General features: G+C 61.8%; 419 protein-coding genes, 7 tRNA genes, 4 pseudogenes, 3 riboswitches and 1 other annotated feature (2 of these 434 only partly in view). Of the genes and pseudogenes, 235 read left to right on the forward strand and 195 right to left on the reverse strand.

Features of this window, described 5'->3' with window-relative positions:
• A protein-coding gene (locus R2E40_RS04895) for a TonB-dependent hemoglobin/transferrin/lactoferrin family receptor (protein ID WP_318164892.1) crosses the window boundary here: on the forward strand, nt 1-1,703 show its 3' portion. It extends 391 nt beyond the left edge of the window; the window shows 1,703 of its 2,094 coding nt (coding positions 392-2,094); its start codon lies off the left edge, out of view; the stop codon is at nt 1,701-1,703.
• 289 nt (nt 1,704-1,992) lie between these two features.
• Nucleotides 1,993-3,132 (forward strand): 3-phenylpropionate MFS transporter, encoded by a 1,140-nt coding sequence (locus R2E40_RS04900; protein WP_011704908.1) that lies wholly within the window; start codon nt 1,993-1,995, stop codon nt 3,130-3,132.
• 105 nt (nt 3,133-3,237) lie between these two features.
• Here R2E40_RS04900 and R2E40_RS04905 read toward each other — a convergent pair whose 3' ends face one another.
• Complete coding sequence (locus R2E40_RS04905; protein ID WP_011704909.1) at nt 3,238-3,447, reverse strand: helix-turn-helix domain-containing protein; 210 nt, start codon at nt 3,445-3,447, stop codon at nt 3,238-3,240.
• Between the two features lie 7 nt (nt 3,448-3,454).
• Nucleotides 3,455-4,066, reverse strand: a complete 612-nt coding sequence (locus R2E40_RS04910; protein WP_318164893.1) for a DUF2975 domain-containing protein — start codon at nt 4,064-4,066, stop codon at nt 3,455-3,457.
• Nucleotides 4,067-4,286: 220 nt separating this feature from the next.
• On the opposite strand from R2E40_RS04910, the gene R2E40_RS04915 reads away from it, so the two are divergent.
• From R2E40_RS04915 to R2E40_RS04930, 4 genes are all read left to right on the forward strand, one after another.
• Nucleotides 4,287-7,787, forward strand: coding sequence for a PAS domain-containing hybrid sensor histidine kinase/response regulator (locus R2E40_RS04915; protein WP_318164894.1), 3,501 nt, complete (start codon nt 4,287-4,289; stop codon nt 7,785-7,787).
• Between the two features lie 174 nt (nt 7,788-7,961).
• Nucleotides 7,962-8,049, forward strand: a riboswitch (cyclic di-GMP riboswitch).
• A gap of 110 nt (nt 8,050-8,159) precedes the next feature.
• A complete protein-coding gene (locus R2E40_RS04920; protein WP_045528121.1) occupies nt 8,160-10,769 on the forward strand; it encodes a glycosyl hydrolase family 18 protein in 2,610 nt (869 codons plus the stop codon).
• Between the two features lie 72 nt (nt 10,770-10,841).
• The gene (locus R2E40_RS04925) at nt 10,842-13,220 is read left to right on the forward strand and encodes a M66 family metalloprotease (RefSeq protein WP_318164895.1); all 2,379 of its coding nucleotides are present in this window, start codon (nt 10,842-10,844) and stop codon (nt 13,218-13,220) included.
• Nucleotides 13,221-13,303: 83 nt separating this feature from the next.
• Complete coding sequence (locus R2E40_RS04930; protein ID WP_318164896.1) at nt 13,304-15,226, forward strand: glycoside hydrolase family 19 protein; 1,923 nt, start codon at nt 13,304-13,306, stop codon at nt 15,224-15,226.
• Between the two features lie 59 nt (nt 15,227-15,285).
• Here R2E40_RS04930 and R2E40_RS04935 read toward each other — a convergent pair whose 3' ends face one another.
• Together R2E40_RS04935 and crp are read right to left on the reverse strand one after the other, a co-directional pair.
• Nucleotides 15,286-16,086: a putative RNA methyltransferase gene (locus R2E40_RS04935; RefSeq protein WP_016349707.1), complete on the reverse strand. Its 801-nt coding sequence runs from the start codon at nt 16,084-16,086 to the stop codon at nt 15,286-15,288.
• A gap of 126 nt (nt 16,087-16,212) precedes the next feature.
• The gene (gene crp / locus R2E40_RS04940; protein WP_011704916.1) at nt 16,213-16,851 is read right to left on the reverse strand and encodes a cAMP-activated global transcriptional regulator CRP; all 639 of its coding nucleotides are present in this window, start codon (nt 16,849-16,851) and stop codon (nt 16,213-16,215) included.
• 312 nt (nt 16,852-17,163) lie between these two features.
• Between crp and R2E40_RS04945 the strand changes: the two genes are divergently transcribed.
• Both R2E40_RS04945 and R2E40_RS04950 read left to right on the forward strand, forming a co-directional pair.
• A complete protein-coding gene (locus tag R2E40_RS04945; RefSeq protein ID WP_043159607.1) occupies nt 17,164-17,568 on the forward strand; it encodes an OsmC family protein in 405 nt (134 codons plus the stop codon).
• A gap of 49 nt (nt 17,569-17,617) precedes the next feature.
• Nucleotides 17,618-17,914: an MliC family protein gene (locus R2E40_RS04950; protein ID WP_011704918.1), complete on the forward strand. Its 297-nt coding sequence runs from the start codon at nt 17,618-17,620 to the stop codon at nt 17,912-17,914.
• Between the two features lie 57 nt (nt 17,915-17,971).
• Here the strand turns inward: R2E40_RS04950 and R2E40_RS04955 are convergent, their stop codons facing one another.
• The 9 genes from R2E40_RS04955 to arnB form a co-directional block, all read right to left on the reverse strand.
• A complete protein-coding gene (locus R2E40_RS04955; RefSeq protein WP_318164897.1) occupies nt 17,972-18,502 on the reverse strand; it encodes a DUF4136 domain-containing protein in 531 nt (176 codons plus the stop codon).
• A gap of 15 nt (nt 18,503-18,517) precedes the next feature.
• Complete coding sequence (locus tag R2E40_RS04960; protein WP_011704920.1) at nt 18,518-19,387, reverse strand: phosphoribulokinase; 870 nt, start codon at nt 19,385-19,387, stop codon at nt 18,518-18,520.
• A 174-nt stretch (nt 19,388-19,561) separates the two neighbouring features.
• Nucleotides 19,562-20,008 (reverse strand): 4-amino-4-deoxy-L-arabinose-phosphoundecaprenol flippase subunit ArnF, encoded by a 447-nt coding sequence (gene arnF, locus R2E40_RS04965; protein ID WP_103828237.1) that lies wholly within the window; start codon nt 20,006-20,008, stop codon nt 19,562-19,564.
• Entirely contained in the window at nt 20,005-20,349 is a 345-nt protein-coding gene (locus R2E40_RS04970; protein WP_024944371.1) for an EamA family transporter, read from the reverse strand. Before R2E40_RS04970 ends, arnF begins: the two co-directional genes overlap by 4 nt.
• A complete protein-coding gene (arnT, locus tag R2E40_RS04975) occupies nt 20,349-21,992 on the reverse strand; it encodes a lipid IV(A) 4-amino-4-deoxy-L-arabinosyltransferase (protein ID WP_318164898.1) in 1,644 nt (547 codons plus the stop codon). Before arnT ends, R2E40_RS04970 begins: the two co-directional genes overlap by 1 nt.
• Before the next feature lie 69 nt (nt 21,993-22,061).
• Nucleotides 22,062-22,961, reverse strand: a complete 900-nt coding sequence (arnD, locus tag R2E40_RS04980) for a 4-deoxy-4-formamido-L-arabinose-phosphoundecaprenol deformylase (protein ID WP_318164899.1) — start codon at nt 22,959-22,961, stop codon at nt 22,062-22,064.
• Nucleotides 22,954-24,945: a bifunctional UDP-4-amino-4-deoxy-L-arabinose formyltransferase/UDP-glucuronic acid oxidase ArnA gene (gene arnA / locus R2E40_RS04985; protein ID WP_318164900.1), complete on the reverse strand. Its 1,992-nt coding sequence runs from the start codon at nt 24,943-24,945 to the stop codon at nt 22,954-22,956. Before arnA ends, arnD begins: the two co-directional genes overlap by 8 nt.
• On the reverse strand, nt 24,942-25,922 hold the full coding sequence (gene arnC / locus R2E40_RS04990) for an undecaprenyl-phosphate 4-deoxy-4-formamido-L-arabinose transferase (RefSeq protein WP_318164901.1): 981 nt from the start codon (nt 25,920-25,922) through the stop codon (nt 24,942-24,944). The genes arnA and arnC overlap by 4 nt, the downstream gene beginning before the upstream one ends.
• 6 nt (nt 25,923-25,928) lie before the next feature.
• Nucleotides 25,929-27,065: a UDP-4-amino-4-deoxy-L-arabinose aminotransferase gene (gene arnB / locus R2E40_RS04995; RefSeq protein ID WP_318164902.1), complete on the reverse strand. Its 1,137-nt coding sequence runs from the start codon at nt 27,063-27,065 to the stop codon at nt 25,929-25,931.
• 220 nt (nt 27,066-27,285) lie between these two features.
• Between arnB and R2E40_RS05000 the strand changes: the two genes are divergently transcribed.
• Nucleotides 27,286-28,632: a UDP-glucose/GDP-mannose dehydrogenase family protein gene (locus tag R2E40_RS05000; RefSeq protein ID WP_318164903.1), complete on the forward strand. Its 1,347-nt coding sequence runs from the start codon at nt 27,286-27,288 to the stop codon at nt 28,630-28,632.
• Between the two features lie 424 nt (nt 28,633-29,056).
• Here R2E40_RS05000 and R2E40_RS05005 read toward each other — a convergent pair whose 3' ends face one another.
• On the reverse strand, nt 29,057-29,299 hold the full coding sequence (locus R2E40_RS05005; protein WP_065476021.1) for a YheU family protein: 243 nt from the start codon (nt 29,297-29,299) through the stop codon (nt 29,057-29,059).
• 89 nt (nt 29,300-29,388) lie between these two features.
• Here R2E40_RS05005 and R2E40_RS05010 point away from each other — a divergent pair.
• Nucleotides 29,389-29,971 (forward strand): annotated as a pseudogene (locus tag R2E40_RS05010) (membrane-associated sensor domain-containing protein); the annotation flags it as partial.
• 57 nt (nt 29,972-30,028) lie between these two features.
• Nucleotides 30,029-30,532 carry a GGDEF domain-containing protein gene (locus tag R2E40_RS05015; protein WP_318165537.1) on the forward strand — a complete coding sequence of 168 codons (504 nt, stop codon included), beginning with the start codon at nt 30,029-30,031 and terminating at the stop codon, nt 30,530-30,532.
• Here R2E40_RS05015 and R2E40_RS05020 read toward each other — a convergent pair.
• The 3 genes from R2E40_RS05020 to R2E40_RS05030 all read right to left on the reverse strand — a co-directional run bounded on the left by R2E40_RS05020 (nt 30,514) and on the right by R2E40_RS05030 (nt 33,332).
• A complete protein-coding gene (locus tag R2E40_RS05020) occupies nt 30,514-31,497 on the reverse strand; it encodes a hydrolase (protein ID WP_318164904.1) in 984 nt (327 codons plus the stop codon). The genes R2E40_RS05015 and R2E40_RS05020 overlap by 19 nt on opposite strands.
• 67 nt (nt 31,498-31,564) lie before the next feature.
• Nucleotides 31,565-32,464 carry a chemotaxis protein gene (locus R2E40_RS05025; RefSeq protein WP_076362260.1) on the reverse strand — a complete coding sequence of 300 codons (900 nt, stop codon included), beginning with the start codon at nt 32,462-32,464 and terminating at the stop codon, nt 31,565-31,567.
• Between the two features lie 181 nt (nt 32,465-32,645).
• A complete protein-coding gene (locus R2E40_RS05030; RefSeq protein WP_318164905.1) occupies nt 32,646-33,332 on the reverse strand; it encodes a hypothetical protein in 687 nt (228 codons plus the stop codon).
• A gap of 39 nt (nt 33,333-33,371) precedes the next feature.
• Here R2E40_RS05030 and R2E40_RS05035 point away from each other — a divergent pair, with 39 nt between their 5' ends.
• Together R2E40_RS05035 and R2E40_RS05040 are read left to right on the forward strand one after the other, a co-directional pair.
• Nucleotides 33,372-33,578, forward strand: coding sequence for a YheV family putative zinc ribbon protein (locus tag R2E40_RS05035; protein ID WP_011704934.1), 207 nt, complete (start codon nt 33,372-33,374; stop codon nt 33,576-33,578).
• Between the two features lie 145 nt (nt 33,579-33,723).
• Nucleotides 33,724-34,362: an FKBP-type peptidyl-prolyl cis-trans isomerase gene (locus R2E40_RS05040; protein WP_011704935.1), complete on the forward strand. Its 639-nt coding sequence runs from the start codon at nt 33,724-33,726 to the stop codon at nt 34,360-34,362.
• Between the two features lie 64 nt (nt 34,363-34,426).
• On the opposite strand, the gene R2E40_RS05045 is transcribed toward R2E40_RS05040, so the two are convergent.
• Both R2E40_RS05045 and R2E40_RS05050 read right to left on the reverse strand, forming a co-directional pair.
• Nucleotides 34,427-34,642 (reverse strand): SlyX family protein, encoded by a 216-nt coding sequence (locus tag R2E40_RS05045; protein ID WP_011704936.1) that lies wholly within the window; start codon nt 34,640-34,642, stop codon nt 34,427-34,429.
• Between the two features lie 14 nt (nt 34,643-34,656).
• On the reverse strand, nt 34,657-35,625 hold the full coding sequence (locus R2E40_RS05050; RefSeq protein WP_318164906.1) for a hypothetical protein: 969 nt from the start codon (nt 35,623-35,625) through the stop codon (nt 34,657-34,659).
• A gap of 119 nt (nt 35,626-35,744) precedes the next feature.
• Here R2E40_RS05050 and fkpA point away from each other — a divergent pair, with 119 nt between their 5' ends.
• Nucleotides 35,745-36,551, forward strand: coding sequence for an FKBP-type peptidyl-prolyl cis-trans isomerase (gene fkpA / locus R2E40_RS05055; RefSeq protein WP_011704938.1), 807 nt, complete (start codon nt 35,745-35,747; stop codon nt 36,549-36,551).
• Between the two features lie 151 nt (nt 36,552-36,702).
• Entirely contained in the window at nt 36,703-38,109 is a 1,407-nt protein-coding gene (locus tag R2E40_RS05060; protein ID WP_043159586.1) for a sigma-54-dependent transcriptional regulator, read from the forward strand.
• An 89-nt stretch (nt 38,110-38,198) separates the two neighbouring features.
• Here R2E40_RS05060 and R2E40_RS05065 read toward each other — a convergent pair whose 3' ends face one another.
• The 6 genes from R2E40_RS05065 to R2E40_RS05090 form a co-directional block, all read right to left on the reverse strand.
• Nucleotides 38,199-39,068: a tetratricopeptide repeat protein gene (locus R2E40_RS05065; RefSeq protein ID WP_318164907.1), complete on the reverse strand. Its 870-nt coding sequence runs from the start codon at nt 39,066-39,068 to the stop codon at nt 38,199-38,201.
• A 113-nt stretch (nt 39,069-39,181) separates the two neighbouring features.
• Nucleotides 39,182-39,517 (reverse strand): hypothetical protein, encoded by a 336-nt coding sequence (locus R2E40_RS05070; RefSeq protein ID WP_318164908.1) that lies wholly within the window; start codon nt 39,515-39,517, stop codon nt 39,182-39,184.
• A gap of 126 nt (nt 39,518-39,643) precedes the next feature.
• Entirely contained in the window at nt 39,644-39,985 is a 342-nt protein-coding gene (locus R2E40_RS05075) for a DUF2956 domain-containing protein (RefSeq protein ID WP_318164909.1), read from the reverse strand.
• An 86-nt stretch (nt 39,986-40,071) separates the two neighbouring features.
• On the reverse strand, nt 40,072-41,910 hold the full coding sequence (locus R2E40_RS05080) for a bifunctional metallophosphatase/5'-nucleotidase (RefSeq protein WP_042065251.1): 1,839 nt from the start codon (nt 41,908-41,910) through the stop codon (nt 40,072-40,074).
• A gap of 232 nt (nt 41,911-42,142) precedes the next feature.
• On the reverse strand, nt 42,143-43,684 hold the full coding sequence (locus R2E40_RS05085) for a cyclic diguanylate phosphodiesterase (protein WP_318164910.1): 1,542 nt from the start codon (nt 43,682-43,684) through the stop codon (nt 42,143-42,145).
• 178 nt (nt 43,685-43,862) lie between these two features.
• Nucleotides 43,863-44,717 (reverse strand): Tim44 domain-containing protein, encoded by an 855-nt coding sequence (locus tag R2E40_RS05090; protein ID WP_011704944.1) that lies wholly within the window; start codon nt 44,715-44,717, stop codon nt 43,863-43,865.
• Nucleotides 44,718-45,149: 432 nt separating this feature from the next.
• On the opposite strand from R2E40_RS05090, the gene dnaB reads away from it, so the two are divergent.
• Both dnaB and alr read left to right on the forward strand, forming a co-directional pair.
• Nucleotides 45,150-46,544: a replicative DNA helicase gene (gene dnaB / locus R2E40_RS05095; RefSeq protein WP_011704946.1), complete on the forward strand. Its 1,395-nt coding sequence runs from the start codon at nt 45,150-45,152 to the stop codon at nt 46,542-46,544.
• 309 nt (nt 46,545-46,853) lie between these two features.
• Nucleotides 46,854-47,927: an alanine racemase gene (gene alr / locus R2E40_RS05100; RefSeq protein ID WP_017408770.1), complete on the forward strand. Its 1,074-nt coding sequence runs from the start codon at nt 46,854-46,856 to the stop codon at nt 47,925-47,927.
• A gap of 113 nt (nt 47,928-48,040) precedes the next feature.
• On the opposite strand, the gene R2E40_RS05105 is transcribed toward alr, so the two are convergent.
• The 3 genes from R2E40_RS05105 to R2E40_RS05115 form a co-directional block, all read right to left on the reverse strand.
• Nucleotides 48,041-48,289 carry a YfhL family 4Fe-4S dicluster ferredoxin gene (locus R2E40_RS05105; protein ID WP_005334896.1) on the reverse strand — a complete coding sequence of 83 codons (249 nt, stop codon included), beginning with the start codon at nt 48,287-48,289 and terminating at the stop codon, nt 48,041-48,043.
• A gap of 1 nt (nt 48,290) precedes the next feature.
• The gene (gene yegQ / locus R2E40_RS05110; protein WP_017408769.1) at nt 48,291-49,652 is read right to left on the reverse strand and encodes a tRNA 5-hydroxyuridine modification protein YegQ; all 1,362 of its coding nucleotides are present in this window, start codon (nt 49,650-49,652) and stop codon (nt 48,291-48,293) included.
• Nucleotides 49,653-49,885: 233 nt separating this feature from the next.
• Entirely contained in the window at nt 49,886-50,623 is a 738-nt protein-coding gene (locus R2E40_RS05115; RefSeq protein ID WP_318164911.1) for an EAL domain-containing protein, read from the reverse strand.
• 200 nt (nt 50,624-50,823) lie between these two features.
• Between R2E40_RS05115 and R2E40_RS05120 the strand changes: the two genes are divergently transcribed.
• Nucleotides 50,824-51,231, forward strand: a complete 408-nt coding sequence (locus R2E40_RS05120) for a hypothetical protein (protein WP_318164912.1) — start codon at nt 50,824-50,826, stop codon at nt 51,229-51,231.
• 263 nt (nt 51,232-51,494) lie between these two features.
• Here the strand turns inward: R2E40_RS05120 and R2E40_RS05125 are convergent, their stop codons facing one another.
• The 4 genes from R2E40_RS05125 to R2E40_RS05140 all read right to left on the reverse strand — a co-directional run bounded on the left by R2E40_RS05125 (nt 51,495) and on the right by R2E40_RS05140 (nt 52,221).
• Nucleotides 51,495-51,770, reverse strand: a complete 276-nt coding sequence (locus R2E40_RS05125) for a hypothetical protein (RefSeq protein WP_318164913.1) — start codon at nt 51,768-51,770, stop codon at nt 51,495-51,497.
• A gap of 134 nt (nt 51,771-51,904) precedes the next feature.
• Nucleotides 51,905-51,989 (reverse strand) — tRNA-Tyr (locus tag R2E40_RS05130).
• A 31-nt stretch (nt 51,990-52,020) separates the two neighbouring features.
• Nucleotides 52,021-52,105 (reverse strand) — tRNA-Tyr (locus R2E40_RS05135).
• A gap of 31 nt (nt 52,106-52,136) precedes the next feature.
• Nucleotides 52,137-52,221, reverse strand: a tRNA-Tyr gene (locus tag R2E40_RS05140).
• Nucleotides 52,222-52,556: 335 nt separating this feature from the next.
• Here R2E40_RS05140 and R2E40_RS05145 point away from each other — a divergent pair.
• Nucleotides 52,557-53,789 carry a cysteine desulfurase-like protein gene (locus R2E40_RS05145; RefSeq protein WP_318164914.1) on the forward strand — a complete coding sequence of 411 codons (1,233 nt, stop codon included), beginning with the start codon at nt 52,557-52,559 and terminating at the stop codon, nt 53,787-53,789.
• A 53-nt stretch (nt 53,790-53,842) separates the two neighbouring features.
• Here the strand turns inward: R2E40_RS05145 and R2E40_RS05150 are convergent, their stop codons facing one another.
• The 11 genes from R2E40_RS05150 to R2E40_RS05200 form a co-directional block, all read right to left on the reverse strand.
• Nucleotides 53,843-54,904: a chemotaxis response regulator protein-glutamate methylesterase gene (locus R2E40_RS05150; protein WP_318164915.1), complete on the reverse strand. Its 1,062-nt coding sequence runs from the start codon at nt 54,902-54,904 to the stop codon at nt 53,843-53,845.
• Nucleotides 54,905-54,914: 10 nt separating this feature from the next.
• Nucleotides 54,915-55,385 carry a chemoreceptor glutamine deamidase CheD gene (gene cheD, locus R2E40_RS05155; protein WP_318164916.1) on the reverse strand — a complete coding sequence of 157 codons (471 nt, stop codon included), beginning with the start codon at nt 55,383-55,385 and terminating at the stop codon, nt 54,915-54,917.
• A 10-nt stretch (nt 55,386-55,395) separates the two neighbouring features.
• Nucleotides 55,396-56,199 carry a CheR family methyltransferase gene (locus tag R2E40_RS05160; RefSeq protein WP_118881781.1) on the reverse strand — a complete coding sequence of 268 codons (804 nt, stop codon included), beginning with the start codon at nt 56,197-56,199 and terminating at the stop codon, nt 55,396-55,398.
• Between the two features lie 56 nt (nt 56,200-56,255).
• Nucleotides 56,256-58,424: a methyl-accepting chemotaxis protein gene (locus R2E40_RS05165; RefSeq protein ID WP_318164917.1), complete on the reverse strand. Its 2,169-nt coding sequence runs from the start codon at nt 58,422-58,424 to the stop codon at nt 56,256-56,258.
• Between the two features lie 75 nt (nt 58,425-58,499).
• Nucleotides 58,500-59,072, reverse strand: coding sequence for a chemotaxis protein CheW (locus tag R2E40_RS05170; protein ID WP_016349735.1), 573 nt, complete (start codon nt 59,070-59,072; stop codon nt 58,500-58,502).
• Nucleotides 59,073-59,084: 12 nt separating this feature from the next.
• A complete protein-coding gene (locus R2E40_RS05175; RefSeq protein ID WP_318164918.1) occupies nt 59,085-61,007 on the reverse strand; it encodes a methyl-accepting chemotaxis protein in 1,923 nt (640 codons plus the stop codon).
• Between the two features lie 15 nt (nt 61,008-61,022).
• Nucleotides 61,023-63,236: a chemotaxis protein CheA gene (locus R2E40_RS05180; RefSeq protein ID WP_318164919.1), complete on the reverse strand. Its 2,214-nt coding sequence runs from the start codon at nt 63,234-63,236 to the stop codon at nt 61,023-61,025.
• Nucleotides 63,237-63,262: 26 nt separating this feature from the next.
• Nucleotides 63,263-63,589, reverse strand: coding sequence for an STAS domain-containing protein (locus tag R2E40_RS05185; RefSeq protein ID WP_318164920.1), 327 nt, complete (start codon nt 63,587-63,589; stop codon nt 63,263-63,265).
• Between the two features lie 14 nt (nt 63,590-63,603).
• Nucleotides 63,604-63,972, reverse strand: a complete 369-nt coding sequence (locus tag R2E40_RS05190) for a response regulator (protein ID WP_011704967.1) — start codon at nt 63,970-63,972, stop codon at nt 63,604-63,606.
• Nucleotides 63,973-63,981: 9 nt separating this feature from the next.
• The gene (locus tag R2E40_RS05195) at nt 63,982-65,196 is read right to left on the reverse strand and encodes a methyl-accepting chemotaxis protein (protein ID WP_318164921.1); all 1,215 of its coding nucleotides are present in this window, start codon (nt 65,194-65,196) and stop codon (nt 63,982-63,984) included.
• A 303-nt stretch (nt 65,197-65,499) separates the two neighbouring features.
• Complete coding sequence (locus R2E40_RS05200; RefSeq protein ID WP_318164922.1) at nt 65,500-66,588, reverse strand: ketoacyl-ACP synthase III; 1,089 nt, start codon at nt 66,586-66,588, stop codon at nt 65,500-65,502.
• A gap of 202 nt (nt 66,589-66,790) precedes the next feature.
• Between R2E40_RS05200 and R2E40_RS05205 the strand changes: the two genes are divergently transcribed.
• The 5 genes from R2E40_RS05205 to R2E40_RS05225 all read left to right on the forward strand — a co-directional run bounded on the left by R2E40_RS05205 (nt 66,791) and on the right by R2E40_RS05225 (nt 71,482).
• The gene (locus tag R2E40_RS05205; protein WP_318164923.1) at nt 66,791-67,732 is read left to right on the forward strand and encodes a LysR family transcriptional regulator; all 942 of its coding nucleotides are present in this window, start codon (nt 66,791-66,793) and stop codon (nt 67,730-67,732) included.
• A 128-nt stretch (nt 67,733-67,860) separates the two neighbouring features.
• A complete protein-coding gene (locus R2E40_RS05210; RefSeq protein WP_318164924.1) occupies nt 67,861-68,469 on the forward strand; it encodes a LysE family translocator in 609 nt (202 codons plus the stop codon).
• A gap of 201 nt (nt 68,470-68,670) precedes the next feature.
• A complete protein-coding gene (locus R2E40_RS05215; protein ID WP_318164925.1) occupies nt 68,671-70,530 on the forward strand; it encodes a U32 family peptidase in 1,860 nt (619 codons plus the stop codon).
• A gap of 227 nt (nt 70,531-70,757) precedes the next feature.
• Nucleotides 70,758-71,198, forward strand: a complete 441-nt coding sequence (locus R2E40_RS05220; RefSeq protein WP_318164926.1) for an ASCH domain-containing protein — start codon at nt 70,758-70,760, stop codon at nt 71,196-71,198.
• 38 nt (nt 71,199-71,236) lie between these two features.
• Nucleotides 71,237-71,482, forward strand: a complete 246-nt coding sequence (locus R2E40_RS05225; RefSeq protein ID WP_201886722.1) for a DUF1272 domain-containing protein — start codon at nt 71,237-71,239, stop codon at nt 71,480-71,482.
• Nucleotides 71,483-71,712: 230 nt separating this feature from the next.
• Here the strand turns inward: R2E40_RS05225 and R2E40_RS05230 are convergent, their stop codons facing one another.
• Nucleotides 71,713-72,087: a cupin domain-containing protein gene (locus R2E40_RS05230; protein ID WP_318164927.1), complete on the reverse strand. Its 375-nt coding sequence runs from the start codon at nt 72,085-72,087 to the stop codon at nt 71,713-71,715.
• On the opposite strand from R2E40_RS05230, the gene R2E40_RS05235 reads away from it, so the two are divergent.
• Nucleotides 72,086-72,361 (forward strand): hypothetical protein, encoded by a 276-nt coding sequence (locus R2E40_RS05235; protein WP_318164928.1) that lies wholly within the window; start codon nt 72,086-72,088, stop codon nt 72,359-72,361. The two genes, R2E40_RS05230 and R2E40_RS05235, sit on opposite strands and share 2 nt — an antisense overlap.
• A 114-nt stretch (nt 72,362-72,475) precedes the next feature.
• On the opposite strand, the gene R2E40_RS05240 is transcribed toward R2E40_RS05235, so the two are convergent.
• Both R2E40_RS05240 and R2E40_RS05245 read right to left on the reverse strand, forming a co-directional pair.
• Nucleotides 72,476-72,952 (reverse strand): methylated-DNA--[protein]-cysteine S-methyltransferase, encoded by a 477-nt coding sequence (locus tag R2E40_RS05240; RefSeq protein ID WP_318164929.1) that lies wholly within the window; start codon nt 72,950-72,952, stop codon nt 72,476-72,478.
• Nucleotides 72,949-74,511, reverse strand: a complete 1,563-nt coding sequence (locus R2E40_RS05245; protein ID WP_318164930.1) for an AlkA N-terminal domain-containing protein — start codon at nt 74,509-74,511, stop codon at nt 72,949-72,951. Before R2E40_RS05245 ends, R2E40_RS05240 begins: the two co-directional genes overlap by 4 nt.
• A 209-nt stretch (nt 74,512-74,720) precedes the next feature.
• Here R2E40_RS05245 and R2E40_RS05250 point away from each other — a divergent pair, with 209 nt between their 5' ends.
• Nucleotides 74,721-75,122, forward strand: a complete 402-nt coding sequence (locus R2E40_RS05250; protein WP_017787743.1) for a VOC family protein — start codon at nt 74,721-74,723, stop codon at nt 75,120-75,122.
• A gap of 69 nt (nt 75,123-75,191) precedes the next feature.
• Here the strand turns inward: R2E40_RS05250 and R2E40_RS05255 are convergent, their stop codons facing one another.
• The 4 genes from R2E40_RS05255 to R2E40_RS05270 form a co-directional block, all read right to left on the reverse strand.
• Complete coding sequence (locus tag R2E40_RS05255; protein WP_318164931.1) at nt 75,192-76,670, reverse strand: carboxypeptidase M32; 1,479 nt, start codon at nt 76,668-76,670, stop codon at nt 75,192-75,194.
• Between the two features lie 133 nt (nt 76,671-76,803).
• Nucleotides 76,804-77,385: a DNA endonuclease SmrA gene (gene smrA, locus R2E40_RS05260; RefSeq protein ID WP_029301641.1), complete on the reverse strand. Its 582-nt coding sequence runs from the start codon at nt 77,383-77,385 to the stop codon at nt 76,804-76,806.
• Between the two features lie 153 nt (nt 77,386-77,538).
• Nucleotides 77,539-77,724, reverse strand: a complete 186-nt coding sequence (locus tag R2E40_RS05265; protein ID WP_011704978.1) for a DUF3149 domain-containing protein — start codon at nt 77,722-77,724, stop codon at nt 77,539-77,541.
• 132 nt (nt 77,725-77,856) lie between these two features.
• Nucleotides 77,857-78,750 (reverse strand): TraB/GumN family protein, encoded by an 894-nt coding sequence (locus R2E40_RS05270; protein WP_318164932.1) that lies wholly within the window; start codon nt 78,748-78,750, stop codon nt 77,857-77,859.
• 87 nt (nt 78,751-78,837) lie between these two features.
• Here R2E40_RS05270 and R2E40_RS05275 point away from each other — a divergent pair, with 87 nt between their 5' ends.
• Nucleotides 78,838-79,170, forward strand: coding sequence for a DUF1904 family protein (locus tag R2E40_RS05275; RefSeq protein ID WP_039215483.1), 333 nt, complete (start codon nt 78,838-78,840; stop codon nt 79,168-79,170).
• A 157-nt stretch (nt 79,171-79,327) separates the two neighbouring features.
• Here the strand turns inward: R2E40_RS05275 and R2E40_RS05280 are convergent, their stop codons facing one another.
• The 10 genes from R2E40_RS05280 to ltnD all read right to left on the reverse strand — a co-directional run bounded on the left by R2E40_RS05280 (nt 79,328) and on the right by ltnD (nt 91,303).
• Complete coding sequence (locus R2E40_RS05280; protein ID WP_318164933.1) at nt 79,328-80,155, reverse strand: SDR family oxidoreductase; 828 nt, start codon at nt 80,153-80,155, stop codon at nt 79,328-79,330.
• A 118-nt stretch (nt 80,156-80,273) separates the two neighbouring features.
• Nucleotides 80,274-81,719, reverse strand: a complete 1,446-nt coding sequence (locus R2E40_RS05285; RefSeq protein ID WP_257684727.1) for an OprD family porin — start codon at nt 81,717-81,719, stop codon at nt 80,274-80,276.
• Nucleotides 81,720-82,225: 506 nt separating this feature from the next.
• On the reverse strand, nt 82,226-84,163 hold the full coding sequence (locus tag R2E40_RS05290) for a methyl-accepting chemotaxis protein (RefSeq protein WP_318164934.1): 1,938 nt from the start codon (nt 84,161-84,163) through the stop codon (nt 82,226-82,228).
• Between the two features lie 119 nt (nt 84,164-84,282).
• Nucleotides 84,283-85,179, reverse strand: coding sequence for a DMT family transporter (locus R2E40_RS05295; RefSeq protein ID WP_318164935.1), 897 nt, complete (start codon nt 85,177-85,179; stop codon nt 84,283-84,285).
• Nucleotides 85,180-85,273: 94 nt separating this feature from the next.
• Complete coding sequence (locus R2E40_RS05300) at nt 85,274-86,776, reverse strand: gluconate:H+ symporter (protein WP_318164936.1); 1,503 nt, start codon at nt 86,774-86,776, stop codon at nt 85,274-85,276.
• On the reverse strand, nt 86,773-87,717 hold the full coding sequence (denD, locus tag R2E40_RS05305) for a D-erythronate dehydrogenase (protein WP_318164937.1): 945 nt from the start codon (nt 87,715-87,717) through the stop codon (nt 86,773-86,775). Before denD ends, R2E40_RS05300 begins: the two co-directional genes overlap by 4 nt.
• A gap of 35 nt (nt 87,718-87,752) precedes the next feature.
• Nucleotides 87,753-88,526, reverse strand: coding sequence for a 2-oxo-tetronate isomerase (gene otnI / locus R2E40_RS05310; RefSeq protein ID WP_318164938.1), 774 nt, complete (start codon nt 88,524-88,526; stop codon nt 87,753-87,755).
• On the reverse strand, nt 88,523-89,155 hold the full coding sequence (locus tag R2E40_RS05315) for an aldolase (protein WP_139392425.1): 633 nt from the start codon (nt 89,153-89,155) through the stop codon (nt 88,523-88,525). The genes otnI and R2E40_RS05315 overlap by 4 nt, the downstream gene beginning before the upstream one ends.
• Complete coding sequence (gene otnK, locus R2E40_RS05320; protein WP_318164939.1) at nt 89,148-90,398, reverse strand: 3-oxo-tetronate kinase; 1,251 nt, start codon at nt 90,396-90,398, stop codon at nt 89,148-89,150. The genes R2E40_RS05315 and otnK overlap by 8 nt, the downstream gene beginning before the upstream one ends.
• Nucleotides 90,395-91,303, reverse strand: a complete 909-nt coding sequence (ltnD, locus tag R2E40_RS05325) for an L-threonate dehydrogenase (protein ID WP_318164940.1) — start codon at nt 91,301-91,303, stop codon at nt 90,395-90,397. The genes otnK and ltnD overlap by 4 nt, the downstream gene beginning before the upstream one ends.
• A 255-nt stretch (nt 91,304-91,558) precedes the next feature.
• On the opposite strand from ltnD, the gene R2E40_RS05330 reads away from it, so the two are divergent.
• Complete coding sequence (locus R2E40_RS05330; protein WP_139388509.1) at nt 91,559-92,350, forward strand: DeoR/GlpR family DNA-binding transcription regulator; 792 nt, start codon at nt 91,559-91,561, stop codon at nt 92,348-92,350.
• A 125-nt stretch (nt 92,351-92,475) separates the two neighbouring features.
• On the opposite strand, the gene R2E40_RS05335 is transcribed toward R2E40_RS05330, so the two are convergent.
• Nucleotides 92,476-92,552, reverse strand: a tRNA-Arg gene (locus tag R2E40_RS05335).
• A gap of 50 nt (nt 92,553-92,602) precedes the next feature.
• A complete protein-coding gene (locus R2E40_RS05340) occupies nt 92,603-93,757 on the reverse strand; it encodes a flagellar assembly protein FlgT (protein ID WP_029303764.1) in 1,155 nt (384 codons plus the stop codon).
• Between the two features lie 194 nt (nt 93,758-93,951).
• Between R2E40_RS05340 and R2E40_RS05345 the strand changes: the two genes are divergently transcribed.
• Together R2E40_RS05345 and R2E40_RS05350 are read left to right on the forward strand one after the other, a co-directional pair.
• Complete coding sequence (locus tag R2E40_RS05345) at nt 93,952-94,572, forward strand: FlgO family outer membrane protein (RefSeq protein ID WP_039215697.1); 621 nt, start codon at nt 93,952-93,954, stop codon at nt 94,570-94,572.
• Between the two features lie 15 nt (nt 94,573-94,587).
• Complete coding sequence (locus R2E40_RS05350; protein WP_043139908.1) at nt 94,588-95,019, forward strand: LPP20 family lipoprotein; 432 nt, start codon at nt 94,588-94,590, stop codon at nt 95,017-95,019.
• 100 nt (nt 95,020-95,119) lie between these two features.
• On the opposite strand, the gene pheA is transcribed toward R2E40_RS05350, so the two are convergent.
• The gene (gene pheA, locus R2E40_RS05355) at nt 95,120-96,292 is read right to left on the reverse strand and encodes a prephenate dehydratase (protein ID WP_011705019.1); all 1,173 of its coding nucleotides are present in this window, start codon (nt 96,290-96,292) and stop codon (nt 95,120-95,122) included.
• Between the two features lie 38 nt (nt 96,293-96,330).
• Nucleotides 96,331-96,465, reverse strand: a sequence feature (Phe leader region).
• A 169-nt stretch (nt 96,466-96,634) separates the two neighbouring features.
• Here pheA and R2E40_RS05360 point away from each other — a divergent pair.
• From R2E40_RS05360 to galE, 21 genes are all read left to right on the forward strand, one after another.
• The gene (locus tag R2E40_RS05360) at nt 96,635-97,234 is read left to right on the forward strand and encodes an HAD family hydrolase (RefSeq protein WP_060388721.1); all 600 of its coding nucleotides are present in this window, start codon (nt 96,635-96,637) and stop codon (nt 97,232-97,234) included.
• 25 nt (nt 97,235-97,259) lie between these two features.
• A complete protein-coding gene (locus R2E40_RS05365) occupies nt 97,260-97,538 on the forward strand; it encodes a DUF6482 family protein (protein ID WP_011705022.1) in 279 nt (92 codons plus the stop codon).
• A 45-nt stretch (nt 97,539-97,583) separates the two neighbouring features.
• Nucleotides 97,584-98,456, forward strand: a complete 873-nt coding sequence (locus R2E40_RS05370; RefSeq protein ID WP_011705023.1) for a hypothetical protein — start codon at nt 97,584-97,586, stop codon at nt 98,454-98,456.
• Between the two features lie 95 nt (nt 98,457-98,551).
• The gene (locus R2E40_RS05375) at nt 98,552-99,100 is read left to right on the forward strand and encodes a DUF3157 family protein (protein WP_016349812.1); all 549 of its coding nucleotides are present in this window, start codon (nt 98,552-98,554) and stop codon (nt 99,098-99,100) included.
• Nucleotides 99,101-99,283: 183 nt separating this feature from the next.
• Nucleotides 99,284-99,913, forward strand: coding sequence for an outer membrane beta-barrel protein (locus R2E40_RS05380; protein WP_016349813.1), 630 nt, complete (start codon nt 99,284-99,286; stop codon nt 99,911-99,913).
• 172 nt (nt 99,914-100,085) lie between these two features.
• Nucleotides 100,086-101,030 (forward strand): DUF523 and DUF1722 domain-containing protein, encoded by a 945-nt coding sequence (locus tag R2E40_RS05385; RefSeq protein ID WP_318164941.1) that lies wholly within the window; start codon nt 100,086-100,088, stop codon nt 101,028-101,030.
• 63 nt (nt 101,031-101,093) lie between these two features.
• A complete protein-coding gene (locus R2E40_RS05390) occupies nt 101,094-101,981 on the forward strand; it encodes a MerR family transcriptional regulator (RefSeq protein WP_318164942.1) in 888 nt (295 codons plus the stop codon).
• Complete coding sequence (gene phrB / locus R2E40_RS05395) at nt 101,978-103,399, forward strand: deoxyribodipyrimidine photo-lyase (RefSeq protein ID WP_318164943.1); 1,422 nt, start codon at nt 101,978-101,980, stop codon at nt 103,397-103,399. Before R2E40_RS05390 ends, phrB begins: the two co-directional genes overlap by 4 nt.
• Before the next feature lies 1 nt (nt 103,400).
• Complete coding sequence (locus tag R2E40_RS05400; protein ID WP_318164944.1) at nt 103,401-103,829, forward strand: nuclear transport factor 2 family protein; 429 nt, start codon at nt 103,401-103,403, stop codon at nt 103,827-103,829.
• On the forward strand, nt 103,826-104,563 hold the full coding sequence (locus R2E40_RS05405) for an SDR family NAD(P)-dependent oxidoreductase (protein ID WP_318164945.1): 738 nt from the start codon (nt 103,826-103,828) through the stop codon (nt 104,561-104,563). The genes R2E40_RS05400 and R2E40_RS05405 overlap by 4 nt, the downstream gene beginning before the upstream one ends.
• A complete protein-coding gene (locus R2E40_RS05410; RefSeq protein ID WP_318164946.1) occupies nt 104,560-105,819 on the forward strand; it encodes an NAD(P)/FAD-dependent oxidoreductase in 1,260 nt (419 codons plus the stop codon). The genes R2E40_RS05405 and R2E40_RS05410 overlap by 4 nt, the downstream gene beginning before the upstream one ends.
• Nucleotides 105,816-106,598 carry a DUF1365 domain-containing protein gene (locus R2E40_RS05415; RefSeq protein WP_318164947.1) on the forward strand — a complete coding sequence of 261 codons (783 nt, stop codon included), beginning with the start codon at nt 105,816-105,818 and terminating at the stop codon, nt 106,596-106,598. The genes R2E40_RS05410 and R2E40_RS05415 overlap by 4 nt, the downstream gene beginning before the upstream one ends.
• Nucleotides 106,598-107,854, forward strand: a complete 1,257-nt coding sequence (locus tag R2E40_RS05420; protein WP_318164948.1) for a cyclopropane-fatty-acyl-phospholipid synthase family protein — start codon at nt 106,598-106,600, stop codon at nt 107,852-107,854. Before R2E40_RS05415 ends, R2E40_RS05420 begins: the two co-directional genes overlap by 1 nt.
• Before the next feature lie 2 nt (nt 107,855-107,856).
• On the forward strand, nt 107,857-108,336 hold the full coding sequence (locus R2E40_RS05425; protein ID WP_318164949.1) for a DUF2878 domain-containing protein: 480 nt from the start codon (nt 107,857-107,859) through the stop codon (nt 108,334-108,336).
• Entirely contained in the window at nt 108,333-108,551 is a 219-nt protein-coding gene (locus R2E40_RS05430) for a TIGR02450 family Trp-rich protein (RefSeq protein WP_011705034.1), read from the forward strand. The genes R2E40_RS05425 and R2E40_RS05430 overlap by 4 nt, the downstream gene beginning before the upstream one ends.
• Nucleotides 108,508-109,059 carry a chalcone isomerase family protein gene (locus tag R2E40_RS05435; RefSeq protein ID WP_318164950.1) on the forward strand — a complete coding sequence of 184 codons (552 nt, stop codon included), beginning with the start codon at nt 108,508-108,510 and terminating at the stop codon, nt 109,057-109,059. Before R2E40_RS05430 ends, R2E40_RS05435 begins: the two co-directional genes overlap by 44 nt.
• A complete protein-coding gene (locus R2E40_RS05440; RefSeq protein ID WP_318164951.1) occupies nt 109,059-109,616 on the forward strand; it encodes a DUF3833 domain-containing protein in 558 nt (185 codons plus the stop codon). Before R2E40_RS05435 ends, R2E40_RS05440 begins: the two co-directional genes overlap by 1 nt.
• A gap of 124 nt (nt 109,617-109,740) precedes the next feature.
• Nucleotides 109,741-110,208, forward strand: a complete 468-nt coding sequence (locus R2E40_RS05445; RefSeq protein ID WP_011705037.1) for a Dps family protein — start codon at nt 109,741-109,743, stop codon at nt 110,206-110,208.
• Nucleotides 110,209-110,413: 205 nt separating this feature from the next.
• Nucleotides 110,414-112,063 carry a hydroxylamine reductase gene (gene hcp / locus R2E40_RS05450; protein ID WP_318164952.1) on the forward strand — a complete coding sequence of 550 codons (1,650 nt, stop codon included), beginning with the start codon at nt 110,414-110,416 and terminating at the stop codon, nt 112,061-112,063.
• 114 nt (nt 112,064-112,177) lie between these two features.
• A complete protein-coding gene (locus R2E40_RS05455) occupies nt 112,178-113,185 on the forward strand; it encodes a hybrid-cluster NAD(P)-dependent oxidoreductase (RefSeq protein ID WP_318164953.1) in 1,008 nt (335 codons plus the stop codon).
• Between the two features lie 84 nt (nt 113,186-113,269).
• Complete coding sequence (galE, locus tag R2E40_RS05460) at nt 113,270-114,295, forward strand: UDP-glucose 4-epimerase GalE (RefSeq protein WP_318164954.1); 1,026 nt, start codon at nt 113,270-113,272, stop codon at nt 114,293-114,295.
• A gap of 174 nt (nt 114,296-114,469) precedes the next feature.
• Here the strand turns inward: galE and R2E40_RS05465 are convergent, their stop codons facing one another.
• A complete protein-coding gene (locus tag R2E40_RS05465) occupies nt 114,470-115,219 on the reverse strand; it encodes a DsbA family protein (protein ID WP_318164955.1) in 750 nt (249 codons plus the stop codon).
• Nucleotides 115,220-115,417: 198 nt separating this feature from the next.
• On the opposite strand from R2E40_RS05465, the gene R2E40_RS05470 reads away from it, so the two are divergent.
• From R2E40_RS05470 to R2E40_RS05520, 11 genes and pseudogenes are all read left to right on the forward strand, one after another.
• Nucleotides 115,418-115,505, forward strand: a tRNA-Ser gene (locus tag R2E40_RS05470).
• A 562-nt stretch (nt 115,506-116,067) separates the two neighbouring features.
• A complete protein-coding gene (locus R2E40_RS05475; RefSeq protein ID WP_318164956.1) occupies nt 116,068-116,838 on the forward strand; it encodes a LuxR family transcriptional regulator in 771 nt (256 codons plus the stop codon).
• Between the two features lie 229 nt (nt 116,839-117,067).
• Entirely contained in the window at nt 117,068-117,586 is a 519-nt protein-coding gene (hcp1, locus tag R2E40_RS05480) for a type VI secretion system effector Hcp1 (protein WP_005332563.1), read from the forward strand.
• Between the two features lie 187 nt (nt 117,587-117,773).
• Nucleotides 117,774-118,061, forward strand: coding sequence for a hypothetical protein (locus R2E40_RS05485; RefSeq protein ID WP_318164957.1), 288 nt, complete (start codon nt 117,774-117,776; stop codon nt 118,059-118,061).
• Between the two features lie 10 nt (nt 118,062-118,071).
• Nucleotides 118,072-119,982 (forward strand): annotated as a pseudogene (locus R2E40_RS05490) (type VI secretion system tip protein VgrG); the annotation flags it as partial.
• A gap of 195 nt (nt 119,983-120,177) precedes the next feature.
• On the forward strand, nt 120,178-120,855 hold the full coding sequence (locus tag R2E40_RS05495; protein ID WP_318165538.1) for an ADP-ribosyltransferase: 678 nt from the start codon (nt 120,178-120,180) through the stop codon (nt 120,853-120,855).
• Nucleotides 120,852-121,652 carry a DUF4123 domain-containing protein gene (locus R2E40_RS05500; RefSeq protein WP_318164958.1) on the forward strand — a complete coding sequence of 267 codons (801 nt, stop codon included), beginning with the start codon at nt 120,852-120,854 and terminating at the stop codon, nt 121,650-121,652. Before R2E40_RS05495 ends, R2E40_RS05500 begins: the two co-directional genes overlap by 4 nt.
• On the forward strand, nt 121,652-123,652 hold the full coding sequence (locus R2E40_RS05505) for a DUF2235 domain-containing protein (RefSeq protein WP_318164959.1): 2,001 nt from the start codon (nt 121,652-121,654) through the stop codon (nt 123,650-123,652). Before R2E40_RS05500 ends, R2E40_RS05505 begins: the two co-directional genes overlap by 1 nt.
• Nucleotides 123,652-124,350, forward strand: a complete 699-nt coding sequence (locus tag R2E40_RS05510) for a DUF2931 family protein (RefSeq protein WP_318164960.1) — start codon at nt 123,652-123,654, stop codon at nt 124,348-124,350. Before R2E40_RS05505 ends, R2E40_RS05510 begins: the two co-directional genes overlap by 1 nt.
• 187 nt (nt 124,351-124,537) lie before the next feature.
• Entirely contained in the window at nt 124,538-125,236 is a 699-nt protein-coding gene (locus R2E40_RS05515) for a DUF2931 family protein (RefSeq protein ID WP_318164961.1), read from the forward strand.
• Between the two features lie 232 nt (nt 125,237-125,468).
• On the forward strand, nt 125,469-126,242 hold the full coding sequence (locus tag R2E40_RS05520) for a tetratricopeptide repeat protein (protein ID WP_318164962.1): 774 nt from the start codon (nt 125,469-125,471) through the stop codon (nt 126,240-126,242).
• Nucleotides 126,243-126,446: 204 nt separating this feature from the next.
• On the opposite strand, the gene R2E40_RS05525 is transcribed toward R2E40_RS05520, so the two are convergent.
• A complete protein-coding gene (locus R2E40_RS05525; protein ID WP_318164963.1) occupies nt 126,447-127,331 on the reverse strand; it encodes a LysR family transcriptional regulator in 885 nt (294 codons plus the stop codon).
• Nucleotides 127,332-127,440: 109 nt separating this feature from the next.
• Between R2E40_RS05525 and budA the strand changes: the two genes are divergently transcribed.
• Both budA and alsS read left to right on the forward strand, forming a co-directional pair.
• A complete protein-coding gene (gene budA / locus R2E40_RS05530; RefSeq protein ID WP_318164964.1) occupies nt 127,441-128,220 on the forward strand; it encodes an acetolactate decarboxylase in 780 nt (259 codons plus the stop codon).
• Nucleotides 128,221-128,247: 27 nt separating this feature from the next.
• Nucleotides 128,248-129,918 (forward strand): acetolactate synthase AlsS, encoded by a 1,671-nt coding sequence (gene alsS, locus R2E40_RS05535; RefSeq protein WP_318164965.1) that lies wholly within the window; start codon nt 128,248-128,250, stop codon nt 129,916-129,918.
• 100 nt (nt 129,919-130,018) lie between these two features.
• On the opposite strand, the gene R2E40_RS05540 is transcribed toward alsS, so the two are convergent.
• Nucleotides 130,019-130,594, reverse strand: coding sequence for a DJ-1 family glyoxalase III (locus R2E40_RS05540; RefSeq protein WP_318164966.1), 576 nt, complete (start codon nt 130,592-130,594; stop codon nt 130,019-130,021).
• Nucleotides 130,595-130,627: 33 nt separating this feature from the next.
• Complete coding sequence (locus R2E40_RS05545; RefSeq protein ID WP_043164260.1) at nt 130,628-131,575, reverse strand: ketopantoate reductase family protein; 948 nt, start codon at nt 131,573-131,575, stop codon at nt 130,628-130,630.
• A gap of 357 nt (nt 131,576-131,932) precedes the next feature.
• Between R2E40_RS05545 and R2E40_RS05550 the strand changes: the two genes are divergently transcribed.
• Complete coding sequence (locus R2E40_RS05550) at nt 131,933-132,415, forward strand: YajQ family cyclic di-GMP-binding protein (protein WP_016349839.1); 483 nt, start codon at nt 131,933-131,935, stop codon at nt 132,413-132,415.
• Nucleotides 132,416-132,517: 102 nt separating this feature from the next.
• Here the strand turns inward: R2E40_RS05550 and R2E40_RS05555 are convergent, their stop codons facing one another.
• The 6 genes from R2E40_RS05555 to R2E40_RS05580 all read right to left on the reverse strand — a co-directional run bounded on the left by R2E40_RS05555 (nt 132,518) and on the right by R2E40_RS05580 (nt 137,733).
• Complete coding sequence (locus R2E40_RS05555) at nt 132,518-133,360, reverse strand: outer membrane protein OmpK (protein WP_044799395.1); 843 nt, start codon at nt 133,358-133,360, stop codon at nt 132,518-132,520.
• A 156-nt stretch (nt 133,361-133,516) separates the two neighbouring features.
• A complete protein-coding gene (locus R2E40_RS05560; protein ID WP_017408629.1) occupies nt 133,517-134,896 on the reverse strand; it encodes an AmpG family muropeptide MFS transporter in 1,380 nt (459 codons plus the stop codon).
• An 85-nt stretch (nt 134,897-134,981) separates the two neighbouring features.
• On the reverse strand, nt 134,982-135,311 hold the full coding sequence (locus tag R2E40_RS05565; RefSeq protein WP_017408628.1) for a hypothetical protein: 330 nt from the start codon (nt 135,309-135,311) through the stop codon (nt 134,982-134,984).
• Between the two features lie 115 nt (nt 135,312-135,426).
• On the reverse strand, nt 135,427-135,978 hold the full coding sequence (locus R2E40_RS05570) for a peptidylprolyl isomerase (RefSeq protein WP_005303575.1): 552 nt from the start codon (nt 135,976-135,978) through the stop codon (nt 135,427-135,429).
• A 15-nt stretch (nt 135,979-135,993) separates the two neighbouring features.
• The gene (locus R2E40_RS05575) at nt 135,994-136,566 is read right to left on the reverse strand and encodes a YajG family lipoprotein (RefSeq protein ID WP_011705058.1); all 573 of its coding nucleotides are present in this window, start codon (nt 136,564-136,566) and stop codon (nt 135,994-135,996) included.
• Nucleotides 136,567-136,590: 24 nt separating this feature from the next.
• Nucleotides 136,591-137,733 (reverse strand): methyltransferase, encoded by a 1,143-nt coding sequence (locus R2E40_RS05580; RefSeq protein WP_318164967.1) that lies wholly within the window; start codon nt 137,731-137,733, stop codon nt 136,591-136,593.
• A gap of 206 nt (nt 137,734-137,939) precedes the next feature.
• On the opposite strand from R2E40_RS05580, the gene R2E40_RS05585 reads away from it, so the two are divergent.
• From R2E40_RS05585 to nqrM, 9 genes are all read left to right on the forward strand, one after another.
• Nucleotides 137,940-138,248: a BolA family protein gene (locus tag R2E40_RS05585; protein WP_011705060.1), complete on the forward strand. Its 309-nt coding sequence runs from the start codon at nt 137,940-137,942 to the stop codon at nt 138,246-138,248.
• 441 nt (nt 138,249-138,689) lie between these two features.
• Nucleotides 138,690-140,033, forward strand: a complete 1,344-nt coding sequence (locus R2E40_RS05590; RefSeq protein WP_318164968.1) for a Na(+)-translocating NADH-quinone reductase subunit A — start codon at nt 138,690-138,692, stop codon at nt 140,031-140,033.
• A 3-nt stretch (nt 140,034-140,036) separates the two neighbouring features.
• Nucleotides 140,037-141,266 carry an NADH:ubiquinone reductase (Na(+)-transporting) subunit B gene (locus tag R2E40_RS05595; RefSeq protein ID WP_011705062.1) on the forward strand — a complete coding sequence of 410 codons (1,230 nt, stop codon included), beginning with the start codon at nt 140,037-140,039 and terminating at the stop codon, nt 141,264-141,266.
• The gene (locus R2E40_RS05600; protein ID WP_011705063.1) at nt 141,256-142,044 is read left to right on the forward strand and encodes a Na(+)-translocating NADH-quinone reductase subunit C; all 789 of its coding nucleotides are present in this window, start codon (nt 141,256-141,258) and stop codon (nt 142,042-142,044) included. The genes R2E40_RS05595 and R2E40_RS05600 overlap by 11 nt, the downstream gene beginning before the upstream one ends.
• A complete protein-coding gene (locus tag R2E40_RS05605) occupies nt 142,037-142,669 on the forward strand; it encodes an NADH:ubiquinone reductase (Na(+)-transporting) subunit D (protein ID WP_005303545.1) in 633 nt (210 codons plus the stop codon). The genes R2E40_RS05600 and R2E40_RS05605 overlap by 8 nt, the downstream gene beginning before the upstream one ends.
• A 3-nt stretch (nt 142,670-142,672) precedes the next feature.
• On the forward strand, nt 142,673-143,269 hold the full coding sequence (nqrE, locus tag R2E40_RS05610; RefSeq protein ID WP_005303538.1) for an NADH:ubiquinone reductase (Na(+)-transporting) subunit E: 597 nt from the start codon (nt 142,673-142,675) through the stop codon (nt 143,267-143,269).
• 17 nt (nt 143,270-143,286) lie between these two features.
• A complete protein-coding gene (gene nqrF / locus R2E40_RS05615) occupies nt 143,287-144,510 on the forward strand; it encodes an NADH:ubiquinone reductase (Na(+)-transporting) subunit F (protein WP_011705064.1) in 1,224 nt (407 codons plus the stop codon).
• A 3-nt stretch (nt 144,511-144,513) separates the two neighbouring features.
• Nucleotides 144,514-145,554, forward strand: a complete 1,041-nt coding sequence (locus R2E40_RS05620) for an FAD:protein FMN transferase ApbE (RefSeq protein ID WP_011705065.1) — start codon at nt 144,514-144,516, stop codon at nt 145,552-145,554.
• 11 nt (nt 145,555-145,565) lie between these two features.
• Complete coding sequence (gene nqrM, locus R2E40_RS05625; protein ID WP_011705066.1) at nt 145,566-145,790, forward strand: (Na+)-NQR maturation NqrM; 225 nt, start codon at nt 145,566-145,568, stop codon at nt 145,788-145,790.
• Nucleotides 145,791-145,876: 86 nt separating this feature from the next.
• Here nqrM and R2E40_RS05630 read toward each other — a convergent pair whose 3' ends face one another.
• Nucleotides 145,877-146,089, reverse strand: coding sequence for a hypothetical protein (locus R2E40_RS05630; protein ID WP_269384003.1), 213 nt, complete (start codon nt 146,087-146,089; stop codon nt 145,877-145,879).
• 132 nt (nt 146,090-146,221) lie between these two features.
• Between R2E40_RS05630 and dinB the strand changes: the two genes are divergently transcribed.
• The 6 genes from dinB (at nt 146,222) to rlmM (ending at nt 152,825) form a co-directional block, all read left to right on the forward strand.
• Nucleotides 146,222-147,274 carry a DNA polymerase IV gene (dinB, locus tag R2E40_RS05635; RefSeq protein ID WP_318164969.1) on the forward strand — a complete coding sequence of 351 codons (1,053 nt, stop codon included), beginning with the start codon at nt 146,222-146,224 and terminating at the stop codon, nt 147,272-147,274.
• 68 nt (nt 147,275-147,342) lie between these two features.
• Nucleotides 147,343-149,484 (forward strand): methyl-accepting chemotaxis protein, encoded by a 2,142-nt coding sequence (locus tag R2E40_RS05640; RefSeq protein WP_318164970.1) that lies wholly within the window; start codon nt 147,343-147,345, stop codon nt 149,482-149,484.
• A gap of 283 nt (nt 149,485-149,767) precedes the next feature.
• Nucleotides 149,768-150,688 (forward strand): transcriptional regulator GcvA, encoded by a 921-nt coding sequence (locus R2E40_RS05645; protein WP_005303519.1) that lies wholly within the window; start codon nt 149,768-149,770, stop codon nt 150,686-150,688.
• Nucleotides 150,681-151,319: an alpha/beta fold hydrolase gene (locus R2E40_RS05650; RefSeq protein WP_139388991.1), complete on the forward strand. Its 639-nt coding sequence runs from the start codon at nt 150,681-150,683 to the stop codon at nt 151,317-151,319. Before R2E40_RS05645 ends, R2E40_RS05650 begins: the two co-directional genes overlap by 8 nt.
• A gap of 32 nt (nt 151,320-151,351) precedes the next feature.
• Nucleotides 151,352-151,738: a DUF423 domain-containing protein gene (locus R2E40_RS05655; protein ID WP_113994939.1), complete on the forward strand. Its 387-nt coding sequence runs from the start codon at nt 151,352-151,354 to the stop codon at nt 151,736-151,738.
• A complete protein-coding gene (gene rlmM / locus R2E40_RS05660; protein ID WP_016349849.1) occupies nt 151,731-152,825 on the forward strand; it encodes a 23S rRNA (cytidine(2498)-2'-O)-methyltransferase RlmM in 1,095 nt (364 codons plus the stop codon). The genes R2E40_RS05655 and rlmM overlap by 8 nt, the downstream gene beginning before the upstream one ends.
• A gap of 70 nt (nt 152,826-152,895) precedes the next feature.
• On the opposite strand, the gene R2E40_RS05665 is transcribed toward rlmM, so the two are convergent.
• The 7 genes from R2E40_RS05665 to queF form a co-directional block, all read right to left on the reverse strand.
• Nucleotides 152,896-153,336, reverse strand: coding sequence for a hypothetical protein (locus tag R2E40_RS05665; RefSeq protein WP_011705073.1), 441 nt, complete (start codon nt 153,334-153,336; stop codon nt 152,896-152,898).
• A 124-nt stretch (nt 153,337-153,460) separates the two neighbouring features.
• Complete coding sequence (locus tag R2E40_RS05670) at nt 153,461-154,468, reverse strand: isocitrate dehydrogenase (RefSeq protein ID WP_029303727.1); 1,008 nt, start codon at nt 154,466-154,468, stop codon at nt 153,461-153,463.
• Nucleotides 154,469-154,614: 146 nt separating this feature from the next.
• Entirely contained in the window at nt 154,615-155,418 is an 804-nt protein-coding gene (xni, locus tag R2E40_RS05675; RefSeq protein WP_318164971.1) for a flap endonuclease Xni, read from the reverse strand.
• 131 nt (nt 155,419-155,549) lie between these two features.
• Nucleotides 155,550-156,905 carry a nucleotide 5'-monophosphate nucleosidase PpnN gene (gene ppnN / locus R2E40_RS05680; RefSeq protein WP_011705076.1) on the reverse strand — a complete coding sequence of 452 codons (1,356 nt, stop codon included), beginning with the start codon at nt 156,903-156,905 and terminating at the stop codon, nt 155,550-155,552.
• 150 nt (nt 156,906-157,055) lie between these two features.
• On the reverse strand, nt 157,056-158,675 hold the full coding sequence (locus R2E40_RS05685; RefSeq protein WP_242795828.1) for a sensor domain-containing diguanylate cyclase: 1,620 nt from the start codon (nt 158,673-158,675) through the stop codon (nt 157,056-157,058).
• Between the two features lie 90 nt (nt 158,676-158,765).
• Nucleotides 158,766-161,036: a hypothetical protein gene (locus tag R2E40_RS05690; protein WP_318164972.1), complete on the reverse strand. Its 2,271-nt coding sequence runs from the start codon at nt 161,034-161,036 to the stop codon at nt 158,766-158,768.
• 134 nt (nt 161,037-161,170) lie between these two features.
• The gene (queF, locus tag R2E40_RS05695; protein ID WP_318164973.1) at nt 161,171-162,019 is read right to left on the reverse strand and encodes an NADPH-dependent 7-cyano-7-deazaguanine reductase QueF; all 849 of its coding nucleotides are present in this window, start codon (nt 162,017-162,019) and stop codon (nt 161,171-161,173) included.
• 157 nt (nt 162,020-162,176) lie between these two features.
• Between queF and syd the strand changes: the two genes are divergently transcribed.
• Entirely contained in the window at nt 162,177-162,725 is a 549-nt protein-coding gene (gene syd, locus R2E40_RS05700) for a SecY-interacting protein (RefSeq protein WP_318164974.1), read from the forward strand.
• Between the two features lie 63 nt (nt 162,726-162,788).
• Here syd and R2E40_RS05705 read toward each other — a convergent pair whose 3' ends face one another.
• From R2E40_RS05705 to R2E40_RS05725, 5 genes are all read right to left on the reverse strand, one after another.
• Entirely contained in the window at nt 162,789-163,574 is a 786-nt protein-coding gene (locus R2E40_RS05705; protein WP_318164975.1) for a Zn-ribbon-containing protein, read from the reverse strand.
• A gap of 3 nt (nt 163,575-163,577) precedes the next feature.
• Nucleotides 163,578-163,874, reverse strand: a complete 297-nt coding sequence (locus tag R2E40_RS05710; RefSeq protein WP_139388984.1) for a hypothetical protein — start codon at nt 163,872-163,874, stop codon at nt 163,578-163,580.
• Between the two features lie 88 nt (nt 163,875-163,962).
• A complete protein-coding gene (locus R2E40_RS05715; RefSeq protein WP_011705082.1) occupies nt 163,963-164,199 on the reverse strand; it encodes a DUF2789 domain-containing protein in 237 nt (78 codons plus the stop codon).
• A gap of 57 nt (nt 164,200-164,256) precedes the next feature.
• Nucleotides 164,257-164,556, reverse strand: a complete 300-nt coding sequence (locus R2E40_RS05720; RefSeq protein ID WP_011705083.1) for a DUF3301 domain-containing protein — start codon at nt 164,554-164,556, stop codon at nt 164,257-164,259.
• 69 nt (nt 164,557-164,625) lie between these two features.
• Entirely contained in the window at nt 164,626-165,654 is a 1,029-nt protein-coding gene (locus tag R2E40_RS05725) for a DUF3549 family protein (RefSeq protein WP_318164976.1), read from the reverse strand.
• 262 nt (nt 165,655-165,916) lie between these two features.
• On the opposite strand from R2E40_RS05725, the gene R2E40_RS05730 reads away from it, so the two are divergent.
• From R2E40_RS05730 to ptsG, 6 genes are all read left to right on the forward strand, one after another.
• Complete coding sequence (locus R2E40_RS05730) at nt 165,917-166,252, forward strand: YqcC family protein (RefSeq protein ID WP_011705085.1); 336 nt, start codon at nt 165,917-165,919, stop codon at nt 166,250-166,252.
• The gene (gene truC, locus R2E40_RS05735) at nt 166,249-167,022 is read left to right on the forward strand and encodes a tRNA pseudouridine(65) synthase TruC (protein WP_318164977.1); all 774 of its coding nucleotides are present in this window, start codon (nt 166,249-166,251) and stop codon (nt 167,020-167,022) included. Before R2E40_RS05730 ends, truC begins: the two co-directional genes overlap by 4 nt.
• 76 nt (nt 167,023-167,098) lie before the next feature.
• On the forward strand, nt 167,099-167,539 hold the full coding sequence (locus tag R2E40_RS05740; RefSeq protein ID WP_085734646.1) for a flavodoxin: 441 nt from the start codon (nt 167,099-167,101) through the stop codon (nt 167,537-167,539).
• Between the two features lie 528 nt (nt 167,540-168,067).
• Entirely contained in the window at nt 168,068-169,318 is a 1,251-nt protein-coding gene (locus tag R2E40_RS05745) for a maltoporin (RefSeq protein ID WP_139388981.1), read from the forward strand.
• A gap of 77 nt (nt 169,319-169,395) precedes the next feature.
• Nucleotides 169,396-170,388 (forward strand): MalM family protein, encoded by a 993-nt coding sequence (locus R2E40_RS05750; RefSeq protein WP_318164978.1) that lies wholly within the window; start codon nt 169,396-169,398, stop codon nt 170,386-170,388.
• A 432-nt stretch (nt 170,389-170,820) separates the two neighbouring features.
• On the forward strand, nt 170,821-172,251 hold the full coding sequence (ptsG, locus tag R2E40_RS05755) for a PTS glucose transporter subunit IIBC (RefSeq protein WP_016349865.1): 1,431 nt from the start codon (nt 170,821-170,823) through the stop codon (nt 172,249-172,251).
• Between the two features lie 180 nt (nt 172,252-172,431).
• Here ptsG and R2E40_RS05760 read toward each other — a convergent pair whose 3' ends face one another.
• The 4 genes from R2E40_RS05760 to map form a co-directional block, all read right to left on the reverse strand.
• The gene (locus R2E40_RS05760; RefSeq protein ID WP_011705091.1) at nt 172,432-172,815 is read right to left on the reverse strand and encodes a DUF3461 family protein; all 384 of its coding nucleotides are present in this window, start codon (nt 172,813-172,815) and stop codon (nt 172,432-172,434) included.
• A 127-nt stretch (nt 172,816-172,942) separates the two neighbouring features.
• On the reverse strand, nt 172,943-173,770 hold the full coding sequence (gene dapD / locus R2E40_RS05765) for a 2,3,4,5-tetrahydropyridine-2,6-dicarboxylate N-succinyltransferase (RefSeq protein ID WP_005303473.1): 828 nt from the start codon (nt 173,768-173,770) through the stop codon (nt 172,943-172,945).
• Nucleotides 173,771-173,936: 166 nt separating this feature from the next.
• A complete protein-coding gene (gene glnD, locus R2E40_RS05770) occupies nt 173,937-176,591 on the reverse strand; it encodes a bifunctional uridylyltransferase/uridylyl-removing protein GlnD (protein WP_106551984.1) in 2,655 nt (884 codons plus the stop codon).
• Between the two features lie 97 nt (nt 176,592-176,688).
• Entirely contained in the window at nt 176,689-177,477 is a 789-nt protein-coding gene (gene map / locus R2E40_RS05775) for a type I methionyl aminopeptidase (RefSeq protein WP_011705093.1), read from the reverse strand.
• A gap of 359 nt (nt 177,478-177,836) precedes the next feature.
• Between map and rpsB the strand changes: the two genes are divergently transcribed.
• The 23 genes from rpsB (at nt 177,837) to pdxY (ending at nt 205,333) form a co-directional block, all read left to right on the forward strand.
• A complete protein-coding gene (rpsB, locus tag R2E40_RS05780; protein WP_005303470.1) occupies nt 177,837-178,565 on the forward strand; it encodes a 30S ribosomal protein S2 in 729 nt (242 codons plus the stop codon).
• A 104-nt stretch (nt 178,566-178,669) separates the two neighbouring features.
• Nucleotides 178,670-179,551 carry a translation elongation factor Ts gene (gene tsf, locus R2E40_RS05785; protein WP_016349867.1) on the forward strand — a complete coding sequence of 294 codons (882 nt, stop codon included), beginning with the start codon at nt 178,670-178,672 and terminating at the stop codon, nt 179,549-179,551.
• 71 nt (nt 179,552-179,622) lie between these two features.
• A complete protein-coding gene (pyrH, locus tag R2E40_RS05790) occupies nt 179,623-180,357 on the forward strand; it encodes a UMP kinase (protein ID WP_011705095.1) in 735 nt (244 codons plus the stop codon).
• Between the two features lie 94 nt (nt 180,358-180,451).
• Complete coding sequence (gene frr, locus R2E40_RS05795; protein ID WP_085734650.1) at nt 180,452-181,009, forward strand: ribosome recycling factor; 558 nt, start codon at nt 180,452-180,454, stop codon at nt 181,007-181,009.
• A gap of 72 nt (nt 181,010-181,081) precedes the next feature.
• Nucleotides 181,082-181,858, forward strand: a complete 777-nt coding sequence (gene uppS / locus R2E40_RS05800) for a polyprenyl diphosphate synthase (RefSeq protein WP_318164979.1) — start codon at nt 181,082-181,084, stop codon at nt 181,856-181,858.
• A 26-nt stretch (nt 181,859-181,884) separates the two neighbouring features.
• Nucleotides 181,885-182,742, forward strand: a complete 858-nt coding sequence (locus R2E40_RS05805) for a phosphatidate cytidylyltransferase (RefSeq protein ID WP_005303453.1) — start codon at nt 181,885-181,887, stop codon at nt 182,740-182,742.
• A 63-nt stretch (nt 182,743-182,805) separates the two neighbouring features.
• Entirely contained in the window at nt 182,806-183,999 is a 1,194-nt protein-coding gene (ispC, locus tag R2E40_RS05810; RefSeq protein WP_113994930.1) for a 1-deoxy-D-xylulose-5-phosphate reductoisomerase, read from the forward strand.
• An 82-nt stretch (nt 184,000-184,081) separates the two neighbouring features.
• Nucleotides 184,082-185,434 (forward strand): sigma E protease regulator RseP, encoded by a 1,353-nt coding sequence (rseP, locus tag R2E40_RS05815; protein WP_042067568.1) that lies wholly within the window; start codon nt 184,082-184,084, stop codon nt 185,432-185,434.
• A gap of 34 nt (nt 185,435-185,468) precedes the next feature.
• The gene (bamA, locus tag R2E40_RS05820; RefSeq protein ID WP_039212963.1) at nt 185,469-187,892 is read left to right on the forward strand and encodes an outer membrane protein assembly factor BamA; all 2,424 of its coding nucleotides are present in this window, start codon (nt 185,469-185,471) and stop codon (nt 187,890-187,892) included.
• A 148-nt stretch (nt 187,893-188,040) separates the two neighbouring features.
• On the forward strand, nt 188,041-188,553 hold the full coding sequence (locus tag R2E40_RS05825) for an OmpH family outer membrane protein (RefSeq protein WP_011705101.1): 513 nt from the start codon (nt 188,041-188,043) through the stop codon (nt 188,551-188,553).
• A 3-nt stretch (nt 188,554-188,556) separates the two neighbouring features.
• Entirely contained in the window at nt 188,557-189,576 is a 1,020-nt protein-coding gene (gene lpxD / locus R2E40_RS05830) for a UDP-3-O-(3-hydroxymyristoyl)glucosamine N-acyltransferase (RefSeq protein ID WP_011705102.1), read from the forward strand.
• Nucleotides 189,577-189,600: 24 nt separating this feature from the next.
• Nucleotides 189,601-190,062, forward strand: a complete 462-nt coding sequence (gene fabZ, locus R2E40_RS05835; protein WP_010634777.1) for a 3-hydroxyacyl-ACP dehydratase FabZ — start codon at nt 189,601-189,603, stop codon at nt 190,060-190,062.
• 5 nt (nt 190,063-190,067) lie between these two features.
• Nucleotides 190,068-190,859 carry an acyl-ACP--UDP-N-acetylglucosamine O-acyltransferase gene (lpxA, locus tag R2E40_RS05840; protein WP_113994928.1) on the forward strand — a complete coding sequence of 264 codons (792 nt, stop codon included), beginning with the start codon at nt 190,068-190,070 and terminating at the stop codon, nt 190,857-190,859.
• Nucleotides 190,852-191,991, forward strand: a complete 1,140-nt coding sequence (gene lpxB, locus R2E40_RS05845) for a lipid-A-disaccharide synthase (RefSeq protein ID WP_318164980.1) — start codon at nt 190,852-190,854, stop codon at nt 191,989-191,991. Before lpxA ends, lpxB begins: the two co-directional genes overlap by 8 nt.
• Nucleotides 191,992-192,066: 75 nt before the next feature.
• Nucleotides 192,067-192,657 carry a ribonuclease HII gene (rnhB, locus tag R2E40_RS05850; RefSeq protein WP_039212964.1) on the forward strand — a complete coding sequence of 197 codons (591 nt, stop codon included), beginning with the start codon at nt 192,067-192,069 and terminating at the stop codon, nt 192,655-192,657.
• A gap of 38 nt (nt 192,658-192,695) precedes the next feature.
• Nucleotides 192,696-196,175, forward strand: coding sequence for a DNA polymerase III subunit alpha (gene dnaE, locus R2E40_RS05855; RefSeq protein WP_011705106.1), 3,480 nt, complete (start codon nt 192,696-192,698; stop codon nt 196,173-196,175).
• A 16-nt stretch (nt 196,176-196,191) separates the two neighbouring features.
• Entirely contained in the window at nt 196,192-197,142 is a 951-nt protein-coding gene (accA, locus tag R2E40_RS05860) for an acetyl-CoA carboxylase carboxyl transferase subunit alpha (protein ID WP_016349878.1), read from the forward strand.
• A gap of 127 nt (nt 197,143-197,269) precedes the next feature.
• Nucleotides 197,270-198,232 carry an IS1595 family transposase gene (locus R2E40_RS05865; protein ID WP_253628266.1) on the forward strand — a complete coding sequence of 321 codons (963 nt, stop codon included), beginning with the start codon at nt 197,270-197,272 and terminating at the stop codon, nt 198,230-198,232.
• 355 nt (nt 198,233-198,587) lie between these two features.
• Nucleotides 198,588-200,108, forward strand: coding sequence for a lysine decarboxylation/transport transcriptional activator CadC (gene cadC, locus R2E40_RS05870; RefSeq protein ID WP_318164981.1), 1,521 nt, complete (start codon nt 198,588-198,590; stop codon nt 200,106-200,108).
• 194 nt (nt 200,109-200,302) lie between these two features.
• Entirely contained in the window at nt 200,303-200,743 is a 441-nt protein-coding gene (locus R2E40_RS05875; protein ID WP_318164982.1) for a hypothetical protein, read from the forward strand.
• Between the two features lie 107 nt (nt 200,744-200,850).
• Nucleotides 200,851-202,185 carry a cadaverine/lysine antiporter gene (gene cadB / locus R2E40_RS05880; protein WP_024946039.1) on the forward strand — a complete coding sequence of 445 codons (1,335 nt, stop codon included), beginning with the start codon at nt 200,851-200,853 and terminating at the stop codon, nt 202,183-202,185.
• A gap of 76 nt (nt 202,186-202,261) precedes the next feature.
• Nucleotides 202,262-204,394 (forward strand): lysine decarboxylase CadA, encoded by a 2,133-nt coding sequence (locus tag R2E40_RS05885; RefSeq protein ID WP_065476253.1) that lies wholly within the window; start codon nt 202,262-202,264, stop codon nt 204,392-204,394.
• Between the two features lie 72 nt (nt 204,395-204,466).
• Entirely contained in the window at nt 204,467-205,333 is an 867-nt protein-coding gene (pdxY, locus tag R2E40_RS05890) for a pyridoxal kinase PdxY (protein ID WP_318164983.1), read from the forward strand.
• A 9-nt stretch (nt 205,334-205,342) separates the two neighbouring features.
• On the opposite strand, the gene R2E40_RS05895 is transcribed toward pdxY, so the two are convergent.
• Together R2E40_RS05895 and R2E40_RS05900 are read right to left on the reverse strand one after the other, a co-directional pair.
• Entirely contained in the window at nt 205,343-206,764 is a 1,422-nt protein-coding gene (locus tag R2E40_RS05895) for an MATE family efflux transporter (protein ID WP_139388971.1), read from the reverse strand.
• A 106-nt stretch (nt 206,765-206,870) separates the two neighbouring features.
• Nucleotides 206,871-207,779 (reverse strand): LysR substrate-binding domain-containing protein, encoded by a 909-nt coding sequence (locus R2E40_RS05900; RefSeq protein WP_318164984.1) that lies wholly within the window; start codon nt 207,777-207,779, stop codon nt 206,871-206,873.
• Nucleotides 207,780-208,283: 504 nt separating this feature from the next.
• Between R2E40_RS05900 and R2E40_RS05905 the strand changes: the two genes are divergently transcribed.
• Entirely contained in the window at nt 208,284-209,579 is a 1,296-nt protein-coding gene (locus R2E40_RS05905) for an HAAAP family serine/threonine permease (RefSeq protein WP_024946034.1), read from the forward strand.
• A 67-nt stretch (nt 209,580-209,646) separates the two neighbouring features.
• On the opposite strand, the gene R2E40_RS05910 is transcribed toward R2E40_RS05905, so the two are convergent.
• A complete protein-coding gene (locus R2E40_RS05910) occupies nt 209,647-210,687 on the reverse strand; it encodes an MBL fold metallo-hydrolase (RefSeq protein ID WP_318164985.1) in 1,041 nt (346 codons plus the stop codon).
• A 157-nt stretch (nt 210,688-210,844) separates the two neighbouring features.
• Here R2E40_RS05910 and R2E40_RS05915 point away from each other — a divergent pair, with 157 nt between their 5' ends.
• Both R2E40_RS05915 and yjeH read left to right on the forward strand, forming a co-directional pair.
• Complete coding sequence (locus R2E40_RS05915) at nt 210,845-211,735, forward strand: LysR family transcriptional regulator (protein WP_318164986.1); 891 nt, start codon at nt 210,845-210,847, stop codon at nt 211,733-211,735.
• A gap of 136 nt (nt 211,736-211,871) precedes the next feature.
• On the forward strand, nt 211,872-213,152 hold the full coding sequence (gene yjeH, locus R2E40_RS05920) for an L-methionine/branched-chain amino acid transporter (protein ID WP_029301572.1): 1,281 nt from the start codon (nt 211,872-211,874) through the stop codon (nt 213,150-213,152).
• Between the two features lie 41 nt (nt 213,153-213,193).
• On the opposite strand, the gene R2E40_RS05925 is transcribed toward yjeH, so the two are convergent.
• The 4 genes from R2E40_RS05925 to R2E40_RS05940 form a co-directional block, all read right to left on the reverse strand.
• Nucleotides 213,194-213,733: a GNAT family protein gene (locus R2E40_RS05925; RefSeq protein WP_318165539.1), complete on the reverse strand. Its 540-nt coding sequence runs from the start codon at nt 213,731-213,733 to the stop codon at nt 213,194-213,196.
• Between the two features lie 83 nt (nt 213,734-213,816).
• Complete coding sequence (locus tag R2E40_RS05930) at nt 213,817-215,544, reverse strand: ABC-F family ATP-binding cassette domain-containing protein (protein ID WP_318164987.1); 1,728 nt, start codon at nt 215,542-215,544, stop codon at nt 213,817-213,819.
• A gap of 361 nt (nt 215,545-215,905) precedes the next feature.
• Nucleotides 215,906-216,343 (reverse strand): PliI family lysozyme inhibitor of I-type lysozyme, encoded by a 438-nt coding sequence (locus tag R2E40_RS05935; RefSeq protein ID WP_016349890.1) that lies wholly within the window; start codon nt 216,341-216,343, stop codon nt 215,906-215,908.
• Nucleotides 216,344-216,454: 111 nt separating this feature from the next.
• Complete coding sequence (locus R2E40_RS05940) at nt 216,455-218,485, reverse strand: M13 family metallopeptidase (protein ID WP_318164988.1); 2,031 nt, start codon at nt 218,483-218,485, stop codon at nt 216,455-216,457.
• A 128-nt stretch (nt 218,486-218,613) separates the two neighbouring features.
• Here R2E40_RS05940 and tilS point away from each other — a divergent pair, with 128 nt between their 5' ends.
• Nucleotides 218,614-219,954, forward strand: a complete 1,341-nt coding sequence (gene tilS / locus R2E40_RS05945) for a tRNA lysidine(34) synthetase TilS (protein WP_318164989.1) — start codon at nt 218,614-218,616, stop codon at nt 219,952-219,954.
• A 75-nt stretch (nt 219,955-220,029) separates the two neighbouring features.
• Here tilS and R2E40_RS05950 read toward each other — a convergent pair whose 3' ends face one another.
• The gene (locus R2E40_RS05950) at nt 220,030-220,950 is read right to left on the reverse strand and encodes a GGDEF domain-containing protein (protein ID WP_318164990.1); all 921 of its coding nucleotides are present in this window, start codon (nt 220,948-220,950) and stop codon (nt 220,030-220,032) included.
• A 100-nt stretch (nt 220,951-221,050) separates the two neighbouring features.
• Here R2E40_RS05950 and R2E40_RS05955 point away from each other — a divergent pair, with 100 nt between their 5' ends.
• Nucleotides 221,051-223,003 (forward strand): cation:proton antiporter, encoded by a 1,953-nt coding sequence (locus R2E40_RS05955; protein ID WP_318164991.1) that lies wholly within the window; start codon nt 221,051-221,053, stop codon nt 223,001-223,003.
• An 85-nt stretch (nt 223,004-223,088) separates the two neighbouring features.
• Here the strand turns inward: R2E40_RS05955 and R2E40_RS05960 are convergent, their stop codons facing one another.
• From R2E40_RS05960 to R2E40_RS05975, 4 genes are all read right to left on the reverse strand, one after another.
• The gene (locus tag R2E40_RS05960; RefSeq protein ID WP_106551999.1) at nt 223,089-224,234 is read right to left on the reverse strand and encodes a patatin-like phospholipase family protein; all 1,146 of its coding nucleotides are present in this window, start codon (nt 224,232-224,234) and stop codon (nt 223,089-223,091) included.
• A gap of 121 nt (nt 224,235-224,355) precedes the next feature.
• Nucleotides 224,356-225,225 carry an alpha/beta hydrolase gene (locus R2E40_RS05965; RefSeq protein WP_318164992.1) on the reverse strand — a complete coding sequence of 290 codons (870 nt, stop codon included), beginning with the start codon at nt 225,223-225,225 and terminating at the stop codon, nt 224,356-224,358.
• A gap of 71 nt (nt 225,226-225,296) precedes the next feature.
• Nucleotides 225,297-225,878 carry a TetR/AcrR family transcriptional regulator gene (locus R2E40_RS05970; RefSeq protein ID WP_017408581.1) on the reverse strand — a complete coding sequence of 194 codons (582 nt, stop codon included), beginning with the start codon at nt 225,876-225,878 and terminating at the stop codon, nt 225,297-225,299.
• 91 nt (nt 225,879-225,969) lie between these two features.
• The gene (locus R2E40_RS05975) at nt 225,970-226,614 is read right to left on the reverse strand and encodes a response regulator transcription factor (RefSeq protein WP_005303387.1); all 645 of its coding nucleotides are present in this window, start codon (nt 226,612-226,614) and stop codon (nt 225,970-225,972) included.
• Nucleotides 226,615-226,772: 158 nt separating this feature from the next.
• Here R2E40_RS05975 and R2E40_RS05980 point away from each other — a divergent pair, with 158 nt between their 5' ends.
• On the forward strand, nt 226,773-227,399 hold the full coding sequence (locus R2E40_RS05980) for a glutathione S-transferase (RefSeq protein ID WP_318164993.1): 627 nt from the start codon (nt 226,773-226,775) through the stop codon (nt 227,397-227,399).
• A 96-nt stretch (nt 227,400-227,495) separates the two neighbouring features.
• Here R2E40_RS05980 and R2E40_RS05985 read toward each other — a convergent pair whose 3' ends face one another.
• From R2E40_RS05985 to R2E40_RS06005, 5 genes are all read right to left on the reverse strand, one after another.
• Nucleotides 227,496-229,604, reverse strand: a complete 2,109-nt coding sequence (locus R2E40_RS05985; protein ID WP_318164994.1) for an alpha-amylase — start codon at nt 229,602-229,604, stop codon at nt 227,496-227,498.
• A gap of 208 nt (nt 229,605-229,812) precedes the next feature.
• On the reverse strand, nt 229,813-230,976 hold the full coding sequence (locus R2E40_RS05990) for a hypothetical protein (RefSeq protein ID WP_318164995.1): 1,164 nt from the start codon (nt 230,974-230,976) through the stop codon (nt 229,813-229,815).
• The gene (locus R2E40_RS05995; RefSeq protein WP_005303379.1) at nt 230,976-231,347 is read right to left on the reverse strand and encodes a GtrA family protein; all 372 of its coding nucleotides are present in this window, start codon (nt 231,345-231,347) and stop codon (nt 230,976-230,978) included. The genes R2E40_RS05990 and R2E40_RS05995 overlap by 1 nt, the downstream gene beginning before the upstream one ends.
• Nucleotides 231,344-232,405 carry a glycosyltransferase family 2 protein gene (locus tag R2E40_RS06000; protein WP_318164996.1) on the reverse strand — a complete coding sequence of 354 codons (1,062 nt, stop codon included), beginning with the start codon at nt 232,403-232,405 and terminating at the stop codon, nt 231,344-231,346. Before R2E40_RS06000 ends, R2E40_RS05995 begins: the two co-directional genes overlap by 4 nt.
• A gap of 56 nt (nt 232,406-232,461) precedes the next feature.
• Nucleotides 232,462-233,007, reverse strand: coding sequence for a hypothetical protein (locus R2E40_RS06005; RefSeq protein ID WP_016349902.1), 546 nt, complete (start codon nt 233,005-233,007; stop codon nt 232,462-232,464).
• 326 nt (nt 233,008-233,333) lie between these two features.
• Between R2E40_RS06005 and R2E40_RS06010 the strand changes: the two genes are divergently transcribed.
• From R2E40_RS06010 to R2E40_RS06025, 4 genes are all read left to right on the forward strand, one after another.
• A complete protein-coding gene (locus R2E40_RS06010) occupies nt 233,334-234,104 on the forward strand; it encodes a substrate-binding periplasmic protein (RefSeq protein ID WP_318164997.1) in 771 nt (256 codons plus the stop codon).
• Nucleotides 234,105-234,185: 81 nt separating this feature from the next.
• Nucleotides 234,186-235,670: a L,D-transpeptidase family protein gene (locus R2E40_RS06015; protein ID WP_318164998.1), complete on the forward strand. Its 1,485-nt coding sequence runs from the start codon at nt 234,186-234,188 to the stop codon at nt 235,668-235,670.
• A 150-nt stretch (nt 235,671-235,820) separates the two neighbouring features.
• The gene (locus R2E40_RS06020; protein ID WP_011705140.1) at nt 235,821-236,366 is read left to right on the forward strand and encodes a DUF882 domain-containing protein; all 546 of its coding nucleotides are present in this window, start codon (nt 235,821-235,823) and stop codon (nt 236,364-236,366) included.
• Between the two features lie 92 nt (nt 236,367-236,458).
• Entirely contained in the window at nt 236,459-236,710 is a 252-nt protein-coding gene (locus tag R2E40_RS06025) for a hypothetical protein (RefSeq protein ID WP_005303367.1), read from the forward strand.
• 94 nt (nt 236,711-236,804) lie between these two features.
• Here the strand turns inward: R2E40_RS06025 and R2E40_RS06030 are convergent, their stop codons facing one another.
• Together R2E40_RS06030 and cysZ are read right to left on the reverse strand one after the other, a co-directional pair.
• A complete protein-coding gene (locus tag R2E40_RS06030) occupies nt 236,805-237,419 on the reverse strand; it encodes a trimeric intracellular cation channel family protein (protein WP_011705141.1) in 615 nt (204 codons plus the stop codon).
• 142 nt (nt 237,420-237,561) lie between these two features.
• On the reverse strand, nt 237,562-238,326 hold the full coding sequence (cysZ, locus tag R2E40_RS06035; RefSeq protein ID WP_011705142.1) for a sulfate transporter CysZ: 765 nt from the start codon (nt 238,324-238,326) through the stop codon (nt 237,562-237,564).
• 109 nt (nt 238,327-238,435) lie between these two features.
• Here cysZ and R2E40_RS06040 point away from each other — a divergent pair, with 109 nt between their 5' ends.
• From R2E40_RS06040 to ligA, 3 genes are all read left to right on the forward strand, one after another.
• Nucleotides 238,436-241,810, forward strand: a complete 3,375-nt coding sequence (locus R2E40_RS06040; RefSeq protein ID WP_318164999.1) for an AAA family ATPase — start codon at nt 238,436-238,438, stop codon at nt 241,808-241,810.
• 15 nt (nt 241,811-241,825) lie between these two features.
• A complete protein-coding gene (gene zipA / locus R2E40_RS06045; RefSeq protein WP_318165000.1) occupies nt 241,826-242,938 on the forward strand; it encodes a cell division protein ZipA in 1,113 nt (370 codons plus the stop codon).
• A gap of 99 nt (nt 242,939-243,037) precedes the next feature.
• The gene (gene ligA / locus R2E40_RS06050) at nt 243,038-245,044 is read left to right on the forward strand and encodes an NAD-dependent DNA ligase LigA (RefSeq protein ID WP_101614598.1); all 2,007 of its coding nucleotides are present in this window, start codon (nt 243,038-243,040) and stop codon (nt 245,042-245,044) included.
• Nucleotides 245,045-245,117: 73 nt separating this feature from the next.
• Here the strand turns inward: ligA and R2E40_RS06055 are convergent, their stop codons facing one another.
• Nucleotides 245,118-246,095: an ABC transporter substrate-binding protein gene (locus tag R2E40_RS06055; RefSeq protein WP_081304515.1), complete on the reverse strand. Its 978-nt coding sequence runs from the start codon at nt 246,093-246,095 to the stop codon at nt 245,118-245,120.
• A 431-nt stretch (nt 246,096-246,526) separates the two neighbouring features.
• On the opposite strand from R2E40_RS06055, the gene nrdD reads away from it, so the two are divergent.
• The 4 genes from nrdD (at nt 246,527) to R2E40_RS06075 (ending at nt 250,062) form a co-directional block, all read left to right on the forward strand.
• The gene (gene nrdD / locus R2E40_RS06060; RefSeq protein WP_168756104.1) at nt 246,527-248,644 is read left to right on the forward strand and encodes an anaerobic ribonucleoside-triphosphate reductase; all 2,118 of its coding nucleotides are present in this window, start codon (nt 246,527-246,529) and stop codon (nt 248,642-248,644) included.
• A 142-nt stretch (nt 248,645-248,786) separates the two neighbouring features.
• Nucleotides 248,787-249,296, forward strand: a complete 510-nt coding sequence (gene nrdG, locus R2E40_RS06065) for an anaerobic ribonucleoside-triphosphate reductase-activating protein (RefSeq protein WP_318165001.1) — start codon at nt 248,787-248,789, stop codon at nt 249,294-249,296.
• A gap of 64 nt (nt 249,297-249,360) precedes the next feature.
• A complete protein-coding gene (locus R2E40_RS06070; RefSeq protein WP_005303354.1) occupies nt 249,361-249,531 on the forward strand; it encodes a YqaE/Pmp3 family membrane protein in 171 nt (56 codons plus the stop codon).
• Nucleotides 249,532-249,675: 144 nt separating this feature from the next.
• Nucleotides 249,676-250,062 (forward strand): energy transducer TonB, encoded by a 387-nt coding sequence (locus tag R2E40_RS06075; protein WP_318165002.1) that lies wholly within the window; start codon nt 249,676-249,678, stop codon nt 250,060-250,062.
• Between the two features lie 58 nt (nt 250,063-250,120).
• On the opposite strand, the gene R2E40_RS06080 is transcribed toward R2E40_RS06075, so the two are convergent.
• The 5 genes from R2E40_RS06080 to slyA form a co-directional block, all read right to left on the reverse strand.
• A complete protein-coding gene (locus R2E40_RS06080; RefSeq protein WP_318165003.1) occupies nt 250,121-250,480 on the reverse strand; it encodes an MliC family protein in 360 nt (119 codons plus the stop codon).
• A 127-nt stretch (nt 250,481-250,607) separates the two neighbouring features.
• Nucleotides 250,608-251,369, reverse strand: a complete 762-nt coding sequence (locus R2E40_RS06085; RefSeq protein WP_318165004.1) for a substrate-binding periplasmic protein — start codon at nt 251,367-251,369, stop codon at nt 250,608-250,610.
• A gap of 141 nt (nt 251,370-251,510) precedes the next feature.
• Nucleotides 251,511-252,539, reverse strand: a complete 1,029-nt coding sequence (locus tag R2E40_RS06090; RefSeq protein WP_011705154.1) for a DUF2955 domain-containing protein — start codon at nt 252,537-252,539, stop codon at nt 251,511-251,513.
• 10 nt (nt 252,540-252,549) lie between these two features.
• On the reverse strand, nt 252,550-253,605 hold the full coding sequence (locus R2E40_RS06095) for an HlyD family secretion protein (RefSeq protein ID WP_016349913.1): 1,056 nt from the start codon (nt 253,603-253,605) through the stop codon (nt 252,550-252,552).
• Between the two features lies 1 nt (nt 253,606).
• The gene (slyA, locus tag R2E40_RS06100; RefSeq protein ID WP_010634735.1) at nt 253,607-254,080 is read right to left on the reverse strand and encodes a transcriptional regulator SlyA; all 474 of its coding nucleotides are present in this window, start codon (nt 254,078-254,080) and stop codon (nt 253,607-253,609) included.
• 319 nt (nt 254,081-254,399) lie between these two features.
• On the opposite strand from slyA, the gene R2E40_RS06105 reads away from it, so the two are divergent.
• From R2E40_RS06105 to R2E40_RS06125, 5 genes are all read left to right on the forward strand, one after another.
• Complete coding sequence (locus R2E40_RS06105; protein WP_269383956.1) at nt 254,400-254,591, forward strand: hypothetical protein; 192 nt, start codon at nt 254,400-254,402, stop codon at nt 254,589-254,591.
• Between the two features lie 545 nt (nt 254,592-255,136).
• Nucleotides 255,137-256,444, forward strand: a complete 1,308-nt coding sequence (locus tag R2E40_RS06110; protein ID WP_318165005.1) for a 2-hydroxycarboxylate transporter family protein — start codon at nt 255,137-255,139, stop codon at nt 256,442-256,444.
• A gap of 11 nt (nt 256,445-256,455) precedes the next feature.
• On the forward strand, nt 256,456-258,006 hold the full coding sequence (locus R2E40_RS06115; protein WP_318165006.1) for an NAD-dependent malic enzyme: 1,551 nt from the start codon (nt 256,456-256,458) through the stop codon (nt 258,004-258,006).
• 17 nt (nt 258,007-258,023) lie between these two features.
• Nucleotides 258,024-259,592 (forward strand): sensor histidine kinase, encoded by a 1,569-nt coding sequence (locus tag R2E40_RS06120; RefSeq protein ID WP_106552016.1) that lies wholly within the window; start codon nt 258,024-258,026, stop codon nt 259,590-259,592.
• A 3-nt stretch (nt 259,593-259,595) separates the two neighbouring features.
• Nucleotides 259,596-260,288 (forward strand): response regulator, encoded by a 693-nt coding sequence (locus R2E40_RS06125; RefSeq protein ID WP_011705161.1) that lies wholly within the window; start codon nt 259,596-259,598, stop codon nt 260,286-260,288.
• Nucleotides 260,289-260,385: 97 nt separating this feature from the next.
• Here R2E40_RS06125 and R2E40_RS06130 read toward each other — a convergent pair whose 3' ends face one another.
• Complete coding sequence (locus tag R2E40_RS06130) at nt 260,386-261,285, reverse strand: DMT family transporter (RefSeq protein ID WP_276845077.1); 900 nt, start codon at nt 261,283-261,285, stop codon at nt 260,386-260,388.
• Between the two features lie 103 nt (nt 261,286-261,388).
• Between R2E40_RS06130 and R2E40_RS06135 the strand changes: the two genes are divergently transcribed.
• Nucleotides 261,389-262,195: a helix-turn-helix transcriptional regulator gene (locus R2E40_RS06135; protein ID WP_318165007.1), complete on the forward strand. Its 807-nt coding sequence runs from the start codon at nt 261,389-261,391 to the stop codon at nt 262,193-262,195.
• A gap of 62 nt (nt 262,196-262,257) precedes the next feature.
• On the opposite strand, the gene R2E40_RS06140 is transcribed toward R2E40_RS06135, so the two are convergent.
• A complete protein-coding gene (locus R2E40_RS06140) occupies nt 262,258-263,775 on the reverse strand; it encodes an aldehyde dehydrogenase family protein (protein ID WP_318165008.1) in 1,518 nt (505 codons plus the stop codon).
• Between the two features lie 292 nt (nt 263,776-264,067).
• Between R2E40_RS06140 and R2E40_RS06145 the strand changes: the two genes are divergently transcribed.
• The 19 genes from R2E40_RS06145 (at nt 264,068) to R2E40_RS06240 (ending at nt 283,449) form a co-directional block, all read left to right on the forward strand.
• On the forward strand, nt 264,068-265,744 hold the full coding sequence (locus R2E40_RS06145; protein ID WP_318165009.1) for a sigma-54-dependent Fis family transcriptional regulator: 1,677 nt from the start codon (nt 264,068-264,070) through the stop codon (nt 265,742-265,744).
• 86 nt (nt 265,745-265,830) lie between these two features.
• Entirely contained in the window at nt 265,831-267,006 is a 1,176-nt protein-coding gene (locus tag R2E40_RS06150) for an acyl-CoA dehydrogenase (RefSeq protein WP_318165010.1), read from the forward strand.
• Nucleotides 267,006-268,160 carry a CoA transferase gene (locus R2E40_RS06155; protein WP_318165011.1) on the forward strand — a complete coding sequence of 385 codons (1,155 nt, stop codon included), beginning with the start codon at nt 267,006-267,008 and terminating at the stop codon, nt 268,158-268,160. Before R2E40_RS06150 ends, R2E40_RS06155 begins: the two co-directional genes overlap by 1 nt.
• 148 nt (nt 268,161-268,308) lie before the next feature.
• On the forward strand, nt 268,309-268,719 hold the full coding sequence (locus R2E40_RS06160) for a VOC family protein (protein ID WP_042065394.1): 411 nt from the start codon (nt 268,309-268,311) through the stop codon (nt 268,717-268,719).
• A 102-nt stretch (nt 268,720-268,821) separates the two neighbouring features.
• Nucleotides 268,822-269,511 (forward strand): phosphate regulon transcriptional regulator PhoB, encoded by a 690-nt coding sequence (gene phoB, locus R2E40_RS06165; protein ID WP_005298527.1) that lies wholly within the window; start codon nt 268,822-268,824, stop codon nt 269,509-269,511.
• A gap of 8 nt (nt 269,512-269,519) precedes the next feature.
• Nucleotides 269,520-270,815, forward strand: coding sequence for a phosphate regulon sensor histidine kinase PhoR (gene phoR, locus R2E40_RS06170; RefSeq protein WP_011705169.1), 1,296 nt, complete (start codon nt 269,520-269,522; stop codon nt 270,813-270,815).
• Nucleotides 270,816-271,191: 376 nt separating this feature from the next.
• The gene (locus tag R2E40_RS06175; RefSeq protein ID WP_011705170.1) at nt 271,192-272,166 is read left to right on the forward strand and encodes a PstS family phosphate ABC transporter substrate-binding protein; all 975 of its coding nucleotides are present in this window, start codon (nt 271,192-271,194) and stop codon (nt 272,164-272,166) included.
• Nucleotides 272,167-272,329: 163 nt separating this feature from the next.
• On the forward strand, nt 272,330-273,136 hold the full coding sequence (locus tag R2E40_RS06180; protein WP_011705171.1) for a M48 family metallopeptidase: 807 nt from the start codon (nt 272,330-272,332) through the stop codon (nt 273,134-273,136).
• Complete coding sequence (locus R2E40_RS06185) at nt 273,124-273,630, forward strand: GNAT family N-acetyltransferase (RefSeq protein WP_318165012.1); 507 nt, start codon at nt 273,124-273,126, stop codon at nt 273,628-273,630. The genes R2E40_RS06180 and R2E40_RS06185 overlap by 13 nt, the downstream gene beginning before the upstream one ends.
• Before the next feature lie 109 nt (nt 273,631-273,739).
• A complete protein-coding gene (locus R2E40_RS06190; RefSeq protein WP_011705173.1) occupies nt 273,740-274,642 on the forward strand; it encodes an ROK family protein in 903 nt (300 codons plus the stop codon).
• 42 nt (nt 274,643-274,684) lie between these two features.
• A complete protein-coding gene (locus R2E40_RS06195; protein WP_318165013.1) occupies nt 274,685-275,410 on the forward strand; it encodes a copper homeostasis protein CutC in 726 nt (241 codons plus the stop codon).
• 312 nt (nt 275,411-275,722) lie between these two features.
• On the forward strand, nt 275,723-276,334 hold the full coding sequence (locus tag R2E40_RS06205; protein ID WP_005298548.1) for an FKBP-type peptidyl-prolyl cis-trans isomerase: 612 nt from the start codon (nt 275,723-275,725) through the stop codon (nt 276,332-276,334).
• Between the two features lie 129 nt (nt 276,335-276,463).
• A complete protein-coding gene (locus tag R2E40_RS06210; RefSeq protein WP_039216056.1) occupies nt 276,464-277,345 on the forward strand; it encodes an ABC transporter ATP-binding protein in 882 nt (293 codons plus the stop codon).
• A 73-nt stretch (nt 277,346-277,418) separates the two neighbouring features.
• Entirely contained in the window at nt 277,419-278,432 is a 1,014-nt protein-coding gene (locus tag R2E40_RS06215) for an ABC transporter permease (RefSeq protein WP_318165014.1), read from the forward strand.
• Complete coding sequence (locus R2E40_RS06220) at nt 278,417-278,743, forward strand: DUF2845 domain-containing protein (RefSeq protein WP_201886633.1); 327 nt, start codon at nt 278,417-278,419, stop codon at nt 278,741-278,743. The genes R2E40_RS06215 and R2E40_RS06220 overlap by 16 nt, the downstream gene beginning before the upstream one ends.
• Nucleotides 278,744-279,205: 462 nt before the next feature.
• The gene (locus R2E40_RS06225) at nt 279,206-280,225 is read left to right on the forward strand and encodes an amino acid ABC transporter substrate-binding protein (RefSeq protein ID WP_201886632.1); all 1,020 of its coding nucleotides are present in this window, start codon (nt 279,206-279,208) and stop codon (nt 280,223-280,225) included.
• A gap of 68 nt (nt 280,226-280,293) precedes the next feature.
• Nucleotides 280,294-281,481: an amino acid ABC transporter permease gene (locus tag R2E40_RS06230; protein ID WP_318165015.1), complete on the forward strand. Its 1,188-nt coding sequence runs from the start codon at nt 280,294-280,296 to the stop codon at nt 281,479-281,481.
• A 9-nt stretch (nt 281,482-281,490) separates the two neighbouring features.
• Complete coding sequence (locus tag R2E40_RS06235; protein ID WP_318165016.1) at nt 281,491-282,585, forward strand: amino acid ABC transporter permease; 1,095 nt, start codon at nt 281,491-281,493, stop codon at nt 282,583-282,585.
• 120 nt (nt 282,586-282,705) lie between these two features.
• On the forward strand, nt 282,706-283,449 hold the full coding sequence (locus tag R2E40_RS06240) for an amino acid ABC transporter ATP-binding protein (RefSeq protein WP_065476354.1): 744 nt from the start codon (nt 282,706-282,708) through the stop codon (nt 283,447-283,449).
• 110 nt (nt 283,450-283,559) lie between these two features.
• On the opposite strand, the gene R2E40_RS06245 is transcribed toward R2E40_RS06240, so the two are convergent.
• Entirely contained in the window at nt 283,560-283,775 is a 216-nt protein-coding gene (locus tag R2E40_RS06245; RefSeq protein WP_016349931.1) for a DUF1107 domain-containing protein, read from the reverse strand.
• Nucleotides 283,776-283,963: 188 nt separating this feature from the next.
• On the opposite strand from R2E40_RS06245, the gene yfcD reads away from it, so the two are divergent.
• Nucleotides 283,964-284,467, forward strand: a complete 504-nt coding sequence (gene yfcD / locus R2E40_RS06250) for an NUDIX hydrolase YfcD (protein ID WP_016349932.1) — start codon at nt 283,964-283,966, stop codon at nt 284,465-284,467.
• A 61-nt stretch (nt 284,468-284,528) separates the two neighbouring features.
• On the opposite strand, the gene R2E40_RS06255 is transcribed toward yfcD, so the two are convergent.
• Entirely contained in the window at nt 284,529-285,455 is a 927-nt protein-coding gene (locus tag R2E40_RS06255; RefSeq protein WP_103829167.1) for a phenylacetate--CoA ligase family protein, read from the reverse strand.
• Between the two features lie 126 nt (nt 285,456-285,581).
• Between R2E40_RS06255 and R2E40_RS06260 the strand changes: the two genes are divergently transcribed.
• Together R2E40_RS06260 and R2E40_RS06265 are read left to right on the forward strand one after the other, a co-directional pair.
• A complete protein-coding gene (locus R2E40_RS06260; protein WP_318165017.1) occupies nt 285,582-286,055 on the forward strand; it encodes a peroxiredoxin in 474 nt (157 codons plus the stop codon).
• 124 nt (nt 286,056-286,179) lie between these two features.
• The gene (locus tag R2E40_RS06265; protein ID WP_039216106.1) at nt 286,180-287,148 is read left to right on the forward strand and encodes a calcium/sodium antiporter; all 969 of its coding nucleotides are present in this window, start codon (nt 286,180-286,182) and stop codon (nt 287,146-287,148) included.
• 66 nt (nt 287,149-287,214) lie between these two features.
• On the opposite strand, the gene R2E40_RS06270 is transcribed toward R2E40_RS06265, so the two are convergent.
• Complete coding sequence (locus R2E40_RS06270; protein WP_011705184.1) at nt 287,215-288,366, reverse strand: type III PLP-dependent enzyme; 1,152 nt, start codon at nt 288,364-288,366, stop codon at nt 287,215-287,217.
• A gap of 497 nt (nt 288,367-288,863) precedes the next feature.
• A riboswitch (glycine riboswitch) is annotated at nt 288,864-288,974 on the forward strand.
• A 250-nt stretch (nt 288,975-289,224) separates the two neighbouring features.
• Here R2E40_RS06270 and R2E40_RS06275 point away from each other — a divergent pair.
• Nucleotides 289,225-290,607: a sodium:alanine symporter family protein gene (locus tag R2E40_RS06275; RefSeq protein WP_318165018.1), complete on the forward strand. Its 1,383-nt coding sequence runs from the start codon at nt 289,225-289,227 to the stop codon at nt 290,605-290,607.
• Between the two features lie 108 nt (nt 290,608-290,715).
• On the opposite strand, the gene R2E40_RS06280 is transcribed toward R2E40_RS06275, so the two are convergent.
• Nucleotides 290,716-291,417 (reverse strand): lipoyl protein ligase domain-containing protein, encoded by a 702-nt coding sequence (locus tag R2E40_RS06280; RefSeq protein ID WP_318165019.1) that lies wholly within the window; start codon nt 291,415-291,417, stop codon nt 290,716-290,718.
• Between the two features lie 99 nt (nt 291,418-291,516).
• Nucleotides 291,517-292,914 carry a nucleobase:cation symporter-2 family protein gene (locus R2E40_RS06285; protein WP_017765758.1) on the reverse strand — a complete coding sequence of 466 codons (1,398 nt, stop codon included), beginning with the start codon at nt 292,912-292,914 and terminating at the stop codon, nt 291,517-291,519.
• 246 nt (nt 292,915-293,160) lie between these two features.
• Between R2E40_RS06285 and R2E40_RS06290 the strand changes: the two genes are divergently transcribed.
• Nucleotides 293,161-294,300 carry a GGDEF domain-containing protein gene (locus tag R2E40_RS06290; RefSeq protein ID WP_318165020.1) on the forward strand — a complete coding sequence of 380 codons (1,140 nt, stop codon included), beginning with the start codon at nt 293,161-293,163 and terminating at the stop codon, nt 294,298-294,300.
• 34 nt (nt 294,301-294,334) lie between these two features.
• Here the strand turns inward: R2E40_RS06290 and R2E40_RS06295 are convergent, their stop codons facing one another.
• Together R2E40_RS06295 and R2E40_RS06300 are read right to left on the reverse strand one after the other, a co-directional pair.
• Nucleotides 294,335-294,583 (reverse strand): YciN family protein, encoded by a 249-nt coding sequence (locus R2E40_RS06295; protein ID WP_005298586.1) that lies wholly within the window; start codon nt 294,581-294,583, stop codon nt 294,335-294,337.
• A gap of 150 nt (nt 294,584-294,733) precedes the next feature.
• Nucleotides 294,734-296,113, reverse strand: a complete 1,380-nt coding sequence (locus R2E40_RS06300) for an MATE family efflux transporter (RefSeq protein WP_039215328.1) — start codon at nt 296,111-296,113, stop codon at nt 294,734-294,736.
• A gap of 120 nt (nt 296,114-296,233) precedes the next feature.
• On the opposite strand from R2E40_RS06300, the gene R2E40_RS06305 reads away from it, so the two are divergent.
• Nucleotides 296,234-297,091, forward strand: coding sequence for an AraC family transcriptional regulator (locus R2E40_RS06305; RefSeq protein ID WP_318165021.1), 858 nt, complete (start codon nt 296,234-296,236; stop codon nt 297,089-297,091).
• A 68-nt stretch (nt 297,092-297,159) separates the two neighbouring features.
• Nucleotides 297,160-298,854 (forward strand): NAD-dependent malic enzyme, encoded by a 1,695-nt coding sequence (locus R2E40_RS06310; protein ID WP_318165022.1) that lies wholly within the window; start codon nt 297,160-297,162, stop codon nt 298,852-298,854.
• A 140-nt stretch (nt 298,855-298,994) separates the two neighbouring features.
• Here the strand turns inward: R2E40_RS06310 and R2E40_RS06315 are convergent, their stop codons facing one another.
• The 4 genes from R2E40_RS06315 to R2E40_RS06330 all read right to left on the reverse strand — a co-directional run bounded on the left by R2E40_RS06315 (nt 298,995) and on the right by R2E40_RS06330 (nt 303,633).
• Nucleotides 298,995-300,050, reverse strand: coding sequence for an OmpA family protein (locus R2E40_RS06315; RefSeq protein ID WP_318165023.1), 1,056 nt, complete (start codon nt 300,048-300,050; stop codon nt 298,995-298,997).
• Nucleotides 300,051-300,260: 210 nt separating this feature from the next.
• Nucleotides 300,261-301,262, reverse strand: a complete 1,002-nt coding sequence (gene ompA / locus R2E40_RS06320) for a porin OmpA (RefSeq protein ID WP_016349943.1) — start codon at nt 301,260-301,262, stop codon at nt 300,261-300,263.
• A 431-nt stretch (nt 301,263-301,693) separates the two neighbouring features.
• Nucleotides 301,694-302,728, reverse strand: a complete 1,035-nt coding sequence (locus R2E40_RS06325; RefSeq protein WP_011705194.1) for an OmpA family protein — start codon at nt 302,726-302,728, stop codon at nt 301,694-301,696.
• Nucleotides 302,729-303,036: 308 nt separating this feature from the next.
• Nucleotides 303,037-303,633 (reverse strand): hypothetical protein, encoded by a 597-nt coding sequence (locus R2E40_RS06330; protein WP_085734680.1) that lies wholly within the window; start codon nt 303,631-303,633, stop codon nt 303,037-303,039.
• Between the two features lie 258 nt (nt 303,634-303,891).
• Here R2E40_RS06330 and R2E40_RS06335 point away from each other — a divergent pair, with 258 nt between their 5' ends.
• Both R2E40_RS06335 and R2E40_RS06340 read left to right on the forward strand, forming a co-directional pair.
• Nucleotides 303,892-304,158: a helix-turn-helix domain-containing protein gene (locus R2E40_RS06335; RefSeq protein ID WP_005298604.1), complete on the forward strand. Its 267-nt coding sequence runs from the start codon at nt 303,892-303,894 to the stop codon at nt 304,156-304,158.
• Nucleotides 304,159-304,363: 205 nt separating this feature from the next.
• Nucleotides 304,364-305,725, forward strand: a complete 1,362-nt coding sequence (locus R2E40_RS06340; protein ID WP_318165024.1) for a sodium-dependent transporter — start codon at nt 304,364-304,366, stop codon at nt 305,723-305,725.
• Between the two features lie 87 nt (nt 305,726-305,812).
• Here R2E40_RS06340 and R2E40_RS06345 read toward each other — a convergent pair whose 3' ends face one another.
• Both R2E40_RS06345 and R2E40_RS06350 read right to left on the reverse strand, forming a co-directional pair.
• The gene (locus tag R2E40_RS06345; protein WP_011705198.1) at nt 305,813-306,679 is read right to left on the reverse strand and encodes a patatin-like phospholipase family protein; all 867 of its coding nucleotides are present in this window, start codon (nt 306,677-306,679) and stop codon (nt 305,813-305,815) included.
• Nucleotides 306,680-306,712: 33 nt separating this feature from the next.
• Nucleotides 306,713-308,266, reverse strand: coding sequence for a diguanylate cyclase (locus R2E40_RS06350; RefSeq protein WP_318165025.1), 1,554 nt, complete (start codon nt 308,264-308,266; stop codon nt 306,713-306,715).
• Between the two features lie 208 nt (nt 308,267-308,474).
• On the opposite strand from R2E40_RS06350, the gene R2E40_RS06355 reads away from it, so the two are divergent.
• The 4 genes from R2E40_RS06355 (at nt 308,475) to R2E40_RS06370 (ending at nt 315,660) form a co-directional block, all read left to right on the forward strand.
• Nucleotides 308,475-309,524: an efflux RND transporter periplasmic adaptor subunit gene (locus R2E40_RS06355; protein WP_318165026.1), complete on the forward strand. Its 1,050-nt coding sequence runs from the start codon at nt 308,475-308,477 to the stop codon at nt 309,522-309,524.
• A complete protein-coding gene (locus tag R2E40_RS06360; protein WP_318165027.1) occupies nt 309,524-312,643 on the forward strand; it encodes an efflux RND transporter permease subunit in 3,120 nt (1,039 codons plus the stop codon). The genes R2E40_RS06355 and R2E40_RS06360 overlap by 1 nt, the downstream gene beginning before the upstream one ends.
• Nucleotides 312,644-312,736: 93 nt before the next feature.
• Complete coding sequence (locus tag R2E40_RS06365) at nt 312,737-313,105, forward strand: hypothetical protein (protein ID WP_011705202.1); 369 nt, start codon at nt 312,737-312,739, stop codon at nt 313,103-313,105.
• Between the two features lie 137 nt (nt 313,106-313,242).
• The gene (locus tag R2E40_RS06370) at nt 313,243-315,660 is read left to right on the forward strand and encodes a YgiQ family radical SAM protein (protein ID WP_318165028.1); all 2,418 of its coding nucleotides are present in this window, start codon (nt 313,243-313,245) and stop codon (nt 315,658-315,660) included.
• Between the two features lie 172 nt (nt 315,661-315,832).
• Here R2E40_RS06370 and R2E40_RS06375 read toward each other — a convergent pair whose 3' ends face one another.
• Complete coding sequence (locus R2E40_RS06375; protein ID WP_168966059.1) at nt 315,833-316,648, reverse strand: hypothetical protein; 816 nt, start codon at nt 316,646-316,648, stop codon at nt 315,833-315,835.
• Nucleotides 316,649-316,691: 43 nt separating this feature from the next.
• Entirely contained in the window at nt 316,692-317,549 is an 858-nt protein-coding gene (locus tag R2E40_RS06380; protein ID WP_168966057.1) for a hypothetical protein, read from the reverse strand.
• A gap of 453 nt (nt 317,550-318,002) precedes the next feature.
• On the opposite strand from R2E40_RS06380, the gene R2E40_RS06385 reads away from it, so the two are divergent.
• A complete protein-coding gene (locus R2E40_RS06385; protein ID WP_318165029.1) occupies nt 318,003-318,218 on the forward strand; it encodes a hypothetical protein in 216 nt (71 codons plus the stop codon).
• Between the two features lie 75 nt (nt 318,219-318,293).
• On the opposite strand, the gene R2E40_RS06390 is transcribed toward R2E40_RS06385, so the two are convergent.
• Both R2E40_RS06390 and R2E40_RS06395 read right to left on the reverse strand, forming a co-directional pair.
• Nucleotides 318,294-318,728 carry a hypothetical protein gene (locus tag R2E40_RS06390; RefSeq protein WP_318165030.1) on the reverse strand — a complete coding sequence of 145 codons (435 nt, stop codon included), beginning with the start codon at nt 318,726-318,728 and terminating at the stop codon, nt 318,294-318,296.
• Nucleotides 318,725-319,258, reverse strand: coding sequence for a DinB family protein (locus R2E40_RS06395; protein ID WP_318165031.1), 534 nt, complete (start codon nt 319,256-319,258; stop codon nt 318,725-318,727). The genes R2E40_RS06390 and R2E40_RS06395 overlap by 4 nt, the downstream gene beginning before the upstream one ends.
• Before the next feature lie 187 nt (nt 319,259-319,445).
• Between R2E40_RS06395 and R2E40_RS06400 the strand changes: the two genes are divergently transcribed.
• From R2E40_RS06400 to aqpZ, 3 genes are all read left to right on the forward strand, one after another.
• Entirely contained in the window at nt 319,446-320,354 is a 909-nt protein-coding gene (locus R2E40_RS06400) for a Gfo/Idh/MocA family oxidoreductase (RefSeq protein WP_318165032.1), read from the forward strand.
• A gap of 273 nt (nt 320,355-320,627) precedes the next feature.
• Nucleotides 320,628-321,149: a crossover junction endodeoxyribonuclease RuvC gene (ruvC, locus tag R2E40_RS06405; RefSeq protein WP_005298649.1), complete on the forward strand. Its 522-nt coding sequence runs from the start codon at nt 320,628-320,630 to the stop codon at nt 321,147-321,149.
• Between the two features lie 326 nt (nt 321,150-321,475).
• Entirely contained in the window at nt 321,476-322,162 is a 687-nt protein-coding gene (gene aqpZ / locus R2E40_RS06410) for an aquaporin Z (protein ID WP_011705214.1), read from the forward strand.
• Between the two features lie 123 nt (nt 322,163-322,285).
• On the opposite strand, the gene R2E40_RS06415 is transcribed toward aqpZ, so the two are convergent.
• From R2E40_RS06415 to R2E40_RS06425, 3 genes are all read right to left on the reverse strand, one after another.
• Nucleotides 322,286-323,035, reverse strand: coding sequence for a lytic transglycosylase domain-containing protein (locus R2E40_RS06415; protein WP_045790367.1), 750 nt, complete (start codon nt 323,033-323,035; stop codon nt 322,286-322,288).
• 172 nt (nt 323,036-323,207) lie between these two features.
• A complete protein-coding gene (locus R2E40_RS06420) occupies nt 323,208-324,569 on the reverse strand; it encodes an alpha-amylase family protein (protein ID WP_024944430.1) in 1,362 nt (453 codons plus the stop codon).
• Between the two features lie 230 nt (nt 324,570-324,799).
• Nucleotides 324,800-325,963, reverse strand: coding sequence for a M23 family metallopeptidase (locus R2E40_RS06425; RefSeq protein ID WP_318165033.1), 1,164 nt, complete (start codon nt 325,961-325,963; stop codon nt 324,800-324,802).
• A gap of 428 nt (nt 325,964-326,391) precedes the next feature.
• On the opposite strand from R2E40_RS06425, the gene R2E40_RS06430 reads away from it, so the two are divergent.
• Nucleotides 326,392-326,871, forward strand: a complete 480-nt coding sequence (locus tag R2E40_RS06430) for a GNAT family N-acetyltransferase (protein WP_011705218.1) — start codon at nt 326,392-326,394, stop codon at nt 326,869-326,871.
• 4 nt (nt 326,872-326,875) lie between these two features.
• On the opposite strand, the gene R2E40_RS06435 is transcribed toward R2E40_RS06430, so the two are convergent.
• On the reverse strand, nt 326,876-327,418 hold the full coding sequence (locus tag R2E40_RS06435; RefSeq protein WP_026080151.1) for a DUF1439 domain-containing protein: 543 nt from the start codon (nt 327,416-327,418) through the stop codon (nt 326,876-326,878).
• A 97-nt stretch (nt 327,419-327,515) separates the two neighbouring features.
• Here R2E40_RS06435 and cls point away from each other — a divergent pair, with 97 nt between their 5' ends.
• Together cls and R2E40_RS06445 are read left to right on the forward strand one after the other, a co-directional pair.
• A complete protein-coding gene (cls, locus tag R2E40_RS06440) occupies nt 327,516-328,997 on the forward strand; it encodes a cardiolipin synthase (RefSeq protein WP_011705220.1) in 1,482 nt (493 codons plus the stop codon).
• 95 nt (nt 328,998-329,092) lie between these two features.
• Complete coding sequence (locus R2E40_RS06445; protein WP_318165034.1) at nt 329,093-330,355, forward strand: DUF945 family protein; 1,263 nt, start codon at nt 329,093-329,095, stop codon at nt 330,353-330,355.
• A 69-nt stretch (nt 330,356-330,424) separates the two neighbouring features.
• Here the strand turns inward: R2E40_RS06445 and purU are convergent, their stop codons facing one another.
• Nucleotides 330,425-331,261: a formyltetrahydrofolate deformylase gene (gene purU, locus R2E40_RS06450; protein WP_011705222.1), complete on the reverse strand. Its 837-nt coding sequence runs from the start codon at nt 331,259-331,261 to the stop codon at nt 330,425-330,427.
• Nucleotides 331,262-331,459: 198 nt separating this feature from the next.
• Nucleotides 331,460-331,617: riboswitch (FMN riboswitch) on the forward strand.
• Between the two features lie 102 nt (nt 331,618-331,719).
• On the opposite strand from purU, the gene ribB reads away from it, so the two are divergent.
• Nucleotides 331,720-332,373, forward strand: coding sequence for a 3,4-dihydroxy-2-butanone-4-phosphate synthase (gene ribB, locus R2E40_RS06455; protein ID WP_011705223.1), 654 nt, complete (start codon nt 331,720-331,722; stop codon nt 332,371-332,373).
• Between the two features lie 224 nt (nt 332,374-332,597).
• Nucleotides 332,598-332,840 carry an Lpp/OprI family alanine-zipper lipoprotein gene (locus R2E40_RS06460; protein ID WP_010634682.1) on the forward strand — a complete coding sequence of 81 codons (243 nt, stop codon included), beginning with the start codon at nt 332,598-332,600 and terminating at the stop codon, nt 332,838-332,840.
• A 142-nt stretch (nt 332,841-332,982) separates the two neighbouring features.
• Here R2E40_RS06460 and R2E40_RS06465 read toward each other — a convergent pair whose 3' ends face one another.
• Entirely contained in the window at nt 332,983-333,831 is an 849-nt protein-coding gene (locus R2E40_RS06465; protein WP_252475233.1) for a tetratricopeptide repeat protein, read from the reverse strand.
• Nucleotides 333,828-334,550 carry a 4'-phosphopantetheinyl transferase family protein gene (locus tag R2E40_RS06470; RefSeq protein WP_318165035.1) on the reverse strand — a complete coding sequence of 241 codons (723 nt, stop codon included), beginning with the start codon at nt 334,548-334,550 and terminating at the stop codon, nt 333,828-333,830. The genes R2E40_RS06465 and R2E40_RS06470 overlap by 4 nt, the downstream gene beginning before the upstream one ends.
• Before the next feature lie 275 nt (nt 334,551-334,825).
• On the opposite strand from R2E40_RS06470, the gene R2E40_RS06475 reads away from it, so the two are divergent.
• The 3 genes from R2E40_RS06475 (at nt 334,826) to R2E40_RS06485 (ending at nt 337,409) form a co-directional block, all read left to right on the forward strand.
• Nucleotides 334,826-335,314 carry a C40 family peptidase gene (locus R2E40_RS06475; RefSeq protein WP_005298673.1) on the forward strand — a complete coding sequence of 163 codons (489 nt, stop codon included), beginning with the start codon at nt 334,826-334,828 and terminating at the stop codon, nt 335,312-335,314.
• A 148-nt stretch (nt 335,315-335,462) separates the two neighbouring features.
• Entirely contained in the window at nt 335,463-336,419 is a 957-nt protein-coding gene (gene rlmF, locus R2E40_RS06480) for a 23S rRNA (adenine(1618)-N(6))-methyltransferase RlmF (RefSeq protein ID WP_318165036.1), read from the forward strand.
• A 270-nt stretch (nt 336,420-336,689) separates the two neighbouring features.
• Complete coding sequence (locus tag R2E40_RS06485; protein WP_011705228.1) at nt 336,690-337,409, forward strand: MaoC family dehydratase; 720 nt, start codon at nt 336,690-336,692, stop codon at nt 337,407-337,409.
• A 149-nt stretch (nt 337,410-337,558) separates the two neighbouring features.
• Here R2E40_RS06485 and R2E40_RS06490 read toward each other — a convergent pair whose 3' ends face one another.
• Both R2E40_RS06490 and R2E40_RS06495 read right to left on the reverse strand, forming a co-directional pair.
• On the reverse strand, nt 337,559-338,557 hold the full coding sequence (locus tag R2E40_RS06490) for a DUF481 domain-containing protein (protein ID WP_318165037.1): 999 nt from the start codon (nt 338,555-338,557) through the stop codon (nt 337,559-337,561).
• 27 nt (nt 338,558-338,584) lie between these two features.
• Nucleotides 338,585-339,502 (reverse strand): L,D-transpeptidase family protein, encoded by a 918-nt coding sequence (locus R2E40_RS06495; RefSeq protein WP_043168243.1) that lies wholly within the window; start codon nt 339,500-339,502, stop codon nt 338,585-338,587.
• A 419-nt stretch (nt 339,503-339,921) separates the two neighbouring features.
• Here R2E40_RS06495 and R2E40_RS06500 point away from each other — a divergent pair.
• A tRNA-Ser gene (locus R2E40_RS06500) sits at nt 339,922-340,011 on the forward strand.
• Nucleotides 340,012-340,134: 123 nt separating this feature from the next.
• Here R2E40_RS06500 and R2E40_RS06505 read toward each other — a convergent pair.
• From R2E40_RS06505 to R2E40_RS06520, 4 genes are read right to left on the reverse strand one after another with little or no spacing between them, the layout of a single operon-like run.
• On the reverse strand, nt 340,135-340,776 hold the full coding sequence (locus R2E40_RS06505) for a flavodoxin family protein (protein WP_318165038.1): 642 nt from the start codon (nt 340,774-340,776) through the stop codon (nt 340,135-340,137).
• A 16-nt stretch (nt 340,777-340,792) separates the two neighbouring features.
• A complete protein-coding gene (locus tag R2E40_RS06510; protein ID WP_318165039.1) occupies nt 340,793-341,431 on the reverse strand; it encodes an SDR family oxidoreductase in 639 nt (212 codons plus the stop codon).
• A 57-nt stretch (nt 341,432-341,488) separates the two neighbouring features.
• On the reverse strand, nt 341,489-342,418 hold the full coding sequence (locus R2E40_RS06515) for an alpha/beta hydrolase (protein WP_318165040.1): 930 nt from the start codon (nt 342,416-342,418) through the stop codon (nt 341,489-341,491).
• Between the two features lie 49 nt (nt 342,419-342,467).
• Nucleotides 342,468-343,385 carry an alpha/beta hydrolase gene (locus tag R2E40_RS06520; protein WP_318165041.1) on the reverse strand — a complete coding sequence of 306 codons (918 nt, stop codon included), beginning with the start codon at nt 343,383-343,385 and terminating at the stop codon, nt 342,468-342,470.
• Between the two features lie 123 nt (nt 343,386-343,508).
• On the opposite strand from R2E40_RS06520, the gene R2E40_RS06525 reads away from it, so the two are divergent.
• Nucleotides 343,509-344,432 (forward strand): LysR family transcriptional regulator, encoded by a 924-nt coding sequence (locus tag R2E40_RS06525; protein ID WP_318165042.1) that lies wholly within the window; start codon nt 343,509-343,511, stop codon nt 344,430-344,432.
• Between the two features lie 263 nt (nt 344,433-344,695).
• On the opposite strand, the gene R2E40_RS06530 is transcribed toward R2E40_RS06525, so the two are convergent.
• The 17 genes from R2E40_RS06530 to R2E40_RS06610 form a co-directional block, all read right to left on the reverse strand.
• Nucleotides 344,696-345,025 (reverse strand): DMT family transporter, encoded by a 330-nt coding sequence (locus R2E40_RS06530; RefSeq protein ID WP_010634671.1) that lies wholly within the window; start codon nt 345,023-345,025, stop codon nt 344,696-344,698.
• A 17-nt stretch (nt 345,026-345,042) separates the two neighbouring features.
• Nucleotides 345,043-345,456: a DMT family transporter gene (locus R2E40_RS06535; protein ID WP_016350021.1), complete on the reverse strand. Its 414-nt coding sequence runs from the start codon at nt 345,454-345,456 to the stop codon at nt 345,043-345,045.
• A 19-nt stretch (nt 345,457-345,475) separates the two neighbouring features.
• Nucleotides 345,476-346,168, reverse strand: coding sequence for a hypothetical protein (locus tag R2E40_RS06540; protein WP_318165043.1), 693 nt, complete (start codon nt 346,166-346,168; stop codon nt 345,476-345,478).
• Nucleotides 346,169-346,179: 11 nt separating this feature from the next.
• Nucleotides 346,180-346,800, reverse strand: a complete 621-nt coding sequence (locus tag R2E40_RS06545; RefSeq protein ID WP_318165044.1) for a phosphate propanoyltransferase — start codon at nt 346,798-346,800, stop codon at nt 346,180-346,182.
• Nucleotides 346,797-347,246: a BMC domain-containing protein gene (locus tag R2E40_RS22930; protein WP_412055137.1), complete on the reverse strand. Its 450-nt coding sequence runs from the start codon at nt 347,244-347,246 to the stop codon at nt 346,797-346,799. Before R2E40_RS22930 ends, R2E40_RS06545 begins: the two co-directional genes overlap by 4 nt.
• A 12-nt stretch (nt 347,247-347,258) precedes the next feature.
• Complete coding sequence (gene cutD, locus R2E40_RS06555; protein ID WP_025202015.1) at nt 347,259-348,206, reverse strand: choline TMA-lyase-activating enzyme; 948 nt, start codon at nt 348,204-348,206, stop codon at nt 347,259-347,261.
• 113 nt (nt 348,207-348,319) lie between these two features.
• Nucleotides 348,320-351,706, reverse strand: a complete 3,387-nt coding sequence (gene cutC / locus R2E40_RS06560; protein ID WP_318165045.1) for a choline trimethylamine-lyase — start codon at nt 351,704-351,706, stop codon at nt 348,320-348,322.
• 25 nt (nt 351,707-351,731) lie between these two features.
• Nucleotides 351,732-352,886 (reverse strand): 1-propanol dehydrogenase PduQ, encoded by a 1,155-nt coding sequence (locus R2E40_RS06565; protein ID WP_029303627.1) that lies wholly within the window; start codon nt 352,884-352,886, stop codon nt 351,732-351,734.
• Between the two features lie 15 nt (nt 352,887-352,901).
• Nucleotides 352,902-353,159, reverse strand: a complete 258-nt coding sequence (locus R2E40_RS06570) for a EutN/CcmL family microcompartment protein (protein WP_010634663.1) — start codon at nt 353,157-353,159, stop codon at nt 352,902-352,904.
• A gap of 26 nt (nt 353,160-353,185) precedes the next feature.
• Nucleotides 353,186-354,772, reverse strand: coding sequence for an acetaldehyde dehydrogenase (acetylating) (locus R2E40_RS06575; protein ID WP_318165046.1), 1,587 nt, complete (start codon nt 354,770-354,772; stop codon nt 353,186-353,188).
• A gap of 53 nt (nt 354,773-354,825) precedes the next feature.
• A complete protein-coding gene (locus tag R2E40_RS06580; RefSeq protein WP_002442217.1) occupies nt 354,826-355,104 on the reverse strand; it encodes a BMC domain-containing protein in 279 nt (92 codons plus the stop codon).
• A 14-nt stretch (nt 355,105-355,118) separates the two neighbouring features.
• Nucleotides 355,119-355,403: a BMC domain-containing protein gene (locus R2E40_RS06585; protein WP_011705244.1), complete on the reverse strand. Its 285-nt coding sequence runs from the start codon at nt 355,401-355,403 to the stop codon at nt 355,119-355,121.
• A 16-nt stretch (nt 355,404-355,419) separates the two neighbouring features.
• The gene (locus R2E40_RS06590; RefSeq protein WP_010634659.1) at nt 355,420-355,698 is read right to left on the reverse strand and encodes a BMC domain-containing protein; all 279 of its coding nucleotides are present in this window, start codon (nt 355,696-355,698) and stop codon (nt 355,420-355,422) included.
• A gap of 727 nt (nt 355,699-356,425) precedes the next feature.
• Nucleotides 356,426-356,941 carry a FidL-like protein gene (locus R2E40_RS06595; protein ID WP_017408465.1) on the reverse strand — a complete coding sequence of 172 codons (516 nt, stop codon included), beginning with the start codon at nt 356,939-356,941 and terminating at the stop codon, nt 356,426-356,428.
• Nucleotides 356,941-357,750 (reverse strand): winged helix-turn-helix domain-containing protein, encoded by an 810-nt coding sequence (locus tag R2E40_RS06600; RefSeq protein ID WP_318165047.1) that lies wholly within the window; start codon nt 357,748-357,750, stop codon nt 356,941-356,943. The genes R2E40_RS06595 and R2E40_RS06600 overlap by 1 nt, the downstream gene beginning before the upstream one ends.
• 21 nt (nt 357,751-357,771) lie before the next feature.
• Entirely contained in the window at nt 357,772-358,344 is a 573-nt protein-coding gene (locus R2E40_RS06605) for a TetR/AcrR family transcriptional regulator (RefSeq protein ID WP_318165048.1), read from the reverse strand.
• A gap of 412 nt (nt 358,345-358,756) precedes the next feature.
• Entirely contained in the window at nt 358,757-359,671 is a 915-nt protein-coding gene (locus tag R2E40_RS06610; protein ID WP_318165049.1) for a LysR family transcriptional regulator, read from the reverse strand.
• Between the two features lie 148 nt (nt 359,672-359,819).
• On the opposite strand from R2E40_RS06610, the gene fdhD reads away from it, so the two are divergent.
• Complete coding sequence (fdhD, locus tag R2E40_RS06615; RefSeq protein WP_318165050.1) at nt 359,820-360,626, forward strand: formate dehydrogenase accessory sulfurtransferase FdhD; 807 nt, start codon at nt 359,820-359,822, stop codon at nt 360,624-360,626.
• Entirely contained in the window at nt 360,613-362,901 is a 2,289-nt protein-coding gene (locus tag R2E40_RS06620) for an FdhF/YdeP family oxidoreductase (RefSeq protein WP_318165051.1), read from the forward strand. Before fdhD ends, R2E40_RS06620 begins: the two co-directional genes overlap by 14 nt.
• 128 nt (nt 362,902-363,029) lie before the next feature.
• On the opposite strand, the gene R2E40_RS06625 is transcribed toward R2E40_RS06620, so the two are convergent.
• The 5 genes and pseudogenes from R2E40_RS06625 to R2E40_RS06645 form a co-directional block, all read right to left on the reverse strand.
• A protein-coding gene (locus tag R2E40_RS06625) for an IS3 family transposase (RefSeq protein WP_318164089.1) occupies nt 363,030-364,192 on the reverse strand; the annotation gives its coding sequence in 2 pieces (ribosomal slippage) (nt 363,030-363,937 and nt 363,937-364,192; 1,164 coding nt in all).
• Nucleotides 364,193-364,261: 69 nt separating this feature from the next.
• Nucleotides 364,262-364,348 (reverse strand): annotated as a pseudogene (repC, locus tag R2E40_RS06630) (replication protein C, IncQ-type); the annotation flags it as partial.
• On the reverse strand, nt 364,338-365,204 hold the full coding sequence (locus R2E40_RS06635) for a helicase RepA family protein (RefSeq protein WP_318165052.1): 867 nt from the start codon (nt 365,202-365,204) through the stop codon (nt 364,338-364,340). The gene R2E40_RS06635 and the pseudogene repC, both read right to left, overlap by 11 nt.
• Before the next feature lie 640 nt (nt 365,205-365,844).
• Nucleotides 365,845-365,920, reverse strand: a tRNA-Thr gene (locus R2E40_RS06640).
• Between the two features lie 85 nt (nt 365,921-366,005).
• Nucleotides 366,006-366,746 carry a phosphatase gene (locus R2E40_RS06645; protein ID WP_005298720.1) on the reverse strand — a complete coding sequence of 247 codons (741 nt, stop codon included), beginning with the start codon at nt 366,744-366,746 and terminating at the stop codon, nt 366,006-366,008.
• A 468-nt stretch (nt 366,747-367,214) separates the two neighbouring features.
• On the opposite strand from R2E40_RS06645, the gene R2E40_RS06650 reads away from it, so the two are divergent.
• The 4 genes from R2E40_RS06650 to R2E40_RS06665 all read left to right on the forward strand — a co-directional run bounded on the left by R2E40_RS06650 (nt 367,215) and on the right by R2E40_RS06665 (nt 374,536).
• Nucleotides 367,215-367,868: a TetR/AcrR family transcriptional regulator gene (locus R2E40_RS06650; RefSeq protein WP_011705252.1), complete on the forward strand. Its 654-nt coding sequence runs from the start codon at nt 367,215-367,217 to the stop codon at nt 367,866-367,868.
• Between the two features lie 48 nt (nt 367,869-367,916).
• Entirely contained in the window at nt 367,917-370,241 is a 2,325-nt protein-coding gene (locus tag R2E40_RS06655; RefSeq protein WP_168755062.1) for an acyl-CoA dehydrogenase, read from the forward strand.
• A 170-nt stretch (nt 370,242-370,411) separates the two neighbouring features.
• Nucleotides 370,412-373,474, forward strand: coding sequence for an efflux RND transporter permease subunit (locus tag R2E40_RS06660; protein ID WP_318165053.1), 3,063 nt, complete (start codon nt 370,412-370,414; stop codon nt 373,472-373,474).
• A gap of 15 nt (nt 373,475-373,489) precedes the next feature.
• Nucleotides 373,490-374,536, forward strand: coding sequence for an efflux RND transporter periplasmic adaptor subunit (locus R2E40_RS06665; RefSeq protein ID WP_045529502.1), 1,047 nt, complete (start codon nt 373,490-373,492; stop codon nt 374,534-374,536).
• Between the two features lie 65 nt (nt 374,537-374,601).
• Here the strand turns inward: R2E40_RS06665 and pyk are convergent, their stop codons facing one another.
• Both pyk and R2E40_RS06675 read right to left on the reverse strand, forming a co-directional pair.
• Nucleotides 374,602-376,041, reverse strand: a complete 1,440-nt coding sequence (gene pyk / locus R2E40_RS06670; protein WP_011705256.1) for a pyruvate kinase — start codon at nt 376,039-376,041, stop codon at nt 374,602-374,604.
• A gap of 163 nt (nt 376,042-376,204) precedes the next feature.
• The gene (locus tag R2E40_RS06675) at nt 376,205-377,062 is read right to left on the reverse strand and encodes a MurR/RpiR family transcriptional regulator (protein WP_039215309.1); all 858 of its coding nucleotides are present in this window, start codon (nt 377,060-377,062) and stop codon (nt 376,205-376,207) included.
• Between the two features lie 346 nt (nt 377,063-377,408).
• Between R2E40_RS06675 and glk the strand changes: the two genes are divergently transcribed.
• Nucleotides 377,409-378,377, forward strand: a complete 969-nt coding sequence (glk, locus tag R2E40_RS06680; RefSeq protein ID WP_011705258.1) for a glucokinase — start codon at nt 377,409-377,411, stop codon at nt 378,375-378,377.
• A 302-nt stretch (nt 378,378-378,679) separates the two neighbouring features.
• On the opposite strand, the gene R2E40_RS06685 is transcribed toward glk, so the two are convergent.
• From R2E40_RS06685 to rimO, 3 genes are all read right to left on the reverse strand, one after another.
• A complete protein-coding gene (locus R2E40_RS06685; RefSeq protein ID WP_318165054.1) occupies nt 378,680-380,062 on the reverse strand; it encodes an ATP-binding protein in 1,383 nt (460 codons plus the stop codon).
• Nucleotides 380,062-380,736, reverse strand: a complete 675-nt coding sequence (locus R2E40_RS06690; protein ID WP_016350040.1) for a response regulator — start codon at nt 380,734-380,736, stop codon at nt 380,062-380,064. The genes R2E40_RS06685 and R2E40_RS06690 overlap by 1 nt, the downstream gene beginning before the upstream one ends.
• Before the next feature lie 222 nt (nt 380,737-380,958).
• Nucleotides 380,959-382,287, reverse strand: coding sequence for a 30S ribosomal protein S12 methylthiotransferase RimO (gene rimO, locus R2E40_RS06695; protein WP_318165055.1), 1,329 nt, complete (start codon nt 382,285-382,287; stop codon nt 380,959-380,961).
• 270 nt (nt 382,288-382,557) lie between these two features.
• Here rimO and R2E40_RS06700 point away from each other — a divergent pair, with 270 nt between their 5' ends.
• The 41 genes from R2E40_RS06700 (at nt 382,558) to R2E40_RS06900 (ending at nt 420,906) form a co-directional block, all read left to right on the forward strand.
• Nucleotides 382,558-383,649, forward strand: coding sequence for an HD domain-containing phosphohydrolase (locus R2E40_RS06700; protein ID WP_318165056.1), 1,092 nt, complete (start codon nt 382,558-382,560; stop codon nt 383,647-383,649).
• 227 nt (nt 383,650-383,876) lie between these two features.
• Nucleotides 383,877-384,653, forward strand: a complete 777-nt coding sequence (gene befA, locus R2E40_RS06705) for a beta cell expansion factor BefA (RefSeq protein WP_318165057.1) — start codon at nt 383,877-383,879, stop codon at nt 384,651-384,653.
• Nucleotides 384,654-384,856: 203 nt separating this feature from the next.
• Nucleotides 384,857-385,174, forward strand: a complete 318-nt coding sequence (gene fliE, locus R2E40_RS06710) for a flagellar hook-basal body complex protein FliE (RefSeq protein WP_318165058.1) — start codon at nt 384,857-384,859, stop codon at nt 385,172-385,174.
• A gap of 57 nt (nt 385,175-385,231) precedes the next feature.
• Nucleotides 385,232-386,944 carry a flagellar basal-body MS-ring/collar protein FliF gene (fliF, locus tag R2E40_RS06715; protein ID WP_016350050.1) on the forward strand — a complete coding sequence of 571 codons (1,713 nt, stop codon included), beginning with the start codon at nt 385,232-385,234 and terminating at the stop codon, nt 386,942-386,944.
• Nucleotides 386,937-387,998, forward strand: coding sequence for a flagellar motor switch protein FliG (fliG, locus tag R2E40_RS06720; RefSeq protein ID WP_011705273.1), 1,062 nt, complete (start codon nt 386,937-386,939; stop codon nt 387,996-387,998). The genes fliF and fliG overlap by 8 nt, the downstream gene beginning before the upstream one ends.
• 64 nt (nt 387,999-388,062) lie before the next feature.
• Nucleotides 388,063-388,869 carry a flagellar assembly protein FliH gene (gene fliH, locus R2E40_RS06725; protein WP_318165059.1) on the forward strand — a complete coding sequence of 269 codons (807 nt, stop codon included), beginning with the start codon at nt 388,063-388,065 and terminating at the stop codon, nt 388,867-388,869.
• Between the two features lie 72 nt (nt 388,870-388,941).
• Nucleotides 388,942-390,273, forward strand: coding sequence for a flagellar protein export ATPase FliI (gene fliI, locus R2E40_RS06730; RefSeq protein ID WP_011705275.1), 1,332 nt, complete (start codon nt 388,942-388,944; stop codon nt 390,271-390,273).
• A gap of 26 nt (nt 390,274-390,299) precedes the next feature.
• Nucleotides 390,300-390,740 (forward strand): flagellar export protein FliJ, encoded by a 441-nt coding sequence (gene fliJ, locus R2E40_RS06735; RefSeq protein WP_011705276.1) that lies wholly within the window; start codon nt 390,300-390,302, stop codon nt 390,738-390,740.
• A 91-nt stretch (nt 390,741-390,831) separates the two neighbouring features.
• Nucleotides 390,832-392,820, forward strand: coding sequence for a flagellar hook-length control protein FliK (locus R2E40_RS06740; protein ID WP_318165060.1), 1,989 nt, complete (start codon nt 390,832-390,834; stop codon nt 392,818-392,820).
• Between the two features lie 57 nt (nt 392,821-392,877).
• Nucleotides 392,878-393,396 carry a flagellar basal body-associated protein FliL gene (gene fliL, locus R2E40_RS06745; RefSeq protein ID WP_011705278.1) on the forward strand — a complete coding sequence of 173 codons (519 nt, stop codon included), beginning with the start codon at nt 392,878-392,880 and terminating at the stop codon, nt 393,394-393,396.
• Nucleotides 393,397-393,405: 9 nt separating this feature from the next.
• On the forward strand, nt 393,406-394,476 hold the full coding sequence (fliM, locus tag R2E40_RS06750; protein ID WP_011705279.1) for a flagellar motor switch protein FliM: 1,071 nt from the start codon (nt 393,406-393,408) through the stop codon (nt 394,474-394,476).
• Nucleotides 394,477-394,527: 51 nt separating this feature from the next.
• Nucleotides 394,528-394,920 carry a flagellar motor switch protein FliN gene (gene fliN / locus R2E40_RS06755; RefSeq protein ID WP_011705280.1) on the forward strand — a complete coding sequence of 131 codons (393 nt, stop codon included), beginning with the start codon at nt 394,528-394,530 and terminating at the stop codon, nt 394,918-394,920.
• Complete coding sequence (gene fliO / locus R2E40_RS06760; protein ID WP_017778741.1) at nt 394,917-395,300, forward strand: flagellar biosynthetic protein FliO; 384 nt, start codon at nt 394,917-394,919, stop codon at nt 395,298-395,300. Before fliN ends, fliO begins: the two co-directional genes overlap by 4 nt.
• Complete coding sequence (gene fliP / locus R2E40_RS06765) at nt 395,287-396,066, forward strand: flagellar type III secretion system pore protein FliP (RefSeq protein WP_016350054.1); 780 nt, start codon at nt 395,287-395,289, stop codon at nt 396,064-396,066. The genes fliO and fliP overlap by 14 nt, the downstream gene beginning before the upstream one ends.
• Nucleotides 396,067-396,093: 27 nt before the next feature.
• Nucleotides 396,094-396,363, forward strand: coding sequence for a flagellar biosynthesis protein FliQ (gene fliQ, locus R2E40_RS06770; RefSeq protein WP_011705282.1), 270 nt, complete (start codon nt 396,094-396,096; stop codon nt 396,361-396,363).
• A gap of 67 nt (nt 396,364-396,430) precedes the next feature.
• Nucleotides 396,431-397,222, forward strand: a complete 792-nt coding sequence (fliR, locus tag R2E40_RS06775; RefSeq protein WP_011705283.1) for a flagellar biosynthetic protein FliR — start codon at nt 396,431-396,433, stop codon at nt 397,220-397,222.
• Nucleotides 397,223-397,356: 134 nt separating this feature from the next.
• Nucleotides 397,357-398,487: a flagellar biosynthesis protein FlhB gene (flhB, locus tag R2E40_RS06780; RefSeq protein WP_318165061.1), complete on the forward strand. Its 1,131-nt coding sequence runs from the start codon at nt 397,357-397,359 to the stop codon at nt 398,485-398,487.
• A 107-nt stretch (nt 398,488-398,594) separates the two neighbouring features.
• A complete protein-coding gene (gene flhA / locus R2E40_RS06785) occupies nt 398,595-400,697 on the forward strand; it encodes a flagellar biosynthesis protein FlhA (protein WP_029301481.1) in 2,103 nt (700 codons plus the stop codon).
• 16 nt (nt 400,698-400,713) lie between these two features.
• The gene (gene flhF / locus R2E40_RS06790; RefSeq protein ID WP_318165062.1) at nt 400,714-402,135 is read left to right on the forward strand and encodes a flagellar biosynthesis protein FlhF; all 1,422 of its coding nucleotides are present in this window, start codon (nt 400,714-400,716) and stop codon (nt 402,133-402,135) included.
• A gap of 1 nt (nt 402,136) precedes the next feature.
• The gene (locus R2E40_RS06795) at nt 402,137-403,012 is read left to right on the forward strand and encodes a MinD/ParA family protein (protein ID WP_010634619.1); all 876 of its coding nucleotides are present in this window, start codon (nt 402,137-402,139) and stop codon (nt 403,010-403,012) included.
• A complete protein-coding gene (locus R2E40_RS06800; protein ID WP_011705288.1) occupies nt 403,005-403,724 on the forward strand; it encodes an RNA polymerase sigma factor FliA in 720 nt (239 codons plus the stop codon). Before R2E40_RS06795 ends, R2E40_RS06800 begins: the two co-directional genes overlap by 8 nt.
• Nucleotides 403,725-403,835: 111 nt before the next feature.
• Nucleotides 403,836-404,219, forward strand: a complete 384-nt coding sequence (gene cheY / locus R2E40_RS06805; RefSeq protein WP_010634617.1) for a chemotaxis response regulator CheY — start codon at nt 403,836-403,838, stop codon at nt 404,217-404,219.
• Between the two features lie 12 nt (nt 404,220-404,231).
• Nucleotides 404,232-404,972 carry a protein phosphatase CheZ gene (locus R2E40_RS06810; RefSeq protein ID WP_318165063.1) on the forward strand — a complete coding sequence of 247 codons (741 nt, stop codon included), beginning with the start codon at nt 404,232-404,234 and terminating at the stop codon, nt 404,970-404,972.
• Between the two features lie 11 nt (nt 404,973-404,983).
• The gene (locus R2E40_RS06815) at nt 404,984-407,173 is read left to right on the forward strand and encodes a chemotaxis protein CheA (RefSeq protein ID WP_318165064.1); all 2,190 of its coding nucleotides are present in this window, start codon (nt 404,984-404,986) and stop codon (nt 407,171-407,173) included.
• Between the two features lie 32 nt (nt 407,174-407,205).
• Complete coding sequence (locus tag R2E40_RS06820; protein WP_017409957.1) at nt 407,206-408,321, forward strand: protein-glutamate methylesterase/protein-glutamine glutaminase; 1,116 nt, start codon at nt 407,206-407,208, stop codon at nt 408,319-408,321.
• A 2-nt stretch (nt 408,322-408,323) separates the two neighbouring features.
• Nucleotides 408,324-409,061 carry a flagellar motor protein gene (locus R2E40_RS06825; RefSeq protein ID WP_318165065.1) on the forward strand — a complete coding sequence of 246 codons (738 nt, stop codon included), beginning with the start codon at nt 408,324-408,326 and terminating at the stop codon, nt 409,059-409,061.
• Between the two features lie 2 nt (nt 409,062-409,063).
• Nucleotides 409,064-409,990 carry an OmpA family protein gene (locus R2E40_RS06830; RefSeq protein WP_318165066.1) on the forward strand — a complete coding sequence of 309 codons (927 nt, stop codon included), beginning with the start codon at nt 409,064-409,066 and terminating at the stop codon, nt 409,988-409,990.
• A 4-nt stretch (nt 409,991-409,994) separates the two neighbouring features.
• Entirely contained in the window at nt 409,995-410,789 is a 795-nt protein-coding gene (locus tag R2E40_RS06835; RefSeq protein ID WP_318165067.1) for a ParA family protein, read from the forward strand.
• A complete protein-coding gene (locus R2E40_RS06840; RefSeq protein ID WP_318165068.1) occupies nt 410,786-411,658 on the forward strand; it encodes a chemotaxis protein CheW in 873 nt (290 codons plus the stop codon). Before R2E40_RS06835 ends, R2E40_RS06840 begins: the two co-directional genes overlap by 4 nt.
• A gap of 69 nt (nt 411,659-411,727) precedes the next feature.
• A complete protein-coding gene (locus tag R2E40_RS06845) occupies nt 411,728-412,216 on the forward strand; it encodes a chemotaxis protein CheW (RefSeq protein ID WP_005298836.1) in 489 nt (162 codons plus the stop codon).
• An 18-nt stretch (nt 412,217-412,234) separates the two neighbouring features.
• Nucleotides 412,235-412,621, forward strand: coding sequence for a DUF2802 domain-containing protein (locus R2E40_RS06850; RefSeq protein WP_011705296.1), 387 nt, complete (start codon nt 412,235-412,237; stop codon nt 412,619-412,621).
• 154 nt (nt 412,622-412,775) lie between these two features.
• On the forward strand, nt 412,776-413,411 hold the full coding sequence (ccmA, locus tag R2E40_RS06855; RefSeq protein ID WP_011705297.1) for a cytochrome c biogenesis heme-transporting ATPase CcmA: 636 nt from the start codon (nt 412,776-412,778) through the stop codon (nt 413,409-413,411).
• Between the two features lie 5 nt (nt 413,412-413,416).
• On the forward strand, nt 413,417-414,085 hold the full coding sequence (ccmB, locus tag R2E40_RS06860; protein WP_011705298.1) for a heme exporter protein CcmB: 669 nt from the start codon (nt 413,417-413,419) through the stop codon (nt 414,083-414,085).
• A gap of 163 nt (nt 414,086-414,248) precedes the next feature.
• Nucleotides 414,249-414,989 carry a heme ABC transporter permease gene (locus tag R2E40_RS06865; RefSeq protein WP_011705299.1) on the forward strand — a complete coding sequence of 247 codons (741 nt, stop codon included), beginning with the start codon at nt 414,249-414,251 and terminating at the stop codon, nt 414,987-414,989.
• Between the two features lie 2 nt (nt 414,990-414,991).
• Entirely contained in the window at nt 414,992-415,198 is a 207-nt protein-coding gene (ccmD, locus tag R2E40_RS06870) for a heme exporter protein CcmD (protein ID WP_011705300.1), read from the forward strand.
• Complete coding sequence (gene ccmE, locus R2E40_RS06875) at nt 415,195-415,686, forward strand: cytochrome c maturation protein CcmE (protein WP_011705301.1); 492 nt, start codon at nt 415,195-415,197, stop codon at nt 415,684-415,686. The genes ccmD and ccmE overlap by 4 nt, the downstream gene beginning before the upstream one ends.
• Nucleotides 415,687-415,768: 82 nt before the next feature.
• Nucleotides 415,769-417,724 carry a heme lyase CcmF/NrfE family subunit gene (locus R2E40_RS06880; RefSeq protein WP_318165069.1) on the forward strand — a complete coding sequence of 652 codons (1,956 nt, stop codon included), beginning with the start codon at nt 415,769-415,771 and terminating at the stop codon, nt 417,722-417,724.
• Nucleotides 417,721-418,251 carry a DsbE family thiol:disulfide interchange protein gene (locus tag R2E40_RS06885; RefSeq protein ID WP_005298853.1) on the forward strand — a complete coding sequence of 177 codons (531 nt, stop codon included), beginning with the start codon at nt 417,721-417,723 and terminating at the stop codon, nt 418,249-418,251. Before R2E40_RS06880 ends, R2E40_RS06885 begins: the two co-directional genes overlap by 4 nt.
• A gap of 11 nt (nt 418,252-418,262) precedes the next feature.
• Nucleotides 418,263-418,742 (forward strand): cytochrome c-type biogenesis protein, encoded by a 480-nt coding sequence (locus R2E40_RS06890; protein WP_011705303.1) that lies wholly within the window; start codon nt 418,263-418,265, stop codon nt 418,740-418,742.
• Entirely contained in the window at nt 418,739-420,013 is a 1,275-nt protein-coding gene (gene ccmI / locus R2E40_RS06895; protein ID WP_318165070.1) for a c-type cytochrome biogenesis protein CcmI, read from the forward strand. The genes R2E40_RS06890 and ccmI overlap by 4 nt, the downstream gene beginning before the upstream one ends.
• Nucleotides 420,014-420,093: 80 nt before the next feature.
• Complete coding sequence (locus R2E40_RS06900; RefSeq protein ID WP_029301472.1) at nt 420,094-420,906, forward strand: VacJ family lipoprotein; 813 nt, start codon at nt 420,094-420,096, stop codon at nt 420,904-420,906.
• Between the two features lie 125 nt (nt 420,907-421,031).
• Here the strand turns inward: R2E40_RS06900 and sodB are convergent, their stop codons facing one another.
• A complete protein-coding gene (gene sodB, locus R2E40_RS06905) occupies nt 421,032-421,616 on the reverse strand; it encodes a superoxide dismutase [Fe] (RefSeq protein ID WP_011705306.1) in 585 nt (194 codons plus the stop codon).
• 286 nt (nt 421,617-421,902) lie between these two features.
• Here sodB and R2E40_RS06910 point away from each other — a divergent pair, with 286 nt between their 5' ends.
• Nucleotides 421,903-422,247, forward strand: a complete 345-nt coding sequence (locus tag R2E40_RS06910; RefSeq protein ID WP_010673955.1) for a Grx4 family monothiol glutaredoxin — start codon at nt 421,903-421,905, stop codon at nt 422,245-422,247.
• A gap of 77 nt (nt 422,248-422,324) precedes the next feature.
• Here R2E40_RS06910 and R2E40_RS06915 read toward each other — a convergent pair whose 3' ends face one another.
• On the reverse strand, nt 422,325-423,536 hold the full coding sequence (locus R2E40_RS06915; protein WP_029303566.1) for an RsmB/NOP family class I SAM-dependent RNA methyltransferase: 1,212 nt from the start codon (nt 423,534-423,536) through the stop codon (nt 422,325-422,327).
• Nucleotides 423,537-423,745: 209 nt separating this feature from the next.
• On the opposite strand from R2E40_RS06915, the gene R2E40_RS06920 reads away from it, so the two are divergent.
• The 7 genes from R2E40_RS06920 (at nt 423,746) to R2E40_RS06950 (ending at nt 433,145) form a co-directional block, all read left to right on the forward strand.
• Nucleotides 423,746-425,731, forward strand: coding sequence for a reprolysin-like metallopeptidase (locus R2E40_RS06920; RefSeq protein WP_318165071.1), 1,986 nt, complete (start codon nt 423,746-423,748; stop codon nt 425,729-425,731).
• Entirely contained in the window at nt 425,728-426,051 is a 324-nt protein-coding gene (locus R2E40_RS06925; protein ID WP_024943890.1) for a hypothetical protein, read from the forward strand. The genes R2E40_RS06920 and R2E40_RS06925 overlap by 4 nt, the downstream gene beginning before the upstream one ends.
• Before the next feature lie 168 nt (nt 426,052-426,219).
• Complete coding sequence (pdxH, locus tag R2E40_RS06930) at nt 426,220-426,858, forward strand: pyridoxamine 5'-phosphate oxidase (RefSeq protein WP_011705310.1); 639 nt, start codon at nt 426,220-426,222, stop codon at nt 426,856-426,858.
• Between the two features lie 29 nt (nt 426,859-426,887).
• Nucleotides 426,888-427,502 (forward strand): glutathione S-transferase family protein, encoded by a 615-nt coding sequence (locus R2E40_RS06935; protein ID WP_318165072.1) that lies wholly within the window; start codon nt 426,888-426,890, stop codon nt 427,500-427,502.
• A complete protein-coding gene (locus R2E40_RS06940; RefSeq protein WP_318165073.1) occupies nt 427,502-429,118 on the forward strand; it encodes a GNAT family N-acetyltransferase in 1,617 nt (538 codons plus the stop codon). The genes R2E40_RS06935 and R2E40_RS06940 overlap by 1 nt, the downstream gene beginning before the upstream one ends.
• A gap of 32 nt (nt 429,119-429,150) precedes the next feature.
• Complete coding sequence (locus R2E40_RS06945; protein ID WP_017409969.1) at nt 429,151-429,660, forward strand: GNAT family N-acetyltransferase; 510 nt, start codon at nt 429,151-429,153, stop codon at nt 429,658-429,660.
• Between the two features lie 617 nt (nt 429,661-430,277).
• On the forward strand, nt 430,278-433,145 hold the full coding sequence (locus tag R2E40_RS06950) for a hypothetical protein (protein ID WP_318165074.1): 2,868 nt from the start codon (nt 430,278-430,280) through the stop codon (nt 433,143-433,145).
• A 141-nt stretch (nt 433,146-433,286) separates the two neighbouring features.
• On the opposite strand, the gene R2E40_RS06955 is transcribed toward R2E40_RS06950, so the two are convergent.
• The 19 genes and pseudogenes from R2E40_RS06955 to R2E40_RS07045 form a co-directional block, all read right to left on the reverse strand.
• Nucleotides 433,287-434,417: a cupin domain-containing protein gene (locus R2E40_RS06955; protein ID WP_318165075.1), complete on the reverse strand. Its 1,131-nt coding sequence runs from the start codon at nt 434,415-434,417 to the stop codon at nt 433,287-433,289.
• 165 nt (nt 434,418-434,582) lie between these two features.
• On the reverse strand, nt 434,583-435,953 hold the full coding sequence (gene purB / locus R2E40_RS06960; protein ID WP_318165076.1) for an adenylosuccinate lyase: 1,371 nt from the start codon (nt 435,951-435,953) through the stop codon (nt 434,583-434,585).
• Between the two features lie 127 nt (nt 435,954-436,080).
• Nucleotides 436,081-436,695: a high frequency lysogenization protein HflD gene (gene hflD, locus R2E40_RS06965; RefSeq protein WP_005334622.1), complete on the reverse strand. Its 615-nt coding sequence runs from the start codon at nt 436,693-436,695 to the stop codon at nt 436,081-436,083.
• A 292-nt stretch (nt 436,696-436,987) separates the two neighbouring features.
• On the reverse strand, nt 436,988-438,094 hold the full coding sequence (gene mnmA, locus R2E40_RS06970; protein WP_011705316.1) for a tRNA 2-thiouridine(34) synthase MnmA: 1,107 nt from the start codon (nt 438,092-438,094) through the stop codon (nt 436,988-436,990).
• Nucleotides 438,095-438,252: 158 nt separating this feature from the next.
• On the reverse strand, nt 438,253-438,720 hold the full coding sequence (locus R2E40_RS06975) for an NUDIX hydrolase (protein ID WP_318165077.1): 468 nt from the start codon (nt 438,718-438,720) through the stop codon (nt 438,253-438,255).
• 95 nt (nt 438,721-438,815) lie between these two features.
• Nucleotides 438,816-439,760, reverse strand: coding sequence for a 23S rRNA pseudouridine(2457) synthase RluE (rluE, locus tag R2E40_RS06980; RefSeq protein WP_318165078.1), 945 nt, complete (start codon nt 439,758-439,760; stop codon nt 438,816-438,818).
• Nucleotides 439,761-439,837: 77 nt separating this feature from the next.
• Nucleotides 439,838-440,605, reverse strand: a complete 768-nt coding sequence (locus R2E40_RS06985) for a PTS sugar transporter subunit IIA (RefSeq protein WP_318165079.1) — start codon at nt 440,603-440,605, stop codon at nt 439,838-439,840.
• Nucleotides 440,606-440,911 (reverse strand): PTS fructose transporter subunit IIB, encoded by a 306-nt coding sequence (locus R2E40_RS06990; RefSeq protein WP_318165080.1) that lies wholly within the window; start codon nt 440,909-440,911, stop codon nt 440,606-440,608.
• Nucleotides 440,912-441,176: 265 nt separating this feature from the next.
• A complete protein-coding gene (uhpT, locus tag R2E40_RS06995) occupies nt 441,177-442,583 on the reverse strand; it encodes a hexose-6-phosphate:phosphate antiporter (RefSeq protein WP_011705321.1) in 1,407 nt (468 codons plus the stop codon).
• A 489-nt stretch (nt 442,584-443,072) separates the two neighbouring features.
• Nucleotides 443,073-443,486 carry a CesT family type III secretion system chaperone gene (locus R2E40_RS07000; protein WP_052213267.1) on the reverse strand — a complete coding sequence of 138 codons (414 nt, stop codon included), beginning with the start codon at nt 443,484-443,486 and terminating at the stop codon, nt 443,073-443,075.
• An 8-nt stretch (nt 443,487-443,494) separates the two neighbouring features.
• A complete protein-coding gene (locus tag R2E40_RS07005) occupies nt 443,495-444,916 on the reverse strand; it encodes a hypothetical protein (protein WP_070169607.1) in 1,422 nt (473 codons plus the stop codon).
• A gap of 193 nt (nt 444,917-445,109) precedes the next feature.
• Complete coding sequence (locus R2E40_RS07010; RefSeq protein ID WP_318165081.1) at nt 445,110-447,017, reverse strand: fructose-specific PTS transporter subunit EIIC; 1,908 nt, start codon at nt 447,015-447,017, stop codon at nt 445,110-445,112.
• Nucleotides 447,018-447,653: 636 nt separating this feature from the next.
• Complete coding sequence (locus tag R2E40_RS07015; protein WP_024943878.1) at nt 447,654-448,430, reverse strand: phosphotransferase family protein; 777 nt, start codon at nt 448,428-448,430, stop codon at nt 447,654-447,656.
• 11 nt (nt 448,431-448,441) lie between these two features.
• A pseudogene (locus R2E40_RS07020) lies at nt 448,442-448,957 on the reverse strand (AAA family ATPase).
• 21 nt (nt 448,958-448,978) lie between these two features.
• Nucleotides 448,979-449,530, reverse strand: a complete 552-nt coding sequence (locus R2E40_RS07025) for a GNAT family protein (RefSeq protein WP_318165082.1) — start codon at nt 449,528-449,530, stop codon at nt 448,979-448,981.
• A 130-nt stretch (nt 449,531-449,660) separates the two neighbouring features.
• Nucleotides 449,661-450,119, reverse strand: a complete 459-nt coding sequence (locus tag R2E40_RS07030) for a GNAT family N-acetyltransferase (protein ID WP_017781169.1) — start codon at nt 450,117-450,119, stop codon at nt 449,661-449,663.
• Nucleotides 450,120-450,254: 135 nt separating this feature from the next.
• On the reverse strand, nt 450,255-450,704 hold the full coding sequence (locus tag R2E40_RS07035; RefSeq protein WP_318165083.1) for a GNAT family N-acetyltransferase: 450 nt from the start codon (nt 450,702-450,704) through the stop codon (nt 450,255-450,257).
• A 55-nt stretch (nt 450,705-450,759) separates the two neighbouring features.
• Nucleotides 450,760-451,023 (reverse strand): hypothetical protein, encoded by a 264-nt coding sequence (locus R2E40_RS07040; RefSeq protein ID WP_318165084.1) that lies wholly within the window; start codon nt 451,021-451,023, stop codon nt 450,760-450,762.
• A gap of 165 nt (nt 451,024-451,188) precedes the next feature.
• Nucleotides 451,189-451,524: the end of a BRCT domain-containing protein gene (locus tag R2E40_RS07045; protein WP_318165085.1), read on the reverse strand. The gene runs 576 nt beyond the window's last position; 336 of the gene's 912 nt are visible here — the last part of the coding sequence; its start codon lies beyond the right edge, outside the window; the stop codon is at nt 451,189-451,191.

Here is a 451,524-nt window from a genome sequence, read left to right on the forward strand (position 1 = left end):
AGGTGGTCAAGGGACCGGCCTCGGCAGCCTACGGCTCCGATGCACTGGGCGGCGTCATCGCCATCACCACCAAGGATGCGGCCGATTTCCTCAAGGGTCGCGACAGCTACCTGGATGCCACCACCGGTTATGCCTCCAGCAGCCACCAGAAGATGGCCGGCGTCACCGGGGCCCTGCGCGCCGGCGCGTTCGAGAACCTGCTGCGCTACACCTGGCGTGACGGCGGGGTGACCCAGAATTACGATGGCGACAAGAACGAGTTCGACATCGTCAGCCAGGCCGTGTTGTTCAAGAGCCAGTGGAACCTGAGCGATGCCCAGTTCCTCAAGCTGACCGTCGACTACTTCAACGAGGGGCAGGACCCCGATGCCGTCGACCTCACCAAGGCGGGCTCGGTCTTCAACCAGCCGATCACCGACAAGGAGACCGACAATCTGTCGCTGGTGCTGGATCACGGCATCGCCCTGAACGCGCCCTGGGTCGATCGCATCGACAGCAAGCTCTACTACGCCCGCACCAAGCAGACCATGGATCAATACGCCTCTTCCAAATACCCGGTGCGGCCGAGCAACCCCTATGTGACCAAGAACTCGCTGGACAACAACGGTTTCGAGCAGAAGAGCCTGGGCGCCCAGCTGAAGTTCAGCAAGGCGCTGGCGAGCCAGCGGCTGGCCTGGGGTCTGGAGTATGAGCACACCGACAACGAGCGGACCCGCTTCAAGGCGCCGACCGTGCCGGGGGATTTCGTTGGCTACAACGAGTTGAGCTTCCCCTCCACCACCACCGAGCACGGCGCCCTGTGGGCGTTCGACGAGCTGAAATTCGGCGAGCGCTGGGTGCTGACGCCGGGTGCCCGCTACGACTACTATCGGATGAACCCGGATCAGGATCCCGCCTATACCGGCGAGAACCTCAAGCGCTTCTCCGAAGGGGAGTTCTCGCCCAAGCTGGGGCTGGTGTTCAAGGCGCACGAGGCGGCCAACCTGTTCGCCCAGTACAGCCATGGCTACAAGACCCCCATGTATGACAACGCCTTCTCCACCCTGAACCACCAGGCATATGGCTATCGCATCGAGCCCAACCCGAATCTCAAGCCCGAGAGCAGCGACGGCATCGATCTGGGTGTGCGCGGCAGTGCCGGCGGCTTCAGCTATGAAGTGGCCACCTTCTACAACAAGTTCGACGACTTCATCGAGCTGGCCGGGGTCGGCACCGAGGGCCGCACCGCGCTGTATCAGTATCAGAACCTGGACAAGGCGACCACCAAGGGGGCCGAGGCCAAGGCGGACTACTGGCTGAACGATCTGGTCAACGTCTGGGGCAACCTCTCCTACATCGAGGGCAAGGATGGCGACGGCAACTACATCAACAGCCTGAGCCCGCTCAAGGGGACCCTGGGTGTTCGACTGGAGCAGCCCAACTGGAACATCAACACCGCCCTGCGCTTTGCCGACGACATGAGCAAGGTGGGCAAGGATGCCAAGGGCAACGACAACATCAAGAGTGCGGGCTGGGGCGTGGTGGACATCTATGCCCAGTTCAAGCCGGTGCAGGATCTGCAGTTCAACGTGGGCGTCTTCAACTTGTTCGACAAGGAGTACGTCAACTACGAGAGCATCACCGGCCAGAGCGCCAGTGCCAGCACCAACCGCCAGACCGAGCCGGGTCGCAACCTGAGTGCACGGGTCAAGTACGTGTTCTGATGAATGCACACCACGACAAGGGGCCTGCGGGCCCCTTTTTCATGGCGGGAGCCGGGCCTCCGATGGCGGACAAAAAGGCGGCCAAAAAGAAACCCGCCGAAGGCGGGTGGAAGGATTGCAACACTAACCAGGAGGAGGTGTTACCCAATAGACACCGGCCTTGCGCCAATAGTTCAATTTTATTGATGTTTTTCATTATTATCTGTGCGGCGTCCCACCCGGGATCGCAGGATCCCCACCGGCAAATCGGTTATCATTTGTGCCCCATCTTCCCCCTTGCCGAGGATCTATGCCCGCCTTCTCCTGGTTAGCCCTGTTTTTTGGTGCTTTCTACTTCGTCTATGGTGCCTATCTGCCGTTCTGGTCGCTCTGGCTGGAGGGGATCGGGGTCAGCGCCGAGATGATCGGCCTGCTGCTCGGTGCGGGCATGGCGATCCGCTTTGCCGGCAATCTGATGGTGATGGGACAGATCAAGGGGGCGGGGCACCTGCTGCCGGTCACCCGCTTGCTCTGCCTGCTCAGCCTGCTGGCCTTCCTCGGCTTTTACCTCAGTCACAACCTCTGGTGGCTGGTGGGGCTGACCCTGGTGGCGAACTTCATCTACCCGACCCTGATGCCGGTGGGGGAGGCGCTGGCCACCCGCATGGTGGTGCAGGCGCACCTCGACTATGGCAAGGTGCGGCTGTGCGGCTCGTTCGCCTTCATCGTCGCCTCGACCCTGGTGGGGGCGCTGGTGGGGAATTTTGGCAGCGACTGGATACTGCACACCATGGTGGCCGGGCTGCTGCTGATGCTGCTGCTGAGCTGGCTGCCGCTGCACCCGGCGCCGCAGGACATTCAGGGCGAGCGGGCCAAGGCCTCCCTGCTCGATACCCTCAAGTCCCCCCAGGTGCGCCGCTTCCTGCTGATTTCGGCCCTGCTGCAGGGCAGCCACGCCGCCTACTACGGCTTTAGCGCCATGCACTGGAAGGCGGCGGGTTACAGCGGCACCACCATCGGTTATCTGTGGGCGCTGGGGGTGGTGGCGGAGATCGGCATGTTTGCCGCCGACAAGCGCTTTCTCAACCGCTTCGGCGCCCAGACCCTGTTTCTGGTGGGGGCGCTGGGCTGCGTGGTGCGCTGGATCCTGCTCGGTGCCTCCACCGAGCTGCTGGTGCTGGTGGCGGGTCAGCTGCTGCATGCGGTCACCTTCTGCGTCAGCCACCTCGGCGCCGTGCGCTTCATGACCCGCCAGCTGCCGGCCGAGCAGCTGATCCCGACCCAGGCGCTCTATGCGGCGCTGGGGCTCGGCATGACGGTGGCCGCCCTGATGACCCTGTGCGGCCTGCTGTTCGAACCGCTGGGGGGCGGCATCTTCTTCCTGATGGTGCTGGTGGTGCTGCCGGTGTTCGTGCTGCGCCTGCGGGAGGGCGAGCTGAAGGCCGCCTGAGTGGCCCTATCCGGTTCGCAACAACATTGATCAGCAACGAAAAAGGGGAGCCTCGGCTCCCCTTGTTGCATGGTGACGGCTGGCACGCAGGCCGTGCCGGCAGGGTCAGGACTCCTGCTCAAAGGCCAGCAGATCCCCGGGCTGGCAGCCCAGTTCGCGGCAGATCGCCTCCAGGGTAGAGAAGCGCACCGCCTTGGCATGGCCGTTTTTCAGGATGGAGAGGTTGGCCTCGGTGATGTTGACCCGCAGGGCCAGCTCGCGGGCAGTCATTTTGCGTTCGGCCAGCAGGGCATCGAGTCGGATGATGATGGGCATGGGTTCCTCACACCGTCAGTTGTTGTTCATCGGCCAGCCGCTTGGCCTCGCGCATCACCAGCGCCAGCGCCGACACGATAAGCCCGGCCAGCAGCAACTGGAAGTCCGATGAACCTATGTTGATCTGGCCGTGCAGCTCGGGGCCTGGCAGGGTGAGCACCATGTCCAGCAGCGGGGGGGTGATGATTTTGGTGACGAAACTGACACAGAGCAGCAGGCCGATCAACTGGTAGCGGCGGATCTGGCTGAAGGTGAACAGCATGGCCTGCCGATAGCCGCGAAACAGCTGGAGCAACTGCCACAGCATCAGCATGAACACCAGATCCGGCAGCAGCATCACCAGGGTGCCCAGCAGACGGGTGCCCAGGTTGAGGGGGTAGTCGGCAATCGAGGGAGTCGTGCTGGCCAGCGCCGGCTGTGCCATGGTCAGGGGGACATGGTTGAGCACCGAACTGTCTTGCACCGCTAGTGCGTCGATCAGCTCCTGCTGCAGGTAGTCGCTGCCGCCGAGCAGTTGGGACCAGACTCCCATGACTGTCATGAGCGGGGTGGCCAGCAGGGCGAACAGCAGGATCCATTCGATCAGATTGCTCATGCGTTCGAGCTTGTTGTGTTTCATCGCTTACCTCTTGGAGTGAAAGGGTGGGCCACGCGCAGCACCGGATTATCGTTTATCAATAAACATAGCTAGATGTTTATCGTTTTTCGATATTTATTCAACCGTTTTTTATTGAAAAACGATAAATTCTTGCTGCAATTAAGAAGATGACATTTTTCGGGCGGCTCTCTAGACTGGCTGCTGCTGCGCTTGAATCTTCAACACGGACAAGAGGTTACAGATGCACCAGGGATGGTTGCTGATCGGATTGTCGCTCTCCTATCTGGGGCTGCTGTTTCTGATCGCCTACGTGGCGGACAAGAACAAACGTCGCCGTTTAAAGGGGCAGCCCCTGCTCTACAGCCTGTCGCTGGCGGTCTACTGCACCTCCTGGACCTTCTTCGGCACAGTGGGCCAGGCCAGCGAGTCGCCCTGGTCACCGGTGCCCATCTATCTGGGCCCCATGCTGGTGTTCCTGTTCGGCTGGCGCTTGCTGGCCCGCCTCATCCTGGTGGCCAAGCGCGAGCACATCACCTCCATCGCCGACTTCATAGCCGCCCGTTACGGCAAGTCCCAGCGTCTGGCCATGGTGATCGCGCTGATCGCCATCATGGGCATACTGCCGTACCTGGTGTTGCAGCTGAAAGCCATCGTTACCGGGCTGGATCTGCTGATGGCCAACTCTGCGCCTGCCGGCCCCACCGGCAATACCGCCGGGCTGGCCCTCGGAGTGGCCCTGCTGCTGGCGCTGTTCAGCATCCTGTTTGGCACCCGCCATCTGGACGCCACCGAGCACCACCGCGGCATGGTGGTGGCGATCGCCTTCGAATCCGTGGTCAAGCTGCTCGCCTTCATGGCTGTGGGGGGCTTTGCGCTCTGGCTTATCCTCAGTAAGCCGAGCCAGGCCCGCACCCTGGTGGCCAGCGACTTTCTCGATGCGGTGGTGGCGGTGACGCCGGGCAGCCTGCTGGAGCTCGCCATCTACACCCTGGTCGCCATGTGCGCCGTCATCTGCCTGCCGCGCCAGTTTCACGTGACCGTGGTGGAGAACAACCAGGGCCAGGATCTGCACTGGGCGCGCTGGCTGTTTCCGCTCTACTTGTTCGTGATGGGGCTGTTCATCTGGCCGCTGGCGCTGGCGGGCAAGCAGTGGGTGGGGGCCGGCATGGCCTCGGATACCTATGTGATCAGCCTGCCCATGTCGCTCGGTTTCGACGGCATGGCGCTGCTGGCGTTTCTTGGCGGCACCTCGGCGGCCACCGGCATGGTGATCGTCTGCACCATAGCGCTGGCCATCATGGTCAGCAACGATCTGGTGCTGCCGGTGCTGCTGCGCCGCTTCTGGCAGCAGGGGCGGGACGAGCGGCTGGTGCGCCTGCTGCTGCAGGTGCGCCGCGGCGCCATCCTGCTGATCCTGCTGGCGGCCTGGGGGCTCTACCTCTGGCTCGGGGATCTCACCAGCCTGTCGCGCATCGGATACCTGTCGTTCGGCGCGGTGGCCCAGTTCGCGCCGGCGCTGCTGCTCGGCCTCTACTGGCGGCATGGCAACCGCAAGGGGGTCTACCTCGGCCTCGCCCTCGGGGTGAGCCTCTGGTTCGCCACCTTGCTGGCGGAGAGCGGCCTGCTGGCCGGCTCGCCGCTGGCGGCCCTGCTGGCGCCGCCGGACTGGCCGGCGTTTCGGGATCTCAGCCTGGGGGCCTGGTGCATCTTCCTGAGCCTGTTGCTCAACCTCGTCGGCTACGTGGCGGGCTCCCTGTTGTCGCAGGCGGCGGTGAGCGAGCGGCTGCAGGCGGCCAACTTCGTCGGCAAGCCGAGCCGCGACACCACGGCGCTCTATCAGGCGCGGGTCTCGGTCAAGGAGCTGGAGATGCTGGCGGCCCGCTTCGTCGGCTCGAGTCGGGTCAAGCGCGCCTTCGGCCGCTTCGCCGGCGAGCGGGGTGGCACCCTGGCGCCCCAGATGCAGGCCTCCGCCGAGCTGATTGCCCACACCGAGCGGCTGCTGGCCGGGGTGTTCGGCACCTCGTCCGCCCGCCTGGTGCTGGCCTCGGCCCTGCAGGGGCGCAACATGCAGCTCGAAGAGATCGCCACCATAGTGGACGAGGCCTCCGACGTGTTTCGCTTCAACCGTGGCCTGCTGCAGGGGGCCATCGAACACATGGGGCAGGGGATCTCGGTGGTGGATCGGGAACTCAAGCTGGTGGCCTGGAACCGGCGTTACATCGAGCTGTTCCACTATCCGCCCGGTCTCATCCAGGTGGGTCGTCCCATCGAGGAGATCATCCGCTACAACGCCGAACAGGGGCTGTGCGGCCCGGGCGATGTCGAGGCCCACGTGGCGCGGCGGGTCGCCTTCATGCAGCGCGGCAGCCAGCACATCTCGGCGCGTGAGCGTCCCGATGGCCGGGTGATCGAGATGCAGGGCAACCCCATGCCGGCGGGCGGCTTCGTGATGACCTTTACCGACATCACCCCGTTTCGCGACGCCGAGCGGGTGCTGCGGGAGGCCAACGAACACCTGGAGGCGCGGGTGGCCGAGCGCACCCACGAGCTCTCCGAGCTCAACCGCCAGTTGCTGCTGGTGAACCAGCAGGTGGAGCGGGCCAACCACTCCAAGAGCCGCTTCCTGGCGGCGGTGAGCCACGATCTGACCCAGCCGCTCAACGCCGCCAAGCTGTTTACCTCCTCCCTGCTGGAGATGCTGCCACCGGCGGACGAGCCGGCCCGCATTGCCCGCCACATCGACGACGCGCTGGGGGCGACCGAGGATCTCATCACCGATCTGCTCGACATCTCGCGCCTCGAAGCGGGCAAGTTCAAGGCCAAGAAACTGGATTTCGCCCTGCGTGACGTGTTCGACAACCTCAAGGCGGAGTTCGGCGTGCTGGCGCAGGCGGGGGGGATCCAGTTCTCGGTGGTGGAGAGCGGTGTGGCGGTCTACAGCGACGTGCGCCTGCTGCGGCGGGTGCTGCAAAACTTCCTCACCAACGCCTTTCGCTACAACCCGGGCGGCCGGGTGCTGCTCGGCTGCCGCCGGCTCGGCGACAAGGTGCGCATCGAGGTGTGGGACAACGGCCCCGGCATTCCGGCCGACAAGCAGGAGGCGATCTTCGACGAGTTCTCCCGCCTCGATCACTCCCGCACCGCGCGAGAGCAGGGGCTGGGGCTCGGCCTTGCCATCGCTCGCGGCATCGCCCTGGTGCTCGGCCACAACCTGACCCTGCGCAGCTGGCCGGGGGCGGGCTCGGTGTTTGCCATCACCCTCAACCTGGCGACCCGTCCTGTCGCAACGACGCAGGTGGCGGCCCCCACCCAGCGCGACAGCCAGCTGGAGGGGATCCGGGTGCTCTGCATCGACAACGAGAGCGACATCCTGATCGCCATGCACTCCCTGCTGGGACGCTGGGGCTGCGAGGTGGTGTGTGCCCAGAGCCTGGCCCAGGCGGAGGATCTCATCGCCGGCGGCTTCCTGCCGCAGCTGGTGCTCTCCGATTACCATCTGGACGACGGCAAGACCGGGCTGCAGGCGCTGCACATGCTGCGCCTGGCCCACGGCAACCACATCGGCGGCATCATCATCAGTGCGGATCGCAAGAGCGAGCTGCAGGCGCAGATCCGCGAACACGGCTACGGCTACATCAGCAAACCGGTCAAGCCGCTCAAGCTGCGGGCGCTGATGAACAGCATCTTGCGGCCGGCCAAACTTGATGATGATCACGAAACCGGGAATTCGTCCGAATTTTAATCGACGGCCCCCAGCCAGCAAGATCGGCACTTTCTGACACAAAAAAGTGCCTTTTCTTCTCGTTTGAGGCTCATTTTCGATAAAAAGTGGTTTATTAATAACCGCTCGGGGGTTTGCCCTCCCTCCTTTGACTCCCTTATAGTCAGGTCGCGATTATTTTTGTCGCAAATCAAGTTGTGCAAAAGGCAAACCGGATGAAAGTCCGGGACGCAAAGCTTCCGGTCTAAGGGTCAGCAGTACCTAAGATAGCGGGGCCACCACAGGTTGTTTCGTCCATGGGCCAAGCCATGGTGCGATGTTGTCTGCGTTACCTGTCAGGTTGCGTTGCCTTTTTCGTTATCTATTCCAAGAACGAAATAAGGATATTCAACTATGTTAAGTCCAAAACCCTCCGTACTGGCGTTGTTGGTCGGGGGTCTGTGTGCCTCCTCCGCCTTCGCTGCCGCCCCCGGCAAACCCACCATCGGCTGGGGCGAAACCAAGTTCGCCATCGTCGAAGTGGATCAAGCCGCCACCTCCTACAACAAGCTGGTCAAGGTGCACGCCGATGGCGCGCCGGTCAGCGTGAGCTGGAACCTCTGGTCCGGTGATGTCGGCCAGACCGCCAAGGTACTGCTCGACGGCAAGGAGGTGTGGTCCGGCGCCGCGTCCGCCTCCGGCACCGCCAACTTCAAGGTCACCAAGGGGGGCCGCTACCAGATGCAGGTGGCCCTGTGCAACGCCGACGGCTGCACCCTCTCCGACAAGAAAGAGATCCTGGTGGCCGACACCGACGGCAGCCATCTGCTGCCGCTCAAGGCGCCGCTCAAGGAGAACAACAAGCCCTACGTCAACAAGACCGGCAAGGTGATGGGTGCCTACTACGTGGAGTGGGGGGTCTATGGTCGCAAGTTCACCGTGGACAAGATCCCGGCCCAGAACCTGACCCACATCCTCTACGGCTTCACCCCGATCTGCGGTGGCAACGGCATCAACGACAGCCTGAAAGAGATCTCCGGCAGCTTCGAGGCGCTGCAGCGCTCCTGTGCCGGCCGTGAGGACTTCAAGGTCTCCATCCACGATCCCTGGGCCGCCATCCAGATGGGGCAGGGCAATCTCACCGCCTATGACGAACCCTACAAGGGCAACTTCGGCAACCTGATGGCGCTCAAGAAGGCCTATCCTGACCTGAAGATCCTCCCCTCCATCGGTGGCTGGACCCTCTCCGATCCCTTCTTCTTCTTCGGTGACAAGACCAAGCGCGACACCTTCGTCGCCTCGGTGAAGGAGTATCTGCAGACCTGGAAATTCTTCGACGGGGTGGACATCGACTGGGAATTCCCGGGTGGTCTCGGGGCCAATCCCAACCTCGGCAGCCCCTCCGATGGCGAGACCTACGTGCTGCTGATGAAGGAGCTGCGCGCCATGCTCGACGAGCTGAGCGCAGAGACGGGCCGCACCTATGAGCTCACCTCCGCCATCAGCGCCGGCGGTGACAAGATTGCCAAGGTGGACTATCGCGCCGCCCAGCAATACATGAATCACATCTTCCTGATGAGCTACGACTTCAACGGCGCCTGGACCAACACCGGGCTGGGTCACCAGACCGCGCTCTACGAGTCGAGCTGGGATCCCAACACCAAGTACACCACCGACAAGGGGGTCAAGGCGCTGCTGGGTCAGGGCGTCGAGCCGGGCAAGGTGGTGGTGGGTGCCGCCATGTATGGTCGTGGCTGGACCGGCGTCAGCGGGTATCAGGGCAACAACCCCTTCACCGGCACCGCCACCGGCCCGATTGCGGGAACCGAAGCGGAAGGGATCTGGGAGAAGGGGGTCATCGACTACCGCGGCATCGCCAAGGGCAAGATGGCTGGCGACTGGCAGTACAGCTATGACGAAGTGGCCGAGGCTCCGTCCGTGTTCAAGGCTTCCACCGGCGAGCTCATCACCTTCGATGACGAGCGCTCGGTCAAGGCCAAGGGGCAGTACGTGCTGGCCAACCAGCTCGGCGGCATGTTCGCCTGGGAAATCGACGCCGACAACGGCGACATTCTCAACGCCATGCACGAGGGGCTGGGCCACGGCGATAGCACACCGCCGGTCAACAAGCCGCCGGTGGCCAACGCCGGCACCGATCTCGCGGTGACCGGACCGGCCCAGCTGGTGCTGGACGGTTCCTCTTCCCGCGATCCGGAAGGGGCGGTGCTGAGCTACAGCTGGGCCCAGATCTCCGGTCCCAAGGCGACCCTGAGCGATGCCACCCAGGCCAAGGCCAAGGTGAGCGTCGATGCGGTGAGCCAGGACGTCAATCTGGTGTTCGAGCTGACCGTGACCGATGACCACAACCTCAGCGCCAAGGATCAGGTGGTGGTGACCAACAAGGCGCCACAACCCAACCTGCCGCCGGTCGTCACGGTGCAGGACAAGGTCTCGGTGCAGGCTGGCAAGCAGGTGAGCATCACCGCCAGCGCCACCGACCCCAACGGCGACACCCTGAGCTATCAGTGGAGCGTGCCGGCCGGACTCACCGCCAGCGGTCAGAACAGCAAGACCCTGGTGGTGACGGGCCCCAGCGTCACCGTGGAGACCGGTTATGACCTCACCGTCACCGTGACCGACGGCGCCCTGGATGCCCAAGGCAAGACCCGCCTCACCGTGACCCCGGTCAGCGGTGGCGGCGACTGCAACGCCACCGATCCGGATGCCGCCAACTGGCCGGCCTGGAAGGCCTCGACCACCTACAACGGTGGCGAGAAGGTGAGCCACAACCAGCTGGTGTGGCAGGCCAAGTACTGGACCCAGGGCAATGAACCTAGCCGCACCGCCGATCAGTGGAAGCTGATAAGCCAGGTGCAGCTGGGCTGGGATGCCGGCGTCGCCTACAACGCCGGTGACGTGACCACCCACAACGGTCGCCAGTGGAAGGCCCAGTACTGGACCCGCGGCAACGAGCCGGGCAAGCACGACGTCTGGCAGGACATCGGCGCCGCCAGCTGCAAATAACCTCACCGTACAACCCATCGGGGCATGCTAGGCATGCCCCCTTTTTTCCCCATAACAACAAAGAGCACCACCATGACCACATGCACCACACGTCTTGCCTGCCTGATCGGCGCAGCCCTGGCAAGTGGCCCGCTGCTGGCCGCCGTTCAGCCACCCACCCCGCTGGTCTTTGACGCCACCCGGCCGCAGAACGATCTGCAGGGGGCGCTGCTGGCCGGCGTCCAGTTTGCCCAGAGCCAGATCCTGCCCGCCCACCCGCGGGAGGGGGACAACCAGCCCCGCCTCACCGCCCTGCGCAAGAGCCTGCTGCTGGTGCGCCCGCTGCAGGCCGGCAACCAGGTGCCGCTGGCTCTCGAGGCCCGCGACGGCGCCGGCAAGCTGCTTGGCAGCCTCATGCTGGATCCCCCCTCCCGCCTGCCCAAGACCGCCTACTACCTGGAAGGAACGCCGGAGGAGGGGGTCGACTTCACCCCGGGCCCCGGCACCAGTGCCGTCATCAACAGCAGCAGCGAGCTGGCCAGGCTGAGCGATCCGAGCGGCACCTTCCTGCTCGGCAAGTTGCAGCCCCATGCTCTAGTCGCCATCCAGACCGCCGATGGCCGCTGGGTGCGCGACATCCACCTGCCGCGCGACGCGAGCCTGGAGGGCAAGATGGTGCGCCTCGCCTCCAATGCCGGCTACAACTCCACCGTCTATTTCAGCGGCCGTCAGGTGACCCTCTCCCGTGGCCAGAGCCAGCAGTTCAAGTTCGTGCGCGGCCAGTGGATCCGCGATGGTGAGCTGGAAAACAACGGCATCACCTATGCCAGCGACGCCTGGAGCGCCGTGCTGCCGGCCGAGTGGATCATGCCCGGCCTCACCCTGCGCCTGAGCCAGGGGGATCTGAGCGGCGAGCTGACCGACCTCAAGGTGGGGGCGCCGGGGGAGCTGCTCATTCACACCATCGACATCGGCATGCTGACCAGCCCGCGCGACCAGTTCGCCTTTGCCAGGGATAAAGAGGCCCAGCGGGAGTACTTCCAGACCATTCCCGCCAGCCGGCTCATCGTCAGCCAGTATGCGCCGCTGCCGCTGCCGGAAGTGATGCTGCCGGATGGCACCCTGCTCACCGACTTTGATCCGAGCGAGGGGGGCTGGCACACCGGCACCATGCGCCAGCGCATCGGCAAGGAGCTCATCTCCCTTGGTATCGACAATGCCAACTACGGCATCAACAGCACCGCCGGGGAGGGGGAGAACAGCCATCCCTACGTGGTGGCCCAGCTGGTGGCCCACAACAGCCGTGGCAAGTACGCCAACGGGGTGCAGGTGCACGGCGGCTCCGGCGGGGGCGGCATCGTCACGCTCGACGATTCTCTGGGCAACGAGTTCAGCCACGAGGTGGGCCACAACTACGGTCTCGGCCACTACGTGGGCGGCTTTGCCGGCTCGGTGCACCGCAGCGCCGATCAGATCAATGCCACCTGGGGCTGGGATGGCGACAAGAACCGCTTCATCCCCAACTTCTTTGCGAGCCGCAGCGGCCAGAGCACCTGCCTCGACGGCCAGTGCCAGGCGCCGTTTGACGGCCGCAAGTTCGGCTTCGATGCCATGGCCGGCGGCGAGCCGCTCTCCGGCTTCAACCGCTTCACCCTCTACACCCCCAACTCGGCCGCCATCATCCAGCGCTTCCTCGAGAGCAAGGCGGTGTTCGACTCAGCATCCCCCACCGGCTTCAGCAAGTGGAACGAAAGCCAGGCCAGGATGGAGCCCTACCGCCACCGGGTCGATCTCGCCGAGCAGATCACCGCGCCGGTGAGCGATCTGGGAGAGGTCAAGCTGGCCGCCCTGCTGGCCGAGTACGATCTGGTCAAGGTGGCCATGTGGGATGGCAACTGGACCCGCAACATCCAGCTGCCGACCGCCTCGGCGGTCAATCGCGGCCGCATCGTCAGCATCGACCACAACGCCGGCTACAACAGCACCCTCTTCATCAACGGCCAGCAGATCACCGTCTCGCGCGGCTTCAAGAAGAGCTACCGCTCCGACGGTAGCCGCTGGAACGAGGGGGCGCCGACGGATCTGGCGGCTGATCGCAAGCCCGCCGCCTTCGGCGTGCCGGTGACCACCCTGGTCGGTTACTACGACCCGCAGGGTCAGTTGCCGAGCTACCTCTATCCGGCCCTGCACGGCGCCTACGGCTTTGCCTATGGCGATGACGGCGAGCGGCTCGGCAACAGTGACTGCCAGCTGCAGGTGGAGACCCGCGACGGCCTGCTGCGCTTCAAGCTGGCCAATCACCGGCTGAGCGCCAGCGTGATGAACAAGTTCCACATCAACGTGCCGAGTGCGAGTGAACCGCGCAGCGCCAGCGTGCTGTGCCGCAGCCAGTCACAGGCCGAGGCCCAGCTTGCTCCGGCCCCGGCCGGGCTTGGCTACGCGGTCAACGGCATGCCGCTGGCGGCGCGCTGAGTGCTTTTCTCCTTTCTCCTCGCGCAATGCGAGGTGCCACTGGCGGGGGCCAAGCCCCGCCTTTCATCAAGCAAGAGGTAAATATGATGACAAGAAAGTCCTCTGTGGCCACCCTGCTGGCCGGGCTCTGTCTGAGCGGTCAGCTGTGGGCCGCCAGCGCCTATGACATCAATCAGGGCTATGGCGGCGGCAGCCAGGTCAGTTTCAACGGCCAGATCTACGAGGCCAAATGGTATGCCAATCCGGGCCAGAGCCCGGGCGTGCAGGTCGCCAACGAGTGGGATTCTCCGTGGGCCCTGCTGGGGGCGGGTGAAGCGACGCCACCCGGTGACGGGGAGGGCATAGCCCCGCCCGCGCAGGGAGGCAGCGGCGCCGCTGACGGCAGCACCGTCTACCTGAGCCAGAGCGAGCTGGATGCCAGGGAGCATGCGCTCACCGACTTCCCGGCCATGACGGCGGTCAAGGCCTCCATCGCCACCCGCGACAATGCCGTGGTCGAGGCGGTGGCCCCCGGTTTGCCGCTCAACCCCGCCAACGTCAAACGGGTGGAAGGGCTGCTCAGCGAGTCGCAGTTCAACTTCCTGTTCCCGCTGCGGGCACCGGAGTACACCTATCGCGGTTTCCTGCAGGCGGTGGCCAAGTTCCCGGCCTTCTGCGGTGACTACAGCGACGGGCGCAACGCCGAGGCCATCTGCCGCAAGTCGCTGGCCACCATGTTCGCCCACTTCGCCCAGGAGACCGGTGGCCACGAGAGCTGGCGCCCCGAGCCCGAGTGGCGTCAGGGCCTGGTGTGGGTGCGGGAGATGGGCTGGACCGAGCAGATGCGCGGCGGCTACAACGCCGAGTGCCGGCCGGATGTGTGGCAGGGTCAGCAGTGGCCGTGCGGCAAGTTCGACAACGGCGAGTTCAAGAGCTACTTCGGTCGCGGTGCCAAGCAGCTGTCGTACAACTACAACTACGGCCCCTTCTCCGAGGCCATGTTCGGCACAGTGCGCACCCTGCTGGACAACCCGGAGAAAGTGGCGGACACCTGGCTCAACCTCGCCAGCGCCGTGTTCTTCTTCGTCTATCCGCAGCCGCCCAAGCCCTCCATGCTGCACGTGATCGACGGCACCTGGCAGCCCAACGCTCACGACCGGCAGAACGGCCTGGTGCCGGGCTTCGGGGTGACCACCCAGATCATCAACGGCGGGGTGGAGTGCGGCGGTGCAGCCGAGCATGCCCAGTCCCAGAACCGGATCACCTACTACCAGGCCCAGGCCCAGTATCTGGGCGTGCCGGTGCCTGCCGACGAGGTGCTCGGTTGCAAGAACATGAAGGTCTTTGACGAGGCCGGCGCCGGTGCCCTGCCCATCTACTGGGAGAACGACTGGAGCTATGTGCCGGGCAACCCCAACGGTGGCAAGAGCTACGCCTGCAAGCTGGTGGGCTACCAGACCCGCTTCAGCGCGTTCAAGGAGCGTGACTACAGCCGCTGCGTGCAGCACTTCTTCCCCGAGGTGGTGATCGAGGACAACGGAGGCGGCACCAACCTGCCGCCGGTGGCCAGCATCAGCGGCCCGAGCGAGGCGCTGGGCGGCGCCACCGTGCTGCTCTCCGGCCAGGGCTCGAGCGATCCGGAAGGCAAGCCCCTCAGCTACGCCTGGACCCTGCCTGCCGGGGCCAGCGCCTCGGATCTGACGCAGTCCACCCTGAGCGCCATCCTGCCGCCGACCCCGACCAGCGACACCCGCTACGGTTTCGTGCTCAAGGTGACTGACGACAAGGGGCTGAGCCGCAGCGCCACCCACGAGATCCTGATCAAGGGCAGTGGCGGCACCACGCCGCCGGATGGCAACCCGCCCTACAAGGAGGGCACCGCCTACCAGGCCGGTGACAAGGTGAGCAACCTGGGTGGCAATTACCAGTGCAAGCCCCATCCCTACAGCGGCTGGTGTGCCGGCGCGGCCTGGGCCTATGAGCCCGGCAAGGGCACGGCCTGGAGCGATGCCTGGATCAAGCTGTAACGACATATCCGCGCAATAAAAAAGGCCCGTCAGGGCCTTTTTTCATGGGGTGAGTGCGCTCACAGCGGCTTTTGCCACAGGCTCAGCAGCAGATCCTGCTCCAGCTCGTCCGGTCCCTGGTGGCTGAAGGCGTGGCGCTGCTCGCCGCTGGCGCGCCAGCCGAGGCGGCTGGTCTCCAGAATGAAGCTGCGCAGACCCTGGTCCATCTGCATGCTGAACTGGCAGCGCAGCTGACCCATGGGGTTGAGGCCGGCCAGGCTCGGCCAGCTCAGCGGGTGCTCCATGCTGACCGGGTTGAGGCTGACCCTCAGCTGCCACTGGTGGCGGGGGCCGGGTTGCAGGTAGAGCAGGTAGCCGCCCGGTGCCAGCCAGCTGACCAGCTGCTCGGTCTTGACCTTGAGATCGTTGACCAGCAGCAACTGGGCCGTGCCCGGCAGGATGGGGGCGCGGGCCGGATCGGCGATGACGAACTGAGCGTCCGGCTGCGCCTTGTTGGCGGCGAAGATGGTGTTCTTGGCGATGTCGACGCCGGCAAATTGCCAGCCCGGCAGGCGCTCGGCCAGGGTCCGGCAGTAGTAACCCTCGCCGCAGCCCAGGTGGATCAGCTCGCGCGGTTCGAGGGGGGCAAGCAGGCTGGCCATCGCCTCGACCAGCGGCAGCTGGTGGCCCTGCTCGAGGAAGTGGCGTTTGGCGCGCATCAGGGCGCGGCTGTCGCTGTCCTTGGGGTTCTTCTTGCCGGGGATGAGATCCAGATAGCCTTCCGGCGCGGGATCGAAGTGGTGCTTGTTGGCGCAGTAGACCCCGCGGGAGGCTTCATGAAGTTGCAGCGGGCTGCGACAGATAGGGCATTGCAGGTGCATAGGATTTCTCTTGGCGAAGGCCATGACGGCAGGGGCGTTCGGGATTATAGGGGAGACGATCAGAAAAGGCTGCCGTGGCAGCCTTTTTTATCCGGCGACCCAGTGCGGGGCCGCCAGTCGCGGGGATCAGCGAGTGCCGAACACCACTATGGTCTTGCCGTGGGCGGAGATCAGCTCCTGCTCTTCGAGCATCTTGAGGATCCGGCCGACGGTTTCACGGGAGCAGCCAACGATCTGGCCTATCTCCTGACGGGTGATCTTGATCTGCATGCCATCCGGGTGGGTCATGGCGTCCGGCTGCTTGGCCAGGTTCAGCAGGGTCTGGGCGATCCGGCCGGTCACGTCCAGGAAGGCGAGGTTGCCGACTTTCTGGCTGGTGTGCTGCAGGCGGGCCGCCATCTGGCCGGAGAGGCGCATCAGGATTTCCGGGTTGACCTGGATCAGCTGGCGGAACTTCTTGTAGGAGATCTCGGCCACTTCACAGGAACCTTTGGCACGCACCCAGGCGGAACGCTCCGGGTTTTCGCTCTCCTCGAACATCCCCATCTCGCCCAGGAAGTCGCCCTGGTTCAGATAGGAGAGGATCATCTCCTTGCCTTCATCGTCCTTGATCAAGACGGCCACAGTGCCCTTGACGATGTAGTAGAGGGTTTCCGCTTTCTCACCCGCGTGGATCAGGGTGCTCTTGGCGGGATACTTATGAATGTGGCAGTGCGACAAGAACCATTCCAGGGTGGGATCGCTTTGCGGTTTGCCAATGACCATGAGAATTCCTCTGTAGTGTCTTTTTATGGACTCGTGCGTCCGGGCAAGCTGCCAACCTTGCCATTCCTTGTATTAGTCGCAGTAGGATAAGAGCCTTTGTCTGTGCTGACAAGGCTTTGAGGGCTTTTGCCAGCTCCCCTTGGCAACCCCTGCTGCGTTCCGTTCGCCATTGTAGGGAAGATGGGGGCATCAGATGTTGATTTTGATCTAGTTAGTCAGGAAGTTCGTGAAAATGGCGGATATGTGCCGCTGTCGCGTCGTCTGCGGTATGCTATGTCAGTCAGATCTGTCGTCATCAAGAGGAAATGTGAAATGAAAGCCAAGGTCAGCTGGGTGGAAGGCATGCAGTTTGTGGGCGAGAGTGAGTCCGGTCACAAGGTGATCCTGGACGGTGCCAACCCCGGCGAAGGTGCCAGCCCGATGGAGATGATCCTGCTGGCGGTGGGCGGTTGCAGCTCGATCGACGTGGTCTCCATCCTGGAGAAAGCGCGTCAATCCGTGACCGCCTGCCATGTGGAGCTGGCCGGAGAGCGGGCTGACTCTGTGCCGCGGGTATTCGAGAAGATCCACCTCCACTTCGTGGTGACCGGCAAGGAGCTGGCCGAAAAGCAGGTGGCCCGCGCGGTGGATCTGTCGATGGAAAAATATTGTTCAGTTTCCCTGATGTTGGAAAAAGCGGTAGAAATTACCCATAGTTATCAAATTCTTGAAGCCTGATAGCAGTGGCTCTTCCGATCGAATAACACCATGACATAAGGAAAGTGCAATGAAAAAGATGATAGCGTTACTCCCCCTGCTGGGGCTGGCAGCCTGCAGCATGCCGCAACCGACCCAGTACCAGTACAGCCAGTATCAGTGCGGTGAGGAGTTGCTGGCCGTGACCTATGATGCCCAGGCCGACATGGTGCAGTTCCCCTATGCCGGGGTCTATCACAAGCTGGGCCGGGTCGAGGCGGAGTCCGGTGCCAAGTATTCCGACGGTGTGACCACCTTCTGGAATCAGGAGAAGCAGGCCATCCTCAGCCAGAAAGGGGTAACCCTGCTGACTTGCCAGCGCAAGTGATCGTCATGGTGTGATGGTAACGGCCTGCTCAATGCAGGCCGTTTTGCATATTGGGGGTCAGTGCGGCAGGGCGTTGAGCATCTTGGCGGCCAGTTGCTGGCTCAGTTGCTGACGCTCCCCTTCGGCGATGGCCACGTCGCTGGCCAGGGAGATGGCGCTGCTCCACACCGCCTGCTGGGTGCGCCGGTCGAGCAGCACGATGGCCAGGGTGCCCTTGCGGGCATCGGCCTTGGCCTGCCACCCAGGGGTCATGCCGAGGCGGGTGAAGATCTCGCCATCGCTCAGATCCTTGCTGCCGGCCACCCCGATGGCGACCCACACATCGGCCTCGTCGAGGGGCACGCTTTGCCACCCCTTGCGCCCCAGCTCCTGATTGACCGCCTGTTGCACCGGCTCCAGCCACCCCTCGGCGCTGTCGCCGGCATACTGGAACTGCTCGGCCAGCGCATAGCGCGGCGTCGCCCCGAATGGCCAGCTGGCCGCCGGGCGCACCACCATGGTGCCCGCTTCCAGGGTCGGCGCGGCCGGGCCGCTGCTGCAGCCACCCAGCAGGGCGGCCAATCCCACAGAGATAAACGCTAACCGCATCATCAGCTCCTTGGCTCAGGTGATCTTGCCGGTTTCAATCAGTTGCTGGATCAACGGGCGCAGGATCAGCTCCATCGCGAAGCCCATCTTGCCGCCCGGCACTACGATGGTGTTCATCCGTGACATGAAGGATCCGTCGATCATCGACAGCAGGTAGGGGAAATCCACCTGCTTGATGCCGCGAAACCGTATCACCAGCATACTCTCGTCCAGACTCGGGATCACCTTGGCGCTGAAGGGGTTGGAGGTATCCACCGTCGGCACCCGCTGGAAGTTGATGTGGGTGCGGGAGAACTGGGGGGTGATGAAGTTGATGTAGTCGTCCATGGAGCGGACGATGGAGTCGGTGACCGCCTCGCGGGAATGGCCGCGCTCCGAGGTATCGCGAATGAGCTTCTGGATCCACTCCAGGTTGACGATGGGCACCACCCCGATGAGGAAGTCCACGTGGCGGGCCACGTTGTGCTCATCGGTGACCACGCCGCCGTGCAGCCCTTCGTAGAACAGCAGGTCGGTGTCGCTCGGCAGGTTCTGCCAGGGGGTGAAGGTGCCCGGCATCTGGTTGAAGGGCACCGCCTCGTCGAAGCTGTGCAGGTAGCGGCGATACTGACCGCTGCCGTTCTGGCCGTACTCCTGAAAGAAGCTCTCCAGCAGGCCGAAGTCGTTGGCCTCGGGGCCGAAATAGCTGATGTGGCGCCCCTGTTCGCGCGCCTTGCGGATCGCCACGTCCATTTCCGGGCGGGTGTAGCGATGAAAACTGTCCCCTTCCACCACGGCCGCCTGATAACCGAGCTGATGAAACATGGAGCGAAAGGCGTTGGTGGAGGTGGAGGTGCCGGCTCCGGACGAACCGGTAACCGCAATGATGGGATGCTTTGCCGACATAGAATTCTCTCTTCCTTGGGAGTTCCGTTATAAAGGCATGTTCCGAGTGCGGTCAAGTGTGCGACCTGACAGTACCACCGCGCAACTGCTTCGCGGGCGTGCCAGCGTGCCTGCATCGGCGGCAGACGCAAAAAAGGGCCGCCGTGGCAGCTCTTGCGATCAATAAGAGAAAAACTAGCCGGCTTGCTTGGTGCCGGCCGCAGGCTTGATCCCCACCAGCACGGCCCCCAGCAGGATGAACAGCACCCCGAGCGCCTTGCCGGGCTCCAGCGGCTCGGCGAAGAGCGGGATGTTGACCGCCAGCAGGTAGACCAGCGCATAGCTGGTGCTGAGCAGGGGGTAGGCGATGTTGAGCGGGGTGGAGTGCAGCGCCGCCAGCCAGCAGAGCAGCGACAGGGCGTAGCAGCCCACCCCGGCCAGGATCACCAGCAGCGGCAGTGGATGGGCCAGCATCACGGCGAGATCCATCTGCCAGGTCGGCAGCTGGATCACCCCCCACTTCATGCCGAGCTGGGCCGCCGTCACCAGCAAGATGCTGCCGAGCACGTAGAGATACCCCTTCAGCGCCGCTCTTGCTGGGCTGGCCGGTCGTTGGCCCGCCTGCGGATGGTCATCGCTCATAGCAAGCCTCCCAGCAGCAGGGCGCCCACTATGATGGCCCCCACCCCCAGCCAGTTGTGGTAGCTGATCTGCTCGTGAAAGAACAGCCTGGAACCGACCAGCACCAGCACCAGATTGATGCTGAGCATGGGGTAGGCCATGCTGAGCGGCAGTCGCTGCAGCAGGTAGATCCAGAGCAGCATGCCACAGCCGAGCGCCGCCACGCTGGCGATGAGCCAGGGTGAGCGCAGCTTCTGCCAGTGGTTGCAGGGCCGGCGCTGCCAGCTGACGACCGCCTGCTTTTGCAGCATCTGGCCGCTGCAGGTCAGCAGGCACACCAGCAACAGCAGCAGGATGTCCATCACTGGGCTCCGTGGTAGATGAGCAGGGTCAGCCGGTGGCTGACGATGGTCTCGTCGGCGGGGGGCACGGGCCCGGTGTTGCCGTCGCGATCGGTCTTCATCAGCAGGGCCACCTGACCATTTTTACGTGCCTGTGCCAGCCAGGCCGGGAAGTCGGCGCGGGCCACGTAGCGCCCTGCTGCATCCGGGTAGCCGAGGCCGTAATGCACCTCGCCCTTGCTGTCGAACAGGTTGATCTCGCTGCGCCGGGTTTCCCAGGCGAGGGAGGAGGCCAGTCCGACGTCGTTGGCCAGCAGAGTCCCTGACTTCATCAGCACGGCCTGATTGGCCTCGATGAAGCGCTCCGGCAGCTTGGAGTCGATCAGCGATTGCGGCAGCGCCCAGGGCAGGCCGATGGCCAGCACCATGGGGCAGAGCGCGCTCAGGGTCCAGCGGCGGCTGACCTCCTTCAACTGGATGAAGCCGAGCAGACTCCAGCCGGCGAAGATGACCATGGCCACCGCTAGCGCACCGTGATCCTCCTCGCCATAGACGGCGTGGCTGGGGGCGAACGCCAGCACGGCCAGCACCACCAGGCAGATGAGGCCGAACAGGCCGTTCAGCCAGGCATTGACCCGCAAGGCCCGCTCTTTCCCCTCCTTGAGCAGGTCGACGGCGCTGGCGGCCATCAGCATGGCCAGCGGGGCGAAGCAGGGCAGGATGTAGGTGAGCAGCTTGCCCTTGGCAATGCTGAAGAACAGCAGGGGCAGGATCACCCAGGCCAGCAGGTAGAGGGTTTCCGGGCTCATCTTGCGCTCCTGCCAGCCTTTGCGCAGGGCGCCTGGCAACAGTCCGAGCCAGGGCAGGGTGCCGAGCAGCCCCATGGGCAGGTAGTACCAGAACGGCGCCTTGTGCTGGGCGTTGTCGGCGGCGAAGCGCTGGATGTGTTCAACCCAGAAGAAGTAGTGCCAGTAGTCCGGTTCGCGCAGGTGCACGGCGATGGCCCAGGGGGCGGCCAGCAGGACCGCGCTCAGGATGGCCAGCGGCCCGAAGCGCACCAGCTCGAGCAGGCGGCGCTGATAGATGACGTAGGGCACGATGACCACCACGGGCACCGCCAGGGCGATGAAGCCTTTGGTGAGAAAGCCCATGCCGCAGGCTAGGCCGAACAGCAGATAACCGCCGATCCGGCTGCCAAGGGAGCCCTCTTTGCGGATGATGTAGAAGCTCACCATGGCGGCGTTGAGCCAGAGTGTCACCATGGCGTCCAGCACGCTGTAGGTGCCGATGCCGTAGACGATCAGCAGCGACAGATAGATGAGCCCGGTCAGGAAAGCCTTGCGCCGGCACTGCCAGAGCTGCAGGGCAAACCAGCAGATCAGCAGGGCGCTGAGGCCGGTGGCGGCGGCCGAGGCGAAGCGCACGGCGAAGTTGGTGTCACCGAACAGCTGCTGGCTGATGCTGTTGAACCAGTAGCCGGCGATGGGTTTCTCGAAGTAGCGCAAGCCCAGGAAGTGGGGCACGACCCAGTCTCCGGTGCTCACCATCTCCCGGCTGATCTCGGCGTAGCGGTTTTCGTCCGGGCTCCAGAGCGGCCGCTGGTCGAGCGGCAGCAGGTAAAAGAAGAGAAAGAACAGGGGCAGGGCCCACTTGGTCAACGTCATGACATCCTCTGTTGCATGGTGTGATTAGCGCGATGGTTAGTCCTGCCACCCGAGGTGGCGTCATTCATCTCAGGCCTCGGCCTTGCAGCCGAGCCAGCCCTCCCGTCCGGGTAGGGTGCCGCGGACCAGCCGGCCGCTCGGCAGCGTGGTCGGGTCGGATGGTAACAGATCCCCGAGCGGCACGAAGCGGATGCCGCGCGCCCTGGCTTCGCCGAGCAGGGCATCGAACTGATCCGCCATCACGATCCCTTCCACTTCGGCGTGGATGGTGTAGACGTGGGGGCCCTGCGCCGGCGGGGTCGCCAGCTGCTCCAGCAGGAAACGGTTGAAACCGTCGACCGTGACCTGATGGCCCACCACCTCGTCGAAGGTGGGCAGGTTGACCGGGATCTGCGGGGTGCCGGGGCGGCCATCCTGCAGCAGGGGCCGAAACAGGCCGCTGCCGCGACAGTCGCTGTTGTAGCGAAAGCCGAACTGCTCCTTGGCCTGGGTAGTGAGCGGGTCGGCCCGCCAGCCGGCGGCGGCGGAGCAATCCACTTCGCGCCCCAGGATCTGGTTGAGCGCATCCACCCCGAGCCGGGTCTGACGAGTGAGCTCGGCTTCGTCCCAGCGGCCGGTGTTGGCCTGCCAGCTGTGGTGATCCCAGGCGTGCAGCCCTACCTCGTGACGGGCGCTGTCGGTGTCGCGCATCAGGGAGCCGAGCTGCTTGCCGATGGACTTGCCGGGCCAGGCGGTGCCGGCCAGCAATATGTCCAGCCCATAGAGGGATGCTGCGTTGGAGCGCAGCATCTTGAGCAGAAAGCGGGGTTTTAGCAGGCGCCACAAGTGGCGCCCCATGTTGTCCGGTCCGACCGAGAAGAAGAAGCTCCCTTTGACCTGATGCTTGTCGAGCAGTTGCAGCAGGCGGGGCACCCCGTCACGGGTCCCCCTGAAGGTATCGACGTCGATCCGCAGACCTACCTCAGTCATGCTCGACTCCCGTCGTGACCGCCCCTTGCAGGAAGAAGTCCAGGGTGTTGCCGATGGTCTCTTCCATCTCGATGGTCGGTTCCCAGCCCAGCAGGCGGCGGGCATTGGCGATGCTCGGCCGGCGGTGGGAGACGTCCTGATAGCCGTCGCCGTAGAAGGATTTGCTCTCCACCAGCTTGAAGCCGGCAAACGGCGGGAACTGGTCGCGCAGCGGGTGAGCCTCGAACTTGGCGAGCAGGATCTCGGCCATCTGCTGGATGCTGGCCTCGTTGTCCGGGTTGCCGATGTTGATGATCTGGCCGTCGCAGCGGTTTTCCTTGTTCTCGATGATGCGGAACAGGGCCTCGATGCCGTCCTCGATGTCGGTGAAGCAGCGCTTCTGGGCGCCGCCGTCCACCAGCTGGATCGGGGTGCCGTCCACCAGGTTGAGGATCAGCTGGGTGATGGCGCGGGAGCTGCCGATGCGGGCGGAGTCCAGGCTGTCCAGACGCGGCCCCATCCAGTTGAAGGGGCGGAACAGTGTGAAGTTGAGCCCCTCTTTCTTGCCGTAGGCCCAGATGACCCGATCCAGCAGCTGCTTGGAGACAGAGTAGATCCAGCGCTGCTTGTTGATGGGGCCGACGATGAGGCGGGAGCTGTCTTCATCGAAGCTGTGATCGTCGCACATCCCGTACACCTCGGAGGTGGAGGGGAAGATGATGCGTTTGTGGTATTTCACGCAGTAGCGGACGATCTTGAGGTTTTCCTCGAAGTCGAGCTCGAACACGCGCAGCGGGTTGCGGGTGTACTCGATGGGGGTGGCGATGGCCACCAGCGGCAGGATCACGTCGCACTTCTTGATGTGATACTCGATCCACTCGGTGTGGATGCTGATGTCTCCTTCCACGAAGTGGAAGTTGGGGTGACCGATGAAGCGGTCCACCGCGCTGGAGCCGATGTCGAGGCCATACACCTCGTAGCCGCCATCCTGGAGCAGGCGTTCGGTCAGGTGGTTGCCGATGAAGCCGTTGACGCCGAGGATCAGCACCCGGGTCAGCCGCGCCTTGCGCAGGGCATTGCTCGCCTTGGCACCGATCTTCATCCCTTCGACCAGCCCCAGTTCGCGGGCCAGCTGGGCGCCGCGCACATAGAGTCCGCCTTCGGCCTGACCGGCCACGATCTCCAGCACCCCTTCACCGCAGGCGATGCGCAGCGGCTCCTGGCTCAGGATGGTGCCCGGCTGCTTGTCGCTCTGCTGGGCCAGCCAGTGGCTCTTCCACACCGTCAGCTTGCGATCACCGGCGAAGCTGAAGGCGCCCGGGTAGGGCTGGGTGACGGCGCGCACTAGGTTGTGCAGTTCGCGGGCCGGGCGGTGCCAGTGCAGTTCGCCATCGGCCGGGGTGCGGCGGCCATAGTAGCTGGCCTTGCTCTCATCCTGCGGGGTGAGTCGGATGTCGCCGGCGCGCAGCTTGGGCAGCTCCTGCTCCAGCAGTGCCCGGGCGGCGAGGCGCACCTTGCCGTGCAGGGTCAGCGCTGTGTCGTCGTCGGCAATGGTCACCGCCTGCTGGGCGACGATGGCGCCGGCATCAGGCTTGGCGGTCATCTGATGCAGGGTGATGCCGGTCTCGGCCTCGCCGTTGACCAGGCACCAGTTGATGGGCGCGCGACCGCGGTAGGCGGGTAGCAGGGAGCCGTGCAGGTTGAAGGCGCCGACGGTCGGGATGTCGAGGATCGCCTGCTTGAGCATGTTGCGGTAGTAGAAGGAGAAGAAGGCCTGGGGCGCCAGCTCGCGAATGCGTTCAATCCAGAGCGGGTGGTTCACGTCCTCGGGGGAGTAGACCGGCAGGTTGTGCTCGGCGCAGAGCTGGGCGACCGAGCCGAAGAAGCGGTTCTCGCCCGGATCATCGGCGTGGGTGAAGACGGCCTGGATCTCGTAGCCTGCCTCGAGCAGGGCCTCGATGCCGGTGCAACCGATATCGTGATAAGCAAAGACGACGACTTTCATTGTTCAGCTTCCTGTTGCGAAGGGGTGGTGGCGCTGCGCACGATCTGGTGGATGAAGTAGCGGGGACGGGCGCGCACGTCGGTGTACATGCGGCCTATGTATTCTCCCAGCAGCCCCATACCCAGCAGCTGCACGCCGACAAAGGTGAAGAGAATGGCAAAGAGGGTGAAGACGCCATCGGCGGCCCAGTCGGCGCCCAGGATGAGGCGCATCAGGATCAGCAGGATGGAGAAGGTAAAGCCGATGCCCGCCACCACGCTGCCGACGATGCTGAGCAGACGCAGCGGGGTGGTGGTCATGCAGGTGATCAGGTCATACATCAGGTTGATGAGGTGCATCAGCCCGTATTTGGACTCGCCGTGGGCCCGCTCGGCGTGGCCCACTTCCAGCTCTATGGTGCGGCGGGCGAAGCTGTTGGCCAGGATGGGGATGAAGGTGCTGCGCTCCTGGCAGCAGAGCATGGCGTCGATGATGTGACGGCGGTAGGCACGCAGCATGCAGCCGTAGTCGCTCATGTGCACACCGGTGGCCTTTTGCACCGACTTGTTGATGAGTTTGGAGGCGGTCTTGCGAAACCAGGAGTCCTGGCGGTTGCGGCGCATGGTGCCCACCACGTCGTAGCCCTGCATGGCGGCTTCCACCAGGCGGGGGATCTCCTCCGGCGGGTTCTGCAGGTCCGCATCCAGGGTGATCACCAGATCCCCCTTGGCGGTCTCGAAGCCGGCCATGATGGCGGCGTGCTGACCGTAGTTGCGGTTGAGCAGCACCCCGACCAGCTTGCTGCCCTCACCGGCGGCGGCGTCTCTGATGAGCTCAGTGGAGCCGTCGTGGCTGCCGTCATCGATCAGGATCACCTCGTAATCCTGTGACAGCTGATCGCAGGCGGCGGTGACCCGGCTCAGCAGCGCGGGCAGGCTGGCCTCCTCGTTGTAGACGGGGATGACCACCGAAACCAGCTTGATGTCAGTGTTGTTCACGTTGCATTACTCCAATATGTCGATAAGGGCCGCAACCACGCGGTCGACGTCGGCCAGCGTCATGTCCGGGAAGAGTGGCAGGGTGCACAGGCGTGACGAGTTCCACTCGGTATGAGGCAGGCTGAGGGTCGGGTAGCGTTCGCGGTAGTATTTCTGGGTATGGGCTGCCCGAAAGTGCAGACCGGTCCCGATGCCGCGCTCGTGTAGTGCCTGCATCAGCTGATCCCGGTCGAGCCCGCAGCGATCCGGGTCGACCCGTACCATGAACAGGTGCCAGGCGTGCAGGTGGGGGTAGCCCGGCACGGCGAGCTGCGCCAGCGGCAGGCCGGCCAGCCGCTCCTGGTAGCGGGCCACCAGTTCGGCCCGCTTGGCGTTGAGCTCGGGCAGGCGCGCCAGCTGCACCAGGGCGATGGCGGCGTTGATGTCGGCCAGGTTGTATTTGAAGCCCGGGGTGATCACCTCCGCCTGCGGCTTGCGGCCCAGGCTCATGCGATCAAATGCATCCACTCCCAGGCCGTGGAATTTGAGCATCCGAACCTTGTCCGCCAATGCCTTGTCGTCGGTCACCAGCATGCCCCCTTCGGCGCAGGTCAGGTTCTTGATGGCATGGAAGGAGAAGATGGCGGTACCGCTGGCGCCAATCCAGCGCTCCCGGTAGCGGGTGCCGACCGCGTGGGCGGCATCCTCGATGACCGCAATGCCGTGCTGGCCGGCCAGCGCCAGGATCGGATCCAGATCGACCGGGGCACCGGCGTAGTGGACCGGGATGATGGCTTTGGTGTTGGCGGTGATGAGCGGCGCGATCAGCTCGGCGCTGGTCATCAGGGTATCCGGGTCCACGTCGACGAAGACTGGCTCGGCCCCCAGCAGGGTGATGATGTTGATAGTGGAGACCCAGGTCTGGGAGGGGGTGATCACCTCATCCCCCGGGCCTATGCCCAGCGCCAGCAGGGTGACGTGCATGCCAGCGGTAGCGGAGCAGAGTGCGACCGCGTGCTGGCAGCCGAATGTGTCGCAGAATTGTTGTTCCAGTTCATGATTCTTCGGGCCCGTGGTGATCCAGCCCGATTTCAATACGTCACAGACAGCACTTATCTCGGCATCACCGATGGCGGGCCTCGAAAATGGCAGAAAATCTTGCATAAGAGATCCAATGAAGAATATTAATCAGCGCCCATTAAGTTGGGCTCCCCCAGACTGTTTTACTCAACATACGGATATAAAAGCGGGCCTGCAATGGTCCAGAAACAGCTGGTAACAATTAACTGGTGTGGTCATCTTAGGTAATGTGATAAATATTTATAATCCCCCCAACCCTTGTTTTTCCAAATTACATTTTCTCTGACATTTTGGTTGTATCAATATGAACATTACTGTATTTGGAAGTGGCTACGTGGGCCTGGTTCAGGCCACCGTACTGGCCGACGTCGGTCATCAGGTTATCTGTGTCGATGTCGATGAACAGAAGGTGGCAGCCCTGATGGATGGCCAGGTGCCCATCTATGAACCCGGTCTCGACACCCTGCTGCAGCGCAACATCAAGAGCGGCTCCCTGGTGTTCACCACGGACGCCGTGCTGGCCGTCAAACACGGCGATGTGCAGTTTCTAGCGGTAGGCACGCCACCGGGGGAGGATGGTTCCGCCGATCTGAGCCACGTGCTGACGGTGGCCGAGACCATCGCCCAGTATCGCGATCGGCCCGTCATCATCGTCAACAAGTCGACCGTGCCGGTGGGCACCGCCGACAAGGTGACCGCCAGGGTCAACGCCATCCTGCAGCAGCGGGATCAGTCGTTCACCTTCGACGTGGTCTCCAACCCCGAATTTCTGAAAGAGGGCTCCGCCATCCAGGATTGCCTGCGGCCGGATCGCATCGTGGTGGGCACAGCCAACGAGGCTTCCCGCCAGCTGATGCGCGAGCTCTACGAGCCGTTCAACCGCAACCATGACCGTATCCTGTTCATGGATGTGCGCAGCGCCGAACTGACCAAGTACGCCGCCAACTGCATGCTGGCCACCAAGATAAGCTTCATCAACGAGATGGCCGGGCTGGCCGAGCGGGTCGGCGCCGACATCGAGATGGTGCGCCAGGGGATAGGCTCGGATCAGCGCATCGGCTATCAGTTCATCTACCCGGGTTGCGGCTATGGCGGCTCCTGTTTTCCCAAGGATGTCAAAGCCTTGCTGGCCACGGCCCAGGAGCTGGAGTACGACACGCCGCTGATCCGGGCGGTGGAGCGAGTCAACGAATTGCAAAAATCGCGGCTGTTTCAGCTGCTGTCAGCGTTCTTCCACGCCGAAGGGGAGACCCTGGCCGGCAAGACCATCGCCCTGTGGGGGCTGGCGTTCAAGCCCAACACCGACGACATGCGCGAGGCGCCGAGCCGGGCCTTGATGGAGGCGTTGTGGCAGGCCGGGGCAACCGTGCAGGCCTACGATCCCGAGGCGATGCAGGAGGCCCAGCAGATCTACGGCAACTGTGACAAGCTGCGGCTGATGGGCACCAAGGAGGCGGCGCTGTTTGGTGCGGATGCCCTGGTGATCTGCACCGAGTGGAACCACTTCAAGGCCCCCAATTTTGCTGCCATCAAGCAGGCGTTGCGTTATCCGCTGATCGTCGATGGCCGCAACCTGTTTGATCCGGGCCGGATGAAAGATCATGGTTTTCATTACTACGCCATCGGGCGGGGCGAGTCGGTAATGAAATAAAAAGACCATGCCACGCTGCCGCCATGTTTCAGTGCAATGACAGCGCGGCATCTTTTCACGCTGAACAAGATTATTTCCGTCACTATTGTCGGTGAGCGTCGTTGTCATATTTAATATTGTGAGCTGATTCACTTTATTAATTTTATATTGCCGCTATAGCCAGGCTCTCTGCATGGCTCGTCACTATTAATTAAACCGGTATTGATATGGCCTATTTCCCCGCAGTATATTGAACCTGGACTCCAATGGACGCATCAAATCCGGCACAATAAATCTGAACACAATAAAAATGGCCCTCCGCTAGTTCGGAGGGCCATTTTTATTTTCCGAAAAGGACGCGCCAGCCCGGCGGGAACTGTCGGGTTCGTGCCGCCAACGTGTCGGCCCGGCCGGCAAGATCCAGATCGGGATGGCAATGGGCCGGCTATTCCGGTATATCGTCCACCTGAGCCCGGTCTAGGATCGCCTTGGGCACTATGTTCACGCTTTCGTGCAGCTCGCTGTAAACGATCACGGCCAGCCCCTGTTGCAGCTGTGTCCTGACATCGGCGACTTTGTCGGCCAGACTGACATCATGTTCGCCGTACTCGGTGCCCTCTTGCAGCACGAAGTGCTCGAGCAGGTTGTTGAGGGTGTCTGCATCCAGCTCTTGCCAGGGGATAATCATGGTTTCATCTTCCGTTACCAGAGAGCGGGTATTGTCTATCTGTCGGCAGCAAGCGCAAGGGATTTATATGGCAGCAAGCAGGTATGAACATGCTCTCTGATGAACAACGTCGTCTCTCCAGCCACTTTGATCACCATCTGTATGAGTCTCGCCGTCACGCCCTGAGCAAGGGGTTGCGCTGGTTCTGGGCCGTCAACCAGCTGGCGATCCTGTTCCTGCTGGCCCGCTTCTATGTCTATCAGGATGCCCATCTGGTGGTGGCCCGGGTACTGCCCTGGAGCTACGAGGTGCAGCTGGTGCTGATGACCCTGGCTTGCCTGTCGTTTCCGCTGTTCTGGCACTGGCTCTCCCGCCAGCCCCCCGCCATCTGGCAGCCCTGCCTGCGTGCCGGTGCCCTGCTGTGGGGGATTGGCTGGGCGCTGCTCGGCTACGCCATCGCCCTGGTGGAGTTGAGAGGCGGTTTCAGCCTGGCGTTCGATCTCATCAGCATGCTGCTGATGACGGCGCTGGTGGCGCTCTATTGCGAGGTGCGGCTGTTCTACTGCTTCAGCACCCCGCCGCTGCTGTTTCTGCTGCTGGAGGCGCTGCTGGTCAAGGGCGGTGCACTGGATGGCGGTGGGTTGCCTCATCATCATGCTGGAGACGGGCAGGCGCATGCTCAACGGCTGGTTCGAACTGGCGGTGTCCCGTGAGCACGAGAACCTGACCCTGGCCCGCCAGCTCGATGCCATGGCCAAGCGGGATCCGCTGACCGGGCTGGCCAACCGGCGCCATTTCGACAACGTCGGCGAGCAGATCCTGCAGGAGGCGAGAGAGCAGCACGGCGAGTTTGCCATCCTGCTGCTGGACGTGGACTTCTTCAAACGCTTCAACGATCACTACGGCCATCTGCAGGGGGACAACTGCCTGATCGCGGTGGCCGACTGCCTGCGCGAGGCCATTCGCCAGCCGGCTGACGTGGTGGCCCGCTATGGCGGGGAGGAGTTCGTGCTGTTATTGCCCGGTGCCGATGCGCTGGCCGCCAGCGCCATCGCCAAACGCATTGCCGCCGCGCTGGCCGGGCGAGGCATCCTTCATGCGCAGTCGGAGGTGTCGGATCGGGTCACCGTAAGTCAGGGCATCGCCCTGTGGCACGGGGGGCAGGATGGCATCGCCGACATGCTGGTGCGCGCCGACGAGGCGCTCTATCAGGTCAAGGAGGCTGGCCGCAACGGCTACCGGCTCGCCCCCTGAGTCTGCTCTCGCAACCACTGGCTGATCCGCTCCTCCAGCCAGAACCGCGGCCGCCAGGGCGTACCGTGCAGAAAGCCCACGTGGCCGCCCTGGCGGCTCAGCTCGTAGCGCACCATGGGGGAGAGCTGCTCGGCCTGCGGGATCACCGCCTCGGTCATGAAGGGATCGTCGGCAGCGTGGATCACCAGGGTGGGGATGGGGATCCGTGCCAGCATCCCCAGGCCCGAGCAGCGCTGATAGTAGTGGTCGGCACTGTCAAAACCGTGCAGCGGCGCCGTGACCTGCTCATCGAAGTCGCGCAGGGTAGCGATGGCGTGCACCTGCTGCGGTTGCCAGCGGGCGCCGGCCGCCGCCTGCCGTTGGATCTTCTGCTGCAGGTTGTGGCGCATGGTGCGCAGCAGATAGCTTTGATAGACCCGCGAGAAGCCCTGATTGACCCGATCGGCGCAGCTGTCCAGCCGCAGCGGTGCCGAGATCACCACCGCCGCCTTAAGCTCGCTCGGGCAGGCGCGCGCCAGCAGATTCACCAGCATGTTGCCCCCCAGCGAATAGCCGATGGCGATGAGCGGTTTGCCGGGAAAGCGGCGGCCCAGCTCGGCGATCAGCGCCTGGGCATCCTCGATGGCGCCGGAGTGATAGGCCTGCAGCAGCCGGTTCGGCTCGCCGCTGCAGCCGCGAAAGTGCATCAGCACCGCCTCGTTGCCCTGATGTTGCAGGTGGGCGAACAGTCCCTTGGCATAGTGGGAGTGAATGCTCCCCTCCAGCCCGTGAAACAGCACGATGAGCGGCCGCTCATCCCGGCTGATCTCGCCGCTCCAGGCGAGATCGACGAAGTCGCCGTCCGCCAGCTCGAAGCGCTCCGCCACGAAGCGGGCCGGTTGCCGGCGCAGCCACTTGGGCAAAATGGTTTGCAGATGGGGATTGCGCGCCCACCAGGGGGCGTGGAAGTGGCTTTCGATCAGCATGTTGGGTCCGCGGGGTGACAGGGACAGAAAAGGCAACGGCGAGAAGCCGGGCTTCTCGCCGTCGGGATCAGGCCGGCAGGCTGTCGTGGTGCTCGGCACCGCGCAGCATAGCCTGGATCAGTTCGTTGGCTTCAAACTTGGTCAGCGCCTCGTGAGCGCCCACCTGATGGGCCCGCTCCACGCTGATCTCGCTGGAGAGCGAGGTGTGCAGGATGATGTAGGCCCCCGCCAGTTTGGCATCGCTCTGCACCTCGAAGGCCAGCTCATAGCCGTCGAGCCCCGGCATCTCGATGTCGCTCACCAGGATGTCTATGGGGGTCTGCTGGCTGGCGCGGGTCTGCATCAGGGTCAGCGCATCCTTGCCGTTGGTGCACACCTCGTAGGGGATGTTGATGTAGTCCAGCGCCGCCATCAGCTGGCGACGGGCGACCGAGGAGTCATCCACCAGCAGGATCCGCATCGGCTTGATCCGCTCCCGCTGCACGTCGGTCAGCACAGGGTAGAGGTGGCTGGGGTCGTCCGGATAGACCCGGGAGAGGATCAGCTCCACGTCCAGCAGCTGGATCAGCTGATCATTGACTCGGGTCACACCGGTGACGAACACGTTGTGGCCGAGGGTGGCGGGCGGCGGCTCGATGTCGCGCCAGTTGCACTCGGTGATCTTGTCGATGCCGCGCACCAGAAAGCCCACCAGGGTACGGCGGCAGTCGGTGATGATGATGAAGCAGTGCGGCATCTCTTCCTTGCTGATCGGGCGATAACCCACCGCCATGGCCATGTCGATCACCGGGATGGTGGTGCCACGCATGCTGGCGGCGCCGAGCACGGTCGGGTGCGAGTGCGGCATGGCCGTCAGCTGGGTGTAGGGCACTATCTCTTTCACCTTGAGGGTGCCGATGGCGAAGGATTGCTTGGCCGAGAGATGAAACAGCAACATGCCCTGGGATTGGTTGGCCTTGCTTTTCATGGCAGATGTCCTGTGAGTCAAAACGGTATCAGTCAATTCAGGCCCCTAGCATAAAGGATTATAGAAGAAATGGCCTTGTGGTTATTAACGACCATTGGCCGCAAAACTGGACTCATTTCATCCATTTATTGCCGCAATCCGCACTTGTGCGCACTGCCTGGGGCCCTCATGGGCGGGGCGTTCAGTGCGCCTGCAACGCCTCCAGCGGGGTGCCGAGCCACTGCTGGCAGGCGTGGGCGAGCGCGGCTTCATCCCCATAACCCAGCTTGTTCACCACCTGGGCGCGTTGGCTGCCGCTTTTGAGCAGCCGCACCGCCTGCAGCAGCTGCCACTGGGCGCGCAGCGCGTCGCCCGCCAGCGCCGGGTCGCTGAGGCCACGCTGCGCCAGACATTGCTGCCATGCCGCATCGCTGCCCTCCCGGCCGTTTGCCAGCGCCTGCCAGGCGGCCTGCAGGGCATTGTCTGGCTGGGAGGCAATGGGGCAGGCCGGCAGCTCGTCGAGTATCACCTGCAAGCGGTGGCCGTAGGCACCTTGCCAGTCGCGGGGGCGCTGCCACTGGGCCAGGCCGTCGAGCAGCGCTGCCAGCAGCGGGGTGGGCTGCAGCCAGCCCGCTCGCTCTGGCTGCTCCACGCGTACCGAGCAGGTCAGCAGATCATGCTGGCAGCCCGCCAGCGGGGTGAAGGCGGCCAGAGCATCGGCACAGAGCCAGAAGTGGCTTCCCGTCGGCATCAGCCACTCATGGGCGCCGAGCCGCAGCAGCGCCGCGCCCCGGGTGATCCGCAGCAGCTGACCTACCGGCACGCGCTTGCGGGCACCGACTTGCAGATGCGAAGTGGAAAAATGCTGATATTCGATGGCGTGATGCATGTAAAAACCCTGATATGATGCTGCCTGGAGGTAACGAAAATGGAAACCAGACGTAAAAAACGCTTCATTGCCGGTGCGGTCTGCCCGGCGTGCGGCAAAATGGACACCATGATGCTGTATATGGAGCATGGAGTCGAGAAGGTGACCTGTGTCGAGTGCGGGGATACCCAGGTACAGACCCAGGCCGAGGTGGACAAGGTGACCCGGGAGACGGAACAGGTGATAGGCGTGTTTCGTCCCGAGTGAGTGGCGGCCTCAAGGTGATGGCATGCCGGTCAGGCTGGTGGCTGTTGATGACTTTTTCATCACGCTGAAGCCGGACCGACCATATGCTTGTCTGCCTTTTTGAGGTATTCTGGGCCCGTTTTTTTCTATCCGCAGGATCCCTGACATGAAAGTAGCTCCCCTGAGCGTGGTTACGCTGGAATACACGGTCACCGACGAACACGGTGAAGTCATCGACACCACTGTCGGTAAAGAGCCTCTGGTGTATCTGCACGGTACCCGTTATCTGGTCTCCGGCCTCGAAGCCGAGCTGGAAGGTCGCAGCGTGGGCGAGGCGTTCGACGTCACCCTGACGCCGGAGCAGGCCTATGGCCAGTACGACGAGAACCTGGTGCAGGAAGTGCCCGGCGAGCTGTTCGACGGCATGGAAGTGTCTGAAGGGGATACTTTTGTGGCCGAGACTGACGACGGCCACCGTCCGGTGACCGTGATCGAAGTGTCCGAAGAGTTCGTCAAGGTGGATGGCAACCATCCGCTGGCTGGTGTGACCCTGGGCTTCAAGGTCGAGATCAAGGACGTGCGCGCCGCCACTGCCGAAGAGCTGGCCCACGGCCACGTTCACGGTGCCGGTGGTTGCGGTCACGATCATGGCCACGACCATGATCACGACCACGGTCACGAGCACGGCGGTTGCTGCGGTGGTGGCCATCATGGCCACGATCACGGTCATGACCACGGCGACGACCACGGTCACGGCGGCTGCTGCGGTGGCGGCGGTTGCGGTGGCAAGGGCCATCAGCACTGATCACGGCATTGCCGATGATAAAAAAACCCGCGCCTGGCGCGGGTTTTTTTATGGCTGGCACTCATCAATAGTGCGGTGGCGGGGTCTCTTCGGCCATGCTGGCGATCTGGCTCGGCTGCACGCTCTGCAGCTTGTCCACCAGCAGCTGGATCTGATGCTTGAGCCGATCCAGCTCGCGGCCCTGGGTGGTGACCTCGTCGTTGAGCTGCTCCACCGTGTATTCGGCGAAGGCGAGGCGGCTTTCCAGGGTTTCGAGGCGATCGTTTAATTGCTGACTCATGGGCCTTTTGGTCCTTACTTGATAGTCCAGATTTCGGCCAGGCCGCTGGAGCTGGCGCTGACAAGGTGGCTATTGTCGCGCAAAGCCACGCCGTAGACCACTGCGCTCGGCGGTTTCACTCTGGGATGGGGCGAGACGCGCCAGCTCTGCAGCAGGCTGCCGTCGCTCACCTGCCACAGGGAGAGCTGGCGGGAGGGGGCGCCGGTGATGAGCCACTTGCCGTCGTTGGCAAAGCGCGCCACGGTGTAGACCTCGAAGCGGTGATCGAACTGCAACCGGCTCAGCTCCTTGCCGGTTTTCAGATCCCAGATGCTGGCCTGGCGGCTGTCGGCGGTGAAGGCGAGCCGTCCGCTCGGGTCGAGCCGGGCCAGCACCACCCGACCGGCGTGGTTGAAGCGCCACACCACCTGGCCCGTGCGGGTATCCCACAGGTAGGCGCTATAGTCGTTGCCGCCGGTGAGGGCGTAACGGCCATTGGGGGAGAGATCCACCGTGTTGACCTGCTCGGTGTGGCCGAGAAACTGCAGCCGGCGGCCGGTGCGGGTATCCACCACTTCCGCCTTGCCGTCTTCCCGGCCGATCAGCACCTGGCGACCGTCGGCCGAGAGGGCGATGTCCCTCAGCCTGGATTCAGGAAGCGAATAGTAGCCTTGCGACTGGCCATCCTGCAGGCGCCAGATCCCGAAACTGTCGGGGGTGGCCGTCACGGCGTGGCTGTCGTCCGCCGAGAAACGGGTGATGATGATGAAGTTGTCCGGATTGTCGGACTGGCGCCAGCGCCAGCGCTCCTTGCCCTGTTCCAGGTCCCACACCACAGTGCCCTGGCTCAGGCTGGAGACGATGGCCTGCTTGCCGTCGCTGGCCAGATCGGCGCTCAGCAGCCCCTGCTTGGCGAGGGTCAGTTGTCGGTCCGGCGATGAGCTCTGTTCGCAGCCTGTCAGTATCAGGCAAATCGCGACGAGATAAATGGCACTTTTTATCATTTTTCCTGTCTCATGCTTTCGTTACCTGCGATCACGGCGTTAGTATAAGGCGCTTATCACGATAAACCTCTCATTTCACGAAGGAACCGAGAGCGGTATTTAGAGTTTTGGAGAAACTGATGAACAATTTTCTGAAGGTGTCCCTGTTGGCCGCGGCAGTTGCCGTGAGTCTGACTGCTTGCCAAAAAGACGAGAAGACTGCTGCGAATACCGCAGAGGTCAAGGCAGAAGCCAGCAAGCCGGCAGAGGCCCCCAAGGCTGAAGCCAAGAGCTTTGAAGAGCAATCCGGCTATGCAATTGGCCTCTCCATGGGTCGTTATATCGCCAATACCCTGGAACGTCAGCAGGAACTCGGCATCAAGCTGGACAACAGCGTCATCCTCAAGGGTGTGACCGACGGTCTGGGCAAAGAAGCCAAGATGACCGACGAGGAGATCCAGAAGGTTCTGCAGCAGTACGACGCCAAGATCAACGAGTTGACCAAGGCCAAGGCTGACAAGGATGCCGTGGAAAACCAGAAGAAGGGTGAAGAGTACCTGGCTGCCAACGCCAAGAAAGAGGGCGTGAAGAGCACCGAATCCGGCCTGCAATACCAGGTCGAGAAGATGGGTACCGGCGCCAAGCCGAAGGCCACCGACATCGTCAAGGTCCACTACACCGGTACCCTGACCGATGGCACCAAGTTCGACAGCTCCGTCGATCGCGGCGAGCCGGCCACCTTCCCGCTCAACCAGGTGATCCCGGGCTGGACCGAAGGCGTGCAGCTGATGCCGGTCGGTTCCAAGTTCAAGTTCTTCCTGCCGTCCAAGCTGGCCTACGGCGAGCACGGTGCGGGTTCCATCCCGGCCAATGCCGTGCTGGTATTCGACGTTGAGCTGCTGGCTATCGAGAAGCCGGCTGCCGATGGCGACAACGCCAAGAAGTAAGCGGAAAACGTTGAAAAAACGGCTCCTTAGGGAGCCGTTTTTACTTGTAACTCCGCCCGAATGGCGGGATAAAAGAGAGTATCGCCAACTGTGCTAACATGGCGAACGACACCCGAAATAGACAACAAAATCAATTGCAAGGATGGCTCCCGTGGCGGAAAGCAAACCTCGAGTCCTGTTGGTGGAAGATACCCGCAGTCTGGCGGTGGTCTATGAACAGTATCTGGCCCAGGATGGCTACGAGGTGCTGCGGGCCGATTGCGGCCAGCAGGCATTGGCGCAGCTGCTGAGCAGCCCGCCGCCGGTGGTGCTGCTGGATCTCGAGCTGCCCGACATGTCCGGCATGGACATCCTGCAGCAGATCACCGAACAGCAGCTGCCCTGCTCGGTGGTGGTGATCACCGCCCACGGCTCGGTGGACGTGGCGGTGGAGGCGATGCGGCTCGGTGCCTTCGACTTCCTGACCAAGCCGTTCGACGGCAAGCGGCTGTGCGCCACCGCACGCAATGCCCTCAAGCACCAGCAGCTCAGCTCGCTGGTGGCCCAGTATCGGGAGAACTTCGAGCGCAGCTCGTTTGCCGGCTTCATCGGTGCCTCCATGCCGATGCAGGCGGTCTATCGCATTATCGAGAGCGCGGCGCCGAGCAAGGCGACCGTGTTCATCACCGGTGAGAGCGGCACCGGCAAGGAGGTGTGCGCCGAGGCCATCCATCAGTGCAGCCCCCGTCGCGAGCAGCCCTTCATCGCCCTCAACTGTGCCGCCATTCCCCACGACCTGATGGAGAGCGAGATCTTCGGCCACGTGAAGGGCTCCTTCACCGGCGCGCAGGGGGATCGCAAGGGGGCGGCCAGCCTGGCGGATGGCGGTACCCTGTTTCTGGACGAGATCTGCGAGATGGATCTGGACCTGCAGAGCAAGCTGCTGCGCTTCATCCAGACCGGCACCCTGCAGCGGGTCGGCAGCGGCAAGCTGGAGACGGTCGACGTGCGCTTCGTCTGCGCCACCAACCGCGATCCCCTGCTGGAGGTGAAGGCAGGGCGTTTTCGCGAGGATCTCTACTACCGGTTGCACGTCATCCCCCTCAGCCTGCCGCCGCTGCGCGAGCGGGGCGAGGACATACTGCTGCTGGCGCGAACCCTGCTGCAGAGCTATGCCAAGGAAGAGAACAAGCGCTTCAAGGATTTCGATGCCGAGGCGGCGCGGGTGCTGCTCGATTACCCCTGGCCCGGCAACGTGCGCGAGCTGCAGAACGTGGTGCGCAACATAGTGGTGCTCAACGATCGCGAGCTGGTGAGCCCCGACATCTTGCCGCCGCCGCTCAACGGCAGCCGTGCCAGCCTGCTGGCGGCGATCCCCGCTGCGGCCGCGACCGGCAGCGGTGCCGTGGTGGTGGCCAATGCCCCGATCCGCCCGCTCTGGCTGGTGGAGAAAGAGACCATAGAGCAGGCCATCGCCAGCTGTGACGGCAACATCCCCAAGGCGGCGGCGCTGCTGGAGATAAGCCCTTCCACCATCTATCGCAAGAAACAGGGCTGGGAAGAGGCGAGTCTGGCGTGAGGCCGGTGTCGGGAGGGGGTCACCCTCCCGGGGGATAAATGTGCGGGGCGGCCAATGGGCCGCCCCGCTGCGTTTGTGGCGGTTGCTGGCTAGAGCTTGGCCAAGAGCTTGAGGCGGGCCAGCCGCTCTGCCTCGTTGGCCTTGAGCCAGCGATCCTGCGAGAGCAGGAACCAGGAGCGGGAGAAGTATTCGGCCGCCGCCGGATCATCCAGTACCAGCGCATTCTCCCCCAGCTCCTCGAACAGATAGCCATCTTCCGCCACCCCGGCGGCCGCCATATCACCCTTCAGCAGCATCAGGTCGGCCAGTGCCTGTTCGTGCTGGCCCTGGGCTCGCAGCAGGCGGGCCAGACTCCAGCGGGCGATAAACGCCTTGGCCTGGTTGTTGTGCTGCTCGTGCCATGCCAGACATTTTTGCTGGAAGCCCCTGGCCTCATCGAAACGACCCAGCTCGAACAGGGTCCAGCCCTGGTTGTTGTAGAGGGTGGCGAGCCAGCCGCGCACCTCTTGATCGGTACTGCGCTCGGCCAGCTCCATCGCCAGCTGATGCCAGCGGCTCTGCTCTTCCAGCGGGGCGGCGATGGCGATCATGTGGGCGACGTCGATGGCGAGATAGAGCTCCTTGTGCTTGAGCCCCAGCTGCCAGGCTTGCTCAAACAGCGTCTTGGCGCTGGCCTTGTCGCCGGCGGAGTTGAAGGTGCGGCCGCGCTCCAGCAGGGCGCGCAGGCGGGCTCGCGGGGTTGCATCGGTGAGGCGGGGGTCTATCTCGTCGAGCAGCTGGTGCGCCTGTGCAAACTGGCGTTGCAGTGAATGGGTGCGGGCTATCTGGGTGAGCAGTTCCAGCTCGTACTGCAGATCGGCGGCGGCGCGCGCCTCGGGCAACAGGGCATGAAAACGCAGGGCGCTGGCGGCGGGATCCCGATAATCCCACTGCGCCATGAAATCGGGCGGATTGTCCATTTGGCCTCCTTGCTGGCTATCCTCCTCCCAAGATGCCTGCAGGCCATTGCTTGTACAAGGGGCCCCCGTCACAGAGTGCCCCTTGAGTCATGTTTGCATTTGCGGCGAGCCGGTCAGTAGACCATGGCCAGGCTCATCAACATCAGGCCGAGGGCGGCGAAGGCTCCCTCCTTGATGGCGAGGCGCGGCACCAGCGCCTTGGGCAGGGCCGGAAACAGGGTGAGGGCGAAGCCGAGCCCCGGCATCAGCCAGTGAAAGGCGGGGTTGCGCAGGCTGGGGTCTGCCGCACCATTGATGATGATAAGCAGGATGAAGAGGGTGAAGGCCGGCAGAATAAACCAGCGGGCGCTGCCGGCCGCAACGGCGCGCAGCGGCGAGATGCGATAAAGCAGCAGGGTCACGATAAACAGCACCAGGGGTGCCAGCAGGTAGAGTGGAGCCGGGTTCATAACGGGTATCCTGAAAAAAGGCGTGAGCAGCAGTGGCGGGATTTAATCAGCCCGAGGCGGGGATGACCAGCCACAAGGGCCCGGGCTGTGAAGCAGATCCCGGGCAAAGGTTTGTCGGCCGAGGTTTCAGCGCAGCCAGAACCAGGCGGCAAAGCCCAGCCAGCTGATGGCCAGCAACAGCCAGGGCAGCGGATGCTGGCGAGAAACCTCGACCAGCTCGACGATGTCGTCCGGTTCCTCATCCTGCGGCGCTGCGTGGGACTGTTTGGCCTTGGCCTGCAGTTTTTTCTGACGGCTGGCCTCGCGGGCCCGCGCCTTCATCTGTTTCTTGTATTCGTCTATGCCTTTCTGGATCCCCTGCGCGATCAGCTGGGTCTGCTCCTTGGTCTGCCCCGGCTTCTGGTTGGCACGGGCAATCTTCATCGCCTCCTGCTGGGTCTCGGGGGAAATCTTGTCGTACTTCGCCATCAAAGGGTCTCCTCGGCATCGATTGGCGGGGAGTATGCCATAAAAACGGCGCCCTCAGGCGCCGTTGCAACAGCTTGTGAGCCGGATCAGGGCTTGTAATAGGTCACGGTCGCGTAGGGCAGCGGGTTGAGGGTGCCCTGGGACTCGGCGTACTCCATGAACATCTCGTTCTCACCGACGCCGGAGTCGACGTAGTCACCCTTGTTGGGCAGCTCTTCACGCTTGAGCAGGCCGTTGTAGCCATCCTTGCCGGAAGCGATGTAGGTGTTGGCACCGACGCGGTACACCTTCTCGTCATCCAGCGGCTGCCACTGGCCGTTGGCGTCCAGCAGTTCCAGCTTGGTGATGCGGGAGCCCTTGGCCAGCTTGCCGTCGTAGGTGTAGCTCAAGTGGCCGACGTAGGGGAAGGCACCGCTGGAGGCGGCGATCCCGGTCTCCAGGCCGATGGAGTAGTCAACGGCGTACTCCAGGGTGGCCCGAACGTCCTTGCCCTTGAGGTTGAAGGCGGCGATCTTGTTGCCAAACGGCAGCAGGGTACCCATCACGTAACCGACCGAGAGCGGGCCTGCGTTCACGTCGGCGCGCACGCCACCGGCGTTCTGGATGGTGAAGTCGACCTTGGTGTTGAGCTTGTTGAGCTTCCAGTAGAGCGACTCGGCCACCAGGGGATCGATGAGGCCGGCGCCGTCCGGAGTGGTCGGCACGCGCACGTGGGTCAGCTTGGTCGGCACGTCGGCGATGATCTTGGCTTCGAGCTCGGCCACGGCCGGCTTGTACTCGGTGTCGATCACATCGCGCATGGCGGTGTCTTCCGGCACGATCTCGATGACCGGGGACTTGTTGATGAAGTCGACCACGTTGGTCTGCTCGGTGCCGCTGAGCGGCACTTTCTTCTTGGCCACTTCCTTGGTGAAGTCGTCGCCGGTCATCAGGGTGTTGCGGCCCTCACACTTGGTGAGCTGGCCTTCTTTGCTGAGGGAGACGTTGACCAGGCCGTAGCCCTTGGCCCATTCGCCGGCCTGCACGATACAGGTCTTGCCACCGTCCGGGTTGCTGACGATCTGGGCATAGGTATTGTCATCGGCCGGGTTCTGGTTGTGGGCTGTGTAGCCGATGCTGTTGAGCTCGGTGATGTCGCCGAGGAAGGTCTGGGAGTGACCGCCGACGATCAGGTCGATGCCGTTGACGGCCTTGGCCACCGCCTGGTCATTTTGCAGGCCGATATGGGTGACCATGATGATCTTGTTGGCGCCCTTGGATTTGAGGGTGTCGACCATTTTCTGGGCGGTCTCAATCATCGGCAGGAATTTGGTGTCGGTATCCGGTGAGGAGATGTCATGCATATTTTCCAGCACCAGCCCGAAAATACCCACGCTCTCGCCATTGACTTCCTTAATGACATATTCGTGAATATTTTCACTGTCCTTCAGGGTGGCGCTACTGGATTTCACCATATTGGAAGCCAATACCGGGAAATTCACCCGTGAGACAAAGTCTTTAATAGCCTGGTTGCCCAGATCGAATTCGTGGTTGCCGAGCACCATGGCATCGATACCCATGTCGGAGAGCAGCCGGGACTCCTCTTCACCCTTGAACTGGGTGAAATAGAGGGTGCCCTGGAAGGCGTCGCCACCGTTGAGCACCATGAAGTTGCGGCCCTCGTTGGCGGCCTGGCTGCGCAGCTCGTCCAGCTTGAACTTCAGGCGCGGATAGCCGCCCAGCTTGGCGTTGAACTTGAACAGCTCCTGGCCGGTGGGCTGGATCGCCAGCGCATTTTCGGTCGGGTCGAGGTGGGCGTGGGTATCATTGATGTGGGCAATGGTCAGATCCAGCGGAATATGTTCCTTGCTGCTGTTTTCTGAATTGCAGGCGGTCAGCCCGAACAGGGTAATAGAGACGGTGACGGCCAGTAGCGTCTTCTTCATCGGTAATATTCCTCTTGTTGTTATAGTCCTGTATATCGTTCCTGCATGACAGGAGTGTGGCGATTCTAGGCAAAAAGTAATAATTGGAAATAAACAGAGCTGATTCCTTTGAGCTACTGCACATTAATAAAGCAAATAAACGTTTGCTCTATTTGGCAGAGCAGGGGAAGGCGCGGCGGGGATTTTCCGCCAGCATGGGTGTCAATGCAACCCCATTGAGGTCAGGGGCGCTTCAAGGCGCAGGCGTGGGGCTCAGCTGCTGCAGAAATTGCTGCGGAGTGAGCGGGCGGCCATACAGGTAGCCCTGCAGGTAATCGACCTGCCGTTCGACCAGAAAGTCGGCCTGCTCCTGGGTCTCGACCCCCTCGGCGATGGTTTGCAGCCCCAGCCGGGTCGCCAGGCTGATGGTGCTGTCAAGAATATGACGGGAGAGGGCGTTGGTGCCGATCATGGCGACGAAGCTCTGATCGATCTTCAGATAGTCCACGTGAAACTGCTGCAGATAGGTGAGGCTGGAGTGGCCGGTGCCAAAGTCGTCCAGCCCGATCCTGACCCCCATCTGCCGCAACTCCTCAAACAGCCGCTCGGTGAGGTGGTTGGGGGTGATGAGCTCGCGCTCGGTCAGCTCCAGCACCAGGGTGATCGGGTTGGCGGTGAAGGCGGCGAGAAAGCTGCGGCAGTCATCCAGCAGGCTCAGCTGCTGGCAGTGGCGGGCACAGATGTTGAAGCTGAAGTGAAAGCGGGGTGGCAGCGCTGCCGCGTGGGGGGCAAACTGCAGCCGCACCTGCTGCATCAGGGTCTGGGTCATCAGGATGATGAGGCCGCTCTCCTCCGCCAGCGGAATGAAGAGATCCGGCCGGATCAGCCCCTGGCGGTGGTGCTGCCAGCGCATCAACACCTCGCAGCCATGCAGTTGGCCGTTCTGGCTGACGACGATGGGCTGCAGATAGGGCACGAACTCCTGCTTGATGATGGCGCGCCTGAGCTCCTGGGTCGGAGTCGAGATATGGCTCCACCAGCGGTAGGTGGCGAGGCCGGCCAGCCCCCCGAGGGCCAGGATCAGCAGCACCATGCTGCCCTGCTTTTGCAGGGTCATGGCCAGCACGGCACTCAGCGGGAACCCCTGGTTGAGGCTGTAGCCGAACGTGGTCGAGTCGAGCCGGTAATTGAAGCCCCGCAGCCTGGGCGGTTGCCCATCGTGCACCTTGCCCTGCAGGTCGAGCCACTGCTGGCCTATCTGCACCCAGCTGTGGGGCCCGGCGAGATGCCACTGCAACGGCTTGCTCAGATGATAGGGGTTGATGGCGACCACCACTGCATGATCCCCTTCGCTCAGGTGGTAGAACAGCAGCGACGGTTTGCGTCCGAGCTGGGTGACCGCCTCCAGTCTGAGCAGCTCGTGCTGGCTGTTCTGCAGCCGGTCTTTGAGATCGATCTCGTCGAAGATGGAGGAGCAGTAGAGGCGACCGTTGCGGGAGAGGTTGACCGAGCGCACATAGGGGGAGGTGGCGACCAGCACCCGCAGCTCACGGGCCACCTCGCGGCAGGGACGGCTGGCCAGCGGCAGCGCCGCCTTGGCCGCCAGGGTCGAGTGGTGCAGCGCGCTGTCGATCTGTGTCATGGCGCGTTCGGCGGCGGTCTGGGCCTGCTGGCGCGTCATCGACCAGGTCTGCCAGTAGAGGGTGACGAGGGAGATGAGGATCAGGGTGGCGCAGCACAGCAGGCTGGCCAGGAGACGAGGCATGTTGCTGCGACGCAGAAAGGGAAGAGCCATGGGCCACGCCTCGATGAAGAGTCAATTGAACAAAAAAAGGTCGGTCATACTACACAATCACACCTCAATCTCATAGCCGGTACAAGGGGCGGTATGGGCGGGTGCAGGGGGCGGGAAATGCCAAAAAGCAAAGACGGCCCGCAGGCCGCCTTTGTTTGTCATCGCAGGAAAAGCGCGTTTACAGCTGCTCGATGCCGACGATATGCCAGGGGGCATTGTCCTTGGCGAGGTTGCGCTCGAGGTGCCACACCTCCTTGATGTCCTCCTCGACCTGCTCCTGGCGATCCATGTAGCGGCCGCTGAAGCGCACGCTGACCTGGGCCCAGTCGCTGCCGTAGTCGGCACGCACCAGCTGGGTGTCCACATACATCACTTCGGTATGCTGCTCACCGGTGAGTTCGGCCCGCTCGGCCTTGAGCTGTTCGAACAGCTCAGGACTCACGTACTCGCGTACCTTTTCCAGATCGTTTTTGTTCCAGGCTTCCTGCAGGGTGCGGTAGTGATCGCGAGCCCCGGCCAGGAAACCGTTCATGTCAAAACCTGGCGGCAGGCGGAACGGCACGTCGCTGTCGGCAAAACCGGTGGCCTGCGGGGCGCTGTGGTTCTGCTCGAACTGCTGGGGCGCCGCGCTCTGGGGCGGCTGATAGCCGGCATAGGCCGTCTGCTGCTGTGGCGCCGCCATCTTGCCCTTGCGCAGGGTGCGGATCAGGAACACGGCCCCCAGTGCCAGCAGGGCGATCAGCAGGAAGTCCATCCCTTGCAGACCTTCGAAGGCGCCGCTGCCCAGCAGGTAGGCGAACAGACCACCGGCCAGCAGGCCGCCGAGCAGGCCGCCCATCATGCCGCCCTTCTTGGGTGCCTGGGCGCCCACGGTGGGGTTCTTGGTGTCGACGGGTTTGGCGGCCGGTTGGGCCGGAGCCGTTTTATAGCTCTTGCCAAAGGATTTGCCGCCGCCAAATTTCTTGGCCTCGGCAATGGGTGCCCCCAGGCCAATGGCCAGGATCACGGCAAACAGGGTCAGCATCTTTTTCATTTTGACTCTTTTCACTCTCATCAGTGGGTGGGGCATGCTCTGCTTTGGCAAGCTCAGCGAGGCGCATGGCAGGCTGCCTGTCCCTCGTTGTATTGCAGCTTGCGACTATGATTAACATGGTTGGCATGAATTATTCATGAACAGATTGCCCCGATCGGGGGCGTTGTGAGGAGACAGGCCATGAAAAGTCGACGACCGAGCCGCAAGGAGCGCAAGCTGCGCAACAAGGCGAGAGCCAAACCGCAGGATCAGACCCTGGTCTGGCCCTTCATCATGGTATGAATGCGAAACGGATTTTATCGACAGGCGGCGCCGGCAACCATCAGGAGGGCGGTTGTGGCTGACAGAAGTGAATAGCGTGCATTTGCACTCGCGATGACGGGGTTTCTTTTGTAAAATTCCCGTCCCCTTCCCGCTGCGGTTTTTATGTGTATGGCAGAGCAAGTGACGGCGAAAAAAGACGCCAAGACACAACAGCTGAAAGTACCTCCCCACTCTTTTGAGGCCGAACAGTCCGTACTGGGCGGCCTGATGCTGGACAACGAGGCCTGGGATCGGGTCGCCGAACGGGTGATCGACAAGGATTTCTACAGCCGCCCGCACCGCCTGATCTTCCAGGCCATGACCCGCCTCTCCAATGCGGGTAACCCCATCGATCTCATCACCTTGCAGGAGGAGCTGGAGCGCTCCGAACAGCTGGAAGAGGCCGGTGGCTTCGCCTATCTGGTGGAGATCGCCAAGAACACCCCGAGTGCCGCCAACATCAGTGCCTACGCCGAGATCGTGCGTGAGCGGGCGGTAGTGCGGGAGATGATCTCGGTCGCCAACGAGATAGTCGAAGCAGGCTATGAGCCGCAGGGGCGCACCTCCGGCGATCTGCTGGACCTGGCCGAGAGCAAGGTATTCAAGATTGCCGAGCAGCGCAGCAGCGCCAACGAGGGGCCCCAGCCGCTCAAGCTTATTCTCGAGCAGACCGTCGACAAGATTGAAGAGCTGTTCAAGACGCCCCACAACGGGGTGACCGGGGTATCGAGCGGTTACGGTGATCTCGACAAGATGACCGCCGGCCTGCAGCGCTCGGATCTGGTGATCGTCGCGGCCCGTCCCTCCATGGGCAAGACGACGTTTGCCATGAACCTGTGCGAGCATGCGGCGCTCACCGCCGACAAGCCGGTACTGATCTTCTCCCTCGAGATGCCCTCCGAGCAGATCATCATGCGTATGCTTGCCTCGGTGGGGCGCATCGACCAGACCAAGGTGCGGACCGGTCAGCTCGACGACGAGGATTGGGCGCGGCTCTCCTCCACCATGGGATTGCTGCTCGAGAAGGGCAAGATGTATATCGATGACGCCTCTGGCCTCACCCCGACCGACGTGCGTTCTCGCGCCCGTCGTATCGCCCGTGAGCACGGCGGCCTCTCGATGATCATGATCGACTACCTGCAGCTGATGCGGGTGCCGGCGCTCTCTGACAACCGGACCCTGGAGATCGGCGAGATCTCCCGCTCCCTCAAGGCGCTGGCGAAAGAGTTGCAGTGCCCGGTGGTGGCGCTCTCCCAGCTCAACCGAAGCCTGGAACAGCGGGCCGACAAGCGCCCGGTCAACTCGGATCTGCGGGAATCGGGCTCCATCGAGCAGGATGCGGACTTGATCATGTTCATCTACCGCGACGAGGTCTATCACGACGACAGCCCCGACAAGGGGATCGCCGAGATCATCATCGGCAAGCAGCGTAACGGCCCCATCGGCCGGGTACGCCTCACCTTTCAGGGTCAGTTCTCGCGCTTTGACAACTACGCGGGCCCGGCGTTTGATGATGACTACTGATCATCGTCATCGCGATCCTGAAGAGAAAGAAAGTGGTGAGGGTCATCGCTGCAAAGCCGCGTAACGGTGCCAATATGCGGCCGGGTGCGCCTCACTTTCCAGGGGCAGTTCTCGCGTTTTGACAACTACGCGGGCCCGGCGTTTGATGATGACTACTAAGTAAGCCGGGAGCCTGCTCCCGGTATCCAGAAACAGTTTTCCCGGTTCGACAATTCTGCCGGTCCGGCCTTAGACGATGACAATTAAGGGCTGACACCCCCCGGTGCCTGGCGCGTTCGCGCGTTATCATGCCCTCGTAAGGGAAAACAGATGAAAGCGGCTATCGCCCAAATCAATACCGCGGCCCTGCGCCACAACCTCGCCGTGGTGAAACGCCACGCCCCCCAATGCAAGATCATTGCCGTGGTCAAGGCCAACGCCTATGGCCATGGGCTGCTGCCGGTCGCCCGCACCCTGGTGGATGCGGATGCCTACGCGGTGGCCCGCATCGAAGAGGCGCTGATGCTGCGCTCCTGCGCCGTGGTCAAGCCCATCGTGCTGCTGGAGGGTTTCTTCAGCGCGGCCGACCTGCCGGTGCTGGCGGCCAACAACCTGCAGACCGCGGTGCACACCTGGGAGCAGCTCGAAGCGCTGGAGCAGGCGGATCTGCCTGCCCCCGTGGTGGCCTGGCTCAAGCTCGACACCGGCATGCACCGACTCGGCGTGCGGGCCGACGAGATGCCGGCCTTTATCGAGCGGCTCGCCAAGTGCAAGAACGTGGTGCAACCGTTCAATATCATGACCCACTTCAGCCGATCCGATGAGCTGGAGCAGCCCACTACCCGCGAGCAGATCGACTTGTTCAGCCAGTTGACCGCGCCGCTGTTGGGCGAGCGGGCCATGGCCAATTCGGCGGGCATCCTGGCCTGGCCGGATTCCCACTGCGACTGGATCCGCCCTGGCGTGATCCTCTACGGCGTCTCCCCCTTCCCCAATACGGTGGCGGCCGATTACGACCTGCAGCCGGTGATGACCCTCAAGACACAACTGATCGCAGTGCGGGATCACAAGGCGGGCGAGCCGGTGGGCTATGGCGCCAACTGGGTGTCGGATCGTGATACCCGGCTCGGGGTGATTGCCATCGGCTATGGCGACGGCTATCCACGCATGGCTCCCAACGGCACGCCGGTGCTGGTCAACGGCCGCATCGTGCCGCTGGTGGGTAGGGTCTCCATGGACATGACCACGGTGGACTTGGGCCCCGGCGCCACCGACAAGGCCGGCGACGAGGCGGTGCTGTGGGGTGAAGGGCTGCCGGTAGAGCGGGTGGCCGACCAGATCGGCACCATCCCCTACGAGCTCATCACCAAGCTCACCTCCCGGGTCTTTATGGAATACGTCTAGATGCCGTGAGCGCCAAACGTCAAAAAGCCCCGCATGCGGGGCTTTTTTTATGATGTTGTTGCAACCTGCTGCTTCTTCTTACTGCCTGTGAGTCGTAGACACTGATGCCGAGGTTACTGCCGGTGCATCCGCACGAACTTTTCCATCAGTTGATCTTCGGTTTCCACGTGAGCGGGATCCCAGATGATGCAGTCGATGGGGCAGACGCTGATGCAGGTCGGCTTCTCGTAGTGACCGACGCACTCGGTGCAGCGACTGGGGTCGATCTCGTAGATCTCCTCGCCCAGGCTAATGGCCTGGTTCGGACACTCGGGATCGCACATGTCACAGTTGATGCACTTGTCGGTGATGAGCAGTGCCATCTCAGGCGGCCGAGTGCGGCTGACGGGTATCCTGGCGCTCACCGAGGTTGCGCAGCAGGATGCCGTAGTCAACGTCCACTTCCTTCGGTACCGGCACATAGACCACGTGGCCGTTGCCCGGCGCGGTGTCGATGAGCTCGCCCTTGCGGTTCTGCATCTGTTCCAGATTGAAGCTGAGGTTGCCCTGTGGGGTCATCAGTTCCAGGCTGTTGCCCACCAGGAACTTGTTCTTCACCTCGACTTCCACCATGTCACCGTTGCGACCGGTGATCTCGCCAACGAACTGCTGGGTGTCGGAGACCGAGTAGCCGTAGTCGTAGTTCTGGTATTCGCTGTGGTTGTGACGGCGCAGGAAGCCCTCGGTATAGCCGCGGTGGGCCAGATTTTCGAGGGTGCCCATCAGGCTGCGATCAAACGGCCGGCCGGCTACCGCATCGTCGATGGCCTTGCGATAGACCTGGGCGGTGCGGGCACAGTAGTAGAAGGACTTGGTGCGGCCTTCGATTTTCAGCGAGTGCACGCCCATCTTGGTCAGTCGTTCGACGTGCTCGACCGCGCGCAGATCCTTGGAGTTCATGATGTAGGTGCCGTGCTCGTCTTCGAACGCGCTCATGTACTCGCCCGGGCGGTTGGACTCTTCCAGCAGCACCAGCGCATCGGTCGGTTTGCCCAGGCCCAGGGTGTTGTCCGGGCGGATGGCGATGGGCTCCTGACGGTGGACGATCTGGCCCACGTCATCTTCCTTGCCTTCGTGCACCTTGTACTCCCAGCGGCAGGAGTTGGTGCAGGTGCCCTGGTTGGGGTCACGCTTGTTGATGTAGCCAGAGAGCAGGCAGCGGCCGGAGTAGGCCATGCAAAGGGCGCCGTGGACGAACACCTCCAGCTCCATCTCCGGCACTTGCATGCGGATCTCCTCGATCTCGTCCAGCGACAGTTCGCGGGAGAGGATGACCCGGGTCAGGCCCATCTGATGCCAGAACTTCACCGTGGCCCAGTTGACCGCGTTGGCCTGCACCGAGAGGTGAATAGGCATGTCAGGGAAGGCTTCGCGCATCATCATGATGAGACCGGGGTCAGACATGATCAGCGCATCCGGCTTCATCTCCACCACCGGACGCATGTCGCGGATGAAGGTCTTGAGCTTGGAGTTGTGGGGCTGGATGTTGGCCACAACGTAGAACTGTTTGCCGAGGGCATGGGCTTCGTTGATGCCGAGCTGCAGATTCTCGTGATCGAATTCGTTGTTGCGCACCCGCAGGCTGTAACGGGGCTGGCCGGCATAGACGGCATCGGCGCCATAGGCGTAGGCGTAACGCATGTTCTTGAGGGAACCTGCGGGGGAGAGCAATTCTGGTTTAAACATGGCGGACTCTTCGTATCTGATTGCAAATCAGGACGGCGCCACCTGATGGCGCCGTATGGGTTGAGCTGCGCTGGGAGTGGATACTCGCTCGGCGCGACCCGATAACGGCATATCTGGGCTGCAGCAGCATGCACCGGATAAACGGGGTGCGAGATTGTACTCGCCCTCACCGCATCATGCAATTTGGCAGGGGAACGTCCCCGGCGCGAGTCGGCGGCCAAAAAATAGGCGGTTCAGGCCCAGCGAGAGAGGGGGGAGGGCATGGCGTAGGCGTAGCCTTGCTGATAGTCGCAACCGAGCCGATTGGCTGTCTCGATGTGCTGCAGGGTCTCGACCCCTTCGCACACCACCTTCATGCCAAGCCGCTGCAGGTACTCCACCAGACCGGTCAGCATGCGCAGGGCGTGGGGCGTCTTGCTGGCTTGCAGCAGCAGGGAGCGATCCAGCTTGATGACCTCGTAGGGCAGCGCCAGCATGCGCTGGAAATTGCACTCCAGGGTGCCGAAGTCATCGCAGGCAATATGGGCACCATGGCTGCGCAGTACCTCGATCAGCGCCCTGTGCTGCCGCTGCAGCGGGGCCTGTTCTACCACCTCGAACCAGATCTCGATCCCCAGCTTGCGCGCCTGCATCAGCACCAGCAGCAGCAGGTTCTGATAGGTGGGGCTGTTCAGGGCCGGGTTGAGATTGATGGAAAGAAAATAGGGCCCAGCCTGCGCCAGGGTCGGCAGATCCCGCATGATGGCCCTGAGCATGACGATGTCCAGATGCAGGGATTGATCCTCACTGAGGGAGGCGAAGTCGATGCCCTGATAGCTCTGCTGGGCCGGCTCCCAGCGTCTGGCCAGCACTTCATAACCTTTGACCTGATGATCCCGACCGATGATCGGCTGATAGAAGGGCACGGCAAGATCGGCCACCGCGATGCTTGCCATGTCACTTATTGGGTACTCTTCTTGAAATGCAAACATGGCACTCACCTGTTGACGGATATGGCTGTGGATAATACAGCAGAAGGGAGCGGTAAAGCCTGTAGGAATCATCTGATAATGGTGCCGAGCTGATAATGTCAATATCTGCTCATTCCGATTTACACTGTCTCATAATTCTTCATAAACTGGTTTTATAAATATACCTCTGGATGATTGCCAAATAGTCTGAATATTTCACTATGCTGATGATTTATTCATATCTGACAATATTAATGAAAGTCTTGAATGGTAATGGGAAAGATACATATCATCTTGTTTTTGCTGCTGCATCGGCAGAGTTCAGTATCGGTGCTCTATATGGCTGGATAGCCAAGCACTTATTTGAAACGGGTTCACTATCAGGGGATTCAACGGTGTTGGTGATGGTTGCCATTCACGAGATTTTCTATGATGACGCCGGCAAGCTGCAGGTGTTGCTGGCGTTGAGCAAAGGGGTGCGAGCTCTCCTGGTCAGCCTGTCCCGCATGATTATGCCGGCCAATAAGGTACAGGAGACGTTTCTGCTTTTTATAGGAGGCTTATTTTCAGATGTCTTCTGGATGGTGGCTTACGGCAATGAAGCCAACAGAAAGTCTGTGTTGATATAAATATGTTGGTTGGTTTTGAATATACTGTTTTTCTGATAAAAAAGAAATGTGTGTGAAGTTGACTGATTTAAATAGATGTCGTGTTCAAAGTCGTAAATCAGAACGCTGATTGACATCCCCACTTTCCTTTGACGGATAATTTTTCACGTTAACTCGATATCAAATTTTTTCATGACACTAAAACATAAATGATATTCAATGAAATAATATAAAATGCGATTGGTCATGTGACAGCACGGCTTGATGCTGGTGCGGGCGGATGATTAGCGGAAGATGGTATCAAGTGGCGACAACCTGGGTTGCCGGTAAGGCTCGGGTTGCACGGCCTGTGCCAACCAGGCCCAGTCGAGCAGAGGGGTATCGGCCTTGAAGCGCTGATAGGCAAGACCCCGGTCGACGGTCAGAAACAGGGTGGTCGGCAGGCCGATGCGGTTGATATATCGCACCATCACCTCGCCGCGATAGGAGCTCAGTCGTTGCTGCAGCTGCGGCAGATTCAGCCCGGTTGCCTGTCCCTTTTCATCCCAGATCTCGAACATGGTCATGTCTCTTGATGCGATGGCAATACTGTTTCCAAAAGCGGGCCGACAGGCAATTGTCAGATCTGACAGTGTCAAATGGATAGAGGCATGAAAAGCGAAAACCCGGCACTGGGCCGGGTTTTCTTGAATGATGGTGGAGGGAGAAGGATTCGAACCTTCGAAGGCAGAGCCGTCAGATTTACAGTCTGATCCCTTTGGCCGCTCGGGAACCCCTCCACAGGGGCCTTGCATATTGTGTTCAGGAAGATGGTGGAGGGAGAAGGATTCGAACCTTCGAAGGCAGAGCCGTCAGATTTACAGTCTGATCCCTTTGGCCGCTCGGGAACCCCTCCACGGGGTATTTTCCTGATTGTTGCACTTGAATGGTGGAGGGAGAAGGATTCGAACCTTCGAAGGCAGAGCCGTCAGATTTACAGTCTGATCCCTTTGGCCGCTCGGGAACCCCTCCCCAAGTGCGAGGCGCATACTATCAGATCTTCGCTCTTTGTGAACCCCTGGTGGCCCTATCTGGCGATAAAAAAGTGCTATTCGGTCATTTTTTGATATTTGTCGCTCATTTTTCACGCTTATTAACGACTTCCCTGTCGCTGTCAGACCGGATCCAGGATTCATCGCGGGTGTGACGCGCCACCAGACAAGATGTGCCGAGTAGCGTTTTGTACTGAAAAAATCACCTTCTCTTCTAAGTGTGATGGCTGACCGCTTCCTTGATGGACATTACTGCTGCCGCATTTTACTCTCGCCATGTTATTCAACTGTTAACATGGATTGTGGACTCTCCCTATGCAGGCTCTCGATATCGCCGTGTTGCGCGGCCAGTTTCCCGCTCTCAATCAGCTGGTTGAGGGCAAAGCCCCCATCTTCTTCGACGGCCCCGGCGGCGCTCAGGTGCCACATGCCGTACTCACCGCCATGACCGATTACCTCGGTCACTTCAACGCCAATCTGGGCGGCCCCTTTTTCTCGGCCAGGGTGACCGAGCAGCAGGCGCTGCGGGCCAGGCAGGCAGTGGCCACGTTGCTGGGGGCCGAGCGGGCAGAAGAGATAGTGTTCGGCGCCAACTTCACCACTCTGACCTTTGCGCTCAGCCGAGCGCTGGCGCGGGAGTGGCAGGCCGGTGACGAGATCATTGTCAGCGCGCTCGATCACTATTCCAACGTTTCCAGCTGGCAGCAAGCGGCGGCGGATCGCGGCGTGGTGGTACATCAGGCAAGAGTGGATGTGACCACCGGCGGGTTGGACTATGAGCATCTGTTCAGCCTGCTAGGGCCCAAGACCCGGCTGGTGGCGGTGACGGCGGCCTCCAATACTACCGGCACCCTGGTCGACATCCCTCGCATCGCCGACGCGGTACACGGGGTAGGGGCTTTGCTCTATGTGGATGCGGTTCACTTTGCGCCCCACGAACGTATCGATGTGCAGGCTTGGGATTGCGATTTTCTGGGGTGTTCCGCCTACAAATTCTTCGGCCCGCACCTCGGCATTCTCTACGGCAAGCATCGCCACCTGGCGCATTTCACTCCCTACAAGGTTGAACCGGCCAAGAACGTGGCGCCTTACAAGTGGGAGACCGGTACCCAGAGCTGGGAAGCGCTGGCCGGGGTGGAGGCCACCGTCGAATACCTGGCCTCTTTGTCCGGGTTGGATGGCACCGAGCATGAGCTGGAGGAGCGCCTCGATCTGGCGTTTGCCCGCAGCCAGGCCCACGAACGGCAGCTCAGCGAGCATCTGCTGACCAAGCTGGCCGAGCGGCCCTGGTTCACCCTGTACGGCATTTACGGCAGCCAGGGGCGCACCCCGACCTTCGCCCTGACGTCAAACCGTCATACCCCGGCCGAGATGGCCGAGTTTTTGGGGCAGCATCAGGTATGCAGCTGGGCTGGCCACTTCTATGCCTTGGCACTGGTTGCGCAACTGGGTGTGAGCGATGGGGTACTGCGCATAGGCTGCATGCACTACAACACCTCGGCCGAGATTGACCGCCTGTTTGCCCTGCTCGACGATATGCCGCATTGAGATAAAACAGCCCGGTCATGCCGGGCTGTGTCGTCTCATCTCTCTGCTGCCTGCTAGCGGCCCACGATGGCGTGATGGATATCCTGCAGCGGCAAGACATGGCGGGCGGCGCCAAGCTTGATGGCCTCCTTGGGCATGCCGAAGACCACGCAGGAGGCCTCATCCTGGGCGAAAGTGTTGGCGCCCGCCTCCAGCATTTCCCGCAATCCGCGGGCGCCGTCATCCCCCATCCCGGTCATGATGATGCCGGTGGCATTGCCGCCGGCAAACTTGGCCACCGAGCGAAACAGCACGTCCACCGAGGGGCGGTGGCGGTTGATGAGGGGGCCGTCCATCACGTCGACGTGATAGTAGGCGCCGCTGCGTTTGAGCAGCATGTGCTTGCCGCCGGGGGCGATCAGCGCCAGCCCGGGGATCACCCTGTCATTGCTCTTGGCCTCCCGCACTTCTATCTGGCACAGGTTGTTGAGCCGCTCGGCAAACGAAGCGGTGAATTTTTCCGGCATGTGCTGCACGATGACGATGCCCGGGCAGACCCGGGGCAGGGTGGTCAGCACGGCTTCCAGCGCCTGGGTGCCGCCGGTGGAGGTGCCGATCGCCACGATCCGCTCGGTGGTCTGGGCCATGGCATGCTGGCTGGCCGCAGGCATGATGGCGTCGGCATTTAGCTTGGGGGTGACACTGGAGGCGGGCACTTTGGCCTGTCGCCTGACATTGGCCTGGGCGGCGGCGCGTACCGCCATGGCCAGCTCCTGCGCCGATTCCTGCAGAAAGCTTTTCAGACCGACCGTGGGCTTGGTGATGATGTCCACGGCGCCGGCGGCCATGGCCTGCAGCGTGGTCTCCGCCCCCTTTTCGGTCAGGGAAGAGCAGATGACCACGGGAGTGGGGTGCTCGGCCATGATCTTGGTGAGGAAGGTGATGCCATCCATGCGCGGCATCTCCACGTCCAGCACGATCACGTCCGGCCACTCCTTCTTCAGCTTCTCCAGCGCAAACAGCGGATCAGACGCGGTGGCGATGACCTTGATATCTGGCTCCTGCTCGAGAATGGCCTGCAATACCTGTCTGACCACGGCGGAATCATCCACCAGCATGACCTTGATCTGTTTCATTCCCGTCCCCTTAGCGATGTGGCAAGCGGTGATGACGCACCCAGACATTGCCGTTGGCCAGCTCAAAAATCAGGCTTCTGTGTCCCGCATGGCCAAGATGGTGGGCCTTGATGGTGAGGCCAAGGTGCTGGGTCAGTTGCCAGGCGGCCTTGATGTTCCTGATGGCCACATTCATGGTATTGAGCGTCTGTTGTTCGATAAACATGTTGCCGCCGCCAAACAGCTTGACCTCGTATTCGTGGATGGGAGCGGGGTATTTGCTTATCTCGTTGATAAATAGCTGAATTGCCTCATCGGCATAGCGACCGTCCAGACTAATGGTGCTGTGACCGCGGCTGGGCAGCATGTAGTGGCACATGCCGCCTCGCTTCTGTTCCGGGTGCCACATGGTAATGGCCACACAGGAACCAAGATGGGTGCGGATGATGGTGTCATCCTGCCCAAAATAGAATTCACCGGGTTGCAGCGAGACTTCTCTCATATTGAAACCCTTATGGTTTCAGATAGATGGAAGGCGATACCAGTTGCAGGCCATGAGGCAGACCGTTCAGGCTCTCGGCATGGCTGACGATGAGATAGCCCCCTTTGCGCAGGCGCGGTACCAACCGTTGCAGTACCTGCGCCTTGGTCTCCCGGTTGAAATAGATCATCACGTTGCGGATCAGGATGACGTCGAACAGCCCGATGTCGGGCAGTTCCTGATTCAGATTGATGTGATGAAACTGCACCTTCTCGCGCAGCTTGCGATCGATGATGAAGGTGCCCTCCTGAAAACCGACCCCTTTCAGGCAGTACTTCATCAAAAATGGCAGCGGGATGTTGTGGGCCCGCTCGATGGGATATTGCCCCGCTCTGGCCTGCTCCAGCACCCGGGTCGAGATATCCGAGGCAATCACCTCCCAACTGCCATGGTTCAGATTGTCGGCCAGGGTCATGGCCAGGCTGTAGGGCTCTTCACCGGAAGAGCTGGCCGCGCTCCAGATCCGCACCGCCCGTTCTTTGGGCAGTTGTGCCAATACCTTGTTGCCGAGAAATTCAAAGTGCTTGGGTTCGCGGAAAAAATAGGTCTCGTTGGTGGTGAGCAGATCGAGTGCAACCTGCAGTTCTGTCCCCCGGTTATTCATGATCAGGCTGAAATAGTCGCCGTAGCTCTCCAGCTCGTAGTGGCAGAGTCGCTTTGACAGGCGGCTGGCGACCAGGGCCTTCTTGGCCGGTGACAAGTCGATACCCGCCGTCTGGTGGATCCAGCGTTGAAACTGCGCAAATTCATCATCATGCAACTGGGTCTGATACACGCACAAACTCCCTGCGGTGAGCGGGATGCGGGTGAGCTTGGCCCACCCGCATCAGGCTAGAAGCGGATAAAGTCGGCGTCATTGTGAGGGCGTGGCGTGGTGCCTACACCTTCCTGGCCGTTGCCCTCGTGCATGAAACGCCCCCGTGGGCCACCGCGGGCCGGTGCCTTCTGGTTGGCGCCGTGCTTGTGCTGTTCCAGCGTGAAGAACTCCATCGCCAGTTGTAGCTGCTCTGCCTGGCTGCTCATCTCCTCGGCGGTGGCGGCCAGCTCCTCACTGCAGGAGGCATTTTGTTGAGTGACCTGGCTCAGCTGATTCATGGCGATGTTGATCTGGCTGACGCCGGTGGACTGTTCGGCGGAGGCGGCGCTGATCTCCTGCACCAGATCCGAGGTCTTGTTGATGGAGGGCACCATCTGATCGAGCAGACGGCCCGCCTTCTCCGCCATGTCGACACTGCTAGAGGCCAGCTCGCCGATCTCCTGGGCCGCGACCTGGCTGCGCTCCGCCAGTTTGCGCACTTCGGCGGCCACCACGGCGAAGCCCTTGCCGTGATCCCCGGCCCGGGCGGCCTCGATGGCGGCATTGAGGGCCAGCAGATTGGTCTGGTAGGCGATGTCGTCGATGATGCCGATCCGCTTGGCGATCTGCTTCATGGCATCGACCGTGAGCTTGACGGCCTCACCGCCTTCCACGGCCTCCTTGGCGGCCTTGCTGGCCATGCCATCGGTGACCTGGGCATTGTCGGTGTTCTGGTTGATGCTGGCGCTCATCTGCTCGATGGAGGCGCTGGTCTCTTCCATGCTGGAAGCCTGCTCGCTGCTGGACTGGCTGATGGACTGGGCGGTGGCGCTGACCTGCTCGGCCGCGCTGGAGAGATTGTCAGATGCGCCTCGTACTTCGGTGACGATATTGGTCAGCGAGACGATGGTCTGGTTGAGGGAGTCCTTGGTGGTGCCAAATACACCGGGGTAGTCGGCCTCGACCTGTTGGGTCAAGTCGCCTCTGGCCAGGGATTGCACCACCCGGATCACGTCGTTGAGGCTGGTATCGATCACCTCAGCGATGCGATTGATGCCCTCTCCCAGGGTCTGGAAGAAGCCATTCTTGCCGGTCAGGTCCATGCGGCGGTGCAGTTCGCCGTTGATCACCGCCTGCACGATTTCCGACATCTCCCGCTCGATGGCGACTTCCTTGGTGCGATCCGACCACTCGACCACGGAGCCGAGCCGTTCGCCATCGTCGCTAAACACCGGGTTGGCGATGAGCGAGAAGGTGCGCCCGCCGAGCAGGATCTGGGTGTGATAGGTATTGTTCAGCTTGGCCAGCATGCTGCGCTGATGGCCCGGATTTTTGTGGAAGCTGTCGATGTTGGCCCCCATCAGGGTGGCTGAATTGAAGTTGTAGAGTTCTTTGCGAATATCCGCTTCAGCCAGGCTCAGCATCTCTTTGACGGATTCATTCATGTAGATGATGTTGAGATCGGTGTCGGCGATCATTACGTTGGTGCGGGCGCCATCGAGCGCCTTCTTGACGCGCAGGCTCTCTGCTGCAGCGATCTTGGCCGCAGCGCTGGCAGCCTTCATCTCGTTCTCGATGGCGATCTCCTTGGTCCGATCGGCCCACTCGACAACGGAGCCAAGCCGTTCGCCGCCATCGTTGAAGACCGGATTGGCGATCAGCGAGAAGATACGCCCCCCGACGGTTATTTGGGCGCGATAGGTGCTGTTCAGTTTGGCCAGCATGCTGCGTTGATGGGAAGGGTCTTTGTGGAAGGTATCAATGTTCTTGCCCATCAGCTGTCTGACATCAAAATTGGGCAGATCCTTGCGAATGTCCGATTCGGCCTGGCCCAGCATGGCGAGCACGGCTTCATTCATATAGACGATGTCGAGATTGGTATCGGCGATCATCACATTGGTCGAGGCCCCATCCAGCGCCTTGCGCACTCGCAGGTTCTCGTCATACAGGGTCTGATTGGCACTGATGGTGGCGAGGGTGTTGCTAAGGCGCTCCCCCAGCAGTGCCAGCACGGTATTGAACTCCTGACAGAGTTCCCGCAGCGGGCCGCTGAGCGAACCCAGCTCCAACTGGGCTGACTGGTCGCCTTGTTTGATCCCCTGCTGGAGCGATCGGGTTGCACCAATGAGCTGGAGCAGTTGTTCCTGAAGCAAGGCATGAGCGCTGCCGTTGCCGAACAGATTGCCAAAAAATGATTGAGTCATGAGCCTTATCCTTGTGCGACATGTCATTGCTGTGTGGTGTGGTGAGCGACACTCTTGTTGCTTGCTACGCCTGAATCACGGTGTCTGTGGCTTCTGTTCCAGCAACCGTTCCTGCTGCTGGGTCAGTTCGCTGAGCTGTGCCATTTCGTCGATGGAGAGCACCTTCTCGGTATTGATGAGGATGACGAATTTACCGTTTACCTTGCCCATGCCGCTGATAAAGTCGGCCCGGATGCGAGCCCCAAAGCTCGGTGGTGGCTCTATCTCATTGCAGGGAATGGTCAGCACTTCGGAGACGGAATCCACCACCACGCCGATGTCCTGATTGCCGTGTTCCGGGTCGTCCGGATGCACTCCCTCGATAATGACGATGCAACTGCGGCGGGTGATGCTGGAAGGGGCATTGCCAAAGCGGGCATTGAGATCCACCACCGAGACCACGGCTCCCCTGAGGTTGATCACGCCGCGGATGAAGCTTGGCATCATGGGGATGGGGGTGATGTTGCCGTATTCGATGATCTCCTTGACCCCGAGAATGTTGATGGCAAACATCTCGCCGTTGATGAGAAAGGTCAGGTACTGGGCATCGCCCTGGTTATCAGGGGCCAGCGTGCCGGGCTGGACGGCCACTTCGGTAGACATGCTCATGGGGCTCTCCGGTTAAAAACGGACAAAATCGGCCTCGTCAACCTGAGGTTGCGTTGCCGTATTGCCGTGCAGTGGGTGCTGGGTCGGCATGACAAATTTGCCTCTGGGGGGCAATCCTTTATGTCCGCTCTCGTGAGTCCTTGCTGGTTTGTTCAGGTTCTCCAGCGAGAAAAAATCCATGGTTTGTTGCAGTTCGTTGGCCTGAGAGCTCATCTCTTCGGCCGTGGCCGCCAGCTCCTCGCTGCTGGCGGCGTTTTGCTGGGTCACCTGATTGAGCTGGCTCATGGCGAGGCTTATCTGGTTGGCGGCGCTGGCCTGCTCACCGGAGGCGGCATTGATCTCCTGCACCAGATCGGAGGTCTTGCGAATGGAGGGCACTATCTTGTCGAGCAGGCTGCCGGCCTTCTCGGCAGTATCGACGCTGCTGGATGAGAGCTCGCCTATCTCCTGCGCCGCTATCTGGCTGCGTTCGGCCAGTTTGCGGACCTCGGCGGCCACCACCGCGAATCCCTTGCCGTGTTCACCGGCCCGAGCCGCCTCGATGGCGGCGTTGAGGGCCAGCAGATTGGTCTGGTAGGCGATGTCATCGATGATGCTGACCTTGCGGGCGATCTGCTGCATCGCGGCCACCGTCTGTTGGACCGAGCGGCCACCTTCCGTAGCTTCGAGCACGGCGCTGCTCGCCATGTTGTCGGTGACCTTGGCATTGTCGGTGTTCTGGTTGATGCTGGCGCTCATCTGCTCGATGGAGGCGCTGGTCTCTTCCACGCTGGCAGCCTGCTCGCTGGTGGCCTGGCTCAGGGACTGGGCCGTGGTACTGACCTGGTTGGAGGCATTGGTCAGGTTGTCGGCTGCGTTGCGCACCTCCTCGATGATGGCGGTCAGCGCCTCTATGGTGCTGTTGAGACCATCCTTGGTCTGGCCAAAAATCCCCGGATAGGGCTGCTCTATCTTCTGGGTCAGATCGCCCCGTGACAGGGCGGTGGCGATGCGCATCACATCGTTGAGACTGGTGTCGGTGACGTTGGATAGGCGGTTGAGCAGTTCGGACAGCCGCTTGATGTAGCCCTGGCGTCCATCCAGTTCGATCTTGTAACTGAAGTTTCCCTGCTCGACGGCGGCAGTCACCAGGGTCTCGATGTCGTTGATGAGTGCCGTCAGCTTGTTGACCATGTTCTGCATGGCCAGTAGCAGTTGCCCGGCTTCGTCGTGGGCTCCGATGTCGATGGTGACGTCGAGGTTGCCTTCGGCCAGGTGGTTGGCTACCTGCAGTGCCTGGTTGATGGGAGAGATGATGCTGCGGATGAGGACGATGCCAAACCAGGCGGCAGCCACCATGCCTGCGGCAACGACCGCCAGCATGGTGAGCAGCATGACGTCGTACCAGGCCTGCGCCTGTTCGTACTCGGATTTGGCGACGTCGAGCTGCAGGCTGACCAGCTCGGTTATCTTGCCGCCTATGGGATCGATGGAGCTGTAAAGCTTGCCGTCAAATTCGTTGAGCATGCCGGTGACGACACCGCGCTGGGTCGAGAGAAACGCTTCCAGTCGGGTTATATCCCGGTCCGCTGCGCTGAACAGGCTGTTGGCCTCGGCTGACAGCTTCTGTTCGGCTTCGGTCAGCTTGGTGGCCTGGTAATGCTGCCACTCCAGTTTGATCTGCTGCTGGGCATGCTTGATCTGCTGCTGCGCCTCTTCGGCGCTGATGAGGCCCGCATTGGCCTTGTTGACGTTGTCGATGATGGCGACGGCATAATTGTCTGAGATGGTCTTGAGCTGTTTGAGCGGCACCACCCGATCGTTGTAGACCCGCTGCAGACCAGAGTTGCTGCTCTGCATGTTGTAGAGCCCCAAGGCACCCACTCCCAGCAGCAGTGCGCAGAGCAGGCAGAGTAGAATGGTGAGTCGCAGCTTGATGGTGGAGTTTTTGAACATGACAGGCTCCTGGCGTTAATTGACTCTAGGTTGGATTTGCAGACGTGGAATGGCGTACTGGCTCAGTTGGCCCAGCTCCTGTTCGATGGCGTGTTGAATGAGAGAGGGGATATCCAGAATGAGGGCAACTTCACCGCCTCCCAGAATGGTGGAGCCGCTGATCCCCTGCAGGCGCTGGAACAGCTTGCCAAGCGGCTTGATGACGGTCTGGAATTCACCCAGCAGCTCGTCGACCACCAGGCCGGATTTCTTGCCGCCGTGGCTGACGACCACGATGTTTTCCCGGCGTCCTCTGGTGCCCTCGACGTCGAAATAGTGCTGCAGCCGGACAAAAGGCAGCACTTCCCCGCGCAGATTGATGTAGTTGCGTCCCTGGGTATCGGCCAGCGCGCTCTGGGTCAGCTCCACGCATTCGATCACCATGTCGAGGGGGATGACGTAGTGGGTCGTACTGACGCGCACCAGAAAACCATCGATGATGGCCAGCGTGAGCGGCAGCCGGATCTGGACCCGGGTGCCGAGGCCGGGTTTGCTGTCGAGTTCGACACTGCCGCGCAGGGCCTGGATGTTGCGTTTGACCACATCCATGCCCACCCCGCGGCCGGAGAGATTGGTGATGGCCTCCGCCGTGGAGAAGCCGGGTTCGAAGATGAGCTGGTAGATCTCCTGATCCGTCAGAGTGGCATTGGTGGTTAGCAGGCCGCGTTCTTGCGCCTTTTGCAGGATCCTGGCCTTGTTGAGGCCGGCGCCATCGTCTTGAATTTCGATGACGATGCTGCCGGAGTCGTGATAGGCGTTGAGAGTCAGGGTGCCCCTTGCCGGCTTGCCGGCGGCCACTCTTCTGTCAGCTGATTCGATGCCGTGGTCCATGGCGTTGCGTACCAGGTGCATCAAGGGGTCGCCGATCTTCTCCACCACCGATTTGTCCAGTTCGGTCTCGCCGCCGGTGATGACCAGGGCGATGTCTTTGTCCAGTTCATGGCTGACATCCCGCACTACCCGCTGGAAGCGGTTGAAGGTATCGCCGATGGGCACCATGCGCAGGCGCAGTGCCCCATCCCGGATCTCTTCGACCAGCATGGCAATGGTGGAGTTGGCCTCCTGCAGCTGGCTGTCCCGGGAACGCTGAGCCAGCAGGTTGGCCCCCGAGCTGGCGACCACCAGTTCGCCCACCAGATTGATCAGGTCATCCAGCTTGTCGGCATGGACCCGGACATAGCGTCCTTCCTTGTTTTTGCTCTCCTTGTTCTGGCTCTGCTTCTTGAGCGCGGCATCCACCACCACCTCGCTGACGGCACCCTGGGCAATCAGGATCTCTCCCAGCTTGCCGGCGTCGGTCTGCGGTTGTTCATGCTGGGCTTGCAGCCCGAGTACCAGCTCGCTGGCCGTCAGGGCGCCGGTCTTGACCAACAGCTGCCCCAGCATCTCGTTGTCTTCCGGCAGGGCATTGATGAGGTCGATGTACTCGGCCAGCTTGCTGTGGGGTGGAATGATGGTGATACGGCAGTCATCGCGGACAAATTCGAACACATCGCTCAGGGCATTTTTGTCGGCCTGGGTATCCAGATCGAGTTCGTAGCCCAAGTAGCAGCTCTCCGGATCGAAATGTTCCCAGTCGGGCAGAGCATGGTGAATGGTCTCGATGGCGCAGAGGGTCCCCATGGTGCCGAGGTAACGCAGAAAAGAGGTAGGATCCATGCCGTTGCGCAGCACATCCGGGCCAAAGCGCAGGGAGATGTGCCACAGAGACGTGGCACTGACATGACCCTCCTCCTTGCTGACCGGGCTGGTCTCGACCGGTGGGTTGTGTTCCGGCAGGCCGGCTTGGCTGGTGGTTTGATAGTGTGCCAGGTTGCTTCTCAACTGCTCATCCTGAGCCTGTTCATCCGCACCGAGCGCTTCCCCTTGTTCGGCCACCAGGCTGACCAGGCGTTCGATGTGATCCCGGCTCTCCAGCAGATCCTTGATGAGTGCTTCACTGATCGCCAACTGCTGGTTGCGCACCTGATCGAGCAGATCCTCGACGATGTGGGTAAAGCTGACGATGGGTTGCAGGCCAAACAGGCCGGCGGAGCCCTTGATGGTGTGGGCCGCCCGGAAGATGGCGCCGATGAGCTCGCTATTGTCCGGCTCGTTTTCCAGTGTCAGCAGTGCGGACTCCATCTCCTCGAGCAGCTCACGCGCCTCGGCGATGTAGGTTTGCAGGGCCTGATCAAGATTGATGCTCACGAATGACTCCTTGTCCGCGGAACCGGCTAGGCGTGATCGGGGTGGGGGATGAGGGTGGGATCGCCGAAGAAGGTTGCCAGCTGGCACAGCTCAAGGGCATCGAGTACCGCATGGCTGTGCATCACCAGATGCAGTGGATAGCCGCCCTGCTGCGCCGTCTTCTTGGCGGCCAGCAGCAGTTGCAGACCGGCACTGTCCATTTCGCTGACCTGGGAGAGATCCAGCTCCAGCTCTTGCTGGCGATAGAGCAGGGGAGTGAGCGCCTGTTTGAGCTCGGCTGCGGTATAGATGGTCATCTCGCCCGCAATGGCCACAACTGTCTTCTCTTCGCCTGTTTCGATATGCAGCGGCATGAACGCCTCCCGACTCAGGGCATGATGAGCTTGGCGACGGCAGCCAGCATCTGGTCCGGCTGAAACGGCTTGACCACCCAGGCCTTGGCTCCCGCAGCCTGTCCTTCCTGCTTCTTGCTGTCCTGGGACTCGGTGGTCAGCATGATCACCGGGGTGAACTTGTAGCTGGCCAGTTTCTTGGCCTCCTTGACGAAGCTGATGCCGTCCATGTTCGGCATGTTGACGTCACTGATGATGAGGTTGATCTTCTTGCCGTCGAGTTTCTTGAGGGCATCCTTGCCGTCGCAGGCCTCCATCACCTCATAACCGGCGCCCTTGAGTGTCATGCCGACGACCTGGCGTATGGTTGCCGAGTCATCCACGATCAGGACTGTTTTGGCCATATCTCTCTCCTAGAAAAAAGTGACATCAGCGTTGCTGGATGGGGTTGCCGTCGGGGTTTTGCGACCGTGATGGATATTGCGCTGCTCATCGGTGGCATATGAGAGTTCCATGTCTGCCAGCCAGCTTTCCGCATCGATCTGGATGGGGCCGGACTGGTGCGTTCTGGTGCGCGACGAGATCAGGTGATCGTTGAGGCTGTCCATATTCTGACGAACATGGCCAAGGATTTGACTGACTCTATCCTGGAACTGTAACGACACGATGACATCGGAAATCTCACGGTGGATCCCGGTACTCTCGCTCTGCAGCAGGGCTGCCGACTCGGCCAGGCTGGTGGTGGCCATCCGAAAGCGCTCCAGTACCTGTTCGATGGCGTGTTCGGCGTCGCTGACGGCGGCCTGATCCCGCCCTGCCGCACTCTCGGCAATCTGGAAGGCCCGGCTGATGCCGGTGTTGATGGTATCGACCTTGTCGGTCATCTTCTGGGCGGTTTCGCTGGAGAGGCGCGACAGGGTGCGCACCTCGTCCGCCACCACGGCGAAGCCACGACCCGCTTCACCCGCCCTGGCCGCCTCGATGGCGGCATTGAGGGCCAGCAGGTTGGTCTGGGAGGCTATCTTGGCCACGTCGAGCGCCATGGTATTGAGTTCGATGGTGTAGGCGGTGAGGGTTTTTATCTCTGCCAGCATGGCGTCACGGTTGGCCTGGGTAGAGTGCATGATGGCGACGACCTGGTTGAGCTGGGCCTGACTCTCGGCCAGCACGGCGGTCATGCCGGCGGATTTCTCGCCGCCCAGATCGCCGGCAGCGTTGTGGGATGCGGCGACCGCCTCTTCCAGCTTGGTGGTCAGCCCGGCAAAGCGCTGGGTGAGGTCAATCATGGCCCCTTCGGTTTGCTGGCGAGAGTTTTCAATCTGTTGCGACCAGATAGGCACGGCCTTTTCGCACACCTGCTCGAGCCCGATGATGGAGTGGTTGAGCCCGGCAGCGGACCATGACGGAGTCTGTTCTTGTTGATCGGACTGGCCGGCAGGTTTGGCGTGGTAGTGACGGGCACTCCACAGGGCGGCAGCCACGGCCAGCACCAGGTTGGCCAGCACATACGGCAAGGGGCTGCCCGCAAGTATCAGCAACAAGGTGCTGAACAGCCCCAGGCCAAGGCCGCAGGCCCAGCTGACAGGCTCCCAGAAAGGGGAGGAGTGTGCCCTTGTGTTGTCTGTCATACGCGAACTTGCCCCTGCATATGGATGGAAGAAGGTGAACCGCCGTCCCCTCAGGTAGGGACCCAAGCGCCAACTTGCTAGTTATCAATAGCTCAGTAAGGTTAGCGCAAAAAAATGGGCTGGTTACAAATTGGTCCTATTCGGGGGGCGCTACTGAGAAAACTGGAATATGGCGACTGTCACAGGGCCATCGTCGGGAGTCACTGCGGTGAGAGGGCCGGAACCTGGGAGGAGGAGAGAAGTGCTGGGCGAGGCAATGAAAAGAGCCTGCATTGGCAGGCTCTTGGTGCTGTATGTGTCGATTTACGCGTCGTTGGCGTGGGCCTTCTGGCACCCTTCCACGGCATGGGCGATAAGCTCCAGCGCGCTCTTGTCGCACGGCGGCAGCTCGGCCTCGCACGCCTTGATGGGTGTCACGCGATCGCCCCACTTGATGATGGCGGCGCCCCAGGTCAGGCCGGCACCGAAGGCGGCGGTCAGCAGATAGCTGTTCGGCTGGACGCGGCCCTGCTCCAGTGCCTCGCACAGGGCGATGGGCACGGTGGCGGCGGAGGTATTGCCGTAGTGCTCGATGTTGACCATCACCTTCTCCATCGGCGCGTTCATGCGCTTGGCGAGGGTCTCGATGATGCGGATGTTGGCCTGGTGCGGCACGATCAGATCGATCTGTTCCGGAGCGATGCCGGCCTGTGTCAGTACCGTGTTGGTGGCTTCGCCCATGCCGCGTACGGCCCGCTTGAAGATCTCCTGGCCTTCAAAGTTGAAGGTAAAGAGGCCGTCGATGTCGGCAAAGCGCACCCGGTCGGTACCGAAGTTCGGCACGTGCAGGATCTCGCGCGCCTCGCTGTCACAGCCCAGCTTGTTGGCGATCAGGCCGCTCTCCTGCTCGCTCGCCTCGATCACCACGGCGCCGGCGCCGTCGCCAAACAGCACTGCGGTGTCGCGACGGGCCCAGTCCAGCAGGTAGGTGAGTCGCTCGGCGCCGATCACCAGCACCTTCTTCATCATGCCGGTTTGTACCAGCGAGGTGGCGATCGAGAGGGAGTAGACGAAACCGGTGCAGGCGGCATTGAGGTCGAACACGGCGGCATTGGTGGCGCCCAGCTTCTTCTGCACCGCGGAGGCGGCGCTCGGTAGCAGGTTGTCCGGCGTGGCGGTGGCCAGGATGATGCCGTCGAGGTCGCTGGCTTCCAGCCCGGCGCAGGCCAGTGCACGACGCCCTGCCAGGGTGGCCAGATCGGAGGTGCTGACGTGGGAGATGCGGCGAGCCTTGATGCCGGTGCGCGGGTAGATCCACTCATCCGACGTATCCATGATGGTGCTGAGGTCGTCGTTGGTCAGCACGGAGGGAGGCAGGCATTTGCCCCAGCCTGTGATATTGGCGTATTTCATCTTGTTACCGCTTCTCAAGTGGATCGCCCGCGGGCGGAAAATCGCGCAATTATGCCGCACGGGGCAACCACTGTCATCTTGTGGTCATGGTTATCTGGCAGCAGGGTCACGCCAGGTTGCGGGGGCTGACGGGAAATTTCGCTTAAACCACAGGGCTTGGCTGCCCTAAGATAGGGCTTTCGCCACTGGATGGAACCTCCCCTTGCACAAAGCCAATCTCAACCTGCTGCCCACCCTCAAGGTGCTGCTGGAGACCCGCAACATCAGCCGGGCGGCGGAGCTGCTGCACCTGAGCCAGCCCTCCATCAGCAAGCAGCTCGGCCTGCTGCGCAGCGAGTTTGGCGACGAGTTGCTGGTGCGGGAGGGGCAGCGCTGGCTGCTGACGCCACGGGCCGAGGCGCTGGCTGCCCAGTTGGCGGACTCCCTCGGTGCGCTGGAGCGGCTCTACGAGGCCCCCGGTTTTGACCCGAGCCGCTGCGAGCGGGTGTTCCGGCTTGCCTCCTCCGATTACGTGGCCCAGCACATCCTGCCGGATATCTGCGCGGCGCTGGCCAGGGAGGCGCCGCTGGCGGCGCTGGAGTACAGCCTGTGGGACAAGCGCCTGCTGCCGCAGCTGTGGCAATCCGAGCTGGACATGGTTTCCACCATCACCGAACTGGTGCCGGATCAGATCCGCGGCCTGCATCAGGGGGAAGATTGGCTGGTGGTGTTGATGGGTAGCCATCATCCGTTGGCAGGGCGCTCGCTCAGCCTGGATGACTACCTCGCCTGGCCTCACCTGCAGGTGAGCGGTGGGGGCGACAAGGACAGCCCGGTGGAACAGGTACTGGCACCGCAGGGGCTGTCCCGGCGCTGGTTTGCCCGGGTGCCCTTCTTTCAGGCGGCGGTGGAGGTGTTGCTGCGCACCGACTGTCTGCTGACCACCCCGGCCCACATCGCCTGGCAGCTCTCCTGCGAGCACGCCCTGCACTTTTGCGATCTGCCGTTTACCAGCCGTACCCAGCAGTATCATCTGTTGTGGCACCAGCGCCACCATCAGGATCCGGCCCACAAGTGGTTTCGCGAACTGGCCTATCCCTTCCTGCGCGAGCACCTGCAGCGCACGGTGGCGGCGAGTCGCAAGGTGTTGAACCCGCCCCGCTAGCAACAGACGCTTGTGTTGGCCTATAGCTGTTGGCTATGGGTTCTATTCCCAACTTTCACTTCTGGCATAACCAAGAGCCCTTTACCCTGAGCGCAGACATTCATCTTCCGCTTGAGACAAGGAACACCATGGAACTGACGAGTTGGCTGGCACTGGCCGCAATCTGCGTGATGGGGGCCATCAGCCCGGGGCCGAGCCTGGCGCTGATCATCCGCAACACGGTGCAGGGCGGGCAGGGGCACGGTGTGGCCACCGCGCTTGGTCACGGCTTCGGGGTTGGCATCTATGCGCTGATCACGGCTTTGGGTCTGGCCATCCTGATCACCCAGACCCCGCTGCTGTTTGACGTTATCCGCTACGGCGGCGCCGCGTTTCTCGCCTGGCTCGGGGTCAAGGCGCTGCTGGCCAAGCCCGCCAAGGGGGAGGCGAGCGAAGAGGTGCACCAGCTGCGCGGTCGGCAAGGCGCCTTTGAAGGCTTTATGGTGGCCTTTCTCAACCCCCAGCTCGCGGTCTTCTTCATCGCCCTGTTCAGCCAGTTTGTGCATGCCGACACCGGCTGGCGCGAGGGGGGCATCATGATGCTCACCGCTGGCGGGATCGACGCCGTCTGGTACGTGCTGGTGGCGCAGGTGCTCTCTCGTGGCCCCGTATTGGCCTGGCTCAAGGCCAAGTCCTTCGTCATCGACAAGGTAAGCGGTCTGGTGCTGCTGGGGCTGGCCCTGAAGGTGGTGCTCTAGTCATCCCGCGGCACGATCTGCTGCTGGCCTGGCTCAAGGCCAAGTCCTTCGTTATCGACAAGGTAAGCGGCCTGGTGCTGCTGGGGCTGGCCCTGAAGGTAGTACTCTGATCCAATCCTGTATTTTGCGGGGGATCAAGGCGGGGAGGGTGGCAATGCCCTAGAGTGGCGCCCATTTGCTGTCCGCCCTGATCCCGAGACCATGCACCAGAACAAGCACCCGTTAAGCCACAACAACCGGTTGGAGCTGCTGGCTCCGGCCAAGAACCTCGCCTACGGCATCGAAGCCATCAATCATGGCGCCGATGCCGTCTACATGGGCGGCCCCGCTTTTGGCGCTCGCAGCGCGGCGGGCAACTCCCTCGAGGATATCGAAGCGCTGGCGCGCCATGCCCATCGCTTCGGTGCCCAGGTCTTCGTCGCCTTCAACACCCTGCTGCACGATCACGAACTGGAGCAGGCCCGGCGGCTGACTCACCAGATCTACGAAGCGGGGGCCGATGCGCTGATCGTGCAGGACATGGGGTTGCTGGCGCTCGACTTGCCCCCCATTGCTCTGCACGCCAGTACCCAGACCGACAACCGCACCCCGGAGAAGGTGAAGTTTCTGCAGGATGTGGGCTTCTCCCAGGTGGTGTTGGCGCGCGAGCTGTCGCTGGCGCAGATCCACGAGATAAGCGCCGCGACCAATGTGCAGCTGGAGTTTTTTATCCACGGCGCGCTCTGCGTCTCCTACAGCGGTCAGTGCAACATCAGCCATGCCCGGACCGGCCGCAGCGCCAATCGTGGCGAATGTGCCCAGCTCTGCCGTTTGCCCTGCTCGCTGCAAAAGCCGGATGGCGAGGTGCTGGTGGCTGACAGCCACCTGCTCTCCCTCAAGGACATGGATCAGACCGACAACCTGGAGGCGCTGATCGAGGCGGGGATCCGCTCCTTCAAGATAGAGGGGCGTCTCAAGGGGCTTGATTACGTCAAGAACGTCACCGCCTGGTATCGGCAGAAGCTCGACGCCATTCTGGATAGCCGCAGCGATCTGGTGGCTTCCTCGGCCGGCCGTTGCAGCTACAGCTTCACGCCTGATCCCAAAAAGAGCTTCAACCGCGGCAGCACCGATTACTTCCTCCATGGCCGCCAGCCCGGGATCGACTCCACCAAGAGCCCGAAATACGTGGGCGAGCCGCTGGGCCGGGTCACCAGAGTCACCAAGGATGGCATCGAGATAGATGACAAGCCCGTGAGTCTCAACAACGGCGATGGCCTTGGCTTCTTCAAGCCGAACAACGAGCTGGTGGGGATGCGTCTGAACAAGGTGGATGGTAAGCAGTTACTCCTTTCAGAGCGCATGCCGGGCTTGAAGGTAGGCACCGAAATCTACCGCAACCACGATCAGGCATTCAGCAAGGTGCTGGAGAAGACCAGCGCCGATCGCCTCATCCGGGTCGATATGCAACTCTCTGAGTGCGATGAGGGCTTGCGCCTCACGCTTACCGATGAGCAGGGCATCAGCGCCGCCGTCGCGCTCCCCTGCGACAAACAGCCGGCCGACAATCCGGAACGGGCGCTGCAACAGGCGCGCGACCAGCTCGGCAAACTCGGCAATACCCTGTTTGTGGCGCGCAAGGTTGAGTTGGCGTTTACTCACCCGCTATTCATCGCCGCATCACAGCTTAACGGCTTGCGCCGGGAGGGTATCGCCGTGTTGGAGGCGGCGCGTGTGGCCAGCTACCAGCGCCCCGAGCGACGCATCGCGCTGCGGGATATCCACTATCCCCAGCACCGTCTCTCCTACCTTGGCAACGTGCTGAACAGCGCGGCCGAACAGTTCTTCCGTGAGCACGGGGTGGAGCGTATCGCGCCCGCTTATGAGGCGAACAAGGAGGAGCGGGAAGTGGTGCTGATGATCACCAAACACTGTATCCGCTACAGCCAGAACCTCTGCCCGAACGAGGTGCCGGGCCTCAAGGCCGAGCCGCTGGAGCTCAAGATGGGCAAGGACACCTTCCGCCTGCGGTTTGATTGCCACCGCTGCGAAATGCATGTGATGGGGAGTTTGAAGCGTTGAAAGCAATGGACTCCTCCCACTCTTGATCGTGCTGAAGAGAGGGGGGCATACGAAATAACAGAGATGCGGTGTTTTACGCATGCTTTCGTGAGCGGTTGCTGATGTTCTTTCTTGATTTCAATGTGTTAATCGGGAGAAATACAGCTTAATGGCATCAAGAGGCTGGTAGAGAGATTGCCATCCTCGAATCGATGATCATCAAGGCGTAAAAATACAAGGATGTATTGATGCTTGCACTTTCGATCGTGACTCCGCACGGAACCAATATCGCATCAGGTAAAAAAACATTGGAGGTTCGCTCCTGGTGTCCCCCCACTCTCCCTGTTCGCGATCTTCTGATTGTTGAAAATACAGTGTTTTTATCTCGTGATATGCCATGCGACCCCGACGGTAGAGTCGTTGCGATCGTCGATATTGAGGAGGTCCATGAATGGCGATCTGATGAGGTCGCTGCGGCTTGCTCAAGTGGCTGGGAACCGGGTTACTGGGCATGGCACCTTGCCAATGTTCGCCCCATTGGGGATGGCCCCATAGTGCCCGCCAGACGCAAGCTTTATGAGATTGACCCGCAGAGTCTGACTGCGGGCATGAGCTATCAGGTGACTGACCATGCCGAGCCCCATAGCTCCTTCATCGAGCAGGGCACCAGGATCTTTATTGCCGACTGAGCCCTTCATCTTCTTTGCTGCAACTTAGGTCAACCACCATGCTTGAACTCAGACCCAACTGTGAATGCTGTGACAAGGATCTGCCTGCCGATACAGGACTTGCCTATATCTGCTCCTTCGAGTGCACCTTCTGTGCCGATTGCAGCGAGCACTACCTGCAACTGTGCTGCCCCAACTGCGGTGGCGAACTGGTCAGGCGTCCTCGCCGCTCCACGGCCAAGCTGGCGACCCATCCTGCCGCCATCAAGCGCGTCTTCAATCCGGCTTTGAAGAGTCGCTCTTAAAAAAATAGGTGCGGCAGTTTGAGTCTCCGCTGCTGCATGCGTGAGCTCTTCCGTCCTCAAGGGACAAGGGGTTGGGGGAGGGCAATAGGAAGAGGAATCAGCTGGACTGCCCATTATGTCTCTGTACAAACCTCTGGGGATGCTGGGTTAATGAAGCTGACCTTGCTGTGCCGGTGGGCGGGCGCCCACCGGTGGATTCTGTTGCAATCTGGAGAAGTGGCCAACGATACCTATGGCTTGGCGAATTGATCGGCGCTGAGCACCTCGATGCCAACGAAAGGTTGCTCGCCCTCGACCCAGGCATCGTGCCCCGGCGGAATGGTGTAGGACTCGCCGGCGTTGATTGTCTTGAGGGTGCCGTCCGCCAGGCGGACAGTGAGCGACCCCGAGACGGCGTAACCCACGTGCGAGAGCTGGCATTGCTCCGTCTTGACGACAGGTTTGATGCAGTCAGACCAGCGCCAGCCAGGGGCAAAGTTGAACCGCCCTATGGTGTAGCCATCGAGTTTAACGACCTCGACCCGGGTCTTGTCGGGAGTACGCACCTCGTCAGGGGCGCCGTGGGATCTCACTTGGAATTGAGTGACTGTGACTGGAGTGGACATGTTTCCTCCTGATTTCAAACGGATCGCAGCCGATGGCTGCGATCGGATCGCCAGGAAATACGCCGTGATCCAGATAGTCAGCAAGTCGCCAACGCGCAGCGTCATCCCGGTCTTCGAAGTATTCGCCCAAACTTCCGTCGGCGCCCTGGTTTGCTGTCACTACGGGCAAGTTTTCACCCCATGTCAGGGGCTCTCTGTATTTGAACAAGTGCCCCTGCTGGCTCTATGGAAAAACATGCTTGTTCTTCAATGTGTTGGCGGACGGGAAAGATGAGCTGACATTGGGCTACGTCTGGTACTGAATAAGATCCTGACCTTCTTGATCAAGGCAAATGGCAAGGGGCCGGCCGGCCCCTTGCCGTGGAGGCAGAAACCCTGGGCTAAGGGCTCAGGCCGCGATCCCTTCGAGGCGCAGCAGCGCCTGCTTGATGGGCAAGCCCCCCGCATAGCCAGTCAGGCTGCCGTTCTGGCCTATCACCCGATGGCAGGGGATGATGATCGAGAGCGGGTTGCGGCCGTTGGCGGCGCCCACCGCCCGCACTGCATTGGGCTTGCCGATGGCGCGGGCGATGTCGCTGTAGCTGCGGGTCTCGCCGTAGGGGATGTCGCACAGCGCCTGCCAGACCGCTTGCTGAAACGCCGTGCCTCTTGGTGCGAGCGGCAGGGTGAAGCGTTGCAGGTGGCCGGCAAAATAGGCCTCAAATTGCGCGAGAAAAGGGGCCAGCACCACCTTGTCCTGTTGCCAGTCGCGCATGTCGGGCAGTGCGCGCAGCCCCGCCATGAAGTCCACGTGCAGCAGGCCGCGTTCGTCGATGGCCACCAGCAGATCGCCGCAGTGGCTGGGCAATATATCGTAGCGGGTCATGGGGTTGTCTCCTCTGCTTGGTTGTCGCTTGCTGCGCCTGGTGCCGACTTGGTCAGCAGTGCCGGTTCCTCGCTCATGGCATGCCACAGCCAGCTCGCCGCGTAGCCGCGCCAGGGCCGCCACCTTTCGCTGTGGGCCAATACCGCTTTCACCGGCAACTTGGTGCCGCCCCCCAGCGCCTTCAGTAGCACCAGATCCGAGGCGGGAAAGGCATCCGGATCCAGCCCGCAGCGCAGCCGCCAGTAGGCGACCGTCCAGGGGCCGATGCCGGGCAGTGCCAGCAGCTGTTCATCGCTGGCGCTGATCAGGCTCAACTCGCCGCTGGCCAGCGCCTGCGCCAGCCCCTGCAGCGTTCTGATCCGGCTACCGGGCATGCCGATACCGTCCAGGTTGAGCTCACACAGCTGGGCAGGGGTGGGCAACTGCGCCACCCCGAATTGCGCCTCGGTGCGCGCCACCAGCCGCCCGAGTATGGTGATGGCCCCCTTGACCGACACCTGCTGGCCGACGATGGCGCGCAGCATCACCTCGTACTCATCCCAGCCGGCGGGCAGCCGAACCCCCGGCCAGCGCGCCTGCAGGCGCGCCAGCAGCGGATACTGCCCGAGCCGCGCACCGATGCGCTGCATGTCGGCATCGAGATCCCACATCCGGCGCACCCGATACAGCAGATCCGGCAGCGCGGCGGGCGGCAGATCATGGACGCTGAGCAGCAGGCTGTGCCCCTTGCCCTGGCTGATGCGCACCCGCGCGAGCTGATCGCCGACCCGGTGCCAGCGTTCATAGACCTCGCCATCTACCCGCTCCAGCCCCGGAATGGCGCGCAGCCGGTAGAACGCCAGCATGGCCGCCACGTCGTACGGGGGGCGGTAGGGCAGTTGCAGCGTGAGCATTGCCCCCGCCTCGGTCTGTGGTTCAGCTTGCGTCAGGGCGGCGTCGTCGCCGGTTGACTCGCTCTGACGGCGCAGGGCCCGCGGTGCCAGCCCGTATGCCTGCTGCCAGGCATCGTTGAAGCGGCGAATGCTGGCAAAGCCCGCCGCAAACGCGATGTCGGTGATGGGCAGCCGGGTTTCGGTCAGCAGCCGCTTGGCGAGCAGCAGCCGGCGCGTCTGCTCCACCTGTTTCGGTGAGGCGCCGAGGTGCTGCTCGAACTGGCGGCGCAGCGTGCGCTCACTGATGCCGGCCTGTTCCGCCAGGGTGGTGAGCGAGCCTTCTGCCAGCTCGCCGCGATCGATCCGGGCCAGCAGGCGCGCCAGCGTCGGCGGCAGATCGCCGGGAGCGGCGGGCGCGAGCTCCGGCCGGCAGCGCAGGCAGGGGCGCAGGCCGTGCTGCTCGGCTGCGGCGGCGCTTTGGAAGTAGCGCACGTTGTGCTCGTGTGGCGGCCGCGCCGGACAGACAGGCCGGCAGTAGATGCCGGTGGAGAGCACGCCGGTAAAGAAGCGGCCGTCGAAGCGCGCATCGCGGGCAAGGCGGGCGGCATGGCACTGCTCGGCGCTGAGCTGCAGGTCTGGTTCATCCTCTGTGGCCGGCGGCATCGTCATGGCGTGATCTGTTGGCATCGGTGGCTCCTTGCGCCGAAAACGGGGTGGGCGCGGCGGCCCGGATGAGTGAGAGACTAAGCAGGAACGAAGGCGATGACTAGCCAGAAACGGACAGCAATTGAAATAAAACCGAGGCCGAGCCCGCGATCGCAGGGCGTGAAAAACAGATCGGTTTGGCGTGGCAAGTGTGCGAATCTGGGGTGACAACATCCAAGGAGGAGAGAGCCATGCCAGGACCCGCACGTGCCGGCGCCCTGATCTATGCCAGGGATCCCGGCCTGCTGAGCCACTTTTATCGCACCCTGCTGCAGATGGAGATCCGCAGCCAGAGTGACGAGCTGATCGTGCAGGAAAACGCCGACATCCAGCTGTTGTTGCACGCGATCCCCGCCCCCTATGCCGAGCAGGTGGTCATCACCACGCCGCCGCAGCTCCGTGAGCAGGGTGCCATCAAGCTGTTCTTTACCGTGCCGAGTCTCGCCTGGGCGGAAGCGAAGGCGGCCGATCTCGGTGGCGGCTTGCTGCCGCAGCAGTGGTCTGGCCCCGGTTTCGTGGTGCGCAATGCGTTCGACCCCGAGGGTAACATCCTGCAGCTGCGCGAGTTCACCGGCGTGCCGGACGGGCGCTGACACGCCGCGTTGCCATGAAAAACGGGGCCGCGAGGCCCCGTTTGTTATCTGCTGGCAGGCGCGCTGGCCCTACTTCAGATAGCGCTGCTCCAGATGGCGGCGCAGCCAGTGCGGATTCAGCGCCTCGCCGGTGGCGCGGCTGACCAGCTCATCGGTGCCATAGTGGCTGCCCTGGGACCAGATGTAGCGGCCCAGCCAGGCGAAGATCTCCGGCAGGCGGCCCGCCGCGATCAGCTCGCCCATGTTGCCGAGCTCTCGCTCGAGCGCGAAGCGCAGCTGCGCCGCGTACATGGCGCCGAGCGTGTAGCTCGGGAAGTAGCCGAACGAGCCGTCGGTCCAGTGAATGTCCTGCATGCAGCCATTCTGGTAGTTGCCCTGGGTGGAGAGCCCCAGCCACTGCTGCATCTTGGCGTCCCACAGCGCGGGGATGTCTGCCACCTCGATGCGCCCCTCGATAAGGTCGCGCTCCAGCTCGTAGCGCAGGATGACGTGGGCTGGATAGGTCACCTCGTCCGCATCGACCCGGATAAAGCCGGGCTCGACCCGGTTGTAGAGCTTGACCAGGTTCGCCGGCGCCAACGCCGCCTGTTCGCCGAAGTGGGCGCGAATGTGCGGCGCCAGCAGTGTGAGGAAGGCAGGATCATGGCCGAGCTGCATCTCGCAGAACAGGCTCTGGCTCTCGTGAATGCCCATGGAGCGCGCCTCGGCCACCGGCTGGCCCAGCAACTGGCGCGGCAAGCCCTGCTCGTAACGGGCGTGACCGGTTTCGTGGACGATGCCCATCAGGCTGGAGACAAACTCCTGCTCGTTGTAGCGGGTGGTGATGCGCACGTCGGTCGGCACCCCGCCGCAGAACGGGTGGCTGCTCACATCGAGCCGGCCGTGGGCAAAATCGAAGCCGAGCAGCCCCATCACCTGCTGGCCGAGCGCCTGCTGGGCGGCGATGGGGAAGGGGCCTTGCGGGATCTGCACCGATTCGCGCTTTTGCTGCTCGCTCACGGTCTGGATCAGGTTTGGCAGCCAGCCGGTCAGATCGCCGAAGATCTCGTCGAGCCGGGCGCTGGTCATGCCCGGCTCATAGAGCGCCAGCATGGCGTCGTAGGGGCGCACCCCCAGCGCGTCGGCACGCAAGGAGGCGACCTCCCGCGACAGTTTTACTACTTCTGCGAGGTTGGGGGCAAAGCCCGCCCAGTCGTTCTCCTTGCGCTGGCGGCGCCAGGCGTGCTCGCACTTGCTGCCGGCGAGCGACAGCGCCTCCACGAGATCCCCGGGCAGCAGGCTGGCATCCTGCCAGTGGCGCTTGATTTCGCGCAGGTTGGCACGCTGGAGCTCGTCCAGAGGCTCGCTCTCGGCCTTGGCGATCCAGTCGCCCAGCTCGGGGGCGGTGCGCTTGTGGTGGATCAGCAGCCCCAGTTCGGCCATGGCCTCGGCACGGGCTTCGTTGCCCCCCTCCGGCATCATGGCGGCCTGATCCCAGCCACAGATGGCAGAGAGGTGGGAGAGCCGGTGCAGCTGTTGCTGATGTTGTTCAAGTTTCTGATATGACATGGGATTGTCCTTGTTATCGTCCCTGATGGCGTGCACCCCGTACCTGGCATGCTCGGGGCCGATCGATGCTAACACTGCCCTCATGCGTTTTACCACCCTGGCCTAGGATGACTGACCAGATGACGGGCGCTGGCTAGCCGAGCCGTTTCTGATGGCGTTCGCGGTTCTCTGCCTTCTTGCGCTCGCTCTTGCGCAGCAGCACGTAGAGAGCCCCGCCGCCACCGTGGCGACGCTCGGCGCTGTGCATGGCCATCACCGCCGGCAGTTGCGGCAGCCAGGCGCTGACATAGCTTTTGAGCAGGGCGCGCGGCGTGCTGCGCTCTCCCTTCCCGTGCAGGATCAGCAGGCAGCGGATGTCGCGCAGCTCGCAATCCGCAATGAACTGCACCAGGCTCTGGCGCGCTTCGTTCAGGGTCTTCTGGTGCAGGTCCAGGCTCGCCTGCAGCTCGTATTTGCCGAGTCGCAGCTTCTTGTAGACCCCCTCCTGCACCCCGTCGCGCTTGAAGCCGACGATGGCGTGGGGGTCGAGCATCTCGACCGCCTCCATGCTGAGGTGATCCAGGGCGAGCTGCTCGGCGGTGGCGGCCTGGCGCCGCGCCAGCTGGGCGTCAGTCGGGCTGCTGCCCGCCGTCTGGAGGCGGATATGGTCGTTGCGAATGGGGCGCACATCGGCCACTTCATTGCGAAACAGTGAGAGTTCGTCGTTATGAGACACGGCAGGCTCCCCGCAGGTGGAATGAGCGGCCATTATAGCGGGCGGGGGCGGATCTGAAAGTGGCGGGCGCGCTGGTGGCGCGGGGTTGCTCAGCCCGTGAGCAAAGGGGAGGCGAGAGCGGGATCAGGCGATCGGGGATCGCCTGACGCAGGCTTATTGGCCCTCTTTCGGCGGCTTGGCGTTCATCACCTTGTAGATGAAATAGGCCGCGTAGGAACTGATCAGCAGGAAGGTACCGATAATCACCAACATGGACATCAGTCCCACGCTGTTGCCGAACATCAGGTTCATCCAAAATTCCATCTCATGCACTCCAGTCATCCCATTGATGACAGGCATGATAGATACCTCTTTGGGAGCAAAGAGATGATCTCGATCAAGTCCTTCCGTGGTTATTAAATCGGCAGCCGGATCTGTGAGCGCCCTCCCATATCAAGACCCTGACGGGGCCGATGTGGCCCCGCCTGCGCCTTATTGGCGGGCCTGCTTGCGCGGACCCGGCTCGGTGAGCGGGGTGATGCGCCAGCCCTGTTGTTCCAGCAACGCGAGCAAGCCCTGGTCGCCGTAAAGATGCAGCGCCCCTACCACGATGAAGCTCTCGTTTGGCAGGGTGGACCATTTCTTCAGCCAGTTGTGGTTGCGCTCCGCCAGCAGGGTCTGCTCCAGCCAGGCCTGCAGCTTGGGTGGCGCCATCTCCGATTTGAGCAGGTTGATGAGGGTCGCCTCGTCCCCCTCTTCCCACGCCTTCATCACCTCGCGAAAGCCGCGCTCGAGTTCGGGCAGCTCGTCCAGGGTGCTCTCCAGCATCAGGGTCTGGTTGTCACCGACGCTGGCGAGGTAGCCGAGCTGCTCGAGCAGGGTCTCGAAGCCGATGATGGGCTTGCCGCTGTCGCCGGCCTGCCTGGCGAAATGCTGATCCACCCCGAGCGCGCTACTGAAGTCGGTGCGCTCCAGTGCCGCCTGGGTGAGGGTGATGGCGGCGAACCAGGGGCGCAGCGGGGCCAGCATGTTCTCGGTCAGGCCGTTCTGGCCGGCGGCGATGATGGTGCGCCGGTAGAGATCGAGCGGCACGTGCTCCTTGAGGGTCTTGCCGTCCACCAGCCGGGTGATGGCCCCCATCTCTTGCCACTGCTGCTGGCTGATGTGGGTCAGGTCGACCTCCAGTACCAGGGCGCGGCTCTGCAGCCAGGCCCGCTCGATGGGGTCGGGCAGCGGATAGAGCGAGGGTTTGCCCGCGTGGATGGAGCCCAGCAGCCAGTGCTGCTGATCGCCCTTGCTGACCTTATAGAAGGCTGGGTCGGCAAAGGCGCTCAGCGGCAGCAGCAGGCAGAGCAGGAAGGGGAGCAGCAGGCGATGGAGTCTCATGGGGCACCTTATGTCAGCGGATGGCTTCTCTTCGTCACAATAACCCCTATGATAAGTCCTCATTTGTCACAGCCAAGAGGTTTTCCCATGCCCCACCTTCGTTTTCGGGCCGTCTCCGTCGACACCCTCAAGCAGATAAGCGCCCCCCTGCTGGCGGATCTCTGTGCCCTTACCGGGGGCAAACCGGAGTTCGTCACCCTGGAGAGCATCGACAGCCACTGGGTGCGCGAGGGGGAGGTCGAGGCCGGCTTTCCGTTCGTCGAGCTGGTCTGGTTCGAACGCCCGCAGGAGCTGCAGGACGCAGCGGCGGCGCTGATCACCCGCCACCTGAAAGCGGTGCTGGGGGAGCAGACCTATGTGGTGGTGCAGGTGCTGCCCATCGTCAAGAGCTGCTATTACAGCAACGGCCAGCACTACTGAGCGGGTACTGCCAGGGATGGCGGCTTGGCTGATTCAAGCCACTCTGGTGCCGCACTCTGGTGCCGGTTGGTGGGGATGAGACGAGAGGCGACGACGCTCGTCGTCGCCTCTGGTTGCAGGCTGCTTGCAGGTGTGCCGGGTGGCGAAGCGGTCGCCGTCAGGCCGACTTGGCGAGGATCCGGTCGAGCAGGCGACTGGGCAACAGGCGGCGCAGCACCCCGAACAGCCGGGTCGGGAAGGTGACCGGGTAGCGGTGTTTGGGGCGCGGGCTGCCGAGTGCGTGCAGCAGCGGCGCGATGCAGGCCTCGCTTGGCAGGGTAAAACCGCGGGCACCCCCTTCACGCTCCAGCCGGCTCAGGGTCTGCTGGTAGGCGGCCTGATGGCGGCTGGCGGCGGGCTCTATGTGGCGCAGGAAGGCGGCGCGCGCATTGGCCCGAAAGCGGGTGTCGATGGGACCCGGCTCGATCAGGCTGATCTGCACGCCGCTGCCGGCCAGCTCCAGGCGCAGGGTATCGGTATACCCTTCCAGTGCGAACTTGCTGGCGTTGTAGGCGCCGCGATACTTCATGGCTACCAGCCCCAGCACCGAGCTGTTCTGCACGATGCGCCCCTCGCCGGCCGCCAGCATGGCCGGCAGCAGCTGGCGAATGAGGTGGTGCCAGCCGAACAGGTTGGTGTCGAACTGCTCGCGCAGCGCCTGGGTGGGCAAATCCTCCAGCGCGCCGGGCTGGCCGTAGGCGCCGTTGTTGAACAGGCCATAGAGGCGGCCGCCGGCCAGTGTCTGCGCCTCGGCCGCGCCCCGCGCTATGCTGGCCTCGTTGGCCAGATCCAGCTCGATCGCCAGCAAACCCAGCTGGCGCAGCTGCGCCACGTCCTCGGCCTTGCGGGCGGAGGCGATGACGGTGTAGCCGTGCTGGCCGAGCGCCTTGGCGGCGGCCAGGCCGATGCCGCTGGAGCAGCCGGTGATCAGAACGAAGCGGGACATGGGGGCATCCTTGTGTGACGAGGCAGGCAGCAGCGCCTGCGGTTTTGCATGTTAACCCGCTGATCAGAAAAAAGAAAACCGGGCCAATCGGCCCGGTTTGCTAACTTCAACCACCTGCTTACAGGATGGTGAACGGCATGATGATGTGGAACTTGACGTCATGCTCGGAGGCGAAGATGTTGGGGTATTCGGTCCAACCGCCGCCCTGGCTGATGTCGTTGTTGTAATCGGTGTAGTGCAGCTTGAACAGGGTGCCCTTCAGCTTGCCATCCTGCACTGTGTACATGACGTCGAAGTTGGCTGCCCATTCGGTATCTTCACCGTTGGTGGCCTTGGTGCCGTCGCCTTTCTGGATATCCCAGCCGTAGGCACCGGAGACACCGACGGACCAGCCAGGTGCACCCACCAGGTCATCCAGGGAACGGGTCACGCCGAAGAACAGCGCTTTTTCGTTGTTGGCGTTCCAGTCGGAGCGGGAGTCCCACCAGATTTCGTTCGCGCCCTGGGAGTTGCCGTAGCCACGGGTCAGACGGGGCAGGTAGTTGCCTTCGTTACCCTCGGCCTTGGTCCACAGACCTTCCAGACGGAAACCGTACGGGCCCATGCCCCAGGCGGCGGTCAGCGCTTGCTGCCATGCCAGGCCATCGTAAGTCTCGATGTCGGCACCACCCTTCTGATAGGTCTTGGTGTCGGAACCGTAGAACTGGTAGCTGGTGGAGAGGCCGTTCAGCACGTCGAATTTATGGGCCAGCTTGAAGTGGTAGCTGTCCATGTAGTTTTCGGAGTTACCGTAGGAACCTGTGATGGCGGTGCCGTTCTCGAAGGTGTAACGGGCGGCGACACCCTGGATGTAGTCGATGACGTTTTCATCGGCGAACGGATCCATCCATGCCTTGGCGCGGGAGAACTTCTGGGTCTCTTTGTACCAGGGAGATTTGTACTCGTCGGCGATGGCGTAGGTCAGGTAGAGGCCACCGAAGTTACCCTCGATCTGGCCACCACGGTAGGTACCCGGCTGATAGGACCAGTTCACACCGATCACGCCCGGTACGTAGAGCTGGGTCAGACCGCCCTTGGCGGTGAGGGCACCGTCCAGCGCCTTGAATTTCAGCGAGGCGTTGGCCAGGCTGAAGCCGCCTTCCGGGGAGCCGTCCTTGTAGTTTTCGCCCCATTTGTTGCCGGCGAAGGAGAATTCGTTCTCCTGGTTGACCGCATGGTTCTCGGTCACGGCCAGGTCATAGGCACCGAAACCGCCCACATCGATACCCACCACGTCCCAGGCGTAGCCGGAGTTGAAGTTCAGGGAGGCCTGGGTGGTGGCGTGGCTCAGGTTGGACTGGTACTTGCCTTCTTTGTTCTTGGCAGTGGGGTCGCCATCGATACGCTGACGGTCACGCTGGAAGTAGAAGAGGCCACCGTTGAGTTTGCCTTCTTCGTAGAATTTGCTGGCGGCGGCTGCATAGGCGGGGCCGGCTTCGTCGGCAGCCAACACCATACCGGGGGCGAGCATGGCAGCAACGATGGCTGCGCTCAATGCGGCACGTTTGAAGATCACTTTTTCCATTTTGTATTGCTCCTGATTTTATGGACTTAGCTTTTTTTGTCCGGCAGTCAGGCAAGCGCCCGCCGCTCGGTATTGGCATTGCAATCAAGACCCCGAAGGGCAAAAGTTCGAGTATGTCGGCTGCGGCCGCGACGTCTTGGCACATCTGCGGTGGTGCAGTTCTGTTCATCACATAGTTTGTTTTTTTGTGTTCCGATCCTTGGCTATCGGACAATCCAAGAGTACGTTCGCGGTGCGAAATATCAATGGAAAGTTCCCACCAAGTTTCAAAAATATGACCGAGTGCAAATAATCATGACGCTTGCTGTGGACACTCCCAGCCCGCTGATATCGGTGATGACAACGTTTTCAGATGAAATTGCCGGCCGATCCGGACGGATCGCACGCTGCAGAGGGATCTTTCTTCGTTAACCAGCGGATAACAGATAATTTTGTGCCACAAAAAAAGATAAACCCCTGCGCGATGGCAGGGGCCGGGTAGGGGGTGCCGGCGGAGCCGGTACGGCTCAGGCCTGGTGACCGAGGATGCGCGGGATCTGGCTGGCCTGGTGGTGGATGTGCTCCGACACCTGCACCGAGAGGCGGCTGCCCTGGCGGGCGTGCTGGCTGATGCGGCCGATGAGATCGGCAAAACTGGCCAGCTTGTGCTCCTGGCTCTTGGCGTTGTCGGCCCCCTGCAGGGCGATGACCGCCGTGCTGCGCGCCATCTCCCGCACCGCCTGGGTGGTCTGGCGCAGTTGCTCCGCCTGCTGGCGCTGGGCGGCGGCTTCTGCGGTGATCCGCGCCAGCACGGTGCCGAGCTGCTCCCCCGCCTGGGTGAGCCTGGTCAGGATCTCGGTGATCTGGCCAAGGGAGCGCTGGGTATCGGCAGAGAGGTGGCGCACCTCGTCGGCCACCACCGCAAAGCCGCGTCCCTGCTCGCCGGCCCGGGCCGCCTCGATGGCCGCGTTGAGCGCCAGCAGGTTGGTCTGCTGGGAGATGTGACCGATCACGTCGACGATGGCGGTTACATCTTCCACCGAGCGTTTGAGCTGGGCCAGGGCGCCGCCACTCTCGTCGATGGCGAGCCCGGTCTGGGAGGTGGCCTGCAACATGCCGCCCACCAGCTGTTCGCTCTGGCTCATGGAGTGCTCATTGTGCTGGGCGTGCTGCGCTATCTCGGCGGCCACCTGATGTACCTCGCCAGCCAGCTGGTTCAGCTCGTTCATCATCAGATCGCTCTCGTCCACCGCCTGCTCCGTGGTGCGGGTGCTGTGATGGATCTCCTGCACCTGGTTGACCATCCCCTGCAGGCTTTGCGACACCGCCGAGAGCTGGCCCTCTTTCTGCTGCTGATCCTGCTGCAGCCGCAGGATGAGGCGGTTGTAGCTGGCGACGATGTCGGCCAGCTCGTTGCGCTCGCGCCCCTCTGGCAGGGTTTCGGCCTGCCCGGTCTCGTCGAGCTGCAGGAAGGCCGCACGCAGGCGCAGCAGCGGCCTGACCAGCCAGCGGCGCTGTACCAGCGCAAACAGCAGGGCGACCAGCACCAGACAGAGCGCCAGGCTGCCGAGGATGGCGGCCAGCCGCTGGTTGACCGCTTGGCGGGCAGCGGCCAGTTCGCTGCCCATCTGGCCGGTGGCCTGCAGCATCTGGCCTATGTCTTGTTGCACTGCGAGACGGCCCGCCTGCTGCTGTTGCAGCGCCTTGCGGCTGTTCTCCAGCTCCTGCGGGTAGCGCTTGAGCAGCGAGAGCAGTTCGGCTTTGGGCAGATCCCCGAGCTCCTTGCGCTCCGGTTCCCCCAGAGTGAATTCGTCGGCGGGGGGCGCCTCGAACAGGCCGAGCGGCGGCAGGGCCGCCAGCTGCTCGGCCTGTTTTTGTAGGGCCGTCAGCTCGAACTGCAACCCTTCCAGCAGCTTGGGGCTGGCCTGCTCCATGTAGTTCTGGCGCAGGTGAGCTAGCCCCGGCAGGGCTGCCAGCAGGTCGCCGGCCAGCTGGCGATAGCGCTCGGCGCTGGCCGGGTCGCTCCCCGTTGCTCCTTGCTGGCCATAACGCAGCAGCGCTCTGGCCTGATCGGTCAGCTCGTTCTCGGCATTTTGCAGCAGCCACTGGCTGTTGCCGGAGAGCTTGCCGGCCGCCAGATAGTCGCTGTCGATGCGCGCCCCCATCTGTTCGAGCAGGGTGCGCAACTGGGCCGTGAGCGCCACATCCTGCTGGGCGAGCTGGGCAAGTGCCTGCTTGCGCACCCCTTCGGCCTCGGTCAGCCGTAGCGGATCGCCGCTGGCGAGGTAGTCGCGCAGAGTGCCCTGCAGGGTACCGGTGAGCCGCTGCTGCAGCCGTTCGTGCTGGTACTGGGCCTGCTCGGCCTGGTTGAGCTGTTGCCAGCCGTGCCAGAGGGCACCGACCTGCACGGCGGCGACCAGCAGCAGAGCGAGGGAAGAGAGGGAGGCATAATGGGCAATTTTCACGGCAGCATTCCTGCTTGTTGAACCACGGCGATGGGCGTCGGCGTGAGCTTAAGCAGCAGAGATGGCGCTTTTATGACAGTCAGCCCGGCGGCCCGGACTGACTGTCGAGGGGGACTGGCTTACGGCTGCGGTGCGGGGGCTTCCTGCTGCTGGCGGGCAGGGGGCTTGCCCTGCATGCCGAGCAGGGCGCCACCCATGATGAGAGCACCAGCCAGCAGGTGACGGGGGGTCAGCTGCTCGCCATTGAGCAGCACCAGCAGCAGCGTGCTTAGCAGCGGCGTCAGATAGGCCAGCGCGCCGATCCGGCGCGGATCTCCGTCTCGCAGCGCCAGATACCAGGTGACGAAAGCCGCCCCCATGGGGCCGAGCGCCAGCCCGATGATGAGGCCCCAGTCACCGGCCGGGATGCGGGCCACCGGCAGCGGTCCCTCCAGCAGCCAGGCCAGCAGCAGCGCCAGCAGCCCGGCGGGCAGGCAGGCCGCCGCCGTCATCACCGCCGGGGCCGGCGGCAGTCGGCGCGAGAGCACCGAGTAGGCGCCCCAGACGATGGCGGCCCCCAACGCCAGCAGATAGCCCGGCAGATAGGCCTGTTGCAGCTGCAGCTCGCCGTTCACCATCACCAGTACCGAGCCGGCCAGACCCAGGGCGCCGGCCAGCAGGTGACGGCCGTGCAGCGGGTGACCGGGCAGCAGCAATGGGGTGAACAAGATGATGCACAGTGGCCACAGGTAGTTGATGAGGTTCGCCTCTAGCACGGGGGCGTGGCGAAAGCTCATGAACAGCAGCAGGTGATAGAGCAGCAGGGCGCTGATGGTCACCAGCCAGTTGACCGGACGAGCCCGCCACTGACGCCAGAACGGCAGGGCTCCCATCCCGCAGAAAAACAGCACCAGCCCCACCAGCACCAGCGGTGACACGCTGGTAACACGGGAGGTGAGCGCCGCCAGCGAGGCCCACAGCACTATGGTGAGCAGCGCCAGCCCGGTGGACTTGTCCCACCACGAAGCAGCAGACATCCAACACTCCTTTGCAGATGAATGAACAAAAGGAGGGCCAGTCTAGCAGACCGGCCCTCCCCGGTGGCCATACCTCGGTGGTGTGGCGACGGGATTATTTGCTGTCAGCCACCGCGCTGCTGATGGCAGGCAACTGCTGGCGACGCACGCCCCAGATGATGAGCGCCAGCACCAGCAGCGGCAGCACGGGGTCGAACCAGGTGCCGCCGGAGCCGAACAGCAGGTTCAGCAGCGCCACCCCTGTACCGCCGATGGCCCAGGCGATAGTGGTCGGAATGGACCAGACGATCATCTGCTGCTTCACGTCTGAGATCCCCATCATCCGGTTGACCACCCAGAACAGGCTGTCGTTGAAGTAGCCGAAGAAGAGCGACCCCATGGTGGCGGCCTGGGCGGCCAGCAGCATGTTGACCCCGGGGATCTGCGCCAGGATGGGGGCCGAGATGGAGGCCGCCGTCACCATGGCCACGGTGCCTGATCCCTGGATGAGGCGTACCAGGGTCGCCACGATGAAAGGGATCAGAATGGGGGAGATGGGCAGCAGGGCGATCTGCTCGGCCAGCTGCTGGCCTGCGCCACTGTCGCGCAGCACGGCCCCCAGTGCGCCGCCGGCACCGGTCACCAGCAATATGATGCCGGCCGACTGCAGCCCCTCTTCCAGGCGAGCGGCGGTGGCGTGCCTGTCCATGTGCGGCACCAGGGTGTAAACCGCCAGCAGCACGCTGATGGCGAGTGCGATGATGGGAGCGCCGATGAAGTTGATACCCTGCACCAGCGGGTTTTCCATCAGGCCGTCCATCCCCTCCAGGGTGGCGAGGGTGGTGAAAATGGCCTTGAGGAAGATGAGCACGATGGGTACCAGGATCGGCAGCAGCGACAGGGTCAGGCTTGGTAGAGTCTTGCCCTCCTTCTCCTTGAGGTACTGCTCATAGGTGACCTGCAGCTCATCCGGGGTTTGGGCAGCCTGGGCGCCGAACTCGGGGTACTTCTTGTCGAGCCACTGGGCATAGAAGACGATGCCGAGCACGCAGGGGATGGCCAGAGCCATGCCGGTCAGCAACATGGCGCCGATGTCCACCCCAAACAGACCGGCCACGCCGAGCGGGCCCGGGGTCGGCGGCACGGTATGGTGGGTCACCACTAGGCCGCCCGCCAGCGCCACCCCCAGGGTTAGCAGGGAGCGCTTGCCGCTTTTCGCCAACGCCTTGGCCACCGGGTAGAGGATGACGAAGGCAGAATCCACGAAGATGGGGATGCTGACGATGTAGCCCGTGATGGCCAGCGCCCACTCCTCGCGGCGCTTGCCGAGCCACTTGATGAAGCTGTAGGCGATCTGCTCGGCGGCACCAGACACCTCCAGCAGGCGACCCATCATGACCCCGAGGCCGATGACGATGCCGATGCTGCCGAGGGTGGAACCAAAGCCCTGGGTGATGACGGTGAGGGTCTTGTCGATGCTCATGCCGCCGGTGATCCCGGCGATACAGGCCGCCGCCAGCATGGCGATCAGCGCGTGCACCCGGGTGCGGATAACCAGAAACACCAGCACGAAGACGGCGATGATAAGGCCGATGATGGGGGTTGGGATGTCGCTCATGATGCCTCCTGCATGTCATGGGTGATAAAGCTGTCGATGATGTCGGCAAACGTCCTGTCTGCTATGAAACCGAGGGCGGTGGCGCGCTGGTTGTCGATGCGGCCCGGCCAGCTGGCCACGATGCGTTCGATGGCCGGATCGGCGGCAAACTGCACCCGCTCCCGCGCCGCTTGGCCGCCTGCCTGAGTCAGTGCCGTCAGCATCTCGCCGACGGTGACGCTGATGCCGGGCAGGTTGATACTGCGGCCATCCCCCCTTGGCAGGGTGGCGGCCAGCAGGAAGTTGGCAACCACGGTGGCGGGGCTCGACAGCCACAGGCGCAGCTCCGGGCTCACCGGGCAGAGGGCCACTTCTCCCTGTAGCGGCTCGCGGATGATGCTGCTGACAAACGACGAGGCGGCGCGGTTCGGCTTGCCCGGCCGCACGCAGATGGTGGGCAGACGCAGCGCCAGGCCGTCGACGTAGCCCTTGCGGCTGTAGTCGTTGACCAATAGCTCCCCCATCGCCTTCTGGGCGCCGTAGGAGGAGGTCGGAGTGAGGGCGGTGCCGTCGTCCACCAGTTCCGGCAGCGGGCCGCCATAGACCGCCAGCGAACTGGTGAACACGAAGCGGATGCCCGGGCGGGCGTGCCGGCACGCCTCCAGCAGGCTGCGGGTGGTGTCCAGGTTGACCTGCCAGCCCAGATCGAAATCTTGCTCCGCGTGGCTGCTGACGATGGCGGCAAGGTGATAGACGACGGTGGTGCGTTCGCTGATGAGAGACTCGGCTACCCCGGGGGCGGTCAGATCCGCCTGCAGGCAGCGCACCCGTGGGTCGGCCAGGGCTGGTGGCTCCTGAATGTCCACCAGCAGCAGCTCGCTGAAAGGTAAGGAACTGTGCAACAGGGCACGGGCCAGCTTCTGTCCCAGAAAGCCGCCTCCGCCGGTGATGATGATCTGCATCTTGCTATCCTCAGACTCGTTCGTGTGTAGGGTCGTTATTGTTGTGCCAGCCAGGTCAGGCCTTGCCGGGTGTTGCCTCTGGGGTTGTATTCACAGCCGATCCAGTCGTGGTAGCCCGTCTGCTCCAGCACCTTGAACAGGTGCGGATAGGCGATCTCCCCCTCGTCCGGCTCGTGGCGATCCGGTACCGAGGCGATCTGGACGTGGCCGATGGCCTTGCCCAGCTTGCCGATGAGACGGGTGAGATCCCCGTCCATGATCTGGGCGTGATAGAGATCGAGCTGCACCCCCACGTTGGGTCTGTCTATCTCCTGCACCAGCGCCAGGGCGTCGAGTTGGTGGGCCAGGAAGTAGCCGGGCACATCCCGATCGTTGAGGGGCTCCAGCAGCACCTTGATGCCGTCTTCGGCCAGAAAGTCGGCGGCGAAGCGGATGTTGTCGATCAGGGTCTGGCGGTGGGCCGGGAGGCTATGAGCGGGGTCGACTATGCCGCTCATGGCGTGCACCTTGGTGCAACCGAGCGCCAGAGCGTAGTCGCGCACGCTTGGCAGGTGGGCACGAAACTCGGCCTCCCGCCCCGGGATGGCGGCCATGCCTCGCTCCCCCGCCGCCCAGTTGCCCGGCGGCATGTTGAACAGCGCCTGGGAGAGACCGTGCTGCTGCAGTTGGCGACCCAGCTCGGCGGCCGGCCACTCGTAAGGGAAGAGGAACTCCACCGCGCTGAAGCCTGCCTCGCGGGCGGCGGCGAAGCGCTCCAGGAACGGCAGCTCGGTAAACAGCATGGTGAGGTTGGCGGCAAACTTGCTCATGGTTTTATCCTCCTCAATTCATCAACTTCGGGTTCGCTCAGGTAGCGGATCCGCTGGCCGTGCAGCAGCAGTGCCAGGCGCGCCGTCTCCTCCAGCTCTTCCATGTTGTTGACCGCGTCCACTAGATCCTTGCCGGTCACCACGGGGCCGTGGTTGGCCAGCAGGAAGGCGTTGCCTTCGGGAGCGCGGCGCCCCAGCTCCTCGGCGATGCGGGCATCCCCGGGCTTGTAGTAGGGGATGAGCGGCAACTGGCCGACCCGCATCACGTAGTAGGGGGTGAAGGGACGGATGACGTTGGCCGGATCCAGTCCCTCCAGGCAGGAGAGGGCGGTCAGGTGGGTGCAGTGCAGGTGCACCACGGCCTGGCAGTCCGGCTTGTTGTGGTAGATGGCGAGGTGGAAGGCCACCTCTTTGGAGGGGCGATCCCCCCCCAGATGCTCGCCACTCATGCTCACTCGGGCGAGACGCATCGGATCGAGCCGGCCGAGGCAGGAGCCGGTCGGGGTCGCGAGTAGGGTGCCGTCCGGCAGTTTGGCGGAGAGATTGCCGGCGCCGCCGGTGGCATAGCCTCGCTGGAAAAGGGATGCGCCCAGCATCACCATGGTGTCGCGCAGTGCCTGTTCAGTCATGGAAAAACTCCTGTGCCCGGCTGAAGAAGGTCTCGTCACCAAAGTTGCCGGATTTGAGGGCCAGCGAGAGTGGGGCATCGGTAGCCCGAACCCAGGGCACGCCGGGGGCGATCTGCGGGCCAATGTGGAAGGCGGCAATACCCAGCGCCTGGGTGATGCGGCTCGAGGTCTCGCCGCCGGCGATGATGAAACTGTCTATGCCGGCGGCGCGCAGCAGCACGGCGAGGCGAGCAAAGCACTGCTCCACCGCCTCACTTGCAAGGTCGCGGCCGTAGCGGGCCTGGATCTCGGCCAGCCGGTCCGGGCTGGTGGTGGCGTGGATCATGGGGGCGGGGGTTGCCGGCTGATCCAGAACCCAGCGGGCCAGTTCGGCCGGGTAGTCGGCTTGCGTCAGGCAAGCTGCCACGTCGAGGGCTAGTGCTGGCGCCACCTCCCGATAGTGGGCCACCTGGCGATTGGTCATCTCGGAGCAGGAGCCCGACAGCACCACGGTGCGAGTGCCCAGCGGTCTTCCCGCTGCGCGGGCGGCGGCCGGATTGCCGTTGCCGAGCAACCGGGCCAGGCCGATGGCGAGGCCGGAGCCGCCGGTCACCAGCGGCATTTCTATGGCGGCCTCAGCGATATCCAGCAGGTGCTGCTCGGTGAGGGTGTCGACCACGGCGTAGCGCACGTCATCACGCGCCAGTTGCTCGAAGGCGTCGGCAATGGCTGCGGGGCCCTGCGCTATGGTGGTGAAGGGCACCAATCCGGCGCGCCCCGAGCCCTGCCACTCCATCAGGCGCAGCAGGTTGCTGTCGGTCATGGGAGTGATGGGATGGTGGCGCATGCCGGACTCGGCCAGCGGCTGGGCGCCGACGAAGAGGTTGCCCTGATAGACGGTGCGACCGTTCACGGGCAGGGCCGGGCAGATCAGAGTGAACCGGCTCTCCAGCGCCGCCAGCAGGGCATCGGTGACCGGGCCGATATTGCCGGCCGCCGTGCTGTCGAAGGTGGAGCAGTACTTCTGGTAGATACGCGGGCAGCCGCGCGCCTTGAGCCAGTCGAGGGCGGCCAGCGAGTCGCGTACTGCTTCGCCCGCGGTGCAGGATCGGCTCTTGAGGCTGATCACCACGGCATCGATCCTGCTGAGATCCACCGCCGGCGGGATGCCGGCAAGCTGGAGGGTGGCGAGGCCGTTTTCCACCAGAAATCCGGCGATGTCGGTGGCCCCGGTAAAGTCGTCTGCAATCACGCCCAGTTTCATTGTGCCTCCTCCATGCCTGGCAGGGTGATGCCGTCGAAGATCTTGATGACGGCGCTGTCATCTTCCTGGCCGTGCCCTGCGTTGCTGGCTGCGAGGAACATGTTGAGGGCGGTGCTCGCCAGTGGCAGCGGGAAGTGCAGCTCTCGCGCCGTGTCGGCCACCAGGGTGAGATCCTTGACGAAGATGTCCACCGCCGAGCGGGCCTGGTAGTCACCGGTCAGCACCCGGGCCATGCGGTTTTCGAACATCCAGGAGTTGCCGGCGGCATGGGTCACCACGTCATACATGAGATCCAGGGACACGCCTGCCCGGCTGGCCAACGCCATGGCCTCGGCGGCCACCGCGATGTGCACGCCGGCCAGCAACTGGTGAACGATCTTGACCGTGCTGCCCTGGCCCGGTTCGCTGCCGACCCGGTAAACCTTGCTGGCCACCGCATCGAGCACAGGGGCCAGCTTGTCGAAGGCGGCATCGGCGCCGGCAGCCATCACCGTCATCTCGCCGGCCTCGGCCTTGATGGCGCCGCCGGAGACGGGGGCGTCCAGCATCGGCAGGTCTAGCGTGGCCAGCTCGCGGGCGAGAGCGGCAGCTTCTTCTGCGGGGATGGTGGAGGAGATCATGATGCCGGTGCCCGGTTTGAGGTGCGCGGCGAGGCCGTGCTCGCCAAACAGGATCTTGCGCACCTGGGCGGCGTTGACCACCAGCAGCAGGACTGCGTCCAGGGTATCGGCAAGCGGGCGGGCATCGGCCATGACGGCGGCTGCTCCGGCGGCCTGCAGCTGTTCCCGGGCGGTCGCACAGAGGTCGATGCCATAGGTGACGAGTCCGGCCCGTAGGCAGGATTGGGCGGCGCCCATGCCCATGGCGCCCAGGCCGATGACGGCAACGTGATAGGGTCTGCTCATCTCTCAGTTCCTCGATTACAACGAATGAACCGATAGTAGGGGCTTGTGGTGATGAAATATCAGGCAGGTGTCACAAAAGTTAACCACACTTGTGTTAATTTTTGTTATTTAAGGAGGGCTGGAGCCGATTGAGTGGCTTTAATGGAGGGTGATGTGTGATTTGTTGTTAATTGTGAGCCTTGGTTTGCTTTTTTATCAAAACTTCCCATCCTGCTGGGGTAACATGGACGCTCGTTTTAGTGTTACGGATTGCCCATGATCCCCGTAGAGAGACAGCAACAGATCCTGCACCTGCTGGCCGAGCGCGGTGCCGTCAGCATCACCGAATTGACCGAGCGCCTGCAGGTCTCCCACATGACCATCAGGCGCGATATCCAGAAGCTCGAAGAGCAGGGGCGAGTCCTCTCCGTGTCGGGGGGTGTGAGCCTTTCAGAACGGATCAAGAGCGAACCTTCCCACGCCACCAAGCGCAGCCTGATGCAGGAGGCCAAGCTCGCCATTGCGCACAGTGCTGCAGCCCAGGTGGCGCCTGGCAGTTCCGTCTATCTGGATGCGGGGACCACTTCCCTCGAGCTGGCCCGGGAGCTGGCGCAGCGGGAAGATCTGATGATAGTGACCAACGACTTCATGGTCTGTGCCTATCTGATCGAGCACGGCCGCTGCCGCCTCTATCACACCGGCGGGCAGGTCATTCGGGAGAACCAGTCCTGCGCCGGCGAGGCCACCGCCCACTTCCTGCGCAATCTGCACCTTGATGTGGCCTTCTTGTCGGCCTCCTCCTGGGATGCCCTGGGGATCTCCACCCCCAGCGAGCAGAAGGTGCCGGTCAAGCGTGCCGTGGTGGAGGCCGCCGCGACCCGAATACTTATCTGCGACTCCTCCAAATACGGCAAGGTGGGTACCTTCAACGTGGTTGGCTGGGAAGCGATCGATCAGGTCATCAGCGATGGGCAACTGCCCGAAAGTGCCCGCGAGGTGCTGGCCCAGCACGGTGTCAGGCTCACTCTGGTCGCAGTGGGAGATGGCCCCACGGGGCTGGCAGGTTAGTTCGGGCAGGTACGCTTGTGGCGGGATGCGGGGCGGCCGACGTGCCCGCAATCGGCCGAATGGCGGCCTTGGCCTGAAACGACCAAGGGGTTGGCATCATGATGATGCCAACCCCTTGTTTTGTATGGCGCTCCCGACTGGAGTCGAACCAGTGGCCTGTCCCTTAGGAGGGGACCGCTCTATCCTACTGAGCTACGGGAGCATTGTGGCGGGCATTATACAAGAAGCCGCTCCCTTTTAAACCCTTGATTCTTATTCCAATACTGCCAGATCCCCGATCTGGATGTTAAACGGCGAATATTTGTTCTGGCTGCTGATGATGGCGCCATCCTCGAACACCTGCACCACTTCGAACAGGCCGTCGGCCGGGTTGCGCATCATGCGCGACTTGCCGTAGGGGTCGATGAAATCGGCATCGTGCTGGATGCGGAACTGATCCCCGAGCCGGACGCCGTTGCGGCGGCCCAGATTGATGTGGGGGCCGCGCTCGTTCTGGCCGACCACCCGGGCGGTGACCGGGGCGCAGCTGAGCTGGGCCACCAGATCCTGCACCGCTTCCTGCAACTGGTAGTTGACCTCCTGGCCGTAGCTCGACTGCCAGAACTGGCCGCTGCTGCTGCCCACCTGATCCCGCTTGGCGAAGGTCCAGTTGGCCCGGCCCTGGTACTCCTTGCGGCCGAGCAGGCTGCCGTTGATGCCGTCGAACAGATAGAGCTGCATGCGAAAGTTGCGGATGGGGTCTTCATACCAGCTGGTCAGCTGGTTGCCTTGTGGCTCGAGGGAGAGATCGTCGATGCTGCCGAGCACCAGATACTGGCTGTCGGTGCGCAGGCTGAGCGCCTTGATCTCTTCGAGGGCGCTGCGATCCCCCTGTTGCAGGTGGAGCGGGTCGATGCGCAGGTTTTCGTCCAGCCACTGGCGCACGGCCACCCCTTGCGGCGCGTTGGCCAGGGCCTCGAACATGCGGCGTGACAGGTTGGCGGGCATGTCGTCGAGGGCGCCGTAGCTCGCCTGCTCGGGGTAGCGCAGCCGCAGCCGCACCAGCGTCAAATCCTTGGCGTAGTGCTGGGTCTGGCAGATCTGGCGTTCGGCCTGGATGTCGGCCTGCAGCGTGATGTACATGCGGCCGTTGCGCACCTCTTCCCGCTTGAGCCGATACTGGCGAATGTCGCCGCCGGAACGGATCTGGATCTGCTCGGAGCGCAGGCTGCCGTTTTCCAGGCGCTGGATGCTGGAGACGGCGGCGCCGCTGGCCAGCAGAGCCTGCCGCAGGGCATCGCGGGTCGCCTGCTCGCGGGCGTAGACCTCGTCTCCGCCCAGGATGGCGGCACTGCCCTGCGCCTCGATGATCTCGGCCCGGGCCGACAGACTGGCCAGCAGCAGGGTTAACAGCAGCGGTAATTTCATGACAAGCACCTTGAATATGCGGGTCGGCGCGATTCACTCCTGTCGAAGCGAGGTCGCCGGCCGATACAGATCACAGAACCGTGCCGGTTGCACAGCACACGCGAATATTTAGCAAGATTCATGCCTCATTCCCGGCTCAAGCTTTGGCCGGTCGAACCGATAACAAATCAGGTGCAGATACAGGAAAGGTATCCATGAACAAACTCATCACGGCGTTGGCGCTCGCCCTGGCATTGGCCGGCTGCGGCTCCGACCCCATCAACCGGGAGCAGGGTGATCCTCGTCAGGCGGCGCAGGGGATGGAACTCAACTGGTTGGTGGCGCGCATGACCGATCAGCTGATGGAGCGCAAGTCGCTCTCCACCCTGACCGAACCCATCGCGGTCTCCTCTTTCGTCGATCTCGATACCCTGCAGGACACCAACTGGATGGGGCAGCAGATCGAGGAGAGCTTTATTTACGAGCTGAATCGGCGCGGGGAAGTGGTAGTGGATTTCAAGCTGACCGGCAGCATCAAGGTCACCCCGCAAGGGGACTTCGTGATGAGCCGCAACTATCGGGATCTCTCCCCCCGGTTGCCCATCTCCCGCATCCTGACCGGCACCTTCAGCCGCAACAAGCAGGGGATCCTGGTCAATGCCCGCATCATCGACCTGCGTACCAAGATGGTGGAGACCACGGCCCAGAGCCTGATCCCGCAACAATACCTGTTCGGTGCCAACAATTCGTTTGGCCGGGCCTCGATCAACCGCGGTTACCTGATGCGTGACAGCCAGGCGCGTCCCGGCGGCCATCTGGTCAATCTGACGCCCTGACAAGGAGTAGATGCAATGAAAATCCTGTTCGGATGCCTGCTGGTCCTGCTGCTGACGGCGTGCAGCGGCGGCAATCGGGTGGTCAACTATGGCGGCGGCAACAACAAGCCGGATGACTTCCCGGTGCTCAAGGCAGTGGGTTACGCGGTGATCGACATCCAGCCCGGTCCGTCCCAGTCCGAGAAGATGCTGCAGGCCATCCGCGCTTCCAAGATGGATGCCTATCGGGAGCTGGCGGAACAGCTCAATGGCCAGCAGGTGCGTGGCCAGAGCAGTTACAAGGACTTGACCCAGACCTCCAACTCGCTGGACGTGTCGGTAGCCGGCATGGTGCGCGGCGCCAGGGTGGTGGCCTCCTATCCCCGCGGCAACACCTATGCCACCGAGATGGAGCTAGATACCCGTGCCCTCTACAACATCAATCAGCTGATGGCGGGCCAGTTCTGACGACGTGCACGCGAAGAATGGACGACAAAAAGGCGACCCCGGAGGGTCGCCTTTTTCATTGGAGGTGTCGGCCGCCCAGCCTGGCTGATTGCAGCGCTGGCTAGTTGCCCAGCAGCACCGGCGGCACGGCGGTCGGTTTGACATCTTCGCTCGGATAGCAGCCCAGCACCTTGATGTAGCGGGTGATCTTGGTCAGCTCCATCAGTGCGGCCTGCATGGCCGGGGTCTGCAGGTTGGCGGAGACATCCAGGTAGAACATCTCCTCCCACGGGTTGCCCTGCACCGGACGGGACTCGAGCTTGGTCATGTTGATCTCGTTGCTGCGCAGCACCAGCAGCGCCTCCACCAGCGAGCCCGGTTTCTGGGAGGTGGACATGATGAGGGTGGTCTTGGCCGGGATCTGCGGTGCCACATCGATGGGCTTGCGCGCCACCACGATGAAGCGGCTGTAGTTCTCCTTCTGGTTGGCCAGCTGCTCGGCCAGCACGTCCAGCCCGTACAGCTCACCGCCGGCCGCGCTGCCGATGGCCGCCGCCTCCGGGCTTGCCAGCTCTTTCACCTTCATCATGGCGCTGGAGGAGGAGTCGCAGATCTCGTGGCGCGCCCCTTCCAGCTTGCTGAGGTAATGGGAGCACTGCTGGAATACCTGCGGGTGGGCATAGAAGGTCTTGATGCGGCCCAGTTCGGTTGGCACGGCGGTGAGGATGCAGTGCTCGATGGGGTAGGTCAGCTCACCGACGATGGAGAGGCTGGTGTGCTGCATCACGTCGTACACCTCGTTGATGGAGCCCGAGCTGGTGTTCTCGATGGGCAGCACCCCGAAGGCGGCACGGCCCGACTCCACCGCATCCAGCACCTCGCGGAAATTCTGGCAGTTCACCTCGATCACCTGATCCTTGTAGCGGGCCAGGTACTTGCGGGCCGCCAGGCTGGAGTAGGAACCGCGCGGTCCCAGGTAGGCGACGCTGGTCATCGGCTCCTGCTGCTCCGGGTTGAGCAGGCTCTGCAGATAGGCCTGCTGGGAGAGCACCGAGTCTTCGATGATGGTGTGGTAGATGCGGGTGATGTACTGGGCGTCCAGCCCCAACACACGCCCTTTCTGGATCAGGGCGACCAGCAGATCCTGCTCGCGCTGGGGATCGCGGATCGGGCGCGGGTTGGCCTGCTTGGCGCGGGCGACCTCGATGCTGAGGGTCTTGCGTTTGGCCAGCAGGGCGAGCAGCTCCTGATCCAACTGGGTGATGTCTTGTCTGATCTCGTCGAGCGTTGCCATGATGGTTCCCTATCCAAGTAATCGATTGTGGTGGCTGCAAAAAAAAACCTCCGCTAGGGGAGGCTCGATTCGTCTTTGCTTTCTGTTTACGCGAGTGCTTCACGTGACGACGGGCCTTCCCTCATGAGGGCCGGATAAACGAGAAAGCAAAAAAGAATGGTGCGTGCATGAGTGTGTCCTTGAGGTAACGCCATAACCATTAAGGGATTTGACCGTGCGATGCAAGTAAAACTTGCCCGGGGGAGGCGAACGGGGCAGGGTAGGGGCGTGAGCCTGCGGGGGAAAAACCGGGTAAAACGGACCCGCTTGCTGTCGTAATGATGCAGATAGCTGGAGGTGAAGATGGCGATTATTTTCGATCTGGGACGGGTGGTGGTGAGCTGGGATCCGGTCGGTATCGTGCGCTCGGTACGCGGGGCGCACGAAGCGGAGCAGCTGGCGGAGCGGCTGTTCAACCACCCGGACTGGCTGGAGGTGGACCGCGGCACCCTCTCACTGCACACCATGGCCCGCCAGGCCGAGCATCGCACCGGGCTGAGCGCCGCCGAAAACCTGGCGATTTTGCAGGCGGTGCCCGCCTCGCTGGTGCCGGATCCCGCTATGCTGAGCCTGATAGAGAGCCTGCATGGGGCGGGTCATACCCTCTACGCACTCTCCAACATGGGGCATGCCAGCATCGACTGGCTGGAGCAGCATCAGCCCTTCTGGCGTTTCTTCAGTGGCAAGGTAGTGTCGGCAAGGGTACGGATGATGAAGCCGGAGCCGGATATCTACCGCTATCTGCTGGTGTCGTTCGACTTGCAGGCCGAGCAGTGCCTGTTCATCGATGACAGCCCGGCCAACGTGACTGCCGCACAGGCACTGGGGATCGGCGGCCTGGTGTTTACCGATGCATACAGTTGTCGCCAGCAACTGGTGGCGCAGGGTTACCTGCCCGCCTGAATGGCAGGATGTAGAGGGAGAGGGTATGGAGCATGGCCGGTTTCGCAATTGGCTCAGTCACTATCCGGACGCGGGGCTGCTGATCGCCTGTCTGGATGGCAGCGGGTATCAGCTCTGTGTCGAGGCCGACGGCGAGATGCAGTGTCTCACCGACAGCGGAGGGGGCCGGCTGACCTTTGCCTCCCTCGAGCAGGCCGAGGGATTTCTGCGCATGCATCAGGTTCATCAGGCGAAACTTCGGATTTATGATGCTCAGCTGGATGAAAATGAAACTAATTGGCATGAAATTATCATTAAATTCTGATTTATCCCTGCCCTTTAAGGGTTTATTCAGGATTGTTGCAGCACAATGGCGCCCAATTCATCATCCGGTGCCGTCGTTATGGATGCCAATATCGTTGTGCTGAATCGGGGATACGATCAGACCTTTCAGACCAGGGAACAGTCACTTATCGAGACCCTGGCTGGCTACGGCGAACTGGCGGTCTCCTTCTCCGGTCGACTGGAATCCTGCTACAGCATGGATCTGTGCCGCGCCAGCGGTATCCGGATCCGGGCCATCACCCTGGACAGCCCGACCCGCAGCCGCAAGGAGGTGGCGCGCGCCAAGCGCTACTGCCAGCGTTACGGCATCGAGCAGCGGGTGATCAAGACCGATGAGATGATCTTCTGCGATCACCTGCGCCACCTCAACGAGGTGATCGACCCGGTACGCTACATCTGCCACCTCACCGCGCTGGAAACCGACTGGAGCCACCTGCCCATGCTGCTGCCGGCGCCGGTGGAGGAGCTGCAGGAGTATCTGCGTCGTTTTGGCAGCCTGCCGACCAATACCCTCTGGCTGTTTGCCAAGCAGGGCATGACCCACAGGGACTTTCGCTACGGCTTCAACAAGCGCCAGCTCGGGCGCTGGGGCAAGAGTGCCCACGGCTGTCTGAGCTACCGTTTCTCCGACCCCGAGCTGGTGGAGCGCCGTCATCTGCGAATGGTGGACATGGCGGAGCAGATGCTGGCCGACATGGGGCTGGAGGAGGCCCAGGTGTTCTTTCATACCCTCGCCGATCGGGCCACCACCCTGGCCCGGGTGAGGGTGCCAGCCCGGCTGCGGGCCCAGGCCTTCGATCTGCAGCCGGATATTCTCACCGCCCTCAAGAGCACGGCCTTCGATCTGGTGACGCTGGACATGGCGGCGGAAGAGGAGCGGCAGGAGCTGGTGGTCTAGGCAACCGAGGGCAGGAACGTGAGTGCGGTCATAGGCAAGCCGGAGCGGACTCTTTATACTGACGCCCTTTTCCATCGACGCCGAGTCATCACCCTATGAAACCCTTGTCCCGTCTGCTGGTTGCCCTCTGCCTCTCGCCCCTGCTGGTGCAGGCCGCTCCGCTCACCCAGGTGACCCTGCCGGATGGCCGCCAGGTGCAGCTCAACGATGACTTTACCTGGGAATACCTGCTGCTCAAGCCCGCCGCCGACGGCAGCGCGGTGCAGGGCACGGTGGCCGTGCCGGTGCTGACCGAGCAGGCGATGAGCAACCCCGAGCTGCTGGCTCAGGCCGTCAAGGACGGGATCGGCGTCAAGCTGGCCAAGGTGGAGGGCTCGGATCCTCTGCAACTGCAATTCATGGTGAGCAACACCGGCACCCGCAACGTGGTACGGGTGCGCGGCAGCGTGACCCTGTTCAGCGAGCAGGGGGCCCAGCTGGTCAAGCAGGAGGCCCGCTTCTGGGTCGGCGAGAACCGTCTGCCGGAGTCCTATCTGCGCAAGGGGCAGCAGCGCCCCTCCATGGTGCTGGAGGTACCGCGTCCGGCCGGCCTCACCGGCAAGCCCCTGGTGCGGGTCGAGATTGAGGAAGTGGAGTTCCGCTGATCCCTCATGCAACAGGCTCCTTCGTGGAGCCTGTCTTGATTGTTAACCCGGTAACCACCTGCAACAGTTGCTTACATCTGACATGGTTTGGCAACAGCTTGCCGCTCGGCATTTCTCCCTGCCCTCTGCACAATGACCCCATTCCAGCTAGGTCCCAACTAGCTCAACGATGGAGTCATCAAAATGAAAAAAGCTGCACTTTCAGTTCTGGTTCTGGCCGGTTTCGCTTCAACTTCCGCTCTGGCTGAGGATGCCTTCAGCTACGCCAAAGGCGGCCTGACCTGGGCGCACACCAAGTCCGATTACATCGGCGGCAAGGATAGCAACAACCGCGACTTCGGCGGTCTGAACCTGGACCTCTCCAAGAGCTTCGGTTCCAACTTCTACGGTCGTCTGGGCAGCGAGTACACCTCCCGCAACGATGGCAACGACAGCATGGGCATCTCCAGCCTGGGTCTGGGTGTCTACACCCCGCTCAGCACAGGTCTGAACCTGTATGGGGAAGCGGGCCTGATGGGTTACACCATGGAGCGTCAGGTGGCTGCCAACGTCAAAGACAGCGGCTGGGATGTGATCACCCGCAAGAACAGCGGCAGCATGTACGGTGAGGCCGGCCTGCGCTACGACATCGGCGCGGTCGAGCTCTCCACCGGCTACCGCTACGCCAACATGACCGACGACATGCACGATTTCAAAGTGGGCGCCGCCTACAAGGTGAGCCAGAACCTGGCCCTCACCGCCGACTACACCTATCGCAAGTGGGACCTGCAACAGGGCTCCATCACCAGCCTGGGTGTGAAGTACAGCTTCTAATCATTCTTCCTGTAGTGTCTTCATTTTTACCCATGACTTCGGTCATGGGTTTTTTCATTTCCGGTTGATCCACCCTTCACCCTTGCGCCGTATCAGTCCGCAATAGTTATACAACTTCCAATTTTTTGTATAACTGCTATAACTGATTCAGACTTATACAAGGAGTGATGATATGTACAAGATCAAGGTTGGTATCAGCGCCTGCCTGCTGGGGCAGGAGGTACGGTTCGACGGGGGCCACAAGCGTTCCAGCTTCTGCGAGCGGGATCTCGGTGCCCACTTTGACTATCACCCCGTCTGTCCCGAGATGGCCATTGGCCTGGGGGCGCCCCGCGCCGCCATCCGGCTGGTGAAGCGCCACGGCGAAGTCCGCGCCGAGGCGAGCAACGGCAGCTTCGACGTTACCGAGAAGCTGATTGCCTTCAGCGAGCAGAAGGCGCGCCAGCTCGACTTCATCTCCGGCTACATCCTCTGCGCCAAATCCCCCAGCTGTGGCATGGAGCGGGTACGGATCTATGGCGCCAACAACGAGGGGAGTGCCAAGGAGGGGGTCGGCCTGTTTGCCAAGGCGCTGATGGAGGCCAATCCCCTGCTGCCGGTCGAAGAAGATGGCCGCCTGTGCGATCCCATCCTGCGGGAAAACTTCGTGCTGCGGGTCTTCGCCTACCACGACTGGCAGCAGCTCTGTGCGTGCGGCATCACCGCTTCTGCGCTGATCCGCTTCCATTCCCGCTACAAGTATCTGGTGCTCTCCCACGCCACCACCCACTACCGGGCGCTTGGCAAGCTGCTCGGCAACCTGGCCAAGGCCGACCTGCAGCAGGTGGCCGACAGCTACATCAAGGGGTTGATGGCGGCGCTGACCCTGCGGGCCAACCGGCGCAGCCACACCAATGTGCTGATGCACCTGCAGGGCTACTTCAAGCGGGTGCTGACCCCGGCCCAGAAACAGGAGCTGTGCGACACCATCGACAAGTACCGTACCGGCGTCTTTCCGCTGCTGGTGCCGCTCACCCTGATCCGCCACTACCTGCGGGAATACCCCAACCCCTATCTCGCCGAGCAGGTGTACCTCAATCCCCATCCCGACACGCTGAAATTGCGCTACGGGCTCTGAATATTCTGTGCAGGCCCCGGCGGATGGCCGGGGCCTCTCCCTCAACCTTTGCTGGATGTCGTTATGTCTGATTTACCGCACGCCTCTTCTCCTTCGTCGGAGGAGGGGATCTACCCCATTCGCGAGGTCTCGCGCCTCACCGGCGTCAATGCCGTGACCCTGCGCGCCTGGCAGCGTCGCTACGGGCTGGTGCAGCCGGCCCGCACCGAAAAGGGCCACCGCCTCTACAGCGAGCAGGACATTCGCCAGATCGGCGAGATCCTGAGCTGGCTGGAGCGGGGAGTGAGCATCGGGCAGGTGAAGGGGCTCCTGAGCGAACCCCAGGCTCAGCCGGTGAGCGATCACTGGCAGCAGACCCTGGAGCAGTTCAGTCAGGCGCTGCTCGCCTTCAACCAGCGCAAGGCCGAGGCCGAGCTGAACGACCTGCTGGCGAGCTACCCGTTCGAACTGGTGCGCAGCCGGGTGCTGCAGCCGCTGGTGGAGCGGCTGCTCGGGCTGTGGCGCGAGCGGCCGGATGGCGAGCTGCTGCAACAGGTGTGGCTCGGTTGGCTGCACACCCGCTTTGCCCGCCACCTCATCGAGCAGGAGAAGGGCATGCCGGTCACCTTGGCGAGCTGGGGACAGGTGGGCCCGCTCGATCTGGTCTGGGCCGCCTACGAGCTGATCGGTCAGGGTCATCAGGTGCAACTGCTGGGGGCGGTGGAGCCGCGCCATGCCAGCCTGCTGGAGGGGCGCGCCGTCACCCCTTGGCTGGTGCTGCTGGGGGCCGGCCTTGGCAAGCAGGAGCTGGCTGCCGACTGGCCGGCCGGTACCTGCCTGTTTGGTGAGCTGGGGCGCCTCTACGATGGCGAGTGGCTGCAAGCCCACGGCTGGCAGGCGAGCCTTGCCGAGGTGATGGCGGGCGGGCCTGCGGCTGCTGGTGCTGGCGGGCGCGGGAGGAAAAAATCATGAAGCTGGTCTGGTTTCGCAATGATCTGCGCCTTGCCGACAACCCGGCGCTGCGACATGCCTGCGCCGGTGATGAGCCGGTGGCCGCGCTCTTTATCCTCTCCCCGACCCAGTGGCGACAGCACAAGCTGGCCCCCATCCGTCAACGCTTTATGTTGGCCCAGGTCGATGTGCTGGGCCGCGAGCTGGCGGCGCTCGGCATCCCGCTCCATCTGCTGCGAGTAGAGACCTTTGCCGAGGTACCGGCAGCGCTGACAGACTTCTGTCGCGAGCTGGGTGTAACCCAGCTCTACGCCAATCAGGCCATCGAGATCGACGAGCTGCGCCGCGATCAGGCCGTCAGCGCCACGCTGGCAGAGCAGGCGGTGGGTTGCCACTGGTTCAACGGCTGCTGCGTGCTGCCACCGGGGCGGGTGCTGACCGGGTCGGGGGAGATGTTCAAGGTCTTCACGCCCTTCAGCCGCGCTTGGCTCAAGGCCCTCGACGAGGATGGCTTCGTCATTCATCGCGCGCCCACTGCGCGTGGCGAGCCGCTGCCGTGGCAGCCGCTGGCCGAACGGGACTTCATCGATGCCGCCCTTGGCGAGCTGACGGCAGACCCCCGCTGGCCGGTGGGGGAGGCCGAGGCCAGCCGCCGTCTGAATGACTTTCTGGAGCAGGCGGTGCTCGACTATGGCGAGACCCGGGATTTCCCTGCCATCGCGGGCACCTCCGTGCTCTCTCCCTATCTGGCGGCCGGCATCATCAGCCCGCGCCAGTGCGTGGCGGCGCTCCAGCAGCGGCTTGGTTACCGGCCCCAGTCCAAGGCCCAGCCCGGCTTTGTCTGGCTCAATGAGCTCATCTGGCGCGAGTTCTACCGCCACCTGCTGGTGCTGATCCCGACCCTCTCCATGAATCGCCCCTTCAAGCCGGAGACGGCGGCCCTGCCGTGGAGCTGGGATCCGGATGCCTTTGCCGCCTGGTGCGAGGGACGTACCGGCTACCCCATCGTCGATGCGGCGATGCGCTGCCTCAACGCCACCGGCTGGATGCACAACCGGCTGCGGATGATAGTGGCGAGCTTCCTCACCAAGGATCTGCACATCCACTGGCGGCTCGGGGAGGATTACTTCATGAGCCGACTCATCGACGGCGATCTGGCGGCCAACAACGGCGGCTGGCAGTGGGCGGCGGGCACCGGCGCCGATGCGGCGCCCTATTTCCGGGTGTTCAACCCCACCACCCAGGGGCAACGATTTGATCCGCAAGGGGAGTTCATTCGTATCTGGGTCTCTGAGCTGGCCGATCTGCCTGCCGCCTATCTGCACCAGCCTCACGACTGGTTGCGGCTCAAGGGGCGGCACGATTATCCGGCTCCCATGGTGGACCACGCCGTTGCCCGGGTGAGAGCCATCGAGATGTTTCGCGCCCTGGAGAAATAGCATGGATGAGTCGCTGGCCCGCTTTGTGGCCCTCTATCAGCAGCTAAGCAGAGACGAGCTGCACTGTTTGCCCGAGGTCTACGCAAACGAGGTGGTCTTTACCGATCCTGCTCACCGCATCGAGGGGCTGGCGGCGCTCACCGACTATTTTGCCGTCCTCTATCAGCGCCTGGCCTACTGCCGTTTCGTCATCACCAGCCAGCTGCTGCAGGGGCGTCAGGCCTGGCTCGGCTGGACCATGACCTTTTCTCATCCAAGGCTGCGTGGCGGTGCTCCAGTGACGGTGGAGGGGGCCACCCGCCTCGAGTTCGATGAGGAGGGCAAGGTGTGCCTGCATCGCGACTACTTCGATCTGGGCGCCATGCTCTACGAGCAGTTGCCGCTGATAGGCCCCCTGGTGCGCACCATCAAGGGGAGGCTGGGCGCATGAGCGGCGGCAGGGTGCTGATCACCGGCGCCACCTCGGGCATCGGCTTTCAGCTGGCGCTCGATTATCGGCGCGCCGGCTGGCAGGTGTGGGGTTGTGGTCGCGATGGCGAGCGGCTGCTGGCACTGGGTCGTCACGACATCACACCGCTGCAGTTTGACGGGCGCGATGCAAGCGCCGTGAGCGAGGCGGCCGTCAGCTTGCCGCAGGTTGATCTGGTGATCCTCAATGCTGGCCACTGCGAGTATATGGATGTAGCCGAGGGGTTTGACGGCGCCCTGTTTGCTAGGGTCATAGAGACCAACCTCGTTGCCACCGGTCATGCCCTGGCCGCTTTTTTGCCGCTGCTCGGGGCGGGCGGGCGCCTTGCCATCGTCAGCTCGTCGGTAAGCTGGCTGCCGCTGCCCAGGGCCGAAGCCTATGGCGCCTCCAAGGCGGCCCTCGACTATCTGGCGGATACCCTGCGCCTCGATTTGGCCGGCAAAGGGATCGGCGTGACCCTGATCCGTCCCGGTTTCGTGGCGACCCCGCTCACCGCCAAAAATGATTTTCCCATGCCCTGTCTGGTGACGGTGGAAGAGGCTTCCCGCGCCATCATGGCGGGGCTCATTGCCGGTCGTCACCAGATCCACTTTCCCCGCCGTTTCATCTGGCTGCTGCGCCTGCTTGGCGCGCTGCCGACGGGGCTCTGGCTGCGCCTTGGCCGCACACTCGTTTCGAAAGGACGCCCTTCATGAAGAAAAGGATCGCCATCGTCGGCTCCGGTATTTCAGGTCTGACCGCCGGTTTTCTGCTCCACAAGCTGCACGACATCACATTGTTCGAGGCGGCGCCGACCCTGGGCGGCCACACCGCTACCGTCGACGTCCACCAGGCGGGGCGCAGCTATGCCATCGACACCGGCTTCATCGTCTTCAACGACCGCACCTACCCCAACTTCCTGAGGCTGCTCGAGCGGATCGGGGTGGCGCGGCAGCCGGCCGAGATGAGCTTCTCGGTGAAAAGCCCGCAGGGGCTGGAGTACAACGGCCACAACCTGGATACCCTGTTTGCCCAGCGCAGCAACCTGCTGAGCCCCCGTTTCTACGGCTTCGTCGCCGAGATCCTGCGCTTCAACCGCGAGGCGCGGGCCTGGCTGGCCGATGGTCAACATCAGGGCGAGGGCCCCGAGCTGACTCTGGGGGATTTTCTGCAGGTGGGGGAATTTAGCGACTACTTCGCCCGCCACTACATCCTGCCGATGGGGGCCGCCATCTGGTCGTCGACGCTGGCCGATATGCGCGCCTTTCCGCTCGGTTTCTTCCTGCGTTTTTTTGCCAACCACGGTTTGCTCGAGGTGGCCAATCGGCCCCAGTGGTACGTGATCCCCGGCGGCTCGCGGGAATATATCGGCCCCCTTACCGCGGGTTGGCAGTCGCAGATCCGCCTCGCCTGTCCGGTGCAGAGCGTACGGCGGGACGCGGACGGCGTGGTGATCCTGAGCAGTTACGGCGAGGAGCGGTTTGACGAGGTGATCCTCGCCTGTCACAGCGATCAGGCGCTGGCATTACTGGCGGATCCGGGCGAGCGGGAACTGGCCATTCTGGGCGCCATGCCTTATCAGGCCAACGATGTCTGGCTGCACACCGATGTGCGCTGCCTGCCGGTGCGCCGCAAGGCGTGGGCGAGCTGGAACTATCAGCTGGGGGAGGATGACGGGGCACGGCCGCTGGTGAGCTACAACATGAATATATTGCAGGGGGTGAGCTCGCCGCAGCCCTTCTGCGTGAGCCTCAATCCCGAGGGCAAGGTGGACGAGAGCAAGGTGCTGCGCCGTTTCGTCTATCACCATCCGGTGTTCAATCAGGCCTCCATCGCCGCCCAGCAGCGGCGGGCCGAGATCTGCGGCCAGCAGCACACCCACTTCTGCGGCGCCTACTGGTACAACGGTTTTCACGAAGACGGGGTGCGCAGCGCGCTGGACGTGGCCAGACGGTTCGGGGCCGAGCTATGAAGGGGGCAGTCCTGAGCGGCCAGGAGGCGAGTGCCGAGGCCATGACCGGCACCCTCAGCGCCATCTGGCAGGGCTCGGTGCGCCACCGCCGCTTCGCACCGCGCGCCCATGCCTTTTCCTACAACCTCTTCATGCTGGGGCTGGATCTCGACGAGTTGGCCACGCTCGGTAAGGGGCGCTGGTTCGGGGTGGAGCGGGCAGGGCTGCTCTCGTTTCGTCGCGACGACTACCTGCGCGGCAGCGAGGGGCCGCTCAAGCAGGCGGTGTGGCAGAAGGTGAGCGAACTGGGTGGCGATGCCGAGCCCGAGGGGCGGGTGCTGCTGCTCGGCAATGTGCGCTGTCTGGGCTTCTACTTCAGCCCGGTCAACTTCTACTTCTGTTACCGGCAGGGAGAGGCGCGCTATCTGCTGGCGGAGGTGTCGAACACCCCCTGGAACGAGCGCCACTACTACCTGCTGGATCTGGCGGCGCTGGTCCCCCACGACAAGGATTTTCACGTCTCTCCCTTCATGGGGCTGGCGATGCGCTACCACTGGCGCATTCGTCCGCCCGCGCAGGAGACACTGATCCACATCGAGAGTCATCCCGTATCCGGGGAGGCCAAGCTGTTTGATGCCACCCTGGCACTGCGGCGGGCGCCGCTGTCGCGCAAGGGGCTGGTGGCCCTGCTGGCCTGCTGGCCCTGGATGACCATGAAGGTGCTGCTCAGGATCTACTGGCAGGCCCTGCGTCTTTTTATCAAACGAACACCCATTTTTAGCCATCCGGAGAGCCGCTAATGGAACTTGTGCAATCAACCCTCTCTGCCTCTTTCATCGACAAGGGGGCCAGGCAACTGCTGCTCAATCTGCTGGGGCGCCTCGAACACGGCCAGCTGCTGCTGCGGGATGGCGCTGAGCGTCACAGCTTTGGCGTGGCGGGTACCGATCTGCATGCCGAGCTGGTGGTGCAGGATCCGGCCTTCTACCGCCGCCTGCTGCTGGGGGGCAGCATCGCCGCCGGGGAGACCTGGGTGGAGGGGCTCTGGACCAGCCCGGATCCGGTGGCACTGGTGAGGCTGCTGGCCCGCAACCTGGCGCTGCTCGACAGTCTGGAGCGGCGCCTCGGCTGGCTCAGCTTCCCGTTCAACAAGGTGCGTCACTGGCTTAACCGCAATACCCTGACCGGCTCGCGCTCCAACATCGCCGCCCACTACGATCTCGGCAATACCCTCTATCAGGGGTTTCTCGACAGCCATATGCAGTACTCGAGCGCCATCTATCCCCATGCCGAGGCCAGCCTGGAAGAGGGGCAGCAGGCCAAGCTGCGCACCATCTGCGAGCGGCTGGCACTTGGGCCTGAGGATCATCTGCTGGAGATCGGCACCGGCTGGGGCGGCCTCGCCATCTATGCAGCCCGTCACTACGGCTGCCGGGTGACTACCACCACCATCTCCCGGGCCCAGCACGATTACGCCACGGAGTGGATTGCGCGGGAGGGGCTGGGGGATCGCATCACCTTGCTGCTGGAGGATTACCGCAAGCTGGAGGGCACTTACGACAAGCTGGTCTCCATCGAGATGATCGAAGCGGTGGGGCACGCCTTCCTGCCCGATTATTTCCGCCAGCTGTCGCGGCTGCTCAAACCCGGTGGTCGCCTGCTCATTCAGGCCATCACCATTGCCGATCAACGCCATGCCCAGTATCTGCGCGGGGTTGATTTCATCCAGCGTTACATCTTCCCCGGCGGCTGCCTGCCGAGCGTCTCCCAGATGGCGGGGTTGCTGGCGCGCGAGACCGACATGCAGCTGGTGCGGTTGCACGATCACGGCCACCACTACGCCCGCACGCTGGCTGATTGGTGCGAGCGCTTCCTGGCGCTGGTGCCCGAGCTGCCAGCCCTCGGCTACAGCCAGGACTTCATTCGCTTGTGGCACTTCTATTTCGCCTACTGCGAGGGGGGCTTCTGGGAGCGCACTATCAGCCTGGTGCAGCTGGAAGCGGCCAAACCGGGCCCACTCGGCTGGAGTGGGGATCTGCCTGTCGGCGGTCGCTGAGCATGTGGCAGTGGGCCCATCTGCTGGGGTTCAACCTCTACTGGTTGCTGGCGGTGAAGTGGCAGCAGCCGGGCCTGCTGCTGGTACTGCTGTTGCTTCATTTTCTCTTCTCCCCCCGCCGCTGGCACGACTGGCGGCTCATCCCGGTCGCCCTTGCCGGCAGCCTGCTCGATGCCTTGCTCTGGCAACTCGGGTTGTTTTATTTCAACACCGGTTTTCCACTCTGGCTGGTGCTGCTCTGGTGCGGTTTTGCCCTGACCCTCTCCCACGGCCTGCGCTGGCTGCGGCCCTTGCCACGCTGGCAGCAGGGGCTGTTCGGCATGGTTGGGGGGGCCTCCTCCTATGTGGCGGGAGCTGCCATGGGGGCAGTACACTTACCTTGGGGCATCGGGATCAGTGCGGCACTGCTGGCGGTGATCTGGATGTGGTGGTTACCCGTACTCCTGTGGGTAACGGTCAAGCTGGAGGGTGAAGCGAGATGAACACCTTTTCGACCGACACCTTGTTGTTTTCCAAATGGACCAAAGAGAGCCGGCACGAGCTGACCGAGCGTTTCTATCTGGTGGTGGCCTGTCAGCGCGACGCGCAGGGGCAGCTGCAGCAGGTGGTGATGCAGGACATCAACACGCTGCTGGAACAGGAGATGGACTGGCATGAACTCGAAGATCCCGCCCATTGGCACATGGGGTGGAATTAGCCTGCTGCTGGCAGGCTTGAGCCTACCGCTGACCCCTTTCGCCCAGACCGGGCAAGCCCTGGTTACTCCCTGGCAGCAGCTGCAGCCGGTCGGGTGCGGCGAGATGAGCTGGCTCTGGTTCAAGCTCTATGACGCCACCCTCTACAGCGAGAACGGCCGTTATCGGCCGGGTCACTATCCTCAGGCGCTCAGCCTCACCTACGCCAGAGCCATCGAACGGGACGATCTGTTGAGTGCCACCGCCGCCGAGTGGCAGCGACTGGGGCTTGGCAGCGAGCAGCAGCGCCAGGGCTGGCTTGGTCAGCTCGCCGCGCTCTGGCCCGATGTCCAGGCGGGTGACCGGCTTACCTTCTATGTCGACAGGGGCGGCGCGGGCCATTTCTGGTGGCGGGACAAGCCGCTCGGCACCCTTGCCGATCCGCAATTTTCGGCGGCCTTTCTTGCCATCTGGCTGGCACAAGGGAGCCGCGATCCGGCGCTTACTCGCCGCCTGCGGGGAGAGCGCTGATGCAAAAGGAATTCATGAAATACATCCACGCCTGGCGCTACCTGCTGTTGTTGCCGCTGCTGCTGTTGGCTGGTTGCGGCAGCAGTCTGGAGGATTATCGCGGTCAGGGCCCCGAGTGGGATCTCGCTCGCTTCTTCAATGGCAAGCTGACGGCGCACGGTCTGGTGACCGATCGCAGCGGCGAGGTGACCAGCCGTTTTCGGGTGGAGATGCGCGGGCACTGGCAGGGGGACAAGGGGGAGCTGTTCGAGCAGTTCTATTTTGATGACGGGCGCCAGCAGACCCGCACCTGGTTTTTGAGCAAGGGAGCGGATGGTCACTGGCGCGGCACGGCGGCCGACGTGGTGGGGGAGGCGGTAGGCAAGACGGCAGGCTTTGCCCTCAACTGGCGCTATCAGCTCGATCTGGCGCTGCCTGACGGCAGCGTGGTGCGGGTGAGTGTCGATGACTGGATGTATCTGCTGGATGAAAATCGCCTGCTCAACCGGGCTGCCATCAGCAAGTTCGGCATCCAGCTGGGGGAGGTGCTCCTCTACATCGAGCGGCAGCCTGAATGAGCCGCCTCGTCCGGCCGACAGCAGGGATGATAGCCGCACTCTATCAATCAGTTAGATCTTAACTATTACCTTTTGAGTCTGATGAGTTCTAAGATGACCAAGTCGTCAAATCTGGAGGTGAAACATGAAGAGTCCGATTGGTCTTGATACCGTTCAATCACAAGCGTTGGCCGCCGAGCTGAACAAGTTGCTGGCCAGCTACCAGATCCTTTATATGAACGTTCGCGGCTTCCACTGGAACATCCGCGGCAACCAGTTCTTCGAGCTGCACCTGAAGTTCGAAGAGATTTACAACGACCTGCTGCTGAAGGTCGATGCTCTGGCCGAGCGCATCCTGACCCTGGATGGCGTGCCGCTGCACAGCTTCAGTGACTACCTGAAAGTTTCCGCCATTCCCGAGCAGAAGGGGCTGCACGACGGTCGTGCCTGTGTCGAATCCCTGCTGGAGAGTTTCCGCGAACTGCTGGTGGCCCAGCGCCGCATCCTGGGGCAGGCCGCCGATGCCGGTGATGAAGGGACTGCGTCCATTCTCTCCGACTACGTGCAGCAGCAGGAGAAACTGGTCTGGATGCTGCGCGCCTACCTGGCCTAACCCATTGTTGAAGTGAGCTTTGTTGCAAACCTGAGTTGTCTCTCCTTTTATCCACCCGCTTGCCGCCCTGTTTGGGCGGCTTTTTTGTTTTTGATCTGCATCAATGAAAATTGAATTGGCAAATTGCATGCCTATTAAGTTCTGAGCTGTAGGAATAGAATCGCCACAAAACAAACAACTGAAATGTCCAATTAGGAGAGGCATGATGTTTTGTGTGCAATGTGAACAGACAATTCGTACCCCGGCAGGCAACGGCTGCGCCTATGCACAAGGTATGTGCGGCAAGACGGCTGAAACCTCGGATCTGCAGGATGTGCTGATCTATACCCTGCAAGGGCTCAGCGCCTGGGCGCTGGCCGCCCGTGAGCATGGCATCGTCGACGGCGAGATCGACGCTTTCGTGCCCAAGGCCTTCTTCGCCACCCTCACCAACGTCAACTTTGACTCCGCCCGCATCGTGGCTTATGTCAACCAGGCGCTGACCTATCGTCAGCAACTGGCCGCCAAGCTGGCACCGCTGGCGGTGCAGGCCGACACACTGCCCGCAGTCGCCCGTTTCGAGCCGGGTGCCGATCTGCTGGCCCAGCTGGCCCAGGCGCCGCAGACCGCAGTCAACCGCGGCAAGAACGAGGTCAACGAAGACATCATGGGGCTGCGCCTGCTCTGCCTCTACGGCCTCAAGGGCGCCGCCGCCTACATGGAGCACGCCCGGGTGCTGGATCAGCAGGATGCCGGGGTAGCCGCCGAATTCCACCGCATCATGAGCTGGCTCGGTACGGATCCGAGCGATCTGGATCCGCTGTTCAAGTGCGCCATGGACATTGGTCTGCTGAACTTCAAGATCATGGAGATGCTGGATCTTGGTGAAACCACCGCCTTCGGCCACCCCGAGCCGACCCAGGTTCGCGTCACTCCGGTTCCGGGCAAGTGCATCCTGGTCTCCGGTCACGACATGGTGGATCTCAAGCTCATCCTGGAGCAGACCAAGGGCACCGGCATCAAGGTCTACACCCATGGTGAGATGCTGCCGGCGCTGGCTTACCCCTTCTTCAAGCAGTACCCACACCTGGTGGGCAACTATGGCTCCGCCTGGCAGAACCAGCAGAAGGAGTTTGCCAACTTCCCGGGTGCCGTGGTGATGACTTCCAACTGCATCATCGACCCGAATGTGGGCAACTACTCGGATCGCATCTTCACCCGCTCCATCGTCGGCTGGCCGGGCGTGACCCATCTGGAAGGGGAAGATTTCTCCGCCGTGATCGCCAAGGCGCAAGCGCTGGAAGGCTTCAAGCACGTTGAGCTGGAGCACTTCATCACCATCGGTTTTGCCCGCAACGCCCTGATGCAGGCCGCCCCGGCGGTGATCGACAAGGTCAAGGCCGGCGAAATCAGCCACTTCTTCCTGGTCGGTGGCTGTGACGGTGACCGTGCCGAGCGCGCCTACTACACCGAGTTTGCCAAGGCGATCCCGCAGGACAGCCTGCTGCTGACCCTGGGTTGTGGCAAGTACAAGTTCAACAAGCTCGATTTCGGCGACATCGGCGGTATTCCGCGCCTGCTGGACGTGGGTCAGTGCAACGATGCCTACTCCGCCATCCAGCTTGCGCTGGCGCTCTCCGAAGCGTTCGAGTGCGGCGTCAACGATCTGCCGCTGACCCTGGTGCTCTCCTGGTTCGAGCAAAAGGCCATCGTCATTCTGCTCACCCTGCTGGCGCTGGGTGTGAAGGACATCCGTACCGGCCCGACCGCCCCGGCCTTCCTCACCCCGGCCCTGCTCAAGGTGCTGGAAGAGCAATTTGGCCTGAAAGGAACCACCACCGCAGAAGCCGATCTCGCCGAGATCCTGGCGGCCTGAGCGGCGCCACATCTGCCTTACACGCTCAGCATGTTGTAAGCCTTTGGCGAGCCTGATGGCTCGCCTTTTTTTAACGACACCTTTCCAACATTTTTCAGCAAGAGGAGCCTTGCGATGACCTCCACCTCTCTCACCCTCAGGTGCATCGGCCGCCGGGCGGATACCCACGACGTGGCGAGCTGGCAGTTCGTGCCGCAGACGGGCAGCCTGCCTGCCGTGCTGGCGGGCCAGTGCGTGACGCTGCACACCGAGATTGACGGCCAGCCCCACTGCCGTGCCTATACCCTCTCCTCCAGCCCGCAGGATGCCTGCTGGCAGGTCACCATCAAGGATGTCGGACTGGTCTCCCACCATCTGCATCAAACCCTGCAAGTGGGGGACGAGATCCGGGTGGATGGCCCCTTTGGCGACTTCAACCTGACTGCCTTGCCCTGCGAGCGGCCGCTGCTCTTGAGCGCCGGCTCCGGCATCACCCCCATGTGGGCCATGCTGCGGGACGAGCTGGCCAAACGGCCGGATGCCGACATCCGTTTCATTCACAGTGCTCGCTCGCCGGAGGATGTGATCTTCGCAGACGGCCTGGCTGCGCTGGCCGCTGCTCATGCTGGTGTGCGTCATGCTCTGATCTTGGAAGAGGCGCCAGCAGATCATCCCTGGGTGGGCCGGCTTACACCGGACATGCTGAGGGAACTGGCGCCAGATTTGCTCGCACGCCACGTCTATCTGTGCGGGCCTGCCCCCTACATGACCGCAGTCTGCACTATGCTGGCGGAGCTGGGCCTGCCGGCAGCGCAGTTGCACCAGGAGTCGTTCGGCCTGCCTGCTGGAACATCGAGTGCGGCGCCAGTTGCGGCCGGCAGCGACCACTTCTGGCTGACCCTTAAAAAGAGCGGCAAGAAGGTGAAGATCCTGCCGGGTCAGACCCTGCTGGCGGCGCTGGAGGGGGCGGGGGAGACCATGATGGCAGCCTGCCGCGCCGGGGTATGCGGGGCCTGTCGCTGTACCACGGAAGGTGAAATCGAGCGCCAGAGCGTGATGACCCTGAGTGCACAGGATCTCGAGCGCGGGGTGGCACTGGCCTGTTCCTGCACCGCCAGCGGGGATGTCAGCGTTGACTATTGAGGGGGCCATGAGTATCCCGCTCTTTTCGCAGCGGGGCCGGGCGGGTAGACTCAGCTCCAGTTTCAGTCGAACGCGGGATACAAAATGACAATTCTGGTCACAGGGGGCGCCGGCTATATCGGCTCCCATACCCTGGTTGAACTCTTGAACGTCGGGCAGCAGGTCGTGGTGCTGGACAACCTCTCCAACTCCTCCCCCGAATCGCTCAAACGGGTCGAACGGATCACCGGCAAGCCGGTCATCTTCGTCGAAGGGGATGTGCTGGATCGGGCCTGTTTGCAACAGCTGTTTGCCGCCCACCAGATCGAGTCGGTGATCCATTTCGCCGGGCTCAAGGCCGTCGGCGAGTCGAGCCAGATCCCGCTCACCTACTACCAGAACAACATCACCGGCACCCTGGTGCTGTGCGAAGAGATGGCCAGGGCCGGCGTGTTCCGGCTGGTATTCAGCTCCTCGGCCACCGTTTACGGCGATCCGGCCTCGGTACCGCTGCGGGAAGATTTCCCCACCAGCGCGACCAACCCTTATGGCCGCTCCAAGCTGATGGTCGAAGAGATCCTGTGCGATCTCGCCAAATCCGATCCCCGCTGGGCCATCGTGCTGCTGCGCTACTTCAACCCGGTCGGTGCCCACGAGAGCGGCCTCATCGGGGAAGATCCCAACGGCATTCCCAACAACCTGCTGCCCTATATCAGTCAGGTCGGCGTGGGCAAGCTCAAGGAGCTGGGGGTGTTTGGCAACGACTACCCGACGCCGGACGGTACCGGGGTGCGCGATTACATTCACGTGGTGGATCTCGCCATCGGTCACCTCAAAGCGCTGGCACGCATCGCGTCGGATACCGGGGTCTTTACCTACAACCTGGGTACGGGTCAGGGCTATTCAGTGCTGGAGATGATCAAGGCATTTGAAGCGGCCAGCGGTCGCACCATTCCCTACCAGATCAAGCCCCGTCGCCCCGGCGACATCGCCGAGTGCTGGGCCGAACCGCGCAAGGCCCGTGCCGAGCTGGGCTGGCAGGCCGAGTGTGGTCTGGAGCGGATGATGATCGATACCTGGCGCTGGCAAAGCCAGAACCCGAACGGTTATGGTCCTGCTGCGAAGCCGTGATCAAGGGTCATGCGCTGCTCGGGAACCTCATTTATTCATATAAACTCGGGTCCCTGCGCTGCTCTTCGCCTTGCTGACAGCTTCTCGCGACGGCCCATCAGGCCTGATGGTTTGCAGCATGAATAGCAAAACGCCCCGGCATGCCGGGGCGTTTTTTTATGTGCCGAAGCGGGATTACTGAATGCTCTTGCCGGCGCGCACATCCTTGATGAAACCTTTCAGGCTGGCCAGATCACGGGGGGCGCCGCGCAGGATCTGATCGCCGATGATGAAGGCCGGTGTGCCCGAGATGCTCATGGCTTCGGCCAGCGCCCGGTTGGTGCCGAGGTTCTGATCGATGCTGCCATCCTTGATCTTGGCTTCAACCTTGCTCCAGTTGACACCGGCTGCTTCTGCCAGCTGCTTCACCTGTGCCTCGTCGGCCAGCGGGCCCTGATGGGCGTACAGCTTCTCGTGGAAGGCCTGGTACTTGTCGGGCTGACCCAGCTGTACCGCCAGGGCGGCGCGAGCGGCGAAGTAGGAGGTCTCGCTCAGGATCGGGAACTGTTTGTAGATGTAGCGAATGTCCTTGTCTTCCGCCAGAAGTTGCTTGATCAGCGGGTGGGCGCGTTTGCAGTAGCCGCAGTTGTAGTCGAAGAATTCGACCACGGTCAGGCTGCCCTTGGGATTGCCGCTCTGCGGATCCTGGTTGCTATAGAGCTGCTTGGCGTGTGCCTTGATCAAGGTCTTGTCGCTCTCGGCCTGCTGGCTCTCCTGTTTGGCGCGCAGGGCGTTGGACATCTCGACCAGGATTTCCGGGTTCTTGACCAGATAGTCGCGCACTATCTGTTCCACGTCGCTTTTGGTCAGTTCGCTCGCCTGAACCGGCGCCGCAAGCAGGGTGGCACCCGTCAGGGCGCAAAGCAGGGCATGTTTGATTTTCATAAGTCCATCTTGCTGGGGATTTCGTGATGCTGACTATAGTGGGTGAGTCTGTTTTCAAGTCAAGTTATCTGGTTGAAAAAGCGCTGGTTATGCTCAAATTGGCGGCTTTGTGCGTCATTTAGCCCAATAAATCGGCAAACGAGCGGCGAGGGGATTTACAAGGGCGATCGCCATGGGTAATATTCGCCGCACTGTCGCGGAGGGGTGGCAGAGCGGCTGAATGCACCGGTCTTGAAAACCGGCGATGGGCGACCATCCGTGGGTTCAAATCCCACCTCCTCCGCCATTTATTCAGCCAGAAAGGCCATCCGAAAGGATGGCCTTTTTGCTATTAAAATCCTCGCTTTCATTCTGACTGTGGTCGGGCAAGCCATCTTTATCACGTATATTCCGACGCTTGGCTAAGGCTCGCTGTTTTCCCGCCTGTTTTGCTCAGTGTTCATAGTCAGCCCATCACCGGACAACCAAGCGTATCGATCATCTCCTTCGGCCCTGATATTTGTGCAGGTCGGTGGGGAGCTCGTCTCGCTGGCTCCTCAGCCACAACTTGAGCACCTTCTGTTGCGTGATGCAGGAAGGAGCTGAGGGTTGTTGACCACCGGTGAGGGAGAGAGCCATGGCAAATGTTGCAATGCTTAACATCCGTAGGGGGCACGACTGGTTGCTGATGGAACGCTTGAGGTTTTCTGTAGCATTTCATTACAAAAATTACGGTTCGATAGCATAAAGTGTGGGAGAGTTCTGATTTTCCTATATGCCGGAGTGTGTCATCTGTTGACGCTTGTTAACATTCAGCATGTTTCCATGTTTGGCTAGCCAACCTTGTGCACAATCCTCATACCCCAGAGATGAATACCCTGCACGCGCTGGACCTCATCGGCCAGTTCGAGACGGCCGCTGACGAGCGTATCATAGTGACCCTGCTGCGCGAGCTGAGCGGTCGCATGGGATTCGACTATTTTCGCTTGGCCTTGATCTTTCCCAGTACCATCCAGCGCCCGGATGTCATCATTTTCAACGGCTGTCCGCAGGCCTGGGTGGATACCTACACCAGCAGCGGCTTCTTTGCCATCGACCCCATCGTCAAGTGCGCCATGACCAGGAGCACCCCCATTCTGTGGGCCGATGTGGTGAAGAATGAGGAGCATTGTGATGAGCAGGGCCGGGAGGTGATGCAGCTGGCCAGCGAGTACGGCATTTGTGATGGCATCACCCTGCCCTGGCACGGTGCCAACGGTCATGTCGGCCTGCTCTCTTTTATCACCAGTACGCCTCGTACCAGCCAGCAATGGCTCTCTGCGGTGCCCTTTATCAGCTGGCTCTCCATGCATATTTTCGAGGCGGTGGCCCGGGTCTGTCTGGCCGGTCTGTCGCCGCACGATGCGTTGAGTTTACGGGAGCTGGAAGTGTGTCGCTGGGCGGCGGAGGGCAAGCAGGTGAGCGATATTGCCCAGATCCTGGGGATCACTCCACGTACCGTGACGTTTCATCTGAACAATGTGGTCAGCAAGCTGGGGGCCAGCAGCAAGAGCCAGGCCATTTCATGGGCATTGAAGCAGGGGATGGTCAGGTTGAATGTGGAGATGGCGTTGGTTGCCAATGTGGATGAAAAGCAGTGATTATGTTTGTTGAAAGCAAGTTGTTGCGTGAGTGGCGAGATGTTCCACTGCGAGTGCAAGAACTAATGGTGCAATATTCCGCTGGTTGCAACTTTTTGCGCCATGTATCCGGCAGGACTGCTTATTTTTTCTTAAGTCTTTGAAAAATAAATATAAAAAAGAGTGGCATGGTCGCTGCTAACTGGTTTGGTCGAGTGTCATTACCGTTCAACCAATCAGGAGCATACACATGCCAACTCCATGTTATATCAGCATCGAAGGTAAAACCCAGGGCAATATCACCGCCGGTGCCTTCACTTCCGATTCCGTCGGCAACATCTTCGTGCAGGGCCATGAAGACGAGATGCTGGTACAAGAGTTCCAGCACGTCGTGACCGTACCGACTGACCCGCAATCTGGTCAGCCTGCTGGTCAGCGTGTCCACAAGCCGTTCAAGTTCACCGTTGCACTGAACAAGGCTGTGCCGCTGATGTACAACTCCCTGGCCTCCGGCGAAATGCTGCCGAAAGTGACCCTGAAGTGGTACCGCACCTCTGTCGAGGGCAAGCAGGAGCACTTCTTCTCTACCGTGCTGACCGATGCCACCATCGTTGACATCGACTGCCAGATGCCGCACTGCCAGGATCCGGCGAAGTCTGACTTCACCCAACTGATCCAGGTCTCCATGGCCTACCGCAAGATTGACTGGGAGCACACTGTTGCCGGTACTTCCGGTGCAGATGACTGGCGCGCACCGATCGAGGCCTGATCCTCGATTTCTTATTGCCGTTATTCCTTGTAGTGCACCCCCATGGCCTGACGATGGCAGTGTCAGCTGTCGTCAGGCCCGTGCAAGTTTTCTCCGACCTGTTCAACTGGATGCGGTCGGAGCTTTTGTGTTTTGCCATATGGCTGCGAGGCGACCTTATTGCAAAGCACAACAGAGGCCAGTCGTCATGTGTTCCACCATTACATCGTCCGGTGACGTGCTCATCGATCACGATGGGCTTTTCCCATCTCCCGTGATTTCAGTCAGCCCTGATCGTTCCCTCGGTGGCAAATGGGTGTCCCGGCAGGACGAGCCGCTGGCCCCTTACGATAAATCCGACAATCCCCTCCGTCCGCACAGCACCTCTGGTCGCCAGCGTACTTTGTGGTGTGGCGGCTACCCCATCACCGTGACCGACACCGCCGTCGGCTGTGGCGGCGTGGTGATTGGCTCAGGCAGTGGACAGGCAGGTTAAGGAGCGCTTCATGGCAGACAGCACAGGATTACAATTTACCGTCAAGGTGGGGGCCCTGCCCGAGAGCACCTTTGTGGTGGCCGAGTTTGCGCTGGATGAAGGGCTCAACCGGCCGTTCCACCTACGCCTGGAGCTGGCAAGTGCCCAGCCCGACATCGACTTTGGCGCCGTGCTGGACCAGCCGTGCGAGCTGCTGGTGTGGTACAACGGCGAGCTGCAGCGCCGGGTGTGCGGGGGGGTCAGTGACTTTGCGCAGGGTGACAGTGGCTTTCGCCGCACCCGTTATCAGCTCATGGTGCAGCCGGCGCTGTGGCGGCTCTCTTTGCGCCAGAACTCCCGCATCTTTCAGGCGCAAAAGCCCGATGAAATCCTCTCCATCCTGTTGCAAGAGCACGGCATCACCGACTATGCGTTTGCCCTGAAAAACGAGCATGCCAAGCGGGAGTACTGCGTTCAGTACCGGGAAACCGACCTCGATTTCGTGAACCGGCTCGCCGCCGAAGAGGGGATGTTCTACTTCCACGAGTTTGAAGCGGGCAAACACCGCATTGTGTTTGCCGATGACGCGGCCGCTCTGACCGCCGGCCCCGAGCTCTTCTTCAACCTGGGTAACCGTTCGCTGGAGCAAGGCCCCTATGTGCGGCAGTTCCACTACCGGGAGGCGGTACGCCCGTCGGATGTGGAGCTCAAAGACTACAGCTTCAAGACCCCGGCCTATGGCCTCTCCCACAAAAAGCAGGGCGCAGAGCTCGAGCATCAACGGGATACCTACCAGCACTTCGACTATCCGGGTCGCTACAAGCAGGATGGCAGCGGCAAGGCCTTTGCCCAGCATCGGCTGGAGGCGCTGCGCAACGACGCGGTGGCGGGCCAGGCTAAGTCTAACTGCGCGGCCTTGCTGCCGGGCCAGACGTTTTCACTCACCGAACACCCCAACGGCAGCCTCAACACCGACTGGCAAGTCGTCCATATCCGCCACACCGGTGAGCAACCGCAGGCGCTGGAAGAGGAGGGTGGCAGCGGCCCCACCGTCTACCACAACGAATTCGGGGTGGTGAAGGCGAGCACCACCTGGCGGGCCCGCATCGGCAGCCCGGAAGCCCCTCACAAGCCGATGGTGGATGGCCCGCAAATCGCCATGGTGGTGGGCCCCGAAGGGGAGGAGATTTACTGCGACGAACATGGCCGGGTCAAGCTGCAGTTCCCGTGGGACCGCTACGGCTCGAGCAACGACCAGAGCTCCTGTTGGGTGCGGGTCTCGCAGGGCTGGGCCGGGGGGCAATACGGCATGATGGCCATCCCGCGCATCGGCCATGAGGTCATTGTCTCCTTTTTGGAAGGCGACCCGGACCAGCCCATAGTCACCGGTCGCACTTACCACGCCACCAACCGGCCGCCGTATGAGCTGCCCGCCAACAAGACCAGGACCGTGCTGCGCACCGAGACCCACCAGGGTGAGGGCTTCAACGAGCTGCGTTTTGAAGACCAGGCGGGGCAGGAAGAGATTTATATCCACGGTCAGAAAGACCTGAACGTGCTTATCGAAAATGATGCGGCTTGGCACATCAAGCACGACCAGCACACCGACATCGACAACGAACGGGTGACCCGTATCAAGGCCAACGACCACCTGACGGTGGAGGGCGAAAAGCGCGACCACATCAAGGCGGACTACTCGCTGACGGTGGATACCTCCATGCACCAGAAGCTGGGTCAATCCCTGCTGGTTGATGCAGGTCAGGAGGTGCATCACAAGGCGGGCATGAAGATCGTGATGGAGGCCGGCGCCGAGTTGACCCTCAAGGTGGGCGGCAGCTTTATGAAGCTGGATGCCGGCGGCGTTACCCTCAGTGGCGGCTCCATCAAGATGAACTCCGGCGGTAGCCCGGGCTCTGGCTCTGGTTGGGGTGGTAAGGCCCCCATCCAGCCAGGCAATGTCGAGGTGCCAACACCACCACCAGCAACATTGCCAGCCCCGGCAATTCACAAGAGCATGGAGTCCATGGCACCGCTGGCCAAGCCTTGTCCAGCAGCTCCACCACCTGTACCACCTCCGTCTGCCGGGGGCCCACCAGCTCCACCGCCCGCCCCACCCCAGCTTGCCGGAGGCCCAATGATGCCACCGCCGCCGCCACCCGTTGCGGCCACAGGGGAAGGCAAAAAGCCGGCAAAGAAGTGGGCGACGGTAGAGATATCCAAAGCGGATGAAGCACTTAGATACTATTCGGCGCAAGGGTACACATTGCTCAATAACTATTTGCGGGATCGCCCCTACAAGCAGCAAGAGGCCATCGATACCCTGCTTAGTCGCAGCTATTTGAATGATGAGCCGATATCCGAGAGTGAGTTTGACCTGGCAATGAAGGCCTATGTTGCCGATGTGGAGGCTGGTCTGGCGAAATTGCCGGCTTCACCTGAGTTGTCTTTCGTCTACCGGGGGCTGGCGCTGGACAAGCCGGAGCTTGCAGCCCTGAAAGATCAGTTCATAGGGGTGGGCAATATCGTTGTTGAGTCAGGATTCATGAGTACCTCACCGGACAAGGCCTGGGTCAACGATACCTTGTTGAGGATCCGCCTGCCTGCCGGCCATGGTGGCCGTCTGCTGGGAGACGCTGCGCACTTCAAGGGGGAAGCTGAGATGCTGTTTCCGACCCAGACCAGACTCAGGGTCGATCGAGTGGTTTCCTCCATGAGCGGAGATTTTGATTCCTTGCTCAATAAGATTCCAACTTCTGACAATGCATCGGATAACCGCAGCAGGATCAAGCGACTGATCGAGGTTTCCGTATTATGACGTTATCTGATTGGCTCGCTGGCAAGCAAGCGGGTGAAATATATGCTGTCATCGATGGAGCACAAGCGGTGTCAGCCGTGGCGGATTTCTATACCTATGATGGAGAGAATGCCAATCCACTTTTTGCCGGTACCGCTTTCGATGAGCACTCTGCGTTGGGGCCTTGGTTGCTGCCAGCGCCTTCCACTGAGTTCATGATGGCCAATCCCGCCCTGAGCGGCTTCTATCTGATCAGCGACCAATCAGTGGAGCTGATCCGCCGCCATTGGCAGAGCCTGATAGAAGCGATACGCGAGGGAGAAGCTGTCTGGTTTCGTTTCTCTGACCCACGCATTTTCCTGCCCATGCTCAGCGCCATGACTCCTGATGAACGCGATACTGTGCTGGGGCCCTGTTCCGGGCTCTGGATCCATGGCAAGGCCTTCGCTCGCACGCCTCATGCCCGGTTCCAACCTGCATTGCAAACTCCCTGGTTTCATATCCGGCCTCATCATCTGGCTGGACTCTACGACGAGAACCGTCATGCCTACATCTTGCGGCGGCGGTTATGGCAGACCATGACGGCTATGATGGAGTGTCATCCTGACCCGGCCGGGACCATTTTACCCACACTCAAACTGGCCAATTTGGATGGGCTGCAAGAGGATGTGCGCGATGGTGTGGTGGCTGGTGCCTTGGCCTTGCAGGCCAATCTGGCTCTTGAAGAGATACGGGGGCCATTGATGCTGACCGACGATGAGCTGGTTCAGGTAGCCAACTGGCTGAACAAACATCACGAATTGACAGGAGTATCCTGATGGCGGCAGATCCCCACTGTATCCCTTGCGAACGTTATGATAACTGGGTAGAGGTAGACATTCGCGATGAGCACAACCGTTCGTTCAAGGGGCTCAAGGCCACTTTGACTGACGAAACCGGCAAGTCAGAGACAGTCACCCTGCAGGATGGACCCACTCTGGTGCGAGGGTTTGCAGTTGGTCCGGTGACAGTAAAAATCGAGACGCCAGCCTGGCTCAAGGCGGCGCAGTCCCGTGAGGCCCTCAAAGAGGGTGAGACCACACAGGTACCCGCCTATACAGACAAGTTATTCGGGCACTGCGACGTCAAACGAGAGCATATCAAGGTGACCACCGGCGATCTCTGTCTCACCGAGCCAGAACAGCCGCTACCGAAAGGACATCAGTCAGGGCAGGCCCAGCCTCCCCGCTTTTTCACCAAGCATTCCTATGTAATTGAAGTTAAAGGCTATCAGATCAATATCTTGCGGATTGGGGTGTTTTTTGACGGCACGGGTAACAACACCCACAACGCCCAGGCGGGGTTGCAAAAAGTAGAGCAGTGGCTTCTGGAAACCTGCTCAGATCCGGCGCAGCGGGAGAAAGAGTTACAGGGCTGCCAGATGGGGCAAAGCCCGGTTGAAGGGAGTTCGGCTAACGACGTAACCAATGTTTGGAAACTTAATGACCAATATTTATTTGGCGCAGAAACGTTGAGTGCGAGAGCCTATATCAGTGGTATTGGAACTCGCGATCCTATTGCGGGAAAAAATGGCCCTGAATATCGTTCGGATGACACCTTGACCCAAGGCTTTGATCTCGATTTTGGTGGAGAAAACACCTCCATCATTGGAAAGGTGACGCAAGCTTGCACAGATACAATTCTGATGGGGATTCAAGATGATCTCCGTGATGTTTTACCAAGTATCGGCTGCATCCATCGCATCGTATTCGATGTGTTTGGCTTTAGTCGGGGCTCCGCTGCTGCTCGCCATTTTGTCAATACTATCGACCAAAAATCCGATCATCCATTGGTGCAGGCTATGGCGAATAGCCCGGATATTCGCCTTAAGGCAGGATTTGATTGGGCTAGCCGCGACGATGTGCGCTTTACCTTTGTGGGGCTGTTCGATACCGTTGTTTCCTCTTACAACCGCAGTGTCAATATTCAACTCAAAGCGGATTGTGCAGAGCGGGTGGTACATCTCACCGCGTTGGATGAAGTGCGCAAATACTTCCCGCTATCACGCATTACAGAAGATGCTGCCGGCACCAGCACTCCTGCTAACTTTACTGAACTGGCGCTACCGGGGGCTCACTCTGACATAGGTGGTGGTTATTATAGCCGCTGGAGCTTGAGCAATCCCAACAGCGATCCAGCCCTGGTCGAGTGCATTGAGTTGGAGCGTTTTATGAGTGTTGAAACTGTTACAACACCAGATGCCGAGAGCAGTGCCTATCAAAAAGCCAAGGCATATGCCGAGGAGAAACGAACGTTGGGCTGGGTCACTCGTATCAACCCCAACCTGCCTCGTGGCGCCGTGCCACCGCTGGGAGCGATCAGTCTGAAACCTTACTCCTTCCGGCGTCCCGAGGGGAAAAATGGCACAGGCCCCGGGAAAAAGTCGGTCTATGTAGAAGTGCTGATGAGCAGGGTAGTTGAGGGGGAATACTCCCGTATTCCGTTACATATGATGGTTGAGGCGGGCCGGGCTGTGGGGGTGCCGTTTAAAGCGTGGATGCCGGATGATAGAGCATTGCAGCTTGAGCCGCTCTCTATCAAGCGGCCAGAGGCTGACTTGAAGGCGCTGGATAAACTTTGGGCCTTATCTGCTATCGAACAGAAGGTCGCCAAGAACTTGACCCATAAATTATCGCCCGATGTTTACCGCGCCTTGCGTCGTGACTATCTCCACCACAGTGCCAGCAATAAGGGCATTGCAAATCCGGCCCATACCAATAAAGACGAAACGAGTATTAGTAAAGAGAGGCGCGAGCTGATAGGAAACAAGGTGTCATGATGTTAAAACGATGGATATTAGTGCTTGGCCTGCTTTATCCTCTGTTGGCTTGTGCTGCGAATACACAGATCAAACCTTTTTCTTGGCGTTATGGTACAGGCTCTAATATTGACAGTTTTTGTACAACCAAAGCAGAGTTTTACTGGCAAGGTAAGAAGGTGGTGGGTTATCCAGGAGGGGGCTGCAACGCTGGCGTTCGTCAGAGTAAACTTATCAATAAAAAGTATTACTGGGCTGGTGGTGGAGGACTGCCTACAGACGGTGTACCCGTACCCGATAAAGCAGTGATTGAGATGGTTTCGTTCCATGATCGCAAGCGCTATCGCATCAAGGTGGAGCTACCTACCGATCTAGAGCAGAAAATGCGTCAGGTATATTTGGTTGAAGGGCGTTATGATAGACGAAATCGCCTCTATTTTGGTTTGGCTCCTGGTGGTTATTTCGAGGTCATATTAACCGGGGGCGGATTACAACTCAGCCCTGATCTACTGCTCGCCCGTGGTATCGCCGAAGAGGTGACCGATGATTGGTATGACCGGAGAGTACCGATAGCGCGCCAATATGGTATGGATGATTTCGACAAGAAATATGGTGAGCTATTCAAGCAATACCCAGTTCCCAGTGGTATGGCCTGGGCTCCGATTATGGATGCCTACCGTGCAGCGCAACCCAAGACAGATACTGACCCAGTAAGGTAATACCATGGAGCTTGAAAGTGCCGGCTAAGGGGACCAAACCAACATCACCAAATATCCTTCCACGGCAGCTCACGCCAGAGGAAATTGAAGCTCTGCGCCAAGATATGCGCTGCCTGCACATTGATAATATGAAGGCTCTTGAGACCATGGGTCTCTCCCATCTAGAGCAGGATGTACCAACACAGAGATGAAATATATCGTTGCATTGTTGTGGTTCAGCCTGTCATTAGTTACCTGCGCGGCGCCACAACCTTTGCCTAAATTTGCTTGGGATTATGGTACAGGCAGCAATATAGATCTTACTAAGAACACCAAGACCGAGTTCTATCTTGGAGGGAAACAAGTTTATTCCGATCGTCTGGCAGGTGGCGGAGCTGGAGGTCTACTTGCGGATCGAATCAAGGCGCAACGTTACTATTGGGCGGGCGGTGGTGGCCTGCCTACCGACGGTGTTCCCATCCCCGATAAAGCTGTGATTGAGATGGTTTCCTTCCATGATCGCAAGCGCTACCGCATAGAGGTGGACTTGCCTGCCAATCTGGAGCAGCAGATGCGCCAAGTCTACTCTGTCGAGGGTCGTTATGACCGCCGTAGCTGGCTCTATTTTGGCCTAGCGCCAGGCGGCTATTTTGAGGTCATATTAACCGGAGGAGGATTGCAGCTCAGCCCTGACCTACTGCTTGTCCGCGGCATAGCCGAAGAGGTGACCGATGATTGGTATGATCAGAAAGTACCGATAGCGCGCCAATATGGTATGGATGATTTTGATAAGAAATATGGCGCGTTATTTAAGCAATTCCCAGTTCCTCGCGGGATGGATTGGGCTCCCATCATGGATGCCTATCGTGCAGCGCAGCCTAAAACTGATATACACCCAGTGCAATGATGAGGCGCTTCCCGCCGGGAAGGCAGGTGTCCCTATCAGGTAGGGGCGGCGCGTATCGACAGCGATCCCGTTTCGCCGTAGTGACGCCTGGCGTTCGCGTTGTGGTGAGGACAGATAGTGCGGTAACGCATTGCCAAGAAAAGACAAATCCCGTATCTCAGTTATCAGCTTGCTGGAAGAGTACAGATAATTCGGGATTCTATGGATAAAGATAACAGGAAAATTATACCGCATGACTCATATCAAACACCTATTGCTCACATTAGTCATTAGTTGTATGTCGATTGCTGCCAATGCCAAAGATTGGAGCAAAGAGACACTGGCAGCAGTGCAACAAGCAGCCGAGCAGGGCGATGCCCAGGCTCAGGGAGAGCTTGGGTTCATGTACTTAATGGGGCGTGGCGTAGAACAGGACGCTAAACAAGCGATGATTTGGTTTCACAAAGGCACCGAGCAGGGAGATGCGTATGCCCAGTACAACCTCGGGGCAATGTACGCCAATGGTCTCGGTGTCGTAAAAGACTATAAACAAGCAGTGATTTGGTATCGAAAATCAGCTGAGCAGGGAAATGATACCGCTCAATGGTTGCTCGGAAGAATGTACGACATGGGCCGAGGTGTGGCGCAGGACGATAAACAAGCCGCAATTTGGTATCGAAAAGCCGCTGAGCAGGGCAATTCTGCTGCCCAGAACGACCTCGGGGAAATGTACCGCGAGGGAAAAGGTGTGGCGCAGGATGATAAGCAAGCAATGATTTGGTTGCAAAAAGCAGGGGAGCAAGGCAATACCATTGCCCAGTTTAGCCTCGGGAAAATGTACTTCATGGGGGAAGGTGTAGCGCAGGACTCACGCCAAGCCTATGCCTGGTTTTCAACGGCTGTGGCTAATGGCGATACCTATGCTGCTGAATGGAGAGATGGGGTCGCCGATCGACTCACACCTGCAGCCTTAACCGAAGCCAAGCAGTTAGCGGCCAGCTACGTTCAGCGGTACCAGCTCAAGTAATAATACTTGGGCTATCTGGTATTGCGCCGGCTCTTCCCAAGGATCTGGACAAACAGATGGTGCAGTGTCTGATTAACGATCCCGTTTCATCTAAACCGGCGATAAAGGTGAGTTGAATTACTCAGCAGGCCAATATTTGTTCGCGGAATAATACGGTGCCAAAACCCCCATCAGCTTATGCCGATGGGGGTTTTTGTTTGTCTTTCAATGATGGCCGGGGATCAGCCCAATCAGATGCTGCAGGCTTTTCTGACGGGGATGGCGGCGGGTGGCGAGGCTGATGCGGGTGGTGAGAGTCTCATCTGCGATGGGGTGATAGCTGACGCCGTGGGGGTGCAGCTCGCTCACCGAGTGCGGGATGATGGCGACCCCGAAACCGGCCTGCACCATGCCGACGGTGGAGATCACCTGCGGGCTCTGGCTGCCTAGGCGGGGGCTGAAGCCGGCCCGCTGGCAGCGCTGGGTGATGGCGTCGTGCAGCCCGGGCCCGAGCTCGCGAGGGAACAGGATGAAGGGATCCTGCGCCAGCGCCTCGATGGAGATGGCGCCACTGTTGGCCAGCGGATGGTGCGGGGGGAGGGCGATCAGCATCTCCTCCTCGTCGATCAGGTGGTGGGCCAGCGCCGAGCTGCTGCTGCAGGGCAGGCGCAAGATGGCGGCATCCAGCTCCTCGCTCACCAGATCGCGCACCAGGTTGGGCATGCTGTTCTCGATGGGGTGCAGGCTGACCTCCGGCCAGGCCTGACGAAAGTCGTGGATGAGTTGCAACACGCTCGGGTGCAGCACGGTGGAGCCGGCAAAGCCGAGGCGCAGCGAGCCCAGCTGGCCGCGAGCGATGCGCCTGGCCTTCTGCATGGCCTGCTCGGTCTGCGCCAGTATCCCCTTGGCATCCTGGTAGAGGCTCAGCCCCGCCTCGGTCAGCTCCACGCTGCGGGTCAGCCGGTGAAACAGCGGCGTGCCCACCTCCTGTTCGAATTTGCGGATCTGCTGGCTGAGCGGCGGCTGGGCCATGCCCAGCGCCTCGGCGGCGCGGGTAAAGCTCTGTTTGTCTGCCACGGCCACCAGGTAGCGCAGGTAACGGAATTCCATATCTGGTTCGTCTCGAAGCTGATGGGTTTGGATATTGGTATCAAACTGTGATCTTGGTCACTATTGAATCCTGATTTGCCAACCTAACAGGATTGGAGGTGAAATCCAAATGGAAACCAATTCATCATGTGACTGCGCCATCGAGATCAGCCAGCAGTTTGCCCGCTGGCAGGCCCGCCAGGGGGGCGGCGAGGTCTACCAGAGCTCCCTGATGAGTGCCCTGCTGGCGGGGGTTTACGAGGGAGAGACCACCATGGCCGACCTGCTGCGCCACGGTGACTTCGGCCTCGGGACCTTCAACCGGCTCGATGGCGAGCTGATTGCCTTCGAGCGCCAGATCCACCAGCTCAAGGCTGACGGCTCGGCCCGCCCGGCCCGCGCCGAACAGAAGACCCCGTTTGCGGTGATGACCCACTTTCGCCCCTGCCTGCAGCGGCGCTTCGATCATCCCCTGAGCCGCGAGGAGATCCACCAGTGGGTGGATCGGTTGGTGGGCACCGACAACGTCTTCGTCGCCTTTCGGCTCGACGGTCTGTTCGATCAGGCGCAGGTGCGCACCGTCCCCTGTCAGAGTCCCCCCTACAAGCCCATGCTGGAGGCCATCGAGGCTCAGCCGCTGTTTTCGTTCAGCCAACGGCGCGGCACTCTGGTCGGTTTTCGTTGCCCGCCCTTCGTGCAGGGGATCAACGTGGCCGGCTATCACGAGCACTTCATCACCGAGGATCGCCGGGGTGGCGGCCACATCCTCGACTACGCCATGGGCCACGGCCAGCTGCAGTTGTCGGTGGTGCAACACCTCAATATCGAACTGCCCCGCAATTTGGCCTTTCAGCAGGCTGACCTCAATCCCGCCGATCTGGACCGCGCCATCCGCGCCGCCGAAGGCTGAGCCCTTCGTTTAACAAGGAGTGACATCATGGAAAATCAACACTGGGCCTGTGGGGCCGAACTGGTGGTGCGTCATCTGGAGGCGCAGGGGGTCAAGCAGGTATTCGGCATTCCCGGGGCCAAGATCGACAGGGTATTCGATGCGCTGGAGGACTCCCCCATCGACACCATAGTGGTGCGTCACGAAGCGAATGCCGCCTTCATGGCCGCCGCCGTCGGCCGGCTGACCGGCAAGGCCGGGGTGGCGCTGGTGACCTCGGGGCCGGGCTGCGCCAACCTCATTACGGGTCTTGCCACCGCCACCTCGGAAGGGGATGCCATGGTGGCGCTGGGCGGTGCCGTGCGGCGGGCCGACGGCCTCAAGCTGACCCACCAGAGCCTGGATACCGTCAGCCTGTGCCGGCCGGTCACCAAGTTCAGCGCCCAGGTGGGCACCGGTTCGGCCCTCTCCGAGGTGATGGCCAACGCCTTTCGCAGCGCCGAGCTGGGGCGGCCCGGGGCGGCCTTCGTCAGCCTGCCGATGGACATCATCAACGAGCCGACCGACGGCGCCATTCTGGTGCCGAGTGCCATCCCGGAGCCGGGGGCGGCCGACGAGCGCGGCATCGATCGGGCGCTGAGCTTGCTGACGCAGGCTCGCAAGCCGGTGGTGCTGCTCGGCCTGCTGGCCAGCCGGCCGGAGAACTCCCTCGCGGTGCGCGCCTTCCTCGACAAGAGCCGGTTGCCGGTGACGGGGACCTATCAGGCGGCCGGGGTGGTGGATACCCACCATTTCGATGACTTCGCCGGGCGGGTGGGGCTGTTTAACAACCAGCCGGGGGACAAACTGTTGCAGGATGCGGATCTGGTGGTCTGCATCGGTTACAGCCCCATCGAATACGACCCCGTGCTGTGGAATGGCACCGGCGAGCGCCAGCTGCTGCACATCGATGCGCTGCCGGCGGAGATCGACAGCAGCTACTGCCCGGCGGTGGAGCTGGTGGGCTCCATCAGCGCCAACCTGGCGCGGCTGACCCGGATGCTGCACCAGCCGCTGGCGCGGGATCCGGCCATTACCGCGCTGCTCGGCGAGATCCGTGCCCAGCGCCATCAGCTCGCCGAACATGCCGGCCGGCTGGGAGGCACCCCCATCCATCCGCTGCGCATCGTCAAGGAGCTGCAGGACATCATCGGGCAGGACATGACCCTGTGCGTGGACATGGGTAGCTTCCACATCTGGATTGCCCGTTACCTCTACAGCTTCCGGGCCCGCCAGGTGCTCATCTCCAACGGCCAGCAGACCATGGGGGTGGCGCTGCCCTGGGCCATAGGTGCGGCCATGGTGCGGCCGGGGGAGAAGATCATCTCGGTGTCCGGTGACGGCAGCTTCATGCAGTCGAGCATGGAGCTGGAGACCGCGGTGCGGCTCAAGTCCAACATAGTGCACATCATCTGGGTCGATAACGGCTACAACATGGTGGCGATGCAGGAGGAGAAAAAGTACTGCCGCAGCTCCGGAGTGAGTTTTGGCCCCATCAACTTCAAGGCCTATGCCGAGTCGTTCGGGGCAGCCGGGTTTGCCGTCACCTGCGCCGAGGATCTGCGACTGACCCTGCGTGCCGCCATGGCGGTGAGCGGGCCGGCGGTGGTGGCCATCCCGGTGGATTACAGTGACAACCACCTGCTGATGGAGCAGCTCAGGCCCGAAATGCTCAGTTGAGCCGGGTCTGAGGGGGCGGGCTGCTTGCAGTCTGCCTCAAAGCAGAGCGCCCCTTGCCAATCGGCAAGGGGCGCTCTGTCATTGCGAGAGGGCAATTTACTCAGGGCATGAGCGAGGGGGGCAACACCATGGGGCCGGCCACCGCATGGGCGGCTTCGTCACCGCGCAGCACCCGCACCAGCTCGAGGGCGAACTCGATGGCGCTGCCCGGCCCCTGGCTGGTGATCAGGCGATGGGCCTGATCGGTCACCACCCGAGCCATGCTGAGCTGTGCCGCAGGCAGGCGGGCCTGAAAACCGGGATGGCAGGTGGCACTGGCATCCCCCAGCAGAGCATGGTGCTGCAGCACCACGGCGGGAGCGGCGCAGATGGCTGCTCGCCAGCGCTGCGCTGCCGCCTGCTCCTTGAGCAGGGCGATGGCGCGCGGCGTATCGCGGATAACCTCGCTGCCGGGCAGGCCGCCCGGCACGACGATGGCCTCGAACACCTGGTCAGCCAGCTCGTCGAGGTGGCAATCCGCCACCAGCTGCACCCCGCGGGAGGCGCGGATCTGGCGCTGCCCGGCGGGGCAGCAGGAGGCGAGCACCACCTCGATGGCCCCGCGCACCAGGGTATCGACGATGGTGACCGTCTCGATCTCTTCCGACCCGGGGGCCACCAGTACCAGTACGCTCATCCGTTGCTCCTTGCGTTGGCGAGCCCGCCGGGCTCACTGCTTCTCTTTGATGGCCTGATAGAGACCCTGATTGACCGGCACCGCGATGCCGTGGCTGGCAGCCCGGGCCAGCAGGAAGCCGGTGATGGCCTCGATCTCGGTCTCGCGCCCCTGCTCCATGTCCTGATACATGGAAGAGTAATTGTCGGCGGTGAGCTCCACCACCGTCATGACCCGGCGCAGCAGTTCGTCGCTGCCGGTGGGCTGGCCCTCGGCCTGCATCACGTCCGCCACTTCCACGCAGATCTGCTGCAGGGCATCGGCAAAGCGCGGGCCGGCCAGCTCGCCATTCTTGAGCTTGTAGAGCGCGGTGAGCGGGTTGATGGCGCAGTTGACCGCCAATTTCTGCCACTGGCGCGCCTGGATCTGTTCATCCCAGCCGGCCTGGCCGAGGGCCGCCGCCAGATCGTCAGCCAGGGCGGCGTGGGCTCTGGCCGCCTCGTTGACCGGGCCGAGCCAGGTTTCGCCCTTGCCGGTGTGGCGGAACACGAAGTGGCCGCTCTGCATGGCGCCATGGCTGGTGACGCCAGCGATGATCGGATTGTGCGGGAACAGGGTGACTACCTGCTCGGCGATCCCCATGCCGTTGTGCAGCAGCACGATGGGCACGTCGGTCGCCAGCTGGCCCACCAGCGGTGTTAGCGCCTCGATGACCTGACCGGCTTTGGTCATCACCAGCAGCCGTTTGACTTGGCCGGGCTGGCTGATGAAACCGCGCTCGATGTTGATGAGCTGGGTGTGGCCCTCCAGCGAGGTGAAGTCGATGCCTGGGTGCAGGGTGGAGCGGTGGCGCTCGCGCAGCAAGACGCGAGTGGCCTGGCCGCTTTGAGTCAACAGGGAGGCGAAGACGCCGCCCAGGGCGCCGCAGCCCAGCAGTGTCCATTGGGGGGAGGAGGTGTGTCGACTTTGTGTCAGGTTGTAATCGCGTGATCCGCTTGGCATGGAGAGACTCAATCAAGGTAGGGGCTGCATTCCAGTCAACCGCCTGCCGGGGATAAGTGAAGATGTCGCCTGGCGGACACCAGAAACGAGTTCATCATCTTGCTGCGAGGTCGTGATCAAGGCTTGTATGAGACTTGCTTATAGGAAACTGGCAGCTGGTGTATTCATATACAAGCCGGTTCCTGAGTAGCACTTTGCCTTGCGGGCGACCTCTCGCGGCAGGTCATGAACAGGTTCTAACGGGTCTCGCCATTCCTGTGCGCAGGGGATTCTAGCAGAGCAGCCCCATCGAAATCAGCAAATTTGCCGTAATTCTGGTAGATTTGCCCCCTTATAGCGCAACATGAGGAGCCCACTATGCCGTCATTCGATATTGTCTCTGAAGTCAAAATGAACGAGGTGTTGAACGCCGTCGACAACGCTAATCGTGAACTGGCGACCCGTTTCGATTTTCGTGGTGTCGAAGCCAGCTTCGAATTGAACAAGGAAGAGGTCAAGCTGGAGGCCGATGCCGATTTCCAGCTCAAGCAGATGGTCGAGATCCTGCGCGCTGCCCTGCTCAAGCGCAACATCGAGAACAGCTCCATGGACGTGGGTGACAGCGTTCACTCCGGCAAGCGCTTCCACCTGACCGTGAAGTTCAAGCAGGGGATCGACAAAGAGATCGCCAAGAAGCTGGTGAAGCTGATCAAGGATTCCAAGATCAAGGTACAGGCCGCCATTCAGGGCGATGAAGTGCGCGTCACCGGCAAGAAGCGTGACGATCTGCAGGAGACCATGGCCTTGGTGCGCGGCGCCGAGCTGGGTCAGCCGATGCAGTTCCAGAATTTCCGCGACTGATGACGGCCGGGGGAGGGCTCGGCTCTCCCCTGTTGCCGGCAGCAAGCCATAAAAAAACCGGAGCAGCTGCTCCGGTTTTTTGTATCCCTGATACCCGTTCGATTAGAACTTGTAGGTAACGGAGAAGTAGTGGCTGAAGCCAGAGCTCTTCCACGGGGTACCGTCGTAGGCAGTGGAGCCATCTTTGGTGCCGTAGGCATCCATGAAATACTTCAGGCCGTAACCGACGGCGTAGCGGTCGGAGTGCCAGTAGATACCGTGGAAGGTAGCCAGGTTGTCGCTGGTACGGTCAGCACGGTTGTGGGTGTCCAGATCGAAGGCGTAGTCCAGGTAGCCCTGGTAGGAGACGAAGCTGCCGTTGCTGAAGGTGTAGAAAGGTTTGAACCAGTTCATGGCGAACCAGTAACCGTTCCACTCACCTTCTTCTTCAGCAAAGAACTGGTTTTCGGTAGAGTGGCGAGCATACAGGTTCATGCCTACTTTGCCGAACCAAGGCACTTGCACATCGGCACCCAGACCAATCATGTTCTCCATCTGGTGGTCACCGATGTTGTTCAGGGAGGCGATGTAAACCTCTTGCACCGGGCCGAAGGAGAGATCTTTACCAGTCAGCGCATCCAGAGACATGCGTGGCGCAAACTTCATGAACAGGTTCTGATCGCGGTGCTTGTTGCTGTGACGGGAGTCGAAGATATCGAAGACGTCGACGTAACCGTACAGGTCGAACAGACCGGAGCGCCCACCGAATTCCATTTCGAAGTAGGTGTCGTTGTAATCTTCAGCACCGGTGGTGAAAGGACGTTGGTCGATGGTGTGCATGACGTTGAACTGCATCCACTTGTAGTCATTCTTGTGGATGTCACCGCTGTAGTCAGCAGCGAAGGCCGGGGTAGCGGCGGCAGCCAGCAGACCGGCAGCGATCAGAGTCTTGGTAAATTTGGCCATTTTATTGGTCTCTTGTGCGTTAGTTGAGGTTTTCCGTAGCCTGCCCACAAGGAGCGGAAGGGATTCTAGCCAAATAAATTCATCGGAGAAACCAGCACCGGGGAACTTTATTCGGAAGTGTGAATCTAATCACCCCCAACTTTACGCAAACGCTTGCTATTTATCCGATTGCGATAGCAAGGATCTTCCTCGTTTGGCAACCAGCACGATCAGGATCAGCACCGGAATACCGAGCAGGCTGGTGCTGATGAAGAAGCTGCTGTAGCCGAACTGTTCGACGAAACGGCCGGAAAAACCCGCCAGCAGCTTGGGCAGCAGCAGCATGACCGAGCTGAACAGGGCGTACTGGGTGGCGGAGAAGGCCACATTGGTCAGGCTCGACAGATAGGTCACGAAGGCGGCTGTGGCGATGCCGGCACTGAGGTTGTCCAGCGAGATGATCAGGGTCAGCAGCTCGAGGTTGTGGCCCACCTCGTTGAGCAGGGCGAACAGCAGGTTGGTGCTGGCGGTGAGCAGGGCGCCGAGGAACAAAATGCGCAGGGTGCCAAAGCGCATCACCAGCACACCACCCAATGCGGCTCCCACCAGGGTCATGATGACCCCGTACACCTTGGTGATGGTGGCCACCTCGGTCTTGCTGAACTGCATGTCCACGTAGAAGCTGTTGGACATCACCCCCATCACCACGTCCGAAATGCGATAACAGGCGATGAGCCCCAGGATCAGCAGGGCCGAACCGCCGTAACGGCGGAAGAAGTCGGCAAACGGGCACCAGATGGCTTCGTGGCTCCAGGCGCCGAGCCCGGCCAGCGAAGCGGGCCAGCCACGAGCAAGCAGCAAGGCCTTGTGGGCCGCCTGCTGCTCATTCTGGCTGGCAAGGTCGATCACCGGTTCGTGACAACAGAGGGTGGTGATGACACCGAGGGACATCAATCCCGCCATCAGCAGATAGGTGAGTCGCCAGCCGTTATAGTCATAACCGCTGTTGCTGCCGAGCCAGGCCGCCAGCGCCAGTGCGCCGGCGCCGGCCATGATCATCGCCAGCCGGTAACCTGTCATGTAGGAAGCCGCCATGGCCGCCTGCAGCCGCTCGGGGGCCGACTCGATGCGATAGGCGTCGATGACGATGTCCTGGGTGGCAGAGGCAAATGCCACCAGCAGGGCGAACAGGGCCAGCTGGGCGAGCTGGGTCTTGGGATCGCAGAAGGCCATGCCCACCAGCGAGGCGGCGATCAGCAACTGGGAGAACAGCATCCAGCTGCGGCGCCGGCCCAGCCAGCGAGAGAGCAGCGGGAGCGGCAGCCGGTCCACCAGTGGTGACCACAGCCACTTGAAGCCGTAGGCCAGCGCCACCCAGCTCATGTAGCCGATGTCGGTCAGGCTGACATCCGCTTCGCGCAGCCAGAACGACAGGGTGCCGAACACCAGCAGCAGCGGCAGGCCGGAAGAGAATCCCATGGCAAACAGGATGAGAACCCGAGTCTCAAGGTAGACGGCGAGCGAGTCTCGCCAGCTCGGTGTACGGACAGTGTTCAAATACCTGACTCCTCTGGGAAAATTGCGCCATTTTGTCAGGTTCGAGAGGGATAGCCAAGGCAAGCCGGGGGTGGCGTTGCGCGATTCAGGGGCGCAGGCCGATGCAGTGGCGCGGCAGCGGCCCGTCCGTGGTCAGGTAATTGGCGCACTCCATCAGCTGCAGGCGCAACCAGACGTCGGCGATGATCTGCTGTTCATCCCATTGATGCAGGCTGTGCAGCAGGTGCCAGAATACCCCCTCCTGCTCGGAGGCCGGGGTCTTGTCGGCGGGAACCTGGGGCAGATCCTGCCAGTGGGACAACAGCTGCCAGCTCAGATCTTCCAGCTGTTGATAGGGGATCTCTCGTGCCAGAAAGTGACGAACCGTCTGGGCCAGCGGGATGGCATGCTGGGCGATGTAGTCATTGCAGGTCACCGGAACCTCCTTCTCCTCTTGTGGGCCTAGTCCCGAACAGCGGGGCAAGGCCAGAGTATAGAAAGGGGCGCCGGCGACCCAGCGCGCGGGGTGGCGGAATGTGATCTGCTCCGCGTTATTTGTCTGCCAGCAGCACCACTTTCTTGAGGATGATGGGGCTGGTGGGCACGTCATTGGCACGCAGGATCGGGCTGTAACCGGTCTGCACCTGGGCCAGCTTGTCCAGCACCTCCATGCCCTGCACCACCTGGCCGAACACGGTATAACCGGCGCCGGCATTGGCGTTGAGGTTGTTGTTGTCAACCAGGTTGAAGTAGAACTGGCGAGTGGCACTGTCGACCGCCTGGGTGCGGGCCATGGCGATGCTGCCGCGCTTGTTGGGTAGGCCGCCCTTGGACTCGTTGACCACGGGATCGAAGGTCGGCAGTTGCTGGAACTGCTGGTTGTAGCCGCCCCCCTGCACCACGAAGTCCTGGATCACCCGGTGGAAGATGCTGCCGTCATAGCTGCCATCCGCCACGTAGCGCAAGAAGTTCTTCACCGTCTGCGGCGCCTGTTTGGACGCCAGTTCCACCACGATATTGCCGTGGTTGGTCTCCATCCTGACCTTGGGGCCGGCGAATGCCAGCGGGGCGATCAGCATGGCCAGTAACCAGAGTTTTTTCATCTATCCGCTCCTCGCTCAGCTTGGCTGACCCTTGAGATAACCGCGCAGGGCGTTGTCCGCCATGATCTGCTGCAGCAGGCTGCCCAGCTGCTGGTTCAGGATGGATTCCAGCTCGGCCATGCTCGGCTCACCCGGGCCTTCCTTGCTGGAGGACATGTTGAACTGCTTGGTCAGCTTGCTGCCCTGGAAATCGGCGATCACCTGCAGGCTGACGCGGGACTTGGTGACATAGGTGAAGGTCTTCTCTTCCACCGTGACCGCAGCGCTGGAGATGGCCAGGGTCAGGTTGGTGGTACCGCTGTTGCCCACTTCCAGCCCCTGGCTGCGCAGCCCTTCCGCCAGCTTTTCGGCCAGCAGGTTGTTGAGCGGCTGTTCGCTGTTGACCAGCACGGCAGCCTTCTCTTTCTTCTTGATGGAGAAGACGTAGGCGGCTTCACGCTTGTCCACCCCTTCCAGGGTGATGCGGTTGCCGGAGTAGTACTGCTGATTGGAGGGGATCACCTGCGGGTTGAGCAGGGCGGTCTCCGGCCAGTGAGTCGCACAACCACCCAGCATCAGGGCGGCCAGCAGCAAGAGTGACTTTTTCATCATGGGTTTCCTTTAGCTTTCTGTTTAGCGTTTGATGGCTTTCAAAATAACGAATTTGCTGTTCGACGCAACGACTTGTGCGTTGGCAAACAGGCGCTTGAGCTTGTTGTGATAATCCAGGTGACGGTTGCCTACTATCCAGAGTTCGCCGCCCTTGGGCAACACCCGATGGGCATCGCTGAACATCTGCCAGGCGATATGGTCGGTGATCGCCTGCAACTGGTGGAACGGCGGGTTGCAGAGGATCCGATCCACCGAGCCGACCGCCACGCCGTCGAGACAGTTGTTGACCAGGAAGTGGGTGCGGGGCAGGGCAGCCGGCAGATTGTGTTCGACGTTGAGCCGGGCCGAGGCGACCGCCATGTGGGACTCGTCGATGAAGGTCACCTCCACCTCGGCGTCCCGAGCCAGCAGGGAGAGCCCCAGCACGCCGTTGCCGCAGCCCAGATCGATCACCTTGCGGGCGCTGTGGATCGGCAGGTTGTCCAGCATGAAGCGGGCGCCGATGTCCAGGCTGGTGCGTGAAAACACGTTGGCGTGGTTGTGGATGAGCATGTCGGTGCCCTCCAGCGGCCAGACCGTGGGAAAGGGATTGGCCAGCGCGGGCCGTTCGGCGGGCGTAGCGGCCGGGGTGCAGTGGATGAGGCGGGCCTTCTTCCAGGCCAGCGAGGTGCGGGTCGGCCCCAGGTATTTTTCAAACAGCGCCAGAGTGGAGCTGTGGATGTCCTTGGCCTTGCCGGCGGCGATGACGCGGGTGGCGGGGGTGGCCACCTGGCGCAGGGCCAGCAGTTGCTGCTCCAGCAGCGCCTGATACTTGGAGACCTTGATCACTACCAGCGCGGGGGCATCGGGCAGGGAGGCCAGTGCATCCAGCAGGCGGATGGCATGGGGATCCAGGCCGTTCTCCGCGAGGTTGGCCAGGGTGGCCTGCTCGCTGATATGGGAGTCGGTCACGCTGACGGGAGCGTGGCCGTGCAGGTAGGCGGCCAGCGCGCCGAAGCCGTCGTTCATGATGATGACCGGGCCGTCGCGCTCGAGGGGCTCCTCGGCCAGGGTGTTGATCAGATATTCGTCTGCGGCGTCCCAGGCCTGCAACGGATCCTGGAGCTGGCGTGGATAGCGATACAGGGTCAGGCGACAATGGGCCGTGTCGAGAAGGGTTTGCATAGGCGAAGTGTCCAGCTGATTCATGTAACGGGCGCCGACGGGGCGCAAAGTGGCGCTATTCTAGCGGGGGCGGAGAATTTCACCAGTCCCGGCCGCCACGGCAGCGGGGGAAAAGCGTGTCATTTTCCCGTTCTGGACGATTTCGTCATCCGGCCAACCCTGGCTACAATGGCCGGACATCCACTTTGGGAGTTTTGCTCGTGACCATGCAACAACAGATCGAGGCCAAGCTGGCCGCCGCCTTGTCCCCCAGCCATCTGGAAGTGATCAACGAAAGCTACATGCACCGGGTGGCACCGGGCTCCGAGAGCCACTTCAAGGTGGTGGTGGTGAGCCAGGCGTTCGAGGGGCAGCGGCTGCTGGGGCGTCATCGCCAGGTCAACGGAGTGCTGGCCGAAGAGTTGGCGGGGGCCATTCATGCATTGGCGCTGCATACCTATACCGAGCAGGAGTGGCAACAGCGGGAGCAGGCACCGACCACCCCCAGCTGCGTCAGCAAAAACGGCCTCTCCTAAGGCTATTGACGAATTGATTACTCAATCTGCGACTAGTTAACAATTCATAAACGTTTTCCGGTGGCGTCCCTGGCTGTGGAACGGGACGCCAACCTCCCGTCCTGACATCAAGATTTCTAATCCTTTTTTGAACATAAAAACCATTACCCATTTTTGGGTAATAATGGCTAACTCGAAGCCGCGCCTGAGGTTTCGTGAAAAAAAGCCGCGTGATTAAATTTCGATGATTTTGTGATAGAGCGGGGATTTTCCCCATTTTGCATGGCAGGCAACTCGCCATAAGTGGTAAACTCAGGCGCTTTTGAATGACCCTGTATGTTGCTGATTTGTTTGTTTCTTCGACATCATCCCGCAACATCAACGGGCTCATTCAACAACTCGTCGTGATGTATTTCTCGGCGCTAACCAACCTGTCTTCCCTTAACGGTAGTGCAAGTGAGTATGATTACAATTAAAAGAGGACTGGACATCCCCGTGCTGGGTGCTCCGGAGCAAGTAATCTACGATGGCCCGGCCATCACCCGTGTTGCTACACTCGGCGAAGAGTTCGTGGGGATGCGTCCTACTATGTTTGTCAAAGTAGGTGATCGCGTCATTAAAGGTCAGGAGCTCTTCGAAGATAAGAAGAATCCCGGCGTTAAATTCACGGCCCCCGCCACCGGTGTGGTTTCAGAGATCAACCGGGGTGCCAAGCGCATTCTGCAATCCGTTGTCATCGATATCGATGGGTCAGACGAGCAGGTGACCTTCGAGCACTTTGCGTCTGCCGAGCTGGCCAAGCTCGAGCGCAGCAAGGTGCAAGAGATCCTGGTCGCGTCCGGCCAATGGACCGCGTTGCGTACCCGCCCGTTCAGCAAGGTGCCGGCCGTGGGTTCCACCCCTCGCGCCATCTTCGTCACCGCCATGGACACCAACCCGCTGGCTGCCAGTGCGGAGCTGATCATCAAGGAACAGGCCCAGGCTTTCCTCGACGGTCTGGCCGTGCTGACTCGTCTGACCGATGGCACCGTCTACGTCTGCAAGGGCGAGGCGAGCCTGCCGCACGCTTCCCTGGCGCAAGTCAAGGAAGAGGTGTTCGTCGGCCCGCACCCTGCCGGTCTGCCCGGTACCCACATCCACTTCCTGGACCCGGTCGGTACCAAGAAAGTGCAGTGGCACATCAACTATCAGGATGTGATCGCCTACGGCAAACTGTTCACCACCGGTCAGATCTTTACCGACAAGGTGATCGCGCTGGCCGGCCCGAACGTGGTCAAACCGCGTCTGCTGCGCACCCGCATGGGCGCCTGCATCAGCCAGCTGACCAACAACGAGCTGCGTGCGGACGAGAATCGCATCATCTCCGGTTCCCTGCTGAGCGGTGCCAAGGCCGAAGGGGTACATGACTACCTGGGTCGCTACCACAATCAGGTCAGCGTACTGGGTGAAGGTCGCGAGAAAGAGTTCCTGGGTTGGGTCAATCCCAGCGCCAGCAAGTTCTCCATCACCCGTACCACCCTCTCTCACCTGATGAAGGGCAAACTCATCAACTTCACTACCACCACCAACGGTAGTGATCGCTCCATGGTGCCCATCGGCAACTATGAGCGCGTGATGCCGCTCGACATCCTGCCGACCCTGCTGCTGCGGGATCTGGTCTCCGGCGACACCGACAATGCGCAAGCACTCGGCTGTCTGGAGCTGGATGAGGAAGATCTGGCGCTCTGTACCTTCGTCTGCCCCGGCAAGACCGAGTACGGCCCAGTCTTGCGTGAGTGCCTGACCAAGATAGAACTGGAAGGTTAAGCGATGAGTTTCAAGCAACTTCTTGAAAATATGGAACATCACTTCGAGCCGGGTGGCAAGTACGCCAAGTACTATGCCCTGTTCGAAGCGGCGTACACCCTGTTTTATACCCCGGGTTCCGTGACCCGCAATGCCGCTCACGTCCGTGATGCGATCGATTTGAAGCGCATGATGATCATGGTGTGGCTGGCCGTGTTCCCGGCCATGTTCTGGGGCATGTACAACGTCGGCAATCAATCCATCGCTGCCATCGCCCATCTGGGCACGGCTGCCGGTGCCGACACCTGGCAATACACCATCGCCACCCTGCTGGGAGCTTCGCTGGATCCGGCCGTCGCCGGCATCGGCAGCAAGATGCTGATCGGTGCTGCCCACTTCCTGCCCATCTACCTGACCGTGTTCCTGGTCGGTGGCTTCTGGGAAGTGCTGTTCGCCATGGTGCGCAAGCACGAGATCAACGAAGGCTTCTTCGTGACCTCCATCCTGTTCGCGCTGATCGTGCCGCCCGAGTTGCCCCTGTGGCAAGCTGCTCTGGGTATCACCTTCGGTGTGGTGCTGGCCAAGGAAGTGTTCGGTGGTACCGGCAAGAACTTCCTGAACCCGGCGCTGGCGGGTCGTGCCTTCCTGTTTTTCGCCTATCCGGGCCAGATCTCCGGTGATGCAGTCTGGGTTGCCGTCGACGGCTACTCGGGTGCCACCGCGTTGAGCCAGTGGGCCCAGGGCGGCCAGATGGCGCTGATCAACGGTGCTACCGGCCAGACCATCAGCTGGATGGACGCCTTCCTTGGCAACCTGCCCGGTTCCATCGGTGAAGTTTCCACCCTGATGATCCTCATCGGTGCGGCCATGATCGTCTACATGCGGATCGCCTCCTGGCGCATCATCGCCGGCGTGATGATCGGCATGGTAGCGACCTCCCTGCTGTTCAACGTCATCGGTTCCGATACCAACCCCATGTTCAACATGCCGTGGCACTGGCATCTGGTGCTGGGTGGCTTCGCCTTTGGTATGGCCTTCATGGCGACCGATCCGGTCTCCGCTGCCTTCACCAACAAGGGCAAGTGGTGGTATGGCGCCCTGATCGGGGTGATGGTGGTGCTGATCCGGGTGGTGAACCCCGCCTTCCCGGAAGGCATGATGCTGGCCATTCTGTTTGCCAACCTGTTTGCCCCCTTGTTTGACCATTTCGTGGCGCAGGCGAACATCAAGCGGAGGATCGCTCGTGGCGTTTAATAAAGACTCTACTGTCGGCACCCTCACCATAGTGACCGGTCTGTGCCTGGTCTGCTCCATCGTGGTCTCCGTGGCCGCCGTGGGACTGCGTCCGGCCCAGCTGGAAAACCGGGCGCTGGACAAGCAAAGCAACATTCTGTCCGTCGCCGGTGTCGACATCAGCAGCGTGGCCAAGCGCGATCTGGCCCAGCTGTATGGTGACAAGATTGAAGCGCGTCTGGTCGATTTGACTACCGGTGAGTTCGTTGACGGCGATGCCGACAACTTCGATACCAAGCTGGCGGCAAAAGACCCGGCCAAGAGCATTCGTCTGGCTCCGGCCGACGACAAGGCCGGCCTGCGTCAAATCTCCAAACTGATCCCGGTGTTCTTCGCGAAAGATGCCGAGGGCAAGGTCGACAACATCATCCTGCCGATCTACGGCCAGGGTCTGTGGTCCACCATGTACGCCTTCGTGGCGGTCGCGGCCGATGGCCAGACCATCAAGGGCATCACCTACTATGACCACGGTGAAACCCCGGGTCTGGGCGGCGAAATCGAAAATCCGGCCTGGCGCGAGCTGTTCGTCGGCAAGAAGCTGTTCGATCAGGATGGCATGCCGGCACTGCGGGTGATCAAGGGTCATGCTCCGGCTGGTTCCGAGCATGAGATCGACGGCCTGTCCGGCGCGACCCTGACCGGTAACGGCGTACAGCATACCTTCGACTTCTGGATGGGTCCCAAGGGCTTCGGTCCTTTCCTGGCCAAGGTTCGTGCAGGAGAAATCAACAATGGCTGACAAGAGCGAAATGAAAAAGTTGCTGTTGACGCCTGTGCTCGGCAACAACCCCATTGCACTGCAGGTGCTGGGGGTCTGTTCCGCGCTGGCCGTTACCAGCCAGATGAAGACGGCGTTCGTGATGACGCTGGCCGTTACCGCGGTCACCGCCTTCTCCAACCTGTTCATCTCCCTGATCCGCAACCAGATCCCGAACAGCGTGCGGATCATCGCCCAGATGGCGGTGATTGCCTCGCTGGTTATCGTGGTTGACCAGGTGCTCAAGGCGTATGCCTACGACATCTCCAAGCAGCTGTCGGTGTTCGTCGGCCTCATCATCACCAACTGTATCGTGATGGGTCGCGCCGAAGCCTATGCCATGAAGAGTGCCCCGCTGCCCTCCTTCCTGGACGGTATCGGCAACGGCCTGGGTTATGGCGCCGTGCTGCTGACCGTGGCCACCGTGCGCGAGATCCTGGGCTCCGGTACCTGGTTTGGCATCGAACTGCTGCCGCTGGTGAACAATGGCGGCTGGTATGTGCCCAACGGCCTGCTGCTGCTGCCGCCGAGTGCGTTCTTCATCATTGGTCTGATCATCTGGGGCGTGCGCACCAAGGATCCCAAGCAGGTGGAGGCGAAGGATTAAGGTATGGAACACTATATCAGTCTGTTGATTCGCTCGATCTTCATCGAGAACCTGGCGCTCTCCTTCTTCCTGGGGATGTGTACCTTCCTGGCGGTGTCCAAGAAGGTCAAGACCGCCATGGGCCTGGGGATCGCCGTTATCGTGGTTCAGACCGTGGCCGTCCCGGCCAACAACCTGATCTACAACTACGTCCTCAAGGACGGTGCCCTGGTTTCCGGCCTGGACTTAAGCTTCCTGAGCTTCATCACCTTCATCGGGGTGATCGCGGCACTGGTGCAGATCCTGGAGATGGCGCTGGACAAGTACTTCCCGGCTCTCTACAACGCGCTCGGTATCTTCCTGCCGCTCATCACAGTGAACTGCGCCATCTTCGGTGGCGTCTCCTTCATGGTGCAGCGTGACTACAACTTCGTTGAGTCCGTGGTCTATGGCGTGGGTTCGGGTGCCGGCTGGATGCTTGCCATCGTCGCGATGGCGGGGATCCGCGAGAAGATGAAGTATTCCGATGTTCCGGAAGGCCTGCGTGGCCTTGGCATCACCTTCATCACCGCGGGTCTGATGGCGCTGGGCTTCATGTCCTTCTCTGGTATTTCCCTGTAATCGGAAAGGAAATATAGATGGAAATTATTCTGGGTGTGGTCATGTTCACCGTGATCCTGCTGGCCTTGGTGGCAGTCATTCTGTTCGCCAAGTCCAAGCTGGTGACCGCCGGTGACGTGACAATCAGCATCAACGGCGACCCGGCCAAGGCTGTGACCAGCCCGGCGGGTGGCAAGCTGCTCGGCGTGCTGGCCGGCAGCGGTATCTTCGTCTCCTCCGCCTGCGGCGGCGGCGGCTCCTGTGGTCAGTGCAAGGTACGGGTGAAATCTGGCGGCGGCGATATCCTGCCGACCGAGCTGGATCACATCAGCAAGGGCGAAGCCCGTCACGGCGAGCGTCTGGCCTGTCAGGTCACCGTTCGTTCCGACATGGACATCGAACTGCCGGAAGAGATCTTCGGGGTGAAGAAGTGGGACTGTACCGTCATCTCCAATGACAACAAGGCCACCTTCATCAAGGAGCTCAAGCTGCAGATCCCGGATGGCGAGAGCGTACCGTTCCGCGCCGGTGGTTATATCCAGATCGAAGCGCCGGCTCACCACGTGCAGTACAAGAACTTCGATATTCCCGAGGAGTATCGCGGTGACTGGGATCGCTTCAAGATCTTCGAGCTGGAGTCCAAGGTCAACGAGCCGATCATTCGTGCCTACTCCATGGCCAACTATCCGGAAGAGTTCGGCATCATCATGCTGAACGTGCGGATCGCGACCCCGCCGCCGAGCAACTGGACTGCCCCTCCCGGCCAGATGTCCTCCTACATCTTCAGCCTGAAGGCTGGCGACAAGGTGACCATCTCCGGTCCGTTCGGCGAGTTCTTCGCCAAGGACACCGATGCCGAGATGGTGTTCATCGGTGGTGGTGCCGGTATGGCGCCGATGCGTTCCCACATCTTCGATCAGCTGCGCCGTCTGAAGACCAAGCGCAAGATGAGCTTCTGGTACGGTGCCCGTTCCAAGCGCGAGATGTTCTATGTCGAAGACTTCGACATGCTGCAGGCCGAGAACGACAACTTCCAGTGGCACGTCGCCCTGTCTGATCCGCAACCGGAAGACAACTGGGACGGCTACACCGGCTTCATCCACAACGTGCTGTTCGAGAACTATCTCAAGAACCACGAGGCGCCGGAAGATTGCGAGTTCTACATGTGCGGGCCTCCCGTGATGAACGCTGCCGTCATCAACATGCTGAAAAACCTCGGTGTTGAAGACGAAAACATACTGCTGGATGACTTTGGTGGTTAATCAATGCACAGTGTTGTAAAGACCTGGCTAGCCTTCGGGCTAGCCTTTTTCTTGACTGGGTGCGGTCAGGAACAAACGGTCCAATCGAAGCCGGAGATCCATATCACCGGCAGCACCATGGGTACCTATTACTCCATCAAGGTGGCGGACAGCGTCATCACGGATCCCGCCAAGTTCCAGGCCGAAGTCGATGTGCTGCTGGAGCGGGTCAACGATCAGATGTCGACCTACCGCCCGGATTCCGAGCTGTCGCGCTTCAACCAGCATCGCGGCTCGACGCCGGTGGTGGTCTCCCGCGATACCGCGCGGGTGGTGACCGAGGCCATTCACATTGGCCGTGAGAGCCGTGGGGCGCTGGACGTCACCGTCGGCCCCTTGGTCAATCTGTGGGGCTTCGGGCCCGATGCCAGGCCGACCAAGATGCCTTCCGACGAGCTGATCACCCAGACCCGCCAGAAGACCGGGCTCGGCAATCTGCACGTGATCACCTCAGCCGATGCCGATACCCTGCAAAAGGACATCCCGGATCTCTACGTGGATCTCTCCGCCATCGCCAAGGGTTTTGGGGTCGACAAGGTGGCCGAGTATCTGGAGTCCATGGGCTCGCGCAACTATCTGGTGGAGATCGGCGGCGAGCTGCGGATCAACGGCGTCAACGGCAAGGGGCACCCCTGGCGCGTCGCCATCGAGAAGCCGACCGCCAACGCCGGTTCGGTGCAGGAAGTGATCGTGGCCGGTGACAACGGGGTGGCTACCTCGGGCGAGTACCGCAACTATTACGAGCTGGATGGCAAGCGCTTCTCCCACACCATTGATCCCATGACCGGCAAGCCGATCCAGCATCGGATGGTGTCGGTGACCGTCATTCACCCCTCCTGCATGACCGCAGACGGGCTGGCGACCGTGTTCATGGTGCTCGGGCCCGAGAAGAGCCTGGCCTATGCCAAGGAGCGGGGTTTGGCTATCTTCGTGATCACCAAGACGGATGATGGCTTCGAGGAGTCCTACTCCGATGCCTTCAAACAGTATCTGGTTAGAAAATAAGGGGCGGTAACATGCAGATTTTTTTGATCACCTTCGGGGTATTTCTGGCGGTAGTGGTGGCCATGGCCATCGGTTACATCTTCCAGAAGAAGACCATCTCCGGCTCCTGCGGCGGACTCGGCAGCATAGGTATCGAAAAAGAGTGTGATTGCCCGGAACCCTGTGACAACCGCAAGAAGAAGATGGCCAAGGAAGAGGCCCGTCGCAAGATGCTGGCGGAGAACCGGATCATCTGAGCGGACAGGGCGCCGAGTCGCACTCGCTCCCGTGCCATAACCGACGGGCTGACCTGATGGTCAGCCCGTTTTTTTTTGCAAAAGACTCAGTAGTCGTATTGCTGGCAGGCTTTCTTCTTGAACTCGGCCCGCCAGCGTGCCAGCTCCTCCCGGGTGCCCAGCTCGTCGCCCTGTTTGATGGCCTGTTCCAGCACCGCGATGCGGTCATACAGCCAACTGCACTCGGCGGTCGGGTTGTCCTTGCTGCTGCCCGGCTGTGCCAGCAGGCAGAGCCCCAATCCCAGCCAAGCTATCTTCATCTCACCCTCCTTGCGTGATGTGGTTATCAATGGTGCCTTAAGAGTCTATAGCTGACCCTCATTTCATGCCGATGGCAGAAATGGCAGCACTGGGTTAGCATAGGCGGGTTACCTGTTTATTCGTACAGTAGTATGCGCAAGATCATTCACATCGACATGGACTGCTTCTATGCCGCGGTAGAGATGCGGGACAACCCGGCCCTGCGCGAGGTGCCGCTGGCCATCGGCGGCTCGGCGGACAGGCGCGGCGTCATCTCGACCTGCAACTATGTGGCGCGCCGCTTCGGGGTACGCTCCGCCATGCCGAGCGCTCTGGCTCGCAAGCTCTGCCCGCCACTGGTGCTCATCCCCGGCCGGATGGCGGTCTACAAGGAGGTCTCCCGCCAGCTGCGGGCCATCTTCCTGCGCTACACCGAGCAGGTGGAGCCGCTCTCCCTCGATGAGGCCTATCTCGACGTGACGATGAGTCCCTGTTGTGGCGGCAGTGCCACTCTGATGGCCCGCGAGATCCGCGCCGCGATCAACACCGAGCTGGGGCTAACCGCCTCGGCCGGGGTGGCGCCGAACAAGTTTCTGGCCAAGCTCGCCTCCGAGCAGCGCAAGCCGGACGGCCTGTTCGTGATCCGCCCGCAGGAGGTGGATGAGTTCGTGCGCCAGCTGCCGCTTGGCAAGTTGCCTGGCATCGGCCGCAAGACCGCGGATCGGCTGGAGTCGCTCGGCCTTTACTCCTGCGAAGATGCCCGCCAGCTCGGCAACGAGGAGCTGATCGCCCGTTTCGGCAAGCTCGGGGAGATGCTGGCCGGGCGGATCTGGGGCCACGACGAGCATCCGGTGCAGGCCCAGCGGGTGCGCAAGACCATAGGGGTGGAGACGACGCTCGCCAGCGACGTGCTGGATGAGGCTGCCTGCTGGCAGGTGCTCCGCCAGCTTATCCCCGAGCTGGAGCAGCGGTTCTCGGTCAGCCATGGCAAGGAGCAGCTGATGGGGCAGGGGATCAAGCTCAAGTTCGCCGATTTTCAGCAGACCACCGTCTACCGGCGCGGCGGTTATCAGCCGGAGCGGTTTCACGATCTGCTGCACGAAGGCTTGCTGCGGGCGCAGGGCAAACCCATTCGGCTACTGGGATTGGTGGTCGGCCTGCCCGCGGCCGGAGAAGTGAACCAACTTGCCCTGGATTTAGCGTGATAAGGTTAAGTTTTTGTTTCTAAAACCGATACACTGATCACATCTGTAAAAAGCTAGGAAATGGTGGCATGAGTTCTCTTTCTGTTCAGGGGCGGATCACCCTGATCGCCGGTTGTTGTTTGTTGGCCAGTGCCGGAGCCTTGGTGGCCTCTTCCCTCTTCAGTGCTGCCAACATGCAGGATCAGGTGCTGACCTCCACCACGGCGGAAGCCCAGAGTGCGGCCGAAAACTGGATGAAGGCGATGGGCTCCGAGCAGGCAGCCAAGGTGACCAGCTATCTGGATGAGGCCTACTTCCGGGCCACCCTGCTGGGGCAGGGGATCCTGTTCCAGCGCAAGAATGCGGCCGACAACTTCGGCTCCTCCGAAACGCTGCGTACCGCCGTCAATCAGCAACTGCACGACGCGGCCGCCTCCTCTGACAACCTGCTCGGCGTCTATGCGGTGTTCGAGCCGGATCAGCTCGACGGTGAAGACAGCAATTATCATGGCTCCAGCGCGCTGGGCTCCAACGATCAGGGCCGCTTCTCCACCTACTGGGCGCGGGTCGACGGCAAGATAGAACCCGAGGTGCAAAACGAATCCGTGCTGGCGGACGAGAGCCCGACGGCGGCCGGCGGGGTGGAGAACGAGTGGTATCGCTGCAGCATCCGCAGCAAGGCGCTCTGTCTGCTGGAACCCTACCTCGATGATGTGGGCTCGCAGAAGGTGTTGATGACCTCGGTGAGCGTGCCCCTGCTGGAGCAAGAGAAGCTGCTCGGCATGGTCGGCGTCGATATCTCGCTGACCGCCCTGCAAAGCCTGGTCAAGGAGATGGATCAGGAGCTCTATGAGGGGCAGGGCAAGGTGCTGCTGGTCAGCAGCCAGGGCCGTGTCGCCGGTGTGGACGGCTTCGATGTCACCCTGGGCAGCCCGCTCGGTCAGCAGTATCAGACCCTGGCCGGCGAGCTGAAGAGCTGGCTGGGTCAGGGGCAGATCAGCAGCCACTGGAGTCCCGACGGCACCCTGCTGCAGACCTTCGTGCCGGTCAAGATGCGGGGCACTGAGCAGAAATGGGGCATCTACATCGAACTGCCGCGCAGCGTGGTGCTGGCGTCGGCCCTTCAGCTGCAGGATGACCTCTCCGGTCAGGCCAGCCGCAGCGTGATGACCCAGCTGCTCATCGGCGGCCTGATCTCGGCGGTCGCACTGATCTGCATCTGGTTGATGGCCCACCAGATAGTGGCCCCCATCCGCGCCGTGGTGGCCCGCCTCAAGGACATTGCCAGCGGCGAGGGGGACCTCACCCAGCGCATCGAGCTGCGTCGTGACGATGAGATTGGCGAGCTGGCCAAGTGGTTCAACAGCTTCTTGAACAAGTTGCAGAGTACCATCAGCCAGGTCATCGATACTGTCGCTGGCACCCGGGCCAGCGCTGAACAGGCCGCCAGTGTTGCTGAACGTACCAGTGCCGGCATGCAGGCCCAGTACCAGGAGGTGGACCTGGTGGCGACCGCGTTCGAGGAGCTGAGCGCTACCGCCTTGCAGGTAGCGGGCAATGCCAACTCGGCGGTGGCCGCGGCCAATCAGGCAGATACGGCGGCGCAGGAGGGCAAGTACGTGGTGGCCGATACCCAGGAGGCGATGCGCAAGCTGATGGCGGTGATCAGCGACGCCAAGCCGGTGGTGGAGCACCTGTCAGCCAACAGCGAGAACATCAATGACATTCTGGTGGTGATCCAGGGGATCGCCGAGCAGACCAACCTGCTGGCGCTCAACGCTGCCATCGAGGCGGCGCGGGCCGGTGAGCAGGGCCGTGGCTTTGCGGTGGTAGCGGACGAGGTGCGCAATCTGGCGGGTCGCACCCAGAACGCCATCGTCGAGATCCAGACCCTCATTGGCCAGCTGCAGTCCGGTACCGAGGCCGTGGTGAAGGCGATCATGACTGGCCACAGCCAGGCGGATCTGACGCTCACCAAGGTGGATTTGTCGGTCAGCGTGCTGGAGCAGATCATCCACGCGGTGGCGACCATCCATCAGATGAACGAGCAGATTGCCAGGGCGGCGCAGGAGCAGAGCGGGGTGGCGGACGAGATCAATCGCAACGTCAGCAACATTCGCGATGTGAGCCACACCATCCGCGCCGAGGCGGCCAGCTCCGCCGAAAACGGGCGCGAGTTGTCGGCACTGGCCGACAAGCAGCAGCAACTGGTGGGGCAGTTCAAGGTATAGGGATAAGAAAAAAGGCGCCATCCAACCGGAGGCGCCAAACACATTCAGATGACAGACTGGGTTAAATCGGTCCGATTTAAACCCCTCTTCCCGCAGAGGAAGAAACACAACACCACAATCGCAGTCCAGTGACTCACAAAAATCACATGTAAACCAACATGGAAGAGAAAAAGTGAGCCATATGACAACGGATTGCGAAGCGAATTATGTTTATTCACTGGTCGACCCGCAACCGACAAATTATAATGCGGCCCATTAGAAAAACTCATCGTCGGCTGGTCTCATGTCTCGTCGTTTACCCCCGCTCAATGCACTGAAAGCATTCGAAGCCGCGGCTCGTCATTTAAGCTTCACCCGGGCTGCGGAAGAGCTTTTCGTGACCCAGGCTGCCATCAGTCACCAGATCAAGGCACTGGAAGAGTACCTCGGCATCAAGCTGTTTCGCCGCAAGAACCGCTCCCTGCTGTTGACCGAGGAGGGGCAGGGCTACTTCCTCGACATCAAGGACATCTTCACCTCCATCTCGGAGGCGACCGACAAGCTGCTGGCGCGCAGCGCCAAGGGGGCGCTCACCGTCTCTTTGCAGCCGAGTTTCGCCATCCAGTGGCTGGTGCCGCGGCTGGTCAAGTTCAGCGAGCGCCACCCCGACATCGATGTGCGGATCAAGGCGGTGGACATGGACGAGGGTTCGCTCACCGACGATGTGGACGTGGCCATCTATTACGGCCGTGGCAACTGGCCTGGGCTGCGCGCCGACAAGCTGCACACCGAGTATCTGATCCCGGTCTGTTCACCGCTGCTGCTGACCGGCCCCAAGCCGCTGCGTACCCCGGACGATCTGACCCGCCACACCCTGCTGCACGACACCTCGCGCCGCGACTGGAAGGCCTGGTTTCGCCAGCTCGACATCGATGCGCCCAACGTCAATCAGGGGCCCATCTTCAGCCACTCCACCATGGTGATCCAGGCGGCCATTCACGGCCAGGGGGTGGCCCTTGGTCACAGCGTGCTGGCCCAGCCCGAAATAGAGGCCGGCCGCCTCATCTGCCCGTTCGAGCAGGTGCTGGTGAGCAAGAACGCCTTCTATCTGGTGTGCCAGGAGCAGCAGTCCGATCAGGGCAAGATAGTCGCTTTCCGCGACTGGATGCTGGAGCTGGTGGAGCAGGAGGAGGCCCGTCGCCGGGCACGGTTGGCCGATGCCTGAGGTGATCCGGGAGGGGGCTGTCGATGCCCCCGTCCGCATTTTGCTGGCCCACGGCGCCGGCGCGGGCATGGAGCACGCCTTTCTGGCCGAGCTGTCACGCCTGCTGGCCGGGCCGGACATCGAGGTGGTGCGCTTCAACTTCCCCTACATGAGCAAGCGCGCGCTGGATGGCAAACGCAGACCACCGGACCGGCAACCCGTGCTGCTGGCGCACTGGCGCCAGATGGCGAAGGAGTTTGCTCATCCCCGGCTGTTTCTGGCCGGCAAGTCGATGGGCGGGCGGATGGCGGCCGAACTCTACCAGGATGGCGAGGACGAGATGAATGCTGCAGGATTGCTCATTCTCGGGTATCCTTTCCACCCCCCGGCCAACCCCGACCGCTGGAGGGGTGACGTGCTCAAGCAGATCAAGACGCCGACCCTGCTGTTGCAGGGGGAGCGCGATACTTTCGGCACCCGTGCCGAACTGGCTGATTTCCCCTTCTCACCCGCCGTATCGGTCCATTGGCTGACCGATGGTGATCATGGCTTCAAACCGCGTAAGAGCAGCGGGGTGAGCGAGCAGGAGAACCTGCGGCAGGCGGCCGGGCAGATCAAGAACTTCATCGCGACCATCCCGACGCGAGCGTGAGGATGGAAAGCGAAACGACGAGGAGGCAAGGGATGCAATTCCATCGACATTGGCTGGTGCTGGCGGGTTTTTTCGGCCTGACGGCAACCCTGCTGGGGGCCTACGGTGCCCATGGTCTGGCGGCTACCGGAATTGAGCCTTCGCGACTGGCGGCGTTCAATACCGCCGTGCAGTATCAGTTTTTCCACGCCCTGGCCCTGCTGGTGCTGGGGTGGTGCGGTGTGCGCAGCAAGGTCATCACCTTTGCCGGCACCGCCTTCGTGCTGGGGATCCTGGGATTCTCCGGCAGTATTTATGCCATGGTGCTGCTCGGCAGCAAGGGGCTGGGCCTCATTACCCCGGCCGGTGGCCTCTGTTTTATGTTGGGATGGGCGGCTCTGATATGGGCTGGCTGTCGTCTTGGAGGAAAAAATGAATAATCTGCTGCTTTATTGCCGCCCCGGTTTTGAGAAAGAGGCGGCGGCAGAGATCACCGAGCGTGCCAGTAACATGCAGTGCTACGGTTTCGCCCGGGTCAAGGACGACAGCGGTTACGTGATATTCGAGCTGTATGACGAGGAGCAGGCCGATCTGCTGGCGCGCAAGCTGCCGTTCCGCGAGCTCATCTTCATTCGCCAGATGCTGGTGGTGACCCATGAGCTGAAGGATCTGGATCTGTCGGATCGCATCACCCCCATCCTGGAGGCGACCCAGGGTTACGCCATCTGTGGCGATCTGCGGGTGGAAACCGCCGATACCAACGAGGCAAAAGAGCTGTCGGCCTTCTGCCGCAAGTTCACCGTGCCGCTGCGCCAGGCGCTGCGCGGCAACGAGTTGCTGACCAAGAAGGAGACCCCGCACCGGCCGGTGTTCCACGCCTTCTTCCTGGCCAATGATCACGTGTTGCTGGGCTACTCCTACTCCTTCAACAACTCCGAATTCCACATGGGCATCCCGCGTCTGCGCTGCCCGGCCGATGCCCCGAGCCGCTCCAGCCTCAAGCTGGAAGAGGCCTTCTACGTGTTCGTGCCGCGGGAAGAGTGGGATCTGCGCCTCACCTCTGGCATGAAGGCCGTCGATCTGGGCGCCTGCCCGGGTGGCTGGACCTATCAGCTGGTACGCCGCGGCATGATGGTGACGGCGGTGGACAACGGCATGATGGCCCAGTCCCTGATGGATACCGGCCAGGTCAAGCACATCCGTGACGATGGCTTCGTGTGGCGTCCGAGCAAGAAGAACACCTATTGGCTGGTATGCGACATGGTGGACAAGCCGGCGCGGGTCACCCACATGATCGCCGACTGGTTCCGGGAGAGCGATTGCCAGGAGGCGATGTTCAACCTCAAGCTGCCGATGAAGAAGCGCTACGCCGAGGCAGTGCACAACATCGAGGTGCTGCGCGAGCTGCTCAAGGAGATAGACAACGCCTTCGTGATCCAGGCCAAGCAGCTCTATCACGATCGCGAAGAGATCACGGTGCACGTCTACAACAAGTACTGGGTTTCCAAGCTCTCCGCCAAGGAGTAATTGCTGGCGGCAAGCCACTGACCACAAGGCCGACAACCCACGGGTTGTCGGCCTTGTCATTTCTGCGTCCTCAGAAACGGTAATCGAAGCGCAGCGAGGATTCGCCGTCGGTGAGCTTGAGCTCGATATCGAGCGGGATGGTGCGATCGGTCGGACTGAACTCCAGCTTTACCCCGTTGCCGCGCAGCTTGATGGAGGTGTTCATGCCGGCGGTCTTGAACTTGATCCTGGGTTTGTGCTGCTCGAAGGAGAGACTCACGCTCTTCTCGGCGGTCAGGTTCAGTTTCTGATAGGGAGTGACCTGACTGTTGCCATCGCTGTCGGTCACGACATCCATCCCGAAGGAGAGCGGTTTGGGTGCCTTGAGCAGGTCGTTGGTATCCACGTTGGAGCGCCAGACCTGGCTGGCCTGCTGGGAAGAGGGGGGCAATTGCGGCCAGGCATTCTCGACCGGTCTGTCTACTGCCATGGCGTTGCTGCTGATGAGCAGCAGGGTAACGATAGCGCGCATAATGGATCTCCATATCCCTTATCTATTGAACATAGTAGCCAATCGATGAGGGGGGGGGGAGCACGCCGCGAGATAAAACGAAGGGAGCCTAAGCTCCCTTTTTAAATCAATATCTTGTGACTGATTACAAACGGTCGATGATGGATTGGGTGAACTCGCTGGTGGAGGCGGTGCCCCCCAGATCCCGGGTCACCCGGTCGCCGGATTCGATGGTGGCGCGTACCGCTTCGCGGATCCGTTCGGCCTTGTCCTGCATGCCCAGATACTCCAGCATCTGGATGGAGGCGAGGATCACCGAGGTCGGGTTGGCGATGTTCTTGCCGGCGATATCCGGCGCCGAGCCGTGCACCGCTTCGAAGATGGCGGCGCCATCGCCGATGTTGGCGCCAGGCGCCATCCCTAAGCCCCCCACCAGACCGGCGCACAGATCCGACAGGATGTCGCCGAACAGGTTGGTGGTGACCATGACGTCGAAACGCTCCGGGTACATCACCAGGTTCATGCAGGCGGCATCGACGATCATCTCTTCGCTCTGGATGTCCGGGTAGCGGCTGGCCACTTCACGGGCCACTTCCAGGAACAGGCCGGAGGTGGACTTGAGGATGTTGGCCTTGTGGATGATGGTGACTTTCTTGCGTCCTTCCTGGCGAGCCAGCTCGAAGGCGAACTTGACGATGCGTTCCGCCCCTTCGCGGGTGATGATGCTCATCGCCTCGGCGCTCTTGTTGTCATCGCTGCGCTTCTGACCGGCGCCCGAATACATGCCTTCGGTGTTCTCGCGCACCGTGATGATGTCGATGTTGTCGTAACGGCTGCGGGTCCCCTTGAAGGAGAGCACCGGGCGGACGTTGGCGTAGAGGTTGAATTTCTTGCGCAGGGAGACGTTGATGGAGGTGAAGCCACCGCCGACCGGGGTGGTGAGCGGGCCCTTCAGGCTGACCTTGTTCTTCTCGATGAGATCCAGCGTCGCCTGGGGCAGCAGCTCGCCGTGCTTCTCCAGTGCCACCAGGCCGGCGTCCGCGTATTCGTATTCGAAGTCACAACCGGCGTGGGTCAGGATCTGGATGGCGGATTCGATGATGCTGGGGCCGATGCCGTCGCCCGGGATGACGGTAATTTTTCTTTTTGACATGAGACGTATCCACTTCTAGGGAACAGAGGGGGAGGATTCGGCGGTTTTATACCATTTCTACACCTAACCCTCCATGTTTCTTTACATTCTATCTGTTTTTGTCAACAGCGAGAGTGAGTCCGGTCATGGTTGGCGGTTTCGCTTTATCAGGATTCGGGAGCCGGTGGATAGCGGATCTCCCGCAGGTTGAAGCCGAGCGGAATGTCCCGCTGCAGGCGCACCAGCCGCTGGGCCAACAGGGCCTCGTCCTGGTGCTGGCGCAGCTTGAGCAGCGCCTTGGCGGCGTCTTCCTGCTGGCAGGCCGCCAGCAGGCTGGCCAGATCGCCGTATTGCTGCAGCAACTGGGTAGCTGTCTTGGGGCCGATGCCGGGCACCCCCTTGATGTTGGAGCCGCCGATGCCGGTCAGAGCCCAGAAATCCACCAGTTGTGCCGGCGCCACCCCGTACTGCTGCTCGACGAAGACGGCATCCAGCCAGCGCTTGTTGAAGTAGTCGCGGATCTGGATCTGCGGGCAGATGAGCTGGCAGAACCCCTTGTCGGTGGAGATGATGGTGGCTCTGGCACCGTGCTGGGCAATGCCGCTGGCCAGGGTGGCGATGAGATCATCCGCCTCGTCGGTCTGGGAAAGCAGGGCGTCCACGCCGCACTCCCAGAAGGCATCCTGCAGCTCGTTCAAGCCCTCACGCAGCTCGGTCGGCATGGGGGTTCGCCCCTCCTTGTAGGCCGGGTAGACCTCCTTGCGCCAGCTGTGCACCTCGCCGTCGAACACCGCGATGACGTGGGTCGGCTCGCTGGCGACCAGCAGCTTGCGGCAGGTGTTGATGAGGTTGGCACGGGTGGCGATCAACGCCTGGGCCGGGGTCAGCGCCTGCTGGGCCTGAACCGCGTGCAGTCGGCGAATGAGATTGAGGGCATCGATGATGAGCAGGTGTGGCCTTGGGTTTGACATGGGGCACTCTTGGCAGTCGGGACGCCCCATTGTAACAAACCAGCGGGCTAGATGGGGGATTGATGGCCGCGAGCATCCCCAAGCGACAAAAAAGGGGCGCCATGCGCCCCTCGTTTCAGCTGTGCTGCCCGTCAACGCACGATTTCGTAGCAGGGCACATACTGGCTGCCCGGCAGCTTCATGCGCTGCTGTTTGACGAAGCTCTCCAGCAGCTTGTCCATCAGGTGCATCAGCTCCTTGTCGCCGTGCAGCTTGAAGGGACCTTTCTTCTCGATGGCGCGGATGCCCCCTTCCTTGACGTTGCCGGCGACGATGCCGGAGAAGGCACGGCGCAGGTTGGCCGCCAACAGCTGGGGCGGCTGGTTGCGGTGAAGGTCGAGGCTGGCCATGTTGGCGTGATCCGGCTCGAACGGCAGCTGGAACTCCGGCTCGATCTTGAGCGACCAGTTGAAGGAGTAGGCATCGCCGACCGATTTGCGGTATTCGCGGATCTTCGGCATCGCCTCTTTCATGACCCGGGCCACTTCCGGGGCATCGCCGACGATGATCCGGTAGAGGCTGGTGGCCGGCTCGCCCAGGGTCGCCTTGACGAAGTCATCGATGGCGCGGAAGTAATCGGCGCTCTCCTTCGGGCCGGTCAGGATGATTGGCATGGGCTGCCGTTCGTTGGCCGGGTGCATCATGATGCCGAGCAGGTAGAGCAGCTCTTCGGCGGTACCAACCCCGCCCGGGAAGATGATGATGCCGTGGCCGAGGCGCACGAAGGCTTCCAACCGCTTCTCGATGTCTGGCAGGATCACCAGCTCGTTGACGATGGGGTTGGGCGGCTCGGCGGCGATGATGGAAGGCTCGGTGAGGCCGATGTAGCGGCCGTTGCGCACCCGCTGCTTGGCGTGGCCGACGGCGGCGCCCTTCATCGGGCCCTCCATGGCACCCGGACCGCAACCGGTGCAGATGTTGAGCTCACGCAGGCCCAGCTCGCTGCCCACCGCGCGGGTGTACTGGTACTCGATCTCGTTGATGGAGTGACCGCCCCAGCAGACCACCAGATTGGGGTCGGCGCCAGGCAGGATCGCCTTGGCATTGCGCAGGATGGCGAACACCACGTTGGAGATGTGGGTGGAGCTGGTCAGGTTGACCAGCCGGTTGGACTCCAGCTGGGTCGACACGTAGAGGATGTCGCGCAGGACGGAGAACAGGTGCTCCTGAATGCCGCGGATGATCTCGCCATCGACGAAGGCGTGCTCGGGGGCGTTGAACAGCTCGAGCTTGACCCCGCGTTCGCGCCGGATCACATGAATATCGAAGGATTTGAAGCGCTCCAGTATCTCTTTGGAGCTGTCGGTATGGCTGCCGGAGTTGAGTACCGCCAGCGAGCAGTTGCGAAACAGTTGATAGATATCGCTGGAGGCGGTTTGCTTGAGGCGGTCCACCTCGAGCTGGGACAGCAAGTCCATGCTGCCGACTGGATTGATGTGCGTAATCATAGGTTCCCCTTTCACTCGCTTGTTATCGTTGTGCTTTTCCCTGGGGAGAAAACGGGATGCCCTGTGGCATCCCTTGAATTTGATAGTAGATGTAAGCGGTGGGGCAGGGGAATAGGGGGAAAGTGCGTTTGCTGCTTTTTTAGTCGCCGTTCAGGCCAGATTGACCTGATCCCGACCCGAGTTCTTGGAGCTGTAGAGTGCCTTGTCGGCCCGCTCGAACGCGTCCGTGGTGTGATCCCCCTCCCTAAACAGGGTGGCACCGATGGAGATGGTGATCTCGACCCTGGCATCCCGAAAACGGAACGGAATGCTCTTGATGGTCTGGCGCAAGGTCTCCAGCGGCTTCTGGAACTTGTCCGGGTTGATGTTCGGCAGCAGCACCACGAACTCCTCGCCGCCGAAGCGGGCGATGAAGTCGGTGTCACGCAGGGCACCCTGCAGCGCCTTGGCCACCACCTTCAACGCCTTGTCGCCGGCCATGTGGCCGTAGTTGTCGTTGATGTGCTTGAAGTGGTCGATGTCGATGATGGCCAGGCACAGCGGCGTGTTGTAACGCAGCCAGCGCTTGTATTCGAGCTCGAGCCGCTCGTCAAGGGCTGCCCGGTTGTGCACCTGGGTCAGGCTGTCGAGGAACAGCTTGTGTTTCTGGATGGTGAGCCGCTTTTTGTATTCGGCGGTCTCCTCCTTCATCAGCCGCAGCTTGGCCTCCATGGTAGAGAGACGGGTCAGCAGATGGCGCTCGCGGGCGGCCATGGCCTCCCTGTCCTGCAGCAGCAGGTTGATGGCCCCCATGTGGCCGGAGATGGCCCCCTTGAGGTCATCAATGGTGTCATGGCTGGCCAGGGTGTGGTCGATGGCCTTCAGCTCCCTGTCGATGGCCTTGCGGGTATCCAGGGTGGCGCTTTGCAGGGCGCGCCCCTCGTCGAGGGATTCGGTGAAGCTGAAGTGGACCGCCGAGAGACTCTCGTTGAGGGTGCTCAGAAACGCCTGGGAGGCTTTGCGCTCCTCGCGGGTGCCCTCGATGATGAGCTCGATCACCTGCAGGCAGATCTCCGCCAGCAGGGGAGGGGTGATGCCATTGAGCAACTGGCGGCGAATGTCCGCCAGGCTCTCGCCGACGGCGCCGGCAAAGTCGAGTTCGGTGATGAGGCGCTGCAGCTCGTCGGCGATGTGGGCATGCACCTTGACGTCAAAGGGGGCGCCCGGCTCCGGCGTGGCAAGGTCGGTGACCGTTTCGGCCTGGTTGCCGGCGGGCGTGCTCTGGGCCAGCAGGGGCTGGGTGGGCAGCAGCTGGATCTTGATGGCCTGCTGGTAGAACTCCAGCAGCCGGATCACCTTCTTCTGGTGATCGCCGATGCCATAGCCATCCGGGCTTGCCAAAAACTCCTTGAGGGATTTGCGGGTATCTTCCGGAAAGCCCTTGAGAGCCTTGAGCTGTTTGCTGCCGAGCTCGATGGCGGACTTGGTCAGGGAGATGGACTCTTCCAGCGCGTTGCCGTGCTGCTGCAGCAGCTTCTCGATGACGGCGAGGTCGGCATCGAGGGAGGAGAGCGGCGGGTTGCCATCGAGTTTCTGCTTGAGCTTGGCGAGCTTGTTGTCCAGCTCGCGATCGTGGCCGCGACAGGCCTGCATCAGCTTGGCGATGAACTGGATGCTGCGGGCGCGTTCGGTGTCGGAGAAAGAGACGACGCCGTCCAGCTCCAGCTGCTTTTGCTGAAGGGATTCCCTGAGTCTGGCCAATTGTCCGGCTACGGCAGCGATATCATTCATTATTCAGGTCGCCCTGTTGTCATTATCGTTGTTGTGTTGGATAGCAACAGCGGTCGAACCCAGTTCCAGACCCAGTTGATTATCTATTTGTCATTGATCAACCGGCGCTTTCGTCCGTGAAAGTCGAAGCCAATTAACCCATTGCTTTTCATGAGAAGAATTTACTTTTACCAGTCCCTTGTCAATTGCCATCAAGCAGCATTGCCACACATCCCCATTAAAAAATGCGGCCTGCTGGCAATCGATGGCGGCCAGCTCCAGCCAGACGCTTTGCTGGTGTTTTTCGCTGAGCTGAATGGCTCCTGCCAGTGCCAGATAACAGAGGTCGAACAGGCCGTGATGATCGAGGGCGGTGGCCGCCTTGGGCAGGAAGGGGTGACTGACGATGCCGAGGCTGATGTGGCGATCGAGCGGGTACTGGCAGGGGAATTCGGCCAGTGCCGCAAGCAGCTCGCGGGCCAGTCGATGCAGGTCTTCCACATGGCGCTGGGGCACCACATAGAGCAGATGCCCTTCGCGCAGGTCATAGATGCGGCCATCCTGCGGGGTGAGGCCGTTGACGTAGGCGCCGAAGGCCTGCTCTATCTCGCGGCTCACCTGATAACCGTGCTGTTCCAGGCTGTTGACCAGGAAGGGGACCCGAAACAGCAGGTAGTGCAGCTTGTCGTCAAACTCGCTGGTGGGCAGTTCGCTTAAATACCAGCGCTCGGATTTTTGCTGGCGCTTGGCCATTTCCCGCGGCCAGCGGCTCATCAGTCGCTGCCAGTTGGCCAGCCCAGTGCGTGGCTCGAGCAGCAGCGCTTCGCCCAGCTGTTTGCCCTGCAGACGGGCGACCCGCAGCTTGAGCCAGAGGGTGAAGAACAGATAGATGAACAGGGTCAGCAACAGACCGGTCACCACGCTCGACCAGAGGTAGCGATCCTGCTGATGCTTGCTGGTGCTCAGCTGCTGCTGCAGCTCCTTGATCTGCTGCTCCCGCTCCACCTGGGCGTAGTTGTCGCGGATCGCCTCCTGCTCCAGATCGACCTGCTGCTGGCGGACCTGCTCGCTGCGCTGGTGGAAATTCTTGTAGCTGTCCAGCGCCTGCTGCAGATAGCCCTTCTGCTCGTAGGCCGCCGACAGCAGGCGGAAGATCTCGAACTGGCGCTGGGCGTCGCCGATCTGGTTGGCCAGTGCCAGCGCGTTTTCCAGCTGCAGGATGGCGATGCCCGCCTCCTTCTGCTTGAGGTGCAGCTCACCCAGCAGCAGCAGGGTGTCGATCAGCGGCTCCTTGTCGTCCCCCAGCTCGTGGGACTGGCGGGCCGCGGTGAGGTAGTTGCGGGCCAGGGTCAGGTTGCCGGTTTCCAGATAGGTTTTGCCTATCTCGTACTTGAGGTGGGCGATGCGGGTGCGGTTGTTGCCCTCGTCCAGCAGATCCAGGGCATTGAAGAAGTAGACCAGCGCCATGTTCATCTCGCCCTGCTCCCGGTTGAGGCGGGCCAGCACGATGAGAGCGTCACTCAGCAGGGAGGGATTGCCGAGGGCATGGAAGTAGTTGGCGGCCTCGTTGGCGTATTGCAGCGCCTTCTGCGGCTCCTGCTCCTCCTGATAGAGGTTCACTATCTGGTTCGACAGCAGGCCGAGGAACAGCGGATCCTGCAAGCCTCTGGCCTGCTGCTGGGCATCGATGTAGTCACCCAGCGAGAGCTGGGGCTGCTTGAGGGCGTGGTAGAGGTCGCCACTCACCGCGCTGACCCAGGCACTGGCCAGCGGATTCTTGGTCTGATCCGCCCAGCGGCGGGCTTCGGCCAGCTGGCGCTTGGCCTCGTCGAACTGGTGCGCCTCTATGCTGGCGTTGGTGCGCAGCAGCCGGCTGTACACCTGCAGCAGGCTCTCTTTCAGGCTGGGGGTGCTGAGCAGGGTCTCCAGCTGGCCGAGCAGGCCGCCGCTGGCGCCGTGGGAGCGCTCCTGCAGATTCTGGCTGCGGATCTTCAGATAGAGGCCGTGGGCCTGCAGCTCCAGTTGCTGCTCCTTGGCCGCCATGGCGATGCCCTGATCGAGGGATTTCTGGGCCGCCTGGAACTGGCCAAGCTGCAGCAGGCACTCCCCCTTGAGCAGGTGGGCACCGGTGGCCTGGGCGGCGGTGCCATAGCTCAGCAGCGGCTCCCGATAGCCGTACTCCTGGCGATTGCTGATGATTTGCTTGGGATTATTGGCCGTGCGGGTGAGGAAGGCGGAGGTGATCTGCACGCATCTGGCGGGATCGGTCAGCACCAGGGTCTGGGCCTGTTGCAGATCGATGGACAACTGCTCCTTGGCCAGATCCAGATCAGGAGCCGACAGGGAGGACATCATCATTGCCAGAAAAAACAGTTGATTCATTGGATTAAGGGCAGCACGGGAGTGAGGGCATGTTATCCAAGCCCGCCCCCGTGCGTCCAGAGTTTACTGACAGATTGCGCGCCGACCCCGCGATCCGGGCCGTGGCAGCGTTGCAGGCCCGGCGGGGTGACGGATTATTGCCGGATCAGGCGCAGGTTGGCCGGCACCACTTCCCAGTCGCTGCGAAACGGGTTGATGTCCAGGCCGCCGCGGCGGGTGTAGCGGGCGTAGACGGTCAGTTGGCTCGGGCGGCAGAAGTGCTTGAGATCGGTGAAGATCCGCTCGATGCACTGCTCGTGGAACTCGTTGTGCTGGCGAAACGAGATGAGGTAGCGCAGTAGTTTTTCCCGGTCCAGCTGCGGGCCGCGATAGTGGATCACCACGGATCCCCAATCCGGCTGGCTGGTCACCAGGCAGTTGGACTTGAGCAGGTGGCTGTGCAGGGTCTCCTCCACCTCCTGGCTGCCGGCCGCGCCTTGCAGCAGGTCGGCATCGAACTCGTAACAGTCCACTGCGATGTCCTGCTCGTCGATGCACTCGCCCGGCAGGGCGGCAATGTGGTGCGGAGCCTGGGCCAGCGGGAACAGGGTGACGCTCACGTCGCTACCGGCACAGGCGCTCAAGTCCTTGACCAGCATGGCCTGCACCGCTTCCAGCGAGTCGCAGCGGGTCTGGTTGAAGGAGTTGAGATAGAGCTTGAACGACTTGGATTCGATGAGGTTCGCGCTGGTGGCGGGCACCGAGACCTCGCCGACGGCGACCATGGGCTTGCCCCTGGCATTGAGCCAGGAGAGCTCGTACAGGGTCCAGACATCGCAACCCTGGAACGGCAGTTCGCCGCCAAGACCGAGGTCGTCGCGGTTCAGGCTGCGGGGCACCGGCTGCAGCAGGGTCGGGGTGTACTGGCTGATGTAGGCCGACTGTTGACCCAGGCTCAGCCCCTGCAGGGCGCTGGCTCCGGCGTATCTCTCTTGTTTGCTCATGTGTGCTGACTCGAACGTTGAATGGGCGATGGCAGAGCATGCGCCCGATGGGGGCTGCAAGGCGGGGAGCGCCGGCTGGCGATCCGCGCTGCACCTTGTCTGCTCATGGCTTTGATGGTGCAATAGCGAACTTTGGCAGCAATTGTGGGGAATTTCGATGTCGGATCAAGTCTTGTCTGCCCTGGAACGCTTTTTTTTGCGCTGGCAGCGCGATGGCGAGGCGAGGCGAGGGCTGCCCCTGTGCGAGTGGGAGGCACACTGGCGCTCCCCCTGCGAGCTGGATGAACCCAAGGAGGGACGGGTGGCCTGGCGCCCGCATCGGCGCGCCGAGCCCGCCGATTTCACGGCGATGAACGAGGCGCTCGAGCTGACCCTGCATCCGGCCGCGCAGGCCCTGTTTGGTGGCTGGTTCAGCCGCCCTGTGCCCTGCCTCTACAAGGGGTTGCGGCTCGAGTTTGTGCTGCCCTGGAACGAGGCGGATCTCGACTTGCTCAAGGAGAACCTCATCGGCCACCTGTTGATGCTGCGCAAGTTGAAGCGCTCACCCTCTTTGTTCATCGCCACCACCCGCAACGAGATGACACTGGTGTCGCTCGACAACCAGAGCGGGCAGGTATGGCTGGAGTGGCTCGACTCGGGGCGCCGATTGGTGCTGGCCCCCTCACTGCCGGCGTTCCTCGAGCGGCTTGAGACTTTGCCGCAATAAACAGAGTCAGTTGCAATGAAAAACGCCTTGCCAATTGGCAAGGCGCTTTTGTATGGCGCGAGCTCAGTCCTTGAAATCCCAGGAGAGGTTGGCGACCAGCCGGCAGGGATCGCACTTGAAGTCGAAGATCTCGTGCAGGGGCTCGGCCAGTGCCCACTCGCCGCCGCAGCCCGGACAGGGACGGGCCTTCTCCTCGGCCGCACTCCGGCCGCCCACCCGGTAGAGGTAGTAGTAGGTGGGGATGCCGGTGAGGGCTTCCAGCCGCTTGCCGAGATCGCTGCCACGGCGCTGGAGCCGGCTGCCCACCTCACCGATTTCGTGCAGCGCCGCATGCTCGGCGATGGAGCCATTCATCTGCAGCTGATCGCACGCCTCCCAATCCTCCTGCCACTTGATGATCTGCTTGTGGTCGCCGTTGGCGACGGCCGGCAGCCGATAGAGCGGGATGGGGGCGAAGTGGTCGCCGCAGCGCAGCGGCGAACAGGTGTGCAGGAAGCTGGTGTAGAGCAGCATCCAGCTGGGGCGCTCGCCATCATGACCGCAAGGGTCGGTGCTGTCGGAGAGCAGATCCGCCCCCTGCAACTGGAGTTTGGGGGCGAGCAGGCCGGCCTGATTGAGCTGCTGCTCGGCCAGCTTGACCTGTTCGCTCTGGTTGTCTGGGTGCAGGCTGTCCTGCTCCGGGCAGACCACCCGGCTGATGAAATAGCCCTCGTGCATGCTGGTGGGGAACTCCCGGCCGAGGATCTGGCCCTGATAGCGCAGCATGTCGAGGTAGTTGACGATGGCCCGCTCGGCCTCGCCCAGCGAGGTGTCGCGATAGCACTCAAAGCAGAGTTCGAGGATGTACATGGCTTACTGCTTCCCCTGCTGGAGCAGCAGCTCGGTCAGCCGATCCACCTTCTGTTCGAGCCGCTCGAGCCGTTCGGCAAGCTGCAGCAGGGTAGGCTCGGCGGCGGGAGCGGGAGTCCTCTGCGCTGTGCTTCCGGCTTCCGGGGCACTGGCGGGTTGCTGCTTCCACTGGCTCAGCACTTTGAGCAGCTCGGCCATGGGGACGGGCTGGCTGAGGCGGGCCTTGACCATGGCGGTGGAGGGGGTGATCCCCTTGGCGGCCAGTTCATTGGCGATGCGGATGATCTCTTGGGCTGACATGGGACTCCTGCGCAGGATGAAAAGTGGTTCGGGCTGGACGGGCAGAGAGCTTAACCAAAGCGCGGGGCGCTGAACAGCGGGGCAAGGGTCAGTCGGGCCGGCGCAGCAGCACGTCCAGTTCGTCGATGGCTTCCGACCAGTCCGCATCGTTCCACAGGGCATCGCGCAGAAAGTCGGCCTGGGCGCGGTTCCAGAAGGGGGCTTCCGGCAGCAGGGTCTGGTTGTCCAAGCGGTGCTCGTGAATGAAGCGGTGCAGGCTCAGCTCGTCGTTGGCCAGCCCCAGCTGGGCAAACAGGGCGGCCAGATCGTGGGTCAGGAATTCCATCTCATCTCTCCCAAGAGGCATTCCTGAACATTATAGGCCCGCCCCGTGGCGGCAGATTTACAGGGTGGGCACCCGGTGGGGGGGCAGCTCGACGCCGACCACCTGTAGCCCCTGCATGCGCAGTTGCCCCAGATAGTGGCTCTCGCCATCGCTGGAGAATTCAAACTCGTAATAGGTGAGCAGCCGCAGCGGCTGGTGGGCAAGTGCACGGTGGCTGCGTGCCAGTGACAGCAGTTGCAGGTCGTGATGCTGGCAGTAGCGGCGCATGTATTGCCAGGCGAGCTCGGCCTGACGCCGCTGGTGCCAGAAGGCACCGGCACCGAGGATAAGCAGCAAGATTGCGAACATTTCACCCATCGCGGGCTCCTTCCGGGGTGTGATCCGTGTCGACAGGCGACCCGCTATGGTGGCGGGTCGCCGACATCATCAGGCCGAGGCGAACAGGCGACCGATGGCCTGGCCCAGGGCGTCGCTGCGTTCGGGGTCGCGCAGCCTGGCCAGCATATCATTGCGCAGGGCCGGCAGGGTCACCAGCTCGGCAAATACCTGATTGAAGAACTGGGTCGGCTGCAGGGCCAGCTGTTCCAGGAACAGGCTGAGCAGGCCGGCATCCTTCAGATCGGGCCAGAGCCGACCGGCGATGGCCAGCAGCAGGGCCGGGCTCGGCTGGGTTTGCAGCAGGGTTAGCAGCTTGTTGGTGCGCATGCTGCTGCCGTTGCAGGAGGCCAGTGCCCTGCACAGGTAGGCCAGGGTCTCGGCATTGGGTTCGGCACACTCCTGCTCCTTGCCGATCCGCTCGAACAGGGCACCCTGCACGGCCGGCGGCAACGGGGCATTTTCCAGGCTCTGGCAAAGGGCGTAGAGCGGCTCTTGCGGCAGTTTTGGCAGCGCCTTGCACACCAGCGCCAGGTTGCGTTCATCCTGCAGCCGCTCAGCGAGATCGGCAAAGCCCTGTACGCCAAGGGTCTGCCATCCCTCTTGTGTCGGGGCTGACAGATAGTGGCAGAGCCCCTCGAAGTAGGTCGAGGGGGCCTGCTCCAGCTGACGGGCCAGTTTGGCGTGCAGGCTGGCCATCTTGGCCTCGGCCGGGCGGAAGGTGTAGGGATTCTCCGCCAGACGCTGGGCCTTCTCTTCATCGAGTTCGCCGGTCAGCTTGTAGCCCAGGGTTTCCACCACCTGATCCATGAAGTGTTTGGGGCCGCTGGCGATGAGCAGACCGCGCTCGTCGAGGGCAAACTTGAGAAACCACAGGTAGTGACGGGATTCGGCAGGCTGGAAGAAGTGGACGCCGAGCCAGGCGTGCTGCTGCAGAGGCCAGGGGTAGGGCTCCTGCTGCTGTTCGATGCGCTCGAAGGTGTCGCTCGCCAGTGGTCGCACCTGGCGGCCCATGTCGAACAGTTGAAACTGGGTGTCGGCCTGGGTCAAGAATTCGGTCAGCGTATTGATGGTGGACATGAGGTGATCCGGCTAAGGGTGATGCGGGCCGATTATAAGGAGGTTGCACAAGATAGCCAGTGGAGGCGCGCCGCCCGGCATCCGGCCCGGTACGCAGGGGCGGGAGCCGCCGTGGCTCTTCGTCCGTGTTGTCGGCTGCAAGGGGCATGGCAGAGGATAGGGGGGAGGATGTATAGTAACGCCCTTTTTGGCAAAGTTCGGCCTGCCGCCAGCGACACAGGATTGGCGGCGGACGGTGTGTGGTGATGAGGAAGAGAACGCAATGAATCAATATCTGCTGGTAGCCGGCCTGTTGGGTGAACTGACCGCCGAGCTGCAACGTCTGGAACGCTGGCAAGCGGCCCATCCGGGTGAAGAGGCCCTGGCCAGCGAGCTGCCATTTTGCGTCGATACCCTGAGCTTCGATCAGTGGCTGCAGTTCGTGCTGATCCCGCGCATGGAGCAGCTGGTGCTGCTGCAGGCACCGCTGCCCAGCAGCGTCTCCCTCTATCCCATGGCCAGCGAAGTCTACAAGGAGGAGCTGGCGGAGGTTGAAGCCCTGCTGCGCCTGATCGCCCGCTTCGATCTGCTGCTCTCCGGCAAAGTGGTTGAGCAATGATGCGTGAGCAGGCACAGGAAGAGAGCGCCTTGCAGCTGACCCTGCTTTATCAGGATGACTGGCTGGTGGCGGTCAACAAGCCCTCTGGCCTGCTGGTGCACCGCAGCTGGCTCGACAAGGCCGAGACCCGTTTCGCCATGCAGATGACCCGGGATCTCATTGGCGGTCGCCATGTCTACCCGGTACACCGGCTCGACCGGCCCACCTCGGGGGTGCTGCTGTTTGCCCTCGATCCCGCCGTGGCCCGCACCCTGACCGAAGCCTTTGCCGCCCGTCAGGTGCACAAGGAGTATCTGGCGCTGGTGCGCGGCTGGGCCCCCGAGCAAGGGCTCATCGATTATCCGCTCAAGGAGCAATTGGACAAGATCGCCGATGCCATGAGCGACCCGGATCGTCCGGCTCAGGAGGCGGTGACCGCGTTTCGTCGCCTGCATCAGGTCGAGCTGCCCCATGCGGTCTCCAAGAAACACCCCACCAGTCGCTACAGCCTGGTTCGGCTGTTCCCCAAGACCGGCCGCAAACATCAGCTGCGCCGCCATCTCGATCACCTGTTCCACCCCATCGTCGGTGACACCACCCATGGCGATGGCCGCCACAACCGCTTCTTTCGCGAGCATTATGGCTGCGATCGCCTGCTGCTGGTGGCTCGCACCCTCAGCTTTGAGCATCCGGTGCTGAAGGTGCCGATGCGGATCCAGGCGCCGCTGGGGCAGGAAGTACTGCAGCTGTTTGCCGAGCTGGGCTGGCCTGCCAGTGAGAGCGACTACTGAGCCTGACGATCGCGGGGTGTTGCCCAAGCTGTTGCTGTGGCATGCTGGGCATCCATGTTGGTCAAAGGGGTCCGTGATGGCGCAGATAGACATAGTGGTGGGTACCGTATACGGCGCGGCCATGCTGGTGGCCGAGACGCTGGCGGCGCAGCTGGAGCAGGCGGGGCACGGCTGCCAGGTATTCGAGGACGCCGAGCTGGCAGATCTGGATGCGAGTCGATTCTTGCTGGTCATCACGGCTACCACGGGGCAGGGCGATATTCCGCCCAATCTGCAGCCACTGGCCACCGCCCTGGCTGACCGGGCCCCCTACATGAAAGGGTGGCGTTATGCGCTGGTCGCCATGGGGGACAGCAGCTACGAGCATTTCTGCGGTGCCGGTCGTCACCTCGATGCGCTGTTGCAGGAGCTCGGTGCCAGTCCTCTGCTGCCCCGGCTGGAGATAGATGCCACCGTCGACGATGAGCCGGAAAAGGTGGCGCTGGCCTGGCTCAATGGCTGGCTAAATAAACTGTAGCGATCGTCCGTTTTTATCCTTTATTCATCCCCGCTCAGCCTGTCTGGCGGGGATGTTTATTTTGCGGTAATCAGCAGTCTCAACTGACCATATTTGCCCGATATTTATCCGGTTATTTTCCACTCCATCCCCGCTTTGCTCAGCGATTTATTTCGAAGGCAGCCGACATGTCTCAAATTTAAAAGTTCCCCATTGAAAGCGATTTCAGTCATGTTTTTGTCATCAATTTGAATATTTATAACTTATTCATCGAAGCGAATTAATGGTTGGTAGCGGTTTCATGATGGATCTTTTTGCTTTTGTTCCTGTTTGGGTGGTGAGTTATTGCATGGTTAGGTCGATTATCATCGTACAAAACCCTCAGCGGCCAATGCTGGGCGATTTGTCGCCATTTTGTGAATCAGCTCATGTTTGTCCCGAAATCGGCTACCTATAATCGGCCTCGGTTATCACCTAAACGTTTTTATGGTGATAAGAACTTGGATATTCAGGATCACACTCCTCTCAGCGGGAATAAGGAAAATGAAAATGAAAGCAAAGTGGCTCCCGATCGCTGCAGCAGTAACCGCAGCGCTGGCTTCCCAAGCCGCCTTCGCCGTTGATTTCCACGGCTACATGCGTTCAGGTGTCGGTGTTTCCGACAATGGTGATTTGCAGATCAATGCCAAAAACAAAGTTGGTCGTCTGGGTAACGAAGATGATACCTATGGTGAGATCCAACTGGGGCAGGAAGTTTACAACAAGGACAATAAAACCTTCTATGTAGACTCCATGTTTACCATGAAGACTGATTTCCAGAGTCGCGATTGGGAAGATACATCTAGCGACGCATCGAACTTTGCGCTGCGCCAGTTCAACGTACAAGCCAAAAACCTGTTTGGTGGCGGCGAAACTCTCTGGGCTGGTAAGCGTTTCTATCAGCGTCATGACATTCATATCTCCGATACCTACTACTGGGATGTATCCGGTGCCGGTGCTGGCATTGAGAACATTTCCGTGGGGCCCGGCAAGCTCTCTGTTGCGGTTACTCGTAATGACCCGTGGGAAGCCGTGACCGGTAGCAGTGATACTATCGATACCAACGTCTTTGATATTCGTTATGCGGGTATTCCGCTGTGGACTGATGCGACATTGGAAGTTGGTTATGACTTTGCAATGGCCAATCCGACCGACGAGCAAGACCAGCTGAACCCGGATATCAATGACGGCCACATGCTGACTGCCGAACTCACTCAATCTATGCTGGGTGGCTTCAACAAGACTGTAGTTCAGTACTTTATTGATGGTCTCGCTGCTCAAGGCGTCAGCTATGGCTCTGGTTCTGGTAGCGGTCTGCAGTCTAACTCCAGCAGCGGTGATGGCTTCCGGATCATCAACTGGGGTGTTCTGCCCGTCGGTGAGAAAGTTGAGTTTGGCCATCAGCTGATTTACGCACAGGCTAGCGATTTTACTGAATGGGGCACCCAGTACGACGACAAAGATACCTTCTCTGTTGTTGTTCGCCCGATGTATAAATGGACTGATGTCATGAAGACCATTGCCGAAGTGGGCTACTTCAAGGATCATGAAACTCAGAAGGGTGCATCTGAGACCTCTACTGATGGTAGCAAGTTCACTCTGGCACAGGCTTGGTCTGCGGGTTCTGGCTTCTGGGCTCGTCCTGAAATTCGGGTATTTGCCTCCTATGTTCAGCAAGATGGGAAATTCCGTACTGATAGCAACGGAGTTAAGCAAGACGATGCTTGGAACTTCGGTGTACAAGCGGAAGCTTGGTGGTAATCTCACCATCACCTGATATCGAGTCGCCCCCGCTTGTCGGGGGCTCTTTTTTTCAAGATGGCGTGTAGGGCTTGCAGATGAAATATACCAAGGTAGCGTTGATGGTTTTGTGTTCCACTTTGATGACGGCATGTACGTCTCTTGAGGAAACTGTAGCACCCACTCAGGAGTACAAGACTATCCTCGATAGTCGTTCCAATGCACTGCAGCAGCTTGGTGCTGCAAGTGTGTGCTGTAACAACCTTAGTGGTTTGACGTATCAGCCGCTGACAGCTGACCAGAAGCGCATTGTGGCCATTGATGGCAACTCTCCGGTGTTCACCTTCCCAGAAGGGAAGAGCTATTTTGCTGCTTTCAAGTTACCGAGCAACTCAGGCGATCTCAAAATTACCGTAGCAGGTCTAATCGATAAGACATTGTTCAACCCCACGGTGTTGCTGCTGGACTCCCAGTTCAAACCGACCCGTACCATAGGGTCAGACATCATTACCTACAAGCCTGCGCGCATGTTGGATGGGGACCGGGTAGAGGGGGTCTTTACCGTCGATCGTTCCTATGTCGGCAACCCAAACAACGAATCTTACATGGTGATCTTTACCACACAGTCAACCTTGAGCCAGACCACGCAAGCCATGAGCCCATCCAAGCTGATGGCAAAGTCCTTGAGTGTGCAGGACTACGGTGCCAAGGATCCATTGATCCCTCACTCCGCATGGGGGCTGCTCACGCTTGAAGTAGAAGACATGAGCGCGAGCAAGTTGGGCGATAACTTCTATAAACCGGTTTACCAGGAGGCGATCGATGCCAATACGCCGATCGTGGATCCAACGCCGAATAAACTGGTAGTGCCTGTCGCTACAGCCACCATTGCAACTGGCGCTGCTGTTGCAGCGAAACCAGCCGCCATGCTGAGCGAAACCGAGGCCTTCTATCAATCCCAGATCGAAAAAGCGGTGAAAGCCGGTGACATCGACAAGGCGATGCGACTGGTCAGCGAGGCGGAGCGGGCCGGTTCGACCAAGGCGAAATCGATCTTTATTGATGCGGTCAAGCGCTCCCAAAAGGGCTGAATATTGCCCGGTCTTTAAAATATAATATTTATTTGAGGCCTCCCTTGTTGGAGGCCTTTTTAATCGGTAGACTAAAATAGAAAAAACAGCAAATGGTTACATTAAGTTACAATGCGTTTCGTTGGGTATTATTTTGATTGGCTAAAATACAATGCGAAACAGCACTTTTCATATTTATGGCTTAGCATGAAGATGCCGAAATATATCTGTAATTAGCTGAAAATTTCCGCCGAAATTATCTTGTGATCTCCCCTCCAAATTTTTTATTCGCTTACCCCTGATGGAAGATATTTGCGATCTGCTGGGTTATATTCAGCTGGTCAAAATAAACAAACCCGCGTCGAATTCATGCCGATGAGAGATGATGTTGATGATCGTCTATAAATTGGACTGAAGCGTCTACGGTAAGACATTCCATTCAGGAGCGCACACATGTTAAAAAATGCTTTCTCTAATCTGCAAAAGGTCGGTAAGGCGCTGATGCTGCCAGTATCGGTCTTGCCCGTTGCAGGTATTCTGCTGGGGGTGGGTGCTGCCCACTTCAGCTGGTTGCCGGAAATTGTCTCCCAATTGATGGAGCAGGCCGGTGGTTCCGTATTTGGTCAGATGGCCCTGCTGTTCGCAGTGGGGGTAGCCCTCGGCTTTACCAATAACGACGGCGTATCCGGTCTGTCAGCCATCGTTGGCTACGGCATCATGGTCGCCACCCTGAAGGTCATGGCGCCTGTGATGGGCGTTGAGACCATCGAAACCGGCGTCTTGGGCGGTATCCTCGCTGGTGGCGTGGCCGCATGGGCGTTCAACCGCTTCTACAAGATCCAGTTGCCCGAGTATCTGGGCTTCTTCGCCGGCAAACGCGCCGTGCCCATCATCACCGGTTTCGTCTCCATCGGCCTGGGCGTGATCCTGTCCGTCATTTGGCCGCCGGTGGGCGCTGCCATCGGTGCCTTCTCCGACTGGGCTGCCAACCAGAACCCGGTACTGGCTTTCGGTATCTACGGCGTGGTTGAGCGCTCCCTGATCCCGTTCGGTCTGCACCACATCTGGAACGTACCTTTCTTCTATCAGGCTGGTACCTGTGTCAACGCTGCCGGTGAAACCGTACACGGCATCATGACCTGCTTCCTGACTGCTGACGACGCTTCCCGCGCTGCCGGCAATGGCTTCGGTCAGCTGGCCGGTGGCTACCTGTTCAAGATGTTCGGTCTGCCTGCTGCCGCGTTTGCCATCGCGCACTCCGCCAAGCCGGAAAACCGCGCCAAGATCGTAGGTATCATGGCCTCTGCCGCCCTGACCTCTTTCCTGACCGGTATCACCGAGCCGATCGAATTCTCCTTCCTTTTCATCGCCCCGGTACTGTACGCCATCCACGCCGTGCTGGCTGGTCTGGCCTACGTGCTGACCAACTCCCTGGGTGTGGTACACGGTCACACCTTCTCCAACGGCTTCATCGACTTCGTGGTGCAATCCCCGCGTGCCGATCACATGCTGCTGCTGGTGGGTCTGGGTCTGGTCTATGCCGTCATCTACTACGTGGTCTTCACCGTGGTCATCCGTGCCATGAACCTGAAAACCCCGGGTCGTGAAGACGAAGCGGCCGAAGAGAGCGTTGGCCAGAGCAAGGACGAGATGTCTGCTGCACTGGTCTCTGCCTTCGGTGGCAAAGAGAACATCGCTTCGCTGGACGCCTGCATCACCCGTCTGCGTGTCGGTGTGAAAGACGTGGCCAAGGTTGACCAGGCTGGTCTGAAGAAACTGGGCGCTGCCGGTGTGGTAGTGGCAGGTTCCGGCGTACAAGCCATTTTCGGTACCAAGTCCGACAACCTGAAAACCGACATGGACATCTGGATGAAGAGCAACTAATCCTGTTGCCTGAATACCAGAGTTGTTGAAAAGGGAGGCGCAAGCCTCCCTTTTTGCTGGGCGTCATAGGGTAGCCGGATGCCATGGTGCATGTTTCGACCGGCGCAGTATCAATGTTGCCATCGGTTTTGAGCTCAAAGAAAAAGGCGCCCAGGGGCGCCTTTGCTGCATCAGACCGGTTTAGAGCTTTTCCAGGTCCCGCTCGATTTCGCTGATCTTGTTCTGCACCACTTTTTCCAGGTGGCGCAGGTCGCGCAAGATCTTCTGCTTGATGTCCGGGTCGGCCTGCACGTGCACGCCCTGGGTCAGGTTGTCGAGCTCATCCACCACGTACTTGAGATTGGCGTTGATCTCGGTGACATCCTTGTACTCGTGGGTGCCCGAATCGACCAGCATGGTCTTGCGCTGGCGCGGATATTTGAACTTGACGCTCTTGGCGAAGAACTCGCCCTTCTGTTTCTTGAAGTAGATCTTGAGGATGTCGTGATTGGCTTCCTGGCGCAGGGTATAGCTATCCACTGAGGTGGGTTCCTGGATCCCCAGGCTCTTCAGATTCTCGTACATCGGGCTTCCTCGGTTTGAAACGATCCTGACCAATCTATCTTAACCGAGTCGGTGTGGCTTGCCTGTGACAGGGGCGCCAAAATCAAAAGGGCGCCATCAGGCGCCCTTTTAAATCACCGTAAACCGCTTACTCGTCAATGGAGCGCAGCAGGGCGTTGATGCCGACCTTGGCACGGGTCTTGGCATCTACCTTCTTGACGATGACGGCGGCGTAGAGACTGTACTTGCCGCACTTGGAGGGCAGGGAGCCGGATACGACCACCGAGCCGGCCGGGACGCGGCCGTAGTGGATTTCGCCGGTTTCACGGTCATAGATGCGGGTGGACTGGCCGATGAAGACGCCCATGGAGATGACGGAGCCCTCTTCCACGATCACCCCTTCCACCACTTCGGAACGGGCACCGATGAAGCAGTTGTCTTCGATGATGGTCGGGTTGGCCTGCAGCGGCTCCAGTACGCCGCCGATGCCGACGCCGCCGGAGAGGTGCACGTTCTTGCCGATCTGGGCGCAGGAGCCCACGGTGGCCCAGGTGTCGACCATGGTGCCTTCATCGACGAAGGCGCCGATGTTGACGTAGGAGGGCATCAGCACGGTATTGGGGGCGATGAAGGAGCCTTTGCGGGCGGTGGCCGGCGGCACCACGCGCACACCGGCTGCCTTGAACTGCTCGGCGCTGTAGTCGGAGAACTTGAGGGGAACCTTGTCGTAGTACTGGGCGTCGTCACCCTTGATGATGCCGTTGTCATTGATGCGGAAGTAGAGCAGTACCGCCTTCTTCAACCACTGGTGTACCACCCACTCGCCGGCAATCTTCTCGGCGACGCGGGCCTTGCCGGAGTCCAGCAGGTCGATGGCTTGCAGGATGGCGGCCTTGGTGGCGGCATCGACGGAGCCGGGAGTGATGGAATCACGGCGCTCGAAGGCCGCTTCGATGATCTGTTGCAACTCGGTCATGACAGGTTTCCTTTAAAAAATTCGGTTTGTTGTATCACACTTTTCCAATTGTTTTTAAGGGCTCGGGCCGATTTCTTCACGGGAACGCTGATTTATTGTGCTGGCGTGGTCCAACCATTTGTTCTGCTTGATAAATCAGGGGCAGACTCGGCGTCTTGTGAAGCCTTCACGGGCCCGGCCTGCCCTCATCATCGGCCGACTCTTGCGGGTTGAGCTGGTTGACCAGCCGCTCCTCCAGCGCCTGCTGCTCGGCCTGGGTCAACGGCTCTCCGGCCAGGGTGGTGAGGCTGAAAAAGTCCTCCACTCGCTCGCCGATGGTGGTGATCTTGGCGGCATGGAGCGACAGGCCGCACTGCTGGAACACCGCGCCGATGCGGGCCAGCAGCCCCGGGGTATCGAGCGCCGTCAGCTCCAGCAGGGTGTGGCGGGTCTCCCCCTTGTGGGGCAGAAAAACCACCCGGGTCGGCACGCTGAACTGGCGGTGGCGCCGCGACAGGGGTTTGCTGCGCAGCACCAGCTTGCCCGGCTCCTGCAGCGCCTTCTCCAGCGCCTTCTTGATGGTGGCGGTGCGGTTGGGGCTGATGGGTTCGCCGTTGGGTTCGAGCACCACGAAGGTATCGAGCACGTAGTCGCTGCGCGAATTCATGATCTGGGCGTCGTGGATGTTGAGGTTCTTCTGATCCAGCGCCGAGGCCACGGTGGCGAACAGATTCGGGGTGTCGCGACAATAGATGAACACCTCGCTGCCGCCGCGGGTCGGGTGCTTGCCGATGATCACCAGCGGCGCCGGGTTGTCGCCGTGTTCGATGATCTTGCGGCAGTGCCAGGCGATCTGTTCCGGCGTATGGCGCAGGAAGTAGTCGGCCTTGAAGTCGCTCCAGAGCTGGTTGATGGCCTCCTCCGGCACGTCGCGCTGAGCCAGGATCTGCTTGGCTTGGCGCTGGTTTTCGCGGATCTTGAGACGCATGTCGGGCGGGTTTTCCAGCCCCTGGCGCAACGCCTTCTGGGTGGCGAAGTAGAGCTCGCGCAGCAGAGTGCCTTTCCAGTCGTTCCAGAGGGTGTCGTTGGTGGCGCAGATATCGGCCACGGTCAGGCAATAGAGCAGGTCGAGGTGCTGCTCGTCGCGCACCTTCTGGGCAAAGTCGGTGACCACTTCAGGGTCATAGATGTCGCGGCGCTGGGCGGTGACCGACATCAGCAGGTGATGGCGCACCAGCCAGGCAACCAGCCGGCTCTCGTAGCGATCCAGGCCGTGCAGCTGGCAGAACTCCAGTGCATCGACGGCGCCGAGCTCTGAGTGATCGCCACGCCGCCCCTTGGCGATGTCGTGGAACAGGGCGGCGATGCTGAGCAGCTCGGGCTTGCGCAGCCGGGTAAACACCTCGTGGCAGAGCGGGTGGGTCTGGCGGCTGGCCGGGTTGGGAAACTGGTGGATGTTCTTGAGCAGCCGGTGGGTGTGTTCATCCACCGTGTAGGCGTGGAACATGTCGAACTGCATCTGGCCGACGATGAGGTTCCACTGCGGCAGGTAGGCGGCCAGGATGCCGTACTTGTGCATCAGGGTGAGCGGCTGGCCGATGCCGTTGGGGTGGCGCAGCAGCGCCATGAACAGGCGGCGGCATTCCGGCAGGTCCTGCAGCCAGCAGTTGAGCTTGCGGCGCGCCTCGCGCAGCTGGCGCAGGGTGGCGGAGTGGATGCCGGCAATCTCCGGATGCTGGGCTATCTGGTAGAAGAGGCGCAGGATGGCGGCAGGCTCGCGGCCGAACAGTTCGGAATCCACCGCATCGATGAGGCGGCCGCGCAGCTGGAACTCGTCGGAGAGGCGGCGCACATCCATGGCGGTGTTGCCGAGGATCGCCTCGTCAAACAGCTGCAGCAGCATCTCGTTGAGCTCGGAGACCCGCCGCACCGTCTGGTAGAAGCGCTTCATCATCTGCTCGACCGGGGCGTTGCCTTCTCCCTCGAAGCCCAGCATCTGGGCCACGGTACGCTGGCGATCGAACAGCAGCCGGTTGTCGCCCTTGTTGATGGCCATGTGCAGGGCGAAGCGCACCTTCCACAAAAAATTCTGGCAGTCGAGCAGCTCGCGATACTCGGCCCGGTTGAGAAAGCCGTGGCTGGTCATCTCGAACAATGTGGTGGCGCCGAAGTGGCGGCGGGCCACCCAGGCGAGGGTCTGGATGTCGCGCAGGCCGCCGGGATTGCTCTTGAGATCCGGCTCCAGCTTGTAGGCGGTGCCGAGAAACTGCTGGTGGCGCTGGGCCTGCTCTTCGCGTTTGGCCTTGAAGAACTGCTCGCTTGGCCAGAAGTGCTGGGGGCCGGTGGCCTCCTTGAGCTGCTTGAATCCCGCCTCGCGGCCGGTGATGTAACGCGCCTCGATGAGGTTGGTGGCGACCGTGATGTCGCCGCGCCCCTGCTCGAGGCACTCTGCCACGTTGCGCACCGCCTGGCCCACCTCCAGCTTGAGATCCCACAGCAGGGTGATGAATTCGCCGATGCGCAGCCCCAGCACCTCGTCCAGCTCGTCCCCTTCATAGAGGATCAGCAGGTCGATGTCGGAGTGGGGGTGCAGTTCACCGCGGCCATAGCCGCCCACCGCGATCAGGGTGAGCTCCGTCTTGTCGAAGCCGAACTTTTGCCACAACCGGGTCAGCAGCTCGTCCATGTATTCGGAGCGGGTAGCCACCAGTTCGATGATGTTGTCACCGGCATCGAAGCGGGCGTGCAGCCAGCCGAGAAAACGGCTCAGGTACTCCTTGCAGTTCTCGCGGGTGAGCTGAGCGTCGGGTAACAGGTGGGGGGAAAGCAGGCTGGCATCCATGGCGTCTCACACTCTACTGTCGCACGCATGTGCGCTGTTCTCGCACGGTTTCGCGGCTGATAAAAACAAAACCCCGGCGGGAGGCCGGGGTTTGATGTTAACCGTGTTTGATGAGACGGTCGATAGTGTCATCCGGACGCAGGGTCAGTACCTCGCAGCCATCCTCGGTCACCAGCAGGGTGTGTTCCCACTGGGCGGAGTCGCCGCCGTCCTTGGTGGTTACGGTCCAGCCATCCTTCGGGTTGACCTTGCAGTGGTACTTCTTGCTGTTGACCATGGGCTCGATGGTGAAGCACATGCCCGGCTTGAGCTCCTGCTTGCCGCCGTTGCGATAGTGCAGGATCTGCGGCTCTTCATGGAACTCGGCCCCGATGCCGTGGCCGCAGTAGTCGCGTACCACGGAGAAACCGGCCTTCTCGACGATGGGCTGGATCACGGCGCCGATCTCGGTGATGCACATGCCCGGACGCACCTGCTTGATGGCGGCGTAGAGGCTCTCCTGGGCGACCTTGCACAGCTGACGGCGCAGCGGGGTGGTCTCACCCACGATGAACATGGCGGAGGTATCGCCGTGGTAGCCATCCTTGATGACGGTGATGTCCAGGTTGATGATGTCCCCTTCCCGCAATTTCTTGTGGTTCGGGATGCCGTGGCAGATCACATCGTTCACCGAGGTGCAGATGGACTTGGGGAAGCCGTGGTAGTTGAGCGGCGCAGGGATGGCCTGCTGCACGTCGACGATGTAGTCGTGGCAGAGGGTGTTCAGTTCGTCGGTGGTGACGCCCGCCTTGACGTGGGGGGCGATCATGACCAGCACATCGGCGGCCAGTTGGCCGGCAACGCGCATCTTTTCAATCTCTTCCGGTGTCTTGATTTTAATGGACATGGGATCTCTCTTGGGACCTGATCGCGCATCTATCGATGTCCGGCAATCAGGTAATGAAAAATAGATGCGTTTGCAATCAGGCCAAAATTTTATCCCCAACCCCCGTTTACTTCCAGTGTGATTGTCATCACAGCGTCAAATCGGCGCTTCAGCATGCAGCTCAGGGATCCATTTTTAGCGGTCCGGCTGGTGGTGTCCTGACCAAAGTTATGGTATAAAGCGCGCCGGAATGGGGAACTTGTGTCCTCATGCCATCACCCTTACTTAAACAACACACACACATCGACACATATGCCGGGGTGCCTTAACGGGTCGGTTATATGGGATGTGTGGAGGCCTAACCCCAATAGAGGTATAAAATGGCTAAAGTTTCTATGCGCGACATGCTGCAAGCCGGCGTTCACTTCGGTCACCAGACTCGTTACTGGAACCCGAAAATGAAGTCCTACATCTTCGGTGCCCGCAGCAAGGTTCACATCATCAACCTGGAAAAAACCGTTCCGATGTTTGACGATGCCATGAACTTCATCAGCTCCGTAGCTGCCAAGAAGGGCAAGGTACTGTTCGTAGGTACCAAGCGTGCCGCGTCTGAAGCCGTAAAAGAAGCCGCTGAGCGTTGCGACCAGTTCTATGTTAACCACCGCTGGCTGGGCGGCATGCTGACCAACTGGAAAACCGTTCGTCAGTCCATCAAGCGCCTGAAAGATCTGGAAACCCAGAGCCAAGACGGTACCTTCGACAAGCTGACCAAGAAAGAGGCGCTGATGCGTACTCGCGAAATGGAAAAGCTGGAGAAGAGCCTGGGTGGTATCAAGAACATGGGCGGCCTGCCTGACGTTCTGTTCGTTGTCGATGCCGACCACGAGCACATCGCTATCAAAGAAGCCAACAACCTGGGTATCCCGGTAGTTTCCATCGTTGATACCAACTCCAACCCGGACGGCGTTGACTATGTCATCCCGGGTAACGACGACGCTATCCGTGCCGTTCAGCTGTACCTGAATGCTGCTGCTGACACCGTACTGGAAGCTCGCGCTCAGGACATCGTTGTTCAAGCCGAACAAGATGGCTTCGTTGAAGCTGAGTAATTGATAAGGACTGCAAAGCCCTTATTAACCAAGCTGATGTAATTGGTTAGCAGGGGCCCTTGTGGCCCCTGTTTCTTGTCAATTCAAGACCGAGGATACTGGACATGGCAAACATTTCTGCCGCCCTGGTAAAAGAACTGCGCGAGCGCACCGCCGCTGGCATGATGGATTGCAAAAAAGCACTGGAAGAAGCCAACGGTGATATCGAACTGGCTATCGAAAACATGCGCAAATCCGGTCAGGCCAAAGCCGCCAAGAAAGCTGGCCGTATCGCCGCTGAAGGTGTGATCTTCGCCCGTACCGAAGGCAACGTTGCCGTCATGATCGAGCTGAACTGCGAGACTGACTTCGTTTCCAAGGATGCCGGCTTCCTGGCCATGGGTCAGAAAATCGTTGAAATCGCCGCGACCCAGAAGATCGCTGACGTTGACGCGCTGAAAGCCGCCGACTTCGGCAACGGCGAGTCCGTTGAGCTGACCATCACCAACCTGATCGCCAAGATCGGTGAGAACATGAACCTGCGTCGCGTGATGCTGGTTGAAGGTGACAACCTGGGCACCTACGTTCACGGCTCCCGCATCGGTGTTATCACCAAGCTGGCCGGTGGTTCCGACGAGCTGGCCAAAGATCTGGCCATGCACGTTGCTGCCAACAGCCCGCAATTCGTCAAGCCGGAAGATGTATCTGCCGAAGTCGTTGCCAAAGAGCGCGAAATCCAGATCGACATCGCCATCAACTCTGGCAAGCCGAAAGAGATCGCCGAGAAAATGGTTGAAGGCCGCATGAAGAAGTTCACCGGTGAGGTTTCCCTGACTGGTCAACCGTTCGTGAAAGATCCTTCCATGACCGTTGCCGAGCTGCTGAAGAAAGAAGGCGCTGACGTTGTTTCCTTCACCCGTTTCGAAGTGGGCGAAGGCATCGAGAAGCAAGAGACCGATTTCGCTGCGGAAGTTGCAGCCCAAATCGCGGCCGCTCAAAAGGCCTAATCGAACCGGTTTTTCCGTTTCCCCAGACCGCGACTTATGTCGCGGTCTTTATATGACCAGGAATCAGTGACATGAGTACCAATCCCAAGCCTGCATACAGACGTGTTCTTCTGAAGTTGAGTGGTGAAGCCCTGCAAGGATCCGAGGGTTTTGGCATTGATCCGGCGGTGCTGGATCGGATGGCCCAAGAGATCAAAGAACTGGTTGAGCTGGGTGTTCAGGTCGGTCTGGTCATCGGTGGCGGCAACCTGTTCCGTGGTGCCGGTCTTGCCAAGGCGGGCATGAACCGCGTGGTGGGCGACCACATGGGTATGCTGGCTACCGTGATGAACGGTCTGGCCATGCGTGATGCCCTGCATCGTGCTTATGTGAATGCCCGTCTGATGTCTGCCATCTCCCTGCAAGGCATCTGTGACTCCTATGTCTGGGCCGAAGCCATCAGCCAGCTGCGTGCCGGCAAGGTGGTGATCTTCTCCGCCGGTACCGGCAACCCCTTCTTCACTACCGATTCTGCGGCCTGTCTGCGCGGGATCGAGATCGAAGCTGACGTCGTGCTCAAGGCCACCAAGGTCGATGGCGTGTTCACCGACGATCCGGTCAAGAACCCGGATGCCGTGCTGTGTCATGAACTGAGTTATGATGAAGTTCTTGAAAAAGAACTCAAAGTAATGGATCTTGCTGCTTTTACTCTGGCCCGCGACCACGATCTGCCGATCCGGGTGTTCAACATGAACAAGCCGGGTGCGCTGCGTCGGGTGATCATGGGCGAGCCGGAAGGTACCCTGATTCATCACGTCAGCAAGTGAGACAAGCGTGAGCTTCGGCTCGTTTGTCCATGACGCCAGCCAATAAGATAGATACGGGCCGGTTGACGGCTCGTTCGCCAAAAGGAAAACCACTGTGATCAACGAGATTAAAAACGACGCCAAGGACCGCATGGCCAAGAGCGTAGAATCGCTCAAGACCCAGATGTCCAAGATCCGTACCGGCCGTGCTCACCCGAGCCTGCTCGACGGTATCCAGGTGGAGTATTACGGTGCGGCCACTCCTCTGAAACAGTTGGCCAACGTGGTGGCTGAAGATGCCCGCACCCTCTCCATCTCCATCTTTGACCGCTCCATGATCCAGGCGGTGGAAAAGGCCATCCTGACCTCCGATCTGGGTCTCAACCCGTCCAGCAACGGCCAGACCCTGCGCGTGCCGCTGCCGCCGCTGACCGAAGAGCGTCGTCGCGACCTGACCAAGATCGTGCGTGCCGAAGCGGAAGGTGCCCGGGTTGCCGTGCGCAACATCCGTCGCGATGCCAACGCCGACTTCAAAGCGCTGCTCAAAGACAAAGAGATCTCCGAAGACGACGACCGTCGTGCTCAGGAAGAGATCCAGAAGCTGACCGATTCCTTCATCAAGCTGGTAGACGAAGCACTGGCCCTGAAGGAAAAGGAGCTAATGGAAATCTAAGCCTCTGACAGGTATATTACGAGCGCCGTGTAGTGCCCCTGCACGGCGCTTTTGTCTTTGTGGGAGAAATGAATGTCGCTTTTGGCAGCCGTAGGTGATTGCGCCAATTCGTCCTTGCCTCGTCACGTCGCCATCATCATGGATGGCAACGGACGCTGGGCCCAGAACCGTGGCAAGATGCGGGTCTATGGCCACAAGGCAGGCGTGAAGTCTGTTCGCGAGGCGGTAACCTTTGCTGCGCGGGCCAAGATAGACGCGCTGACCCTGTTTGCGTTTTCCAGCGAGAACTGGCGTCGCCCGGAGGGGGAGGTCAGCGCCTTGATGGAGCTGTTCATGACGGTGCTGGGCCGTGAGGTGCAGAAGCTGCACAGCAACGGCATCCGGCTCAAGGTGATCGGCGATACCGCCCGTTTCAGCGAGCGTCTGCAGGCCAAGATTGCCAAGGCGGAGGCGCTGACCGCCAACAACCAGGGGCTGACCCTCAATATCGCCGCCAATTATGGTGGCCAGTGGGACATCGCTCAGGCGGCCCGCAAGCTGGCCCGTGCCGTGGCGAGCGGGGAACTGGCTGCCGACCAGATAGATGAAGCCATGCTTGGCCGCGAGGTATGCATGGCCGACCTGCCGCCGGTGGATCTGCTGATCCGCACCGCGGGCGATCATCGCATCAGCAATTTTGTGTTATGGCAGCTCGCCTATGCCGAGCTCTATTTTACCCCGGTGCTGTGGCCTGATTTCAACGAGGCCGAGTTCAGCGAGGCCGTTGCCTCCTTCGTGGCCCGTGAGCGTCGTTTCGGCTGCACGGGTGAACAGATCCGGGAATTGATCGCCGAGCAACAGACCGGCTAACCCCCCTCCCAAGAGAGAGGCTTCTTTTGCTAAAACAACGAATTATTACCGCATTGCTACTGGTTCCCCTGGTGTTGGGGGCGCTGTTTTTTCTGCCGTTGAAATTCTTTGCCCTGTTGGCATCTCTGGTATTTCTGTTGGCCAGCCGCGAGTGGAGCGGCTTCGTCTCTGCCAAGCCGCAGCAGTGGCTGCCGCTGGTGTACTGCCTGCTGCTCGGGGCCAGCCTGTTCTGGCTGCCGGTGGAGCAGCTGTGGACTCCTCATCTGCATCCGCTGGTGATGGGCGTGCTCTGGACCGCCGTCAGCTGGTGGCTGCTGGGGCTGCTGCTGGTGTTGCGCTATCCCCAGAGCGCCAAGCTGTGGAAGGAGTCCATCTGGCTCAAGTCCCTGTTCGGCCTGGTGACCCTGGTCCCCTTCTTCTGGTCCCTGGTGGCCATCCGTGGTTACAACTTCTATCACGACCCCATGATGGGGGCTTGGATCCTGCTATTCGTGATGGGACTGGTCTGGGCGGCAGATTCTGGCGCGTATTTTTTCGGCAAGGCGTTCGGCAAGCACAAGCTGGCGCCGGCCGTGAGCCCCGGTAAAACCATTGAAGGCATGTGTGGCGGCTTGTTTACCGCCAGCCTGCTGGCGGTCGGGGTGACCTGGTTCATGGGCTTCGTGCCCGCCAAGATGGCCATAGTGCTGTTCTGCTCCTTGCTGGCGGTGCTGGCCTCGGTACTCGGTGACCTGACCGAGAGCATGTTCAAGCGCGAAGCCGGCATCAAGGATTCAGGTACCCTGTTGCCCGGTCACGGTGGCATCCTCGATCGGATCGACAGCCTGACCGCCGCGCTGCCGGTATTCCTGCTCAGCTATCTGCTGCTCAGTCAGGAGTTTTGATGCTCAGCCTGATGCGTCTGCCTGCGGCGGGCGCCATCCATTCGTCATACAGCGGGAGTTTTGATGCATAACCTGGTGATTCTGGGAGCCTCCGGCTCCATCGGTCAGAGTACGCTCAAGGTACTGCGGCACAATCCGGGGCGTTGGCAGGTGCTGGCGCTGACCGCGGCCCGCAGCGTGGAGGCCATGCTGCGCGACTGCCTCGAATTCTCTCCCCGCTTCGCTGTCATGGTGGACGAGGCCGCCGCCAGCGAGCTGGCCGCTCAACTCAAGACCCACGGCAGTGCGACCCGTGTCATGGCTGGCCCGGCCGCCCTGTGCGAAGTAGCCGCTCACCCCGATGCCCACAGCGTGATGGCCGCCATCGTCGGCGCCGCCGGGCTTGCGCCCACCATGGCCGCGGTGCGTGCCGGCAAGCGCATCCTGCTGGCCAACAAGGAGGCCCTGGTGATGTCCGGCGCCTTCTTCATGGAGGCGGTGCGCGAGCACGGGGCCGAGCTGCTGCCCATCGACAGCGAACACAACGCCATTTTCCAGTGCCTGCCCGAGGCCATCCAGCGCCAGCCGGGCTTTTGCGACCTGGCGGGAGCGGGCATCAGCAAGATCCTGCTGACCGGCTCCGGCGGCCCGTTCCGTTATACCGACATCGCTGAGCTGGCCCGCGTCACCCCGGCTCAGGCCATCGCCCATCCCAACTGGTCCATGGGGGCCAAGATCTCGGTCGACTCCGCCACCATGATCAACAAGGGGCTGGAGTATATCGAGGCGCGCTGGCTGTTCAACGCGGCGCCCGAGCAGATCCAGGTGGTGATCCATCCCCAGTCGGTGATTCACTCCATGGTGCAGTACAAGGACGGCTCCGTGCTGGCCCAGCTCGGCAATCCGGACATGTGCACCCCCATCGCCCACGCGCTGGCCTATCCGGCTCGAATCGAGTCCGGTGTGGAACCTTTGGATTTCTTCAGTGTCGGAGAGTTCAGCTTTATCCGTCCCGACTATGAGCGCTATCCCTGCCTGCAGCTTGCCATGCATGCCTGTCAGCAGGGGCAGGCTGCGACCACGGCCCTCAATGCCGCCAACGAGGAGGCCGTGGCGGCTTTCCTTGCAGAGCGGATCGGTTTTATGGATATTGCCAGAGTCAATGAGGCCACCATGCTCGCCTTGGGCGGTACGGCGGCCGGTTCGCTGGACGATTTGATTGCGCTGGATGGGGCGGCCCGTGCCCGTGCTCACAATTTGATTGAGGAGCTTAGCTGATGAGAGCTGTTTCGTGGCATTGTGCTGCCTTCACCCTGATTGTCGGAGACAGGACCATGCATGAAAGCGAGGTGATGGGCTGATGGGCGGTGTGTTGTGGAACATCGGTGCCTTTATCGTCGCCCTCGGGCTGCTGGTTGCGGTACATGAATTCGGCCACTTCTGGGTGGCCCGTCGTTGCGGCGTCAAGGTGGAGCGCTTCTCCATCGGTTTCGGCAAGGCCATCTGGCGCCGGCTCGGCAAGGATGGCACCGAATACGTGCTGGCCCTGATCCCCCTCGGCGGTTACGTCAAGATGCTGGACGGCCGGGTGGACGAGCTCAAGCCCGGTGACGAGCAGTACGCTTTCAATCACAAGAGCGTCTGGGCGCGGATGGCTATCGTGGCTGCCGGCCCCATGGCCAACTTCGTGTTTGCCCTGTTCGCCCTCTGGCTGATGTTCATGATCGGTGTGCCCGCCGTCAAACCCGTGGTGGGCGAGGTGCGTCCCGCCTCCATCGTGGCGGCGGCCGGGGTGGAACCCGGCATGGAGATCGTCGGCGTCGGCGGCGAGGAGACCGGTGACTGGGAGAGCGTGACCTATGCCCTCATCAGCCACCTTGGCGATGATTCGGTCCAGCTCAAGCTCAAAGCGGCCAACACCAGCTACGCGGTGGACAAGACCCTGCAGCTGGCCGGCTGGAAATTTGACCCAGACAAGGAGTCTCCCATCGGCAGCCTGGGCATAGTGCCGCTTGGCGGCAAGGTGCTGCCTGTGGTCGATGCGGTGGTGGCCGCGAGCGCCAGCGAGAAGGCCGGCATTCAGGCGGGCGATCGCATCAAGCGGGTAGGGGAGCAGGAGATCACCGAGTGGGCCCAGTTTGTCCATCAGGTACAGCAGTCGCCCCAGCAGCCGCTTGAGGTGACCGTCGAGCGGGCGGGCAGCGAGCTGACCCTGACGCTGACGCCGGATGCCAAGAAGGTGCGGGGCCAGCTGGTCGGTTTCGTCGGCCTGTCGCCGCAACTGGTTCCATTACCGGATGAGTATCGGATTCTGTTACAGTATGGGCCTTTGCAAGCCCTGTGGCAGGGTGCCCAGAAGACCTGGAGCCTGACCACCCTGACCTTCGACATGATCGGCAAGCTGATCGGTGGCATCGTCTCGCTGGACAACCTGAGCGGCCCCATTTCGATTGCCAAGGGCGCGGGCAGCAGTGCCGACTACGGTCTGGTCTACTTTCTCGGCTTTCTGGCGCTGATCAGCGTCAACCTGGGGATCATCAACCTGTTCCCCCTGCCGGTGCTGGACGGTGGCCATCTGGTCTACTTCCTCATCGAGGCGGTCACCGGCAAACCGGTATCAGAAAAAATTCAGGAAGTGGGTTTCCGGATTGGCGCCGCCATTCTGATGTTACTGATGGGTATTGCGCTGTTTAATGATTTCGCTCGCCTCTGAGGCCAGAGCATCAACAAGGACACATAAGAACAAAATGGCTGTTAAAAAAGCATTGGTGTTGAGTTGCCTGCTGGGTGCCAGTTTCCTGGCCCAGGCGGCCCCTGCCTCTTTTGTGGTGCAAGATATTCAGGTTGAAGGTCTGCAGCGGGTGACCCTGGGGGCCGCCCTGCTGAACCTGCCGATCCGGGTGGGCGATTCCGTCGATTCCGTGACGCTGGCCAACGCCATCAAGAAGCTCTATGCCTCCGGCAACTTCGAGGACGTCAAGGTCTACCGCGACGGCCAGGTGCTGCAAGTGGCGGTCAAAGAGCGGCCGACCATCTCCAGCATCGAGTTCTCCGGCAACAAGGATATCAAGGAAGAGCAGCTGACCCAGAGCCTGGAGTCCTCCGGCATCCGGGTGGGTGATCCGCTGGATCGCACCGTGCTGAGCTCCCTCGAGAAGGGGCTGGAAGATTTCTACTACGGCGTGGGCAAGTACTCCGCCAAGGTCAAGGCCATCGTTACCCCGCTGCCGCGCAACCGGGTCGACCTCAAGTTCACCTTCGTGGAAGGGGAAGCGGCCAAGATCCAGCAGATCAACATCGTCGGCAACAACGTGTTCCCGGAAGAGAAGCTGCTGGCCCAGCTCTCCCTCAAGGACGACGTGCCCTGGTGGAACTTCACCGGTGACCAGCGCTACCAGAAGCAGAAACTGGCCGGCGACATCGAAACTCTGCGCTCCTACTACATGGACCGCGGCTACATCCGCTTTACCCAGGAGTCGACCCAGGTCTCCATGACCCCGGACAAGAAGGGGGTCTACGTCACCCTCAACGTCAAGGAAGGGGATCAGTACAAGGTGTCCGGCATCCAGCTCAAGGGCGATCTGATCGATCGCGGCGGCGAGATGAAGGGGCTCATCCCCATCGAGACCGGCAGCATCTACTCCGCGAGCCAGGTGACCCACACCGAAGAGGTGCTCTCCAAGTTCCTCGGTCGCTACGGCTACGCCTACCCGAAAGTGGTCACCTTCCCGCAGGTCAACGATAAGACCAAGGAAGTGGAGCTCATCGTCAACATCGAGCCGGGCCCCCGCGTCTATGTGCGCAACATCAACTTCACCGGCAACGTCACCACCAAGGACGAAGTGCTGCGCCGCGAGATGCGTCAGATGGAGGGCACCTGGCTCTCTTCCGACAGCGTCGAGCAGTCCAAGACCCGTCTCAACCGTCTCGGCTTCTTCGAAACCGCCGAAGTGGACACCAAGCGGGTGCCGGGCAGCGATGACCAGGTCGATCTGGACTTCAAGGTCAAGGAGCAGCCGGCCGGTTCCATCAACGCCGGTGTGGGCTACGGTACTGAATCTGGCCTGAGTCTGCAGGCGGGCCTGCAGCAGGACAACTTCATGGGGACCGGCAAGAAGATCGGCATCTCCGCCAGTACCAACAAGTACTCCAAGAGCGTCGACCTCAGCTACAACGATCCCTACTTCACCGTGGACGGGGTCAGCCTCGGCGGTCGTCTCTACTACAACCAGTTCAGTGCGGCCGACGCCAACATCGTGGACTACGAGAACACCACCATCGGCTTCCGCCTCTCCAGTGGTTTCCCGGTCAACGAGAACAACCGTCTCGACTTCAGCCTCGGGGTCGAAAACAACAAACTGTCCCAGCCCAACCCCTATCTGCAGGTGGATGAGTTCTGGAAGGTGTACAGCGAGAACAAGGATGGCGACAACCGCATGGTGTTCAACACCGTCGACGTCACCGCCGGCTGGACCCGTTCCACCCTCAACAAGGGCCAGTTCCCCACCGCCGGTGACCGTCAGCGGGTCAACGCCAAGGTGACCGTGCCGGGCATGGATCTGCAGTACTTCAAGCTCAACGCCGAAGACGCGCACTACTTCCCGTTCGATGCGGATCACAAGTGGGTGCTGATGGCCAAGGCGCGTGCCTCCTACGGCAACGGCTACGGCAGCAACGGCAGCTATGACCACGTCTTGCCGTTCTTCGAGAACTACTTCGCCGGTGGTTTCGATACCCTGCGCGGCTTCAAGAGCAATACCGTGGGTCCGAAGGCGCTCTACTACTACAACCTGAGCGGCAACGACGTCATCCAGGGCACCGACAGCTCGGTGGGCGGCAACGCCCTGGCGGTCGCCTCCCTCGAGATGATAGTGCCGACGCCGTTTGCGTCCGAGACCTATCAGCCGCAACTGCGGACCAGCTTCTTCATCGATGCCGGCTCCGTGTGGGATACCACCTTCGACTATGACCAGTACCGCAACCGTTGCTTCAGCGGCTGCAACTATCTGGCCGACTATTCGGATCCGACCAACTACCGCGCCTCGGCCGGTCTGTCGCTGCAGTGGCTCTCCCCGATGGGCCCGCTGGTGTTCGCGATTGCCCGTCCGCTCAAGCAGTACGAGGGCGACCGGACCGAGTTCTTCTCATTCAACATCGGCCGTACCTTCTAAGGACGGACTCTGCCCCCACCCAGCGGTGGGGGTATTCAATGATGGGACGCGCAGCTTGCGTGCCTCACCAGGTAACAAGTCGGTCCGGGTACCACTTGCATAATCAGGTAAATCAGGTAGCCCTCACATGAGGGAACAAGGAGTAAGTGTGAATAAAGCGTTGAAAGTAGCTGGTTTGAGTTTTGCACTGATGGCTGCCGGCATGGGCTCCGCCTTGGCCGAGACCAAGATCGCCGTGGTCGACATGGGCGAAGTATTCCAAAAGCTGCCCCAGCGTGAAGCAGTCTCCAAGAAGCTGAAAGGCGAATTCGAGCCGCGCATGCGTGAGCTGCAGAAGCTGGAATCCGACGGTCAGAAACTGGTCGAGAAGTTCAAGAAGGACGAAGCCTTCATGAGCGCCGAGCAGAAGAAACAGAACCAGGAGAAACTGGCCAAGCTGCAGATGGAGTTCAACCAGAAGCGTCAGGCGTTTGAACAGGACAACGGTCGCCGTCAGTCCGAAGAGCGCAACAAGATCCTGACCAAGGTGCAGGCTGCCATCGATTCCATCGCCAAGAGCAATGGTTACGATCTGGTGCTGGAGCGCAATGCCGCCCCGTATGCCGCCAGCAAGCTGGACATCTCTGCCCAGGTTATTTCTCAGGTAAGCAAGAGCAACTAATTGATGGCATTCACTCTCGCACAGCTGGCCCAGCAACTGGGGGCCCAGGTCCATGGCGACGGAACCCTGGAAATCCGCAAGGTAGCGACACTGGAAAAGGCCGGGGAGGGGGATATCACCTTCCTGTCCAATAAAAAGTACCGGCATTATCTGGAGCAGAGCAAGGCGACCGCCGTGCTCATCACAGAAGCGGATCTGCCATTTTGTCCCACCAATGCCCTGGTGCTCAAAGACCCCTATGTGGGCTTTGCCCGGGTAGCCCAACTGCTGGACACCACCCCGCAGCCGGCCACGGATATCCATCCGAGCGCCGTCATCGCGGCGGACGTGCAACTGGGCGAGAGAGTGGCCATCGGGGCCAATGCGGTGATCGAATCCGGCGTGGTGCTGGGTGACGATGTACGCATCGGCCCGGGCTGTTTCGTTGGCAAGAATACCCGACTGGGAGCTCGCTCCCGGTTGTGGGCCAACGTCACCCTGTATCACAACATCACCATGGGCACCGACTGTCTGGTTCAATCCGGCACAGTGATCGGGGCCGATGGGTTCGGTTATGCCAACGAGCGCGGCGAGTGGATCAAGATCCCCCAGCTCGGTGGCGTGACCATCGGCAACCGGGTCGAGATCGGTGCCTGCACCACCATCGACCGCGGCGCGCTGGAAGATACCCGCATCGCTGACAACGTCATCATCGACAACCAGTGCCAGATCGCTCACAACGTCGAGATCGGCTACGGCACCGCCGTGGCGGGCTCCACCGTGATGGCAGGTAGTCTCAAGGTCGGCAAATACTGTATCATTGGCGGCGCCTCCGTCTTTAACGGGCACATGGAGATCTGCGACCAGGCCACCGTTACCGGCATGGCCATGGTGATGCGACCCATTACCGAGCCCGGTGTCTACTCTTCCGGCATCCCCCTGCAAACCAATAAAGAGTGGCGCAAGACCGCCGCCCGGGTGATGCGTATCGAAGAGATGCACAAGCGGTTGAGCAAGCTTGAGAAGAAGCTGGACCAAGAATAATCACGATTGGTATAGGGTACTGTTTTGACTACTGAAAAGAAGAGCCTGGGTATCCAGGAAATAATGGATCTGCTGCCCCACCGTTATCCGTTCCTGATGGTGGACAAGGTGGAAAACTACGAGATCAGCGATGAGCGCAAGACCTTGCGTGCCATCAAGAACGTCTCGTTCAACGAGCCGATCTTTCAGGGCCACTTCCCGGCCAAGCCGGTGTTCCCCGGCGTGCTGATCCTGGAAGCCATGGCACAGGCCACCGGTATCCTGGCGTTTACCATGGTGGGCAAGCCGTCTCCCAACGAACTCTATTACTTTGCCTCAATCGACAACGCTCGTTTCAAGCGTCCGGTCGGCCCCGGCGATCAGCTGGTGCTTGACGTGGAATTCCTGAAAGAGCGTCGCGGTATCGCCAAGTTCACCGGTGTGGCCACGGTCAACGGTGAAGTGGTCTGTACCGCCGAGCTGATGTGCGCCAAACGCGAGGTTTAACACACGTGATCGACCAGACTGCCATCATTCACGATACTGCCGTCGTCCATGAGTCTGCCGTCATCGGTAAAGGGGTTGAAATCGGCCCCTTTTCTGTCATCGGTGCCGAGGTGGAAATCGGCGACAACACCTGGGTCAGCTCCCATGTGGTGATCAAGGGCCCGACCAAGATTGGTCGTGGCAACAAGATCTTCCAGCACACCTCCATCGGTGAGGATTGCCAGGACAAGAAGTACGCCGGCGAGCGCACCTTCCTCGAGATCGGCGACAACAACGTCTTTCGCGAGAACTGCACCGTGCACCGTGGCACCATCCAGGATCAGTCCCTGACCAAGATCGGCAGCGGCAACCTGTTCATGGTCAACGTCCACGTGGCCCACGACTGCATCATCGGTGACAACTGCATCTTCGCCAACAACGCGACCCTGGCGGGCCACGTGGTGATCGGCGATTTCGTGATCTTCGGCGGTCTCTCCGCGATCCACCAGTTCGGCCGCGTTGGCTCCCACGCCTTCGTCGGTGGCTGCGCCGCCCTCAACAAGGACGTGCCGCCCTACGTGATGGCCGCCGGCAACTACGCCAAACCGTTCGGGGTCAACTCCGAGGGGCTGCGTCGCCGCGGTTTCAGCGCTGAGGCCATCTCCGCCGTCAAGCGCGCCTACAAGGAGATCTTCCGCTCCGGCAAGACCATCGAAGAGGTGCTGCCGGTGCTGACTGAGATGGCGCAAGCCGAGCCGGCCATCCAGCTCTACGTGGATTTCCTCAAAGACAACGAGCGCGGGATCATCCGTGCCTGATCCCGTTCGCATCGGTATCGTCGCCGGAGAGGTTTCCGGCGACATTCTGGCTGCCGGCCTGGTGCGCGAGCTGCAGGCCCGCTACCCGGACGCCCAGTTCGAAGGGATCGCCGGGCCGCGCATGCAGGCCCTCGGCGTGAAGGCGCTGTTCGAGATGGAAGAGCTTTCCGTCATGGGGATCACCGAGGTGCTGGGCCGTCTGCCGCGCATTCTCAAGGTCCGCCGCGAACTGCTGCTCCACTTCATCGCGAATCCGCCCGACATCTTCATCGGGGTGGATGCACCGGATTTCAATATCGGGGTGGAGCTCAAACTGCGCCGCGCCGGTATCAAGACGGTTCACTACGTCAGCCCCTCGGTGTGGGCCTGGCGCCAGAACCGCATTCACAAGATCAAGGCCGCCACCGACATGGTGCTCGCCTTCCTGCCGTTCGAGAAAGCCTTCTACGACCGCTTCGATGCCCCTTGCCGTTTCGTCGGCCACACCATGGCGGACGACATCCCGCTGGTGCCGGATCAGGCCGCGGTACGCAGAACCCTCGGCATCGACGCCAACCGGCGCTGGCTGGCGGTGCTGCCGGGCAGCCGCAGTGCCGAGGTGGGCTTTATGTCGCCGCTGTTTCTCGATGCCTGCAAACACCTGACGGTGCGCTATCCGGATCTCGGTTTCATCGTGCCGCTGGTCAACCAGAAGCGGCGCGAGCAGTTCCTGGCCATCAAGGCCGAACTGGCGCCGGATCTCGACATGGTGCTGCTGGAAGGGCAGGGCCGCGAGGCGATGATCGCCGCCGACGTGGTGATGCTGGCCTCCGGCACCGCAGCGCTTGAAGCCATGCTGGTGAAAAAGCCGATGGTGGTGGGCTACAAGCTCAAGCCGTTCAGCTACTGGCTGGCCCAGCGGCTGGTGAAGACCGAATTCGTCTCCCTGCCCAACCTGCTGGCCGGTCGCATGCTGGTGCCCGAACTCATCCAGCACGAATGCACCCCGGAGAATCTGGTGGTCGAGGTGAGCAAGTTCTTCGAGCACGACAACAGCGCGCTGGTGAACACCTTCACCGAGCTGCACCAGCTCATCCGCTGCAACGCGGATCAGCAAGCGGCCGAAGCGGTGGCCGAGCTGCTCGGCAGATAACTTCCGGGCGGCCGCAGGGGCTGCGCCAACGTGACGCCAGGCCCTGCGGGGCCTGTTTTGATTCAAGGCTACAAGATGATGATCGATATTCCTGACGACAGGTTGGTTGCCGGTGTGGACGAGGTGGGCCGTGGCCCGCTGGTGGGTGACGTGGTCACCGCCGCGGTGATTCTTGACCCGGCCAATCCCATCATCGGGCTGAACGACTCCAAGAAGCTCTCCGAGAAGAAGCGGCTCGCTCTGTTTGACGAGATCAAACAGAAGGCGCTGGCCTGGTCAGTCGGCCGTGCCAGCCCGGCGGAGATCGACGAGCTCAATATCCTGCACGCCACCATGCTGGCGATGCAGCGCGCCGTGGCGGGGCTCTCCATCGCGCCCGAGCTGGTCTTCATCGACGGCAACCGTTGCCCAAGTTTGCCGATGGAGGCCCGCGCCGTGGTCAAGGGCGACAGCCTGGTGGCCGCCATCAGCGCCGCCTCGATCCTCGCCAAGGTGACTCGCGATGCGGAGATGACCGAGCTGGACAGCCGTCATCCCGAATACGGTTTCGCCCGTCACAAGGGCTATCCGACCGCGGAGCACCTCGCCATCCTGGCCGAGCGCGGCCCGCTGCCCGAATATCGCAAAAGTTTCAAACCGGTGCGTCGCGCACTGGGGATCGAATAGACCATGCAATTTAGTCCGAGCAACGAGAGGGGATGACGATGGCTGAACCCCGTTTTATCCACCTGCGGGTCCACTCCGACTTCTCCATGGTCGACGGCCTGCAGAAGATCAATCCCATCGTCGGTGCGGCGGCGGCCAACAACATGCCGGCGCTGGCGCTGACCGACCAGATGAACATGTGCGGCCTGGTGCGCTTCTACGGCGCCGCCCACGGCAAGGGCGTCAAGCCCATCGTCGGGGCCGACTTCTGGGTGCAGAGTGACGAGCTTGGCGACGAGCAGTTCCGCCTCACCCTGCTCGCCATGGACAACGACGGCTACCAGAACATCACCCTGCTCATCTCCCGCGGCTATCAGCGCGGTCACGTGCAGGGACGCCCGGTCATCGACAAGGCCTGGCTGGCCGAACACGCCAAGGGGGTGATCGTGCTCTCCGGCGGGCGCGAGGGGGACGTGGGCAAGTTCCTGCTCAAGGGCAACCGCCAGATGACCGAGCAGTGTCTCGCCTTCTATCAGACCCACTTCCCCGACGCCTATTACCTGGAGCTGCTGCGTACCGGCCGCCCCGATGAAGAGGTCTACCTGCACATGGCGGTGGCGATTGCCACCGAGTTTGCGCTGCCGGTGGTGGCCACCAACGAGGTGGTGTTCCTCACCGCCGATGACTTCGACGCCCACGAGATCCGGGTCGCCATCCACGACGGCTACACCCTGATGGACAAGCGCCGCCCGCGCCGCTACAGCCCGCAGCAGTATCTGCGCAGCCAGGAGGAGATGGCGGAGCTGTTTGCCGACATCCCCGAGGCGCTGGAGAACACGGTGGAGATCGCCAAGCGCTGCAACGTGACGGTGCGCCTCGGCGAATACTTCCTGCCCAACTTCCCGACCGGTGACATGACCACCGAAGACTTCCTGGTCATGAAGTCGAAAGAGGGGCTGGAGGAGCGGCTGGAATTCCTGTTCCCGGATCCGGCGGTGCGGGCGGAGCGTCGTCCCGAGTATGACGAGCGTCTCGACATCGAGCTGAAAGTGATCAACCAGATGGGCTTCCCGGGTTACTTCCTCATCGTGATGGAGTTTATCCAGTGGTCCAAGGACAACGGCATTCCCGTTGGCCCGGGCCGGGGCTCGGGGGCGGGTTCCCTGGTGGCCTACGCCCTCAAGATCACCGACCTGGACCCGCTGGAATTTGATCTGCTGTTCGAACGTTTCCTGAACCCCGAGCGGGTATCCATGCCCGACTTCGACGTCGACTTCTGTATGGACCGGCGTGACGAGGTGATCGACCACGTCTCCGAGATGTACGGCCGGGAGGCGGTATCGCAGATCATCACCTTCGGCAGCATGGCGGCCAAGGCGGTGGTGCGGGACGTGGGCCGGGTGCTGGGCCACGCCTACGGCTTCGTCGACCGCATCTCCAAGCTCATTCCGCCGGATCCGGGCATGACGCTCGCCAAGGCGTTCGAGGCCGAACCCAAGCTGCCCGAGCTCTACGAGCAGGACGAGGAGGTCAAGGACCTCATCGACATGGCGCGCCGCCTCGAAGGGGTGGTGCGCAACGCCGGTAAACACGCCGGTGGCGTGGTGATCGCGCCCACCAAGATCACCGACTTCGCGCCGCTCTACTGCGATGACGAAGGCCATCACCCGGTCACCCAGTTCGACAAGAACGACGTGGAATACGCCGGGCTGGTGAAGTTTGACTTCCTCGGCCTGCGCACGCTCACCATCATCGACTGGGCGCTCGGCATGATTAATCCGCGCCTTGCCAAAGAGGGCAAGCCGCCGGTGGACATCGCCGCCATCCCCATCGACGACAAGCGCTCGTTCGACCTGCTGCAGCGCTACGAGACCACCGCGGTATTCCAGCTGGAATCCCGTGGCATGAAGGATCTCATCAAGCGGCTGCAGCCTGACTGCTTCGAAGACATGATCGCTCTGGTGGCGCTGTTCCGCCCGGGCCCGCTGCAGTCGGGCATGGTGGACAACTTCATCGAGCGCAAGCACGGCAAGGAGGCCATCTCCTATCCGGACGAGAAGTGGCAGCACGAGAGTCTGCAGCCGATCCTCGAGCCCACCTACGGCATCATCCTCTATCAGGAGCAGGTGATGCAGATTGCCCAGACCCTGGCGGGTTATACGCTGGGTGGCGCGGACATGCTGCGCCGGGCGATGGGCAAGAAAAAACCCGAAGAGATGGCCAAGCAGCGGGCCGGCTTCGAGGAGGGCGCGGTCAAGAACGGCGTCGACGGCGAGCTGGCGATGAAGATCTTCGATCTGGTGGAGAAGTTTGCAGGCTACGGCTTCAACAAATCCCACTCCGCCGCCTATGCGCTGGTCTCCTACCAGACCCTCTGGCTCAAGACCCACTTCCCGGCGGAGTTCATGGCGGCGGTGATGACCGCCGACATGGACAACACCGACAAGATAGTGACCCTGGTGGACGAGTGCCAGCGGATGGGGCTGACCGTGATCCCGCCGGACGTGAACACCGGTCGCTACCGCTTCAGCGTCAACGAAGACGGCCATATCGTCTACGGCATCGGCGCGGTGAAGGGGGTGGGGGAAGGCCCCATCGATGCGATTCTGGAAGCGCGGGATCGAGACGGGCCGTTTCGCGATCTGTTCGACTTCTGCAACCGGGTCGACATCAAGAAGCTCAACAAGCGGGTGATGGAGAAGCTCATTCTCTCCGGCGCCATGGATCGGCTCGGCCCCCACCGCGCCGCCCTGATGGCGACCCTGGAGGAGGCGATGCGCGCCGCCGAGCAGCACGCCAAGGCGCAGGCGGTGGGTCAGGTCGACATGTTCGGCGTGCTCACCGAAGAGATTGACGACGTCAAGAAGGCGTTCGCCAACGTGCCGCACTGGCCTGACAAGGTGTGGCTGGAAGGGGAGCGCGAGACCCTCGGGCTCTACCTCACCGGTCACCCCATCAACCAGTACAGCGGCGAGCTGCGTCGTTATACCTCGGGCCGACTGTGCGATCTGCACCCCACCTCCCGCGATACCGTGACCACGGCCGCCGGCTTGGTGATTGCGGCGCGCAGCATGGTGACCAAGCGTGGCAACAAGATGGGGATCTTCACCCTGGACGACCGTTCCGGTCGCCTCGATGTGACCCTGTTCAGTGAAGCGCTGGAAAAGTATGAAGAATTGATGCAAAAAGACCGTATTTTGGTGGTTTCTGGACAGGTCAGCTTTGATGACTTCTCCGGTGGCCTTAAAATGTCGGCCCGTGAATTACTGGATATCAACGATGCGAGAGAGCGTTTTGCTAGGGCGATCCGCATCTCTCTCGATGAACAGCAGATTGATGATCGTTTTTTCCCGCGTTTGTGCGAGATTTTGGAACCCGCCCGTGCCGGAGTTTGTCCGGTTCAGGTAAACTATCGTCGCCCCGGTTCCCGGGTGCGATTGACGCTCGGTACCGAGTGGCGGGTGACGCCCACCGATCAACTGATAGATGACTTGCGCGTCCTGCTTGGACGAGAGCGGGTTGAATTGGTTTTTGATTAGAGGATCTATAGTCCCTATGAGTCTTTTTCTGGATTTTGAACAGCCGATCGCCGAGTTGCAGGCGCAGATTGACGAACTCCGTCATGTGAGTGAAGGCAATCACGCCGTGGATCTTAAAGAAGAGATCCGTCGGCTGGAGAAGAAAAACGAAGAGCTGACCAAGAAGATCTTCGGCGATCTGGGGGCCTGGCAGGTATCCCAGATGGCGCGTCATCCCCAGCGCCCCTATACCCTCGACTACATCGAGCACATCTTCACCGACTTCGACGAGCTGGCCGGCGATCGCGCCTATGCCGATGACAAGGCCATCGTCGGCGGCATCGCCCGTCTCGACGGCGAGCCGGTGATGGTCATCGGCCACCAGAAGGGGCGCGAGACCAAGGAGAAGATCAAGCGCAACTTCGGCATGCCGCGCCCGGAAGGGTATCGCAAGGCCCTGCGCCTGATGGAGATGGCCGAGCGCTTCAAGATGCCGATCATCACCTTCATCGACACTCCGGGCGCCTATCCTGGCGTGGGTGCCGAAGAGCGCGGCCAGTCCGAGGCGATTGCCCGCAACCTGAAAGTGATGGCCGGTTTGACCGTGCCGGTGGTCTGCACCGTGATTGGTGAAGGCGGCTCCGGCGGCGCCCTGGCCATCGGTGTCGGCGATCGCGTCAACATGCTGCAGTACTCCACCTACTCGGTCATCTCGCCGGAAGGGTGCGCCTCCATCCTGTGGAAGAGCGCCGACAAGGCGCCGGTCGCGGCCGATGCCATGGGCATCACCGCCCAGCGTCTGAAAGAGCTGAAACTCATCGACAACATCGTCGAGGAGCCGCTCGGTGGCGCCCACCGCAATGTGGAAAAGATGGCCAAGCGCCTGAAAGACCGCATTCAGCAGGATCTGAACGCCCTGCGCCCGCTCGAGACCGAGCAGCTGCTGGAGCAGCGTTACCAGCGCCTGCTGGGCTACGGCTACTGCTAAACCTGCTGCGGTATATCGCACCATGCTGGAAGGCCCCCGCTCTGCGGGGGCCTTCTTTTTGGCTCTGTCCCAATTACGTGTTGAAAGGCTAACCTTGAAGTAGGTCATCACCTTGAGGGCCGCCATCATGGATACCCAAGCCTTTCAACAGCTACTGTCCCTCTTCCCATTGCTCACTTCGCGTCAGCGTCGTCTCGCACAACATGAACTCACCACCCCTCACCCCATCACCTCGTTGGCTACTCACCTCCCCGCATGCCAATGTTGCCCTCACTGTCAGGCCGAGGCCACACAACTGGCTCCTTGGGGCTGGTCTCGAGGGCTGCGCCGTTATCGCTGCAAGCAGTGTTTGCGCACCAGTTCCGTGCTCACCAACACGCCTCTCGCCCGACTTCGCAAGCCACAATGCTGGGAAGACTATGCACAGGCCCTCATCGACGGTCTGACCGTCCGGCAGGCGGCGCTCCGCTGTGGGGTCGGTAAAAACACCGCCTTTTTGTGGCGTCACCGCTTCCTGAAGGCCATGGCCAGCCACCAGGCGGTACGGGAAGAGGGTATCGTCGAGGTCGATGAGACCTTCTTCCTGGCGTCGTTCAAAGGCCAGCGCGGATTGTCCCGCCCAGCCCGCCATCGTGGAGGCAAAGGCCGTACCCGAGGCACAGGACCGGATTACATCCCGGTGATGGTGGTGCAAGACAGAGCAGGCCACCTGGCCGATTTCCAGTTGGAACAGTTGAATGCCAGGGCGGTGAAGGCGGTGCTTGAGCCGCTTATCGCCCCGGATGCCGTCCTGTGCAGCGATGGTGCCGGGGTGTATGCGAGTTTCAGCGAGGGACTGGGGATAACACACCAAGTGGTGCGCAATCGAGCGGGAGAGCGGGTGGTGGGTGCATATCACATCCAACATGTGAACGGGTACCACAGGCGATTGAAGGAGTGGATGGAGCGGTTCCATGGGGTCGCGACCCACTATCTGAGGAATTATCTGGGTTGGAGGAGGATGTTGGAGCGCTATGGGCGGGAAGTGAATATCTCACGTTGCTTGCATGAGGCGCTGGGGCGCCCCATGCAACACATAATTGGGACATAGCCTTCTTTTTTGGGCGAGCGTTTGGGTGAGAGCGGGGCAGTGAAAAATCCTGTTCATATGGATACCTGTTGGCACGATGTTTGCCAAAACCCCCCTGTTGGATCAATTCAACGGCGATTTGTGGCCAAAAAAAGTGGGATCCCGCTCCCGTTTTGCTTAAAGTGATTGTTTCCGATCGACCCGATCGGCATGCCCGCAAGGACGCTCTGCGGACGTAAACAGGCCAGCTCGGCCTGACTCACAGGAATGTTCACCTTCCCGGCGGCCCAGTCTTGTGCAGCACCCTGCTGCGTCCAGCCGCCCCGGTGTTACGTCACTCTCATCGTGCATCGTCTCCATCTGCAGCGAGTGAATCATGAGCGAATCGGTTTTTGAGATCCATGACTGGACCCTGAGCGTCGACGACAACATGCTGTGTCGTCCCGACCGCGAGGTCTACCTCGAGCCCCGGCTGGTCAATCTATTGCGCTTCCTGGCCAGCAACGCCGGCACGGTATTTGGGCGCGACTGCCTGATCAACGAGGTGTGGGATGGCGCCGAAGTGACCGATCAGGTGGTGACCCAGTCCATCTTCGAGTTGCGCAAGATCCTCAAAGACGGCCGCAACGATGCCGCCGACTACATAGTCACCGTGCCCAAGCGCGGCTACAAGCTGGTGGCGCCGGTGCGGCCGCTGCAAGTGGTGTCGGTGGTGATGGCGCCAGCCGGCGACGAGATCCAGAGCGATTCGAGCCCGCCGCTGGCGGAGGAGGACGCCAAGGCCGTGGTCACCGCGGCCCCCTTCCCGGCCGGCCCGTTGACCCGGGCCATCTCGAGCCACGCCCAGGATGGCCGCAGCCGCTGGAAGATGATCGGCTTCGATGTTTTCGTCGCGGTGATCCTGGTCTCCATCGTCAGCCTGCTCAGCTATCAGCACGCCAGCCCCCAGGTGCACTCCATGCTGGATCCCGATCTGCTGGTATTTCGCTTTCACTCCGGCATGGATGGCAGCAACGAGAACGTGCGCCTGGCGGACGGCATCACCCGCGCCTTGATGGGGGAGGTAGCCGCCGCCACACCGCTGCGGGTGCAGTATGGTGCCAACACCCTGATGGGGGGCATCCTGCCCGGCAAGGAGCTGAGCGTGCGGGTCTCCCGCCAGCCGGGGGGCACCTATCTCGATCTGGAGTACCGCAACATCAACACCAACCGGGTGCTGTTCAGCCACCAGTACCAGCTCAGCCGTCACAACGTGCACGGGGTGTTGCAGGCGAGCAGCCAGGATCTGCTGCGCGCCCTCGACCAGCCTGACGTGCTGCCCGGCATGGGCTGGCCGACGGATGACGGGGCGCTGATGGCCATGATGGAGGCGCACTACTACATCAACAGCCAGGATCCGGTGGCCCTCAGACGGGGTGTCGAGCTGCTCGACAAGTCGCTGGCCAGTCAGCCGGATCAGCCGTTGCTGCTGGCGGAGCGCTATCTGGCCGGGGAGGCGCTGGCGACCCTGACGGGGACGCCCCAGAGCGAGCGCCTGCAGGGCATCGGTGCCCATCTGGCCAGCGTGGTACGGGATCAGGCCGCCCTGCCGGCCCGGGTCTGGGAGGCCCTCACCTTGCAGGCGATCCTGAACGGACAGCAGCAGGAGGCTACCCGCCTGCTGGCCGAGGCCGCCAGCCGGGGCCGCTCCGTGCTCTATCACATTTTGCGCGGCAAGCTGGCCGAGCTGGATGGTCGCCCCGAGGCGGCGGGGGATGCCTACAGCCAGGCCTTCCTGATGGAGGCGACCGAGCAGACCTATCTGCTCTGCCAGCAGCTCGGTTTTTACAGCAACATGGAAACCCTCACCCCGGCCCTGTTCAATGCCCTTGGCCAGAGCAAGGTGAAGCTGTTCTGATTCCTGCCGGGGCCATCCCGGCCCTGTCGCCAAGGCGGCGCTCACCGCCGGTTGCCTAGGGCCGCCGGCGGGTGCGTCGCCTGACATCATCTCTCAGCCGTACCCATCCCCATCCCAGGTCTGCCCCGTGCAGGTTTGGCGCCAGCATCGAACCTCTGAACCTCTGAACCTCTGAACCAGCCGAGCTGGTGCCGGTGTTTACCGTCTTGTGGGCACTCAAGGTGCTCGATCTGAGTCTTGATATTGTCTTGAGCCTGGAGCGCGGCGCGGTTGTGGTCGCCAGCCGGTGCCTGTTGCAGCGGCCGGGCATTGGCAAGGCGCTGCCGGCCGAAGGCGATAGCGTGCCCACGGCAGAGGGAAGAGCAAAAACGTTTAGCAAAAGGGGCCGTGCGAACTCGTCTGCCGGACATGGCCGGACTCGTTGGGTCATGAATGACGCGCTTTATGCCGTGGCGTCCCTCAGAAAAATATCAAGGCGTGTCGAATGGCGCTCATTGGCCACATCAAGGGGGTGGCCGATATCAAGGTTTTATCAAGGCGCTCGATGGCACACTTGCCAGTTGTTTGTTTTTAAAGTGTTTTTCTCTATTTCGGCCGCCCGGTCGAAAAAGTTCACTCATGTTTTTATCCCTTAGCTGGTCTTTATGTTTTCCGGGGCCGAGGAGCCTAGTCTGTGGCCATTGGTTGGCGGGAGGCTTCGCCAAGCGTGTGTTTGATGCCTTAATATCGACCCGGAGATTTTATGTCCCTAGATACGAGCAAGAAGATCGGCCTTGTCGCCTGTACAGGTGTGGTGGCCGGCAACATGATGGGGAGCGGTATTGCACTGCTGCCCTCGGCCCTGGCCACCATAGGTTCCATCTCTGTGTTCAGCTGGGCCATCTGCCTGGTCGGCGCCATGGGGTTGGCCTTCGTGTTTGCCCGCCTCGCCACCAAGAACCCGCAAGAAGGCGGCCCCATCGCCTACGCCGGCGAGATCTCTCCGGTGTTCGGTTTCCAGACCGGTGTGCTCTACTACCACGCCAACTGGATCGGCAACCTGGCCATCGCCATTACCGGCGTCTCCTACCTCTCCGTCTTCTTCCCCATTCTCAACAGCCCTATCCCGGCCGCCGCGGCCACCATCGCCGCTGTCTGGATCTTCACCTTCGTCAACCTGCTTGGCGGCAGCTGGGTGAGCCGGCTCTGTACTCTGGGTCTGGTGCTGATCCTGCTGCCGGTAGTGGGTACTGCCGTGATGGGCTGGGGCCATTTTGATGCCACCGTCTACAGCCAGAACTGGAACACCACCAGCGGCAGCGACCTGCATGCGGTCATCAGCGCCGTGCTGATCTGCCTCTGGTCCTTCGTGGGCGTGGAGTCCGCCGCCGTCTCTTCCGGCATGGTGAAGAACCCCAAGCGCACCGTACCGCTCGCCACCATGCTGGGCACCGGTATCGCTGGCGTCATCTACATCCTCTCCACCCAGGTGATCAGCGGCATGTTCCCGGCCGGTGAAGTGGCTGCCTCCGGTGCGCCGTTTGCCATGGCCTCTTCCGCCATCTTCGGCAGCTGGTCCGCGCCGTTCGTCTCCGCCTTCACCGCGCTGGCCTGCTTCACCTCGCTGGGTTCCTGGATGATGCTGGTGGGCGAGGCGGGCAAGCGTGCCGCCCACGACGGCAACTTCCCGAAAATCTACGGCGAAGTGGACAAGAACGGCGTCGCCAAGAAGGGTCTGATCCTGGGCTCCCTCAAGATGACTGCGCTGATGGTCGGCCTGACCGCCTTCACCTCCCAGTCCGCCCACGCCGCCGATCTCTTCAACGTGCTGACCACAGATGCGGTGCTGCTGACCATGCTGCCCTACTTCTACTCCAGCATTAACCTGATCCGCTTCGAGGGCATGACCTCCCGCAGTATCGGCGCCATGATCTTCTCCGGTGTCGCCTGCGTCTTCTGCCTGGTGGCCCTGATGGGGGCCAAGGGTTCCAATCTCACCGCTACCTTCGTGGTGTCGCTCATCATCCTGATGTTCTACGCCAAGAAACAGGGTCTGCGTCAGCACGACGCCCTGCTCAAAGAGCAGACCAGCCACTAATTCCGTTTTCCTTTTCCGAGCGCTCTTCACTCACCATCCCTGATGGAGAGCGCCCCATCACGTGTGGAGCATTACGATGAACATCATTGCCATCCTCAACCACCTGGGCGTTTTCTTCAAAGAAGAACCCATTCGCCAGCTGCAAGCCTCCCTCGAGCGCAAGGGTTTCGAGGTCGTCTATCCGGTCGACGTGGCCGATCTGCTGAAACTGATTGAGAAGAACCCCCGCGTCTGCGGCGCCATCTTCGACTGGGACAAATACTCCCTGGGCCTGTGCAAGGAGATCCACGATCGCAACGAGAAGCTGCCGATCTTCGCCTTCGCCAACGACCAGTCCACCCTGGACATTCACCTGACCGACCTGCGTCTGAACGTGCACTTCTTCGAGTACCGTCTCGGCATGGCCGACGACATCGCCCTCAAGATGGGTCAGGCCACCCAGGAGTACCAGGACGCCATCCTGCCGCCGTTCACCAAGGCGCTGTTCAAGTACGTGGAAGAGGGCAAGTACACCTTCTGTACTCCGGGTCACATGGGTGGTACCGCCTTCCAGATGAGCCCGGCCGGTAGCATCTTCTATGACTTCTACGGCCCGAACGCGTTCAAGGCCGACGTCTCCATCTCCATGCCGGAGCTGGGTTCCCTGCTGGATCACTCGGGCCCGCACAAGGAAGCCGAGGAGTACATCGCCCGTACCTTCAACGCCGATCGCTCCTACATCGTCACCAACGGCACCTCCACTGCCAACAAGATCGTCGGCATGTACTCCGCGCCGGCCGGCAGCACTGTGCTGGTGGATCGCAACTGCCACAAGTCGCTCACTCACCTGATGATGATGAACGACGTGACCCCGCTCTACTTCCGTCCGACCCGCAACGCCTACGGCATTCTGGGCGGCATCCCGCAGAGCGAATTCAGCCGCGAAACCATCGCCGCCAAGGTTGCCGCGACTCCGGGTGCCCAGGCGCCGCGCTACGCCGTGATCACCAACTCCACCTACGACGGTCTGCTCTACAACACCGGCTTCATCAAGGAGGCGCTGGACACCCCTTACATCCACTTCGACAGTGCCTGGGTGCCCTACACCAACTTCAGCCCCATCTACGAAGGCAAGTGCGGCATGAGCGGCGAAGCGATGCCGGGCAAGGTGTTCTATGAAACCCAGTCCACCCACAAGCTGCTGGCGGCCTTCTCCCAGGCCTCGATGATCCACATCAAGGGCGACGTGGAGGAAGAGACCTTCAACGAAGCCTTCATGATGCACACCTCCACCTCGCCGCAGTACGGCATAGTGGCGTCCACCGAGATCTCTGCGGCCATGATGCGTGGCAACACCGGCAAGCGGCTGATCAAGGACTCCATCGATCGCGCCATCTCCTTCCGCAAAGAGATCAAGCGTCTGCGCGAGCAGAGCGAAGGCTGGTTCTTCGACGTATGGCAGCCGGATGACATCGACACCGTCGAGTGCTGGAAGCTGGATCCGAAAGATGACTGGCACGGCTTCAAGGACATCGACGACAACCACATGTACCTGGACCCCATCAAGGTCACCCTGCTGACCCCGGGCATGGGTCGCAATGGTCAGCTGCTGGAGAACGGCATCCCGGCTTCGCTGGTCTCCAAGTTCCTGGACGAGCGCGGCATCGTGGTGGAGAAGACCGGCCCCTACAACCTGCTGTTCCTGTTCTCCATCGGTATCGATCAGTCCAAGGCGATGCAGCTGCTGCGCGCCCTGACCGAGTTCAAGCGTGGCTATGACCTGAACCTGACCATCAAGAGCATACTGCCGAGCCTCTATCGCGAAGACCCGAGCTTCTACGAAGGGATGCGCATCCAGGAGCTGGCCCAGCGCATTCACGAGCTGACCAGCAAGTACCGTCTGCCGGAGCTGATGTTCAAGGCGTTCGACGTACTGCCGGAGATGAAGATGACGCCGCACGCCGCCTGGCAGCAAGAGCTGGCCGGCAACGTGGTGGAAGTGCCGCTGCGCGACATGGTGGACCGCATCAGCGCCAACATGATCCTGCCGTACCCACCGGGAGTACCGCTGGTGCTGCCGGGCGAGATGGTGACTCAGGATTCGCTGCCGGTGCTCGAGTTCCTCGAGATGCTGTGCGAGATCGGGGCCCACTACCCGGGCTTCGAGACCGACATCCACGGCCTCTATCGTCAGGCCGATGGCAGCTACACCGTCAAGGTGCTGCGTTAAGCGAGAGTGACAACAACGGGCCGCAAGGCCCGTTTTTCCCATCTGGGTTCATCCATTTTTTTGCGAGTCAGCATGAAGCGAGTTCTCTCCATCCAGTCCCACGTGGTGTTCGGCTGTGCCGGCAACAGCGCCGCCGTGTTTCCCATGCGTCGCATGGGGCTGGAGGTGTGGCCCGTCAACACGGTGCAATTTTCCAACCATACCCAGTACAGCGCAGGCTGGCAGGGGATGGTGATGCCAAACGGTCATATCCGCCAGCTGATGGCGGGGCTGGCCGACATCGGCGTACTGGGGCAGTGCGATGCGATCCTGAGCGGTTATCTCGGCACGGCCGAGCAGGGGGAGGAGATCCTGGCGGCGGTGGCCCACCTCAAGGCGCTCAATCCGAATGCCCGCTATTTTTGCGACCCCGTGATGGGGCATCCCGACAAGGGGTGCATAGTCGCGCCCGGCGTCGCCGATTTTCTGAAAAACCGGGCGCTGGCCTGCGCCGACCTGCTGGCCCCCAATCTGCTGGAGCTGGAGCAGCTGACCAGCCGCGAGATCTGCAATCTGAGCGAGGCGCTGGCGGCGTGCCAGCAACTGCGTGACGGGGGAGTTGAGCTGGTGATGGTCAAGCATCTGGGCCGCGCCGGCTTGAGCCTGGACCGGTTCGAGATGCTGCTGGTGTGCGAAGAGGGGGGGTTTCATATCTCGCGCCCCCTCTATGAGTTTCAGCGTCAGCCCATCGGGGTGGGGGATCTGCTGAGCGCCACCATGCTGGCCAACCTGCTGGCGGGCTTCACGCCGGTGGCGGCGTTCGAGCGCACCAATGCCAGCGTGGATGCGGTGCTGGCCCAGACCTGGCTGGCGGGCGCCTACGAGCTGCAGCTGGTGGCCGCCCAGCAGGCGATGGTCGAGCCCGAGATCCGCACCTGTGCCCGCCGGCTGCCGGCCTGATGGCGGCGCTTAGCCGGCGCGCCTGGCCAGTTGCACTTGTTGGCGCGCGCCAAGCGGTTTGCGATTGGGCCGGCTCAGCGGGGCACAGGCCAGCTTGAGGCGGCGCCACTCGCGCCACAGCAACCAGCACAGCGGCAGGGTCAGCAACACCACGGTGGTGGGCTGGGCCAGCAGCACGCCGTCCCGGCCCCACCAGAGCGGCAGCATGAAGATCAGCGGCAGCAGCAGCAGGGTCTTGGCGGCCGAGATGAGCAGCGCCTGGCGGGTACGGGCCATGGACTGCAGCAGCACGATGCCGAACATGATGATCCCCTCCAGCGGAATGGCGCCGAGGTTGAGGGTCAGGCTGCTGATGGCAGCCGCGAGCAGCTCGCCATCCTGGTCGCCGGTGTAGAGCATGGCCACCTGACGCGGCAGCAGCTGGATCAGCAGCCAGACCGCCAGACCGTAGACGAGCGTGATCTTGAGCCCCATCTCCATCAGGAACTTGAGGTCACGATGGCGTTTGGCGCCGGCCGCCTGACTGACCAGCGGCTGGATGCCGAAGGCCAGCCCCTGCAGGATGACGATGAACACCGCCTCGGTGTAACCGGCCACGGTGAAGCCGGCCAGATCCTTGACCGAACCGTGCACCATCAGCTGGCTGTTGTGCAGCAGCAGCAGCAGGCCGAGGTTGAACTGGGCGATCAGGCTTGGCAGGCCGGTGAACAGCAGGTTCGGCATGGCCGGGAAGTCGGGCACCAGGTGGCGCCACTCTATGCGCAGCTTGGCATGGCGGGTAAAGAAATACCCCAGCCCGAGCAGGCTGACGACCCCTTCCGAGATGAGGGTGGCCTGCGCCGTACCGATCAGACCCAGCCCCAGCCGGCCCACCATGATGTAGTTGAGGATGATGTTGAGGATGGCGCCGCTGCTCACCAGCAGCATGGCGAGACGGGGGCGGCCGTCGTTGCGCAGCAGATAGGGCACCGCCAGGTTGCAGGCCAGCAGCAGGGTGCCGCCGCCGATCCAGTAGAGGTAGTCGCTGGCCTGTTGCCAGGTGTCGGTACCCTGTTCAATGCCCAGTGCCAGCAGGATGTCTACGTGCCAGTAGTGCAGCAGCAGCGGCGCCACGGCGCCCAGCAGCCCCAGCAGCCAGAGCGCATTGACCAGCGCCTGGCGGGCCAGGCCGAAATTTCTGGCACCTTGCTGGAAGGAGATGGCGGTGGCCGCCCCCATGCTGATCATGGCGGCGAGACCGATCAGCACCATGATGACCGGGTAGACCAGGTTGATGCCGGCGAGGCCGGCGGCCCCCACGTAGTGACCGACGAAGATGCCATCGACCAGGTAGTAGGCGCCGGATACCAGCATGGCCATGATGGAGGGGAGGGCATAGCCCCAGAAACGGCGGGTCATCGCCCGCTGGCGCAGAGTGAAGTAGGCAGACATATCTGTTCTCTTGGGGAGTTCGATTATCGAGCAGATAGTCTAGATTAATATTTTTTTGTCGATAATCCGGTTTCTACTTGATGAATTGATGAGCCATATTCATCAATCAGCGTGGCTGGTAGTGTCCCTTGAGCATGTCGATGAGGGCGCGCAGCCCGTTGCCCAGCTGATGGCGACTGGGATAGAAGAGCGAGAAACCGACGAAGGTGGGGCACCAGGGCTCCAGCACGCTCACCAGGGTGCCCTCGGCCAGCTGCCTGCTCACCTCCTCTTCCAGACAGTAGGCCAGCCCCAGCCCCGCCTCGGCTGCCCCCAAGTAGAGGGCCGGCGTGCTGGTGGTGAGCGGCCCGGTCACTTCGATCTCCAGCATGGAGCCCTCCTCGCCGGCAAAGGCCCAGCGATAGTGATGGGAGGGGGTGAGCCGATAGCCGATGCAGGCGTGCCGGGTCAATTCGCGCGGGTGCTGCGGGGTGCCGTGTTCGGCCAGATAGGTGGGGGCGGCCACAACCAGGTAACGCTGGGGCGGGCCGAGCGGTACCCCGATCATCTCCTTGGGCAGCAGATCCCCATAAAAGAGGGCGGCGTCATAGCCATCTTCGATGAGGCGCGGCATCAGCTCCTGCTCCACCACCTCCACCTGCATGCGCGGGTAACGCACCATGTAATCGATCAGCACCGGGGCCAGCAACTCATCGATGGCGCCGCGCGGCGCGCTGATCTTCAGTCTTCCTACCGGTTCGTCGCTGTGACGGGCCAGCTCACCCAGTGCACTCTCCAGATGGCTCAAGGTTGGCAGCAACTGGGTCAGCAGGCGCTGACCCGCATCTGTGGGGACCACGGCGCGGGTACTGCGATTGAGCAGTCGTACCCCCAAACGGGTCTCCAGCCCTTTCAGGCTGTGGCTCAGGGCGGAGGCAGACACGCCGAGTTCGAGGGCGGCCTTGCTGAAACTCTGGTGGCGGGCGACGGCGGCAAACACCGCCAGTTCGGCGAGATCGGTACGGGTGATGGCCATATTAATTCAGCGAAAAAATGTTGAGCAACAGGGTACGTCAGCGGACGGCGAGGCACAACCTGAGCAATAAATAGTCGAATGTAAGCAATTTGTTGTACCCATAAGGATATAGATACGGGTGAAACTACCTCTATTTGTTAACGGCTGTTCACAGAATTGGGCTCGTAACGTGATCTCTGACGCCAGAAAGGCGATTCCAGTCAAACTTTGGTTGATTAATTCAAAAAAACACTGTGATCGCTAAGGGGATTTAATTAGAGTCAGCGCATCGGAACAAAAGCGTGTTAGCGAGTTGTAAAGTCTGACGCGTTTGTGGCCCTCGGGCCTATGACCCGCCGGCTTGTTTGTTGCAATTTGGTTGTTACATGGAGTGGTGACCAGCTTGCCGGGCCGACGGGATGAGAATAACAGGGATGGACTGCAGGAGTTCCAGGGAGATGGAACAGGGCATTGCGCCCGGTTGACTAGAAATTTTCTATTTTCCTTGATGACAGGAACACCCCTATGTCTGACATGAACATTGCAGTAGAAGGCAGCTTAGCCAGTAATGCGTCTTCCCGTGGCATCAACAAGGCCGATGTGGTCTGGATGCTGGGTCTGTACGGTACCGCCATCGGTGCCGGTGTACTCTTCCTGCCGATCAACGCCGGTGTAGGTGGTCTGTGGCCGCTGGTTGCCATGCTGGTCCTGGCCCTGCCGCTGACCTTCTTCGCCCACCGTGGCCTGACCCGCTTCGTGCTGTCCGGCTCCACCCGTGATGGCGACATCACCGAGGTAGTAGAAGAGCACTTCGGCAAGACCGCAGGCAAGTTCATCACCCTGCTCTACTTCTTCGCCATCTACCCGATCCTGCTGATGTACTCGGTAGCCATCACCAACACCGTCGAGAGCCTGATGGTGCACCAGCTGGGTATGACTGCACCTCCCCGTGCCATCCTGTCTCTGGCGCTGATCCTGGGTCTGATGGCGATCGTTCGCCTCGGCGGCCAGGTTATCGTCAAAGCGATGAGCGTGCTGGTATTCCCGTTCGTGATCACCCTGATGGGCCTGGCGCTCTACCTGATCCCGCACTGGAACGGTGCCATCATCACTGAAGCCCCGGCGCTGGGTGACGCTTTCAACGGCGACTTCCTGAAGACTCTGTGGCTGGCCATCCCGGTCATGGTCTTCTCCTTCAACCACTCCCCGATCATCTCCTCCTTCGCGGTGGACAACAAGGGTCGTTACGGTGAAGGTGCCGAGAAGAAGTGCAGCAACATCCTGCTGGGCGCCCACGTCATGATGGTGATGACCGTTATGTTCTTCGTATTCAGCTGCGTACTGAGTCTCTCCCCGGCTGACCTGGCTGCTGCCAAGGAACAGAACATCTCCATCCTGTCCTACCTGGCCAACCACTTCGACAACCCGGTTATCGCCACCGTGGCTCCGCTGATCGCCATGGTCGCCATCAGCAAGTCCTTCCTGGGTCACTACCTGGGTGCACAAGAGGGCATGAACGGTCTGATGGCCAAGTCCCTGCGTGAGAAAGGCAAGAACGTTGACGTCAAGCAACTGAACAAAGTGACCGCAGTGTTCATGATCCTGACCACCTGGGCCATCGCCACCATCAACCCGAGCATCCTCGGCATGATTGAAGACCTGGGCGGCCCGATCATCGCGATGCTGCTGTTCCTGATGCCGATGTACGCCATCACCAAGGTGCCGGCCATGCGCAAATACGCTGGCAACATCAGCAACGTGTTCGTAACCATCATCGGCCTGATCGCCATGTCCGGTATCATCTACAAGCTGATTGCCTGATAACACGGATTACCCGCTTGAATGAAGAAGCCGCCTCGCAAGAGGCGGCTTTTTTTATGGCCGGGATTCAGGGCTGGGCGTTGTCGATGTTCTCCGTCTGCCAGAGGGCGTAGCCCTTGCCGGCAGCGGTGGTGGGCAGGTCAATCTGCATCAGGTCATTGCCGATGACGAAGGGGCCCGAGTAGCTGGCGCGCAGGCTCTGCGCCAGATCCTTCACCCCGAGCTGGCCGTTGAGGCCGATGTGGCTGAACACGGTCAGCGCCGGTTTGGCTTCGTTCATTACCCTGGCTGCCTGCTCGGGAGAGGCGAGGTGGCCGGCGATCGCCCGGTAGCCCGGGTTGGCCTTCATGCGGGCGGCGGAGGTCATGGAGACGCAGTGCACCAGCAGATCGGCCCCCTTGGCCTCTTTCACCACCTGCGGGCTATAGCGGGTATCGCCGGAGAGCACCACGCTGTGGCCGTGGTAGTCGATGCGATAGCCAAACGATGGCTTGATGTTGACCCCGTGGTCGTTGTCAAAGGCGGTCACCTTGACCCCGTCCCGGTCGTAGACCACCCCGGCGGTCACCTCGTGGCTGTTGATCTTCACCCCGTCCAGCGGCGTCCCCTCATCCTTGACCCGGGTGGTGATGTCGGTGGCGTAGGCCTGCTGCAGGCCGTGAGCGAGGGCATCGGTGCCCTTGGGCCCGTAAAACTCCATCGGCGCGTGGCGCTGGCCATAGGCGGGTTGAAGCCAGCCGGTCAGCCAGAGATCCGCCAGCCCGTTGGTGTGATCCGAGTGGAAGTGGGTGAGGAAGAAGGCGTTGACCCGGCCGATGGGGATATGCAACTGCCACAAGCGGGTGGCGGAGTTGCGGCCAAAGTCGAACACCAGCTTCTGGTTGCCCGCCTCGACCAGGGTGCTGTAGCCACCGCGACTGATCTGGGGCACCGGGGTGCCGGTGCCGAGCAGGCTGACCCGGAAGATATCGGGCTGGGCTTGAGTCGCGGTCAGGGTGGCGCTGACAGGGGCGCTCTGCTGAGTGTTGATAAAACTGCTCTCGGCAGCCTGGCTGACACCGGTGGCCAGCAGACCGACCAGCAGGGCGGCCAGATAGGTACTTTTCATGGATGAATGTCCTGATGGGTGAGGTTGCTGATCACTATATTGGTAACCAAAAGTGCGATAAATTGGCCAAAAACCATTTCTTACTAAACTTTTGGTTGTGAATGTGGGCCGCTTGCAGCGGGCCAAATGGCCTCGAAACGTGGGCAAAGGAGGGGTTGTGGACCGATTGACCAGCATGCGCATCTTCACCCGGGTGGTGGATCTCGGCTCCTACAGCGCGGTGGCAAGCGAAGAGGGGATCAGCGCCCAGATGGTGGGCAAGCATGTGCAGGGGCTGGAGCAGTGGCTGGGGGGCAAGCTGTTTCACAAGACCACCCGCCAGCAGACCCTGACCGAGCTGGGCCAGCTCTTTCTGGCTCGCTGCCAGCGGGTACTGGAGGAGCTGGCACTGACCGAGTCGCTCACCCAGAATCTGCTGGCCGAGCCGGCCGGACGGCTACGCATCGCCGCCCCCCTCAGTTTTGGCCACCACCGGCTGGTGCCGCTGCTGCCCGCTTTTCTCGACCGCTACCCCAAGCTGGAGGTGGAGCTGCAGCTCACCCCGCGCTGGGTCGATCTGGTGGAGGAGGGGTTCGATGCGGCCATCCGCACCCTGCGCCCGCAGGATGAGGCGCTGATCGCCCGCCCGCTGCTGACCCAGCACTACCGCCTCTGCGCCGCGCCCGCCTACCTCGCTCGCCACGGCGTGCCCCGTCAGCCGGCCGATCTCGCCAGCCACCAGTGTCTGCACGGCAACTGGGGCGATCACGAGCGCTGGCAGTTTGTCGGGAGCGATGGCCAGAGCGAGGAGGTACGGGTGGCCTCGCGCCTTCGCATCAACCACTGGCCGGCGCTACTGACGGCGGCACTGGCGGGGGCCGGCATCAGCTTGCAGCCCGCCGATCAGGTGCAAGGCCATATCACCGCGGGGCGGCTGCTGCCTCTGCTCGATACCTACCGCATTCCGGACAAGACCCTCTATTTCATCTACCCGGCGGCGCGCCGCCAGGTGCTCAAGATCACCCTGCTGGGGGATTTTCTGGCGGAGGCGCTGCGCCACCGCAGCTGACCTCGACTCACCCGCGAGCCTCCCGGCCTGAATAAAGCACTGCATATTCTTGTCATCCTGCTTAACCATCGTGCTTAACAAAGGGGCGAGGGAGGCCTAACATGGCGGGATGTTTTTCTAGTCGGGACAAAAGGATATGTCTGGGTTGAAAAAGGATCTCGGGCTCTGGCAGGGGATGGGGCTGCTCGCCACCTCGCTGCTGGGCACCGGGATCTTCGTGGTACCGGCGACTGCCGCCTCGCTGGCGGGTGGGGCCTCGCTGTGGGCCTGGTTGCTGTTGATTGCGCTGGTGCTGCCGATTGCCTTTACCTTCGCTCGCCTCGGCCGCCGTTACCCCCACGCCGGCGGCGCGCCACACCTGATTGGCCTTGCCTTTGGCAACGGCGCCGAGCGCTTCTCCGCCTTCCTGTTTCTGGCAGTGCTGCCGGTGGGCCTGCCCGCCGCCCTGATGATTGCTGCCGGCTTCTGGCACGCCCTGTTCGACCTGGGGGAGTGGACCCTGTGGGGCATCCAGCTGCTCACCCTGCTCGGGGTATTTTTGCTCGGGCTGCGCGGGGCACGCTCCTCCGGCAACCTGCAGTTGCTGATCGCGCTCGCCATTTTGGGGCTCACCCTGCTCATCTGGTTCAAGGGGGATATCAGCTGGCGCGACGCCGCCCGGCCGCTGCCGACGACGGACGAGTGGCCTGCCATGGCCACCGCACTGGCGGTGATGTTCTGGTGTTTCGTCGGGCTTGAGGCCTTCGCCCACATGGGGGAGGAGTTCAAGCGACCGGAGCGGGACTATCCGCTGGCCCTGCTCGGCGGGGTGCTGCTGGCGGGGCTCATCTACTGGGTGCATTCGCTGGTGGTGCTCAAATACGGCCTCTACGGCGATGAGGCGACCAACGCCACCGCTATTCCGGCCCTGCTCTCGCTGCTGTTCGGCCCCACCGCCAAGTGGCTGGTGGCGGTGCTCGGCTATCTCTCCTGCTTTGCCAGCATCAACATCTACCTGCAGGGGTTTGCCCGGCTGATCTGGAGCATGGCGCGCGAAGGCAAGCTGCCGGTCTCGCTGGCCCGCCTCACCGCCCGCGGTGCACCGCTGCGGGCCTTGAGTCTGGTGCTCGCCATCTGTCTGGTCTGCATCACCCTGATCATCTGGCTGCGACTGCCGCTCGATGAGCTGATCCGCTACGCCAATGGCAACTTCGTGCTGGTCTACCTGCTCTGCATGGCGGCGGGTTGGCGCCTGCTCGGCGGGGTGGGCAAGGGGCTGGCGGGGGTGAGCGTGCTGCTCTGTGCCCTGGTGCTGGTGGCGCTCGCCTCCCAGGTGCTCTATGCCGTGGTGCTCAGTCTTGGCTACGGCTGTTTCTCGTTGTGGCGGCGCAGACGCCGCCGCTCGGCGTCCGATGAGGGTGTCTGCGCCATCAAGTAATCTGAAAAAAAGCCCCGCAGTGCGGGGCTTTTTGTTGCAGGTCACAGGCTGGTGGGCAGGTCGCTGCGCAAGATGGCGTAGTGGCGCAGGGAGATGAAGCCATCCCCCTTGCGTTCGCATTCCCGCGCGGTGCCCTCGTAGTGAAAGCCGGCCCGCTCCAGCAGGCGGGCGGAGGGGAGGTTGGGCTCCTCCACCACCGCCAGCAGCCGGTGCAGCTCGCTGGTGCAATAAGTGAGCGGCAGCCACAGTTGCAGCGCCGCGCTCATCACCCCCTTGCCCCAGTGTTCGGGATAGAGCCAGTAGCCCAGCTCGGCCCGCCGGTGAGTCGGGTCGGCATCGTTGTAGCCGATGGCGCCGAGCGGTTCGTCCGTGTTCTGGTCGCGAATGAGGTGCCAGGCGCCACGGCCGGTGCGGGTCAGCTCGGCATACCAGGCCATCTGGGCCTGGCACGCCGTCAGGCTGTCGTAGCTGACGCCGTAGTAGGCGACGACCCGCGGATCGGACAGGCCGCGGTAGATGTGGGGCAGATCGGCGTCGCTGACTGGATCCAGCCTGATGTGGGGTTGTTGCATTGCTGTCATGGTGGCTCCTTGCGGCCAGCCGTGGCTGGCCGCGAGTGGTGGGTCAAACAGGGATGGCTGGCAGAGCCGGTTGATGGCTCTGCTCATGATCCGACCAGCCCGAGCTGGTCGGTGAGCCTGGTCAGCTCGTCGCGCCACTGCTGCTGCAGGCGCGGGGTCTGGTGCCTGGGCTTGCGGGCCAGATCGGCGGCGAGCAGGGCATCGAGTTCATACCAGCGTGCCAGCAGCGCCTCTTCGTCATCCGCCGGGCCGGCCGGGGCCTGCCCCATGGCGGGGGCGGCCAGGCTTGCCTTGTCTGCTGCCGACCCGAGCAGCTCGGCATAGGCCCGCTCGGCGCTGTGAGCCTCCTGGATGCGGCCGTCTTTGATCAGCCAGAAGCGGTTGCAGCTGCGCTCGATCAGCTCCCGATCGTGAGAGACCAGCAGCACACCGCCCGGGAAGGCGGCAATCGCCTCGGCCAGCTCCTCCTTGCCCGCCAGATCCAGGTGGTTGGTGGGCTCGTCGAGCCAGAGCATGTGGTGACTGCCGAGCGACAGGGCGAGAAACAGCAGCCGTGCCCGCTCGCCCCCGCTCAAGCTGTGCACCTGCTGGCCGTGGCGGGCATAGGGGAAACCCGCCCGGATCAGCGCCTGACGCCGGGTGGTCTCCGGCAGAGGGGCCAGCGGGTAGAGGACGTCGCTCAGGGTGGCGTCGTCAGCCAGCTGCTGCAGGGACTGATCGTAATAGGCGATGCTGGCGCCGGGGTGGCAGTACCAGCCTGCCTGCGGGCTCTGCGCGGCCAGTTCGCGCCAGCACTGGCGCAGCAGGGAGGACTTGCCGGTGCCGTTGGCACCGAGCAGGGCGACCCTGTCACCCGCCCGCAGCCAGAGCCCTTCGGCGCGCAGCAGCGGCGGCAATGCTGGCGCCGGTGCCACGTCGAGGGCCTCCAGCCGCAGCAGGGTGTCGGCGGGCAGGCTCAGTCCGCGCAGCTCGAGCCGCCAGGGGGCCAGCGCCGCCACCTGGCTCTGCTCCTCCTGCAGGCGGGCGATGCGTTTTTCCATGGACTTGGCCTGGCGCACCAGCTTCTCGTTGTCATGCTCCCGCCCCCAGATGGCGAGGCGCTTGCTGCTGGCGCTCAGGCGGTCGATCTCCTTTTGCTCGTCAGCCCGGCGCAGGCGGGCCTGCTCGTCTTCGGCGGCCAGCGCCGCCCGGGCCTGGCTGCAGGGCAGGGCGAAGCGGTGCAGCTCGCCATCGCGCAGGATCAGGGTCTGCTCGGTGACCCGGTCCAGCAGGCGACCGTCGTGGGAGACCAGCACGAAGGCGCCGCGCCAGCCCAGCAGAAACTGCTCTAGCCAGAGCAGGGCGGGCAGATCCAGGTGGTTGCTGGGCTCATCGAGCAGCAGCAGGTTGGGTTGGCGCAGCAGGGCACGGCCTATCTGCAGTCGGCTGTGCTGGCCGCCGCTCAGCGCACTGACCGGCAGCGCGGCCTGGGCCTCCAGCTGCAGCTCGGCCAGCAGCTTGTCCACTTGCCATTCGGCGCTCGGGTCATTGCCCAGCGCATCCAGCAGCACGGCGCGGGTGCTGAGGGTTGAAAGCCTGGTCGGCAGTTGCTGGGCCACGAACTCGCAGCGGCAGGCTGCGGCCTGCACGACCCGGCCGGCCTGGGGCGTGCGCTCGCCCGCCAGCAGTGCCAGCAATGTGCTCTTGCCGCAGCCGTTGGCACCGACAAGGCCGAGCCGGTCGCCCGCGCGGATGCCGAGTTCGAGGTGGTCAAATAACGGAAGGTGCCCCGCACTCATCTGCAGGGAATGGGTACTCATCAGGGTTGTCATGCTCTTGCTCTCTTAAATCGCGGGATCGAAAATCCCTGTCATCAGGAGCGCTGGCGACAACGGCAGAGTCGAGAAAGGTCTCGGTATGGAAGGGAGTCGGCTTTGCTCGAACCCGCTATCGCAGCGCGATGGTATGCAGGCAAGAGCACGCGAATGTGCCGAACAGGCGAGCCGAGAACATCGGACACGCTTGGATAACCATTTTTTACCTCCTTGTGTTTCGTGATGGCACGGTGCGGCGATTATAAGCGCAGAAAAAATAGCCGTCTATCCATGGCGGTGCCCTGCGGGTGAGGCGGGAAGGCGCGTTGTCAGCGGCGGGACAAAAAACGCCCCGCTGGGCGGGGCGTGGTGATGGGGGTCAGTCGCGCGGGGTCTTGAGCGCCTGGATCACATCTTCATTGGGGGCCAGCCCCTCCACGTGGTTGAAGCTGTCCAGCCCCTCTTGCGGGTTGATGGTGAAGGCGTCGGCACTCAGGTAGCTGCCGCTGCCGGCACTCTCGACCACGACGATGAGCTCGGGCTGCTTGTCGCCGTTGAGATCCAGCAGCTTGAGCTCCTTGATGCTGCCATCGCGCGGCAGCACCTTGCCGTCGATGAACTGATCCAGCGGGAACTGGGGGTTGGCGCCGGAGTAGAGGCGCACGTCGTAGCTGCCGGTGGAGGCCGGTTCGCCGCGCCCTTCGCTGACGGTCACTACCTGGCCTGAGGGGAGCGTCAGCTGTTTGAAGAACCCGTCCGCCGCCTGGCTGGCGAGGGGCAGGGTGAGCAGGCCGAGTGTCATGAGCAAGGCTTTCATCGGTTTGACCCTTGTTACTGCGGCGGCGGTTGCCCGCCACCTGTGTCACTGTGCGAACCGACCGGGCAATCCCCGCCGGTTCGCGTCATCCGCCCCTCATCGGGGCGGTCATTACCAGATCTTGACCCGTTTGGCCGGGTCCAGATAGAGCTTGTCACCCGGCTGGATCTTGAACGCCTCGTAGAAGGCGGGGATGTTCGGTACCACGCCGTTGACCCGGTATTCCGGCGGCGAGTGGGGATCCGAGGCGAGCAGCATCTGCATCAGCTCGGGGCGATACATGCCCTTCCATACCTGGGCCCAGCCGAGGAAGAAGCGCTGTTCGCCGGTGAAGCCGTCCAGCACCGGAGCCTCCTTGCCATCCAGCGACAGCAGGTAGGCCTTGTGGGCGATGGTGAGGCCGCCCAGATCGCCGATGTTCTCCCCCAGGGTGAACTGGCCGTTGACGAACTGCCCCTTGATGGGCTCGAAGCGGTTGTACTGGGCCACCAGCCGGCTGGTGCGGAAGCGAAACTCCTTGAGATCCTGGGGCGTCCACCAGTCGCGCATCACGCCGTCACCGTCGGATTTGGCGCCCTGATCATCAAAACCGTGACCCATCTCGTGGCCGATCACCCCGCCGATGGCACCGTAGTTGACCGCGTCATCCGCCGTCATGTCGAAGAAGGGGGGCTGCAGGATGGCGGCCGGGAAGACGATCTCGTTGTTGCTCGGGTTGTAGTAGGCGTTCACCGTCTGCGGCGACATGTGCCACTCGTCTCTGTCTACCGGCTTGCCGAGGCGCGCCAGGTTGTCGGCGTATTCGAAGGCGCGGGCCCGCTGCAGGTTGCCCACCAGATCGCCGGCACGGATTGCAATGGCGCTGTAGTCCTTCCACTTGTCCGGGTAGCCGATCTTGGGGCGGAACTTGGCGAGCTTGGCCTGGGCCTGGGCCTTGGTGGCCGGCGACATCCAGTCCAGCTCCTCGATGCTCTGGCCGTAGGCGGTGCGCAGGTTCTCCACCAGCTGCTCCATGCGGGCCTTGGCCTCTGGCGGGAAGTAGCGCTCCACGTAGAGCTTGCCTACCGCCTCGCCCAGGTGATCGTCCAGTACGCCGAGGGCCCGCTCCCAGGGGGCGCGTTGCTTGGGCGTGCCGCTCAGGGTGGTGCCGAAGAAGGCGAAGTTCTGGGCATCGGTCTGGCTGTCGAGGTAGGGGGCGTAATCGGTGATGAGATGCCACTTGAGGTAGGCCTGCCAGTCGCCGACCGGGGTCTGCTGCATCACCTCGTTGAGGGCCGCGAGATAGGTCGGCTGGCCGATGATGAGGCTGCTCTGGCCGGCGAGGCCGGCCTGGGTCAGGTAGGCATTCCAGTCGATGGCAGGGGCGAGGCGTTTGAGCTCGCTCTGGGGCCCCTTGTTGTAGTTCTTCTCCCGATCCCGCAGGGTGACGTTGTCCCACTGGATCCGGGCGAGTTTGCTCTCGAGGGCCAGGATGCGTTTGGCCTTGGCGTTCGCATCCACCTCGCCGAAGCGGCCCAGCATGGTGGCGATGTGCTGCTCGTATTTCTGGCGCAGTGCCTGGCTGGCGGCATCCGTCTTGAGGTAGTAATCCCGATCCGGCAGACCGAGCCCGGCCTGGTAGAGGTAGACCGCATAGCTGTCCGGCGCCTTGGCGTCGGCATCGACCCAGAAACCGAACGGGGCGCCGCCGCCGTTGCGACCGCTCTGGGCGAAGGCCCGGGCCAGATCCTGCGGCGTGCGGATCTGCTCGATCTCGCTCAGCATCGGCATCAGCGGCGCCGTGCCCTTGGCGTTGCGGGTCGTCTGATCCAGATAGCTCTGGTAAAGGTCGTGGATCTGCTGGGCCGGTGTGCCGGCGGCGGCTTTGCCGTCCAGCCCTTCCACCAGCACCCGCACGTCCGCCAGGGATTTGTCGCGCAGCATGTAGAAGGCGCCGTCGGCGGGCCTGTCGTCCGGGATCTTGGCGGTGGAGAGCCAGTGGCCATTCACGTAGCGAAAGAAGTCGTCACCGGGTTTGACGCTGGTGTCCATGTTGGCCAGCGCGAGGCCGGAGTGTTTGTCTGCGCCGTCCGGGGCCTGACTGCAGCCGGCCAGCAGGGCCAGCCCGATGAGGGCGGCCAGTATGCTTTTTTTGTTGTTCATTATGTTGGATTCCAATTCGGGTTATGCGGCTTCCTTGCCCACGCAGGGAGCGTCTCACTCTAGCAGTCGGGTTAGCGCTTGATAAGCCCGAGTCTGCTAAGATCGGCCTGGTCGTATTGGGGAAGCCTATGATTTCTCGTATTTATTCTCGTTTTTGTCAGACCCTGCCCGCGCCGGAAGGTTCCCGTGGCCTGCTGGTAGCCTTCAGCGGCGGGCTCGACTCCACCGTGCTGCTGGTGCTGGCGGCTCGATTTGCCGGCGCCCACGGCCTTGCCCTGCGCGCCCTGCACGTCCATCACGGCCTGAGCCCACATGCCGATGAGTGGGTGGCCCACTGCGAAGGGGTGTGTCAGCAACTGGCGGTGCCGCTGCTGGTCGAGCGGGTGCAGTTGCAACGGGGCTGTGGCGACAGCCTGGAGGCGCAGGCGCGGGAGGCCCGCTATCTGCGTCTCGCCGCTCAGCTGGGGGAGGAGGAGTGGCTGCTCACCGCCCATCATCAGGACGATCAGCTGGAGACCCTGCTGCTGGCGCTCAAGCGCGGCGCCGGTCTGCGCGGGCTGGCAGGTATGGTGCCGAGCCAGCCCTTTGCCGGTGGCCTGTTGCTGCGCCCCTTGCTCGAGGTGAGCCGGGCCGAGCTGGCGGAGTGTGCCGCCACCCTCCCCTATGGCTGGGTGGAGGATGAGAGCAACCAGGATGTGAGTTATGACCGCAACTTCCTGCGCCAACGGCTCATTCCCCAGCTCAAGGCCCGCTGGCCCGCCATGGCCCAGACCGCGGCGCGCAGCATGGCGCTGTGCGCCGAGCAGGAGGCACTGCTGGAGGAGCTGGCAGAGGCCGACTGGCGGTTGGCGGCAGCAGGAGAGGCGCTGCAGATCGCGCCGCTGCTGGCTCTGTCAGGTACCCGGCGCAACAACCTGCTGCGTTACTGGATCCGCCGCCAGGGGGGCGAGATGCCCTCCCGCGAGCAGCTCGGTCTGCTCTGGCAGGAGGTGGCGCTGGCACGGGAAGACGCCAATCCCCAGCTCAACTGGGGCGGGCAGAGCTGCCGCCGCTTTCAGGGCCGGCTTCATCTGGTGCGACCCGGGCTGCAGCCTCGCCACGAGCAGCTGACATTGGCCGTGGGGGAGACGCTGAGCCTGCCGGACGGGCTGGGGGAGGTGCGCTTGCTGCCGCGAGTGGAAGGCGAGGGGCTGAGGCTGCCAAGGGCGGACGAGCCGCTGTCGGTGCGCTTCGGGGTGGCCGCCGGCAGCATGCTCAAGCCGGTAGGGCGCGGCGGCAGCCGGCGCCTCAAGAAACTGCTGCAGGAGTACGGAGTTCCCTCCTGGCAGCGCGGCCGCATTCCCATCCTCTATTACGGCGAGCAGGTGGCGGCGGTGGGTGAGCTGTTCCTCTGTGACGGATTCATGACGCAGGACGCCGGTCTGGCCTGGCACTGGCTGCCGGCGGCGGCCTGTCAGCCCCCGGGGTGACGCTCTCCTTCGCCAACGCGGATAACGGACAAGGCCGGCATATGCCGGCCTTGTCGTCTCCTGCGGCTGGCCGGTTCAGTCCAGCAGGCCGGCCTTGCCCGCCTTCTTGCGGGCATAGAGGTGGGCATCGGCGGCCTCGTACAGGCTGTGCACGTCTACCCCGGACTGCCAGCTGGCTGCTCCCAGGCTGCAGCCGACCGAGAAGGTGCTGAGCTCCTTGTGGATCATCAGCATGTGCTGCAGGCGCAGCCAGACCGGGCGCCAGGCCTCGGGCTCGGCGGGTTGCAGCAGCAGGGCGAACTCGTCGCCGCCGAGGCGAAAGGCCTGATCCGTGCTGCGGATGCAGTGGGTCAGCAGCTGGGCGAAGCGGCTCAGCACCAGATCGCCGACCGGGTGGCCCCAGGTGTCGTTGATCTGCTTGAAGTTGTCGAGATCCAGCAGCACCAGTACCAGACCGTGGGATTCCCGGCTGTGCTGCTCTACCGCCCGGCCGATGGCTTCGTCGAAGTAGGAGCGGTTGCCGAGCCCGGTCAGGTGATCGAGCCTGACCTGCAGCTCCAGCTGTGACAGGCGCAGATAGAGAGGCAGGGGCAGGCAGAGCAGCTGGTGATACTGCTGCAGGATCCGCTGCTGGCTGCCGCTCAGGGCATGTTCCAGGGTGTAGTGCAACTGGCCGATCAGCTGGCCATGCTGGCCGCGCAGCTCGAACGGGTAGCTGTGCAGGGTCAGGCTGGCCTGGGGCGGATGCTGGATCAGGGTATGAGGCTGGCCGCAGTCGAAGTGCAGGCTGTGGATCCGGACAATTCTTGCCGCACGATCGGCAAAGATTGCCAGCAGGCTGCCGAGGTCCATCTGCACCAACAACAACTCGAGCAACTGGTTGCGATCCTGACTGGCCAGCGGCGTGAGCCGCTCCATCTGGCGAACCCACTGCTCGATGCCATGTCCCAGACCATTCAATGATGATGTGTTTTCCACGGTACAGCCCTCAAACAACCTACTTCCTGACACTTACTTGCAATCCTTGTGCCCAAAATATGTTCGATGCGAACAAGAGTGGCTGGCTAGGCTTAAGTAGATAAAAAGGGAGGAAATATTGTACGCAGATGTGTTGATCCTGCTGCTTGCCGCCGTCTTGTTGGTGGCGATTTTCCGGCGCCTCGGCCAGCCGGTGATCCTCGCTTACCTGCTTGCCGGGGTACTGCTCGGCCCCTATGGCGTCGCCGTGATCACCGGCCAGGCGATCATGCAGACCATCGCCGAGCTCGGCATCGTCTTTCTGATGTTCTCGCTCGGGCTCGAATTCTCGCTGCCCAGGCTCATCGCCATGCGCCGGCTGGTGATAGGGGTGGGTGGTTTGCAGGTGCTGCTCACATCATTGCTGTTTTTCGCCATCGCCTGGTGGTGGGGCTTGAGCCTGCCCCAGGCGCTGGTGGTATCTGGCACCCTGGCGCTCTCGTCCACCGCCGTGGTGATCAAGCAGCTGGGGGAGCAGAAGCAGCTGCACACCCGCCGCGCCCAGCTCGGGGTGAGTGTGCTGCTGTTTCAGGATCTGGCGGTGGTGCCGCTGCTGGTGATGATCCCCATCCTGGCCAGGCCCGAGATCCAGGGCAGCGCCCTGCTGGCGGAGATCGCCTGGGCCACCCTCAAGGGGCTGTTTGCCCTGCTGAGCCTGCTGGCGGTGGGCAAGTGGCTGCTGCCGCTGCTGTTTCACGAGGTGGCGCGGGCCCGCTCCGACGAGCTGTTCGTGCTGAGCGCCCTGCTGGTGGCGCTGCTGGCCGCCTCGTTGACCCAATGGATGGGGCTCTCCATGGCGCTGGGGGCCTTTCTGGCGGGCATGATGCTGGGGGAGTCCCACTATCGCCATCAGCTGGAGGTGGACATCCGGCCGTTTCGGGACGTGCTGATGGGGCTCTTCTTCATCACCATCGGCATGACCATGGACTGGCAGCGGGTGGCGCAGGACTGGTGGCTGGTGGCCACCAGCGTGCTCTGCCTGATCCTGTTCAAGTCCCTGCTGGTGCTGCTGGCCGGCCGGCTGATGGGGGAGCGCAAACGCGATGCCATGGCGGCGGGGATCATGCTGAGCCAGGTGGGGGAGTTCGGCTTCGTGCTGCTGGCACTGGCCAACCACCACGGTCTGCTCGACCATCGGCTGGTCTCCCTGCTCATCGGCATCGGCGTCACCTCCATCGCCATGACGCCCTGGCTGGTGCTGCAGGCCCATCATCTGGCCCGCTCCCTCACCGATCCGGCCCTGCTCACTCGCTCCGAGGTGGCCCAGTCGGGCCTGAGCAAGACCCAGCACGTGATCATCGCGGGCTTTGGTCGGGCCGGCCAGACCTGCGCCCGCTTTCTCAAGCAGGAGGAGATCCCCTTCCTGGCGCTGGATCTCGACCCGGAGCGGGTGAGCGAGGCCAAGTCGGCGGGGGAGCAGGTGGCGTTCGGCGATGCCAGCCGCCGCGACATCCTGCTGGCCGCTGGCCTACTGCGGGCCAGGCTGGTGATCATCACCTTTGACGATCACAAGCGGGTCGAGGCCATGCTGGCGCTGATCAGGGAGCTGGCGGGGGAGGTGAAGGTGCTGGTGCGCACCCGCGATGACAGTTTTCTGGAAGCGTTCAAGCGGGCGGGCGCCTTTGAAGTGATCCCCGAATCTCAGGAGGGGGCCCTGATGCTGGTCTCCCACTTGCTGCTCAACTGCGACATTCCCATCGGCCGGGTGATCCGGCGCATGGAGCACGAGCGCAGCAGCCAGTACCGCTTTCTGCACGGTTTCTACTGGGGGGATCAAAGCGCCGGCAATCTGGAAACGGACCAGCTGCTCGAACGGTTGCACCCCGTGCTGCTGCACGAGCAGGCCTGGGCGGTGGGGCGCAGCGTGCAGACCCTGGCGCTGGAGACGGTGCGGATCAAGGAGGTACAGCGCGGCGAGTTGCGGCTGGAGCCCAAGCCTGAGCTGGTGCTGGCGGCAGGGGATCGGCTGGTGCTGTTCGGCAATGGGGTGGCGGTGGAGCAGGCGGAGCAGCGCCTGCTGGAGGGGCGTTAGCCCTCCCTCAAGGTGTATTCATCCTCGCCGCAGGTGAATGAGCCGCTTGCTGGTGGGCTTGCCGGCCCCCCCTCAAGGGCTCAATTCAAGCTTCGGCCGGTACCATCTCCTCTATCCCCAGAAACGCTTCTACCCGCCGGCGCTCGTTCAGGGTATCCAGGTAGCCCAGCTTGATCAGCTGCTGGCAGTAGCCGGGATAGAACATCAGGAAACTGGCCAGGCTGCTGGTCTCGTCCCCCGTCACCCCCAGTACCCGCAGCAGGCGGCGCAGGTGCACCGGCAGCTTGCGCAGATAGGCCAGCGCCAGCAGGTCGAGATCCTGGCTCGGCTTGAGCACGCAGGTCTCCACCCGTTTGAGTTTCAACCGGTTGCGCTCCCGCTCCGGGATGAGATCCAGGGTCTGGTTGATGCGCCACAACCGCTCCAGATCCGAGTTGAGGGTGTCGGTGAAGACGGTGTCCAGCAGGTGGCTGGCGATGTTGGAGCTGGTCAGGTGGCCATGGTGGAAGGTGGGCGCCGTGTGCGCCGGCGGATCCAGGGTGATCAGCAGGATCCGCTCTGCCCCCAGGTGGATGGCGGGGCTGAGCGGGCTCAACTGATGGATGGATCCGTCGCCGTAGAACTTGTCGCCGATGTGAGTGGCCGGGAAGACGAACGGCAGCGCCGAGGAGGCGAGCAGGTGATCCGAGGTGAGCAGGGTGCGCAGCCCGCGCCGTCTGGCCCGCTCCCACGGCAGGTGCTCGGCTCGCCCCTGAAAGAAGGTGGTGGAGAGGCCGTCGTCGTAGTCGGAGGCGGTGATGGCCAGCGCCTCCAGGCTGCCGTAGAGGATGTTGTCGTCGATGCGGTGATAGTCGATGAGCTGATCCAGCAGGCGGCGCAGCGGCGCGTTGTCGAACAGGTGAAAGGCGTGGTTGGTGTGGGGATTGATGAGCCCCGCCGAGCCCTCGTACATCAGTCGCCACAACAGGCGCCCTGGGTGAAAGTCAAAGATGTGGTGGGTCTCGAAGCGGCGCCAGACCCACTCCAGCTTGCGTACCCCCAGATGAAAGCAGGAGGCGTAGCAGGCCAGCGCGGTGACATTGATGGCGCCGGCCGAGGTGCCGCACAGGATGGGAAACGGAATGCCGAGATTGCGGGGATAGAACTCGGCGATCGCCTTGAGGGCGCCGACCTGATAGGCGGCGCGGGCACCACCACCGGTCAACAGAAGAGCTGTGTTGGGTTTGGCCATGATACTGCGCCTTATGCATGCCACTGGGGGTGTTGCCACCGAGCAATTTAACTATAAGACGCTGTATCAAATATAAAAACAGGCCTGCCAACCATTTTTTGCAGGCCCTTTTTGAGGCTGTTCAGTTGGCGCAGCGGGCGGCGCTCAGCTGATCGAACGCGGCGAATGCGGGGGCACTGGCGAGGATGCGGCCGTGACCGAGGCCGCGGGTGCTCACCAGCCGGGTGCGGCCATCCTGGGTGGCGCGCAGGGAATCACCGTGCGGGGCGAAGCGGTCCTCCTCATCGTGCACTATGATGGCGGGCCCGCTGCGGCCGGCGAGCCGCCCCAGCGGGTCGACCGTGCTCAGGGGGTGCTGGTACTCCTGCTCAATTTCCTTGACCACCGCATCGAACAGCCGGATGGAGTAGCCGGAGCGCGCCACCATACCGTAGAGCTGGGGCACGTAGTCGAGCACCGGCGAGATGAGCAGCAGCGGCAGGGCATCCAGCTCGCGTCGGCGGCTGGAGAGGGTGACGGCGCCCCCCATGCTGTGGGCGATGACGCCCTGCAGCGGGCCGTACTCCGCCGTCATCTTCTCCACCAGTTCGTCGAAGGCACGCACGAAGCGGGGCAGGTGGCCGGTATGGCCGGCGCTGTGGCCGTGCGCCGGGTGATCGTAGGCAATGGCCGTGAAGCCCTGGGCGGCGATGTGGCTCATCAGCGGGTAGAACTGGCCGGCGCTGCCTGACCAGCCGTGCATCAGCAGCCAGACCGGCCCCTGGCCGAGCCGGTAGCTCATCAGGGTGCCTTCGCTGGTGTGCACGGCCTGTTTGACCAGTCCGGCCGGCGCCGTGTCATCCCGCTGGTTGCGCTGGGGGGTGAGCAGCAGCTTGCTGGCGGTGCGCTTGGCATGAGCGGGGGCCAGGGTGTGATGCAAGCGGGTGCCAAGGCCAAGCAGCCATTTGCTCGGGCTGAAGCGGCGGGTGTTGAAGTAGATCTTGCTGCTCATGGTCATCCTGTGGTTTTTATGTGCGAACGGTCGTGCTTTTTTGTCGGTTTTAAAAAAGAGAGGTCAATCCATCAGCGCCAGCCATCCAGCAGCGTCTCCACTTCTGGCCAGAAGTGGCGGGCCGGATCCTGACACAGATCGAGGGCATTGAACACCTGATCCGCCAGATAGAGGCCATAGAGGCGATAGACGGCGCGCCAGGGATCCATGTCGCTGCGCCACTCGCCCTCGCTCTGTCCCTGCACCACCTGGCGGGCCAGGTAGTCGAGCCAGAAGCGCACCAGCTGGCGGGCGGCCTGCTGCACCTCCCCCTCCTGGGCCGAGGTCCAGGCGTCGAGGAACATGCAGCGGCCGGCGAAGCACTGGTTCCAGGCCAGCCAGGCCTGCAGCAGGGCCGTCAGCTTGGCTCGCTGGCTGCCGTGCTGCTGCTGGCGCACCGGCTGGATCACCCGCTCCCGGAACACCTCGGCGGCGTACTCCAGCACGGCGATCTGCAGGTTGTCGCGGGACTGGAAGTGGGCAAACAGGCCGCTTTTCGACATCTCGCAGGCGCTGGCAAGGGAGCCGATGGTGAGGCTCTCCAGCCCCTGCTGGCTCGCTTGCTCGAACGCAGTCTGCAAAATGTTGTCGCGGGTCAGCCGGCCCTTGCTCATCGCACTCTCCTTCATTGACCGGGGCAGCATAAAGTACGACCGTGCTATTTGTCGAGCGGCGAATCGGCCTGCAAGAGGGGATGAGGCGGGCTCAGTCATCCTTGATATCCATCTGCTGCAGGGCGATGACCGCCTGGGTGCGGTTCTTGACGCCCAGTTTGCGGAAAATGGCAGTGATGTGGGCCTTGATGGTGGCCTCGGAGACGTTGAGCTCCCAGGCGATCTGCTTGTTGAGGCTGCCGTCGCGCAGCATCACCAGCACCTTGTACTGCTGGGGGGTGAGGCTGGCCAGCTTGCTGGCGAAATCGGCGCCCTCACAAGGCTCGGGGTGGAGCGAGATGCCGGCCGGCACCCAGTTGTCACCCCCGATCACCGTATTGAGGGCGTTGACCAGCTCCTTCATCGGCGCCGATTTGGGGATGAAGCCGAGCGCGCCGAGCCGTAGCACCTGCTGGATGATGGCAGGCTCTTCCGAAGCCGACACCACCACGATGGGCAGGTCGGGATACTGGCCGCGCAGGTGGGCGAGGCCGGAGAAGCCGTTGGCCCCCGGCATCTTGAGATCGAGCAGCAGCAGGTCGACTTCCGGGTGCTCACCCAGCAGGTGGGCCAGGCTGTCGATGGAGTCTGCTTCCAGCAGCTGGGCATCGTCGATGGCCATGTGCACCGCTTGATAGAGGGCGCCCCGAAACAGGGGGTGGTCATCTGCGATGACGATGGTAAATTGGCTGTCCATTGCTCACATTGTTGCTAACTGATTGTTTTGGAAAATCAAACTAGCACCGCTCCCGGAGAGGGTCAAACCTGCCGGCGCGCAAATGTGAAGCGACCGTCGGATGTCGTGCCATTGGGGCAGATGGGATGGTCATGAACAACTCATGCAGGAGGCAATAGATGGGATCTCTGGTATTGACGGTGGGCACCGGCTCCACCTGGGCGATGCGGGCGGCGCTGGTGCTGGCCATGAGCGGGCTGGAGTGGCAGGAGCAGGTGTTTGACCTGGAGGATGCCAAGGAGCTGCAGCGGCTCAAGCGGCTGGCCCCCGCCGGCCTGGTGCCCTGGCTCGATCACGACGGCGTGCGGATACACGACTCGCTGGCCATCGCCGAGTACCTGCACGAGCTCTGTCCCGACCGCCAGCTCTATCCCGAAGCGCGAGCCGAGCGGGCGCTGGCCCGCAGTCTTTGCGCCGAGCTGCACGCCGGTTTTCGCCAAATTCGCACCCTGCTGCCCTTCTTCCTCGGCGCTCCCACCCGCAGCGAACCGCCGGTGGAGGCCATCGGCGAGCTGGCCCGGCTGCAGACCATCTGGTCCCAGGCGCGGGGGCCCTTCTATTTTGGCGAGGCGGGGATCCTCGATGCCTTTTATGCGGTGATGGCCTACCGGCTAGCGAGCTACGGCATCCAGCTGCCCGGGCAGGCGGGTGCCTATCAGCAGGCGCTGCTGGCCTGGCCGCTGTGGCAGCAGACCCTGGTCAAGGCACGCCTGCAGTGGCCGGCGGCGGCTCGTCAGCCGCAGTGAACCCGCTGGCGCAACCGCCTGTTTGAACGGCTGGAGTAAACAGAAAGGGGAGCCACTGGCTCCCCTTTCTGTTTGGGGTTGATTCCTTAAGCTGGATTATGGCTGGCGGCCGGCGAACACCACCACCACCTTGTCATCTCCCTTCTCCCGCACGAAGGCATAGGGGCTGTCGGCCAGTTTCTTGTGGCTGCCCGCGGCGACGGCCGGGTGGGCGGCGCGGAACTGGCCGAGCCGCTGCCAGTGCTTGACCAGCTCGGCCTTCTCGCCGCCGGCCAGCTCCTGCCAGTTCATGTCCGAGCGCAGTGCCTGATCGAACACGCCGCCATCCTTGGCGAGCCCGCGGCCGGACTCATCGCCGTAGTAGATCTGGATGCCGCCCGGCAGCAGCATGAAGCTGCTGGCGACCCGGCGCTGCAACGGCACGTCCTGATAGTCGCCGAAGAACAGCTTGGTGTCGTGGGAGCTGATGTAGCTCAGCACGTTGAACTCGGGATCCCGATTGATGCGGCTGGCGTAGCCGGCATAGGTGGGCTCGGCGCTGGCCAGACACTGGGCTTGGGGCAGGGCGAACTCGCGCTGATAGTCGAAGTTGATCAGCGAATCGAAACCGTTCTGGTACCAGAAATCCTTGGCCACCCCGTGATCCCACACCTCGCCCACCATGTAGAAGGGCAGATCGTCGAGCTTCTTGGCCGGGTTGGCGGCTTTCCACTCCTTGAGGGCGGCGGTGCCGGCCTGCTTGAGGCGGGCCCACACCTCGGGCTCCAGGTGTTTGACGGTGTCAGCCCGAAAGCCGTCGATGCCGAAGCGGCGCACCCAGTCGGTGTGCCAGGCAATCAGATAGTCGCTGACGGTGGCGTTGGGCAGTGGCTTGGCCCTGGTGTCCTGTTTGGCCGCCAGCAGCGGCGGCAGCCCCACCGGCTTGGTGGATTCGGTGAGGAAGTCCGGCAGTCCCGCCACCGAGCCGGTGACGTCGTCGGTACCGGGCTGCGGGTAGCCGGGCAGGCCGGCCCGCACCCAGTCACCGCTCCACCACTGGTTCCACTTCGGCGACTGGTAATCGATGAACTGGTTGTAGCCATGCCAGTTGAGGCCGCCGCTCGGGCGCCACTGGTTCCAGCGGGCCGGCAGTTTGCCGGTGTTCTGGGTGAGGTCGGTGAGCCCCAGATCTTGCAGGTCGGCGAGGGTGGCGTAGCCGGCGTGGTTCATCACCACGTCGAGGATGATGCGCATGCCGCGCTTGTGCGCCTCGTCCACCAGGGTCTTGAGGCTCTCCTCGTCGCCGTAGTTGGGATCTATCTTGGTGAAGTCGAGCGCCCAGTAGCCGTGATAGGCGTAGAAGGGGAAGTTGCCCTGCTCGCCGCCACCGATGAAACCGTGCACCTGCTCTACCATGGGGGTGATCCAGATGGCGTTGATGCCGAGCTGCTTGATGTAGTCGAGCTTGGCGGTCAACCCCTTGAAGTCACCGCCGTGCCAGGTGGCCACTTCATCCTGACCGTCCTGTTGGCGCCCGAAGCTGTGGTCGTTGGCGGTATCGCCGTTGTTGAAGCGGTCGGTCAGCAGGAAATAGACGCTCGCCTGATCCCAGCTGAAGGGAGCCGCCGTAACCGCTTTGACCGGTTCGAGCAGCAGCAGGCCACCGCTCTCTTTACTCGGCGTCAGGGTCAGCTTGCCGCCCTTGACCACCCCTTGCTGGCCGGAGTAGGCGTCCCGCAGCTGGGTGCCGTCGGGCCAGACTCCTTTCAGGGATACGGTAACCGGGCCGCCATCCCAGCTGATGCAGGGTTCCGCTGGCGGCTGGCGTTTGAACTCGCTCTTCTTGGTGGCTCGCAGCACCTTGAGGCTGGGGGTATCCGGGTTGAAGGTGAACTGATAATCCCCCGCCAGCATCACCCGCAGGTTGAAGTGCTGCCCCTTGCTGCACTTGTCCATGGGCTGAGCGGTGCCGAAGGGGAGCGGCTTGGTCTCGCTCGGGCCGAAGCTGGTGCCGCAGCTTCGGCCCACGTCGCTGATGCGGATCTGATGGCTCCCCTTGGTGAGCGGATGGGTCAGCTGCACCGCCCCCTTGTCCAGCGTCAGCGGCGCGCCGACCGGCTGGTCATCCACGTAGAGGCGCACCTCGGCGGCCATGGCCTGATGGAGGAAGAGGGGGCTGGCCAGCAGGGCGAGCCAGAGGGAAGAAACCGAGGGAGTGCGACGCATAAGCCATTCCTTGCTGGGGTTAAGCGGACCAGATTGCCGTCAATGGGGCTCATTCTAGGAGGCATGAGGGCGGGCTTGGACAGGCAAACCGTCGATTTGTGACATCAGTTCAAATGGTTACGTTTTCAAGAATGGAAAAGTGTGAGCGGGGTGTCGCGCCCATAAAAAAAGCCGGTCGATGGACCGGCTTGTTGCATTGCCACCTTCGTCACACGGTGAAGAACTTGAAGTTGACGAAGGCCACCGCGATGAAGGATGCCACCATGCCGCTGATGCAGAGCACGGCCGGGCGAATGGCCGGCCAGCGATGGGTCAGCAGGATGATCGCCAGCATGGTCGGATAGAGGCCGAACATGTAGCGCGGCATGGCGTTGAGCCCTGTCATCAGCGGAATGGTGCAGCAGATGAACATCAGGGTCGCCTCGGCCCAGCGCTTCTGGCTGAACAGATAGAGGTTCAGAGCCCAGCCAAACATCACCATGATGGAGAGGTAGGATTTGCGTCCGCCCAGCTCGAAGCCGCTCAGCCACCAGTCCAGCGGGCTGTCCATGTAACGGCCCCAGGCCACCTGGATGTGCTTGAACGCCAGCGCATCACCGGTGAGGTGATAGAGATAGAACATGTAGGCGAACAGGCCGAGCGGGATCATCCAGAGGGTGAACACCACCTTGAAGGCGCGCTCGGTGAAGCGGAAGAACTCGCGCCAGCCGTAGGCCTGCAGCGCCAGGATCAGCACCGGGAACACCATCATCACCCCCAGGTTGCGGGTGGCGGAGATGAACACGCCGAGCAGCGCCACCATCAGCCACTGCTGGCGATAGGCGAACAGGAACATCCCCAGCATCAGCGCCATGAACATCGACTCGGTATAGCCGGAGACGAAGTAGGCGGAGAAGGGGGAAAAGGCGAGCAGCCAGACGCCGAAGCGGGCGGTGTCGTCACCCAGCTTGAGCTGGCGCAGCACCAGCAGCATCAACGGCAGGCTGATGAAGAACGCCAGGTTGGCCACCAGCATCAGGCCGATCAGACTCTCGACGTTGAGCAGGTTGGAGATGGCGCCGGAGATCATCGGGTAGAGCGGCATGAAGGCCCAGTTGGCCGCATTGCCCTTGCTCAGCCAGCGCGGGTAGAGATCGTAGCCGTTCTCGATGATGCGCTGGAACCAGACGCAGTCGAACTGGCAATAGGCCTGCAGCGGGCCTATGTCGGGGGAGCCGTAGAGCTGCACACCGAAATAGCCCATGCCGTAGAGGGCGGCCCGGCTCAGTACGAAGGCGGCGATGATCATCAGCCAGTCACGGCTGCTGATGGCCAGTGACGGGCGATAGGGGCCCGCATTGTCAGGGGTGATGGAGGTAGTCATGTCATTCATCAGGCAAATACCCAGATCCTGGAGAGGAGGTAGGTGAGCACGGTGACCGTCAGGGTGGCGATCACCACCGGCAACAGACCGGAAAGACCCGCAAACAGCAGACCGCTCAATATCAGGTTACGCACCGCCAGCGAGAAGAGGGCGACCAGCAAGAACTTGCTGGCGGCACCCTGTTTCTGGAAGGTGATGTAACGGTGACCGAAGAAGGAGAACCAGAAGGCGATGGCAAAGGCCAGCGTCGTCACCAGGTGCTCCGAGATGGTGGGCCAGGTGTGAAACAGGGCGATGGAGGTGCCCAGATCGACGAGGGTAGCCCCCCCGCCGACAAACCCGAAACGTACCAGCCGCCAGAATTCCTCGCGGGAGATCATTGAGAAGCCTGCTCCTGCTGGCCATCAGCGGCTTTCGCGGCAGCAGCCTTCTTGCCGGCGCTCTTCTTGCTGCCGGTGGCGGCGTCCTGCTTCGGCTCTTCATCCTGCTTGGCATACTGGCCGTACACCCCTTCGATGAGGTAGACGGGGCGCTGCTTCACTTCGACGAACATGCGGCCGATGTACTCACCGATGATGCCGAGCGACAGCAGCTGGATGCCGCCGAGGAACAGTACCACCGACATCAGGGAGGCGTAACCCGGCACGTCGATGCCGAAGAAGACCACCTGAGTGACGATCTTGAGGATGTAGAGGAAGGCGATGAAGGAGACGCCGACGCCGACGTAGCTCCATACCCGCAGCGGCCAGCTGGAGAAGCTCATCAGACCGTCGAGGGCGAAGTTCCACAGCTTCCAGTAGTTGAACTTGGTCTCGCCGGCGTGGCGGGCGGGACGCTCGTAGGGCACGCCGACGGCACGGAAACCGGCCCAGGCGAACAGCCCCTTCATGAAGCGGTTGCGTTCCGGCAGCTGCTTGATCGCCTCGACCACCTTGCGGTCGATCAGGCGGAAGTCGCCGGCGTTCTCCGGCAGCTTGGTGCTGGTGGAGAGGGCGTTGAAGAAGCGGTAGAAGCCACCGGCGGTGAGGCGCTTCATCGGGGTGTCGGCGCTGCGATCCACCCGGATGCCGTAGACGGTGTCGTAGTCGCCGGTCTGCCACAGCTTGACGAATTCGAGAATGAGTGCGGGCGGATCCTGCAGATCCACGTCCATCGGCACCACGGCATCACCCTTGGCGTGATGCAGGCCGGCGGTCATGGCCGCTTCCTTGCCGAAGTTGCGGGCCAGGTTGACCAGGGTGACGCGCGGGTCGCGGGCGATGGCCTGCTCGACCACCTCACGGGTGCGGTCGCGGCTGCCGTCGTTGACGAATACAATTTCCAGCTGATCCTTGAGCGGCGCCAGTTCGTTATCTATCGCGTTGATGAAGGCATCTATGCTCTCTTCCTCGTTGTAAACGGGAACGATCAGAGAGAGTCGAAAATCGGCATGCGACATGAAAACTTCCTTATTTGGAAAATTATTTTATAAAACAGCGTATTGGAGAATACGTCTTATTGGGCGACGGTCAAGCGCACCGACTGGACATTGAGCGGAGTCGGGGCGGAGAGCGCCAGAAAGTTGGGACGCTTGGGGTCCGAGGTCAGCGACTCGCCCGGCAGACTGAGACGGATCTCGTTGATGCCGGCCTTGGCCAGCTTGACGGTGGTAGTGAAATCGTGACCCAGTGCCACCTTCAGCAGAGCACCGGCCTGCGGGCTGTTGACCCGGGCCTGGATGGTCAGCTGTTCCGGCTGCGCCTGCTGCTTGGGCAGCACGAAGTAGAGGCCGCCCTGGCCGCTCAGTTCGGTGCCGTCCGCGCTCGGTTTCTTGGCCCAGCCTTCGCTGGAGAGAAAACGGCTCGGCTTGGTCAGATTGAGCTCGTTGCCGGGCTGGTAGGTCATGCTGGAGTTGTGCTCCCAGAAGCGGGTCTTGCCTTCCAGGTAATAGAGCTTGTAGGCCAGGCTCACGTTGGGGTGGGCGGCCAGGTAGAGGGTATAAAGGTAGAAACCACTCAGTGCCATGATGGCGGTCAGAAAACCAAACTTTTTGTACGTCATATCACTCTCTGCGCCTCACGGTTTGTAGGCTGATTTCGCGCATATGCTAATCCAATTGCAAAAAAAGCATAGTGGATCACAAAAATATATTTGGTCACATATTAACCCCTTTCTGGCCGGTGTTCCAAATGTTGCTGTTCCCGTATTTTACCTGCCCTGGCGAGCCGGAGATCTGGCGCAGGCCAGGCGCATTTCAGGCCCGGCTCTGACAAGCATAAATGAGGGCGCCGCTCACACGGTCGGGAGCCTGCATCGCTGTGGCAGGATCTGTCGCCATTTTGCCTAGGCCGATTTATGATGGCGTATCACGCAGTCAAGGATGACCCATGAAGCTGAAACTCTGCTGCTGGATGCTCTGCTTGCTGGCGCCGCTGGCCTCGGCAAACAGTCTGTGTCCCTCGCCCTTGCGGGTCGGTTTTGACAACTGGCCGCCTTATCACTATTACGCCAGCACAGCGGCCGGGCAGAAAGAGCTGCGCGGCTTTGCCGTCGAAGCGCTCACCGCCATGCTCAAGCGGCTCGATTGCAAGGCCAGCTATGTGGAGATGCCCTGGAAGCGGGTGTTGCACGGTCTGTCACTGGGCTCGGTCGACATCGCCATGGAGGCCTATTTCAATGAGGAGCGCGCCCGCTATGCCTGGTTCTCCGATGCCTACAATCCGGGCCGCAGCGCGCTCTGGATCCGCAAGTCATCCTCCTACCCCGAAACCGATCTGGCCAGCTGGCTGGCCAGCGGCCATACCCTGGGCATCACCAAGGATTACTACTATGGGGCCGAGGTCAGCGAGTTGCTGCGCCGTTATGCCGCTCAGGTGAGCGTGGTCAATGACGAGCAAAACTATGGCAAGCTGGTGCTGGGGCGCATCGACGGCTTTCTCGGCGATGTGCTGGCCACCCCCTGGGGCCTGAAGGAGGAGGGACTGAGCGATCTGATCGTCCCCCACACCATGGCCGTATATGAAGCGCCGACCTTCTTCATGTTCAGCAAGAAGCGGCTGTCACCCGAATTTGTCAGTGCGTTCAATCGCGAACTGGCTGAATTTAAAGCAACAAATGAGTATGACATTATCTGGCGGCGCTACGCGCCCGCCAGCTAGTAAAGTCGCGGGCATTCACGCATCATGAGCGCCTTGACCGCCGGGTCTGACAGGCTGAAGTGAACCGATCTTGAGGTAAGCATGGGGAAGAAGTATTGGCTGGCATTGGCAAACCTGATCTGGCTGGGCTGCTGGCCGGCGGCCATGGTACAGGCCAGCGAGGGTCAAGTGGTGGTAAGCAATGCTGCGATGCAGCACGACTGGTATCAGAACAGCACCGCAGAGCAAGCCAGGCGTGAGCTGGAGCTGCAGCTGCAGGAGGCCGTGCTGGCCCAGCTGCACCCGGATTTTTACACGCTCTGGAAGAAGCTGCAGGCCAAGCCGGCGGATCAGCGTGGCGCCCTCTATGACGAGGCGTTTGGCAAGCTGGCCCGGTTCCAGCAGGCGTGGCGGGCCATGGATCTGGTCTCCCGCGAGCAGATGCAGACCCTCAAGCTCAACCTCAGCAAGCCGCTGGCCCACGAGCCGGCCGGCGACAACCTGCTGGAGCAGGTCAGGCAGCTCAGACCCCAGGTCGCGGAATATGACGCGGTGCGCGAGGAAGTGCGCAAGCTGCTGGCGCTACCCATGGCCAAGAAGTGGCCGACCCTGACCATGCCGACCCTGCGGGCCGGTGAGGTATCCCAAGAGCTGGGCCAGATCCGCTCCATCCTCAACGAGCTGGGCGACACGGCCCCGCGCCATGATGACGCTACCTACGACGCCGAGACTCTGCAGGCCGTCAAACAATTCCAGCGCCGCCACGGTCTGACCGCCGACGGCATCATAGGCCGGCAGACCCGCAGCTGGCTCAATACCGGGCCCGAGGTGCGTGCCAGCCTGCTGCTGCGCAACCTGTGGCGACGTGACCTGGTGGATCAGCTCTCCGGCGCCCGCTACGTGCTGGTCAACATCCCCGACTATCGGCTGAGCGTGGTGGAATCCGGCAACGAGGTATTCACCAGCCGGGTGATCGTGGGCAAGGAGCAGCGGGCGACCCCGATCCTCGCCAGCGAGATCCGCTCCATCGTGCTGAACCCGGCCTGGCATGTGCCGCGCTCCATCCTGAGCAAGGACATTCTGCCCAAGCTGGGACGGGATCCCGCCTACCTCAATCGCGAGCAGTTCGAGGTGATCGACGGCGAGGGCAATCCGGTGCAGTTCACCGAAGAGGGCTGGCAGCAGGCGCTGGCGTCCGGCTTCCCCTACCGGCTGCGGCAAAAGCCGGGCGATCACAACGCACTGGGTCGCTACAAGTTCTATCTGCCCAACAACGAGGCCATCTACCTGCACTCCACCCCGCGCAAGGCGCTGTTCGAGCAGGGCGCGCGTGCCTTCAGCTCAGGCTGCATCCGGGTGGAGCATGCCGACGATCTGGCCGAGCTGCTGCTGGCGGACTCCCGCTACCAGCCGGACAAGGTGGCCAGTATCCTGAAAGAGACCCAGACCAAGTGGCTGCCGCTGACCACCCCGATCCCGGTGTTCACCGTCTACTGGAGCAGCTGGATCGACGAGGATGGACGTCAGCAACTGCGCAACGACATCTATGGATTTGATCGAGTCAGCTACCAGAGTCGCTTGCTGTGATCCTTGCCACAGAGTGAAAAGCCCGGTCTGCGCCGGGCTTTTTCATGGCCCCTTGCGGTTTGACAGCGGCCGGCTCGGCGGGTAGTTTCAAGCGCCTGTATCAAATTCATTCAACGGTTTCACCTCAACATAGCGATGGACGGACAAGGGATGCTTGATCAAGAGATAAGCCGACGTCGCCTGCTGCTGGGTGCCGGTTGCCTGCTGGGGGGCTCGCTGTTGTCCTTCCCCGCCATGGCGAGCCGCAGTACGGCAGGACGTGAACTCAGTTTCTTCAATCTCAATACCGGCGAGCGGGTGCGCGCCAGCTATTGGGAAGACGGCCGCTACCTGAAAGACGGGCTGGCCGAGCTCAACCACATCTTTCGCGACTACCGTCGCAACGAAGTGTTCAACATCGACCGCAAGCTGTTCGACCAGCTCTACCTGCTGCAGCACAAGCTGGGTCGCCACGGTGAAATCCAGCTCATCTCGGGCTATCGCTCGCCTGTGACCAATCGCCAGAAGCGCAGCCGCAGCCGCGCCGTGGCCAAGCACAGCTACCATACCCTGGGGCAGGCGGTGGATGTGCGCATTCCCGGAGTACAGCTGGCGCACCTGCGCAAGGCGGCGCTCCATCTCAAGGTAGGTGGCGTCGGTTACTACCCGAGTGACAACTTCGTGCACCTCGACACCGGACCGGTGCGCAGCTGGTAACGGCTGGCTGCCGGCCAGCGCTGCCCGGCGGGTGACTGGTCAGCGGGGTGGCCGAGCTGGTAGGCTCTGGACACCATGCAGAGGAGAACCAGATGAAACATATTTTGCTTGGCGGGCTGATTGCCCTGCTGCTGACCGGTTGCGGCAAGCTCAACCGTGAAAACTACGACAAGCTCAAGATGGGGATCAGCTACGCCGAGGCGAGCAGCATCCTCGGCAAGGCCGAGCGTTGTGACGATGCACTGGGAACTACCAGCTGCATCTGGGGTGACGAGGGCAAGAACATCAAGATCCGTTTCATCGCCGACAAGGCAACCTTCTTCAGCTCGGAAGGAATCAACTGAGGCCGCCGCAGCCCGGTTGCCCATACAAAAAAGCGCCTGACCGGCGCTTTTTTGTTGGCTGCAATCCGTACCGGCTTGCCAGAAGCTGGCGCGCTCAGTGCGTGGCGTACTGGTAGTGGAAGGTAGGCAGCCCCCACTTGAAGCGCACTGCCAGGAGGCGCAGCACGAAACCGATGCCGATGGCGCCGAAGGCGGCCCAGTCGTTGGGCAGGCCCTGATCGAGCGCCAGGCAGTAGATGGCGGCCGTCACCAGCGAGATGGCGGCATAGAGCTCGCGGCGAAACACCAGCGGAATGCGCTGGCAGAGCAGGTCTCTGAGCACGCCGCCGAAGGCTCCCGTCACCACCGCCATGATGCAGGCGATCCCGGCGCCGTGGCCCATCTCCAGCGCCCTTGCCGCGCCAAAGATGGAGAAGACCACCAGCCCCAGGGCATCGAGCGCCATGAACAGCTTGCCGAGGTAGCGCATCAGCGGCGCCGAGATGACGCCGGCCATGGCCGCGCCAGCGACCAGCAGCACATATTCCGGGTGCTCGACCCAGAGCAGGGGGTAATGGCCCAGCAGCACGTCGCGAATGGTGCCGCCCCCAATGGCGGTCGCCGATGCGATGATCACCACGCCAAACAGATCCATCCGTCGCCGGCCCGCGGCCAGCGCGCCTGTCATCCCTTCGGCCACCAGGCCCAGCAAAAAGAGTGCATGTAACATGAGATATCCCAGGGTGCGAGAAAGCCCCGCATCCTATCAACTCGCGCTATAGGGGACAAGCAATGAAGGCTATGCATTATTTTTTATAATGCAAAAATGAAGCGGGGCCCCCAAGGGAGCCCCGTTGTCACCACCAACCGGCTCAGCGTCTGAGCTGCTCGGCGCGGTAGTGATCGACCCACATGGCGGTGGCGCCGCAGATGGCCACCGGCATCACGAACAGGTTCACCACCGGAATGGCGGAGAAGAGGGTGACCAGGGCGCCGAAGCTCAGGCACTTGCCGCGCCGCTGCTTGAGGGCATCGCGCATGGTGATGAAGTCGATCTTGTGGTTGTCGAACGGATAGTCGACGTACTGGATCGCCATCATCCAGGCGCTGAACAGGAACCAGAGCACCGGCGCCAGGGTCTGGCCCACCACCGGAATGAGGAACAGGATCAGGCAGCCGATGGCCTTGGGCAGGTAGTATTTCAGCTTGGTCCACTCGCGGCCGAAGGTGCGCGGCACGTCCTTGACGATGTCGAGCATGCCGGTATCGCTGACGGTCTCGCCGGTGAGGGCCTGTTCCACCTTCTCCGCCAGCAGGCCGTTGAAGGGGGCCGCTATCCAGTTGGCCACCGAGCTGAACAGGAAGGAGAAGACCACCAGGATAGTTATGAGGGCGATGGGCCAGAGCAGATAGTCCAGCCAGTCGAGCCAGCTTGGGATCTGCTGGTGCAGCCAGCCGAACAGGCCGTCCAGCTGCAGCAGCAGGGCGTAGAAGGCCCCGGCAAACAGCACGAAGTTGACCAGCAGGGGGATCAGCACGAAGGTGCGGATGCCGGGCTGGCGAATGAGCGAGAAGCCGCGCAGGAAGTAGTCTGCGCCGCTGATCGAGTCTTTTACCATACGGGGTGAGTGGCTCATCTGAGCTCCATCTGTTCATGGGAAACTGCCTGCATATTACAAACAAGCTTTTGATTTGGTAAAGTCGCCTGCCCGCCTCCTCTTTATTTCGTTACCCACATAGGCCGCCATGCGTCTGAAATTGATCAAACTCGCCGGTTTCAAGTCGTTTGTCGAGCCGACCCGCATCGAGCTCAACGCCGACATGACCGCCGTGGTGGGCCCCAACGGCTGCGGCAAATCCAACGTCATCGACGCCGTGCGCTGGGTGCTGGGGGAGAGCTCCGCCCGCCATCTGCGCGGCGAAAACATGACCGACGTCATCTTCAACGGCTCCGTCAACCGCAGTGCCCACGGCCGCGCCTCGGTGGAGCTGGTGTTCGACAACCCCCACAACCGGGTGCCCGGCGAGTTCGGCCGCTTTACCGAGATCTCGGTGCGCCGCGAAGTGCTGCGCGATGGCTCCAACCACTACCAGATCAACGGCCAGAAGTGCCGCCGCAAGGACGTGACCGACCTCTTCCTCGGCACCGGCCTCGGGCCTCGCAGCTACGCCATCATCGAACAGGGCACCGTCAGCCGGCTGGTGGAGTCCCGCCCGGCCGATCTCAAGCTGTTCATGGAAGAGGCCGCCGGGGTCTCCCGCTACAAGGAGCGGCGCCGCGAGACCGAGCAGCGCATCCGCCATACCCAGGAGAACCTGGAGCGCCTCGGCGACATCCGCGGCGAGCTGGGCTCACGCCTCGAGCATCTCAAGGCCCAGGCCGAGACCGCTGAGCGCTACAAGCAGCTCAAGAACCGTTCGCGCGCCGCCCGCGCCGAGCTGATCGGCTCGGAACTGTGGGCGCTGGAGACGCGCCTCGGTGAGGCCAAGACCGAACTGGCCCAGACCGAGCAGGCGCTGGCGGCGCTCGATGCCAAGCGCACCGCCGATGAGGGGCGTCACGTCACCCTGTCGGTGGCCCGCCAGGAGGCGCAGGCCGAGCAGGCCAGCCGCCAGCAACAGATTTTTCTCGGCGGGCAGGCCATTGCCCGTCTCGAGCAGCAGCAACTGCACCAGAGCGAGCTTGGCCGCGACTGGCAGGCAAGGCGGCAAGCCCTCGGCGAGCGTATCGAGGGGCTCAAGGCCCAGCTGGCCGGCCAGCTGGAACAGCTGAGCGAAAGCACGTTGCAGGGCGAGGTGGCGTCGGCGCGCCTCGAGCAGTGTGAGCAGTTGCTTACCGACCAGCAGAGCGTGCGTGCTGCAGCGGGCGATCGGCTCGAGCAGGCGCGCCAGCGTCAGCAGCAGTGGCAGCAGCAGCTGGGCCAGTTGCAGGGGCGGCTCAACCAGATCCGCGCCGAGGTGAACGGTCTGCAGGAGCTGCAGGCCAAGACCCGGCTGGCCCGTCTCAAGCTGGAAGATGAACAGGCCGGGCCCCTCGGCGGGGAAGGGGAGAACCTGCAACCGGCGCTCGATGCGCTGGCGGCGGAGCTCGCGCTTTCCCGCGCCCGCCATGAGGAGTCCGAAGCGGCGTGGCAGGCCGCCGTGGCCCGCCATGAAGCACTCAAGGTAGAGCAGGGTCACCAGCAGGGCTCGCTGCGCGAGCTGGAGGCTCGCCTCGCCACCCTGGATCAGATCCTGGGGGAGCAGATGGCGGGCGCCACCCTGGCGGATCGGCTGCAGGTGCCCCCCGAGTGGGCCCGGGGGCTGGACAAGGTGCTCGGCCGCTGGCTCACCGCCACGCCGGCGGATGAGTGCAATATGATGCAATCCGGGCTCTGGATCGGATCGGCCCAGCCGGCGGTTGCCGGTACCCTGGCGGCGCAGCTGGGCGGCGAGCATATTCCTTCCTTCCTCAATGCCATCTGGCTGGTGGAGAGCCGGGAGGCGGCATTGACCCGCCAGCCGAGCCTGGCGGCCGGTGAGTCGCTGCTCACTCCTGCTGGCGACTGGTTTGGTTCCAACTGGGCGGATCTGGGGGAGGGCATGGCCCTCGGTACCCTGGCGCTGCTCGGCGAGCGTGAGCGGTTGCACACCGAGCAGAGCACTGGTCGGGAGGCGCTGCGCCGGCTCGATGAGCAGCTTGCCGCCGCCGATGCGACGCGGGCCCAGCTGCACGGCGCCCATGAGCTGGCTCAGCGCACCCTGCGCGAGCAGGAGCAGCAGTGGCAGCAACTGCGCGAAGCCTGGAGCCTGCGTGAGGGGCAGCGGCAGGAGCGGTTGCAGCGCCTCGGCCAGCTGGGGGAAGAGCTGACGCGACTGGCGCAAGAGCAGGCCGAGGAGGCGCAGCGGCTGGCGTCGGCCGGGGAGCGGCTTGAGCAGGGTGAAGCGGCCCTTGGCGAGTTGCAGGAGCAGGGCGAAGCGCTTGCCGAGGCACTGCTGCTCGCCCAGGAGCAGGCGAGCGGGGCAGAGCGGGCGCTGGAGGAGGCGCGCTTGCGCCGGGAGCAGCAGCAGGCCGCCTGCCAGCGACTGCAACTGGAGCAGCATAACCTGCGCCAGCTCATCGCCCTGCGCGAACAGGAGCTGGCCCGCCTCGGGCTGGAGCTGGCCGAGCTCAAGGAGCCGGGCGCTGCGCCGGGTCAGAATCTGTCGCCCCTGCTGGCCGAGCAGCGCAATCTTGAGGCGCAGCAGCTCGCCTGTCATCAGCGGCTCGCGGAGCTGGAGCGTCAGCTGACCGAGCTGGAGCAGGCCAGAAGCGCCGATCACAAGCAGCTGGTGCACATTCAGGAGAAGCTGGCGACCCTGCGCCTTGAGCGTGAACGCAATCTGACGCGCCGGCAGGGATTGCACGAGCAGTTCGAAGAGCTGGGTGTGCGGCTGGTGGATCTCGATCAGGCGGTGCTGATTGCCGCTGATCGCGGCAAGCTGCGCCAGGAGATCCAAACCCTGGAGGCACAAGTGGAGGCACTTGGCGCCATCAACCTGGCGGCCCTCGAGGAGTATGAAGAGGCGAAAACCCGCTCAAGCTACCTGGAAAACCAGTGCCAGGATCTGGAACAGGCGCTGGAAACCTTGAGCCAAGCCATTAAAAGAATTGATAAAGAGACACAAATACGGTTCCGGGATACTTTCGATAAGGTCAACGAAGATTTAAAATCCCTCTTTCCGAAAGTGTTCGGGGGGGGCAGTGCCTGGCTTGAGCTCACCTCCGATGATCTTTTGGAGGCCGGAGTGAGCATCATGGCGAGACCTCCGGGTAAGAAGAATGCTACCATTGCCCTGCTTTCCGGGGGGGAGAAGGCGTTAACCGCACTTGCGCTGGTTTTTGCCATCTTCAGACTCAACCCAGCACCATTTTGTCTGCTGGATGAGGTGGATGCACCGCTCGATGAAGTGAACGTCGGTCGCTTCTGTTCTCTTGTCAAAGAGATGTCGAGCACAGTACAGTTCGTTTACATCAGTCATAATAAGGTCTCCATGGAGATGGCTGAGCAGCTGGTTGGCGTCACGATGCAAGAGCCCGGGGTTTCGCGCATAGTGTCGGTCGATATCGGTGAAGCCGTCGCTTTGGCTGAGCAAAACTAGAAAGAGAAGCAGCTAATGCAGGAATTGCGTTACATCTTGGTTGCCCTGGGCGGTATTGCCATCGCGGCATTGCTCATTCACGGGTTGTGGAGCAACAGAAAGAATCGTCAGGCACCGATCAAAGAGAAACCTCTGGGCCGGATGGAATCCAAATCACGGGATCGTGACAACGACGCCTTCGACAGCGATGGCATCGGTCAGGTGCGAGTGGTCAGCGGTGGCCGTCGTGCCGAGCCCAAACTCCACCATGATGAGCCCCGCCAGCCGGAAGTCAGCCGTCGTGCGCCTGCGCCCGCCTTCGATGATGAAGATGACGACGCCGATCTGCCGCCGCCCGTGGTACGCAAGCCTGCCGCCCGCCCCGTGCCGCCACCCCCCGTCTATGAAGAAGACGAGGAGGAGTTCGAGGAGCCGGTTGCCGCAGCCGTCGAGGAAGTGCCTGCCGCGCCGGTGCGCAAGCCCGCCCAGGTCATTCGCCGTACCCCGGTCCACCGTTCCCGTCCCCAGCGCGAGCCGCTGCTGCAACCGCTGGACGAAGAGCCGCTGGTCGAGCCCGCCTACGCGACCGCACCCACTTTCGGTACTCGCGAGCCGGCCCCGGTCGCCGCTCCCGAATACCAGGCGCAGCCCCGTCATGCAGCCCCCGAGCCTGCCTACGAGGAGCCTGTCTATGAAGAGCAGGTACGTGCCGCGCCGGTCGAGAAGATCTGGCAGGATGTCTATGTCATCAACCTGATGGGCCGTCCGGGTCACGATCTGCAAGGGGCCACCCTGCTCTCTTCCCTGCTGGCGCTGGGCTTCAAGTTTGGCGAGATGGATATTTTCCACCGTCACGAAGATCCGAACGGCAAGGGTGAAGTGCTCTTCTCCATGATCAACATGGTCAAGCCGGGCACCTTCAACCCGTACCGGATGGAGCAGTTCGCCACCCCGGGCGTGTCGCTCTTCATGCAGCTGCCACTGCGCAGCAATGCTGCGTTTGCCTTCGAGGACATGTTGCAGGCCGCCGATCAGCTGGCCAGCGATCTCGATGCCATGCTGACGGATATGGATCGCAGCCCGCTGAGCGACGAGACTATCGCCCGTTACCGGCATGAGCTGGCCGCCTACGAGGCCAGCCGCGACTAATACGCCATGCGGGTCGAATGAATAAAAAGTGCGGTACCCAGGTGCCGCATTTTTATTGGTCCGCTGGCCGGTTTTTCCATCACACTTCGAGACTTTTTCATGAGCGATATCCTCTCCCGCCACCGTCAACTGTGTGAGCTGCTGATCGAGTACGGTCATCAGTACTATGTGCTGGACAACCCCACGGTGCCGGACGCCGAATACGATCGCCTGATGCGCGAGTTGATCGCGCTGGAAGCCGAGCATCCCGAGCTGAAGACGCCGGCCTCGCCGAGCGTTCGGGTGGGCGGCCAGCCGCTGACCGCCTTCAAACAGGTGCGCCACGAGATCCCCATGCTGAGCCTGGACAACGTGTTCAGCGGCGAGGAGCTGCAGGCCTTTGAGCAGCGCATGCGCGATCGCCTCAAGCGGGAGGTGAGCTTTACCTTCTGCTGCGAGCCCAAGCTGGACGGTCTGGCGGTGAGCCTGCTCTATGTGGATGGCCAGCTGGTGCAGGCCGCCACCCGGGGCGATGGCACCACGGGTGAGGAGATCACCGAGAACGTGCGCACCATCAAGGCCATTCCCTTGTCTCTGCGCGGCGAGGGCTGGCCGGCAAGGCTGGAGGTGCGTGGCGAGGTGTTCATGCCCAAGGCGGGGTTCGAGGCGATGAACGCCAAGGCGCTGGCCGCCGGCGAGAAGGTGTTCGTCAACCCACGCAATGCCGCTGCCGGCAGCCTGCGCCAGCTCGACTCGCGCATCACCGCCAGCCGCCCGCTGGCCTTCTACGCCTATGGCGTGGGGGTGGGTGGCGAGCAGCTCGGTGGCTCTCACTTCGGTCGCCTCAATCAGCTCAAAGAGTGGGGGCTGCCGCTCAGCCCCGAAGTGAAGCTCAAGGAGGGGGCCGCCGGTTGCCAGGCGTTCCACGACGATATCCTGGCGCGCCGTGGCGAGCTCCCCTACGAGATTGACGGCGTGGTCTACAAGGTGGATGCCATCCCCCTGCAGGAGGAACTCGGCTTTGTGGCCCGCGCCCCGCGCTGGGCCACCGCCCACAAGTTCCCGGCCCAGGAGGAGATGACGGAGCTTGAGAACGTCGAGTTCCAGGTCGGCCGCACCGGTGCCGTGACCCCGGTGGCCAAGCTCAAACCGGTGTTCGTCGGCGGCGTCACCGTCTCCAACGCCACCCTGCACAATGCCGACGAGATTGAGCGCCTTGGCGTGATGATCGGCGACACCGTGATCGTGCGCCGGGCCGGGGACGTGATCCCGCAGATCGTGGCGGTGGTGGAGGCGCAGCGCCCGGCGGATGCCCGCGCGATCCTGTTCCCGACCGAGTGTCCGGTGTGCGGTTCGGCGGTGGAGCGGCTGGAGGGAGAGGCGGTGACCCGCTGCTCCGGCGGCCTGTTCTGCGAGGCGCAGCGCAAGGAGGCAATCAAGCACTTCGCCGCCCGCCGTGCCATGGACGTGGACGGCCTTGGCGACAAGATAGTGGAGCAGCTGGTGGACAAGGGGCTGGTGAAGACCCCGGCGGACTTGTTCAGCCTCAACGCCATCCAGCTGGCCGGGCTCGAGCGGATGGGGCAAAAGTCGGCCCTCAATCTGGTGGCGGCCATCGATGCGGCCCGCAGCACCACGCTGCCCCGCTTCCTGTTTGCACTGGGGATCCGCGAAGTGGGGGAGGCGACGGCCTTGAACCTCGCCAACCACTTCCTGACTCTGGACGCCCTGCGCGCCGCCTCGGTAGAGCAGTTGCTGGAAGTGGCCGACGTGGGGGACATAGTGGCCAAGCACGTCTACTACTTCCTGCGCCAGCCCCACAACATCGAGGTGCTGGAGGCCCTGTTGGCCGCCGGCATCCACTGGCCGGCCATCGAGAAGAAGGAGGCAAGCGAGCAGCCCTTTGCCGGCAAGACCTTCGTGCTGACCGGCACCCTCACCACCCTGTCGCGCAACGACGCCAAGGCGGCGCTGCAGGCGCTGGGGGCCAAGGTGGCGGGCTCGGTGTCGGCCAAGACCGATGTGCTGGTGGCGGGGGAGGCGGCAGGCTCCAAGCTGGTCAAGGCCCAGGAGCTCGGCATCACCGTCTGGAGTGAAGAGGAGCTGCAACAGGCGTTGCAGGGCTGAGTCGCTCACGCAGAAAGAGAAACAAAGAACCCGGCATGGCCGGGTTCTTTGTTATGGGGGCACTGATCAGTGCTCAATCACGCCAGAGGATCTTGTAGCGCCACTTGTCGGGCAGGGTGAGCTGCCAGCGGGCCAGCTCGCTCTTGCTGAACACATACTCGCCGCGCAGGGCGGCGCGCGGTGCCAGGGTTTTGGGCTGGGCACCCGCCAGGATGGCGTTGACCAGCTCGGCCGCCTTGGCCCCCTGATCGCGGCCATCCAGCACCAGGCCACCGATGGCCTTGCCCTTGCCCACCGAAAACTCCCAGAAACAGAACAGCGGCACCGGGCTGTGGGCGCTGGTCCACTCCAGCACAGTCTGCTCGCTCACGTGCTTGCCATCATCGTCCACCAGCGTGTGGTAGAGGCCGATGAAGATGGCTTCATAACCACTCTGCTTGGCATTGAGCACGGCCTCCTGCCACAGGCTGTAGTCGCCGATGAGCTGGCTGTTGACCCGGGTCTGGCCGACCCGCAACTCGGTCTGGGTCTTGAACTCATCCTCGATGGCGGTGAGCGCCACGTTGCTCGAGTCAAACAGCACCAGTGCCTTCTTGATCCCCCCCATCAGCTGGCTCATCTCGCTGATGTTGCGTTTGAGCAGGGGGCGCTCCAGCACGCCGGTGATCTTGGGGTGGCCGACCAGCCCCTTGTGGCGCGGGTTCTCGTTCATGCCGAGAAACACCACCGGGGTGCCGAGGGAAGCGATGTCGCTGGCCAGGTAGTTGATGGCGTTGTCATCGCCGAGCACCACCAGATCCGGTTTCACCTGGCGATAGTAGGCGAGCGCCTGCTCGGCTATCTGATCGAACTCCTCGGCGGGGCGGCGTTTGGTATCCATGTAGAAGTGGCTGATGTGGTGGTCGCCCTTGAGGTTGGCGGCCAGGCTGGCGTTGTAGCTCTGATCCCACAGGTATTCGGGGTGGTAGCTGCTGATCACCAGAATTTCGGCCGCCCACAACCGCAACGGGAGGGCACACAGCAGCAGTAGCAGCAATAGCGGGTTGGTCATGTCGCTTCCCATCGTACAAGAGGAGTTGTCCTTCATTATGTCCATCTTGGTGCAAACCTGTCCCGGTCAATTACTGTCGGAAGGGAAATCTTTTTCCCTCTGGCCGGTATCGGGCGCCAGCCCGCATCAGGCTTGAATTGGGTCTTGTATGGGGCCGTTTGTGACTGGTCGGGAACTGCGCCACTCGCCTCAAAACCTGTTCTGGATCAAGAAATACGGTCACGCTTTGGTGCCTAATAGACACCACATATAGGGCTGCATTCGTTTTTAATCCCTATATGTTGTGTTATTAAGCTGTTCCCTTCTCATCGTCAGCCCTGGCTTGTCAAGCCTCGGCTGAATTTATTTGCGCCGAGGACGAGGCGTGGAGGAGGGGGCCAAACAAGGGTAAGCCGAGGGCGAGAGCCTGGCCTTTTTAACGGGGAAAATCCATGAAACCGGTTGTGATCAAACGTGATGGATGTCGCGCACCATTCAATGCCCAGCTGATTGCCGAGGCGGTGGGCCGAGCGGCAGAAGCGGTCAATCAGGCCAGTCCGGCGCTGGCCGAGCGCATTGCCGCCGCCGTCACCCAGGAGCTGGAAGGACGAGGGGAAGTAGACATCCATGAGATCCAGAACCGGGTCGAGAACCACCTGATGGCCTCCGACGACAAGGCCATCGCCCGTGCCTACATCGAATACCGTCACGACCGGGATCAGGCCCGCGAGGCCCGCGGCCGGCTGGCTCAGGAGATCCGCGGCCTGGTGGAGCAGACCAACGCGGCTCTGCTCAACGAGAACGCCAACAAGGATTCCAAGGTGATCCCGACCCAGCGTGACCTGCTGGCGGGCATCGTCGCCAAGCACTACGCCACCAGTCACATGCTGCCCCGCGATGTGGTCCAGGCGCACGAGAGCGGCGATCTGCACTTCCACGATCTCGACTACTCCCCCTTCTTCCCCATGTTCAACTGCATGTTGATCGACCTGAAGGGGATGCTGACCCACGGCTTCAAGATGGGCAATGCGGAGATCGACACTCCCAAGTCCATCAGCACCGCCACCGCGGTTACGGCCCAGATCATCGCCCAGGTGGCGAGCCACATCTATGGCGGCACCACCATCAACCGCATCGACGAAGTGCTGGCTCCCTATGTGACCATCAGCTGGGAGAAGCACCGGGAAGTGGCGCTGGAGTGGGGCATCAGCGATGTGGATGCCTACGCCATGGCCCGCACCGAGAAGGAGTGTTACGACGCCTTCCAGTCGCTGGAGTACGAAGTGAACACCCTGCACACCGCCAACGGTCAGACCCCGTTCGTCACCTTTGGCTTTGGCCTCGGCGACAGCTGGCAGTCACGTCTGATCCAGCGCGCGATCTTGAGCAACCGCATCGCCGGCCTTGGCAAGAACAAGAAGACCGCCGTGTTCCCGAAACTGGTGTTCGCCATCAAGGATGGCCTCAACCACAAGCAGGGCGATCCCAACTACGACATCAAGCAGCTGGCGCTGGAGTGCGCCTCCAAGCGGATGTACCCGGACATCCTCAACTACGACCAGGTGGTCAAGGTGACCGGTTCCTTCAAGACCCCCATGGGTTGCCGCTCCTTCCTCGGTGCCTACGAGGAGCACGGCGAGCTGGTCCACGAAGGGCGCAACAACTTAGGGGTGGTCAGCCTCAACCTGCCGCGCATCGCCCTGAGATCCCGCGATGAAGCGGACTTCTGGGACAAGCTGGATGCCGCCCTGCGGGTAGCCAAGACCGCACTGATGTACCGCATCAAGCGCCTCGACGGGGTCAAGGCCCGGGTCGCGCCCATCCTCTACATGGAAGGGGCCTGCGGGGTGCGTCTGAAGGCCGACGACAACGTCAGCGAGATTTTCAAGCATGGCCGCGCCTCCATCTCCCTTGGCTACATCGGGGTACACGAGACCATCAACGCCCTGTTTGGCGATCAGGTGCACCTGTTTGACAGCGCCGAACTGCAGCAGAAGGCCATCGCCATCATTGCGCGGCTCAAGGCCGCGACCGATGAGTGGAAGGAGGAGACCGGCTACGGCTTCAGCCTCTACTCCACCCCGAGCGAGAACCTCTGCTCGCGCTTCTGCCGCATCGACGCCAAAGAGTTTGGCGTGGTGGCGGGGGTGACCGATAAGGGCTACTACACCAACAGTTTCCACCTCGATGTGGAGAAGCAGGTCAATCCGTACGACAAGCTGGACTTCGAGGCGCCCTATCCGCCCATCGCCAGCGGCGGCTTCATCTGCTACGGCGAGTACCCCAATATCCAGCACAACCTGGAAGCGCTCGAAAACGTCTGGGATTACAGCTATGACAAGGTGCCCTACTACGGTACCAACACCCCCATCGACGAGTGCTACGACTGCGGCTTCACCGGCGAGTTTGAGTGCACCTCCAAGGGCTTCACCTGCCCGCGCTGCGGCAACCACGACCCGGCCAAGGTGTCGGTGACCCGCCGTGTTTGCGGCTACCTCGGCAGCCCGGATGCACGCCCCTTCAACGCGGGCAAGCAGGAAGAGGTGAAGCGCCGCGTCAAACATATGTAGGCCGAGCCCTCACCCTAGCCCTCTCCCAAAGGGAGAGGGAACCATCCGAGGTGCTGTTGGCGCCGCTTTGCTCCCTTCTCCTGCTCACGTTGCAAATAGTGGGAGAAGGGCCGGCGAGGAGGGGCCGCAATAGAGAGAGAAGATGCACTACCACCAATACTACCCGGTCGATGTGATCAACGGCCCCGGCACCCGCGCCACCCTGTTCGTCTCGGGCTGCGAGCACCAGTGCCCCGGCTGCTACAACCAGAGCACCTGGCGGCTCGATGGCGGCAAGCCGTTCGATGAGGCGATGAGCGATCGCGTCATCGCTGATCTCAACGACACGCGCATCAAGCGGCGCGGGCTGTCGCTCTCCGGCGGCGATCCGCTCCACCCCGCCAACGTGCCCCACGTGCTGGCGTTGGTGAAACGGGTGCGCGCCGAGTGCCCCGGCAAGGACATCTGGTGCTGGACCGGCTATCTGCTTGGCGAGCTCAGCCCGGCCCAGAGCGAGCTGGTGGCCTTGCTGGACGTGCTGGTGGACGGCAAGTTCGAGAAGGGGCTGGCGGATCCCGGCCTGCTCTGGCGCGGCAGCAGCAATCAGGTTATCCACGACCTCAACGCCTGGCGGGAAGGGGGTGAGCGCATTCCCTGTCTGGTTTGCAGTTGAAGCCAGGGATGTTTATGGTTAGCCCATTGCTATCCCTGCGACATCGTTGACGAGGAAATCCGAGATGAACAATCTGCTCAAGATCCTGCTGGCCATCTTTCTGCCCCCGGTCTGCGCCTTTCTTCAGGTGGGCTTCAGCCTGCATTTTCTGATCAACATAGTGCTGACCCTGCTCGGCGGTTTGCCCGGCATGGTGCATGCGCTCTGGCTGGTGGTCAGCGACAAGCGCGGCTGACGCTGAGCCGCTTTGCTAAAAGCCAACCCGATGGGGTTGGCTTTTTTTATGCTGCCCAAACGGGTTCCGATTGTTACAGTAACAGGCCGGCAACCCTGCCGGGGAGGGGTGACCCCTCTGATCTGACTCAACAAGGAGTGTTGAATGGGTTTGAAGGTCTTGCTGCTGGGCACTGTGCTCGGTCTGCTGGGGGGCTGTGCCAGCCCCACCGCGAAGCTGAATCAGCCTCCGGTGGATATCGTTTGGGAAGAGCTGCCCAAATACTGGGTTCAGGTGGAGCAGATAGGCGACTTCAATCCGGTCGGCGGGCTGCCGAAGGAGAGGCCGGTGAAGGGCTATGTGACGCTTCGCTATCTCATCGATTCCAATGGCGAGCTGTTCAGCCCCGAGGTGCTGGCATCCGAGCCGCCTGGCGTGCTCGATCTCATCGCCATCTCCGGGCTGGCGCAGGTGCGTTATCGGGTGTCCGAACAGAATCCGCAAGCCATCCCGGTGCGGGTGCTGGTCCGATATGAAGTCGACGTGAGATGACAAACACCCCGGCCTGGCTGGGGTGTTTTGTTGTTGCGAGGTGCCATGGCGGCGAGGCTCACTGCTGCTTGCAGTCGGTGTAGACGCTCTGCCACTCGCCGTCCTTGTCGCGCATCTCGACAAAGCCTTCATCTCCCTTGTTCCACCAGACGGCCTCATGGTCGTCGGTGTAGCGGGCGCCGGAGGCGGAAACGCTCTGCGGCAGGGTGTAATCCTTGCCATCAGGCAGCGCCAGTTTGACGAAGTTCAGGCTCTGATCGGAGAGGGCGAAGTAGCGTACCTGCACCCGTTTGCCCTGTTCACACAGATAGGTGACGGGGTCGCCACCGGTCACGCCCAGGGTGCCGGCGCCGCGTTCACAGCCGCTCAGCAGGGTCAGGCTCGTGATGCCCAGCAGCAGAAGGTTGGCGTGCTTCATGTTGATTCTCCATCGGTGTCATCCGGGCGTGATCCTAACAGCTTGCCAAAGGGGCGCAATGCGCCTCGACCCGGCTTGCGTCGATATGCGTCCATGGGCGTCAAAAGAAGCGCTAATGAGCAGCGGCTCAATGCAGGCCGAGTCGGGCCTCGAAGGCCCGTACCAGCGCCTCGTAGGTGCCGTTGTTGCGGATCTTCTGCAGCCCCTCCTCGAAGCGCTTGGCCATCGCCTCGCCCTGGGGGTGGGCGCGGGAGAAGGCGAGCCAGAAACCGTCGGTGGAGATCTTGCCCACCTTGACCACCTTCCCGCTCAGCTGTTTTTGCTGGATCTTGAGGTAGCCCGGCATCTCGTTCATCAGGATGTAGTCGACCCGGCCGCGCACCAGCATCTCGATGATCTGGGCGTCGGACTTGGCCTGGAAGCGGGTGATCCTGGGGTTTTCCATGAAATCGGTGGGGTAGGTGTAGCCAAGGGTGATGCCCACCGTCTTCTGTTCCAGCGAGGTGAGCTTGAGATCCCGACGCGCTTCGCTGGCCAGGGCGAAGATGGCGAGATCCTCCTCGAACATGGGAGTCTCGTGCCAGAAGTACTGGTAGCGGTTCTCCTCGGTGATGGTGGCATCGAAGCAGCCGAGCACCTTGTCGCTGCGCGCTTCGTACATGCAGCGGGCGAAGGGGATGGTGCGAAACTCGACGTCGACCCCCTCGGCGGCAAAGGCCGCCTTCACCAGCTCGGGGGCCAGCCCCTGCGGCTGACCGCTCTGCTTGTCGAGGGCGCAGTAGGGGGCCCAGTCATCCTCGGCGGCAATGAGCACCTGCTCTGCCCGGGCACAGGTCATCCCCAGCAGCAGAGTGATTGCCAACCAGTGGATGTATGCTGCTCGTGCCATGGTTTCTCTCCTGTTGCCGACTGCCCTAGCAAGCATAGTTGCTGGGGCTGGCCGCAGGTGCCGCCAAACGGAAGGCAAAAAAACGCCCCGGTAGGCATAGCGGGGCGAAAGGCAGCACATCCTTGAGCTAACAACAGGGGGTCAATAACCGAACCGAGTGGCCTCGAAGCGGTTAAGCAGTCGGTGGATGAGGTAACAGGCCAGTAGGGTGGCGACGATGGCAAACAAGATGCTGCTGACCCGGTAGAGGGCGCTGAACACCAGATCGTTGCCCGGTGTCAGGTATTGGCCGAACAGGATGCCGAGGGTGGTGAGGGCACCGAAGCCGACCCCGGAACCGCTCGCCTCCTTCACGTGGGCATGGCTGAACAGCATGGCGCCGAGCCAGAGCATGGGGGCGACCAGCAACAGCAGCCCCGACCAGTCGTAGAGCACCAGTTGGCTGACCAGGCCGAAGCTCACCCCGAGCAGGGTGCCCATGGCCCGTTTGCGGGCATAGCTCAGGGCGCCATCCCAATGCATGGGGAAGAGCACCAGCAGGGTCGTGGCCTGGGCCGACATGGAGTCCCGCAGATCGAAGATCTGGAACACCATGAAGGAGAGGGTGGCGATACTGGCGCCAAGCAGCGCCTCGTGCCGCATCCGGTGCGGTGCCTTGGGAGAGGGGGCCGGTTTGGGGCGCTCCTCCACGTCCGGGATCAGCGCCGTCATCAGGTAGGCGATGAGCACCGACAGCACGCTGGCCCACAGGTTGCTGAAGATGAGGTCGTTGAGATCGGTCTGCGGGTAGCTGGCAAAGTGCAGCATGATGCTGAGACTCAACACCCCGTTGGCACCGAACAGGAACAGGCTGCCCCGCGACATGGCGGCGAAGCGGTAGAGAAACAGCAGGAAGGCGATGGGAACCATCAGACCGGGATGGCCGCCAAACAGCCCCCCCAGCAGCCCCACTTCCAGCCCGCAGACCACGGCGGCGGCGATCAGCTGGCGGGCGGCATGGCCGTTCATCACCGGCACCATGCCCAGCAGCAGCACCGGCGTGACGGTATAGAAGACGCCGTAGTTCCAGCCGAACAGCTTGCAGAGCAGAAAGCCGGTGGTGCTGCCAAAGGCGATGCGCAGGCATTGGCGTAGTTCGTTGGCGGTAAGGGGCCTGTGCCATAGCGTCATTGCCGTCACCTCAGTAGATGTAGTGCAGCAGGCTGAGCAGGCGGATCTGGGCGCGGGCCAGCAGTCCGGTCAGGGCGTTGTCGGGCAGCAACTGCACGGTGGCACGGGCGCCGGCCGGCAGATGGGCGGGCAGCTGTTCCAGCGCCAGGTGCAGACGCAGACGCTGGGCGTCGCGCACCCAGCGATCTGACTCGGTGGGGCTGGCCAGGAGGCCGTTGGCATCGAACTGGCCGGCGCTGACCCCGGCATCCAGGCTGGTGACCCGGGCGGGGTAGAGGCGACCCGGCTCGCCATCGAAGGCGACCAGTGCCTGGCTGTCCTGATTGACGTGGCGCAGGCTCTTCTCGCGAAAATCGGCGATCACGTCCACCTGCTCGGAGACCAGCGCCAGCAGCGGTGCGCCCGCCGCGGCAAAGCTGCCCGGTTTGAGCTGCAGGTTGGTAATGATGCCGTCCTGGCTGGCGTGCACCCGGCTGTAGGCGAGGTTGAGCTCGGCCTGGGCGAGGCGGTTGCGGGCCTGGCGCAGCAGCAGGTTGTCGTCGCCGGGCAGACCGCGGTTGACCCTGGCCTGGGTCATGCGGGCCTTGCTGGCCAGCAGGTTGGCCTGGGCGGTGCGAAACGCGCTGTCGGCATCATCCTTCTGCTGCTCGGAGACCATGTGGCGGCGATAGAGGGCGTCGATGCGCTCCGCTTCCCGCAGCTTGAGGGCGGCCTGGGTCTGCAGCGAACTGAAGTCGGCGCTGGCGGCATTGAGGGTGGCATCGAGCTGGCGATTCTGCTGCTCGGCCTGGGCCAGGGCGAGGCGGGCCTGCTCCACCGCCAGCTCAAAGGGGGCGGGATCGAGCACGAACAGCAGGTCGCCCTGCTTGACGTGCTGGTTGTTGCCGACGGCCACCTCGACCACCTTGCCGCTGACCTGGGGCGCCATCTTGGTCACGACGCGGGTCGCCATGGCCTGCGGGGTGAGCGGCATCTTGAGGTCGGCCAGCAGGAAGTAGGCAAAGACCAGTACGAAGGCGCCCATGGCCCATTTTATCCAGCGCTTGAATTGTTGATCCGGGGTCATTTCACTCTCTCTCTTCACTCTGTGCACCTATCTTGCCGAGGGCATTGGCACAGATGCGGTGCACGATATCTTCAAACTGTTCCAGCTCCCGCTGGCTGATGCCGGCGAGCAGCTCCCGGCGTATCTCCATGATGCGATCTTCAATCTGGTCGAGCAGCGCCTTGCCGGCCGGGGTCAGGGTGACGATGCGGGCCCGCTTGTCCTGACTGCAGCAGTGGCGCTCCACCAGCCCCTGCTCTTCCAGCTGGCCCAGGGTGCGCATCAGGGAGGGCAGTTCGATCTCCAGCGCTTCGGCCAGGGTCTTCTGACTGAGATGGCCACCGAGCCGGCTCAGCTTCCACAGCGCCGTCCAGCGGGGATGGGTGAGGCCGAGGGGGGCCAGTTCGAGATCGGCCACGGTGCGCCACAGCCGATGCAGTCGGCCGACCCGTTCGGCGAGGGACAGCTCGCGCAGCATTTCCAGATCCTTCATCATGAGGCTCTCCATTTACTTAGCTTGCTAAGCATTGTAGTTGTTTAGCAGGCTAAGTAAATAGTGTGATCATGATCTTGTTTATGAAAATTGGAGGTAGGTTTCTTGTGGAGCTTGTCTGCTGGGTCTGAGCACCCCGCCGGCAGCCACCCGTGTCTGCCACGAGCCTATTTGGGTGAACCATTCCCGCCATGGGCCGGCGAAATAACCAAATCATCTCACCAATCCGTGCTGAAAATAGCCTTGGAATAGCCATGGCCGAGAATGTTGGCAGCAGAAAAATATTATCTGAATTCGGCAGACTGTTTTTTATCCACTAATATTGATGGGTCAGCTAAACAGGGAGACGATAGCTGTGGAACGATATGAATCGGGTGACCACCATTTCTCCATCGAGAGCCTGTTGGTGGAGGTGGAATATGTTGCCGATGGCCATTATGGGCTCAGCCTGGAAAGTACCGAAACCTGTCATGAATTTGACCCTGCCAATATTCCACTGTTATTAGCCGAATAGTTTTTCGGTTGGTGTCATGAGGCCGTCATCATCATCTGACGGTCTGTTGCAGGGCCCGCTTGTATCGGCTCAAACGCTCCCCAGAGGTAGGTACGGCCTGCCATGGGCAGATCCTCTTTGCGGGTCTCGGCGTGATCGCACGCCCACAATCTTCCAGTTGTCTCTTCCGGTCTGCGGCGGTTTATCTGATTGGGATTTACCGATCTTGAGATCGCCACTCAATCCTTGCTTGTGATCTGTCGAAATAGCATGGAGCGGGGAAAGCATGGTTTCCCATTATTGAGAAGCATGCCGCCCATTATTTAATCGTTATTTGATAATGGCCCCATCAAGAACCTGTTGGCATTGATGGATGAGTGTCCGACGATTTGATTGGCACGGCAAAATAGTGCGTCTTAATAATGCCAACGATAGGCCTGGCGGCATCCTCTGCCAGCCATAACGTTTAAGAATTTAATGTTTTTATATGCCTTTGCAGACAGGCTAACCGACAGGGGCGAGAGAGATGGCTAGAGTGGCGCCACACCACACGCTGGAGCATAACAATGAAAAACCTCTCTACCCCACAGACCCGGATCGCGCTGTTTGGCGACCGACAGATTGCCGGCATGCCCATGATGATCTTCCTCGGGCTTGCCACCTGCGTACTCTTCTCGGGCTGGAACGGCTCTTTACCACTCGGCATGGTCGGTGCGCTGGCATTGATGTTCGTGCTCGGCACCCTGCTGACCGAGCTGGGCGAGCGCATCATCCCCATCCGTGAATACCTGGGTGGCGGCACCATACTCGCCATCTTCGGCGGCGCCGCCCTGTTTGAATACCGGATCCTGCCCGTCGAGGCGGGCCAGGTGATCATCGGCTTCATGAAGGAGGGGGGCTTTCTCAACTTCTTCATCGCCAGCCTGGTGACCGGCTCGGTGTTCGGCATGAGCGGCGCCCTGCTGAAAAACGCCGCCATGCGCTACCTGCCGGTGATCCTGGGGGGCGTCGCGCTGGCGCTGCTCAGCGTCGGTCTGGTGGGCGCCCTGATGGGATATGGCTTCAAGAATGCAGTGCTGCTGATCGGCCTGCCCATCATGGGCGGCGGCATGGGGGCCGGCGCTGTGCCGCTGGTGGAGATCCTCTCCGGGCCGCTGCAGATGTCGAGTGCCGATCTGCTGTCGCGCATGGTGCCGGCGGTGGTGATCGCCAACACCCTGGCCATCCTGGTGGGGACCTTGCTGGCCCGCCTCGGTCGCCGCTACCCCTCCCTGACCGGCAACGGCAAGCTGATGATAAAAGAGAGTGCCGTTGGCGTGGCCGAAGAGAAGGTGCAGGCACCGACGCTGGAGAGCCTCGGCCTCGGGCTCTTCATCAGCTCCAGCATGTTCGTGCTGGGCTCATTGCTCGGCAACTTCATCCCCATGCACCCTTTCGCCCTGATGATCCTGGCGGTGGCCGTCATCAAGGTGAGCGGCCTGCTGCCCCGTCGCTACGAGCAGGCGGCGGCCGACTGGTACCAGTTCGTGGTCAGCAACCTGACTCCCTCCCTGCTGGTGGGGATCGGTGTCGCCTACACCAGCATTCCCGAGCTCATCAGCGCCTTCTCCGTCAGCTACTTCGTGCTGGTGCTGGTGACCGTGGTCGGCGGTGCCCTGGGGGCGGCGCTGGTGGGGCGGATGATCGGCTTCTACCCCATCGAGGCAGCCATCACTGGCGGTCTGTGCATGGCCAACATGGGGGGCACCGGCGACGTGGCCGTGCTCTCGGCGGCCCAGCGCATGACGCTGATGCCGTTTGCCCAGATCTCTTCCCGTCTCGGGGGGGCCGTCATGTTGATCCTGGCCACCCTGCTCATTTCGCTGCTGGCATAAGGAACAGACCAATGAACGACATCATGATGGGTACCAGCCTGCCCTATGCCGAACGCAAGCGACAGGGACTGATGGGGCGCATGCCCCACAAGGAGGAGTCGCTGGCCCAGCAGCGGCGCCGCATCTACCGGCTGGTTTCGGCTATGCAGAGCCCGTTTGATCAGCACCTGCTGCTGCGCCAGCTGCAGGAGGACAACCCGGTACTGTTCTACGAGCTGGTGCGCCACCACCTGCCGGAGCTGTTGCCCATTATCTATACCCCGGTGGTGGGGGAGGCGTGCCAGCGCCACAGCGACCTTTATCTGCGCAGCCACGGCCTCTACCTCTCCTGGCACGACCGGGACGAGCTGGACGACATCTTCGCGGTGGTGGAGCAGGAGGTGGATGTCATCGTCATCTCCGATGGCGAGCGGGTGCTGGGGCTCGGCGATCTCGGCATCGGTGGCATGGGGATCTGCATCGGCAAGCTGGCGCTCTACTCCGCCGCCGGCGGCATCAACCCGGCGCGCACCCTGCCGCTGTGCGTGGACGTGGGCACCAACAACCTCGAGCTGCTGGAGGATGACTCCTACCTCGGCTGGCAGGCGCCGCGGGTGGATGGCGAGCCTTACTACCAGTTCATGGACAAGGTAGTAGCCGCCATTCGCAAACGCTGGCCCCAGGTGGTGCTGCAGTTTGAAGACTTTGCCGGCAAGCATGCCGCCAATCTGCTGGCCCGCTATCGCGACGAGCTCTGCATGTTCAACGACGACATCCAGGGCACGGCGGCGGTGGCGTCGGCCTGCGTGCTGGCCGGCCTGCAGCAGGCGGGCAGTACACTGGCCGAGACCCCGGTGCTGATCGTCGGGGCCGGCTCGGCCGGCTGCGGTATCGCCGCCATGCTGGCCCAGCTGGCGGGCAGCACGGAGCGGGTGCAGCTGTTTGATCAGGATGGCCTGGTCTGCCAGGGCCGCGCCGGGCTCACCCCGGCCCAGCAGCCGTTCGCCCGTCCGGCGGCGGAGGCATGCAACTCCTTGGCCGCGCTCATCGAGCGGCTGCGCCCCGGGGTGCTGATCGGGGTGAGCGGTCAGGGCGGCCTGTTTGACGAGGCGGTGCTGACGGCCATGGGGGAGGTGTGCGAACGGCCGGTGATCCTGCCGCTCTCCAACCCCACCCGCAGCGCCGAGGCAACCCCGGCCCAGGTGTGGCAGGCGACCGGCGGGCGCGCCCTGCTCGCCACCGGCAGCCCCTTCCCGCCGGTGGCGGTGGACGGCGTGCCGCGAGTTGTCTCCCAGTGCAACAACGTCTATGTGTTCCCGGGCATCGGCCTCGGAGCCTGCGCGGTCAAGGCGCGGCGCATCAGCGACGGCATGCTGCGGGCGGCGGTGCAGGCGGTGGGCGCCTATCCGCTGGCCGAAGGGCGGCTGCTGCCCCCCATTGAGCAGGTGGGGGAGGTGGCCCGCGCCGTGGCGAGGGCGGTGGCACTGTGTGCCCGTGCCGAGGGGCTGGCGGATTTTGCCGGTGATCCCGCACCTTTGATTGACCAGACCTGGTGGCGCCCGCACTATTGGTCCGCGTCCTGATGTTGCAAGGCTAATCGATGAAACTGCGTCACCAACTGGTCACCCTCTCTCTGGGCCTGTCACTGCTCCTGATCGTCATCCTGGGCAGCCTGCTGGCGCTCTTTATCCGCCACCTGCTGGAAGTGAACCTGGAGGAGAAGGGGGGGGATCTGGCGCGGGTACTGGCGGCGGACAGCCGAGTGGTACAGGCGCTGGAGTGGGGCAGCGATCCGGGTCTGCGCGACTATGTGCAGGGGATCTGCAGCCGCACCGACGCCGCCTACATGGTGGTGACCGACGAGCACGCCCGCCGGCTGAGCCACCCCTCCCCGGAGCTGGTGGGCGGCCTGTTTCGCGGCGAGGATATCTGGCCCTCCCTCAACGAGCGCAGCAGTTACTGCTCCAAGGACGTGGGCACCCTGGGACCGGCCATTCGCTGCTTCGCCCCGGTGATCGGGGCGGACGGGCGCGCCATCGGCGCCGTGGTGGTGGGCTATCTGATGCAGACGGTGGAGGGCATCTATCTGGATCGGATCGCCCTGCTCATCAGCGCCATCGGCGCCGTGCTGGGCTGCGGCCTGCTGCTGGCGCTCTGGATCCAGCATCGGCTGCGGCGCACCCTGCTGGATCTGGAGCCGGAGACCATCGTCAACCGCTTCGTGCTGCAGGAGCTGGTGCTGGAGCACATCTCGGAGGGGGTGATCGCCCTCGACAGTCACGGCCACATCCGCATGCTCAACAGCGCCGCCTTTTACCAGCTGCGCCTGCCCGGCACCGGCCGCCACTCCCTGCTCGGCCAGCCACTGGCTGAGCTGTCGCCGCCACTCGCCCCTGCCCTGACCCAGCTCGAGACCGAGCTCGGTTTCACCGTGCACGGCGAGTCGTTCATCGGGCGCTGGCAGGCGGTGGAGGGCAAGATCCCCGGTCGGCTGCTGATCTTCAGCCGCCCCGAGGTGACCGGCAGCCTCGGCATGCAGGTGACTCACCTGCGCCAGTATGCCGAGATGCTGCGGATGCAGACCCACGAGTTCGCCAACAAGCTCAGCAGCCTCTCCGGCCTGCTGCAGCTGGGCCACGTGGAGCAGGCGGTGGAGCTGATCCAGCAGGAGAGCGAGGCGTGCCAGACCATGCTGCACGATCTGCTGCGGGCCATCGAGGACAAGCCGGTGGCCGGGCTCATCCTCGGCAAGTTCAGCCGGGCCCGCGAGCTCGGGGTGGAGCTGGTGCTGGATCCCGATTCGGCGCTGGGCGAGTACCCGGCGGCGGTGTCGGCGGATCTCATCACCCTCATCGGCAACCTGCTGGACAACGGCATCCGCGCCGCCTGGGCCCGGCGCAAGCAGTGTCCGCCACGGGTGCTCATCTCCCTCAATGATTTCGGGCGCCGGCTGGTGATCGAGGTGGAGGACAGCGGCGAGGGGGTGGACGAGGCGCTGGCGGATCATCTGTTTGATTACGGCATCAGTCGCCAGACCGGTGATCACGGTGTCGGCCTGTTCCTGGTCAAGGAGACGGTGGCCAGGCGAGGGGGTGTGATAGAATGGCGCCGCACCGCCGAACAGACGACGCTGTTCGGTATCTACTTGAATAAAAACCAATTGGTGTGATCTATGGAGCCCATTTTCACTCTGGTGATCGAGGATGACGAACGGATAGGATCCATTCTGGCCGAGCTGGTCTCCTCCACCCCCGGATTTTCCCTGCTGGGTCGGGCCGAGAGCCTGACCCAGGCCGATCTCATGATGCGCGCGGCCCAGCCGCAACTGCTGCTGGTGGACATCTCGCTGCCTGACGGCTCAGGCCTGGAGTGGGTGAACCGGCTGCGCAGCCACAACCGCGAAGCCTACGTCATCATGGTGACCGCCTCCTGCGACGTGGAGACCATCCAGCAGGCCCTCAATCAGGGGGTACAGGATTACATCATCAAACCGCTGCGGCTGTTTCGCATCCAGCAGAGCCTGGACGAGATCCTCACCCTGCACCGGCGCATCTGCGAGCGCGGCTCCCTCGAGCAGAGCGACCTGGACCGCTTGATGGGCAAGGTGAGGCCCCAGGGGCGCGAGGTGCGCGACACCCCCAAGGGGATAGACGCCATTACCTTGCGCCAGGTGCTGGAGCTGCTGGCGGGCGAGCCGGACAGCGCCTTCTCCACCGATACGGTGGCGCTGCGCTTGTCACTCAGCCGCACCACGGCGCGCCGCTATCTGGAGTATCTGGAGTCGGAGGACCGGGTGGACGTGGATCTCAACTACGGTCAGCGCGGCCGGCCCGAGCGCCGCTACCACTGGCGGCGGGGCAGTTGAGCCGTTTGCCGCATGCGGATGCATACCAACAAAAGAGGGAGCCTGAGCTCCCTTTTTTGTGTCTATCGTTGGCGCGAAAGCCGGTGTGGCAGGCTGCTCAGGCCTCTTCCAGCAGGGCTGGGCGGGCCTTCGGTTTGAACTGGGAGAGCATGACCCCTGCCAGGATGAGACCGCCCCCCAGCAGGTGATAGCCGTGAATGGGCTCCCCCAGGCTGATGACGGCGATCAGCGCCGTGCACAGCGGCATCAGATTCATGAACACCGAGGTGCGCTCCGCCCCCATGCAGGCGAGGCCGCGCATCCAGCAGTAGGCGGCGAAGAGGGAGGAGGCGATGCCGGCAAACAGCACCAGACCCCAGCCTTCGGCCGGCACCGCCAGCGACTCGGCGCTGAGGGCCACCGGGATCAGCAGCAAGACTGCCAGCAGGATCTGCAGGTAGAGGTTGAGCCAGGGGCCGAACGGCAGCTGCCAGCGGCGGATCAACAGGCCATAGAGGGCGTAGCTGGCGGAGCCGAGCAGCATCAGGCCGTCGCCCTGATTGATGCCGTCGTGCAGCAGCGCCAGCGGCTGACCCAGGCTCAGCAGCCAGAACACCCCGAACAGGGAGATACTCATGCCGAGCAGCGCCTGTTTGCCCGGCCGCTGGCCGAAGAAGAGGGCGCTCTGCAGCAGGGTCAGCAGCGGGATAAGGGAGCCGATGACCCCCATGTTGGTGGCCGAGGTGGTGTGGGCGGCGTAGTAGGCGAGGCACTGGTAGAGCACCATGCCAAGGGCCGCCAGCACCAGCAGCTTGCCGAGCCAGGGGCGGATCTCGCCACGGCGGCGCCACAGCTGCGGCAGGCAGAAGGGGGTCAGTGCCAGCGCGGCGATCACCCAGCGGTAGAAGGAGATGGCCGCGGGATCCAGCACATCGGCGGCGGCCTTGGACACCACGGTATTGGTGGCCCAGATCAGCACGGCGAGCAGCGGAAACATCAGCGGGTAGAAGATACGCATCAAAGACTCCTTATTATCGAGGTAGCCAGTCTACCCTTGTCTTTCTGATATCAAGTAACGTAAAACTGACAAATCATCCCGCGCAAAGGACAATTAGCCCGCCATGGCCATACGTCACTACCATCCGACGGACCTGCATCTGCCAGAGCCCAATCCGCTCTATCTACGCTACCAGCAGATCCAGGCCGAGAGCGCATGTGCGCCCCACAGCCACCCCTGGGGCCAGCTCAGCCTCATCAGTCTGGGGGTGATGGAGATAGTGCTTGACGATCACCGGCTGGTGGCGCCGGCTGACTACCTCATCTGGGTGCCGGCGGATCTGGAACACGCCTCCTACAACCAGCAGGCCCTCGACTACACCTCCATCTACGTCAATCACGCCCTGGCGGCGCGGTTGCCGGCCGAGCCCAGGCTGCTGCAGATGACCCCGTTGATCCGCGCCATCCTGGCGGATTTTTGCGATCGCAAGCTGGGCCATATGGAGGATGAGTGGGACGTGCGCCAGGCCGAGCTGCTGGTGGAGAAGCTGACCCGCACCCGCTGCCAGGACAGCTACCTGCCCATGAGCCAGGACAAGCTGCTGGCTCCCATGCTGGCGGCGCTCTACAGCGATCCCGCCGACCCGCGTACCCTGGCCCAATGGGCCGAGCAGTTGCACACCACCGAGCGCACCCTGGCCAGGCGCTGCGTGCGGGAACTGGGGATGAACTTCGGCCAGTGGCGGGCCCGGCTCAAGCTGCTCAAGGCGTTGGCCTGGCTCAAGGGGGAGCTGCCGGTGCAGGAGATTGGCTGGCGGCTCGGTTACGGCTCCACCTCGGCCTTCATCGCCATGTTCAACCGCGAGCTGGGTTGCTCGCCCCAGCGCTATCGCCAGCAGCTGGGCATCGGCGCCGGGCAGGCGGCGCTCTAGCAAGGAGCGCTCTGGCAATGAAAAGGGCGCCCGCAGGCGCCCTTGTTGATCATGGGAGGGGCTTAGAAGAAGCCGAGGGGATTGATGTCGTGGCTCACCAACAGGTTCTTGGTGTTCTGGTAGTGGTCCAGCATCATCTTGTGGGTCTCGCGGCCGATCCCTGACTTCTTGTAGCCGCCAAAGGCCGCGTGCGCCGGGTAGGCGTGGTAGCAGTTGACCCAGACCCGACCGGCCTGGATGCCACGCCCCATGCGCCAGGCCAGGTTGCTGTCGCGGGTCCACAGGCCCGCCCCCAGCCCGTACTGGGTGTCGTTGGCAATCGCCAGCGCCTCCGCTTCGTCCTTGAAGGTGGTGACCCCGAGCGCCGGCCCGAAAATCTCCTCCTGGAACACCCGCATCTTGTTCTGACCCGAGAAGATGGTGGGCTGGATGTAGAAGCCCCCCTCCAGCCCGCTCACCCTGGCCGGGCCGCCGCCGATCAGCATCTTGGCCCCTTCGCCACGACCGATCTCCATGTAGCTCAGGATCTTGTCGAACTGCTCGCGCGACGCCTGGGCACCGACCTGGGTGGCGGTATCGAGGGGGTTGCCCTGGACGATGGTGCGGGCGCGGGCCAGCACCTTGTCCATGAAGTCGTCATAGATGCTGGCCTGCACCAGGGCGCGGGAGGGGCAGGTACACACCTCGCCCTGGTTGAAAAAGGTCATCAACATCCCTTCCACCGCTTTGTCGATGTAGCTGCTCTCGTGCTGCATCACGTCGGCGAAGTAGATGTTGGGGGACTTGCCGCCCAGCTCCACGGTGGAGGGGATCAGCTTGTCGGCGGCGCAGCGCAGGATATGGGCGCCCACCTCGGTGGATCCGGTAAACGCCAGCTTCTGGATCCGGTTGCTGGTGGCGAGCGCCTGGCCCGCCTCGGCGCCGAAGCCGTTGACCACGTTGACCACCCCGGCAGGCAGGATGTCCTTGATGAGATCCATCATCAGCATGATGGTGATCGGGGTCTGTTCGGCGGGCTTGAGCACGCTGCAGCAGCCGGCCGCCAGCACCGGGGCCAGCTTCCAGGCCGCCATCAGCAGCGGGAAGTTCCACGGAATGATCTGGCCGACCACCCCGATGGGCTCCTTGAAGTGGTAGCTGACGGTGTTCTGATCCAGCTCGGCGGCCGAACCCTCCTGGGCGCGGATGCAGCCGGCGAAGTAACGGAAGTGATCCACCACCAGCGGCAGGTCGGCGGCCAGGGTCTCGCGCACCGCCTTGCCGTTCTCCCAGGTCTCGGCGATGGCGAGCACCTCGATGTTCTGTTCGATGCGATCGGCGATGCGCAGCAGCAGGTTGCTGCGCTCGGTGACGCTGGTCTTGCTCCAGCTGGCGAACGCCTTGTGGGCGGCGTCCAGCGCCAGCTCGATGTCGGCGGCGTCGGAGCGGGCCACTTCGCAGAACACCTTGCCGTCCACCGGCGAGATGTTTTCAAAGTAGCGGCCGGCGCGCGGCGCCACCCACTCACCACCGATGAAGTTGTCGTAACGGGACTTGAAGCTGACCAGGGCACCTGCCTGACCGGGAGCGGTATAAATCATCTCATCATCCTTTATGTGTGTGGTCCTGACCGGGCTGGCGGGCAACCCGGTTGCAGCTGTGTATCGCAAGGGACGTGCCAGAGGGTCTGACCAGCACAGTAAAAGTTACAAAAACGTTATCAAACGGGGTGCGGCAGCGTATCTTGGTTAACCAATGACCAGGGTGAAGGTGAGGAAACTGTGCCAATTCTGGACAGTGACCGTGACAGTCGTGCCGTTTGTGAACAGGCGTGATGAGCGTGTTATCCACATTGGCCGGCCCCATGCGTGCCGTTTGTGAACAGGAGGCATGATGAGCGAATTATCTCAATCCAGTGCCAGCCCGATCGAGCGCTCCTGGCAGCGCTGCCTGCATCAGGGGCTGAGCCGCCGGCAGAGCGCCGAGCTGGACTTGCTGCCCCAGGGGGAGCTGTCGGCCCGTCAGGAGCAGCACAGGGTGCTGATCGCCAGCTTCCAGCGCTTCGTGTTGCCGCTGTTTGGCCAGTTGCTGGCAGGGCGCCCCTGTCGGTTGCTGCTGTGCGACGGCGAGGGCGCCATCCTGGCCGCCAGCGGTGACGACGGCTTCGCCCGCCACGCCGAGCGCATTTTTTTGCGCAGCGGCGCCCGCTGGGGGGAGGCGAGCAAGGGCACCAACGCCATCGGCACCGCGCTGGCCGAACAGAGCGAGGTGCAGGTGCTCGGCAATCAGCACTTCTTCGCCCAGCACAGCTTTCTCAGCTGCAGCGCCTGCCCGTTGCTTGGGCCAGACGGGCAAGTGCTCGGGGTGCTCGACATCTCCACCGACGCGGCTCATCACGATGGCGACATGCTGGGTACGGTGCGGCTGTTGGCCATGACCCTGGAAAACGCGCTGCTGGCGCGTCAGCCGGGCTGGCTGGTGGATCTCGAGCCCCAGAGTCTCTGGTCCGCCCGTCTGCTGCTGGGGGAGGAGGGCGAGCTGCTCGGGGCCAACCGGGCCGGTCGGCTCTGGCTTGGCCAGCACCCCTTCGACGGCAAGCAGCTGCTGCGGGATCGGCGTGGCTTGCGATTGGTGCCGGAGGCCAGCCCCGTGGCGACCCTGCCTGGCCTGCCGGCCGATGCCGGCGGCTCGCACGGCCAGCAGGTGCCGCTCAAGATGCTGGAGCGCGGCATCTCGCTGCTCATCGAGGGGGAGACCGGCAGCGGCAAGGAGCACCTGGTGCGCGAACTGCACGGGCAGTCGAGCCGGCGGGCGCAACCGCTGGTGTGCGTCAACTGCGGCGCCCTGCCGGCGGAGTTGGTGGAGGCCGAGCTGTTTGGCTACGTCGGCGGGGCCTTCAGCGGTGCCCGCAGCCAGGGCAGCCAGGGGTATCTGCGCGCCGCCCACGGCGGCATCCTGATGCTGGACGAGATCGGCGAGCTGCCGCTGCTGGCCCAGACCCGCTTGCTGCGGGTGCTGCAGGAGCGTGCCGTCACTCCGGTTGGCAGCCACAGACCCGAGGCGGTGGATTTCTGGCTGGTCAGCGCCAGCCATCGGGATCTGGCGGCCATGGTGGCGGCCGGCACCTTTCGCGAAGATCTTTACTACCGCATCTGCGGCTGGCGGCAACTGCTGGCGCCGCTGCGCGACTGGCCGCCCCGCGAGCGGCAGGCGCTGGTCCGGCGGCTGCTGGCCGAGATGGATCCTGCCCTGCGCCTGACCGATGAGGCCGAGCGCCAACTGCTGGCCCACCCGCTGCCCGGCAACGTGCGCCAGCTCAAGCAGGCGCTGGAAGTAGCCTGCGTATTGGCGGAGGGGCAGGGCTGGATTGAGCCCGCCCACCTGCATCTGCCGACCGTGGCCGTGGCGCCGGCCGCCACCACGGTGGTGGCAGGCAGCACATTGCGCCAACAGAACCGGCAACGGGTGCAGCAGACCCTGACAGAGTGCGATGGCAACGTGAGCGAGGCGGCGCGCCGGCTCGGCATCAGCCGCACCACCCTCTATCGGGCGCTGCGGGAGGCAGGCTGAGGTGTTTGTTACCCGAGCTTTTTCGTGGTTAAGGTGGGTCCACAAGAGACCCTTTGATGATTCTTTTGCATGGCATGGAGTGCTTTATGACGCGTACCAGATTTGATTGGCAAGATCCCTTCTTTCTCGATGGCCAGCTCGGCGAAGAGGAGCGGCTCATCCGCGACGCCGCCCGCGATTACTGCCAGGCACGGCTGATGCCCCGTGTGCTGGAGGCGAACCGCCGCGAGCAGTTTGACCGCACCATCATGAACGAGCTGGGGGAGCTGGGGCTGCTCGGCGCCACCCTGCCGGAGCAGTACGGCTGCGCCGGGGTCAATCACGTGGCCTACGGCCTCATCGCCCGGGAGGTGGAGCGGGTCGACAGCGGCTACCGCTCGGCCATGAGCGTGCAGTCGTCCCTGGTGATGCACCCGATCCACGCCTATGGCGACGAGGCCCAGCGCCAGCGCTGGCTGCCGGGGCTGGCCCGGGGTGAATTGGTGGGCTGCTTCGGCCTCACCGAGCCGGATGCGGGTTCCGACCCTGGCTCCATGAAGAGCCGCGCCGAACGGGTCGACGGTGGCTACCTGCTCACCGGCAACAAGATGTGGATCACCAACTCCCCCATCGCCGATCTGTTCGTGGTGTGGGCCAAGCTGGATGGCGAGATCACCGGCTTCGTGCTGGAGAAGGGGATGGCCGGGCTCTCTGCACCCAAGATCGAGGGCAAGTTCTCCCTGCGCGCCTCCATCACCGGCGAGATAGTGATGGAGCGGGTCTTCGTGCCGGAAGCGAACCGGCTGGCGGGGGTGAGCGGCCTCAAGGGGCCGTTTGGCTGCCTCAACAAGGCGCGCTACGGCATCGCCTGGGGGGCGCTTGGCGCCGCCGAGTTCTGTTGGCATGCCGCCCGCCAGTACGGGCTGGATCGCCAGCAGTTCGGCCGCCCGCTGGCCGCCACCCAGCTGTTTCAGCTCAAGCTGGCCAACATGCAGACCGAGATTGCCCTCGGCCTGCAGGGCTGCCTGCAGGCCGGGCGCCTGATGGACGAGGGGCACTGCCCGGTGGAGCTGGTGTCGCTCATCAAGCGCAACAGCTGTGGCAAGGCGCTGGAGATAGCCCGCGTCGCCCGCGACATGCACGGCGGCAACGGCATCAGCGACGAGTTTCACGTCATTCGCCATGTGATGAACCTGGAGGCGGTCAACACCTACGAGGGGACCCACGACATCCACGCCCTGATCCTGGGGCGGGCCCAGACCGACCTGCAGGCGTTTGAGTGATGGGGCCCCTTGCCGGCGTGCGCGTGCTGGATCTCAGCCGCGTGCTGGCCGGCCCCTGGGCCAGCCAGCTGCTTGCCGATCTCGGCGCCGACGTGGTCAAGGTGGAGGCCCCCGGGCGCGGTGACGACACCCGCCACTGGGGCCCGCCCGAGCTGGTGGCGGGGGAGGCGGCCTACTTTCATGCCGCCAACCGGGGCAAGCGCTCCATCGCCCTCGACCTGGCCCGCGATCGCGAGACCCTGCTGGCCCTGGTGGACCGGGCCGACGTGGTGATCGAGAACTTCAAGGTGGGGGGGCTGGCGCGCTACGGCCTGGATTACCCGAGCCTCAAGGCCCGCCGCCCGGCGCTCATCTACTGCTCCATCACCGGTTTTGGCCAGGACGGCCCCTGGGCCCAGCGACCCGGTTACGATCTGCTGATCCAGGGGCTGGGCGGCTTGATGAGCATCACCGGCCAGCCGGACGAGGCCCCCGGCGGCGGGCCGGTCAAGGTGGGGGTGGCGCTCGTCGACATCCTCACCGGCCTCTACGCCACCATAGGTATCCAGGCGGCCCTGCGCCACCGGGAGCGGACCGGAGAGGGGCAGCAGATCGATCTGGCCCTGCTCGACGTGTCGGTGGCGGTGCTGGCCAACCAGGCGATGAACTATCTCGCCACCGGTCAGGCGCCCGGGCGTCTTGGCAACGGCCACCCCAATATCGTCCCCTACGACGTCTATCCCACCCGGGATGGCCATCTGATCCTCGCGGTGGGCAACGACGGCCAGTTTGCCGCGCTGGCGGCCCTGCTGGGGGAACCCGGCTGGGCGACGGACCCGGATTTTGCCAGCAACAGCGCCCGGGTGCGCCAGCGCCACCGGCTCAATGCCCTGATTGCCGAGCGGCTGCTGGCGCGCAGCAGCGCCGAGTGGAGTGCCATGCTGGAGGCGGCCGGGGTGCCGGGCGGCCCCATCCTTACCCTGGATGCCCTGTTCGCCCTCGAGCAGGGGGCGGTGCGCGGCTGGGTGCAGCAGGTGCAGCGCGGCGAGCAGCCCTTGCCCACCCTGGCCAATCCGCTGCATCTGTCGGCCACCCCGGTGCGCTACGGGCGCGCCTCGCCGGCGCTGGACGGGGACCGGGATAGCGTGCTGCGCGACTGGCTCGGGCAGGGCTGAACCGGTTGCTTTAGGCGGGGAAGCTGCGCCTGTCCGGCGGGATGCTCCCGCCTTCTACCCTCTGTTCTCTCATCTGCCCCGGTGCTGGAGCCCGGGGCCGTCCCCCGTTATGATGCGCCCCATCTATTCATCTGTTGAGGAACTTCCCATGGCACAACACATTGGCGCCCTGGCCCTGCTGGTGGCCGATTACGACCAGGCCATCACCTTCTTTACCCAGGGACTGGGGTTCGAGCTGCTGGAAGACACGCCCCTTGACGAGCCGGGCAAACCGGGCAAGCGCTGGGTACGGGTTGCCCCCAAGGGGGCCCCGGGTTCCGCCCTGTTGCTGGCGCGGGCCGCTACCCCGGAGCAGCGGGCCGCCATCGGTCAGCAGGGGGGCGGCCGGGTGTTCCTGTTCCTTGAGACTGACGACTTCTGGGGTGATTACCAGCGCATGCAGGCGTACGGTGTCCACTTTTGTGAACAGCCGCGTATCGAGGCTTACGGCACAGTAGTGGTGTTCGAGGACATCAGTGGCAACCGCTGGGATCTGCTGCAACTCGCTGCTGCCAACTGAATCTGAAAACGTTTATCATCCCGCCTGTCATAAAGTCATAAAAGTGTCACAGAAAGTTCTAATAATTGGCGCACCCATCTTCACAGAGGAGAGAGAAGGGATATGGCTAAGCGAATTCTGGTGGTCGAGGACGAAGCACCGATCCGCGAAATGCTCTGCTTCGTGCTCGAGCAGAAGGGATATGAAACAGTAGAAGCTGAAGATTTTGCCGACGGATTGGCGAAGGTGCGCGAACCCTACCCCGAACTCATCGTGCTGGACTGGATGATGCCGGGCGGCAGCGGCATCCAGTTCATCAAGCAGCTCAAGCAGGATGAGGTGACCCGCCAGATCCCGGTGGTGATGCTGACCGCGCGCGGCGAGGAAGAGGACAAGGTGCGCGGGCTGGAGGCGGGGGCTGATGACTACATCACCAAGCCGTTCTCGCCCAAGGAGCTCACCGCCCGCCTGCATGCGGTGATGCGCCGCGTCTCTCCCACCTCGGTGGACGAGGTGATCGAGGTGCAGGGGCTCAAGCTGGACCCCGTTTCCCACCGGGTCAGCGCCGAGGAGAAGGCGCTCGACATGGGGCCGACCGAATTCAAGCTGCTGCACTTCTTCATGACCCACCCGGAGCGGGTCTACAGTCGCGAGCAGCTGCTCAACAATGTCTGGGGTACCAATGTGTACGTCGAGGACAGAACCGTGGATGTGCACATCCGTCGCCTGCGCAAGGCCATTGAAGAGACGGGACACGATCGCTTGATCCAGACGGTGCGCGGCGCAGGCTATCGCTTCTCAACCCGTCTGTAGAGGAAGTTATGTTGCAACCTTATGCCTGGCGGCGCCAGTTGTGGCGAATGGCGTTCTTCTATGCGCCCTTCGCCTTGGTCGGCTGGTTGACGAATACCCTCGCCCTCTGCCTGCTGGCGGCCACCGTGCTGCACCTGGGTTGGCACTATCGCTTCCAGAAGCGGCTGTCGGACTGGCTGTGGCACGATCGCAGCCTGGTGCCCCCCAACGGCAGCGGCAGCTGGGAGTACATCTTCAACGGCATCTACAAGTTGCAGCAGCGCCACCGGGCCCGCCGCCGCGAGCTGGCGGGGCTGATCCGCCGCTTTCGGGAAGGGGCGGAGGCACTGCCCGACGCGGCCGTGGTGTTTCGCACCGACGGCAGCATCCTCTGGTGCAACCGGCTGGCCGAGCAGCTGCTCGGTTTTCGCTGGCCGGAAGACGCCGGTCAGCACATCGGCAACCTCATTCGCAATCCCGCCTTCGGCGCCTACCTCGGCAAGGGGCAGTATGACGAACCGTTCGAGATGACCTCGCCCATCAACGAGGAGAAGTTTCTCGAGTTTCGCATCATGCCCTACGCCGAGGATCAGGCCATGCTGGTGGTGCGGGACGTGACCCGGCTGCGCAGCCTGGAGAAGACCCGCAAGCACTTCGTCTCCAACGTCTCCCACGAGCTGCGCACGCCGCTCACCGTGCTCAAGGGCTATCTGGAGATGACCGAGGAGCCGCCGCCGCCCGCCATGTGGGCCAAGGCGCATAAGGTGATGATGGAGCAGACCATCCGCATGGACAATCTGGTCAATCAGCTGCTTACCCTGTCGCGCATCGAGGCGGCGCCGACCGTGGATCTCTCCCATCTGGTGGACATGCCCGCCATGCTGGGGCTGCTGGAGCAGGAGGCGCGGGCGCTCTCCGGCGAGCGGGCCCACCAGATCGAGTTCATGGTGCAGCCCAATCTGTTGGTGCGCGGTGATCAGGATCAGCTGCGCAGCGCCGTCTCCAACCTGGTCTATAACGCCATCCACTACACCCCGGCGGGGCGCAAGATCACGGTGGAGTGGCGCAAGCAGGGGGCGATGGCACTGTTTGCGGTGCAGGACGAGGGGGAGGGGATCCCGCCCGAGCACCTGGCGCGGCTCACCGAGCGGTTCTATCGGGTCGACAAGGCCCGCTCCCGCCACACCGGCGGTTCGGGGCTCGGGCTTGCCATCGTCAAGCATGCCCTGAGTCACCACGACTGCCAGCTCGACATCGAGAGCCGGGTCGGCCTCGGCAGCCGCTTCAGCTTTCTCATCCCCGGCCGCATGGTGGTGGTGAAATAGTCTTTTCCGGCAAGGGGTTGGCATCAAATGAGGGCTGCGATGGCGGCCCTTTTTTCATTTGTTAAACAAGCCCGCCATGTCATTAAAGTGTCACATTAAATCCATAAATTTGTCACTGCCAGGTCAGATACTGGCGCCGTCTTGAGAACGGACCTGTCGCCGGTTTGGCGCAGGGAGAGTACGAAACGCGACCGGCCGATCGCAGTGCTTGGGATGTGACCACTTTCGGCCTCAGATTGACGCTTGCCTTCTGCCACCGCAGGACTGGGGGAAGAGGGCAGGAAATGACACTCAGCGCATCGTCCGGCGTGACCGGCGGTGAGCCAAGTTAACCCGTGTTTTGATGGACTGCGTTCTGCAACCTTGGAGAGATTGGATGAAACTCAACAAACTGGCTGGTGTAATCGGATTCACCGCAGCTACCCTGTTTTCCGTCAGCACCCTGGCTGCCGGTGTGGATAAAAACCTGCCGGATTACACTCCGACCAGCGGCATCTCGGGCAACCTGTCCTCTGTCGGCTCGGATACCCTGGCCAACATGATGACCCTGTGGGCCGAAGAATTTAAGCGCATGTACCCCAACGTCAACGTGCAGATCCAGGCCGCCGGTTCCTCCACCGCGCCGACCGCACTGACCGAAGGCGTTGCCCAGTTCGGCCCCATGAGCCGCGCCATGAAATCCGGCGAGGAAGAGGCCTTCGAGAAGCGCTACGGTTACAAGCCGACCGCCATCCGCGTCGCGGTCGATGCCCTGGCGGTGTTCGTCAACAAGGACAACCCCATCAAGGGGCTGACCATGCCGCAACTGGATGCCATCTTCTCCAGCACCCTCAAGTGCGGTGAAGCCAAGGCGGCCACCAAGTGGGCTGATCTGGGTCTGGACGGCAACTGGTCCTCCAAGGATCTGCAACTGTTCGGTCGCAACTCGGTGTCCGGTACCTACGGTTACTTCAAGGAACACGCCCTGTGCAACGGTGACTTCAAGAGCGGCGTGAATGAGCAGCCGGGTTCTGCCTCCGTGGTGCAGTCCGTCTCCTCTTCCCTGAACGGCATCGGCTACTCCGGCATCGGTTACGTCACCTCCGGCGTGCGCGCCGTACCGCTCTCCAAGGATGGCAAGACCTTCATCGAGGCGACCTCTGACAACGCCATCACCGGCAAGTATCCGCTGTCGCGCTTCCTGTACGTTTACGTGAACAAGCACCCGAACAAGCCGCTCTCTCCGATGGAGCAAGAGTTCCTGAAGATGGTGCTCTCCAAGGCGGGCCAGAACATCGTCGCCAAAGATGGCTACGTACCGGTACCGGCCAAGGTGGTCGAAGCCGACCTGAAGAAACTGGGCATCATGTAAGCCGGTTTCCTTTGCCAGACGGGCCCTGCGGGGCCCGTTTTGTTTTTTGGTCGCCGTCCGATTGCGGTATGTGACCGCTTTCGCCAGACCGGGTGATTTGCCGACTTGCACCGGACGCCCGCATTTCCGAAAATAGGGCATCTTTATGGTGAAGGACACCTCCATGACATCTCCCCTGTTCAAGCTTGGCCTGGCGGCACTCTGTTCCACCCTGCTCGCCAGCTGTGCCCAGTCTCCCACCGGCCGCAGCCAGATGCTGCTGTTCTCGCCCCAGCAGATGAGCAAGCTGGGGGCCGACTCCTTCGAAGAGATGAAGAAGCAGGAGAAGGTGAGCACGGATGCGAAGATGAACGCCTATGTCTCCTGCGTCGCCAAGGCGGTGACCGCCCAGGTGCCGAGCCAGTACGGCATCACCAGTTGGGAAGTGGTGGTGTTTGACTCCAAGCAGGTCAACGCTTTCGCCCTGCCCGGCGGCAAGATCGGGGTCTACAGCGGCCTGCTCAAGGTGGCCAAGAACCAGGATCAGCTCGCCACCGTCATCGGCCACGAACTGACTCACGTGCTGGCCCAGCACTCCAACGAGCGGCTCTCCCGCAGCCAGCTGACCGGCCTTGGGCTGGCTGCGGCCGACATCGCCATGGGCAGCAGCGAATACCGCGGCGCCACCATGGCAGCGCTGGGGCTCGGGGTGGAGGTCGGCGTCATGCTGCCCTATGGCCGCGAGCAGGAGAGCGAGGCGGACCGGCTGGGCCTGGATCTGATGGCCCGCGCCGGTTTCAATCCGGCCGAAGCGATTCCCCTGTGGCAGAACATGAGCGCGGCCGCGGGTGGCAATGCGCCGCCGCAACTGCTCTCCACCCACCCCAGCAACGAGAACCGGATCGCCGAGCTGCAGGCCCAGCAGGCTGAAGCCGTGCCGCTCTACGAGCAGGCCCGCGCCTCCGGGCTGGTACCCCAATGCAAGGCATAAGCCTGCGCATGGCGCGGCCCGATGACGCCGCCGCCATGACGGTGATGCAGCGGGCCAGCTGGCTCGCCGCATACGGTGGCGTGCTCGGTGCCGACATGCTGGCCCAGCTGGCGGTGACCGAGCATCTGCAGATCTGGCAGCGCCGGCTGGCGGAGACAGGCCCCAAGCCCATGCTGCTGTGCCAGGACGAGGTGGTCATCGGCCTGCTCTACTGGCAGCCGGAGACGACGGGGGAGTGCCCCACTGCCTGGATCCGCGCTTTTTACCTGCATCCCGACCACTGGCGTCAGGGCCACGGCAAGCGGCTGTGGCAGGCGGTGGCGATGCAGATGCGGCGCGCCGGCTGTGAAGGCGTCAGATTGTGGCTGCTCGATGGCAACCACATCGGCGAGGGGTTCTACCTGCGCCGCGGCTTCATGTTCGACGGTCAGGAGCGCACCCTGATGAGCCTCGGCCAGCCCTGCCTGCAGCGACAAATGTTTCGTTTGCTTTGATCTCTCTCCCGTTTTTCGCCTCTGGTCACTTTATTTTTTTTGCGAATTAATACAATGTCCCCCTCTGGACAGGCTGAGGTGAGGCGACTCATCGACAAGGGAGTGTGGCATGTATTACGGCTTTGATATTGGTGGCACCAAGATAGCGTTCGCTGTGTATGACGGCGCCTTGAATCTCTGTCACGAGGAGCGCATGAGCACTCCCGGCAACGATTACGAAGGGCTGCAGCAGCTGATCCGCGCGCGGGTCGAACAGGCGGATGCCCGTTTCGGCGCCCGTGGTGCGGTGGGCATCGGCTTTCCCGGCATTCTCAACCGGCACGACCACAGCATAGTGGCGGCCAATCTGCCCTCCATCAATGGCCGCCACCTGGGCGCCGATCTGGCCGAACTGCTGGCGCGCCCGGTCAAGGTGGACAACGATGCCAACTGCTTCCTCTGGTCCGAGGTTCATCAGGGAGCGGCGGCGGGAGCCGACAGCGCCCTCGGCGTCACCATCGGCACCGGCATCGGCGGCGCCGTCTATCTGGCGGGCAAGCTGATCCAGGGCCGCAACTGGCTGGCGGGGGAGATAGGCCACTACCCGCTGCCGGCCACCATGTTGATGAAGTACCCCGACCTGCCTCGTCCCCGTTGTGGCTGCGGCCGTTTGGTCTGTTTTGAAACCTATGCCTCCGGCACTGGGCTGGAGCGGCTCTACCACCACTTTCACGGCCAGCGTGCCAGCGGCCACCAGATAGTGGGGCGCTTCGAGGCACACGAGCCCCATGCGGTGGCCACGGTCGACTGCTGGCTCGAAATCATGGCCGCCGGGCTTGCCACCGCCATCTCGGTGGTCGACCCCGACGTGGTGGTGCTGGGGGGCGGCCTGAGCGGTCTGCCCGCGCTCTATGAACAGCTGCCGCTGCGCCTGCCTGGTCATCTGCTGCCCGGGGTCGCCCTGCCCGAGATCCGCGAGGCCCGCTTCGGCGGCGCCGGCGGGGTGCGCGGGGCTGCCTTGCTCAATTTATGAGATCAGATCCGGGGTCTGATCTCCCCAATAAAGGAGTCCATCATGACCTCTCTTGAAATCTGTATCGACAATCTGGAATCCCTGTTTACCGCCCAGGAGGCCGGCGCGAATCGCATCGAGCTCTGCTCTGCGCTGGGGCTGGGCGGCCTGACTCCCTCCTATGGCTTCATGCAGCTGGCGGCGCGCCATGCCACCGTTCCCGTCTACGCCATGATCCGGCCCCGAGCCGGCGACTTCTGCTTTGGCGACGGGGAGTTCGAGATGATGCTGCAGGATATCGCGGCGGCCCGCGCCGCCGGCCTGCAAGGGGTGGTGGTCGGTCTGCTGGACGAGCAGGGACGGGTGCCTGCCGCCAAACTCACCCAGCTGGTGGAGGCGGCAGGCCCCCTTGGCGTTACCTTCCACCGCGCCATCGACCTCTCCTCCGACTGGCGCCTCGACTTGGAGACCATAGTCGCCGCCGGCTGTGAGCGCATTCTGAGCTCGGGCCACGCGCCGACTGCGCTGGCGGGGCTGGAGACCCTGCAGGCGATGCAGCAGGCGCTGGCGGGGCGGGCCAGCCTGATGCCGGGTGCCGGGGTCAATGCCGACAACGTGCGCACCATAGTGGAGTTCACCGGGGTGACCGAGGTGCACATGTCCGGCATGGGCTGGCGCGGCGGCATGGTGCCCCATGGCGTCAACATGGGTACCTCGGACGATGGCCGGGTCAATATCACCGACGGCGCCAAAGTTGCAGCGGTGCGGGCTCTGCTGGACAGGGCCTGATACGGGCCGCCCGGCGGCATGGTGTCTCGTCATGGGGCATCAACATGGGCACCTCGGACGATGGCCGGGTCAATATCACCGACGGAGCCAAGGTGGCGGTGGTGCGAGCTCTGCTGGACAGGGTCTGATACCGGCTCGGCGAGAGAGATAATCTCACGAAAAAATGGGGCGCCGCATGTCGGCGCCCCTCTGCCAGCTTGTGTGAACTCTCTCCCACGGTGGGGGAAATCAGGCGCCAGGTCGGCAGCACCTGGCGCAAAAGTCTGATATTATCCCGTCTCTTTTACCCTCAGGACCCGGAGCAACTTCTCAATGTCCCAATACGACTCTATCGAACAGAAGGCCAGCTATGGCATCGGCCGCAACATGGGTGATCAACTGGCGCAGCAAGCCTTCGCCGGTCTGGATATCCCGGCCCTGCAGCAAGGTCTGGCAGATGCCCTGAATGGTCTGGAGTTCGCGGTCAGCCGTGACGATATCAACGATGCCTTCCAGGTCATCACTGCCCGCATGCAGGAAGAGCAGGAAGCCGTCGCCAAGGCTGCCGCCGCCGAAGGCGAAGCCTTCCTGGCCGACAACGCCAAGCGCGCCGAAGTGAAGACCACCGAGTCCGGCCTGCAGTACGAAGTGCTGGTGGAAGGCAACGGTGCCGTACCGGTAGCCGGTCAGTCCGTCCGCGTGCACTACCACGGTACCTTCACCCACGGTGGCGTGTTCGACAGCTCCGTCGCCCGCGGTCAGCCGGCCGAATTCCCGGTCACTGGCGTGATCGCCGGCTGGGTAGAAGCGCTGCAACTGATGCCGGTTGGCTCCAAGTGGAAGCTCTACATTCCGCAGGATCTGGCCTACGGCGCACGCGGTGCCGGTTCCATCCCGCCGTACTCTGCCCTGGTATTCGAAGTGGAGCTGCTGGACATCCTGTGATCCGGCTGGCTTGATTGATACAGACGGCGACCCTCGGGTCGCCGTCTGTTTTTTTGCGCCGCGCGCGGCGGGGCATGGGCAGCGCCTGCGCTTTTGGATATAGTCATGGCTCCTGCTGGGAGAGCGCCCATGGCTGCCATCATTGAAGTCGTCGATCTCGTCAAGCACTTCCCCGGCGTCAAGGCGGTGGACGGGCTCAGTTTTGCCATTCCTGCCGGCAGCTGTTTCGGCCTGCTCGGCCCGAACGGGGCGGGCAAGACCACCACCATCGAGCTGCTGGAGGGGATCCTCACCCCGGACAGCGGCCAGATCCTGTTCCACGGAGCCCCGCGCGGCCCCGACTACCGCTCCCGTATCGGCATCCAGTTCCAGCACACGGCGCTGCAGGATTTCCTGACGGTGCGCGATACCCTGCGGCTGTTTGCCAGCCTCTACCCGGCCCCCTTGCCCCAGGCCCAGCTCATCGAGCTGTGTGCGCTGGGAGAATTTATCGATCGGGACAGCCGCAAGCTCTCCGGCGGTCAGCGGCAACGGCTGCTGCTGGCACTGGCGCTGCTTGGCGACCCCGAGCTGCTGTTTCTGGATGAGCCCACCACGGGTCTCGATCCCCAGGCCCGCCACCACTTCTGGCAGCGCATCGAGGCGATCAAGGCGCAGGGCAAGACGGTGGTGCTCACCACCCACTACATGGACGAGGCCCAGCAGCTGTGCGATCAGATTGCCATCGTCGATCACGGCCATCTGCTCAGCTTGGATACCCCGGTCGCCCTGCTGGCCCAGCATTTTGACGGCGTGCTGGTGCGCCTTGCGGCTCACCCGGCCCTCGCCAGTCTCGGCTATCCCCTGCGCCCGCTGGGCGAGCAGGTGGAGCTGAGCTGCCCTGACGTGGCGGACTTGCTGCCACGGCTGCTGAGCCTGGGCGTGCCGCTGACCGGCATGCAGGTGCGCTCCCCCAATCTGGAGGATCTCTTCCTCCACCTGACCGGCCACAGCCTGCGGAGCGGCGCATGAAAGCTACCCCGTGGCACTCCGCAGCGGCGCCTGCCGGCATGCCGTCCCAGTTTGCCAGCCCAAGGAGCACCAGATGACGGGATCCCTCAAGCGCATCGGGGCGCTCTTCTATGCCCGCAACCTGGAGTTCGTGCGGGATCGGGCGGCGCTTGTCTGGAACCTGGCCTTTCCGCTGTTGCTGGTGCTGGGGTTCACCCTCATCTTCTCCGGCCCGCCCAAGCCGCTGGTGCAGATGGGCGTGGTGGGGGAGCTGCCCGCAGCCTATGCCCCGCTGCGCGCCGTGCCGCTGCTCAAGATCATCCCCTATGACGAGGAGGAGAAGGGTCGGCTCAAGGTGCGCCACCATCAGCTGGATCTGCTGCTCTCGCCCGGCACGGGCCGTTACTGGATCAACCCGGACGCCCCTCAGGGAGCCATGGCCGAGTACCTGCTGCGCCAGGCCGTGTCGGTGCAGCTGGTGCGGGAGACCCTGAGCGGGCGCGCCATTCGCTACGGTGACTGGCTGCTGCCCGGGGTGATCGGCATGAACCTGATGTTCTCCGGCCTGTTCGGGGTGGGCTTCGTCATCGTCCGCTACCGCAAGAACGGAGTGCTCAAGCGGCTGCGGGCTACCCCGCTCTCGGCCGCCGAGTTTCTCTGCGCCCAGCTGCTGTCGCGCATCCTGATCACCCTGGTGGTGAGCCTGCTGGTGTTCCTGGTGGCTTACTTCTTGCTCGGAGTGCCGCTGCTGGGCTCGGGCTGGCTGCTGCTGTTGATCGCCCTGCTGGGCGGGGCGTCCATGGCGTCCCTCGGTCTGCTGGTGGCGGCCCGCATCCAGAACGAGGAGCTGGCGAGCGGGCTGCTCAACGTCATCAGTATGCCCATGATGTTTCTCTCGGGTGTCTGGTTCTCGCTGGAAGGGGCCCCCGCCTGGCTGCAGCAGCTGGCGGCCTGGCTGCCGCTCAGCCAGATCATCGCGGCGGCCCGCGCCGTCATGCTGGGAGGAGCAGGCTGGGCCGAGGTGGCGGCGCCACTGGGCTGGGTCCTGCTGTTTACGCTCTGCTGCATCACCCTGGGCAGTGCCCTGTTCAAATGGAGTCACCGATGAAATCACTACCGCTGGTTGGTGGGGCACTGCTGGCCCTGCTGTTGAGTCTGCCGGCCAGTGCCGGCGCCATGCGCTGCAAGAATGCGCTGATCACCGAAGGAGACAGCACCGCCGAGATGCTGCTCAAGTGCGGAGAACCCATGCTGCGCGAGGAGCTGACCCGCAACGAGGAGAACCAGTTTGGCAACCTGATGCAGGTGAAGTATGGGGAGCGCTGGACCTACAACTTCGGCAAGAACGAGTTCATGCGCTTCGTCACCGTGCGCAACGGGGTGGTCACCGACATCGAAAACGGCCCGCGCGGCGATTGATCCTGCCGACCGGATGCTGCGCACCGAGTGCGGTAGTGTGGCTCCGGTCTCTCTCCGGCTTTTACACCTCCGTTCCCACGCTTCATTCCTCTCCTCCGGTTGCCTGGTATTGGTTCATTCCCCCCAATAACGGGCCCTGTTGTGAGAAAAATGGACCTGATAAATGAGTCGTCAGCGCTTTTTTCTGCCCCAATCCGGTGCGTCCGATTTTTTGCGAAAAATAATCCTCGCACTCTCGGGGGCTTTGAACCGTAGGCCATTTTGCGAATAAGGGTCTATTTTTAATTCTAAGAGTGCATATCGGCCTGTTTACCTATTTTGTGCTGCTGCACCAGAAATGGGCTCGGCTGCACCGGTTGACAGGTTTTTGGTTGGCTGGATAAGCTGCGAAAAAGCGGGAAAAACCATAGCATCTTGCAGAATTTTGGTGCCAATTTGAATCAAACCACAGGGAAGAGTGACATGAAGCAGATACACAAGGCAGGTATGGTGATAGTGCTGTCGCTGGCGGCAGCCAATGTCTGGGCAGATGGCACCCTGGATGCCGTCAAGAAGAAGGGATTCTTGCAGTGCGGGGTCGGCGATGGCCTGCCCGGCTTCTCCAACCCGGATGCAAAGGGCACCTGGACCGGTCTGGACGTAGATGTGTGCCGCGCCGTGGCCGCTGCCGTGCTAGGGGATGCGGGCAAGGTCAAATATGTTTCCCTCACCGCCAAGGAGCGTTTCACCGCCCTGCAGTCCGGTGAGGTGGATCTGCTGTCGCGCAACACCACCTGGACCCTGACCCGGGATGGTTCGCTGGGGCTCACCTTCGCCGGGGTGAACTACTACGACGGCCAGGGCTTCCTGGTCAAACAGTCCCTCGGGGTCAAGAGTGCCAAGGAGCTGGACGGAGCCGCAGTCTGCATCCAGTCCGGTACCACCACCGAGCTCAACCTGGCGGATTACTTCCGTGCCAATGGCGGCATGAAATACACCCCTGTGGTGTTCGACACCTCGGATCAGACCGTGAAAGGGTTCGAGGCCGGTCGCTGCGATGTGCTGACCTCGGATCAGTCCCAGCTCTACTCCCTCAAGATCAAGTTGGCCAAGCCGGAAGAGGCCTTGGTATTGCCTGAAGTCATCTCCAAGGAGCCGCTGGGCCCGGCGGTGCGTCAGGGTGACGATCAGTGGTTCAAGGTAGTGCGCTGGAGCTTGAACGCCATGCTCAACGCCGAGGAGGCTGGTGTCACCAGCGCCAATGTGGACGAGATGCTCAAGTCCACCAACCCGGATATCCGTCGCCTGCTGGGGCTGGAAGAGCCCAAGGGATCGGTATTGGGGCTGGATGACAAGTGGGCCTACAACATCGTCAAACAGGTTGGCAACTACGGTGAGTCCTTCGATCGCAACGTCGGTGCCGGCTCTCCCCTCAAGATTGACCGCGGCATCAATGCGCTCTGGAACAAGGGCGGCCTGATGTACGCGCCGCCCATTCGCTGAGTCGATGAACCATAGGGGGGCTTGTCCCCCCGCTTTCCCCATGCCTTGGCTTTGTCGGAGTCATCCTTATGGCGTCACATGCATCAAACCATAGGAAAGAACAGGGCCGCTGGTGGTATGACGCCAAGGTGCGGGCACTGATCTTCCAGTGTCTGGCCATCGCCGCCGTTCTCGCCTTCCTGTTCTACATCATCAACAACGCCCTGACCAATCTGGCCACCCGTGGCATCACCACCGGCTTCGATTTCTTGGGCAACACCGCCGGGTTTGGCATCCTGCAGAGCCTGATCCCCTACGACGAGACCTACACCTTCGGTCGCACCTTCGTGGTGGGTCTGCTCAATACTCTGCTGGTTTCCGTACTCGGTATCCTGTTTGCTACCGTGCTCGGTTTTGTGCTCGGAGTCGCCCGGCTCTCCAGTAACTGGCTGGTGGCCAAAATAGCCACCGTCTATATCGAGACCTTCCGCAACATCCCGCTGCTGCTGCAGATCTTCTTCTGGTACTTCTCGGTGCTGCGCACCCTGCCATCTCCGCGCCAGAGCGTGGAGATAGGGGGGCTCGCCTTCCTCAACGTGCGGGGCTTCTATCTGCCCAAGCCCTTGTTCGAAGAGGGATTCGGCTATGTGCTCTGGGCTCTGCTGCTTGCCATCGTATTGAGCTGGGGGCTGAGCCGCTGGGCCCGGCGCCGCCAGGCCCTGACCGGCAGGATCTTTCCATTCTGGCGCTGTGTGGCCGGGCTGGTCATCCTGCTGCCAGCCATCGTGTTCCTGCTGGCAGGCAGTCCGCTCAGCTGGAGCGTGCCGGCCCTGCAGGGATTCAACTTCCGGGGAGGGTTGACGATACTGCCCGAACTCGCGGCCCTGCTGCTGGCGCTCACCATCTACACGGCGGCCTTCATCGCGGAGATAGTGCGATCAGGCATCCTGGCCATCAGCAAGGGGCAGACGGAGGCGGCCTCCGCGCTCGGGCTTTCACCCGTCAAGACGTTGCGGCTGGTGATCATTCCCCAGGCGATGCGGGTCATCATTCCTCCCTTGACCAGCCAGTACCTGAACCTCACCAAGAATTCCTCGCTGGCCACGGCCATCGGCTACCCGGATCTGGTGTCAGTCTTCATGGGCACCACCCTCAACCAGACCGGGCAGGCAATCGAGGTCATCGCCATGACCATGGGGGTCTATCTCGTCATCAGCATCACCACCTCGCTGCTGATGAACATTTACAACCGCAGAATGACGCTGGTTGAGCGCTAGGGAGCTGTCATGTTCGTGAACGAATTGCAGGAGGCCCTGCCGCCTCCCAACCATCGCCGAGGAGTGGTCGCCTGGCTCAGGCAGAATTTGTTCCCCAACTGGTGGAACGGCCTGCTAACCCTGGCGCTGGCCTATCTGTTGCTGCCGCTGCTCTGGTCTGCCCTGGACTGGGCACTGCTCTCGGCCACCTGGCAGGGCAGCAGCCGTGCTGACTGTGTGCAGGGAGGGGCCTGCTGGATCTTTATCGAGAGCCGGCTGGGGCAGTATCTCTACGGTTTCTATCCGGTGGATCAGTACTGGCGCATCAACCTGGCCTTCGTTGGACTGGCGGTGTTGCTGGCGTTGCTGATTTGGCCGCGTACGCCGCGCAAAGGGTGGCTGGCGCTGTTCACCCTGCTGGTGTTTCCTGTCATCGCCTTCTTCCTCATCCATGGGGGGGCGGGGCTGGAGGTGGTGGAGACGAACCGCTGGGGCGGGCTGATGCTGACCCTGGTGCTGGCGGTGGTGGGCATAGTGGTTGCCCTGCCGTTCGGCATCCTGCTGGCACTGGGGCGTCGCTCCCACATGCCGGTCATCTCCAGTCTCTCCACCGTTTACATCGAGTTCTGGCGGGCGGTGCCGCTCATCACAGTGCTCTTCATGGCGTCCGTCATGCTGCCGCTGTTCATGAGTACCGAGGTGGAGCTCGACAAGCTGCTGCGGGCACTCATCGGCATCATCCTGTTCCAGGCGGCCTATGTGGCCGAGGTGGTGAGAGGCGGGCTGCAGGCGATCCCCAAGGGACAATACGAGGCGGGGGAGGCCCTGGGGCTCTCCTACTGGAAGGTGATGGGGCTCATCATCATGCCGCAGGCCCTCAAGATCACCATTCCCTCGCTGGTGAACACCTTTATCTCCTTGTTCAAGGACACCAGTCTGGTGCTGATCATCGGCCTGTTCGACCTGCTCGCCATCTCCAAGGTGGCGCTGGCGGATCCGGCCTGGCTGGGGTATTCCACCGAGGCTTATGTCTTTATCGCCATGATCTTCTGGATGTTCTGTTTTGGCATGTCCCGCTACTCCATCTATCTGGAGCGCAAACTCAACACGGGCCACAAGCATTAGGAGTAGCTGCAAGATGACAACGGATACCATGGCGGTACTCAAGGATGCCAATCACCCGCGGTATGAGGCCTTGCCTATGCTGCAAATGGAACAGCCACACATATCGGGAGTGACTTCAAAATGACAATGGATCCTGTGGTTGCCCTCAAGGACGTCAACAAGTGGTACGGTGAGTTTCACGTGCTGCGCAATATCAACCTGCAGGTGGGCAAGGGGGAGAAGATCGTCATCTGCGGCCCCTCCGGGTCGGGAAAATCCACCATGATCCGCTGCATCAACCGGCTGGAGGAGCATCAGAGCGGCGACATCCTGGTCAAGGGCACGGCGCTCACCTCGGATCTCAAGAACATCGAGACTGTACGGCGCGAGGTGGGCATGGTGTTCCAGCACTTCAATCTCTTCCCTCACCTGAGCGTGCTGGAGAACTGCTGCCTGGCCCCCATCTGGGTCAAGCAGTTGCCGCGCAAGGAGGCCGAGGAGATCGCCATGACGTTCCTGCGCCGGGTACGCATTCCCGAGCAGGCCCTCAAGTACCCTGGCCAGCTCTCCGGCGGTCAGCAACAACGGGTGGCCATCGCTCGCAGTCTCTGCATGAATCCACAAGTCATGCTGTTCGACGAGCCCACCTCGGCACTGGACCCGGAGATGGTGCGGGAGGTGTTGGATGTCATGGTAGAGCTGGCCCACGAGGGGATGACCATGCTTTGCGTTACCCACGAGATGGGGTTCGCCAAGCAGGTGGCGGATCGGGTGATTTTCATGGACAGGGGCCAGATCATCGAGGAGAACGTGCCGGATCAGTTTTTCGACCATCCCCAGTCGGAGCGTACAAAGCTGTTCCTCTCCCAGATCCTGCAGCATTGAACGCAGAGCCTGGGTGCTGACGACCGATGAAAAAGCGGCCCGCGCGGCGAGTAGCCGGCGGGCAAAGACGTGCATGAACGCAGACTACAAAACAGAAAGGACTATGGAAGTTACCCCAACAGCAGGGTGGTGTGACGCAGGCCGCGAACCTCCAGATTGATCTGCCGGGCCAGACTCAGGGTCTGCCGGCAGGTCAGGCTCTCCAGATTGATCTCGCCGCCGCTGAACTCGAACCGCCCGTGGGCCTCCACCATGAAGCTGCCGTGATGGAAGCTCTTGATGTAGCGGGCAATCTGGCGGGGAGACAAGTTCTTGAACACCTTCATCACAAAACACCTGTTGCGTGGACAGGGCACACTATGGCGTTGCCAGGTGACACGGATGTGACAGTTTGTGGAGGTTTGTATGAATCCGGTTTGTCCTCCGCCCGCATTGGTCATCCATCTGGGGCGGGAGTGAAAAAAGGCTGCCATGACAAGCCGTTGCCCCGATATACTGCGGGCAGTTTAACGCCATGAACAAGAAGGGTCTGCGTGTGGAATGGGTGGATGTGGTGGATGGAAACAATCAGGTGGTCGGGGTTGCCGAGCGTGCCAAGGTACGGCGGGAGAACCTCTGCCACCGCGCCAGCTATATCCTGGTGCTCGACGAGGCTGACCGCATCCTGGTGCAGCGCCGCACCCTCAGCAAGGACTTCTGCCCCGGCATGCTGGATGCCTGCGCCGGTGGCGTGGTCACCACGGGCGAGCTGATGGAGCCCTCCGCCCGCCGCGAGCTGGCCGAGGAGCTGGGGATCCGCGATGTGCCGCTGCAGGCATTCGGTGACTTCTATGCCGAAGGGGAGGGGTATCGGGTGTGGGGCGGTCTCTTCAGCTGCCGCTATCAGGGGCCGCTGCAACTGCAGGCCGAAGAGGTGAGCGAGGTGTGCTGGATGAGCCAGGCGGAGATCGCCGCGCGGGCCGCCGAATTCACCCCCGACTCCTTGCTCGCCATCGCCACTTGGCAGGCGCGGCGCTGACGCGCACCCTGCAAACAAAACGGGCAGCCACTGGCTGCCCGTTTTGTTTGCAGGGTGGATGTTAGACCAGCCTGAGCCGGCGATTGGTGCGCCCGCACGGACTGGCACCGGCGAGCCAGTGGCCCTGCCACTCGGTGACCAGACGCAGCAGCGGGTATTCCAGATCGAGCCGGGTCACCACCAGCTGACCGACGCCATCGCCGATGACCGGCTCGCCGCTGGCCAGATCGATGATCTCGATGAGGCAGCTTTCGTTGACGATGAAGCCGTGGCCGGGCTGGCTCTCATAGGCGATCACCCCCGCATCCTGCAGCAACAGGCAGTTGAGCGCCCGGATGCCATGCACCGCCTGCAGCGGCCGGGTATCGGGGTGGGAGGATTCGCACAGCAGGGCGCAGCGCAGGCTGTCGCTCGGCACGTCGGCCCGCTCTGCCGCCTCCAGCAGATCCAGCAGCACCGCCAGCGGCCCGACGAACCCGGTCGGCTCATAGCGCTGCAGTGCCTCCAGCTGGCGCCCGGTATCGTGGGGACCGCAGGGCACCACGGGCGCACCCAGCTGGCGGGCGCCGTTGTCGAAGATGAAGGCGGTGGGGCTGATGTGGTAGTCGTGGCCGTTGAGCAATACCTCCCCGGCCTTGAAACCGGCGGCGAACAGGGCGCGCGCCGCCCCCCACCAGTCGGCACCGGCGTACTCGGGAATGGCCAGCTGGCCCGGACAGGCGAAGACCCGCAGCGCCTGGCTGGCGGGGCGGCCGGTGAGGCCGGCAAAGGGCGGGTGAGCCTGCTGGGCGGCGAACAGTTCGCTGGCGTTGAGCAGGGGCAGGCTGGTCAGCTCGCCCAGATCCTGCAGGCGACGCTGGCGGTAGGCACTGGAATAACCGGCACAATACTGGCCGACATGGGTAAGCAGGTGATTGAGTTGATCCAGTTGTTGCTGCTCTCGCAAGGCGGAGGGGCGAATTTCCAGTCCATCGTAATAGTGCTGCATGAGGCCTCCTTGGTCGGCTGATCCTGCTCAAGGTTAGCCCAAAAGGCGGACGGGATCGGGGTCTGTGTCACATGACGGGAGTGGGGTAGACTGAAGCCCCTGCCATCCAGTTGAGGACGAGAGATCATGATAGCGATTGGCCAAGCCCTGCCCGCGGGCGAATTCACCTTCATCACCGCCGAGGGCAAGCAGCAGCGGGATAGCCAAAGTCTGTTTGGCGGCAAGCGGGTGGTGCTGTTTGCGGTGCCCGGTGCTTTTACTCCTACCTGTTCCAACGCCCACCTGCCGGGCTATGTGGTGCTGGCCGACCAGCTGATGGCCAAAGGCGTCGATGCCATCTGCTGTCTGTCGGTCAACGACGCCTTCGTGATGAAGGCGTGGCAGGATGCCCAGAACGCCGAGGCCATCATCATGCTGGCCGATGGCGACGGTAGCTGGACCCGGGCACTGGGTCTGGCCAAGGAGACCGGGGCCTTTGGTGGCGTGCGCGCCCAGCGCTTTGCCCTCATCGCCAACGATGGCGTGGTCGAGCAGCTGTTCGTGGAGGCCCCCGGCAAGTTCGAGGTGTCGGATGCCCAGAGCCTGCTGGCGGCGCTGTAAAATATCAATCGTCGTTTGATTTCCTCTTGAAATGGAAAGTCGGCTCGCTACACTGGGCCCACTTCTGCAAAGAGCCGGGCCATCGCCTGGCTCTTGCGTTTGCTGGCGATGGAATGGAGATGTTATGACCCTGGCTTTTGTTGCCCTGATTGCCGGACTGGCGCTGCTGGTCTGGAGTGCGGACAAGTTTGTCGATGGCGCCGCCGCCACCGCCCGTTACGCCGGCATGCCGCCGCTGCTGATCGGCATGGTGATCATCGGCTTTGGCACCTCGGCCCCCGAGATGGTGGTCTCCGCGCTGGCGGCCTCCCAGGGCAACCCCGGCCTTGCGCTCGGCAACGCCTATGGCTCCAACATCACCAATATCGCCTTGATCCTGGGGCTGACCGCCCTGATCAGCCCCATCGCGGTGGCCTCTCAGGTGGTGCGCAAGGAGATCCCCATCCTGCTCGGTATCACCCTGCTCTCCGGCGCCCTGCTGCTGGACGGTCATCTGGACCGCACGGACGCCGTGATCCTCGGCGTGGTGTTCGTCGGCCTGATGGGCTGGTCGATCCGGGCCGGCATGCGCGGCAAGGGGGATGCGCTGGATGCGGAAACCGAGGAGAGCATCGACAGCGAGGGGATGTCCCTCAAGGCGGCCATCGGCTGGCTCATCGTCGGGCTGGTGCTGCTGATTGCGGCCTCCCGCCTGCTGGTGTGGGGGGCGGTGACCATCGCCCAGGCGCTCGGCATCAGCGATCTGGTGATTGGCCTCACCATCGTCGCCGTCGGCACCTCGTTGCCGGAGCTCGCCTCTTCGCTTATTGCCATTCGCAAGAACGAGCACGATCTGGCCCTTGGCAACGTGCTTGGCTCCAACCTGTTCAACACCCTGGCGGTGGTGGGGATCGCGGCGGGGATCCACCCGCTCGACGTGGCACCGGAAGTGCTCTCCCGCGACTGGAGCGTGATGATGGGGCTGACCCTGTTGCTGCTGGTGATGTGCCTGGGCCGCAAGGGGCAGGGGCGGATCAACCGGCTGGAGGGGGGCCTGCTGCTCGCCTGCTTCGTCGGCTACACCGGCTGGTTGCTGGCCAGCCAGTTCATCTAGCCGTTTGTGCTGGATGAAACGAAAGAGGGGAAGCCGCGGCTTCCCCTCTTTGCATCCGGCCTGTTGTCAGGCGACCGCCACCAGCTTCTGCCCTTTCTGGCTGCTGTCCAGGATCAGGATGCTCGCCTTGGGGAAGAAGTTGAAGGTGGAGGCCGAGGCCCAGGTGTAGGCCCCCATCACCCGGCCCACCACCAGCTCGCCGATGGCCAGATCCGGCAGCATGATGCCGTCACGGATCACGTCCACGCTGTCGCAGGTGGGGCCGGAGAGCACCGAGTTGTGCAGTTCGCCGCGAGCCAGCGGGGTGCTCACCGGATAGGTGACGTGATCGTAGAGCTGGCCGTTGTAGCTGCCGTAGAGACCGTCATCCAGGTAGTACCAGATCTTGTCGCCGCGATGGGCCTTGCCCATCACGCTGGAGACCGAGGTCATGGCCGGCGCGCTGATGAAGCGGCCCGGCTCGGCAATCTTCTGCACGGTGGCGGGCAGCTTGGCCAGCGCCTCGCGGATCGGCGCGCAGAAGCCGTCGATGTCGAACTCGCCGCCCTCATAATCCACCGGGAAGCCACCGCCGATATCCAGTACCCAGGGCTTGAGACCGAGTTCCCAGGCCTGCTCCATGATCTCGCGGCAGGCGTCGATGGCCTGCACGTGGCGACGGGCGTGGGGCACCTGGGAGCCGACGTGGAATGACAGCCCCATCACCTTGATCCCCTTGGCGTGGGCCAGTTGCAGCAGCGGCAGCGCCTGCTCCGGGGTGCAGCCGAACTTCTTGGAAAGGTCGACCTTGGTCTCGGGGTTGGGGAAGCTGACTCGCAGCAGCAGTTTCACTTCGTCCTTGTAGGGAATGAACTTCTCCAGCTCCAGCGGGTTGTCGTAGACAAACACGGTGCAGCCGTACTCCAGCGCATAGCGGATGTCGCTGTCGCGCTTGATGGGATGGGTATGAATGCAGCGTCCCGGGCGGACCCCCTGACTGCGCACCAGATCCACTTCGCCATTGGTGGCCAGGTCGAAACAGGCCCCCTCTTCCTTCAAGACAGAGACCACTGCCTCGTGGGGCAGGGGTTTGAGTGCATAGTGCAATCGTACATCGGGCAGGGCGGCCGCCAGGGCCCGATACTGTTTGCGGACGGCTGCCTTGTCGAGCAGCAGCAGGGGGGAGCCGAACTGTTCAACCAGCTGACGGTAATCTTGTGCTACCAGGGTCTCGTTCATTCTCTTTTGGTCATCCTTAGGGGGCGTGATATGCCCAAGCCATATGGGGTTGAACCGGCGACGGCCGGCTCAGGCGAGCGGTCCGGAGGGACCAACCAGGCACATTGCATAACTCCATTGCAAAGTGCTTAGTTATGCGCGGGATTATCGGCTTATTGCGTTTGTGTGCAACCCTTTTGATTGGATATGTCGGCAAGTTTTTCTGGTCGAGACGAAATATCATCTTGATATGGCGGCCGTATCGGCTAGTGAAGCTGGGCCATCTGTGGCAAGTGGGAATAACTTATTGATAGTTAACGAACAAATAACAGATGGTTCGGTACGAAAAAAAACGGCGGCCGGGATGGCCGAGTGGGAGACAGCTCACACTTTTTGGATTACCATGCCCGCTTCCTAATCCAAACTAGTTCGGATGAAGGTAGCAGGAGAGCGATGGGCAACCATCCACCGAAGAAGTGAATCTTTCAGGTACCGGGCAACCGGTGTGGACTGCTACTGGACGATACTCTGGAGAGACCCGTTGAATCGGGCGCCGAAGGAGCAAGGCACCGTGATTGCATCGCAATCTGGCGCCGGAAACTCTCAGGCAAAAGGACAGAGGGGATGGGATGGTTGTACCTGAGCTTGGAACTGTTCACGATCGGTAACGAGAGGTCGTCAGCAAGGCAAAGAGCAGCGCAGGAACCGGAGCGTATAGACATACGTGAGGATTCCGAGTCGCGTATGAGCCTTGATCACGGCCTCGCTGCAAGAGTGTGAACACGTTTTTGGCCCGCATCCGATCGCCTCTGGCCGATCGCGACACCTATGGGAAGATCATCCTTCTCCTCCTTAATTTTTGTTTCTTAAGGAGGATGCATGTCATCAATTCAATCGGCGCTCGCCGCCATCGATAGCTTTATCTGGGGTCCACCCCTGCTGATCCTGCTGGTCGGGACCGGTATCTACCTTACCCTGCGTCTGGGTCTGCTTCAGGTGGTGCGCTTGCCGCTCGCCCTGCGGCTGGTCTTTGGCCGCGACCAGGGTCAGGGCAAGCAGGGGGATGTCTCCAGCTTCGGCGCGCTCTGCACCGCTCTCTCCGCCACCATCGGTACCGGCAACATCGTCGGGGTGGCCACCGCCATCAAGCTGGGGGGCCCTGGCGCCCTGTTCTGGATGTGGATGGCAGCCCTGTTCGGCATGGCCACCAAGTACGCCGAGTGCCTGCTGGCGGTCAAATATCGTCAGCAGGATGCCAACGGCCAGATGGCGGGCGGCCCCATGTACTATCTGGAGAAGGGGCTCGGCTCCAGGCCGCTGGCCAAGCTGTTTGCCCTGTTCGGCATCGGCGTCGCTTTCTTCGGCATCGGCACCTTCCCGCAGGTCAACGCCATCAGTGACGCCATGAGCCTCTCCTTCTCGGTCCCCCGTGAAGTGACCGCCGTGGTGCTGACCCTGATCGTGGCGCTGGTGACCCTGGGGGGGATCCAGTCCATCTCCAGCGTGTCGAGCAAGGTGGTGCCCTTCATGGCCATCTTCTACATCGTCGCCTGCCTCGGTGTACTGGTGAACAATGCCGCCGCCCTGCCGGAGGCGATCGCCCTGGTGATCGGGAGTGCCTTCACCGGCCATGCGGCCACTGGCGGCTTCGTCGGCGCCGGCATCATGCTGGCGATCCAGTCCGGGGTGGCGCGCGGGGTCTTCTCCAACGAGTCGGGACTGGGTTCTGCGCCCATCGCGGCGGCGGCGGCCAAGACCGACTCCTGTGTGGAGCAGGGGTTGGTCTCCATGACCGGTACCTTCATCGACACCATCATCATCTGCACCATGACCGGCCTGACGCTGGTGGTCACCGGGGTGTGGAGCGGCGATGTGAGCGGCGCGGCCATGACCAGTCTGGCTTTTGCCCAGGGGCTCGATGCCCATGTCGGCCAGTATCTGGTGAGCATCGGCTTGTTGTTCTTCGCCTTTACCACCATCCTTGGCTGGAACTACTACGGCGAGCGCTGCACCGAGTACCTGTTCGGGGTGAAGGCGATCAAACCCTACCGCCTCATCTATCTGGTGCTGGTGGCGAGCGGTGCCTTCCTGCATCTGGACCTGATCTGGCTGCTGGCCGACATCGTCAACGGCCTGATGGCGGTGCCCAACCTCATCGGTCTCATCGGCCTGCGCCACGTGGTGATCGCCGAGACCCGCGCCTACTTCAGCCGGGACCGGGACCGGGATACGGAGTCCGAGCCCGAGCCGCAGACGGCCTGATGCCAAGACCACCCATCCAAACGAAAAGCCACGACCCGGGTCGTGGCTTTTTTTATGGGCGTTTTTGATGAGGGGGCGGTTGTGGTGCCCGGCAGCAGGGCGCTGGGCTCACTCCTGGGTCAGCAGCGCGGTGAGCCGGGTTCGCACCCTCTCCACCAGTTCGTCCTCGCTTCCTTGCCAAGCGATGGCTTGCGCGATGGTGGTGGAGGTGCTGGGGAGAAAGCGCAGCTCGCCGCCCGCCAGCTCGTAGAAGCGGCTCGCCATCCGGGTGCCTTCGTCCACGTTGCCCGCCACCAGCAGCATGGCTTGGGCCAGCACGGCTCCTTGGTGATCCTGGCCCGGCGCCAGCCAGCGCTGGGCGGTGCCGGTCACCTTGCGACCCCCGATCACCAGATTGTACTGGCCATCGCAAAACGAGCCGGGCACGAAGTCATAGCTGCCCTCAAGACCGTACTCGCCCAGCAGGGCGAGCAGCGGCGCCCCCAGCAGCCGGTAGTAGTGAGCCAGATCCGTGGTGGTGCGAGGCAGCATGAGCGACAGATTGAGGATGCCGGCGCCGTGGGGCACGGCGGTGCCTCCGCTGTCGCGCACATGCACGGGCCAGCCCTCGGCGGCAAGCTGCTCGCAGGCAGCCTGGTAGCGGGGCAAGCGGGTGTCCTTGCGGGTGACGATGAGACATTGAGGCGCCTGCCAGAGGTGGGCGAGGGGCTGGCGGTCATGGGCACACTCTCGCAGCCAGCGCTGCTCCTCGGCCAGGATCTGGTCCGGGGTGTGGCTGCTGGGCAGGGGGGGAAGCAGGGTATAGGGCATGAAAGGCATCCTGAGCAGAGGCTGCCCAGCACACTACCCGTGGCAGCGAAGGAGGTAAAGCCCCGCATGGCGGGGCTTTGGTGCAAGGATGGCGGAGTGTCAGGCCTGTGCGGCGGCGCGTTTGGGCAGCAGCAGGTTCATGATGATGGCGGTGAGGCCGCCGGTGGCGACACCGTAGGAGAGCACGCTCTTGGCCAGATCCGGCAGGTGCTGCAGCACTTCCGGCACCTGTGCCACTCCGAGGCCCATGGCCAGCGACACCGCCAGGATCATCAGGGCGCGGCGGTCGAGCTCCTCGCGGGAGATGATGCGCACGCCGGCGGCGGCGATGGTGCCGAACATGACGATGGTGGCGCCCCCCAGCACGGGCTCGGGGATCTGCTGCACCAGGCTCGCCACCGCCGGGAACAGGCCGAGCAGGGCCAGCATGGCGGCGATGAACAGGCCGACGTGGCGGCTGGCCACCCCGGTCAGCTGGATGACGCCGTTGTTCTGGGCGAAGGTGGACATGGGGAAGGTGGAGAACACCGCCGCCAGCATGGAGTTGGCGCCATCGGCCAGCACGCCGCCCTTGATCCGCTCCATGTAGACGGGCCCTTCCAGCGGCTCGCCGGAGATGTCGGAGGTGGCGGTCATGTCGCCGATGGCCTCGAGCGCCGTCACCACGAAGATGATGGCGAGCGGCACGAACAGCTGCCAGTCAAAGCCGAGCCCGTAGTGGAGCGGAACAGGCACCATCAGCAGCGGGCCGTCGAAGGTGGGGGCGTTGACCTTGCCCAGCAGCAGCGCCACCGCATAGCCCACCAGCATGGCGATCATGATGGCGGAGAGGCGCAGCCAGGGGTTGCGGCTGCGCTGCAGCAGCACGATGAGGCCGAGCACCAGCAGGGAGAGGAAGAGGTTGGTGTGGCTGGCGAAGCTGCCGTCCGACAGGGCGCCGTAGCCACCCCCCATGCTGATGAGGCCCACCTTGATGAGGGTCAGGCCGATGAGCAGCACCACGATGCCGGTCACCAGCGGGGTGATGATCCGTTTGACCAGGTGCAGGAAGCGGCTCATCACCACGATAGTGAGGGCGGCCGCCAGCATGGTGCCGAACAGGGTGCCCAGCAGATCCTCGGTGGGCATGGCCGCCTGTTTGAGGGCGAGGCCGGAGGCGATGATGGGGCCGAGGAAGTTGAAGCTGGTGCCCTGTACCGACAGCAGGCCGGAACCGAGGGGGCCGAATCGGCGGGTCTGGATGAAGGAGGCGATGCCGGACATGACCAGCGACATGGAGACGATATAGCGGGTGTCAGCGGCAGGGAGGCCGAGGGCGTTGGCAATGATGAGAGGAGGAGTGATGATGGCGACAAACATGGCGAGCATATGCTGCAGGGCGGCGAACAGGGTCTGGGGCAGGGGTGGGACATCCTCTATGCCATAGACCAGTTCGCTATGGGCTCGCCTGGGGGGATGGGCCTCTCGGGTTGCGCGTACGGCGGCAGCCTGTTCCATAAATACCTCGAATGTGTGGGGGAGGGGGCAGAAAATTGGGCGCTATTTTAGTGATTGAGAGCGGGCTGACCAGCGCTAATTCGGGTTGCAACGGGTTTATTTTTTGATGGGTTGAAACGTTTGCGCGTGGCGATTATGATCCGCCGGTTTGTGTGATGGCGCTCGCCCGGAAATGGGGCCGGTTGCATAGGATTTTGCCGCCGCACGGCGTAGAATGAGCCCTCTGTTGCGATTTGGAGGCTCTGGATGCTGAAGCTGTCGGAGTTCTGGAGTGCCCGTGCCCACTCCGAAGATTTTACCCTGACCCGCATGGGCTTTATGACGGTGCGTCTTCGGCTGCTCACCTGTCTGTTGATGGTGGGCCTGCCCGCCTGGGCGGTGGTGGACTGGCTGACCTTGCCCTCCGCCCAGTTCGATGAACTGTTTCAGGCCCGGATCTTCTGCCTGCTCGCCCTCTCCCCGCTCATCCCCTTCTCCTACCTCATCCACTTCAGACGCGAACGCATGAAGCTGGCGCTCGGCTACCTGATGGCGGTGATGATGCTCTTCTCCCTCATCTGCCTGCACAGCTTCGGCGCGGATCAGGAGCTGCAGGCGGGCTACATGGCGTTCCCCTACCTGCTCATCAGCCTGTTCGCCATCTTCCCCATTCCGCTCTCCCTCGGCCTGCAGCTGGCGGGGGGCATTCTGGTCACCATGCTGGCCGGCAACTGGCTGCTGGTAGGGCAGCCGCTCTGGAGCGTGCAGACCCTCAACCAGATCTGGCTGCTGGGGCTGTTTGCCCTGGCCAGCAGCTGGGTGCAGTGCGGCCAGCTCAACATGCTGCTGCAGCTCTACCGGGAGTCCACCACCGACGAGCTGACCGGCATGATGAACCGCCGCCTGCTGATGAAACAGCTGGAGAAGGCGAGGATGAGCATGATCCGCAAGCAGGCACCGTTCGCGGTGCTGTTGCTGGATCTGGACCGCTTCAAGCGCATCAACGACACCTTCGGCCATCTGGCGGGGGATGCGGTGCTCAAGGAGGTGGCGGCGACCCTGGCTGAGCAGCTGGAGCCCGGCATGGTGTTGGGCCGCTACGGCGGCGAGGAGTTTGCCATCCTGCTGCCCAACTGCGCCGAGCTGGCCCAGGCCAAGCGGGTAGCCGAGCGGCTGCGGGTGGCGGTGGAGGCGCGGCTGGTGAAGAGCCCTACCTCCGACGAACTGCTGGAGGTGACGGTGAGTATCGGCCTGACCCTGGCTTTGCGCGGCGAGGGGGTCGAGGATCTGCTCAACCGGGCCGACGAGTGCCTCTACATGGCCAAGATGGCCGGGCGCAACTGCGTGGTGGGGGAACTGGGTGGCAAGCCGGCACAGTCTGCCGCCATACAGACAGATGCCGCCTGAGGGCGGCATCTTGCTTGAGCGGGATTGAGCGGGCTCAGCCCAGCTGGTACTTGCCGGAGAGCTGCTGGGCCAGCAGCTTGAACATGTTGAACACCGCCATGGTCTTGCCGGTCGGGGTGCCATCTTCGGCCAGGAAGAACTCCCCCTTGAACACTAGGATCTCCCCCTTCTGCTCCACCGAATCGGCACGCATGCCGTGGATGAAGTCTTCGTGTTCCTTGATGATCTTGTTGGCCATCTCCAGCAGGGCAGTCTCGGTGATCAGCTCTTTTTGTGGTTGCATGCTCGTCTCCTTAAACGACTACTGGGCAGGGGCATAATGTCGGTGCACGCGGTGCGCCCTGCCTCTGATTGAAGAGGGGGCCAGCATACTGCAAACAGGGATTTTCTGTCATTGATATGACCCCGCATTTTCCCGCTTTGCTCTCTTCCCTTATCCCAGCACCAGATTTCTGAGCCAGCGGCGCTGGCGAATGCGGCGTTGCACCAGTAACACCTTGCTGAGCTCTTCCAGCAACACCACCGCCACCACCCAGGAGAGGGGCCAGCCGAGCAGGTTGACTGCGCCCCAGGCGAGCGGCAGGCCGATGCACCACATGCCGACGATGTCGATGAAGATGCTGTAGTTCACATCCCCACCCGAGCGCAGTACTCCTATGATGCCCACCATGTTGAACACCTTGAGCAGCATGCCCAGACACATGATGGCGAGCACCTGGCCAGCCTCCGTCATCAGCTCGCCCGGCAGGTTGCCAACCCACTGCAGCAGGTGGGTCTGCAGCAGCCAGACCGCGATCCCCACCAGCAGGGCACCTATGGGCGCAAGCAGCAGGAACAGCTGGGAGTGCTGCCAGGCAACCTCGTACTCTTCCGCCCCGAGCCGGTGGCCGAGCAGGGTGGAGCAGGCCACTGCCAGTCCGAAGAAGAGGGAGATGAGGATGCTCTCCAGCGTGCCGAGGGTGGTCATGATGGCCAGCGAGTCGGTGCCAAGGTGTGCGTAAAGAAAGCCGTAGAGCAGCATGCCGAACGCCCAGAGCCCGTCGTGGAACAGGAGCGGCAGGGCGATCAGGGTGAAGCGCACCACCTCCTTGCGCTTGAAGGCGGCCAGCCAGTCATCTTTTCGCGGGATCAGGCGCGCCTCGTAGCGTCTCACGTAGAGCAGCAGCAGGGTCGTTTGCAGCAGCCGTGAAAGGGTGGTGCCCCAGGCCGAGCCGGCTACCCCCATCGCCTCGAAGCCGAAATGACCGAAGATGAGGGCGTAGTTGAGGATGACGTTGGCGATGATGGCGATGATACCGATGCGGGTGGGGGCGGCGGCATTGCCGACCGAGCGCAGCGCCGACTCCAGCGGCACCACCACGGCGGTGCAGAGGATGGTGGCGCCGGTGATCATCAGAAACTGATCGGCCAGCTCGCGCAGCGCGGGCTCCTGGCTGGCAAAACCGAGCACGCTGCCCGGTGAGAGCACGTAGACGAGGGCAAACGGCAGGCTCACCAGCAGGGCCCCCACCAGCGCCAGCGCCAGCGAGCGGCGCACCCCGGCCATCTCGCCACGACCGTAATATTGTGCCGCCAACACCGAGACCCCGCCCGAGAGTCCCGCTATCACCAGCAGATTGAAGAAGAAGACCCGGTTACCCAAGCCGACCGCCGCCACAGCCGTGGTGCCAAGCTGGCTCACCATCATGATGTCGATGAGACCGAGCAGGGAGAACATCATGGATTGCAGCGAGACCGGCAGGGCCAGCCGCCACAATCGGGTCATGAACTCACGATCGGTGGTTTGTTTTAAAATCGCTTGCCAATAATTCATTTATGTTAACCGGGTAGATAAAAAGCAAGGTTTGTCATGGCTATGATAGGGGGAGTGGCGGGCGGCTTCACTGTGAGCCTCTCTCGGCTTTCTTGTGTAAAACTATCCTGTTGAGGTGTTATGCCGTTTGTCAGCGAGTGTCTGGAAATCGCCCCGGCCTGCGAGGAGCGAATGCTGGGGCGTGAAGGGCTGCCGCTGCTCGGCGAGGCGGGCATCTTCCTGACCGGGCTCTCGAGCATCCGCGATCACTACCTGATCCGTCGCAACCGGCCGGAGTTTCACATCCTGATGGTGAGCCACGACGAGGGGGGCGCCCTGCTCACCGATGGTGGCGAGCAGCCCATCCCGGCCGGTTCGCTCATCTTCTTGCCGGCAGCAGTGCCCGGTGGTCTCAAGCTGGTGGGGGCGCAGTGGCGCACCAGCTGGATCCTGCTGGATGACGTGCCGCGCTGGCAGCACCTGCACCGGCTCGGCCACCGCATCTGGCAGGGGGAGGAGGGGGAGCAGCTCTACCACCTGCTCAGCCTGATGCAGGGGGAGGGCACGCGTTCACCGCTGCAGCCCCAGTTGCTGAGCCTGCTGCTGGCGCTCCTGGAGCGCACACTGCAGGGGGAGGTGCGCGGCACGCCTGAGCTCAGGCTGCAGGCGCTGTTTCGGCGGGTGGAGGCGCGCCTCGACGAGCCCTGGAGCGTGGCGTTGCTGGCCGATCAGATGGCCTGCTCGGTGCCCCATCTGCATCGGCTCTGCCAGCAGGCGTTCGGCATGGGGCCCATGGCGAAGGTGACCGCACTCAGGATGAACAAGGCGCGCCAGCTGCTGCTCTACACCAACTGGCCCCTCGGCGAGCTGGCCGGCCGGGTCGGTTACAGCGACGGCGCCAACTTTGCCAACCGCTTTCGCCGGCTCACTGGTCTGACCCCCGGCGCCTTTCGTCGCCTGGGTCGCAAACCTTTTGCAACGGATGTGCAAACTCTTTGAAATTAATGGCGCAAGCCCATAGGATCGGCGGACTCCTTCGTCCAGGTCATCGTTTAGGTACCCGATCCATGTTTGAAGATAATAACCAGAAACGTCCCCTCTACATCCCCTATGCCGGTCCGGCCCTGCTGGAGACCCCGCTGCTCAACAAGGGCAGCGCCTTCACCAGCGAAGAGCGCAGCAACTTCAACCTCGAAGGCCTGCTGCCCCAGAATATCGAGACCATCGAAGAGCAGGCCGAGCGGGCCTACCGTCAGTTCATGGCGTTCGGCAACGACATGGACAAGCACATCTACCTGCGCAACATCCAGGACACCAACGAGACGCTGTTCTACCGGCTGCTGACCAACCACCTGACCGAGATGCTGCCGGTCATCTACACCCCGACCGTCGGCAAGGCGTGCGAGGAGTTCTCCAACATCTACCGCCGCGCCCGTGGCCTGTTCATCTCCTATCCGGACAAGGACAGGATCGATGACATGCTGCAGAACGCCACCAAGCAGAACGTCAAGGTGATCGTGGTCACCGACGGTGAGCGGATCCTGGGCCTCGGCGATCAGGGCATCGGCGGCATGGGCATTCCCATCGGCAAGCTGTCGCTCTACACCGCCTGTGGCGGTATCTCGCCGGCCTACTGCCTGCCGGTGGTGCTGGACGTGGGCACCAACAACCAGCAGCTGCTGAATGACCCCTTCTACATGGGCTGGCGCAATCCGCGCATCTCGGGTGAAGAGTATGCCGAGTTCGTGGACGCCTTCATTCAGGCGGTCAAGCGCCGCTGGCCCGACATCCTGCTGCAGTTCGAGGACTTCGCCCAGAACAACGCCATGCCGCTGCTCAACCGCTACAAGAACGAGCTCTGCTGCTTCAACGACGACATTCAAGGCACCGCCGCCGTGACCCTGGGCAGCCTCATCGCCGCCTGCAAGGCCTCCGGCGCCAAGCTCTCCGAGAAGCGGGTCGCCTTTCTCGGCGCTGGCAGCGCCGGTTGCGGTATCGCCGAGCAGATCGTGGCGCAGATGAAAGCCGAGGGGCTGACCGATGCCCAAGCCCGCAGCCGGGTCTTCATGGTGGACAGGTTCGGCCTCATCACCGACAAGATCCCCAACCAGCTCGACTTCCAGCGCCGCCTCTCCCAGCCGGTGGATCGCATCGCCGACTGGCCGGTGGGGGACAACATCTCCCTGCTGGAGGTGATGGAGCACGGTCGCCCGGACATCCTGATCGGAGTCTCCGGCCAGCCGGGGCTGTTCACCGAAGAGGTGGTCAAGACCATGCACAAGCACTGTGCCCGCCCCATCATCTTCCCGCTCTCCAACCCCACCTCCCGGGTCGAGGCGACGCCGGCAGATCTGATCCGCTGGACCGACGGCCAGGCGCTGGTGGCCACCGGCAGCCCGTTCGCACCGGTGGAGTACAAGGGCAAGCGCTACGTCATCGCCCAGTGCAACAACTCCTTCATCTTCCCGGGGATCGGCCTTGGCGTCATCGCCGCCGGCGCCACCCGGGTGACCGACGCCATGCTGATGTCGGCCAGCCGCGCACTGGCGGAGTGCTCGCCACTGGTGAAAGGGGAGGAGGGCTCCTTGCTGCCGGATCTGGCGGACATTCACCAGGTCTCCCGCTACATCGCCAAGATGGTGGCCAAGACCGCCATGCTGCAGGGCAAGGCAGTACAGACCCCGGACGAGGTGATCGATCAATCCATCGAGGCCAACTTCTGGCGCCCCGAGTATCGTCGCTATCGCCGTACCTCCTTCTGATTTCGGCGGGAAGGCGCAAAGCAAAAGGGATGCCTCGGCATCCCTTTTTTGTGCATCGCGTTGTGGGTGGGCTTGCTCACCACCTGTTGTTATCTGCACCTCTTCACACGTCTGGCGCTGTGCTCTCTTCGTAGCTGGAATTACTGCTCGGCCGGGGCGGCGGCTGCCTCGGGGGCACCCTGAGTACCGGTGACCCTGACTTCTACCCGGCGATCCGGTGCCAGGCAGTCGATGAGGGCGGCTCTGGCCTTGATGGCATCACACTGGCTGCCGGTGACCGGGTTGCTCTCGCCATTGCCCTGGATGCTCACCTTGTCGGCGGGCAGCCCCTTGCCGATCAGGAAGTTGGCGACCGTGCTGGCGCGGGCCTCCGACAGCACCTGGTTGTTGGCATCCGACCCGATGCGGTCGGTGTAGCCCATCACCACGGCACTGCCATCCTTGGGCTTGACGTCGGCTATCTGCTGATAGAGCGACTCCAGTGCCTGCATCCCCTCCGGTTTCAGCTCCGCCTTGCCAAACGCAAACAGCACGTCCGAACTCAGGTTGAAGGTCTGATCCACCGGCTCGGGAGCGGGCGGTGGCGGGGGAACGACCATGGGGGCGGGGGCCGGCTCGACCGGTTTGCTGCGGTTGGGGTGGATCACCAGCTCCAGGGTGGCGGTGCTGATGTCGCTGACCCAGCGCTGGGTACCGCTGCCCACCTTGTCATTGTCGGGATCGTCGCCGACCCGGACCATGTAGCGGTAGCGGGCCTGGATATCGACCCAGTCGTGCAGCTTGGCGGTGAGGCCGAGGCCGGCCAGCGGTGCCAGGTTGTTGTCGCCGCCGTTGATGGACTTGACGTGGTAGACATAACCGCCGCCCTCGGCGAACACCGAGAAGATATCCCCCAGCGGCAGCCGACCAATCACCGACAGGGTGGCGCCCTGGCTGCTGAAGTCGTTGCCCTGCACGTCCCAGTCACCGGTCGACAGGTAGCCGAGCTCAGCCCCCAGATTCTCGGTGAAGTTGTAGCCGCCGAACAGGGAGAGCGCGGTGGCGTCCTTGCTCGCATCCTTGCCAAAGTCACCCAGATCGTGAGCGATGGCCCAGCCACCTCCCACCCCGGCGTACCAGTCGTTGTCTGGCGCCGCCTGTGCGCCCGTGGCTGCCAGTGCCAATGCAATCCAAACAGGTTTTACTCTTATGTTCATCGCGTATCCTCGTCGATGTCTGGTGTAGTAGGGCGCAAGCCCTGTTGTGTACAACCACCACTATTTATAGGCGATGCAGGGTTTTTAACCACTTAGGTGGTATCGAGGATGGCAATGAGCGGGATCTGCGGGCCAGCCGAGGTGCTCAGGGTGAGCGCCAGGCAATAAAAAAGGAGGCCTGATGGCCTCCTTTTCGGTCACCAAGGTGACTTACTGGGTGACTTGTTGTACGCCGGTGACGCGCACTTCTACGCGACGATCCGGGGCCAGGCAGGCGATCAGCTGGGCCTTGGCCTTGATGCCGTTGCACTGGGTGCCGGTGACCGGGTTGGCTTCGCCACGACCTTCGATGGCTACCTTGCCGGCAGGCAGACCCTTGCCGACCAGGAAGTCGGCCACGGTGCGGGCACGGGCTTCAGACAGCTTCAGGTTGTAGGCGTCGGAGCCGATGCGGTCGGTGTAACCAACGACCACGGCGCTGCCATCTTTCGGCTGTACGTCGACGATCTGTTGATACAGGGTGTTCAGGGCGGCAACGCCTTCCGGTTTCAGGGTGGATTTGCCGAAGGCAAACAGCACGTCTGAGCTCAGGGCGAAGTTCTTGTCGACCACGACCGGCTCAGGAACCGGCTCGGGAGCCGGTGCCGCTACCGGTGCCACGTAAGTGGAGCGGTTCGGGTGCATCACCAGTTCCAGGGTGGCCACGCTCATGTTGGTTTCCCAGGTCTTCTGCTCGTCACCCAGGTTCCACATGTAGCGGTAACGGGCCTGCAGATCGATCAGGTCAGAGAGCTTGGCGGTCACGCCCAGACCGGCCAGCGGCGCGGTACCGTTGTCGCTGCTGCCGTTGCCGTTGACGTGGTTGAAGTAGGCGCCGCCTTCTGCAAACACGGAGAAGATGTCGCCGAGCGGCAGACGAGCCAGACCGGACAGGGTTGCGCCCTGGGTCTTGAAGTCAACGCCATCGACGCCACCCTTGCCGGCGTAGAGATAACCCAGCTCGGCGCCGAAGTTATCGTTGAAGTTGTAGCCGCCAAACAGGGAGAGCGCGGTGGCATCCTTGTCGGCATCTTTGCCAAAGTCGTTCAGGTCGTGGCCATAAGCCCAACCAGCACCGATACCTGTGTACCAGTCGTTGGCAGCCTGAGCGGTGGAAGTCCCCATGGCCGCGATGGCCAGAGCAATCAGGGCGGGTGCCATTTTCATTTTCATCGTTTTATCCTCGTTGAGTTTGCCGTGCTAGGGCGTACTGCGCACTCTTCAGTTATACCGGTCACAAGTGACAGTTCAGCTGCGACCGCCATGGTGAACCACGGTTGGCCTGAATGAAAAAAGAGATGGTTCCTGGATACTCACGAAGCCTTGGCTCCATGGACAACTAACCGGGCCGGAAGCACTTTTAATAGTTCATCCAATGCCTTACAAGCGGAGTTACTGTATTCTTTTGACTCGCGTTGATCAAGTTTCTGTACAGATATCCAGCGCTGGCGCGGCTCTGCACGGGGGGCTAGAAAACTGACGGAGGGAAATGATTTGACAGAAAGTGACGCGCCTTGCTGTGTTTTTGGTCAGTTGGCGGCGAGGAGGCAAACAAAAGGGGATGCCGTGGCATCCCCTTTTCGCATCATCTGAACGGAGTCAGATTACTTCTGAACTTCTTGTACGCCGGATACGCGAACTTCAACGCGACGGTCCGGAGCCAGGCAGGAGATCAGCTGAGCTTTGGCTTTCACGCCGTTGCACTTGGTGCCGGTGACCGGGTTGGCTTCGCCACGACCTTCAACAGCAACCTTGCTGGCGGCCATGCCTTTGCTGACCAGGAAGTTGGCAACAGTGCGAGCGCGGGCTTCGGACAGCTTCTGGTTGTAAGCGTCGGAACCGATGCGGTCGGTGTAACCAACGACAACAGCGTTGCCATCTTTCGGCTGGAATTCAACGATTTGCTGGTACAGACCGTTCAGGGCAGCAACGCCTTCCGGCTTCAGGCTGTCTTTGCCGAAGGCAAACAGCACGTCGGAATTCAGGGCGAAGTTCTTCTCGACAACCTGCGGAGCCGGGGCCGGAGCTTCTTCAACAACCGGGGCCGGAGCCGGGGCTACGTAGGAAGTGCGGAACGGGTGGTATACGGCTTCCAGGGTCGCAACGCTCTGGTTGGACTTGTAGCGTACGTCGTCCGGGGCATCGCCTGCGTGCAGGTCAGCCACGTCCCACATGTAGCGGTAACGAGCTTGCAGATCCAGCGCGTCGTTAACCTTGTAGGTCACACCCAGGCCGGCCAGCGGGGATACTTTGGTGTCGCTGGTGCCCAGACCGTCGGTGTGAGCCCAGTAGGCGCCGCCTTCAGCGAAGGCAGAGAAGTCGCCGCCCAGCGGCAGACGAGCGATACCGGACAGGGTGGCACCCTGGTTCTCGTAACGCAGACCGTCGGTGTTGCCGCGGCCAGCGTACTGGTAGCCGAACTCGGTACCGAAGTTTTCGGTGAAGTTGTAACCGACGAAGGCGTTGGCAGCAGCAGCGTCTTCAGTACCAGCGTAACCGCCACCACCGATCTTGTTCAGACCGTTGAAGTGGGCAGCACCGGCACCGGCACCGAAGTAGATGTCGTCAGCGGCGTGAGCTGCAGTTGCACCCATGGCAGCCATGGCGATGGCGATCAGGGAAGGAGCCATTTTCATCATAAAAAAATCCTCGTTGAGATGGCACGTTGTTCACGTGCTTCGCACTTTTTAATTTATGTAAGCTGCAGGCTCTGCCGAACAACAGCGTTGAGTCTGGCAGGGATCCCGGATCCATCCGGGAGGCACACATTCCTGGTGCACAAGCGAGCGGGTGGCAGCGTAAGCAATGCCTTCAACCCTTCACGAACAGCCGATGTCATTCCGATGACGTGGCGCACTCTATGCCGATTTCAAAACATGATCAAGCTCACACATAATCCATATGGCAAATTGTGTCGTGTGGATAACTGGCTGTTTATCCAAATTAATTAGTGATCCAAATAGGCTCTGTGCAGTCTCTTCTCGAGTTTCATATAGGCCTGAACCCAGTCAGATTGCGCCATGGCGGGAAATTCCCTCGCCTGGAACACGGCCAGGTAATCGGCCTCGGTTGCTTCGCACAGTAAGGGTGTAAAACTGCACAAAAAATGACGGGCCAGGTAGGGATCGAGCGGCCAGATGTTGAGGATGGCCCGCGCCACAGGCTGTACCGCAGCTGAACAGCAGAAATGTAGGTGGCCGGCTTCGAGCCAGTCGGCCATCTCGGCCAGCCCGTTAACGGGGACCAGGCCGCCATCGCCCGACTCTTTGGCCAGCACCAGTTGCTGGCCATTGCCAAGCAGCAGGGTTCCATCTTCCTGCATGACGCCGTCGTGACTGCGCAATGGCAGCCCGGTTGCGGGCCGCTCAAGAAACAGGCTGCTCTTGTCATCGAGCGCAGCCAAAACTGCTGCCGCCTGATCGTGCAGCGCGGCGGGCAACCAGAAGGCCTCGGCACGAGTCTGCTGGCCTTGCTGCAGTTGACGAGCGAGTTCTGCGGGGGTGGTGACAGGGTGTAAACAGGAGATTATGCCGGGAAGCGCCATGAGTTCTTACTCTTAAGGGATAGCCGGCGAATTATACGAGTTATTCCTGTGGCAACAATAAAGGTTTCTTTTCGAGACTGTTTACCTGAGGCGGTTGAGCGATTACCATCCCCGATGTTTGCAAGGGTTGTCGTCGAAAGACGCTGATTAAAGATAGAGGCTCGACCATAACGAGTCCGTTCAAAACTGATACACTTGACTACGAGTCGTCGCGAAAAATAAAGGTGGAGTCAATCCGCCGTACGGAGTATGGAACACATGAATTCAAATATCGTAACTGTTGGCAAGAAGATCCGTCAGATCCGTGAAGCGGTCGGCCTGAGCCGTCCCAAGTTTGCAGATCTGCTGGGCGTTCCCCCGACCACCCTGAAGAACTACGAACTGGGTTATCGTGAAGTTGGTGGCGCCTTCCTGGTGGCACTGGCTCATCACCCGGAACTGCACAAGTTCACCCTCTGGCTGCTGGCTGACAAAAAAGTCGCCGAAATCGGTCAGATCGGCCCGGACGATATTGCCAAGGCTTGATTTGATTGAGCTTTGACAAAAATGCCGCCATTGAGGCGGCATTTTTTTATCCATCAAATAACCCACTAAATTAATTAAATTTGGCTAATTGTGCTCTCACCAAGGCTTTTCACGAAAATACCTTGGCAAGCCGGATTAATCCTCAGAAAATTCTGACCGCTAAAATTAGCGGTATCCCTCGCATGATGCGTACAGTGAGACAAGCATGAGTCAAATCACCCCCAAGGCCAGAGATGGCTTTACCAGCAAATTCGGCGTCCTTGCCGCCACCCTGGGCTCAGCCGTCGGGCTGGGAAATATCTGGAAGTTTCCCTACCTGACGGGCGAAAACGGCGGCGCCGGTTTCCTGCTGGTCTATGTCATCGCGACGCTGCTGGTTGGTCTGCCGGTGATGATCTCCGAGATCATGCTGGGGCGCAAAGGCAAGTCCGATGCCGTCACCACCCTCAGCAAGCTGGCCCCCAAGGGGCAGCCCTGGTGGTTGATCGCGGCCATGGGGGTGCTGGCTGCCTTCCTTATCATGTCTTTTTATTCCGAGGTGGCAGCCTGGGTCTTTGCCTACATCTTCAAGGCCGTTGACGGCTCCATCCTGTCGACCGATCCCAAGGTGACCGGGGCGGCCTTCGGGGCGCTGATCAGCGACCCGCTGCAGAGCCTGCTCTGGCAGTGGCTGGTGCTGGCTCTGATGGGCGGCATCCTGCTGATGGGGGTCTCCAAGGGGATCGAGGCGGTGACCAAGAAGCTGATGCCGGTGCTCTTCATCCTGCTGCTGGTTATCGGCATCCGCAGTCTGACCCTGCCGGGTGCGAGCCAGGGGCTGCATTTTCTGTTCTCACCAGATTTTTCCAAGATAACGGCCGGGGTGGTGCTGACCGCCATGGGGCTGGCCTTCTTCAAGCTCTCCATCGGCATGGGTTGCATGATGACCTATGGCAGCTACTTTCGGGATGATCAGAACATCCCGCTGACAACCTTCCGGGTGATGTGCGCCGACCTGTTCGTCTCCATGCTGGCCGGCATCGCGATCTTCCCGGCGGTATTCGCCTTCGGTTTTGAGCCCACCGCCGGTCCCTCCCTGCTGTTCATCACCATTCCGGCGGTATTTGCCAGCATTCCGTTCGGCCACCTGTTCATGGTGCTGTTCTTCGTGCTCTCCGCCATCGCCGCCACCGGCGCCATGCTCTCCATTCTGGAAGTGCCGGTCTCGGTGGTGTCAGAGCGATTTCGCATGAGCCGCCCCAAGGCGACCCTGCTGAACTTGCTGGTGCTGGGGGCGGTGGGGTCGACCTGTGCGCTCTCCAACAGCTCGCTGGCGGACGTTCATATCGCCGGCAAGACTTTCTTCGACCTGTTCGATTTCGTCTCCTCCAACGTATTGATGCCCCTTGGCGGCATCTTCCTCTGCCTGTTCGTGGGCTGGGTGTGGGGCTTCGAGCGGATGAAGGAGGCGCTGACCAACGGCGGCGAGCTGGAGCTGACGATCCTCAAGCCGCTGTTCTTCATCATCCGTTACGTGTCGCCGCTGCTGATCCTGATCGTGATGCTCAAAGGGTTGGGGCTGTTCTAGCCAGCAGTGCTGGGGTCACAGTTCCCACAGCAAAAGAGCGCCGCAAGGCGCTCTTTTTGTTGGGGAGGACGAATCCGGTGAACCGTACTAGAGCACGCCGAGGCGGCCGAGCTCATCCTTGAGCTGGTCGAGGTTGCGCTCGACGCAGGCTTCGCCCTCGTTGATGGCATCGCTGGCGCGGTGGAAATCCATGATGGAGAAGCTGCCAAGGCGCGGGCAGAGCTGGATCTCGGGCGGGTCGCCTGCCATCCGGGCACGGGTGATGCGCTCCTGCATGATGTTGATGGAGCCGGTCATCACGCTCCACATGCCCGGCGTGTTGGGGCTGTCACCCCGGTTGAACCACTGGCTGAAGCGGTTGCCGCCGCTCGGTTCATCCGGCTCGTCGGTCCAGGGCTGGTGCATGTCGGCGTTGAGGTTGACGGCGATCACCACCTCGGCCCCCATGGCGCGGGCCAGCGAGATGGGCACCGGGTTGACCACGGCGCCGTCCACCAGCCAGCGATCCTCGACCCGGGTCGGGGTCAGGATGCCGGGCATGCCGCAGGAGGCGCGCACGCACTGGCGCAGCGGCCCCTGCTGCAGCCAGATCTCGCGGCCGGTGTCGAGCTCGGTGGCGACGCAGGCAAAGGGCAGCGGCAGCGTTTCGATGGCGGGATCGCCTAGGTGGTTGGCGGCGATGCCGAACACCTTCTCGCCGCGAAACAGGCCGCCGGAGAGGGCCGGATCGAGCAGGCTGACCACCTGCAAGCGGCTGAAGCCGCGTACCCAGCTCTCCAGCTTGTCCAGTTCACCGGCGGCATAGGCGGCGCCGACAAAGCTGCCGATGGAGCAACCCGCCACCAGATCCGGTTTGACGCCGAGCCGCTCCAGCGCCCGTATGATGCCGATGTGTGCCCATCCACGGGCCGCGCCGCTGCCAAGAGCCAGTCCCACACGGGGTTTTCGTGCCACTTTGTCTCTCCAGGAGTGAGTGAGAAAGCCAGCTTACCCGCAGTTGCCGGCGCCGTCATCCTGCCAGCGTTCGCTGCGATTGCGGCCGTTGGCCTTGGCCTGATAGAGCGCCACGTCGGCCCGCCGAATGGCCTCCTGCAGCGGGGTATCGGTGGTGCTGTGGTGGTAACCCAGGCTGACGGTCACCGCCAGGGCCGGTGCCAGCTCCTGCCAGGGGTGGCGGGCGATGCGCAGACGCAGCTGCTCGGCCAGCTGGTCGAGTGGTTCGCCCCCCTTGGCCGCCAGCAGCAGAAACTCCTCGCCGCCCCAGCGGATCAGGGCGTCTTCCCGCCGCAGGTGCTGTTGGCACAGGCGCACCAGCTGGATCAGCACCTGATCGCCCACCTCGTGGCCAAAGCGGTCGTTGACCTGCTTGAAGTGATCGCAGTCGAACATGATCACCCCGACGCTGCCCCCGCGCTGCTGATGGCGGCGCTCGAACTCGTCGAAGTAGTGGCGGTTGAAGGCGCCGGTCAGGGCATCGTGGCGAGAGAGATAGTCCAGCTGTCGGTTCAGGCGGCGGGACTTGAGATTGGCAAGCACGGCCCAGGCCATGAAGAACAGGGCGATCAGGGTCGGGGCGGACTGGCAGAGCAGGGCCCACAGCAGGGAGGGCAGAGGGATGCGGTGGAGCAGGGTGAGCTCGGTGTCAGGAATGGCGTACTGGAACTGAAACGCCCCCTGCTGCCAGTGGTAGCCATCCCGAGCCTTTGACGGCTTTGGGACGAAGTCGACCTCCTGATTGCTGCTGGCGAGGATCTGCTGATGCTGGTTGACCAGAAACAGGGTGCCGATACCTGGGGTGGATTCGCGCAGCAGTTGCTCCAGCCGGGAGAGCAGCACATCGATGCTGATGACGCCCACCAGCACCTGATCCTTCACGATGGGCTGTGACAGGGTGATCATCTGGCCCGCGCCGGCAAAGTCCTCGTAGGGGCGCGAGACGGTGGCGTGCAGGCTCTTCTCCTTCTGTTTCAGGGCATCCTGCCAGTAGGACTTGAGATAGATGTTGCGCCGAAAGTGAAACTGGCTGGCGGGGACCCAGGGGTAGAGATAGACGAAGTCATCGACCCCGGTGAAGTAGAGCCAGCCGACCTTGTCCCCCAGCAGCTTGCTGGCGGTGGAGAGCAGGGGGGAGAGGCTCAGCGCCAGGTGCAACCTGGCGGCGCGCTGGCTGCCGGGGGCCGGCAGCGGCCCCAGTCCGGTCAGGTTGCCGCTCAGCCCCTTGGGCAGGTTGGCGGGCACCCGATCCAGCGCAAAGCCCTGGTCGCCATTCTCCCGCAGGGCGCCGTAGAGCTGCTGGGTGAGGGCGGATTGCGGGTTGCTGCGCAGCCGCTCCTCTGCCTGACCGCGCATGGCCTCGAGAAAGGTTTCCATCTGCTGAAACTGGGATTTCAGGCGGGAGGCGGTGCTGAGGGTATCGCTCTGATAATGGTCGGTAACCTGGGTCAGGGTCAGCTTGAGCGTGATGGCCAGCAGCAGGGCGACGAAGGCGCAGAGCAGCCATTGCAGGCGATAGGTAACAAAATGAGATCTGGGTGCAGGCATAGGTGCAGGGCGGGATCCGGACAGGTTCGGTGCATCAGTGTAGGGTAGAATCCTTGCGAACGTCTCCGCCTGCAACGATTTTGGTGATATTCCGCCGCTCCTGTTACGTTTTGTCACATTTATACATAGTCACGGCATAGTCAGGGGGTAACATGGTGACCATCATTGATGAAGTGCCCTCTTTTCTCTTAATTTCATGGATTGCTTGATGAAAATGCGTATATGGCTGGTGCTTGCCTGCCTCTCTCTGCTGATTTCCGCCGGCTGGTATTACCGCCACTCCGCCCCAGTCGGCAAACCCCAGCCACGTCAGGTCAACATCAGGGCGCAGACGGTCAGCCAGAGTCTGGCCGAACCCTCCATCAAGCTGGTGAGCAAGCTGGCCGCCAACCGCTCCGTGGTGATAAGCCCGGAGGTAACCGGCCGCATCGTCAAGATCGCGGTGCGATCCGGCCAGCAGGTCAAGCAGGGGGATGTGCTGATCGCCCTCGATGCCGGCAAGCAGCAGGCGGAGCTGGCCGAGCAGAGCGCCAGCGTGCGCGACGAGAGCCGCAAGCTGCGGGACATGCGCCGGCTGGTGGCGCGCGGTGCCATCACCACCTCGGAGCTGGAAGGGCAGGAGGCCACGGTCGCCCAGGCTCAGGCCCGCGCCGATGCCGCCAAGTACGAGCTCTCCCTGCGCACCCTGCTGGCGCCGTTCGACGGTTCGGTCAGCCTCATCGACCTGAGCGAAGGGGCCCTGGTCAACAGCGGCGATACCCTGCTCCACCTGGACGAGCTGGCCAAGCTGCGGCTCGATCTGGCGGTGCCCGAGCGCTACCTCTCGCTGCTGCGCCCCGGCATGGCGGTGACGGCGACCAGTTCGGCCTGGCCGGATCAATCTTTCCGCGGCGTGCTGGAGACGCTGGACAGCCGCGTCTCCAACGATACCCAGAACATCAAGGCGCGGGTGATCATCCCCAATCCTGACGGCCAGCTGCGCCCCGGCATGCTGCTCAACGTCGAACTCTCCCTGCCGCCACAGAAGATGACCCTGATCCCGGCCCAGTCGGTGGAGTATGCCGGCGAACAGCGCTTCGTCTATCGTCTCGAACCCAATGGCAAGGTCAAGCGGGTGCCGGTGGTGCTGGGGGATACCCATGGCGAAGAGGTGTGGGTGACCGAAGGGCTCAAGGTGGGTGATCGCATCGTGGTCGAGGGGCTGGTCAACCTGCGTGACGGCGTCAGTGTGCACGATCTGGCGGAGGTCAAAGGCTGATGTGGCTCTCCGATATCTCTGTCCGCCGCCCGCTGGTGGCGGTGGTGCTGAGCGCGCTGCTCACCGTGTTCGGTCTGGTGGCGTTTTCCAAGCTGACGGTGCGGGAGATGCCGGATGTGCAGACGCCGTCCGTCTCCATCACCACCATGTACGAGGGGGCCGCCCCCGCCGTCATGGAGAGCCAGGTCACCAAGCCCATCGAGGATCAGCTCTCCGGCATCAGCGGCATCAAGAACATCAACTCGGTGACCCGCAAGGGGCGCTCTGTCATCACGGTGGAGTTCAAGCTCGGCTGGAACATGGTGGAGGGGATCTCCGATGTGCGCGACGCCATCTCCCGCGCCCGCCCCAAGCTGCCGGACGAGGTGGATGAACCCCTGGTCACCAAGGACAACGGCAACGGCGACGTGGCGGTCTGGCTCAACTTCAGCAGCACCCAGATGGACCGCACCGCCATGACCGACTACGCCAACCGGGTACTGGTGGATCCCTTGAGCCTGGTGGACGGGGTGAGCGAGGTGTCGCTCTCCGGCGATCTGACCCAGGTGATGTACGTGCGGCTACGCCCGGCCGACATGGCGGCGCGCGGCGTCACGGTGGCGGATGTGCAGGACGCCCTCAAACGCGAGAACATCGAGCTGCCGGGCGGCGAGATCCGCAACAACAGCATGACCATGGCGGTGCAGATCGCCCGGCTCTATCACACCGCCGCCGATTTCCAGGCGCTGCAGGTGCGCACCGCCGCCAACGGCCAGAGCATCTATCTGGCCGACATCGCCGATGTGGAGGTGGGCGCCAAGAACGAAGACAGCGCCTACCAGCGCAACGGCCGCGAGAGCTTAGGGATAGGCATCGTCGCCCAGTCCACCGCCAACCCGCTGGCGGTGGCGCAGGGGGTCGAGCAGAAGATGGCCGAGATGCAGCGCTTCCTGCCGGAGGGGGCAACGCTGGAGGTCGATTACGACTCCACCATCTTCATCAAGCAGGCCATCGACGAGGTGTACGAAACGCTCGCCATCTGCGCCGTGCTGGTAGTGGCCGTGCTCTACCTGTTCCTGGGGCAGGGGCGCACCACCCTCATTCCGGCCATCACGGTGCCGGTCTCTCTCATCTCCGCCTTTATCGGCGCCTGGTATCTCGGTTTTTCCATCAACCTCATCACCCTGTTGGCGCTCATTCTCGCCATCGGCCTGGTGGTGGATGACGCCATCGTGGTGGTGGAGAACATTCACCACCATCTGCAGCGCGGTGAGCCGCCCCTGCTGGCCGCCTGGCACGGCACCCGCGAGGTGGGCTTTGCGGTGATCGCCACCACCGCCGTGCTGGTGATGGTGTTTGTGCCCATCGCCTTCATGGATGGCATGGTGGGCCGGCTCTTTACCGAATTCGCCATCCTGCTGTCGCTGGCGGTGCTCTTCTCGTCGCTGATCGCGCTCACCCTGACCCCAGCCATGGGCTCCTGGCTGATGCGCTCGGTGGATCGGCCCAACCGGCTGACGGCGGCGCTCGATCGCGGCCTCGGCTGGGTGGAGACCCACTACCGCCGGCTGCTCGGCTGGATGCTGCACCACTCGCGCTGGACCCCGCTGGTGTTGGTGCTCTGCCTTGGTGGTATTGGCGCCCTGTTTGCCCAGCTGCCCACCAGCCTGACCCCGACCGAGGATCGGGGCGTGCTCTACGTGTTCGTCAAGGGGGCCGAGGGCACCAGCATCGAACGGATGAAGCGCAACATGCAGCAGGTGGAGGCGGCCATCATGCCGTTGCTCGGCAAGGGGGTGGTGCAGGCCATGAGCTTCAGCACCCCGGCCTTCGGCCGCGGCGGTGATCAGACCGGCATGGCCATCATCCAGCTCACCGACTGGGCCGAGCGGGATGAGACCGCCACCGAGTTCGCCAAGTCCCTGAGCGGGCGGCTGGCCGGCATTCCGGACGTGATGATCCGCACCTTCCAGCCGGGCTTTCGCGGCGGCTCCACCGCGGCGGTGCAGTTCGTGCTGCAGGGCTCCGACTATGCCGAGCTCTATCAGCAGGGGCTGGCCCTGAAAGAGGCGGCAGCCCAGAGCGGCCTGATGGAGACGCCGGATCTCGACTATGCCGAGAAGACCCCGGAGCTGCAGGTGACCATAGAGCGGGATCGGGCCAACCAGCTCGGCATCCCGGTCTCCACCGTCGCGAGTTCCCTGCAGGCCCTGCTCGGCGGCATCAGCCAGACCACCTATGTAGACAGAGGAGAGGAGTACGACGTCTACCTGCGCGCCAACCAGCGCGACTTCAACGGCGTCTCCGACTTGAGCCGCATCTACCTCAAGGCGGCCAACGGCGAGATGGTGACCCTCTCGACCCTGGCCACCGTCAAGCAGGTGGCGAGCCCGCAGCGCCTCAACCACTACCAGCGCCAGAAGGCGGTGACCCTGACTGCGGATCTGGCGCCGGGCCATACCCTGGGCGAGGCGCTGGATTACCTGGACGGCTGGGCCAGCGCCAACCTGCCAAGCGGCATGACGGTGGATTATGCCGGCGAGTCCAAGGACTATCGCGACAACCAGGGCGAGATGGTGATGGTGTTCGGTCTGGCCCTGCTGGTGGTCTATCTGGTGCTGGTGGCCCAGTTCGAGAGCATGCTGACCCCGGCGGTGGTGATGGTGACGGTGCCGCTCGGCATCTTCGGCGGTCTGCTCGGCCTTTGGCTGACGGGGCAGGAGATGAGCATCTACAGCCAGATCGGCATGATCATGCTGATCGGCATGGTGACCAAGAACGGCATCCTGATCGTCGAGTTCATCAACCAGCTGCGCCAGCGCGGAGAGGGGTTCGACGAGGCGATCATCGCAGGCTCGGTGCGCCGCTTGCGCCCGATCCTGATGACCTCGCTCACCGCCATCATAGGGGCCGTGCCGCTGATGCTCTCCATGGGGGCGGGTTACGAGAGCCGGATGTCGGTGGGCACCGTGGTGTTCTTCGGTCTCTCTCTGGCGACCCTGGTGACCCTGCTGCTGGTGCCAGCCATCTACCATCTGCTGGCCAAACGGGCCGGCATGACCGGGGCGCGGGATCAGCTGGTGGATGAAGCGCTGGCGGCCAGCGAGGCCGCCTCGCAGCAGGACAAACCGGCGGCCTGATGCCTACACCCATATAGGTGAAAAGCACTGCAAGCTGATGGCATCCTCGGGTAAGCGGGTTAATATGTAGCCAGTTTAATGTTGAGGTGAGCTATGTTGCCATCAGCCATTTATGAACCGCTGCCCTTTGCCTATATGGGCAGCGGTTTGCTGTTGTTGGGAATTGCCGATCAGCCGGGGCTGTTGCTGGCCGGGTTGGCATTCTATCTGGCCGGTTCGCTGGCCTGGTTTCGACGAGGCGCCTATCGCCGGCCCGACAAGCAGCAACTGCGAAAGCAGGGCTGGCCGCTGTGGCTCTACGAGAGCCGGCCGTTCGCGCTGATCCTGCTGGGCCTGCTGATGCTGCGCCTGGCCACCCACCCGGTGTTCCTGGCACCCGCCCTGGTCTGGTGCCTGCTGGGCGGCTATCAGTTGCTGCAGCGCCACTACAACCGCATCGTGTTGGCCCGCGTGCTGGCCTGAGCCGACAATCAACCAGCACTTTTCAGGCGAGCCCCGCTGGCTCGCCTTTTCCGTATCTATCGTAGGGGCAAAAAGCCGTCGCCCCGGCCTTGCTCTGCCGGTATAATGCGCGACCCGAATTGTTCCAGGTGGTCAAAATGCAGCCGGTTACCAACCTCTTCTCCTATCCCCGTTACTGGGCCGAGTGCTACGGCACGGCGCCCTTCCTGCCCATGTCCCGCGCGGAGATGGACAAGCTCGGCTGGGACAGCTGCGACATCGTGCTGGTGACCGGGGACGCCTACGTGGATCACCCGAGCTTCGGCATGGCGGTCATTGGCCGCATGCTGGAATCCCAGGGCTTTCGGGTCGGCATCATCGCCCAGCCGGACTGGTCATCGAAGGATGACTTCATGCGCTTGGGCAAGCCCAACCTCTTCTACGGGGTGACGGCGGGCAACATGGACTCCATGATCAACCGCTACACCGCCGACAAAAAATTGCGCCACGACGACGCCTACACCCCGGGGGATGTGGGCGGCAAGCGGCCGGATCGCGCCACCCTGGTCTATACCCAGCGCTGCAAAGAAGCCTATAAAGAGGTGCCGGTGGTCATCGGCGGCATCGAGGCATCCCTGCGCCGCATTGCCCACTACGACTACTGGTCCGAGACCATCCGTCGCTCCATTCTGATCGACGCCAAGGCCGACATCCTGATCTACGGCAACGCCGAGCGGCCGTTGATCGAGGTGGCCCACCGCATCGCAGGCGGCGAGACCATCGACACCATGCAGGACATTCGCGGCACCGCCGTCATCCGCAAGGAGCCGCTGCCGGGCTGGCGCGGGGTGGATTCGAGCAAGCTCGACCAGATTGGCCGCATCGATCCCATCCCCAACCCCTATATGGAAGGAGCGCCCTGCGCGGATGACGAAGGCACCGCGCCGGTGGAGCAGGAGGCCAAGCCCATCCTGGTGCAGCCGCCCAAGCAAAAGCCGTGGGAGCAAACCTACGTCAAGCTGCCGGCGTTCGAGCGGGTGAAGGAAGACAAGGTGCTCTACGCCCATGCGTCGCGCATCCTGCACCACGAGACCAACCCGGGCTGCGCCCGCGCCCTGTCGCAGGCGCACGGCGATCGCATCATCTGGGTCAACCCGCCCGCTTTCCCGCTGGAAACCGACGAGATGGACGGGGTGTTCGGCCTGCCTTACCAGCGAGTGCCGCACCCGGCCTATGGCAACGAGAAGATCCCGGCCTACGACATGATTAAGACCTCGGTCAACATCATGCGCGGCTGCTTCGGCGGTTGCTCCTTCTGCTCCATCACCGAGCACGAGGGGCGCATCATCCAGAGCCGCTCGGAAGAGTCGATCTTGAAAGAAATCGAAGAGATCCGCGACAAGGTGCCGGGCTTTACCGGCGTCATCTCGGATCTGGGCGGCCCCACCGCCAACATGTACAAGTTGCGCTGCAAGAGCCCCAAGGCCGAGCAGACCTGTCGACGCGCCTCCTGCGTCTGGCCGACCATCTGCCCGCACATGGATACCGACCACAGCCCGACCATCAACCTCTATCGCAAGGCGCGTGACCTGAAGGGCATCAAGAAGATCCTGATCGCCTCCGGGGTGCGTTACGACATCGCGGTGGAAGATCCGCGCTACATCAAGGAGCTGGCCAAGTACCACGTCGGCGGCTACCTCAAGATCGCGCCGGAACACACCGAAGAGGGCCCGCTCTCCAAGATGATGAAGCCGGGCATGGGTAGCTACTACAGCTTCAAGGAGCTGTTCGACAAGTACTCCAAAGAGGCGGGCAAGCAACAGTACCTGATCCCCTATTTCATCTCCGCCCACCCGGGCACCACGGATGAAGACATGGTGAACATGGCGCTCTGGATCAAGTCCAATCGCTTCAAGCTCGATCAGGTGCAGAACTTCTACCCGTCGCCGCTCGCCAACGCCACCACCATGTATTACACCGAGAAAAACCCGCTCAACAAGGTGAGCCGCCAGGGCGGGGACGTGTTCGTGGTGAAAGGGGAGCGTCGCCGTCGCCTGCACAAGGCGCTGCTGCGCTACCACGATCCGGCCGGCTGGCCGATGATCCGCGAAGCCCTGCTGGAGATGGGCAAGGGTCACCTGATCGGCAACGGCCCCGACTGCCTGGTGCCGCCGGAAGGCCGTGGCGAAGCCAAGGCCGAGCGCAGCCGCAGCAAGGGCCTCAAGCCTGCATTGACCCGCCACAGTGCCATCACTCACCAGCGCAGCAATGGTGCCGGCAACAAGGCCGCCCGCAGCGAGGCCGGTGCAGCTAATGCCCCGGCGGCCAGCAGAAATGGCGGCAAGGCGGGCAATGGCAAACCGGTGGGCTCCCAGCTCCAGAAAGGGGCTGGCAACGGCAAGTCTGCCGTACAGGGTGCTGGGCAGGGCGCAAGTCAGGGTAAACCCGCAGGCAAACCAGCCCACAAGGGCAAGGCCCCGACCCGCGCCGGCTCTGCCAAGCCGGGTGCCAAACCTGCCACTCAAGGCGGCAAGCCTGCGGCCAAAGGGAATGGCGCCAAGCGACCTGCTCGGTGATATTTGCTGATTAGCAAAGCGATAGAAATAAAAAGGCGACCAAATGGTCTCCTTTTTTATTTTTTCCGTATGGGAACGTTTCGTTTTTATTTTCTGGAAAGAACCATCTATGTCATAAATATGGTGTATTTAGTACAATACACCACATCTTCATGGTTCATAAACGTCGATACTATATCTTTGTTAAAATTGGTTCTATTTCAAGGAGTTTTCCTACTTCTTCTATTTTCTTTTTTGAAAAATTCCACGCGGAACTACCATCTCGAGTTTTGATCCATTTTCCACCGAGGGATTTTAACTCTTCTTTTTTTGACTTAGTGTCACCACGAACAACAAAGGATTTTTCTGTGTAGTCCTCAAGATAAATGGCTAAGTCTCGAGCGCTTTGTGTATTTTTTGCAATCGGTGATGGAATTGTCGATACAGATTTCGTTGATTCCTTTGCTTCTTTAACTACAGAGGCAGCAACCACAGTTCCCACAGAGATGCCTCGTGTTACAATAGTTAGATGACGAGATAGTTTTGTTTTGAGTTCTTCAACGGTGGAATAGCTTTCTTGAATACCTTGATTGCGAATGCTTGTTTTAAATTCTTCAAGCTTTTCTAGTTGATTATTATCTATTTTGCTTGGCTGAACGGGGGCGTCAGAGTAATAAAGCATTACAGGTTTTTTATTTTTCAGAAACCATTTTATTTCTTCGACAGTTCCACTGTTCTCGACACCTGTTGGTGAGCCAATGCGAGTCCAGAACGCACCAATTAACATATCGCAGGACTTAACAACTAACTCGTTAATAATGCCTTGAGGGCGGTCCCCCATGCTAGGAGCGCTGTGAGACTCCCACATAACGGGCAAGAGTACCTTTCCAGTGCTTTCTGAATGAAGTGAATTCCATTCATGCAAACTTTCTGCTATCGCTTGGCGTTCATTCGGCACATCAGATGGTGATGCAATTAATACATTAAAAACTGTTGCTGAGTATGGCATTTTTTCTCATCTCATATGTTCGACTAACGGCCGCTAATTTTACTTATAGTTCAGACTCAAAATTGTAGCGGCGTAATACGATAAAATCTAAATTTGCACACCAAATTACAGGTTTTCCTTTACCGGTATAATAGCAATCACCAATTATTAATGCATGACAGCCTTCAAGTTGCTCTAATGACTCTGTAACCTTGAAGTACTCTCTAAAAGGTTCTGTGATGTCAGGGTTAATTGCAACACTTAGTCCATCTGTTCGACGACCAGCATTCAACCATAATTTGCCATCTGGAGTGTACCCTGCATCACTAATGAATCCCCAGTAGATACGTTTTTTTTGATTGAGATCTTCGCTAACATCTTTAAAGTTAACAAATAGTTTGTTGGCTCTATCTGGCAGCTCTGGAAATCTATTGTCAGGGAGAATGACTTTTGTATCAGACAAATAAAGCTTGTCAGAGCGAACTAATTTATAAAGTATGTTTTTTAACGTTAAGTGTGCTGGATAATCTATTCCACCAGCATTCGTAATTTTTATTGGGGCTCTTTGCTGGCCCGTGGCAATATGAAGGTCAACATCTTTTTGTTTTACATCTATTGAGTAATTCTTATCCAAACCTAAATCGATAATAATTCCACTATCTGGTTCAGCCGCAGGTTGCCCATCTCCACCATCGCCCTCACCTACAACTTCATAATTTGTTGCCTCTATACATTGGTCAATATGGTGGGCACAAAAGTGAGGTGATTTATTTCCATAGCTTGATTGCCTAAACCAAGCGTCACCACCACATGTAGAACACACAAGATTGCGTCTGCGTGTTTGTAGCTCGGCATCGCTTAGTGCAAAGAATTCTGATGCTTTCCAATGTGAGTTATCCAGAGTACATAAAGCGGTATCCATACATTATTCTCCTCACGAAATTTATTTTCTCTCTGGTTTCTAGGCTTCTAATTTCATGCTTAGGAAACACTGTATTAGCGAAAATATGTAGCAGCTCAGGAATTACAGCTTCCAATATGCACTCTTGGCCCGCGCTGGCAGCAACCCATCGCAGTTCAACAGGTTCTGGATGGCTATGGTAAGCCAAACGAAACTGCGGATGTGAGTATCAAATTGACTTAACAATCAGAAAAGTTTCGTTTTTTGATCGGTATCAAACTCTCTTGGCTCCGGATCCTTCACATCACCCAGCAGAGGTCAGCCCCTAGCAGTTGGCCATCGAGCGGTAGTGATAAGGATTGGATGTCCAAGCTCAAAAGATGATTGTCTTCATCGGGGGAGGCTTTGTTATCTTGCCGGGAATGTTCAGGGGCGATAGGTGCCCCTTTATCTCACTCCAACAGGAGCAATCAGATGGCAATAAAAACGCGATCCCGCAGGGAGAAGGTGGGCAGCGGTCTTGGGCTGCTGCTCGGGATCATCGGCTTCAATCTGCTGGTGCCTTTTTTCTTTGAAAAGCAGGCAGGCTTTGATGGCAACCAGCTGCTCTGGGCCGCCGTGACGGCGCTGCTCTGCTCCGAGCTGGGGGCCAGAGTGGGCAAGTGGCTGGATCGCCGGGAGCAATCTTGACGGGATTTCCCGAGTCACCCTGCAAACGGCTGTCACCTGGCCATGGGGCAGCAAAGCGTTCCGCTTTATAGCCCCTTATTGCCACACTTCCTGCCCCTTGCCATTGAGCAGGGTGTGAAACAGATAGTGATCGTCCCGATCGTAATAGACGGTGAGGGTGTGGCGCTGGCTGTAATCCGCCGCCACGCCGGCCACCGTCATCGGTATCAGGATCAGCTCCCCCAGCCCCATAGTCACGGCGCTCGCCGTGGCCTGACCATTGCCATCAGTGCGCTTGTGGATCTTGCCGAGCACGGTAAAGCGATCGCAGCCCTGCACCTTATCCTCGGTCAGATAGGCGGCCTGCTGGCAACGCTGGGGATCGCCCAGCTCGGCGCGAATGGTTGCGCGGGTCTCCCCCGCGGCCAGGGTGTTGCGAAAGCGCCCCGAGTAGTGATCGATGGCGGCGGCGCAGCCGCTTAGCAGCCCGATCAGCAGCAGCGGTGTGAGCCGCAAACAGGTGCGTTTCATGGGTGGGCCTCGCCCTCTGCAAGGGCAGAATGGCCCCGCCGCCCGGGTTCGCTGCGATGCAAAAAGGTGGTCAGGGTATCGCGCGGCGGCGTGATGCCGCACTGCACCAGGATCCGGCCGATCGCCCCCCTGTGATAACCGCCGTGGGTCACCAGGTGCAGCAGCATCTCGGCACGGCTCATCTGCCCTTGGCCGCCATCCACGAAGTTGAACGAGAGCACGGCCTCGCCATCTGCCTGACTCAGGCCGGCGACGTAATCCAGATACCAGTCATCCAGTTTGCTGATGGCGCAGCGCAGCGCAGCAAGGGTCGGGGTTTGCGGGGTATTGGTGGCGGTAAAGCCGTGCCGCTCCCCCAGCAGATTGGCCTTGAAGATGGCATCGACCACATGGATATGGTTGAAGATGCGCAGGGCTGTGTGGTGGGCCTCGCCATATTGCGCGGTATCCAGGGTGGCGAGGGCGTCGAGCAGTTCGCCATCGGCCCAGGCCTTGTAGCGAAACAGCGAGAGCAGGGTTGAGCTTGGCATGGCACTCCTTGGCGCTTCTTGTGTCCAAAAGCGGGCATCTTAGCCAGATGGAGCCAAAAATGACACTCCCCGAGCAGAGGGTGGGGCTGGGCCAGCCATCGGCTGTGTCCGGGTCGGCGGGGATGCTACCCTGTCAGCCGTTGCCGGATAAAACGGCACCCATAACCCGCCGCCACAAGGAGTCCCCATGCGCATTGCCCTCGTAGGTCTGGGTGATATCGCCCAGAAAGCCTATCTGCCGCTGCTTGCCAGTGACGAGCGAGTCACCCCGCTGCTCTGTACCCGCAATCCAGCGGTATTGGCTAAGCTGGCCCGCCAGTACCGGATCGCCGAGTGCTTCACCGAGCTGGGTGACCTGCTGGCAAGCCGCCCCGATGCGGTGATGATCCACGCCGCCACCGCGGTGCACCTTGAGCTGGCCGCCCAGTGCCTGCGCGCCGGCATCCCCACCTTTGTCGACAAGCCGCTGTGCGACACTCTTGCCGGGGTAGAGGAGCTTGCCAACCTGGCGCTGGCGCAGAACCGCCCGCTGTTTGTCGGCTTCAATCGCCGCTATCTGCCCGCCATGAGCGAAGCCCGCGGTCAGCCGCTCACCGAGCTCAACTGGCAAAAGCACCGCCACGCCCTGCCAGGGGCGCCGCGCTCGTTTCTGTTTGACGACTTTATCCATGTGCTCGACAGCCTCTGCTACTACGGCGGCGTGCCAGATGGGGAGGTCCATGCGGTATTGCGACCGGATACGAAGGACAACAACCTGTTGGCCGGGGTGAGCGTGGCCTGGCAGAGCGGGCAGGCGGCGGTGAGCGGCAGCATGAACCGCAGCGCCGGCCTCACCGAGGAGCGTATCGATGCCTATGGCGACAACCTCTCCCTGCATATCGAAAACTGCACCCGGGGCACTCTGGCCCGCGATAAAACCGTGCAGACCCTGGCGCCGGACGACTGGCAGTCGGTGCTTACCCAACGGGGCTTCGTCGCCATGCTGGCTCACTGGTATCAGCAGATTGAGGCGGGGCGAGCCGACGGGGCGCTGATTGAGAGTTACCTGCATAGCCACCGGCTGGCAGAGCAACTGGTGGCCTTGGCGGGGGAATGAAGGTGATCGCCGCGCCGGTTTGCCTAGGGCATGGGCGGGGCGGCGGGCGAAAAAATCGCCGGACCACTGTATGAGATGGCGCATCCCTGCGCAGTTGATTGGCGGGGGCGTTGCCGTGCAAGCCAAGCGGGCGCTTGTTTGCTATCTTGGCGGCCATGAACTGCCAGCAGAGCGACAGAGTGTTATGAACCAGCTATTGAAACGGAGTGGCCGGCTGGCCGCCCTTGCCAAACGGGAACGGATCCCCGCCATGATGGCCTGGGTGGCCCGTCCATGAGCATCATTTTGGGGATAGACCCGGGTTCACGCATCACAGGTTACGGGGTCATTCGCATCGTGGCAGGCAAGGCGGAGTACCTGGGCTCGGGTTGCATCCGCACCGATTTGGGTGAGCTGCCGTCGCGCCTCAAGCAGGTCTATGACGGGGTGAGCGAGATCATCACCCAGTTCAAACCGGACGAGTTCGCCATCGAGCGGGTCTTTATGGCGCGCAATGCCGATTCGGCTTTGAAGCTGGGTCAGGCTCGCGGCAGCGCCATCGTGGCGGCGGTCAATGCCCTGCTGCCGGTGAGCGAATACTCGGCCACCCAGATCAAGCAGGCGGTGGTGGGCACCGGCGGCGCCGCCAAGGAGCAGGTGCAGCACATGGTGACCCACCTGCTCAAGCTCTCGGCCACCCCCCAGGCGGATGCGGCGGATGCCCTCGGGGTGGCGCTCTGCCACTTCCATACCCGCCAAATCCTGATCAAGATGGCCGGGCGCAGCACGGGATCGGTGCGCGGTCGTTACCGCTGAGCCGATATTGCCGGTCTGATACCGGCAATATCGGGCAAGCGGCCATGTGCCGGCTAGTTGTCTCCTCTGGCAGCGGCGACTGTCGGCAAAAGCCTCAACAGAGTCACAAGCTGTCGCACATCCTTTCCGCCTCATGTTACTGCCCACTCGGGCGCTAACAACAATCTTCTCAGTTAATCAATGGCTTGTGACGCAAGTCACGTTTTTCTGCCTTCCTCGCTTCCCTTCGCTTGCCCGATCGGGACTCCCATAATGTGCGCCGGCCGCGTGGTGCGGCCCGGTGAGCCACAGGCTCCCGCTTCATCCATCATTGGGAGAGTTGAGAAGTGAAACCTTTTGCAGCTGAATTCATGGGCACCTTCTGGCTGGTGCTGGGGGGCTGCGGCAGCGCCGTGCTGGCCGCCGCCTTTCCGAACGTCGGCATCGGCCTGCTCGGCGTGGCACTGGCGTTCGGTCTGACCGTGCTGACCATGGCTTACGCCATCGGCCATATCTCGGGCTGTCACCTGAACCCGGCCGTGACCATTGGGCTGTGGGCCGGCGGTCGTTTCCCGGCCTCCGGTGTGCTGCCCTACATGGTCGCTCAGGTGTTGGGCGGGATTGCGGCAGCGGCGGTGCTCTACGTGATTGCCAGCGGTCAGGCCGGTTTCGATCTGGCGGCGGGCTTTGCCTCCAACGGCTATGGCGAGCACTCCCCGGGCGGCTACAGCATGCTGGCGGCGCTGGTGTGTGAAGTGGTGATGACCGGTTTCTTCCTGTTCGTCATCATGGGTGCCACCGACAGCCGGGCCCCGGCCGGTTTTGCTCCCATCGCCATCGGCCTGTGTCTGACCCTCATTCACCTCATCAGCATTCCGGTGACCAACACCTCGGTCAACCCGGCGCGCAGTACGGGCGTGGCCTTCTTCGTAGGGGACTGGGCACTGGGCCAGCTGTGGCTGTTCTGGGTTGCGCCCATCGTCGGTGCCATTCTGGGTGCATTGGCCTATCGCGCGATCGCGACCAAAGCCTGATCCGTCAGGGCAACAAAGTGTGGTATCGACACGCCCCCGGGCGTGTTTTTTCGTTTCTGGCGGGCACGAAAACGGACCGCAAGGGCCCGCAGGGTAACTTGGTCGCAGGCAAGAGGGGAGGGGCTACAACCCCTTGGCGCTCAGCATGTCTTTGTAGCGCTGGCGCAGCAGCTGTACCCGTTCCACATAGGCGCGGGTTTCAGCATAAGGAGGGATGCCCCCATGCTTTTGCACCGCACCGGCGCCGGCGTTGTAAGCGGCGGTGGCCAGTGCCACGTTGCCGCCATACTGCTTGAGCAGCCCCGCCAGGTATTTCACTCCGCCAAAGATGTTCTGCTCCGCCAGCAGGGCGTTGCCCACCCCCAGCTCCCGCGCCGTGGCCGGCATCAGCTGGGTCAGCCCCATGGCCCCTTTGCGGGAGACCGCGAGGGGGTTGAAGGCAGACTCGGCGTGGATCAGCGCCCGGATGAGGGCCGGCTCCACCTGATAGGCCTTGGCCGCCGCCTGGATGGTGCTGGCGTAGTCATAGAGAAACAGCCCCGTGGTGTGCCAGTTGACCTTGGAGTCGGGGTCACAGGCGTAGCAGTCGTTGAACAGCAGCAGCTCGTAGTGACCCTGCTCCGGCATCATGTCGGAGTAGCGCACCACGCCGTTTTTCTGCACCGACTTGTAGACCTGGATCTGGCGGGTGCCGGGCGGCAGCGGGGGGCTGGCCGGCTCGGGGGGCGGCAGCACCCCCGGGGTGTGCATGGTGACGGGGGGCGCCGCGGGGGGCGGTGCCGGCGGCTCGGCAGTGAGGATCACCACCTCGGCCGGGGCGGGTGTCTGGCTCCAGCCGGGCGGGGAGAACAGCGGGATCAATCCCATCAACATCCATGCTTTCAACGGCTTGCTCCTTCAGCCTCGTTAGCCTTGTTGAGTAAAGCATCACGGCGCGGGCAGAACAAGCCCGCTCTGACCGCCCCGTGCACTCGGCCGAGAAAATAGCAGCGGCAGAGCAAATAAAGAGGCCGCCCAGTGGCGGCCTCGCGCGGCAGTTGCCGGTTTACTCCTGCAGCCAGAGGCGGGCGCTGCGGGCGGGAATGGCGACTCGGACCCACTGGCTCTGCACGTTGACCACGGCGTTTTGGTCGAGCACGTCCCGGTAGTTGCGATACCAGTTCATCTCGAACTTGGCGGTATCGAGCCAGTACTCCTGCTCGTAGTCGCACTTGTTGATGCCGACCAGCCCCTGCTTGCCGCGCTTGAACAGCACGAAGCAGTCGCCGCTGCCGACCAGCTGCATGGGTTGGCCCTGCACCGCGTTGTGGAAGCGGATCATCCCCTTGAGGTCGCTGCGCAGGTAGTAATCTTGCCAGCGCAGCCCGTCCTTGGCCTGGGTCTCGCCGTGATCCGAATAGACCAGCGGCGAGCCACCGTCGCGGCCGAGCAGGTAGGCATAGGCCAGCTTCTCGTCGGTCGGGTTCAGGATCTGGTAGCGAAAGCCGTCGTTGGTGGGGATGTCGTGGGTGATGGCGAAGGTGACCGCCCGGCTGCCCGGCAGCGCCTGGCCATAGGCCCCCGGATCCGCCAGCTGGTTCATGCTGCCACCATAGCCGAGCGCCCCGCGCAGGGAGGCAAACAGCGGGAAGTCATAGGCGCCCTGACCGCTGCTGTCGAGATAGGGCTTGAGGAAGCGCTCGTAATCGTTGCTGCCGGCGCCGCCGGTGGTAATCACCTCGCCGAACACGTGCATCCCCTGCTTTATCTCGGGGGTGAACACGGCGTTGATCTGGTAATCGCTCATGTGTTTGACCGCATCGACCCGAAAGCCCTTGATCCCCATCCCCTTGAGCGCCTTGAGGTAGGCCTGCTGCTGGCTCACCACCCAGTTGTTGGGGTCAAGGTCCGGCAACCCCTTGTCGCCCGCGCCGCCGCACAACCGCCAGTACTGCACGTTGCCCGGATCGTTCCAGTCGCTGATGCACCCTTCCGGGTGGAAGTCCTGACCGGCGAGCAAGTTCTGGCCCAGATCGCCAAACAGCTTCTGCCGCTCGAAGTAGCCGGGGTTGGCGGCGTAGCTTTGCAGCAGCTCGCTGCCGGGGTAGTTGAGATCGCTGCGCTTCCAGCTCTCATTGGCCATGTGGTTGAGCACCACGTCCGCATAGACGGCAATGCCCCGCGCCTGCATGGCGGCGATCAGCTGCTCCAGATCCTGCTTGTTGCCAAGGGGGGTATCGATGAGGCGCAGATCTTGCGGTTGGTAGCGTGCCCACCACTCGTTGCCCGATGACTTGAGGGGTGGCGAGATGAGCACCTGTTTGTAGCCGGCGGCCTTGATGAGATCGGCCTTGGCGGTGACTTCACTGTATTTCCAGTTGAAGGCGTGCAGTATGACGTCGGCATGTGCCAAAGGAGCGATCAGCATGCCTGCGATCGCCCAGATTCCCGCTGTGTGTTTCATTATTGTCAGTCCTTGTTTTGGGTGCCCAGATGGGCACCCAGAGCCTCACACCGGCCTGTCTTGCCAGCAATCGCCGTGCGGCGATTTTGTGAGCACTTTCAAAGCGGACTGTGCGGATCTGTGACGGCTTGCAAAAAACCGCGCAGGCCGCGTCATTACTGACTTTTCAATCACTTCACCGGGCTTTTTTCGGCTCAGTCAATCCCGTTGTTGTAGAGTGGCTGCCAGGCGCAGTAGCGCTGGCCATTGCGCTGGTTGTAGAGCCAGAAGCGGTTGCAGTTGTCGTCGTAGTTGCTGGCGCCGACGTTGACGGCATAGCTGCTCAGCCGCTGCCCCTGCAGGGACTGGAACACCCCGTTGTAGAGCAGGGAGAAGTGCAGGTGCGGGCCGGTGGAGGAGCCGCCCTCGCACAGCGCCTCGTTGCGGTTGCCGGCATAGGTGCCGATGGGGGTGTCGGCGGCCACGTAGTCGCCGCTGCGCACCGAGATCCCGCTCATGTGGTAGTAGTTGGTGGCCCAGCCGTTGGGGGCGGTGACGCGCACCTGGCAGCGGGAGAAGACGGTGACGGTGCCGCTGTTGGCGGCGGTGACCGTGTAGGTGGCGCCGCCCCAGCCCGGCCAGTCGTAGGAGACATCGATGGAAGAGTAGGGGTAGCCGGAGCCGGTATGGGAGTGGGCGCCATTGGCCTTCCAGCTGTAGCCCTGGCGCCAGGGCAGCTGAAACTGGCCGCCGGCCAGCGGTGCGGCGGGGGCGGCGGCGCCGCCCCTGGGGGAGGTCATGGCATCCTGGCCGAACAGGGTCCGCCACTGCTCACCGAGCTGGCGCTGCATTGACGTGCTCAGCAGACTGGCAATGGCGGCCTGGTGCGCGGCCTGCGGCGCCAGGGCGGGGGCGCTGCGCTGCATAAGCCTTTGCTGGGCGCGAGCCTGATAGAAGCGCTCGGAGAGCTGGCGCGCCATCAGCTCCAGCTGGTTGTCAAAGCCCCTGGCCTTGACCAGCCTGGCGAACGGCGCCGCCATGGCCTGCTCGGAGGGAGCCGAGATGAGCTGGCTGCTCGCCTCCATCAGGGCCAGCAGCAACTGGGGGTTGAGACTGGTGATGCCGCTCCAGTGCAGGATCACCTCCTCCTTGGGCAACAGGTGGGACGCCTGCTGCAGCAAGAAGTCGTGCAGATCGAAGGCCATGGCCGCCGCGCCGAACACGAAGTGGGCCTCATCCAGGGGGAGGACAGGGGTCTGACTGGTGGCAAGCTGCTGCGCCGTGAAGTGATAGGGGGCAAGCGGGGCATGGATGTCGCCGGCCCAGCCGGCGGCGGGAAGCAGGGCCAGCATCAGCAGGGAGGGGATCGGTCTGGACATGGTAACTCCTTGGCAAAGTGGTGAGGTGTCGGTGTAGGGATGGACCCACGCGGGCAACAACAGCGCAAGGCTATGCCAAGGCTTCACCATAGGGGTAAATGCCAAAGTTGCTATTCAAATGGGGCTTTTTATACAGAGGGAGAGCGGCATTTTTTTGTTAACAAATATTTACGAAAAGGGTTTGTAGAGCCAAATCAGTGAGTTGCGGGCCAAGAAATGGCGGGCAGCCGTAAAGGGCGGGGAAGAGGCGCAAACAGTGTCTGCCACTGGCTTGCCGTGATAGGATCGCCACTGGCCAGACCGGCTGACGGCATGTTAAAAATTATGCAACTCGGTGTGGTTATTGGCTTTTTTGTTATTAAAAGCCGTGATATCGTCAATCTGGTCGGATCTCTGCGACCGACATCAATGTATGAGGACCGGGCCGAATGGCCATGGATGGAACGGGTGTGATAGGCAAGCGGGCGATGGAACTCACGTTCGAAGAGTACTGTGATGCAGACCTTTCCCTGATCAGGGATTACTACGAAACCACTTTCTCCCACTATGTGCCGGATCTGGCCGAGCGGATCTTCGTGGTGCGCGACGCCCACTGGCTGGTGGGTGCCGTGCGTCTGCGCGACGAACAGGATTACTACCATCTGTGCGGTTTTCGTCTGCTACCCCACTACCAGTCGCTGGGGCTGGGCTCGCGCCTGTTGCAGCACGCCTGCAATGATCTGCAGGACAAGCCGGTGGTGTGTCAGGCCTTGCCGTTTGAAAAGCCGTTCTACCTCAAGGCCGGCTTCGCCGACCTGCCCCTGCATGAACTGGAGGGGCCGCTCTTCTCGCTGTATGACCAGCAGCGCGAACAGGGTTACCAGATCGAGCTGCTGGTGCGCCAGGCCAAGGCCCCGGTCTACAACTGACGACTCACTGGGGCTTGGTCAACAGGTGGATCTTGCCCGGTGACAGCTCCAGCCCCAACAGATTCTCCTTCAGCCAGGCCTGGTTCGGATCCTTGTCGTTGAGCCGATAGACCGGCTGGGTCTCCAGCCGCTTCTCCATGCTCTGCAGCAGCATGCCGAGCATGAAGCCGAACTTCTGCTGCGCCGCCTCCGGCTCCAGCTTGTATTCAATCAACTTCATGTTGTCTAGGAACAGCGCGCTCTGCGCCTTGTCGTAACGCGGTCTCGCCTCATAGGTCATGTTCAGCCGCGCGTCGTACTCGGTCTGATCCGGCAGGGCGATCTTGAGCTTGCCCTTGCCATAGACCCGGGCGGTGTCCGGGCTCTGGCGCCCGATCTGGACATCGCTCTGTTCGAGTTGCACATGAGCCTTGATGATGCCGGGCAGCTCCAGCTGTTTGTTCACTTGCACCTGGGATTGCAGGTACTGGTTTATCTGTTGCTCATTGATGTCATATGAGCCTTGACCTAGCATGGCCAGACTGAGCAGCATAGATTGCAGGATCATGCTAACGACCTGATAGAATGGGTGTGTTTTACAGCATACCATCCTGGCTTCGCGGGATCTGCCCACCGCATTTCACTCGTCTGTAAAAGGAGTTCTCGTGATCAACGGTCTGGAGCACGACATCCAACTGCTGTTTTCCCAGTTCCTCGGCTGGTTGCTGCTGCTGTTTCACACCGTGATCGTGGCGGGGGTCTCATTTCGGGTGGTGATGAAACGGCGCCCCATCGGGGTCTCGCTGGCCTGGCTCGCCCTCATCTATGCCATCCCGTTTGCCGGGGTCGGCTTCTACGTGCTGTTCGGCGAGATCCGCCTCGGTCGGCGCCGCGCCGAGCGGGCGCAGGCCATGTACCGCCCTTACGCCATCTGGATCCGCCAACTGGCCCGGCTCTTCCCCCAGCACTGCTGCGAGGTGGGGGAGAAGGCCCAGCCGCTGCACGATCTGATCCAGGGCCGGCTGGCCATGCCCATGCTCTCCGGCAACCGGATGACGCTGCTGAGCAAGCCGGAAGCCATCCTGCGCGAGATAGTGCGCGACATCCGCCAATCCTCCCAGTCCTGCTACCTGGAGTTCTACATCTGGCACCCGGGCGGCGACACCGACGAGGTGTGTGAAGCCTTGATGGAAGTGGCGGCGCGCGGCGTGGATTGTCGCTTGCTGCTCGATTCCATGGGCAGCAAGACCTTCTTTCGCTCGTCCTGGCCGAAAAAGCTGCGCAAGGCCGGGGTCAAGCTGGTGGAGGTGCTGCCGGTCGGGGCCTGGCGCATCCCGTTCCAGCGTCAGGACCTGCGCATGCACCGCAAGCTGGTAGTGATCGACGACCGGGTTGGTTACACCGGCTCCATGAACATGGTGGATCCCCGCTTCTTCAAGCAGAACGCCGGGGTCGGCCAGTGGGTCGACATCATGATCCGGGTGCAGGGGCCCATGGTGCCGCTGATGTGGTCCATCTTCGTCTGGGATTGGGAGATGGAGACTGGCGAGCGGCTGCTCGACAGCCTGCAGCACGAGCCGGAGGCCTGGCCCCAGAGCAACTACCGGGCCCAGCTCATTCCGTCCGGCCCCTTCGTCGGCGGCGACTGCATCCAGCAGAGCCTGCTGCTGGCCATCTACCAGGCCCGCCACCATCTGGTGCTGACCACCCCCTACTTCGTGCCGGACGATCCGCTGGCGGCGGCGCTCTCCTCGGCGGCGGCCCGCGGCGTGCAGGTGCAGCTGGTGCTGCCGGCGCGCAACGACTCCCTGATGGCCAATTACGCCTGCAACGCCTTCATGGAGGAGCTGCTGGAGGCGGGGGTGGAGGTCTATCGCTACGACGCCGGCCTGCTGCACACCAAGAGCGTGCTGGTGGATGACGACTTTGCCCTGGTGGGCACGGTCAATCTGGACCGGCGCAGCCTCTGGCTCAACTTCGAGGTGACCCTGCTCATCGACAACCCGGTGTTCGTCGCCGAGATGACCCAGCTGGTGCAGGGCTACATGATAGAGGCGACCCCCATGTCGCTGGCCAAGTGGCGGGCACGCCCCTGGTACAAGAAGGTGATGGAGAACATGTTCTACCTGTTCAGCCCCTTGTTGTGACATCACTTAATTGCGGCAGGCGCCGAATTGCGCTTGCCTAGCCCCAAGCTGGCCCCGTAGAGTGCGGCAATCACTCCCTGGAGAAACAGAAGAAGATGAAGAAGCGAGTAGCGCTGGCCGTCACGGCGGCCTTGGTGGTGGGTGGGCTGGGTGCCTGCTGGTACACGGGCAACACGTTCGATCGCATCATGGCCGAGCAGATCGCCAAGGTGAAGCAGGAGAGCGGCGTCGAACTGAGCTGGCTGCCGAGCTCGAGCAACCTGTTCGCTCGCGATGGCGTGCTGAAGGTGGTGGTCACCCCGCAGACCCTGGCCAGCCTGGATGGTCAGCTGGAGGGGAGTGAACCGGTCGAGGCGCAGTTCATCGTCAACAGCCGCATCCTGCCGCTCTACATCAAGAGCCACATGCTGCTCGACACCAAGCAGGGTTCGCTGGCGCCGGTGTTCAACGCCTTCAAGATGGAGCAGTGGCAGTTCGGCATCGAGTCGGTCAGCAGCCTGTGGACCGCCAGCAACAGCAGCCGCTTCTGGGCCAACGAGTTCAAGATCAAGCAGGGGCTCGACGAGTTCAACTTCCTGCCGATGAAGGGCGACTATCACGGCGATCTGGAAGGCAACGGTCACGTCACCTTCCACTGGCAGGGTATGACGGTGCACGAAGAGCAGAACAAGATGGACATGGTGCTGGCCGAGCTCAAGGGCAGTGCCGACATGGCCGAGATCAGCGGGATCTGGCTCTCTCCCCGCAGCGACATGACCCTCTCCGCGCTGTCGGTACAGCTACCGGACAGCGTCAAGGTCTCCCTGCAGGGGCTGACCACCGAAACCCAGCTGGCGGGGGATGATGCCCAGACCCTCTCCAGCAGTTACCAGATGAAGGTGGACACCCTCAATCTGGAGAACGAGACCGACAACCTGGCGCTGACTCAGAGCAAGCTGGCCCTCAATCTGAAGGGGCTGGATCTGGAAGGGTATCAGGCGCTGCAGGCCTCCAGTGGCCAGGGCGTGGAAGAGGAAGCGATCCAGCAGGCGCTGGACAAGATGCTCAAGCGTGGCGCCACGCTGGAGCTGGTGGACTTGAGCTCCCACCTCAATGGCGAGCCGGTGGCCATGAAGGGTGACATCAAGCTGGCGGCCACCTCGCTCGAGCAGCTGTTCAACAGCGAAGAGGGCATGCACGCCCTCTCCGGCCTGTTGCACGCCAACCTGAGCGGCAAGCTGGGCAAGGCGGTGCCGCAGCTGGCGCCCATGCTGGATCAGTTCGCCGCCATGGGTTACCTCAAGGCGAACAAGGAGCAGCTGACGGCCGAGCTCAAGCTCGACAAGGGGGCCATGACCGTCAATGGTCTGCCGCTCTGATTGACGTTGCTTTCGTGCACATAAAACAAAGGCTCCCGCGGGAGCCTTTGTTGTTTTCAGTGGCCGGGATTACTTGAACACCACCGTCTTGTTGCCGTAGACGAACACCCGCTCGTTCAGCACCAGCTCCAGTGCCCGGCTCAGCACCGATTTCTCCACGTCGCGGCCAGCCTTGGCCATGTCGTCGGCGCTGAAGGTGTGATCGACGTGGATCACGTCCTGCTCGACGATGGGGCCCTCATCCAGATCGTCGGTGACGAAGTGGGCGGTGGCGCCGATCAGCTTGACCCCGCGATCGAAGGCCTGGCGATAGGGGCGGGCACCGATGAAGGCGGGCAGGAAAGAGTGGTGGATGTTGATGATCTTGCGCGGATAGGCCTCGACGAAACTCGGGGTCAGCACTCGCATGTACTTGGCCAGCACCACGTAGTCGGGCTGGTAGCCGTCGATGATGGCGCGCACCTGCTCTTCATGCTCGGTGCGGCTCAGATCCTCGTGGCTGACGGTGTGGAACGGAATGTCGAACTTGCCGGTCAGCTCGGCGAGGGTGTCGTAGTTGCCGATCACCGCGACTATGTCCATGTCCAGCGCACCGGCGTAGTTCTTCATCAGGATGTCGCCGAGGCAGTGGGTCTCCTTGGTCACCAGGATGACGATGCGTTTCTTGCCGGCCTTGACCAGGCGGCGCTGGGCGCCGGCGGGGAGGGCATCATCGAGGTCGGCCAGCAGGGTCTCGTCGTTGAAGCGTCCCTCCAGCTCGGTGCGCATGAAGAAGCGGCCGTTTTCGTGATCCACGAACTCGTCGTTCTTGTTGATGTTGAGCTGGTGCTTGTAGCAGATGTTGGTGATCTTGGCGATGAGGCCCTTGGCGTCCGGACAGTCCGTCAGCAGTATTTTCTTTTCCATCTCTGTCATGATTCCGTTTGTGTTGTTGGCGCCTGAGTCTGCGCAGGCTGCGCGTTTTTTCAGGCACTATGCCACAAACAAAATCAGAAAAGACAGTGCGCTGTGCGCCCTGATGCAATGCGGTGGCAAGCAGTACGCTATTCATCTTTGATGGGTTTTGGGCTGGTATCCGGCGTTTTTTTTCTTTACGCTGTCTGGGCTTATTCTCAGGGCGGGGTGAAATTCCCCACCGGCGGTATCCCGATGTGACTCGGGGAGCCCGCGAGCGCCCGACCCGGTATTGCACCGGGACGGGGTCAGCAGATCCGGTGAGATGCCGGAGCCGACGGTCATAGTCCGGATGAAAGAGGATAAGACAGATATTGCAGGCAAGCCCCATGGGCCGGCCGCTGCATACCTATCTCTGTCTGCCTTTCCATGCCCTGATTCTGGTCCTTGTCTTGTTTAGGAGTCTTACCATGAATCAGTCTCTTCTCAGTGAATTTGGTGATCCCATTGCCCGTGTCGAAGCGGCGCTGGCGGCTCTGCGTGCCGGCCGCGGCGTGCTGGTGGCCGACGATGAAGATCGGGAGAACGAAGGGGATCTCATCTTCGCCGCCGAATCCATGACCAATGAACAGATGGCGATGATGATCCGCGAGTGTTCCGGCATCGTCTGCCTCTGCCTGACCGACGAGCGGGTACGCCAGCTCGAACTGCCGATGATGGTGGAGGCCAACTCCAGCCATTATCAGACCGCCTTCACCGTGACCATCGAAGCGGCGCAGGGGGTGACCACCGGCGTGTCGGCGGCCGATCGCATCACCACCATCCGGGCCGCCATCGCCGACGGCGCCAGACCGTCCGACCTGCACCGCCCGGGCCACGTCTTCCCGCTGCGGGCTCGCACCGGCGGGGTGTTGACCCGTCGCGGCCACACCGAAGCCACGGTCGATCTGATGCAGCTGGCAGGACTCAAACCGTTCGGTGTGTTGTGCGAACTGACCAAGGAAGATGGCTCCATGGCGCGGCTGCCGGATCTGGTGGCATTCGGTCGCCAGCATCAGATGCCGGTGCTGACCATCGAGGATCTGGTGCAATATCGTCAATTGCTGTCAGAACGTTCAGCCTGAGCCTCATACGAAATTGTAATAAGCCCAAAATTTGGTTACGCTTTGTGCGAACCTCATCCAGAGACCCTCATTTTTGGCTTAACTTTGCACAAAAAGTGTACGTTTAAAAAAAAATGAGGGTTTTAATGCATTTATCTGTGATGGGGCCTATCCAAACTATGATTTTTTTGTGCCATAATCACGCCGCTTGCTAAACGTCTGGCGAGTTAAAGGGAGCTTTTAAAATGAAAAAAATGTTGTTGGTAGGTGTTGTTGGTCTGTCCGCTCTGCTGGGCGGTTGTGCAAACACCAGCGAACTGGAAACTTCCGTTCAGAATCTGTCTAACAAAGTTGACCAACTGGCTCAAGATGTTAGCGCTGTTCGTGCTGATCAATCCAAAATCGCTGCTGATGTTGCAGAAGCCAAGCAAGAAGCTATGCGTGCTAACCAGCGCATCGACAACATGGCTACTTCCTACAAGAAGTAATCCATGCGAAAAAAATGGCGCAGTTATGCGCCATTTTTTTTTGCCTGAAATTCGTCAAATCCTCGCGTTTTCCCCGTTGATACCCGCCTGACAAGGCAATGCCGAACACTCGGCATCACCCCGTTTTTCATTTCCGCATCGATCAGTAGAGCAGGCTGTAGAGCTTGCGACGGTAGCTCTGCGCCGCCGGGTTGCTGCCCATGGTGGTCAGGATGTCGAGGTAGGTCTTCTTGGCATCACCGAAGGCGAGATCCCGCTTGAGGATGGTAAACAGCAGCGTCAGCGCCTCTTCCTGCCGGCCGGCCTGGCTGTATTGCACCGCCAGCTCCTGGGCCAGGGCAAAGTTGTCCGGCTCCTGCTGGTGACGGGCTTCCAGCGCCCGCAGCTCCGGGCTGTCAGCGGCCTGCTGGGCCAGTGCCAGCTTGGATGTCAGGGTCTGGTAGTGATCGTCCTGGGCGATCATCGGGATTTTGCCCAGCCGCTCCTGCGCTTCGTCCAGCAGATTGAGGTCGAGCGCCGCCTGAATGAGCCACAGGCTGATGTCGTGGCGCTCCGGTGCCAGCTGATGGGCCTTGCCGAGATGGGCATAGGCAAGGTCTGCCTGGCCTTCCGCCAGCGCCTGCTGTCCCTGTTCGAACAGCAACTCCTCCTCCTTGGGGGCGAAGGCGGCAAAGTAGTGGCGCAGGGTGGCTTCGTCCTGCGGGCCTTCCAGAATGGCCTGCTCGTCAGGGCGGCCCTGGTGGAACAGCACCAGCGCCGGCAGGGCGCGCAGGCCGAGCTGGCCAGCCAGCGGCTGCAGCTGCGGATCGTTCATGTCCACCCTGGCCAGGGTCACCTGAGGATTGGCCGGGCCGACCAGCGCTTCCACCAGCGGGGTCATGGCCTGACACTCCGGCATCTGGGGGGCGTGGAAATAGATGACGATCGGCTTTTTCATGGAAGCATCGATCAGGGCGCTTTGGAAATTCTGGGGATGGATGTCGACGATCATGAGGCTGACTCTTGGAAAATGGTGTGAGTTAACATGGGGTTGATGGGCACAGAATTCAAGCTGCCGTCGAGCAGCCAGCCGTTGACGGCGAGGGTCGGTGCGGTCAGGCTGAGCCAGCCCCGGCCGATGGGCCAATCCTGCACCCGGTAATCCAGTTCATCGAGTTGGTTGTCGAGCCGCCACGCTTCCTCTGGTACGAAGCGCACCTTGTCGAGACCGGCGGCGATGCCGGCGCCGTGGGCCTTCAATACCGCCTCCTTGCGCGACCAGAGCCGATAGAAGGCCGGCTCTTGTTCCGCCTCGGGCAGGGCGAGCAGCCACTCATATTCACTCTGCGCATAAAAACGGCGGGCCAGTGGCAGAATCTGGCGGCGCCGCTGACCCATCTCTATGTCCACTCCGAGCGGGCCGGCGGCACAGAGGGCGATCGCCAGCCAGTCACCGCTGTGGCTGAGGTTGAACTGCCAGCGCCCGTCGCTCAGTGCCGGCTTGCCGTGTGGGTTGCTGCAAAACTGCAGCGCATCGGGGCGGCGCTGCAGGCGCTCGGCCAGCAGCCGTCGCAGCAAGCCACGGCTGAGCAGGTACTCCTGGCGGCGTGCCAGCTGACCGATGGACTGCCATGTCTGCCGTTCTTCGGGGGAGAGCAGGGTTTGCAGCAGGCTCAGCTGGTCGGCGTCCGTGTTTGCCGGTTTTAACAAATAGAGATCCACAGAGATCATAATTTTTCACTTAAAAAGCATGCTGAAACAGCGATAAAAGTCAGTTTGAACCGGCCTGGGTGGCCCCTTTCGAGATTGTATATTGTTTGGCCACGATCACATTAATCAGGAAAAATAATGCATTTCCTTGCAGAAATGTGATGTCGATAGGGATTTTCGCTTGCCTCGATAGAATTCTTGGATATAGTCGGGTGCTGTTGCCTTATAAATTGCCCGTTCGGGCCGTATTTTAACAAGTTTTACTATTTTGCGGGGATAAAGGATTGCGCCACCTGATGCTACTGCTGGTCGCGCTCGGAATGGTGGGTTGTGCCTCGGCACCCCAGCCCGAGGTCGCGAGCAAGATTGAAGTTTCCATGATGGAACCCGTTATTGAACCGGAAGCTTCGCAAACCCCAGATGTAAACGAAATCCTGACAGTATACAAAGAGTGGCGCGGTGTTCCTTACCGCATGGGCGGCAGCAGCCAGCGCGGCATCGATTGTTCCGCCTTCGCCCGTGAAGTGTTCCGCAACGCCGTCGGCATCGAACTTCCCCGTGATACCCGCTCCCAAGTCCATGAAGGCACTCGTGTTTCCAAGCAGGATCTGGTCGAAGGTGACCTGGTTTTCTTCAAGATCAATCGCCGTCTCAATCATGTCGGCATCTATGTGGGCAATGGTGAATTCATTCACGCCTCCACCCGCGCCGGGGTGACGCGCTCCAAGCTCGACAGCTCTTACTGGCGTAGCAAATTCTGGCAGGCACGCCGGATCGACATCTGAGTCAGGCTGGACAAACGGCTCGCAGTACGGACTGTTTTTCCAACCTCACTTGAACCGGGCTCGACAGCCCGGTTTTTTATGGCCGTCATTTAGACTTTCCGGGGCCAAGTCACTATAGTGTGGGCCCGTTTTCCTCGGCAGACCCAGCATGAAGCCCCATTCCGACCGCAAATCCGGATTGCATCCACGCAATCGCCATCAGGCTCCCTATGATTTCGATGCGCTCTGCCAGCGCACCCCCGAGCTGCAACCCTTCGTGTTCGTCAACGAGCACGGTACCCAGACCCTGGATTTTGCCGATCCGGCCGCCGTCAAGGCGCTGAACAAGGCGTTGCTGGCACTGCACTATGGCATTGCGCACTGGGATCTGCCGGTCGGCTATCTCTGCCCGCCCATTCCAGGGCGGGTGGACTATCTGCATCGGGTGGCCGATCTGCTGGCCGAGAGTGCCGGCAAGGTGCCGACCGGCAAGGGGGTGCGGGTGCTGGATATCGGGGTCGGTGCGAACTGCATTTATCCGCTGCTGGGTGCCCGTGAATATGGCTGGCGCTTCGTCGGCTCCGACATCGATCCGGTGTCGGTCAAGGCCGCTACTCTGCTGGCCAAGAGCAACGGGCTGGGCAGCCAGATCGAATGCCGCCTGCAGGGCAAGGCCGGTGACATCTTTCAGGGGATTGTGGCGCCGCGCGAGCGTTTTGCGCTGACCCTCTGCAATCCTCCTTTTCATGCTTCACTGGCAGAGGCGAGCAAGGGTACGGAGCGCAAGCTGCGCAACCTGGGCAAGGCGGCGACGGCCAAGCCGGTGCTCAATTTCGGCGGCCAGAAGGCCGAGCTCTGGTGCGAAGGGGGGGAGGCGGCCTTTCTGGCGAGCATGATCACTCAGAGCAAGGCATTCGCCAGCCAGTGCCTCTGGTTCAGCTCGCTGGTGTCAAAAAAAGAGAACCTGCCGGCGGCCAAGCAGGGGCTGAGCCGGGTCGGGGCCCGTCAGGTGCGGGTGCTCGAGATGGCCCAGGGCAACAAGATCAGCCGGGTCCTGGCCTGGTCTTTCCAAGGCGAGGCGGCCAGCAGGCAGTGGTGGTCGCCAGTGGCGCACGATAACGCCTGAGCCGGCTGAAGCGGGACGACGACAAGGGGCATACCGATGGTATGCCCCTGTTTTTTGGTGGGCGTCAGTGGCCAGTCTGGGTCGATACCCGGCACCCATGACAATCGTTTTTCCCCTTGTGGCATCGGGGCTGGCGCCTGCATGTTAGTGATCACTTTCATCCTCGGTACAGTTGTACGCTGAGATTTTTTTGCACTTGCAGTTGAAACTTTCATAAAATAGGACTGGTTAGACCTCTTTACAGGCTTTGAATCGAATAGGGATCGGTACATGAAAGTTGTCGATTTTCTGAAGCGCAAGCGCGAAATACTGGCGCAGCACCCCTTTGAGCTCAAGGATTGGCTCTCTCCGGCGATCCGCGACTACTGGCGTGAGTTTCAGCAAAAGGCACACCTCCACCCTCTGCTGGGCCGGGTGCTGGATTTGCAGAGCGACAGCCAGTCCACGCAGCAACAGCAGGGCGCGGCGCAAGCCGTCAACGGCCAGCCCGTGCCGCTGGATACCCCTGCCGTCGAACTCAGCGGCGAGGCCGCCGCTCTGTTTGCCACCTTGCAGGAGCGCATCGGCGAAGAGACCCATGTCGGTGAGTGGTTGCTGGTCAGCCAGCAGATGATCAACGAGTTTGCCGCCGTGACCGGCGACAACCAGTGGATCCACACCGATCCGGAGCGCGCAGCGGCCGAGTCACCGTTCAAGACCACCATTGCCCACGGCTTCCTGACCCTGGCGTTGTTGCCGCGGTTGACGGGCAGCATCAACGAGGCCGCCCCCGAGTTTCCGACCGCCCGCATGGTGGTGAACTTCGGCCTGGATCAGGTGCGTTTCCCGTACCCCATCAAGGTGGACAGCAACATCCGCGCCCGCACCAAGCTGGCTCGGGTTACCCCGATCAAGGGCGGGTTGGAGTTGCTCAAGGAGATCAAGGTCGAGATCGAAGGCATTCGTCGCCCAGGCTGCGTCATTGAATCGGTCACCCGTATCTACTTCTGACGGGGTGATGGTGTCACCCGCTGGCATGAATCGTATTGAAAAAAACAGGCTCACCGAGGTGAGCCTGTTTTGTTTATGGCGCTTGCTGTACTTGCCTATGTCGCCTCTATGTTGCCGCCACTCGCGGCATCCATGACTTGCCCCGAGTACTAGAAGCTGGCTCCCAGGCTTATCAGATGACGCCACTCTTTGCCTGATAAGGGTGCCTGAACACCTTGATAATCCAATCTGGAGTCTTCCCAATCGAGCTCGCTCGACCAGGAGAGGCGCAGGTGATCGTTGAAGTAGTAGCGCATCCCCAGGCTGCCTTTTACGGCCTGCTCCCGGGTGATGTAGGGGGATGGCTGGTCCAGATAGCGCTTGTAGCTACCCTTGCTGAACAGCTCCAGTTGCTCCGACCAGAGCGCAATGGGTTGGCGGTAGTCCCAGCCAAGGCCCATCAGGGGATAGTTGATGATCCTGTCGTTGAACAGATCGATGATAACGATGGTGTTGATGTCATCCGGCCGGTAGTAGGAGCGCTCCAATCCCGCCTGGCTGATCAGCTCCAGCCGTCGCCGCTTGTCGTTCCAGAACCGGTAACCGGGTCCGGTCACATAACCCACATCCATGTATTCGGGGTCCAGCATCTGGTATTCAAAGTCGACGGCGGAGCGCAGAAACCAGCGCTGGTCGAAGAAGAAGTCCAGCATGGGCTTGAGTCGGTACTCATGGCTGTTGGTGACGTTGTTGGCGGTCTCGTAGATGTACTCCCCATCCAGCGTATAGCGCCAGTCGAGGTTGGCCACCTCGGTGGAGGCCTTCAGGTTGACGTTGTTGGTCTGCTTGTCGCTGTGTTTGAGCTTGACGTTCAGATCGCTGCTGCCGCTCCACAGCCAGGCTTTCTGGTCATCTGGCGTCAGGGCCAGCAGGGTAATGCCGGTCTTGACGGTCGGTTTGGGTTTGTCCTGCTTCTCGATGCGCCAGCGCTTGACCGCTTCGCGCTTGACGGTGACAGGGGCGCTGTAAGGGAGCGCGAGGCGCACCTGCTGGTCACCTATCTCCTCTATGGTGCCGGTCAGCCGGTCACCGTTGTCCATCCAGAGGATGTCGGCCGATGCCGCCGGGCTCAGCAGCAGGGCCAGCAGACAGAAAATGCGGTAGCTCATGAAGATCCTCGTGAACATGGTTGGCCATCAGCCGCTGACGGGACGGGGGATACCGTTCTTGCTGTTTAGCACGCCGGCGGCCTTGTCACCATCGACTTCCGGTTTGGCGATGAAGGCCTCCACCTCAGCGGAGAGGATCAGCGGGGCGCCCTGCTCCAGCTCCAGTTCGGTGCGGGAGAGCGGGGAGTGTACCTCCAGCCAGTGGCGGCCATCAGGCTCGATGGCGGTTTTGACCGGCTGGTTGATGACCCGCACCTGAGTGCCGATGGGGACAATCTTGAACAGGGCCTCGATGTCGTCGGGGCGCAACCGAATGCAGCCGGCGCTGACCCGCAGACCGACGCCAAAATCCTTGTTGGTGCCGTGGATGAGGTAGTCCTGCTTGCCATAACCGAGGCGCATGGCGAACTTGCCAAGGGGATTGTCGGGACCGGGCGGCACCACCGCCGGCAGGGTGATCCCTTTTTGCTCGAGCCAAGACTTGCGCACCATGGGGCCGGGCACCCAGGTCGGATTGGGATTCTTGGCGATCACCGTGGTGGTCATCTCCGGCGTCTCCCGCCCTATGTCACCGATCCCGATGGGCAGCACCATCACCTCGTTTTTGCCTTTCGGGAAATAGTAGAGGCGCAGCTCCGGCAGATTGATGACTATGCCCTCGCGAGGCACGTCCGGCAGCAGCATCTGGGTCGGCAGGGTCAGCCGGGTGCCCGGCTTGGGCAAATAGGGATCGACCCCCGGATTGGCTTCGAGCAGCGCCAGAAAACCAATCTGGGTGTGCTTGCCGATGAGCTCAAGATGTTCATCTGGCTGGACTATGTAGTCCTCCAGTTCGCCGATCAGGCGGCTGCCTGCCGGGGGCAGCGGATAGGTGGTGGCGAGGACGGGAGCCGTCAGCAGGCTGGCGGTCAGCGCCAGCAATGAGAGGGTTCGTGCTATGAACATGTACTTCCTGTCTGATTGATATGAGGGGGCCGCGAGGCGGCTCCCTTGGGTAAAAGGGGGAAATTGTCAGTCAAACGGGTGACGATTGCCAGCTTGGTGGGCCAGGGTCACAGCCGGGTCCCGATGTGGCAATCCATCATTTTGACCGTTGCTTGCCCGTTTTTAATGCAAGGCATCATAACCTGCAATGAACAGCATGCCTGGAGGGCGGTGGGAGAGGGGATGAGTGGTGAGTAGCGCTGGCGGCACCCATGCAGGGGGCGTGTCTCGGCCTCGGTACTGCATCGACAACAGGCACGACAGCGGAGAACATCTCGCTACCGGGCGCGCTCACCTGCTGGTTTTATGTGCAGTCGTTTGATCTTTAAAGAGATTCAAGTTGATTTCCAGAGGCGGCTCCGGTAACAATGATGCCCCGTGGAGAGATGCCGGAGTGGCCGAACGGGATTGACTCGAAATCAATTGTGGCAGCAATGCCACCCAGGGTTCGAATCCCTGTCTCTCCGCCATTCATTCTTCTCAAGCCCGCGCCAGTCGCGGGCTTGTCATTTCAAGCTCATGCCAGCCCATTCTTCCGACTTGTGCTCAGTGAAAACGGGCGGTGGGGAGTGGTCTGTTGTGGCCGCGGCAGGCTAAGGCTCTGCTTTTGGAAACCACTTGTCGATTTCCGCGAGCATCTGCTCAGGGGTCAGCTGGCGGGTCATCCGTCCCCGCAACACATGGCGATGGCTGAAGGATTTGGCGCCACGGGCCATCACCTTGGCCTTGAGCGCCGCGATGTGCTCCTCGCCGAAGTGGCTGTTATAGGTGTTGAACAGCACCACCTCCTTGCCATCGAAGCGGTTGTGCTCGACAAAGGCCCAGATGGGCGGTGCCGGGCTGTAGAGCCAGACCGGGGAGCCGAGCCACAGAGTATCGAACGGACTCAGATCGAGGGTACGCGGCACGATATCGGGCAGGGCCTCCGGTGTACTTTTCAAGGCGTTCGCATCGCCGAGGGCTTTCACCAATCCTCCGGGGCCGAGCCTATAGGCGGAGGCATCCAGCGCAAAGAGCCGGGCTCCGAGCCGGTTTGCCAGATGGCGGGCGGCTAGCGCCGTATTGCCCGAGCGGGAGAAATAGACCACAGCCGTGCGGGGGCTCGCCACCTGCGGGCTCTCTGCCCCCAGCTCTGCCAGCTCATGTGCCTGCCGACGCTCGATAAAGGAGACCGCCAGCAGCACGACCACCACGGCGGCGGCCAGCGCACCAAGGGTGATAAAGACCCAGTTCATCATCCTTGTCCTCACATCACATAAAGTACGGCTTGTCGCCATCGCTGCCGGGTTGGTGGATGCCAAGGTTCTCCCCTGCATGCAGCTCGGGCGAGACCAGGATCCGGGTGATGAGATCTCCCACGCTCCTGCGCGACACCACAGTGCCCTGGAAGGGCTGGCCCTTGGCGGTCAGTGCGTAATCCACTTCATCCTCATCGGTCAGCCAGGCAGGGCGCAAGATGGTGTAATCAAGCCCTGATACCTCGATGGCGTCTGCCGCCCGCCGGTAAGGTTTGAGCTCCTCGCCGATGATGCCGCGATTCCACTCGCCGAACTTGCCGGGCACCTCGTCGTAGATCCCAAGGGACAGCACGAAGACCAGGCGCTTCACTCCGGCGGCCTGCATGGCGGCGATGACCGCCTGGGCCTGCTTGTCCAAGTTGTCGCCACTGAGGTTGGCGTAGACGATCTCTTGTCCTGCCATCGCCTCCTTGAGCAGTGGCTTGTCCAGCACGCTGCCGATCACCACTTTGGCGTTGGCCGGCTCACGGCCGCTCAACTTCTTTGGGTCACGCAGCAGCAGGGTCTGGCGGATGTCGCCCTGCCCGGCGAGTCCCTTGACCACCCACTGGGCTATCTGGCCGCTGGCCCCGAGGATCAGTACGTTTCGCATATCGATTGACCTTTCGTTTGTCTTATCAATGGGTGGGGATGCCCCCCCACCGCGGGATCACAGGGTGCGCTGGAAGAAGGGCACCACGCTTGCCATGGCGATGGCCACCGGCTCGGCTTTGTCGTAGAGATCGTAATGGGACCAGCCTTCGGCCACGACGATGTGCTTGTCGGTGGAGGCGGCGCGGCCGTAGATCTCCCAACCATCTCGATAGGCGCCAAAGCCCCCCGCCTTGTCGCCGATGACCACCATCAGCGGCTGGGTCAGCAGTACCTCGGCGTGGAGGAAGGCATCCCATCCCATGGCGGCGCCGGTGAAGGACATCAGCTGGCGGGTCGCGCCGTTAGGCTGCTGGCCGCGCGCCGTCTTGTAGTACTCGGTGGCCTCCAGCACGTCGATGTCGGTGATGCCTGCCGCCTTGGCCGTTGCCACGGACTCCGGCAGCAGATCGGCGGGCTCCATGGCGCCCCCCTGTGCCTGCGCCGTGCGCATCCGGGCTATGCTCTGGGCCAGTTCAAGAGGCTTGAACTGGGCGAAGCCTTCGCGGATCAGGCGGCCATAGTTGACCCCAGTGATGGAGACCAGCGCCTTGAGGCGGTGATCCGTGATGCCCGCATGGATGGTGTAGGCGCCGCCACCACACACGCCGATGGCGCCGATGCGATCGCTATCCACGTAGGGCAGGGATTGCAGGTAGTCCACCGCGAAGCGGATGTCGGAGACCCGAATGGCCGGATCCTCGATGAAGCGCGGCTCACCGCCGCTGGCGCCCTGGAAGCTGGCGTCGGGCACCAGCACCACGAACCCCGCCTCGGCCAACCCCTTGGCGTAGACATTCCCGGCGGTCTGCTCCTTGCAGCTGCCGATGGGGTGGGTGCTGACGATGGCCGGGTAGCGCTGTTGCTCGTCGAAATCGGGCGGCAGGTAGAGGTCGGCCGCCGTCTGCCAGCCCAGGTTCTGATAGGTCAGGTTCAATACGTTGCTCATGATGATGCTCCTCGATAAGCGAGAGGGGCTTCTCCCTCTCGCGGGCTGATTAGTTCAGGGTTCGCAGAAAGAAGGGGGCCAGCTGGGCGACGGCCTCGTCGACATAGCGGGGCACGTCGTAGAGAGACATGTGGTTGGCCCCCTCCACCACATGCAGGGTCTTGTCACTGCTCGCGGCGCGCTCCAGCAGGTCGTCGCTCATCCACTTGCTGCCGGCCCGGCTGCCAGCCACCGCCATAATGGGCTGGGTCAGGAAGGCCTCCGCCTTGTGATAGGCGTCGTAGGTGATGATCTGGTTCAGGTTGCGGGTCAGGGCAAAGCCCGGCGCGTTGGGGTGCTCGCAGCGCGGGGTGTGGTAGTACTCCCAGGCTTCGCGCAGCTCCTCGTTGGGGGCATCCTCTTCACGCAGGGGCGCCAACGGGATGGTGGCGTAGCCGCTGCCAGCCGCATCCGTGGTGCGGGCTTGGGAGCCGAACGCCAGATACCCCATGGCATCGGCATCCTTGACGCTGTTGTCCCAGCCATTGCGGAACATCTGGCCGATGTTGACCGCGCTGACCATGCCAAGCGCCTTGATGCGGCGGTCCTGGATGGCGGCATTGGCGCTGTAGCCGGCACCGGCGCAGATGCCCATGGCCCCGATCCTGTTCTGATCGACATAGGGCAGCGTGGTCAGGTAGTCCACCACGGCGCTGACGTCCTCGGTGCTGACATGGGGGTTCTCCAGCTGGCGCGGCTCGCCCGAGCTCTCGCCCTGATAGGAGCGGTCAAAGGCGATGGCGATAAGCCCCTGCTCGGCCAGCTTGCTGGCGTACAGACCCGCAGTCTGCTCCTTCACGCCGCCGCCGGGGTGGGAAACCACGACCGCCGGGTACTGCTTGCGCTCATCGAAGTGCGGCGGGAAGTGAACGATGGCGGCCATAGTGATGCCTTGGCCGTTGCGATTGGGGAAGGTGATGTGGGACATGGTCGGGCTCTCCGTTAGGTTCAGGGTCGTCATGCTTGACGCGAGTTCGAGCTAATAGTAGTAAGTCTATTGAGCTAGATATACGCACCTATCCAGACATGACTGATTAGCCAGGCTAAACAAATGCCCATAGAACCTTCACTCGTTGCGTCACTGACGTGGTTTGCCCACATCGCCCGCCATCGCAGCTTCACCAAGGCCGCCACCGAGATGGGGGTGACCCGCGCCGCCCTCTCCCAACACCTGAAGGGGCTGGAGCAACAGCTGCAGGTAAGGCTGCTCAACCGCACTACCCGCGACATGTCGCTGACCGAGGAGGGGCGACGCCTGCTGGACGTGCTGCAGCCCTCGCTCACGGCGATCGAGCGGGTGGTGAGCGAGCTTAATGACTCTCACCTTGAGCCCTCGGGCCTTATTCGCATCAACAGCTCGCGCATCGCCGCACGGCTGCTGATCGAGCCACACATGGGAGAGTTTCTGGCGCGCTATCCGAAATTGCGGCTGGAGCTGGTGATGGCGGACGGTTTTTCCAACATCATCGCCGACGGGATGGATGCCGGCATTCGCCTGGGGGAGAGCCTGGATGAACACGTGGTGGCGGTGCCCATCACCCCGCCTTTGACCATGGCCATCGTCGGTGCCCCCGACTATTTCAGGCAGCATGGCATGCCGCAGACCCCGAGCGATCTCACCCGGCACAACTGCCTGGCCTACCGCTTTACCTCCAGCAACACCATAGACCGCTGGTCGTTCACTTCCCCCGATGAGGATCGGCACACCCAGATTTTCGATCCCCAGGGCAATGCCGTATTCAATGACGACGACAGCATGTTGCAGGCTGCCTTGCAGGGGGTTGGTCTGGTCAAGCATCTGGATCTGCGGGTACGCCAGCACCTGAGTGACGGGTCATTGGTACGGGTACTCGCTCCCTGGTGCCCCCCCTTCCCGGGGTTTTATCTCTACGTGCCGTCACGAGCCCAGATGCCGGCCAAGATGCGGGCACTGATGGACTTTCTGGTCGCAAGACGTGAACTGATTGCCAGGTAGTTTGTGCAAGAAAGCGGTGAGTATCGCCGGGTTGTTGCGTGAGCGGGTTCGACAGTGAAAGCATTCGCAGGAATGTAGCGGCGCAATATGCTTTGGGAGGGACGTCATGTATGTGATAACTGGCCCTTTTCAGGCCCAAGCTGCCAGACAGCTTGGGCCTTTCTCTATTTGCACGCTTGCCGGCTTGTTACCCGGCAGGGCGTGTCAGGGCTGGCACGCCGGTGGCGGGGACAGAGTGCCGCTGCCAGGGGCTTGTTACGGCGCTACATGCTGGAGAAGACATTCATGATCACCCCGCCCGAGATGATCAGCGCCATCGCCAGGATGGCGGGCAGATCCGGTTTTTGCTTGTAGAGGAGCATCGAGCAGATGGTGACCCCGACGATGCCGAAGCCGCACCAGAGCGAATAGGCCACCCCGACCGGAATGGTGCTCATGGCGCGGGTGAGGGCGAAGTAGCACAGGCTGTAGGCGCAGACGACCAGTATGGATGGCCCCAGTCTGCTGAAACCGTTGGTCTTCTTGATCATCGAGGTACCGGTGATCTCAGAGCCGATAGAGAGCGCCAGCCATAAAAATCCGAAATTAAACATGGGTCATTCCTCTTGCGTCAGTTGGCGATGTTGTTGTTCATGGGGGGAGTGAGCGGCTCGGCGGAGGCATCGCTGCCCTCTTCGCTGCCCATCTTGGAGAAGAGGTTCATGATGACGATGCCGCTGGCGATGACGGCCATGCCGATCATGGCGGCGGTGTCCGGGTGCTGGCCGTAAAACGCCATCCCCAGCGTGGAGACCACCAGAATGCCGGTGCCGGACCAGGTGGCGTAGGCAAGCCCAACGGGAATGTCTTTTACCGCGCGGGAGAGGGAGTAGTAGCAGGTGCAATAGAGCAGCACGAGCAGACCGAGCAGCAGCATCTTGGTGGTTCCTTCACTGCTGCCAAACATCTTGAGGGTGGAGGTGGCCGAGGTTTCGGACACGATCACCAGCAGCATCCATAGCCAACATTTTGTTTTTGAAGACATAAGTTAAACTCCGGGTTTGTTATTTAAGGTAAGGTTGTTTTTCTTTTCTTCTGCTTTTCAAAAAATCGATGGCGGCATCGGTCAGCTGGGCCTCGGCCGTCTGTGCCAGCGCCGGATCCTTCTCAACATCGCTGACCGTGAGATAACGGCGCGCCGTGCCCGCCGGCACCGGGGCCGCGTCGTTCGCCGGTGCCAGCGTCTCCAGCAGTTCATTCATGGTGCATAGCACCACACCGATCTCGCCCAGATGGCTGAGCGCCGCCTGCATGTGCCCGGCGTATGGCGCGCTCGGTTGCGCCCCCAGCAACTGGTTCAGCTCGCTGGCGGGATCGCAGTGATAGCGCAGCGCCAGCACCGGCAAGCCGCTCAGCAGGGCATCGTGCAGCCGCCGGGCGACGGGGCTTTGCAGCGAGCCGCTCAGCAGATCCATCGCCAGCGGGTAGTCGAGAAAGGGCAGCACCAGCGCGCGATAGGGGGCGGGCGGCAGGGCCTGTTGCCAGACGCTGGCCGGCACTGTCTCCCCCAGCGGTTGCCACAGCGCGCCATCCTCGATGTCTGCTGCCAGCGCAAGCTGCAGGGGCTGCCCACAGCCGGCCAGACGGTTTCGAATGGCCTGCCGATAGCCCTGGGCCGCGGTCACCATCACCAGCAGTGGCGGCTGCAGGCGCCTGAGCATCTGTTCGACCAGGCGTTCGATCTGTTCGTCGGTCATGGGGGTCTCCGTTAGCCGAGCAGCCTGACCTGCGCGCCGTTTTTCAAGCCGGCGGCGTTGGCCTCTTCGGTATCGATATGAAATTCCAGCGCGAAATCCTCGCGCACCCGCACTACCACCTCATCGAAGGTCAACTGGCGCTCGCCGTCGCTGCGCACGCTCACTTTCTGGCCGTGGGTCACGTTCAGCTGGCGAGCGTCTTGTGGCGAGAGGTGGATATGGCGCCAGGCGCAGATCACCTGGGAGCGCAACTCCACATGGCCGGCGGGGCCGATGAGCAGGGCACTGCCGGTATTTTCCAGCTGGCCGGATTCGCGGACCGGCGCCTTGATGCCTAGGGTGAAGCAGTCGGCGCGGGAGATCTCCAGCTGTGAAACCGGCCGGGTCGGGCCGAGTACCCGTACCCGGGTCAGCGAGCCCTTGGGGCCGACCACGGTGACGCACTCTTCGGCGGCAAACTGACCCGGCTGGCGCAGCGGTTTGAGCGGCGTCAGGGTGTAGCCCTTGCCGAACAGGGCCTCCACATCCTGTTGTGCCAGGTGGACGTGGCGATTCGAGATGCCGACCGGGATCGCCGGGCTGACCAGGCTCAGACGGGCGGCGATCTTTTGATGCAGCTGGGGATCGATCATGCTTTCTTCCCTTTTCTTGCCGCGGCCTGCCGGTCTTCCGCCTGATCCGGGGCAGGCTGGCTGGCCGATGGAGTGGCCGGTTCGGTATCGGCACTGCCTTCCGGTGACAGGGCCGGCACAGCGGTTGCGGTAGTCATCTCCTTCTTGGTGCTAGCCGGTGCGTGCGGCGGGTAGCCCTTGAGGTTGCCGAGCGCCGCTACCGCGCTTGGCTCCGGACGGGCAATCACCAGGGAATGGACCTGCTGGTCGATGGTGGCGGCCACCGCGACGCCACGCTCGATGGCGGTGTGGATGGCGCTGATCTCCCCTTCGAAGCAGACACTCACCAGCCCGGAACCCACCTTGCGATAGCCGATGCAGCTGACGCCCGCCGCTTTGCAGGCGGCGTCCACCGCCTGAATGGCGGCGACCCATCCTCGCGTTTCAATTACGCCCAAACTTTTCATCGTCGACTCCTGTTAATGGCGGACCAAGCGAATATCGAAATCAAATTGTGCAAAGAAGCTCTCCAGCCGATCCAATTCGTCCGGCGTGTAAGAGGGGTCCTGCGCAATGGGGTAGGGCATATCCAGCCGCTCATATTTCTTGCGGCCCAGCTGGTGGTACGGCAGCATGTCAATCCGCAGAATATTTCCCCGCTTTGCCAATTTCTGTACGTATTCGATGGCGCCGGTAATGGCATCCCATGAATCGTTATATCCACGGATGAGCGGCATACGCACAATCACCTTGGCGCCGTAATCAACCAACCATTCCAGATTGCGGCGAATACCTTCATTGCCGATACCCAGCATCGCCTTATGCTGTTCGCTGTTGATTTGCTTGATATCGAACAAAAAGGTATCGGTGACGGGCGCCAGCTGCTGGTAATTGGCCAGCGAGGTGGTGCCCTGGGTCTCGATGGCGGTATTGATCATCATCTTCTTGCATTCGCTAAACAGCGCGACGGCAAAGTCGGTCTGCAGGCTCATCTCGCCGCCGCCGATGGTGACGCCACCGCCGGAGGAGATGTAAAAGTCATAGTCCTGCATGATGATCTCCATCAGCTCGCTGACGGTGACATCCTTGCCCATGATGTCCAGCGCATGCTGGGTGCAGACCTCTTCGCATTTGCGGCAGCCGATGCAATCCTTATTGCGATCGACGAAGTGTTTCATGCTGCCGTTCTCTTCGGCCCGATAATGGACTCCGGCCGGACAGACATTCACGCAGTCACCGCAGTTGATGCATTTGTCGTGCGAAAACATCACCTGAAATTGGCTGCTGAGCCCTTCAGGGTTGGCGCACCAGGGACAGCGAAGGTTGCATCCCTTGAAAAAAACCAGCGTGCGAATGCCATCGCCGTCATATATCGAATATTTCTGGATATTGAATATGCGGCCGGTTAATTCATTATTTGCGATCACGCTTGCCTCCTCTCCGGATGTGGCAGGCCGCAGTCGCATTATTTGCGACCTGCCATGACGGAGTACTTCCGGTTATTTTTGCGATTAAGAAAGACGGGTTATCAACGCATCGATCAGAACTTCTCAATCACGGTGCGGCTGATGATCTCGTCCTGCACCTCTTTGCACAGCTCGACGAAGTAGGCGCTGTAGCCGGCGACGCGTACGATGAGGTCGCGGTACTTCTCCGGCTCCTGCTGCGCCTTCTTCAGCACTTCGTTGTCGACATAGCTGAACTGCATCTGGCCATTGCCGAGGATGGAGGCGGTGCGCAGCAAGGTGATGAGGCCATGGCGTCCCTCCTGGGTATCCAGCAGTCCCTTGAGGAACTTGAAGTTATGCACCATGCCGATGTTCATGGTCTCCACGTTCATCTTGCTGACGGACTTGATGATGGCCGTCGGCCCCTGTTTGTCCGCCCCCTGGGTCGGGCTGATGCCGTCGGAGAGCGGCATCCAGGCCAGGCGCCCGTTCGGCGTGGCGTTGGTCAGCTCGCCGATGGGGGTGTTGTTGGAGATGGAGAGGGTGCCGTGGCTCAGGGTGGAGTAGAGCATCTTGTACTTGCGGCACTCTCGCTCGGTCCACTCGGTGATATCCAGCGCGTACTGGTCGACGTAGTTGTCGTCGTTGCCGTACTTGGGCGCATTGAGGCAGTCGCGGCGCAGCGCTTCGAACCCTTCGAAGTTGGCCAGCAGGGCATCGCGAATTTGTTCGAGTGTGTATCTCTGCTCCTCGAACACCAGCTTGCGGATTGCCGCCATGGAGTCGACATAGGTCGCCAGCCCCGAGAAGATGAGGCCCGGACCGTGGTTGACCACGGCGCCACCGGCGGCGACGTCCTTGCCCTTCTCCATGCAACCTTCCACCAGCAGCGACATCAGCGGTTTCGGTGCCACGTCGCGGTGCACGCGCTGGCTGATCACGGTGCCGATGGCCGACAGGCGAACGATGTGGGCAATCTGTTGTTTCACCGCCGCATCGAACTGCTCGAAGGTGCGCAGCTCGCGCAGGTCGCCGGTATCGAGCCCCTGATGGCTGTCGAACAGCACCATGCGTCCCCGGTTGAGCACGAACTCGATGGCGATGGGCCACTGGGTGTAACCGGTGGAGGTCCACTGATAGATGCGCCCCGATTTTTGCGGCTCGACGCAGCCCATCAGGCAGTAGTCGCGGGCGTCTTCAAAGTCGAAGCCCTTGCGCAGCATCATCTTGATGTGGGAGTCGTCGAAGTGGCAGGCCGGGAAGCCCATCCCCGCCTTCACGACGTCGACGATCTTCTCCATGTATTTCTGCGGTGACTGGTTGTGAATGCGGCAGGCCAGCGACGGCTGGTAGACCTTCACGAACCGCACGGCATCCATGATGAGGTAGGTCAGATCGTTGCAGGCATCGCCGCCGCTGCGCTTCTGGCCGCCCACGGTCAGGTTGATGAAGGGCTGGTAGCCGGCGAAGTATTTCGCCCCCAGCTCGCTCGACATCCACATCAGCTCGGCGCACTTGATGATGAAGGCCTGCATCAGCTCGAGCGCGCTTTCGTGGGTCAGGCGGCCTTCGCGAATATCCGCTTCGAACATGGGGTAGCAGTACTGGTCGACCCGACCGAGTGACAGACCGGTCTGGTTCTCTTCGATCTCGAACAGCGACTCCACCGTCCAGATGCTCTGCAGCGCTTCTTGCAGGGTCTTGGGCGGGTTGGCCGGCACGTTCTCGTTCACCTCGGCGATGGTCAGCAGCTCGGCGCGGCGCTGGGCATCCTGCTCTTTCACGGCCAGTTCACGGGCATGGGCCGCGATGCGGCGGGCGTAGTTGACCACCCCTTCGCAGGTTTCGATCGCTGCCTTGTAGTAGTAGATGCGATCGATATCGTCCGGGTTCTCCATGCTCAGCTGGTCGAGATGGGCCTGGGCGTCGGCCTTGATGCCGTTCATCCCCTTGGTGAACAGCAGCACGTCGTAGCCCGGGCAGGTGTCGCCGCCCCCGTTGATCTGGTGGTAGGAGAGGTCGCTGACGAAGGTCTCGCCGCTGAAGGCCCAGACGCCGGCTTCCCGGTACTGCGCTTCGCAAATCTCGTCCAGCGAGCGACCTTCCCAGAACGGTACTATCTCTTCGCGGATGGTTTTCTTGTCCGCTTCGCTGATTTCAAAGGGATCTTGCGGACGGGTGCTCATGGTATCGAGCTCGTCGCGAACCCAGCGCCAGGCAATGTCCGGCGAGAAGGCGCCGGCGCGCGGCTTGCCGCACGGGTGGCCGACGATCAGCTCGTCGTTCTGGATCAGGATGGGGGCGGTTTCACAGGCGTGACGAAACGCCTTGGCCCGCAGCAAGATGGTCGGCATGCCTGGGTTGGCCTTGACGACCTCGGTAAAGGCCAGCGCCCGGTAGATGGAGACGCTGGGGCGCACGGTCAGATAGTGGTTGCGCAGGCGCTGCAGGCGCGGCGTCAGCCCCTCCATCACCGGCGTATCGGCACAGGCGGCGAACGGGGCGGCAGAGACGTGCTGCACTGTGCGAAAGAGGCGAACCGGCAGCTTGAGGGCGCTCAGGTTTTGCTGGGCGCAGAGGAACATCTCGGAGAGCGGGTTGATGCTCGCCTGCTCCAGGCTGGCGCCGTGCAGCAGGGCATCAAACATGGGGTAGCCGTCGATGGCGCAGGTGGCGCGCACTTCGCTCAGCTCTGCCAGTTTGAACCACAGGCACTCGACGATCTCGTACGCCTGTTGCTCGGTCAACGCGCCGTTGGCGATGTCGCGCTGGAAGTAGGGCAGCAGCGCCTTGTCGGCCCCTTCCGGGTTGACCGCATAGCTGCCGTTGTCGAGTTGAAGCGCCAGCTGGAACAGGTAGAACGACTGGCAGGCCTCTTTGAAGTTGCGTGCCGGGTGGGCCGGTACATGGTGCAAAATGGCGGCGCTGTCGCGCAGCTCGGCCTGGCGGAACGGGTTGGTTTCGGCGGCGGCCAGGGTTTCGGCGCTGTTGGCCAGGTTCTGTGCCAGTGCCATCAGGGCATCGCAGGCGTGGATGGCGGCGCGGCAGCCGTTGACCTCGTCCATGCCGCTGCGGCTGACGGCGCTGCCCAGCGCGCGGGTTTTCTCTTCCAGCTGCTGCTTGATGGCCAGCACGCCCTTCTCCACCACCAGCTTGTAGTCGGGGGAGTCGATGGCGCTGTTCAGATTCAGGAACTGGAAGGTGGACGGGCGCTGCCCGGCACTTTCGTCGTGGAAAATGGCGCCGTGCGGGGTGCGGGTCTGGTTGCCGACAATCAGCTCGTCGGCACTGATGGTCAGCGGCAGCTGGCGCATCAGCTCGTAAAAGCGGCGTGCCGGTTTGACGGCGGCAGGAATGCCCGCGATGTCGCCATCCAGCCCGCTCAAAATCGTGGCGTGTTCGCTGCACAGGGTGCTGGTGTGCGCCAGTAAACGTTCAGCCAGCACGTTGACGCGCGGCGTTAAGCTGTAGTGTGCCATGAGGTAGGTTCTCCAGTTCTTGTTCTTAGTGGCCGGCGGCGAGAGTGCCGCACCATGCCTTGCGATAGAGTTCGGTCAATGCCCGGGCATCCGGTGCGCGCGGGTTGGTCGGGGTGCAGTTGTCGCGCAGCGCCTGGCTGACCATCTCCGCCAGCCGCTGGTCGAAATCGGCAGCGAGGAGGCCGGTATCGCCAATGCCGGTCGGCATCTTCATCTCGTCTTTGAGCGCCTGGATGGCCACCAGCAGACTGTTGACCCCCTCGCGCGGCGTCTGGGCGGGCAGGTCCAGCAGGTGGGCCAGGCGGGCATACTTGTGGGCGGCCTGGGTATCACACTGCCCGTCGTGGTCGGCGTTCCATGCCACGACCTGCGCCATCAGGAGCGCGTTGGCACGCCCGTGCGGGACGCGGAACACGCCGCCGAGGGCATGGGCCAGGCTGTGGGTGATGCCGAGCGAGGCGTTGGTGAAGGCCATGCCCGCCATGCAGGAGGCGTTGTGCATCTTCTCCCGCGCCAGCAGATCGTGGCCGTCGCGCCAGCAGGCGGGCAGGTAGCGAAAGACCTGCTGCACCACCTTCTCCGCCAATGCGTCGGAAAAGTCGCTGGCCGCCCGGGAGACATAGGCCTCCAGCGCATGGCACAGCACGTCCATCCCGGTGTCGGCGGTGATGGCGGGCGGTACCGATGCCACCAGCGACGGATCGAGAATGGCGATATCCGGCAGCAATGACGGGTCGACCAGCACCAGCTTCTCGCTGCGGGCCTTGACCACCGAGAAGCTGGTCACTTCCGAACCGGTGCCGCTGGTGGTCGGGATGGCCACGAAGCAGGGGCGCTCGCGCCCCAGATTCGGGCGGGTTTGCGCCAGGGCGAACATGACCGCTTTGGCTGCATCAATCACCGAACCGCCGCCCAGCGCTATCACCAGATCCGGATAGCAGCTATCCATGAGCTTCATGCCGCGCACGACCGTGGTGATGTCCGGATCGGCCACTACATCGTCCCAGCACTGGAACGGGATGCCGCGCTGGCGCAGGATCTGCGTCACCCGGTCGGCCAGGCCAACTTTCACCATCATCTGATCGGTGACCAGCAGCGCCTGGCGGGCGGGCACTTCGGCCAGGGCGGACAGGGCGTCCTGACCGAAGCGGATCCGGGGTTTCAGCAAAAATTCACTCATTGGGTCATTCACTCCTCAAGCGTCCCGAAACACCTTCTCGACAATGGCGACCACCGACATGGCCTTGTAGCGGTCTCTGTTGAGCGCGAGGTACTCCTCGGCCAGTACGACGTCGTGCATGCCTGCGCCGACACTGTCGACGGCGACCCAGGAGCGGTCCTTCATCGGTTGCTGCTGATCGTCCAGCTGGGTGATGAGCAGCAGATTGCTGCCACGCAGCTCATCGCACTTCTGCGTGGCGACGACATGTCCGGTTACCTTTGCGAGAATCATGGTTCTTATCGCCTTATCTCAATGGGTTACTTGCCAAGGCGCTCAAGCACCTGACGGATGACCCGCTCCACGTTCTGCTCGCTGATCTCGCCGCCGGCCGAGGCAGTAGCGCCGGCAAAGCGGTCGTCGGTGCTGTGGCAGGCTGGCGCCGGTGCACTGAAGCGGGCATCATCGAGGATGCTGCAGGGCTGGGGCGCGGCCGGGGCGGCGCTGGTGGGCTGCACCGCAACCGGCTGGATGGGGGCGCGCAGCTCTTCGATGGTGCGCACGCCGTAACCCACCTTGCGGATGTTGAGCAGGTTCATCGGGCCGACGTTGTCGGAGCTGGAGCCGCCGCCGACGGCGCCGCAGCCGAGGGTGAGTGCCGGCGTGAGGTTGGTGGTGGCACCGATGCCGCCGAGGGCGGCGGGGGTGTTGATCAGGATCCGGTTGACCGGTTTTTCCAGGCTGAACTGGCGGATCACGTCCTGGTTGCGGGTATGGATCACCAGGGTGTGGCCCAGCCCTTCGTTGGTCAGCAGCTCGACCACCCGATGACAGGCGGCGCGCCACTCCTCTTCCACGTAGAGGCCGAGCACCGGGCAGAGCTTTTCACGGGAGTAGGGGTTGCTGTGGGAGACGGTGGTCTGCTCGGCCACCAGCACGCGGGTGCTGGGGGGGACGCTGAAACCGGCCAGCTGGCTGAGATGGAGCGCCGTCTTGCCCACCACTTTCGGGTTGATGGTGCCGTTCGGGCGCAGCAGCAGGGCGGCCATCCTGGCGGCTTCGTCTTCGTTCATGAAGTAGGCGCCCTGGGCCGCCAGCTCGCGATGAACCTCGTCGTAGATGCAGCGTTCGACGATGATCGACTGTTCGGAGGCACAGATCACGCCGTTGTCGAAGGTCTTGCTGGTGATGATGTCCTTCACCGCCTGGTGAATGCCGGCGCTGCGCTCGATAAAGGCCGGGCCGTTGCCCGGGCCGCCACTGATGGTCGGGGTGCCGGAGGCATAGGCCGCGCGCACCATGCCCTCGCCACCGGTTGCCAGGATCAGCGACACGTCCTTGCTGTGCATCAGCTCGGAGGTCGCCTCCAGGGTCAGCTGGGTGACGCCGTCCACGATGCCCGCCGGGGCTCCGGCGGCTTCGGCAGCGCGTTTGACGATTTCGATGGCTTTCCAGCTGCACTGGCGTGCGCCCGGGTGCGGCGAGAAGATGATGGCATTGCCCGCCTTGAGGGCGATCAGGGTTTTGTAGAAGATGGTGGAGGTGGGGTTGGTGGAGGGCACCAGCGCGCAGATCACGCCCAGCGGCACGCCCACGTCCATCACTTTTTTCACCTGATCGTCATGAATGATCCCGACGGTCTTCATCTCTTTGATGGCATCGTAAACGTGCAGCGAAGCGAACCGGTTTTTCAGCACCTTGTCTTGCCAGTTGCCAAAACCGGTCTCTTCTGCGGCCATTTTCGCCAGCGTTTCGGCATGGCGCGCGGCTTCTTCGGCCACGTTCTTCACGATGGCGTCGATTTTCTGCTGCGAAAAGGTGGCCATAATCACCTGCGCCTGTTTGGCGTTGCGCACCAGTTCTCTCGCGTTCTGGCGGGAGAGCAAATCGGTATCGAGTTCAATCATGAATCTATCCTTCATCAGACTAAAAAAGTGCGGGCGGGGCGTGCCCTCTCAGGTCATGCCTTGTGCTGCGCCGCGATTTTTTCGATGTCGTTGTGCGGGCGTGCGATGACGCGAGAGGTAACCACTTCGCCAATGCGTTTCGCCGCTTCCACACCGGAATCCACCGCCGCATTGACCGCGCCGACGTCGCCTTTCACCATGGCGGTGACCAGGCCAGAGCCGACGTTCTCATAGCCGATCAGCTCGACGTTGGCGGCCTTGCACATGGCATCCGCTGCTTCGATGCAGGCCACCAGGCCTTTGGTCTCAATCAGACCAAGCGCTTCTTTCATCATGTTCTCTCCCGTTATTCGGCAATTTTGTAGTGGGCGACAATCTTGCTGATGTCGTTGTGCGGACGGGCGATGACCAGCGAGGTCACCACTTCACCGATGCGCTGTGCGGATTCCACGCCGGAGTCCACCGCGGCTTTCACGGCCCCCACGTCGCCTTTCACCATGGCGGTGACCAGGCCAGAGCCGACGTTCTCATAGCCGATCAGCTCGACGTTGGCGGCTTTGCACATGGCATCCGCCGCTTCAATGCAGGCCACCAGGCCTTTGGTTTCAATCAAACCCAATGCATCACCCATTTGCGATCTCCCGGCCTCAAGCCTTGTGTTTAATGACGATTTTGTTGATGTCGTTGTGCGGACGGGCGATGACCAGCGAGGTCACCACTTCACCGATGCGCTGTGCCGACTCCACGCCGGAATCCACCGCCGCTTTCACCGCGCCGACATCCCCCTTCACCATGACGGTGACCAGGCCGGAGCCGATGTTTTCATAGCTGATCAGCTCCACGTTGGCGGATTTGCACATGGCATCCGCGGCTTCAATGCAGGCCACCAGACCTTTGGTTTCGATAAGCCCCAATGCGTCACCCATGGTGATCTCCTCAGAACAGATTGTGTGGTGTGGTTAAGGAACTCCGTCCGTGTCACGGCGTTGAGCCACGGTTGCGGCGTTCAATCGCCACTATAGGTATTGGCAGTATTTGTGGAATTTGAATCTGTAAAATTGAGATATTTAGTTTGTTGTTCTGGATTTATGATTTTTATAAGCCGTATTTATCTATTTATGCTGCTACCACGGCGCAGTTTTCGCCTTGCATAAGGTCGAATTCAGGCCCGGGAAAATATCGTCAGTCGATGTTAATGAGTTGTTGGGTAATGGGGGCCGAGAGGTAATTTGGCCGGCTGCTAACTGTGGCGGAGCTCATGTTTTGTCGGCGAGGCTAAATGTAAAAAGTGAGCCGGGTGTGACGGGAGGAAGAGATAAGGGCGGTGATGGCGGGTCAGACGGGATGAGGTTGCATTGAGAGCGGGGCGCGAGTCATGTGGATGTCGGCGCGAGAGTGGATGGGACGGGCTGGAAAAGTAGCGGGTGCCGGTCCTGCCTGGTGGTATACAAGGGACGTCTTGTCGGCACGGCTGTGCAGTCGGTAGAAGGGGTGGCAGGCAGTCACCACGGCATTGCCTTCAGGGCAAACAGGCGGACAAAGCCGCATGAGGGCCGAGTTATCAGGGGGCTTGCGCGGGTCAGGTTGTGGGGGCAGGGCGATATATGCCACGTCATCGACGCTTGGGTCGGGGCATTGGCCGTATTACCGGGACTAGTTCAGTTCGCTGCCGGATTTGAGGGTGCAGATCCAGAGCGGCGAGTTGATGGAGCTCAGCAGTATGGCCTGCTGATTGAGCCGCTGGGCACTCAGAAACAGCCCATCGTGACTGTCGGACATCTCGCGCATGAAGTAGTCGAAGATCACGTCCGGCGACTGATCGATGGAGGAGGCGCTCGCTTCCCATTTGTTGATGCGGTACTGACGCTCGGTGGCGGAGACCCGGTTGCTGCTGTAGGTAAACGTGACGTAGCGCTGGAGGTAGAGCCAGCCCGCGGCCGAATCGGTATAGCCTTCAACCACCATGGAGCCTTTCCCCTGGCGGCCGAAATTGAAGTGGATGTTGCCGTTGACGTTCTCTTTGTTCATGTCCTCAAAGCGCATGATGCCTTTGGTGGCGCAGCTCATGACGCCATCATTTTCGCTGGGCAGCTGGTAGCAGGCATAGAGTGCCGCGGCGAGGAACAGGGTGCAGGAGAAGAGAAAGAAGGGACGCGGCGCAAGTCTCATCACGGCTTCCAGGAGTAGTAGAAATAGTTGTCGCAATAGCTGAACGGGTTGTCTTCGTGCATGGCGCAGTGGGCCAGAAATACCCGGCCCAGGCCGTTGGTTTCCAGTCTGTCCCCGTAGAAAAACAAAAAACGCTCGCCGGGTTTGCAGCTGATGTTCAAACGCTGGCGCACCTGCTCGAAATGCTCACCGTAGGTCGTGGCGCTGACCGAGCGCAGCATCTCGTCGCTGGCCAGCAATTCGCACTGGCTGTTGGGGATCCCGGTCAGGGTGACGGGGCGCGGCTCACGGCCATTCAAGAGACCGAATGCCAGCAGCATGAGGGCAAACGCGAGCATGCAGCCCCCCGCGATGTACCAGCATATGCCGCGTGAACGGGGGGTGAGGGGAAGTGGCCACTCGGCAGGGTCGAATGCCGGCTCGGCGGCGGCCACCGTGGAGGGCGAAGGTACTATTTCAATGGACGGTGCAGGCGCCTGCTCAATAGGCTCGATGATGACCTCGGGATTGAGCTGCAAATAACCACGCGACACCGTGATGATGATATTGTCGATATCGTAGTGGCGAAAAGCCTTGCGCAATATGCTCAGGTATTGGTTGAGGTTGCTGTTCGATGAGGTTAATCCGTTATCGTCCCAGACTTTTTTAAGCACTTCCTCGCGGCTGACGATTCCGGTATTTCGCAAGAAAAAATAAAACAGCGCATTGGCGGTGATGGATAATTGGCTGTCCGGCTCAACGCTTTCCCGCTGAGTCAGGGAACCATCGGTCGCGTCATAAATGAAGCGGGCATTGATGTGGTAGCGCATCTCGGCCTCAATCCATCAGCTTCACGTGGGGAGCGTCATATTATGCAGGGTCCTGACCAGCGCCTGACGGTGCTCGCTGCTCATGGTGCGCCCTTCGGTCAATTCCGATAGCCAGATGCCGTCTGCGGCATAACGCACCAGGGTGCCGGTATGGCCATTATCCAGCTCATCCCCTTGCGCCAGATGCGCCAGCATCCAGTCACGCCAGCATTGTCGCAGCACCGGCTCATCCGGCATGGCCAGCGAGAGCACCATCAGCTGGCGGCTCTCCTGGGTATCCGTCAATTCAGGGGCAGAAAGATAGTGCAGGTAAGCACGGGTAAAGCGACCGTAGGCGGTCTTGTCTGCCGCCATCAGTGCTGAGATGGCCTCTTCCATGATGGCCAGCAGACGCGCAAACAGGGCAAAGATCAGCGCTTGCTTGTTGGGGAAGTGGTGCAGCAAGCCCCCCTTGCTCACCCCGGCCTCAAAGGCAACGGCGTTCAACGACAGGGCGGCGATTCCGTCCCGGCCGGCAATGGTGGCGGCCGACTCCAGCAGTTGTCGATAAAGACGTACAGGGTCTTTTTTTCTATGTTGGGTTTCGATGTTCATGGCCCAATCATACCGACCAGACGGTATGATCATTCTTGATCGCCATCAATATGAGGAAATGGGGGGCGGGAGGAAAAGTCGTTATTGTGTGGTGCTTCACAAATAACCTTGAAATAAAGATGAAAGCGTCGCTTTAAATATTTAAATTGGATTTATTTGAGAACTTTGTTTGTCAGTCAATCACGACTTGTTTATCTCCTGGTTAAAGTAATTCTCAATGAAGAATAACTATTTCAAGAAGTCGAAATAGGGATTAAGTTGTCATTTATTTACCTCATTGCCGCAATCATTTTTCTGAGTGTCTATCTCTTGTTGTTAACTACGTTGCGGTTGTTTTTTAGCGGGAAGGTATATATTTCTGCCACCTTTGGTCATGGCAGAAATATAAAAAAGTGTGCCTGTTGGCGTCACCTTATTTTTCAAGGGGGGCGTCTGCCTCTTGCACCAGCTCGAGGAAGGCGCGCATGGCGGGGGTGATGCTGTGCTGGCGGGTGATGAAGGCGGTGTGGCCGATGTCGCGTTGCGGCGCCAGCGGCAGGCAGACCAGATCCGAGAGCTTGCTGGCGGAGCGGGCGAGGCCGGCACTGACGATGGCCCAACCCAGCCGGTGGCGCACGGCACTCACCAGGTGAAACAGGGAGTCGGTTTCCAGTACCACGTCAAGCCGGATGCCGGCCCGCTCGGCGGCGCGGTCCAGGTACTTGCGAAACTGCATGGTGCGGCTGGGCAGTACCAGCGGCTGCTGCTGCAGTGCGGTCAGGGTCAGCTCGTCGCCGGGGAGGCGCTGATCCGCCTCGTCGAGGTTCATCAGCACCGCCATCTGGTTGTTGCCCTGGGGATAGAGGTGAAAAGTCTGTCTGGCAGCGCCGGTGAGCGGCTCATCAAACCCCAGCCCGATGTCGCACTGGTGCAGCTCCAGCTGTGACAGCAGGGCTTCGTTGCTGAGTACCGAGAGACGAATGACGATATCGGGGTAGCGCTGCTTGCAGCGGGCGATGAGCGGCATGATGTCGACATTGGACTGGGGCACGATGCCGATGCGCAGGGTGCCGGAGAGCTCGCCATGAAACAGCGCCAGCTCCTGCTTGAGCGCCTCCTGTTCCAGCAGCATTCGCTCGGCATACTGGCGCACCAGCTCGCCCGCCTCGGTCAGGGCGACGAACTGGCTGGTACGCACCACCAGATCGGTGCCGAGGTTCTTCTCCAGTGCCGTGATGCTGGCTGAGAGGGTTGGCTGGGTGATGTGGCAGGCCTTGGCCGCTCTGGCAAAATGCTGGTGTTTGGCCAGTTCGTGGAAATAGTGCAGCTGCTTGATGTTCATGATCATTCGGGAGGTGAGGATGAACCTAAAAATTAATCAATTGAAAAAACGCCGTCAATAGAACAACTCTATTGCCATATAGATTTATTTCATTGGTTTTGCGTCTGCCGCCTCTCTAAACTTGAGTGCAGTTTGCATTTTTAGGCCAACCTGCATGCCTGCCTATACCCCCGTCGACATCCCCGTCAATTTGCCTGCCTCGCCTTCACTGGATCATCTGGTGGAGGAGGTCGCCGTCGCCATCAACATCAATGGCATCAACCATGCGGTGATGATGGCGACCCCGGACGATCTCGACGACTTTGCCGTCGGCTTTCTGTTTGGCGAGGGGATCATCCGGCACAACCACGAGATCCACGACATCCAGGTTGCGCCGGCCGAGCAGGGGATGGTGCTGGACATTACCATCGCCAACCGCTCCCTGGCTGTTCTGACCGAGCACAAGCGCCGGCTGACCGGGGCGACCGGTTGCGGCATCTGCGGCGTGGCGGCGGTGGAGCAGGCGCTGCCCGCACTGTCGGTGCTGCCGCTGACGCCACCGCTGGATGGGGCCTTGCTGGCGGGGCTGCGTGCGCAGATTGCCCAGTGGCAGCTCAAGGGTCAGCAGCATGGCGCCCTGCATGCGGCGCTGGCGCTGGATGCCGAGGGGCGGATCCTGCACTGCCGGGAAGATATCGGGCGCCACAATGCCCTCGACAAGCTGATCGGCCTGCTGCTGCGTCAACATAGTGCGTGCGACACCCTGGTGGTGACCAGCCGCTGCGGCAGCGAGCTGGTGCAAAAAGCCGCCCGTTTTGGTGCCCGTCACCTCATCTGCCTGGCATCGCCCAGCCAGCTGGCGGTCAGGCTGGCCCTCAAATACAACCTCAACGTCGTTCATATTCCCAAGTTTGATGCCCCGGTCAGCTACTCCAGCTATCGCCCGGCGGATCCCATCGGAGAGTGCCATGAGTCATATTGAAAAGCCCGCCAAAGCCGGCGGTTTTTCGTCCCTGCAATCCACCATGAAACAGGTGCTGCGCAGCCAGAAGACCCGTCAGAACATCAAGAACCTGCTGCGGGTCAACCAGACCGACGGCTTCGACTGCCCGGGCTGTGCCTGGGGTGACAACGACCACGGCACTTTCCAGTTCTGTGAAAACGGCGCCAAGGCGGTGGCCTGGGAATCCACCGGCAAGACGGTGGGGGCCGAGTTTTTCGCGGCCCACTCGGTGCGCCAGCTGGCCACCCAGAGCGACTACTGGCTCGAGTATCAGGGGCGGCTGACCGAGCCGATGCGCTACAACCCGGCGACCGATCACTACGAGCCGGTAAGCTGGGACGACGCCTTTGCCCTGATCGCCGACACCCTCAAGGGGCTGAATAGCCCTGACGAGGTCGAGTTCTACACCTCGGGGCGTGCCAGCAACGAGGCTTCTTATCTTTATCAGATGTTTGGCCGCCTGTTTGGCACCAACAACTTCCCCGACTGTTCCAACATGTGCCACGAGGCGAGCGGGGTGGCGCTGATCCAGTCGGTCGGCATCGGCAAGGGGACTGTGGTGCTGGATGACTTCGACCAGGCCGATGCGGTGTTCGTTTATGGCCAGAATCCGGGTACCAACCACCCACGCATGATGAATGCCCTGCGCCAGGCGGCGCGCGGCGGCTGCAAGATCGTCAGCTTCAACAACTTGAAAGAGGTGGCGCTGGAGCGCTTTGCCAGCCCGCAGAGCCCGCTCGAGCTGCTGACCCCGGCGGCCACCACCATCAGCCACCAGTACCTGACGCCGAAACTGGGTGGCGACATGGCCGCCATGCGTGGCATGGCCAAGTACATCCTGGAAGAGGCGCCAGAGGCGGTGGATCGCGACTTCATCGCTCGCCACACCCGCCATTTTGACGAGTATGAGGCGCAGGTACGGGCCACCGACTGGGCGGCGATCGAGCAGCAGTCCGGCCTGAGTCGCGCCGAGATAGTGCAGGCCGCCCGGGTCTTTGCCGCCAGCCAGCGCATCATCAGCTGCTGGGCCATGGGGGTGACCCAACACCTGCACTCGGTCGATACCATCCGCGAAATCGTCAACCTGCACCTGATGCGCGGCCAGATTGGCAAGCCGGGAGCAGGCCTCTGTCCGGTACGGGGTCACAGCAACGTGCAGGGCAACCGCACCATGGGGATCAACGAAAAGCCCACCGCCGCCTTTATCGACCGGCTCGAGCGTCACCTGCAGGTGAGCCTGCCGCGGGCCCGCGGTCACAACGTGTACGAAGCGATCAAGGCGCTGCATGAGGGCAAGAGCAAGGTGCTCATCTGCCTGGGTGGCAACCTGGCGGCAGCGGCGCCCGACACCGACTTCACCTACGGGGCGATGAAAAAGGCCGAGCTCAACGTGCAGATCAGCACCAAGCTCAACCGCAGTCATCTGCAGGTGGGCAAGGCGGCGTTGATCCTGCCCTGCCTTGGCCGCACCGAGCTTGATATCCAGCACAGCGGCAACCAGAAGATCACGGTGGAGGACACCTTCAGCATGGTGCACGCTTCGACTGGCGCGGCCGAGCCGGTGTCGCCGCTCTGCCTCTCCGAGACCGACATAGTGGCGCGGATGGCTCATGCCACCGTGGGCAGCGAGCGGGTCGACTGGCTGGCTCTGCGCGATGACTATGGCCGTATTCGCGATCTCATCGAGCAGACCATCGCCGGTTTTGCCGATTTCAATGCCCGCATCCAGCAGCCGTGCGGTTTTCATCTGGATAACTCTGCCGCCAAGCTGGTGTGGAACACCGCCAGCGGCCAGGCCGAGTTTCGTGCCAGCACCCTGCCGCACTCTGTGTTGCCGGAGTGTACCCGCCATGCCGAGCAGATGAGCGATCAGCCGGTGTTGCTGCTGCAGAGCCTGCGCTCCCACGATCAGTACAACACCACCATCTATGGCATGGATGATCGCTATCGCGGTATCAAGGGCCAGCGCAACGTGGTGTTCATGAACGAGGCTGATGCCAGCCAGCTTGGTTTTGCCGAAGGGGACAGGGTCGACATGGCGGCCATCTGCAACGACGGGCGCGAGCGCTGCGTGACCGGTTTTGTGGTGGTGATCTACGAGATCCCGCGTGGCAACATCGCGGCCTACTATCCGGAAACCAACCCGCTGGTGCCCATCGACAGCATAGGGGCGGGCTCGTTTACCCCGACCTCCAAGTCCATCCCGGTGCTGGTGACCGCCTCCCATCAACAGGACAATCTGTTGCTGCTATGAGCCGGGCGATTTGCAGGCTTGAGCCGGTTCAAGCCTGCCAGCCCAATGCAGCAGAGCACGCACATCCTATAAACAACAACGCCGCATAAGATATGCGGCGTTGTTGTTTTTCAGCTCTGGTGTAGTGGTCAACTAAATCCGGACACTCGGTTAGGCCGATGTTCGGCTTTTGCTGGCGGTATCCCGTCATTGTGTTGATGTGGACGCCGCCAGTTGTAGTAATCCATCAGGTAATAACTGATATCCCGTTTCGCCTCCCGCAGGCTCAGGTATCCCGTTACCGGGAGCCACTCTGACTTCAGGCTCCTGAACAACCGCTCCATCGGGGCGTTATCCCAGCAGTTACCACGACGACTCATGCTCTGGGTCATGCGATAGCGCCACAGTCGTTGCCGAAATGCCCGGCTGCCATATTGGCTGCCCTGGTCAGAGTGAAACAGTACGCCGAACGGGCAACCTCGTTGTTGATAGGCCATCTCCAGTGCGTTGATGGCCAGCTCTGCATCTGGTTTATCTGACATCGCCCACCCCACAACCCGCCGGGTGTACAGGTCAAGCACCGCTGCCAGGTAATGCCAACGACCACCTGCCCAGACGTAGGTGATATCGCCACACCACACCTGATTGGGTTGCTGGACATCAAATTCGCGGGCCAGCAAATTGGGAATGTCCGGTCGTTCAGACTGTGCCACCTTATAACGGTGTGCGCCCGGCTGCTTGGATGCCAGCCCGGCTTCCTTCATCAGGTTACGTACTTTGAACCGGCCAATCTGATACCCCAGCTCCCGCATCATCGACATCAAGGCACGGCTGCCTGCCGAGTTCCGGCTCGCTTTGAACAACCGGCGCAACTCGCAGCGCTGCTGCATGCGCTCACGGTTAATCGTCCGCCTGCGAGCCAGATAATCGTAAAAACAGGAGGTGGGAACATCGAAAGCGCAGCAGACCAAGGTGATGGGGGCTTGCTCCCTTAATCGGTCTATCAGCGCGTACGTGTGAACTCGTCCGCCATCAAGAGAGCAGTAGCCTTTTTTAGAATGTCCTTTTCACGTTCGAGCCGGTTGATACGGGCTTCCAGCTCCTGGATTTTCTGCTGCTCCGGAGTCAGCGCTTTGCTGATTGGGGTAGTGCCACTGCGTTCGGATTGAAGCTGCTGAACCCAGCGGCGAAGCACGGTTTCACCGACATCCAGCGAACGGCTGGCTTCGGGGACTGAATACCCCTGATCAAGCACCAGGGATGCAGCTTCCAGTTTGAATTCGGCAGTAAACGAGCGACGCAATCTTGTCATTGAACACCTCAGGTCATGGTGGCGACTGTACCACCTAAAATGGTGTCCGGGATGATTAGACCACTACATTCTCTCCCCTCGCTTTAAACTGCGGAATAGACCAGGAGCAAGGCAGTGCATCGGATCATGGCGCGCGTGGGTAAGTTCAATAGCCATGAGCAAACCTCCTTCGCTCTCGCGCCTGGGGAGGTTCCATGAGTTGTACCGGATGTAATACGCCCCCTTCCTGGCGTTCAAACCATTGATCTTTGATCGCAGTGCCATAGTTCTGCTTGGATACCCCAAAGCGCACAAACGCACTGCGCCGAGAATTTCCGATGGGTGTACTACCGCGTTGAATCTCGGTTAGCTGCTTTGCTTCTTCTTCCCCCATCCGCACGATGTAACCACACCATCGGATGTTATCAATCAACGCAGATGCGCCTCTGGCTGCCTGCTGCTGATCAAGACTGCCATCCCTGGCGCTCCCCTTGCTGGCGTGATGTAAATAGAGCACCGCAGCACCCGTATTTGCGGCCAGCGACTCAAGTCGGGTAATCAGCTGAGACATGTCCCCGTTACTATTTTCGTCCATCTGATGCATACGGCTGAGGGTGTCGAGAACAACAAGGCGATATCCATCTACCTTCTGCACCAGAGCCTGAAAACAGTCCGGATTCATCAGATCTAAACTCACCCCCATCATCGGTTCCAATGCGAGGTTTGTGGCAATAGAGGCCCTCGCTTTGGGCGATAGATGTTTGCCAAGCGCATGGACGCGATGACTAAGCACTGCAGCCGGATCTTCACCAGCCATATAGATCACTCGGCCCGAACGGGTCGGGCGTAGTTGCAACAGATCGCCATCAGACTCTTTGCAAGCCACAGCCATTGCGGCCTGCAATGCCCAAAAACTTTTACCTGTTGCTCCTGGTGCGATCAGTGCTCCCACTGTACCGGCCAAAAATCCAGACCATATGAAGTCAAGAGCCGGCGGCTCCTGTTCAAACGCAGCTAGTAGGTCAAGAGCCATGGCTTACCTCTTAGCGTTTGAATTCTGTGATTTTTGTCGTGCTAGCTGCTCGGCTTTGGTTGGCCGGCCACGCCGAGGCATATCTGCCGATTTAACAGCTCGGTCATCCAAACCTTGGCTAATGACATGTTCAGCAAGCCAAAGCTCAACATCTTCAGCACGCCAGAGCAAACGCTTGGTTCCTGGTAAACGGCAGATAGGGGGAAGTGAACAAGGGTTGCGAGTCGCGTCACTACGGATGCTAGCAACGGATTTATGCAGACAGAGAGCCAATTGCTCAACAGTCAAAAGCACCACGCTGGAGGTGGTAATAGAGGTTTGTTTCATGGTCATAACCCATCAAGGCGGCAAGGGTCATCGAATAGCTGTGCCGGTTAGCTAATCGGTAATTGACCTGAGCGGCACCATGCCCGGCCTTGAGGGTATAAAGAATTAGTGCCTGTCGTCCGATGTTACGTGACGAAATGAAGTCTACCAGCAGTGTTTTGCTATGTCATGCACTGGCAAGCGTCATTCGCCGCTACCAGGTCAGTGTGGCATGCCACAATTTTGCCACACTGGATAAGCTAAATCCTGCATTCCAACGCTCAGTAACGCATCAAACTGCAACCAGCAAATCACTGTTTTAGTTAATAAAATTTGGTGCCGATAAGGGGAATCGAACTCCTGACCTTCGCATTACGAATGCGCTGCTCTACCAACTGAGCTATACCGGCGTGCCACTAGATTCCCGAAAACAATGGGGCAAGTCAATGAGCTGCACTCAGTTTTATGAGTGAGCTCATGGAGTTACGGCCAATGTCAGAGGTCGACGAACTCCGGAATATGGGCCCGGCCGCGGCTTTCGAGAAAATCGAGCAGCGCACGGGGGGAGCGTGCCAGGATCCGCTCTGCCGGGAAGTCGGCCTCGGTGACCAGTCGGTGGCAGTGCTCGAAATCTCCGAGACTGAAGGCCACGTGGGAGTCGGAGCCGAAGGTGAGGTAGGCACCCATGTCCCGCGCTGCCTCGACGATGGCGCGGCAGTTGCCTTCACTGCCCGGGCGGGAATGGCTGAAGGAGGAGTTGTTGAGCTCCAGCGCCACCCGATACTCTGCCGCCGCCTTGACCACGGCCTGGATATCGATGGGGAAGGCGGGATTGCCGGGGTGGCTTATCATGTCGACCCGGCCGCTCTTGATGGCGTTGATCATGGCCTGGGTGTGGGTGGCCTGGTCGCAGGGGGGGAACACCGGCTCGTGAAAGCCCGCCATGATCATGTCGAGCCGCGACTCGTAGCGCTCGGGGAAGTCGATCTCGCCATCGATGTTCTTAATGTTGGCTTCGATGCCGCGCAGGATGCCAACCCCGTCGACCACCCGTGGCAACACGTGCAGATTGACGAAGTGCCAGAAGTGGGGGGCGTCCGCCATGTCGGGGCCATGATCCGTGGTGGCGAACAGCTTTATCCCCTTTGCCTTGGCGATGGGCAGGTAGTCGTGAATGGTGCTGTAGGCGTGGGTGCTGGCGACGGTGTGGGTGTGGGTATCGACCGTGTACTTCATCTTATCTTCCCCTCTGGCGTGAGGCGCCAGCATAGCAAAGGCGGCGGGTCGAGACCATGTGGCGGCTTGTCATACTTTGTCACAAATTGGGGCCTGGCTGACAAAGTTTGAACACGCTTGGCGGTCATGATGGCGTCATCGATGAAAGCCTGAACTCGCATCGATGGGTTGGATCAGGATGGTGCAACCTCATTTCCCCGCCGTCGCGCCCTGCGACGGTTTTTTTTGCCTGTTTGCCAGCGCGCTGCGCGGGTAACGGACAAAAAAATGCCCAACTAGCATGAAGCAGGTTGGGCGAGACTTAATGTTTAATTGCAGTGGCATAGATATAGAGTCCGATTCGTCCGTGAAGTTCCCGCCTTGTTCCCCATTTTCAACAAAAACATTTCACTAACACCTGTTCACATTCTCTTGACACAAAAGGTTGTGAAACGTACTTTTTAAACATTCGTTTAAGTGAGGTGTCCTGTGAGTAAAATCGATACCAAAAACCGCATTCTCGATGCCGCTGAGGTGTTGTTTGCCGAACGGGGGTTCGCCGATACCTCTTTGCGTCTGATCACCAGCGAGGCCGATGTCAACCTGGCCTCGGTGAACTATCACTTCGGCTCCAAGAAGGAGCTGATCCAGGCGGTGCTCGATCGCTATCTGAGCCTGTTCATGCCCGAGCTGGATGCACGCCTGCATACCCTGATGGCGCAGGAGCAGCTGACCCTGCTGCAGGTGTTCGAGAGCTTCGTCGACCCGCTGATGAAGCTGGTGGCGGTGCGCACCAACGGCCCGGCGATCTTCATGCAGCTGCTGGGGCGTGGCTACATCGACAGTCAGGGCCACTTGCGCCGCTTCATCACTGCCCACTACGGCCCCATTTTGCAGCGGATCACCCAGGCCATCTCCAAGGCCAACCCGGCCTTGTCGCCGGCGGATCTGTTCTGGCGGCTGCATTTCACCCTGGGCACCGTCGTGTTCACCATGGCTTCGGCCGATGCGCTGCGCGACATCGCCCAGGCCGATTTCGGCCAGCAGCTCGATGTGGAGGGGCTGGTACGTAACGTCATTCCTTATCTGGCGTCCGGTGTCGGGGCGCCCGTGGAGTCGACCAGGCTCTCCCTGGCCGTGTAACAACCAACAATAAATCAACGGAAACAGTGAAATAGAAGGAACTTGAGTATGATCACATTGCTTATCCTGCTGGTGCTGGCGATAGCCGTCGTGCTCGGCGTGCCCTCCATCCGTAAAAAGGTGGTCACCCGCCCGGTGTTCGGCATCTTCAAGAAGATACTGCCGCCCTTGTCTGCCACCGAGCGGGAGGCCATGGAAGCCGGCTCCGTCTGGTGGGATGGGGAGCTGTTTCGCGGCAACCCCGACTGGAAAAAACTGCACGGCTACGGCAAAGCCGAGCTGACCGCCGAGGAGCAGGCCTTCATCGACAACCAGGTCGAAACCCTGCTCGCCATGGTCGACGACTTCAAGATCGTCAACGAAACCAAAGACCTGCCGGAGCCGGTCTGGGACTATCTGAAGAAGGAAGGCTTCTTCTCCCTGATCATCCCGAAATCCTACGGCGGCCGTGAATTCTCGGCAATCGCCAACTCCACCATCGTCACCCGCATTGCCACCAAGAGCCTGAGCGTGGCGGTCACCGTCATGGTGCCGAACTCCCTTGGTCCGGGCGAGCTGCTGATGCACTACGGCACCCAGGCCCAGAAGGACTTCTGGCTGCCGGGGCTGGCCAATGGCAAAGAGGTACCCTGCTTCGCCCTGACCGGGCCGGAAGCGGGCTCCGATGCCGGCGCCATCCCGGACAAGGGGATCGTCTGCAAGGGGATGCACAAGGGTGAAGAGGTGCTGGGTATTCGCCTCAACTGGAACAAGCGCTACATCACCCTGGCCCCTCGTGCCACCGTGCTGGGGCTGGCGTTCAAACTGTATGACCCGGAAAAACTGCTGGGTGACAAGGAAGAGCTCGGCATCACCTGCGCGCTCATCCCCACCAGCCACCCCGGCGTGCGCGTCGGTGATCGCCACTACCCCATGGGGCTGGCGTTCCTGAACGGCCCGACCTTCGGCAAGGATGTGTTCATTCCGCTCGACTGGATCATCGGTGGCCCGGATTACGCCGGTCGTGGCTGGCGCATGCTGGTGGAGTGCCTCTCCGCCGGTCGCGGCATCTCGCTGCCAGCCCTTGGCACCGCCTGCGGTCACATGGCGAGCCGCACCGTGGGCGCCTACTCCTACGTGCGCAAGCAGTTCGGCATGTCCATAGGCAAGTTTGAAGGGGTGCAGGAAGCGCTGGCCCGCATCGGTGGCCTCACCTATCAGCTGGAAGGGGCCCGCCGCATGACCGCCGGTTCCCTGGACTTGGGTCAGGCACCGGCCATCGTCACCGCGATCTCCAAGTATCACATGACCGAAATGGCGCGCCAGATCATGGATGATTCCATGGACATCCACGCTGGCCGTGCCATCCAGCTGGGTCCGAAAAACTACACCGGCTACGCCTACATGGGCATTCCGGTCGCCATCACGGTGGAAGGGGCCAACATCCTGACCCGCAACCTGATGATCTTCGGGCAGGGTGCCACCCGCTGCCACCCGTACGTGTTTGCCGAGCTGGAAGCGGCGGCCGATACCGATGTGGAACGCGGTCTCGAGAAGTTCGACGCCCTGCTGCTGAAGCACATCGCCTTCGGCGCCGGCAACTTCTTCGGTTCCCTGTTCCAGGGGCTGACCCTGGGTCAGTTCAACAGTGCGCCGGTGGCCGGCGAAACCGCCCGCTACTACAAGCAGCTCTCCCGCATGAGTAAAGGGCTGGCCCTGTGCGCCGACGTCTCCATGCTGATGCTGGGTGGCGATCTCAAGCGCAAGGAGATGATCTCCGCCCGTCTGGGTGACGTGCTGAGCCACCTCTACCTGGCCTCCGCCACCCTCAAGCACTACGAGGATCAGGGCCGCATGGTCTCCGATCTGCCGTTCGTGCAGTACGCGGTGGAGCGCAACCTCTACCTGATTGGCAAGGCGTTCGAGGGCTTCTTCCAGAACTTCCCGAACAAGGTGGTGGGTGCCGTGCTCAAGCGGGTGGTGTTCCCGTTCGGCGTCGGTTACAAGATGCCGGCAGACGATCGCTGCCACGCCATCTGTCTGGCCATGATGAAGCCGGGCGAGTTCCGCGACCGTCTGACCGCCCTCTGCTACGTCGGCAAAGACGAGGCGGATCCGGTCGGTCTGATGGAGCGTGCCTTCCAGGCCATGGTCGCAGTGCAGCCCTACGAGAAGAAACTGGTGCAGGCCCAGAAAGAGGGCAAACTGCCCCGCAAACTGGCGCTGCCGGAGCTGGTTGCCGCAGCCCTGTCTCAATCCATCCTGAGCAAGGACGAGGCGGACAAGCTGTTGGCCGCCGATGCCTTGCGCTACGAGGCGATCCAGGTGGACAACTTTGCCCCGGGCGAGCTGGAGGGATTATCCCAGCAAAATCCGGTGGTGCACGCCGCCTGAGAGAGCACTCACTCCTGAACCTGAAACCGGCCGTCATGGCCGGTTTTTTTGTTTGTTAACCCTGCATTTACAACCTCGATTAATTCCAGTTTAATGCAATGGCCCCTCACCCTTGGGGCAGGAAGCAAGGCCAGCGGAATGGCCGACAACAACAAACTCAGGAAGAGTGAATGAACCTCGCCAAAACGGCGATCGAACGCCCCATCTGGGTGGCGGTCTCGATCGTGCTGATTTTTCTGCTGGGCCTGCTCAGCATCCGGGGGCTGCCGATCCAGCTGTTTCCCGACATCGATCGCCCGCACCTCAATATCTCGGTGGACTGGCGCTCGGCCTCGCCCCAGGAGATGGAGTCGGAGATAACCGACCCCATCGAGCAGGAGATGCAGGGGGTGCAGGGGCTCAAGAACCTCACCAGCAACAGCTTCCCTGGCTTCACCGAAATCGACCTGGAGTTTGCCCTCGGCACCGACATGCAGCGGGCCCAGCTCGACGTCATCTCCCGCTTGAACCGGGTCTCCGGCCTGCCGGACAAGATTGGCGGCCCCTATGTCAACAACTACAGCAGCAACGACACCCTAACCTTCTTCTTCATCCAGCAGTTGCCCGGTGCCAAGGGGCAGATCGACAATCACCAGGCGCTGATCGAGGCGCGGGTCAAGCCGGAGCTGGAGCGGATACCCGGGGTGTCGACGGTAGACATCGAGGGGATCAACGAGCGCCAGATCCAGATCCGCTTCGACCCTTACCGCGCCGCCGAGCTGGGGGTGGAGATCCCGGTACTGGCCAGCCGGGCCAGCACCGGCTGGGACGTCTCCGCCGGCACCCTCGACATCGGCCGCTGGGAGTACAAGCTGCGCTTTGCCGGTCGCTACGACGTGGCGACCCTGGGGGACAAGGTGGTGGACTGGCGCGACGGCCTGCCCATCTACCTGCGTGATGTGGCCGAGGTCAGGTTGGCCCGGGAGGAGAACCCGGTACTGCGCATTCAGAACGGCAACACCGCCATCGCGGCCCAAATCTTCAAGGAGAGCGGTGCCAACGCCCTGGCGGCGCTGGAGGCGATCAAGCTCAAGGTGGGCGAGCTCAACCGCGAGGTGCTGGAGCCGGTCGGCCTGCACATGGAGCAGTCGTTCGACGCCTCCCTCTACATCAACCGGGCGGTGGGCATGGTGACCGCCAACCTGGGGCTCGGCGTACTGCTCTCCTGCGCCATCCTCTGGGTCTTTCTGCGCCAGCTCAAGGCGACCCTGATGATCGCGATCGCCATTCCCATCAGCATCATGCTCACCTTCTGCCTGCTCAAGGTGCTGGGGCGGACCCTCAACGTCATTTCGCTGGCGGGCATTGCCTTTGCGGTGGGCATGGTGCTCGATGCCGCCATCGTGGTGCTGGAGAGCATCTACCGGCGCCACGAGCGAGGGGATCTCGGCAAGGCGGAGGCGGCGCTGGAAGGCACCAGCCGGGTGTGGACCGCGCTGGTGGCCTCCACCCTGACCACGGTCGCCATCTTCCTGCCGGTGCTGCTGCTCAACGACGTGGAGGGTCAGTTGTTTGCCGATCTGGCGCTCACCATCGCCTGCGCGGTGAGCGTCTCCATGCTGGTGGCGGTGACCGTACTGCCAGCGGTGGCGGCGCGCTGGATGGGACGTGAGCGGTTGATCGATCCCTATGAGGGGCTGTGGCAGGGCACCACCCGACGGGTGATCCGCTGGACCGGCACCTCCCGCCAGCGCTGGACCGTCATCACCCTGATGATGAGCCTGCCGGCGCTGGCCACCTGGGCCCTGTTGCCGAAGATGGACTATCTGCCGGACGTGAAGCGCGATGCGGTGGATGTCTGGATGAACTTCACCCCGGGTTTCAACCTGCAGGCCCAGCGCGAGGAGGTGATCGACACCCTGATCGCCCGCCTCGCCCCTTACATGAAGGGGGAGCGGGAACCGGCCCTCAAGAACTACTACATCCTGCGCTACCCGGGCGGCGCCCAGATCGGGGTGCGGCCGAAAGAGGAGGATCAGATCAAGGTGCTGGAGCAGCTGTTGATGAAGCAGCTGCTGGTGGGGATCCCCGACACTCAGGTGTTTGGCGGCCAGGGTTCGCTGTTCGGCGGCTTTGACAGCGAGAACGGCATCTCCCTGCTGCTGCAGGGGGGCGATCTGGCCGAGCTCTACCAGGCGGCACGGGCCGCCATGGCCATCGTCAAGCAGGATCTGCCGGGTGCCCAGGTGAGGCCGCAGCCGGATCTCGATTTCACCGCTCCCGAGCTGCGGCTGGTGCCGCAGGACAGGCGCCTCGCCGAGGTGGGCTGGGATCGCACACCCATGCCCGCCATCATCCAGACTTTCGGCGACGGGCTGCGGGTTGGCGAGTATTTCGACGGGGAGGAGCGGCTCGACATCATGCTGATGGGGCAGACCTCGGCCAACCCGGACGAGCTCAAGGCGGTGCCGCTGGCGACCCCGTCCGGGCGCATAGTGCCGCTCGGCGAGCTGCTGCGGGTGGAGCACGACATGGGGCCGGCCAGCATCTTTCGGGCCGACGGCCGGCGCAGCATCAGCCTGCAGATCTCGCCCCCGGCGGGGATGAGCATGGAGCAGGTGCTCGATACCTTGCAGAGCAAAAGCTTTGCCGCCATCCGGCCACTGCTGCCCGCCGGCGGTGAGCTGCGGGTCTCCGGCAATGCCGACAGTCTGCAACAGGCGCTGGGCAACCTGGGGGCCATCTTCCTGTTTGCCGTGATGATCCTGCTGATCCTGTTATGGGGAGTCTTTGCCTCCCTCAAGGATGCTGTGCTGGTGCTGCTGACCCTGCCGCTTGCCACCGTCGGCGGCGTGCTGGCGCTGCACCTGAGCGGCCTGCTGGTGCCGCTGCCGATGGATCTGCTGACCATCATCGGCTTCGTCATTTTGCTGGGGCTGGTGGTCAACAACGCCATCCTGCTGGTGCATCAGACCCGCACCGCGGAGCGGGAGGGGATGAGCCGCCAGCTGGCGGTGGCCGATGCCCTGCAAAGCCGGATGCGGCCCATCGCCATGACCAGCCTCACCAGCATCTTCGGCATGCTGCCGCTGATGCTGAGCCCGAGCGAGGGCAGTGAAATCTACCGGGGGCTGGCCACCGTCATCGTTGGCGGCATGAGCTGCAGCACCCTGTTTACCCTGATCCTGTTGCCCGCCTTCCTGCGACTGGGGGAGCGGGCCGAATCACCGCTCGCCCTGCGCCAGCGGGCCTGAGCAAGGAGCTCATCGATGACACACGGTTTTACAAGGATGGTAGTGGGCGCGGCGCTGCTGGCGGGGGGCGTGCTCCCCGCGCTGGCCCAGGGCAAGATGGTGACCCTGGCGGACGTGACCCGGGGGGAGGCGGCGGCCAGCATCTGGGTCAGCGGCACGGTGGCGAGCCGCCAGCAGGCGGCGCTCAGCGCGGAGGTGAGCGGCCGGGTGGAGTGGATTGCCGAGTTCGGCAGCCGGGTCAGCAAGGGGGATGAGCTGCTGCGCCTCGACAGTGCGGCGCTGCGGCTCTCGCTGGAGCAGGCTCAGGCCGAGCAGGCCAAGTGGGAGAGCAACGTGCGCTTCGCCCGCGCCGAGTTTGGCCGGCTGGCGACGCTGCACCGCCAGAAGAGCACCTCCCAGAGCCAGTATGACAAGGCGCGCTACGACGTGGAGCAGGCTGAACTGGCCGAGCGGCTGGCGCGGGTGCAGGTGCGCCAGATTGAGGAGCAGCTGCGCAGAAGCCACATCTTCGCGCCGTTCGACGGGGTGGTGAACAACCACTTCATCCAGCCGGGGGAGCACGTGGATGCCGGCGAGCAGGCGCTGGAGCTGGTCAATCCCGATCAGCCCGACATCCGGCTGCAGGCCCCCATCGTCTGGGCCGGTCAGCTGGCGCCCCAGACCCGGCTGCGGGTGGAAGGGGAGCAGCTCAGCGGCCACGGTGTCTATTACCAGCGGGCGGCGAGCGCCGATCCCAAGTCGCGCCTCATCGAGCTGCGCCTCAAGCCCGAGGCGGGGCGCTTCATCATCGGCTCGCCGGTGCGGGTGGCGCTGCCGCTGGCGGAGCAGCAGACCATGCTGCTGCCGCGCGATGCCCTGGTGCTCAACACCGAGGGGAGCGTGGTCTATCAGGTGGAGCAGCGCGGCGAGGAGCTGACGGTGAACCGGGTGCCGGTGACCGTGCTGTTTGGCGACAGCCGGCAGGTGGCGGTGAGCGGAGCGCTCAAGCAGGGTGACAGAGTGGTGGTGCGTGGCGCCGGCAGCCTGCAGGACGGCGACAAGGTCGAACTGTTTCGCGGCTGAGGCGGCGGTTCCGCCATAAAAAAACGGCTCCCGCGGGAGCCGTTTTTGGTGCCGGTGAAGGGCGATTACTCGACCATCATCACCTTGCAGGTGTTGGTACTGCCGACGGTTTCCATCTTGTCGCCGTGGGTCAGCAACACCATGTCACCGCTTTGCAGCAGCCCCTTGGCCTTGAGCACGTCCAGCGCGTCGCGGCACACTTCGTAGACCGGCTTGGTCTCGTCGCCGTCGAACAGCACCGGGGTGACGCCGCGGTAGAGGTTGGTCCAGGCCAGGGTCTTGTTGTGCGGTGACATGGCGAAGATCGGCAGGCCGGAGCTGATGCGGGACATCAGCAGCGGGGTGGTGCCCGATTCGGTCAGCGCCACGATCGCCTTGACCCCTTCCAGGTGGTTGGCCGCATACATGGTGGACATGGCGACGGCCTCTTCCACCGAGGTGAAGGTGTAGCTCATGCGGTGGTTGGAGACGTTCAGGCTCGGGTGCTTCTCGGCACCGACGCAGACGCTGGCCATGGAGGTGACGGTTTCGATGGGGAACTGACCGGCGGCGGTCTCGGCGGAGAGCATCACCGCATCGGTACCGTCCAGCACGGCGTTGGCCACGTCCATCACTTCGGCACGGGTCGGCAGCGGCGCGTTGATCATCGACTCCATCATCTGGGTGGCGGTGATGACCACGCGGTTCAGGCGACGGGAGTGGCGAATGAGCTTCTTCTGCACGCCGACCAGCTCGGGATCGCCGATTTCGACGCCCAAGTCACCACGCGCCACCATGACGGCATCGGAGCCGAGGATGATGTCTTCCATCGCCTCGTCGGTGGCGACGGTTTCGGCGCGCTCGACCTTGGCCACGATTTTGGCGTTGGAGCCGGCTTCGCGGGCCAGCTCGCGGGCGTAACGCAGGTCATCGCCGCAACGGGGGAAGGAGACGGCCAGGTAGTCCACGTTCATGCGGGCGGCGGTCTTGATGTCTTCCTTGTCCTTCTCGGTCAGGGCCGGAGCGGAGAGACCGCCGCCCTTCTTGTTGATGCCCTTGTTGTTGGAGAGCGGACCGGCCACGGTGACCGTGGTGTGGATGCGGGTGCCTTCGACCTGCTCCACCTTCAGCTGCACGCGACCGTCGTCCAGCAGCAGGATGTCACCGGCGATCACATCGCCCGGCAGGCTCTTGTAGTCGATGCCGACCTGCTCCTGGCAGCCTTCACCCTTGCCGAGGGCGGCATCGAGGATGAACTTGTCGCCGACGGCCAGATAGATCTTGCCGTCCTTGAAGGTGGAAACACGGATCTTGGGGCCCTGCAGGTCGCCCATGATGGCGACGTGACGACCCAGCTTGGCGGCGATGTCACGCACCTGGTTGGCGCGCAGGATGTGGTCTTCAGCAGTGCCGTGGGAGAAGTTCATCCGCACCATGTCGGCGCCGGCACGGATGATCCCCTCGAGGATCCCTTCGCGATCGGTGGCCGGACCGAGTGTGGTTACAATCTTTGTACGTCTTGGCATGAAAGACTCCAGTTTTGAAGTTGATATGACTTGAGATACTGCCCCGTCAAGCGCATGACCCATTGCACCCGCTTGCAAGCCATCTGGGTGGCTTTTGTTACTAAATTACAATACTACACCAAGGAAGGTGGCAGAGACAGCCGGGGGCCAAGGCCCCCGCTGCTTACGAAGAGTGGGGTGTATCAAAGCGGGATTCGCGCAAACCTTCTTTGACTTTCTTCAGGTTTTCGCGAAATTTCATGCCGCGGCGCAGGGTGAAACCGGTCGCCAGCACGTCCACCAGGGCGAGCTGGGCGATGCGCGATGCCATCGGCATGTAGACGTCGGTATCTTCCGGCACGTCCATGGAGAGCACCAGGTTGCACTCGCGCGCCAGCGGGGAGTCCTTGGCGGTCATGCCGATGACGGTGGCGTCGTTTTCACGGGCCAGCGCGGCAATCTCCACCAGCGCCTTGGTGCGGCCGGTGTGAGAGATGAGCACCACCACGTCCCCTTCGCTGCTGTTGATGCAGCTCATGCGCATCATGACGATGTCATCGAAGCTCACCACCGGGATGTTGAAGCGGAAGAACTTGTTCTGGGCATCGCGGGCGACGGCGGAGGAGGCGCCCAGGCCAAAGAAGCTGATCTTCTTGGACTGGGTCAGGATATCGACGCAGCGATTGATGGCGGAGATGTCCAGGCTGTTCTTGGCGGCATCGAGGCAGGCCATGGTGGATTCGAAGATCTTGGCGGTATAGGTATCGGGCCCGTCTTCCGCCTCCACGTGGCGGTTCACATAGGGCGTGCCGTTGGCCAGGCTCTGGGCCAGATGCAGTTTGAAATCGGGAAAGCCTTTGGTATCGAGACGGCGGCAGAAACGGTTGACGGTCGGCTCGCTGACGTCAGCCATCTTGGCGAGGGTGGCGATACTGGAGTGGATGGCCGTCTGCGGGGAGGCCAGGATGACCTCGGCGACTTTACGCTCTGATTTACTGAAACTTTCCAAATTATTAGTAATTTTATCAAGGGTATTCATCATCACCACCAGGCGTTTTTGTAATTTAGCTTCAGTGTCTTTGCACTAAATTCATGGCTAAGCAGGTTTCCAATCAACTTGATGACTATACAAGACAAGCTCTTATCGAAACTAATCTCGGCCCTGCAAAGTATGACTCATGTCTAATTATTTCGTTGTTTTGGTTACAAACTTCCAGTCATTCCGTGAAAGCGCTTACAAATGTTGCAAAGCAACAACACTGTGAGCGGGCGCACAGTTGCACCCATCAAACGCGCCGCAAGGGGAGGGGCTCGGGTAGAATTGGCACCAAATAATAAGTGCGGGACGGTAACGGCCGCCCCGACCCCAGTAACGAAGGAGTTGTTTTATGCAGCATACCCATGCGCTGGTCGGCGACGTAGGCGGCACCAATGCCCGGTTGGCCCTGTGCGAGCTGGCAACCGGCACCATTTCCCAGGCCAAGACCTATTCCGGGCTGGCCCATCCCAGTCTGGAAGCCGTGGTTCGCCTCTATCTGGATGAGCACAAGGTGCAGGTGGGCGAAGCCTGCATCGCCATCGCCTGCCCCATCAATGGCGACTGGGTCGCCATGACCAACCACAGCTGGGAGTTTTCCATCAGCGAGATGCAGGCCAATCTGGGCCTGAGCCGGTTGCAGGTGATCAACGATTTTACCGCCGTCTCCATGGCGGTGCCGGTGCTGGACGCGGCTGACTGCATCCAGCTGGGGGGCGCGGCGCCGGTGGCCGGCAAGCCCATTGCCATCTACGGGGCCGGCACCGGCCTTGGCGTCGCCCACCTGGTGCACACCGGCGAGCAGTGGCTGAGTCTGCCAGGCGAGGGTGGCCACGTGGACTTTGCCGCCAACAGCGAAGAAGAGGATGCGGTGCTGCAGGTGATGCGCGCCGAGCTGGGCCACGTCTCGGCCGAGCGGCTGCTCTCTGGCCCCGGTCTCGTCAACATCTACCGTGGTCTGGTGAAATCCGACGGCCGTGAGCCGCAGGCATTCGAACCCAAGGACATCACCGAGCGCGCGCTGGCGGGCGAGTGCCTGGACTGCCGCCGTACCTTGAGCCTGTTCTGCGTGCTGATGGGCCGCTTTGCCGGCAACCTGGCGCTCAACATGGGCACCTTCGGCGGCGTCTACATCGCCGGTGGCATAGTGCCGCGCTTTCAGGAGTTCTTCATCGGCTCGGGCTTTCGGGTGGCCTTCGAAGACAAGGGGCGTTTCAAATCCTACCTCAAGGATATCCCCGTCTTCCTCATCACCCACGAGGGGCCGGGTCTGCTCGGCGCCGGCGCCTATCTGCGCCAGTCGCTCGGCATCAAGCTATAAGCAGGCGGCTTGCCGGGGGACGGATCGGCCATGGTTCAGCCTTGATTCAGTGACCATGGCGTAGAGTGTCAACACGTACTCAAGAAGGCAGGGCTCCATAAGGAATTGGGACTTGTCTTCATCCGCTGGGTGCGTTTGTCACCTGACAAGCCTGAACTGTTTCACCGGCCCTCGCGGCCGGTTTTTTTATGCCTGCGGTTTGCCGGCTGGATGGAGATGCCGTCCTTTGTGAAAGGATGGGCCTGCGCCGCAATGCACTGCGCCTGCCGGGTGGCAGGCGCAGCGTATGGGCCGGGATGGGCTCAGGGCAGGTCGAGGGTGAAGCGGGCGCCCCCGAGCGGGGACTCATCCACCATGATCTGGCCGCCGTAGCTGTGCACAATTTCGGTGACCACCGCCAGCCCGATGCCCTGGCCGGGGGAGCTGTCGGCGCGTACCCCGCGCTGGAAGATCTGCTGCGACTTGCCGGGGTCGATGCCGGGGCCGTCGTCCTCGATCTCGATCCGCAGCCGGTCGAGCCGGCGGCTCACCGTCACCTTGATCTCGCTGATGGCGAACTTGAAGGCGTTGTCGAGCAGGTTGCCCATCAGCTCCATCAAGTCCCCCTGCTCGCCGGCGAAGAAGACGTCGTCATCGAACTTGAAGCGGGTCTGCAGCTTCTTGTGGCGATAGACCTTGGCGAGGCTGGCCAGCAGCTTCTCGATGAGGGGCACCGGCTCGGTACCCTTGCTGGCGAGGCGCTTGCGGCCGGTGACGGCGCGGCGCAGCTGGTACTGGATGATCTGATCCATGGTCAGGATCTGCTCATTGATGTTGTCGTGGATGTCGCGTCCCAGCTTGACCTCCTGTGCCGTCATCTGGATCAGCGCCAGCCGGGTTTTCAGGCTGTGGGCCAGATCGTTGAGGGCGTGCTGGTAGCGCTGGGTCTGCTGGCGTTCGTTCTCCAGCAGCTGGTTGACCGACTCGGTCAGCGGCGTCAGCTCCCGCTCATAGTCGTTGGAGAGCGCCTCCCGCTTGCCGGCCCGGATCTCGTCCATCTGGCGCGCCATGGTGCGCAGGGAGCCCAGGCTCCAGAAACTGGTGAGCAGCAGCAGGGCGCCGAGCAGGGAGTAGGCGAGCAGGGCCTGGCGGATGCACTGGTAGAGGTAATCGCGGGTCTGGGCCAGATAGCGCTTGGCCGAATCGACCATCACCACGTAATAGGTGGTGGGGCCGTCGCCGTGATTGCGCAAAAAGCGCAGGCTGTAGATGAAGTAGCTCTCGCCGTTCTTGATGGTGTGACGCTTGAAGAAGTAGTCCTGATCCAGCCCGCCCAGATACTTCATCAGATCCTGGCAGATGGTGTCCCTGGCCTGGATCACCTCCGGCATGTGCATGCTGGACCAGCTCAGCTGGCCATCGGCCCGGCAGATCAGGGTATCCAGATTGGGGTCGACGGCATCCGGGGTGATCCGGCCCAGATCCGTGGTGGCATGGGCGTCCGGCAGCTTGGAGGAGAACAGCTTGGAGAGGTTCTCCTGCATGCGGGTGCTGGCCTTCTGGGCCTGCTCCTCGGTGTGACCCAGATAGAGGATGTAGACCGAGAAGGCCATGATGAGCGCGATGACCAGCATGGCGCTCAGCATCAGCTTGATGTGCAGCGAGCGGCGGATGAAGCTCATGGGGCGCAGCAGACGAAAATCCATCAGTTGCACGACAGGTTGAAGATGTAACCCTGGCGGCGGATGGTGGAGATGGGCTGGATGGTCCCCTCCGGATCCAGCTTCTTGCGCAGCCGGCTCACCATCACCTCGATGGTGTTGGGATCCCCCTCGCCGTCGCCGTAGAGCTGGTCCAGCAACTGCTGCTTGGAGACCACCTGGCGGGCGTTGCGCATCAGGTATTCGAGGATCAGGTATTCAAAGCTGGTGAGCACCACCGGGGTGCCGGCGATGGTCAGCTCCTTGCGGGAGAGATCCAGCTCGTAGTCGCCGGCCTTGACCCTGGGGGAGATGAAGCCAGCACTGCGGCGCACCAGGGCGTTGAGGCGGGCCAGCAGCTCGTCCTTCTGGAACGGCTTGACCAGGTAGTCGTCCGCCCCGGCTTCCAGCCCCTCCACCTTGTCCTGCCAGTTGCCGCGCGCGGTCAATACGATGATGGGAAAGGGGATTTGCTGCTCGCGCAGCTGGCGGATGAGTTGCAAACCGTCCATGTCCGGCAGACCCAGATCGATGATGGCCACGTCGATGGGATAGTCGGCGGCGTAATGCAGTGCCACCTGGGCACTGTCGGTGCTGTGTACCTGATTCTGGGCTTCGGTCAGCAGGGTGCTGAGATGGTGATTGAGCAGCTTGTCGTCTTCGACCAACAATATTTTCATAAGGTGCGCGATCATGGGGATCCAGGCTGTCAATTAGAGGGCTTATGACGGGGAGAGTCAATCCGGATCCTAACAGCCCTGGCTGTATCGGGACTGAATCAGCCCGCTATTGGTTAATTCCCTTTAACCCATTGCGGCAACGGTATTTATCCGCCAAGTGGCGCCAACAAAAAAAGCCAGTCAGGGTCACTGACTGGCTTTTTTGTTGGCGCTTGTCGGGGATCAGTCGATGAGACTGGCCCACAGGTCGTACTCGTCCGCTTCATCGATGCGGACCTTGACCATGTCGCCGGGCTTGAGGCCGGTTTCACCGTTCAGGTAGACCAGGCCGTCGATCTCGGGGGCATCGGCGGCGGAGCGGCCAGTGGCACCCTCTTCGTCCACCTCGTCGATCAGCACCAGCATCTCCTTGCCGACCTTGCGGGCGAGCTTGCGGATGGAAACCTGCTGCTGCAGTTCCATGAAGCGCTGGAAGCGCTCTTCCTGCACTTCTGCCGGTACCGGATCCGGCAGCACGTTGGCCTTGGCACCTTCGACCGGGCTGTATTTGAAGCAGCCGACCCGATCCAGCTCTGCCTTGTCGATGAAGTCCAGCAGCATCTGGAACTCTTCTTCGGTTTCGCCGGGGAAGCCGACGATGAAGGTGGAGCGCAGGGTGATCTCGGGGCAGATCTCGCGCCACTTCTGGATCCGCTCCAGGGTGCGCTCGACGGTGCCCGGGCGCTTCATCAGCTTGAGGATGCGCGGGCTGGCGTGTTGCAGCGGGATATCGAGGTAGGGCAGTACCTTGCCGTCGCGCATCAGCGGGATGACGTCATCCACGTGCGGGTAGGGGTAGACGTAGTGCAGGCGTACCCACATGCCGAGCTTGGCCAGCTCTTCGCACAGGGCCACCATGCTGGTCTTGACCGGCATGCCGTCGTAGAAACCGGTGCGGTGCTTGACGTCCACGCCGTAGGCAGAGGTGTCCTGAGAGATCACCAGGATCTCCTTCACGCCGGCCTCTTTCAGGCGCTTGGCCTCGGCCAGCACTTCGCCGATGGGGCGGCTGACCAGATCCCCGCGCATGGAGGGGATGATGCAGAAGGTGCAGCGGTGGTTGCAGCCTTCGGAAATCTTCAGATAGGCGTAGTGGCGGGGGGTCAGCTTGACGCCCTGGGCCGGCACCAGGCTGGTGAAGGGGTTGTGGGTCGGCTTCTCGACGTACTTGTGCACGTGACCCAGCACCTCTTCGTAGGCGTGGGGACCGGTGATCTCGAGCACCTTGGGGTGGATCTCGCGGATCTGGTTCTCTTTGGCACCTAGGCAGCCGGTGACGATCACCTTGCCGTTCTCGGCCAGGGCCTCGCCGATGGCTTCCAGGGATTCCTGTACCGCGCTGTCGATGAAGCCGCAGGTGTTGACCACCACCACTTCCGCATCGTCATAGCTGGGCACCACGTCGTACCCTTCGGTACGCAGCTGGGTCAGGATGCGCTCGGAATCGACCAGATTTTTGGGGCAACCCAAGGAGACGAATCCTACTTTGGGGGCCTGTTTTGTGTTGGACATCGCTCAATCACTCTTAGGTGGCTCTAGTTTTAGGGCGCGGATTTTACCGGAATGGCTAACCAAAAACTATACAGCCGGCACGGCGGAATCGAACAATATCTCCGGCGAGGCAGGATTGTGCCAAGGCAGGCCCGTTTTGAGCCGATACGGGCCGATGGCTGTACCCTTGCCCTGTCAGTTCGCTGGTTGTTGGGTTTAAACTCAATTTTGCGAGAGCGGGAAGATGGGTGTCACTATACTCCCTGCAGGCAGACTGGAGGGAAGGGCGGGATGGACAGCTCATTTGGCGAGAGAATGCAGAACGTGCACGCCACGCTCAGGCAGCGGTTTGACAAGTTGAGCCGGGTGGCCATCGCGATTTATGACCAGCACACGGACAGGCTCAAGACCTTCGCCCACAGCACCGAGGGAAGTTCCCCGCTGGTGCAGTACGAGGTCAAGCTGAGCGACGTCCCCTCTCTGCGCTATCTGGCCGAACACCGGCAAGCAAGGGTGCTCGACACGCTGGATTCGCTGCTGGGCTCCCCCTCCGAGCACAGCCGCAAGCTGCTGGCGGCCGGTTATGAATCCAGCTACACCGAGCCGCTGTTGTTCAACAGCAAGCTGTTCGGTTTTCTGTTTTGCGATGCCAGGGAGCCTGGCTACTTCGACCCCGCCATTCGCGGCGAACTGGCGGCATACGCCCAGATCCTGGCGGCCATCATCGCGGTGGAATTTTTCTCGATTCAGACCCTGAGCGGCGCGCTTACCACGGTGCGGGAGTTCAGCCGCTACCGGGATGAAGAGACCGCCAATCACCTGCACCGGATGTCGGCCTATTCACGGCTCATCGCCCGCGCCGTGACCACCCGTTATCCCTTGAGCGACGAGGAGGTGGAGTTCATCTATCTCTTCTCCGAGCTGCACGACATCGGCAAGATTGCGGTGCCCGACGCCATCTTGCTCAAACCCGGCAAGCTGACGCCAGAGGAGTACGGGGTGATGAAGATCCACCCGCTCAAGGGACGGGAGATGATCGCCCTGATGATCAGCGAGTTTGGCCTTGACGGCATCCATCACACCGACATGCTCAAGAACATCATCGCCTATCACCACGAGCGCTTCGACGGGCAGGGTTATCCAGAGGGGTTGGCGGGGGAGGCGATCCCGCTGGAGGCCCGCATCGTCGCGGTGGCCGATGTGTTCGATGCGCTCACCAGCGAGCGGCCCTACAAGCAGGCCTGGACGTTCGAAGCGGCCTTTGCCTACCTTGAAACCCACGCCGGCAGCCAGTTCGACCCCGCCTGCGTCGCCGCGGCGCTGTGCAACAAGGAGGCGTTTCGCGCCATCCATCAGCAATACCGAGAGCCCGCCGCCAGCTAGGCGGCGGGCCTGGTGTCATGACTTGCGCTACCTCGTTTTGCCCTGTTGCGACTCTGCCCGAGATAGCGTGAGAGCGGCGGCGGGCTCTGCCCCGTCGAGGTCGCCAATCGGATGGAGCCCATCATGACGAGCGTCACTGATTGACCCGCCTCGTGCACTTGGGCTTATCCGGCGCCGGCCAGATCTGCTACTGTGACCATCAACTCATCACAAAGGGGGAAGCAGCAATGAAGATTCGATTCCTGGTGATAGCAACGACCATGGCGCTGGTGTCAGCCCCCAGCCTGGCTGACTGGGCCAAGGTGAAGGAGGCCGCGAGCGAGCTTGGCAGCGCAGTGAGCGACACCAGCAAGGAGGCCTGGCAGAGCGTCACCGACTTCTCCAAGGCGACCTGGGCATCGGTTTCCCAGTGGGGTTCGGAGGCGTTCAACACCGCCGGTGCCTGGACCGACAAGAGCGTGGCGACCGGCAAGGAGTGGCTGACGGTGGCCGACAAGAAGCTCGACGAGATGCTCGAGCCCAAGACAGCCGACGAGGCGCGGCTTGCCCTCGATACCATGGCCGACACCGCCCTGGTGCGGCTATTCAACCAGCAACCCTCAGCCAAGCTGTTGTTTGACAAGGCTTATGGCTATGCGGTGTTCGACTCGCGCAAGTTCTCCCTGATGCTGCACACCAACCAGGGGGCCGGGGTGGCGGTCAATCGCACCAGCGGCAAGCACACCTACATGAAGATGTTCGGTGCCGGGCTTGCGGCCGGGCTCGGTGGCAAGTTCTACCAGCAGGTGATCCTGTTTGAAGACAAAGGCAGGTTCGATGCCTTCGTGAGCCAGGGCTGGGAGGCCACCTCCGAGATGGGGGCCGTGGCGGGCAAGGAGAGCGCCGAGCTCAGCGCCAAGTACAACGGCGGCATGGCCATCTACCAGATCGGCGAGAAAGGCTTGCTGCTCGATGCCAACATCTCTGGCTCCAAGTACTGGGTGGACAAGGATCTGACCCGCTAGTCACCCGCTTTCCGGCCTTTTCCGTCGGCCCGCATCTTGCTGGCTGACGGGAAGGCCTGCTACTTGGCAAGTAATCTGCCCTCGCATCGCCTGTTACGGCCTGCTTACCCCCCTCTCATCCCGCTTGCCTGGTGGTTTTTTACTTGTTGGCACCCTAATTGCTTACACCCTGACAGCGTCAATGATTTGTCTGGGGATGGAATATGGAAATTAGTGTAAGCAGCCTGATGCAAGAGATGCAGGCTCTCAAGGTCGAAGCCGGCGCCACGCCGCTGACCCAGCCCGGCCGCCAGGTCACGTCCGACTTTGGCCAGTTGCTGCAACAGGCCCTTGGCAACGTCAACGAGTTGCAGGGGGCCGCCAACGATCTGCGTACCCGTTTCGACATGGGCGACAACTCGGTCGACTTGTCCCAAGTGATGATCGCCGGGCAGAAATCCTCCATCGCCTTCGAGGCGACGGTGCAGGTACGCAACAAGATGGTCGATGCCTACAAGACCATCATGAACATGCCGGTATAAGCGCGCTCACCATGGCAACTGAACATCATGAACATGTCAGCAATAAGGACATAAATCGTGGCTAATGACCAAAACGGCGAACTGCTGATGAACGATGAGGGCAGTGCCGCCCTCGATGAGAATGAGCAGAAGAGTTCAGCACTCGGCTTTCTGTCCAACACGGATGTGCTGCGTCAGATCACCCTGATCCTGGGGTTGGCCATCTGTCTGGCGATCGCCGTTTTCATCCTGCTGTGGGGCAAGGAGCCGGACATGCGGCCTCTTGGCACCTACACCACCCAGGAGCTGGTCAAGACCCTCGACTACCTCGATCAGCAGAAGATCCCCTATCAGGTGGATGGCAAGAGCGTGCTGGTCAGTGCCGAGAACTACTCCAGCATCCGGCTGGCGCTGACCCGTGCCGGCCTGGCCAACGCCACCGACACCACCAGTGACGGGGAAGACATCCTGCTCAAGGACTCCAGCTTTGGCGTCAGCCAGCGCATGGAGAGCGAGCGTCTCAAGCTGAGCCGCGAGCGCCAGCTGGCCAGCGCCATCGAGCAGTTCCAGAACGTGGCCAAGGCCCAGGTGCTGCTGGCCATCCCGAAAGACAACGTGTTTGCCCGCAACGAACGCAAACCCAGCGCGACCGTGGTGCTGAGCCTCAAGGGCAATGCCCTCGGCCAGGGGGAAGTGGACTCCATCGTCGACATGGTCGCCTCCGCGGTGCATGGTCTGGAGCCGACCCGCGTCACCGTGACCGACCAGAACGGCCGCCTGCTCAACTCGGGTTCCCAGGATCCCGTCTCTGCCCAGACTCGCAAGGAGTTTGCGATGCAGCAGAAGCAGGAGCTGGAATACAAACAAAAAATTGACGCCATCCTGATCCCGGTACTCGGCGCCGACAATTATACGGCGGAGGTCGATCTCTCCCTCGACTTCTCCCAGCAGGAGCAGACCCGCAAGACCTACAACCCGGACTTGCCGGCGGTGCGCTCCGAAATGACCATGGAAGAGAACAGCGCCAACGGCAGCAACGGTGGCGTGCCCGGCGCCCTCTCCAACCAGCCGCCTGCCGCCTCCAACATTCCGCAGCAGGCGACCGGCCCCAATGCCGAAACGACTGCGTCCTCTTCCGGCCGCTCCCGCAAGGAGGCGACCCGCAACTTCGAACTGGATACCACCGTCAGCCATATCCGGCGCCAGATGGGTGGCATTCGCCGCATGACCGTCTCGGTGGCGGTGGATTACAAGGCGTCTACCGCAGCCGATGGCAAGGTGACCCGCGAGCCCCGTACCCAGCCCGAACTCGATACCCTGCGCCGTCTGCTGAGCGGTGGCCTTGGCTTTGATGTGACCCGTGGTGATACTCTGGAGGTGGTCGCCATCCCGTTCAACCGGCCCGAGCTCGAAAGCGTGGCCGAAGCGCCGCTCTACGAGCAGCCCTGGTTCTGGCGTGCGGTACGCATTGCCGCCTCCGTGTTGGTCATCATAGTGTTGATCGTCACCGTGGTGCGGCCCATGCTCAAGCGCCTGCTCTATCCGGATGCCAAGCCGGAAGGGGAACTGGACTTCGACAACCACACCGTCTTGGGTGGGGATGACGAGCTCAGTCTGCTGGCGGCTCAGGCTGAATCCGAGCCGGTGTTCGGGGTACGTGACGGCCATCTGAAACTGCCGGATCTGCACCGTGACGAGGACTTGCTCAAGGCGGTACGTGCGCTGGTGGCGAACGAACCGGATCTGGCCGCACAGGTCATTAAAGAATGGGTAGCGAACAAAGATGGCTGACGAAAACAAGACACAGGTCACCGGCAATGACATCACCGACAGTCAGCGCCAGATCCTGGATCAGATGAGCGGGATGGAGATGGCGGCGGTATTGATGCTGAGCCTCAACGAAGAGGATGCTGCCCAGATCTTCCGCCATCTCGAGCCCAAGCAGGTGCAGCGGCTCGGCATGTCGATGGCCTCCATGTCGGATTTCAGTCACGACCGGGTGGCGGCGGTCCACCGTCAATTCATCGACGACATCCAGAAGTACACCAACATCGGTATCGGCAGCGAAGATTTCGTGCGCAAGGCGCTGGTTGCAGCCCTTGGCGAAGACAAGGCCAGCAACCTGGTGGACCAGATCATCCTGGGTTCAGGTGCCCGCGGCCTCGACTCGCTCAAGTGGATGGATGCCCGCCAGGTGGCCAGCATCATCCAGAACGAACACCCGCAGATCCAGACCATCGTCCTTTCGTATCTGGAGCCGGAACAGTCGGCCGAGATCCTGAGCCAGTTCCCGGAGCAGGTGCGCCTCGATCTGGTGATGCGTATCGCCAACCTGGAAGAGGTGCAACCGGCGGCACTGCAAGAGCTCAACGACATCATGGAGAAACAGTTCGCCGGTGCGGCGGGTGCCCAGGCAGCCAAGATGGGCGGCCTGAAGGCGGCAGCCAACATCATGAACTACCTCGACACCAACATCGAAGGACAGCTGATGGACTCTATCCGCGAGTCGGATGAGGAGATGAGCCAGCAGATCCAGGATTTGATGTTCGTGTTCGAAAACCTCATCGATGTGGACGATCGCGGCATCCAGACCATGCTGCGGGAAGTGCCGGGGGATCTGCTGCAACGGGCGCTCAAGGGCTCCGACGATCAGATGCGCGAGAAGGTATTCAAGAACATGTCCAAGCGGGCCGCCGAGATGCTGGCGGACGATCTGGAGGCCATGGGGCCGATCCGGGTCTCCGAAGTGGAAGCCGCCCAGAAGGAGATCCTCTCCATCGCCCGCCGTCTGGCGGATGCCGGCGAGATCATGCTGGGTGCCGGTGGCGGCGAGGAGTTCCTCTGATGAGCGGTCACGTCGGCGTGAATAGCAGAGCGGGCAGCGTTATGGCGAGGAGTGCGGCAGGCAGATGAACAACAACAAGCTGCGCGGTTATGTCAGACCCGACGGGGATGAGAGCCAGGTCCAGACCTGGGGCTGGCCCGAGATGGAGGTCGAGGCCGAAGTCGAGACCAATGCCCTCGGGCTGACGCCGGACTGGTATCGGCAGGAAGAAGAGGTCCCGGTCGAAGAGCCGGTGGAGGAGCCGGCCCCCAGCATCACAGCCGAGGAGCTTGAAGCAATTCGCCAGGCCGCCTGGGAAGAGGGAATGGCCGAGGGGCGTGAAGCCGGTTATGCCAAGGGGCTCGAAGAGGGCAAGCTGGAAGGCTTGCAGCAGGGTCATGCCGCCGGGTTGGAGCAGGGCAAGGAGGAGGGGTTGGCCCTCGGTCGCGAGCTGGTGGATCAGCAGATGAGCCACTGGCAGGGGCTCATCGATCGCCTCGCCAACCCGCTCAAGGAGCTGGACGGTGCGGTGGAGCAGCAGCTCATCGCGCTGGTGATGCAGCTGGCCCGCGCCCTCATCCGTCACGAGGCGGAAACCTCGCCCCGGTTGTTGCTCGAAGCGCTCAAGCAGGGGCTGGCGCTGTTGCCGGCTGCCGAACTGGGGGTCACCCTGATGCTGCACCCGGACGATCTGGCCCGGGTCGAGCAGGCGTTCGGCACCGAGGAGTGCGTCAAGCGCCACTGGCGGCTGCAAAGCGATCCCACCCTCTCCCCCGGCGATCTGCAGCTGGCCACCGAACTCTCCAGCATCGATCTGACCCTCTCGGGGCGCATCGATCAGCTGCTGCGCAACTTCCTGCGCGACAATGCATCGCAGGATGCCCGCGGCTAAGGGCGTGCGGGCTGCCAGGGTACGGCCCGTCTGCTTTTTCTACCCATTCAACGTCATATATCAGGAGGTCGGATGAGCGGCTCGTTACTCAATCGGTTGCAAGGGTATCGGGTACGCGATATCGCCCCCAAACCGCCGGTGGCCGGCAAGCTGACCCGGGTGGTGGGGCTGACCCTCGAAGCCATCGGCTGCCGCGCCGCCATCGGAGCGCTCTGTCGCATCGATACCCAGGATGGTTCGCTGGAGGCTGAAGTGGTGGGCTTCTCCGGCGATCGGCTGTTTCTGATGCCGAGCGAGCAGCTCAAGGGGGTCATTCCGGGCGCCCGGGTAGTGCCCATCACCGAGGAGCACGGCATCCCGGTCGGCATGAACCTGCTGGGCCGGGTCATCGACGGCATCGGCCAGCCGCTAGACGGGCTCGGCCCCATCCTCTCTTCCCAGACGGTGCAGTTTGCCCAGCACCGCATCAACCCGCTCTCCCGCCGCCCCATCCATCAACCGATGGACGTGGGGGTGCGCGCCATCAACGCCGTGCTGACCGTGGGGCAGGGCCAGCGGATGGGGCTGTTCGCCGGCTCCGGCGTCGGCAAATCCGTGCTGCTCGGCATGATGACCCGTGGCTCGGTGGCCGACGTGGTGGTGGTGGGGCTCATCGGCGAACGGGGCCGCGAGGTGAAGGAGTTCATCGAGGAGATCCTGGGGGAGGAGGGGCGTGCCCGCTCCGTGGTGGTGGCGGCGCCGGCCGATGCCTCGCCGCTGATGCGGCTCAAGGGGTGTGAGACGGCGCTGGCCATTGCCGAGTATTTCCGCGATCAGGGGCTCAACGTGCTGCTGCTGATGGACTCGCTCACCCGTTACGCTCAGGCCCAGCGCGAGATCGCCCTGGCGGTGGGTGAACCGCCGGCCACCAAGGGCTACCCGCCCTCGGTGTTCGCCAAATTGCCGGCACTGGTGGAGCGGGCCGGCAACGGCAGCGACGGCCAGGGCTCGATCACGGCATTCTTCACCGTGCTGACGGAAGGGGACGATCTGCAGGATCCCATCGCCGACGCGGCGCGGGCCATCCTCGACGGCCACATCGTGCTGTCGCGGGAGCTGGCCGATGCGGGTCACTACCCGGCCATCGACATCGAAAAGTCCATCAGCCGGGTAATGCCCATGGTGACCTCGCCGGAACACATGGAGCTGGCGCGCACCCTCAAGCAGTTCTACTCCCTCTACCAGCAGAACCGCGATCTCATCACCATCGGTGCCTACAGCCAGGGCTCGGACCCCCGCATCGACCGCGCCATCATCCAGAAACCCTATCTGGATCAGTTCTTGCAGCAAGGCATGCGCGAGGTCATTCACTACGATGCGGGCCTGCAGGCCCTGCAGCTGGTGGCCATGCCGCTGATGCGTTGACGAGAAGATAAGAGGGAGACGTGCCCATGAGTAAAGGCTTGGTAATGTTGTCGGAGCGGCTGGTGGAGGCCGAACAGCAGGCGGCGCTGGCGCTGGCCAAGGCCCAGCAGGATCTGAAAATCTTCATGGAGCAGCAGGACGCGCTCAACCAGTACCGCCAGATCTACCACCAGCAGTGGACCGACCGCGGCCTGCAGGGCATAGGAGCCCAGCAGAACAGCCAGTATCACGCCTTCATCAACAAGCTCGAGCAGGCAGCCACCCAGCAGTACGAAGGGGTGCTGCAGGTACGCCAGGCGCTGGAGCTGCGCCGCGAGGAGTGGCTGGCCGCCCAGCAGCGGCGCAAGGCGGTGGAGTTGCTGCTGGCCAAGCAGGCGGGACGCGAGCAGCAGAAAGCCCAGCGCCAGGAGCAGAAGATGCTGGACGAGTACGCCATGCTGCGCCGTTTCCACCATTCTGGCCTGTAACTTGCTTTCTTCTTGCCATCCCGTGTGCGCCTCACTTCCCCCGGGGAGCTGAGGATAAACCCGAAGCCGAATGTCGCCAGGAATCTTCACCATGATGCAGACACTGTTAACCAATTCTCCCGCCGCGCTGACCGCTGCCGCTGCCGACAAGAGCGCTGTGCTGACGGCGAGCCAGGATGGCGGTGAAGGGGCCCTGCAGAGCGACGGCAAGGTCGGCTTTTCCGAGGTGATGAACCGGGTGCAGCAGGCTGACAAGGTCAATGCCAAAGCCGATGGCAAGGTTCCGGCGCGGCCCGGCGCCGAGCAGGGAAGTGCGGGTGCATTGGAGAGCAACAAGCCGGTGCCGACCGCCAAGAGCGAGGTTGCCAAATCTTTGGCGAATGAGGCCGAAGAGGCCGGTAGCGCTGACGACAAACCACAGAAGGGGAGTGAGCCCGACCCCGCTCTGGCCCCCAACGATTTCTTGCAGCGTCTGCAGGATGCCCTCAAACAGGACACCTCCCTGGTTGCCCCGCCGGCCATCAATCTGGTCGCCACCGCACCCGTCGTCGAGACGGACGGCAAGATGTTGCCGCACAAAGACGCGGACGCCGAGTCGGCCGAGGCTTCGGCCACCCTCACCCAGCCGCTCGCCGGCAGCGGTGAGAAGCAGGGGGCGACGACCAGTGCCGCCGCGCTGGCCCGCCAGGCTGCCAGCTTGCTCACGGGCGAAACCAGTGTGCCGGTTGATACGAAGGCCGCGCAGCAGGATGCTGTCGTGACGGATGACGCCGCCCTGGCGGCTCAGCTGCAGGGAGCCGGGAAAGAGAGCGGTGGCAAGGAGAGCGGTGCCGGCGGCGCCAATGCCGACCAACCTACCGATAACAATGGCAAAGAGACCAAGGGGAGCAAAAGCGAGCTCTCCGCCGCCGAGCGGGCGGCCTTGTTGAGCAAGGTACCCGCCGCCGCGTTAAGCGAACAGGGTGAGAATGACACCAGGATCCAGCTGGAGGGCGCCGACAAGGGGGCCAAGCCTGTGGTGCCGCCCATGGCGGGCAAGGAAGAGCCGGTAAAAACCGCTCCGCTGCAGGCCACCCACCAGGCCGTGGCCACTCAGCCCGGCGCCGCCAGAGCATTTGAAGAGGGGGTGACCCGCACCGATGGCGGGTCGAGCAACGGCGCTGCTGACAAGGCGCCAACGCAGACTGCCGCCGAGGGGGATGGCCAGTCCAAGCCGGTAGCCGCCAAGGCCGAGAGCCAGCCTGCTCCTGCCGCCAGCAGCGGCGCACCGGCGCCGGCCACCGCCCCGGCCAGCGAACCCGTGCTGGTGGCGCCACAACAGGTGCTCGCCAGCAGCGAGCCGCAGGGCCCGCAAGCGTCCCTGGCCAGCCTGTCAGCCGGGCTCAAGCAGATGGAAGCTACCGAGCGCAGCGACGCGCCCAGGGCCCGCAGCGAGGTGAAAGTCGACGTGAAGCAGAAGGTGGCAGAGCTGGCTCGCGGCGGCGCCCAGGAGAGCAGCGAGACGACCACCAGCCCGGAGAGCAGCCGCAGCCAGCAGGTCCAGCAGAACAGCCAGCCCCAGGCGGTGGGTCATGACAACCGGCCGGCGGCCACCGAAGCGGCCGCGCGGCGCGAACCAACCAACCTGCCCCATCTCAAGCTGGCCGATCCGGAGGCGCCGGCCCAGTTGCACCAGAAGGTCAACCTGATGCTGGCGGACAAGCTGCAGCAGGCGGAGATCCAGCTCGATCCCCTCGGCCTTGGCAAGATGAAGATCCAGATACAGATGGGGGCAGACAGCCAGGCCAACGTCCATTTCGTGGTGCAGCACGGCCAGACCCGGGAAATGCTGGAGCAGGCCATGCCCCGGCTGCGTGATATGCTGGCCGGGCAGGGCATCCAGCTGGGCCAGACCCTGGTGCAACAACAGCCGCAGCAGCAGTCACAGGGCCAGTCGGCGTTTGCCGGTCAGGGCCAGCAAGGCCAAAAAGGCAGCGGATCTTTTGCCGAAACAGGCCAAACTGAGGCAGAGGTCACGGGCGCCGGCATGCGTTTGTCGACGGAATCGACAAACGACAGCGGAATTGATTTCTATGCTTGATGCCAGCCCGAGTAAGTTTATGATATCGAACAAGTTTGAGACTAGGGTGGACAAGGGATGGCAGACGATAACGAACTGACGCTGAAAGATCCGGCGGCAGGCAAGAAAAAGAAACTGATCATGATTATCGCCCTGGCCGTGATTGTGCTGGGTGGCGGTGGGGCCGGCGCCTGGTTCATGCTGTCCGGCGGCGACAAACCGGCGGCCGAGGCCGCGGGGGAGGGCAAAGATGCCAAGCCCAAGGAGGCGGCGCCTCAGCCTTCGCTCTACGTTGGCATGCCACGCCCCTTCGTGTTCAACGTCTCCGGTGGTCAGCGTGACCGGCTGGTGCAGATCAAGATCCAGCTGATGGTGCGCGGCACCGCCGACGAGACGCTGGCCAAGCAGAATATCCCCCTCATCGAAGGCACCCTGCTGCGGGTCTTCAGTGCGGCCACCAGCGAGCAGCTGATGACCTTCGAGGGCAAGGAGAAGCTGCGCAAGGATTCACTGGAAGAGTGCCGTCGGGTGCTCAATGACCTGGTCTCTTCCCCCGTTATCGAACAAGTGCTGTTTACCGGCTTTGTCATGCAATAAGGGTGAAGCGTGAGCGATCTGTTAAGTCAGGACGAAATTGATGCCCTCTTGCACGGGGTCGATGATGTCGAAGAGGAAGAGATAGGCGCGGCGGGAGATCCCGGCGTCGCCCAGTTCGACTTCTCCTCTCAGGACCGCATCGTCCGTGGTCGCATGCCGACCCTGGAGCTGGTGAACGAGCGTTTCGCCCGCCACATGCGGATCAGCCTGTTCAACATGATGCGCCGCACCGCCGAGGTTTCCATCAATGGCGTGCAGATGCTCAAGTTCGGCGAGTATGTGCACACCCTGTTCGTGCCGACCAGCCTGAACATGGTGCGCTTCCGCCCGCTCAAGGGGACCGCGCTCATCACCATGGAGGCGCGGCTGGTCTTCATCCTGGTGGAGAACTTCTTCGGTGGCGATGGCCGCTACCACGCCAAGATCGAGGGGCGCGAGTTCACCCCCACCGAGCGGCGCATCATCCAGATGCTGCTCAAGCTGGTGTTCGAGGATTACAAGGACGCCTGGGCGCCAGTGATGGACGTGGGCTTCGAGTACCTCGACTCCGAGGTGAACCCGGCCATGGCCAACATCGTCAGCCCCACCGAGGTGATCGTGGTCAGCTCGTTCCATATCGAGCTGGATGGCGGTGGCGGTGACTTTCACGTGGCCATGCCTTACTCCATGCTGGAGCCCATTCGCGAGCTGCTGGACGCCGGCGTGCAGAGCGACAAGGGCGACACCGACGTGCGTTGGAGCAAGGCGCTGCGCGACGAGATCATGGACGTCAAGGTGGAGCTGCGGGCCAAGTTGCTTGAGACAGAGCTCACCCTGCGCGAGCTGATGGAGCTGCAGCCCGGCGACATCATCCCGGTGGAGATGCCGGAGAACCTGCTGGTGTTCGTGGAGGACTTGCCCACCTTCCATGCCAAGATGGGGCGGACCAAGGACAATGTGGCGCTCAAGATCACCGACAAACTCAAGCGCCCGGAAGGGGTCAAGACCGAGATGCATCTGGTGACCCGGGGCGGTGTACGCATCGATGGCGAGGCCGAGCTGGAAGAGCTCGAGCGCAGCATCGAAGATCAACAACGATAAACGGCGATCTGCGCTGGCAGGCCGTCAAGAAAGCAGCATAAGGAATTCAAGATGAGCGGAACTGATGAAGAGGATCTGATGGCGGACGCCTGGGCAGCCGCGCTGGAAGAGCAGGTGACTGCCGAAGCCAAGCCCGCTCCCCTCGAAGAGCTCAAGGATGATGCCCCCATCAGTGCCGAGGAGCGGCGCAAGCTGGATACCATTCTGGACATTCCGGTGACCATCGCCATGGAAGTGGGCCGCAGCCAGATCAGCATCCGCAACCTGCTGCAGCTCAACCAGGGCTCGGTGGTGGAGCTGGATCGGGTGGCGGGCGAGCCGCTCGACGTACTGGTCAACGGTACCCTGATCGCCCACGGCGAAGTGGTGGTGGTGAACGACAAGTTTGGTATTCGGTTGACCGACGTCATCAGCCAAATCGAAAGGATCAAGAAACTCAAATGATCCGCGCGTTCCCGTTACTGCTGTTGTCCCTCCCCGCACTGGCTGAACCCGGTGCGGGCGCCAATCCGCCCAGCCTCACCTCCTGGCTGCTCTCCAGCCTGATGGTGATCGGCCTCATCCTGGTGCTCGGTTTTTTGCTCAAGAAGAGCAAGATTGCCACCGCTATGGGGGGCGGCCAGATGCGGGTCATCGCCAGCCTGCCGGTGGGCTACAAGGAGAAGCTGCTGGTGGTCAAGGTGGGCGAACAGCAGCTGTTGCTCGGGGTGACGCCGCAGCAGGTCAACTTTCTCTATCGCCTGGAAGAGCCGCTGGACGAGAGCCAGCCCCAGGCATTTTCCCAGCAGCTTGGCAAATTGATGGGCAAGCATGAAAAAAGCTAACGGCTCACGGCCGCACGGTGGGCTGCTGGTCGGCCTGTTATCCCTCCTGATCCTCTGCTCGCCGCTGGCGCTGGCCCAGGACGGCATGTCGGCCGTCACCATCAAGACCATGGCGGACGGCAGCCAGGAATACAGCCTGACCTTGCAGGTGCTGGCGCTGATGACGGCGCTCTCCTTCCTGCCGGCCATGGTCATCATGATGACCTCGTTTACCCGCATCATCATAGTGCTTGGCATTCTGCGCCAGGCCATCGGCCTGCAGCAGAGCCCCTCCAACCAGGTGTTGATCGGCATCGCCCTGTTCATGTCGTTCTTCATCATGTCGCCGGTGCTGGATCGCATCAATAACGAGGCGCTGCAACCCTATCTAGCCGAGACCATCCAGGCCAAGGAGGCGCTGGAGAAGGCCGAGCTGCCCATCCACCAGTTCATGCTGGCCCAGACCCGGATCAAGGATCTCAACACCTTCATGGAGATAGCGAACGTGCAGGTGGACAAGCCCGCCGACGTGCCGCTGCGGGTGTTGATCCCGGCGTTTGTCACCAGCGAGCTCAAGACCGCGTTCCAGATAGGCTTCATGCTGTTTCTGCCGTTCCTGGTGATAGACCTGGTGGTGGCCAGTATTCTGATGGCGATGGGGATGATGATGTTGTCGCCGATGCTGGTCTCCCTGCCATTCAAGCTGATGTTGTTCGTCATGGTGGATGGCTGGAACCTGATCCTGGGATCCCTGGCCAACAGCTTCGGGCTGGGCGCCGGTGGTTAAGGGCGAGCAACGCAAGGAGCGAACGGCATGAGTCCTGAAACCTTTATCGACGTGTTTCGCGAGGCGCTCTGGCTGGTCACCATCATGGTGTGTGCCGTGATCCTGCCGAGCCTCTGCGTCGGCCTGCTGGTGGCCATCTTTCAGGCCGCCACCTCCATCAACGAACAGACTTTGAGCTTTCTGCCCCGTCTCATCGTCACCCTGTTTGCACTGGGGGCGGGGGCGCACTGGGGCTTGCAGAGTCTGATGGACTTCTTCCTGCTGATGGTGAGCCAAATTCCGGAGGTGGTGGGATGAGTGGCTTGCTCGAACAGAGCGGCCTTCTGCGCCCGTTGCCGGCCTCGATGGCCCGCAAGGTGCCGGGATGACCTACACAACCGCTCTCATCATGGAGTGGTTGTCTTCCATCGTCTGGCCGTTGGCGCGGGTGAGCGGGCTGCTGATGGTAATGGCGGTGTTTGGCAGCCGGCTGACACCGGCTCGCGTGCGCATCAGCCTGGCGCTGGCGCTGACCCTGATGATTGCCCCTTTGCTCCCCCCTATGCCCAAGATCGAGCTGTTCTCGGTCGGCAGTTTTCTGGTGCTGGGCCAGCAGTTGCTCATCGGGGTCGCGCTCGGTCTAATGACCCAGTTCCTGATGGAGAGCTTCGTGATGGCCGGCCAGATCATCGCCATGCAGACCAGCCTGGGTTTCGCTACCCTGGTGGATCCCATGAACGGCCAATCGGCACCGGTGGTGGGCCAGTTCTACCTGATGCTGGCGACCCTGGTATTTCTGGCGGTGGATGGTCACCTCATCATGCTGCGCATGGTGGTGCTGAGCTTTGATACCCTGCCGGTGTCGGACAGCGGCCTCAGCCTGCCCTCCATTCGCGATCTGATCGGTTTTCTCGGGGTCATGTATCAGGCCTCGCTGGTGATGGCGCTCTCCGCCATCGTCGCCCTGCTGCTCATCAACTTTGCCTTCGGCGTCATGACCCGTGCCGCACCCCAGCTCAACATCTTCAGCATCGGCTTTGCGGTCAGCATGATGTCGGGCCTGCTGATCCTCTGGCTCACCATAGGTGGCTTCCTCGGCCATTTCGACAGCATGTGGGAGCGGGTGCAGGAGACTAGTTGCACCCTCATCGGCACCCAGTGCCTGGGGGGCCAGTAAGATGCCGGCGGCAGGCTGGGGGCTCCATTGCCCGGGGCGGACCACCTGGGTCTGCTTTGTTGGCTTCGTGCTACTGAACAACGGCGCTCAGGCGGGTTTGATGCCTGATTGCCTCGACCTGTGCGGAGGTCAGCATGGCTGATACCGATCAGGAACGTACCGAACAACCCACGGGCAAACGACTGCAACAAGCCCGTGATAAAGGGCAGATTGCACGATCCAAGGAGCTGGGTACCGCCAGCGTCCTGCTGGCGGCCGTGTTTGGCCTGCTGATGGTCAAGGAGAGCCTGGCTGGCGCCATGGTCAAGGTGCTCACCATGGGCTTCACCCTGGATCGGGAACAGGCGTTCGATCCCAATACCATGATGACCATGCTGCCGGCCCTGCTGCGGGAGCTGCTGCACCCACTCGGTCTGCTGTTCATGCTGGTGGCCATCGCCGCCTTCGTCGGTAACACCCTGATGGGGGGCATGAACTTCTCCTCCGAGGCCATGCTGCCCAAGTGGAGCAAGCTGAGCCCGCTCAACGGCATCAAGCGGATGTTCGGGGTGCAATCCCTGGTCGAGCTGGTCAAGTCCATCGCCAAGGTGGTGTTCATCACCCTGTTCGCCTGGTGGATGCTCTCCAGCCAGTTCAACCATCTGCTCAATCTCTCCCTCGAGGGCTACCCGGGCGGCATCATAGACGCGCTGGATCTGCTGTTGTGGATGCTGATCATTCTCTGCTGTGCCCTCATTCCCATCGTGGCCATCGATGTGCCGTTCCAGCAGTGGAACCACATGCGCCAGCTCAAGATGACCAAGCAGGAGGTCAAGGACGAGTTCAAGGACAGCGAAGGCAAACCCGAGGTGAAGGGGCGGATCCGCCGCTTGCAGATGGAGATGGCGATGCGCCGCATGATGGGGGATGTGCCCAAGGCGGACGTGGTGATCACCAACCCGACCCACTACTCGGTGGCGCTCAAGTACGATACTGCCAAGCCGGGCAGCGCGCCCAAGGTAGTGGCCAAGGGTACAGATGAAATCGCAATGAAGATCAGAGAGATAGCCAGGGAGTACGAGATCCCGGTGATGCCGTCCCCGGCGTTGACCCGCGCCATCTACCACGCCACCGAGATTGGTCACGAGATCCCGGAAGGGCTGTTTGCCGCCGTGGCCCAGGTGCTGGCCTATGTCTATCAGCTCAAGAAGTTCCGCCGTGGCCGTGGTCGCCGTCCCAATCCGCTGGCCAAGGATCTGCCCATTCCAACCGAATTCCGCAAATGACAAACTTCTGACACAGTCAAAATAAAATCATTGTATTTCAATATCTTGTATTATTGGCTTGATGTTTGCTTTAATCTGGCATCAGCGGTTTGAGATTGAGAAAAACGATGAAACTCCAGGCATCATTGGGCCGAATCAAAGAGTACAAGTGGCTGTTGACCAAGGGCCTGGGGACGCCGCTGCTGGTGCTGGCCTCTCTTGGCATGGTGGTGCTGCCCATTCCGCCGCTGATGCTGGATATTCTGTTTTCTTTCAACATCGCGCTCTCCATCGTGGTGCTGCTGGTGGCCGTCTACACCCGCCGCCCGCTCGAATTTGCCGCCTTCCCGACCGTGCTGCTGATAGCGACCCTGCTGCGGCTGGCGCTCAACGTCGCCTCTACCCGGGTGGTGCTGCTGGAAGGCCACAACGGCAGTGCTGCGGCCGGCCACGTGATCGAAGCCTTCGGCAACGTGGTGATCGGCGGCAACTACACGGTCGGCATCATCGTCTTCATGATCCTGATGATCATCAACTTCGTGGTGGTCACCAAGGGTGCGGGCCGGATCTCGGAAGTTAGCGCCCGCTTCACTCTGGATGCCATGCCTGGCAAACAGATGGCCATCGATGCGGACTTGAACGCCGGCCTCATCAATCAGGAAGAGGCCAAGAAGCGCCGCCAGGACGTGACCCAGGAAGCCGACTTCTACGGCTCCATGGACGGTGCCTCGAAATTCGTGAAAGGGGATGCGGTGGCGGGGATCATGATCCTCTTCATCAACATCCTGGGCGGCTTTATCATCGGCATGGTGCAGCACCAGCTCACCTTCGGCGAAGCGGCCCAGATCTATACCCTGCTCGCCATCGGTGACGGTCTGGTGGCCCAGATCCCGTCGCTGCTGCTCTCCATTGCTGCCGCCATCATAGTGACCCGCCAGAACACGGATCAGGACATGGGCACCGCGGTGCTGGGCCAGTTGTTCGACAATCCCAAAGCCCTGATCATCTCGGCCGGTATCCTGCTGATGATGGGCAGCGTGCCCGGCATGCCCCATCTGGCGTTCCTCAGTCTGGGGGCCATCGCCGCCGCCGGTGCCTGGTGGTTGCTGCGCCGCGAGAAACAGCTGGCGGCCAAGGCGGCCAAGGGCGAGCTGATGCCGGCGAGCACGGAGCAGACCCACGAGCAGAAAGACCTGAGCTGGGACGACGTGATGCCGGTGGACATCATCGGGCTGGAGGTGGGTTATCAACTCATCCCGCTGGTGGATCGCAACCAGGGCGGCGAGCTGCTCAACCGGATCAAGGGGGTGCGCAAGAAGCTCTCCCAGGAGCTGGGTTTTCTGGTGCCTGCGGTGCATATCCGCGACAACCTGGATCTCGCCCCGAACCAATATCGCATCACCTTGATGGGAGTCAGTACCGGCGAGGCCAATGTTTACCATGATAAGGAAATGGCCATCAATCCGGGCCAGGTGTTCGGCCAGATCCAGGGGGTTGCGACCCGGGATCCCGCTTTCGGACTGGAGGCGGTGTGGGTTGCCAAGGAGCAGGTCTCCCAGGCGCAGACCCTTGGCTACACAGTGGTGGATACCGCGACCGTGGTGGCCACTCACCTGAGTCAGATCCTCTCCAACCATGCCGCCCTTTTGTTGGGCCATGACGAAGTACAACAGTTGCTCGACATGATTGGGAAGCACCAGAACAAGCTGGTGGAAGGGCTGGTTCCTGAGGTCATCACCATGGGTAACCTGGTGAAGGTATTGCAGAATTTGCTTAATGAAGGCGTGCCAATCCGTGATATGCGCACTATCCTGCAGACCCTGGTGGAATATGCCCCGCGCAGCCAGGATCCGGAAGTGCTGACGGCGGCCTGCCGTATCGCCCTGCGCCGGCTGATCGTGCAGGAGATTGCCGGCCCGGATCCCGAACTGCCGGTGATCACTTTGGCACCGGAATTGGAACGTATATTGCATCAATCCCTGCAGGCAGGGGGGGGTGATGGTGCCGGCATCGAGCCGGGTCTGGCGGAGCGGATGCAACGCTCGCTGGTGGAAGCCACTCAACGACAAGAACTGGAAGGCCAACCGGCCGTGCTTCTGACATCAGGGATACTGCGCAATACCCTGGCAAAATTTGTCAAGAATGCCATTCCTGGATTGCGCGTTCTGTCTTATCAGGAAGTGCCTGATGACAAGCAAATCCGCATCGTCAGTGCGGTAGGTCAGAACTAGTTAGCGGAGATGACGGGTGAAGATTAAGCGGTTTTTTGCCAAGGACATGCGAACGGCTCTGGCCGAGGTCAAGGAGACTCTCGGGCCCGATGCCGTCATCATGTCCAACAAGAAGGTCACCGGTGGGGTGGAGATAGTCGCCGCTGTCGATTATCAATCCCAGGTTCCGGGACCCAAAGATGCGCCGGTTCGCCGTCAGTTGAACGATGAGAGCGTCAATATCTCGTCTGCCGGACGGCAGATGACCCGCCCCGCACCGAGTCCGGCCCAGGAGCAGAACGAACATTATGCCGACACCCTGGCCGCCCTGCTGGCACGCCAGCAGAAGCTGAACCCGGCCCAGAACGGTCAGGCGGGTCAGAGCGGCGCCCCGTCGGCCGCTGCCAGCGGCGCGCCCCGCACTCTGGCCGAGCAGGGACAGTGGGGGGCAGCTCCCGAGCCCGCCAAGCCGAAGGTGAGAGCCACCGCGCCCGGCCGTGCTCCTCAATCCCCCCAGCGGGATCAGGAGATGGAGGGGATGCGCAAGGAGATGGCCAGCATCCGCAAGCTGCTGGAGCACCAGATCTCAGGTCTGATGTGGCAGGAGGTGGAGCGTCGCGAGCCGATGCGTGCCCTGCTCATCAAGGAGCTCAAGAAGATAGGGTTTGACGATGCCTTTGCCGATCAGCTGGCTGGCCTTATCCCCGAGGATATGTCGATCCATCAGGCCATGGCCCAGTTGGCCGAGGTGTTGACGGCCCAGCTCAAGATCAGCGAAGACGAAATTCTGCGGCAGGGTGGGGCGGTTGCCCTGCTCGGGCCGACCGGGGTGGGCAAGACCACCACCATTGCCAAGCTGGCGGCGCGGTTTGCCATGAAGTATGGCGCCGAGCAGGTGGCGCTCATCACCACCGACAACTACCGGATCGGTGCCCATGAGCAGCTGCAGACCTATGGTCGCATCATGGGCTGCCCGGTGCGGCAGGTGCGGGATGCCGAGGAGCTGGCCAATGCGCTTTATCAGTTCCGTCACCGCCGGCTGGTGCTCATCGATACCGCCGGGGTGGGGCAGCGCGATATCCGGCTGACCGAGCAGCTTGATACCCTGGTCAAGAATGCCAAGGTACGCATCCGCAGCTACCTGGTGATGTCGGCCACTTCCCAGCGTCGGGTGATGCAGGAAGCGGTGGACCATTTCCGGCGTATTCCATTGAGCGGCTGCATACTTACCAAATTGGATGAGAGTCTGAATCTGGGCGAAGTGATTAACGTGTGTATCCAGAATGCGCTGCCTATCAGCTATATCACTGATGGACAAAGGGTTCCGGAAGATATTCAGGTCGCCAATGCGGCACAGCTCGTCGGAGCTGCCATGGGCTCGCTGGAGCGGGAAACAGAAGAACCCTATTTCTGGGGCACAGGCTTTGGCGAGGCCGAAGATTCGGAGTTTTATGAGTAACATGTATATGGATCAGGCGAGTGGTCTGCGCAAAATGCGTCAAAACAATCGAGTAAAAGTGATCGCCGTGTCTGGTGGCAAGGGTGGCGTCGGCAAGACCAACGTGACCCTGAACGTGGCGGGAGCCATGGCCGCCCAGGGCAAACGGGTGATGGTACTGGACGCCGACCTTGGCCTGGCCAACGTGGACGTCATGCTGGGGCTGCGGGTGCATCGCAACCTGTCCCACGTGCTGGCCGGCGAGTGCACCATCGACGACATCATCGTCGAGGGCCCTTACGGCATGATGATAGTGCCGGCCACCTCGGGCACCCAGTCCATGGTCGAGCTCTCGCCGGTGCAACACGCCGAGCTTATTCGCGCTTTCAGCGAGATGAAGACCCAGGTCGACATCCTGCTGGTGGATACGGCGGCCGGCATCTCCGACATGGTGCTGAGCTTCACCCGTGCGGCCCAGGACATCATGGTGGTGGTGTGCGATGAACCGACCTCCATCACGGATGCCTACGCCCTCATCAAGATCCTTTCCAAGGAGCACGGCGTCTTCCGCTTCAAGGTGGTGGCCAACATGGTTCGCTCCTTGCGCGAAGGGCAGGAACTCTATGCCAAGCTGACCCGGGTCACCGACCGTTTCCTGGATACCTCGCTGGAGCTGGTTGCCTGCGTCCCCTACGACACCAATCTGCGAGCCGCCGTGCGCAAGCAGAAGCTGATTGTCGAAGCCTTCCCCAAGTCCCCGGCCGCGCTGGCGTTCAGAGCGCTGGCCAACAAGGCGGCAAGCTGGCCCATTCCTAACCAACCCGGCGGTCATCTCGAATTTTTCCTGGAAAATTTGCTGCAAAAGCCGGTCATAGCACAGGAAGGTTCCCGTGAATAAAGCCCAAGCGTACTTGCGTCATCAGGATTCCTATGTGCTGGTCGAGCGTCATGCTCCGCTGGTGAAGCGGATCGCCCAGCATTTGTTGGCTCGCCTGCCAAGCAGTGTCTTGCTGGATGACCTGATCCAGGCAGGTATGATTGGATTGCTCGAAGCCTCCCGCAATTTTGACGGCAGCAAGGGGGCGAGCTTTGAAACCTACGCCGGGATCCGTATCCGCGGTTCCATGCTCGACGAGATCCGGCGGGGTGACTGGGTGCCGCGTTCGGTACACCGCAACAGCCGCACCATCGCCGAAGCCATCGAAAATGTTGAACAAGCCCATGGCCGTGATGCCCGCGATAGCGAGGTAGCCGCCCAGATGGGGGTCAGCCTTGGTGAGTATCACACCATGCTGCAGGATGTCTCCTGCGGCAAGATCATCGGCATCGAAGATCTTGGCGTCAGCGAGGATGTCATCGGCCATCCCGATGACGAGCCGGGCAGCAACGGGTTTGATGAACTGGCCGCCGAACGTTTTCAAGGGGCGCTGGCCGAACACATCGGCCGCTTGCCGGAGCGGGAAGCGCTGGTGCTCTCCCTTTACTACGATGAAGAACTGAACTTGCGTGAAATAGGCGAGGTATTGAACGTCAGCGAGTCTCGCGTGAGCCAGATACACAGTCAGGCGATGCACAGATTACGCGCGCGTTTAAGAGATTGGCATGTATAAGTGTTTGTACTGGCTACACTGAAACAAAACTCTAAGGCATAATCCGCAAAACAAAACCTGCGATCTGCATCATGTAAGTGAGCCGCTCTGGCGGCTATTTAGGAGGGAATTTTGGACAAGAACATGAAAATCCTCATTGTTGACGATTTTTCAACGATGCGCCGGATTATCAAGAACTTGCTGCGTGACTTGGGATTCAACAATACCCACGAAGCAGACGATGGCAACACGGCCTTGCCAATGTTGAAAAACGGTGATTTTCAATTTGTCGTGACCGACTGGAACATGCCGGGCATGCAAGGCATCGACCTGCTCAAGGCTATTCGCGTCGATGACAAACTCAAACACCTGCCGGTGCTGATGGTGACTGCCGAAGCGAAACGCGAGCAGATCATTGAAGCTGCCCAGGCCGGCGTCAATGGCTATATCGTCAAGCCTTTCACTGCTGCAACGCTCAAAGAGAAACTCGACAAAATCTTTGAACGAATCGGCTAAGGAGCAGCAGGGATGAAGGCCAAAACGAGTGCAATGATTTCGCTCGATCAGGCAAGGATGCTTGTTGCCCATCTTGAGCAAGGTGAATTTGAACAGGCCGACACTCTCATCGCCGATGTGTGTGCTCCCAATGCGGCGGCCCTGTTTGACAAAGTGGGTCAGTTGACCCGACAACTGCATGATTCCCTACAAGATTTTCGGCTAGATCCCCGGATCCCCGATCTGGCCACCCATGAAATCCCCGATGCGCGGGAGCGACTCAGTTATGTCATCGACATGACGGACAAGGCTGCCAATCGCACCATGGATGCCGTGGAAGCCAGTTTACCGATTGCCGATCGACTCAATGACAATATTCAGCTTGTTCTGCCCAACTGGAATGCCCTGATGAGCAGAGAGATGAGTGTTGGTCAGTTCAAGTCTTTATGTCACCAACTGGATGATTTCATTAAGGCTTCTGAATCTGATGCCGATAAATTACGGCAACTGCTGACAGAAATCCTGATGGCGCAAGATTTTCAGGATTTGACTGGCCAGATGATCCGCAAGGTCATCAAGTTGGTTCAGGAAGTTGAAACTAAATTAATAGAAATGCTGACTATGTTTGGTGAGGCATCTGCTGAGCATTCTTCTCGCAGCCTTCCTGTAAGCGGGATTGAAGCTGAAGGCCCCATCATGAACCCTGAGACTCGTTCCGATGTGGTCAATGGTCAGGATGATGTGGACGATCTGCTGTCTAGCCTGGGATTTTAATGGAGTGACGCATGGCCTTCGAAGTTGATGAAGACATACTGCAAGACTTTTTGGTCGAAGCATCCGAAATATTGGAACAGTTGTCTGAACAACTGGTTGACTTGGAAAAGCGACCCGATGACAAGAATCTGTTGAATGCCATATTTCGCGGCTTCCATACCGTCAAAGGCGGTGCCGGCTTTCTCTCGCTGACCGAGTTGGTGGATGTTTGTCACGGTGCCGAGAACGTGTTCGATATCTTGCGCAATGGCAAACGGACCGTGACCGCCGAGTTGATGGATGTCATTTTGCAGGCGCTGGATGCCATCAATGTGATGTTTGCCCAAGTGCAGAATCGCGAACCGCCAAGCCCGGCTTCCGCTGAAATCCTGCACGACCTGCATGAGCTCTGCAAGCCTGAAGGGGAAGAGCAGCTGTTGACCGCTTCTGCGGGTGGCAGTGTGGCGTCTGAAGAGATGGCTCCTGCCGTTGAAGAGGTGGTTGAGGTGGCCGCAGCCATCCCGGAACCTGTCGCCGATCCCGTCCCCGCTTCTTCCGTCGTCAGTGGTGGGGGATCCATCGATGAGATCTCTGCCGATGAATTCGAACGCCTGCTCGATGAACTGCATGGGGTGGGAGGTGCTCCGACTGCTGCCGCCAGCCCGGTAGTGGCAAGCTCTGGTGATATTACCGACGATGAGTTCGAGGCTCTACTCGATCAGTTGCATGGTCAGGGCCAACATGGCGGTGCCCCTGAAAGCAATCCATTGAAATCAGTACAAAAAGAAGTCGATGAACTAATCGATGACGATGAATTCGAGCGACTGCTGGATGAATTGCACGGTCGTGGCCAGGGGCCGCAAACCAGTATTACGCCGCCAGCAGCGCCTGTGCAGATCGTGGTAGCTCCCGCTGCCGCTACGCCAGCTCCGGCAGCCAAGCCTGCCCCAGCCCCCGTTGCCGCCAAACCGGCTGCTGCACCGGCAAAAGCGGCACCAGCCCCTGCGCCAGCCAAGCAACCGGCTCCTGCTCCGGCAGACAACGCAGTACAAAGCGATACCACCGTGCGGGTGGATACCAAGACGCTGGACGTCATCATGAACATGGTGGGTGAGCTGGTATTGGTGCGTAACCGTCTGGTCAGCCTTGGTATTGCCAGCAACGATGAAGACATGTCAAAAGCGGTTGCCAACCTGGATGTGGTGACAGCAGATCTGCAGGGTGCTGTCATGAAAACCCGCATGCAGCCCATCAAGAAAGTGTTTGGTCGCTTCCCGCGCGTCGTTCGTGATCTGGCTCGTACCCTCAAGAAAGAAATCGAGCTGGTGATGGTCGGGGAAGAGACGGATCTGGACAAGAACCTGGTTGAAGCGCTGGCTGACCCGCTGGTTCACCTGGTGCGCAACTCCTGTGACCATGGCGTTGAAATGCCGGATGTCCGTGAGAAAGCAGGCAAACCACGGCAGGGCACCATTACCCTGAGTGCTTCCCAGCAGGGCGATCATATCTTGCTGTGCATCGAAGATGATGGTGCCGGTATGGATCCCGAGAAGCTCAAGTCCATCGCCATCAGCCGTGGTGTGCTGGATGCCGATACGGCGGCTCGGATGAGCGACAACGATGCCTACAACCTGATCTTCGCCCCCGGTTTTTCTACCAAATCCGAGATCTCGGACATCTCTGGCCGTGGTGTCGGGATGGACGTGGTGAAGACCAGTATCGTCAGCCTCAATGGCTCGGTGCATATCGATTCGACCTGGGGCAAGGGCACCCGTCTTGAAATCAAGGTGCCACTGACCCTGGCCATTCTGCCGACCCTGATGGTGGAAGTGGGTGAGCAGACCTTCGCGTTGCCGCTGGGCTGCGTGAACGAAATTTTCCACTTGGATCTCAAGAAGGCCAACATGGTGGATGGCCAGCTCACCATCATAGTGCGCGAAAAAGCCATCCCGCTCTTCTATCTGTACAACTGGCTGGTCAGGGGCAAGCACAAGAAGCCACGGCAGGATACGGGTCATGTGGTCATCGTGCAGATTGGCACGCAGCAGATCGGTTTTGTCGTGGATAACCTGATTGGCCAGGAAGAAGTGGTGATTAAACCGCTGGACAGCTTGTTGCAAGGTACTCCAGGCATGGCGGGAGCCACCATCACCAGCGATGGCGGTATTGCACTCATTCTCGATGTGCCGAGTCTGCTCAAGGCGTATGCCCGTAGACATTGATAGCCCAGGCCCAAGGAGTTAGAAAAATAACAATGGCAGTTAAGGTATTAGTTGTCGACGATTCGAGCTTCTTCCGTCGTCGGGTCAGCGAGATCATCACTCAGGATCCCATGCTGACGGTGATCGATACGGCTCAAAATGGACGTGAGGCCGTGGACAAGGCGATCCAGCTGCGCCCGGATGTGATCACCATGGACATCGAGATGCCCGTGATGGATGGCATCAGTGCCGTACGCGAGATCATGGCCAAGTGTCCGACTCCGATCCTGATGTTCTCCTCTTTGACCCATGAAGGGGCCAAGGCGACGCTGGATGCGCTGGATGCCGGGGCGCTCGATTTCCTGCCCAAGAAATTTGAAGATATCGCCCGTGACAAGGATGAAGCAGTTCGTCTGTTACAGCAGCGAGTCAAGGAGATTTCTCGCAAGCGTTTCCTGATGGCGGCACCTGCTCGTCCCAAAGCGCCTGAACCTGCCGCCCGTTCCCCGCTGGGTAGCTCAATCGCCCGGCCGGCAGAGCGTCAGGCCGAGCCGCCGCGCGCCATGCCAGCAGCTGCCTTCAAACGCAGTGGCAAGAGTTATCAGCTGGTGGCCATCGGTACCTCGACGGGTGGCCCGGTTGCGCTGCAGAACGTGTTGACCAAATTACCTGGTGATTTCCCTCATCCCATCTTGTTGATCCAGCATATGCCGGCAACCTTTACTGCCGCGTTTGCCGCTCGCCTCAACGGTCTGTGCCAGATCGGGGTCAAGGAAGCGGAAGATGGCGATGTGCTCAAACCTGGTCATGCTTACCTGGCTCCGGGCGGCAAGCAGATGCTGCTGGAAGGGCGTGGTGCGGGTGCCCGTATCCGGATTGTCGATGGCAATGACAAGGTGAATTACAAGCCTTGTGTCGACATCACCTTTGCCTCTGCCGCCAAAACCTATGCCGACAAGGTGCTCGCCATCGTGTTGACCGGGATGGGTGCAGATGGCCGGGATGGTGCGCGTCTGCTCAAGGAGCAGGGCTCTACCATCTGGGCACAGGATGAAGCCTCCTGCGTGGTATATGGCATGCCACAAGCGGTTGCCAAAGCCGGCATCGCCACGGAATCACTGCCGCTGGATCGGGTTGCACAACGAATCCTGGTTGAGCTGGGCCGCTAACGATGGGCATGTTCGGCCTGATCCTGGCACTGGGAGCCATCGCCATTGCCCAGTTATGGCATGGCGGCAACCTGTTCACCCTGCTTGACGGGCCTGCTTTCGTCATCGTTGTAGGAGGAACTTGGGGGGCGGTCATTTTGCAGACGCCACGCAAGTTTCTGCTGGAAGCGATCAGACAGACTCGTTGGATGTTGCTGCCTCCCGCCTGGGATCTGGTCGCCCAAGCCGAGCGACTGCAAGCCTGGGCCGTGTTTGCACGTCAGCAAGGGCTGCTGGCGCTGGAGAACCAGGCTGATCAGGAGAGCGACGAATTTACCCGGCAGGGGCTCACCATGATAGTGGACGGGGTGTCGATAGATGATATTCGCATGTTGCTGGAAGCGGATATCGACATCGAGCAGGAGCGGAACGAACACTCTGCCAGAGTCTTTGAAGCCATGGGCGGCTACAGTCCGACCATAGGTATCATCGGTGCTGTGATTGGACTTATCCAGGCCATGTTTCATCTGGAAGAGCCCGCCTCGCTGGGTGCCGGTATCGCCGTTGCGTTTGTCGCCACTATTTACGGGGTTGGCTTTGCCAACCTGTTATACCTGCCGATTGCCAACCGGTTGCGGGCTTTTCACTATCATTACGCCCTGTTTCAGGAGATGACGCTGGAAGGCTTGATGGCAATCGCCCACGGCGAAAATGGTCCTCAGGTTGAACGGCGGTTGAAGGCTTATCTAAAGGGAGAATAGCCATGCGCAAGCGCTACCGTTTGCATCTGCAAGGTCGGGAACATCTCGACCGCTGGCTGGTTTCCTACGCCGATTACATGACGCTGATCTTCGCCCTGTTCGTGGTGCTCTATTCGGTGGCGCTGGTCAACAAGGACAAGTATCGCGCGGTCATCGATGGCATGACCCAGGCATTCAACGTCATGCAGCCACGTAGCGACGGTTTGCTGGAAGGGCAGGGAAAGTCGTTGTTGAACAACGAGGTATCTGCCGCCTCCTCGGTTCTGGAGAGCGCCACAGCCCGCTCACCCTCTTTGGCTCCCATCTCAGGTGTTCCCGTCGCGCAAGATGGTATGACTCTTGCGAAGATCGATACGCAATTGCAGGAGAGCATGGGTTCTCTGGTCGATGCGGGGGTCGTCAAGTTGACGCTCAATGACAACTGGTTGACGGTCGAGCTGAGCTCAGGTCTGTTGTTCGGCAGTGGCAGCGCCTTCATGAGTACCAATGCCGATCCCGTGCTAAATACTCTTTCAAGTATTCTGAAGCAGGTCGATAACTATGTAAGAGTGCGCGGTTATACCGATAACCAGCAGATAAATAATGAAATTTTTCGTTCCAACTGGACGTTGTCTGCGGCAAGGGCGGAAGCCGTGCTTACCGCGCTTATCGCCAAAGGGATAGCGCCGCAGCGGTTGGCCTATGAAGCTTACGGGGAGTTTTCTCCCTTCACAGACAACAGTACCGAGCAGGGGCGTTTACAGAATCGCAAGGTGGTGGTCGCTATTTCCAAGTTCGCCTGGGTGCCACCCGTACCGGTATCAACTCCCTCGGTGCAGGCTGTAACGGAGACACCAGTGCCGGCAGTGCAACAGGCGGTCGAGGCAGGAGAGGTCAAGGTGATCACGCTGCCAGGTGGTGGCATACGCATAACAACGAGGCAGGATTGATACAGTGATTGTTTGGACGGTTGCCAACCAAAAGGGTGGGGTCGGTAAAACCACCACAGTGGTCTCGCTGGCCGGTATTCTGGCCCAGCGCGGCCAGCGGGTGCTGTTGATTGACACCGACCCTCATGCCTCCCTGACCTCTTATCTCGATTTTGATTCCGACCGGCTGGATGGCACTCTTTATGAGCTGTTTCAGGCGGTCAAACCAACGGCAGATCTCGTCAATAAACTGACGCTGCGCACCAAGTTTGACAACATTCATCTGCTGCCCGCGTCAATCACTCTGGCGACCCTGGATCGAGTGATGGGCAACCGTGAGGGGATGGGGCTGGTGCTCAAACGTGCACTGCTGCGCATTCAGGATCAGTACGATTACGTGCTGATCGACTGCCCGCCCGTCTTGGGGGTCATGATGGTCAATGCGCTGGCGGCGTGTGACCGGATCCTGGTGCCGGTGCAGACCGAGTTTCTGGCGCTCAAAGGGCTGGAGCGGATGATGAAGACTTTCGAGATCATGCAGCGCTCCAAGCGGGAGAAGTTCCGCTATACTGTCATTCCCACCATGTTTGACAAGCGAACCCGTGCCTCGTTGATGACTCTGCAGTCCATCAAGGAGCAGCACGGCAATGCGGTATGGAATGCCGTCATACCCATAGATACCAAGTTCCGGGATGCCAGTTTGCTTCACATTCCCCCCTCCATCTATTCGCCGAGCAGCCGTGGCACCTATGCCTATGAGACCCTGCTCAACTATCTTGATGCGCAAGAGCGTCAGCGTGCTCATGAGGTGACATCATGAGAGATACCACCCAAGTTCGGGCCATGGATGATTACTTCCACTCCCTGTTGCTGGATGATGCGCTGCTGCTGGATTCGTCTGACGAGCCTGACTCTGCCCCCGTCGTTCAGTTGCAGCGTCAGCCCCAGCCGGTTGCCGATAAGGTGGCGCAGCCTTATCTGGAAGCGGATCAACGGCTGGAGCAGTTGAGTGAATTGCTGGCTCAGGTCGGTCAGGTTCAGTTTGAAATCGATGCGCTGAGCCATGAAGAGGTCGTCAGCGAGCCGCTCCAGATTGAGGCAGAAGATGCCCTGCTGCCCGTCGAGCCAGTCTGGCCCGAGGTGATGCCCGAGCCCGCAGCTGCGGATCCTGCCACGCTGGTGGTGACGGAGACCGAAGTTGCATTGGCGCCACAGGAGGAGGTTGCCCCTTCCACCTGGGAGAATATTGATACCGGCAAGGAGTTTCAGGCGCTGTTCTTTGAGGTTGCCGGTGTCACCTTTGCGGTGCCGTTGACCGAGCTTGGCGGTATTCATCAACTGGGAGAAGTGAACACCCTGTTTGGTCAGCCAGGCTGGTACAAGGGGATCATGACTTCCCGCGAACAGAAGATGAACGTGGTGGACACGGCGCAGTGGGTCATGCCTGGCCAGCATCTGGAAGTGCCTGATTACAAGTATTTGATCATGTTGGGTGAATCTCCCTGGGGACTTGCCTGCCATCATCTGAAGGGAACGGAGTTATTGCATCGTGACCAGGTCAAATGGCGCCATCAGGAGGGCAAACGCCCCTGGCTGGCGGGCATGGTCAAGGAGAAGATGTGTGCCCTGCTGCACGTGAAGGAATTGCTCCTGTTGCTGGAGCGTGGGGTCAACATAGAAGGTCACTGATAACTTCTGCACTCGGGCTGTTTTATTGCTAGTTTTACCAGTAGACGTTTTCATAAAAGGAATAAAAACATGACAGAAAAGCGCAATATTGCACAGAATCTGGCCGAAGATGAAGTGCTGCAATGGGTCACCTTCCAGCTGGAAAATGAAACCTACGGCATCAACGTGATGCAGGTGCAGGAGGTGCTGCGCTACACCGAGATCGCTCCCGTGCCCGGTGCGCCCGAGTATGTACTGGGCATCATCAACCTGCGCGGCAACGTGGTGACCGTCATCGATACCCGTTCCCGTTTCGGTCTGCCCTCCGGAGATGTGAGTGAAAACTCGCGTATCGTCATCATCGAGGCGGAGAAGCAGGTGATCGGCATCATGGTCGACAGCGTGGCCGAGGTGGTTTATCTGCGCTCCTCCGAGATCGACGCGGCCCCGGCGGTGGGTACTGAAGAGAGTGCCAAGTTCATTCAGGGTGTCAGCAACCGCGATGGTCAGCTGTTGATCCTGGTCGATCTGAACAAGCTGCTCTCCGATGAAGAGTGGGAAGATATCGGTTCCCTCTGATAGGAAGATAATGTGTTGATGATTGAAATTGCCGCCTTGGGGTTGTCCTTGCTGGCGTTGGTGCTGGCCCTGTATGGGGTGATTGGCAGCCGACGTGGCCAGCGAGAGTCCGAGGCCAGGGTGGAGACGCTGCAAGGGCAGCTCGAGAGCCTGCGCAAGCAGATGATGGAGCTGCATACCGGGGCCATCGGCATGGGCCAGCGTCTGCAATCCGTCGAAGGGGCCATGCAGCAGATCAACGATCGCCAGCAGGAGCTGACCCTGCAGGATCCGGAACGCCGCCTGTACAGCCGCGCCGCCAAGATGGTGGAACTTGGTGCCGACCTCGATGAGGTCATGAATGAATGTGAATTGCCTAAGGCCGAGGCTGAATTGTTGATTTCATTGCGAAAAGGCCGCTCATGAATGTTCGGGAAGGCATCCGCCTTCCTGATTTTCCTCCCCTCTCTTCAAGGCGGGATCTCCCCCACAAATCCTGCTGATAATTGGCATCTTTGAAAAGACGCTTCCCGATACTGTGTTAATATGCAGGCCGCTTCTTTTCACTGATTACATCCTCATGCTGCTTCAAATTCACAATCTGAGCTGCGTGCGTGAAGATCGCACTCTGTTTGAACATCTCTCCTTTGCGGTGGCTCCCGGTGATCTGGTGCAAATTGAAGGCCCCAACGGGGTAGGGAAGACCAGCCTGCTGCGCTTGTTGACCGGCTTGTCCCAACCATTTGCCGGTGAAGTGTGCTGGAATGGCGAAAATATCCGCAGTTGCCGCGATGAATATCACGCCAATCTGCTCTATCTCGGTCATCAGCCTGGCGTCAAGGCTGCCCTGACACCGCTCGAAAACCTCGCCTTCTACCAGAAACTGCACCATGCGGCCGATACCAGCGTGGATTTGTGGCGGGTACTGGCCCAGGTCGGTCTGGCCGGGTTTGAAGATAACCCAACCGGCCAGCTCTCTGCCGGCCAGCAGCGCCGTGTCGCGCTGGCCCGCCTGTGGCTCAGCGACAAGCCGGCACTCTGGATCCTGGATGAGCCGTTCACCGCCATCGACAAGCAGGGGGTGAAGGTGCTGGAACGGCTGTTCCTGACCCACGCCGAACGAGGGGGCATGGTGATCCTCACCACCCATCAGGACATGACCCTGATGCAGGGACGGTTGAAGACCCTCTCTCTTACGCCCTTGCTGCAGGAGTAGTTCTGATGTTGCGCGCCGTAATGCACCTGATCCACCGCGAGTTGTTGATGGCCCTGCGCCAGCGCTCCGACATCCTCAACCCGCTCTGGTTTTTCCTCATCGTCATCACTTTGTTTCCGTTAGGGATCGGCCCCGAGCCCAAGCTGCTGGCCCGCATCGCTCCCGGCATCATATGGGTGGCCGCCTTGCTGGCGGCCATGCTGTCGCTGGAGCGGCTGTTTCGCGACGACTTCGGTGACGGCGCGCTGGAGCAGATGATGCTGATGCCCCATCCACTGGGCTTGCTGGCGCTGGCCAAAGTGATCGCTCACTGGTTGCTGACCGGCCTGCCACTACTGCTCATCTCCCCGCTGCTCGCCATTCTGCTGTCGCTGGACATGAACACCTATCTGGCGGTGGTCGCCACCCTGGCGCTGGGGACGCCCGTGCTGAGCCTGCTCGGGGCGGTCGGCGTCGCGCTGACGGTCGGTTTGCGCAAGGGGGGGGTACTGCTCAGCCTACTGATCCTGCCGCTCTATATTCCGGTACTGATTTTTGCCACCTCCGCCATCGATGCGGCTGGGATGGGGCTGCCCTATTCGGGGCAGCTGGCGATTCTGGGGGCCATGCTGGCCGGTGCGCTGACCCTGACCCCGCTGGCGGTCTCGGCAGCGCTGCGGGTCAGCGTGAATTGACGAAAGCGTCTGAAAAAGTGGCCATGGAAGGGCCGTTATAAAAAATATAATTGAGATAGATCAAGAGGATGGCTGCTTATTGCTTTCGGGGGATGTGATGTTTTCCGGCAGTGGGTATGGTAGGCCTCGCCACGATATTAATAACAGAAAGGTTTTGTGAGCTATGTGGAAATGGTTGCACCCTTACGCTAAACCCGAGCGCGCTTACCAGTTGGCAGGGACCCTGCTGCCCTGGTTTGCCGTGACAAGCCTGCTGGCATTCATCATCGGCACCCTCTGGGGGCTGGCCTTTGCACCTGCGGATTATCAGCAGGGCGACTCCTTCCGGATCATCTACATCCATGTTCCGGCCGCGATCCTCTCCATGGGGGCCTACTCTACCATGGCGGTGGCCGCCTTCATCGGTCTGGTGTGGCAGTTGCGGATGGCGGACATGACGGTGGCCGCGGTCGCGCCGGTCGGCGCCGTGTTCACCTTCATCGCACTGTTTACCGGCGCTGCCTGGGGCAAACCCATGTGGGGCACCTGGTGGGTGTGGGATGCACGACTCACCTCAGAGCTGATCCTGCTGTTCCTCTACCTCGGCGTCATCGCCCTCTACAACGCCTTCAGCGACAAGGTGCTGGCCGGTCGCGCCGCCGGCATCCTGGCGCTGGTGGGGGTGATCAACCTGCCCATCATCCACTACTCGGTGGAGTGGTGGAACACCCTGCACCAGGGCGCCAGCATCACCAAGTTTGACAAGCCCTCCATCTCCCCCGAGATGCTGTGGCCGTTGCTCATCATGATCCTGGCCTTTGCCGCCTTCCTCGGGGCCCTCTCCCTGATGCGTTTTCGAAACGAGCTCTTGATGCGGGAGTGGCACCGCCCCTGGGTCAAAGAGATAGCCGAGCAGGAGAAGTAAGCATGCACTTTGCCTCATTCAGTGACTTTCTGGCGATGGGCGGTTACGCCTTCTACGTCTGGCTCTCTTTCGGTCTGACCCTGCTCTGCCTGGTCGGCATCGTCATTTCCACCCGTATGAAAACCCGCGCCCTGCTCGGTGAACTGCGCAACAAGCAGGCGCGCGAGGCCCGCCGCAAGGCGGCCCAGCAGATGGAGAACACCCTATGAACCCGAGACGCAAGAAACGCCTCACCATCATCCTGGCGATCAGTGCCGGGCTTGCCGCGGTGATCGGCCTGGTACTCTATGCCCTCAGCCAGAACATCGATCTTTTCTATACCCCGAGCGAGCTGGTGGAGGGCAAGGGCCCGGACAAGATCAAGCCGGAAGAGGGACAGCGCCTGCGCATCGGCGGTCTGGTGGTACCGGGTTCGGTACAGCGGGATCCCCAGAGCCTCAAGGTGGCTTTCAAGCTGGTGGACAATGGCGGGCATCTGGTGACCGTCGAGTTTGACGGCATCCTGCCGGACCTGTTCCGCGAAGGGCAGGGCATCGTCGCCCAAGGCACCCTCAAGGATGCCACCACGGTCGCCGCCTTCGAGGTGCTGGCCAAGCACGATGAGAACTACATGCCGCCGGAAGTGGCCGATGCCACCAACGGCATGCACTTCAAGCCGGAATATACCGAGGCGCAGCTGAAGGGGAGCAAGCAATGATCCCGGCAGCATTCGCACCGTTTTCACCTTTTCAAGCCGGTTTACAGGTTCGTGCTGCGGCTCATTTGAAAGGAGTTCAGCCATGATCCCTGAATTGGGACAGTTTTCACTGATCCTGGCCTTCGCCACCGCCCTGCTGCTGGGCAGCTATCCGCTGCTCGGGGCCAAATGGGGGCGCCTTGGCATGATGTCGGCGGCCCGCCCGCTCGCCTATGCCCAGTTCCTGCTGCTGTTGCTGTCGTTCCTGTGCCTGACCTGGGCCTTCATCGACAACGACTTTACCGTGCAGTACGTGGCCACCAACTCCAACAGCCTGCTGCCGCTGGCCTATCGCATCTCCGCAGTGTGGGGCGCCCACGAGGGCTCTCTGCTGCTGTGGGTGCTGACCCTGGGGGGCTGGACTGCGGCCGTCGCCATGTTCAGCCGCCGGCTGCCGCTCGATGCGGTGGCGCGGGTGCTCGGCGTGCTTGGCCTCATCTCGGTCGGTTTTACCGCCTTCGTGCTGTTTACCTCCGACCCCTTCATTCGTACCTTGCCCTACTTTCCGGTGGATGGGCGTGACCTCAACCCGCTGTTGCAGGACCCGGGTCTCATCTTCCACCCGCCGATGCTCTACATGGGCTATGTGGGCTTCTCGGTGGCCTTTGCCTTCGCCATCGCGTCCCTGATGACCGGTCGGCTCGATGCCACCTGGGCGCGCTGGTCGCGTCCCTGGACCATGGCGGCCTGGGTCTTCCTCACCCTGGGTATCGTGCTGGGCTCCTGGTGGGCTTATTACGAGCTCGGCTGGGGCGGCTGGTGGTTCTGGGATCCGGTAGAAAACGCCTCCTTCATGCCCTGGCTGGCGGGTACCGCCCTGCTGCACTCGCTGGCGGTGAGTGAAAAACGCGCCACCTTCAAGGCCTGGACCGTGCTGCTGGCGCTCTCCGCCTTCTCTCTGAGCCTGCTGGGTACCTTCCTGGTGCGCTCCGGCGTGCTGGTGTCGGTGCATGCGTTTGCCTCCGACCCGACCCGCGGCCTGTTCATTCTGGGCTTCCTGCTGGCGGTAATCGGTTCATCCTTGCTGTTGTTTGCCTTCAAGGGCTCCCAGGTGAGAAGCCACGGCAAGCACGAGTTGTGGAGCCGCGAGACCCTGCTGCTGTGCAACAACATCATGCTGGTGGCGGGTCTGCTGACCGTGCTGCTCGGCACCCTGCTGCCGCTGGTACACAAGGAGCTGGGGCTGGGTAGCATCTCCATCGGTACTCCCTTCTTCAACCACATCTACAGCTGGCTGATCATTCCGTTCGCCCTGTTGTTGGGGGTCGGTCCGCTGTTTCGCTGGCGCCGCCAGGAGCTGGGCGAGCTCAAGGGCAAGGTGGTGCTGGCGCTGGTATTGAGCCTGGCCGCCGCCATCTTGCTGCCGCTGTTGCTGGCCGAGGAGTTCAAGCCCTGGGCTGCGCTCGGTATCGGGCTTGGTGCCTGGATCATCGTGACCAGCGTGCAGGAGACCTGGGTGCGTGCCACCCACAAGCACAGCTTCGCCGTCGGCGTGCGCCGGCTTGGCAACAGCCACTGGGCGATGATCCTGGGCCACGTGGGCCTTGCGGTCAGCATCATCGGCATCGCCTGTACCCAGAACTACAGCATCGAGAAGGATCTGCGGATGCAGGCCGGCGATCGGGTCCAGTTTGCCGACTACGAGTTTGTCTTCACCGGCATCAAGGAGAAGAACGGCCCCAACTACGACGGCTTCAAGGGCGTGCTGGAAGTGCACAAGGACGGCAAGCAGGTCGCCCTGCTCAAGCCGGAGAAACGCATGTACAAGGTGACCCGGATGCCGATGACCGAGGCGGCCATCGATGCCGGCTTCACCCGGGATCTCTATGCGGCGCTCGGCGAGCAGCTCGACAGCGGCGCCTGGGCGGTACGGATCTACTACAAACCCTTCGTGCGCTGGATCTGGTTCGGCGGCGTCTTCATGGCCATCGGCGGCGTGCTGGCGATGCTGGACAAGCGCTACCGTTTCGGTCGTCGTGACAAGGAGGCCAAGGCATGAGCAAGAAGACCTGGTTGTTTCTGATCCCCTTCATCGTGTTTCTGCTGGGGGCCGTGTTTCTGTTCAAGGGGCTCTACTCCGATCCCACCAAGCTCGAGTCCGTGATGGTGGGCAAGGAGGTGCCCGTGTTCACCCTGCAGGACATCTACGACCTCAATAAGCAGCATGACAGGAGCATTCTCAAGGGGCGTCCCATGCTGCTCAACGTCTGGGCCACCTGGTGCCCGACCTGCTATGGGGAGCACACCTACCTCAAGCAACTGGCGGGGCAGGGGATCTACATCGTCGGCATGAATTACAAGGATGAACGGGCCAAGGCCATCAACTGGCTGGCGGAGCTCGGCAATCCCTACCAGATCAATCTTTATGATCCCGACGGCATGCTGGGGCTGGATCTGGGGGTCTACGGCGCGCCGGAGACCTTCTTCATCGACAGCCAGGGCATCATTCGCTATCGCCACGTGGGGGACGTCAACCCCGAGGTGTGGGCCAGCACCCTCAAACCCATCTATGACGCCATGAAGTGAGGGAGAGCCTGATGAGAATGTTTATTGCGTCCCTGCTGCTGCTGGCGGGACTGGGCGGGGCGGGCCAGGCGCTGGCCGCCATCGATGTCTACACCTTCGACAGCGACGCCCAGGAGCAGACCTTTCGCGAGCTGACCAAGGAGCTGCGCTGCCCCAAGTGTCAGAACCAGGATATCGCCGATTCCAACGCGGGCCTGGCCAAGGACTTGCGTGACAAGACTTACCAGATGGTGCGCGAGGGCAAGGACAAGCAGGAAGTGGTGGACTACATGGTCGCCCGCTACGGCAACTTCATCCTGTACAACCCGCCGCTGATGGCGTCGACCCTGATCCTCTGGCTCGGCCCTCTGCTGGTGATCGTCATCGGTGTCGTCATGGTGGTGGTGCGCAGTCGCCGCCGTCCCGCGGCTGCCACGCCGGCGGATAGCGCCCTGAGCGCGGAGGAGCAGCGTCGTCTGGCTGCCCTGCTTAAAGAGGAAGAGAAACAATGACCGCATTTTGGATAGTGATCGCGGCCCTGCTGGCGCTGGTGAGTCTGGCACTGGTGCTGCCGTTGTGGCGGGGTGAGGGCAAGCAGAGCATCAGCCGCTCGGCCCTCAACAAACAGCTCTATCGCCAGCGTCTGCTGGAGATCGGGGAAGAGCGCGAGCAAGGGGTGTTGGCGGAAGAGCAGGACTCCCTGATCGAGCTGCAACGCAGCCTGCTGGACGACATTCCCGACGTGGAGCAGACCGCCCGCGGTGGCAAGAGCATGATCTGGATCCCGGGTGTGCTGGTGCTGCTGGTGGTGAGCCTGGGGCTCTACTACAAGCTCGGCTCCTGGCAGGAGGTCAGCCGCTGGCAGGATGCCAACAGCCGGCTGGGTGAGCTTAGCAACCGCATTCTGGTGGAGCGGGACGCCGAGGTTACCGAGCAGGATCTGCTGGACTTTACCTTAGGCCTGCGTACCCGCCTGAAGGACGAGCCGAACGATTATCGCGGCTGGCTGCTGCTGGGTCGGCTGTCGCTGGATGGCAATGATCCCGAGATGGCCCGCGAGGCGCTGGAGCGGGCCTACGGGCTGGCCCCGCAGAAGGCGATGGTGGCGGTACCCTACGCCCAGGCGCTGATGATGACAGGGGATGACGCGCAGGCCGATCAGTTGTTGCGGGTGGCCATTGCCCAGGATCCGGCCAATATCGAGGCGCGCTCCGTCTACGCCTTCATGGCGCTGCAAAAAGAGGACTTCAAGACCGCCCTGCAACGCTGGCGCGAGATGCTGCCGCTGATGGAGAAGGGCTCGACCCGTTACACCATGGTGGAGCGCTCCATCGACTATGCCGAGCAGCAGTTGAAGAAGCGCGGCATGGCCAGTGCCGCCGTGCCGGCTGAGGCGAGCGGGCAGAACGCGGCCTCTGACCAGGTGCTGGAGGTGAAGGCTGGCGAGTTCCCGCTCAAGGTGACGCTGGCCGATGGCATTGCACTGCCGGAAGATGCCCATCTGTTCGTGTTTGCGGTGATCCCCAACGGACCGCCCATGCCCATCGCGGTCAAGCGTATCCCGGGGCCGCACTTCCCGCTGACCCTGTCGCTGGGTGACGGTGACGCCATGATGGAAGGCAACAAGCTGGCTGCCTACCCCGAACTGCAGTTCAAGGCGCGCCTCTCCCGTGGCGGCAACGTCATGAACAAGGAAGGGGCGTTTGAAGGCGTCTCCGTTCCGGTCGCCACCGGTTCGACTCCTTCAGCGCCGATTGACATCCGCATCGATCACGCCCTCTAATACGCCTTTGGCCCGGCCCCTCGACGGGGCCGGGCTGCCTATAATTCAGATTAATCACAATAAAAAGCTAGGACTTCCATATGTATGTGCGTGTAGGGGCATTGATGGTGGCCTTGTTGCTGGGCGGCTGTGCTGGCGGCCCGCCCAAGCAGGGGCCCGAGAGCCTTGACCTCAAGGAGACGCCGAGCCGGCCTGGTGCGACCAGCACGGCCAGCGATGGTCGTGACCCGTTCCAGGGCGCCAACCGGGCCATGTGGGCCGTCAACTACGATGTGCTGGAGCCCTATGTGGCCCGTCCCGTGGTGCATGGCTATGCCCGCTATATTCCGCAGGGAATGAAGGATGGCATCGAAAACCTGGTGGAAAACTTCAACGAGCCGAGCAGCATGGTCAACCATCTCATCACCGGCGATTTGAAGGGGGCGGGTACCAACCTGGGTCGCTTCACCCTCAACACCACCGTGGGTCTGCTGGGTATCTTCGACGTGGCCAAGCATGCCGGCCTGGCGCGCAACAAGCTGGAGCTCAATACCGTGCTGGGCCGCGCCGATATCGGCGATGGCGCCTACCTGATGGTGCCGGTCTACGGCCCGACCACCACCCGCAAGCTGGTGGGGGATACCATCGATACCATCTACTTCCCCTATGCCTTGCTGACCCTGCCCCTGCGCATCACCCACTGGGCGCTGGATGGTCTGGGTACCCGCTCCAAATTGATCGATCAGGAGCGGATCATCGACAATGCGCTCGATCCTTACGCCCTGACCAAGGACTTCTATCTGCAGTACAACCAGAACAAGGTGACCGGTCGTCAGACCGAGCTCAAGCAAGAGCAGCAGGAGAAGCAAGACGACAGCAATCTGGATGACTATCTGGATGAAATCGACCAGTGATGCCAGCGCATCCGGCTCGAGCAACGTAACAAAGGCGCCTGCGGGCGCCTTTTTCGTCTCTGCTGTTGCACAGGCATAAAAAAACGCCCCGCAAGAGCGGGGCGTTTTGGCTAGAACGGGGGCTATCAGGCAGCCAGGTTCTTGGCCACGAATTCCCAGTTGACCAGGGTCCAGAAGGTTTCCATGTACTTCGGACGCAGGTTGCGGAAATCGATGTAGTAGGCGTGTTCCCACAGGTCGACGGTCAGCAGCGGAGTGGTACCGGCTTCGGTCAGCGGGCAACCGGCGTTGGAGGTGTTGACGATGGCCAGGGAGCCGTCAGCCTTTTTCACCAGCCAAGTCCAGCTGGAACCGAAGTTGCCGATGGCAGACTTGGTGAACGCATCCTTGAACTCGGCGAAGGAGCCGAAGGCCTTGGTGATGGCATCGGCCAGGGCGCCAGTGGGCTCGCCACCGCCGTTCGGGGAGAGGCAGTGCCAGTAGAAGGTGTGGTTCCAGATCTGGGCGGCGTTGTTGAAGATGCCGCCAGTGGAGGTCTTGATGATCTCTTCCAGAGACTTGCCTTCAAACTCGGTACCCGGCACCAGGTTGTTCAGGTTGACCACATAGGTGTTGTGGTGCTTGCCGTGGTGGTATTCCAGAGTTTCCTGGGAGATGTGCGGTTCCAGAGCATTGATTGCATAGGGCAGAGCGGGAAGTTCGAATGCCATTTTCTACTCTCCATTGGCTGGCCGTGCGAAGGCGACGGTTGCAAGACATTGCGTACTCTTTTCTATCTTGAAAAGAATTGTTCTTGAAATAAGGGGGCCAGATGGCCCAAAGCCCATCGATTGTACCAGCATCAAAGATGGGCTAACAACTCTTGATTCTCGCCATGATCCGGATCAAGCTGCGGCGTATTGATTCATCACTTCTTGCATCCGAGGTGGTTTGCCAGTTTGTGGTCTGCCCGGATTGCAGTAGAATGGCCGCCGAAATCGCTCTAGTGAGGCACCTATGGAAACTATTGAAAAGATCAAACAGCAGCTGGCTGAAAACCCCATCATCCTGTACATGAAGGGCTCCCCCAAGCTACCCAGCTGCGGTTTCTCTGCCCAGGCCTCCCAGGCCCTGATGTCCTGTGGCGAGCCGTTTGCTTACGTCGACATCCTGCAAAATCCGGATATCCGCGCCGAATTGCCGAAGTTTGCCAACTGGCCGACCTTCCCTCAGCTGTGGGTGGAAGGTGAGCTGGTCGGTGGCTGCGACATCATGATCGAGATGTTCCAGGCCGGCGAGCTGCAGACCCTGATCAAGGAAACTGCCGCCAAACACAAGCAGGATGACGCCGCCGCCGAATAAGGCAGCATCCGCATCATGCAAAAAGGGGAGCCACTGGCTCCCCTTTTTTATCTCACAACTTTATGTCACGACAGGCATCAGGCGATGCGTTCGATGCGTGCCATGTAGAAGCCATCGAAGCCGGTGGCGGCCGGGCTGACGGTGTGGTCATCGCGCAGGCGGTAGTTTTCATTGGCGGCGAGGAACTTGTCCACTTGCTGGCGGTTCTCTTCCGGCAGGATGGAGCAGGTTGCATAGACCAGCAGACCACCCACCTTCACCATCTGGCTGTAGCGCTGCAGGATCTCCGCCTGCAGGGCAACCAGCACCGGCAGCCGCTCGGCGGTGTCGCGCCACTTGGCATCCGGATTGCGCTTGAGCACGCCGAGGCCGGAGCAGGGTACGTCCAGCAGCACGCGATCCGCACTCTCTTTGAGGCGCTTGACGGTCTTGCTGCTGGTGATCACCCGGGTCTCCACGTTGTGGGCCCCGGCGCGGCGGGCACGCTGCTTGAGGTTTTCGAGCTTCCACTCTTCCACATCCATCGCCAGCAGGCGGCCCTTGCCCTCCATCATGGCGGCCAGATGCAGGGTCTTGCCACCGGCACCGGCGCAGGCATCGATGACGCGCATGCCGGGGCTCACTTCCAGCGCGGCTGCAACCTGCTGGGAGCCGGCATCCTGCTGCTCGAACCAGCCATCGGCAAAGGCCTTGGTTCGAAACAGGGCGGCATCCGAGGTCACTTGCAGGGCAGAATCGACCCCTTCCACTGGAATGGTGGTGACCTGTTCTTTGGCCAGTGCGGCCTGCAGCTCTTCACGAGTGCACTTGAGGCTGTTGACCCGCAGATAACGCTTGGGCATCCAGGCCAGCGCGGCACGCTCGGCAGGCCAGGCTTCGCCCAGTTGCTCGCTGCCGAGTTTTTCCAGCCAGGTCGGGCAGCCATCCATCAGCACCGGGTTCTTCTTGGCTTCGGTCAGACGACGACGAAACGCCTCTTCATTGAAGCGATCCAGCGTCGGATGGTTGGGTTGGGCTATCTTGTGAAAAGCGTGCCAGCTGTGCAGCAGCGGCCAGACGTTCTTCTCGGCCTGACGGACCTGGATGCCGGTCAGGGCGCAATAGAGGCTGAGGCGACGCAGCAGATCGCCGGTGACCAGGGCAATCCTTGCCTGTTCTTGCGGTTTGAGTTCGATGCCGGAGAAGTGACGGGCATAGGCGCGATCCAGGGTGAGACCCTGGCCCAGCACATCGTCAACAATGGCAACGACCAGGTCCCCGAAACGGGGCAACAGTGGGGATTTGAGCATGAGATTAACCTTGGTCAGATAAAGACGAACCGTCGTCATGGTGACGCGGCTCAAAAACTGATAAATCCGCGCAATGATAGGGGCTAGACAGGGTTGGTGCAACACTCCCCATTCGGGGAATATCCGTTAGCTGGTGCTGGACTAAGCAGGGCGGCAGGCAAATGATGCCAGTTGCAGTTTGGGTGAGTGCATTTAAAAGGACTAAAAAGATGCAGTTGATGAAATTTTCTCCCTTGGCGCTGGTGGTAGCCAGCCTGATGAGCTCGGGTGGCCTCGCGGCCAAGGAGTGGGACACGGTGGCGGCGCGCGCCAGCGCCGCCGACGGCTATGAAGTGCGGGCCAACCAGTTTCGGGTCGCCAAGGTGCCCATCGATTATTTTGCCGGCCTGCAGGCCGGGGCGCGTTCGCTGACCCTGCCGTTGCCCGACGGGGGAGAGGTGACCTTCACCCTGCAAGCCTATGATCTGCTGCCGGCCGATCAGGCGGCCAAATTCCCCGAGATCCTGACCTTCAAGGGCCATAACCCGGCAGCACCGGTAGAGACGGGACGTTTTGACCTGGGGCCGCTGGGCTTTCACGCCATGTTCACCCATCAGGGCAAGACGGTGTTCGTCGACCCGCTGCGCAATGCCGACGGTTATGCCGTCTATTACCAGCAGGATGCCTACAGCCGGCTGGAGGAGGACGCGGACAAGGTTATCGGCAGCGAGGCCAGCAGGGCGCTGGCGCACAAGGTGCAGGTAGATGGCAACGTGCGCAAGCGTTACGTCATCGCCATCTCGGCGGCGGGGGAGTACACCCAGTTCCACGGTGGCTCCAAGGTGCTGGCCACCGCGGCCATCGCCACCCTGCTCAACCGGGTCAACGAGGTGTACCAGCGCGACGTAGGGGCCGAGTTTCAGCTGGCCAGCGGTAACGACAACATCATCTTTACCGATCCGGCGAGCGATCCGTTCAACAATGACGACACGGATGTCGATGTCAACGGCGCGGTGCAGGCCAATGCCCAGACCCTACCCCTGCCCAGCACTCGGCTTGGACCATTCGATATAGGCCATGTGGTCAACACGGGCGGTGGTGGTCTGGCCGGATTGGGTGTGCTCTGTACGGCCACCAAGTCGGACGGCATGACGGGTTCATCCACCCCGGTGGGGGATGCCTTCTTTATCGACTACGTGGCCCACGAGATCGGTCACCAGTTCGGCGCCGACCACACCTTCAACGGCACCACTGGCAGTTGTGGCGGCGGCAATCGGGAGGCTGCACAGGCCTGGGAGCCGGGCAGCGGCACCTCCATCATGGCCTATGCCGGGATCTGCGGGGACGAGAACATCCAGCCCCACAGTGACCCCTATTTCCACAGCAAATCCATCGAGCAGATGCGGGCGCACATGGCGACCGTGCCGACCTGCGGCACCACCCTCAACCTCGTCAACAATGCGCCCCAGGCGGCGGCAGGGGCCAGCCGCATCATTCCGGCCAACACGCCGTTCGTGCTCAAGGGGGCCGGCGCCGATCTGGACGGGGATCCCCTGACCTACACCTGGGAACAGATTGATCTGGGCGACCCGTCCAACAGTGCCCTCGACATGATCGATGACGGCTCCCGGCCGCTGTTTCGCTTCGTTTCCCCCACCAGCTCGCCGGAACGGATCCTGCCGAGCCTGCCCTCCCTGCTCTCGGGCACGCTCGCCAAGGGCGAGGCCTGGCCTACCACTAACCGGGATCTCAACTTCCGGCTGACGGTGCGTGACGGCAAGGGCGGTGTCGCCAGCGACGACATGAAGGTTCAGGTGGTCAACACCGGCAGCGCCTTCCGGCTGACCGCCCCGCTTGGGGTGGCGTTGACGCCGGGGGCAAGCCAGGCCGTCAGCTGGGATGTGGCCGGCACCACGCTGGCGCCGATCAGCTGCAGCAAGGTAGACCTGTTCATCACCCAGAACGAGGGGGCCAGCTGGAGCAATCTCGCGGTCAGCCAACCCAACAGCGGCGCCGCCACCGTCACCCTGCCGGCGGATCTGGCCAGCGCCGCCCGCCTGAAGGTGGCCTGCAGCGACAACATCTTCTTTACGATCAGTCCGGCCAAGCTGCCGGTCGCCCAAAGCGGCGGCAGCTCGGGCGGTGGCGGCGGTGGTGCCCTCGGTCTCTGGACTCTGGCGCTGGCCCTGCTGGGTTGGCAACGGAGGTGCGGATGAGGGCTGGCTGGCTGGTGCTGGTGTCCTTGCTTGGCGGCTGTCAGGCCGATGCCGATACCCTGGAGCAGGCGGTCAGCGCCAGTCTGGCCAAGCAGGATTACCGGTTGATCGTGCGGGCCGGGCGCGGCGAGGTAGCGCCCGGCATCGCGCCGGAGCAGCAGGCCTCGGCCAAGGCGCGCTGCGGCGTGCGCTACCTCGATGGCCTGGGGGATGTCATCAAGCCCGGGCAGGAAGAGGCCCAGGCCAAGCTGGCGGCCTACGCGGCGGATTACAACCGGCGCATGCTGGCGCATTGTCCCGCTGCCTCTGGCAAGCAATAAGCCTGCGCGTACCAAGAGCGTGTGAAGGGCATACCAAGGGAGGCGTGAGCCTCCCTCTTTTTTTGCAGCCGCCATTTGCCGGTCACAAGGCTTGTACCCATGGCGTGCTCGTCGCACAATGCCAGCACGCATGGCCGCATGGGCGGTAAAGAGAGAAGGAAAATCAAGATGATGGATGTAGCCGATCTGCGCCGCGAGTACACCCGGGGTGGATTGCACCGGGCCGATCTGCCGGCCGAGCCCCTCGCCCTGTTCGAGAAGTGGCTGGCCCAGGCGTGCGAGGCCAAGCTGACCGATCCCACCGCCATGGTGGTGGGCACCGTCGATGCCGACGGCCAGCCCTGGCAGCGCACCGTGCTGCTCAAGCACTACGATGCCGAGGGCATGGTGTTCTACACCAACATGGGCAGCCGCAAGGCGCATCAGCTGGAGGGCAACCCCCGCATCAGCCTGCTGTTTCCCTGGCACACGCTGGATAGGCAAGTGCATGTGACCGGCCGGGTGGAGAAGATGAGCACCTTCGAGGTGATGAAGTACTTCCACAGCCGCCCCAAGGACAGCCAGATCGCCGCCTGGGTTTCCCAGCAGTCGACCCGCATCTCGGCGCGCGGTGTACTGGAGGCCAAATTCCTCGAGCTCAAGCAGAAGTTTGCCAATGGCGAAGTGCCGCTGCCGAGCTTCTGGGGCGGTTTTCGGGTGCGGATCGACACGGTCGAATTCTGGCAGGGGGGCGAGCATCGCCTGCACGACCGTTTCTACTACACCCGCGAGGGGGAAGGCTGGCACATCGAGCGGCTGGCGCCCTGAGTGCCCGCTGCCGCTGACAAGGAGTCTGTATGCGTCTGTATGGCGACCTGAAGTCCGGCAACTGCTACAAGCCCTGGTTGCTGGCCCGCTGGCTTGAACTGCCCCTCGACTGGGTGCCAGTGGATGTGCTGGCGGGGGAGACCCGTACCCCCGATTTTCTGGCCATCAACCCCAACGGCAAGATCCCGGTGCTGGAGCTGGCCCACGGCGATACCCTGGCGGAGTCCAACGCCATCCTCTTCTATCTGGCGCAGGGTTCGCCCCTGTGGCCGACCGAGCCGCGTCAGCAGGCCGAGGTGCTCAAGTGGCTGTTCTTTGAGCAGTACAGCCATGAGCCCTATATCGCGGTAGCCCGTTTCATCGTGCACTATCTGGGGCGGCCGGAGTCTCAGGAGGCGCGCCTCGACGGGCTCAAAGCCGGCGGTGAAAAGGCGCTGGCGGTGCTGGAGCAGCAGCTCAAGCAGAGTCCCTACCTGTGCGGTGAGACGCCGACCATCGCCGACATCGCGCTTTACGCTTACACCCATGTGGCGGAGGAGGGGATCTTCTCGCTGCAGGGCTGGCCAGCTATTCGCGACTGGATCGCCCGTATCGAAGCCCATCCCCGTCACCTGAGCCTGCCGGCTGCCTGCCAGGCCAGCTGATGGAGCTGCTGATCGAGCGGGCCCTGTGGCAGCCCCACTGGGCGCCGGTGCTGCAGGCCTGGCAACGGCAGGGCGGTCGCTGGCTGCTGCTGCAGAGCAAGGCCGATGAGGGTTTGCCGAGCGACACCGGCGGACTCTGGTCCTGTTGTCCGCCCGATGGCGTGCGTTCGGCCAGCGCGCTGCTGGCCGCCTGGCTGGATGGTGACTTGCCTGCCCAGCCCGCGAGGGAGCCGAGCCGTCAGATCCTCATCAGCGGCTCGGCCTCCCTGCTGACTCTGGCCCGGGAGGAGGGGCTGCTGACGCTGGGGCCACAGGGCGCCGATCTGACGCTGACGGCGCAAGACGATCTGGGCGCCGTGCTCAACCGCCTGCTGGCCCGCCGCCTGACGGTGCCGGTGCTGGCCGAGCCCGCCTCGCCGTCGGGGCCTGCCCTGCAACTGCGTCCCCTGCTGGCGCGCGATGAGGCCGACGTGGTGCGCTATTGCAGCGATGCGGCGCTCGCCCGCTACACCCTCAACATCCCCCATCCCTACCCGCCGGAGGCGGGCCGCGACTGGCTGGCCGGCTGCTGGCGCAAGGCGGCGCTCGGGCTGGGCTGGAGCTGGGCGCTGACCCTGCCGGCGGGGGAGGGCCAGGCGCCGCTGGTGGGGGTGATCTCGCTGCACTGGAATGGCGAGCTCGCCTGGTGGGTGGGCGTGCCCTGGCAAAATCGCGGGCTGGCGACCCGGGCCGCCCGGCTGGTCAAGGCCTTTGCGTTTGACCGGCTGCAACTGCCGGTGCTGACCGCCCGCCATATGCCGGGCAACCTGGCCTCCGGCCGGGTGATGGCCAAGCTTGGCATGCGCTATCGCGGTCGTCGTGAGCTGAGTGGTCAGCCGCCGTGCGAGGTGAGCTACTGGCAGTTGGAGCGAAGCCAGACGCTGGCGGCGCCGCTGACACGGCAGCTGACTCCTCTATTGGCCGACGAACAGGTGGTGGCGGCCATCCTGCAAGCAGGCGCTGAGGAGGATGAACCGAGGCGGTTGGCCCTCTTTCTGGCGCAGCCGGAGCCAGAAAGCGGACTGGCTGTCGAGTCCCTGCCCGAGCAGGAGAGTGACGGGCCGCTGGCGGTGGAGTATCACGATCAGGCGGTGCTGGCGCAGGCCGAGCCGGACCAGCTCTATCTGTACCGGGGACTGCTGCTCAAGGACTTTGAAGAGCAAGGGCTGGCTTATCTGCAGCAGCTGGCCAGCCTGCAGCGCCAGGGGCCGGCGCCGCTCACGCTGTCGGAGCGGCGTCAGCGGCTCGGCTGGCTGGGCACCTTGGCCCGCCGGGCGAGCGGCGAGAACAAACAGGGGGATGGCGTCAGCCGCCGTTATCACCAGCTCTGGCTGCTGGTGGAATTGCCCGCCCTCATCGATGAGCTGGCTGGACGCTGGCATCGCGGACCAGACCAGACGCTGAGCTGGCTGGAGCAGACGGATGCCGAGCTGTTTGCGGCCTATCGGGCGGCCATGACCACCCTGCAATCGAGCTATCTGCAAACCGTGCTGCACCTGCTGGCCGTGCGGTTTCCTGAGTCCACCCTCCCATTTCTCGACAAAGGTGCTCAAGACGGCGGTCAGTTTGTGGAATAATGCCCGCTCTGCTGTACGAGGAGTAACGCTGTATGCTGAGAACCGAGCGCCCCGGCGACATGCTGCCGGTCTATGACCTGGTGAGCGCCGCCTTTGGCCGTTCCGACGAGGCCGAACTGGTCAACCGCCTGCGCGAATGTGGCGCCGCTGTGGTGACCATGGTCGAGGAGGAGGAGTACGAGTTCATGGGGCACCTGATGCTGAGCCCGATCACCATTAACGGCATGGAAGGGCCCTGGCTCGGTCTTGCGCCCGTGGCGGTCCATCCCGATTGGCAGGGGCAGGGCATAGGGTCGGATCTGGTACGCGAGGGGCTGGACACGGCGCTGGAGATGGACTGGAAGGCGGTGGTGGTGCTGGGTGACCCGACCTATTACAGCCGCTTCGGTTTTCGCCCCGCCAGCGAGTTCGGCCTGCACTGCATCTACGAGGTGCCCGCCGACTGCTTCATGGCGATGGAGCTGCAGGAAGGCGGCCTGAGCGGGATGCAGGGCGAAGTGCTCTACCACCCGCTGTTTGACGAGCTTCCCGAAGAACAATGAGCAACGCAAACGGCAGCCTGCGGGCTGCCGTTTTGTTATCTGCATGAGCAGCAGGTGCTGCGCCTTTCCCCTTGAATAAGCGATGAGTCGCTGTGCTCCTCCGCTCCACCATCATGGGCGTATCCGCCCCCATGTCATTGAACAAACGTCTCTTGAATCCGTGTCGGGATATATGGAGCGCGCCACCATATTCTCTGAATATGGGGTCTGCTGCCTGAGGGCTGGCCGTTGCTTTTTCCGGAGGTATTCTGTTGCAATGTCTTGTTACAAATTTTTTATCAGAAAGATCTATTTTTGTCTAACGGGTAACATTTTTTGGTTTGACCTCATTATTGATGTTTGACTCAAATGAGGATGTAAAGGTAGGTTGTTGAATATATAAACAAGGAGGCCTGGTGCGATTGTCATGGCTTTAATTATTCATACTCGCCCTTGTCTTATATATCGATAGAGTTACTCTCGTTTGCATATCAATAATGCTGACGCGGTAACCTGTCTTCATCTTACACCCAAAAACAACCACCATATGCTCGGTCATGATGATATGGCCTGCCCAGCTATTGCCTGAAAATATCGGGCAATCTGGAATAAATTGAGCACTGATAGGGATACATCATATGAAAAAACTCTCAGCAATAATCCATCGTGAAGTTTCACAAGGACGTCGTGATTTTCTGACGTTTTCCTCCATGTCGCTGATTGGTCTGGCAGCTGGCAGCGTTTTTCCTGCCCCGGCGAAGGCTGCCATTGCTGTTTTGAACAGTGGCAATTTCGCCGAACTGGATGCGATCAATTTTTACGTGATAGCGTCTCTGCAGCGCGAAGTTGATTCGAATTGGATTCGCTTTGATCAAGAAACCGATGAAGCGCAATATCTTGCCCAGGTGATGTTTCAAGAGTTGATGAAGTTCGAATTCCAGTATCAGAACAGCTCATTAAGCGAAGCATTAGGCCCTGGCATGAAGCCTAATAATAATGTGCTGACAATGAGTGATGGCATCAGCTCGGTCAATGCTATTTACAGCAGCAATCGACGCTATTTTACCGATAATATGGTTGAGTACGTGAGTGGCCTGTTACAGAACTCATATAGCAAGCAAACCAATGTCACAGTAGCTGACCGGAAGCTGTATAACTCCTGGGATATGGTGAAGGTAAATGCGAATATCAAGCAAGCAGAAAAGGGGGCGCAGTTTAAGGAGATTATCGATCAGCTATACTCTGTCGCCACCCATTATTGTCAAAATGGAAAGTTAACCTCCTACAAAGCAGGGGGGGAAAGTTGGGCTCGTCAACTTATCGAACACTACTCCAAGAATGAGGTATTAGACGAACTTATCAGTTCTTTTAAAGTTCAGGAATATCTGGGGTCAGGCTCATCGTTTGAAAAGGCGATGTGGAAAGTGTACAACACCATCAATAAAGTAAGAGCGCTCAATATTTCATCCGGTCGTCGCATCACCGAAGATGAGCTGAAAAAATTTGAACGTACCATGGCGGGATCTGTTTACAGCGGGTTTGCCATGAACATGAGCTGGGGTCAGCAAAGCGAGAAATACACAGTCTTGGCCAACAGGAGGAATTTCGATGATGTGGTGACCTTGCTGAGAAATGAAAGCGGTACGCAGCGCACCTTCTGGAACAGTTTCTTCAACCAGAATAGTCCGGATAGCTTCTGGAATGAACTGAATAATCTGAACCTGAGAACGAGCACCTTGCAGGATGAGGGGGCCCGGCAGCGTATTCTTCAACGATATCCTGCTCTGGCAGGGACGGCGGGCAGTATGGCTCCCACAGCCTTCTCCGGTGTGGCTCCCGCGGCCTTCCCCATAGATTCATTCCTTTCCGTGTTCACCTTGTTGCTGGGGGTGGGCAACTTTACCTGGTTGACGGCCACCGATCGGGAGGAATGGAGCAACCCTGTTCCTTTGATGGAGTTGGGGGCAGCCCTGTTTGATGTGACCTTGAATCTGATCCAGCTCGGTCGGTTCCTTGATAAAGTGACCATGTTTATTTATGGCAATGGTGAAGGCATCATCAATAGCATTGCCATCAATATGGGAAAATTCAGTCAATTCTTGAGCAACCTTACCGCCAAAGGCCAGCATCTCACGAATGTGCTGGAGCGGCAGATCGCCAGCAAGATGTTTCTCGCCACGCAAAATATCACTCGGGTTATCAATATATGTTTTGTTGGCTTGGCGGCACTGGGGGCGGCCCTGGCCGCGTATAACCTGTATCAGGCTGTCGAGGGCGGCGATATTGGGGATATTATATTTGCGGCAATCAATATGTTGGTCGCCACGGTGGCGTTGGGGGTCGCCATTGCCTCTTTTATGGGGTTTGCCATTGCCGGCCCCTTGGGTATCATTGTCGCGGTGATAGGCATAGTGGTGGCCATTGCCCAGTGGATCTACACCTTACTTAAAAAAGAAGAGGTCAAACCTACCCCGATCGCCAGATATACCAACGAATATATTAAGCCACGGGGGCTTGAGTATGAAGATATTGGTGCATATATTTGCCGGGTGTCCAGTTACTGGAAGCGTACTCTGGTGTGCGCATTCGATGCAAGGACCATGAATACCGATTGGGATTATGTCCCAAGTATCGCTGATCATGATAATCCTATTTATACTCAGCCAGGGGCTCTGGTAACCTCGCCGAGAAATGGCAGGATTTATAACTTTGCCAATATTCAGAAGCCAGGTTACGGAAATATATCTAATTTCTTCACTGCGGGAGCCACCACACCGATCAGTAACTGGCGGCCGGGGAGTGATTTGCAGACCTGCTTGCATGCCGTTGAGAGTCAGGCAAGCAATAATAGTCGCGCTGCTATATTTGTGGCACTGGGAAACAACTCAAGCTTTTCACGCGCCTTCTTGACGTCTCACCTGGAAGATGCCCCGACAAACAGCAATGAGCTGACGAGTCAATTAAATCTGGAGTGGCAAGAATATCCGCTGGATGTGGTTGCCATCAATGGCCTTGATGAGACCATGTTCCTTATCTTCACTACCCGACATATCTATCAAGTGAAAGGTGGTGTAGCGCGCAGGATAATCTCTGACTTTGTCGGTCAGCGCGATGCACCGATAACCTACGGCCTGAATGCCCTGGCACTCGGTACCAACGTGAATTTGATCTATCGGTTAAATGGTCTGCAGGCTCCCGAGACCCGCTACCATTATCTGCTGACCCGGGATGACAATGGTGACTATACCCGTATGAAATTACTGCGGACCATCAATAATCCCCTGTCCTCAGACTCGCCGATTGTTGGCAGGTTGTTCAAGAAAACCAGCGATCTGGTTTCGCGGATGGACTTTATGTATCACGATGGCAAAAGTGGCTATGCCCGCTATGGCGCAATTATGAGTAAGACTGATGATGCCTCGTTGTCGTTGTACAACGGGGTTGAGTTTCAGGTGCCGGACAATGGATTCCGATCCTTCTACAAGAATGCGTTTATTCCGAAATAGCAGAGGTGACGCCCTTGTCCATCGCTTGGCCATGAGTCGTCATTATTGAACCGGCCCATGTACGAAAACAAGGTGCATCCTCATCGGCTGCAAATAACAAAAAGGCGCCCTCGGGCGCCTTTTTTATCTCTGTCCGTCAGCTCAGCTGAAGAACCAGTAGCCACGGTTGACCAGCCGGGTGAGTAGCTGCAGGAAGCCGGCCTGATCGGCAAGCTCCACCATGTCGGCCTGGGTGACCATGTCCTTGTCGCACAACAGCGAAATGGCGGCCGCATCTTCGCTTGGCAGGGTCCAGGCTTCGCCGTCGATATAGCACTGCTGGCTCTCGCCGCTGAACCAGACGGTGCGCAGACCGGGCACCTTGATGGCGGGCTCGCCCTGGGTCAGCAGGTCGGCCACTTCCTCGGCGCTGTAGTCCGGCTCCACCGGATTGACGTCCAGATCGTGCTTGGCCTCGGAGATCATGGTGCCGAACCACTCCTTGAACAGGGTCTCGTCATCGAGGGCCTGTTGCATCAGCTCGCGCAGACGGTGCAGCTCAAAGGGCTGGATCTCGCCGTGACGGGCACGGGGCTTGAGGTCGGCATCGCCGTAACGCTCGGTGCGGACCTCGTTGTCGATCAGGTGATCGGCAAAGGAGGAGATAAGCGCCTTGGCATCCGGTGCGCGGAAGCCTACCGAGAAGTTCAGGGAGGGCTCGATGGCGTAGCCCTCGTGGGGGAATCCAGGCGGGATGTAGAGGATATCGCCCGGCTCCATGATGACGTCGATGATCGCCTCGAACGGCTCGCAGTGCAGCAGGGCCGCGTGGGCGGCGAACTCGTTCAAGGGCTTGGCATCGCCGACGCGCCAGTGGCGCTTGCCCTGGCCCTGGGTGATGAAGACGTCGTAGTTGTCGATGTGGGGACCGACCCCGCCGTGAGGGGTGGAGAAGCTCACCATCACATCGTCAAAACGCCAGCCCGGGATGAACTGGAACGGCACCGCCAGCTCGTTGACCTCGGGAGCCCAGTGGTTGCAGGCCTGCACCAGCACGGTCCAGTTCTCTTCGCCCAGGTGGTCGTAGGATTCGAAGGGGCCGTGGGCCGCCTCCCACTTGTTGTTGAAGCGGGTGACGAGGCGCGATTCAATCACCTCTTCCATGGCCAGACCCGCCAGCTCGTCCGGGCTGATGGGATCCTGAAAGTCGGTGAAGCCGCCCTTGATGAGCAGTGGGCGCTTCTGCCAGTAGTGCTCGAGGAAGTGAGCGATATCCAGATTGAGTTGGTACATAGATCTTCTCGTCAAAGGGTTCGACAAAGGTCAAGAGAGGTCTTGCCGGAGGCGGTGGCTGGCCTCGGGCAAGACCTCTTGCAAAGGGTGTATAGGGTGCCACATAAAATAACCGGGGCCCTGTTGCAGATCATGCACAGGGCCCCGGTGGTGTCACTTATCCGCTTATTTCAGCAGATCGACCAGACGCTGGGCGTCGCCGATGTAGTTGGCCGGGGTCAGCTTCTTCAGCTCGACCTTGACCGCTTCCGGCAACGCCAGGGTGTCGATAAAGGTACGCATCCCTTCGGCGTCGACGCGGCGGCCACGGGTCAGCTCCTTGAGCTTCTCGTAGGGCTTCTCGATGCCGTAACGGCGCATCACGGTCTGGATCGGCTCGGCCAGCACTTCCCAGTTGGCATCCAGATCGGCAGCCATGGCGGCGTCGTTGGCTTCCAGCTTGGAGATACCCTTGAGGGTGGCCTGATAGGCAATCAGGGAGTAGCCCACCGCCACACCCAGGTTGCGCAGCACGGTCGAGTCGGTCAGATCACGCTGCCAGCGGGAGATGGGGAGCTTGCTGGCCAGATGCTGGAACACGGCGTTGGCCAGACCCAGATTGCCTTCGGAGTTTTCGAAGTCGATGGGGTTGACCTTGTGCGGCATGGTGGAGGAGCCGATTTCGCCGGCGATGGTGCGCTGCTTGAAGTGGCCCAGGGAGATGTAGCCCCACACGTCGCGGTCGAAGTCGATCAGGATGGTGTTGAAGCGGGCCATGGCGTCGAACAGCTCGGCGATATAGTCATGCGGCTCGATCTGGGTGGTGTAGGGGTTCCAGGTCAGACCCAAGGAGGTAACGAACTCCTCGGAGAACTGGTGCCAGTCCACATCCGGGTAGGCGCTGATGTGGGCGTTGTAGTTGCCGACCGCGCCGTTGATCTTGCCGAGGATCTCCACCGCCATGATCTGCTTGTACTGGCGCTCCAGCCGGTAGGCGACGTTGGCCATCTCCTTGCCCATGGTGCTTGGAGTAGCCGGCTGACCGTGGGTACGGGAGAGCAGCGGCATGTCGCGGTACTCAACGGCCAGACGCTTGAGTTCGGAAATCAGCTTCTCGCAGTAAGGCTTGATGACCTCTTCGCGGGCGGTTTTCAGCATCAGGCCGTGAGAGTTGTTGTTGATGTCTTCCGAGGTGCAGGCGAAGTGGATGAACTCGCTGATGGCGGCCAGCTCCGGGTTCACTTCGACTTTTTCTTTCAGGAAGTACTCCACCGCTTTCACATCATGGTTGGTGGTGCGCTCGATCTGTTTGATGCGGGCGGCATCCTGCTCGTTGAAGCTCTGGACTATGCCATCGAGCAGGGCACTGGCGGCCGCGCTCAGGGCAGGGACTTCCGGGATCCCGGCGTGGCTGGCCAGTTTTTGCAACCAGCGCACCTCGACTTCGACGCGAAAACGCAGCAGGCCGAATTCGGAGAAGATAGGGCGCAGGGCATCGGCCTTGTCGCCATAACGACCGTCAATCGGGGAAACAGCAGTCAGCGCGGACAGCTCCATGGGGTGAACTCCTGATGATTGGTGTGGGGGATCCGTATCCACTCGCGCGTGGGCCCGGGTCGTCAGCAAGGGGGATGTGCGGCTGCCTGCCTTGCTGTCGTCCCTCGGCCCGCGCGCGAGCCGATGATTAGTAACGTTTGGCCAGCTCCACCATCTTCTTGCGAGCGAAGATGATCTGGGTGCGGCTGCCGCCGAGCTGACGCCACAGCACGCAGGCCCGGATGCCGGCCAGCAGCAGGGCGCGCACCTTGTGCTGCACCAGCGGCTGCTGCAGGAACAGCGGGGTACCCGCCACCTGGATTCTGGGGCCGATCGGGCTGATGAGGTCGCTGTAGATGCTCGCCATGTTGGCCAGGATCTGCTCGTCGAGCAGATCGAAGTGCTGTTGCTGGCGGCCAATCTGGCTGATCCGCTCACCCAGCATGTTGAGGATGTCCTTGCGCTTGGCCAGCTTGCGCTCCAGCGCGATCAGGCTCACCACGTAGCGGGTCAGTTCGGCATTCTTCTGGCTGCCGTCGGCGCCCAGCTGCTCGACCAGCGCGCGGTAGCCGTCGCGAATGGCCAGATGGGTGTTGTTGAACACCTCGAGCGGCTGGCTCGGGTTGGTCACCAGAATGCTGGAGAGGCTCTCGCGCAGGGCCGCCTCGTCGCAGCTGCCGTCACGGGCCACCTTCTGTACCAGATACGCGGCCTGGCAGATGCCGGCAAAGGCCATGGTTCTGTCTTGGAATTTGTCGCTCATATCTTCACAGCCCTGTTCTGTTCATTCACTGGCAGATATCCGCTGCAGGCCATGATCCGGCCTTGGAATTTGTCGCTCATATCTTCACAGCCCTGTTCTGTTCATTCACCGGCCGATGCCATGAGCCGGCCTGGAAGTTGCCAATCATGTATCGCTGCCTTGTGCTGTTTTGTCTTTGTCCCCTCTCCCTCTGGGAGAGGGTCAGGGTGAGGGTGGTTACCCCCTCATCCCCGACCCTTCTCCCGCGAGGGGAGAAGGGAGTACAGCGCGGACGCTCGTGAGCGCCCAGCCCTTAGACCGGATGGCTGAAACGTTGTTCGATGATGCCGCCGCCCAGACACACTTCCCCGTCGTAGAAGACGGCGGACTGACCCGGGGTGACCGCAGCCTGCTTCTCGTCGAAGATGACCCGGATGGTCTCATCGTCGATGGGCTGGATCAGGCAGGGGATATCTTCCTGCCGATAGCGGGTCTTGACGGTGCAGCGGCGCGGCGCGCGAATGGGGGTGCGATCCACCCAGTGCAGCTGGCTCGCGATCAGGCCATCGGAGTAGAGACGGGGATGCTCGCCCTGCGCCACCACCAGGGTGTTGCGCTCCACCTCTTTGTCGACCACGTACCAGGCCTCCTCGGTGGCATCTTTGCGCCCGCCGATGCCAAGCCCCTTGCGCTGACCCAGGGTGTGATACATCAGCCCCTGATGCTCGCCGATCACCTTGCCATCGACGGTTTCGATGGGGCCGGGCTGGGCGGGCAGGAACTTGGCCAGGAAGTCCTTGAATTTGCGCTCACCGATAAAGCAGATGCCGGTGGAGTCTTTCTTCTTGGCGGTGATGAGATCGAGCTGCTCGGCGATGCGGCGTACCTCGGGTTTTTCAAGATCGCCGACCGGGAACAGGCTCTGACCCACCTGAGCTTCGCTCAAGGTGTAGAGGAAGTAGCTCTGATCCTTGTTGGTATCGAGACCGCGCAGCAGGCGCGGGCGGCCGGTGCTGTCGTCACGGCGCACATAGTGGCCGGTGGCGATGTAGGTGGCCCCCAGCTCCTCGGCGGCAAACTCCAGGAACGCCTTGAACTTGATCTCCTTGTTGCACAGGATATCCGGGTTCGGCGTACGGCCGGCCTTGTACTCTTCGAGGAAGTGCTCGAACACGTTGTCCCAGTACTCGGCGGCGAAGTTGATGGTGTGGAGTTTCATCCCCAGCTTGTCACAGACGGCCTTGGCATCAGCCAAATCCTGGGCGGCAGAGCAGTACTCGTCCGTGTCGTCTTCTTCCCAGTTCTTCATGAACAAGCCTTCGACCTGATAGCCCTGCTGCTGGAGCAGGTAGGCCGAGACGGAAGAATCCACGCCGCCGGACATGCCGACGATCACCTTGATTTGGCTGTTGTCTGTCATTAGTCGAAGTTACCAGTTCGTTTAAACGGGGCGTATTCTACCAGAATTTCGCGCCCCCGGTCACATATCCATGCCGCCGTTCCCATCAGGAACCCGGCAGCAGGAAATCGTTTTTCTTGTCTCGGCCCCATTGCGTCAAAAAGAGCTTCCAACGGCTCTCAAATGAAAGCTTTGAGGGCCGACAGCGGCAGCCTGGTGCCGGCCAGATAGTCCTGAATGCACTGCCACACCAGGGGGCTGCGCAGGGCCGGTTTGCACTCGGCGATCTCCGCCAGGGTGAGCCAGTGGCAGGCCAGCACGTCGCCATCAGGATCCTCTGGATGGTGCTGACCCGGCGCCTTTTCAAGGTCGAAGATGACGGCGGTGCGCACAAAGGTGGCCTCGCTGTCCGCCGGCTTGTAGAGATAGACCCCGAGCCAGCCGGTGGGGGCGGCGGTGAGCCCGGTCTCCTCCTTCAGCTCGCGGCAGGCCGCTTCAATAAGGTTTTCGCCCGGTTCCACATGGCCGGCGGGCTGATTGAAGCGGCGCTGGCCCTTGATCTCCTCTTCCACCAGCAGGAAGCGGCCCTGCCAGTGTACCAGGGCGGCCACGGTGAGGCGGGTGGGCAGCGGTGGGTGATCGCTCATAGGGACTCCTTGTCTGGTTGGCTGTGCCCCGGTGGGGCGCTGGATTCAACGGTGCTGTTCAGGTGACGGCACGCAGGCCAAATGGCTTACGCGTGTTATTCCGACGGCTTGCTGCGGGCCGGGCGACGGGCGGTGCCGCGCCCGCCGCTGCGATTGCCGGGGCGCGGCTCGGCCTCGCGGCCGCCCCGCCCTTGGCCGGGTGCCTGCTCTTGGCCCTGATGCAGGGGACGGCGAGCCGCTCGTGGTGCGCTGTGGCTGCCTGTCCCTTGCGGCTTGGCGGATGTCCGCGCTTTCCCTTGCGTGGCAGCTGGCCGTGGCGCCGCAGCCAGTTCGGGGGCGGGCAGGGCGCGGCTCTCCCCCGGTGCCAGCGCGTCGAGGGTCCAGTCGCCGATGGCGTAGCGGATAAGGCGCAGGGTGGGGTGACCGATGTGGGCGGTCATCCGCCGCACCTGGCGGTTGCGCCCCTCAACAATCTTGATCTCCAGCCAGCAGGTGGGGATCTCCTTGCGCTCGCGAATGGGCGGGTTGCGTGGCCACACGGCCGGTTCATCCATGATGCGCGCCCCGGCGGGCAGGGTCATGCCGTCGTTGAGCTCGACCCCGGCGCGCAGGGCAGCCAGTTTTTCTTCGCTCGGCACTCCTTCCACCTGTACCCAGTAGGTCTTGGGGGTCTTCTCTCCCGGCTGGGTGAGGCGTGCCTGCAGCTTGCCGTCGTTGGTGAGCAGCAACAGCCCCTCGCTGTCGCGGTCGAGCCGGCCCGCGGCATAGATGCCGGGCTCGGTGATGTAATCCTTGAGGGTCTCGCGGCCCGCCTCGTCGGTGAACTGACAGAGCACCATGTAGGGTTTGTTCAAGAGCAGCAGCTTGCGATCGGCCGGGGCGGGGGCCGGTTTGCGCTCGCTCTCCTTGTCTCTCATGGCGTGCTGCGCCTCCCGGCGTTGGGATGGGCGCGCCGTGGCGGCGGGTCTGCTGGCCGAACGCTCGGCGTCAGGACGGGCGGAGAGGGAGAGACGGGGGCGGGTTGATTTCATCGCATGCATACCAAAAACAGGGGAAGGGCGAGTGTACCACAGGGGGCTGTCGCGGGCATGAACGACGGGGGCGGGAGGCCAGCCGCTCAGCCGAACAGGCCGTCGATGACGATGGCCTGACGGGCGGGGGCGGAGCTCGCGTGCAGCAGCGCGGTGCCCACCTGATCGTCCATCAGTGCGCGGGCCAGCCGGGTGAGGGGGCGCAACTGTTCGGGAGCCAGGCCGGTGGGCACCGCCAGCAAAATCAGGGTCTGCACCGGCCCGAGTGCGGAGCCCCACTCGATGTGCTCGCTGCTGCTGAGCAGCGAGAGCGCGGGTCGGCGAATGGCGCGGCAGATGACATGGGGCATGGCGAGCCCGGGCCGGATGATGGTGGCGGCCAGCTGCTCGCGCGCGGCGATGGCCTGCTCCAGCATTGGCCTGTCGCTTATCAGCGCGGCGGGCAGCAGATCCACCAGCACCGCCAGTGCCTGGCCCTTGTCGAGGGGCGCCGTGGCATGGCCGAGCTGGGCCAGGGTGAAGCAATAGTCGGGCAGTGTTTGGCCGAGGCGCTGCTCGGCCAGGGCGGCGCTGCCGGGGCGCCCCAGCGGCTGGCCCAGCTCCACGCACCAGCAGGTGAAGGCCATGTGGGCGAGCTCGGCATCCAGCCCCTCGATCAGCAGCAGACAGAGATCGCCGGGCTGGGTGGCCAGGGTGAGCAGGGAGAGCTGGTTGGTCGCCTCCACCGCCTGACGGCGGGTGACATTGATGAACTGGATATGGGACTTGAACAGCCCGGCCAGCCGACTCAACTGCTTAGCCTGGGTGATGGTGAGCCCCAGCCGGCAGTGAAAGGAGATCTCGCGGATCAGCATTCAGACGCCGGGGGCGGCGGTTTTGAGCACGGCCACCGCATCGAGCAGCACTGCCTCCAGCGCCACCTGGTGGATGGGACAGCCGAGGAAGCGATCTTTTTGCTCAATCTCGATATCGGAGGCGATCAGCACCAGCTCGGCGCCGGCGATGTCGCGGGCGGTGAGGATGTTCTCCAGCCCCATGGCCCCCTGAGTTTCGACCTTGATCTTGAGCCCCAGCTTGTCGGCGGCTTTTTGCAGCGCTTCGGCGGCCATGTAGGTGTGGGCGATGCCGGTGGGGCAAGCGGTGACGGCGAGGATCTTCATGGGCTCTCACGGCAAATTCGGGTGGGGCAACAAGATAGCGCCAAGGGGCGTCCTTGCCAAAGGGGCGGAGGCAAAAATGGGATCCCGACTGCGCTCTGCTGAGGGGATGGGTAAGGGGTGAGCGCTTTTGCGGCCCCAAAAGGGACAAGTGGAAAAAAGCGGGGATAAAAAACAGCCCGCCAGAGGGCGGGCCGAATGCACACTACAAAGTGAAACCGTGCGACCGGGCAGTGACTGCCCGGTCTGCTTGGGCGGATGTCGGGGCTCAGGCGGACTGGGTCGCCAGGGTGGCGGCTTTCAGCTCCCGCTTGATGCGGCGGATCTTGCGCTCTTCGGCGACCGCGACGCAGGCCATCAGCACCAGACAGGCGGCGGCGGCCATGTCCAGCGCGGCGAAGGTGCCGGTCCAGCCGGTCAGGCCGAAGATGGGGGTGCCGTCGGCAATCATGCCCAGACCCAGTTTGGCGAAGCTGTCACCGATGAGGTAGGCGAAGGTGCCCTTGACGCCATCGGCCACGCTGATGCCCTGCTTGGGTACGAAGCCCACGGCGGCCACGCCGATCAGCAGCTGCGGACCGAACACCAGGAAGCCCAGCAGGAACAGGGAGCCCAGGAACATGAATTGGGTGGTGGCGTGCTGGTAGAGCCCCAGGGTGGCGATGATCAGCGCCAGCGCCACGCAGGCAACCAGACCACGGCGACCGTTGGCCAGGTCAGAGAGGTAACCCCACATCAGGGTTCCGACCAGGGCGCCCACTTCGAAGAAGGTAAAGCCCTGGATGGCGATTTCCTTGGAGAAGCCGAGCTCCTGGTGGGCATAGACGGTGGACCACTGGTCGATACCGATGCGCACCACGTAGAGGAAGATGTTGGCAAAGCAGAGCAGCCAGATCACCTTGTTCATCAGCACGTACTTGACGAAGATCTGCCACTTGGTCAGCTGCTGCTCTTCGGTGGCGATATCTTCTTCGCTGGCCACTTCGTCAAACAGCTCTTCCACCTTGCCGAGGCCATAGGCTTCCGGCGAATCGCTACCAAAGCGCAGGCCGATAAAGCCGACGATCAGCGCGATGATGGAGGGGAAGATGAACATGCCGAGCACGTTGCCATCGAACAGGTAGTTGGCACCGAACAGCGCCACACCGGCCGCACCGGCCCCACCCACGTTGTGGGAGAGGTTCCACATGCCCAGATAGGTGCCGCGCTTGTTGCGGGGAGTCCACTTGGTGATGGTGGAGTAGCTGCAGGAGCCGCCGCAGCTCTGGAAGAAACCGCTGGCCGCGTAGAAGAAGATCATCAGGTAGAGGCTGAAACCGGTACCGCCCATGCTGGCACTGAAGCCCAGCATGCAGAGGGAGGAGAGGATCAGCATCAGCGGCAGGAACTGCTTGGTGTTCTTGCCATCGGCATAGTAGGAGACGATGGTCTTGCCCACCCCGTAGGTGATGGAGAAGCCAAGGCCGATCATGCCGAGCTCGGTCATGGAGAGACCGTACTCCTGGATCATGTCGTTCTGCGCAATGTTGAAGTTCTTGCGGATCAGATACATGGTCAGGTAACCGATGAACACAACCAGATAGGATTGCATAAACGGTTTGAACCAGAGCTTGCGCCGGGCTTCGACCGGCAGGTTCAGGGTGGGGACCCGGACCTGTTCGAGCAGTTTAAACATCTTCGTTCATCCTCTGCGAGATTGACGCTGTTTCCGCCGCGTTCCTCACTTTTTGATTGGAGTTGGAGGTCACGCCACGGAAAGAACAACAGGAAGCGGGCGCGGTGCGCGGCGAGCCCCTGTCGATTGAACCCATGCCCGTCCCTTGCGCCATGGCGCGGGTCGGGTAACCACATCAGGTAGCGTGACTTTAATGAGGCGCGCTGCAAATGGCGTGAGAGCCATCCCTAGGGGGGGTAGGAAAATTTCCTAGTTTGGCGGGATCCGGCCGCGAAGCGTGAAGAGGATCACAAGCCGGCGTCATACAGCAGAGGTGAACGGGCTCTCTCGAACCCGACAAAAGAGGAGGCCACCCGCAGGTGGCCTCGTTCGGTTTGGTCGCCGCCCCGCGGGGGGATGGCGGGTGGTAGCTTTTGGTGCTGGCAAGCGGACACCATCGCCGGGCTTGCTAGCCACAGGGCAAGGCTCTTGTGCCACCTTGGCGACTGGTCATACCCTCAGGCTTGGCGGGATGCTGGTAGACGAGGGGGCATCCATTTCTCCGGTTAGCGCCACCGCACGTGCCACCAGTTGCCCCAAGGCCTGATGGAGCTGCTCGGCATTGGTTGACTCGAGGCGTTGTTGACACCAGAGGATCAGGTGATCGTCCTGCCCCAGAGCCACCCGTATGACGGCGTGCTCGGCACTGAAGAGGTTGCCTCGCAGTAGCGCCCGGGCCTGCGCCTCGCCAGCAAGGGTGCCTGCACGCAGGAACATCACCAGGCTCTCCTTGCCGAGCGGGGCTAGATGGATGGCCCAGAGCTTGTCCAGCGTCAGGCAGGCATGGCCCGTCTCATCCTGCTCTATGACTCCGATGTCGAGGTGTGCCGCCAGTTCGCCAAGTCGAGTGGTATAAAGGTTCATGGCGTGACTCATCCCAGATAGTTGTTGCTGACGTTGAAGCGGCCCTTGTTCTCATCCTGCGGGCGGCAGAAGTGGCAGACCAGCTGATCGGGCAGCCACCCCAGCGTGTCCTTGAACCCCTGCAGCAGGTCGGCAAAGTGCACACCCTTGGCCTCACGGTTGAGCAGCACGAAGTCAAAAGGCTGATCGGCGCCGTTGCGATTCATTCTGCCGATCAGCTCGGCCGCTTGCTCCGGCTGGGTGCGAATGCCGCCATCCAGCCGGTAGTTGGTTGCCTCCCGGCTAAGGGTGTCGTAAATCTGGCTCTCTTCCTTGAACGCTACCAGCCCGTCTTTGAGCTTCTCGGCGAAGGCCATGGTGTTGGAGACCAGCACATTGTTGCGGGTCGAGGCAAAGTCAAATTCGATCCCCTCCGGCTTGGTAAAGGTGCCTTCATTGACGCCACTGCCGTGGGATGAGAACAGCACATTCCGGTTGAGCTGCTGTTGACCGCTGAACAGATAGGCGATCTCCTTGCCATTGATGGTGATGGGGGTGATGGCGATCTGATGTTGCCGCTCAAGGGAAACACGTGCTGCTTCAGGCAGATTGGTACCATTGACCTTGATGTGCTGGCCATCGCTCAGGCGAACGGCAACACCATTTTTGGCAAACAGGCTGTCGGCCTTGGCAAGATCTTCTGCCCGCATGGCACTCTTGCCCGGCAGGTGGATACCGTAACTGCCTGGTTTGCTGGCACTTGGCCAGATCGCCGGACGGTCAAAGCTGGCCGCCGGCTTTTCAGCGAGCACACTGACGGCGCCGCCCCAACGCGCTTCCAGCTGCTTGGTCTGCTGACTGGCGTTGTAGGCACTCAGCTGACTCTTGGCATCGGCCAGGGTCGGTGCATGTTTCATCCCCTCGCCGGGAAGAAAGATACCAAATTGCCCCGGTTTGCTGGCACTGGGCCAGATGGCGACTGTATTGGTGCCTGGAGCGGGTTTGTTGGCCAATACCTGCACATCCTGTCCCGCGAAGTGGTGACACAGATCCACGGTGTTGTTCTGGGTGCGCGCCGGGATAGCCGGAGCCGGCTTGGCGGCCCGATCCGGCACTGGCGGCGGCAGCTGACGAGCGGCGGCATCCAGCAGCAGTTTGGCATCGGCGAGGGAGAGCTGCTCTGAGCGCAATCCGGCGAGGACGGCATTGCCGCCTTGCTCTTGTTGCAGCTTGAAGTTGGCGATATGGGGCAGCAAGCCCGCCACTTCCTGCTGATTGAGGGAGATGTTGCGCACCTGCTCAAGGACAGTCTGGGCAAATGTCCGTTCCTGGGAGGAGATCCCAGCCCCTGTATTGGTATGGCCTTGGTTGCCGAGGCGGCCTGCCTGATCGGCATGGCCGAGCTGATTGATCTGCTGATTGACGAGTGATTGTAGAGCGTGGATCTGCATTGAACCTCCGAGCGAGTGTATGGAGGGGATTCTATGAAGATGACGGCAGGTGCTCCGTCACTAAACGGTGCTCAATTTGTAGAAAATGGTTGTTGTTCAAAGCGGTGCTGGTTGCAGAAAATAAGTTGATAAACAACAAGAGAGGCCATGGGGCCTCTCTTGTTCCTTTGCCGTATCAATGCGGTTGGATCGTTCAGGCAGCCTTGGCCAGCGTCACCTCGTCACTCTTCTTGACCCGCAGTTTTTTCAGGGCAACCGCCACCACGCCGGTGACGATGGCGCCGCAGATCATGCAGAGCAGGGCCAGCAGCGGCTTGTTGACGGCGCCAAGCAGGGCCACGATGGGGCCACCGTGGGCGACGCTGTTGGTGATGCCAAACAGGAAGGCCATCACGGCGGCGGTCATGCTGCCCAGCACGTTGGCCGGAATGACGGCGAGCGGGTCACGGGCGGCGAACGGGATGGCGCCCTCGGAGATCCCCACCAGGCCCATGGCACCGGCAGCCTTGCCCGCCTCAATCTCGGTGGCGTCGAAGATGCCGAGCTTGCGACCGAGCACGGTAGCCAGCGACATGCCAAGGGGCGCGGCCGGGATGGCGCAGGCCATGGCGCCCATGAACTGGGTCTGGCCGGAGGCGATCATGCCCACCGAGAACAGGAAGGCCACCTTGTTGACCGGGCCACCCATATCAAAGCCGGCCATGCCCCCCAGCACGATCCCCAGCAGCACCAGGCTGCCACCGCTCATGGAGAGCAGCATGGCGTTCAGACCCGTCATCATGTCGGCAATGGGGGCGCCGATGATGAAGATGAAGACCGCAGCGATGAAGAGCGACCCGACGATGGGGGCGATCAGGATCGGCACCAGCGGCTGCACCATCTTGTGGTAGTGGCGGGTGGCAATCCAGCGCACCAGATAACCGACCAACAGGCCCGCGATGATGGCACCGATAAAGCCGGTACCGGCGTCGGCGCCGTAGAAGCTGCCGTTGTTGGCGATCCAGCCGCCGATAAAGCCTGGTGCCAGCGCAGGGCGATCACCGATGGCGTAGGCGATGTAGCCCGCCAGAATGGGGATCATCAGGGTGAAGGCGGCCACACCCACGTTGAGAATCTGGTTCCACATGCTCCCTGCCGGGATCTGCATGCCGCTCGGGGTCGGATCCCCGCCGATGGCCAGTGCCAGGGCGATCAGCAGACCCCCCGTGACCACAAACGGGATCATGTGGGAGACACCGTTCATCAGATAACGGTAAAGATCCGAGCTGCCGCCTGAGCTCTTCTCCTCGCTCTTGCGCTCATCCTTGTCCGCCACATAGGCGGGGGCCTTCAGTGCCTGCTCGATCAGCCCCTTGCCATCCTTGATGGGGGCCTTCACGCCGGTCTTGATGAGAGGTTTGCCGTTGAAGCGGGCCATGTCCACCTGTTTGTCGCAAGCCACCACGATGGCGCTGGCGCGGGCGATCTCGGCCGCGGTCGGGCTGTTCTTGACGCCGATGGAGCCGTTGGTCTCCACCTTCACCTCAAAGCCCAGCTCCTTGGCGGCGCGCTCCAGGGATTCCGCCGCCAGATAGGTGTGGGCGATGCCGGCCGGGCAGCCGGTGACGCCGATGATCAGCCCCTTGTCGGCGGCCGGGGTGGCCACTTGCGGCTCTTTCTTCTCGAGCAGCAGGGCCAGCGCATCTGCCGGAGTCCTGGCTGCCAGCAGGGCATCGATAAAGCCCTCTTCAATCAGCTTGGCGGAGAGCTCGGCCAGCACCTCGATATGGTGATTGGCGCCACCGGCCGGGGAGGCAATCATGAAAAACAGTCGGGAGGGCTTGCCATCCTCGGCGCCGTACTCGATACCGGCGCGGCTGATGCCGATGGCCACCGCCGGGGTGCTCACTGCCGCACTCTTGGCGTGGGGCAGGGCGACGCCCTCTTCAAAGCCGGTGTTGTCCAGCTCTTCCCGGGCCCACAGGTCCTTGATGAACTGCTGCACGTCGCTGACCTTGCCTTGCGCCGCGAGCAGGCGGGTCATCTCGGTGAAGACCTCCTCCTTGCGCGTGGCCTTTAAATCGAGCGCGATCAGCTGCTCGTTGATAAGGGTGGTGATCATGGCGTTCTCCCTGCTCCTGGCCGGAGCCTGTTGGCATCTTTTCCTGGGCTAGCGCCCAGGACATGCAGACAAAAGTGACCCCACTATTATCCCGCCCGCAGGGCAGCGCACCTATCGGACAAAACTGCGAAATACTGGATTTTTGTGCGACATCACCTCGAGTGTGACCCCGATCGCACAGCAGACCAGCTGACAAAATGGGTCTAGGTTGAATCGATGAATGATTTTTTATTTTTAAAAATCAGTATTTTGATATTGATTCTTTCAACGTGCTTTTATGATGGAGGGTGATGTTATCCGGCCAGGAAATGGTGTGAAACTGTAAATTTGTGAGGTGAAAAGAGGGTGCTGGGTGTGAGCTGTCGCACATAAATGGCGGTGATGGGGTGCTTGGTAAGGGGAGGCCGGCGAGGGAATAGGTGGAGAAATGGATTGAGCCATTGGAGCCAGATAGCTCACCACAACGGGTGAATGAAACCACAGGTATGGGCGTCGTAGGGTGCAATGAACGAAGTGAATTGCACCGCTTGTTTGGGCTGGGAGGCAAGGCAAGAGAGGGGATGGCCGAAAAGAGAGAGGCGATAACGCGAACGTCCGAATACGCTCCGCTATTCGAACCTACGAATTACACAAGAATTACACAATATGTGCAACCGATTCCAGCCAGTGGGGAACTTGTTGCCGATACCACTCCAGATATTGCTGTGCCTGCGGCTTCTCCCTTCTGGTCAGCAGATTGGTGACCTCAATAATCAGCCAGCACTTGGCCATGACGAGATGGCGCAGCAACCGGTCACCTGAGAGAAGCGAACTGTGGCAAAGATAGCGTTCAATGATGGCTTCATACTCCGCCAGTGAACCCATCCGCGGCACCAGCGGAGCTAAATCGATGGCCGGGCTGCCATAACCAAATCGCTCCCAGTCAAACAACACCAGCTCACCATTGTCGCGGGTACCCCAGTTGCCCTCATTGCTATCCCCCGAGATCAGGCACTGTTCCTCGAATAGTTCGTGGCCAACTTGCTGGATATGGCGGATCTTCTCGTTGGCCGCTTCCGGTAGGCAGAGTACAGAGAGCGCCTCGTCGATGTCGGCGAGTGACCAGCCGTGATTTTTCACCGCAAAGTCGGGCTGATAGTTGGTGTTGTGCAGGCTGGCCAGCTGAGCAAAGGTCTGTTCGTTGTGGTGCAGTTGCGTGAGCGTGACCGGATGAGGGATCTGCTCAAGGAACAGGATCTCCCCCTCGACCCTGAGAAGGGCAGGTGTGTTGAGCCCGCTCAAATGCGGGGCGGCGCATTGGTAGAAATGACGCTCGACCGCTGATGCACCGCTTTTTCTGATGCAGGGCTTGCCATCCAGCAACTGGATATTTACGGAGGCACTCCCCATCTTTGCCAGCTCTTGTTGCGTCATCCTCTACCCCGTTAGCTATGAGTGGTCAGTTGAGTGAGATAGCTATTTACCTCTGTCCGAGTCGTGAAACGGTGCTTGGCGTTTGGGAATCGATCAAACAGCTCGCGATGGAATTGGCGGGAGCTTTTGCTGGCTCGCTGCCCATATTCCGATGCCCATACCAGCAGTTGTTGAAAGCTCTCTTCGGCTGCCACTGCATCCCGTTGCCTGGCACTTTGTGATCCGCGTGATAGTAGTGAATCACGGCATACAGACCAGTCGAGATCCAGACATAGCAGGGTATCGGCGGCATCAAGCAGTTGCTCGGCTAGGGCACCAAATACCCCTTCGACCACCCATGAGGGCTCTTGAGCAAGTGTTTGAATGGCCTAGTCAATCTTATGCTGGGGCCGTTTTGGGTTAAAGCAGCCCGGCTGCCAGACAATGGTATCGAGATTGACCTCGCGGATAGTTAACTGCTCAGCCAATCGAGCCGCCAACCAGCTCTTGCCCGAGCCGGAGTTGCCAATAATCAGAATTCGTTGCATCTATGAGCGCTCTTTATATGCCTAATTGGCTGGTGACGAACTTTGTTGCCACTCGCGCTGGAGGATGGCCAACACCACGGTATCCCACCACTGATCTTTGAAGAAACGGTGTTCGCGAAAATATCCCTCTTGCCTCATGCCCAACGTTTTGCATAACCGTATCGCAGCGCGATTCCGGCTGATGGTTTCTGCATAGACCCGGTGTACCGCCAAGGTCCGGAAACCAAAATCCAGCAAGGCATGCGCTGCTTCATTGATTAAGCCATGACCCTGATACTCCCGGGACATGCCGCAGCCCATTGATGCCTGATTATTTGCTTCAAGACGCAGGCAGACCGTGCCAATAAATTTCCCGGTTGCCTTGTACTCGATGGCCAATTGATAGGCGGTGCGAGGGTGTTCATTTGCCTGCTCGATAAACAGCTTGGTGAGCTGCCGATATTTATCCGGGTCGCAATCTGATTCGCTGTAAAACCGCTGATACTTGCTCTCTTGCGAGATAGCGATAAATGCCGTCTCATCAGTTGGCTGCATATCGCGCAGTATAAGATGTGTTGTTTCAAGCTTGAACATAACGTCCTTGTTAATCGCAGAGGTGCGTATCAAGTACCGTAGGGTGCAATGAACGAAGTGAATTGCACCGCTTGTTTGGTCACAGAATGTGTGGAGGCTGGAAGGTAGAGGTGATGACGCTGGGAGTGGATTAAAAGTAGGTTGGCGGTTCGCCGACATAGCGTGGCCGCCTATGAGAGAAATACATGCAATCACCCCCCGGAATGCGCCTATACCCCAGCCTCTCGTAGAAGTGATGGTCGATATCTGCATGGAGGAAGGTGGCGACGGCATCGGGACTATCCAGCAGCATACCTGTCACCCCACGCAGTAGATGGGCGCCAAATCCTTGCCCCCTCATCGCAGGTGTCGTTGCCAGTGAACCTATGCCAAAACAGCCCTGGCCAAGGCCAAATCGGTCCCGATAGACGATAAGGGAAGAGACAGGCTGATTGTCCACAATCAGGACATACCACACACCGGAGCGGTATTTTTGACTGGCGTGGCAGCTCGCCAGATATTCAGTCGGTGACAGTCCTTCGCCCCAAGCATCAAAGCCCATCCAGAAGATGGCATTCAGTTCATCTGGGCTGGCTTTTCTTGTCTGCATCCTGCATTCATCCCTTTACCTGTGTCATGGTGCTCGATATGGCTCTCGTTGCTTTCGATGAGATGTGGCGACGCTGAATTGTTCCCCCCACCATTTATCCCCAGGGCGCTACAGGCTGCTGAGGGTGAGGATAGCCTAGTCCAGTTCAAGGTAGAGCCGCAGCATATCCTTGTGCTGGATGCCGTGCTCCATCAGGGGCTCCAGGTAGTGGATAAGGAAGTGATCCTTGAGGACGGCATCGACGCGAAAGCCGTGGCGCTGGTAGTAGGTGAGCTGGTGGCCGAAGCTGCCGGTACCGAGCTCGACGCGGCGTACCCCTTTCCCGGCCAGGCTGGTCAGCACGAAGCGCAGCAGGCCGGAGCCGATGTCTTGCTGCTGGCGGTTGGGGGCAACGGCGATATTGAAGAGCTCGGCCGTTTGCTCCCCCACCAGACCCGCCACACAGGCTCCCACTACCTCGTTGCCCGCCAGGACGGCAAAGCCCCAGGCGCCAGGCAGATAGGCGGCGATGCGCTGCTCTGCGGGATCTGCCTCCAGCAGCAGTGCCAGCGGTAGTTGACCGGGGTCCATCTCGACAAACTTCATCTTTATCTCGCTTTCATCTCGCTCTGACGGTCCGGGGCGCGCCGCCCTCTGGGCCTCAATATTCCAGAAACTTCTCGCCGCAGCGCTCGCAGATCAGGTGCTTTACATGAGTGGCCTGATAGGCGAGGGTCTGGCCGAATACCGTGTTGGTCAGGCTGCTGGAACGAAAGGCTTGCCAGAAGGCTTTGCGCGGATCCTTGGGCATGATGTCCTGAGTGTGATCGCGGGCGACCAGCACCACGATATGGCGGGTGTGCTCCCGGCATTTGTCACAGCGATGGATTTCACTCGGTGGATTCTGGTCGTGCGGGTTGCTCATAAAGGGGCTCGTGAAGAGAGTGGGCGCCCATCATATTCCTCTCCACTTGGCTCTCAATCTCTCCTTGCCAAGGCAGTGAGCAGGCTCACGTTTTGGCATGCTGTTGGCTAGCAGAAGGAGTGAATTATCAAGGCGCGGGCGTGAGCCCCCGCCGTGATGTAAGGTTCAAGCCGACTCGTGCAGAGTGTTGGCATGGGCAAGCCAGGCCTCCTCGGTGACGATACGCACCGAATGCCCCTGCTCTTGTAACAGCATGGCCTTTTCGATTTTTCTGCCGTATGAGGAGAAGCGCCAGTCCCGTGAGCTCAACTCGCCGATGATAAGATAATCCAGTTTCTGGGTGACAGAACTCTGTGCTGTGGCCCCCAGTTGCTGAGCTGTCTCTTCGCACTGACGGCGTGTACCGGAAAGAAACATACCGGTAAAACAGACACTGCAACCATGCAAGGTATCGATCTCGGTATCGCTGATGACCAGCTTGCTCGCCATACCCGTGACAAC

Source organism: Aeromonas sp. CD, from assembly GCF_033349375.1.
GTDB classification, from domain to species: Bacteria; Pseudomonadota; Gammaproteobacteria; order Enterobacterales; family Aeromonadaceae; genus Aeromonas; species Aeromonas hydrophila.

What these genes read in the sequence shown, in the direction of transcription:
- R2E40_RS04900 (WP_011704908.1), top strand. Translation starts at nt 1,993, where the DNA reads ATGCCCGCCTTCTCCTGGTTAGCCCTGTTTTTTGGTGCTTTCTACTTC.
- R2E40_RS04905 (WP_011704909.1), bottom strand. Translation starts at nt 3,447, where the DNA reads ATGCCCATCATCATCCGACTCGATGCCCTGCTGGCCGAACGCAAAATG.
- R2E40_RS04910 (WP_318164893.1), bottom strand. Translation starts at nt 4,066, where the DNA reads ATGAAACACAACAAGCTCGAACGCATGAGCAATCTGATCGAATGGATC.
- R2E40_RS04915 (WP_318164894.1), top strand. Translation starts at nt 4,287, where the DNA reads ATGCACCAGGGATGGTTGCTGATCGGATTGTCGCTCTCCTATCTGGGG.
- R2E40_RS04920 (WP_045528121.1), top strand. Translation starts at nt 8,160, where the DNA reads ATGTTAAGTCCAAAACCCTCCGTACTGGCGTTGTTGGTCGGGGGTCTG.
- R2E40_RS04925 (WP_318164895.1), top strand. Translation starts at nt 10,842, where the DNA reads ATGACCACATGCACCACACGTCTTGCCTGCCTGATCGGCGCAGCCCTG.
- R2E40_RS04930 (WP_318164896.1), top strand. Translation starts at nt 13,304, where the DNA reads ATGATGACAAGAAAGTCCTCTGTGGCCACCCTGCTGGCCGGGCTCTGT.
- R2E40_RS04935 (WP_016349707.1), bottom strand. Translation starts at nt 16,086, where the DNA reads ATGCACCTGCAATGCCCTATCTGTCGCAGCCCGCTGCAACTTCATGAA.
- crp (WP_011704916.1), bottom strand. Translation starts at nt 16,851, where the DNA reads ATGGTCATTGGCAAACCGCAAAGCGATCCCACCCTGGAATGGTTCTTG.
- R2E40_RS04945 (WP_043159607.1), top strand. Translation starts at nt 17,164, where the DNA reads ATGAAAGCCAAGGTCAGCTGGGTGGAAGGCATGCAGTTTGTGGGCGAG.
- R2E40_RS04950 (WP_011704918.1), top strand. Translation starts at nt 17,618, where the DNA reads ATGAAAAAGATGATAGCGTTACTCCCCCTGCTGGGGCTGGCAGCCTGC.
- R2E40_RS04955 (WP_318164897.1), bottom strand. Translation starts at nt 18,502, where the DNA reads ATGCGGTTAGCGTTTATCTCTGTGGGATTGGCCGCCCTGCTGGGTGGC.
- R2E40_RS04960 (WP_011704920.1), bottom strand. Translation starts at nt 19,387, where the DNA reads ATGTCGGCAAAGCATCCCATCATTGCGGTTACCGGTTCGTCCGGAGCC.
- arnF (WP_103828237.1), bottom strand. Translation starts at nt 20,008, where the DNA reads ATGAGCGATGACCATCCGCAGGCGGGCCAACGACCGGCCAGCCCAGCA.
- R2E40_RS04970 (WP_024944371.1), bottom strand. Translation starts at nt 20,349, where the DNA reads ATGGACATCCTGCTGCTGTTGCTGGTGTGCCTGCTGACCTGCAGCGGC.
- arnT (WP_318164898.1), bottom strand. Translation starts at nt 21,992, where the DNA reads ATGACGTTGACCAAGTGGGCCCTGCCCCTGTTCTTTCTCTTCTTTTAC.
- arnD (WP_318164899.1), bottom strand. Translation starts at nt 22,961, where the DNA reads ATGACTGAGGTAGGTCTGCGGATCGACGTCGATACCTTCAGGGGGACC.
- arnA (WP_318164900.1), bottom strand. Translation starts at nt 24,945, where the DNA reads ATGAAAGTCGTCGTCTTTGCTTATCACGATATCGGTTGCACCGGCATC.
- arnB (WP_318164902.1), bottom strand. Translation starts at nt 27,065, where the DNA reads ATGCAAGATTTTCTGCCATTTTCGAGGCCCGCCATCGGTGATGCCGAG.
- R2E40_RS05000 (WP_318164903.1), top strand. Translation starts at nt 27,286, where the DNA reads ATGAACATTACTGTATTTGGAAGTGGCTACGTGGGCCTGGTTCAGGCC.
- R2E40_RS05005 (WP_065476021.1), bottom strand. Translation starts at nt 29,299, where the DNA reads ATGATTATCCCCTGGCAAGAGCTGGATGCAGACACCCTCAACAACCTG.
- R2E40_RS05015 (WP_318165537.1), top strand. Translation starts at nt 30,029, where the DNA reads ATGGCCAAGCGGGATCCGCTGACCGGGCTGGCCAACCGGCGCCATTTC.
- R2E40_RS05020 (WP_318164904.1), bottom strand. Translation starts at nt 31,497, where the DNA reads ATGCTGATCGAAAGCCACTTCCACGCCCCCTGGTGGGCGCGCAATCCC.
- R2E40_RS05025 (WP_076362260.1), bottom strand. Translation starts at nt 32,464, where the DNA reads ATGAAAAGCAAGGCCAACCAATCCCAGGGCATGTTGCTGTTTCATCTC.
- R2E40_RS05030 (WP_318164905.1), bottom strand. Translation starts at nt 33,332, where the DNA reads ATGCATCACGCCATCGAATATCAGCATTTTTCCACTTCGCATCTGCAA.
- R2E40_RS05035 (WP_011704934.1), top strand. Translation starts at nt 33,372, where the DNA reads ATGGAAACCAGACGTAAAAAACGCTTCATTGCCGGTGCGGTCTGCCCG.
- R2E40_RS05040 (WP_011704935.1), top strand. Translation starts at nt 33,724, where the DNA reads ATGAAAGTAGCTCCCCTGAGCGTGGTTACGCTGGAATACACGGTCACC.
- R2E40_RS05045 (WP_011704936.1), bottom strand. Translation starts at nt 34,642, where the DNA reads ATGAGTCAGCAATTAAACGATCGCCTCGAAACCCTGGAAAGCCGCCTC.
- R2E40_RS05050 (WP_318164906.1), bottom strand. Translation starts at nt 35,625, where the DNA reads ATGATAAAAAGTGCCATTTATCTCGTCGCGATTTGCCTGATACTGACA.
- fkpA (WP_011704938.1), top strand. Translation starts at nt 35,745, where the DNA reads ATGAACAATTTTCTGAAGGTGTCCCTGTTGGCCGCGGCAGTTGCCGTG.
- R2E40_RS05065 (WP_318164907.1), bottom strand. Translation starts at nt 39,068, where the DNA reads ATGGACAATCCGCCCGATTTCATGGCGCAGTGGGATTATCGGGATCCC.
- R2E40_RS05070 (WP_318164908.1), bottom strand. Translation starts at nt 39,517, where the DNA reads ATGAACCCGGCTCCACTCTACCTGCTGGCACCCCTGGTGCTGTTTATC.
- R2E40_RS05075 (WP_318164909.1), bottom strand. Translation starts at nt 39,985, where the DNA reads ATGGCGAAGTACGACAAGATTTCCCCCGAGACCCAGCAGGAGGCGATG.
- R2E40_RS05080 (WP_042065251.1), bottom strand. Translation starts at nt 41,910, where the DNA reads ATGAAGAAGACGCTACTGGCCGTCACCGTCTCTATTACCCTGTTCGGG.
- R2E40_RS05085 (WP_318164910.1), bottom strand. Translation starts at nt 43,684, where the DNA reads ATGGCTCTTCCCTTTCTGCGTCGCAGCAACATGCCTCGTCTCCTGGCC.
- R2E40_RS05090 (WP_011704944.1), bottom strand. Translation starts at nt 44,717, where the DNA reads ATGAAAAAGATGCTGACCCTGTTTGCCGTGATCCTGGCCATTGGCCTG.
- dnaB (WP_011704946.1), top strand. Translation starts at nt 45,150, where the DNA reads ATGGCAGAGCAAGTGACGGCGAAAAAAGACGCCAAGACACAACAGCTG.
- alr (WP_017408770.1), top strand. Translation starts at nt 46,854, where the DNA reads ATGAAAGCGGCTATCGCCCAAATCAATACCGCGGCCCTGCGCCACAAC.
- R2E40_RS05105 (WP_005334896.1), bottom strand. Translation starts at nt 48,289, where the DNA reads ATGGCACTGCTCATCACCGACAAGTGCATCAACTGTGACATGTGCGAT.
- yegQ (WP_017408769.1), bottom strand. Translation starts at nt 49,652, where the DNA reads ATGTTTAAACCAGAATTGCTCTCCCCCGCAGGTTCCCTCAAGAACATG.
- R2E40_RS05115 (WP_318164911.1), bottom strand. Translation starts at nt 50,623, where the DNA reads ATGTTTGCATTTCAAGAAGAGTACCCAATAAGTGACATGGCAAGCATC.
- R2E40_RS05120 (WP_318164912.1), top strand. Translation starts at nt 50,824, where the DNA reads ATGCTGATGATTTATTCATATCTGACAATATTAATGAAAGTCTTGAAT.
- R2E40_RS05125 (WP_318164913.1), bottom strand. Translation starts at nt 51,770, where the DNA reads ATGTTCGAGATCTGGGATGAAAAGGGACAGGCAACCGGGCTGAATCTG.
- R2E40_RS05145 (WP_318164914.1), top strand. Translation starts at nt 52,557, where the DNA reads ATGCAGGCTCTCGATATCGCCGTGTTGCGCGGCCAGTTTCCCGCTCTC.
- R2E40_RS05150 (WP_318164915.1), bottom strand. Translation starts at nt 54,904, where the DNA reads ATGAAACAGATCAAGGTCATGCTGGTGGATGATTCCGCCGTGGTCAGA.
- cheD (WP_318164916.1), bottom strand. Translation starts at nt 55,385, where the DNA reads ATGAGAGAAGTCTCGCTGCAACCCGGTGAATTCTATTTTGGGCAGGAT.
- R2E40_RS05165 (WP_318164917.1), bottom strand. Translation starts at nt 58,424, where the DNA reads ATGACTCAATCATTTTTTGGCAATCTGTTCGGCAACGGCAGCGCTCAT.
- R2E40_RS05170 (WP_016349735.1), bottom strand. Translation starts at nt 59,072, where the DNA reads ATGAGCATGTCTACCGAAGTGGCCGTCCAGCCCGGCACGCTGGCCCCT.
- R2E40_RS05175 (WP_318164918.1), bottom strand. Translation starts at nt 61,007, where the DNA reads ATGTTCAAAAACTCCACCATCAAGCTGCGACTCACCATTCTACTCTGC.
- R2E40_RS05185 (WP_318164920.1), bottom strand. Translation starts at nt 63,589, where the DNA reads ATGCCGCTGCATATCGAAACAGGCGAAGAGAAGACAGTTGTGGCCATT.
- R2E40_RS05190 (WP_011704967.1), bottom strand. Translation starts at nt 63,972, where the DNA reads ATGGCCAAAACAGTCCTGATCGTGGATGACTCGGCAACCATACGCCAG.
- R2E40_RS05195 (WP_318164921.1), bottom strand. Translation starts at nt 65,196, where the DNA reads ATGACAGACAACACAAGGGCACACTCCTCCCCTTTCTGGGAGCCTGTC.
- R2E40_RS05200 (WP_318164922.1), bottom strand. Translation starts at nt 66,588, where the DNA reads ATGAAATACGCCAATATCACAGGCTGGGGCAAATGCCTGCCTCCCTCC.
- R2E40_RS05210 (WP_318164924.1), top strand. Translation starts at nt 67,861, where the DNA reads ATGGAACTGACGAGTTGGCTGGCACTGGCCGCAATCTGCGTGATGGGG.
- R2E40_RS05215 (WP_318164925.1), top strand. Translation starts at nt 68,671, where the DNA reads ATGCACCAGAACAAGCACCCGTTAAGCCACAACAACCGGTTGGAGCTG.
- R2E40_RS05220 (WP_318164926.1), top strand. Translation starts at nt 70,758, where the DNA reads ATGCTTGCACTTTCGATCGTGACTCCGCACGGAACCAATATCGCATCA.
- R2E40_RS05225 (WP_201886722.1), top strand. Translation starts at nt 71,237, where the DNA reads ATGCTTGAACTCAGACCCAACTGTGAATGCTGTGACAAGGATCTGCCT.
- R2E40_RS05235 (WP_318164928.1), top strand. Translation starts at nt 72,086, where the DNA reads ATGTTTCCTCCTGATTTCAAACGGATCGCAGCCGATGGCTGCGATCGG.
- R2E40_RS05230 (WP_318164927.1), bottom strand. Translation starts at nt 72,087, where the DNA reads ATGTCCACTCCAGTCACAGTCACTCAATTCCAAGTGAGATCCCACGGC.
- R2E40_RS05240 (WP_318164929.1), bottom strand. Translation starts at nt 72,952, where the DNA reads ATGACCCGCTACGATATATTGCCCAGCCACTGCGGCGATCTGCTGGTG.
- R2E40_RS05245 (WP_318164930.1), bottom strand. Translation starts at nt 74,511, where the DNA reads ATGCCAACAGATCACGCCATGACGATGCCGCCGGCCACAGAGGATGAA.
- R2E40_RS05250 (WP_017787743.1), top strand. Translation starts at nt 74,721, where the DNA reads ATGCCAGGACCCGCACGTGCCGGCGCCCTGATCTATGCCAGGGATCCC.
- R2E40_RS05255 (WP_318164931.1), bottom strand. Translation starts at nt 76,670, where the DNA reads ATGTCATATCAGAAACTTGAACAACATCAGCAACAGCTGCACCGGCTC.
- R2E40_RS05265 (WP_011704978.1), bottom strand. Translation starts at nt 77,724, where the DNA reads ATGCCTGTCATCAATGGGATGACTGGAGTGCATGAGATGGAATTTTGG.
- R2E40_RS05270 (WP_318164932.1), bottom strand. Translation starts at nt 78,750, where the DNA reads ATGAGACTCCATCGCCTGCTGCTCCCCTTCCTGCTCTGCCTGCTGCTG.
- R2E40_RS05275 (WP_039215483.1), top strand. Translation starts at nt 78,838, where the DNA reads ATGCCCCACCTTCGTTTTCGGGCCGTCTCCGTCGACACCCTCAAGCAG.
- R2E40_RS05280 (WP_318164933.1), bottom strand. Translation starts at nt 80,155, where the DNA reads ATGTCCCGCTTCGTTCTGATCACCGGCTGCTCCAGCGGCATCGGCCTG.
- R2E40_RS05285 (WP_257684727.1), bottom strand. Translation starts at nt 81,719, where the DNA reads ATGGAAAAAGTGATCTTCAAACGTGCCGCATTGAGCGCAGCCATCGTT.
- R2E40_RS05295 (WP_318164935.1), bottom strand. Translation starts at nt 85,179, where the DNA reads ATGTCTGCTGCTTCGTGGTGGGACAAGTCCACCGGGCTGGCGCTGCTC.
- R2E40_RS05300 (WP_318164936.1), bottom strand. Translation starts at nt 86,776, where the DNA reads ATGAGCGACATCCCAACCCCCATCATCGGCCTTATCATCGCCGTCTTC.
- denD (WP_318164937.1), bottom strand. Translation starts at nt 87,717, where the DNA reads ATGCAGATCATCATCACCGGCGGAGGCGGCTTTCTGGGACAGAAGCTG.
- otnI (WP_318164938.1), bottom strand. Translation starts at nt 88,526, where the DNA reads ATGAGCAAGTTTGCCGCCAACCTCACCATGCTGTTTACCGAGCTGCCG.
- R2E40_RS05315 (WP_139392425.1), bottom strand. Translation starts at nt 89,155, where the DNA reads ATGACTGAACAGGCACTGCGCGACACCATGGTGATGCTGGGCGCATCC.
- otnK (WP_318164939.1), bottom strand. Translation starts at nt 90,398, where the DNA reads ATGAAACTGGGCGTGATTGCAGACGACTTTACCGGGGCCACCGACATC.
- ltnD (WP_318164940.1), bottom strand. Translation starts at nt 91,303, where the DNA reads ATGAGCAGACCCTATCACGTTGCCGTCATCGGCCTGGGCGCCATGGGC.
- R2E40_RS05330 (WP_139388509.1), top strand. Translation starts at nt 91,559, where the DNA reads ATGATCCCCGTAGAGAGACAGCAACAGATCCTGCACCTGCTGGCCGAG.
- R2E40_RS05340 (WP_029303764.1), bottom strand. Translation starts at nt 93,757, where the DNA reads ATGAAATTACCGCTGCTGTTAACCCTGCTGCTGGCCAGTCTGTCGGCC.
- R2E40_RS05345 (WP_039215697.1), top strand. Translation starts at nt 93,952, where the DNA reads ATGAACAAACTCATCACGGCGTTGGCGCTCGCCCTGGCATTGGCCGGC.
- R2E40_RS05350 (WP_043139908.1), top strand. Translation starts at nt 94,588, where the DNA reads ATGAAAATCCTGTTCGGATGCCTGCTGGTCCTGCTGCTGACGGCGTGC.
- pheA (WP_011705019.1), bottom strand. Translation starts at nt 96,292, where the DNA reads ATGGCAACGCTCGACGAGATCAGACAAGACATCACCCAGTTGGATCAG.
- R2E40_RS05360 (WP_060388721.1), top strand. Translation starts at nt 96,635, where the DNA reads ATGGCGATTATTTTCGATCTGGGACGGGTGGTGGTGAGCTGGGATCCG.
- R2E40_RS05365 (WP_011705022.1), top strand. Translation starts at nt 97,260, where the DNA reads ATGGAGCATGGCCGGTTTCGCAATTGGCTCAGTCACTATCCGGACGCG.
- R2E40_RS05370 (WP_011705023.1), top strand. Translation starts at nt 97,584, where the DNA reads ATGGCGCCCAATTCATCATCCGGTGCCGTCGTTATGGATGCCAATATC.
- R2E40_RS05375 (WP_016349812.1), top strand. Translation starts at nt 98,552, where the DNA reads ATGAAACCCTTGTCCCGTCTGCTGGTTGCCCTCTGCCTCTCGCCCCTG.
- R2E40_RS05380 (WP_016349813.1), top strand. Translation starts at nt 99,284, where the DNA reads ATGAAAAAAGCTGCACTTTCAGTTCTGGTTCTGGCCGGTTTCGCTTCA.
- R2E40_RS05385 (WP_318164941.1), top strand. Translation starts at nt 100,086, where the DNA reads ATGTACAAGATCAAGGTTGGTATCAGCGCCTGCCTGCTGGGGCAGGAG.
- R2E40_RS05390 (WP_318164942.1), top strand. Translation starts at nt 101,094, where the DNA reads ATGTCTGATTTACCGCACGCCTCTTCTCCTTCGTCGGAGGAGGGGATC.
- phrB (WP_318164943.1), top strand. Translation starts at nt 101,978, where the DNA reads ATGAAGCTGGTCTGGTTTCGCAATGATCTGCGCCTTGCCGACAACCCG.
- R2E40_RS05400 (WP_318164944.1), top strand. Translation starts at nt 103,401, where the DNA reads ATGGATGAGTCGCTGGCCCGCTTTGTGGCCCTCTATCAGCAGCTAAGC.
- R2E40_RS05405 (WP_318164945.1), top strand. Translation starts at nt 103,826, where the DNA reads ATGAGCGGCGGCAGGGTGCTGATCACCGGCGCCACCTCGGGCATCGGC.
- R2E40_RS05410 (WP_318164946.1), top strand. Translation starts at nt 104,560, where the DNA reads ATGAAGAAAAGGATCGCCATCGTCGGCTCCGGTATTTCAGGTCTGACC.
- R2E40_RS05415 (WP_318164947.1), top strand. Translation starts at nt 105,816, where the DNA reads ATGAAGGGGGCAGTCCTGAGCGGCCAGGAGGCGAGTGCCGAGGCCATG.
- R2E40_RS05420 (WP_318164948.1), top strand. Translation starts at nt 106,598, where the DNA reads ATGGAACTTGTGCAATCAACCCTCTCTGCCTCTTTCATCGACAAGGGG.
- R2E40_RS05425 (WP_318164949.1), top strand. Translation starts at nt 107,857, where the DNA reads ATGTGGCAGTGGGCCCATCTGCTGGGGTTCAACCTCTACTGGTTGCTG.
- R2E40_RS05430 (WP_011705034.1), top strand. Translation starts at nt 108,333, where the DNA reads ATGAACACCTTTTCGACCGACACCTTGTTGTTTTCCAAATGGACCAAA.
- R2E40_RS05435 (WP_318164950.1), top strand. Translation starts at nt 108,508, where the DNA reads ATGAACTCGAAGATCCCGCCCATTGGCACATGGGGTGGAATTAGCCTG.
- R2E40_RS05440 (WP_318164951.1), top strand. Translation starts at nt 109,059, where the DNA reads ATGCAAAAGGAATTCATGAAATACATCCACGCCTGGCGCTACCTGCTG.
- R2E40_RS05445 (WP_011705037.1), top strand. Translation starts at nt 109,741, where the DNA reads ATGAAGAGTCCGATTGGTCTTGATACCGTTCAATCACAAGCGTTGGCC.
- hcp (WP_318164952.1), top strand. Translation starts at nt 110,414, where the DNA reads ATGTTTTGTGTGCAATGTGAACAGACAATTCGTACCCCGGCAGGCAAC.
- R2E40_RS05455 (WP_318164953.1), top strand. Translation starts at nt 112,178, where the DNA reads ATGACCTCCACCTCTCTCACCCTCAGGTGCATCGGCCGCCGGGCGGAT.
- galE (WP_318164954.1), top strand. Translation starts at nt 113,270, where the DNA reads ATGACAATTCTGGTCACAGGGGGCGCCGGCTATATCGGCTCCCATACC.
- R2E40_RS05465 (WP_318164955.1), bottom strand. Translation starts at nt 115,219, where the DNA reads ATGAAAATCAAACATGCCCTGCTTTGCGCCCTGACGGGTGCCACCCTG.
- R2E40_RS05475 (WP_318164956.1), top strand. Translation starts at nt 116,068, where the DNA reads ATGAATACCCTGCACGCGCTGGACCTCATCGGCCAGTTCGAGACGGCC.
- hcp1 (WP_005332563.1), top strand. Translation starts at nt 117,068, where the DNA reads ATGCCAACTCCATGTTATATCAGCATCGAAGGTAAAACCCAGGGCAAT.
- R2E40_RS05485 (WP_318164957.1), top strand. Translation starts at nt 117,774, where the DNA reads ATGTGTTCCACCATTACATCGTCCGGTGACGTGCTCATCGATCACGAT.
- R2E40_RS05495 (WP_318165538.1), top strand. Translation starts at nt 120,178, where the DNA reads ATGCCACCGCCGCCGCCACCCGTTGCGGCCACAGGGGAAGGCAAAAAG.
- R2E40_RS05500 (WP_318164958.1), top strand. Translation starts at nt 120,852, where the DNA reads ATGACGTTATCTGATTGGCTCGCTGGCAAGCAAGCGGGTGAAATATAT.
- R2E40_RS05505 (WP_318164959.1), top strand. Translation starts at nt 121,652, where the DNA reads ATGGCGGCAGATCCCCACTGTATCCCTTGCGAACGTTATGATAACTGG.
- R2E40_RS05510 (WP_318164960.1), top strand. Translation starts at nt 123,652, where the DNA reads ATGTTAAAACGATGGATATTAGTGCTTGGCCTGCTTTATCCTCTGTTG.
- R2E40_RS05515 (WP_318164961.1), top strand. Translation starts at nt 124,538, where the DNA reads ATGAAATATATCGTTGCATTGTTGTGGTTCAGCCTGTCATTAGTTACC.
- R2E40_RS05520 (WP_318164962.1), top strand. Translation starts at nt 125,469, where the DNA reads ATGACTCATATCAAACACCTATTGCTCACATTAGTCATTAGTTGTATG.
- R2E40_RS05525 (WP_318164963.1), bottom strand. Translation starts at nt 127,331, where the DNA reads ATGGAATTCCGTTACCTGCGCTACCTGGTGGCCGTGGCAGACAAACAG.
- budA (WP_318164964.1), top strand. Translation starts at nt 127,441, where the DNA reads ATGGAAACCAATTCATCATGTGACTGCGCCATCGAGATCAGCCAGCAG.
- alsS (WP_318164965.1), top strand. Translation starts at nt 128,248, where the DNA reads ATGGAAAATCAACACTGGGCCTGTGGGGCCGAACTGGTGGTGCGTCAT.
- R2E40_RS05540 (WP_318164966.1), bottom strand. Translation starts at nt 130,594, where the DNA reads ATGAGCGTACTGGTACTGGTGGCCCCCGGGTCGGAAGAGATCGAGACG.
- R2E40_RS05545 (WP_043164260.1), bottom strand. Translation starts at nt 131,575, where the DNA reads ATGCCAAGCGGATCACGCGATTACAACCTGACACAAAGTCGACACACC.
- R2E40_RS05550 (WP_016349839.1), top strand. Translation starts at nt 131,933, where the DNA reads ATGCCGTCATTCGATATTGTCTCTGAAGTCAAAATGAACGAGGTGTTG.
- R2E40_RS05555 (WP_044799395.1), bottom strand. Translation starts at nt 133,360, where the DNA reads ATGGCCAAATTTACCAAGACTCTGATCGCTGCCGGTCTGCTGGCTGCC.
- R2E40_RS05570 (WP_005303575.1), bottom strand. Translation starts at nt 135,978, where the DNA reads ATGAAAAAACTCTGGTTACTGGCCATGCTGATCGCCCCGCTGGCATTC.
- R2E40_RS05575 (WP_011705058.1), bottom strand. Translation starts at nt 136,566, where the DNA reads ATGAAAAAGTCACTCTTGCTGCTGGCCGCCCTGATGCTGGGTGGTTGT.
- R2E40_RS05580 (WP_318164967.1), bottom strand. Translation starts at nt 137,733, where the DNA reads ATGCAAACCCTTCTCGACACGGCCCATTGTCGCCTGACCCTGTATCGC.
- R2E40_RS05585 (WP_011705060.1), top strand. Translation starts at nt 137,940, where the DNA reads ATGCAACAACAGATCGAGGCCAAGCTGGCCGCCGCCTTGTCCCCCAGC.
- R2E40_RS05590 (WP_318164968.1), top strand. Translation starts at nt 138,690, where the DNA reads ATGATTACAATTAAAAGAGGACTGGACATCCCCGTGCTGGGTGCTCCG.
- R2E40_RS05595 (WP_011705062.1), top strand. Translation starts at nt 140,037, where the DNA reads ATGAGTTTCAAGCAACTTCTTGAAAATATGGAACATCACTTCGAGCCG.
- R2E40_RS05605 (WP_005303545.1), top strand. Translation starts at nt 142,037, where the DNA reads ATGGCTGACAAGAGCGAAATGAAAAAGTTGCTGTTGACGCCTGTGCTC.
- nqrE (WP_005303538.1), top strand. Translation starts at nt 142,673, where the DNA reads ATGGAACACTATATCAGTCTGTTGATTCGCTCGATCTTCATCGAGAAC.
- nqrF (WP_011705064.1), top strand. Translation starts at nt 143,287, where the DNA reads ATGGAAATTATTCTGGGTGTGGTCATGTTCACCGTGATCCTGCTGGCC.
- R2E40_RS05620 (WP_011705065.1), top strand. Translation starts at nt 144,514, where the DNA reads ATGCACAGTGTTGTAAAGACCTGGCTAGCCTTCGGGCTAGCCTTTTTC.
- nqrM (WP_011705066.1), top strand. Translation starts at nt 145,566, where the DNA reads ATGCAGATTTTTTTGATCACCTTCGGGGTATTTCTGGCGGTAGTGGTG.
- R2E40_RS05630 (WP_269384003.1), bottom strand. Translation starts at nt 146,089, where the DNA reads ATGAAGATAGCTTGGCTGGGATTGGGGCTCTGCCTGCTGGCACAGCCG.
- dinB (WP_318164969.1), top strand. Translation starts at nt 146,222, where the DNA reads ATGCGCAAGATCATTCACATCGACATGGACTGCTTCTATGCCGCGGTA.
- R2E40_RS05640 (WP_318164970.1), top strand. Translation starts at nt 147,343, where the DNA reads ATGAGTTCTCTTTCTGTTCAGGGGCGGATCACCCTGATCGCCGGTTGT.
- R2E40_RS05645 (WP_005303519.1), top strand. Translation starts at nt 149,768, where the DNA reads ATGTCTCGTCGTTTACCCCCGCTCAATGCACTGAAAGCATTCGAAGCC.
- R2E40_RS05650 (WP_139388991.1), top strand. Translation starts at nt 150,681, where the DNA reads ATGCCTGAGGTGATCCGGGAGGGGGCTGTCGATGCCCCCGTCCGCATT.
- R2E40_RS05655 (WP_113994939.1), top strand. Translation starts at nt 151,352, where the DNA reads ATGCAATTCCATCGACATTGGCTGGTGCTGGCGGGTTTTTTCGGCCTG.
- rlmM (WP_016349849.1), top strand. Translation starts at nt 151,731, where the DNA reads ATGAATAATCTGCTGCTTTATTGCCGCCCCGGTTTTGAGAAAGAGGCG.
- R2E40_RS05665 (WP_011705073.1), bottom strand. Translation starts at nt 153,336, where the DNA reads ATGCGCGCTATCGTTACCCTGCTGCTCATCAGCAGCAACGCCATGGCA.
- R2E40_RS05670 (WP_029303727.1), bottom strand. Translation starts at nt 154,468, where the DNA reads ATGTCAAAAAGAAAAATTACCGTCATCCCGGGCGACGGCATCGGCCCC.
- xni (WP_318164971.1), bottom strand. Translation starts at nt 155,418, where the DNA reads ATGTCAAACCCAAGGCCACACCTGCTCATCATCGATGCCCTCAATCTC.
- ppnN (WP_011705076.1), bottom strand. Translation starts at nt 156,905, where the DNA reads ATGATTACGCACATCAATCCAGTCGGCAGCATGGACTTGCTGTCCCAG.
- R2E40_RS05685 (WP_242795828.1), bottom strand. Translation starts at nt 158,675, where the DNA reads ATGAATGATATCGCTGCCGTAGCCGGACAATTGGCCAGACTCAGGGAA.
- R2E40_RS05690 (WP_318164972.1), bottom strand. Translation starts at nt 161,036, where the DNA reads ATGAATCAACTGTTTTTTCTGGCAATGATGATGTCCTCCCTGTCGGCT.
- queF (WP_318164973.1), bottom strand. Translation starts at nt 162,019, where the DNA reads ATGAGCAAACAAGAGAGATACGCCGGAGCCAGCGCCCTGCAGGGGCTG.
- syd (WP_318164974.1), top strand. Translation starts at nt 162,177, where the DNA reads ATGTCGGATCAAGTCTTGTCTGCCCTGGAACGCTTTTTTTTGCGCTGG.
- R2E40_RS05705 (WP_318164975.1), bottom strand. Translation starts at nt 163,574, where the DNA reads ATGTACATCCTCGAACTCTGCTTTGAGTGCTATCGCGACACCTCGCTG.
- R2E40_RS05710 (WP_139388984.1), bottom strand. Translation starts at nt 163,874, where the DNA reads ATGTCAGCCCAAGAGATCATCCGCATCGCCAATGAACTGGCCGCCAAG.
- R2E40_RS05715 (WP_011705082.1), bottom strand. Translation starts at nt 164,199, where the DNA reads ATGGAATTCCTGACCCACGATCTGGCCGCCCTGTTTGCCCAGCTGGGG.
- R2E40_RS05720 (WP_011705083.1), bottom strand. Translation starts at nt 164,556, where the DNA reads ATGGGTGAAATGTTCGCAATCTTGCTGCTTATCCTCGGTGCCGGTGCC.
- R2E40_RS05725 (WP_318164976.1), bottom strand. Translation starts at nt 165,654, where the DNA reads ATGTCCACCATCAATACGCTGACCGAATTCTTGACCCAGGCCGACACC.
- R2E40_RS05730 (WP_011705085.1), top strand. Translation starts at nt 165,917, where the DNA reads ATGAATCAATATCTGCTGGTAGCCGGCCTGTTGGGTGAACTGACCGCC.
- truC (WP_318164977.1), top strand. Translation starts at nt 166,249, where the DNA reads ATGATGCGTGAGCAGGCACAGGAAGAGAGCGCCTTGCAGCTGACCCTG.
- R2E40_RS05740 (WP_085734646.1), top strand. Translation starts at nt 167,099, where the DNA reads ATGGCGCAGATAGACATAGTGGTGGGTACCGTATACGGCGCGGCCATG.
- R2E40_RS05745 (WP_139388981.1), top strand. Translation starts at nt 168,068, where the DNA reads ATGAAAGCAAAGTGGCTCCCGATCGCTGCAGCAGTAACCGCAGCGCTG.
- R2E40_RS05750 (WP_318164978.1), top strand. Translation starts at nt 169,396, where the DNA reads ATGAAATATACCAAGGTAGCGTTGATGGTTTTGTGTTCCACTTTGATG.
- ptsG (WP_016349865.1), top strand. Translation starts at nt 170,821, where the DNA reads ATGTTAAAAAATGCTTTCTCTAATCTGCAAAAGGTCGGTAAGGCGCTG.
- R2E40_RS05760 (WP_011705091.1), bottom strand. Translation starts at nt 172,815, where the DNA reads ATGTACGAGAATCTGAAGAGCCTGGGGATCCAGGAACCCACCTCAGTG.
- dapD (WP_005303473.1), bottom strand. Translation starts at nt 173,770, where the DNA reads ATGACCGAGTTGCAACAGATCATCGAAGCGGCCTTCGAGCGCCGTGAT.
- glnD (WP_106551984.1), bottom strand. Translation starts at nt 176,591, where the DNA reads ATGGATGCCAGCCTGCTTTCCCCCCACCTGTTACCCGACGCTCAGCTC.
- map (WP_011705093.1), bottom strand. Translation starts at nt 177,477, where the DNA reads ATGTCCATTAAAATCAAGACACCGGAAGAGATTGAAAAGATGCGCGTT.
- rpsB (WP_005303470.1), top strand. Translation starts at nt 177,837, where the DNA reads ATGGCTAAAGTTTCTATGCGCGACATGCTGCAAGCCGGCGTTCACTTC.
- tsf (WP_016349867.1), top strand. Translation starts at nt 178,670, where the DNA reads ATGGCAAACATTTCTGCCGCCCTGGTAAAAGAACTGCGCGAGCGCACC.
- pyrH (WP_011705095.1), top strand. Translation starts at nt 179,623, where the DNA reads ATGAGTACCAATCCCAAGCCTGCATACAGACGTGTTCTTCTGAAGTTG.
- uppS (WP_318164979.1), top strand. Translation starts at nt 181,082, where the DNA reads ATGTCGCTTTTGGCAGCCGTAGGTGATTGCGCCAATTCGTCCTTGCCT.
- ispC (WP_113994930.1), top strand. Translation starts at nt 182,806, where the DNA reads ATGCATAACCTGGTGATTCTGGGAGCCTCCGGCTCCATCGGTCAGAGT.
- rseP (WP_042067568.1), top strand. Translation starts at nt 184,082, where the DNA reads ATGGGCGGTGTGTTGTGGAACATCGGTGCCTTTATCGTCGCCCTCGGG.
- bamA (WP_039212963.1), top strand. Translation starts at nt 185,469, where the DNA reads ATGGCTGTTAAAAAAGCATTGGTGTTGAGTTGCCTGCTGGGTGCCAGT.
- lpxD (WP_011705102.1), top strand. Translation starts at nt 188,557, where the DNA reads ATGGCATTCACTCTCGCACAGCTGGCCCAGCAACTGGGGGCCCAGGTC.
- rnhB (WP_039212964.1), top strand. Translation starts at nt 192,067, where the DNA reads ATGATGATCGATATTCCTGACGACAGGTTGGTTGCCGGTGTGGACGAG.
- dnaE (WP_011705106.1), top strand. Translation starts at nt 192,696, where the DNA reads ATGGCTGAACCCCGTTTTATCCACCTGCGGGTCCACTCCGACTTCTCC.
- accA (WP_016349878.1), top strand. Translation starts at nt 196,192, where the DNA reads ATGAGTCTTTTTCTGGATTTTGAACAGCCGATCGCCGAGTTGCAGGCG.
- R2E40_RS05865 (WP_253628266.1), top strand. Translation starts at nt 197,270, where the DNA reads ATGGATACCCAAGCCTTTCAACAGCTACTGTCCCTCTTCCCATTGCTC.
- cadC (WP_318164981.1), top strand. Translation starts at nt 198,588, where the DNA reads ATGAGCGAATCGGTTTTTGAGATCCATGACTGGACCCTGAGCGTCGAC.
- cadB (WP_024946039.1), top strand. Translation starts at nt 200,851, where the DNA reads ATGTCCCTAGATACGAGCAAGAAGATCGGCCTTGTCGCCTGTACAGGT.
- R2E40_RS05885 (WP_065476253.1), top strand. Translation starts at nt 202,262, where the DNA reads ATGAACATCATTGCCATCCTCAACCACCTGGGCGTTTTCTTCAAAGAA.
- pdxY (WP_318164983.1), top strand. Translation starts at nt 204,467, where the DNA reads ATGAAGCGAGTTCTCTCCATCCAGTCCCACGTGGTGTTCGGCTGTGCC.
- R2E40_RS05895 (WP_139388971.1), bottom strand. Translation starts at nt 206,764, where the DNA reads ATGTCTGCCTACTTCACTCTGCGCCAGCGGGCGATGACCCGCCGTTTC.
- R2E40_RS05900 (WP_318164984.1), bottom strand. Translation starts at nt 207,779, where the DNA reads ATGGCCATCACCCGTACCGATCTCGCCGAACTGGCGGTGTTTGCCGCC.
- R2E40_RS05905 (WP_024946034.1), top strand. Translation starts at nt 208,284, where the DNA reads ATGTCTGACATGAACATTGCAGTAGAAGGCAGCTTAGCCAGTAATGCG.
- R2E40_RS05910 (WP_318164985.1), bottom strand. Translation starts at nt 210,687, where the DNA reads ATGAAAAGTACCTATCTGGCCGCCCTGCTGGTCGGTCTGCTGGCCACC.
- yjeH (WP_029301572.1), top strand. Translation starts at nt 211,872, where the DNA reads ATGTCTGGGTTGAAAAAGGATCTCGGGCTCTGGCAGGGGATGGGGCTG.
- R2E40_RS05925 (WP_318165539.1), bottom strand. Translation starts at nt 213,733, where the DNA reads ATGACAGCAATGCAACAACCCCACATCAGGCTGGATCCAGTCAGCGAC.
- R2E40_RS05930 (WP_318164987.1), bottom strand. Translation starts at nt 215,544, where the DNA reads ATGACAACCCTGATGAGTACCCATTCCCTGCAGATGAGTGCGGGGCAC.
- R2E40_RS05935 (WP_016349890.1), bottom strand. Translation starts at nt 216,343, where the DNA reads ATGAAAGCCTTGCTCATGACACTCGGCCTGCTCACCCTGCCCCTCGCC.
- R2E40_RS05940 (WP_318164988.1), bottom strand. Translation starts at nt 218,485, where the DNA reads ATGAACAACAAAAAAAGCATACTGGCCGCCCTCATCGGGCTGGCCCTG.
- tilS (WP_318164989.1), top strand. Translation starts at nt 218,614, where the DNA reads ATGATTTCTCGTATTTATTCTCGTTTTTGTCAGACCCTGCCCGCGCCG.
- R2E40_RS05960 (WP_106551999.1), bottom strand. Translation starts at nt 224,234, where the DNA reads ATGGCCAAACCCAACACAGCTCTTCTGTTGACCGGTGGTGGTGCCCGC.
- R2E40_RS05965 (WP_318164992.1), bottom strand. Translation starts at nt 225,225, where the DNA reads ATGAGCAGCAAGATCTACTTCAACACCCGCCGCTTCAGCCCGAGCAAA.
- R2E40_RS05970 (WP_017408581.1), bottom strand. Translation starts at nt 225,878, where the DNA reads ATGAGCAAGGGCCGGCTGACCCGCGACAACATTTTGCAGACTGCGTTC.
- R2E40_RS05975 (WP_005303387.1), bottom strand. Translation starts at nt 226,614, where the DNA reads ATGGACAGCCAATTTACCATCGTCATCGCAGATGACCACCCCCTGTTT.
- R2E40_RS05980 (WP_318164993.1), top strand. Translation starts at nt 226,773, where the DNA reads ATGGGATCTCTGGTATTGACGGTGGGCACCGGCTCCACCTGGGCGATG.
- R2E40_RS05985 (WP_318164994.1), bottom strand. Translation starts at nt 229,604, where the DNA reads ATGCGTCGCACTCCCTCGGTTTCTTCCCTCTGGCTCGCCCTGCTGGCC.
- R2E40_RS05990 (WP_318164995.1), bottom strand. Translation starts at nt 230,976, where the DNA reads ATGAATGACATGACTACCTCCATCACCCCTGACAATGCGGGCCCCTAT.
- R2E40_RS05995 (WP_005303379.1), bottom strand. Translation starts at nt 231,347, where the DNA reads ATGATCTCCCGCGAGGAATTCTGGCGGCTGGTACGTTTCGGGTTTGTC.
- R2E40_RS06000 (WP_318164996.1), bottom strand. Translation starts at nt 232,405, where the DNA reads ATGTCGCATGCCGATTTTCGACTCTCTCTGATCGTTCCCGTTTACAAC.
- R2E40_RS06005 (WP_016349902.1), bottom strand. Translation starts at nt 233,007, where the DNA reads ATGACGTACAAAAAGTTTGGTTTTCTGACCGCCATCATGGCACTGAGT.
- R2E40_RS06010 (WP_318164997.1), top strand. Translation starts at nt 233,334, where the DNA reads ATGAAGCTGAAACTCTGCTGCTGGATGCTCTGCTTGCTGGCGCCGCTG.
- R2E40_RS06015 (WP_318164998.1), top strand. Translation starts at nt 234,186, where the DNA reads ATGGGGAAGAAGTATTGGCTGGCATTGGCAAACCTGATCTGGCTGGGC.
- R2E40_RS06020 (WP_011705140.1), top strand. Translation starts at nt 235,821, where the DNA reads ATGCTTGATCAAGAGATAAGCCGACGTCGCCTGCTGCTGGGTGCCGGT.
- R2E40_RS06025 (WP_005303367.1), top strand. Translation starts at nt 236,459, where the DNA reads ATGAAACATATTTTGCTTGGCGGGCTGATTGCCCTGCTGCTGACCGGT.
- R2E40_RS06030 (WP_011705141.1), bottom strand. Translation starts at nt 237,419, where the DNA reads ATGTTACATGCACTCTTTTTGCTGGGCCTGGTGGCCGAAGGGATGACA.
- cysZ (WP_011705142.1), bottom strand. Translation starts at nt 238,326, where the DNA reads ATGAGCCACTCACCCCGTATGGTAAAAGACTCGATCAGCGGCGCAGAC.
- R2E40_RS06040 (WP_318164999.1), top strand. Translation starts at nt 238,436, where the DNA reads ATGCGTCTGAAATTGATCAAACTCGCCGGTTTCAAGTCGTTTGTCGAG.
- zipA (WP_318165000.1), top strand. Translation starts at nt 241,826, where the DNA reads ATGCAGGAATTGCGTTACATCTTGGTTGCCCTGGGCGGTATTGCCATC.
- ligA (WP_101614598.1), top strand. Translation starts at nt 243,038, where the DNA reads ATGAGCGATATCCTCTCCCGCCACCGTCAACTGTGTGAGCTGCTGATC.
- R2E40_RS06055 (WP_081304515.1), bottom strand. Translation starts at nt 246,095, where the DNA reads ATGACCAACCCGCTATTGCTGCTACTGCTGCTGTGTGCCCTCCCGTTG.
- nrdD (WP_168756104.1), top strand. Translation starts at nt 246,527, where the DNA reads ATGAAACCGGTTGTGATCAAACGTGATGGATGTCGCGCACCATTCAAT.
- nrdG (WP_318165001.1), top strand. Translation starts at nt 248,787, where the DNA reads ATGCACTACCACCAATACTACCCGGTCGATGTGATCAACGGCCCCGGC.
- R2E40_RS06070 (WP_005303354.1), top strand. Translation starts at nt 249,361, where the DNA reads ATGAACAATCTGCTCAAGATCCTGCTGGCCATCTTTCTGCCCCCGGTC.
- R2E40_RS06075 (WP_318165002.1), top strand. Translation starts at nt 249,676, where the DNA reads ATGGGTTTGAAGGTCTTGCTGCTGGGCACTGTGCTCGGTCTGCTGGGG.
- R2E40_RS06080 (WP_318165003.1), bottom strand. Translation starts at nt 250,480, where the DNA reads ATGAAGCACGCCAACCTTCTGCTGCTGGGCATCACGAGCCTGACCCTG.
- R2E40_RS06085 (WP_318165004.1), bottom strand. Translation starts at nt 251,369, where the DNA reads ATGGCACGAGCAGCATACATCCACTGGTTGGCAATCACTCTGCTGCTG.
- R2E40_RS06090 (WP_011705154.1), bottom strand. Translation starts at nt 252,539, where the DNA reads ATGACGCTATGGCACAGGCCCCTTACCGCCAACGAACTACGCCAATGC.
- R2E40_RS06095 (WP_016349913.1), bottom strand. Translation starts at nt 253,605, where the DNA reads ATGACCCCGGATCAACAATTCAAGCGCTGGATAAAATGGGCCATGGGC.
- slyA (WP_010634735.1), bottom strand. Translation starts at nt 254,080, where the DNA reads ATGATGAAGGATCTGGAAATGCTGCGCGAGCTGTCCCTCGCCGAACGG.
- R2E40_RS06110 (WP_318165005.1), top strand. Translation starts at nt 255,137, where the DNA reads ATGAAAAACCTCTCTACCCCACAGACCCGGATCGCGCTGTTTGGCGAC.
- R2E40_RS06115 (WP_318165006.1), top strand. Translation starts at nt 256,456, where the DNA reads ATGAACGACATCATGATGGGTACCAGCCTGCCCTATGCCGAACGCAAG.
- R2E40_RS06120 (WP_106552016.1), top strand. Translation starts at nt 258,024, where the DNA reads ATGAAACTGCGTCACCAACTGGTCACCCTCTCTCTGGGCCTGTCACTG.
- R2E40_RS06125 (WP_011705161.1), top strand. Translation starts at nt 259,596, where the DNA reads ATGGAGCCCATTTTCACTCTGGTGATCGAGGATGACGAACGGATAGGA.
- R2E40_RS06130 (WP_276845077.1), bottom strand. Translation starts at nt 261,285, where the DNA reads ATGCGTATCTTCTACCCGCTGATGTTTCCGCTGCTCGCCGTGCTGATC.
- R2E40_RS06135 (WP_318165007.1), top strand. Translation starts at nt 261,389, where the DNA reads ATGGCCATACGTCACTACCATCCGACGGACCTGCATCTGCCAGAGCCC.
- R2E40_RS06140 (WP_318165008.1), bottom strand. Translation starts at nt 263,775, where the DNA reads ATGATTTATACCGCTCCCGGTCAGGCAGGTGCCCTGGTCAGCTTCAAG.
- R2E40_RS06145 (WP_318165009.1), top strand. Translation starts at nt 264,068, where the DNA reads ATGAGCGAATTATCTCAATCCAGTGCCAGCCCGATCGAGCGCTCCTGG.
- R2E40_RS06150 (WP_318165010.1), top strand. Translation starts at nt 265,831, where the DNA reads ATGACGCGTACCAGATTTGATTGGCAAGATCCCTTCTTTCTCGATGGC.
- R2E40_RS06155 (WP_318165011.1), top strand. Translation starts at nt 267,006, where the DNA reads ATGGGGCCCCTTGCCGGCGTGCGCGTGCTGGATCTCAGCCGCGTGCTG.
- R2E40_RS06160 (WP_042065394.1), top strand. Translation starts at nt 268,309, where the DNA reads ATGGCACAACACATTGGCGCCCTGGCCCTGCTGGTGGCCGATTACGAC.
- phoB (WP_005298527.1), top strand. Translation starts at nt 268,822, where the DNA reads ATGGCTAAGCGAATTCTGGTGGTCGAGGACGAAGCACCGATCCGCGAA.
- phoR (WP_011705169.1), top strand. Translation starts at nt 269,520, where the DNA reads ATGTTGCAACCTTATGCCTGGCGGCGCCAGTTGTGGCGAATGGCGTTC.
- R2E40_RS06175 (WP_011705170.1), top strand. Translation starts at nt 271,192, where the DNA reads ATGAAACTCAACAAACTGGCTGGTGTAATCGGATTCACCGCAGCTACC.
- R2E40_RS06180 (WP_011705171.1), top strand. Translation starts at nt 272,330, where the DNA reads ATGACATCTCCCCTGTTCAAGCTTGGCCTGGCGGCACTCTGTTCCACC.
- R2E40_RS06185 (WP_318165012.1), top strand. Translation starts at nt 273,124, where the DNA reads ATGCAAGGCATAAGCCTGCGCATGGCGCGGCCCGATGACGCCGCCGCC.
- R2E40_RS06190 (WP_011705173.1), top strand. Translation starts at nt 273,740, where the DNA reads ATGTATTACGGCTTTGATATTGGTGGCACCAAGATAGCGTTCGCTGTG.
- R2E40_RS06195 (WP_318165013.1), top strand. Translation starts at nt 274,685, where the DNA reads ATGACCTCTCTTGAAATCTGTATCGACAATCTGGAATCCCTGTTTACC.
- R2E40_RS06205 (WP_005298548.1), top strand. Translation starts at nt 275,723, where the DNA reads ATGTCCCAATACGACTCTATCGAACAGAAGGCCAGCTATGGCATCGGC.
- R2E40_RS06210 (WP_039216056.1), top strand. Translation starts at nt 276,464, where the DNA reads ATGGCTGCCATCATTGAAGTCGTCGATCTCGTCAAGCACTTCCCCGGC.
- R2E40_RS06215 (WP_318165014.1), top strand. Translation starts at nt 277,419, where the DNA reads ATGACGGGATCCCTCAAGCGCATCGGGGCGCTCTTCTATGCCCGCAAC.
- R2E40_RS06220 (WP_201886633.1), top strand. Translation starts at nt 278,417, where the DNA reads ATGGAGTCACCGATGAAATCACTACCGCTGGTTGGTGGGGCACTGCTG.
- R2E40_RS06225 (WP_201886632.1), top strand. Translation starts at nt 279,206, where the DNA reads ATGAAGCAGATACACAAGGCAGGTATGGTGATAGTGCTGTCGCTGGCG.
- R2E40_RS06230 (WP_318165015.1), top strand. Translation starts at nt 280,294, where the DNA reads ATGGCGTCACATGCATCAAACCATAGGAAAGAACAGGGCCGCTGGTGG.
- R2E40_RS06235 (WP_318165016.1), top strand. Translation starts at nt 281,491, where the DNA reads ATGTTCGTGAACGAATTGCAGGAGGCCCTGCCGCCTCCCAACCATCGC.
- R2E40_RS06240 (WP_065476354.1), top strand. Translation starts at nt 282,706, where the DNA reads ATGACAATGGATCCTGTGGTTGCCCTCAAGGACGTCAACAAGTGGTAC.
- R2E40_RS06245 (WP_016349931.1), bottom strand. Translation starts at nt 283,775, where the DNA reads ATGAAGGTGTTCAAGAACTTGTCTCCCCGCCAGATTGCCCGCTACATC.
- yfcD (WP_016349932.1), top strand. Translation starts at nt 283,964, where the DNA reads ATGAACAAGAAGGGTCTGCGTGTGGAATGGGTGGATGTGGTGGATGGA.
- R2E40_RS06255 (WP_103829167.1), bottom strand. Translation starts at nt 285,455, where the DNA reads ATGCAGCACTATTACGATGGACTGGAAATTCGCCCCTCCGCCTTGCGA.
- R2E40_RS06260 (WP_318165017.1), top strand. Translation starts at nt 285,582, where the DNA reads ATGATAGCGATTGGCCAAGCCCTGCCCGCGGGCGAATTCACCTTCATC.
- R2E40_RS06265 (WP_039216106.1), top strand. Translation starts at nt 286,180, where the DNA reads ATGACCCTGGCTTTTGTTGCCCTGATTGCCGGACTGGCGCTGCTGGTC.
- R2E40_RS06270 (WP_011705184.1), bottom strand. Translation starts at nt 288,366, where the DNA reads ATGAACGAGACCCTGGTAGCACAAGATTACCGTCAGCTGGTTGAACAG.
- R2E40_RS06275 (WP_318165018.1), top strand. Translation starts at nt 289,225, where the DNA reads ATGTCATCAATTCAATCGGCGCTCGCCGCCATCGATAGCTTTATCTGG.
- R2E40_RS06280 (WP_318165019.1), bottom strand. Translation starts at nt 291,417, where the DNA reads ATGCCCTATACCCTGCTTCCCCCCCTGCCCAGCAGCCACACCCCGGAC.
- R2E40_RS06285 (WP_017765758.1), bottom strand. Translation starts at nt 292,914, where the DNA reads ATGGAACAGGCTGCCGCCGTACGCGCAACCCGAGAGGCCCATCCCCCC.
- R2E40_RS06290 (WP_318165020.1), top strand. Translation starts at nt 293,161, where the DNA reads ATGCTGAAGCTGTCGGAGTTCTGGAGTGCCCGTGCCCACTCCGAAGAT.
- R2E40_RS06295 (WP_005298586.1), bottom strand. Translation starts at nt 294,583, where the DNA reads ATGCAACCACAAAAAGAGCTGATCACCGAGACTGCCCTGCTGGAGATG.
- R2E40_RS06300 (WP_039215328.1), bottom strand. Translation starts at nt 296,113, where the DNA reads ATGAATTATTGGCAAGCGATTTTAAAACAAACCACCGATCGTGAGTTC.
- R2E40_RS06305 (WP_318165021.1), top strand. Translation starts at nt 296,234, where the DNA reads ATGCCGTTTGTCAGCGAGTGTCTGGAAATCGCCCCGGCCTGCGAGGAG.
- R2E40_RS06310 (WP_318165022.1), top strand. Translation starts at nt 297,160, where the DNA reads ATGTTTGAAGATAATAACCAGAAACGTCCCCTCTACATCCCCTATGCC.
- R2E40_RS06315 (WP_318165023.1), bottom strand. Translation starts at nt 300,050, where the DNA reads ATGAACATAAGAGTAAAACCTGTTTGGATTGCATTGGCACTGGCAGCC.
- ompA (WP_016349943.1), bottom strand. Translation starts at nt 301,262, where the DNA reads ATGAAAATGAAAATGGCACCCGCCCTGATTGCTCTGGCCATCGCGGCC.
- R2E40_RS06325 (WP_011705194.1), bottom strand. Translation starts at nt 302,728, where the DNA reads ATGATGAAAATGGCTCCTTCCCTGATCGCCATCGCCATGGCTGCCATG.
- R2E40_RS06330 (WP_085734680.1), bottom strand. Translation starts at nt 303,633, where the DNA reads ATGGCGCTTCCCGGCATAATCTCCTGTTTACACCCTGTCACCACCCCC.
- R2E40_RS06335 (WP_005298604.1), top strand. Translation starts at nt 303,892, where the DNA reads ATGAATTCAAATATCGTAACTGTTGGCAAGAAGATCCGTCAGATCCGT.
- R2E40_RS06340 (WP_318165024.1), top strand. Translation starts at nt 304,364, where the DNA reads ATGAGTCAAATCACCCCCAAGGCCAGAGATGGCTTTACCAGCAAATTC.
- R2E40_RS06350 (WP_318165025.1), bottom strand. Translation starts at nt 308,266, where the DNA reads ATGCCTGCACCCAGATCTCATTTTGTTACCTATCGCCTGCAATGGCTG.
- R2E40_RS06355 (WP_318165026.1), top strand. Translation starts at nt 308,475, where the DNA reads ATGAAAATGCGTATATGGCTGGTGCTTGCCTGCCTCTCTCTGCTGATT.
- R2E40_RS06360 (WP_318165027.1), top strand. Translation starts at nt 309,524, where the DNA reads ATGTGGCTCTCCGATATCTCTGTCCGCCGCCCGCTGGTGGCGGTGGTG.
- R2E40_RS06365 (WP_011705202.1), top strand. Translation starts at nt 312,737, where the DNA reads ATGTTGCCATCAGCCATTTATGAACCGCTGCCCTTTGCCTATATGGGC.
- R2E40_RS06370 (WP_318165028.1), top strand. Translation starts at nt 313,243, where the DNA reads ATGCAGCCGGTTACCAACCTCTTCTCCTATCCCCGTTACTGGGCCGAG.
- R2E40_RS06375 (WP_168966059.1), bottom strand. Translation starts at nt 316,648, where the DNA reads ATGCCATACTCAGCAACAGTTTTTAATGTATTAATTGCATCACCATCT.
- R2E40_RS06380 (WP_168966057.1), bottom strand. Translation starts at nt 317,549, where the DNA reads ATGGATACCGCTTTATGTACTCTGGATAACTCACATTGGAAAGCATCA.
- R2E40_RS06385 (WP_318165029.1), top strand. Translation starts at nt 318,003, where the DNA reads ATGGCAATAAAAACGCGATCCCGCAGGGAGAAGGTGGGCAGCGGTCTT.
- R2E40_RS06390 (WP_318165030.1), bottom strand. Translation starts at nt 318,728, where the DNA reads ATGAAACGCACCTGTTTGCGGCTCACACCGCTGCTGCTGATCGGGCTG.
- R2E40_RS06395 (WP_318165031.1), bottom strand. Translation starts at nt 319,258, where the DNA reads ATGCCAAGCTCAACCCTGCTCTCGCTGTTTCGCTACAAGGCCTGGGCC.
- R2E40_RS06400 (WP_318165032.1), top strand. Translation starts at nt 319,446, where the DNA reads ATGCGCATTGCCCTCGTAGGTCTGGGTGATATCGCCCAGAAAGCCTAT.
- ruvC (WP_005298649.1), top strand. Translation starts at nt 320,628, where the DNA reads ATGAGCATCATTTTGGGGATAGACCCGGGTTCACGCATCACAGGTTAC.
- R2E40_RS06415 (WP_045790367.1), bottom strand. Translation starts at nt 323,035, where the DNA reads ATGTTGATGGGATTGATCCCGCTGTTCTCCCCGCCCGGCTGGAGCCAG.
- R2E40_RS06420 (WP_024944430.1), bottom strand. Translation starts at nt 324,569, where the DNA reads ATGCTGATCGCTCCTTTGGCACATGCCGACGTCATACTGCACGCCTTC.
- R2E40_RS06425 (WP_318165033.1), bottom strand. Translation starts at nt 325,963, where the DNA reads ATGTCCAGACCGATCCCCTCCCTGCTGATGCTGGCCCTGCTTCCCGCC.
- R2E40_RS06430 (WP_011705218.1), top strand. Translation starts at nt 326,392, where the DNA reads ATGGCCATGGATGGAACGGGTGTGATAGGCAAGCGGGCGATGGAACTC.
- R2E40_RS06435 (WP_026080151.1), bottom strand. Translation starts at nt 327,418, where the DNA reads ATGATCCTGCAATCTATGCTGCTCAGTCTGGCCATGCTAGGTCAAGGC.
- R2E40_RS06445 (WP_318165034.1), top strand. Translation starts at nt 329,093, where the DNA reads ATGAAGAAGCGAGTAGCGCTGGCCGTCACGGCGGCCTTGGTGGTGGGT.
- purU (WP_011705222.1), bottom strand. Translation starts at nt 331,261, where the DNA reads ATGGAAAAGAAAATACTGCTGACGGACTGTCCGGACGCCAAGGGCCTC.
- ribB (WP_011705223.1), top strand. Translation starts at nt 331,720, where the DNA reads ATGAATCAGTCTCTTCTCAGTGAATTTGGTGATCCCATTGCCCGTGTC.
- R2E40_RS06460 (WP_010634682.1), top strand. Translation starts at nt 332,598, where the DNA reads ATGAAAAAAATGTTGTTGGTAGGTGTTGTTGGTCTGTCCGCTCTGCTG.
- R2E40_RS06465 (WP_252475233.1), bottom strand. Translation starts at nt 333,831, where the DNA reads ATGATCGTCGACATCCATCCCCAGAATTTCCAAAGCGCCCTGATCGAT.
- R2E40_RS06470 (WP_318165035.1), bottom strand. Translation starts at nt 334,550, where the DNA reads ATGATCTCTGTGGATCTCTATTTGTTAAAACCGGCAAACACGGACGCC.
- R2E40_RS06475 (WP_005298673.1), top strand. Translation starts at nt 334,826, where the DNA reads ATGCTACTGCTGGTCGCGCTCGGAATGGTGGGTTGTGCCTCGGCACCC.
- rlmF (WP_318165036.1), top strand. Translation starts at nt 335,463, where the DNA reads ATGAAGCCCCATTCCGACCGCAAATCCGGATTGCATCCACGCAATCGC.
- R2E40_RS06485 (WP_011705228.1), top strand. Translation starts at nt 336,690, where the DNA reads ATGAAAGTTGTCGATTTTCTGAAGCGCAAGCGCGAAATACTGGCGCAG.
- R2E40_RS06490 (WP_318165037.1), bottom strand. Translation starts at nt 338,557, where the DNA reads ATGAGCTACCGCATTTTCTGTCTGCTGGCCCTGCTGCTGAGCCCGGCG.
- R2E40_RS06495 (WP_043168243.1), bottom strand. Translation starts at nt 339,502, where the DNA reads ATGTTCATAGCACGAACCCTCTCATTGCTGGCGCTGACCGCCAGCCTG.
- R2E40_RS06505 (WP_318165038.1), bottom strand. Translation starts at nt 340,776, where the DNA reads ATGAACTGGGTCTTTATCACCCTTGGTGCGCTGGCCGCCGCCGTGGTG.
- R2E40_RS06510 (WP_318165039.1), bottom strand. Translation starts at nt 341,431, where the DNA reads ATGCGAAACGTACTGATCCTCGGGGCCAGCGGCCAGATAGCCCAGTGG.
- R2E40_RS06515 (WP_318165040.1), bottom strand. Translation starts at nt 342,418, where the DNA reads ATGAGCAACGTATTGAACCTGACCTATCAGAACCTGGGCTGGCAGACG.
- R2E40_RS06520 (WP_318165041.1), bottom strand. Translation starts at nt 343,385, where the DNA reads ATGTCCCACATCACCTTCCCCAATCGCAACGGCCAAGGCATCACTATG.
- R2E40_RS06525 (WP_318165042.1), top strand. Translation starts at nt 343,509, where the DNA reads ATGCCCATAGAACCTTCACTCGTTGCGTCACTGACGTGGTTTGCCCAC.
- R2E40_RS06530 (WP_010634671.1), bottom strand. Translation starts at nt 345,025, where the DNA reads ATGTTTAATTTCGGATTTTTATGGCTGGCGCTCTCTATCGGCTCTGAG.
- R2E40_RS06535 (WP_016350021.1), bottom strand. Translation starts at nt 345,456, where the DNA reads ATGTCTTCAAAAACAAAATGTTGGCTATGGATGCTGCTGGTGATCGTG.
- R2E40_RS06540 (WP_318165043.1), bottom strand. Translation starts at nt 346,168, where the DNA reads ATGACCGACGAACAGATCGAACGCCTGGTCGAACAGATGCTCAGGCGC.
- R2E40_RS06545 (WP_318165044.1), bottom strand. Translation starts at nt 346,800, where the DNA reads ATGATCGATCCCCAGCTGCATCAAAAGATCGCCGCCCGTCTGAGCCTG.
- R2E40_RS22930 (WP_412055137.1), bottom strand. Translation starts at nt 347,246, where the DNA reads ATGAAAAGTTTGGGCGTAATTGAAACGCGAGGATGGGTCGCCGCCATT.
- cutC (WP_318165045.1), bottom strand. Translation starts at nt 351,706, where the DNA reads ATGGCACACTACAGCTTAACGCCGCGCGTCAACGTGCTGGCTGAACGT.
- R2E40_RS06565 (WP_029303627.1), bottom strand. Translation starts at nt 352,886, where the DNA reads ATGAGTGAATTTTTGCTGAAACCCCGGATCCGCTTCGGTCAGGACGCC.
- R2E40_RS06570 (WP_010634663.1), bottom strand. Translation starts at nt 353,159, where the DNA reads ATGATTCTCGCAAAGGTAACCGGACATGTCGTCGCCACGCAGAAGTGC.
- R2E40_RS06575 (WP_318165046.1), bottom strand. Translation starts at nt 354,772, where the DNA reads ATGATTGAACTCGATACCGATTTGCTCTCCCGCCAGAACGCGAGAGAA.
- R2E40_RS06580 (WP_002442217.1), bottom strand. Translation starts at nt 355,104, where the DNA reads ATGAAAGAAGCGCTTGGTCTGATTGAGACCAAAGGCCTGGTGGCCTGC.
- R2E40_RS06585 (WP_011705244.1), bottom strand. Translation starts at nt 355,403, where the DNA reads ATGGGTGATGCATTGGGTTTGATTGAAACCAAAGGCCTGGTGGCCTGC.
- R2E40_RS06590 (WP_010634659.1), bottom strand. Translation starts at nt 355,698, where the DNA reads ATGGGTGACGCATTGGGGCTTATCGAAACCAAAGGTCTGGTGGCCTGC.
- R2E40_RS06595 (WP_017408465.1), bottom strand. Translation starts at nt 356,941, where the DNA reads ATGAGACTTGCGCCGCGTCCCTTCTTTCTCTTCTCCTGCACCCTGTTC.
- R2E40_RS06600 (WP_318165047.1), bottom strand. Translation starts at nt 357,750, where the DNA reads ATGCGCTACCACATCAATGCCCGCTTCATTTATGACGCGACCGATGGT.
- R2E40_RS06605 (WP_318165048.1), bottom strand. Translation starts at nt 358,344, where the DNA reads ATGAACATCGAAACCCAACATAGAAAAAAAGACCCTGTACGTCTTTAT.
- R2E40_RS06610 (WP_318165049.1), bottom strand. Translation starts at nt 359,671, where the DNA reads ATGATCATGAACATCAAGCAGCTGCACTATTTCCACGAACTGGCCAAA.
- fdhD (WP_318165050.1), top strand. Translation starts at nt 359,820, where the DNA reads ATGCCTGCCTATACCCCCGTCGACATCCCCGTCAATTTGCCTGCCTCG.
- R2E40_RS06620 (WP_318165051.1), top strand. Translation starts at nt 360,613, where the DNA reads ATGAGTCATATTGAAAAGCCCGCCAAAGCCGGCGGTTTTTCGTCCCTG.
- R2E40_RS06635 (WP_318165052.1), bottom strand. Translation starts at nt 365,204, where the DNA reads ATGGCTCTTGACCTACTAGCTGCGTTTGAACAGGAGCCGCCGGCTCTT.
- R2E40_RS06645 (WP_005298720.1), bottom strand. Translation starts at nt 366,746, where the DNA reads ATGAAGTACACGGTCGATACCCACACCCACACCGTCGCCAGCACCCAC.
- R2E40_RS06655 (WP_168755062.1), top strand. Translation starts at nt 367,917, where the DNA reads ATGATCACATTGCTTATCCTGCTGGTGCTGGCGATAGCCGTCGTGCTC.
- R2E40_RS06660 (WP_318165053.1), top strand. Translation starts at nt 370,412, where the DNA reads ATGAACCTCGCCAAAACGGCGATCGAACGCCCCATCTGGGTGGCGGTC.
- R2E40_RS06665 (WP_045529502.1), top strand. Translation starts at nt 373,490, where the DNA reads ATGACACACGGTTTTACAAGGATGGTAGTGGGCGCGGCGCTGCTGGCG.
- pyk (WP_011705256.1), bottom strand. Translation starts at nt 376,041, where the DNA reads ATGCCAAGACGTACAAAGATTGTAACCACACTCGGTCCGGCCACCGAT.
- R2E40_RS06675 (WP_039215309.1), bottom strand. Translation starts at nt 377,062, where the DNA reads ATGATGAATACCCTTGATAAAATTACTAATAATTTGGAAAGTTTCAGT.
- glk (WP_011705258.1), top strand. Translation starts at nt 377,409, where the DNA reads ATGCAGCATACCCATGCGCTGGTCGGCGACGTAGGCGGCACCAATGCC.
- R2E40_RS06685 (WP_318165054.1), bottom strand. Translation starts at nt 380,062, where the DNA reads ATGGATTTTCGTCTGCTGCGCCCCATGAGCTTCATCCGCCGCTCGCTG.
- R2E40_RS06690 (WP_016350040.1), bottom strand. Translation starts at nt 380,736, where the DNA reads ATGAAAATATTGTTGGTCGAAGACGACAAGCTGCTCAATCACCATCTC.
- rimO (WP_318165055.1), bottom strand. Translation starts at nt 382,287, where the DNA reads ATGTCCAACACAAAACAGGCCCCCAAAGTAGGATTCGTCTCCTTGGGT.
- R2E40_RS06700 (WP_318165056.1), top strand. Translation starts at nt 382,558, where the DNA reads ATGGACAGCTCATTTGGCGAGAGAATGCAGAACGTGCACGCCACGCTC.
- befA (WP_318165057.1), top strand. Translation starts at nt 383,877, where the DNA reads ATGAAGATTCGATTCCTGGTGATAGCAACGACCATGGCGCTGGTGTCA.
- fliE (WP_318165058.1), top strand. Translation starts at nt 384,857, where the DNA reads ATGGAAATTAGTGTAAGCAGCCTGATGCAAGAGATGCAGGCTCTCAAG.
- fliG (WP_011705273.1), top strand. Translation starts at nt 386,937, where the DNA reads ATGGCTGACGAAAACAAGACACAGGTCACCGGCAATGACATCACCGAC.
- fliH (WP_318165059.1), top strand. Translation starts at nt 388,063, where the DNA reads ATGAACAACAACAAGCTGCGCGGTTATGTCAGACCCGACGGGGATGAG.
- fliI (WP_011705275.1), top strand. Translation starts at nt 388,942, where the DNA reads ATGAGCGGCTCGTTACTCAATCGGTTGCAAGGGTATCGGGTACGCGAT.
- fliJ (WP_011705276.1), top strand. Translation starts at nt 390,300, where the DNA reads ATGAGTAAAGGCTTGGTAATGTTGTCGGAGCGGCTGGTGGAGGCCGAA.
- R2E40_RS06740 (WP_318165060.1), top strand. Translation starts at nt 390,832, where the DNA reads ATGATGCAGACACTGTTAACCAATTCTCCCGCCGCGCTGACCGCTGCC.
- fliL (WP_011705278.1), top strand. Translation starts at nt 392,878, where the DNA reads ATGGCAGACGATAACGAACTGACGCTGAAAGATCCGGCGGCAGGCAAG.
- fliN (WP_011705280.1), top strand. Translation starts at nt 394,528, where the DNA reads ATGAGCGGAACTGATGAAGAGGATCTGATGGCGGACGCCTGGGCAGCC.
- fliO (WP_017778741.1), top strand. Translation starts at nt 394,917, where the DNA reads ATGATCCGCGCGTTCCCGTTACTGCTGTTGTCCCTCCCCGCACTGGCT.
- fliP (WP_016350054.1), top strand. Translation starts at nt 395,287, where the DNA reads ATGAAAAAAGCTAACGGCTCACGGCCGCACGGTGGGCTGCTGGTCGGC.
- fliQ (WP_011705282.1), top strand. Translation starts at nt 396,094, where the DNA reads ATGAGTCCTGAAACCTTTATCGACGTGTTTCGCGAGGCGCTCTGGCTG.
- fliR (WP_011705283.1), top strand. Translation starts at nt 396,431, where the DNA reads ATGACCTACACAACCGCTCTCATCATGGAGTGGTTGTCTTCCATCGTC.
- flhB (WP_318165061.1), top strand. Translation starts at nt 397,357, where the DNA reads ATGGCTGATACCGATCAGGAACGTACCGAACAACCCACGGGCAAACGA.
- flhA (WP_029301481.1), top strand. Translation starts at nt 398,595, where the DNA reads ATGAAACTCCAGGCATCATTGGGCCGAATCAAAGAGTACAAGTGGCTG.
- R2E40_RS06795 (WP_010634619.1), top strand. Translation starts at nt 402,137, where the DNA reads ATGTATATGGATCAGGCGAGTGGTCTGCGCAAAATGCGTCAAAACAAT.
- R2E40_RS06810 (WP_318165063.1), top strand. Translation starts at nt 404,232, where the DNA reads ATGAAGGCCAAAACGAGTGCAATGATTTCGCTCGATCAGGCAAGGATG.
- R2E40_RS06815 (WP_318165064.1), top strand. Translation starts at nt 404,984, where the DNA reads ATGGCCTTCGAAGTTGATGAAGACATACTGCAAGACTTTTTGGTCGAA.
- R2E40_RS06820 (WP_017409957.1), top strand. Translation starts at nt 407,206, where the DNA reads ATGGCAGTTAAGGTATTAGTTGTCGACGATTCGAGCTTCTTCCGTCGT.
- R2E40_RS06825 (WP_318165065.1), top strand. Translation starts at nt 408,324, where the DNA reads ATGGGCATGTTCGGCCTGATCCTGGCACTGGGAGCCATCGCCATTGCC.
- R2E40_RS06830 (WP_318165066.1), top strand. Translation starts at nt 409,064, where the DNA reads ATGCGCAAGCGCTACCGTTTGCATCTGCAAGGTCGGGAACATCTCGAC.
- R2E40_RS06840 (WP_318165068.1), top strand. Translation starts at nt 410,786, where the DNA reads ATGAGAGATACCACCCAAGTTCGGGCCATGGATGATTACTTCCACTCC.
- R2E40_RS06845 (WP_005298836.1), top strand. Translation starts at nt 411,728, where the DNA reads ATGACAGAAAAGCGCAATATTGCACAGAATCTGGCCGAAGATGAAGTG.
- R2E40_RS06850 (WP_011705296.1), top strand. Translation starts at nt 412,235, where the DNA reads ATGATTGAAATTGCCGCCTTGGGGTTGTCCTTGCTGGCGTTGGTGCTG.
- ccmA (WP_011705297.1), top strand. Translation starts at nt 412,776, where the DNA reads ATGCTGCTTCAAATTCACAATCTGAGCTGCGTGCGTGAAGATCGCACT.
- ccmB (WP_011705298.1), top strand. Translation starts at nt 413,417, where the DNA reads ATGTTGCGCGCCGTAATGCACCTGATCCACCGCGAGTTGTTGATGGCC.
- R2E40_RS06865 (WP_011705299.1), top strand. Translation starts at nt 414,249, where the DNA reads ATGTGGAAATGGTTGCACCCTTACGCTAAACCCGAGCGCGCTTACCAG.
- ccmD (WP_011705300.1), top strand. Translation starts at nt 414,992, where the DNA reads ATGCACTTTGCCTCATTCAGTGACTTTCTGGCGATGGGCGGTTACGCC.
- ccmE (WP_011705301.1), top strand. Translation starts at nt 415,195, where the DNA reads ATGAACCCGAGACGCAAGAAACGCCTCACCATCATCCTGGCGATCAGT.
- R2E40_RS06880 (WP_318165069.1), top strand. Translation starts at nt 415,769, where the DNA reads ATGATCCCTGAATTGGGACAGTTTTCACTGATCCTGGCCTTCGCCACC.
- R2E40_RS06885 (WP_005298853.1), top strand. Translation starts at nt 417,721, where the DNA reads ATGAGCAAGAAGACCTGGTTGTTTCTGATCCCCTTCATCGTGTTTCTG.
- R2E40_RS06890 (WP_011705303.1), top strand. Translation starts at nt 418,263, where the DNA reads ATGAGAATGTTTATTGCGTCCCTGCTGCTGCTGGCGGGACTGGGCGGG.
- ccmI (WP_318165070.1), top strand. Translation starts at nt 418,739, where the DNA reads ATGACCGCATTTTGGATAGTGATCGCGGCCCTGCTGGCGCTGGTGAGT.
- R2E40_RS06900 (WP_029301472.1), top strand. Translation starts at nt 420,094, where the DNA reads ATGTATGTGCGTGTAGGGGCATTGATGGTGGCCTTGTTGCTGGGCGGC.
- sodB (WP_011705306.1), bottom strand. Translation starts at nt 421,616, where the DNA reads ATGGCATTCGAACTTCCCGCTCTGCCCTATGCAATCAATGCTCTGGAA.
- R2E40_RS06910 (WP_010673955.1), top strand. Translation starts at nt 421,903, where the DNA reads ATGGAAACTATTGAAAAGATCAAACAGCAGCTGGCTGAAAACCCCATC.
- R2E40_RS06915 (WP_029303566.1), bottom strand. Translation starts at nt 423,536, where the DNA reads ATGCTCAAATCCCCACTGTTGCCCCGTTTCGGGGACCTGGTCGTTGCC.
- R2E40_RS06920 (WP_318165071.1), top strand. Translation starts at nt 423,746, where the DNA reads ATGCAGTTGATGAAATTTTCTCCCTTGGCGCTGGTGGTAGCCAGCCTG.
- R2E40_RS06925 (WP_024943890.1), top strand. Translation starts at nt 425,728, where the DNA reads ATGAGGGCTGGCTGGCTGGTGCTGGTGTCCTTGCTTGGCGGCTGTCAG.
- pdxH (WP_011705310.1), top strand. Translation starts at nt 426,220, where the DNA reads ATGATGGATGTAGCCGATCTGCGCCGCGAGTACACCCGGGGTGGATTG.
- R2E40_RS06935 (WP_318165072.1), top strand. Translation starts at nt 426,888, where the DNA reads ATGCGTCTGTATGGCGACCTGAAGTCCGGCAACTGCTACAAGCCCTGG.
- R2E40_RS06940 (WP_318165073.1), top strand. Translation starts at nt 427,502, where the DNA reads ATGGAGCTGCTGATCGAGCGGGCCCTGTGGCAGCCCCACTGGGCGCCG.
- R2E40_RS06945 (WP_017409969.1), top strand. Translation starts at nt 429,151, where the DNA reads ATGCTGAGAACCGAGCGCCCCGGCGACATGCTGCCGGTCTATGACCTG.
- R2E40_RS06950 (WP_318165074.1), top strand. Translation starts at nt 430,278, where the DNA reads ATGAAAAAACTCTCAGCAATAATCCATCGTGAAGTTTCACAAGGACGT.
- R2E40_RS06955 (WP_318165075.1), bottom strand. Translation starts at nt 434,417, where the DNA reads ATGTACCAACTCAATCTGGATATCGCTCACTTCCTCGAGCACTACTGG.
- purB (WP_318165076.1), bottom strand. Translation starts at nt 435,953, where the DNA reads ATGGAGCTGTCCGCGCTGACTGCTGTTTCCCCGATTGACGGTCGTTAT.
- hflD (WP_005334622.1), bottom strand. Translation starts at nt 436,695, where the DNA reads ATGAGCGACAAATTCCAAGACAGAACCATGGCCTTTGCCGGCATCTGC.
- mnmA (WP_011705316.1), bottom strand. Translation starts at nt 438,094, where the DNA reads ATGACAGACAACAGCCAAATCAAGGTGATCGTCGGCATGTCCGGCGGC.
- R2E40_RS06975 (WP_318165077.1), bottom strand. Translation starts at nt 438,720, where the DNA reads ATGAGCGATCACCCACCGCTGCCCACCCGCCTCACCGTGGCCGCCCTG.
- rluE (WP_318165078.1), bottom strand. Translation starts at nt 439,760, where the DNA reads ATGCATGCGATGAAATCAACCCGCCCCCGTCTCTCCCTCTCCGCCCGT.
- R2E40_RS06985 (WP_318165079.1), bottom strand. Translation starts at nt 440,605, where the DNA reads ATGCTGATCCGCGAGATCTCCTTTCACTGCCGGCTGGGGCTCACCATC.
- R2E40_RS06990 (WP_318165080.1), bottom strand. Translation starts at nt 440,911, where the DNA reads ATGAAGATCCTCGCCGTCACCGCTTGCCCCACCGGCATCGCCCACACC.
- uhpT (WP_011705321.1), bottom strand. Translation starts at nt 442,583, where the DNA reads ATGTTTAAACTGCTCGAACAGGTCCGGGTCCCCACCCTGAACCTGCCG.
- R2E40_RS07000 (WP_052213267.1), bottom strand. Translation starts at nt 443,486, where the DNA reads ATGAACCTTTATACCACTCGACTTGGCGAACTGGCGGCACACCTCGAC.
- R2E40_RS07005 (WP_070169607.1), bottom strand. Translation starts at nt 444,916, where the DNA reads ATGCAGATCCACGCTCTACAATCACTCGTCAATCAGCAGATCAATCAG.
- R2E40_RS07010 (WP_318165081.1), bottom strand. Translation starts at nt 447,017, where the DNA reads ATGATCACCACCCTTATCAACGAGCAGCTGATCGCGCTCGATTTAAAG.
- R2E40_RS07015 (WP_024943878.1), bottom strand. Translation starts at nt 448,430, where the DNA reads ATGACGCAACAAGAGCTGGCAAAGATGGGGAGTGCCTCCGTAAATATC.
- R2E40_RS07025 (WP_318165082.1), bottom strand. Translation starts at nt 449,530, where the DNA reads ATGTTCAAGCTTGAAACAACACATCTTATACTGCGCGATATGCAGCCA.
- R2E40_RS07030 (WP_017781169.1), bottom strand. Translation starts at nt 450,119, where the DNA reads ATGCAGACAAGAAAAGCCAGCCCAGATGAACTGAATGCCATCTTCTGG.
- R2E40_RS07035 (WP_318165083.1), bottom strand. Translation starts at nt 450,704, where the DNA reads ATGAAGTTTGTCGAGATGGACCCCGGTCAACTACCGCTGGCACTGCTG.
- R2E40_RS07040 (WP_318165084.1), bottom strand. Translation starts at nt 451,023, where the DNA reads ATGAGCAACCCGCACGACCAGAATCCACCGAGTGAAATCCATCGCTGT.